This window comes from Thalassovita aquimarina (assembly GCF_018219815.1).
Classification (GTDB): Bacteria; Pseudomonadota; Alphaproteobacteria; order Rhodobacterales; family Rhodobacteraceae; genus Thalassobius; species Thalassobius aquimarinus.
Map to the genome: position 1 here is coordinate 1 of NZ_JADMKU010000001.1, position 455,528 is coordinate 455,528.

Sequence of the window (455,528 nt, forward strand, 5' to 3'; positions counted from 1 at the left end):
CCTCGGCAGCGGCATGGATGCGCGCGACCATCGGCCGGTCGGTGAACAGGAATCCCAGATTGGCGGAAAACATTGGCACTGTCATGCGCTTGGCATAGCAAGGGATCGTGGGGTCGCGCCAGTCCCGTGTCGAAGCGGCGGCGGGATCATTCGGGCCGTCGAAGCGTGTCGATCGCGATTTGCTGCAGCCAGGTGCAGGCGGGGTCGCTTTCCGCCCGTTGGTGCCAGATCAGCTTGATACTCGCATTCTGGGCCGCGATGTCCACCGGAAGAAGCCGTGCCTGACCCGATGCCTGCAACTGTTCGCCATATTGGCTGGGCACGATCGCCACCAGCGGCTGCGCTTCCAGCAGGTGCGGCAAGGCGCCGAAATTGCCCAGTTGCAGCGCCACGTTTTCCGTCAGCCCGGTACGGGACAGGACATCGCCCAGATCGGTAGCATAGGTCGCCGCTGGCGCGGTCACCACCAAGCGTTCGGTGCGCAGGTCTTCCAGCGATTGCGGTTGCCCCGAAAAGGCCCGCCCGGCGATGGCGACATAGCGGTCCTGGAACAGCGGCAGCGCGCGCATTCGTGGATCGGTCGCGTCGATCATCCCGATGGCCAGTTCCACCCGGCCACGTTCCAGCGCCTCGGGCAGGTCCACCGCGGGTACGGGGACGTTGTGCAACCGGACATCTGGGGCCTCGGAAAACACCCGTTTTACAAGTTTCGGCAGGAACACGACTTCGCCCAGACCGGACAGGGACAGCCGGAAAATCCGCTTGCTATGGGCCGGATCGAACCGGGTCTGGTGACCCAAGGTGCCGAAAATCCCGTCCAGATGCCGGGTGATGTCGGGCAGAACGGTTTCGGCGAACGGAGTCGGAACCATGCCGTTTCCGGTGCGGATGAACAGCGGATCGCCGATGGCGTCGCGCAGCCGCGCCAGCGCGTTGGAGGCCGCGGGCTGGCTCAGCCCCAGCTGCGCGCCGGCCTGCGATACCGATCCGGTCTGCGCCAGCGCCACCAGCATTTTCAGCAGGTTAAGGTCGAGATGGGCTACGTTTATTTGATTCATGAATGACCACTATTTACATAATCAGTTTGACTTTAATTTACCCGGCAAGCAATTTGCCCGCAACGAATTTAGGGGGTTTCGGGACCGGGGATGGAAGTTTCATTTGCCAAGGAAATCGAGAAGCTGAAGCTGGGTGAGGGGGAGACCTTCCACGGCGAGGGCATTCTCGCGGTCACCAAGGCGTTGCTGCAATCGGGCGTGTCCTATGTCGGCGGCTATCAGGGGGCGCCGGTATCGCATCTGATCGACGTGATGGTGCAAGCCGCGCCGGAACTGGGCGATCTGGGCGTGCATGTCGAACCCTGCACCAACGAAGCCTCCGCCGCGGCCATGCTGGGCGCCTCGATCATGTACCCGGTGCGCGGCGCGGTGACGTGGAAATCCATCGTCGGGACCAACGTGGCGGCCGATGCCTTGTCGAACCTCGCGTCCCCCGGGGTGATGGGCGGCGCCCTGATCGTGATCGGCGAAGATTACGGCGAAGGCGCCTCAGTGATCCAGGAACGCAGCCACGCCTTTGCGATGAAATCCACGATGTGGCTGATGGACCCGCGCCCGAACCTGCCCAGCATCGTCAACTGTGTCGAACGGTCCTTCGAATTGTCCGAGGCGTCGAATACCCCGGTGATGATGGAACTACGCATCCGGGCCTGTCACGTGCAGGGCAGCTTCGAGACCAAGGACAACGTGAAACCCGCCATCTCGATGAACAGCCTGGCCGAAGCCGCGCCGCACGACTACGAACAGCTGGCGCATCCTCCGGTCACCTTCGGCCATGAACGCAAGAAGACCGGCGAGCGGATGGACGCCGCCCGCGCCTTCATCGCCGAGCACGGGCTGAACGAAGTTTTCGACGGCCCCCAGGGCGATGTCGGCCTGATCGTGCAGGGCGGGCTCTACAACGCGCTGATCCGGGCGCTGAGCGAACTGGGGCTGGCCGACGGGGCGGGCAATTGCGACCTGCCGATCATGGCGCTGAACGTGGTTTACCCGCTGGTGCCGGACGAAATCCTGTCCTTCGCCAAGGACAAGAAAGCGGTTCTGGTGCTGGAAGAGGGCCAGCCCGAATATATCGAGAATGAAATCGGCACCATCTTCCGCCGCGCTGGCTGTGATGTGACGCTGGCGGGCAAGGACATGCTGCCGATGGCGGGCGAATACACCTCCGAGGTGATCGGCACCGGCGTCGGCAAGTTCCTGCGCGAACACCTGCCCAAGATCGGCAACCGGCTGAGCGATGAAAGCTATGCGCAGGAAGTCGAGGCATTGCGCGAAGAGGCCAAGGCGCTGCTGGTGGAGCCTGTGCCGCCGCGTCCGCCGGGGTTCTGCACCGGCTGCCCGGAACGGCCGTTCTTCGCCGCGCTGAAGCTGACGCAGCAGGAAATTGGCCCGGTGCATTATTCCGCCGATATCGGCTGTCATGCCTTCGCCACCTTCGCGCCCTTCAATTTCGGCAACTCGATCCTCGGCTATGGGATGAGCCTTGCCTCCAACGCTTCGGTCGCGAGTTTCCAGCAGAAGCGGCCCATAGCGGTGATGGGCGATGGCGGATTCTGGCACAACGGGTTGCTGTCCGGGGTGACGTCAAGGCTGCTCAACGGCGGCGACGGCATCCTTGTCATCATGAAGAACGGCTACACCTCGGCCACCGGCACGCAGGAGGTGATTTCCTCGCCCGACAAGGCGCTGAAGCTGGAAGCGGCGGACAAAAGCGCCACCGATGGCGAAACCACGATCGAGGATGCGCTGAAGGGTGTCGGCGTCAAGTGGCTGCGCACGGTGCATACCTACAAGGTGGCGCAGATGCGCGATACGCTGCGCGAGGCATTCAAGACCCCGTTCAACGGGTTGAAGGTGATCGTCGCCGAGGGCGAATGCCAGCTGGAACGACAGCGCCGGGTCAAACCGATCCGTGCCAAGGCGCTGAAAGCGGGCGAAAGGGTGCAGCGGACCCGTTTCGGGGTCGATGAAGACACCTGTACCGGGGATCATTCCTGCATCCGGCTGTCGGGCTGTCCGACGCTGACGATCAAGACGTCCACCGATCCGCTGAAGACCGATCCGGTGGCACATGTGAACAACGGTTGCGTCGGCTGCGGGCTGTGTGGCGAGGTCGCCCATGCCGCCACGCTCTGCCCGTCCTTCTGGCGCGCGGATATCGTGACCAATCCCGGCTGGAGGGACCGCGCCCGCGCGGGCCTGCGCCGGATGCTGACGGGGGTACGGGTATGACGGACAAGGCACCATTCAGGATCCTGCTGGCCGCGCTTGGCGGCGAAGGCGGGGGCGTGCTGATGAACTGGATCGTCGAGGCCGCGCGCGCATCCGGTCACCGGGTGCAGGCGACCTCGGTCCCCGGTGTGGCGCAGCGCACCGGATCGACCAGCTATTACATCGAGATTGCCCGCAAGGAGGCACTCGACGCGGTGCTGAGCCTCGTTCCGATGCCCGGCCGCGTTGACGCGGTTGTGTGTTCCGAACTGGTCGAAGCGGCGCGGGTGATGGCGGCGGGCTTCGTGTCGCCGCGACTGACGACGCTGATTTCATCGACCGCGCGGTTCTATTCCACCGCCGAAAAGATCGCCATGGGCGACGGCCGCTATGACGAAGCCAACGTGCGCAAGGCGGCCGAAAAGATGGCGCGTGACAGCTATCTTCTCGACCTCGGGCAGCTGGCGACGGAAAACGGCACCTTCGTCAGCGCCACCATGTATGGAGCGCTGTGCGGGAGCGGCGTTCTGCCCTTCGACCTGGAACAGGCGCGTACGGTGCTGGGCGATGCCCGGTCACAGGCCGGTTTCGATGCGGCGGTCGCGGCAGTGCAGCGGATGAAGGACGGGGCAGCGCCGGAAGCCCCCGAAGCGGCAGAGTCCGACCCGGCACCGCGCCCCGATCTGTCCGATCTGCCCGACGGGTTGCGCACGGTCATCGGTCACGGTCTCGACCGACTGCGTGACTATCAGGACGACGCCTATGCCGAAACCTATCGCGCCCGGGCGAACCTGCTGATCGCGTCGGCGGACCTGTCCGATCACCGGGCGGTGCATGCCCTGACCGAGGCCTGCCGCCGGCTGGCGCTGTGGATGGCCTATGAGGACGTGGCGCGGGTGGCTGACCTCAAGACCCGGCCCGAACGGTTCGAACGCATCCGCGACGAGGTGCAGTTGCAGCCGGGCCAAACCCTGACCGTCACCGAATACCTGAAACCCCGCGCCGAGGAGATCGCCGATATCCTGCCCGTCCCGATCGGCAGGCGGATCATGGCCCGTGTCGCACGTGGCGGCGGAATTCCGTTTACCGGTCGTGGCATCCATGTGCGCTCGAACGGCGTGATCGGCTATCGGATGCTGCGGACAATGGCGGCGATGAAACACCTGCGCCGCCGGTCCTATCGCTTTGCCGAAGAACAGCGCGCGATCGAGGACTGGCTCATGTCGATGCAGGCCGCGCTGGCGCATTCGCCGGATTTCGCGATGGGGCTGGCTGAACTGCCCCGTGTGTTGAAGGGGTATTCCGACACGCTGCAACGGGGTAAGACCGCTTATGCGCGGATCATGCAGGATATCGTGCGCCCGGCCGTCGCGGCCGGAACCGAGGCGGATACCGCCCGCTGGCTGCGCGACGCCATCGGCGCGGCGCTTGCCGATGACAGCCATGCCAAACTGGAGGCGGTGTTGGCCGGTCAGCCCCCCGCGCCAGAAATTCCCAATCTGAAACGGGTCGAAAATGTCTGAAATGTTCACCAGCCGCCGTACCGTCACGATCGAATGGGGCGATTGCGATCCCGCCGATATCGTTTTCTACCCCAACTATTTCCGCTGGTTCGATGCTTCGACCGCGCATCATTTCAAGGCCGCGGGCCTGCCGAAACCAGAACTGATCCGGCAATACGGCGTGGTAGGCTTTCCCATGGTCGATACCCAGGCGAAATTCCACAAACCGTCGCGCCACGGTGACGAGGTGGTGATCGAAACCACGATCACCCGGTTCGGGGCGTCCAGTTTCGACGTCGAACATCGTCTGCTTCGCGATGATATCCTGTGCGTCGAGGGATTCGAAAAACGGGTTCTCGTGAAAAAGAGCGAAGATGGGCAGGGCATCACCTCCTGCCCGGTCCCCGAAAAGGTGAAAGCGCGGTTTTTCGTGTCTGATGCAAAATGACCGATGAAACGCGAGCAACTGCAAAGCAAGCGGGCGCACAGCGTCCGGCTTTCAAGATCGGATTTTCAAAAGGGAGGAAACCTATGACAATTACAAAGAAGACCAAGGCCTTCGCCTTTGGGCTAGCTGTCGCCGCGGCCAGCGCCACCAGCGCCTTCGCGGCCGAGTTCGAATTCAAGCTGCACCACTTCCTGAGCCCCAAGGCCCCGGCTCATACCAAGATGCTGGAACCCTGGGCGCAGCGGATCATGGAGGCCTCGGACGGGCGCATCGAGATCGAGATTTTCCCGTCGATGACGCTGGGCGGCAAGCCGCCGCAATTGCCGCGCCAGGTCCGCGATGGCGTGGTCGATATGGCCTGGATCGTCAACGCCTATGCCGCCGGTGCCTTCCCACGCACCGAGGTGTTCGAACTTCCCGGCGTCTTCCAGGGCGATATCGCCGCGGTGAACAAGGCGATGCTGGAAATGTACGACGATGAAATCAGTAAGGATTTCAAGGGACTGGTTGCGCTGTTCCAGCACATTCATGGCGGCCAGGGCATGCATATGGCCACCGACGAGGTGCGCTCACCCGCTGATCTGGAAGGCAAGAAGATCCGCATCCCGTCGCGCACCGGTGCCTGGGTGATCGAAGCGCTTGGCGCCAGCCCGGTACAGACCTCGGTCGGCGAGATTCCGGTTGCCCTGTCGAAGAGGGTGATCGACGGTGCGCTGATCCCGTGGGAAATCATCCCGCCGCTGAAAATCCACGAACAGACCAAGTACCAGATCGAAGGTCCGGGCGGCAAACGGCTGGGCACCACGTCGTTTTCGGTGATCATGAACGAAGACCGCTGGAACAGCCTGCCGGCCGATATCCAGCAGATTTTCGTCGATAATTCCGGGCCGGAGTGGCACGAGGAAATCGGCAAGGTCTGGGCAGATGCCGACGCCTTCGGGATCGGTATCGCCACCAAGTCGGGCAACGCGCATATCCAGCTTTCTGACGAGGAATGGGCCGAGTTCGAAGCGGCCGTCGCCCCGGTGGTGGATCGCTGGGTCGCGGAAATGGCCGAAAAGGGTATCGACGGGCAGGCGCTGTATGACCGGGCGTTTAAGCTGGTCAACGAAAACATGGCCGCCAACTGACCGATGTCGGCTGAAACCAAAACAGGGGCGGGGCCGCAGGGCCTCGCCACGCGCGTCATCACCGGCTGGGCGCTTGTCGGCGGGCTGGTTCTGGTCGGCGTGGTGCTGATCAACGCCTGGTCGATCCTTTCCGGGGCCTTGTTCAACAAACCTTTCGCCGGCGATTTCGAACTGACGGAAATGGGCGCGGCGATTGCCGTTTTCTGTTTCCTGCCCTATTGCCAGCTGACCGGGGCGAACGTGTCGGCGGATATCTTCACCATGCGCGCGAGCCCGCGTTCGGTGGCGCTGATGTCGCTGTTCGCCGGGCTGATCGCGTTGTTGTTCACGGCGATCCTGCTCTGGCGGATGAGCGCGGGGCTGGTCGACTACAGGGTATACGAAGAATTTACCGGCATCCTGCAAATCCCGATCTGGTGGGCCTTCCTGCCGATCCTAGTGTCGCTCGCGCTGCTGTTCTGTGCGGCGGTGATCGGATTCCTGCAGGCGCTGAAGCGCGTGGCGCGGTAATGGGAGAACACGACATATGGACAGTTTGACTACCGGGTTTGCCGGACTTGGCGTTCTGATCTTCCTGATCGCGATACGCCTGCCCATCGCCTATGCGATGATCGTCGTGGGCGGGGTCGGCATCACGCTTCTGAACGGGCCGGCGATCATGCTGTCGCAGCTCAAGGACCTCGCCTATGCGCAGTTCTCGGTCTACGACCTTTCGGTGGTGCCGCTGTTCGTGCTGATGGGGGCGATCGCGTCGCGTTCGGGGCTGAGCGCAGACCTGTTCCGCGCCGCCAATGCTTGGCTTGGCTGGATGCGCGGCGGCGTCGCGATGTCGGCGATCGCCGCCTGCGCCGGGTTCGGCGCGGTCTGCGGATCGTCGCTGGCCACCGCATCGACGATGGGCCGCGTGGCGCTGCCGGAACTGAAACGCTACAACTATTCCAACCGGCTTGGTACCGGTACCATCGCGGCGGGCGGCGTTCTGGGCATCCTGATCCCGCCCTCGGTGGTGCTGATCATCTATTCGATCATCGTCGAGGCCAATGTCGTCACCATGTTCATGGCAGCATTGATCCCGGGGCTGATCGCGGTTGCCTTCTTCATCCTGACCATCTTCCTCTACGTTCTGGTCGCGCCCGGCGCGGGGCCGAAAGGGCAGGCCGCCACGCGCGATGAATTCATCGCGTCGACGCTGAACATTCTGCCGGTGGGGGCGGTCTTTGTCGTGGTGATCGGCGGGCTGTACCTGGGGTTCTTCAACCCGACCCCGGCGGCGGCGGTCGGGGTCGTCATGGTCACCCTGATCGGGCTGCTGCGTCGCAAGCTCAGCTGGCTGGACGGGCGCGAGGCGCTGTTGGAAACGGCCAGGACCGCCGGGATGATCTATCTGATCCTGCTGGGCGCGGAGATGCTGAAGATCTTCATGGCGCGTGGCGGCGTTCCGCAGGCGATGGCCGAATGGATGGCCAATTCCGGGTTGGCCCCGATGACGACGCTGATGATCCTTCTGTTCGCGCTGATCCTTCTGGGGTGCCTGATGGACAGCCTGTCGATGATCCTGCTGGCGATCCCGTTCTTCTGGCCGGTACTGGTGGAAATCAACGGCGGCGACTGGGCCGGGGCCGATACCTCGCCCTTCGGGATGGGCACCGAGGACCTGAAGATCTGGTTTGGCATACTGGCTTTGATCGTGGTCGAACTAGGGCTGATCACGCCGCCGGTCGGGATGAATGTCTTCATCATCTCTGCGCAGGCCAAGGGCGTCGCGATGAGCGAAACCTTTCTCGGTGTGATGCCGTTTTTCATTGCCGAACTGGTGCGGGTCGCGGTGCTGATCGCTTTCCCGGCGCTGACGCTGTGGCTGCCCTCGATCCTCGCCGGCTAGGGCAAAAACGGCGGGATGACGATAACGGGCGCCGGGGGAAACTCCGGCGCCCTTGTTCGCCGGTTGGTTCAGGCGGACATGACGGGCAGGTGAATGGTGAAGGTGGCGCCCTCGCCGGGGCTGCTTTCCACCTCTATGTCACCACCGGCGCGATGGATCAGGTCGCGGGTGATCGACAGGCCCAGCCCGGTGCCGTCGCTGCGCTTGGTTGTGTAGAAAGGATCGAAGGCGCGCGCGCGTACTTCCTCGGTCATCCCTTGGCCGGTATCCTCGACGACCATCCGCAGCCTGTCGCGCCCGTCGCGTTCGACCCGGGCGGTTCGGATCGACAACCGGCCCCCGTCGGGCATTGCCTGAATCGCGTTGACAATCAGGTTGACCAGCACCTGCTGCAGCTCGGTTTCGTTCATCTGGACTTCGCAGTCGGCCTGCTGGTCGAGATCGATCTCGATGTTCGAACTGGTCAGGATATGCTGGACCAGCGGCAGGGAGGCACGCACCACCGCATCGGGGTCCAGTCCTTCGTCGCCCTGTTCGAATTCCTCGGGCCGGGTAAAGCGCAGCACCTTGGTCACCAGCACGCTGATCTTGTGAATCTGTTCCTGGATCAGCGACAGCTCCGTCTGCATCGGCGCCGCGTTCGGACCAAGGTCCTGGATCACGATATCCAGGTTGCCCTGGATGACGGCCAGCGGGTTGTTGATTTCATGCGCGACCCCGGCGGTGATTTCGCCCACCGCGGCCAGCTTTTCCGACAGGATCAGCTGCTTCGAGGTGACCTCCAGCCGCTTGTTCGCTTCCTGCAGGTCGCGTGTGCGTTCCGCGACCCGCGTTTCCAGTTCCTCGGCCCAGTCGCGTAAGCGTTGGTCGCGTTCCTGCACCTGGTCCAGAAGATCGTCCAGATGGGCGGCGAGACGGGAAATTTCATCGCTTTGCCGGGTGACGCCGGTCCGCGCGGCCAGATCGCCGCGTTCGACCTTGCTGATCACCCGGTTCATGTTTTCCAAGGGGCGGAAAATACCACGCGCAAAAGCCAGAAGGACCGGAACGCTGACCGCCATAATGACGAGGAACCCACCCCAGATCCACATCAGCGTGCGTCGCTCGGCGCGCTGGAACGGCTGTTCTAGGAAGCCGACGTACAGCATCCCGATGCGCTTGCCGAAACTGTCGATCACCGGCTCATAGGCCGAGATATACCAGTCGTTCACCACGAAGGCCCGGGCGGTCCATTTCAACCCCTCGCCCAGAACCCTGTCGCGTACTTCCTGCGAAACCCGTGTGCCAAGCGCGCGGGTGTCTTCGAACAGCCGCACATTGGTGCTGATCCGCACATCGTCCAGGAAAAGGGTCGCGGTGCCGAGGTTGCCGCCGGTCAGGCTTCCCTCGGGATAGACCAGCGCGTTCATTTCGTCGATGAAGCCGAGGTTGCGGTTCAGCAGCAAGCCACCGACCAGAGCCCCACCGGGCGCGGGGGCGGCGGTATGGACCATCATGCCGCGCGGTTCCTCGATGCGGTCGGATGGGGCCGCAGCCTTGGTCGGCACCAGCCGTAGACGGGCGCGTTGCACCAGGGTGGGGGACAGCGCCTGCAACTGGGTGGCGCTGAACACGTCGATTTCGGTGCCCGCACGCCCGTTCAGCGCGTCGCGCACCACGGGCCAGTCGCGTTGATCGGGAAGGGTGCGGTCGGCCTCGGCGAAGATCACGGTGCCGTCGGCGTCGATCGCGTACAGGAAATCCAGCCCCATGCGGATGCGTTCGCGTTCCAGGAGGGCGCGCAGTTCGTTCTTGTCGTTCGCCAGGTCGCGATAAGCGGCCGATTGCGCCAGCGCCGAAATCGCCGCCCCGCGCCGTTCCATCAACCCGGCCAGGTGCTGATGCGCCACGGTCAGTTCGCCCGACACCTTGGCGATCAGGACCTCATCGAACCGATTGGTCCAGTTGCGCGCCGCAGTCAGCAGCACCAACGGCAACAGGATCATGATCGGCAGCAGCGCAATCAGCAGCAGGCGCACCCGCACGGTGTTGCGCAGGGCGATCTGCCGGGGCTGCGGATCAGACATTCCACATCGCGCATTTACGGTCGATGGTCTTGCGCGACACGCCCAGCCGGCGCGCCGCCTCGGCCCGGTTGCCGCCGCAGGCTTCCAGCACCGACAGGATGTGGCGTCGTTCCATCGCGTGCAGGGATTCCACCGCTTCGACCTCGTCATCGCCGGGCAGGCCGGCGAATTCGCTGGGGAATTCGCCCAGGATCAGCGACCGTTCGATCAGGTTGCGCAATTCGCGCACATTACCCTGCCAGTCGTAGCGGGCCATGTTGTAGAGCACCTGTTCGGTCAAAGGCAGCGGCTCGACGCCCAGCTGGCGGGAGAACTTGCCCATGAACAGTTCGGCCAGTTCCTTGATATCGCCGACCCGGTCGCGCAGGGGGGGCATCTGCACCGTGATGATGTTGATCCGGTGATAAAGATCCTTGCGAAACCGGCCGTCTTCCATCGCCGCGTCCAGATCGGCGTTGGTGGCAAAGACGAACCGCAGGTTCAGCGGCACTTCGCGTTCCGCCCCGCCGGGACGGATGCGGCCATCCTCGATCACCCGCAGCAACGCGGCCTGTATCGGCAGCGGCAATTCCACCACCTCGTCCAGGAACAGCGTCCCGCCCGAGGCATGGACCAGCAACCCCTCTTCGCCCGGAACGCCGGGTTCGCCGAACAGGTCCGCCGACAGCTGTTCCGGCGAAATCGCGGCGCAGTTGATCGGTACGAAGGGTTTGTCGGCGCGTTCCGACATCGCATGCAGCGTGCGCGCGGCGATTTCCTTGCCGGTGCCGCTTTCGCCGGTGAACAGGACCGGGGTGGGCATCGGCGCGGCCTTTTCCAGCGTCTTGCGCACCGCCTCGATCCCTGGCGAATTGCCGATCAGCCGGCCCCGAGCGGCCAGGTTGTCGGCCCTGAGTTCGTATTTCAGCAGGAAATTTTCGCGCCGCAGGTAGCGTTCGACCATGCAGCGGTTGATCGCGTTCAGGATCTGGTTCGACCGGAACGGTTTCAGCACGAAATCCGACGCGCCGACCCGCATCGCCTGGATCGCGGTTTCCAGGTCGGCATAGGCGGTCATCAGGATCACCTCGGCGAAGAACCCGACGCGGCGCTGTTCCTCCAGCCAGTCGAGCCCGGACTGCCCCGGCATCACGTTGTCCAGCAACACGAGGTCGAAATGCTGCATGTCGAGCCGTTCCGAGGCCTCGACAGCACTGGCCGCGGTTTCGACCCGCTTGCAACGGGGTTCGAGCAACCGCACAAGATAATTGCGCATCCCCGGTTCGTCGTCGATCACAAGGATCGATACATGCCGAATGGCGCGGTCAATCTGCGACTGTTCCGCGGCGTCAGGCTTGGCGGTTGGTGTCTGGGCACCAATATTCATATTCTTATTCTGATCCCTTTTGCCTGCTCAGGTCAATCCAGTCGGACCGAAGGCCCCGATGTCACGTCCTGGATCGAAAACCCTGCCTGGCCGAGGGAATAATCCGCCGCCACGGCAATCGCGATGATCGCCAGAAAAGCGAGATACATGCTTTTCATCTTTCTTCCCCAAATTTCAAGGGAGGCATTGCGCCGCCCCCACACAGGTTATTCCGCCGGGTGCTCTGGACTGTGGGCCGTTTTACCGGTCACTTCTTCGTACCACAGCCCGTGATGTTCCTTCGCCCACTGTTCGTCGACCTGGCCGCTGCCCATCGCGTCGAAGGCGCCCTCCATCCCGACCGATCCGATGTAGATATGGCCCAGGATGACGGCGATGAACACGAACGCCACGATGGCGTGCCAGATCTGCGCCAGTTGCATTTCCTGATGCGGCATCAATTCGGTCGGAAGCGGTGCCATGCCCACAAGGCCGGGCAGGCCAAGCGCGTTGACCTTGTCGAAGGTGGCAGCGAACATCGGCAATTCGAACGGGAACAGCAGCGACAGGCCCGAGGCCGAGATCGACACCCCCAGCACCACAACGGCCCAGAAGATCAGCTTCTGACCGGCGTTGAACTTGCGCGCGGGCGGGTGGACGCCCTTGGAAAACAATCCGCCGGCCACCGCGATCCATTTCAGGTCGTGCCGGTTGGGAATGTTGTGGGCAACCCAGAACAGGATGACCATCACCAGCCCCAGCATGAAGGCCCAGGATACGTTGTTGTGCACCCATTTGCCGGCGATCGCGATGGGCGAATATGCCTCACGCCCGAGCAGTGGAATCAGCGCGAAACGCCCGAACAGCAGCGACAAGCCGGTGATCGCCAGCAGGATGAAGGACCCGGCCAGCAGCCAATGGGCAAAGCGTTCGATCGTGGAAAAGCGCAGGATGGTGGTTCCGGCCGGTGTCCCGTCGATGCGGATGCGGCCGCGGATCAGGAAGAACAGGACCAGCAGTCCGAACATCCCCAGCAGAAGGTACCCGCCATAGGTCATCAGCGGTCCTTCGCGGAAGGACAGCCAGGCCATGCCGCTGTCCTGTATCACGATATCGGCGGCAGGGACGCGCGACGACGACGTGATATCGGCGGATCCGTAGCGGTAGCTGCGCCAGAATTCGGAATCCGACACCCCGCCAAGGGTGCCCAGCTTGTCGGTCATCGGCGCGGCCGCCTCGGGATTGCCGGTGGCGTCGCGGCGGAAGCTGTCATCGATTTTCAGCCCCTCCTGCCGTTTCAGGATGTCCTCCAGCGTTTGCGCGCCGCCGGTGGCCGCGCGCGGATCGGTCGCGGTGTCTGCCAGCGCCATCGCTGCGGTCCCGATCGCTAGGATCACCACTGCCAGGAGGGCGAGGAATATATTTATGTGTCGTGCCATAACCGAACTGCCCCGTGGTTACAGAGGATTGGCCCGCGGGGAAATTCTCCGCGGGCCTGTTTGATCGCCGGGCAGGGCGCCGGGCTCCGGCGCCGCACCGCTGCGTGAGGTCGTATCAATTGGCCTTCTTCTCATAGGCCGTGCCCCAGCCCCAGGCGCCTGACCCGAAGCCGCGCGCCACCACGCGTTCGCGGTAGATCGCCGACACCACGTCGCCGTCACCGGCCAGAAGGGCCTTGGTCGAACACATCTCGGCGCAGATCGGCAGCTTGCCCTCGGCCAGGCGGTTGCGGCCGTACTTGGCGAATTCCGCGGTCGAATGGTCCTCTTCCGGGCCACCGGCGCAGAATGTGCACTTGTCCATCTTGCCGCGCGATCCGAAATTGCCCGCCTGCGGATACTGCGGCGCGCCGAACGGGCAGGCGTAGAAGCAGTAGCCGCAGCCGATGCACAGATCCTTGGAATGCAGCACCACACCATCTTCGGTCTGGTAGAAGCAATCGGTCGGACAGACGGCCATGCAGGGCGCGTCCGAGCAGTGCATGCAGGCGACCGAGATCGACCTTTCACCGGGTTTGCCATCGCCGATGGTCACCACCCGGCGGCGGTTGATGCCCCATGGGACTTCGTGTTCGTTCTTACAGGCGGTGACGCAGGCGTTGCACTCGATGCAGCGCTCGGCGTCGCAGAGAAATTTAGCTCGTGCCATATCCGTATCTCCTTAGGCTGCGCTGATCTTGCAAAGGGTGGCTTTGGTTTCCTGCATCTGGGTCACCGAGTCATACCCGTAGGTCTGCGCGGTGTTGGTCGATTCTCCGAGAACGTAAGGATCGGCCCCTTCGGGGTACTTGTCCCGCTGGTCCTGGCCCTGGAAATGCCCGCCGAAGTGGAACGGCATGAAGGCAACCCCGGCACCGACCCGCTCGGTGACCATGGCCATGACCTTGACCTTGCCGCCCTCGGGGCCTTCGACCCAGACCTGCGACCCGTCACGGACGCCCAGGTTGTTGGCGTCGCGCGGGTTGATTTCGACGAACATGTCCTGCTGCAGCTCGGCCAGCCACGGGTTGGACCGGGATTCGTCGCCGCCGCCTTCGTATTCTACCAGACGCCCCGAGGTCAGGATGATCGGGTAGTCCTGGCTGAAGTCCTGCTTCTGGATCGATGCGTAAAGCGTCGGCAGACGGTAGAACTTGCGGTCCTCATAGGTCGGGTAGTCCGCCACCAGATCGCGCCGCGGGGTATAGAGCGGTTCGCGATGCAGCGGCACCGGATCAGGGAAAGTCCACACCACCGCGCGGGCCTTGGCATTGCCGAAGGGCGCGCATTCGTGCTTGATCGCGACCCGCTGGATACCGCCAGACAGGTCGGTTTTCCAGTTGGTCTTGGGGCCGGCCACGGCCTCGATCGCGGCGCGTTCCTCGTCGGTCAGGTCGCCGTCCCAGCCCAGATCCATCAGCATCTGCATGGTGAATTCGGGATAGCCGTCCTTGATGTCGGACCCTTGCGAATAAACCCCTTCGGCCAGCAGGTTTTCGCCGTTCCTTTCCACCCCGAAACGGGCGCGGAAGGTCAGGCCGCCCTTGGAAACCGGCTTCGACATGTCATAGAGGTTCGGGGTGCCCGGATGCTTCATCTCGGCGGTGCCCCAGCACGGCCACGGCATGCCGTAGTAATCCCCGTCGGCGGGGCCGCCCACGGCCTGCAGCGTCGTCTTGTCGAAGGTGTGCTGATTGGCCATGTGCAGCTTCAGTCGCTCCGGCGACTGGCCGGTATAGCCGATCGTCCACATGCCCGAGTTGAATTCCCGGGTGACGCTTTCGATGTTCGGGGTTTCGGCGTCTTCCATTTCGATATTGCGGAAGAACCGGTCGGCCCAGCCGAACTTGTTGGCGAACTTGGCCATGATGACGTGATCGGGCAGGGCTTCGAACAGCGGATCGAAGATCTTGTCGCGCCACTGGATCGACCGGTTCGACGCGGTGACGGAACCGCGGGTTTCGAACTGGGTCGCGGCCGGCAGCAGGTACACGCCGTCGGTGCGGTCATGCAGCACCGCCGACACGGTCGGGTAGGGGTCCACCACCACCAGCATGTCCAGCTTTTCCATCGCCGTCTTCATTTCCGTCATCCGGGTCTGCGAATTGGGCGCATGCCCCCACAGAACCATGGCGCGGACATTGTCGGGCTGGTCAATGTTTTCCTTGTCTTCAAGGACCCCGTCGATCCAGCGCGACACCGGGATGCCGGTGCGGTTCATCAGGTTGACGTCCTTGCCGTCGGCGTCCTTCTCGGTGTGGAACTGGCCCTTCAGCCAATCCATGTCCTCGCCCCAGACGCGGCCCCAATGGGCCCAGGCACCGCCCGACAGGCCGTAGTAACCAGGCAGGGTGTGCGACAGAACGCCAAGGTCGGTCGCGCCCTGCACGTTGTCATGGCCGCGGAAGATGTTGGTGCCGCCGCCGGTGGTGCCCATGTTGCCAAGGGCCAGCTGCAGGATGCAGTAGGCGCGGGTGTTGTTGTTGCCGTTGGTGTGCTGGGTGCCGCCCATGCACCAGATCACGGTGCCGGGACGGTTGTTGGCCAGGGTGCGCGCGACGCGCTCAAGCTGGCTGCCGGGAACACCGGTGACGCGCTCGACCTCTTCGGGCGTCCACTTGTTCACCTCGTCCTTGATTTCATCCATGCCCCAGACCCGGGTGCGGATGAATTCCTTGTCTTCCCAGCTGTTTTCGAAGATGTGCCACAGGATGCCCCAGACCAGAGCGACGTCGGTGCCGGGACGGAAGCGCACGTATTCGTCGGCATGCGCCGCGGTGCGGGTGAAACGCGGGTCGCAGACGATGACCGGCGCGTTGTTTTCTTCCTTGGCCTTCAGGATGTGCATCAGCGACACCGGGTGCGCTTCTGCCGGGTTGCCGCCGATCACGAAAATGGCGCGGCTGTTATGGATGTCGTTGTAGCTGTTGGTCATGGCGCCGTAGCCCCATGTGTTCGCCACGCCCGCCACCGTGGTCGAGTGGCAGATCCGCGCCTGGTGGTCGACGTTGTTGGTGCCCCAGTAGGCGGCAAACTTGCGGAACAGGTAGGCCTGTTCGTTATTGTGCTTGGCCGAACCCAGCCAGTAAACGCTGTCCGGGCCGCTTTCGTCGCGGATCGACAGCATCTTGTCGCCGATTTCGTTGATCGCCTGGTCCCAGCTGATCCGCTTCCATTCGCCACCCTCTTTCTTCATCGGGTATTTCAGGCGGCGTTCGCCATGGGCGTGTTCACGGACCGCGGCGCCCTTGGCGCAATGGCTGCCCAGGTTGAACGGGCTGTCGTAGCCGGGTTCCTGGCCGACCCAGACGCCGTTATCCACCTCGGCGATGACCGTGCAGCCAACCGAACAGTGGGTGCAGACCGATTTGATGGTCTCCATCGACTTGGCCATGGTTTCCTGCGCAGAAGCGCGGGTCACGGTCCCGCCGGTCAGGCCAATTGCGGTTAATCCGCCGACGGCCAGACCCGAACCCCGAAGAAACGAACGACGGTCAACCGTCTTTTCGGCCACTGCTGACAACAGTGGCGCCCGGTTCGCATCGCGTGTGACGCTGCTGGTCTTTTTCCTGAGCATCCTCATCTCCCTAGCTGTTCCGGTTATCCCCGGAAAACGTGCGTGGTAAGCGGCCCGGCCACCCGGCCGGTGCCTGATCCGTTCAGAACCGAGCGGACTGGTAATAAGCGCGGGTGTTCGCGGTGTCCTGCAAACCCGACGTCTTGGGGTCTGCCACCGCCGCCTCGGCGGTGCCGCCGGTGGCCACAAGGGCCGCGGCGGCCGGGGCAGTGGTGGTCGCGATCTTCAGAAAGTCGCGCCGGCTCGGGGCCTTTTTCTTGTCGCTCTCTTTCATTTCATTTCTCCTCGAAACTTGTATCCCGTCATGGTTCTGCCGCTGGCCCAAGTTTTTGTTCTCCGGGGCCAGCGCGCGCTGTCTCAGCTTCCGCTCAGGCGGAAGGCTTCCTTTTCGATGCCGATGAAGACCCGGCCGATGGTGCCGACCGGGGCGTAAAGGACGGATCCTTTCGCGCCTTCCAGATCGGCGAAGAAATGCGCCGCCCAGGGCGCGATATGGGTGTTGAAGAACGCCTTCTGGTCTTCCAGCGAGGCCGGATCGCCGAACCGGCCCAGGATCAGGCCCGCCATCATTTCGCACAGGCTGGCGATGTTGTCCTCGGGCTCATAGACATTGGGCGCGCGGCTGATCGACCGCCGCGCCATGTCCTTGCGCAAGACGGCGAGGGGCTTTTCGTTCAGGAACCCGGTCATGTAGAAACTGGCATAGGGCAGCAATTCGCCGCGCCCGACGCCAATGAACAGGTTGGCGAATTCGCGTTCCGCCGCGGCTTCCGACGTCGCGCTGGCCAGCTTGGCCAGCACCTGAAAGGCCTTGCCAAGTTCGGTGTCGTCACCTTGCAGCTTGCCGTAATGGGACAGCATCGGCCGCGTCGGCGGCGCCGCAAGAAGCGCGGCAAGGAAATCGTAAAGCTCGGCCCGCAGCTTGTCCTCTTCGTGGATCGCGGGGTTGGCCTGAACGGCTTGGGTCATGTTAGGTCGTCCTCGCTTGCAAAGGTGAAACGCATGTGGCGGCGCGGGGCCGGTCTGTCTTCGGCGGGCGCGGTGTCGTCGGCGTCGGACATGTCCTCCACCGGAACGTCCATTTCCGGCGCGGCCCGCAGGCCGGGGGTGGCGTCTGCCTCTACCTGTTCCGCCTGTTCCGCTGCCGCCGTTTCGATCGCTTCGGTGGGCGCATCGGCCTCTTCGGCGGCCTCGCTTGCCAATTGACGCACATGTTCGAACATGCCGCGCCCGACCTGGTAGGCGGTGCGCAGATCCGGCACCACCGTCGCGGCATCGGTGAAATCGTCGCTGTAATCGGTCAGCCCGTCGAGATTGGCCAGAACCGGGTTCGAGGACCAGAGCCGGCGCAGCGCCCGGCGGCGCAACCGTTCCGGCACCGCCTTGGCCATGAAGGCGGAAAAATCGTCGCCCGGCTGCATCTGATCGGGATCGGTCAGCCCGAGGCTTTCCAGAATCTCGGCATCGCTTTTCTGTTCCAGTTCCGCCGCGCGGGCGGCTTCGGCCTCGGCTTCAAGCCGGAGAGCTTTTTCCTGCGCGGCGCGCTGTTCCGCCTCCGCCTCGGCCTTGATGCCGGACAGGCGGCGCGACCAGAAACCTTCTTCGTTCACCTGGGTCAATGCACATCCCCCCGGATCGGGCGCGGCGCGCGGTAGACATCGGACAGCTGGCGGATGCGGGCATCGCCCTTGCCATCCTCGACAAGATCGACCCGCTTGCGGTCGCGCTTGCGCTTGGCGAATTCTTCCTCGACATGGTGGGCCTGCACGAAATCGCGGACGAACGAAATCAGCGGCAACGGCATCGGCACCCGTTCGACCAAGCCTTCGCCGCTTTCGGCATAGCCTTGGCCTTCGAAGGCAGAGGCGGTCAGCAATTCGGGCTTCCACGGCAGTTTGGCATCGGCCGAGTCATCCTCGGACAGCACCACGTAGAGGCAGGGCGTTTTCGAGGCCAGCGAAACGACATAGCCCTGCGTGTCGCTGGAAAACAGTTCCAGGGTCATCGTCGCGGCATGGAATTCCACCGCGTCGCCCTCGCGGCGCAATTCGCGCCAATCGGCGGGGCCGGCGCCGGGCAGAAGGGCCGACACCCGCCACGACCATGCCGCCCAGCGGGTGACGCCGGGGGTTCTGCGGACGATGATGCCGACCGGTATCGTGTCGCGGATGACCGCCATGTCAGATTTCAAGCTCCCTCATGGTGTACGATTGCACACCCTCCGATAACTAGCTTGCAGGCCGAATCCGGGCCGTCCACGTCAATTTTCGGGAAAGTCGAAGAAACCCCGGATTGCTGCGACGCGGCAGACAATTTGTCCACAATGGGTCACGGGTCGGCAGGGGGCTTGGGACGAATTGTCCAGATCGCAATAAACCCCCTTTTTTAGTCGGAATTAATCTTAACGGTTTTTGCGCGAATCACCTGATTTGGCCTTTACCCCTCCGGCCTTTTCATGCCTAGCATCACGCCGCGAGGGCGGGCATCCGCCGCCCCTCGCAATCTGGGCTCTGGGAGGGAAACGTGGCTAAGCGATTGATATTATGCAACTGTTCGGGGTCTCAGTCGATAGAGCCGAAGGTCTTCGAAGGGCGTGAAAACCTGCGCTGTTCGCGCGTCCATTCGGAACTCTGCGGCCGTGAATTGGACATCGCCGCGAAAGAGATTTCCAGCGGTGAGGCGATCATTGCCTGCCAGCAGGAGGCCCAGAAGTTCCGCGAACTGGCCGAGGAACTGTCGGTCGCGCCGCCCGAATTCGTCGATATCCGCGACCGGGCAGGATGGACGGAAAGTCCCGAACCCGGCCCCAAGATGGCGGCCTTGGTGGCCGAGGCGCAGGTCGCCCAGCCTCCGGTGAAAACGTTCGACATCTCCTCGGAAGGCCAGTGCCTGATCTTAGGCAGATCAGATGTCGCCATCGCCGCCGCCGAGCGGCTGAGCGAGGCGCTGGCGGTCACTCTGCTGCTCGATCCGGGCGAGGAACTGCCGCTGGACCGCCGTTTCGAAACGCTTCGCGGACGGCTTAAGACCGTCACCGGCGCGTTCGGGCAATTCGACGTGGCGCTGGACGCGGTGGAATTGCTCAACCCGGCGGGGCGCGGCGGATTTGCCACCACGGCGCCGCGGGACGCTGCGAAAACCCGCTGCGACATCATCTTGGACCTGTCCGGCAACGCGCCGCTGTTCCCGGCGCCGGAAAAACGCGACGGGTATTTGCGCGCCGATCCCGGCAGCCAGAAGGCGGTGGCCGATGCCGTGTTCGAGGCCGCGCAGCTGATCGGCACGTTCGAGAAGACCCTGTTCTTGACGCTGGAACAGCACTTGTGCGCCCATTCCCGCGCCGGCCAGACGGGGTGCAGCAATTGCCTCGATATCTGCCCGACCGGGGCGATCCTGCCCGCCGGCGATCACGTCGATATCGACCCGCTGGTCTGCGCCGGCTGCGGCGCCTGTTCCTCGCTCTGTCCCTCCGGCGCGATCAAGTACGATGCGCCGCCGGTTGCCACGGTGAACACGCGGGTTCGGACATTGGCTGAAACCTTCCTGAAAGCGGGCGGCGAAAACCCGGTACTTCTGGTCCATGACGACAGCCACGGTGCCGAGATGATCGCGCTGTCGGCCCGCTTCGGACGCGGATTGCCCGGCAACGTCTTGCCGCTGTCTGTGGGCGCGCTGACCGGGTTCGGCCATGCCGAAATGCTGGCGGCGCTGGCCTCTGGCTTCTGCGCGGTACATATTCTTGCCGCGCCCCGGACCGAACGCGACCCGATCCGCCGCGAAATCGCGCTGGCGCAGGCGATGGGCGGCGCGACCCGTCTGTTCCTGCTGGACGTTGATACGCCCGACGCGATGTCGGACGCGCTTTACGATGCCGAAACCACGCCGCAGCAGGTCGAACCGGTGCTTCTGATGGGCGACCGGCGACAGGTCGCGCGGATGGCGGCGAAATCTCTGCTGGGGCCGCAGGACGCGCCGGTGCCGTTGCCCGAAAACGCGCCTTACGGTGCGGTTCTGGTCTACACGGATGCCTGTACGCTGTGCCTGTCCTGCGTGTCGCTGTGCCCCTCTGGCGCATTGGTGGACAATCCCGACAAGCCCGAGCTGCGGTTCCAGGAAGACGCCTGTTTGCAATGCGGGTTGTGCGCCAATATCTGCCCGGAAAAGGCGATTTCGCTGCAACCGCGCTTCGATCCGTCCGACGATGTGATGAAGTTGCAAACGCTGAACGAGGAAGAACCGTTCTGCTGCATCGAATGCGGCGCGCCCTTCGGGGTGAAGTCGACGGTCGAAAAGATCGTCGAGAAACTGGCCGGCAAACACAGCATGTTCGCCGACAGCGATACCGGGCGGCTGATCCAGATGTGCGACGATTGCCGGGTGAAGGCGCAGTATCACAGTACCGACAACCCCTTCGCCTCGGCCGACCGGCCGAAGGTGCGCACCACCGACGACTACTTCAGCAAGCGCCGCGATCACTGATGCCGGATCTCTTCGCCCAGATCGGCAGGCGTGACTGTCGACACATAGGCCAGAAGCGCGTCCACTTCTTCGGGCGTCACCACGACCGGGGTGATCGTGGGCGGGCGGCCCGGATCGAATTCGGGGCTGACGCCTTCTACCCGCAGGAAAGACGGGTGCGGATTCAGCGCGAAGAAGGCCGTGAAGCGTTCGTGCCAGTCGGGCAGGGCGCGCAGGGCCATGAAGGACGGGGTCGATCCGATCGTGCTGCGGTCCTCGGGCGACACCCGGTGGCAGCGGGTGCAATGGCGGCCCGCCACCGCGGCGCCAAGCGCGACGTCGCCTTCGAAAACCACCTCTTCGACCGCGCCCTTGACCGTGACCGGTGCGAAACGCGGCCCGGTTTCCGGCGTGAAATCAAGGAGCGTCGCCTGACCGACATCCGACAGCAACCAGTCGTAAAACCGCTTTGCGGCGGAGTTGTCGCTATCCAGCCGGGCCGAAAACACGCGTGGTCCGCGCGCCACGACGGGGGTGCCGTCCGGCAGCACCGCGAATACCATGTCGGCCTGATCCGTCACCAGTTCCACCCGCCGCCCGGTCTTCAGCGTGAACCGCGGCAGGACGAAGCGCATGAGACCGCTGCGTTCCAGTTCGGGATCGGCGCGCAGACGGAATTGCCTTTCCTCTTCGGTCGCGCCGGCGCTGCCCAGGCAAAGAAAAACCAGGACCGCGAAAAGGTGTTTTGCAAGTTTCACAGGCATGGCGCTACGCTAGGAAGTGTCATGCCGACAGGTCAACGCGAAAAGAAAGAAGCAGGAGTATCCGATGAACGATGAACTGAACATGTCCGTTCGCAAATTCCTCAAGCAGGTCGGCGTCACCTCGCAGCAGGCGATCGAGGCCGCTTTGCGTGACGCCGGCGCGGGCGCACAAACCGGCCCGCACAAGGCCAGGATGGTGCTGACCATCAAGGAACTGGGTCTGGAACACGTGGTAGAGGGCGAAATCAAAGGCGCAGCCGAATGACCGCGACCCGCGAAGAGGTTCTGAGCACTCTGAAAGATCTGACCGACCCGATCAGCGGCTCCGACATCGTGTCGGCGGGCATGGTCCGCGCCCTGACGGTCGATGGTGGCACGGTGCGGTTCGTGCTGGAAATCGATCCCTCCCGCGCTGGTGCGCTGGAACCGGTCCGGGCCGAAGCCGAGGCGCGGGTCAAGGCGCTTGCCGGTGTCGACACCGTTTCGGTCGTTATGACCGCGCACAGCGCACCGACCCCGCCGCCCGATCTGAAAGCGGGCGCGCGACCCAAACCCGCCGGTCCCGAAAAGGTGCCGGGGGTGGACCGGATCATCGCCATCGCCTCGGGCAAGGGCGGGGTGGGCAAATCCACCGTGTCGGCCAACCTTGCCACCGCCCTAGCCGCCGAAGGCCGCCGGGTGGGGCTGCTGGATGCCGATGTCTACGGGCCCTCGCAGCCGCGCATGCTGGGCGTGTCAGGGCGGCCCGCGTCGCCCGACGGCAAGACCATCCTGCCGCTGCGCAACCACGGCGTCACCCTGATGTCGCTGGGGCTCTTGACGCAGGAGGACGAGGCGGTGGTCTGGCGCGGCCCGATGCTGATGGGCGCGCTGCAGCAGATGCTGTTCCAGGTGCAATGGGGCGCCCTGGACGTGCTGATCGTCGATCTGCCACCGGGCACCGGCGACGTGCAGATGACGCTGGCGCAGAAAACCCATCTGGACGGCGCCATCATCGTGTCGACGCCGCAGGACGTGGCGCTCTTGGATGCCCGCAAGGGGATCGACATGTTCAACAAGCTCGACGTGCCGATCTATGGCCTGATCGAGAACATGAGCACCCATATCTGTTCCAATTGCGGCCACGAGGAACACATCTTCGGCCATGGCGGCGTCGCGGCCGAGGCGGAAAAGCTCGGCGTGCCGCTGCTGGCCGAGGTGCCGCTGCATCTCGATATCCGCATGGCCGCCGATGGCGGCGCGCCGATCGTGGTGTCGGCACCCAACTCGCCGCAGGCGCAGGTGTTCCGCGACATCGCCCGCAAACTGGTGGCCGAGGGCGTCGCATGACGATCCTGACACCGCAATTCCCGCCTCTGCTGAAGGGGCTGGCGGCGGGGCCGGCCAACCCGGTCACCATCGCCTGCAAGGAGGCCCGTCGCGGCATTGATGCCGGTTTGCTGCCCTGGTCGGTCACCGACAGCCGGTTGCGCGCGGCGCTTGTGCTGGCGCCCGAGGAGCCGCTGGAAACCGCAATGGCCGCCTTCGTGGCCTGCGGGGTGGCGCTGCAGAACGCGCTCGGCGTTTCGGCGCCGCCGGAAACCGGGGTGCATTTCGAATGGACCGGCGGCATCCGCGTCAATGGCGGGCACGCCGGGGGGCTGCATGTTTATGGCAGCACCGACGATCCGGCGGCGGTGCCCGATTGGTTGGTGGTGGCGTTCGAGTTGTTCCTGCGCCACGAGGCCGGGGAGGGGCTGGAACCGGGGCAAACGCCGGACTGGACCTCTTTGCTGGAAGAAGGCTGCGGCGAACTGGACGCGCTGGAACTGCTGGAAGGGTGGGCGCGCCATTCGCTTTACTGGCTCAACGGGCTGGAAACCGAAGAAGGGCGCAAGGCGCTTTACCGCGAATGGGAGGGCCTTGTCTGGCACATGGGTGAGAACGTTTCTGTGCCGCTGAAACGCGACCGGCTGGAGGGCAGGTTCCTTGGCGTCGACGAAAACTTCGGCATGATCCTGAAGCGGCCCGACGGCGACAGCCGGCTGATCCCGCTGACCGAAATCCTTGAGGAGGGCTGTTGATGCTGCTTGCCCGCGCGATCCATTTCGATGAAAGCGACCTGAACGTGTTCCATTCCCCCGCGCGCACCGGCGAATGGTGCGTCAGTGGCGGGTTCGAGTTTTCCAACTGGTCCGAGGCCGACCTGGTGGGCAAGGCGCGGCAGGCCTTCGCCAATGGCTGGCTCGGGGTGGAAACCTTCGGGCGGGTGACCTTCGTCGCCGTGACCCGGATCGAACCTGCGGAACTGGACATGCTGACCCGGCGACTGGCCGAGCATTTCGTCGCCGTTTACGGCGCCCCCTCGGTCGAGGCGGCGCTGCCGGTGGCGGAAGAGGAACTGCGCCAGATGGCCGAACTTTGCGCCGATCACGCGCCCAACACGGTGCTGACCGTGGCGCGCGAATTGACCGGGGCAGGGGTGCGCGAACAATACCGTTTCATCGAAGCTTCCGACGCCGGGCTGGACCAGTTCGCCATCCACGGATCGCTGGACGACTAAATGTACCCAAGCCGAAACGATGGCGCCGGGCGGTTATCCTCAGTACATGCTTTCCCGCATGAAAAAGCCCGCCGGACCCGGCGGGCTTTCATCGTTCATCTCGGGTAGGATCACTCGGTCTTGGCGTTGAAGGTGAACAGCGTTTCGCCGTTCAGCGTGTAACCATTGATCAGCGCCTTCGCCTTGTCGCTGACCAGCCAGGCTTCCAGCTTCTCAGCCAGGTCGTGCTTCACATGCGGGTGCTTTTCGGGATTCACCGGCATGTAGGCGTATTGGTTGAACAGGATCGGATCGCCTTCGAAGACCAGCTTCAGATCGCCCTTGTTGGCGAATTTCAACCAGCTGGCGCGGTCCGACATGATATAGGCGTTCATTCCCGACGCGGTGTTCAGCGCCGCGCCCATGCCCTGACCCACGGCGCGGTACCAGTCGCCCTCGGGCGCTATGCCCGCCGCCGTCCACAGCCGCTTTTCCATCTTGTGGGTGCCGCTGTCATCGCCGCGGCTGACGAAGGGCGCCTTGGCCGCCTCGATCGCCTGCAGCGCGCCGGTGGCTTTCTCGGCCGCGCCCGCCTTTGCCGGGTCGTCCGAGGGGCCGACGAAGATGAAATCGTTATACATGATCTCGCGGCGATGGGTGCCGTTGCCTGCGGTCAGCCACTTTTCTTCGGCCGGGCGCGAATGGACCAGGACCGCGTCGACATCGCCCGCCGCGCCCAGTTTCAGCGCCTGTCCGGTGCCGACGATCAGCAGCTGCACGTTGATGCCTGTATCAGCCTTGATCTCGGGCAGCAGCACGTCGGCCAGCCCGGAATTGGCGAAGGACGTCGTCACCGACATCTTCATGTCCTCGGCATGGGCCGCGACGGCGAAAAGTGCGGTCGCAGCCCCCATTACGATGGATTTCAATAGGTTCATAGTAGGATATCCCCCCTCAAATAGGCCGTTGCGGCTTTGGATTTCGGCGCGTCGAAAAATGTGTCGCCGATGCCCTGTTCCTCCAGCTTGCCCTGGTGCAGGAACAGCACTTCTCCGGCCAGGCGGCGCGCCTGGCCGATGTCATGTGTCGACATCATGATCCTTGTGCCGCTGTCGCGGATCTGGGTCAGGATGTCTTCGATTTCGCAGGTCGAACGCCCGTCCAGATTGGCGCAGGGTTCGTCCAGGAACATGATGCCGGGATCGCGGATCAGCGCCCGCGCCATCGCCATTTTCTGTTTCTCGCCGCCGGAAATGTCTTCGACCGCGCCGCCCAGATCGACGCGCAGCCCGACCCGGGTGGCCTGTACCTCGGCCCGCGCCCGCGCCTCGGCCCGCGCCACCCCGTCAAGGCGAAGCGGAAAGGCGATACAGTCGAGCACCGTCCGGCGCATCAAGACCGGGGACTGGAACACGAAGGCCTGGTTGCGCCCCGCGGCCAGCCCAGCATCGCCCCAGCGGACATCGCCGCGGCGCCGCTCCAGCCCATGCAGCGCCCGCAGGAGTGTCGTCTTGCCAGCGCCGTTCGGCCCCATCACCACCGCGATCCCGTCGCCGGTCAGGTCGAAACTGACCGGTCCCATCAGGGTGCGGCCGCCGCGCCGCACGCTCAGCCCTTCCGCCGAAAGCCAGCTTACCATCGCGACCCCCTTTCGGTACGGTTCAGCGTGTGCAGCACCAGGTTCACCGAAATTGCCAGCGTGATTAGGATCAGCCCAAGCGCCAGCGCCATCTCGAAATCGCCCTTGCCGGTTTCCAGCGAAATCGCCGTGGTCAGGACCCGGGTGGCATGGTCGATGTTGCCGCCCACGATCATGATCGCGCCGACCTCGCCGATGCCGCGCCCGAAGCCCGCCAACGACGCGGTCAGCATCGGCCGTTGCCCGTCGACGATCAGCGTGATCAGCCGCTGCCGCCGAGTCGCGCCAAGCGAAATCAGCAGGTCGTGGTAATCGGCCCAGAGTTCGCGGATCGCCTGATGCGCGATTGAGGCGATGATCGGGGTGATGATGATGACCTGCGCGATGACCATCGCGGTGGGGGTGAAGAGCAGCCCCAGCACCCCGAGCGGCCCCGAACGCGACAGCAGCACGTAGACGAACAGCCCCACCACCACCGGCGGCAGCCCCATCAGCCCGTTCAACAAGGCAATCACCGTTCGCCGCGCCGGAAAGCGGTTGATCGCCAGCCACGCCCCCAAGGGCAACCCGATCAGCGAAGCGATCAGTGTCGCCATCAGGCTGACCCGCAGCGACAGCAGGGTGATTTCGGCCAGATCCGGGTCCAGCGTCAGGATCAGCCGGGCCGCCTGCGCGATACCGCCGAAAAAGTCGCTCATTCCCAGTCTATCCCTGCCCAGATATTGAGTGTTCCCGCATGGGGTAGCATCGTAAAATTTGGCTCGAAATGGACAAATTGACGGTCGGGGCGGTTTTCCGCGGACAAATTGTCCAAAGCGCGTTCAGGCCCGCAGCGCGGCACGTTGTGCCAGCACCCAATCGGTCAGCACCTGCTTGTCGGCGGGCAACTGTTCCCCCATGTCGCCGGCGAATTCCATGAACTGTTCGACATTGCCGCGATTGACAGCGGTCAGGACCGGGATGCCGGCCAGCAAAGCTTCGCCCACGACGGGGCGGAAGCCGCGCCCGTCCAGTTCCTGCTTGCCGAACTTGTTGAGGATCAGGACCTCGGGATCTTGCAGCAGGCTGGCAGCGACCAGCCCGACTGCGTGTTCCAGCCCCTCGGGGTCCAGCCGGCACCCTTTCGACAGCGCGCCCAGATCCTGGCTGATGCGGATCACCACTTCGCCGGTCAGGATATGCAGATCCATCTGGCATTTGTAGGCGGGATCGGTTTCGACATTGCTTTGCACCGCGCCGGCCACCTTCACCCCGGCCGCGCGCAGCGTTGCGGCGACCTCGCGCAGGCAGCGATCCGCCTCGCCCCGTCCTTCAGCAACTACAAAGCCCAGCATGCTCCGACCCTCTTGCTATTTTCGCGCCGGACATAAATGGTGCATCTCAAACCCAAAAAGCAAGCCATCATCTACGGGGACTTCGCGATGCTTCCAGATCTGCCCATCCTGCCGACCCCACATGACCCGCGCCTGACGCGGCGCATATCGGGCATCGATCACACCGGGGCGGAAACCGAAATTTCGGTGGTCGAGGAACGTCCCCTGACCATCTACCTGAACTCTCAGGAAGTGGTCACCGCGATGACAATCGGCGATCATCCGGAATACCTCGCTCTTGGATTTTTGCGTAATCAGGGGATGTTACGCGACGATGATGAAGTAACCGGAGTCGATTACGAGGATGATATCGAAACCGTCGTGGTGCGTACCCGGGCGCAGACCACCTTCGAGGAAAAGGTCAAGAAGAAGACCCGCACCAGCGGCTGCGCCGTGGGTACGGTTTTCGGCGACATGATGGAGGGGCTGGAGGGACTGACCCTGCCGCAGGCGGAGGTGCGGACAAGCTGGCTCTATGCGCTGGCGAAGGAGATCAATACCGTTCCCTCGCTCTATCTCGAAGCGGGCGCGATCCACGGCACGGTGCTGTGTCAGGGTGACAAGCCGCTAGTTTATATGGAGGATGTCGGGCGCCACAACGCGGTCGACAAGATCGCCGGTTTCATGTTCCGCCACGACGTTCCGGCGGATGACAAGATCCTCTACACGACCGGGCGGCTGACCTCGGAAATGGTGATCAAGACCGCCTTGATGGGGATCCCGGTTCTGGCCTCGCGCTCGGGCTTCACCGCCTGGGGCGTGGAAATCGCGCGGCAGGTCGGGCTGACCCTGATCGGCCGGATGCGCGGGCAAAGATTTGTCTGTCTCGCGGGCGAGGAACGGCTGATCCGCGACGCAGACCCGGCCACGATGGTGGAGGAAGAGAAGAAACATCGTAGGAAGAGCGCGGGATGAGAGAGGACCGTGGCGGGCGGACGGTCGGCAGGGGGGCTTCAGTAAGCCATGATGGATGATTTCGGCGCATGGGTGGTTGCGGGTTTTCTAATTTGGATCGTCGTTGGTTTCGGCGGTCTCTTCCTTCTGTGGAAGACCTGGAACAGCCTTGGCCAGTATTTTACCGAGATGGAGCGTACGTCATGGGAGACGCGATCTGCGCTTGGGTGGCCGACGGAAAACCCGACACCGCCGATGGCGGGCGTTTGCCGCGACCTTGCGCGTACGAGGCTACTGTACCGCTTGGCGATCTGGGGGGAACCTCCGCACCTTGATCACACCGAAACTGCGCGACGGGCGTTACGCAAATGTCGGGTTCTGTTTTGGGGCAGTCTGTTGTTTCCGTGTTTGCTGCTAGCCGCCGCTTTGATGTTCATTTCGTTTGCCTTTCTGTGGCCCGTTGTCATTGGGATAACCGTGCTATTACTTTTCGTGAGGCCAACCAAATGGCCGGAGGTACTATTATGACCAAACCTCTCGGCATCATCCTCGCCGGTGGCCGCGCCATACGCATGGGCGGCGGCGACAAGGGGCTGAAGCGGGTCGGCGGCGTGCCGCTGTTGGACCGCGTGATCGAACGGCTGACGCCGCAGGTTTCGCAACTGGCGCTTAACGCCAATGGCGATCCGTCACGCTTCGACGCCTATGGCCTGCCGGTGCTGCCCGACAGTATGCCCGATCATCCGGGGCCGCTGGCCGGGGTGCTGGCGGGGATGGACTGGGCAGCCGAACAGGGGTTCGACGCCATCGTTACCGCCGCCGCTGACACGCCGTTTTTCCCTGCCGATCTGGTCGTGCAGCTGCAAGCGGCGGCAGGGCCGTCCGGGCTGGCGCTGGCGGCCTCGCGGCAGCCCGACGGCAGGGTCATGCGGCAACCGACCTTCGGGCTTTGGCCCGTGGCCCTGCGCGACGACCTGCGCGCGGCCTTGCAGGGCGGCCTGCGCAAGATCGTGATCTGGACCGATGGGCATCAGGCGGGACAGGCGGCGTTCGATGTGGAGGGCTTCGATCCTTTCTTCAACGTGAATACCCCTGAAGATATTGATGAGGCTGAAAAGCTGTTGAGGATTTGATGAAACTATACGGTGTAACTGGCTGGAAAAACGCAGGAAAAACAGGTTTAATGGAAAGGCTTGTGGCGGAGTTCTGCACCCGTGGACTCAGCGTTTCCACCATCAAGCACGCCCATCACAGCACCGACGTCGACCAACCGGGCCGCGACAGTTTCCGCCATCGCGAAGCGGGCGCGTCCGAGGTGATGCTGGCCTCGCCCAACCGCTGGGCGTTGATGCACGAACTGCGCGGACAACCGGAACCGCCGCTTGCCGATCTGCTGGCGAAGATGTCGCCGGTCGACCTGATCCTGATCGAGGGCTACAAGCGCGAGGCCCATCCGAAGATCGAAGCCTACCGCCATGAAAACGGCAAACCGCCCTTGGCGGCGGAAAACGCCACCGTCCGGGCACTGGCCAGCAACACCGCGCATGCCGATCTGGACCTGCCGGTGATCGATCTCGACGATACCGCTGCCATTGCCGATTTCATCGCGAAGGATCTGGGATTGTGACGGTCGGGCAAGTCATCGTCCTGGGCCGCTCCGAGTCCCTGCCGGAAGGCGGGGCGAAGATTTGCTGCGCCATCGCCACTGTGGACGGGGTGCGGAATTTTCAGGTCGCCAACCTGACCGACGCTATGGAGAAACTGGCCGACAAGATCGCGCCGGACCCGGTGTTGATCGGGGTCGAGGCGGGCGCGCACGAAGAGCTGCCCGAAGGGGCCTTGGCCGGGCTGCGCGACGCCATGATCGCTGAGGTCTCAGCAGATGCGTTGACCCCCGACGCCGCGGCCCTTTGCGCCGCCGATCCGGCGATGACCGTACAGCAAGCAAAGGTTCGGTTGCTGGCAGAGGCGCTTTTCAACCTGCAGCGGGCCGAAGGCCCGGAAGCGGCGCTGCAAGCGGCCCGGCCCGGCGCGGGGCAGCCGATGGCGCTGCGCGCCGCGCTGTCCGCCCGCACCGTGCCGCCGCGCCTGAAGGACGACTGTTTCGCCATGCCGCAGGGCGTCGACTGGGTGCCGGTGGACGAGGCGCTGGACCGGTTGCGTGCCGCGCTGCATCCTGTCAAACCGGCGCGCCTTGTGCCGCTTGACCAAGCCTCAGGCCTGATCCTGTCGTCTGACGCCATCGCCCGGCGTTCCAACCCACCGCGTCAGAATTCCGCCGTTGATGGTTATGGCTTTGCCCATGCCGCGACCGGGGCAGGGCCGCAGCGCCTGCCGCTCATCGAGGGCCGCGCGGCGGCGGGGCAGCCCTTTGACGGCGCCGTGCCCGCTGGTGCCGCGATCCGCATCCTGACCGGGGCGATCCTGCCCCAGGGTGTCGATACCGTGGTGCTGGAGGAAGACACCGCGCTCGATGGCGCGGCGGTCGTCTTCGACGGCCCCGTCAAACCCTTCGCAAACACCCGCAAGGCGGGGGAGGACGTGGCCGAGGGTGAAACGGCGCTATCCGCCGGTCACAGGCTGCGCGCACCCGATCTGGCGTTGCTGTCGGCGCTCGGGGTGGCCGAAGTTCGGGCGTTCGACCGGCTGAGGGTGGGCGTGTTGTCCACCGGCGACGAAATCGTGGCCTCGCCCGCAGATCCTGCCCAGCTGCACCAGATCTGGGATGCCAATCGACCGATGTTGTTGGACCTGGCGCGCAGCTGGGGCTACGCGCCGGTGGACCTGGGCCATGTCCGCGACGATCCGGCCGAGATCGAGGCACGGCTGACCGGGGCCGCCGCCAAGGTCGACGTAATCCTGACCTCCGGTGGTGCTTCGGCGGGGGACGAAGATCACGTCTCAGCGCTGCTCCGCCGCAAGGGCACCTTGTCGAGCTGGCGCATCGCGCTGAAACCGGGGCGGCCGCTGGCGCTGGCCTTGTGGGACGGCGTGCCGGTCTTCGGCCTGCCCGGCAACCCGGTGGCAGCGCTGGTCTGTGCGCTGGTTTTTGCACGCCCCGCCTTTTCGCTGCTGGCCGGGGGGGGCTGGCTAGAAAGGCCCGGCTTCGACGTTGCCGCCGCCTTCAGCAAATCCAAGAAACCGGGGCGGCGTGAATTTCTGCGCGCCCGCCTGACCCCCGAGGGGCACGCAGAGGTGTTCCGGTCGGAAGGGTCGGGGCGGATCAGCGGGTTGTCCTGGGCCGAAGGTTTGGTCGAATTGCCCGACGAAGCGGTCGAAATCCGCCCCGGCGATCCAGTGCGGTTCCTGCCTTATCCGATGCTTGGCCTGACTTGATCAGCTGCGCCGGATCAGGTATTCGGTCGCGTCGCCCACATCCTGCATGCCAATGAATTCGTGGCCGGATTCATTACAGAAATGCGGCACATCGATCACTGCCGCCGGGTCTGTGGACAGCAGTCGCAGAACCTCGCCCGGTCCCATCTGGCGCAGCCTCTTGCGCGCCTTGAGAACGGGCAGCGGGCACAAAAGCCCGGAGGCGTCGATTTCGTCATCCCAAGTCATGCCGATAGAGATAGGACCGCTTGAAACCGCTGTCCATCGCAATTCCGCGAACATGAGACGGCTCATTGTGATAGGATTTGCCTATCGAACGACGGAAATCTGGAATTGACCGACGCGATATGGCGCGGCACGTCAGGGCAGTTGCCACAGCAAGGAAAGACCCCGTCATGGCATTGGATCGCGAAACCGGCATCTGGAAATCAGGCCGCAGCGGCAAGCGCGGCCGCGCCACCCCGAAGGGGCGGCAACTGGACGACACGGCGCTGGCCGAGGTTCGGGCGCTTCTTGGCGACCGGCCGCGCCGGCGCGATCTTCTGATCGAATTCCTGCACCTGATCCAGGATGCCCACGGCTATCTGTCCGCCCCGCACCTGCGTGCCCTGGCCGAGGAAATGCGCCTGTCGATGGCCGAGGTCTGGGAAGTGGCGACGTTCTATGCCCATTTCGACCCTGTGCGCGAAGGCGACGCGCCGCCGCCCGACCTGACCATCCGGGTCTGCGAGTCGCTGTCGTGCGAACTGGCGGGCAGCGAAGCGCTGTTCGACGCGTTGAAAGGGGGCCACGATCCGTCGCGCATCCGGGTGCTGCGCGCGCCCTGCATGGGCCGCTGCGACAGCGCGCCGGTGCTGGAGATCGGTCATCACCATGTCGACGGCGCGACGCCGGAAAAGGTGGATGAGGTGATTGCCTCGGGCGATTTCGCGCCTCGTATTCCCGATTGCGAGGGCTTCGAGACCTACCGTGGCACTGGCGGCTACGATACGCTTTTGCGGCTGCGTGAAGGCTGCGACTGGGAACAGGTGCAGGAAACGGTGCTGGCGTCGGGCCTGCGCGGGCTTGGCGGCGCCGGATTCCCCTCGGGGCGCAAATGGGGTTTCGTGCGGGCCAATCCCGGCCCGCGCTACCTGGCGGTGAACGGCGACGAGGGCGAACCCGGCACCTTCAAGGACCGTCATTACCTGGAACGCACGCCGCATCTGATGCTCGAAGGCATGCTGATCGCCGCCTGGGCGGTTGAGGCCGAAACCTGCTTCATCTACCTGCGTGACGAATACCCGGCGGTGCGCGCAATTCTGAAACGCGAAATCGCGGCGCTGGAAGACGCTGGCATCGTGGACCCCGGTTACATCGACCTGCGCCGCGGGGCCGGGGCCTATATCTGCGGCGAGGAATCGGCGATGATCGAATCGATCGAAGGCAAGCGCGGCATCCCGCGCCACCGTCCGCCCTACGTCGCGCAGGAGGGCATTTTCGGTCGCCCGACCCTGGTGCACAACATCGAAACCCTGCACTGGGTCGCCCGTGTCTGCCGCGAAGGCCCCGAAATCCTGTCCTCTGTCGAACGCAACGGCCGCAAGGGTCTGCGCAGCTATTCGGTGTCCGGCCGGGTGGCGCGACCTGCCGTTTACCTGTTGCCCGCCGGGTCGACCATCCGCGACGTGATCGACGCGGCCGGTGGCATGGCCGAGGGGCACGTGCTCAAGGCCTATCAGCCGGGCGGGCCCTCATCGGGCCTGCTGCCCGCCGCGCTCGACGATGTGCCGCTCGACTTCGACACGCTGCAGCCGCATGGCAGCTTCATCGGCTCCGCCGCCGTGGTGGTTCTGTCCGATCAGGACAGCGCCAAGGCGGCGGCGCTGAACATGCTGAAGTTCTTCGAAACCGAAAGCTGCGGCCAATGCACCCCCTGCCGGGCCGGTTGCGAAAAGGCGGTGAAACTGATGCAGGCGGAAAGCTGGGACCGCGAATTGCTCGAAGACCTCTGCACGGTGATGGGTGATGCCTCGATCTGCGGGCTGGGGCAGGCGGTGCCGAACCCGATCCGGCTGGTGATGAAACATTTCAAGGACGAGGTGTAAGCGATGACCAACACCGTCACCTTCAACCTGAACGGAACCGACGTCACCGTGCCAGAGGGCACCACGATCTGGGACGCCGCCAATGGCCGGGGCTTCAAGATCCCGCATCTGTGCCACAAACCCGCACCGGGCTATCGCCCCGACGGCAACTGCCGCGCCTGCATGGTCGAGGTGGAGGGCGAACGTACGCTGGTCGCCTCCTGCATCCGCCCCGCCGCCGATGGCATGGTGGTCAGGACCGACAGCGCGCGGGCTGAAACCGCGCGCAAGTTGGTGGTCGAACTGCTGAGCGCCGATCAGCCCGCACGCGATACCGCGCATGACGCATCAAGCCATTTCTGGGACACGGCGGAAGCGCAGGGCGTATCCGACAGCCGTTTCCCCAAGCTGGAACAGGACCGCATTCCGCTCTTGGACGACAGCCATGTCGCGATGCGGGTCAACCTCGACGCCTGCATTCAGTGCGGGCTTTGCGTGCGGGCCTGCCGAGAAGTGCAGGTCAATGACGTGATCGGCATGGCGGGCCGGGGGCACGACGCCTATCCCACCTTCGATTTCGCCGACCCGATGGGCGCGTCGACCTGCGTGGCCTGCGGCGAATGCGTGCAAGCCTGTCCGACCGGGGCCTTGATGCCCGCCACCGTTCTGGACGATGCGCAGCATGGCGACAGCCGCGATTTCGACGAGGAAGTCAAATCCGTCTGCCCGTTCTGCGGCGTCGGTTGCCAGGTGTCGCTGAAGGTGAAGGACGGCAAGGTCAAGTATGTCGAAGGCATCGACGGCCCGGCCAACGAAGGCAGGCTTTGCGTCAAGGGCCGGTTCGGTTTCGACTACATCCACCACCCGCACCGGCTGACCAAGCCGCTGATCCGGCTGCCCGACGCGCCCAAGGGGCTCAACGTCGACCCGGCCAACCCGTTCACCCATTTCCGCGAAGCAAGCTGGGACGAGGCGCTTGATTTCGCCGCCACCGGCCTTGCGAAGCTGAGGGATGAACGGGGCGGCAAGGCGGTGGCGGGCTTCGGCAGCGCAAAGTGCAGCAACGAGGAAGCCTACCTGTTCCAGCGCTTCATCCGCGAAGGCTTTGGCCACAACAACGTCGATCACTGCACCCGGCTGTGCCACGCCTCATCCGTCGCGGCCTTGATGGAAAACGTCGGATCGGGCGCGGTGACGGCGACGTTCAACGAAATCGAAAACGCCGACGTGGCCATCGTGATCGGGTCGAACCCGACCGAAAACCACCCCGTCGCGGCCACCTATTTCAAGCAGTTCGCCAAGCGCGGCGGCAAGCTGATCGTGATGGATCCGCGCGGCACCGCATTGCAGCGCCACGCCGCCCACATGCTGCAATTCCGACCCGGCGCGGACGTGTCCATGCTCAACGCGATCATGTCGGTGATCGTCGAGGAGGGGCTGTACGACGAAGCCTATGTCGAGAAGTTCACAGAGAACTGGGAGGACGAGAAGGCGCATCTGGCGGGCTACACCCCCGAGAAGATGGAAGGCATCTGCGGCATCCCCGCCGACACGTTGCGGGCCGTTGCCCGCGCGTTCGCCAATGCCAAGGCGGGGATGATTTTTTGGGGCATGGGCGTGAGCCAGCACATTCACGGCACCGACAATGCGCGTTGCCTGATTTCGCTGGCGCTGATGACCGGCAATGTCGGCAAGCCCGGTGCGGGGCTGCACCCCTTGCGGGGTCAGAACAACGTGCAGGGCGCGTCCGACGCGGGCCTGATCCCGATGTTCCTGCCCGATTACCAGAGCGTGACCGAGGACAGCATTCGCGGGCACTTCAACGCGGTCTGGGGAAGTGACAAGTATACCGACGGTGAAAAGGGCCTGACGGTGACCGAAATCCTCGACGCCGTGCATGCGGGCCAGATCCGGGGCATGTATATCCTCGGCGAAAACCCGGCCATGTCCGACCCGGACGTGACCCATGCGCGGCAGGCGCTGGCATCGCTCGACCATCTGGTGGTGCAGGATATCTTCCTGACCGAAACCGCCAATTACGCCGACGTGGTCCTGCCCGCCGCCGCCTTCTACGAAAAATCGGGCACCGTCACCAACACCAACCGGCAGGTGCAGATGGGCCGCCCCGCCGTGCCGCCGCCGGGCGAGGCGCGCGAAGACTGGGCGATCACCGTCGATCTGGCGCGGCGCGTGGGGCTGGACTGGACCTTCACCGACCCGTCGCAGGTCTTTGCCGAGATGAAACAAGGTATGAAGTCGCTCGACAACATCACCTGGGATCGGCTGCAATCCGAAGGCGCGGTCACCTATCCGAGCCTGTCGCCCGAGGACCCGGGCCAGCCGATCGTCTTCGCAGACGGTTTCCCGCGTAAGGACGGGCGCGCCCGTTTCGCCCCGGCCGAGGTGATCCAGCCCGCCGAACAGCCCGACGCCGATTACCCGATGATCATGACGACGGGGCGGCAGCTGGAGCATTGGCATACCGGGTCGATGACGCGGCGGTCGAAAGTGCTCGACGCGGTGGAACCGCAGGCCAACTGTTCGTTGCACCCTTCGACCCTGCGCCGCCTTGGCGTGGATCCGGGCGGCAAGGTGAAGCTGCAGACACGGCGGGGCGAGATCACCCTGCTGGCGCGGGCCGACCGGGCGGTGGCGCCCGACATGGTGTTCGTGCCCTTCGCCTATGTCGAGGCGGCGGCGAATATCCTGACCAACCCGGCGCTCGATCCTTACGGCAAGATCCCCGAATTCAAGTTCGCGGCGGTGCGCGTGGTGGCGGCCTGATCAAGCCACCGGACCTTGTCACCGGTCAGACCGGCAGCAACGGCGGGGCCGCATCGCACGACGCCCGCCGTTTTCCTGCCCCCGCGGCGCGGCGGGACCAGACAAATCCCTGTCAAACCGGCGCTGTCTGCTCTATAGCACGCGGGCAATACGCGAACCGGAAAGGATGACAGCGCGCGATGACATGGCCGCAAGGATACGGACGCCGGGTGCTCGACAGCGTCGACAGCACCAATGCCGAAGCGGCGCGGATCGCGCCCGGTCTTGCCGGCCCGGAATGGATCCTTGGCCTGCGCCAGACCGCCGGGCGCGGCCGCCGCGGCCGGGCCTGGACCGATCCGCCGGGCAATTTCGCCGCCACCCTGGTGATGCGCCCCGACGAGGCGCCCGACAAGGTAGCGCTGCGCTCCTTCGTGGCCTCGCTGGCCTTGTACGACGCTTTCGTCGCCGCCACCGGCCGCACGCAGGGCCTGTCGCTGAAATGGCCCAACGACGTGCTGATGAACGGCGGCAAGATCGCCGGTATCCTGCTGGAAAGCGCTGGACATGCGGGCGGGCTCAGCCATTTCGCCATCGGCATTGGGGTGAACCTGAAAACCGCGCCGGGAACCGGCGAGGTAGAGCAGGGCGCTTTTCCCCCGGTATCGCTGCTGAGCGAAACCGGCGTCGCGGTGACGCCCGAGGATTTCCTAGACCTGCTGGCTGCCGCCTATGCCCGTTACGAGACGCAGTTCCGCACCTACGGTTTCGCACCGATCCGTGAATTGTGGCTGTCGCGCGCCGCAAGGCTGGGCGAGGTGATCACCGCGCGCACGATGCGCGACGAAACTACCGGCACGTTCGAGACGGTGGACGAGGCGGGCAATCTTGTCCTATCCACGGCGCAAACCCGCGTGGCGATCCCCGCGGCAGAGATTTTTTTCTGAAAGGGCGAAGATGCTTCTGGCAATCGATTGCGGCAATACCAATACGGTTTTTTCGATCTGGGACGGGGAAAAGTTCCTGTGTACCCTGCGGACGTCGACCCATCACGCCCGCACGGCTGATGCCTATTTCACCTGGTATTCGACGCTGATCAATCACTACGGCATCAAGGCCGATATCACCGACGTGATCATCAGTTCCACCGTGCCGCGGGTGGTGTTCAACCTGCGCGTCTTCACCGACCGGTTCTTCGGATGCCGCCCGCTGGTCGTGGGCAAGCCCGAATGTCTGCTGCCGGTGGCACCGCGCGTCGACGAAGGCACCCAGCCGGGTCCGGACCGGCTGGCCAATGCCGCGGGCGCCTATGACCGGCATGGCGGCAACGTAGTGGTGGTCGATTTCGGCACCGCGACGAATTTCGACGTGGTGGCCTCTGACGGGGCCTATGTCGGCGGTGTCATCGCGCCCGGCGTCAACCTGAGCCTGGAGGCGCTGCATTCAGGCGCCGCCGCGCTGCCGCATGTGGATATCAGCCAGCCCGACAAGGTGATCGGCACCAACACGGTGGGCTGTATTCAATCCGGGGTGTTCTGGGGCTATACCGGCCTGATCGAGGGAATCATTACCCGTATCAAGGCTGAATACGGCGAACCGATGAAAGTCGTGGGGACCGGTGGTCTGGCGCCCTTGTTCGACAAGGCCGACCACCTGTTCGACACCATCGAAGACGACCTGACAATGCACGGCCTGACCGTGATCCATAAATACAACAAGGACCAAGGCAACATATGAGCAGCGATCGCCTGATCTACCTTCCTCTCGGCGGTGCCGGCGAGATCGGAATGAATTGTTACGTGTACGGCTATGGGCCAAAAGATCAGGAACGCCTGATCCTGGTCGATCTCGGTGTGACCTTCCCCGACATGGACGGCTCGCCGGGCGTGAACCTGATCCTGCCCGACATCGCCTGGTTGGAAGAACGCAAGGACCGGCTGGAAGCGATTTTCATCACCCACGCGCATGAAGACCACGTGGGGGCTGTGGGCCATCTGTATGAACGCTTGGGCGCGCCGGTCTATGCCCGCGCCTTCACCGCCAACATCGCGCGCGGCAAGCTGGAAGAATACGGGCTTTCGGAAAAGGTCGTGCGCACGGTTTCGGCCTGGCCCGAAACCGTGCAGGCGGGGCCGTTCAGCGTCGGCTTCCTGCCGATTTCGCACTCGATCCCGGAAAGCGCGGGGCTCGTCATCGACAGCCCGGCGGGCCGGGTGGTGCATACCGGCGATTTCAAACTCGACAAGACGCCCCTGGTGGGCGAACCGTGGGATCCCGATCTCTGGGCCTCGGTGGCCAAGGACGGGGTGAAGGCGCTGATCTGCGATTCCACCAACGTGTTCAGCCCCGAGGCGGGCCGCTCCGAGGCCTCCATCGGTGACGAAATCGAAAGCCTGGTGGACGAGGCGCCGGGCATGGTGGTGGCGACCACCTTCGCGTCGAACGTGGCGCGGGTGAAGACGCTGGCCGAAGCCGGTGAACGCGCCGGCCGTTCGATTTGTCTGATGGGCCGGGCGATGCGGCGGATGATCGAGGCGGCGATCGAAACCGGCGTGCTTTCGGATTTCCCCAAGGTGGTCCCGGTCGAGGACGCCCGCAACATCCCGCGCGAGAACCTGATGCTGCTGGTCACCGGCAGCCAGGGCGAACGCCGCGCGGCATCGGCGCAGCTGGCCAACGGTAAATACAACGGTATCAGCCTGAAGGCGGGCGATCTGTTCCTGTTCTCGTCGAAAACCATTCCCGGCAACGAACGTGGCGTGATCCGGATCATGAACCAGTTTTCCGAGATGGGCGTCGACGTGGTCGACGACCGGGGCGGGCGCTATCACGTGTCGGGCCATGCCAACCGGCCCGACCTGGTCGAGATGCACAAGGTGATGCACCCCGAAATGGTGATCCCGATGCATGGCGAACACCGCCACCTGCGCGAACATGCCAAGCTGGCGGAAAGCAACGGCTATGCTTCGGCGATCGCGGTCAACGGCACCATGCTGGATCTGGGCGGTCATGCGCCCAAGGTCTGTGGCTTCGTCGAAACCGGCCGTACCTATCTCGACGGCACGGTGCTGATCGGTGCGCTGGACGGGATCGTGCGCGACCGTATCCGGATGGCGCTGAACGGTCACGTGCTGGTCACGGTCATCGTGGACGAAGACGATGAGGTGCTGGGCGATCCGTGGTGCGAATTGAGCGGGCTGGCAGAAACCGGCCGCTCCAACGCGCCGCTGATCGATTGCCTGGAGGAAGACCTGAGCCAGTTCATCGGCCGCGCCGGCGCCAAGACGCTGAAGGATGACGACAAGCTGGAAGGTGAGCTGCGCAAGATCGTGCGCCAGACCGCGCAGAACGAGATCGGCAAGAAGCCCGAAGTCACTGTGGTGATCAGCCGCCTGGTCGGCTAGGTCGCCCGAACGAGTTGCAAAAACAAAGCCCCCTTCCTTACGGGAGGGGGCTTTTACGTTCCTTGGGAACGAAGCGCTGACGGAGACGTTGCGCCGGGCCTCAGATCAGATCCGTACGCCCTTGCGCCCGGCCAGATCGGTGAAATACTGCCACGCCACCCGGCCGGACCGCGCCCCGCGCGTGGCCTGCCATTCGATCGCCTCGGCGCGCAAGGTATCTTCATCCACCGACACCCCGTAGGCGTCGCAATAGCCGCGGATCATTTCCAGGTATTCGTCCTGGCTGCAGGGGTGGAAGCCCAGCCACAGCCCGAACCGGTCCGACAGTGACACCTTTTCCTCGACCGCTTCGGACGGGTTGATCGCGCTGGAGCGTTCGTTTTCGATCATGTCGCGCGGCATCAGGTGGCGCCGGTTCGACGTGGCATAGAACACCACGTTATCGGGCCGTCCCTCGATGCCGCCATCCAGAACCGCCTTCAGCGATTTGTAATGCTCGTCATCGTGCGAAAAGCTCAGGTCGTCGCAGAACAGCAGGAACCGGTGTTCGGACCCGCGCAGCAGGTTCATAAGCCGTGACACCGACGGCAGGTCTTCGCGCTGCAGTTCGACGATCTTCAGCCCATGGCCCTGTTTCACCACTTCCGCATGGATCGCCTTGACGATGGACGATTTGCCCATCCCGCGCGATCCCCACAGCAACGCATTGTTGGCCGGCAGGCCCTTGGCGAATTGCAGCGTGTTGGCCAGCAGGGTGTCGCGGGTACGTTCCACCCCCACCAGCAGCGACAGGTCGATTCGGTTGACCTGCGCGACCGGCGCTAGCCGGTCCGGATCGACATGCCAGACAAAGGCGTCGGCGGCATCGAAATCGGGGGCAGCCAAAGGCGCCGGAGCCATCCGCTCCAGCGCCTCGGCGATCCGCTTCATCTTCTTCTTCACTTATCGTCCTCGTCGAATTCGGCCATCAGAGGATCGTCGAAGTCTTGTTCGGCTTCGTCTTCCTCGTCGTCGTAATAACCTTCTTCGCGAAGCCGTTCCTCGCGCTTCTTTTCCACGCGTGCGACCAGGAAGATCGAGATTTCATAAAGCCCGTAGACCACGATGAACAGGATCAGCTGCGTGGTCACATCCGGGGGCGTGACCAAGGCGGCAACCGTCAGAATGCCCACCACCGCGTATTTACGGGTGCGGCGCAGACCATCGGCCGAAGCAAGACCGGCCTTGCCCATCAACGTCAGCAGAACCGGCAGCTGGAAACACAACCCGAAGGCGACGATCATCTTCAGCGTGATGTCGAGCGTTTCGTTGACCTTGCCGTTGAAAACGATGTCGATGCCCTTGTCGGTCGCCTGCGGCACCTCTTCGCCGGTCAGGATCGCCGAAACGAAGGACGGGAAATCGGCAAAGCCCAGGAAGAACGCCATCGCCAGGGGGATGACCACGAAATGGGCAAAGGCCGCGCCCAGCAGGAACAGCGCGGGCGATGCGATCAGGAAGGGCAGGAAGGCGTTCTTTTCGTTCTTGTAGAGCCCCGGCGCCACGAAGCGCCAAAGCTGGTGCGCGATCACCGGGAAGGCCAGGGCCAGGCCGCCGACCATAGAGATGCGGATCAGGGTAAAGAAGTATTCCTGCGGCGCGGTGTATTGCATCACCGGGTTCGGGTTGCCCAGATCGCGCATGGTGTTTTCGATCGGGATCAGCAGGAAATCGAGGATCGCACCGCCGAAGGAAAAACAGATCACCATGCCGATGATGAAGGCGATCAGGGCCCTGATCAGCCGCGTGCGCAGTTCGGCCAGATGTTCGATAAGGGGCGCGCTGCTGTCTTCCAGCTCGTCGGTATTGCTCATGCCTTGTCCTCGGGGGCCTTGTCCTCGGCGGGGGAGGCTTGCGGTTCCGGCGCGGTGTTCGAGGACTCCGCCGCCTTGGCTTCGGCTTCGGCGTCTTTCCGGGCCTGTGCCTTCTTCGCCGTGGCGTCCTGGATCTTCTTGGCCGCGTCGGCGCGGTCTTCGTCCAGACCGTTATCCGCGTCCGGGTCCCACTTGGTGAATTCGCTGGTGGCGTCCTTGACCTTGTCGATTCCGAACTGCGCGGGGTTCGTCGCGGCGCGCAGCCCCTCGGTCACGTCCTTGACACCGGCTTCATCCGCCGCCTGATTCATGGCGCGGCTGAATTCGCGGGACATTGCCTTGGCCTTGCCCACGAAATTGCCGATCGAACGGAACAGGCCGGGCAGATCCTTCGGACCCACCACGATCAATGCCACGATGCCGATGACAAGCATCTCGGTCCAGCCAAGATCGAACATGCGCTCAGACCTTGTCTTTTTCGCTTTCCGGGGTCACGTCCTTGGCTTCTTCCGCGGTTTTGTCCTCGATTTCCTTGGAGCCGTCAGAGACGCCCTTCTTGAAGGCGGTGATGCCCTTGCCCACTTCGCCCATCAGCGAACTGATCTTGCCGCGACCGAAAAGGACCAGCACAACGACGGCGATCAGCAGAAGGCCGGGAAGGCCGATATTGTTCAGCATTTAGGTTCTCCCTTGATCGGGCCCTCATCCCCGGGCCCGGGTATAATCATCCCTGTATCTAATGACGAAAGGGGCGGGTTGGAAGAACCAAAGCGCCGCACAGGGCTGTTTTTTGCCGAACCGGGGTCGGTTCCGGCGCGCGCGATACCCACAAATACGGATCATGTCGGCGGAATCTGTTCGGTTGCGCGGATCAGGTGACCGGAAAGACGAAGCAGCGGTCGCGCCGGAACATCAGCCACAGGACCCGGCCCGGACTGGGCAGGAACACGTTCGGCACCGTCGCCTTGAGGACCGAACCGTCGTAATCCATCCGTATCTCGACCAGGCTTTCCGATCCCATGAAGCGGGCACGCACCACTTCGCCTCGCGCCGCGCTGCCGTGTTGCGGCGTCGGCAGCGGGCCCTTGCCGCCGCGGTCGAACTCGATCTTCAGGTGCTGCGGGCGGATGACGATTTCCACGTCATTGCCGTCCGGCACGCCGGGGGCGAGGAACTGACCGAAGGGCGTTTCGGTCAGCGCTCCGCGCACCGTGCCCCGGATCACGTTGGTGTCGCTGAAAAACGCCACCGCCTGCTTGTCCCGGGGCGCGTAGTAGATGTTGTAGGGCGCCCCCTGCTGCACGATCCGCCCGTCGCGCATCAGCGCGATTTCGTCGGCCATGCGCATGGCTTCCTCGGGTTCGTGGGTGACCAGAAGAACGGCGGCGTCTTCCTGTTTCAGCACTTCCAGAGTCTGGTCGCGGATGTCGTCGCGCAACCGGTTGTCGAGCCCGGAAAACGGTTCGTCCATCAGCATGATCTTCGGCCGCGGAGCAAGCGCGCGGGCTAGTGCCACGCGCTGCTGTTCGCCGCCCGACAGCAGGTAGGGATAGCTGTCGATGAACCGTTTCAGCCCGACCTTGTCGAGCAGTTCCTTGACCCGTGCGCGTTTCTGGTCCTTCGACCCGGACAGACCGAACGCCACGTTGTCGCCTACGGTCAGATGCGGAAACAGCGCGAAATCCTGGAACATCAGACCGATATGGCGACGTTCGGGCGGTACCCGGAACACCGTGTCGCAGATCAGTTTGCCGTCGACATAGATTTCGCCTTCGTCCTGCATCTCGACCCCGGCAATCATCCTGAGCGTGGTCGACTTGCCGCAGCCCGACGGACCCAGCAGGCAGGTGACTTGCCCGGGCATCACCTTCAGCGAAACGTCGTCGACCACCGGCCGGCCGTCAAAGCGGCGGACCAGGTTGCGGATCTCAAGGCGGGGGGGCGTGACGGACAAAGGCGTTTCCTGGGTTTCCGATCAAAACCATCGGGCTTTCCGGACCCTTAGCAATCCTCGGCGCGGCATACAAGGATTCTCGTGGGGCAATGGCTCTGAGGCAACGCCCAAATGTTGTATCACATGGATAAACTGCCCGGCCTGCAGCCGGGCAGGCGTTTCGATCAACTCGAAATGCGCATTCAGGAGTTTTTCAAACCTGCGACCCGGAAAATGGGCAGGGCCCTGTGGTGCGCACGCTTTCTCAGCAGCCGCAATCCTCGGCGGTACCGGCATCGTCCTTGAACGGATGATCGCCGCCGCAGCCCGCGAAGATCCCGTAGTGGGTGGAAAAATCGCCGATGAAGGTGAAGTGATCGGCAAAGCGGGTGTCGGCCAGCATCTTCCATGTATTGCCGCAGACCGGGAACACCTTGCCGGTCTCAATGTAATGATGCGCGTCGAGGTCAAAACCGTGCGGTGCATGGGGCAGGGTGCCCTTGTAGATCACCGCCTGACCGTAATCCTCGCATTCCGACTCCAGCCCGTCGAGCTTGAACAGCCGGTAGGTGGCCGAGGTGAAGGTCAGCGGTGCCACCCGCGCTTCCAGCTTCGGGTTCTCGATGGTCAGCGGGCGGTGGGTTACCAGCCGGGGATCGTCGAACCCGGCGCGTTTCGCGAAGGTCAGGAAATCGTTCCAGTACAACGCCCCGGACAGGCATTCGCCGTACAGCACCTCGTCCTCGGCCATCGCCTTGGGCACCCGGCGGTCGGCATAGACGTCGGAAAAATACATCTCGCCGCCCGGTTTCAGCAGGTCGTAGGCGCCACGTAGCACCGCCTGCTTGTCGGTCGCAAGGTTCACCACGCAATTCGACACGATCACGTCGAAGCTGCCGGGATCGAGCGGTAGGTCGGCCAGTTTTTCGATATAGCCCTGGTAAAATTCCACATTGGCGAAACCGAATTTTTCGGCGTGCCAATCCTTATGCGCTTCGGCCACGGCCAGCTGTTCGGGGGTCATGTCGACCCCGACAACCGATCCCTCGGGGCCCACAAGCTGTGCCAGCGCATAGACATCGCGCCCCGCGCCGCATCCCAGATCCAGCACGCGTGCGCCCTGCAATCCCTGAGGCATCACCAATCCGCAGCCGTAATAGCGGGTCAGGACCTCGTCATGGACATTGCGCAGCACGTCCTTGACGTAATCCGGCATGTCCGCCGGCGAACAGCAGGCATTGGTCTGCAGATCGTCGCTGCCCTGCAAGACCTTGCCGTAATAATCCTGAACCGCTTCATGCTTCATCGCCATCCCCTTTGTCGTTGGTTCAAAGCGGGATAAGGCGCAATTGCGCTTCGGGCAATGCGGTGCGGCAGTGCGTCACGCAAGCGTTACCAAGCGCGACCGGGTGTTGATTGGAACAGAAAACAGGGCGAAATCCACGTCGGATTTCGCCCCGCACAGTGGTTTACAAGGTTGAGTTCACCCCGCCACCATCCAGAAGGACGTTCTGGCCGACGATGAAACCCGCGTGCTGCGAGCACAGGAAAGCACACATCGCGCCGAATTCCTCCGGCGTGCCGTAGCGCCCGGCGGGGATCGTCTTGCAGCGGTTGGCCTTAGCCTCTTCGATGCTGATCCCCTGCTGTTGCGATACCGCCGTGTCCAGCGATATCGCCCGGTCGGTGGCGTGGATGCCGGGCAGCAGGTTGTTGATGGTCACGCCGGACCCGGCGACCTGGCGCGAGGTGCCGGCGACGTAACCGGTCAGACCGGCGCGGGCCGAGTTGGACAGGCCCAGAACCGGGATCGGCGCCTTCACCGATTGCGAGGTGATGTTGACCACGCGGCCCCAGCCGCGTTCCATCATTCCCGGCACCAGCGCCTTGATCAGCGCGATCGGCGTCAGCATGTTGGCATCGAGCGCCTTGATGAAATCCTCGCGGTCCCAGTCGGTCCACATGCCCGGGGGCGGGCCGCCGGCATTGTTGACCAGGATATCGATCTGGCCCGCCACTTCCAGCAATTGCGCGCGGCCTTCCTCGGTGGTCACGTCGGCAGCGACGGTTTCGACGGTGACACCGTATTCCTGCCTGATCTCCTCGGCTGCGGCTTCGAGCGCCTCGGCGCCGCGCGCGTTCATCACCAGATTGACACCGGCCTCGGCCAAGGCCTCGGCGCAGCCGCGGCCCAGACCCTTGCTCGAAGCACATACCAAGGCCTTTTTACCTGCGATTCCCAGATCCATTCCGATCGATTCCCCTGTATTGTTTCTAAAACGCCACTTCGGCTAACCGTTAAGTATAGTGTTCCCTCCAAAAGGGAAATGCCAGCAAAAGGCCGCTGGATTGATCGTTTTGCGACATAATCGTAAACTATCGACTGTGTTTGGAAAGTAAGCCGTTGTTACCGGCGGGAAGGTGTGTGCCGATGAATGATTTCAGCCCCAGTTCTATCTTCAGGCTACCGGTCTACCGTTGCAGCGCAATGGTGGTGTCGCATGGTGCCAACCTGGGCGATAACTTGTCATTCGCGGATGAACTGGTGCTGGACGATACCTATTTCGTACGCCCTGCGGCGCGCGCCACCCGGCTGGCGCTGGCACCGGGCGAATGCGGCGCCTTCACCATCACCGGCAATACCGAAATCGGCCAGCCCGGCGCGGTGATCCACCTCGATAGTTGCCTGACCTTCATGTCGATTCAGGGTGTCACCACCGAGGTGCTGGTGCTGGTCGAAGTGGATGAAGACGGCGACGTGGTCGAAATCTACGCGCTGCCGCTGGCGCCGCTGCAGCCCAAGCAGGAACTGGTGCTGGTCGGGGTCGATACCGAAAACGCCCGCGCCAAGCTGGGCGAATTCGCCTGTGTCAGCTTCACCCGCGGCACCCATATCACGATGGCGACCGGAGAACAGCGCCGGGTCGAAGACCTGAAGGTCGGCGACCGTGTGCTGACCCGCGACGACGGGGCGCAGGAATTGCGCTGGATCGGGCAGACCACCGCGCGCGCCATGGGCGAATTCGCCCCGGTCCACATCGCGGCAGGCGCTCTGCACAACAGCGGCGACCTCGTGGTCAGCCCGGAACACCGGTTGTTCGTCTACCAGCGGTCGGATGAACTGGGCGCAGGGCGGGCCGAATTGCTGATCAAGGCGCGCGACCTGGTCAACGGCACCACGGTGACGCGTACCGACGGCGGTTTCGTGGAATATTACCAGCTGCTGTTCGACGATCATCAGATCATCTATGCCGAAGGCATCGCCGCCGAAACCCTGCTCGCCGACCTGCGCAGTTCGGCGATCCTGCCCGAGGACGTGGTGGCGAGGATGCGGGCAGGCAGCCTGCGCCATTCCGACCGGTCCTATCTCGACTTCGACCTGCCTCAGGCGGAAGGGGCGGATGTCACCGCCACCCTGCGCCGCGCCTCGACGGGCTGAGCGCGGACGGTTCGGGCCCGCGCACGCGCGGGGCAACGGGCCATTCGGCACAGGGGCATGTCCTAAGGGCCGGTTTTTCGCCTCTTGCATTGCGATTGCCGCCTGATCGTTTCACGATTTGCGCCCTTTGCATCTTCGCGGTGCTTGAAAGACGCGTGAAAGATAACCAACTGGATTGGCATTGCGAACTCAGGGGGGACTTTCATGATCAGCACCATCATTGCGGCGACGGATCTTTCGGATCGCGGAGACCGGGCACTGCGTCGCGGCTTTGCCATCGCGCGGGCGCACAAGGCCCGTTTGATCGTCCTCAGCATCATCGACGACGCCCTGCCGGAGCAAATCGTCCAGGACATCACCGACGAAGCGCAGAAATCGCTCGGCCACTTCGTCAAGACGCTGGGCGACGACGTAAGCTGCGATGTCCGGATTCAATCCGGCGACCCGACCGGCGATATCATCGCATGTGCCGAACGGGAAAACGCCGATCTCCTGATCCTGGGAACGCATCGTGACCGGAATTTCCTCGATCTGTTGCGCGAAACCACGGCGCAGCGGATCACGCGCCTTGCCCATATGCCGGTCCTGCTGGCGGCGGACAGGGATGAACGCCCCTATGAAACCGCCGTTCTCGGTGCGGATTTCTCACCCAACGCGACCGCCGGCGCAGAATTGGTGGCGGAACTCGCGCCGGGGGCGCGCATCTTGCCGGTCCACGCTTTTCATGTTCCATATCGCGGTATGCTGGCGCAGTCCGGCGGAGCGGACGATCTGCTGGAAAGTTTCAGCCGCGAACCGATCCAGAACGATGCGCTCTGGCGCGCCAAGGCCGACCTGCCAGACAAAGTGGCCGAAACCGAAATCGTCGAAGGGTCCACCGCGACGGTTCTGCGGGATGTCGCGCGGCGTGAAGACGCGCACCTCATCGTCGTGGGGGCCCATGGCCGGATCGGGCATCACCGCGCCTTTCTGGGAAGCGTGGCCTGCGACCTGATGCGAAACCCGCCCTGCGATGTGCTTATCGTTCGTGATCGCACTGCTTAGGCGGGGTGCATAGAAAGGGCGCTTTGGCACGGGACGTATTGCACCCGTGCCCGTCGCTCTCTATATCGCGCTCATGTTAGACACCGCCTCGAACCGCCCCGCTTTGCCGCCCGAAATTGCCCGCCGTCGGACCTTCGCGATCATTTCGCACCCCGATGCCGGTAAAACCACGCTAACCGAAAAGTTCCTACTTTACGGTGGCGCCATTCAGATGGCCGGTCAGGTGCGCGCCAAGGGCGAGGCGCGGCGCACGCGGTCGGACTTCATGCAGATGGAAAAGGACCGGGGTATTTCGGTGTCCGCGTCGGCAATGTCGTTTGATTACAGCGGCTTCCGCTTCAATCTTGTCGATACGCCCGGCCACTCCGATTTCTCCGAAGACACTTATCGCACGCTGACGGCGGTGGACGCGGCGGTGATGGTGATCGACGGCGCCAAGGGGGTGGAAAGCCAGACCCAGAAACTGTTCGAAGTCTGTCGTCTGCGCGACCTGCCGATCCTGACCTTCTGTAACAAGATGGACCGCGAAAGCCGCGACACGTTCGACATCATCGACGAGATCCAGGAAAACCTGGCCATCGACGTGACCCCGGCCTCCTGGCCGATCGGGGTGGGGCGCGATTTCATCGGCTGTTACGACATGCTGAACGACCGGTTGGAACTAATGGACCGCGCCGACCGCAACAAGGTGGCGGAAAGCATCGAAATCAACGGTCTGGACGATCCGAAACTGGCCGAACACGTGCCGGCTGAACTGATCGACCAGCTGCGCGAAGAGGTCGAGATGGCGCGCGAACTGCTGCCCGCGCTCGACCCGCAGGCGGTGCTGGAAGGGCACATGACCCCGATCTGGTTCGGATCGGCGATCAATTCCTTCGGCGTCAAGGAACTGATGGACGGGATCGGTAAATACGGCCCCGAACCGCAGGTTCAGTCGGCAGAGCCGCGGCAGATTTCGCCTGATGAAACAAAGGTTTCCGGCTTCGTCTTCAAGGTTCAGGCGAACATGGATCCCAAACACCGCGACCGGGTGGCCTTCATTCGGATGGCCTCGGGTCACTTCAAGCGCGGTATGAAGCTGACCCATGTGCGGACCAAGAAACCGATGGCGGTGACCAACCCGGTGCTGTTCCTTGCCTCGGATCGCGAACTGGCCGAGGAAGCCTGGGCCGGCGACATCATCGGCATCCCCAACCACGGCCAGCTGCGCATCGGCGACACGCTGACCGAGGGTGAGGCGCTGCGCGTCACCGGCATCCCCAGCTTCGCGCCGGAACTGCTGCAGACCTGCCGCGCGGGCGATCCGATGAAGGCCAAGCATCTGGAAAAGGCGCTGATGCAGTTCGCCGAGGAAGGTGCCGCCAAGGTGTTCAAGCCGAACATGGGGTCGGGATTTATCGTCGGTGTCGTCGGCGCGCTGCAGTTCGAGGTTCTGGCGAGCCGGATCGAGATGGAATACGGCTTGCCGGTGCGCTTCGAGCAATCGCAGTTCACCTCTGCCCGCTGGGTCCATGGCGACAAGCAGGCGGTGGACAAGTTCGTCGACGCCAACAAGCAGCACATCGCCCGAGACAATGACGGTGACATCGTTTATCTGACGCGATTGCAATGGGATATCGACCGGGTCGAACGCGATTACCCGGATGTGAAACTGTCGGCGACGAAGGAAATGATGGTGTGACGCTGCAGAACCGCGTCTTGCCGACGGGGGAGATCGTCGCCGATCCGGCGCGGGGGCTCTTCACCGGCAATCGCGGTATCCTGCACCGGCCCGATGGCACGCTTGGGGTTTCGCGCTGGAAACATCCGCATTGGGTTTGTTGCAGGCTGTCGTTCAAGGATCGCTATCACGGGCCGATGCCGGACCGGGGCTGGACGGCGCTGTTTTTCCTCGATGAGGCGGTGGCACTGGCCGCCGGGCACCGGCCTTGTCACGAATGCCGCCGCGCCGATGCGCGACGTTTTCGTGCCGCCTGGGAAGACGCACACGGCCCGGTGGCGCGGATCGGCGATATCGACAAGGCGCTGCACCGGGCGCGGGTGTCGCGCAATCGGCAACAGGTCCGGCATGAGGCCCGGGCGGACTCCCTGCCGGACGGTGTCTTCATTCTCGCACCGGAACCCGCCCTGATCCTTGGAGATTCGGTTTATCTATTCAAGACAGGTGGCTATAAGGCAAAGTGCAACCGCCCCGGCGGTGTGGTGATGGTCCTGACACCGGCCCCGACGGTGCGGGCACTGGCGGCGGGCTACCAGCCGGAACTGCATCCTTCCGCGGTTTAGGAACCGCTTTCGCCAGCATCGGATCTGCGCGTTGCCAAGATCGGCCAACTGACTTGCAGTAAAGCGCGGCCCGCGTCATTCTTCACCCATGAGCGAGCAGAAAAAGACAACCTATCCCGGCGGGTTCGACGCGATCGTCGCGCAGATGGAAACCCGGATGGCGCCGTTCACCTATGGCCCCGGCGAAGAGTTGCCGCCACTCGATGTCGATTTCCAGCCATTGAAGCAAAAGCGGATGGATTCGGCGGCGCCGGAACTAGGGAAATCGTCGTCAACTTATGCCCGCAAGTATCGGGAATTGGCCGGGGAATTCGATTCCGAACCGGCGCTATTACACCTGCACGGGCTACTTGTCGCCAATCTGCGCCGGGACGACCAGCCGCCCCACACGGCGCAGCTTTTCCTCCGGCTCTGGGCCGAGGAAGCCGATTACCTGATCGCGCATCTCGACGCGCGCTGGCTGGTCTCGGCGGTCACCACCTTCGGCGATCACGGCCAGACCGAGCTGCAGCGCAGCCTCGGCCAATCGCTATCGGTGCTGTTCGGGATGATGAAGCTCTATGAGACCGAACGGTTGTTTTCCGGATCGGCGCCGGATCAGGCCTTTGCGTGGAAACGCAAATCGGCCAAGCAACTGGCGATGCAGATGGATGCCTACGCGATCACGGGCGGGGGGCTCGACATCAATATGCTGGGCCGGCTGTGGCAGGAGGCCGACAGGGACGAAGTGATCCGGCCCCTGGTGCAGCGGCTGCTGAGCCTGTTGATCGAGGACGACAAGACGGTGTTCCGCCGGTTGCGCACCATGCGGAGCCGAAAGGAAAAACAGCGCGCTGCCGGGGCAACGCCCGAGACCAAAAAGAAGCGCAACCCGGTGCCGGTGCCCGCATCGCGCCAGATCACCGATCCGGCACGCCTCAGGTGGGGCACGGTTTCACTGGTCAAGGCGCCGCTGGACGCGATCCTGCGCTTTGCCGCCCACAACCTGGATCTGGGGGCGCACCGGGTGCACATATACCTCGACGATCCCGAACCGGCCACGGTCGCCGCACTGTCGCGGCATCCGCGGATCGAAGTCACCGCCTGCGACGTTGCCTATTGGGCGGCGCAGAAAAAGGACCGGATGGACAGCCACCGGATGCGGCAGGTCTGGGTGGCGACACAGGCTTATTACGACACCGATTGCCATTGGCTGGCCCATATTGATGTCGATGAATTCCTGCTGCCGCAGCGGTCGATGGCCGAACACCTGGCCCGGGCAGAGCCCGACAAGATCGCAATACGCCTGACATCCGCGGAGCAAATGGCCGGGCAGGCGGAAGAGGTCTTCAAGCTGACCCCGCGCGCGGTGGGGCGGCCCGCGTCGGTGCTGGAGGACATCTATCCCACCTTCGGCCTGCATCTGCGCGGCGGCTTTATCAGCCATATCGAGGGAAAGCTTTTCGTGCGTACCGGCGTCGAGGGGATGCGTTTCGGTATTCATGCGATCCACTGGCAGGGCGAGCCAGCCACCAATATCGAAGAGATGCCGGGGATTTATGTCGGCCATGCCCATGCGCCGACATGGCAGCAATTCATCGCCGATCTGGCATTCCGCATGACCGATGGATCCTATCGCAAGGTCGCGGGAAAGGACCGGTTCCGCTTTGGGGACGTGGTGGATTTCCTGATCGAAAACGAGGGCGAGGAGGGGCTACGGACCCTGTACCAGGAGGTGTGTACCCTGACACCGAATTTGGCACAGAAGCTCGGCGAAAACGGCATGCTGTTGGACTATCCGCTGCGATTGGAAGAAAAAATTTCCCGGGTTTTCGGCCCGTATCTGGAAGGGCGCTGAGATGAGCGCGCCGAAATGGGGAGTGGTGGCCACGATCAAGGCGCCGGTGGAGGATATTCTCGAATTCTGCGCCCATCATCTGGAAATCGGGGCGCATCGGCTATTCATCTATCTCGACGACGACAACCGCGACGCTTTCCGCATCCTGTCCGCGCATCCCAAAATCCGGCCCGTCCTGACCGACGATCCCTATTGGAAGCGCCTGGGGATGAAACGGAGGGTCAAGCACCAGTCGCGGCAGTTCGAAAACGCCCGTCACGCCTATGGCCGGGCAGGGGACGTGCAGTGGCTCACCCATATCGATGTCGATGAATTCCTCTGGTCGCTGGACCGGCCGTTGGCCGATCAGCTGGCCGACCTGCCGCCCGAATGCCTCTGCGCCCGTATCAGGCCGGTGGAGGCGCTGGCGGGCGGGGGCGATACGACCCACTTCAAGGGCTACAGCATCCGGCAGCCGAAACGCCGCAAGGAAACCGCCCGCATTTACCCCACCTTCGGGGAGCATCTGAACGGCGGCTTTCTCAGCCACGTGGCGGGCAAGATGATCTATCGCACCGGGGTCGGGGGGCTGAAGGTGCAGATTCACAACGTCTTCGTCGGCGACGAAATGAACCCCGGCCAGCGGGAACTGGACGGCACCCAGCTTCTGCACATGCATGCGAAAAGCTGGGAGGATTTCATCGCCGCCTTCCATTACCGGCTGCAGAAGGGATCCTATCGAAGCGAGCTGAAGCCAAACATGCCGCGCGAGGAAGGCGGGTTGTCCCTGCACGAGCTGTTTTCGATGATCCACGAGGAAGACGGCGAAGAGGGGCTGCGCGCCTTCTACGATGAAGTCTGCACGGCGAATCCCGATTTGCTCGACCGGTTGCGCGCGCATGGGCACCTTCACAGCCATGCGTTGTTCTTGCGGGATCGGCGTTCGCGTCACTTCCCCGCTTCGCTGTGATAAAATCGTATCGGGGCAGGCATAAACCTTCCTATCCCTTTGTAAAATCGGCCCTGCATTGACCCGAAGCCGGGTTTCGGGTAAACCCCGCGCTCATAGGGATTGCGCCATTGAGCGCCATATGGGCCGACCGGGCCGGTCCCAACTAGACGGTACGGGCCAGAAGTGTCCGTAAAGCACGGATACACATGACAAAATTCTCCGATCTGAAACTTGCTCCCAAGGTCCTCAAGGCGATTGAAGAGGCTGGGTACGAAACGCCAACTCCCATTCAGGCGGGGGCCATTCCACCTGCGCTTGAAGGCCGCGACGTGTTGGGAATCGCCCAGACCGGCACCGGCAAGACCGCCAGCTTCGTGCTGCCGATGATCACGCTGCTGTCTAAGGGCCGCGCCCGGGCGCGGATGCCGCGATCTCTGGTGCTGTGCCCGACCCGTGAACTGGCGGCGCAGGTGGCGGAAAACTTCGACACCTATACCAAGCATCTAAAACTGACCAAGGCGCTGCTGATCGGCGGCGTGTCGTTCAAGGAACAAGATGCGTTGATCGACCGCGGCGTCGACGTTCTGATCGCCACGCCCGGTCGCCTGCTGGACCACTTTGAGCGCGGCAAGCTGCTCTTGACCGGCGTGCAGATCATGGTGGTGGACGAAGCCGACCGGATGCTCGACATGGGGTTCATCCCCGATATCGAACGCATCTTCAGCCTGACGCCGTTCACCCGCCAGACGCTGTTCTTCTCGGCCACCATGGCGCCGGAAATCGAACGGATCACCAACACCTTCCTGTCGAATCCCGAACGGATCGAGGTTGCCCGCCAGGCGACCACCTCGGAAACCATCACCCAGGGCGTGGTGAAATTCAAAGCCTCGCGCAAGGATCGCGAAGCCAGCGAGAAGCGCAAGCTGCTGCGGCTCTTGATCGACGGCGAAGGCGACAAGCTGAAAAACGCGATCATCTTCTGCAACCGCAAGTCGGATGTGGATATCGTCGCAAAATCGCTGAAGAAATACGGCTATGACGCATCGCCGATCCATGGCGACCTGGATCAGAGCCAGCGGATGAAGACGCTGGATCAGTTCCGCGATGGAACGCTGCGGTTCCTGATCGCTTCGGACGTTGCCGCGCGCGGTCTGGATATTCCGGCCGTCAGCCACGTGTTCAATTTCGACGTTCCCGGCCATGCCGAGGATTACGTGCACCGGATCGGCCGTACCGGCCGTGCCGGGCGTGAAGGCACCGCGATTACACTCTGTTCGCCGCGCGACGAGAAAAACTTCGCTTCGGTCGAGGCACTGGTGCAGAAGGAAATCCCGCAGCTGGACAACCCGTTGAACGATTTGAAACCGGCCCCCCGCAAGGCGAAGAAAGACGTCGAGCAGGAAGAAACCGGCAAGGCAGAGACCGGCAAGGCAGCGCCCCGCAAGTCGGAGCTGGCTGGCAAGGATGAGGCCGCCCCGGCACGGGAACCGCGTCAGGACAGCCGGAAGGAACCGCGCCGGGATCAGGACAACAACCGGGGTCGCCGGTCGCGCAAGCGTGATGACAACGTGGTGGGCATGGGCGATCACATGCCGTCCTTCATCGCGCTCAGTTTCGACGAACGCCGCGCCGGCTGATCCGTCGGTAGATCCTATCGTCAGAAAATGCAAAAGGCCGCCCGGGGGCGGCCTTTTACATTGCGGGAAACAATGCACGATCCGTGGGCCGTGCAGCGCGGCGGGTCCCTTATGTCCTATCAGTTCAGATAGGGCATCGGGTCGACGCTATCGAAGCCCTTGCGGACCTCGAAATGCACGTAATTCGACTTGTCCTGTCGGATCTTCGCGATGGTCTGGCCCCGTTTTACGCTGTCGCCCTTGGCGACGCTGATCCCGTCGACATTGGCATAGACCGTCAGCAATCCGTCGGCGTGCTTTAACACCACGATCGGCACCTTGTCGGCGTCCGATGTAATCGCTGCGACGCTGCCGGCCGTTGCCGCCTTTACCGGCGTGCCCGGGGCGGCCGAAATGTCGATGCCGTCGGTCTTGCCCTTCTTGTATTCGCGGATGATGCTGCCATTGACCGGCATGTCCATGCGCGACGACGTGGTCTTCTTGGTCTGGGTCTTGCCAAGGTCCGGCGTGTCGGGCTTTACCGCCGGCTGCGCAGCCGGGGTGGTTTTTTCCGCCGGTAACGGCTTGGAGGCGCTTGGCGGAATGGGGGTGGGGCTGCCCTGACCCGGATTGGTGGTGGTCTTGGGCGTTACCGCCGCTTTCTGCGCGGTTTTGGCATCGGGCACCGGGATCAGCAGGTATTGGCCTTCGCGGATGGTAAATTGCGGGTCCAGCCCGTTCCATTCCGCCAGCGACCGGACGCTGACATCGTAGAGCCGCGAAATCGTGTAGGCGGTTTCACCGCGCACCACCTTGTGACGGATCGGTTCAATCCCGACCTGCGGTTTTGCCGTGCCGCTGGCAGCGGGCTTGTCCGCGGCGGACTCCAGCGTCGTGGTTTCCACGCGCGCCGGTTCCGCCTTGTCGATGGCACCGCCGGCAAGGGCGGCGATATCGACGTTGCTCGGTGGCTGGATCGGGCCGCTGCCGGGTTCCGGCACCCGCCCGGGCAGGGCGAGGATTTCATCCTTGTGCAGCGGATCGCTGGGAGACAGGCCGTTGTAGCGTGCCAGTTCCGCTGCGTTCATCCCGATGCGGTCGGCGACGTTGGCCACGGTGTCGCCGCGCCGCGCCACCGCGACCTGGTAACTGGGATAGGACAGCACGCCGCGTTCATCCGGCTCGGGCCGGTGTCCGCTGGCCTGCCGGGCCGCATCGGCGGTGTTCAGGCTGTCGCCGAAATGGCCACGCAAGTCAAAATCGAACGGCTGGCCACAGCCGGCCAGCATCGCCAAGGCCGGGACCGCCCAAACCAGGCGCGATTTGCGGGAATAAGACATCTCGATTTCCTCAACTTTCTGCCCGCCCCTGTTTGCCGGGGCTTGAGCGCAGCACTCTAGTAACTAGTGTAGCATAACATGTCTAACCGTCGCGTCCCAAGCCCTCGATCAGGGGGACGAAACGCACGGGGCGCAATTCGTCATATTCGAAACCGTCTTCGGTCCGGGTGACGCGGATCAGGCTTTGCACATGGTCCGACTGACCCACCGGCAACACCATGATGCCGCCGACCTTCAGTTGCGCCAGCAGCGGCGGCGGCGGGTCCTCGGCGGCGGCGGTCACGATGATGCGGTCGAAGGGCGCCTGATCGGGCAGGCCGAAACTGCCGTCCGAAGAAATCGCGGTGATATTGCTGAGATCCATCGCGGCGAAGATGTCGCGCGCTTCCATCACCAGCCGCTTGTGCCGGTCGACGGTGTAGACCCGGCGCGCCAGCAGGCTGAGGATCGCGGCCTGGTAACCGGACCCGGTGCCGACTTCCAGAACCTTGTCGCGCGGCCGCACGTTCAGCGCCTGGGTCATCAGCCCCACCACCGAAGGCTGGCTGATGGTCTGACCGCAGGCGATCGGCAAAGGCATGTCCTCGTAAGCGCGTTCGGCGAACAGCCCCTTGATGAAGGCACCGCGATCGATCTTTTCCATCGCCTCCAGCACGCGCTGATCGGTCACGCCCTTGGAGCGGAGGGCGAACAGGAATTGCATCTTGCGTGTGGCGACGTCGTCTTCGCTCATTCTATGACCTTCAGCTGCTCCAGCATGTCGTGATCGGTCAGGTCGGCGCGCATCGGCGTGACCGAGATATAGCCGTCCAGGTTGACCGCCGCGTCGGTGCCGGGCGCGGTCGGGATATGCTGGTCACCGCCCTTGATCCAAAGGAATTGCCGCCCCGAGGGCGACCGGTGCGGTTCGACCCCGAAATGGGTGTGGCGGCGGAACCCCTGCGGCGCGATGCGTGCGCCCTTGACGTCCTTCGCCGCCAGGGGCGGGAAGTTGACGTTGAAGAACAGCCGGTAATCTTTCTCCGCGTCGGGTAGCGCGGCGAGCAATTTGCGGATCAAAGCGGCGCCGTGTACCTCGGCGGCCTCGAACGGGTTGTCGGCCTGGAAATTGTAGGGGCCGAGATATTGCGACAGCGCGATCGAGCGGATGCCCTGCAACGCGCCCTCCATCGCGCCGCCCAGCGTGCCGGAATACAGCGCGTTCTCGGCCGAATTGTTGCCGCGGTTGACACCCGACAGGATCAGGTCGGGGCGCACGTCGCCCATCACGTGATGCAGGCCGGCAAGAACGCAATCGGCCGGGCTGCCCTCGGCGGCATAGCGGCGTTCGCCCATCTTGGCGACCATCATCGGGTGGGTGTAGCTGATGCAATGGGCAACGCCCGATTGTTCGAAGGCGGGCGCGACGACCCAGACCTCGCCTTCGGGGCCGGCCAGGTCCCGCGAGATCTTTTCCAGCACTTTCAGCCCCGGTGCGTTGATGCCGTCGTCATTGGTGATCAGAATACGCAACTGCCTGCCCCTCGTCTGCTTGCGAACTTAGTAGAGAAAGGGCGCGGTCGGGGCAAGCGCTGCGGAGCTTTGCCGCCTGCGCGGCGCGGCGCTCTCAGAGCGCCGCCAAGAGCCGCTGTGCCTCGTCCTTGGGATGGATCAGCGCGCTGCGGTCTTCGCCGGGGAAAAACCGGGCACGGTTGGCCGTCGCCAACGGGCGCGGTTCCAGAATCCGCACTTTCGGGCCGGTCTTTGCGGTTTCCGCCGCCCAGCTGCGCGCCAGCGCGATCTGCGCCGCCTTGGTCGCGCCGTAAGCGCCGAAAAATTTCTGCCCCGCACGCGGATCGTCGAAGAACAGCGCCGTGCCTTCTTCGCCCAGAAGCGGCGCGACATAGGTGATCAGCCGACCCGTCGCGGTCACGTTGCAATCGACCGATTTTTCCCAGTCCTTGGCGTCGATGAACTGCGCCGGCGACAACGGCGCCGCGTGGATCGCCGTATGGGCCCACAGATCAACCGATCCCCAGCGGTCGTAGACCGAGCGGCAAAGCTGCGCCATCGCGTCCGGGTTGGTGATGTCCATCGGCGCCAAGGTCGCCTGACCGCCCGCCGCCTGGATCCGGTCGTCGAGTTCTTCCAGGGCGCCGGTGGTGCGGGCCACGGCGACGATATGGTGGGTCTGGCAGAGCATTTCGGCCAGCCCCGCGCCCAGGCCGCGCGAGGCGCCGGTGATGAGTGCGATTTTCTGTGTCATGCCGGGGATGTGCGACCAATCCGGGGCTGCGTCAAGGGGAAAGCTCCCGAAAGGCCGGTAAGCCGTCTCAGTCCTGCAGCAGATGCGGCCGGATATCCTGCCCGAAGGCGGCGTAGATATCGAGAAGCTGGTCGAAGCTGATCCCGTCCCGCTGCGCCTTGGCCAGCGCACCTGAGGACGCCACCGCCACCGGCCGCGCCTCGGCGCCAAGGAACTGCAGCATCACCGGCAGCGGCGTTCCGGTTTCCGCCTCGAAGCCGGGCAGGCTGTTGGCCAGTTCCGCCGGGCATTCGTCGATCGCCGGCGCGTCGCGCCCGTCGAACGTGTCGAGATAGGCATAGAAGGCGGCCGGTTCCAGCCGCGCCCAGGGGGTCATGTGGAACAGTTCCTCGCTGCCCTGGATCGGGAAGGACAGCACCACGCGGATGAACCGGTCTTCGCCCTGGCGGCACAGGTCCGGCGAAAGCTGATCCTCGCCCACCTTGACGAAGGGCTGGTCTTCGCGCGCCTCATGCGGCCAGGTCGAGGGGTGGTCGAAGCCGAGGTCGAAGACGCCGGAAAAGCTTTGCCCGCAGCAGGGGCATTTGCGGTCCGGGTTGTTGAAACGCCGCCAGCGCGCATCGAGATCAAGCAGGGACATGAATGGTTTCCTTAACGCGGTTGCGGCGCAGACTAGGCCGGGCCGGGCAGGGCGGCAAGGGTTGGAAGTGACCTAGTGGCCGGCCATGTGCATGGCCCGGGATTCGGTCCCGCGCGTCAGTGTCAGCCGACCGTCCCCGATCGCCGTGATCCGCGCGCCGTCGACCATGTCGCCGGTCCGGACCCGGCGCAGTTCGCCGCGCGGCAGTTTCAGGTAGGCGGAGGATCCGCTTGGCGTCAGAAACGTGCCGATCAGGCTGGTCTGGGCCAGCGGCAACTGACGGGTCTGGGTCGCGGCCCGGCGGGTTTTGGCGTTGGACTGCGCCGCCCTTGGGGCGGTCGCATCGGTAATACGGGTGACAGGCATGCAATCGTTACTCCGGTCAGGATACGGTGCAGACCGGCAATTTCCGTGCCGATCCCGCCGCGGCGGGACCGGGGTGGCTGTTTGACGCGGCTTATTCGGCCGCCTTCAGCTGGAAACCCTTTGCGATCATGTCGCGCGGAGTGACGGGGTATTCGCCGCTGAAGCAGGCGTCGCAATATTGCGGGCAGGATTTTTCCCGGCCCGCGGCTTCGCCCACCGCGCGGTACAGACCGTCCAGCGAGATGAATTTCAGGCTGTCCACCGACAGGTGTTCGCACATCTCTTCCTCGGTCATCGTCGCCGCCAGCAGCTTTTCGCGCTGCGGCGTGTCGACGCCGTAGAAACATGGCCAGGCGGTCGGCGGCGATGCGATGCGGAAATGCACCTCGGCCGCGCCGGCATCGAGGATCATCTCCTTGATCTTGCGCGAGGTGGTGCCGCGTACCACCGAGTCGTCGACCAGAATCACCCGCTTGCCGCGGATCAGTGCGCGATTGACGTTCAGCTTCAGCCGCACGCCCATGTTGCGGATCTGTTCGGTCGGCTCAATAAAGGTCCGGCCCATGTACTGGTTGCGGATGATGCCCATGCCGAAGGGGATGCCGCTTTCATGCGCGAACCCGATCGCCGCCGGGGTGCCTGAATCGGGCACCGGGCAGACCAGGTCGGCCTCGACCGGCGTTTCGCGGGCCAGTTCGACGCCGATCTGGCGGCGGGTTTCATAGACCGACCGGCCGCCGATGATCGAATCGGGACGCGAGAAATAGACATGTTCGAAGATGCAGAATTTCGACGGCTGCTTGCGGAATGGGAAATGGCTTTGCACCCCGTCGTCATCGGTGATCACCACCATTTCGCCCGGTTCGATTTCGCGCACCAGTTCGGCGCCGATGATGTCGAGGGCGCAGGTTTCCGAACTCAGGCACCAACCGTCGCCGATTTTTCCCAGCACCAGCGGCCGCACGCCCATCGGGTCGCGCACGCCGATCAGCTTGGTGCGGGTCATCGCGACCACCGAAAAGGCGCCCTCGACCCGGCGCAGGGCGTCTTCCATACGCTCGGGGATGTTGCGTTGCAGCGAGCGGGCCATCAGGTGAATGATGCATTCGCTGTCGCTCGAGCTTTGGAAGATCGATCCGCGCTCGATCAGTTCGCGGCGCAGAGCGTCGGCATTGGTGATGTTGCCGTTATGGGCAATCGCCGCGCCGCCCATGGCGAATTCGCCGAAGAACGGTTGCACGTCGCGGATCGCGGCGCCTTTCGACCCGGCGGTGGAATAGCGCACATGGCCGATGGCAAGCGGCCCCGGCAGGGTCTGCATCAGCGATTGAGAGGTGAAATTGTCGCGCACGTAGCCGAACCGGCGGGCGCTGTTGAAACCATCTACGGGGTGATGGCTGACGATGCCGCCGGCTTCCTGACCGCGGTGTTGCAGCGCGTGCAGGCCTAGGGCAACGAAATTGGCGGCATCGGCGACACCGATGACACCGAATACACCGCACTCCTCCTTCAGCTTGTCATCGTCGAAGGGGTGGGCGGGGGGCATATGTTTGGACAAGGGTGAGCTCCGAATCCTCGTGGCAGCTTGAAGCCCCTCATAAGGGGTCGCGCCCAGTATGTCACGAAAGGATCATAATTCGAAGTGTCGCAGGGGGCGAAGCTTCACGCCTGCAAGATTTTATGCGTCCCTAGGCAGACAGGAACGCATCGACGGCATCCATCATGCGGGCAAAGGCCGGTTCCCCGGGCAACAGAATGTGGTTTGGCGAGTCGAGTGGCAACATCTCGCTGTCGGGCAGGTGGCGGGCCAGCAGGCGCGCCTGTGAAAACGGGTGCAGAGAATCGCGCAGCGAATGGACGATCAGCACCGGGCAGGGCACCCGTTCCAGCAGGTCCGTCACGTCGTACTTCGCAATTACCTCGCGGATGTGAACGGCACGTTCGGCGTCAGTCGAGTTCTGCTGCATCTGTATCAATTCGTGCAATTCGACGTCACTGGCGCCGGGGGCGAACATCGATGTGAGGGCATGCATGAAGCCGCTGTCAGCCTGACCCCAACCGTTGCGGATCATCTGTTCCATGGCTTCGGCCATGGCAGCATCCTTGCCACCGTCGCGCACCGATGCGCCTTGGGCGTAGCCGCCACAGCTGACGATGCGCGTTACCCTATCGGGGTGGCGAACAGCTACCGCAAGGGACACGGCGACGCTATTCGATGCCGCGAAGATCGAAAAAGTTTCAAGCCCGGCTGCATCGGCCACCGCAAGCATGTCCTCTGCGAATGCATCAAGGTTGAACGGTCCGCAATCCGGGTCTGACATGCCGGTGCCGCGCAGGTCGTAGCGAACCAGCCGCCGCCGCGCTCCAAGGCGGTGCAGCCAGGGGCCCCAGATCTGGCTCGACCGGTCGAGATCGAGATGTGTCAGCCAATGGCCCGCCCGAATTAGCGGCGGCCCGTCGCCCTCCGAGGCCCAGGCAAGCGTCGAGCCGTCCCGCGATGTCGCGTAGCGGACTTTGAACGACGGCTGCTGCACAGGGGAGGACACCGATCTGTCGCCCCCGGCGCGCAGGGCCGTCGCGCCTTGATTGTTGTCCTCTGTATGAACGGAGGACGCCATCTGAAAGCCGACGCGAGGCACGGTGCGGATCACGGATTGCGCCTTGCCGGTATCGCCCACGGCGGCGCGCGCTGCACTGATCCGGGCACTGATCGTGGCTTCGGATACGATACGGCCGCGCCACACTGCGTCGATCAGATTTTCCCGCGTAACGACCTCTCCGGACGCGCGCAACAGGCACAGAAGCAGGTCGAATACTTGTGGCTCGACGTGAATATTCTGCCCGTTCCGGGTCAATCTGTGCCTATCAGCGTCGAGGCAGCAGTCCTGAAAATGATAGCGCATGGGACAATACTACTTAAAAATTCGTTAACCCTTCTAGATTTCTTCGCGACCGGTAAAAAATCAAGAAAAAGACAGCGGTTTCTCAAGGCGGTCTTCAAGCGCTTTCACGCAAAGCGTGGTGTCCTGCTGGAAGACAATAGGGAGACCTCTCATGACCCGCCTTGACGAAGATATCCGCCTGCACCGCGATGGTTCGATCGACTATGCTTATTACCTTCAGCGTGGTCGCGTCATGCGCAGTGAACAAGCGCATCGCTTATTCAGGAAGGCAACCGTACCGGCGCCGCGCTGGTCCCTCCGGGACTTGTGGGCCGTTTTTCCACGTTTCGCGTCCTGACCCTTTGTGGCCGGGCGTGTTCTGACCGGGTGCCGAAACATCCACGGCCGGGGGTGTCTGCGGTGCCCGGTCTCTTGGTGCGGGGCTGAACCCGGTCCTTTGCCAAGGTGGGATATTAACACCGTCACCGTCAATCGCTAAGCTGCGCGGGGATAGGCGATTGGAAGACGGTGCATGCAAGCTGAATCGGTACAGGCGCTTGGCGGGCTCGGATTGTTCCTGGTGGGTATGCACATGCTGACCGAGGGGCTGCGCGGGCTGGCGGGCGAAAGGCTGCGCAGCATCCTGCAAAAATCGACCGACACGCCGCTCAAGGGGGCGACCGCCGGTGCGCTGACTACGGCGATGGTGCAGTCGTCCAGCGCCACCACGGTGGCGACAGTCGGTTTCGTGGCGGCCGGGCTGATGACGTTTCAGCAGGCTCTGGGGGTCGTTTTCGGGGCCAATATCGGCACCACCATCACCGGCTGGCTGGTCGCCATCGTCGGGTTCAAGCTCGATCTCGGGCTGGTCCTGATGCCGGTCGTCCTGGGCGGGGCGCTGCTGCAGCTGTTTGCGCCCAACCCGTGGAAACAGGCCGGATGGGCGTTGGCGGGATTCGGGGTTCTTTTCATCGGCATCGATGCGCTGAAAGACGGCATGGTCGCCTTCCGCGGCATCGTCACCCCCGACAGTTTCCCGGCCGACACGCTGGCCGGCCGGTTGAAACTGGTGGTTCTGGGCGCAGTGCTGACCGTCATCACCCAATCGTCGAGCGCCGGTGTCGCCAGTGCGCTGGCGGCGCTGGCGGTGGGCGCGATCACCTTTCCGCAGGCGGCCGCGCTGGTCATCGGGATGAATGTCGGCACCACCTTCACCGCCATGATCGCCACGCTGGGCGGCGGGACGGCGAGCCGCCGTACCGGGGTCAGCCACCTGATCTTCAACCTGCTGACCGGCTGCATGGCCTTTGCTCTGCTCTGGCCGATCGGCTGGGCCATGCAGCGCCCTTGGGGCGTCGCGATGGCCGCCGATCCGCAGATGGCGCTGGTGGCGTTCCACACGTTTTTCAACTTCCTCGGCGTGGCGGCGGTGCTGGGTGTCACGTCGCAATTTTCCCGGCTGATCATCTGGATCGTGCCGGATCGCGGTACGCCGATGACGCGCAATCTGGGCCGGCAACTGCTGACCGATCCGGCCGCCGCACTGGATGCGGCCAATGCCGCGACGCACCGGATCACGGCCGAGCTTATGACCCATCTTGGTCGCAATCTGAAACAGCCGGGCGTCGAAATCAGATCAGATGTTCTGACAGAAATCAGCGCGGCGACTCGCGAGGCACAAAGTTTCGTCCAGGCGATTTCGACCGAAAACGGAACGGCGGAGCAGGACAATCAGCAGGCGCTGATACATATTTTCGACCACCTGGACCGGTTGCGCCACCGGGCGATGCAGCGCGAAAGGATCGCGACGGCGGTGCAGGAGGCATCGCTGCAGGATCGTGGCCTCAAGCTCGGCGCGCTGATGCGCAGCTTCGCACAGGAAGAGGATATCAGCCGCTTCGCGTCGGAGGCCAATGCGCTGCGCCGCGATTTCCGTGACTTCCGCGAACGCTACAGGGCCGAACAGATCCGGTTGGTCGCCAGCCACAGCCGGGAACCGCAGAACCTAACGCTGCTGCTGGATTCAGCGCGCTGGCTGCAACGGTCGGCCTATCATGTCTGGCGCATCGCCGACCTGTTGCGCGCGATAGAAACGGAGCAGCAGCCGCGCTCGGTGGATGACCTGCTGGCGGAAGAAAATGACTGACCGTTTCTCCGTCCGGCCAAGAAAAAGCGCCAAAGGGTGCTGAAGCCCCTTGGCGCTCTGCGGTTGAAAAGGTGCCGTGCTTACTGTTCGCAGACACCGACCAATTCTTCATACTGCCGGGTGATCCAGCCAAGCGCCTGTTCGGGATCGCGATCCTCGATCTTGCCGGTCATCTTGCCGAACACCTTGGCCGACCGGCTGCCTTCGACCATGGCGACATCCTGACCGGTGATCACGGTTTCATAGACGAAGAAGGCGATGGCGACCAACAGGATCCCGCGCAACACGCCGAACAGGAAGCCAAGCCCCTGATCCAGTCCGCCCAGAACCGAGCGTTGCACCAGAGAGGCAAACAGCGGCGTGAACAACGAGGCCAGGACCAGCGCCAATGCGAAGACGGCGGCGAAGGAGGCGATGATGCTGAGTTCGCAACTGTCGGCGATCATCTCGCCCAGCACCGGGATTTCCTTCACCAGCGGTTGCACTTGCGGCGCGAAGACGAAGGCCAGAACGGCGGCGGCGATCCATCCGGTGATCGCCAGCGCCTCGCGCACCAATCCGCGCGAATATGCCAGCAGCGCCGACAGGATGATGACCAGCGCCACGACGCCGTCGATGATGGTAAAGCCTTCCATAGTGCCTTTATTCCCTATTGCCTGCGCGCTTCATCCGGCGCCGAATACGTCACCTACAAACGTGGCCAGATCCCCGTATTGCCGAAGCGTCAGGCCGTTTCCCCCTTTGGCCTTTCCACCTGCGGGGGCAATCGCTGTCGAAAAACCAAGTTTTTGCGCTTCTTTCAACCTGTTTTCGGTCTGGCCCACCGGTCTGAGCGCCCCGGAGAGCGAGATTTCACCGAAAACCACCGTATCGGCGGGCAGGGCGGCGTCTTCGCGCGCCGACAGAAGCGCGGCGGCCACCGCGAGGTCGGCAGCGGGTTCCTGCACCTTCATGCCGCCCGCGACGTTCAGGTAGACGTCGAGCCCGGCAAAGGGGATGCCGCAGCGCGCCTCGAGCACGGCCAGGATCATCGCCAATCTCGACCCGTCCCAGCCCACAACGCTGCGCCGCGCCTGCGAATGCGGCGACGGCGCGATCAGGGCCTGGAATTCCACCAGCACCGGGCGGGTGCCCTCGATGCCGGAAAATACCACCGATCCGGGGCTGGGTTCGCCACGTTCGGACAGGAACAGGGCGGACGGGTTGCCGACCTCGGCCAGCCCGCCGCCGGTCATTTCGAACACGCCGATTTCGTCAGCCGGGCCGAAGCGGTTCTTGACGGCACGCAGGATGCGGAACTGGTGGCCGCGTTCGCCCTCGAAATACAGCACCGTGTCGACCATGTGTTCGACCACGCGGGGGCCCGCGATCTGGCCTTCCTTGGTGACGTGGCCAACGAGGACGACCGAGATGCCCTTGCGTTTGGCGAAACTGGTCAGTTCGTGCGCGGCGGCGCGCACCTGTGACACGCTTCCCGGCGCGCTTTCGACATTGTCGGCCCACATGGTCTGGATCGAATCGATGATCGCCAGTTGCGGGCGTTCGGCCTCCAGCGTGGTCAGGATGTCGCGCAGGTTGGTTTCGGCGGCCAGTTTCACCGGCGCGTCCGAAAGCCCCAGCCGCTGTGCCCGCATACGGACCTGTGCGCTGGCCTCCTCGCCGCTGACATAGATGGTTTTCAGCCCCGCCTGGGCAAACCGCGCGGCGGCCTGCAGCAGCAGGGTGGATTTGCCGATGCCCGGATCGCCGCCGACAAGGATGGCGCTTGACGGCACCAATCCGCCGCCCAGCACCCGGTCCAGTTCGCCCAGTCCACTATGGGTGCGCGGCGGCGGGGCTTCCTCGGTCGACAGGTCGGTCAGCTGGATTGCCGAACCGCGCTTGCCGCCCAGCGATTTTCTGGCCGGACCGGCGGACAGCGGCGTGTCCTCGACGATGGAGTTCCATTCGCCGCAACCGTCGCAGCGGCCGGACCATTTGTTATATGTCGCGCCGCAGGCGGTGCAGGAGAATGTTTTCGTCGCTTTGGCCATGGCGTGTTGATGCAACAGCGGGGCGGGCGGGTCAAACACGAATAAGTTGGTAGAGGCGCTTCGTACAGCGCCGCTATTCGGGTTGGGGACCTGCCTTTTCCTTCGACAGGATACCGATCCCCAGCGAGACGAGGATACAAGCAGTGAACAGATAAAGCCCCCAGGCCACCTCGATTTTGCCGACCCCGATCCCCTTGGCCACGGTGATGTACAAGGCGATCAGGAAAATATCCCCCATCGCTAGCTTGCCCAGCACCGTCAGCGCCGGCAGCGCCCGCCGGTCGAGCCAACCGAACTGCACCAAGGCGAGCCCCAGCGTTTTCAGGAACGGCGCGAAGAGCGCGAAGAAGGTCACCAGCAGGGCGAGGAAGACATCGGTGTCCCACAGGCTTTGCAGCCCGGAAATCACGCTGATCTCGCTCATCCCGAACAAGGGCAGCAATCCGGCGCGCAGCAGCGGCGCGAACCAGGCCACCGGGAACAGGATCAGCAGCGCGAGATTGATATATTTGAGCATCGGTTTTCCTTGTGCGCGGACCCTTCCCAGCTAGGCGAACAGCACCGCCGGTACAAGCGCTCAGGCGAAATAGGCGGCGACGCTCAGCCCCAGCATCAGGCAAACCGTGCCGATCACCGTTAGGTCGATCCAGTGGAACCCGTCATCGCGCACCGACGTGTACCAATCATATAGGATCCACGCATAGAGGCCGAGGATCAGGAAGATACGCAACTGCTGTGCTTCGGTACCGGGCCACCATGACGGCGGCGTCAGCCAGATCAGGAACAACACCACCGCCGCCCCGGTGCACAGCCAAGCGGCCAGCGGCGGTTTCGGTTCGCGCAGCCGGATCAGTTCGGCCACCGCGATCAGCACCGGCAGGGACAGCACGGACATGTTGAGCAGGAAGGCCAGAAGCGCGGGCGCATCATCGAGGAAGGTAACAAAGCCGTCGGTTTCGGTCATCGCGGGGTCCCGGAGTTTCACGGGCAGAGTGGACCTAGCGGCAAAGTGAAACAACCCCTGTATGTGCCGGAATGGCGGGATCGTGCGCGGGTATTACCGCACCGCCTCGATCGGACCTTCGGCGCGGCCATGGATGAACTGGTCGAGGTAGGGATCGCCCGAATTGTCCATCTCGGACACCGGTCCGGACCACTTGATCACCCCGTCATGCAGCATCGCCACGTTGTCGGCAATCGCCCGCACGCTGGACATGTCATGGGTGATGGTCATCGCCGTCGCGCCCATTTCCACCACGATTTCGCGGATAAGGTCGTTGATCACGCCCGCCATGATCGGGTCGAGCCCGGTGGTCGGTTCGTCGAAGAAGATGATCTCGGGCTCGGCGGCGATGGCGCGAGCCAGCCCGACGCGCTTCTGCATCCCGCCCGACAATTCGGCCGGGAAAAGGTCGGCTGTTTCGGGTTTCAGCCCGACGCGGCGCAGCTTCTCGATGGCGATCTCGCGCGCCTCGGCCTTGGGCCGCTTCAGCGATCCGCGCAGCAGCCGGAAGGCGACATTCTGCCAGACCGGCAGGGAATCGAACAGCGCACCGCCCTGGAACAGCATGCCGAACCGGGCGAGGAAGGCGTCGCGGTCGCCTTCGCGCGTATCCTTGCCATCCAGCAGGATCCGGCCACGATCGGGAGTGATCAGCCCAAGCACGCATTTCAGCGCCACCGACTTGCCGGTGCCCGAGCCCCCGATGATCACCATCGAGGTGCCGGTCTGGATCGACAGGTTGACCCCCTGCAGAACCTTCTTGGGGCCGAACCCCTTGTGGACGTCGATAAGGTCGATCATGCCGAGAAAAACAGCTCCGTCAGGATGTAGTTGGCCGCGAAGATCAGCACCGAGGCCGCCACGACGGCCGATTTCGTCGCCCGGCCCACGCCCTGCGCGCCGCGCGCCGAATGCATGCCGTAGAAACAACCGATCAGCGCCACGATGAAACCGAACACGGCGCCCTTGATCAGGCCCGAAACGACGTCGAAGGTTTCCAGGAAATCCATCGTGTTGGTCAGGTAGGCGGCGGCGTTGAATTCCAGCCGGGTGATCCCCACCAGATAGCCGCCCATGATGCCGACTACGTCGCCGACGCCGACAAGCACCGGCACTGCCAACGTGGCGGCCAGAACCCGGGGCAGGGTGAGGTATTTCATCGGATGGGTCGACAGGGTGACCAGCGCGTCGATCTGTTCGGTCACTTTCATGGTGCCTATTTCGGCGGCAATGGAGCTTGCCACCCGCGCCGCCACCATCAACCCGCCCAGGACCGGACCCAGTTCGCGCACCATGCCGATGGCGACGATCGAGGGCACCACCGCTTCGGCATTGAAGCGCGACCCGCCGGCATAGATCTGCAGCGCCAGCGCGCCGCCGGTGAAAAGCGTCGTCATCCCCACAACCGGCAGCGACAGCCAGCCGATATGCAGCAGCGCATTCATGAATTCACGGCCATAGAAAGGCGGCCGGAACAGGTGGCTGACGGTTTCGGCGGCATAAAGCGTCACCCGCCCGATCATTGCCAGGGCGGCCAGGACATTCGCGCCGAGCGCGGCAAGGGGCGCGGTCAGGTTCATGAGCTCACATAGCGGCGGCGATAGCGCGCGCCCAGAGAGGTGAGGATTTCGTATCCGATGGTTCCGGCATTGTCGGCCAGAACATTGACGGTCTGACGCGCGTTCAGAAGGTCGAGCTGTTGCGGGTCCTCTTCCAGGTCGGTCACGTCCGCGGTGATCAGGTCCATCGAGATGCGGCCGACGATGGGGCAGGGGATGTCGCCCGCGAAAAGCTGTGTTTTCGGCGCCATGATGCGGTGGATGCCGTCGGCGTAGCCGGCCGCGACGGTGGCGATGCGGCTGGGCCTCTGGGCCGTCCAGGTATTGCCGTAGCCCACGGTTTCGCCCGGTTCGACGTCGCGGCACTGGATCACCGGCAGGCTGACAAGGGCCACCGGGCGCGCCTGTTCGAAAGGCAACCCGCCATAAAGCCCGATCCCGGGCCGGGTCACGTCGAAATGATAATCGGGGCCCAGCAGGATGCCGCCCGTCGCCGCCAGGGATCGCGGCACGTCGCAGCCTTCGGTCATCTCGCGGAACGCCTGCAGTTGCTGGGCATTCATCGGGTGATCCGGTTCGTCGGCACAGGCCAGATGCGACATGATCAGCCGGATGTTCTGTCCCAGGGCGATGTCGCGCAGCGCCGCCCACTCAGCCGCTTCCATTCCCAGCCGGTTCATGCCGCTGTCCAGCTGCACGCCGAACGGATGGCCCGGCAACGCCTCGACATGGCGCAGCATCTGGTCGATCGAATTCAGCATCGGCGTCAGCTGCAGGTCATGGATCATGTCGGTGTCGCCACCCATATGTCCGGAAAAGACGCAGATCTCGGGCCCGGGGCCGAGCGCCTGGCGCACCGCGGCGCCTTCTTCGGCCACCGCCACGAAAAACTTGCGCGCCCCGGCCCGGGCCAAGGTCTGGGCCACCCGGCCCGAATCCAGCCCATAGCCATCGGCTTTGACAACCGCGGCGGTTTGCACCCCCGGTCCCGAAGCCGCATCCAGCGCCTGCCAGTTCCCGGCCAGCGCATCGAGATCAATCGTCAGTGTCGAAGTCGTCATGGTCACGTGTTTTGACAGACCGGCAAGAATGGTCAAGCGCAAACACTCCGTTCTTTTTCTTGGTGTAAACAGCCCGGGGGGAATGCCTTGGATCTCAGCGTGGATTTCAAGGCAGAGGGGGCGGCGCCCCCGCGTTCCCGCCCCGATGCCGGGTGAAGCCCTCCGGACAGATTAGTACCCGTCGTCGGCCACCCCTTGTTGCCAGGGTTTGACCAGGTTGCCGAAGCGGGTGAACTGCGCCTCGAAGGCTAGTTCGACCGTGCCGATGGGGCCGTGACGTTGCTTGCCGACGATCACCTCGGCCTTGGCGTGCAGCCGTTCCATCGCGGCCTTCCATTCTTCCATCTTTTCCAGTTCGTGATCGCCTGGTTTTTCGCGTTCCTTGTAATATTCCTCGCGGAACACGAACATCACCACGTCGGCATCCTGTTCGATCGATCCCGATTCCCGCAGGTCCGACAGTTGCGGCCGCTTGTCGTCGCGCTGTTCCACCTGGCGGCTGAGCTGCGACAGCGCGATCACCGGGATGTTCAGTTCTTTCGCGATCGCCTTCATCCCCATCGAAATCTCGCCGATTTCGTTCACGCGGTTGTCCGACATGCCGCGGCAAAGCTGCAGGTAGTCGATGATCACCAGGTCGAGCCCGTGGGTCCGCTTCAGCCGCCGCGCCCGCGCGGCCAGCTGCGAAATCGGCAGCGCCGGGGTGTCGTCGATGAACAGGGGGCAGGATTCAAGATCCTTCGCCGCCTGCACGAAGCGGCGGAACTCCTCTTCGGTCATGTCGCCCTGGCGGATCTTGTGCGACGAGATTTCCGAAGCCTCGGCCAGGACCCGGCCGGCCAGCTGTTCGGCGCTCATTTCCAGCGAAAAGAACCCGACCACGCCACCGTCGACGGCGCCTTCGGTGCCGTCATGTCTCAATCCGCGCTTATAGGCCTTGGCGACGTTGAAGGCGATGTTGGTCGCCAGAGAGGTCTTGCCCATCGAAGGACGTCCCGCGAGGATCAGAAGGTCGGACGGGTGCAGGCCGCCCAGCTGCTTGTCGAGATCGGCCAGACCGGTCGAGATCCCTGCCATGCCTCCGCCACGTTGGTATGCTTCGTTGGTGACGTTGACGGCCTCGGTGACGGCCTTGAGGAAGGATTTGAACCCCGACTCGGTCTGACCCTGCTCGGACAGCTGGTAGAGTTTCTGCTCGGCCTCTACGATCTGTTCTTTCGGTTCACTGCTGACATCGACCTGACGGGCCTTGTCAGCAATGTCTTGGCCCAGCCGCATCAATTCGCGCCGGATCGCGAAATCGTAGATCATCTGGGCGTAATCGCGCACCGCGAAGGCGGAAATGGACGCGCCCGCCAGGCGCGCAAGATAGGCCGGCCCGCCCAGTTCCTTCAGCCCCTCGTCATCCTCGAGGAACGCCTTCAGCGTGACCGGGGTGGCGAGGTTGTTCTTTGCGATACGTGCCGCGGCCACTTCGTAGATCCGCTTGTGCACCGGTTCATAGAAATGTTCCGCCGTGATGATCGAGGCGACTTTGTCATAGACGTCGTTATTGGTCAGGATCGCGCCCAGCAACTGCTGCTCGGCCTCGATCGAATGCGGCATCGGATCGCCGTCTTCCTGTTCGCTTTCGCCGGTTTGAATCTTTGCGATTTCGTTCATGTTTTTCACTGTCCCCCGGTGGGATCGGGTTCTAACCCAAGCGCCTCTCTCCACGCAAATTGTATAAGCTGTGGAACGCCTGTGGATATTTTTGCTGCATTATGCCTCCACCGGATATTGCTCGCCGCATCCATGCGGCGTCAATATCTGGTGGATGATCATGCCGATTTCGGCATGGTCTTGCTGCCTGAATTTTAGTCTGTTGAGCGCGTTCAGCCCTGCTTGCGGGCCTCTTGCCAGGTGCGCGGATCGTTCAGGAACGACTCGACCTCGGTCAGGGTTTCCTCATCGAACGCCTGCTGTGCCTTGGCCTCTGCCAGCACATCCCACCAGGTGCACAGGTGGTGCAGCTGTACGCCGTGATCGCCCAGCGTCTTGGTGGTTTCGGGGAAGATGTCATAGTAGAAGATCACCGCGGTGTGGCCGCAGCTCGCCCCGGTGTCGCGGATCGCGTCGACGAAGCTCAGCTTGGAGCCGCCATCGGTGGTCAGGTCCTCGACCAGCAGCACCCGCTCGCCTTCGCTCATCGCGCCTTCGATCCGGGCGTTGCGGCCGTACCCTTTGGGTTTCTTGCGTACATAGGTCATCGGCAGCGCCATCCGTTCGGCCACCAGCGCGGCGAAAGGGATGCCGGCCGTTTCGCCGCCGGCGATATTGTCGAACGCTTCGAAGCCGGCGTCGCGCATCACCGTGACGGTCAGGAAATCCATCAGCGTCGAGCGGATGCGCGGGAAGGAAATCAGCTTGCGGCAGTCGATATAGCTGGGCGAGGGCAGGCCGGAGGCCAGCGTGTACGGTTCGCGGGTGTTGAAATTCACCGCGCCGATTTCCAGCAGCATGCGGGCGGTCAGGCGGGCGATTTCTTCTTTCGGCGGAAAGGCGGAGGGGATCATCTATGTTTTCCTCGGGCGGCAGTATTAGCGGAACTGTGAAAGATCAGGCGGTTTTCCAGAAGACCGGGAAGCCCGGATCGAAGACGGTCACGGGCCCGTCGGCGGTGTCGATCTTGGCGGGGAAGGCCACCGGCGCGTTCTGTTTGACCAGGGTGAGCGTGTCGCTGTTTTCGGCCAAGCGGTAGAAGGCGGGGCCGTGTTTCGAGGCGAAGCCTTCCAGCTTGTCGAGCGCGCCTTCCTCCTCGAACACATGCGCCAACAGCGGCATCGTGTTGGTGGCGGTGAAGCAGCCGGCACAGCCGCAGGCGGTTTCCTTGTTGGCGTCCGTATGCGGGGCACTGTCGGTGCCAAGGAAAAACCGTTCGTCGCCGCTGGTCGCGGCGTCGCGCAGGGCCAGGCGGTGTTCTTCGCGCTTGGCCACCGGCAGGCAGTAATAATGCGGCTTGATGCCGCCGACCAGGATATGGTTGCGGTTGATAATCAGGTGGTGCGTCGTGATGGTGGCGCCCAGATCACGGTCATTGGCGCGCACGTATTCGACGCCGTCCCTGGTGGTGATATGCTCCATCACCACACGCAGCCCCGGCGTTGCCCGGCGCACCGGGTCGAGAACCCGGTCGATGAACACCGCCTCGCGGTCGAAGATGTCGATGTCGTTATCGGTCACCTCGCCATGCACGCACAGCGTCAGGCCGATCTCGGCCATCTTTTCCAGCACGCCGCGCACCTTGTCGAAATCGCGCACGCCGCTGGCCGAATTGGTGGTGGCGCCGGCCGGGTAGAGCTTCACCGCCTTGATCAGGCCGCTGGCATGGGCGGCGGCGACGTCCGCGGGATCGGTATCCTCGGTCAGGTAGAGCGTCATCAGCGGCTCGAACGCCATGCCCTCGGGCAGCGCCGCCATGATCCGGTCGCGATAGGCCGCGGCCTGCGCCCCGGTCACCACCGGCGGCACGAGGTTGGGCATGATGATCGCGCGGGCGAAATCACGGGCGGTTTCGGGCAGCACGGCACTGAGCATCGCGCCATCGCGCAGATGCAGGTGCCAGTCATCGGGGCGGGTCAGGGTGATCGAGGTGCTCATTCCCCAGCGATTACACAATCGCGGGGGCGTATGCCAGTACCGAAAGGCAAATCAATGGCGTTTCGGCGGGATCCGGATCGCGCCCTCGGCCGCGGCCTTTTCCAGCGCGTCGAGCCGCCGCTTGATCCGCGGCGCCTTCATCCGGGCAACCACGTTGCGGCAGATCATCGTCGCCAGCCAAGGCCGGTCGGCCACGTCCATCCGTGCGATCAGCCCACGCAGGTAGGGCGGGTGTTCGCGCCGGGCGCGGTACAGTTCGGCAAAGAGGGTCTCGTCAAGGCGTTCCTCGCCGGCCGCCTGCAGGATCGGGAACAGGATTTCCATCGCGATCAGTTCCGATTGCAGCGCATCGCCCATGTTTGGCATCCGCAACTTGGTCACGTTGCTGCGGGTGAACAGGGCCGCATGCATCGCGTCCAGATCCTCGCGCGGATCGTAGATCACGAACCCCTGCTTGGCAGCATCCAGCATGTCGGGGGCATAGCCGAACCGGTCGGTGAAGGAGGTCCGGCGCATCTCGACGAAGCGGTCGTCCCATTCGGTCACCCTCGGGTCCAGCGTCGCCTGCGGCTGTACCGCCACCACGGTGGCGCCGGGAGCGGCCACCGAATAGGCCGCGGCGGCATAACCGCACGGGCCGGCGCCATAGAAAACCACGCGGTCGAAATCCTCGAAGAATCCGTCATCGATCAGGCGGTCGAAAAACCCATATATATTGCCATCGCGGAACCATGTGTCGCTGTCCGAGACCACCGCCAGGTGCGACCAACCGAGGGCGCGGGCGAAATCCCAGCCCATCGGCTGGGCGGTGTCGGACAGCGCCTGTATGCCCTGGATCGATTCGAATGTGACCAGCAGGATCGGGCCTTCATCGACGAAACCGGCGACATGGCGCTCACCCAGCGGCTGGAAAAAACCGGTTTCCTCGGTGATCTCGATGAAGTCCTTCAGCCATTCCGCCTTCTTCGTCCCGTTCAGCGGGGTATCCAGAGGATTGGGGGCATCAAGCATGTCACTCTTTCCTCAACTTTTTCCGTGCCGCGGGGGCACGTTGTCTTTTGGCTGAAGCTAAGGGCGCTTTGGGGCGAAAATGCGGAAAATCCGGGGGGAGTTCTGGACAAGCGGGCTGGCCGCGCGCGTGACCCGCTTTTTCTTGGCGTAAATACCCCCGCCGGAGGCAATCCCGAGGCGCAGGCTGTAGGCCGGAGCCGAGACAAGACTGCGCGCCGAAGGCGCACAATCGGATCACTGCTGCCGCGTCTTGCGGCCCAGATTGGCGAAATGGGTCAGGAACCGGGCGGCATCCTTGGACAGGGGGCGCGACGGCGGCGTGGTCAGAAGCCGCCCGAACAGCGCGCGGTAGGATTCCAGCAGCATCAGTTCCTCAAACCGAGCCTTGCGCCACGTCACAGCTTCGCCATGCAGCCGGGCCAATTCGGGATCGGCCATCAGCCGGTCCAGTTCGGTCCGCATCGGCCCCGACAGCGCCTGGATCGTTCGGTCTTCGTCGCCGTTGAAGTTCCGCTCCACCCAGTAATCCAGGTCCAGCATCTGGTCGGAATGCACCGCGCGGCCCCGGTCGGCCTTGAGAACGAAGCTTTCCATCGCGCCAAGCGCGTAGTGGTTCAGCTGCGCCAGCGCGTAATTCGATTGGCCGAAATTGGAAAAGATCCTCGTCCCGGCGAATTTGCGATTCAGTTCCCGACCTTCGCCATCGAACCAGCGGGACTGCCCAATTCGTACCGGATCGGGCTGGCGCGGGCGGTGCACGCCCAGTTTCCCGTAGGTGCCGTCATTGCGATAGAGCGTCTTGAACATCGCCGCGCGCCATGGCCAGTGCATCACCGCCGGCGCGGCGCGCTGGAAGGTTTCGGTGACCGGCTTGTCTTCGTACCGCACGATCCCGGCATTTCCGAACAAACGCCATGTCAGGGTGATCGCGGTCGCCTGCGGCAAGGCTTCGATCAGATCGGTGACGGTATGCGCACCGCAATGGATATTGACGAATTCATCCACGTCCAGCGTCATCGCCCAGTCGGCCTTGGCCAGCAGGGCATGTTTCTCGGCCAGCTTGTAGGCGGTGAACTGGATGCCGCCCTTGCCGTATGGCCCGTCATTGCGGACGTGGGTGATCAGCCCCATCTCGTCCAGCCGGTCCAGCATCCTGTCGGTGCCGTCCTGGCAATCGTTTGAAAACACCAGGAAATCGGTGAACCCCGCCGCCCGGTGATGGGCCAGCCATTCCAGCAGGAAGGCGCCTTCGTTACGCACGGTGAGGATGGCGAGAATGTTCAAACGTCAGCTTTCCATGTCGAGCGCCAGCGCATAGGCGACGCGTTCGGTTTCATCGAGCTTGAGGGTCAGGGCCTGCTGGTACAGGTCCTCGAATTCCGGAATCTGATGCAGTTCGGCGGCCTTGGCCCGGTGCCAGTCGAATCCCTTACGGTGCCAGTCGCGCAAGCTATCGTCCGACATCAGCCGGTCATATTCGGCCCGCATCCGGGGCAGGTTGCGTTTGATCGTGACGTCCTTGAAATCCGACCAGTCCATGCGGATCCAGTAATTCAGCCCGATCGAGCGGTCGACATGCAGGGCACGGCCGCGCTGGCGCTTGACCAGATAGCTTTCGGCGCTGCGCAGTGCGTAGTGGTTGAGCTGAATGAGGTCGTAACCGATGGTCTTCTTGGAATTGCGCCAGCCCTTTTCGGCGGCCTCGCGGGTCATGTCCTGACCCGATCCGTTGACCCATTTCACCTCTGGCTTGAACGCATCGCGCAGCTTGTTGGGGCGGTGGCAGCTGATCTTCTCATAGGCGCCAATATTGCGGAACATCGTCTTGAAGCCCCAGACCGTGTGCGGCTTGGGGCAGAATTTCGGTGCGCAGCGGTCGAACTGGTCGATCACGAAACGGTCTTCCAGCCGGGTCACGCCGTTATGGCCGAACAGCCGCCAGGTCATCGCCACGTTGGTCGCATCGTCGATCCGGTCGAAGAAATCAGGCAGGGTGCCATTGCCGCAGCGGATGTTCATGAATTCGTCCACGTCGATATGGGCGATCCAGTCGGCGTTTTGCAGAACGGATTCCTTCAGTGCCTGATTGAGCGCGTGCTGCTGCGGTGAATTGCCCTTCCACTCGTCGTTGTTGCGGTGCTGTACGACACCCATTTCCTGCAGCCGGTCGAGGATTTCGCTGGTCCCGTCGGTGCAATCGTTGGTGTAGATCAGGAAATTGTCGACCCCGATGGCGCGGTGATAGGCAACCCATTCGAGAATATAGGGCGCTTCGTTCTTCATGCAGCCGACGATCAGGGTGCCGGTGCTGCCATCGGGCAGGGCGCGCGGTTCGATCGCCGGGTAGGGGGCGGCAAGCTGTTCCTCATCCACCATTCCCAGACGGTTATGCGGTTTGAAGGACGATGCCAGCAGTTTTTCGTAATTCTTCACCGCCAGCGGCGTCATGATCCGGCGCGCGCTGTCCGACAGCCCGTCTTTCGGGGCTTGCTCTGCCGCGGCCACTTGCGGCGCGGGCGTGCCATTCAGCCGGGCGATATCGGCGGCCTTGGTCTTGCGGTCTTCCTGCGTCGCCTTGTCGATCCGCCAAAGGAAGGCCAGCAGGTACTGCGTTGCGCGGAAGCCTTTTGTCGGGTCGGCTTCCTGCCAGTCGGGCAGCGGGGCATCGGGGGTCAGGCAGGCATCGGTCAGGGCCGGGTGGGCCGCAAGCAGGGCCCGGTTCGCGGCGGCGAAACCCTGCGATATCGGTGACAGCGATCCTGGCGAGATGACCGGGCCGGGAACGGCAATCTCGCCCATGAACTTGCGCCAGAGCTGCCGGTTGATGATCCGGTCCGATTTCTTCAGCAGGTCGAGGAAAACCTCGTTCATAAGCCGCCCGCGGGTCAGCCAGGCCGCCGAAGGTTGCATCGGCGGCGTTGCCGTCGCCGCCCGCCCGATACTGCCGTCGATATCGAACATCACGCGGATTTCATCGGTGGCCGCCTCGGAATAGAACAGCGCCTCGTCATAAGGGCGGCAACTGACCGAACCCGGCCCGAACACCGCTTCCCACTCCGCTTGCAAGCGCGGGTAATCCAACCAGAAAGCCGGGCACTGGGTTTCCTGGAACTGGCCGTTCTGCGGCACGATTTCGTGGCCATCGAGCAGCGCATCGTCCCACCAATCCGCGGTCCCTGCCATGTCCATTTCCATGTCCAGCGACGTCGCCCGCCCGGCCAGAACCTGCGCCGCGTAATGGCGCGCCAGCATCCGACCCTGTTCGTCGATATGCGCGATCACCCGGATGTCGCCCGACAGCGGCGCCAGCAGCGCCTTCAGCCGCTCGATCTCGGACCGGCGGGCTAGCGACCCGCCCAGTTGCGCCGCAGACAGGATCAGGGCTTCGGGCTGTTTCTCGGCCGCGTCGCGGATCAGGCTTTGCTGAACGTCGTTGAACAGCGCGGCCTGTTTTTCCGGCGCTATGAAGCCCCGGTTGAAGCGCAGGGGATCGATATGGTCGGGATCGGTCACCGCCATGTACAGCCGGGTATGGTTCTTCGGGCCCAGCCCGCGCGGGAACAGGTATCCCTTGCCCGCCAGTTGTTCGCGCTTGTCCGACAGGATGTCCTGCAGGCGCTCTGCCCCGGTCTGTTCCAGCCCGATATGCAGGTAGATGCGCATCAGGCGGCCTCCGGTCCGTCTGTGTTACGTTTCCTCTTCGGGCTCCGGTTTGCGCGGCCCCACCATTTCAGTTCGATCCCCAGAAAGGCACCGATTTTCTGCGGCGCGGATTTGTCTGCCACATCGTATTCAAGGAAAACATCTTCGCCTTCGAACAGCTTGCGCATATGCGCGTGATGCGCCGCGATCCACTGCACCCGTTCATGCCCGGTTTCGCCATAGCCGCGCGGCAGCCCCGGAATGGCGTTCTGCGGCAACCGTTCCGCCCCAAGATTGGACCAGCGCAGCATGCTGTCGGAAATCGCCTTGGGATCGCGGTGCGACAGCAGGAATTTCGCCCCCGGATGGTGTTTTCGGATCGCCGCGATCAGCCCCCAGTCGGTCTGTGGCCACAAGCTCAGCCCCTCGCGCAGCACGTTGACTTCGGTGAAGGCGTCGAACTCGTCCATCAGCGCCAGCGGGTCGCCGGTATGGAAATAGCCGTCATACATCAACTTGCCGACGAAGGCCCCGTGCAGGTCCGCATTCTGGGTCTGGCGGCGGCGGATGCGGTAATCGGCGGTCTTCAGCCCGGCGATCTTCAACGCCCGCGCCAGCGTCGTGGTGCCCGATTTCGGCAGGCCGAGGTTGATCACGCGCAGCCGGCTCATGACGCCAGCCCCAGTGCCGCGATCATCTTCTCTTCCTCGGGGGGCAGCTTGCTTGCGGCCTTGAGTTGTTCGCGCATCGCGCGGTAGGCGGGCCGTTGCAGCAATTCGTCCCGCTTGGCCCGGTGCAGCGCGCAGGCCTCGTCATGCAGCGCTGCAATCTCGGGGTCCGATTTCAACTCGGCCAGCGCCTGTTCCAGATCGGGCAGATAACGCCGGATGCTCAAATCCTGCCAAGCGGGATCGTTGCGTTCGCGCCAATAGGTATCGTCGAAATCGCGGTTTTCGCGGTTCACGTCGCCACGGTCGTTCTTGACCAGGTAACTGTCGAGCGAGCGAAGCGCGTAATGGTTCAGCGTCGCGAAATCGCGCGCGCCTTGGGCGGGGAATTTGCGGATGCGGCGCGGATTGGCGGCCACCAGGAAGCGGTGCGGCACGTCGCGCCCCGATCCGTCGGTCCATTTCGGTTGGCGTTTCTTGGGCAGCTTGGCTTTGAAAAACGGCCGGTGTGCGCCGTAATAGTGCAGCGGGAAATCGTGCCGGATCAGTGACTTGACCTCCTGCGCCACCTCGCCGCACCAGATGTCGGGATTGTGCGAGCGGGTGAACTGTTCGATCACCGGGCGGTCCTCGAACTCCTCGATATCGTCATTGGCGAAGAACTGGAAATTCAGCGATATCGCCATTGGGTCGCCGCAGGCCGCCACCAGCGCCGGGATGGTGTGATCGCCCACATGGATGTTCAGGAATTCGTCGACATCGGCGATCCAGACCCAATCGGCATCGAGCACGATATCCTGGCGGGCGGCGTCCTTCAGTGCCTCCATCTGGTAATTGCGCCCCTCGGCCGGATTGGGCAGGTGGCGCACGATCCCGCGCGCCGCCAGCGCGTCCAGCAATCGGTCGGTCGCGTCGGTGCAGTCGTTGGAATAGAACAGGAAATCCGTCACCCCGATCAGCCGGTTGAACGCGATCCATTCCAGCAGGAAGGGGCCTTCGTTCTTCACACAGGTCACGGCGGTCACGCGCATCGGCCTGTTCCCTGGTGTGTCGGAGGTGTCACTCGGTCGCTCTCTGCTCATCGTAGGCGCGGCGGGGTTTGCTTCGGCCGCTTAATTGTTGCCGAAATCATTACAGTTCAGGGGGCTAACCGTCAATCTGCCGACACCGGGGCAGGTGTCGCGACGGGCGACACGCGACAATGGTCGTGCTTGACGCGGGCCGCCAGTCCTGACTGACTGATCCACAGGGAGGACGACGATGAGTGATGTGACTTCGATTGACGACGTGCAGGCGCGGCTGGCCGAACAGGATTACGTTTGCGGCCGGGCCTTGGCGACGGTTCTTTACCTGTCGCTGGAACTGGGACGACCGTTGTTCCTCGAGGGCGAAGCGGGGACCGGCAAGACCGAGATCGCCAAGGCGATCGCCGCCGCCCTGGGCCGCCGGCTGATCCGGCTGCAGTGCTACGAAGGGCTGGACGCGGCCAGCGCAGTTTACGAGTGGAACTTTGCCGAACAGATGATCGCCATCCGCACCGCCGAAGCCGCCGGTGGCGCCGACCGCGACGCGCTCAAGACCGAGCTGTTCACCGAGGACTACCTGATCGAACGGCCGCTGCTGCAGGCGATGCGGCCGCAGGTCGAAGGCCCGCCGGTGCTGCTCATCGACGAGATTGACCGCACCGATGAACCGTTCGAGGCTTTCCTGCTCGAAGCGCTTTCCGATTTCCAGGTCACCATCCCGGAACTCGGCACCGTCAAGGCGCCCGAACCGCCGATCGTGATCCTGACCTCGAACCGTACCCGCGAAGTCCATGACGCGCTGAAGCGCCGTTGCCTCTATCACTGGGTCGATTATCCCAGCTTCGAGCGCGAACTCGAAATCCTCCACGCCCGCGCCCCGCAAGCGGCCGAGGCGCTTTCGCGCGAAGTGGTGGCCTTCATCCAGCGCCTGCGCACCGAGGACCTGTTCAAGAAACCCGGCGTCGCCGAAACCATCGACTGGGCGAAATGCCTGCTGGCGCTCGATGTGCTGTCTCTCAGCCCGGAAGTCATCGCCGACACCATTGGCGCGGTGTTGAAATACCAAGACGATATCCAGCGCCTGCAGGGGTCCGAAGCCAAGCGCCTGCTGGACGAAGCCAAAGCCTCCCTCGAACCGGTCTGATGCTTCTTCTTTTCACAAATATCCTCGGGGGGTGTGGGGGGCAGACAGCCCCCCACCGTGACGGGTGACGCGATGGCGAACCTCCCCGATCTGGAGCTTCCGGAAAATCCGAAACTCACCCACAACATCACCCATTTCGCCCGCGCCCTGCGCAAGGCGGGGTTGCCGATCGGCCCGGGCCGGGTGATCGACGCGATCCGCGCGGTCGAGGCGGCGGGCTTCACCGACAAGTATGATTTCTACTGGACGCTGCATGCCTGCTTCGTGAACCGGCCCGAACACCGCGCCGTCTTTGCCCAGATCTTCCGGCTTTACTGGCGCGACCCGCGCTACATGGAACACATGATGGCGATGATGCTGCCCGCCATTCGCGGCGTGCAGGAGGAGCGCAAGGCGCAATCGGCCGAAAAACGCGCCGCCGAGGCGCTGCTGGAAGGGGTCGAACCGGACCTGCCGGAACAAGAGGAAAACGAAGAGGAATTCCTGATCGAGGTCGATGCCTCGCAAACCATGTCGAACGAAGAACGCCTCAGAACGCTCGATTTCGAACAGATGAGCACCGCCGAGATCGCCCAGGCCAAGAGGATGCTGGCGCGGTTGCGGCTGCCGGTGAAACCGATCCCCTCGCGCCGCACCCGTGCTGCGCGGCATGGGCATGAAATCGACTGGCGTCGCACCATGCGGAGCACGATGCGACGGGGCGGCGAACTGCACGACATCGCGCTGAAGAAGCGCCGCCACCGTTGGCCGAACCTGATCGTGCTTTGCGATATTTCCGGATCGATGAGCCAATACAGCCGGATGGTTTTGCATTTCCTCCACGCTGTCGCCAATGAAAAGGGTGCCGGATGGGCCAAGGTCCATGCCTTCACCTTCGGTACCCGGCTGACCAATATCACCCGACACATGCAGACACGCGATGTCGATCAGGCGCTGGCCGCCGCCGGGTCCGAGGCGCAGGACTGGGAAGGCGGCACGCGGATCGGCGACTGCCTGCACGCGTTCAACCGCGATTGGTCGCGCCGGGTGATGGGGCAGGGTGCGGTGGTGCTTCTGATCACCGATGGGCTGGACCGAGGCGATCCGGAGGCGCTGTCAAAGGAAATGGAACGGCTGCACCTGTCGGCGCGCCGGCTGATCTGGCTTAACCCGCTGCTGCGATGGGACGGGTTTGCGCCGAAGGCGCAGGGCATTCGGGCGATGCTGCCCCATGTCGATGCCTTCCGCGCCGGCCATTCGGTGCAGACGCTGGAAGACCTGGCCGAGGCGATTTCGCGCACCGATGACAGTGGCGACAAGGACCGGCTGATGGCGATGCTCGACTAGGGCGATCCCGCCGGCCGCTTCTGAACCAGCGCGTAGAAGAACCGCTGTTCCGTCCCGCCTGGCGTCACATGGGTATGGCGGCGGCTGTCGATGAGCCGGAATTCCGGCCCCAGCAGCGCCATCAGCTTGTCAGCATCGTATTTTTCGATGACCTGCCCGCTGCATTTGTCGGGCCCGTCGGGGGCGAAGGTGCCGATGACGGCGTAACCGCCCTCCATCAGCGCCTCAATCAGCTTGTCGCGATAGGCCGCCTGATCCGCCGGATCGGTCAGGAAGTGAAACGCCGCCCGGTCATGCCACAGCGCATAGCGCTTTTCGGGCGTCCAGCGCAGCACATCGCCGGCGATCCAGGTCACCGGCACGTCTTCGGGCAGGCGATCGCGCGTTGCGGTCAAGGCGGCCCGAGACAGATCGAGCGCGGCCAGATCGCGGAACCCCATCTCAAGCAGGCAATCGGTCAGCCGCGACGCCCCGGCGCCGATATCGATCAGCGCCGCGTCGGGGGCGATCCCGCTTTGCGCGATCAATTCGAGCGAAATCTCGGGGCGCTCCTCGAACCAACTGACCTCGCCCTCGTCCTTGCTGCGATAAACATCTTCCCATTGCGCGTCGCGATCGGTCATCCGGGGCCCTCCAGCTGTTTGCAGTCCTTTGATCTAAATGCATTCTGCATTTGGAATGTATAAATATATGGTTTTTTGAATGGGAACAAGGGAAGGACAAATTCATGCTACTAAACTGGAAAATAGGGGGCGTGCTTCTCGGGCTCGTCTTCTTCTTGGCGGTGCTGCTGGTCAAGCCGATCGGCGTGTCGACCCAATTCGTCATTCTCGACGGCATCATCGGCGACGCGGTGAATGCCGAACTGGTGACCAAGACCGACGACGGTTTCACATCGACCAACGCCTATCTGGCCAAATCGGGCGGTAAATACGCCAAATCGGTCGCCAATCCGCTGAACTACAGCTTCGTCTTCGTGCTGGCGATGATGGCAGGGGCCTTCCTGTCCACGCTGGCGCGCGGTGGATTGTCGGCACAGGAACGTACCATGCCGGCGCTGTGGCGGGCGAATTACGGCGACAGCGCGGCAAAGCGATATGCGGTGGCCTTCATCGGCGGCTTCGTCGTGCTGTACGGCGCGCGGCTGGCGGGCGGCTGCACCTCGGGCCACATGATGAGTGGCATGATGCAGACGGCGCTGTCGGGCTACATTTTCGCCGCCGGCGCCTTTGCCACGGGCGTACCCGTAGCCATGATGATGTACAGGAAGGAGGCCTGACATGACCTCGATCATTCTCGCAGTCGTGATCGGTGCCGCGTTCGGGGCGGTTCTGGACCGGATCGGCGCCACAAACCCGAGCTGGATCGGCAAGATGCTGAGCCTGAAGCACCTGCACCTGATGAAAACCATCCTTCTGGCCATCGGTACGGGATCGGTCCTGATGTTCGGCGGCCAGATGATCGGCCTGGTCGATGTCGGCCACATGTCGGTGAAGGCCGCCTATGTCGGCGTGTTCATCGGCGGTCTGCTGCTGGGTGCGGGCTGGGCCGCGTCGGGCTTCTGCCCGGGCACCGGCGTTTGCGCCGCCGCATCGGGGCGCAAGGACGGGCTGTTCTTCATCGCCGTTGGCCTGCTGGGCGCGGCAGCCTATATGGTGACCTATCCGGCGTGGAAGGCCAGCGGGATGCTGGATAATATCGCCGGCGGCAAGGTGACGCTGGGCACGGTGCCCGGGTCCAAGTTCGACGGCCTGATGGGCATGTCGGGCGATATCGTCGGGATCATCCTCGGGCTGGCCTTCGTCGTGGTAGCCTTCGTTCTGCCCGAACGCCCGATGGGCGGCGGTGCCGAACCGGTGCCTGCGGAATAAACCCGTAAAAATTCCTAAGACAGGCCCGAGCGCCCCGCAAAAGGGACGCGCGGGCCTTTTCTTTTGGGGCACACCCCGAATCCGAGTCGGCCCACCTTGCCCCGAAGGAAACTCATGTCGTGCAATGAGGTTATGGTTATCTTCTCCCGGTTGCGCCATTTTGCAGGCAAATCCGCCCTCGAGATGGAGCCCCCGCGATCATGGCCGCATGGAAAATCAGACCGCTATCGCCAAAGGATGAGCCCGGCTGGCGGGCTCTCTGGCAAGGCTACAACGCCTTCTACGAACGCGCGGTCGAGGAACGCGTGACCGCCCGCCTGTGGGACCGGATCGTTTCGGAAACGGGCGAACCCTTCGCGTTGGTGGCCGAGATTGATGGCGACCTGGTCGGGATGGCGCATTATTTTTTCCTGCCCTCCACGTCGGATTGGGGGCCGCGCTGCTACATGCAGGATCTGTTCGCGGCGCCGCAAGCGCGCGGGCAAGGGATTGGCAGGGCTCTGATCGAAACCATTCAGAGTGACGCGGACCGGGCGGGGGCGGCCCAGGTTTATTGGCTGACCGACAAGTCGAATACCACCGCCCGCAAGCTTTATGATCGCGTCGCCAAGGAAACGCCGTTCATCAAGTACCGCATGCAGTTTGCTGGCCGTCACAAGGTCTGCTGGCGGCGGGCGGGTGCAGGAATTTCCGCCCCGGCGCAACCGGCACCAATGGACAAGTCGAAATCAGACGCTACCCTGCTATCAAGTGCAAGGGAGGATCGTCATGGAGCGGTTTGATAACATTCCGGAAATCGCGCTCGACTGGCGCCGGGCGGGCAAGGGCGCCGTTCTGGCCACCGTGGTGCAGACCTGGGGCAGCGCGCCGCGCCGGGTGGGTAGCCAGTTGGCGATTTCCGGGGCGGGCGATATCGAAGGGTCGGTATCGGGCGGCTGCGTCGAAGGCGCGGTGGTGGTCGAGGCGATGGAGGCCCTGGAGGAAGGCGAGGCACGGATGCTGGAATTCGGGGTCAGCGACGGCGATGCATTCGCCGTGGGGCTGGCCTGCGGCGGTACCATCCGGGTTCTGGTCGAACCCATCGGCGCGGTGATGCCCGAGGAAATGTTGGCCGAACTGGTCGAGGCGCGGGCGAAACGCACCCCCATTGCTTATGTCGTCGATACCGAGGCCGGGAAACGCCACCTGGCCCGCGAAGGTCATACCGAACGGTTCCGCATGGACCGCTCGGGGTTCGAGGATGACGGCCAGACCTTCGTCGCGATCCACAATCCGCCCTTGCGGATGCTGGTGGTTGGGGCCGTGCACATCGCCCAGGCGCTGGTGCCGATGGCGCGGATATTGGGCTATGATCCGGTGCTGATCGATCCGCGCGAAAGTTTCGGGTCGCAGGCGCGGTTTCCCGGTGAAACCATCCTCAACGACTGGCCCGACGAAGGGGTGCAGGCGTTCGGCCTCGACAGCCGTACCGCGCTCGTGCTGCTGACACACGATCCCAAGCTCGATGATCCGGCGCTGGAACAGGCGATGGGATCCGGGGTGTTCTATATAGGCGCCCTGGGATCGACGCGCACCCATGCGAAACGGGTCGAACGGTTGCGGGCGAAAGGTTATTCCGACGATCAGATCGGCAAGATCCATGGCCCCGTGGGGCTCGATATCGGGTCGGCAAGCCCGGCCGAGATCGCCCTGTCGATCCTGGCTGAATGCACAGCGGTGTTGAGGAAGGGATGAAGTTCGGTCCGGTTCCCGTGGACGAGGCGGAAGGGGCGATCCTTGCCCATTCGGTATCCGTCGATGGCCAGCGGATGCGCAAGGGCGTCGTTTTGCAGCCCGATGATGTCGCGGCGTTGCGCGCGGCGGGCATCCAGGACGTGACCGTGGCGCGGCTTGATCCCGACGACATGCACGAAGACGCGGCGGCTGGCGCGCTAGCCGATGCTCTGGTGCCCGATCCGTCAACGGGGCTGCGGTTGTCGAAACCGTTTACGGGGCGGGTCAATATCACCGCCGACGGGCCGGGCGTGGTGGTGATGGATCAGGACCGGTTGGTGGCGGTGAACGCGATCGATCCGATGATCACCTTGGCCACGGTGCCCTCGTACCAGCAGATGACCGAAGGCGGCATGGTCGGCACGGTCAAGATCATTTCCTACGGCGTGGCGCGGGCAGATATTGACCGGGCCTGTGCATTGGGGGCCGGGGCGCTGCGGCTGGCGCGGCCGGTCTGCAGCACGGCGTCGCTGATCATCACCGACATACCGGGCGGGCCGGGCGACAAAGGCCGCAAGGCGATCGAGGCACGAATCGACATGCTGGGCATGAGCCTGAGCGAATGCCGCGTAGTGCCGCATCGCGAGGCCGAACTGGCCGAGGCGATCGGTGCGGCAAAGGGCGATCTGGTGATGGTGCTGACCGGATCGGCCACCTCGGATGTCTGTGATGTCGCGCCGCAGGCGCTCCGCCGTGCAGGCGGGCGGGTGGAACGGTTCGGCATGCCTGTCGATCCGGGCAACCTGCTGTTCCTCGGGACCTTGGGCGAAAGGCCCTTCATCGGCCTGCCGGGATGTGCCCGTTCGCCCGCCCTGAACGGGGCCGACTGGGTGCTGAGCCGCGTTGTTTGCGGGCTGCAGGTCAGTGCCGCAGACATTGCCGCGATGGGGGTTGGCGGGCTGTTGAAGGAAATCCCGACCCGCCCGATGCCGCGTGCCGGGCGCAAACGCTAGCGACGCGGGCCGATTTCGGGTCAGTCGGCAGCTGGAATTGTCCCGTCGTTCCGTTCGACCAGACCTGCGGCGAAGTCTGCGACCCTGGCCTTGAATTCGCCTGCCTCGATTTCCGCATCGGTGAGGATCAGAACTGCCTCCGGCGGATGGCCGATTTCTTCTTCCAGTTGTTTCAGGGCCTTCCTTGCGCCGCTGCCGCCCTGGGTGACCCAAGCGGCGTAGGATTGCAGCTGCGTGCCTTCTCGGTCCAGCCAGCTCAGGATCGGGGGGCAGACATGGCCTGCCCAGGTGGGGCCACCGATAATCACCCGCGCATACCGCAGGGCAGCGAATTCTGGTGCCCTGATCGGTACGGTTTTGCGGGTCAGGGCCGCCCATGCCGACGCAAGATAGGAAAGAAGCCCGCGTGCCTTATTCTCAACGACAACCTCTTCGCAATCCGCCTCGATATGACGGGCGAGTTCGGCCGCGACCGTACGGGAATGGCCGGTGCGCGAATGAAAGACGATGAGGTTGAGTTTCATGAAGAAAGGTACCGGGGATACGAGGAAAAAAACTGATCGGAAGGGAGGTGTGTTCGAAGGAGGAAAGAGGTGATTCCTAGGCTGTCAGTTTTTTGACGAATGCTGCCGTGTGTCAATGGGGGCTCGGCGAATTTCCCGCTATGCGGTATTCGCGGCGAAGAGGGCAATGGAAATAGATTCCGCAAAATTCCGCCAACAGGCTTGGCAGTCCTTTTGCCCTGCGTTAGCTTCCTGCCCAAGCGGCCGAGAGGAGAAGGCCGCGAATAGGGAGAACATGATGAAATCGATCTTTACCAAGGCCGCCGTTGCGGCCCTTGCCTTGGGGTTTGCCACCGAAGCGATGGCCGAAGAATGGAACGTTTCGGTCTGGGGTAAACGCCGCGCCTTCACCGAACACGTCGAAAAGCTGGCCGAGCTCGTTTCGGAAAAGACCAATGGCGAATTCACGATGAATATCAGCTATGGCGGCTTGTCGAAGAACAAGGAAAACCTCGACGGGATTTCCATCGGTGCGTTTGAAATGGCGCAGTTCTGCGCCGGCTACCACGCCGACAAGAACCCGACCATAACCGTGCTGGAACTGCCTTTCCTCGGCGTGAACACGCTGGAAGAGGAAGTGGCTGTTTCCAATGCTGTCTACGCGAGCGACGCCGCGCAGAAGGATCTGGCGCGCTGGAATGCCAAGCTGCTGATGCCGTCGCCGATGCCGCAATACAATATCGTCGGCACCGGTGAGCCGCGCGACAGCTTGGACAAGATGAACGGCATGCGCGTCCGCGCCACTGGCGGGATCGGCCAGGCGTTCAAGGCGATTGGCGCCGTGCCCACCTCGGTAACCGCGACCGAAGCCTATAACGCGATGGAAAGCGGCGTCGTCGACACCGTGGCCTTTGCCCAGCACGCCCATTTCGCCTATCGCACCATCGACCAGGCCACCTGGTGGACCGCGAACCTGAATCCCGGCACGGTGAACTGCCCGGTGGTGGTCAACATCGACGCCTATGAAGGGCTGAGCGACGCGCATCGCGAAGTGCTGGACAGCTCGATCGCCGCGGCGATGGATCACTACCTTACCAATTATGGCAAGACGCTTGCCAAGTGGGACGAGGTGCTTGCTGAGAAGAACGTGACCAAGGTCGAACTGTCGGAAGACGAGATCGCCAAGTTCCGGGCCACCGCCGCCGATCCGATCCGCGAAGCGTGGATCGAAAAGATGGAAGCCCAGGGCATTCCGGGGCAAGAGCTTTATGATCTTGTCATGGAAACGCTGAAGAAACAGCGCATGTAATCCTTGGCTGTCGCGGACCGTCCCGGATAGGGGCGGTCCGTTTCTTTATAAGCATAATAAAAAATGGGGGGTGATGGCATGGCAGGGTCCTCGGCTGTGCTCGAAGACGGATCAGTATTGAGCCGTCTCGACAAGGGATTGCACCGGCTCGAAATGGTGCTGGCGATGGTCAGCGGCCTGGCGGTGTTTTCATTGATGGTTCTGGCGGTGGTGTCGGTCGGTGGTCGTAACCTGTTCAACGCGCCGTTGCCGGGTTACGTGGACTGGATCGAGCAGGCGATGCCGCTGATCGCCTTCATGGGCATCGCCTATACGCAGCGCGAAGGCGGCCATATCCGGATGGACATGCTGGTTGGGCGGCTGAACGGACGGGCGCTGTGGTTGGCCGAACTGGTCACCGCGCTGGTTTCGCTGCTGCTGATGGCGCTGCTGGTCTGGGGCAGTTGGGAACACTTCCAGCGCAGTTTCGATTTCGCCGCCCCGCTGTGGAGCCGTGACAGTTCCATCGATATCGGGTTGCCGATCTGGCCGGCCAAGCTACTGGCGCCGGTGGCCTTCAGCGTGCTGTGCCTGCGGCTTGTCATTCAGATCTGGGGATATGGCCGTGCCTTCGTGCAGGGGCTGGTCGAACCGGTTGCGGTGCCGCTGGTGCTGTCGGCTGCCGCGCAGGCGGCGGAAGAGGCCCAGCATGTCAGCGGGCTGGACGCAGAGGAGACGGATTGATGGAAACCATTGAAATCGGTCTGTGGGTTTCCGGCTTCATGCTGGTCCTCGTCTTGCTGGGGATGCGGGTGGCCTTCGCCGCCGGGCTGGCCGGGCTGATCGGGCTGGTCTGGATTTTCTGGAACAAGTTCGACTATGACCCGGCGCGGTTCGGCAAGGCGATGACCATCGCGGTCAAAACCGCCGGGCAGGTGCCGCATTCGAAAGTGTCGAGCCAGGCGCTCAGCCTGATCCCGACCTTCATCCTGATCGGATACCTGGCCTATTACGCCGGTCTGACCAAGGCTCTGTTCGAGGCCGCCAAACGCTGGGTCGGCTGGTTGCCGGGCGGGCTGGCGGTGTCGACCGTTTTCGCCACCGCCGGTTTTGCTGCGGTGTCGGGCGCATCGGTGGCGACGGCGGCGGTGTTCGCCCGCATCGCGATCCCCGAGATGCTGAAAATCGGCTACGATAAACGCTTCGCCGCCGGCGTCGTGGCGGCGGGGGGCACGCTGGCGTCGCTGATCCCGCCCTCGGCGATCCTGGTGATCTATGCGATCATCGTCGAACAGGACGTCGGTAAACTGCTGCTGGCAGGCTTCATTCCCGGCGCGTTCTCGGCGGTGATCTACGGCGGGTTGATCGTCGGGCTGGCGCTGGTCATCCCGAATTTCGGGCCGCCGGTGAAGGGCTTCACCTGGGGGCAGAGATTGGCGGCGCTGCCGCCGGCTTTCCCGATCTTCTTCGTGGTGCTGATCATCATCTTCTTCATCTACAATCCGTTCGGCGGCGATGCCTGGGGCACGCCCACCGAGGGCGGTGCCCTGGGCGCCTTCGTGGTGTTCCTGATGGCGGTCTATCGCGGCATGCGCTGGTCGCAGTTGAAGGATGCTTTGCTGGAAACGGCCAAGCTGAGCGCGATGATCTTCACCATCATCTGGGGCGTGCTGATCTATGTTCGCTTCCTCGGCTTCGCGCAATTGCCGAGCGCCTTTTCGGACTGGATCACAGGGCTGGAGCAAAGCCCGATGCTGACGCTGGTGCTGATCCTGCTGGCCTATGCCGTTCTGGGCATGTTCATGGATGCGATCGGGATGCTGCTGCTGACCCTGCCGGTGGTCTACCCGGCGGTGATGGCGCTCAATGGCGGTGAACTCGTGTCCGCCGTCGACAGTACCTTCGGCATGTCCGGCCCGATGTGCGCGATCTGGTTCGGCATCCTTGTGGTGAAAATGGCCGAATTCTGCCTGATCACGCCGCCGATCGGCCTGAACTGCTTCGTGGTGGCGGGCGTGCGCGACGATCTGAGCGTGCAGGACGTGTTCAAGGGAGTGACGCCGTTCTTCATCGCCGACGCCGTCACGATCGGATTGCTGGTCGCCTTCCCGTGGATCGTGCTGTGGCTGCCGTCGCAGGCCTGACCGGGGCGGGTTTCTGAAATGCAACAAGCGCCCCTTTCGGGGCGCTTGTTTTTTGCCTTGAAGGCGCGGAAGGACGCGGCGACTGGCGCCCGGTCAGAGTGCCACCAGGTGGTTGTCCCAAGCCACCGCATGTTCGCTCACCGCGATAGCGCCCGCCGCGCCGTAGCGGATGATCCGGCCGCTGCCCGCAGTGGCCACGAACCCGTTTTCCCCGGCATTCAGCCCGCAGACATCCGGTTCATCCAGATGGGTGGCGAAATCACCGCTCGCGGCGTCGAAGACCTGGACCATGCCACCGCGCGGCGATGAAATGGCGATCTGGCGGCCATCGGTGCTGAAGGCGATGGAACCGGCGTAATTGTTCATATCGCGATGCAATGCTTCGGGCGCCTGCAACAGACGCGATGCCTCGCCCGGGCGGTACAGGCCCAGCAGCGGGGGCGCATCGGCGCCGTTGCCCTGCCATTGCATCGCAAACCCAACCATCCCGTCGGCGCGCAGCGCTAGGTGGCGGATGGAATTGAGCCGCAGCAATATGTCGAGCTCGGTGATCTCGGTCACGCCCCGGTTCAGGTCCAGAACCGCCAGGTTGGCCCGCATGGTCGGCAGGTTCAGGGGCGTTCGCCCCGATTCCGGATGGGGGTCGATCCCGCCATTGGCCACCACGAAACGGTCCGATCCGGGCAGCCGCAGGATGTCATGCGGCCCGACCCCGCCCGATGCGATTTCGCCGACGCGCCTGTAACCCTTGGCGCGGTCCCAGATACCGATGCGGCCGACACCTTGTTCGTAGTCGTTTTCCGGTGTCAGCAACAGCGATCCGTCGGCGGTGAACACCCCGTGACCCATGAAGTGGCGCCCTTCCGGGGTGTGCATTTCGGCCAGAACCTGTCCGCTGGCGCAATCGATCACCCGGGCAAAGGTGCCGGGGCGGCGGGCAAAGGCCACCGCCTCGGCCCTGTGTGGATGCGCCGCCGCCGCGTGGCCGCGCCCCTGCAGCGGCAGCGAAAACAGCGCCCGGCCGTTGGCGGCAAGCCCGAACAGCCGGTAGCTGCCATCGCGCATCTTCGCCGCCGACAGGTAGGCCGGGTTGCCGATATCGGCCCAGCTGGCCTGTGGTGCGATCCCGGTGGCCACAAGCCCGGCAAGAAATCCGCGTCTCGTTGTCATATCAGTCTCCGTCCAGCGCGTTGAAACCCGATGCCACGCCCAGGGCCGCCCCCAGATTGGCGCCGTGCTGTTCGCGGATCAGGTCGATGGATTGTTGCAAAACCTCGGCCCGCAGCCAGGCCGAGGGGTTGTTCAGATCGGCGAAAACCGGGTCCTCTATCCGGCTCAGCGCCTCGTCTGCGGCATCGAAGCCTTCGTTAAGCGCCTTGATCAGCGCGGGGTGATTGGTGGCCGGTAAAACACCGTGGCGACGCAGGGCGCCGAGGGACAGTTCGATATTGCGCAGCGACCGGCCCGAGCGCCGGGCCTCGGCGCGTTTTGGGCGTGGCCGGTCGAAGCTGCCCAAGGGGCGACCCAACCGCGTGTCCATGGTGAATTGCAGCCCGGTCGTGAAGGCCTTGAAAAGTTCCTGAACTGCTTCTTCATGCGTCCGGTACGGGCTTTTCTCGCTGCCCGGGGACCGCATCCCGGGCGCGTAGGTTTCGTGCCAGTCGCGCGCGATGGCGGCCGCCGTCAGGGCGATGTCATGCGCGGTGGCTCGGATCAGGGTACAGGCATAATCGGCCGGTTCGCGGAACCTGTCGTCATAGAGCAGGTATTCCATGCCATAGAACCCGCGCCCGGCAATCGACAGTTCGGCGAAACTTTTCGGGTCGGTGACAGCCGGGTCCTGCGACGCTAAAAGGCCCGCCAGAGTCTTGCTGGTGAACCCGCGCGTATCGGGCCAGAAGGCGAGGCTAAAGGCGCGGTTATCGGTTTCGGTCGGGCCGAAACGCAGGTGGCTGACCGTCACCCAGGCGTCGAAGGCATCGTGGTAGGTGGCGCGCAGCGCCGGGGCCTCCGGGTCGCAATCGGCCGCGGCGGCGGCATCAAGCGCGGCGCTGCGGGTTTGCAGCCGGTCGAACCCCGGCAGGATCAATTGATCAACAACCGCCGCGACAGGATCGACTGGAGCGTTGTCTGGCGGGCTGGCCAAAGCGGGAACGGGCAGGCAGAGCAGCAGGGCGGCGGCGAGAGGTCGGAACATTCAGAGGCTCTCCAGAAATGATATCAGGGCATTGCGGTCATCTGCGGTCAGGGCGCGGACATGGGATTGGGCGGCATGCGCTTCGCCGCCATGCCACAGGATCGCTTCCAGCAGGGTGCGGGCGCGGCCATCATGCAGGAAACCGGCATCCCTCGAGACCCGCTGCGCCAACCCGACGCCCCAAAGCGGCGCGGTGCGCCATTCGCGGCCCGTCGCGCGGCCCTCGGGCATCGGGTCGGCCAATCCGTCGCCCATGTCATGCAGCAGGAAATCGGAATAGGGCCAGATCAGTTGAAAACTGCGCTCCGCTTGGTCGGGTAGCCGGGACGTGACGAACTTCGGATGGTGGCAGGCCGGGCACCCGGCCTGATGGAAGATTTCCTTGCCGCGCAGCACCTGCGGGGCAGCCAGATCGCGCCGCGCCGGAACGCCTAGGTTGGCGCTGTAAAGCGTGGTCAGGTCCCGCGCAGCCGCGTCGACCTCGAAACCGCGCGCATCCCCGTCGCCATGCGGCGCAGTACGGCAATCGGCCTGAACAGCGCTGCAATCGCCCCAGCCGTCGGCAAAGATCGGGGTGGAAAGGCCCAGGTCCGTATGGAAGGCCATGGACACTTGCTGCCGGACGGTGGGCTGGCCTGCCTTGTAGCCGAACCGGCCCAGCATCGGCTGTTCGTATTCCCGTGACCAGACGATATTGGCGCGGCCCGATATCCCGTCGCCGTCGGCGTCGTCGGCATCTTCCAGGGCGATGATGTCGGCGGCGGGGATCGCTTCGATCAGCCCGAGGCCCAGAAGCGGTGGCGCGACGCGGGGCGAGAGCGTGACATCCTCGTCCAGCGGACCATAGGCCAGATCGCTCAGCGTGACCGTTGGCGCGCGCAATGTCACGGTGGTGTCGGTCAGCGCGACCTCGGCCGTTGTATAGCTGACGCTGACCCGCGCCTCTGCCGCGTGTCCGGGGGCCGCGAAGTCCTGAATCTGGCGTCCATAGGTGGGATCGGGCAGGGTGGCGAGGTAATCGGCGATCTCGACCATCCGGTCATCCGGCGCCGCTGGCGCGGCGAGTTTCACCGCGAAGGAAAGCGCGCTGTCTTCGGGGCCGTCGGGGGCATGGCCGCGCCCGTCGCGGATTGGCAACCGCTGCAGGATCGCGTGTTGTAAAGCGGCCCCAGCCCGTCCGATCCCTTGGTCGATGACGGCGAGGCCACCCAGAGCTTTTCGAACAAGGCACGGCCCAGTTCGAAATCCAATCGGTTTTCCAAGCTGGCCGCCGGACGGGAAAATGCCTTTGGGCCGCCGGTGTAGGGAACCGTTGCGGCCCCGGCGGGGCGATCCTCGAACCGTTCGGGTTCGCTGAAATCCACGGGCGGCGCCAGGGCGGCGGCAATCCGGGCGGTTTCCGCAACGGTGCGGGGCAGGGGCGACAGGTGCGGTTCGTCGCTCGCGGGATCGGCCGACAGCGGCGCGGCGCTCGCTATCAGAACGATCAGGCCCGATCCCAGAAGGGACTTGGGCGCGGTGATCGACGCAAATCGGGTCATTTGGTTCGCCTGCAGAAAACGGGACCGGCAGGCGCCGGGGCGCCAGCCAGTTTGATGTGCGTTGTCGCGTTACTCGAACACGGAGGACGGGTTGTCGAGGCTGTCGGATCCTTCCACGGCGACACCGTTCAGCCCAAAGGCACTGACCACCCTTTCGAAGGATTTGGCCTGATCGATCAATCCGTTGACCCCGGTCATGATCAGCTCCTCGCCCCTGACGCTGCCGCGTTCCAGCATCTGGTCATAGGCAAATCCGTTATCGGCGGCCTCCTTCAGCGCGCCAAGCGCGTCCATGGTGGCATCGAGCTTGGCCCTCACCTCGGAATCCAGCGCGGGATCCTTCGCCGCGACCAGATCGCTGAGCGAGGCGCCGGACACGACCGTGCCGTCAACCCGGGTATACTGACCGAGATAGGCGTTCCGGATCCCCATGCCGTCGTAGTAATGGCTGTTGTGGGTGTTGTCCGAGAAGCAGTCATGTTCTTCCTCCGGATCGTTCAGCATCAGGCCTAGGCGCATCCGTTCCCCGGCCTGTTCGCCATAGCTGAGGCTTCCCATCCCGGTCAGCATGGCGGTCAGACCGGCGGTTTCGTCGGCCAGCACGTCATTGCGTGCGTCGCCGCCCGTCGCCCATTGCGCAGCCATGTATTCAAGATCGGACACCAGCAGATCGGTCGCGGCCTTCAGATAGGCGGCGCGGCGGTCGCAATTGCCGTGGGTGCAGCCATCGCCCTGAAGGTAATCGGTCCAGGGGCGGTTGCCCGCGCCCGGGGCGTGCCCGTTCAGGTCCTGTCCCCAAAGCATGAATTCGATCGCGTGGTAACCGGTGGCGACGTTGGTATCGATCCCATCGGCTTCGTGCAGGGTGTTTTCCAGTAATTCTGGGGTGATGTCGGTGGCGTCGACCTCGGTCCCCGACAGGGTGAAGACCGGGGTCGCCACCACGTTGAGCGCGGCATAATCGTTTTCTTCCGATTCCCCGTAAGAAGAGGTGTCGACATAATCGATCAGACCCTCGTCCAGCGGCCAGGCGTTCACCTTGCCTTCCCATTCGTCGACGATCGGGTTGCCGAACCGGTACACCTCGGTCTGCTGATAGGACGGGCGGGCGGCGAGCCATGCGTCTTTCGCCGCTTGCAACGTGGCCTCGGACGGTGCCGCGATCAGCGCATCGACCGCAGCCTGCAATGCCTTTGCGGTGATCAGGCTGTCATCGAATTTCGCCGCGGCGATATCGGCGTAGGTTTCCAGCACTGCCTTGGGAGAGGGGGCTTCGGCCAGCGCGGCGCTGCCCAGTGTCAGGGCCAGCGCGGTGGAGATCAGGAATGGGGTCTTCATGGGGTCGCTCCTTGTTCGGTCGGTGGTTCGTCTGGGGGCGGGCGTTCCGGGCCACGATCCTGTCACTTGGTCAGGATCAGCTTGCCGGCCCGGGTGATCCGCAGGCTGTAGACCTGATCGTGCAGCACGATCAGGGCCTGGTTGCCGCCTTGGGTCAGATCCTCGGCCCGGTGGATCGGATGCGAGGGCAGCGCGACCTTCTCAGCGCCGTCCTTGTGCAGTCTCATCGTGGTCATGCCAGTTTCTCCCGCTGCTCAAGGCGATCGAGGATCCACTCCATGCAAAAACCGTTTCCGACCCCGGTTTCAGCCAGGATCGAGAAGAGCACGGGGCGGTCATGCCTTGGATCAAGACCGTCTTGACGGCGGTCAGCCATGCTGTTCAGCGCGTTTCTCATTGCGAACTTCCCTTGTTGCATTGGATTCGGGCTACCGCGGCTTGGCGGATGGCTGGATATGGCAGAATAACTGAGTGAATTAGTTGGAATAGTCAATATGAGTTTTTTAGTCGGGAATAAATTTCCGGATTTTTCCGGGTTTTACGTTGTGAACTGGTCATGGCGGCGGCACGCAGGATGCAGTAGGACAGGGAAACCACCGCAAGCGGCCCCCGGAACAAGCGCAGAAAAAACATGGCCAAGAAGCTGAAATTGAATTCCCTGAGCGATCTGTCGTCGCTGCCCTATGACGAAATCATCGATGTGCGGTCATCGTCGGAATACGCCGAGGACCATATACCCGGCGCGATCAGCCTGCCGGTTCTGGATGACGCCGAACGGGCCGAGGTGGGCACGATCTATGTCCAGCAGGATCCGTTCCTTGCCCGCAAGCTGGGCGCTGCCCTGGTGGCGAAGAACGCGGCAAAGCACCTGCAGGGGCCGCTGGCGGATCGTGACGGCGGCTGGCAGCCGCTGGTCTATTGCTGGCGCGGCGGGCAGCGGTCGGGGTCGTTCGCCTCGATCCTCGATCAGATTGGTTGGCGGGTCGGGCTGATCGAAGGTGGTTACAAGGCGTACCGCCGATTGGTGGTGAAGGCGCTGTACGACGACCCCGTGCCGCATCGGCTGGTGCTGATAGACGGCGGCACCGGCACCGGCAAGACCGAATTGCTGCATCATCTGGAGCGGGCCGGGGCGCAGGTGCTGGACCTCGAAGGGATGGCCGAACATCGCGGGTCGCTGCTGGGCGGGTTCGCCGGCGGCCAGCCGTCGCAGAAATGTTTCGAATCCCGGCTGGCAATGGCGCTGACCCGGCTCGACCCGGCGCGGCCGGTTTTCGTGGAGGCCGAAAGCAACAAGATCGGCAAGCTGATCATCCCGCCGACCCTCTGGCAGGCGATGCTGACGGCGGATCATCTGGTCGTCACCGCGCCACTCGAGGCGCGGGCGGTTTTCCTGACCCGGGTCTATGCCGATGTGATCGGAAATCTGGACGAGCTGTGCGAACGCTTGCGCTACCTGTCGCGGTTCCACGGGCACGAGGCGGTGGAACACTGGCAGGAACTGGCGCGGGCCGGCGACCACCTGCAATTGGCGCGCGAACTGGTCGAGATGCATTACGATCCCAGCTATCGCCGGTCGTCGCGCCGGGCGGGCGATCCGCTGGCCGAAATCGCGCTGCAAGGGCTGGAGGACGCCGACTTTGCGGCGGCGGTGCCGATGGTTTTACAGGCGGCGGGGGCGGAGTGAGCAGGCCTTGGTTCGGCTCATCTCATTGAAATCAAACGCAGCTGATCATCGGGGCGCCTTCCGTCATGCGCCCGATCCGCACGGCCGGAATGCCGTTTTCGTGCAGCTTTGCCAGAAGCGCGTCAGCTTTGTCCGGTGCCACCGCTGCCAGCAGCCCGCCAGCGGTTTGCGGATCGTGCAGCAGGATACCGCGCGGACCGGTGGCGTTGATCAGCGGCGCGTGGGAAAGATTGGCATCATACAGGCTTGAGCGGATGCCCGCCTCGGCCAGTTCCAGCGCGCCGTCGTAGAACAGAAGGCTCTCCAGCTTGATCTCGGCCCCGGTGTCCGACGCCTTGCAGAGTGCCATCAGGTGTCCGGCCAGCCCGAAACCGGTGACATCGGTCATCGCATGGGCCGGGCGCAGGATCTCGGCCGCTTTGGCCTGCGGCTGCGCCATCACCTGCAGCATCCGCATCACATCGCGGCCCTTTGCCTTGCCCTGCATTTCGGCGGCCAGGATCGTACCGCTGCCCAGCGGCCGGGTCAGGATCAGCGCGTCGCCGGGCCGTCCGCCCGATTGCTGGATCGGGTTCCCGGTCAGCCCGGTGAGGGTAAAGCCAATGGTCAGTTCACTGCCCAGCGTCGAATGGCCGCCGACGATTTCCGCGCCTGCGTCGCGGAACACCTCGCCCGCCGCGCGCATGATTTCGGCCAGCGTGCGCCGCTGCAGCGTGTCGTTCATCCGCGGCAGGATCACGTTGGCCAGAACCGCCTGCGGCGCGGCCCCCATCGACCAGACATCGCCCAGGGCGTGGATCGCGGTGATCCGCGCCATCAGCGCGGGATCTTCGGTGAAGGCGCGCAGGTGATCGGTGGTCAGCACCTGTTTCACCCCGCCGATATCGAGCGTGGCAGCATCGTCGCCGGCGCCACGCAGCACGTCGTCGCGCCCCGCTTGGGGCAGCGCTGCCAGCACGTCGGAGAGAGCCCCGGGGCCAACCTTCGATCCGCAGCCGGCGCAGACCGGTTGCCCGTCGCCCAGTTCCTCGGCCACGCCGAGCGCCGCGACTCTGGGCGGGGCAGGCGGGTCCATCGCGGGCAGGTCCTGGAACTTCAACATGAACTTCCGATCGATCCGGTCCTTCCAGCGCCACAACCATGGGCCCGACCACGGCCGGCCGTATTTTTCCGCCAGCGCCGATTTCTCGCCCAGCGATATCAGCTTCAGGTAATCCTTCTGCGGATGAAACGGGCGCAGGGCCTGTCCGGTCAGCGCCGCGCGCAGGTTGTCGTGCAGCACCGGTGCCGCGCGCACCGCGTAGACCCCGGCCTTGGGGCGCGGCGCGTGGGTCATGTGGGCGCAATCGCCCACCGCGAAAAGATCGTCATGCCCCTCGACCAGAAGCGTGGCGCCGACATTGACGAAGCCGTCGGTCAGCGGCAGGCCGGTCTGCTGAAGCCACGGCTGCGGCAGCGCGCCGGCGGCCCCGACGGTGAAGGCCGAGGGGATGATTTCACCGGTTCGCAGTCGCGGGCCGTCCTTGGTGATTTCGGCGATCTCGGCGCCGGTCCACAGCGTCACGCCGTTTTCGTTCAACGCTGCCAGTATTCGTTGCCGGGTTTCTTCGCCGGTGCCGGTCAGTTGATCATGCGCCTCGATCAGCGTCACCCGGGCCTTTTCGGTGACCCGGCGCAGCGCATGGGCCATGGCCATCGCCAGTTCGACCCCGGCAACGCCGCCGCCGATCACCGCGATCGGGTCCGCTTCGCCGCTGGCCTCGGCGGTGCGCAGGAAGTCCTGCCAGCGCGCCGCATAGGTATCAAGAGGTTTGGCCCCGAGCGCATGTTCGGCAAAGCCGCGCAATTGCGGCAGGTCGGTGGTGATACCGATATCGAGAGAAGCGACATCGTATTCGATCGCACCATGCCCTTCCACGGTGACGGTTTTGGCCTCCGGGTCCAGCGCCACCGCCCGCCCGTCGATCAGCCGCGCGCCGGCGAAACGCGCCAATCGTACCAGATCGATTTCCAGTTCTTCCTGCCGGTAATGCCCGGCGATATGGCCCGGCAGCATGCCCGAATAAGGCGCGGTCGGGCCGGGATTGATCAGGGTCAGGCGCACGCCGGGCAACGGCCGCATCGCCCATTTGCGCAGCACCAGCGCATGCGAATGGCCGCCACCGATCAACACCAGGTCTCGGGTCAGCGGAATTTGCGGCTGCATCGGTGGTCCCTTTTGCATCATTTAGGTGAAGGTTACCTAATCCGTTCTGAACGCAACCGCCAGAGGGCGCGTACCGATCAGTCGCGCGGGGCGCGTTCGGTGGCAACGCCCGGGACAATTTCCATGCCGATGCCCGCCGCGCGCGCATTTTCCGGCCCGATGCCGCTTCCGTCCGGATCGCCGGCAACCAGTTGCACCACCTTGTGGCCTTGGAGGGCGGCGTTAAGCACCGCGGCCTCGCTGTCCGCCGGGTTGTCCAGCAACACCCGTTCGGCATCGCGCCGCGCCAGTTCCAATACATCCGCCGCGACGTTCGGGGCATAGAAGATCACGTCGGCTTCCTGCAGCCGTTCCACCGCCCGCAGGGTCAGCAGGTCGCGCGCGCCGGGACCGGCGCCGACCAGACTGATCAGGCCGCCGTCGTTGCCATCGGGGGCGCCGCCGGCGCTGATGGCGGTCTTCAGCAACTCTGCCGCTTCGCGTTCGGCACCGCGTTTGAAGGCCAGCCAGGGCGCGCCGTTGAAGCTCCAGCGCCAGAAATCGCGCCGGCGGGGCCGTTCCAGCTTGAAACCCACCGCGTCGCGCAACCGCCCGGCAAGAGCGGCAAAACTGCCCAGGCGCGGATCGAGCATCTGTTCGAAATCGGTTTTCAGGCGGCGCGCCAGGACCGGCGCGGTGCCCTCGGTTCCGATTGCCACCACCACCGGGTCGCGATCGACAATCGAAGGTGTGGTGACATCGCACAGCGCCAGCTGATCGACCACGTTCACCGTGGCGCCCGCCGCCTTGGCCAGCGTGTGCAGCGCCGCGTCGGCGCCGGGGCAACCGGTGGCAACGAAGACCAGCGCGGTATCGGCGAAACTGTCGGGCGTGACCGCTCCGGCATCGTGTTGGGCGCGGCCCTCGGCGGTGATAGCGCGCAGTTCGTCATCCAGTTCCGGGGCGATCAGGATCAGTTCCGCTTCGGTCTTCAGCATCAGCCGCGCTTTCTGCGCGGCCTGTTCGCCGCCGCCCGCGATCACCACGCGGCGGTCTGCCATTTTCACGAACATCGGAAAGAATTTCATGCGCGCTCTCCTTGCTGGGGAACCACATAGCGGCTCGGAGGTGCCATGCAAACGCTATTTTTTGGGGGCCGAACGGCCCGGGGAAGATCAGAAATCCAACCCCAGATCCAGAGTTTGCGCCGAGTGGGTCAGCGCGCCGGAAGAAATGTAATCGACGCCGGTCGCGGCGACCTCGGCGATGCGGCCAAGTTTCATGTTGCCGGAAGCTTCCAGCACCAACCGGCCCCCGTTGAGCTTGACCGCCTGTTGCAGTGTCGGTGTGTCCATGTTGTCCAAGAGCACGACATCGGCGCCGCCGGTGCTCAGCACCTCTTCCAGCTGGTCGAGCCGGTCGACCTCGATTTCAACCCGGACCATGTGGCTGGCATGGGCCTTGGTCGCTTCCAGCACGGCCTTGACGCCGCCGGCCGCGGCGATGTGGTTGTCCTTGATCAGGATCGCGTCGGACAGGCTGAAGCGGTGGTTGAAGCCGCCGCCATGCAGCACCGCCTGCTTTTCCACGATGCGCAGGCCCGGCGTGGTCTTGCGGGTGCAGGTGATGCGGGTTTCGGTTCCCTTGGTCTGCTGCACGAAGCCATGGGTCAGTGTGGCAATGCCGCTCAGCCGCCCGGCGAAGTTCAGCGCGACCCGTTCCCCGGACAGGATGGAGGCGGCGGCGCCTTCGATTTCCATCAGCGTGTCGCCCTTGGCAATCGCGTTGCCATCTTGTTTCAGCGCCTTGATCTTCAGGTCCGGATCGACAAGGCGGAAGGCGATGGCGGCGATCTGCATCCCCGAAACGACACCGTCCTCGCGCGCGTTCAGCCGCGCGGTGTAGGTCGCGTCGGCCGGGATCACCGCGCGGGTGGTGATGTCGCCATAGGTGCCCAGGTCTTCCATCAGCGCGTGTCTGACCAGCGGTTCGAGGATCAGGTCGGGCAGGGTGGCATAGCTCATTGTTGGGATTCCTTCACGATCCGGTCCCGCAGGGCGGTGGCCTCGGCCAGCGTCAGCATGCTGCGATCGCCATGTTCGCCCGTGCTGTCGGGGAAATCACTGCGGTGATGGGCGCCGCGCGATTCCTCGCGCATCAGCGCGCCGGCGGCGATCAGGGTGGCGGTGGCGGTCATGTTCAGGAAACCGGGGCAATCGGCGTTGTCCGCTTCCAGTTCCGCGATGATCCTGAGCGCGCGTTGCAGCCCTTCGGCGTCGCGCACCACGCCCACGTTATCGGTCATGCAGCGGCGCAGCCGGTCGATCGCCGCTTCATCCGGCGCGACGCCGCCGGGTTGGAAATCAAGCGAGATTTCGGGCGCTTCGGCAGGCACTTCGCCCACGGCGTCTTCGATGCCGACGGCACAGATGCGGGCATAGACCAGCGCTTCCAGCAATCCGTTGGAGGCCAGGCGGTTGGCGCCGTGCAGCCCGGTCGAGGAGGCTTCGCCGCACACCCAGAGGTTTTCCAGGCTGGAATGGCCCTGCATGTCGGTGGCGATCCCGCCCATGTGGTAATGCGCGGCGGCGGCGACCGGGATCGGGTCGTGAACCGGGTCGATCCCGGCGCGGGCGCAGGCCTCGGCCACCGAAGGGAACTGGGTCAGGACCTTTTCGCCCAGCACCGCGCGGGTATCGAGCATCGGGCGCTTGCCGGCCTGTGTCTGGGCGTAGATGGCGCGGGCAACGATGTCGCGCGGCGCCAGTTCCGCATCCGGGTGGATCGGCAGCATGAACCGTTCGCCATCGGAATTGATCAGCGTCGCACCTTCGCCGCGCAGCGCCTCGGTCGCCAGCGGCGCGGGGTCTTCGCCCATGTCGATGGCGGTGGGGTGGAATTGCACGAATTCGGCATCCGCGATCACGGCGCCGGCGCGTGCCGCCATGCCGATCACCTGGCCGCGAATGCGCGCGGGGTTGGTTGTCAGCTTGTACAGCCCGCCGGAACCGCCGCCGGCCATCAGGAAGGCCGCGCCGCGCAGCAACACCGGTTTCGAACGGTCCTGCCCGGAGGTTTCGACCCAGATTCCGGTCACCCTGCCGTCGCTGGTTTCCAGCCCCGAGGCCATCACCCCTTCGAGCACCTGCACCGAAGGCGTTTCCTGCACCCGCGCGATCAGCGCCTTCATGATTTCGGCGCCGGCCTGATCGCCCTTCACCCGCACCACGCGGGCGAAACTGTGCGCCGCTTCGCGCGATAGCACGTAACCGCCCTTGTCGTCGCGATCGAACGGCGTACCCATCTCGGTCAGGTCAAGGATGTGTTCACGCGCTTCGCGGGTGACCTGCGCGGCGACTTCCGGATCGACGGTGCCAGCCCCGGCGCGCAGCGTGTCGGTGGAATGGCTTTCGGGGCTGTCGGTCGGATCCATCGCCGCGGCGACGCCGCCCTGCGCCCAAGCGGAGCTGGCACCTTCGCCAAGCGTTTCTGGCGAGATCATGACCACAGGGTAGGGCGCCAGTTTCAGCGCCGCATAGAGCGCGCCCATGCCACCACCCACGATGACGATGCGATCGGTCGTGATCTGTTGCATCGGCTGCAATCCTCAGAGGCCCGTTGTCAGATGCCCAGCTGTTTCGACAGGTCGATCATCCGTTGCACCGCCAGGCGGGCCTTGTCCGCGACCGCCGCGTCGACCTCGACCGGGGTGGTCATGGTATGCAGCGAATACAGCACCTTTTCCAGCGTGATCTTCTTCATGAAGGGGCACATGTTGCAGGGACCGATGAAATCGACCTCGGGCAGGGCATCCGAAATGTTCGACGCCATCGAGCATTCGGTCACCAGCATCGCCTTTTCCGGCTTTTCGTTTTCGACATAGGAAATGATGCCGCTGGTGGAGCCGGAATAATCGGCCTCGGCCACCACGTCGGGCGGGCATTCGGGGTGGGCGATGATGCGGGTGCCCGGATTCCATTCGCGGAATTCCTTCAGGTCCTGCGCGGTATATTGTTCGTGCACGATGCACGATCCGTCCCACCAGACGATCTTCTTGCCCGGCACCTGCTTGGCCACGTTCTGCGCCAGGTACTTGTCGGGGGTCATGATCACCGTGTCGCTGTCCTGCGCCGCCACGATCTGGGCCGCGTTGGAGGAGGTGCAGCAGATATCGGAGGCCGCCTTAACTTCGGCGGTGGTATTCACATAGGTGACGACCGGCGCGCCGGGATACTTGGCGCGCATCTGTTCCACCCCTTCGGCGGTGATCGAGGAGGCCAGCGAACACCCCGCCTCCATGTCGGGCATCAGAACGGTTTTCCGCGGATTGAGGATTTTCGACGTTTCGGCCATGAAATGCACGCCGCATTGCACGATGACGTCGTCTTCGACCTCGGTCGCCTTGATCGCCAGCTGCAGGCTATCCCCGACGAAATCGGCGACGCCGTGATAGATGTCGGGGGTCATGTAGTTATGCGCCAGGATGACCGCGCCGCGCTTCTTCTTCAACTCGTTGATCGCCACCACGTAGGGTGCATAAACCGCCCAGTCCGCAGGCGTGACGACACGATCCATACGGGCATAGATGTCTTTTGTGGCCTCGGCGAGTTCCAATGAAGGGGCGAGATCGTAGTGTTCGGCAAGATCGGTGCGAACGGTCGAGAGGTCGAGCAACCAACTATCCTCCAGCAGTGGCTTGAGGGCTTCATATATGTGGAAACTACGGTATTTGCTAGGGGAATCGGGGGCTGACGCAGATAATTCTGCATTTCAGCCACCTGATTAAAATTCCCATCAATGGGCGCGGTTGGGCGTGACGCAGCGCCTGGCGTGCTCCGGGCGAACCCCGGGGCGTGCGCCCCGGGTGCCCCTCAACCGATGGTTAGCCACGGCCGCGATAAGGCGGCACGCCCTGATCGGGAATCCAAACCCCTTCGGGCATCGCGCCGGTCTGCCAGAACACGTCGATCGGGATGCCGCCGCGCGGATACCAGTAACCGCCGATGCGCAGCCATTTCGGATCGAGGAAGTCGACCAGACGCCGGCCGATCGACACGGTGCAGTCTTCGTGAAACGCGCCGTGATTGCGGAACGATCCGAGGAAAAGCTTCAGCGACTTGCTTTCCACCAGCCACTCGCCCGGCACGTAATCGATCACCAGATGGGCAAAATCCGGCTGCCCCGTCATCGGGCAGAGCGAGGTGAATTCCGGCGCGGTGAAGCGCACGTTGTAAAGGACATCGGCTTGCGGGTTCTGCACCCGTTCCAATTCCGCCTCATCCGGGCTTTGCGGCATCACGGTGGCGCCGCCCAGCTGCTTGAGATTGCTGTAGATGGTTTCGTCGCTCATCTGTTTTCTCCAATCATGCGCTCAGACGCCGCGCTTGTTGCCCCAGACCAGCACATGCAGCTGCGGCAGAACGCGGGGGGCGAACCATTTGTCTTCGGTCACTTTTTCGATCAGCCACAACAACCGGTCGGTGGTTTCCTGCAGGTCGACGGGCTGATCCGGGTCGACCTCGGGATTGCCAGGCTGCAGGTAGAGCGGCAGCTGCGGGTAGCGCGCCGCCGCGCCCTTGGCCCATTGATAATCGGTATCGTCGAAGATGACGATTTTCATCACGGTGTCGGGGCGGTCCCCGGCGGCTTTCAGGCAGCTGTCGAAGGCGGCCCAGTCGACGGTTTCACCGCTCGAGGGCGGTTTCGGGCTCAGCACCAGCGTGTCGAGATCTCCAAACCACGGTTTCGCGACCGACCCTTGGGTTTCGCAGGCAAAGCGGTAGCCTTCGGATTTGCCCAAGGCGATCAGCGGCGCGAAATCCTGGATCGCCGGGTTGCCGCCGGAAATCGACACGGTCAGCGGCTGCCCGCCCGACAGCTTTTTCACCTCGTCCCAGACCTGCGCCGGGTCCATCGCCTGCCAGTCATGGCGAAACTGGCTGTCCACCGCGTGCATGGAATCGCACCACGCGCAGCGGTAGTCGCAGCCGCCCGCGCGCACGAAAACGGTGGGTTCGCCGATCAGGGCGCCTTCGCCCTGGATGGTTGGGCCGAAGATTTCCGCGATCCGCAGGGTCATGGCCGGTACTCGGCCCAGGTCTTGGGCGTTTCCGACACCTTCACGGCGGCGGTTTCCGGCCAGCGTGCGCGGCACCAGTCGAAGAAATATCGCGCCATGTTTTCGGCGGTCGGGTGGAAATCGAGCACATCGTTCAGGTGACGGTGGTCGAAATCGTCATCGATATGGGTCTTCAGCGGTTTCAGCTCGTGATAATCGCGTACGAAGCCGTCGGCGTTCAGTTCTTTCGCCGCCAGTTCCACCACAACGATGTAATTGTGTCCGTGCAGCCGGTGGCACTGGTGATCTTCGGGCAGATGCGACAGCCGGTGCGAGGCGGAGAAATGGAATTCCTTGGTGATCCGGAACATCAGCTGCCCTCCGCCGCTTTGACGGCAGCCCGCCAGAAATCCGGGTCCTCATAGGTGGTCGGGTCCGCGATCCCGGCCAGGTCGAACGCTTCGCGCCGTTCCACGCAGGTACCGCAGCGGCCGCAATGGTGTTCGCCGCCCTTGTAACAGGACCATGTATCGGCGAAGGGCGTGTTCACCCGGGCGCCTTCGGTCACGATATCGGCCTTGGACCGGTGCACGAAGGGCGTCGACAGCCGCACATCGGCATAGCCGTCCAGTGCCGCGCGCTGCATCGCGTCGAAGCTTTCGGTGAACGCCGGGCGGCAGTCGGGATAGATGAAGTGATCGCCGCCATGCACCGCCGTCGCCACCGCTTCGTCGCCATTGGCCGCCGCGATGCCAAAGGCGATGGTCAGCATGATCGCGTTGCGGTTGGGCACCACGGTGATCTTCATCGTGTCCTCGGCGTAATGCCCGTCGGGCACGTCGATATCGTCGATCAGCGCCGACCCGGTCAGGGCTGCGCCGATCGTGCGCATGTCGATGACGTGATGCGGCACACCCAGTCGCGTGGCGCAGCGGGCGGCGAAATCGAGTTCCTTGCGGTGGCGCTGGCCGTAATCGAAGGAAACAAGCCGGGTGAGGTTCTGCTGATCCGCGACCATATGGGCAAGCGATACGGAATCGAGCCCGCCCGAGCAGATAACGAGAGTTTTCATTTTTCAGTCCTTGTTTTGGTGACCGGGTAGGCTGCGACCGGTAGCGCGCATATAGCGAGCAGGGGCTGGGGGTTCAATAGGGAACAGGACAAGCGCCCGCAAAGCGCGCGTGTCGCGTCTCAGCCCGGCTTGCGGCTGACTAACCGTCCTGTTTGGGCTTCTGCAGCGGTGCGCGGCTCAGTTCGTTGCCGGACTCGGTCACCTTTTGCATGAGCCGCAGCATCTCGGCGCGTTCGTCATCACTCAGACCGGCAAGGATGTCCTTTTGCAGCGCCCAGACGATGGGCGTGGCCTGCTTCAGGAACGTCTCGCCTTTCGCGGTCAGCTTCAACAGTTTGGCGCGGCGATCGCGGGGGCTGGTGCGGCGTTCGATCAGTCCCTTGTTCTGCAACCGGTCCAGCACCGCCCCCATGGTCACCCGGTCATGGGCAATCAGCCCGGCGAGCGTGGCTTGGTCGATATTGGGATTGTCCGCAAGCGCCGACAGGGCGCCGAACTGAACCTGGGTCAGGTCCAGGCCCTGTGCCTTCATCCGCTCGGTGAAAACCGACACGGAAATCTGATTGAGGCGCCGGATCAGGTGCCCGGCCATGCCGTAGAGTTCCAGCAAGGTTTCGTCCCTCGTAATTTACCCGATATCTGCGCGGTTTTATCTTGGCATGCAAGCCGGGGTTGGGCCAGTGGCTTGGAGGAGGCGCGGGATGATCGGCCTTCCATGTCCCGACGGGACACGGTAGCACAGTGGGAAAATGGCGGCTGGACGGGACGGGAGTATTCCCCCGCCGGCGCCAAGATGGTTTCTGTAGGGAAGGCGCGACATGACCAGCTACCTGTTCGACACCCCCGAGGTGCATTCCATCCCGGTCAGGAGGGAAACGGCCGAATATCCGGTTCGCCGCATCTTTTGCGTCGGCCGCAACTACGCCGCCCATGCCACCGAAATGGGCGGGGAGGTCGACCGCGAGGCGCCTTGGTATTTCCTGAAATCGGCAACCGCCCACGTGGCCAGCGGCGCAACCGTGCCCTATCCGCCGGGAACCGACAATTTCCACTACGAAATGGAACTGGCGCTGGTCCTGGGCGCGCCTGCGTTCCGGGCCGATCAGGATGAAGCCAAGGCGGCGATCTATGGCTATGGCTGTGCCCTGGACATGACCCGCAGGGACCGCCAGCAGGACGGCAAGGACCATCGCCGCCCCTGGGATCTGGGCAAGGATATCGAAAACGGCGCGGTGATGGCGCCGCTGACGCGGGCTGCCGATTGGGAACCGGCGGGACAGCGGATCCACCTGGAGGTCAATGGCGAGGTCAGGCAGGACGCGACGCTGGCCGAGATGGTGTGGAACGTGGCCGAGATCGTGTCACACCTGTCGCATTACTATCACCTGCAACCGGGCGACGTGATCATGACCGGCACCCCCGCAGGCGTCGGCCCGGTGGTTGCCGGCGACCGGATCACCGGCGGGATTGACGGGCTCGACCCGATCGAACTGTCCCTTGGGGCTGCCGAGTAAGGGCTGGCAAGGCGATCTGGCTTTCAAGGAGCAAAGGGCCTTCGGGCCCTTTTTTCGTTTCCGGTCGTGGCTTCCGTTTCCCGGGGGGCGCGGCTAGGCTCTGGATCGTGGGCAGGATGGGGGCGCTGCCCCCGCCGTTGAAAATCCACGGATTTCCAACGGCTCCCCCGGGGTATTTGGGCCAAGAAAAAGCAGGAGGTTCGTTCGGTGACAGTGCGGCGTATCCGGGTGCGGGGGCAGGTGCAGGGGGTCGGATTCCGGCCCTTCGTCTGGCGGCTGGCGCGGCGGATGGGGCTGCGGGGCCGGGTGTTGAACGATGCCGAGGGGGTGCTGATATGCGTTGCCGGGCCCGGACTTGACCGGTTCGAGGCATCGATCCGGGCCGAGGCGCCGGGGTTGGCGCGGATCGATGCGGTGGAAAGCGAAGGCTTCGATTTCGATCCGCCCGCGGCGTTCGAGATCGTGGCGTCACAGGGGCAGGGCGCGGAAACCGGTGTCACGCCGGATGCGGCGACCTGTTCGGCGTGTTTGGCCGAGATTCGCGATCCGGGCGACCGGCGCTTCGGCTATGCCTTTGCCAATTGCACCTGCTGCGGGCCGCGTTTCACCATCCTGGAGGCGCTGCCCTACGATCGCGCGCAGACCTCCATGTCGGCGTTTGATCTGTGCCCCGATTGCGGCGCCGAATATGCCGATCCGGGCGACCGTCGGTTCCACGCCCAGCCGGTCGCCTGTCCGGACTGCGGGCCGCGCCCATGGCTGGAAGCGGGCGGGCGCGAACTGCCGGGCGATCCGCTGGCGCTGGCGGCGGAAAAGCTGGCGCGGGGCGAGGTGTTGGCGATCAAGGGCTTGGGCGGGTTTCACCTTTGCGTCGATGCGTGCCAGCCGCAGGCGGTGGCGTTGCTGCGGCGGCGTAAGCGGCGGCCGGGCAAGCCCCTGGCGCTGATGGGCGACGCGGAGATGATCGCGCGGCATGCGTCGGTGTCCGAGGCCGAATGGGATTTGCTTCGCGATCCGGCGGCGCCGATCGTGCTGCTTGAAAAGGCAGGGGAGGCGTTGCCGGAAGCGGTCGCGCCGGGATTGGATCGGCTGGGCTGGATGCTGCCCCATACGCCGCTGCATCATCTGCTGATCGACGCCACGGGCAGGCCGTTGGTGATGACCAGCGGCAACCTGTCGGGGGAACCGCAGGCGAGCGGCAATGACGAGGCGCGGCAAAAACTATCGGGCTATGCCGATGCCTTCCTGATGCATGATCGCGGTATCGTGCGTCGCCTAGACGACAGCGTGGAACGGATCGCCGCGCCCGGGGCGATGGTGTTGCGCCGGGGGCGGGGGCGGGTGCCGGGGACCTTGCTGTTGCCCGACGGGTTCGGCGATGCGCCGCGGGTCGTGGGGTATGGCGGCCAGATGAAAGCGGCGATCTGCCTTGTGAAGAACGGGCGGGCCCTGCTGGGCCATCACCTGGGCGATCTGGATGCCGCTCTGAGTTGGGGGGCGTTCTTGCAGGCGGACCGGGATTATGCCGGACTGTTCGATTTCCGGCCGGACCGGATCGCCTGCGACCTGCATCCCGATTTCAGCGCGTCGCGCCATGCGGCGGCGCGGGCGGCGGCCGTGGGGGTGCCGCTGACCCCCGTGCAGCATCATCACGCGCATCTGGCCGCCTGTCTGGGGGATAACCTCTGGCCGTTGGACGGCGGCAAGGTGGCCGGGATCGTGCTGGACGGGCTGGGGTTGGGCCCCGACGGCACATTGTGGGGGGGCGAGGTTCTGCTGGGCGATTACCACGGATTTGACCGGCGGTTCTGGCTGCGGCCCGCGCCGCTGATCGGGGGCGACAGGGCGCAGGCGGAACCGTGGCGCAATGCGTTGGCTCGGCTGGATCAGGCAGGGCTGGGCGAGTGGGCCGACCGGCTGTTCCCCGAAGCGCCCTTGGGATTGGGGCGGCAGGCCGCGCGGGCCGGGATCAACGCGCCGCTGTCGTCCAGCGCCGGGCGGTTGTTCGACGCAGTGGCGGCGTGCCTGGGAATTTGCCCCATGGGGCAGAGCTACGAGGGCGAGGCGGCGATGCGGCTTGAGGCGATAGCCTGCCGGGCACCGGATACGGGCGGTGGTTTCGGGTTTTCCCATGAAGGCCCGGTTATCGATCCGGCACCGATCTGGGCGGAGCTTTTCGAGCTCAGGAGCAAGGGAGCGCCGGCTCAAGCACTGGCAAGGCAGTTCCATGCCGGGCTGGCCCGGGCCTTTGCCGGGGCCGCGCGCGGATTGGTCGAAAGCGGCCAAGCGCGGGCGGTCGCCCTTTCGGGCGGATGTTTCCAGAACGCGTTGCTGCTGGAACTGGTTCTGCGGGAGCTTGGCGACCTGCCGGTTCTGATCCACCGGAAAATCCCGGCGAACGATGGCGGGCTGGCCTTTGGTCAGGCGCTGGTCGCGGCGGCGAAAGCGGCACCATGACTCCGTCCTTCGAACATGGGCTTGCCCTCGGCGGTCCCGTGACGCAATCCTTGCGCAGAGGCCCCGCATCCGGCGGTCGCGCAGTAGGAGGGCGCGCAATGCACGAAATGTCGCTCTGCCAATCCGTCCGCGAGGTGATTGAGGATCAGGCCCGCGTTCAACCGATCACGGCGGTGAAGACCGTGCGGCTTGAAATCGGCCGGTTTTTCTGCGTGGAAAAGCAGGCGCTGGAATTCGCATTCGACGTGGTGATGCGCGGATCGGTGGCCGAGGGCGCGCGGCTGGAAATCACCGACCTGCCGGGGCGGGCGATGTGCTATGACTGCATGAAAGAGGTCGAGATCGACGACCGTCTTGCGCCCTGTCCCGTTTGCGGCGGTGGCATGCTGATGCCGGTTGCCGGGGATGAAATGCGGATCAAGAACTTGGAGGTGATCTGATGTGCACGGTTTGCGGATGTGGAACGGAAGGCGGGCATGATCATTCTCATGGCGATCTTCATTTCGGCCACGGCCCCGCTGGCACGCAGGTGGCCGGGATGGATCAGGCGCGGCTGATCGAGATCGAAACCGATATCCTGTCGAAGAACGACCGGTTCGCCGGCGCCAACCGGCAGATGTTGCGGGGCAAGGGCGTGTTTGCCGTCAACCTGGTGTCGTCACCGGGATCGGGCAAGACGACGCTGTTGTGCAAGACGATCGAGGCGATGGGCGATCAGCCGTTGGCGGTCATCGAGGGCGATCAGCAGACCGCCAACGATGCCGAACGCATCCGCGCCACCGGGGCGCAGGCGGTACAGATCAATACCGGCAAGGGGTGCCATCTGGACGGGCACATGGTTGGCCATGCGATGGAAAAGCTCGATATCGCGTCCGGGTCGGTCCTGTTCATCGAAAATGTCGGCAATCTGGTCTGTCCCGCCGGGTTCGATTTGGGCGAGGATTGCAAGGTGGCGATCCTCAGCGTCACCGAGGGCGAGGACAAGCCGCTGAAATACCCCGACATGTTCACCGCGGCGAAGCTGGCGGTTCTGAACAAGATCGACCTGGCGCCGCATTGCGATGTCGACCTGGACCTTTACGAGGCGAACCTGCGCCGGGTGAACCCGGGGATCGAGGTACTGCGCCTCAGCGCCCGCACCGGCGAAGGAATGCGGCAATGGATCGAATGGTTGCAGGCCAACCGGGATCGAAAAGGGGCACAATCGGCGGAACGGAATGTGCGAGAGGAAGGGGCTTTGTGATGGTGCAGATGTGGACTGAAGCGACGTTTTCCTCGGAAGGCAGGAACTGACATGTGCCTTGGTATTCCCGGTCAGATCGTGGCCGTCACCGATCCGGAGCGGATGCTTGCGATGGCCGAAATCTCGGGCGTGAAGCGCGAGGTCAACGTTGCCCCGGTCGCCACCGGACCGTTGCAGGATCTGGTCGGCAAGTGGACCCTGATCCATGTCGGCTTCGCCATGGCGCTGATCGACGAGGACGAGGCCGAGGCGACGTTGCAGGCGTTGCACGATCTGGGAGAGGCGCAGGCCGAACTCGACGCGATGGCGGCGGCAGAGGCCGCGCAGGAGGGCCGGGAATGAGGTATGCCGAGGAATTCCGCGACCCGAAAGCGGCCAAGGCGCTGCTCGCCGGGATTGACGCCGTGGCCGGTGAAATCGGCGCGACGCGTGACAATTCGGTGCGGATCATGGAAATCTGCGGCGGCCATACCCATGCGATTTTCCGCTACGGGCTCGACAAGCTGGTGCATGAGGGGATCGAGTTCATCCACGGCCCCGGATGCCCGGTCTGCGTCCTGCCGATGGCCCGGGTCGATGACTGCATCGAGATCGCCGAGAAAGACGGCGTGATCTTTACCACCTTCGGCGACGCGATGCGGGTTCCGGGGACGCGCAGGTCGCTTTTGCAGGCCAAGGCGGACGGCGCCGATATCCGCATGGTCTATTCGCCGCTCGATGCGCTGGAACTGGCGCGGCGCAACCCGGAACGCGAGGTGGTGTTCTTCGGGCTGGGGTTCGAGACGACCACGCCTTCGACCGCGTTGTCGATCCAGGCCGCGGCGCGAGAGGGGATCGCGAATTTCAGCGTCTTTTGCACCCACATCACCGTGCCGCCCCCGATCAGGGCGTTGCTGGACGACCCGCACATGGTGCTGGACGGGTTCGTCGGGCCGGGCCATGTCAGCATGGTGATCGGCATCCATGCCTATGATTTCATCGCCGAGGAATACGGCAAGCCGATCGTGGTGGCGGGGTTCGAACCAACCGACCTGCTGCAGTCGGTGCTGATGGTATTGCGGCAGTTGCGGGACGGACGGGCGGAGGTGGAAAACCAATATGCTCGCGTGGTTCCGGAACATGGCAACCCGGTCAGCCTGGCCGCCATCGCCGATGTCTATGAACCGCGTCCGAGCTTCGAATGGCGCGGCCTGGGCGAGATCGACGAAAGCGGGCTGCGGATCAGGGATAGCTATGCGGCATTCGATGCGGAGAAGAAATTCGGGATCGGATATGGCGCCGGGCCTGCCGCGGCGGACCTGCCGGAGGGATGTTCCTGTGGCGCCGTGATGAGCGGGCGGATGAAGCCGGTGCACTGTCCGCAATTCGGACGGGGCTGCACGCCGGAATCGCCGCTTGGGGCCTTGATGGTCAGTTCCGAAGGTGCCTGCGCGGCCTATTACCAATATGGCGGGGCGCGGGCGGCGGCGGAATAGGGGGCGCTGACCCCGTCGCCCGAGGGCGACCCCCGGGATATTTTTTAAACAGAAGAAGACGCGATGGCATTGAAGGACGAGAAGGTGACGCTGGCCCATGGCGGCGGCGGCAAGGCGATGCGGGATCTGATCGAGGAGGTGTTCACTTCCGTCTTTCGTCCGGACGGGATGGAGGATCAGGCGCGGCTGCAGGCGGCGGCGCTGGCCGATCCGGGGGCGCGGCTGGCCTTCACCACCGATGGTTTCGTGGTCGATCCGCTGGAATTTCCCGGCGGCGATATCGGCACGCTGGCGGTGTGCGGCACGGTGAACGATCTGGCGGTGGGCGGGGCGCGGCCGCTGTGGCTGTCGGCGGGGTTCATCATCGAGGAAGGGCTGGACCTGGCCCTGCTGCGCCGGGTGGTCGCGTCGATGGCGGCGGAAGCGGAAAAGGCCGGGGTGCGGATCGTGACCGGCGATACCAAGGTGGTCGGCCGCGGCATGGCCGACAAGCTGTTCATCACCACGTCCGGGATAGGGGTGATCCCGCCGGGGCGCGACTTGCAGGCGGCAAACATCCGCCCCGGGGATGTGGCGATCGTCAACGGTGTTCTGGGCGATCACGGGGCGGCGATCATGGCCGCGCGGGGCGAGATGGCGCTGAGCGCGGAGATCGCTTCGGATTGTCAGGGATTGGGGCATCTGATGGAGGCGGTTCTTGCCGTGGCGCCGGGCCTGCGCGCGGCGCGGGATGCGACGCGGGGCGGGGTGGCCGCGGTGCTGAACGAAATGGCGGCGGCGGCGGGGGTCGCCATCGAGATCGACGAAGCCGCGCTGCCGCTCAGGGCTGAGGTCAGGGGGCTGTGCGAAATCCTCGGGCTTGATCCGTTGTACCTTGCCAATGAGGGAACGCTGGTCCTGTTCGTGCCGGAACACGAGGTTGCGGCGGCGTTGGCCGCGATGCGGGCGACCGAGGCGGGGCAGGGCGCGGTGGCGATCGGCAGGGTCGTTCCGGGCGAAGCCGGGCGCGTCAGCATGCGCAGCGCTTTCGGGGGGCTGCGCATTGTCGACATGCTGGTCGGCGAACAATTGCCGAGAATCTGCTGATCTCCGCGCCTTGGTATCGCCGAGGTACCGCGCAGGTAGATCACGGCTTACGGGATTTCCCGCATAGGCAGATCATGCCGCCGCTGCCATACATACTTTCGTGCAAATGCCCCGCAATTTGCGCGTTGTGATTGTCCCTAAGTGACATGGAAACAGAAAGGGTGTGGTGCAAATATGGTGCTAGGCGATCAAAAACCGCCGCAGAACAAATGCTACGCGATGAGGATACCAGAAAGGGAAGCTACGATGTCATTCCAGTTCCAGCCCTCCGATTTGGCTGACAGCACTCTCGTCCCCGTTCCCTCTTCCCCCCAGAAGAAGGAACTCTCGCTGAGCTCTGGATGGTGGATGCTTCCTTTCCTTACCAGCGGCGCATTGTTCTGGTTCTGGTTCGTCCCCACGGTGGCCCAGAACCTCTCCTGATGTACGCGGGCGGGTTTGTTTCAACGCATCCCGCCAATGTACAACTCTCTCTCGTTCTTTCTCACGTAAACAGGGTGTGCCGCTGGCACGCCCTGTTTCGCGTGTCAGGGGGGTGTTTCGTGGTCGTTGCCGGTTTCGTCGGGGTTTACGTGGCCTTCGTCAGGTCGGACGAAACCAATGGGCCATCATCGCGATCTGAAAGCGCAGGGCGCCCAACAGGCTGAGGATGGCGCAGCAGAGCAGCACGAACACCCGGAGCGGATTTCCTTCCGTCATCGCGGCTTCGGCAATTAGCCACAGACCGACCCCCAGAAAACACAGGGTGGATATCATCTGTCCGACAGATCCGTTACGCTTGTCGCTCATCGTTTCGGTCTCCTTTGCGGTACTCATGCAGCATTTATGCCATTTTCGTCGAAGCGGAAATCCTGCGGCAGATCGATATCGGGCAAATCGGCGGTGCCGCCCTGATCGAGCTGATAGATGTGGGCCAGGAGCGTTGCCACCGCCGCATAGAGAGCGGGGTGGATTTCGCTGCCCAGATCGCTGGTGAAGTAGATCGCCCGGGCCAGCGGCGGGGCCTCGAGGATGCGCACGTTGTGCTCGATGGCGCGTTCGCGGATCTGGAACGCCATCGCCCCTTCGCCGAGCGCCAGAACCACCGGGGCCCTCGTTTCGCCCGGCACGTAGCGCAGCGCGACCGAGAAATGTTTCGGGTTGGTGATCACCGCGTTGGCATCAAGCACGTTTTCGAGCGCTGCGCGCCGCGCCGCCCCCTGTTGCGAGGCTTCCATCTGCCGGCGGCGGATCGCGCCCTTGACCTCGGGCGAGCCCTCGGTCTGTTTCGACTCGTCCTTGATTTCCTGCTTGGTCATCTTCAGGTTCTTGTTCATGCTGTAGGCCTGCCAGAACAGGTCGATCGCACCGATCACCGCCAGCCCGAGAACCAAGGCACTGAGCACCCGGTAGGTGACCCGCGAAAGGGTCGACAACCCTTCGCCGACGGTCATGAAGGCGGTGGTGTCGAGCACCGGCAACCATTGCCACAGGATCACCCCGGCCAGCCCGCCGAGCAGGAAGACCTTGAGCAACGCCTTGCCCAGTTCTACCAGCGCCTTCATCGACACCATCTTTGCGACACCCTTGAGGATGTTGAACTTTTCCAGCTTCGGCTGCATGTTCTTGCCGGAAAAGATCAGCCCGCCCATCGCCGCCTGGATGGCAAGCGTCGCGATCAGCAGCGGCGTGCCGACGACCAGAGAGATGATCCCGATATATTTCATGCCCTCCAGCAGCCGGACCAGCATCAGGGAATCAAGCGTCTCGGCCGATCCAAAGCGGAAGAACGTGCTCCAGGCGGTGGCCATTGACGGCCCGTAGAGACCGGCCGCCATCAGGATCACGATCGCCCCCAGCATCGAGGCGAAAACGAACATTTCCTTCGAGGTGATGACCTTGCCGTCTTCCTTCGCGTCCTGTTTCTTTTTCGGCGTCGGTTCCTCTGTCTTTTCCTGGCCGTCGTCGCTCTCAGCCATTGGCGGCCTCCGTCATCATCTGCATCAGGGCATCGACCGACGCCTCGATCAGCCGGTCCATCGCCGTCGCCATGACCGGCGCCCCGAGATAGAGCAGCACGATGGTCACCGTCATTGTCAGCGGAAAGCCGAAGGAAAAGATGTTGAGCTGCGGGGCCGAGCGGGTGATCACGCCGATGCCCATGTTGACCAGCAGCAGCACCGTCACCACCGGCATCATCAGCCGTGCGGCAAAGGCGAACATCTCGCCCGCCGCGGCGATGCCCGACTGGATCAGGATGCCGGTGTCGAAAACGCTGCCGGGCGGAATGTAGATATAGCTGTCGAGAATGACGCGCAGCGCCACTAGGTGGCTGTCGGAGGCGACGAAGAAGACCATCAGTGCAAGGCTGAACAATTGCCCGACCACCGGGGCCTGCGCGCCCGACGCCGGGTCCACCTGCGCGGCGAAACCCAGACCGGCGGTGGCGGCGATCCGGTCGCCCGCCATCACCGCCGCCGAAAAGAAGATCATGAGCAACAGCCCGGCCGACACCCCGATCGCCAATTCCCCCAGGATCAAGCCCACCGCGGAGGTGTTCAGCAGGGCTTCCACATCGGGCAGTTCGGCATAGCTCATCACCGGGAGGGTCAGGATGACCGAGGTCACGATCCGCACCTGCAGCGGGATGAAGCGGGCGCCGAAGACCGGCGCGGCGATGATGAAACCGCCGATCCGCAGCATCGCGAAGAGATAGAGCACCGACATCTCGACCGCCTTGCCCATCTCGACGCCAGGTACGCCGGAATCATATGAAATGAACACGTCCACGGATCAGTGCAGCCCCGCGATCATGTCGAAGACATGGACGAAGTAATCGCTGAGCGTTGTCAGCATGAATCCCGAGGCCAGCGCCATCGTCAGCAGCACGATGGCCAGTTTCGGAACGAAGCTGAGCGTCGCTTCGTTGATCGAAGTGGCGGCCTGGATGATGCCGACCACGAGCCCGACGGCCAGCGCGATGGCCAGAACCGGTCCGGCGGTCATCAGGATGTGCCAGTAGGCCAGTTTCAGCTGTTCGATATTCGCGTCGAAATCCATCGCCTATCCTCCGACGCCGCTGGCGAAACTGTTGACCAGCGATCCCATGGTCAGCGCCCAGCCATCGACCAGAACGAACAGAAGCAGCTTGAACGGCAGCGACACCAGCATCGGCGACAGCATCATCATGCCCAGCGACATCAGGATCGAGGCGATCACCATGTCGATCACCAGGAAGGGCAGGAATAGCAGGAATCCGATCTGGAACGCGGTTTTCAGTTCCGAGGTGATGAAGGCGGGCAGCATGACCGACAGCGGCACGTCGACTTCGCTTTCGTAAGGCCCGTCACCGGCAAGATCGGCGAACATCATCAGATCGTTCTTGCGGGTGTTTTCGACCAGGAACCCGCTGATCAGTTCGCGCCCCCGTTCCAGCGCCTCAAGGGGGGGCAACTGACCGTCCAGATAGGGTGCGATGGCGCTGTCATAGACCTGGGTGAGCACCGGTTGCATCACGAAGAAGCTCAGGAACAGTGCAATCGCGATCAGCACCTGGTTCGGCGGCGTCTGCTGGGTGCCAAGTGCCTGGCGCAGGATCGACAGCACGATGATGATCCGGGTGAAGGCGCTCATCCCCAGCACGATCGAGGGCAGCACGGTCAGCGCCGTCATCAGCGCCAGGATCTGCAGCGACAAGGAATATTGCGTCTGGGTGCCACCGTCGGGGACGGTGATTTCCAGCGCCGGCAGCCCCTGCGACAGCGCCGGGCCGGCGCCAAGTCCAAGGATCAGGAGCAGCGGGATCAGGCGCTTCATGCCGCCACCTGCGCGACCGCGGGTTTCGCAGGGGCGGGCGCCAGTTCGGTGATCACCGGCTGCTGACGCTTGGTGGTGACCACCAGGAATTCAGTCCCGTCCACGGCGAGCAGCATCGCGCGGGTGTCAGGACCAAGCGCCGTGACCTCTGACAGTTGCATCCGGCGGCCCTTGGCGATGCGGCCGGACAGTTTCGAACGATTGGCCTGAACCAGAAAAAGTGCCGCAACCAGAACGGCCAGGAACCCGCCGACCTTAAAAATCTGGTCGAATTGCAGGACATCGGTAACCATAACACGCCTCTCCTAAACGGCTATACTGACCGTTCAGGGGCAGGTTTCATGCCAAAGTGGCGCGTTACGGAAAATATTGGAAACGGGGCGAAGCCTCAGATCTGCATCCGGTCCTTGGGATCGACGATATCGCCGAAACGGATGCCGAAGCGTTCGCCCACGACGACGACCTCGCCCTTGGCGATGGTGGTGCCGTTGATCTGGATGTCCAGCGGGTCTCCGGCCAGCCGGTCCAGTTCAACAACGGACCCTTCGTTCAGCTTCAGCAAATCCTGGATGGTGATCTCGGTCCGGCCCACCTCGACGGTCAGTCGTACCTTGACCGTTTCCAGAACGCCAAGCCCGCTCAGCAGCTGGCTGGCTTCTTCCGATGTCGGCGGCGCCGTGGTGACGGGAGCGGCGGGGTCTTGAACGGAGGTCTCATCGGTCATGACTGTGGTCCTTTCGAATTAGAGGTCCGGATTAGTCTGCAATACGGCGGGTCAGGTTCAGGGCGGATTTGCCCGAGGCTTCGCCGAGATCGGCTTCGAACATCGGTAGGCCTTCGACCAGCAAACGCGGGGCAGGGGTCATCTGAACCGGCACCACCTGGCCCGGCGTGACATTGCCGACGCGGCCGAGCGGGACTGAGGGTTCGGCCAGAACGGCGGTGATGCTCAGCGGCACGTTCAGCACCGCGCGTTCCAGTTTCTCGCGCCAGCTGAGGTCTTCTTCCAGCAGGTCGGAATGCATCCGCGACCGCAGCTGGCCGGCGATCGGTTTCAGCGTCTGCAGCGGATAGATGATGTCGAAATTCGCCGGGTCGGCATCGGGAAGCTGCACCATGAAGGAACAGTTCACCACCATGTCATCGGCGTCGGCGAAGCTCGCGAAACTGAGGTTTTCCTCGCGGTTCTGCACCTCGAACGCGATCGGCATCAGGTCGCGCCACGCCATCGCCATCGACGTGTTGAGACCGTCCGAAACCAGTTCGATCACCCGCTGTTCCGTCGGGGTGAATTCCGTCCTGTTGTTCGGGGGCGTGTTGCGGATCGAACCACCGTAATAGGCGTCGGTCAGCATCGACACGAAATCGCGCGGGATCACCATCATCTGGCTGCCGCGCAGCGCTTCGACCCGGCTGGTGGTGAGGCTGACAAAGTTCTCGACCTCGTCGCAGTAATCGGCAAAGGTCTTCACTTCCGGCGGAAAAGAGGAAATCCGTGGCTGCAGCCTCAGCATCGGCAGGAAGACCGAGCGGGCCAGGCGGCAGAACCGTTCATTGATCATCCGCAGCCCGTAATAGTCGCCCATCAGCGACAGGTTGTTATCGCCGAACTGGTACGGTTTGTAGGATATCTCTCCGTCGCGGTATTCGTCCTCGGCCGCGTCGAGATCCATCAGGCCGCCGACGAGCTTGGCAAGTTCCCCGGTGGAAAGCTTATGCGTGGTTTCGCCAGTGGAAAGCTTATGAGTGGTGGACATCCGGGCGCCTCACTGCATCACGAATACTGGGAAAAACACGCTTTCTATGCCGCCGAACCCTTCAAGTTGCTCCAGCCGGTGGTTGATGGCGTCGCGCAGCGCAACGGACAGGGCTTCGCGTCCTTCGGTGCCTTCGACATCTTCCTCGGTGAAGGTGCTCAGAACCGCCAGCATGTCCGAACGCAGAGCCATTTCATGGGTTTGCACATTGCCGAGCACGGCCTGATCGTATTGTGTCGCCAGCCCGATTCCCAGCTGCAGGAAACGGGTCGATCCTTTCAGGTTGGTGGTCAGCGGATCGGGGAATTCGTAATACTGGGTCACGAAAAGCGGCGCGTCGGGCAGTTCGCGCGGGACCCTCTGCGGTTCCTCTTCGCGCGCATAGGTGCCGTCCGGGCCGGTTTCTTCGATCAGGCGCAGAACCTCGTCTGCCGGGCTCATCGTCGTCCGGGTGACGTACTGGCCGGCAAAAAAACCGCCCGCAGCCAAACCGCATCCCAAAATGAATAGGAACAGAGCTTTCAAGAAACCGCCTCCACGTCTTGTCGATCCATCAAACGTCGCATTAGCCATTACCATTTACCTTAGGCGATTATATCAATGCCCGTGTCGGGGCCTGCTTGCATGGATTGTGCCGAAATGCCGTCTTCGGACAAATTTTGCTGCATTGCCGTTTCCGAGTGGGTTTCCCGGCCCGCCTGTCCGCCATGCGGGTTCTGCCCCTGGAAACCCTGATCGCTGCTCGCCTGGTGCTGCGTCAGGTCGAAACCTGCCTTCTGCATCATCTCGGCCAGACGCGATTGGTTGTCGTTCAGCATCCGCGCCGCAGCGTCGGATTCAGTGACGATGTTGACCGCCACGTTGCTGCTGTCGCGCATGTCGAGCCTGATCGTCATCTTGCCCAGCTTTTCGGGCTGCAACGCGATTTCGATTTCGCTCTGGCCCAGTTCCTGCGCCGCGCGGATCATCGAGGTCAGGTTCGTTGGCCAGCCCGGATCAACCATCTGAAGGGTGCGGGCAGGGGCCGCATTCGACGCGGTCGGGGCCGCAGTGGCCACGGTTTCACCCATTTCTCCGGCCTGCACGGTCACCACACCCGATTGCGGCGCGCTGGCCGAGGCCTGGGCCTCCGCCTGTTGCGCGGCGGCGGCCGCCGTGATCGCGTGCGTGGCCATGGTCTTTAACATCATCTCGGCCTCGGGGGCGGTCGTGTCGAGGGCCAGCGCCTCGTTGGTCATGCCGTCGAGGACGGGGTCGGCACTGTCCGAACCGCGGGCGGTCTGGTCCGATGCCGGGGGCGTTTGCGCCGCCGGGGTATCTAATTGTGCTGTCACCGCCGCGGTCCGGCCCCTTCCCGCATCGGCAAGCGCGGCCTGAACGGCAGTCTTGACCGACTGGTGGGAGGCAGCAGCGGTTTCATCCGTCACAGCGGTGTCATTCGCGGCGGCTTCGTCAAGGCTGCCATTGGCCAGCCGCGCCGCGGTCGCGATGGCAGCGCCGGGGGCGTCGCCCGCGTCCTCGGCGATCGAAGGCTTGACCTGCTGACCCGGGGCAAGCTGCCTTGCAAGCTCGCTCGCGCCTTTGCCAGCGGCTTGCGAGGGGGACTGCGCGGCCATGGCGGCCGCATCAATGGTCGTCGCGGACCCTTTGCCGGCGTTCTCTTCCATCCCGACCCGTTGCACGGTGGCCTTGCTGACAAGGGCCGCCTGCGCGGTATCCAGGGGCGTAGAGGTTTCAATGGACTTGGCGGCATCGCCTTGAACCGTGCCAACGGCCGTGCCGGCTTCGCCGGTCCGGGCCACAGAGGCGGGTGCCGGGGCATCGGTTTCGGGAACCGCACCAAGGACGATATCCGCGCGCGCCTTGCCTGCGACCGAAGGCGCGGCCGACAGGACGGTTTCGGACGTGCCCTGGGCTTCGCCCGCAATCGCCGCCGCGACCGCATCCGGCGCAGGCCCTGCCCCTGGATTCGACGCGGCCGGGGATGATTCAGTCAGCTTCAGCCGATCGATGGTGCTGGGCAGGCCGGCCTTGTCACCGGCTTCGCCGGACAGGACGGCCAGCGGTAGCAGTGCGGTGCCGTCTTCGGGCAGGCCGGTTTCCCCATCGACAGGGGTTTCGCCTTCGGCATCGGTTTCGACACTGGCAGAGGTTTCGCCATTGGCAGCGGCTTCGCCATCGGTTGGCTGGCCGCCGGGAGCGGCAGCGGACTTCCGCGATCCTTGCAGCAGCTCTGCAAAATCGGCGGACCCTTCGCGGTCGCGGGCCACGATACCGGACAGATTGGCCGGGAAGATGGAGGGCGCCCCGGCAGCGGAGGCAGGCGTAACGGTTTGCGGCATGGTTATTCCATGGAGCTTTCGGTTTGTTCTGTGGTTGCGATGCAGGTTTCGTGCCAGCCCGCCGGGCTCATTCGTTTTCCGTCTGCTGATCCGCGATCCGGGCCTTGTCGGTGAGGATTTCCAGCTTGTGGCCGGACTGCGCCAGCGCGGTGCGCGCACGGTTCAGACGGTGTTCGGATTGCTTCATCTGCATCGAAAGCGACCGGCGGTGGCTTTCCAACTGCTGCCCGACCCTGAGCGTGTTTGCCAGCTGCGCGGTGGTCTGCGAATTGGGGGTGGCGATGCGATGTTCATCCAGCAGCCGTTCCAGCGATCCAGCCTGCGCCGCGATCCGGTCGGTTTCGTCCTGCACCTGGCGCAGCTTGCGCGCCAGTTCGGCCTGCTTGATCGTTTCGGCCTTGGCCATCATGCGCAGAAGATCGCCCTTATGCTTGCTCATTCAAGTTCCCCAGAAGGTCGAACAATTGCTGTTGGCTTTGCTCGAAGGTCACCTTTTCGCTTTTCAGCTGGCAGATGAAGGCTTCGATCTTCGGCCACAGCGCAATGGCCTGATCCAGATCCTTGTCCTGTCCGGCGCTGTAACCGCCCATCAGCATCAGGTCGCGATTGTCCATGTAGAGTGAAATCATCCGCCGCAGCCGCTGGCTTGCCGCCACGTGTTCGGGGCTGACGATGTCGTTCATCACCCGGCTGATCGAGGCGGGCAGGTCGATGGCGGGGTAAATGCCGCGCTGCGCCTGCGAGCGTGACAGAACCATGTGCCCGTCAAGGATGGCGCGGGCGCTGTCGACGACGGGGTCGTTGGTGGTGTCGTCGCCATCGGCCAGAACGGTGTAGAGCGCGGTGATCGTGCCCTGACCGGGCAGGCCCGGCCCGCAACGTTCGATCAGCGCCGGGATCAGCGAGATGACGGAGGGCGTATAGCCCTTGGCGGTGGGCTGTTCGCCAAGCGCCAGGCCCGCTTCGCGCTTGGCATGGGCGACGCGGGTCAGTGAATCCATGATCATCAGCACGTCCTTGCCCTGATCGCGGAAATATTCGGCGATGGCGGTGGTGCGGTTGGCGGCGCGCAGCCGCAAGAGCGGCGACCGGTCGGCGGGCACCGCGACGACGCAGATCCGCTGTGCCGCCTCGCCGGTCATCACTCGGGACACGAAATCGCCCACTTCGCGGGCGCGTTCGCCGATCAGCCCGACCACGATCACATCCGCCGTGGTGTTGTGGGTCATCATCTCGATCAGCACCGATTTGCCGACGCCCGACCCAGCCATGATGCCGACGCGCTGACCGCGGCCGATGGTCATGGCGGAATTCAGGATGCGCACGCCGACGTCCAGCACGTCGCGCACCGGGGTGCGCGCCAGCGGGTTCAGCGGTTTGCCCGCCAGCGGCCAGCGGTCCGATGGACGCGGGGCAGGGCGGCCGTCCAGCGGCGCGCCGCTGGCATCGATCACCCGGCCCAGAAGTTCGTCGCCGACGTCACACATCCGCCCGGCGCGGCGCAACACGATCGGATCGCCCAGCGTGATCTGCGCTCCGGAAGTATCAAGGAACAGAAGGTTCTTGCCGTTGGAAAAGCCGATCACCTCGGCTTCTATCGGATCGCTGCCCGGTGCCGCCTGACGCGGGAAGATCTGGCATAGGTCGCCGGGGCTGGCCGGGAAGCCGGAACTTTCCACTACCAACCCGTCATAGCGCAGAACTTGTCCGCTGATCTGCGGCGCGCAGCGGTCGGTGAGGGTGGCCAGATCGTGCTCCAGCCGCTCCAGCAGCACGGTCATTCGACTCCTCCCGGCGGGGCGCCGTTACCGCTTTCGGCCAGCACCGTTTTCACCCGGTTGGGGCCGGATTTGATATCGACCGCGCCTCGGGACAGCCGGTCATCGGCCTGCAAGGTGCAGTCCGACAGCATGTCGCTGTCCGCAAGGCTGGGCGTGATCGCGGCGAGGTCGTCGGGATTGAGCGAAATCACGGTGCTTTCCACTGCCTGACCGATCTGGTTCGCCAGGTCTTCGACCTTGGCGGCAAAGGCCTGCGGCAAGGCGTCGATCCGGCTGCCGGCCAATTCGCCCGCCAGCGTGATCAGGCTGCGTTCCATCGCCAGTCTCAGCGTGGTGTGATGCGCCTCGGTATGATCGACAAGCGCCCGCGACAGTTCCATGAAGACCGCGCGCGCTTCTTCCAGTTGCTCGGCGCTGGCGGCGATGGCGGGGTCGGTTTCGGGCGCGGGGTCCGGCGCGGCTGCGGCGGCTTCCGCCTGTCCCTGCTGATAGCCCTGCGCGAAACCCTCGGTGAAGCCGGTCTTGTGTGCCTTGGCGCGCTCGGCTTCAAGGTCGGGGGCAGGCGTTGCGGGGGCTGCATCCTGCTGCGGCAATGCCGCATCGGCGATCGGGTCGGGTTTCACGGAGGCGAATTCGCGTCGCCGGAATGCACCGTCGCGGCTGTCGCGCACCAGCGAAGACAGGGCGTCCAGGTCGAGCGTCCGGATCGGGCTGTCGGAATGGAATCCCATCATGCGCGCCTTTCGTCAGACCATGATCTCGCCGCCGCGGCCGGCCAGCATGATGGTGCCTTCGTCCGACATCCGCCGCGCCACCGCGATGACTTCCTTCTGGGCCGCCTGAACCTCGGTCAGGCGCACCGGGCCAAGCGCCTCCATCTCGTCGACGATATTGGCCGCGGCGCGGTTCGACATGCAGCTGAGCAGTTTTTCCTGCAGCGCTTCGTCGGCGCCGCGCAGGGCGACGACAAGGGTGCGGTTGTCGACTTCGCGCAGCAGGGTCTGCAGCGCGCGGTCACTCGACTTGATCAGGTTGTCGAACACGAACATGTTGTCCTGCAGCGCCACCGCCAGGTCCTTGTTGTCCTTGTTGATGATCTTGAGGATGCGCTGTTCCATGTCCTGCTTGGTGAAGTTCATGATCCGCGCGGCTGCCTTCACCCCGCCCATCTGCGATGCGCGCAGGCTGGCGTTGGTCTGGAACTTGCGCTGGATCACATCTTCGAGATTGCGCAGCGCGTCGGGCTGCACGGTGTTGAGTTCGGAAATCCGGTTGATGATGTCGGGCTGTTGTTCCTCGGGCAGCAGCTTCAGAACGTCGGCCGCCACCGCGTGGTCCAGCGACGCCACGATCAGCGCGATGATCTGCGGATGTTCGTCGACGATCAGTTCGGCAACCGCCGGGGCATCCATCCATTCCAGGATCTGGATCGGGTGGTCGTTGTTGTTGGAGGGAATGCGCCCCAGCACCGATTGCGCCTTGTCCTGGCCAAGCGCCTGGGTCAGCACTTCCTTGATGTATTCATTCGCCCCGACGCCAAGCCCGGTATGTTCCCGCAATTCATGCAGGAATTCGTTCAGGACCTCGTTGACGGTCGAATGATCCACGTTGCGCACGCCATACATCGCGGTGCCAAGTTGCTGCACCTCCTGCGGGCTCAGCAATTTTAGGATGTTGGCGGCGGCTTCTTCGCCGAACAGCATCATCAGCACGGCGGCTTTCTGGGTGCCGCCGAAATCGGCAATGGAGGGGGCTTGGGCCATGGATCACATCAACTCGTTATTGTCTTCTTCGATCATCGCCTTGAACGCGGTGGCGATGCGGTCACTGTCGGTGCGGGTCAGTTCGCGGATGAGCGTCAGTTTCTCGTCATAGGAAACATGCGCCCAGGGGTTGCCGACCGGTTCATACCCGTCGAGCCGCGCCCGAACCTCGGCCAGGGTTTCGCCCGGGCCCACTTCGATCGCGTCGCCCGAGATGCCGCTGGCGCTTTGCGCCGCGATCGGCGCGCCCAGCACCTTGGAGCTTCCGGCCGCCGCGGTGGGCGAGAACAGCAGCTTGTCGATGATCGGGCGCACCAGTCCCAGCACGATGATCGCGAGCACCAAGATCTGGGCCAGGTAACGGCCTGCGGTGCCGACCCAGGCTTCCTTGTACCAAGGTGTCGAAACCTCTTCGAACGGGTTGACGAAGGGTTGCGAGGACAACGTCACGCTGTCGCCGCGTTCTTCCTGGAAGCCAATGGCGCTGCGCACCAGGGCGTTGGCATCCTGCAGGACCGAGGCGGGCAGTTCGCCGGGCACCAGCGATCCGTCCTCGCCCATCTTGCCGGCAGGGCTGCGCAGCACGACGGCGGCATGGATGCGGGTGATCTGAGCCATCGCGGGGGTCGTGGTTTCGACGCGGCGGCTGACTTCGTAATTGCGGGTCGAATTGCTTGTCGTGTTCTGTTCGGTGCCCTGCTTTTCGACCGCCGAGGCGGGGCCGTCGGCATTCAGCTGGGCTTCCTGCGGCGGCGTGTTGGACACCGCGCCGGGGATGCCCTTGGCCATCATCCCGGTGGACGACTGCACCATGCTTTGTTCCGAACGGATCACCGACGCGTTGGGCATGTATTGTTCGTTGGTGATTTCCGAGCGGGTGAAATCCATGTCCACGGTCACCTCGGCGGCGACGTTGCCGGGGCCGACGATCGGGCTCAGCAGGGTTTCGATCCGCTTGCGGTAATGGTCTTCCATGCGCTTGCGATGGGCCAGTTGCTGATCGGTCAGTTCGCTCAGCGGATCGTTGCTTTCATGCGACAACAGGCGGCCGTTCTGATCGACCACCGAGACGTTGGAGCGCGCCATGCCCGGAACCGAGGTCGACACGAGGCTGACGATCGCGGACACCTGACCTTCGTCCATCGCGCGGCCCGGCACGACCTGAACGAAGACTGAAGCGCGCGGCGGCTTGGTGTCGCGGATGAAGGCGGTCTGTTCGGGTAGCGCCAGATGCACGCGCGCGTTGGTCACGTTCTGGAATTCGGTGATCGAGCGGGCCAGGTCCAGTTCCTGCATCCGGCGCAGGCGGGCGGCTTCGACCGACCGGCTGGCGCCCATCGGCATGTCGCTCAGGGTGGTCATGCCGTCGGGGGTGCCCGCCGGGAGGCCTTCGGTGGCCAGAACCATGCGGGCGCGGTGGTAATCGGCCTCGGTCACGCTGAGCGCGCCGGAGGCCCGATCGAGCTTGGCGTCGATGCCGTTGGAGCCGAGCACTTCGACCGCGCGCGCCTTGTCGGCCTCGGGCAGGTCGGAATAGAGCGTCAGCCGCTTGGGCTGGCTCAGCAGCGCGTAGGCCGCCAGAGCGAGAACCGCCGCGGTCACCAGGATGATCGCGGGCAGGGCACGGCGTACCGCCGGTTGACGGGTGAGCGTCTGAAATTGCGCCAGATAGGCCTTGCCACGGATGGCGAGGGGATTGCCTCCGGTCGTGGCGATGGGGTTGGTCGAGCTATCCATGCAAACTCTCTATTTTCGCGCCTGAGGGTCGACGCAGGGTCAAACCGGCATATTCATGATGTCGCGATAGGCGGACAGCGCCTTGTTGCGGACGTTCAGGGTCATCTGGAACCCGAGCGAGGCAACCTGCTGTTCGACCATGACGCCGGCGAGGTTGTCGGTTTGGCCGGTTTCATAGGCCTTGGCCGCTTCGGCCGCCTTGTTCTGCGACTGTGCAACCTGTTCCAGCGCGCCGCCCAGGCGCTCGGAAAACGACGTCGACTGCTTGGCGGCGTTGGCGGAATTGCTTTCTTGAACCGGCGTCGTCCCGCGCGAGGTCAGCGCGGCGAGCGTGGATTGTCCTGAAAGGCCGTTAATCGACATGGTTCAGCTCTCCGATCAGGCCGCCCGGGCCGCCATGGCGGCCGGGTCGATCATCCCCGGGATCATCGCGGCGTGGGTGGTCAGCATGATGTCGTTTGCGCAGACCTTGTTGCCGCAGCGCAGCACCAGCGCGCGCTGCACCACGTTTTCCAGTTCGCGCACGTTGCCCGGCCAGTTGTAGTCGCGCAGCACCGTCATCGCTTCGTCGGTCAGGAGCGGCAGCGGCGCGGTTTCGCCGACATGGCGGCGGATCATCGCGACGGCCAGCGCCGGCACGTCATCGGGGCGGGTGGCCAGCGACTGGGTCGCCAGCGGGAACACGTTCAGGCGGTAATACAGGTCTTCGCGGAAATTGCCGGCCTGCACCTCGCCCAGCATGTCGCGGTTCGAGGTCGCGATGACGCGGATATCGACGCTTTCCTCTTTCTGCGATCCCAGCGGGGTGACTTTCTTTTCCTGCAGCACGCGCAGCAGCTTGGCCTGCAGGCTCAGCGGCATTTCCGAGATCTCATCGAGCAGCAGGGTGCCGCCGTCGGCGGCGCGGAAGATGCCGCGATTGGCGGTCGATGCGCCGGTGAAGGCGCCCTTTTCATGGCCGAACAGCATCGCTTCGAGCATGTTTTCCGGGATCGCGGCGCAGTTGACGGCGATGAACGGCTTGCCGGCGCGGGGCGAGCGGTCGTGGATCAGGCGCGACAGCACTTCCTTGCCGCTGCCGGTGGGGCCGTTGATGAAGACGGTGACGTCGGTCTGGGCGACGCGGGAGGCAAGATCGATCAATGCGCTGGTGGTTTCGGCCGCGGCCACCATGCCGCCATGCGGGGTGGCGATCAGGTCGGCCAGGGCCAGCAGCGAAGGCGTGTAGAGCGGCGGGCGCGCTTCGCCGCGCAGGGGCAGGGTGACGCGCTGCATCCGACCGCCGAGTTCCGCCGCGGTGGCGAACTCTTCACCGGGTTGCACGATGATCAGCTGGCTGACGCCCAGCTGACGGGCACCGGCCACCAGGCCCGACTGACCGCCGGCGGCCTTTTCCGCGCCAGCGCTACAGACCAGCGTGTTGCCCTTGCCGGGATTGCTGTCCGATGCGCCAAGACCGTCGATCACCAGGCTGTCGATACGACGACGGGTCAGTAGATCGGCGAGGGCCGCCGCGTCGTCAAAATCTTGTCCGATGATAAAAACCTTGGCCATGATACGCTCCTACGAGTTGCTGTCGGATTTGAAGAAGCAGGGACCGTACCAAGTGGTAAATTATTTGCTGAAATGATTTTAAGTGTTTGAAAATAAATAAAAGAAAAAACTAAAATATCGAAAGTATATAGCCTTCAAACACCCTTTGGATATGTCGGTTTGGCGGCATTTTGCTGACCGTCGGAGATTTGACGATTTGCCGACATAGGCGAATTTGCGCCACCCCATACTTAGGGGTGTATTTTTTTCTAATGACAGGGGTCAACTTTTTTCGGGCGCGGACGTTTTCCAATGCAGACGTAAAACCAAACTGCAGGCCGTGTCTTATGTTGTCAAAAACGTACCATCTTAAATTTCCCAGCCTCGATGCAGCGCAAATCGCAGCACCGTTCGTCACCGAGACGCTCGGCAACGCGATCCCTGAATGTCGTCTGTCCGGGCTAACAGTGCTTATCAGTAAGGAAGGCGACATCTCGGTAAACCTCTTCTTTCCCACCGTGGCGGATCTCAAGAATTTTGAGAAGAAGCACGGCGGGTTCGTCGACATGATGAAGAAAACCTTCCTGTTCAAATCGACAGGGTTCGATGGAGTTTGCATCTTCAGCTTCGACGGAAACGAAAACGCGGCTTAGGCTCGCTCCTCCCTTTGGCAAGCTTTGAACAGTGAGAAGTTGAGTAACAGGAAGGATCGGGGTCAAAATGTCGGCTGAGGTAGAAACCGTTGCAGACAAGCAAGCCACTGCTGGCGCCCTTTTGCGGGTTTCGTCGCAAAAGATCAGCCGGTTGATGGATCTTGTTGGCGAACTGTCTCTGAGCGTGTCGGAGACCGTGAATTCCCCGGACCTGGATCATACCGGGGACCGTACCCAGTTCGAGGCGGCAGCGCACCGCCTGAACATGATCGTGCGCGAAGTTCAGGATGCCGCGACCGAGCTGCGGCTGGTGCCGGTGGACGAGGTGTTCAAGCGGCTGAAGCGGATGATCCGCGAAATGGAACGCCAGACTGGCAAGCGCATCACGCTGGAAGTCAACGGCGCCGACACCGCGATCGACAAAATGGTAGCGGACCGGCTTTACGACCCGCTTCTTCACGTTCTACGCAATTCGGCCGATCACGGGTTGGAACAGACCGAGGAACGGATTGCCGTCGGCAAACCCGAAAAGGGCGTGATCACCCTTTCGGCCGCGCAGGTCGGCAGCGAGGTTCAGATCGTCGTCGGCGATGACGGCCGCGGACTGAACCGCGAAAAGATCCTCGGCATCGCGCGCAAGCGCGGCCTTTATGGTCCCGATGAGGAGCCCACGAATTCAAAGCTTTGGAAGGTAATCTTCGAACCCGGCTTTTCGACTGCGGAGAAAGTTTCGAACCTGTCGGGGCGCGGTGTTGGCATGGATGTGCTGAACACCACCATGCGCGATCTGCGCGGCAGGATCGCGGTGGACAGCACCGAAGGCGTCGGCACCCAGGTGTCGCTGCATATCCCGGTGTCGCTGGCCTTCCTCGATTGCATCCTGTTGCGTCAGGGTACCCACCTGTTCGCGGTGCCGGTTGAAGATATCTTCGAAATCGTCAAGCCGGATGCTGAATCCTGCATGTCGATTTCCGCTGGCAGCCGGTCCGAAATGCTGCGCCTGCGCGAAAGCCACGTGCCGGTATGCCGGCTGGAGCATTTCTACGGCGATACCTTACCCGATCTCGCCCCGTTGTCCGATACCGTGGTGATCGTTCTGAAGGCGGGAAGCCGCCTGATCGCGGTGCCGGTGGACGAGGTGCTGGACCGTCAACAGGTGGTGATGAAGCCGCTTTCCGGTGTGTTGGCGCAGGTGCGCGCCAGCTGGGGTTGCGCGCTGCTGGGAACGGGTGAAGTGGCCTTGGTCCTTGATGCCGAGCGCTTGGCTGCGGGAGAACGCTGATGTCTTTGATGGATCATGGGGCCTATCAGGATCGCGCCGGGTATGAACGTATCCGGTCCTGGCTGGGCGAACGTTGCGGGATTTCCTATCCCGACCACAAGGCGGACCTGCTGCGCCAGCGGCTGGCGCGGGTCACCCGCAGCTTCAGCCTGTCCGATCTGGACGAGTTGGCGGGGACCATCACCAAGGGCGACCGCCACGATGTCGAACTGGCGGTGATGCATGCGGCTTCGACCAACCACACCTATTTCTTCCGCGAACCGGAAGTGCTGGATACGTTTGCCAAGAACATCCTGCCGAAGTTGAACCAGCGCGAACAGCTGCGGATCTGGTCCGCCGCCGCCTCGACCGGGGACGAAGCCTATACCATCGCGATGCTGGTGGCTGAACACCTGGGCCTGGCTGCCCTGGACAAGCTGATGATCCTGGGCACCGACATCAGTGCGCCGGTGCTGGAACGGGCCGAACTGGGGGTGTTTTCCAACCGCCAGATTGCCCAGATGGACCCGGCCATGCGGCAGAAATACATGACCCCCACGGGCATCGAACAATACCGCGTCAAGGAAGAACTGCGTAACACCTGCACCTTCCGCCGCCTGAACCTGAAGGCCACGCCCTATCCCTTTGCCAAGCAGTTCCAGGTCGTTTTCTGCCGCAACATCCTGTATTATTTCGAACCCGAGGATCAGGCCGCGACGCTGCGCGCGCTCTATGACGCCACCGAACCCGGTGGCTGGCTGATCACCAGCGTCACCGAGGCAGTGCGCGACCTCTGCCCGGGCTGGATCCCGGTCACCACCGGGATTTACCGGAGGGCGGGGTGATGCAGGAACGGCGAAAGATCCGCACCCTGATCGTCGACGATTCCGCCATGGTGCGCAAAATCCTGTCGATCGGCCTGGGCCAGGACCCCGAAATCGAAGTGATCGGCACCGCGGCAGATGCCAACATGGCGATGCAATACCTGGCGCGAAGCAAGCCGGACGTGATCACGCTGGACCTGGAAATGCCCAACATGGACGGGCTGACCTTCCTGCGCAGTTTCATGAAGGCCGATCCGATCCCCACGGTGGTGATTTCGTCGCAAACCCAACGCAGCGCGCAGGCGACGGTCGATGCGCTGGCCGCCGGCGCGGTCGATGTGATCGCCAAGCCGCGGATGGAGCTGGGCGGCGGGCTGAACGACATGATGGCCAGCATCGTCCAGCGGGTCAAAGTGGCCGCGGGCGCCCAGGTGCGCCGCACGGCCACGCCCGCGCGGCCGCCGGTCCGGCCGCAAACGCCGCGCCCGGCGGCAGGTTCGGCGCCGGCCCGGTTGCCCGATTGGATGATCGCGATCGGCGCCTCGACCGGCGGGGTGCAGGCCTTGACCGCGGTTCTGCAGTCGCTGCCCGCCGATTGCCCGCCGGTGGTGATCGTGCAGCACATGCCGGAAGGCTTCACCGCGTCTTTCGCCAAGCGCCTGAACCAGATGGGGCCGCTGCGGGTGAAGGAAGCCGAAGACGGCGACGTTTTGGAAAACGGTCTGGTGCTGCTGGCGCCGGGCGGTCCGAAGCACATGACCGTGGTCAAGAAGATGGGCCGTCACCAGGTGCGGCTGATCGACGGCCCCGAGGTCTGTTTCTCGCGCCCCTCGGTGGATGTCCTGTTCCATTCCGTTGCCCAGGTGGCTGAGGGCAGGGTGTCCTCGGCCATCCTGACCGGAATGGGCAAGGACGGCGCCGAAGGCCAGTTGGCCATTCGTAATTCCGGCGGCCGGACCGTCGCACAGGACGAGGCGAGCTGCGTCGTGTTCGGGATGCCGAGCGCTGCGTACCAGATCGGGGCGCCAGAGGCGCTGGTTCCCCTCGACGACGTGTCTTCGTGGTTGATGAATTCCTGTTCTCGCATCCCGGTGGGGGACAGGCTCGAAAGTTACAGAGTTTGAAAGGATCCTGAGGATGACGGATATGACCAAGGACCAAGCCATGCTGGCGGAAGCTGAAAACCTTCTGCATGACGATGACAACATCGACAACATGTACCTGACCTTCGCCATCGGCGATGAAACCTATGGGGTTCCGATCGCGGTGGTGACGGAAATCGTCGGTATGCAGCGGATCATGACCGTCCCGGACGTGCCGCGCTACATCAAGGGCGTGATCAACCTGCGTGGCAAGGTGATCCCGCTGATGGATGTGCGGCTGCGCTTCAAACTGGAAGAACGCGCCTACGACGACCGGACCGTGATCATCGTGCTGGAACTGAGCGGATCGCCGGTTGGCCTGATCGTGGATCGCGTCAGCGAGGTTCTGGAAATCGCCGATGACCACATCGACAGTGCCCGCGGCATGGGCGGCGGCGAAAGCCAGGGGCTGGTCCAAGGCCTGGGCCGCGTTGGTGAAAACGTCGCCATCATCCTGAACAGCGAAATGTTGGTGTCGGACGTCGAGCTGAGCATGCCCGAGGCGGTTTCCGCTTAACTTCACCGCCCGTCACGATGACGGTCCAGAAGGCCGGCCCCCGGCCTTTGGCGGGACTTTGCGCCCGGCCCACAAGGAATTCTGGTTCGCCGAAAGGGTGAGCTTCGATTGGTAACGATTTGAAATGTCGAGGTATGTCTATGACTGAGCGTAAGCCGCAAGCCAAGAGCCGGCATCGGGTTCAGCCAAAGCCGAAAGCGCCGGAAACGGATATCGAGCCGCCAGAGATTGTAACCGAAAAACCGACAGAAGCGCAGGCCTCAGACGCTAAAGAAAATCTGAAACCTGCCGCTATTAAAAGAAATAAGAGAACAGCCCGCCCCCAGGAAAGGACGACTCCGATGACCAATGCAAATGAAGAGGCCCAGAAGAAGCAGGAAAGCGAAGTGAAGACCCTGCTTGCCCGTATCAAGGCCATGAGCATCGCGCAGGAACAAGGCGATGTCGGCCACTTCATCGAGCATGACGATCTGACCTGTGAAGATGTGAAGGAAGCCGCCGAGGCCATCAATACAATGACGCGTGGCCATATCGGGCCGATCCTCGAGGGCATCAAAGTGTTCGAAAAGTTCAGCGAAGGCGACTTCTCTGCCGATATGTCGCGGCTGCCCGGCGACAAGGCGCTGCTGAACCGCACGATCGACAGAACGCGTGAACGGTTCACCGAGGTGACCAACGAAATCAAGCGTCTGTCCAACGCGATCATGGAAGGCAACCTGGAGGTCAAGGGCGACACCGAAAAGTTCAACGGTGCCTACCGCGAAGTCGTCGAATCCTTCGACGCCGCCTTCAACAGCCTGAACGGGTCGTTCCATGCGCTGAAATCGCAGGTCGAACAGGTCGCCCAGACCGTCGGCCAGATGTCCAGCGCCAGCCAGGAACTGGCGACCAACTCGCAGATCGCGTCGTCATCGGTGGATGAGGTTTCCGCCTCGACCGAGGAAACCGACGTGCAGGTCAAGGCCAATGCCGAAGCCGCCAAGAACGCCGCGCGCCTCGTCAACGTGAATGCCGAAGTGGCTTCGGAAGGTCAGAGCAAGATCAACGAAATGGTCGAAGCGATGGAAGGCATCGACGCCTCGTCGCAGGACATCGCCAAGATCATCAAGGTGATCGACGAGATCGCCTTCCAGACCAACCTGCTGGCGCTAAACGCCGCGGTGGAAGCAGCTCGCGCCGGTCAGCATGGCCGCGGCTTCGCGGTGGTGGCGCAGGAAGTGCGCAACCTGGCCGGTCGGTCGGCCAAGGCGGCGCGCGAAACCTCGGACCTGATCGAGGGCGCCAACAGCCGCGTCACCGCCGGTGTGCGGCTGGCCGCCGAAACCAGCGAGAGCTTCGAAAAGATCGCCGTCAACATCGCCGAGGTGAAGGACCTGGTCGAAACCATCAATCGCGCCTCGGAGGAACAGTCGCGCGGCGTGGCCCAGATCAACACCGCCATCGGCGAAGTCGCCCGCACCGCGCTGTCCACCAGCCAGCAGGCCGACGAACTGGCCGCGACCTCGGCCGAAATGACCGCCGCCACCGAACACATGGCCAAGGAAATCGGCCGCTTCCGGCTCAGCGAAACCGCCGTCAATGCCGGGCAGTGGGGAGCCATCGAAGGGCTGAATGACCTGCCGCCGGAAATGATGGCCAAGCTGCAGGAAATGATGGATGCGGGCCACACCGTTGCGCCGGCCGCCGCCGTGATGAACGGCAACGGTCGTGCGAATGGTCATGCAAACGGGCATGGCGATTACGACGAACGCGGGTTCAGCAACTTCTGACGCTTTATGCCGCCTGCCGAGGGGCAGGGGCAAACCTTTCCTCAAGGAGTGAACATAATGTCTTATAAAGTGATGATCGTGGATGATGCTGCGATGATGCGGCTTTATATTTCCAGCTTTCTGAATTCCCTGCCGGAATTCAAGATGGTGGCACAGGCTGCCAACGGCCAAGAAGCTTTGGACAAGCTGTCTGACCATCCCGATCTGGACCTGATCCTGCTGGATATCGAAATGCCGGTGATGGACGGGTTGGAATTCCTCCGTCATGCCAAGCTGAAGACGCGGGCCAAGATCTGCATGCTGTCTTCGGTCACCGTACAGGGGTCGCCGCACGCCGCCAAGGCCCGCGAACTGGGTGCTGACGGTGTCGTCGCGAAACCCTCGGGAACCGTGTCGCACGACCTCGAAGAAAAGACCGGCGACGAACTTCGCGACACCATGCGCAGGCTGGTTGCGGCCTGACAGGGGCCGGATCCGCAGCAAAAAGTATTCAGTAGGGACGGGTGAGCCATGTCGGAAATGGATGAAATCTGGGAACTCTTCGCCGATGACGGTGCGCAGTCTCTGGACGCGATGGAAGCCGCGCTGGACGCGTTGTCCGACGGCAGTACCGATGATCAGGTGCCACATATTTCCGCCCTGTTCCGCGCGGTTCACACGTTCAAGGGAAATTCCCGGGTTCTGGGCCTGTCCGTTGTCGAAAGCCGGGCTCACCTGGCCGAAGACCTTATCGGGCTGGTCCGCGATTCCGGTGTGCCTCTGACCGAGGAAATCCTCGACCTGATGTTCCTCACGGGCGATACGCTGCGCAATATGCTGGAACAGGTGGCCGCAACCCGTGCCGATGTTGATCCCGAACCGTCCGAAGACCTGCTGCGCCAACTCAAGGAAATGATCGCCAAGTGCGATCCCGACGCGGCGCCCGAGGACCCCGCCCCCGAAGCGGCTGCCCCGGCAGAAGAAACCGCAGAGGAACCTGCCGCCGCACCCGCAGCCGTGGGCGGCATGGACATGTCGGCGCTGTTCGACGAAATGTCCGACGGCGAGGAAAGCGGATCCTCGAACGACGACGATTTCTGGGAATTCGACGAAGATCTGGATCCCGACGCGCTGGCCGCCAAGAAGGCCGCAGCCGACGCCGACATGGAAGCGCACGAAGCCGAAGGCCCGGTGCGCAATGGCAGTGACGCGGCGGCGAAGCTCGCCGAACAGGAAGCGGCCTCGGCCGAACCCGCGGCGACACCCGCTGCACCGGTCGATTCCTCGGTCCCGGCCGAAGACGGTGTGCCGCTGAATTCGCTGGCCGACGACCCGACATACCGCAAGATCTACGAAGACATGACCGAGGAGATGATCGAGAAGATCGGCACGATCATCCGTTCGGACGACGAATTCGAAGAACGCCGCAAGGCGGCGGAACGCCAGGTCGACGGATTGCTGCACGCGGCGCAGCAGATGGAATACGGCAACTGGGTGTCGCTGCTGGAAGATTTCGCCTTCGATTGCCCGGCGCTCGAAACGGCCGATGCGCTGGTCGCCGGACTGCAGGAATTCCTCGTCAAGGTCGAGGCGCTGAGGAATGGCGGCGAGGCGGCGCCGGCCCTCGCTGCCGCGGCAGAACCCGCCCCGGCCCCAGAACCGGTGGCCGCCGAAGCCCCGGCCGAGGCCGAAGCGCCTGCCGCCGAGGAAGGCGCGGCGAAGCTGTCCGACGATCCGACCTATCGCAAGATCTACGCCGATATGACCGATGATCTGATCGAGCGGCTGAAAACCATCCGCGACTCCGACGACGATCTCGAAGAGAGACGGGACAATGTCGTCAAGCATGTCGGCGGGCTGTTGCACGCGGCGCGGCAGATGGAATTCGACAACTGGATTTCGGTGCTTGAAGGGTTCGAAGCGAACGCCGCCAACTTCGCGATGGACGCCGAGTTGAAGGGTGGTATCGACACGTTCCTGGGGCAGATCGAAACGCTGCAGAACGGCGGCAAAGTGGCAGCCGCGCCCGCGGAACCCGCACCAGAACCCGCACCGGAACCAGCCACCGTTGCCAAGGCCGAACCGGCCCCGGCGCCCGCAGCGGTGCAGGAAGAGGACCCTGCGCCGGCCCCGGTGGCCGATGCGCCCGCCGCCGAAGATGCCGCCGCCGCACCGGAAGCGTCCGGCGGACAGAAATCGCTGGCCGACGACCCCACTTATCGCGCCATTTATGCCGATATGACCGAGGATCTGGTCAAGAAGCTGAAAACCATCCGCAATTCGTCCGACAGCGTCGAGGACCGCCGGGCAGATGTCGCCAAACATGTCGCCAATCTGTTGCACGCGGCGCGGCAGATGGGATTCGACAACTGGATCGTGCTGCTGGAAGCTTTTGAAAACAATGCCGGAAAACTGGCGAGCGACGCCGCGATCAAGGAAGGCATCGACGGGTTCCTCGCCAATGCCGAAGCGCTGCAGAAGGGCGGGGCGATCGCTCAGCCCAAATCGGGCAGCGACGAGGCCGACGACCTGTTCCGCCAGTTGGAATCCTATTACAGCAAAATCGCCGAACAGGTGCTGGAACTGGAAAACGATGTCGCGGCTGCCCAGGGCAAGCTGAACGACCTGGCCGAGGAAGTGGTCACCAAGGTCGAACCTTTCGGTCTGGTCCGCGCCGAGGACGCGGTGCGCCGCATCGCCAAGGCCGAAACCGTCAAGGCGGCCCGGATCCAGCAACTGTCCTTCTACGAGGAACTGATCAGCTACGAATACGTGATGCCGATCGAAAGCAGCGTCTCGGGCGATATGATGGTGCGGCCGTCGCACCTGGTCCAGCTTTGGGCCACCGATCAGATCTTCGACACCCTGGGCGCGCTGCGCACGATGATGGAACGGGTATCGCTGGATGGCGAGGGCGACGATTGGTTCGCGTCCTTCAACCATCACATGCGTCTGGTGTACCATGCCTGCAGCCATTACCGGATGGATACTGCCGGTCAGCTGACCATGGCTCTGGTCGACCTGTTCGGCCGGGTGAACGATACCAATTCTGTCGCCGATGCGCTGATGCTGCACATGGCGCGCGGGTTCCTGGAAACCATCGAGCTGGTGTTCGACGCGCTGGATCAGGGCGACGACCCTGACCTGTCCAAGATCGACGACCTGTTCGAGGAAGCCACCAATATTTCCTTCCAGCAGGGCGGCGTCGTATCGGCCCGCACGATCGAACGGAAACTGGGCCTGCCGGAGGAATTCCACCGCGTTCTGTCGCCCGACAGCGTCAAGGCGGCGCATCAGGCGCTGCTGGACCGCAAGCATTTCTACGTGATCCGGGCGGACCTGAACGAAGACGAAACCCTGGCCGAGAAATATCTGGAATGGATCGGCGCCGGCAACGCCCAGATGATCACCAACGTGACGGTGTTCCGGGACGACATCACGCTGTTCGATTTCCTGCTTGCCTCGGACTTGGAACAGGATGCGATCGTCGGCGCGATGACAACGATGGACCCGTCCGCGACCAAGCTCTATGTCGAGCTGGTGCTGGCGCCTGATTACAGTTCGGGCGAAGACGAGGACGATCAGGACGACAGCGAACCGCTGCACGAGGGTGGCAATACCGGCCCGTCGATCAGCCTGCCGCTGATGGAAGCGATCGGCGAAATCTCCGCCGGTCAGGCGATGGTGCACCACATTCTGGACGATCTGTCCTCGACCGACCTGATGCAGGCCGTCGATCATGTCCTGCGCCGCCACGGTTCGGAGACCGGACCCGCGCTTAACGGGGACACCTACAACGCGCTGCGCGACATGATCGAAGCCTATACCCACAAGGTCGCGCGCGCCGCCGAGGCGGAAACCCAGCTGAACACCCAGATGGGCCGCCTGCAGGAAGAAACCGCCAAACTGCGGGAACGCCCCGCCGGCATCCTGCTGCGCACCCTGGCCGCCTTTGTCGAGGCCCGGTCGCGCCAGGAGGGCAAGGAAGCGCGGATGTCCTACAATGGCGAAGACGAGGTCATCGACCAGACCATGCTGGATTCGCTGGGCAAGCTGTTGAAGCAGCTGATCCGCAGCCGGCTGGGCGGCGAAAACGGCGCGGCGCAGTTCCACCTGTCGCTGTCGCGCAATGACAACCGGATTTCGATCCTGCTGGAAGATGACGGCACCATCGAACCCGATCAGGACGTGCTGCAGGGCCTGCATCAGGTCGCGGTGCGCGAAGGGGGAGAATTCCGCCCGGTGCAGATGCCTTCGGGCGGCATGCGGTTCCACCTGTCGCTGCCGGTGCACATGGCGCTGCTCGACGGCATGGTCGTGCGGGTCGGGGATGTCTGCTATGTCATGCCGGTCAATTCGATCGAGCGTATTCAGCTGGGCGCCGACGATGCGCTGCTGCCGATCGCGGCGTCGCAGAACAACGCGATGCTGCGCACCGATACCGGTGAACTGGCGCCGATCCGGCCGCTGACCCGAACCGGGCTTCAGGGCGGCGTGGTATCCAAGCTGGATGCGGCCAATGACGGCGGTGCTTCGAACCTCTACGTCGTGCTGCGAAGCGACGATAACCGTATCGCGGTGCCGGTTGACGAAATGCTGGGGCAGCAGCTGGTCTTGCTGCGCCCGCTGCAGGGGCCGTTGGTGGGAATTCGCAACATGATGGGGCTTGCGCTGCTGTCCGGTGGTGAAGTCGGCATGGTTGTTGCTGTAGATCGTCTGGCCGACGCGGCCTGAACGTATCACACAACGACGAGGCGATGACATTTCTACCACTGCTTTTTGCCGTCCTGACGGGGGGCGCCTGTCCCCGGCCGCCTGATCCTGCATTCCGGGGCAGGGCGGTCGCGCCCGGACCCATCGATGCGACCGGTCACCAGCGCCCGCTGAGCACCCCATCCCGGCGTTGGGCCGCGACGCGCGGGCTCCGTCGTTTCGGGCCGGGTGGTCCCGCCGGGGCCGGGCTGCGCCCAAACCAAATCCTGATCCTGAAAAAAACGCTAAATAATGCGGGGCCTCGTGCCGTTTTCATAAGGGACAGACAGATGAATGTTACCAGAGGAACGCCCGATGACATTTGCTCGTGCTCGTAACAAGTACCGCCAGACCGAGACTTCGGGTATGAATATTCCTGACAACCCTTACCAGATCATTCGGGTGGTCCTGACCGAACTCGAGCAGTCTTTGAACGTCCTCAAGGCGGCAGAACAAGCAAAGAGCGACTATCCCCAGGATCACGTAAACAAATCGTTGCGCGCGATCTATCTGCTGCAGTCCAGCCTGGATTTCGAGCAGGGCGGTGATATCGCGACCAGCCTGTTCGAACTGTACGAGTTCTGCCGTCAGACGGTGTTGCGGGCCTTCCGCCGCGAAGAAGGCGCGCAGATCACCGACGCCGCCGATGCGATTTCCGGGATCCTCGATGCCTGGACCGAAATCGGGCCCCAGGTCGAAAGGCAAGCCGGATGAACGACGCGCCCACGAGCGAAGATCCCGGTGCGGATCTGCTGAAAGAATTCGAAGCGCTTCTCGTGCAGTTCGAACAGGCTGCCCGCGATGGTGATCTGGATGAATTCCGCCGTCTTGATCACGTCCTGCGCAGCAAGGCGCTGGCGGTGATCGGCGGTATGCCTGACATGAATCCGACCGACGATCGTTATATCGATGCACTGCGCGATGCGGTCGCCCGTCTTGGAACGGCGGCCGGCGAAATTCAGCAGGAGCGTAAGTTGCTCAAGGCAAGGCGCGAAGCGGACCAGCGGATCAGGCTGGCCTATTCGCGCAAATAGGGAGTTGTGAGATGAGCTCGCGAAACACATGCCAGCGGTGCCAATGGCTCCGGGCTTTCCTGGGCGCCGGTTTCGCCCTCATCGTGCTGATCGGGTTGCAGCCGGAAGCGGCCAAGGTCGTCGCTGCGATGATGCCCGAGCCCTTGTCGCTGGCAATCGGCGGCATGGTCCTTGGGGCAGTCGCCTTCGTGTTTCGTCTTTGGGTCTGGACCCGCCTGGTGAAACAGGAGGGCTGAGCGTTCAGCCCCGTCGTTGGTCGCGGGACTGCTTTTCCGCGTCCAGCGGCGACAGCAGGTAATCCATCGGCATCACGCTGCGCTTGGCCGGGCTGTCATCAGCGCCGAAATGAACGACTTCGACCCCCATCTCGCAGGTATCGTAATCGGTCCGGGGGAAAAGGGGGGTCAAGCTTTGAGTGAGCATGGCAGATCCTTTGTTTCGTTCTGCCATGGTTGCTGCAAGTTTCTTGCCAAGTGTTCCGGTCGGCCGGCTCAGGTCACGGCAATCAGTCGCAGAATCAGCACTTCGAGCACCGGTTCGGGTATGTCCTCGGTTGCCAGGGACCGATTGAGCGCATCCCGTGCGAAGCCGGGAAATTCCGTCTGGAAGGTTTCGACATCGGTGATGGTGGGGTCTTCGATCAGCAGGCGGATCGCCTCAGTCACCGAGGGGACCAGCTGTTCGGAATTGATCCGCAGCAGGTTTTTGATTTCCACCACGCTTTCTTCGCGAACGGCGAGCCCGATCTCGAGGTTCAGCGTGGCGCCCAGACGGGACGCATTGGCGGTCATCTCGATCGGGAAAGTCACATAGTGACGATTCCGGTCTGGATTCTTTTCTTCGGCCTCGGCCTGAATTTCGGCCAGCGACACGGTGATCGGGTTGGCGAAAATGAACAATCCGCCGGCAAATGTCAGCGTCACGGCCAAGAAGGCGGCTGTAGCGGTGCCACCATTTTTGGGAACAGGAAGAAATGGCATGTCGATTTCCTTTCCGGCGCTCAAAGCATGGCCAGGGCGAGGCGGGTTTCTTCCAGAAGATGTTCTGTCGCATCCAGCAGGACGGGCAGGTCGTCGAGCAGTCTTTTTTGCGCGAGTTCTTCTATCTCGAGGAAATTCTGGTTCAGCGCGACGGCGCCGACGGTGGTGACCGTGACGCTGGCCTTGCGCGACATTTCCACGATGTCGTCGCAGGCAGAGGCATCAAGCGCGTTGCGCAGGTGATCCAGCGTGGTCAGGCATTCCTTGTGCAGCTGGTGGACGAAAACGGACCAGTTCTCGCCAGCGATCTTGGCAATCTGCCGCGACACCGATTTATCCAGCAGATCGGGTATCGGCCCCGGTTCCGGCATATCGGGCGCCGGGGGCGCGCTGCCGCGGACGCGATGGATGATTTCATAGAGCTGTGGCCGGCGCAGCGGTTTCACGTAGACCTTTTCCATGCCGGCGATACCGGCGCGTTCGCGGGTTTCTGAATCGCTGAACCCGGTCAGCCCGAAAACAGGCATGTCGGCGTGACCGGGCTGCGCCAGCAGCTGCCGGGTCGCCTCCAGCCCATCGATCCCGGGAAGGCCGACATCCATCAGTACCGCGTCCACGTCGTTTGTCCGGATCGCCTCAAGCGCCGCTTCGCCGCTATCGGCGCAGTGCGGAATGCACCCTTCGCTGTGCAGCAGCTTGACCATCAGGTCGCGGTTCAACGGATTGTCGTCCACCACCAGAACCCGGAAGCCTTTCGTTTCCGGAGCAGGGATTTCGGTTTCGTCGCTCGCGGATTTCACTGCGGCATCGGGGATGGCGAAACTCAGCGACACCCGGAATTCAGTGCCGGCGCCGACGGTGGAACTGACCCGGATCGAGCCGCCCATCGCATCGACCGCGCGCTTTACGATGCTCAGGCCAAGACCGGCGCTCTGTGCCAGGCTGTTGTAATCGGAATTGCCGGTTTCGAACGGGTCGAACAGCCGGTCGATTTCATCCGCGGCGATGCCCTTGCCGGTGTCGGCGACGCTCATCTCGATGGCCAGAAACTGTTTTTTTCCGTCGTTTTTCGTGACGCGGTCGCAGCGTGCGGTCAGCGTGATGTGGCCCGTGTCGGTATATTTCACCGCGTTGCCCATCAGGTTCTGCACCACGCGCTGAAACAGGTGGTGATAGCCGGCGACCTGCTGATCGGACTGGCAGTCAAGGGCCAGCCTGAGTTCCAGCCCCTTCGCCTCGGCTGCGATCCAGCTTTGGTTGGCCAGCCGGGTCAGTACCTGGCTCGGGTTGAACGACGAAACCGGATGATCCTTGATCGGGCGCATGTCCATCCGGACATGTTCCAGCGTGTTGTTGATCTGCTCCAGCGCGGTGTCGGAGGATCCCCGGATCAATTCCATCAGCTGCCGTTGTTCCGGTTTCAGGTCATTGTTCTGCAACAACAAATCGACCGCGGTAGCGATCGCCCCGAGGGGGGTGCGCATTTCGTGGCTGACGGTGGCGAGGAACCGGGTCTTTGATTGTTCGTTGGCGCGCGCGATGTCGCGCGCGGCTTCGAGATATTGCGACCGGTCCAGCGCGTCGCGGTACTCGGTGCGGGCGGTTATATCGCGCATCACCACTACGAATTGCCGCGAACCGGGTTCGTCGGTCGGGGTGAAGGTCACTTCGACCGGGTAGCGGTCGTGTTCGACGCTTTCGACATAGACCTCGAGCGGCGTGCCGGACACCTTTTCGAGAAAGGCACCGGGGTCCGCTGGCGCTTCGAACGGGGTTTCTGCCCCGTGCAGCGCCGCGCCCATATCGACATAGCTGAACAGCGATTTCCCGATCAGATCGGTAACGCCCAGCATCTTGGACAGCGATGAATTGGCCATGGTGAAACGGCCGTTCGACGCAACGGCGCCGATGCCGTCCACCGCACTGTCAAGGAACTGCCGGAAGCGCTTGTCGCTGCGCTTGCGGGCGCGGATGGCGCGTTGCAGTTGCGAACTTTCCGACCGCAGCCTCTGGTACTGGTCCTCGACATCGCCGGGATCAAGACGGGCCAGCACCAGCGGAACCGCGCTCCGGGCGGGCAGGCGGGCCATGCGGCCGCGAATGCCGAAGCTCTCGCCATCATTTTGCTGCAGCACCATCCGGCCGATCTTGGGGTTGGTGGATTTCGCACTGCGGCGCAGGAATTCCGCGTTCTGCGGCCATGTCCGCAATCCGATTTCGAATTGATCGGCCGGGCATAGCCGTTCGGCAGCCCCATTGCTGAACACGACTTTGCCGTCGACCGTCAGCAGGTAACACGGGTAGACGTCCAGCGCTATGATATCAGCATAGCGCGCGAGGCTGTCATCGTGTTTCACGGTCTCGATCTTAGTCATCGGCGAAATACTCGAGCCCCGGCGTATCGTTGTCGTCAAGCGACACGTTCACGCGGCACATCGGATGCCCGCGCGCGATCGTCTGTTCGAGATGAACCTTGGCGTAGCCCGCGCTTTTCGACGCCAGGTGGCCCAACAGGTTCGCCGTCACCATGCAAATCGATGGCGTGCCGTTGATTTCCGGACCGAAAGGGCAGGTGCGGTTTTCCAGAAGGATCCGGTTTTTGGACCGTTCGACAATTGCGAAGTCGGCGCCGATCCCGGTTTCGACATCGACGAGCATTTCGGGCAAGGTGTCGGGGTGGAGCGGCTCTGCTCCTGGTTGAGCAAAATGCTCGTCATACAGGTCTTGGCCCAGTTCGGCGCCGACGGTGCTCAGGAACGCCTCGGCCTCCTCGATCCCGGCAACAGTTTCCAGAGTATGCGTGAGATGATGGAGGGTGTTGGCTAAAAAGCGTTTTTTGGTCATCACTTAGTGCTTTCTTCCATCATCGGGGCGGTTTTTCGCTTTTCCAGAGCAATCCACCATTGTGCAGATGGTGATCGAGCGGCGCCGCTCTTTCCCAACACCTTGAATAATACCCGCATTACGTGTCAAGCCTAGTCTGTTTAGAGCAAGTAATGTGCCAATTGAAGCGACAATTTGTCGATTTTCGGCTGATATCTTGTCATCCGCTAAGATGAATGACCGCGCCGTCGTTTTACCTAGTGAACCTTCAGGGCGAGATTCCAAAAGGACGAAGTGGATGTCATCGAAAAAGGTGCGATCGCTGACGCGCAATCTGGGCCAATACCGCATGGTGAATGCGCGCAATGACGAGGAAAGTCAGGATTTCCAGCTGGTCCGGCAGGAAACCCACTTGTCGAACGTGTCACAGGTCGAACGCTTTCTGCCGGACATCCTGGGGCGGGCTCTTGCGCGGTGCTGGATCGACAAGATGTTCCGCCAGAGTTTTTACATGGGCCCCAAGGAAACGCTGGCCGACTACCATGTCTTTCTTCCTGAAGACATTAGCGTGTCGGTTGAAACCGATCCCGGTGAGCGCTCCAAGGTCGTTGTCTATGAACATCGCCCCGGTGAATTGCCGAAGCGCGTGATGTATCTGCAACTGGTGATGATGGCCGGAAGATGAACTGGAAGGGCGCGCATATCCTGGTTCTGGGCGCAGCGCTGTCAGCCGCGGCGCAACCGGCGCAGCCAAATGCCTTCGCCGAGGCGGTCCAGGCCGCGCGCGAGGGGCAGGCGGCGCAGGCGGTCAGGATGTTCCGCACCCTTGCACAGGATCGCAATGGCGAGGCGCAGTACAACCTTGCGGTCCTCTATGCACGCGGCACCGGTGTGCCCCAAAGCGCCGAAATGGCGCTTTACTGGGCCTGGCGTGCCCGCTTTTCCGGCGTGAAAAAAGCCAAGATGTTGACCTCCTACCTGATGCGGGGCGCCACGCCGGACCTGATGAAGAAGGTACAGAAACGCCTGAGCGAGGATCTGATCCAAAGCATCAATGACGGCCACAAGGAAGCGATGCTCGCCCTGGGCCGGGTTTACCTTGAACTGACCGATCCGGCGGACCCGGAACTGGCGCTGGTCTGGTTCACCATCGCGGCCGCGCTGCAGCAGCCCCATGCCAGCACATGGCGCGACGTGGTGGCGCGCAAGCTGGACCAGGAACAGCGCCTGACCGCGCAGGAACGCGCGGCGAACCTTTATCAGCAGTGGTGTGACGGACACGGCCTCGATCACCCTGACCTGTGCAGCTACAACAGCTGAGGGCTGTGTGCGCATCCTCACGGCTCCCTCTTGGGAAACAACCGATAGAGGTCATCGAGCGTGGCCTTCTTCTTGCCTTCGGCAAATGACGCGGCGACGGGCTCGGCGGCGGTTGGTTGCGGTTCTGTCGCTTCGGGGACGTGTGCTGCGGTTTGCGGTGCCGGTACCTCGTCTACGACGTCAGGCTGCTGAACCTCCGACCGGCCGGTGACGGCGGTGGAATCTTCCGTGGGCACCGCCGCGTCGGATTCCGGTAGCGGTGCCGTCGGTTTGGAAGTCTCCTGCGCGTCATCCCCGGCGGTGGCATCCAGCGTTTCGGGCATCGCAGGCTCGGAGCTGCGGCCCATGTCGGTGTCGATCTCGGGTCGATCAGCCTGTGCGGTCACGGCTTCCGGGGCAGGTGCGATCTCTGCGTCGTGCGCGCCATCGTCTACCCCACCGATGTCTCCCGCGCCATTGTCTGCCGCTGCCATCAACGCGTTGAATTCCGAAAAATCCGGTTCTTCGCTCGCTTCGGGCTGCGCCGTGGCCGGCGCGGTCCCGGCCGCTTGCGCATCAGGGGGCGACTGGGGTTCAGAGGTTTCCTGCGCGGGGTCCTGCGCCACTTCGGGTTCTTCGGAAGGCGCGGTATTTTCTTCCGGGGCCATTTGTTGCGCGGCGGCCCCCATCAGGGCTTCGAATTCGGAATAATCCGGCGTGTCCGTGTCGCCGGTATGGTCCTCTGGCGCGACCGGTTCGGGCGGGGGCGGGGTATCTTCGTCCTTGGTTCCGGCGGCGGCGTCCGCCTCGCTGTCGTCATCCGTCGGCATGTCGATTTGTGCCGCCTCGGGGGAATCCGCCGGATCATCCAGATCAGACAGAGCCGACAGCATCGGGGACAGGTCCATGATGTTCCCGCTGTTGCTTTCCTCCTGACCAGTGAAGTCTTCGACTGTCGCGTCCTCGTCGCTGCCCGTCGGCGCAGACATCGAAGCCATCGAAGTGCCTTCGTCCGGTGCCGTTTCGGCCTGCGGAACGGGCGCCATGTCGGTGTCGTCGTCGTCGACGAGCGCCACCATCAGTTCAGATACATCGTCGCCGATTTCGTCCGGCGCGTCGTCCAGCGCGTCGGAGTCCGCAGACTCTGGTGCGTTGTCCGCATCCGGGGCCTCGTCCTCTTCATCCGTTTCGCCGGTTTCCGCCGCATCGTCCGACAATGCGTCCATCAGGGCGGCGAGGTCGTCTTGGTCCGATGTATCCTCTTCCGGTGCATCATCCAGCGCGTCGGGGTCCGCAGGTTCGGGTGCATTGTCCGCAACCGGGGCCTCGTCTTCTTCATCCGTTTCGCCGGTTTCCGCCGCATCGTCCGACAAGGCGTCCATCAGGGCGGCGAGGTCGTCTTGGTCGGAGGTATCCTCTTCCGGTGCATCATCCAGCGCGTCGGGGTCCGCAGGTTCGGGTGCGTTGCCCGCAACCGGGGCCTCCTCCTCTTCATCCGTTTCGCCGGTTTCCGCTGCATCGTCCGACAAGGCGCCCATCAGGGCGGAGAGGTCGTCTTGGCCCGACGTGTCCTCTTCCGGCGCATCATCCAGCGCATCGAATGCCGAGAGGTCCGGAAGGTCGCCTTTCTCGCTCGGGTCGTCTTCGCCGGTGGCGGGTGGGGGCGCTTTATCCGCTTTCGGCTTGCCGGATGGGCTGTTCATGCTCATCGAGGTCATCAGGGCCGAAAGTTCGTCCGATCCGTCGTCGTCGGCTTCGGCTGCATCGTCAGTCCCGCCCAGATCGTTCAGCGCAGACAGGTCCGGCATTTGGATCGCTCCGTCGGATTTGTCCGAGCTGCCGGGGGGCGGGGGATCGGTTTCATCGCTTGGCGTGGCCTCAACGGTGGCATCGCTGTCGCCGTCATCGTCGTCAATCGCCAGCAGGGCATCCATTTCGCCGAAATCGATACCGCCCGATGGCTTTGGGGCTGCCTCGGCCGGTTCCGTCGCCTTTTCCGCTTGCGCCGCGCCGCTTTCGACGGCGCCGAACAGCGCACCGAGATTGTCGAGATCGATCGCGGTGACCTTGCCTTTGGCTTCTTCCTTTTTTGGCGTCTCCTTGGCGGGTTCTTCTGCCTTCGTGCCTTTCGGTTTCGGCTTGCGCTTGCGGGGCGGACGTTTGGGTTTCTGGCTGTCCTGCAGCAGCTTGATCCGCGCCTGTAGCAGCAGAATGCGGTTTTCAACCGAGCTTTCGTCAGCCGCCGCGTCTTGCAGCGCTTCAGCGGCTTCGGCCGGCGACAGGTCGTCGACCGCTTTCAGAATTTTCGCGATGACCGGCGGTACACGTTTCTTTGTCCTGGCCATTTTCGTTCCTCGCTTCGCTCGGTTGGCATCGTCCTTGCAGGGATCGTTTCGGTTGGCGACCCGCCGGACAGAGCGAAGTTTGCAAGTATCGCACCAACCTGGCCTGTCGCCGAAAAAAAGCAGGAGAAAGAGGACTAAGATGTCTGCCATCCGCGATCACCTGAACGTCCATGCCCAGGCGTTGCAGTTGCGTGAACAGCGCAACGGCGTCCTGGCTTCGAATATCGCCAATGCGGCGACACCGGGTTTCAAGGCCCGCGACATCGATTTCACAACGGCGCTGAACGAAGCCATCGGCAACAGCGAAATGGCGGTGACGAATGCCGGGCACATCCCGGTCGCGGGTAATGGCGGCAACAACATGCTCTATCGCGATCCGACCATGACGTCGCTTGACGGCAATACCGTCGAACTGTCGGTGGAGCAGATGGAATTTGCCGAAAACACCCTTCGCTACCAGTCCAGCCTGGAATTTCTCAACAGCAAGATCCGCGGCCTGCATCAGGCGATTAGAGGTGAATGACCATGACGATGAATGTCTTTGATATCTCCGCGCGCGCGATGTCGGCGCAGATGATGCGGCTGAACACCACGGCCAGCAACCTTGCCAACGCCAATACGGTCAGCACCAATGAAGAAGACGCCTATCGCGCCATGCGCCCGGTGTTCGAAACCGAATACGCCGACCAGATGAAGCAGTCCGGCTTGGCCACCGTGAACGTGACCGACGTGGTGTCGCTGGATCGGGAAGTGTCTCGCAGTTTCCAGCCCGATCATCCGCTCGCCGACCCGGAAGGCTATGTCTACGAGGCGGCGGTCAACACAGATGAGGAAATGGTCGAGATGATGGAAGCCAGCCGCCAGTACCAGAACACGCTGGAAGCCGTTTCCACCATCCGCAACCTGATGGCGAAGACGATGAGGATGGGTCAATGAGCGTCGGGAATATCGGTGGCTATAGCGGTTTGCGCAGCACCAGCGACATGGCTGCGACGAACGCCACGTCCAGCAAGACCGCCGACATGGGCAGCGGCGATTTCTTGACGCTGCTGACGACGCAATTGCAGAACCAGGACCCGTTCCAGCCGATGGAAAACGGCGAATTCCTTGGCCAGTTGGCCCAGATGTCGACGGTGCGCGGGATCGATGACCTGAACGCGACCCTGTCGACAATGGCGACGCAGATGAGCGGCTCTCTGATCAGCCAGGCCTCGGGCATGCTGGGCCAGGGCGCGCTGGTGACCGGATCGCTGGCCCGCCCCGATGAGCAGGGCACCGTCGCCGGCCGCGCCAATCTGGAAGAATACGCCGATACGATGGTGATCGAATACACCGACGCGGAAACCGGCGATGTTCTGCACAGCCAGTCCCTGACCGACCAATATGCTGGCCCGGTTGAATTTTCCTGGGATGGCGCCCCCACGGACGGGCGCCAGATCCGGATAAAAGTGACCGCCGCGAATGCAGATGGCACGCTTGATGCATCAACCCAGGTGTACGCCAGGATCGAAGGGGTCGAAGTGGATTCAGTGTCTGGGGAAATGACGCTGCAGATCCAGGATTACGGGGCCTTCCTTGGCTCGGAAATAACCGCTCTGCGCTAAGCGCGGGTACCAGATAGTTCGCAACCGAAGAGGACGCAAATGACCAGTTCTATTGCATTGTCGGGTCTTAACGCCGCACAGGCCGACCTGAGGACGACGTCGAACAACATCGCCAACACCAACACGTATGGTTTCCACGCCAGCCGTACCGAATTTGCGGACCTGTTCACGCGCTCGGCCTATGCCGCTTCTGGGACCGAAAGCGGTTCTGGTGTCCGGGTTCACACCGTGCGCCAGAGCTTCAAGCAGGGCCCGGTGAACCAGACCGCCAACACGCTTGACTTGGCGTTGCGCGGGCAGGGGTTTTTCACCATCAGCGACGCGGTGTCGGACGGCAACCTGAGCTATACCCGGGCTGGTGCTTTCGGCGTGGATTCCGAAGGTTACCTGGTGAACGCCTCGGGCGGCTACCTGCAGGGCTACCCGACCAACAGCGATGGCAGCATCTCGAACGAATTGTCGCTGCAGCGGATGCGGATCCCGCCGACCAATGGCGAGCCGAAGGCTACAACCGCGGTCGATCTGTCGGTGAACTTGCCGTTCGGCGCCGAAGGGGCCGGCAACCAGGATGCGGTGCCGCCGAGCAACGCCTTCGACCCCGCCGACGACACCACCTTTGCCGCCGAGGCCGCGGTGAACGTCTGGAACGATCTGGGCGAAGCGGTCCCGGCGAAGGTTTTCTTCATTCAGGTTCAGGAACCCACCGCGGCCGATCCCTCCACCATCTATGAAATGCGGATGGAAGTGGATGGCGAGGTCCTGACCACCACGCCTGCGACCGCCGCGCAGATCAACTTCGACGAATACGGCACCCCCACCACAGCCATCGCGCCGATGGCGTTTTCCAGCACCAGCTGGAATCTCAACCTCGACCTGACCGATACCGAGATGAGCAACGAGAGCTTCGAGGTGTTGGCCAGTACCCATGACGGCGAGCGTCCGCGCGGCCTGTCGGGTCTGGAATTCGGCGACGATGGCGTGGTCTGGGCGTCCTATGCGGGCAACAATTCGATTTCGCTGGGACAACTGGCGATCGCCAACTTCCCCAACGCGCAGGGGCTCAAGCAGCTTGGTGAATCCAGCTATTCCCAGACCGTTGAATCAGGCGCGGCGCTGATGGGGCAGGCGGGGTCCGACGGGTTCGGCAAGATCGAATCCGGCGCTCTGGAAATGTCGAACGTGGACCTGACCTCGGAACTGGTGAACCTGATCTCCGCGCAGCGGAACTATCAGGCATCGGCCAAGGCACTGGAAACCTCGAATTCGGTAACCCAGACCATCATGAACATCCGTTCCTAATCCGGTAACGCCAGGCTGATCCCATGGACCGTATGATCTACACGGCGCTGAACGCCCTCACCAACCAGAGGGACCAGCGCGTCACGCAAGCGCAGAACTTGGCCAACCAGAACGTCCCGGGCTACCGCCGGGACCTCAACAACGATGGTAAAGCCTTTTTTGCGGATGCGCTGAATACGGAAATGGTGCGTGCCTTCCAGACAGAAACGGGGCCGGCCGGGTTTTCCGAGGAATCCGGCCCCCTGCAACAGACCGGCGAAGCGCTCGACATCGCCGTGATCGACGATGGTTACTTCTATGTCCGGCCCGACGGGATCGGCGACCCGGCGCTGTCGCGGCGCGGCGACATGCGCCGGATGGCGGATGGCACGCTGGCCAATGGGGCGGGCGACATGTTGCTTGATGTCAACATGAATCCGATCCAGGTGCCGGTTTACCGGGAAATCCAGATCACCGATATCGGTGAAATCTGGGTTGATCCGATCGATGCCGATCCCAATGAACCGCCACTTTTGGTTGGCACACTGGCGAGCGTCATTCCCACTCCGGATCAAAAGTTGCTGAAGGGCGCTGACGGCCAGATCCGCAGCCCCGACGGCACCGTTCCGCCGCCCAACCAACTGGCCAAGCTGTCGCAGGGCGTGCTGGAAGGCAGCAACGTGAACACGGTCGAGGAACTGGTCAATTCGATCGAGATGCAACGCAGTTTCGAACTGGGCATCCGCATGGTGTCCACCGCCAGCAAGATCGACGAAGCGGGCGCGCGCCTGCTGCGCAGTCCCGACGCGTGATGCGCGTCACTTAAATACGCCTGCAATCCTGCTTGGCACGGCACTTGCACCTGTAATGGCAACACAGGTCAGAAAGCCGCCCAAAGGAGGATTGGCATGTCAACCAATGCAATGCACGTGGCCAAGACAGGCCTCAACGCCCAGCAATCGCGGATTCAGGTGATTTCGAACAACCTGGCGAACGTGAACACCACCGGGTTCAAGCGCGACCGGGCGAATTTCGAAACGCTGCTGTATCAGACGTTCCGTCCGGCAGGGGCGCAAACGTCGGAAACCACCAACCTGACGGCAGGGTCCGAAGTCGGTACCGGCGTGCGCATGGTCAATACGGAAAAGATTTTCCAGCAGGGTCCGCTGATCCAGACCGACAACGCGATGGATCTCATGATCGAAGGCGACGGGTTCTTCCAGGTCCTGCTGCCGGACGGACAGATTGGATATACACGCAACGGCACCTTCGGACGCAATGCCGAGGGCTTTCTGACCACCGCCAGCGGATATTCCGTCCAACCGGAAATCCTGATCCCCGAGGACGCCACGGATATCAATATTTCCCAAGACGGCATCATCAGCGTCACCCAGCCGGGCAACCCCGAGCCACAGGAAATCGGTCAATTGACCCTGGCCCGTTTCGTCAATCCGCGCGGGCTGACCCCGATCGGCGAAAACTTTTCCGTCGAAACCCAGGCCAGCGGCCCGGCGGTCGTCACCGCCCCGATGAACGAAGGCACCGGCAAGCTGATCCAGGGAGCGCTCGAGGCGTCGAACGTGAACGTGGTGCAGGAACTGGTGGAAATGATCGAGGCGCAGCGTGCCTACGAGGTGAACTCGAAGTCGATCTCGGCCACCGACGAGATGCTGCGGTTCCTGTCCAACAAGCTGTAAGGAGAGACGGCAATGAAAATCACCAAGGTCCTGGCCCTGCTTTCCGTTCCCGCCGCGATGGCCGTGTCGGGCTGCAGTACCGAAATGGAGGCGGCGGCCTCGGCGGACTGGGAGCCGGTTTATCAGGAACCGGCGCCGCAGACGACCAGCCGGATGGCCAGCGGGGCGATCTTTTCGGGTGGCCAGATGGGGCTGTTCGCGACCGACCGCCGCGCCGCGCAGGTCGGCGATATCCTGACCGTGGTGCTGAAGGAAAAATTCGCCGCCAGCAAGGCGCAGGTTGCTTCGACCTCGAAAAAGGACCGCTTCGCGCTGAACCTGCCGACCGCGATTACCGGCAACTTCGACAGCGACGGCCTGTCGGCCGGGACCGAGCGGACGTTCAACGGCAACGGCCGTGCCTCCCAGTCGAATTCATTGACCGGGCGGATGTCCGTGACCGTCGTGCGATTGATGCCCGGCGGCAACCTGGAAGTGCTGGGGCAGAAGAAGCTGACCCTGAACAATGGTGATGAATACGTCCGCATTCGCGGTGTCGTGCGCCCGGCTGATATCAGCGCCGACAACACGGTGGATTCGGATCGTCTTGCCAATGCCGAAATCAAGTATGTCGGCGCCGGCGACGTTGCCGCCAGCGGCAAGAAGGGCTGGCTGCGGCGCGGCTTCGACGCCGTTTCGCCGTTCTGATCCAGAAGAGGTATCCGCGATGACAAGCCACCCGATGACGCGCAAGCTGATCGCCGCCCTGATGACCATGGTCTGCATCTTCGCGGGCGCGGTCATGGCACAGGCCGACCGGATCAAGGATCTGGCCTCGGTCGCGGGGGTGCGCAGCAATGCGCTGGTGGGCTACGGGCTGGTGATGGGACTTGCCGGGACCGGCGATGGCGGGTCGCGGCTGACCCAGCAGTCGATGCAATCGCTGATCTCGCGCCTGGGCCTTGATACCGATCCCGGCGATCTGGATACCAAGAACGTGGCCGCGGTGATGGTCACCGCCGACATGCCGGCTTTCATCAAGCCGGGCCAGTCGCTGGACGTCACCGTGTCGACCGCCGGCCGCGCGAAATCGCTGAAGGGCGGCACGCTGTTGATGACGCCGCTGATGGGCGCCGATGGCGAGGTTTATGCCATCGCGCAGGGCAACCTGGTGGTTGGCGGTCTCGGGGTCGAAGCCGGGGATGGGTCTTCGTTGATGGTCAATGTTCCTACCGTCGGCCGGGTGCCGGGCGGGGCAACCATCGAACGGATGGTCGAAACGCCGTTCCTGGAATCGGAATACCTTGTGCTGAACCTGCATCGCGGCGATTTCAGCACCGCCTCGGCCGTCGTTGACGCGATCGACGACATGTTCGGCAAGGGCGTCGCGGTGGCGCTAGACGGTACCTCGGTACGGGTGCGTGCGCCGGCCGACCCGGCGCAGCGCGTGTCCTTCATGGGGTTGCTGGAAAATATCGAAGTGGTGCCGGCCGAAGCGGCGGCGCAGGTGATCGTAAACGCCCGCACCGGCACCGTGGTAATCGGCGGCTCGGTCCGGGTGACGCCCTCGGCAGTCAGCCACGGATCGCTGACCGTGCGGGTGAACGAGGATTTCAACGTCGATCAGGGCGCGACGGTGATCGGCGGCAATGGTGAAATCATTGTGGCCCCCGGCGAACCGGTGGTGACCCCGGATTCCCAGATCTCGGTGAGCGAGGAAACCAATCCCGCTTTCGTCTTCGATCCCGGTGTGTCGTTGTCTTCGCTGGTCGATGCAATCAACGCGGTGGGCGCCAGCCCGGCCGATCTGGTGGCGATCCTCGAGGCGCTGCACCGGGCCGGGTCGCTGCGCGCAGAACTTATCATTATCTGAGGAGCCCTTGTCATGACGCAGCCGCTTTCTCTGAACACGTCGCTTCCGGGGCTTCAAAAACCGGCGCAATCGGATGCCAGGCCCGCCGAGCCGAGCCGCGACATGGCGCGCATGCAGCAGGCCGCCGAAGGCTTCGAGGGCCTGTTCTTGCAGCAGATGATGAAGGCGGGGCGGGCGGCGTCGCTGGGCGACGACCTGCTTGGCGGGACCGGGACCGAGCGGATGCAGGACATGCTCGACACCACGCTGACCGAAACCGCGTCCGGCCGTGCCGGGCTGGGGCTGGCGGATGCGATCGTGCGCCAGTTCACCCCCTTCGTGAAAGACAAGGCGGGTAACGCATGAGCGATTTCCTCAACATCGCCAAATCCGGCATGGTGGCCAGCCGCGTGGCTTTGACCACCACCAGTGAAAACGTCGCCAATGCCAATACCGAGGGGTATTCACGCCGCGAGGTCATCACCAGCGAAGTGTCCGGCAGCGCCGGCAATCCGCTGTTCAGCGCGATCAACGGCAACGGGGTGATGATCGAGGACGTGCGCCGTGCCTTCGATGCACTGGTGGCCGGCGAAGTGCGCCGGACCGTTTCGGCGCTGTCTTCGTCGGAAACGATGGTGCCGGCGCTGGAGCAGCTGGAAAACCGGATGCTGCCCGAAGCGGGGGGGATCAAGGAAACCCTGGCCGATTTCTTCGACGCGGTCGAAGGTCTGGCCGGCACGCCCGATGACAACGGGTTGCGCAGCGTGTTACTCAATACCGGTGAATCCTTTGCCGGCGCGGTGGCCGACATGGCCGACAACATCAACGATCTGGCCACCTATCTGCAGGGGCAGGGGGAACAGGTGGTGGACCGGGTCAACGGCATCCTGAAGGAATTGCACCGGCTGCAGGAACAGATCGGCGTGTCCACGGTGCCGGGGGCCAACAATTCGGTGATGGACCGGCGCGATCAGTTGCTGACCGACCTTTCCAAGCTGGTCGAAGTCCAGGTCGAATATGGCGAAATGGGCACGGCGACCGTTACCTTGGGCAATGTGCCCGGCGGTCCGACACTGCTGGATGCCAATGGTCCGGCGCGGGTGTCGATGAACAGCGGCCTGGCCCTGGTCGTGCGTCCGGCCACCGCCGCAAGCGCGCCGGATGAAACCCAGACCCGCGCGGCTACCGGCGGCCGTCTGCACGGTCTGGCCAGTGCCCTTGGCGCGGTCACTGCCACCTTGGACGATCTGAATGACTGGGCCGTGGCGCTGACCGAGGAAATGAACGCGGTGCACATGGCGTCGCGCGACGAAAACGGCGATCCCGGAACCCGGCTCTTTTCGCTCAACGGCTGGGAGGCGGAACCGGCCCCGGCCAACCGTGGCACCTCGATCGTGAGCACCACCGAGGTTCTGGGCGAAACGCCGCCCGATGGCGATATCAAGCTGGTGCGGGACGAAGCCGCGGGCCTGTGGCAGGCCTTTGACGAAACCGGAGCCCTGCTGGGCAGCGGCACCAACCAGGTCGTATTGCCCGGCGTGGTCATCGACCTGAACGGCCCCCCGGCCGAAGGCGACGTGATCAACCTCAGGGCCACGCATGGACAGGCGCAGAACATGCGTTTCCTGCTGCAAGATGCCGGGCAGATCGCGACCGGTGGAGGCATGACGGTGGTGGCCTCGGCGGCGAATGCCGGCGATGCCGAGCTGACCGTCGCCAGCGCCGATATCGGCAGCACCGGTTTGCCGCTGATGTCCGACATCCTGCCCGGGGATGGCAGTTCCACGACCCTGATTTCCGACGGTGTCGTGGGGGTGATCCCCGCCAGCGCCAGCGAATTGACGCTGGCCAGTCTCAGCACCGGCGGCACCCCGTCCGACATCATGATCTTCACCCGCGAAGGCACCCAGATCGCCGGTCCCGCACTGACCGCGGCCGAAGCGGCGGCGCTGATGACCACCGCCAACGGGTTCGCATCGGGCGCGATCTATGACGGCACGCTGAGCGGGCAGGCGGACAATTATCTTGGCACGCAGTTGTCCACCGACGGCAGCAGCGCTGATGCGCAGTGGTTGCGTTTGACCGACCTGCCTTACGAGGATCTGATCGTGGTGGCGGGGCCGGGCGATCTGGAGATCGGCGGCAACATCACCGCGGGCGACGGCACCGAACCCGATGACCGTTCGGTCCGGCTGGAAGTGATCGACGCGGCCACCGGCGAGGTGGAGCTGACCGATCAGGCCACCGGCCACCGGCTGGGCGGCGGCATCCTGGATGCCGACGGCAATGTCGAGATCGCCGGGTTCAGCCTGACCCTGAGCGGCGGCACGATCCAGAACGGCGACCTCTACGATGTTGGCGCCACCACCAGCGGCAGCGGCGATGCCCGCGGCCTCAACGCGCTGGTGGCGCTGCGGATCCGCGACACCGAAACCGGGATTGGCGGCTACGACGCGAAGTTCACCGAGTTGCGCACCGAGGTCGGTGGCATGCTGGCGGCGGTGCAGACCAAGGAAGAGGTGGACCGCGCCCGCTATGAATCTGCTGAAATCGCGCAATCGGCTGCGTCCGGGGTCGATCTCGATTCCGAAGCGGCCAACCTGATGAAATACCAGCAGGCCTATCAGGCCAATGCCCGGGTGATGTCGGTGGCGCGCGATATCTTCTCGACTCTAATCAATAGCCTCTGAGGTGAAACATGACGATCGGGACTTCTCTTCAACACAGCCTCGCCCAGAAGCATTTCACCCGGCTGGATACGGAAATTTCCAGCCTACAGTCGCAGATCTCCTCGGGTAAGGCGGATCCCCGCTCCTCGGTCGATCCTGTGCGCGCGCTAAACATGTCGGCGGCGCAGGACCAGAAAAGCCTGCTGGAACAGTTCAGCCTGAACCTCGAAACCATTGACCGGCGGCTGAGCCTGTCGGACACGATGCTGGGCGAGGTCGGAAACATCCTGAACCGGTTTTCCGAAATTGCCATTCGTGGCGCCACCGCGTCGGTAACCGATTCCGAACGCGAAGCGCTGCGGATCGAAGCGGTCGAACTGCGTGACAACCTCGTGCGTCTGGCCCAGGCCCGCGACGACACCGGCCGGGCGCTGTTCGGCGGCTACCAGACCCAAGGCGATGCCTTTTCCGACGATGGGGTCAATGTGGAATATGTCGGCGATACCGGCCGGCATACGCTGCGGGTGTCAGAAAACACCATGCTGGCGACGTCGCTGCACGGGCAGGAAGTTTTCATGGAGATCGAAACCGGCGGTCCAGGCGGGACCGAGACCCGTGACATATTCTCGATCGTCGAAGACACGCTGAACACGCTTACACTGGGCGGCGGATCGCGGATCGTCGCCGCCGGGGCCGCGGATGAGCTGCGGTTCCAGCCGAACGGGGCGGCCGGGCAATACACCATGACCATCGAAGGTCCGTCGGGAAGCGCGACCATCACCGCGCCCTACATGGCCAGTTCCCCCGACGCGTTGCGCGACGCGATCAACGCGGCCAGCGCGACCACCGGGGTCAGTGCTGTGATCGATCCCACGGATCCGACCGCGCTGCGGCTCAGCGGCGCGGGCGATATAAACCTGTCAAACCTGCAGATCGAAGGCGGCGGGGCGCGGCAGACCAAGCAGGTCAGCATCGTTCCGATGACCGGCGGGGTCGAGGGCGACCACATGGTTCTGGTTCCCGAAAGCATGTCGTCCAGCGCCCAGATCGACGCGATCAAGAACGCCATCGAACATATCGCGGACCAGCGCGCCGAAGTCGGTGCGATCCAGCAGGTCGGCGAACGTCAGAGCAGCGCGCTCGACAACCGGATCGAAATGGTGGAACGCGCGCTTGCCGGTTACGAAGGGCTGGATATCGCCGCCGCGCTTACCGAGTTGCAGGCGTTGATGATGAACCGCGAAGCGGCGCAACAGACCTATGCCAAGATCTCGGGCAGGACACTTTTCGATTTTCTGGGGTGATGATGGGTAAGCGGTACATGTGCGGTACTGTGGCTGCATCGGTACGCAGCGTCGGCCTCGCAATCGTCCTGGCGCTCGTCGCTCTGGCCGGGCCGCCCACCTGGGCCAGTACGGTCGATTGCGAGGCCATAGCCGCCAAAACAGCGGCGCGGCATGGGCTGCCGCGCGATCTGATGCCGGCAATTTCACGGGTTGAAACGGGATTGAAACAGGGCGACAGGGGCGTGCGTGCCTGGCCCTGGACGTTGAACGTGCAGGGGCAGGGGTTCTATTTCCCGACCCGCGAAGCGGCGCTCAAGAAGCTGCGCGAGGTTCTCGCCAGCGGCGTGACAAATGTCGATGTCGGCTGCATGCAGATCAATTACCGTTGGCACAGCGGGAACTTCGCCTCGATCGAAGAGATGATGTCGCCCGAGGCCAATACCGACTACGCCGCGAAATTCCTCACCCGGCTGAAGGACCGCCACGGCAGCTGGGAGGCGGCAACCCGTCATTACCATTCCGCCGACGGCGAGCGTGGCGAGGCCTATCTGGGCCGGGTCCGGCGCGTGGTCGCTAAACTGCCGCAGCAGCAACCGTCCTTCGTGGCTTCCACCGCCGGCTGGTCGCCGCGATCGGCCGGCCCGGGCGAGGCGCAGCCGCAGCGCCGGCAGGCGGTGGTCAGGCAACCTCATGGGGTGTTGGCGCTTGCCGGCACGCCGCTGATAGATGTCGCCGTATCGGGCGGGCAGGGCGGGTATGCCTATCTGCCAGAAAGCCCGCTTCCGAAAGTCGACGCTGTCCGCCTGAAACGGCAACCGCGGCTGCCGCGCCGGTCGGGACGGGCGGCGGCGGATCGTCAGGATCTCGTCGCCCAGTTGCGGGCGGAGTTCGCATCGGCGGTGTCGCAGTAAAACCCTGAAAGCAATACTAAAGTATATATTCACACCCTTAAGGGATCGTTTTGCTAACATCCGAGAGGTGGCGCATATGTCGGCATTTTGACTACGCTGTGGCGAAAGATGACGCGTCATGAAATCGATCGGGGCGACGTCGAAAAAAACAGCGAGGGACACAGAATGACGAATATCTGCAACAATCTCTTTTTCGACGCCGAGGCGCCGATCCTGTACGAGGTTGATGCGCATATCGTCGGGTCGTCGCCCGCCACCCGCCGGATGAAGCAGATGCTGACTGCCGTGTCGCCCAGCGATGCGCCGGTAATGCTCAGCGGCGATACCGGATCTGGCAAGGAACGCGCTGCCACCGCCATTCACCATGCATCGGGCCGCAAGGGGCAACTGGTGGCGGTGAACTGTGCGGCGATCCCGGGCGAATTGCTGGAATCGGAACTGTTCGGATATGAAAAGGGCGCCTTCACCGGCGCCGATGAACGCCGCGTCGGGCTGATCGAAATGGCCGATGGCGGCACGCTGTTTCTCGACGAAATCGGCGATATGCCGCTAGCGCTGCAATCGAAATTGTTGCGGGTGCTGGAAAGCCGTGAAATTCAGCGCGTCGGCGGGCGCGAACATATCGCGGTGGATTTCCGGTTGGTGACGGCGACGCACCGCCGGCTGACCGAAGCCGTGGCCGACGGAAAATTCCGCGCCGACCTGTTTTACCGTATCAACGTGTTGCCTGTGCCGGTGCCGCCGCTGGGCGACCGGCTGGACGAAATTCCCGAACTGATCGACCGCATGCTGCGCGATCATTCCGAACAGAATACGCATGCCAACCTGCCGCATTTCGCGATGGATGCGATCGAACGGCTGCAGGCGCATTCGTGGCCCGGCAATATCCGCGAATTGCGCAACGTGGTCGATCGCGCCATCGTGATGTTTCCCGGACGTATGCTTCATGCCGCCGAGGTCGATAATTTCCTGTTGCTCAGCGAAACCGACGGCGCACCCAACGGCAAGGCGCCCGGCGCCGGAATCGCGGTGGGTGATCAGGACGCGGTTTTGAAGCTGCTGCAGGAAAAGGGGGCAATCGATATACGCATGATCCTGCGCGACATGGAAATCGGCATGATCGACGGCGCACTGCAGGTCTGCGAAGGCAATGTCACCGGCGCCGCCCAAGCACTTGGGCTGCAGCGCACCACGCTGATCGAGAAGATCAAGAAATACGGGATCAAGAAACCCTAGTAACCGAATTCGACATCCATGTCAGGCTGGAAAGGCCGCTTCGGGAAGGAAGCGGCCTCTGTTTCCGAAGGGAGTTGGGGAAGTGTAAATACCTAGCGCTGAAAATCAGCCGTTCGCTTCTGCCGCCCAGGCATCCAGCAGGCTGGTTATGTAACTGCCGGTATTGTTCAGCTGGGTGATCATGGTTTCCATCGCGGTGAATTTCTGGATGTAGCGGGTTTCGACCGTGGTGTATTTGTCATCCAGATCAACGAGTTCTTCCTCGTTGCTGACCAAGTTGTTTTGCAGTGCGAGTTCACGGCTTGAGATTGCGCCGGTTTCACTGAGCGCATCATTGATACGGCCCATCAACGCGTCGGCCCAGCTGCGGCCAAAGGTGACTTCGAATTCATTGACGGTGTTGGGGACCGTCAGCGATACCCCAGACATGTCGCCCGACGCCGCCAGGAAGAAGGTCACATCCGTGCCGGGGAAGAGTGAGGTCAGTTCGGTATCGCCCAGATAGGCCGCTCCGCTCACCGGGTCGCGGCGGAATGTGTAGGTTCCGGACGGGGTGTTCTGCGGTGGTTCGCCGGCGACAATGACATTGGAATCCGACGCGGTTGTCGTGGATTCGAAAAGTGCCATCACCTTATCGGGGGATGCCAGCATTACTTCTTCGAACACTTTCTCGTCCAGCTCCAGAGTTCCGTCGAGTTTCTGGGAAATGCCGAAATCGCTGAGATAATAGGTTTCATCACCGAAGCCTTCGATCCCGGTGCGCAGCATGGAACGGATGCCGGTCTTGACCGCTTCGATGGTCACTTCGCCGACCAGGTCGCCTGGTTCGGTTCCCTGGAAAATGCCGCGACTGGTCTTTTCGTTCAGATACTCCATCGCGTCGTTGAGCTTGGCGACCAGAACCTGGGCGCGGGCAAGGGCTTCGTCGTATTGGATTTCCGTGGTGATCGCGACGTCGCCGGGTGTGACGTCGTTCAGCTTCAGCGTAACGCCGTCGATGAGGTCATCGATTTCGTTCGTTTCCCGGAAAACCTGAATGCCGTTATATTCGATCACCGCATCGGAAGCGCCCCGAACCTGGTGGGCATCGATGGTTGCAGAGCTCAGTTCGAAATCGGTTAAGGCGATATCCGGCCCCGAAGTCACTGTGGAGGAGGTCGTAGCCGTGGCGAAGAAGGATGTGTCACCCGTTACGCTGTCAGCAACAGTGAAGCTTTCAGTAGAGGACATCGAGACCTGACCGGTGACAAAGGCAGAGTTGACCGGGCCGGTGGTATCCAGCAGCGTGGCAGTCTTTCCCGTGGCGGAACCGTCAGCATTCAGCGTCTCGATGGTCAGGCCGGTATCGTTAATACTGGTGTCGTATCCGGTCAGCGCGATGTCGTTGCCTGCGCTGTCGGTCAGGACGATTTCACCATTGGTGTTTCCAAAGGTGGCGGTCACACCGGTCAGGGCGGTCTGAGCGTTGATCGCGTCACGCAGCCCGGTCAGGTCGGTGGGATCCGCGATGGTCACTGGGCCGATCGCTGTCCCGTTGAGCGAGAAGGATACGTCGGTCGCGGCGGTCAGCCCAGAGAGCTTGGCGTTGGTCACAGCAGTTGCATCGACGCCGGTGCTGGCCGTGGTCGCGTTGATCTGATCTGCAAGGTCCTTGGCCGACATGCCGGCGGTGGTAGTGATCGTGGTCGTCCCGACAGACCCGGTGATGTCCAGCGAAGTTCCCGCAGCGATCTGCGTGTCGGTGAGCGCATTCCCGGCGGTCAGGCCGGCAACCGATGTCACGGAGCTCGTACTCGTGCCAGTCGCGTTGACGCTGAAGCTCAGCGCGTTCGCGCCGCCGGTCTCACTGAGAATCCCCAGTGTATAAGTGCCGTCACCGACGTTGATGATGCTGGCTTCGATACCGGCGATATCGTTGAACTGTGTTGCCAGGTCCTTCAGCGTGGTTCCATCGGCAACCGTCATGTTCACCTGTGGCCGGTCGCCGGCAAAGAACACCGGGGGGACATCGGTGGTCCAGACGCCAAAGTCGATGTTGATCGTGCCGCCCTGAACCACGGCGTCTTCGCTGGCGAACCCCTGGAACTGAAGCACCTGTTCCTTAGCCAGGGCGACAACGCCGACATTGACGCTGCCTGCATCGACCTTGCTGGCATCGGTGACCGTCGCAGTGATGGCCGAGCTGGCGCTGTTCGTCTGGATCAGCGATTCATCGGTGATCACGTAAAGGGAATTCTGCAGCTCCTCCAGCACCGAACGCGCCTCGGCCATGGCCGAGATCGACACTTCGGTCTCTTCGATCCGACCCTCGACGATTTGACGCCGTGGTGCGGTTTCTGCTGCGGCAAGACTCTTGGCCAGCGACGTGATGTTCAGGCCACTGCCGTTGGTGTTCAACGCGCTCAGAAGATCGGTCATGTCTATCACCCCTTTCCCGCGTAAACGTCAGCGGGGCGGAATTGTTTAGGACGCGCTGCCGGGCCGGGGCGGCCTAGAAGCTGATTTCGATTTCGATCCGGCGGTTCAATTCACGTCCTTCCGGGGTGGAATTGTCGGCGATCGGATTGCTTTCGCCTTCGCTGGTCGCGGTCAGGCGGTTGGGGGCCAGCAACCCGGTTGCCGCCAGTTCCCGAACCACGCTGGCGGACCGGGCCGCCGCCAGACCCCAGTTGTCGCGGTAGGGCGAGGACGGGTTCAGCGGCACGTCGTCGGTGTGACCGGTCACGGTGATGGTGCTGGCATCGCTCATCGCGGCGAAGGCGATGCGTTCCATGATGCCGCGCGCTTCGGGCGTGAGTTCGGCGCGTCCCGACGGGAAGGCGCCGCCGGCGCCGACGGTGACGTAAACCTTGCCTTCGCGCCGTTCGACCGCCACCAGGCCCTGGCCCAGTTCGCGGCGTAACGCGACCTGCAGCTTGTCGCTGGCGACCGCGGCCTTTCCCTCGCCATCCTCGCCGGTCGGGTCGGTGGATTCGCCCTCAGCGGCGGAATCGCCCTCGAGCTGGGTTTCCATTGCCTGTTGCGCCATGGCGGCCTGAGCCATGGTGTTGAGTTCCTGCACCACCTCGGCCAGCAGTTCTTCGGTGTTCGGCACGCCCTGGGATTGGGCGATATCGGTCTGGGACTGATCGGTCTGGTCGCGGTCGCTCGGGGTGCGTTGGGACGTCGACTGGGATGTCGGATCGGTCTGGTCGAAGGCATTGGTGCCGGGCTGGTAATCCAGAACCACCTGGTCATTCTCGATATGGGCGAGCAAATTGCCGTTCTCCAACGCCTGTTTCAGCATCTCGGCGATCCGGCGTTTGTGTTCTTCATCCGACAGCTTGTTGTTCAAGCTGTTGCGTTTCTGCCGTTCGTCCACGTCCGAACGGATATTGGGCTGCTCGGTCGTGGTGGTGTCCTGGGTCAGGGTCGGTGCAATCGAGGGTTCCGGTGAAGGGCTGAACTTCAGCTCGAGAACGGTGGTGCCGCGCGGCTGATCCATCACCGGGATTTCGCGCTGAACTCCGAAGGATTCCCGAAGCGACCCGGAAATCATCTTGAACTTGGGTTGATTGAATTCGGCGAAGGACAGGATAAGAACGAAAAACGCCATCAACAGAATGGCGATATCCGCAAAGGTCGACATCCATGCAGGGGAACCGACCGGCGGGCACTTCGGGCATTCGTCGTACAATTCTTTGTCGACCGGCTGAACCGGAAGAGGAATCGGTTTCTTCGCCATTTTCTGTCCTTACTATATAGATCAGGCTGCCAGCAGCTTCTGAGCGACTTTCGGCGGCAATGACGCGACCATCTGATCCTGCACGTTGCGACCGGATTCACCCTTGGCGATATTGCGCAATCCTTCGACCACCAGTTCGCGGTAGATCACCTCATCGATGCTGTAGGTTTGCAGCTTGGCCAGGATCGGGCCGAAAATCACGTTCGCGAGGAACGCGCCATAGAGCGTGGTCAACAACGCCACCGCCATCGCCGGGCCGATCGATTTGGGATCTTCCATGTTGCCCAGCATCTGGACCAGACCGATCAGCGTGCCGATCATCCCCATTGCCGGCGCGATGTCGATCCACTTTTTCACCACCCCCTGCGTCGCCTCGTGCCGGGCCCGCATCGACTTGATCTCTTTCTGTAGCTGCCTGACCATCTTCATCTCGTCGGCCCCGTCGACCAGCATCTGCAGTCCCTTTTCAAAGAACTTGTCGGGCACTTCCTTTCGTTCCAGCGCCATCATGCCTTCGCGGCGGGCGATGTTGGACAGGTCAACCATGGTTTCCACCAGGGCGGCATGTTTGGGCAGCTTGGGCATGAAGGCCTTGGCCATCGAACCGAAGCTGCCGAGGAAAGTGCCCATCGGTGCGGTGAACATGACAGAGAAGAATGTGCCACCGAATACGATCAAAATAGAAGGGACATCTATGAAGGGGCCCAGACCGCCGGCGACGATCATCGATCCGACGATCATGCCAACCGCTCCGATCAGCCCTACAAGGGATGCGATATCCATGTGAGTGCTCCATTCACTATACGTGATAGAGTTGAGCAAGAAGCGTACCAAGCCTCATGGAATAGGGATTAAACAGGTTGGCACAAATAATTAATGAATAAAAACAAATGGATACAATGTTTTTGGGCAATTTCTTTTAAACTTTTTTGCGGGGCGACGTTGGTATTTCCAAGCGCAGGGCAGCGCTAGCCAACTCTAGGAGACTACCCATGACTACTATCAACACCAACATCGGCGCGCTTTCGGCACAAGCAACCATGTCGCGCGTTAACATGGAAATGCAGACCTCGATGGAACGCCTGTCCTCGGGTCTTCGGATCAACGCAGCATCGGACGACGCTGCCGGCATGGCGATCGCGGAAAAGATGACCGCACAGATCAAGGGTCTGGGCCAAGCGGTCCGCAACGCAACCGATGGTAAGAACCTGGTGGACACCACCGAAGGCGCGCACGTCGAAATCTCGAACATGCTGCAGCGTCTGCGCGAACTGTCGATCCAGTCCGCGAACGACACGAACACCTCTTCCGACCGTCAGAACCTGGCACTGGAAGGCACGCAGCTGATCACCGAAATCAACCGCGTCGCCAAGGATACTACCTTCAACGGTATGAAAATCCTGGATGGTTCGTTCAACGGCAAGCAGCTGCAGATCGGTGCTGACGCGGGTCAGACCATCTCCATCGACGTCGACAGCGCCGCAGCAACCGACATCGGTGCACACACCGTGAACACTTCCGTGTCGCTGGCATCGGGCGTGGGTGACACCGGTATTGCCGCCGGTAACGCAATGACCATCACCGGTTATGCCGGTTCGTCGACCATCACCTCCACCGCAGGTCAGTCGGCCAAGGATCTGGCCGCTGCAGTCAACGCGGTCAAGGCAGATACCGGCGTCGAAGCAACCGCGGTTACGAATGCCAAACTGTCGGGCCTGACTGGCGCAACGACCGTTTCGTTCGACCTCAACGGTATCTCCATCGGCAGCGTGAACATCTCGGATTCCACCGATCTGAGCAGCCTGAAAGACGCGATCAACAACCAGTCGGGCCAGACCGGTGTGACCGCCAAGATGGGCGCCAACAACAGCGAAATCATCATGACCGATAAGGAAGGTAATGATATCGAGCTGACCAACTACACCACTGCCGATGCTGGTGCCACTACTCTGGATATGACCGCGCTGAATGCCGATGGTACCGACGCTGGTGCAACTGCAGGCGTTCACGTTACCACTCTGGCCGCTGCCACCACTGACGGCTACGTCACCGGCCAGGTTTCGATGACCTCGACCAAGAGCTTCTCGGTTGGTTCTGTTAACGTCACCCCGGGTGCGAGCTTCTTCGAAGCAGCTGGCAACTCGTCTGCCCTGGACTCGGTTGCTGAAATCGACCTGAGCACCGCAGATGGCGCTTCGAACGCGATCAAGGTGATCGACGTCGCACTGACCAAGATCAACCAGGCACGGTCCCAGCTGGGTGCGGTTTCGAACCGTCTGGACAGCACGATTTCGAACCTGACCAACATCTCGGTCAACGTCGAAGCGGCCCGTTCGGGGATCATGGATGCTGACTTCGCGAAGGAATCCACTTCGCTGGCGCGCGGCAAGATCCTCAGCCAGGCATCGACCGCGATGCTGGCCCAGGCCAACTCGTCGAAGCAAAACGTGATGCAGCTGCTGCGCGGATAATCGCGCATCCCGACGGAAATTTGACACTAAAGACAGGATTTCGGCGCTTCGGCGCCGAAATTCTTTTTTAACAGTAGGTTAACTGCCCATACTTTTTGGTGGGGTACCTCCTGAAGGCTAGGTCAAACGTTTTACGTTGTTTGGGGCTAAAATGGGCAGCATCCTTGCCGACAAGGAGAAGCCTAATGCATATTTCAACGGTTCAGAGTATCGGGCAGCGCCAATCGGTCGTCATGACCGCGCAGCTTCAAAAAGCGATCTGCCTTCTTCAGTATAGTAATGTCGATCTGCATTCGGTGATCGAAAGCGAATCCGAAGACAATCCCTTCATCGAGGTCAAATCGGGCGCGGCGGGCGATAGCCAGTCGATGCGCGGCGTTGGCAGCACATCGCGCGGCGGCGGGATGGATCAGGGTGATATGCTTGCCCGTATCCAGGAACACGATCAGTCGCTTTACAGCCACGTGTCGGTCCAGTTCGACATGCTGTTTCCCGATCCGGCCGAGCGGTTGACCGCGGACGTTTTCCTCGAGGCGTTGGAACCCAGCGGCTGGCTAGGCGAACCGCTGGAAATGCTGGCGCAACGCATTGGCGTTTCGATGGAAGAGGCCGAGGATTGGCTGGTCCGCGTGCAACAGGTCGAACCATCGGGGCTTTTTGCCCGTTCGCTGGCGGAATGCCTGGCGCTGCAGGCCGAGGATCAGGGCGTGATGACACCGCTGTTCCGCACGCTGCTTGAAAACCTGCCGAAACTGGCGCAAGCAGATCTGAAAGGTTTGATGCGGGCGTGTAATTGCGACATGGATGAATTGCGCCCGGCGCTGAAGCTGCTGCGCAGCCTGAATCCCAAGCCGGGCGCGGATTTCAACGGTGCAGTGGCACCGCAGCGCGCACCCGACTTGATTGTGACCCGCGCCGAAGAGGGCTGGAAGGTCGATCTGAACAAATCGACGCTGCCCAGCGTGATGGTGAACGAGAAAAAAGCGGCCGCCCTGAAGGCCGCGCATGGCGAATATGTCAACGACACGCTGTCGGTGGCGCTGTGGCTGCGCCGCGCGGTGGCGCATCGCAACCAGACCACGCTTGCCGTTGGCGCCGAAATCCTGCGCCGGCAGTCGAAATTCATGGAAAAAGGGCCGGCCGGACTGGTTCCGATGACCTTGAAAGACGTGGCCGAAGCTGTCGGCGTGCACGAAAGCACCGTCAGCCGGGTGACCACCGACCTGCTGATGCAGACCCCGCAGGGGACGTTCCCTCTGAAGTACCTGTTTTCCGCGTCGCTGCGCAAAGACGAGGGCGAAGGCGGCGAATCGGCTGCCGCCGTGCGTCACAGGATTCAGCAACTGGTGCGTGAAGAAGATGCCACCAGCCCGCTGAGCGACGATGCGATCGCCAAGATTATCACCGCCGAGGGCACCCATCTGGCCCGTCGCACGGTGGCGAAATACCGCGATATCCTGAAAATCCCGTCGTCGTTCCAGCGCCGTCGCAACGCGTTGCTGCAGGCCGACTGAGACAGAGGTCATGCGCGGATCAAGCGCAGCTTCCCTTGGGCGGCCTGGTTGGTTTTCATAGTTCTATTATGGCCTTGGGTGGTTAAGTTAAAGCCTTTCCCGAGCAGCGCCATTCCATCCTGACATTCACGCTTCGGCTTCGGCATGTTCGCCGGCATCGTCCAGGTGGACCTTCGGGGCCGCTGGCGGCACCGACGCGTTCCCGAATGCGAAGCGGTCATCCGGTTCCATGTTTGCATAGGTGGCGTGCGCCGCGGATTCCGAATGGGCGGCGACGACCGCAAAGGGAACCAGCCCGCGGGCCAGCCGGTCGGATCTGATCAATTGCGCATAGTTGCGCCGCACATAGGCCGAGGCCAGCACGTAAAGCAGCGCCGAAGCCCACCAACCTGCCGGCCAGCCCAACATGACCAGCGCAATCATCCCGCCGAGATAGGGCCACAGACGCATATGGGCCAGCCAGATCGGTGCCGCAAACCAGATCAGCGGTGACGCGCGGTGGCGGAACAGGTCGTAGCGGCCGTCTTGCGAACGCAGGACTTCCCAGTTCTCGACCCGGTCGGTGTCGATCTGGGGGAGCTTGGGATTGCCCACGGCGGGGCAGGGGCGCCAACGCCCCAGCATGGGCGTGACGCTGATTACGGTCAGGTCCAGATCGGCGCGCTGAAAATGCAGCGCGACCTTCTTGGTTTCCATGGGGGAAAACCGGCGCGCCAGTTCGCGGGCGCCGTCGGTAAAGGGCATGCCGTCAAGTCCGACCAGTTTGTCGCCCGGGCGCAGGCCCAGCGACTGCCCGATGCCGCTGACCCTGGTCAGTTCGAGGTGGACTTCGGCTGGTTGCTCGGGCGGCTTGGGATGTATCATGGGTAGCTGAACGGGTTCGACGACGATTTCGACGCGGTCGTGCGGGTCGTGCTGCGCGTTGTCGGTTTGCTGCGCGGTTTGATCACCGTCCTGGGCTTCTGCTGGATGCGCGGCGTAGGCTTGGGTTTGGCGGTCGCCGAAAGCCGGGTGGTCGAGGGCGCCGTTACCGGCCCGGCGGCGATGATCTGGTTGGCCAGCGTGTTCAGCTTTTGCGACAGGGCCAGCTGCAGGTCGGAAATCCCTGCCATGACATCATCGCGGGCACCGCCGATCTGCGGTTCCAGCATGGTGCTGAGATGGCCGGCGAAACCTTCCGGCCCCTCGCCAAGCGCGGCGTTGGTCACGGCAGTGGTTTCGGCAAGCTGCAGGCCAAGCGTGTCGATCTTTTCGTTCATTCCATCGAGCGCCGCCATCACCGCCCTGCGTTCTGCCGATTGCCCGTCGATCAGTTCATGCGCCGTTTCAACCGCCATTTTCAGCTGATTGACGTTTTGGGTGAACAGGTGCAGTGCTTCGACATGGGTGTCGCGTGCCGTGCGCAAATCACCCAGGGTGCGGTAATAGACCATCGCGCTGATCCCGGCGCAGATGATGATGCCGATCATGCCACCGATCCCGGCCGGGATCAGTTTGCGGTCGACCCAGTCGGCCTTGTCGCTCAGCATATTCGAGGTGTCTTCCGCCAGGACCGCAGCATCGCTGGCGGTGTCCGCCGCAGCGAGCGCGATCTTGATGGCTTCACTCGTATCTGGTTGTTCCGTGCTCATTGCACACTCCGTATCTATCCGGAAACCTGACTGCATCATTCGTGCCATTCGGGCGGTTTCGGACGGATTAAAATCCCCCGGTTGCGGTAAAAAAACGATCCGGCGCGTCGTTTTAAGTTCAGACGATTATGCTACTCTGTTGAGGAGGCACTGATGACGGTACACCATCCGACCTTTGACGACGCCGGACCCGCTGCAGCGCTTGAAAACGCAAGTGCCGAGCCGGGGCAGGACATTGAGGCTGCGCCTTTTGCCAAACTGACAATCGGTGAAACGGCGTTCGAAGTCGGAACCGTGTTGACCGATCCGGTCGCCGCCGGGGAAAGTCATGAAATGCTGGCCTTCCGCCCCGATCCGCAAACGCCGTGGAAACAGCTTCGGGCGGGGTTGGAGGACGGCTGGCGTCCGGTCGCGGCCGAGGTGGTGCGCAATACCCGTGACGCACTGCACGACTATGTCGGCATGCACATGATCCGTCGCAGCGGTTCGTTCCGAGCTGGCGGCAGGGTTTCGCTGACGCTGTTCGGGTTCGACTGGGAAGTGCGCCTGTCCTCGGACGGCAAGCGGGCCCAGGTGCGCCTGCCCGACATGAGCTGGGAAGAGGTTGATCCGAAACTGGTGGAAGAACACCGCGATTTTAAGGAACTGGCGATTGCATCGCTGGTCAAGTCGCGGCCCTCGATCCACAAGGTGTTCGAGGACGATGTAGAAGCCTGGGCGCTGCGGCTGGCCGCTGGCGCATCGGTCGTTCCGATCATGTGACTTTGAAAACATGTGGAAAAAGCCGGGCATTTGGCCCGGCTTTTTTTGTTTGTGGTATTGGACCGCGCCGCTGACCCGCCATTCAGCTGGTCGAATTCGGGCGTTCCGTCATAGTTGGATCCTTCTGAAAGGCTGCTTCTTCTCCAGCCCTGTCCGAGGCGGGCGCGGGTAAGGGCGCCCGAAATCACGGATCGCCCTATTCGGAAAAGCCGGGAGCGCCGGTAAGCGGGGGAAGCAGGAGAAACGATCCGACAAAACAAAAAAAGGCCGGGAAAACCGGCCTTCTTCAGTAATCATTCAATGAAATGTCTTCGGGATCAGTTCTGGCGGTAGCGGTGCAACGTGCGCGCTTCGTCCAGCGTCAGACCGACCGAGGTGCTGATATGCTCCGGGTCGCCCCCCATGCGGGCGATCGAAATCGCCTGTTCCACCAGTCGTTCATCGGCCAGGGTGGATACCTGGCTGGCGATCTTCGCGATCTTTTTGTTCTGATCGTTGATCAGGGCGGCTTGTGCCTTGAACTGAGCTTCCAGCCGGTGTTCCAGCGCATCCAGCAGTTCTGCCGTGGACAGGTCGCGCGCTTCATAGGCTTTGCGCAGCTTGAAACGATAGCCCAGAACCACGAATGCCGACACGAGAAGTACAGCGCTAGCACCGAGATGGATCAGTTGAACAGTGGTCATATTCTTGCCTTTGCCGCTTAGCCCGCCAGTTCCATATAACCCTGGAACAAACTGTCGGTGATTTTGTCCACGTCGACAGGGTATTTCCCTTCGGCGAGTTGGTTTTTGATGCGGTTTACCGCTTCGGTGTCAAATGGCGGCCCGGCTTTCAGTTCGCCCGGCAACGTGCTGGCGGTTGCGCTCAGCGAAACTGCATCGGTTTTTGCCCCCGCAACCGACCCAGCTTTCTGAGGAGCAGCCGGCGCGGCTTTCGTCTGCGGTGTGCCGGATGATACAGACCGTGTTGCCGAGGCATTGGGCGATATCTTGATCGGATCGACCATAGCTCTCTCTCCTGTCCGAAAGTTGTCATTTCTCGAGTATACTAACGACGCAGCTTCACTGGGTTTTAGCATTTATTTGCACTTTTTGTGGTCCGGCGACGATGGCTTTTAAAACACGGCCGCTGGAGCTGTTTTTTACGTCGATCATTTGCCCTAACTGCCCGTTTTCCAAGGCAATTCCGGGCATACTGACCGACACCGAGTTGGTCTGAAACCCGATTTCGACGGGGATGTTGCGCGTAATCAGCCAATTTTGTTCCAACTGACGGGCCTGCAAAACGCGGCCCTCGCCGACATTCGCGGTCAGTTTCCGGCCTACCACGTCGGAGGGGTCGGTGAACGCGCCAAGCCCGGCGCTGCCGCCCGAAGGGGCCAGTTCGATATCGGCCCTGGTGATCACCGCGCCGCGTTTCAGGCTGCGGGCCAGTTTGACCACTTCGGGGCCGTCCATTTGCGGCTTGGCGTCGTTGCCGGGGACATAGCGGGGGCTGCCCGCGGTGTTGCGCAGGTGACGTGTCCACGGGCGCGGCGCGTTGCAGCTCAACCGAAGCAGCGACCGATTGCCGTTGGCGGGCCGCATTTCGGGAACGTGATTGCAGGGGGGGAAACTTCGCTTCGCCGCGATCTCCGGACTGCCGGCAAGGCCCTGCGCCTGCATCGCCTGGCTGACGATCCGGTGCAGTTCGGTGCCGCTGATGCCGTTGGGAAACGCGGGTTGCGCACCGTCGTCCAGCGCACGGGCGCCCGTGGCGGTGAGCAGGGTCAATGCAAGGGCGCTGGCAAGCCTCATTTGCCCGCCTCGACGAAGCGCACCATCCGGCCATCGAAGGCCGACAGCGGCAGGGCGGGATCAAGCGGGCGCAGGGTGGCGCGGTCGCGGGTCAGCTTGACGATTTCAAGCGCTTCGAAATCCGAGGCCGGGTTTTCGGTGAAGGCCAGTGCGCCACGGCTCAATCCCTGACGGCTGCCCACCGGGACCGACAGCGTATTTCCGGCACGGCGCACATGGGCCGCGACCGGGGTGCAGGTGGCCATGTCGATCATTCCTTCGAGGATTTCGACGAAGCCCTCGGCCAGTTTCGCCTTCAGTTTCGGGCGCCGCGCCCCGAGGGCCGATGAAATCGGTCCGGTTCCGGGCAACTTGACCGCGTTCGACAGGGTGCGTTCGGTGATCTGACCGGTGCCTTCGATCAGCTGCATCTGCACCCGCATGACCAGTTGCCGGCCCTTGCCGGCGCCGTATTCGGTGTCGATTTCGAACCATGTCGCCAGCTGTGTGTCGCCGCCCTGCAGGCGCACGTCGCCGCGCGTCAGGGAGGCATAGCTCATCGAGGTGTTCTTGGTCTTCGAAATCGGTTGCTGGGCTGTGGTCAGCACCTTGTCGAGCGTGACCGACCGTTTGCGGCCCAGCCGTTCCAGCGCATCGCTGTAAAGTTCCGCCCCCAACGTCGCAGCCCATGCCGGCGCATTGGGCGATGTCCGGATATTGGGCGCAAGCGCCACCAGCACGAGGTGACGGCGCGGGCCGCAGGCCGGTCCTTCCAGCGGCGCGACCAGCGCCCGCAGGCGGATCTGGATCGTGTTGCCGGCCCAGGCCTCGCCAAGGTTGTCATAGCGCAATACCCGCCCGGCGGCGCGCATCATGGTCAGGTCGCGCACCACGCGGCCCTTGTCGACCACCGTGTGGCCTTTCATGCTGACCCCGCCGGCCATCCCGGCCGAGATCAGCGCGTCGGCCAGCGCCCGGCGGCGCGCGGCGGGTTTGTCCTTGGCATCCGTGGCGATGGCATGGCCGATCACCTCGACCCACACCGCTTGCGCCGACGCCGCAAGCGGCAGGCCGAACAGGTAGATCAGAGCCAGAAGGAGGACCCGCACGCGCATCATCGCTTACACCTGTCCGCGGGCGGCGCGCAGGATATAGGAAACGGTGTCCGGTTCCAGCGCCATGATGACCTGGAAACTGTCTGATCCCTTGGGAATGATCCGCAGGGTCTTGGCGCCGCGGATTTCACCGTCGACGACGCCGCGCAGGGAATCGCTGCGGATCACGGAATCCCGGATCGTCGTGTCCGAGCTCAGCTGCAGGCCGTGGATCTGTTCGGTCAGGTCGCGCATCGCGTCGAGCCGGGCCGCGCGCATCGCCATCAGGCGGCGTTCATTCAGCGTCTTGCCGGGCTGGGCACTGATCTGGGAATAGCCGACACCGGTGATCTGTACCGCTGCGGGGGCCTGCTTGAACATCTGGCCAATGGCGGCCAGCGGCTTGGTCTGCTTGCCCGACAGCGCATCCAGATTGTCCTTGGTGACGGCAAGCGCCTCGGTCGCTTCCGCGGGTTTCTTCGGCAGCGCCTGAACCGCGCTTTGCGGTCCGGAACAGCCTGAAATCGTCATGCCAAGCGTCAGCGCGGTGCCGATCAGGGGCAGGGCGGGGGATTTGCGGGACATCGGGTGTACTCCTCGAATGCGAAAGGACCTTTGGCCCGGTATCTGCAAACCCTGTGCCAAGGCCGTCCGGGCTGCCTTCCAGAAAAGAAAAAACTTTGCCCGCAACTGGCACGGGACTTGCACTTTCATTCCTGAATACGCGTCCGACACGGATTGATCAGAAGGTTCGAAAGCACATGGCAGAGATCCACGCCAACATGGGGCCAGGCGGTTCGCAGCACGTCACCAACCGGTTCGCCGGCATGACGTTGCCGTTCGGCATCCTGGCGGTGGTGGCGATGATGGTGCTGCCGTTGCCGGTGCTGCTGCTGGATGTGTTCTTCGTCTTCAACATCCTGCTGGCGCTGCTGGTGCTGATGGTGTCGCTGCATTCCTACCGGCCGATGGATTTTTCCAGCTTTCCGAGCGTGCTGCTGATCGCAACCGTGTTGCGGCTGGCGCTGAACGTCGCCTCGACCAGGATCGTCCTGACCGACGGCCACAGCGGATCGGGCGCGGCGGGCAAGGTGATCGAGGCCTTCGGCGCCTTCGTGATCGGCGGCAACTTCGCCGTCGGCCTGGTGGTGTTCGTCATCCTGATGGTGATCAACCTGATGGTGATCACCAAGGGGGCCGGGCGGGTGTCCGAAGTCTCGGCGCGTTTCACCCTGGACGCGATGCCGGGCAAGCAGATGGCGATCGATGCCGACCTGAACGCCGGTATCCTGACCTCCGAAGAAGCCCGTGAACGCCGCGCCGATGTCGCCACCGAGGCCGATTTCTACGGCGCGATGGACGGTGCATCCAAATTCGTCAAGGGCGATGCGGTCGCCGACATCATCATCCTGGCCGCCAATATCATCGGCGGCATCATCATCGGCACCGCGCAGCACGGCATGGCGATCGGGGACGCCGCGCAGAATTACGTGCTGCTCTCGATCGGCGACGGGTTGGTGGCACAGATCCCGTCGCTTCTCCTGTCGATCGCCACCGCGATCATCGTGACGCGGGTGTCGTCGACCGCCGACATGGCGTCCCATATCGGGGCGCAGATGAATATCTCGCGCGCCTGGGTGCCGGTGGCTGCGGTTCTGGGCATTCTGGGCATGGTGCCCGGCATGCCGAACCTGATGTTCCTGACCGCTGCCGCGGCAGCGGGCGGCGCGGCTTGGTATTCCAAGAACCGCGATGCACAGAAGGCCGAAGACGCGCAGCAGGAACAGGCGGTGGCCGAACAACTGGAACAGGCCGATGCGGTCAAGCCGTCGTCGACCATCACCGCCGGCGACGTGACTGACTATGCCCAGATTTCGATCCAGATCGGCTACGGATTGATCCCGCTGATCGACGGCGGCGATAACAGCCCGCTTGTGTCTTCGGTGACCGGGGTGCGCCGCGATGCGTCCAAGGCAATGGGCTTCGTGGTGCCCGGCGTGCGCATCCGCGACGACCTGAACCTGCAATCGAACCAGTACCGTCTGAAAATCGGCCAGGCCATCGTCGGCGAAGACAGCGTCTATCCCGACCGCAAGCTGGCGCTGCCCGGCGGCATGTCGCGGCGCAAGCTCAAGGGCATCGAATGCAAGGACCCGAGCTTCGGCATGGATGCGGTATGGATCATGCCGCACCAGCAGGCCGAGGCCGAGGCCGACGATCACGTCGTGGTCGAACCCGAATCCGTGGTGGCGACGCATCTGAGCCAGCTGATTTACCAGCATGCCGACAAACTGATCGGTCCCGACGACGTGAAGACCCTGCTGGATATCCTGCATCGGTCCAGCCCGACCCTGGTCGAAACCGTCGTCGATAAGCTGGTGCCGCTGCACACGCTGACCTCGGTGCTGCGTCATCTGCTGACCGAACGCATCCCGGTGGGTGACCTGCGCCGCATCCTGGAAGGGCTGGCTGATATTTCGGGAATGGGCCTGTCGCCGATGGAAATGGCCGAACGGCTGCGCCCGTCGCTGGTGCCGCAGATGCTGCAGCAGATCGTCCCGGTCAACCAGCCGCTGCCACTGATCACCCTCAGCCCGGACCTGGAGCAATTGTTGCTGCGCTCGATCCCGCAGGGCGGGACAGCGCTGATGGTGGATAACGGGCTGGCCGAGAAAATCGTCGGTGGCCTGTCGGAAATCGGCGAACAGCTCGCCGCCGAAGGCCGCCATCCGATCGTCATCGTGGCCAGCGCTCTGCGCCGTCCGCTGGCGGCCTTCACCCGGATGCACGCGCTCGACTGCGTTGTTCTGGGGCTGGACGAGCTGCCCGAAGGCCGCCGTATCGAAGTCGTGTCTACCATCGGTGGCCATGACGCCGTGCCGAACATGGGTCAATAGGAGAGGATCTCATGAGCAAAACCATCACCGTTCGCGCCGCCGACAGTAGTCTGGCCATGGATGAAGTGGTCCGGCAACTTGGTCCAGACGCGCTGATCCTGTCGACGTCCCGCCGAAACGGCATGGTCGAAATAAAAGCTACGCTGGAAGCCGAAGAAGCGGTTCCCGCCCATCGCAAGGATGTAGCTGCAGCATCCGCGACCGATGCGAACCCGATCCTCGACACCACGCCATCGACCTTCGAAGCTCTGCTGAAACGTCGGCTGGAAGAAGAGAAGGTGGACGCCCTCGTCGAGGCGGCCCAGATCGCGGCAGACGAGGCAAGCGGTGCCGACCCGGCCTCCTCCGTCGTTGTGCCGATGGTTGCGCCCGAACAGCGCGATGCGCAACCACGGGTGACCGGTCTTGGGGCCTTCGACATCCCGATCCCGGAACTGCCGGCCCATGTCGTCGATGCGGTGCGCGAGGATCTGGACTATTTCGAACGCAGCCATCAGCTGATCGGTCTCAGCAAGGCGATCGTGTCCAGCCTGATCCCGGTGCGCGTCACCGAAGCCTTGGGGGCAGGGCGGTTCTGGCTGGCCGGTCCCGATATGCGTCAGAAGGCGCTGGCGGCCATTCGTCTCGCCATGCGCAAGCTCGATGCGGGCGAAGCGAAGCCCTCTTTTTACGTGATGGGGTCGGAAGCGCGCGCCGATGCGGCCTTCCTGGCGTCGAAAGCGGAATTGCTGGGGCTGACGGTGTCGCTTGTCGATGAAAGCGTCGGCCGCAACCTGCCCGACAACGTTCCCGGGTCGCAGATCGTTCTGCTGCCGGACGACGCCGTCAAGGCGCGCGAATATGCGACCACGTTCCAGCATGACGGCGACCGTGGGCTGTTGGTTCTTCCCAGCGTCTATGGCCGTCGCAGGTTGGAACAGGTTCTGAACGGCTGGGCGGGGATGGACATGCAGCTGATGCTGTGCAGCCCGGAAAAGGAACCGATCCCGGCGGAACTGGTGGCATGTCTTTTGCAATTTAACTGGCAGGTGGCCTGGGTCAGCGAAGGGGAGGCAATCCTCGACAACCTGAGCCAGGTGAATGCCGAAACGGTAACCGGATGGATGCGTGGATGGATCGCCGCGCCGGAGGAGGAATGCGTCGCGCCGATGGCCGCGCCGCTGTTTCACAGCCGCCATTCCGCGACCCGGCAAGAGTTTGAGTGAGGACGGTAATGATTGTGCAAAAGGGGTATACCCAAACGACCACTGACCCGGACACTCTTGTCAAAGAGCACATGCCGCTGGTCCGCAAGCTGGCCTGGCATTTCATGGGGCGGGTTGGTCAGTTCGCGGAGATCGACGATCTTCTTCAGGCGGGATACCTGGGGCTGATCGATGCCAGCCGGCGTTATACCGTGCAGGAAGGGGTCAGTTTCTCGGCCTATGCGGCGATCCGGGTGCGCGGTGCCATTGTCGACCTGTTGCGGCGCAATTCGAACCTGTGCCGATCGACGATTTCGATGCAGCAGAAGGCCCGCGCCGCCGAACGCGACCTGGCGCAGAAGCTCAGCCGTGATCCGACGCCACAGGAAATGGCCGACGAACTGGACATGCCGCTGAGCGACTACCTCAGTTGGGAAGCCCGGTTTCAGGCCAACAAGACCCAGTCACTGGATGAGGTCTATTCCGATCATTCGGCACTGTTCGAGGACAACAGCGTAAATCCCGAGGACGCCACCCAGCATCAGCAGATCCGTGGCATCATGAAAAAGGCGGTGGCCGAACTGCCCGAACGCGAAGCGTTGGTGCTGCAGCTCTACTACGTGGAAGAAATGAACATCTACGAAGTCGCGGCGATCATGGGGGTGACCACGGGCCGTGTGTCGCAGATCAAGAAGGCCGCGATCGGGCGTTTGCGGGACCGGATGAAAGGCGCGTTCTGATAGTCCGTCAGCTCACATGTTTCGGTGCGTGCCGGCATGGCAGGCGCCGCGAGCCGTTTCGAGGCGGGGTGAAACCCGCTTTTCGCGATTACGGCAAGGCGTTTCAAGAAACCACGGAAACGCATGCCAGAGGATTCGAGAAAATCCTTGGCCCGGCAATTCCAGATCAGGAGAGGGCGCTTACAGCAGGCCCTGATCGCGCGCGGTGATCACCGCATGGGTGCGGTTGTTCGCGCTCAGCTTCTTGCAGATCGATTTCACATGCATCTTGATCGTCGCTTCCGACAACTGCAGCGAATTGGCGATTTCCTTGTTCTGCTTGCCTTCGCCGAGGCATTCCAGAACCGTCTTTTCCCGCGCGCTCAGCTTGCCCACGCCATCACCGGAATCGGTGCTGTCTTCGCGCATCAGGTCAAGCGGCACATAGGTTTCACCGACATGCATGAAGCGGATCGCGATGGCGAGACTTTTCGCCGGCATCGTCTTGGGCACGAGGCCCGCTGCGCCCTTTGCCAGGGATTCATCGAGGATGCGGCGCGTCGGCGTCCCGGTCAGGATCGCGACGGGCCGGTTCTTGTTCATCTTGATGGCCCGGGTCAGCCCCTGCGTGCCGTTCATGCCCGGCATGTTGTAATCCAGCAGGACAACGTCGTAGCCGCCGTTTTCAGTGATCGCCGAGAGCGCCCCGTCCAGGTCCGTCGTCGTGGTCACATCCATATCGGGCTGGGTGGCCAGAAACATCGACAAAACGTCCAGGATCATGCCGTGATCATCTGCGATTAGAACACGGATTTTATTGCTGGTATCGTTCATTGGGACCTCTTTTACCTTCAGCCGTAGGAACTATTCACTCGTCTATGAGGACGGCCAATCGGAAGGATGTTTTACCATTTCTTTCGATTAGAGCATCTGTTTAGCAGATCACAAGCGGGAAATCGCAAATAAACATACTAAAGTATGTACGAACAGGCCGAAGGATATATTGTCAGGCCGAAAGAGTGACCATAGCCTTGCGGTCATTAAAAATAAGGCCCCATTCCATGCATCCGTTGTCGCTGCGCATTGTATCGGTTCTTGCTTCTGCTGCGGCGCTTGTTCGTGCTGCCATTGCGGAAACAGGATGCCGCAGCGTCTTGGGAGCTGGCGCCTGGATATTATCGGGGGGAACCGGTTTGGCTCGTCCCGTTTTCAGCACCGGTATGCAGCGAGGTCAACCTTATTCGATAGTTGGTATGCGCGACGTGTCGTCCGTGTTTCGGGTCGAATGAAGCGTGCGCAAAGCTCGTTCTTTAAAAAAGCCCATGCCAAGATGGCCGGGGCATAATTGTGAAAATATCTACGCGGCCGCATCATGTGATGCGACCGATTTTATTAAATAAATAGGGTGAAACGGTGTTGTCGGTACGGTGTTCAATGCATTCGAACTGACACGTTTTCACAACGGGAAAGGAGCGCTCGGCACAGCCTGTCGATGTGACCGCCAAGGCGATTTTCGAATGGACCTTTCGTGGCGGTAATATGTGGCACCTGAAACGTCGTCGCTTGGTTATCCAGATCCCGTGAAACAGCATTGCTGGCCGATAGCCCGGCCGAATGAATCGAGGATTACTATGTTCGGGGAATACAGAGCCCTGGAGCAAGACAGCAAGAAATGGATTTGGGCCGCTTGTCTCGGGTTGATCTGTTCAGTGCTATTGGCGGCCTTTTTTCTCGCGCAGGCGGTCTGGCGGCTTTCAGATGTCCAGCAGTATCGCCAGGAACGGGCGCATTACGTCCACTGGGTTTCGGCCGAGCTTGGTTTGGATTTGTCGAAATTGCTCGACGCGATCGGAGCCGCCGAAAATGCGGCGCCGGGTGATCCGGCCTTTGACGCGGTGCGTCGAGAAATCCGGCAGGTTGAGGCCCGGATCGACGATTTGAACCGGACGCGGAAGGAGCATTCCGAACTGATCACGGCGCAACTGGATGCGCTTGTCACGTCGCAGGTCGACTTCATCGCCAAATATCTGCCACTTACCGGGTTGCCCGATGCGGAATTGAAGACGCGGTTGGGACCTTTCGAGGCGGCCGTCAAGGATGCGGACCGGATCAAGACGGCTGCCTTGTCGGACGTCGTGGCCTGGGTGCAATCCCAGTTGAGCGAAGGCGACGATGCGTTTCTGAAGGCGCTGAAACAGGTCGGGGTCGCGGGCGGCGCGATCCTGTTCTTCCTGTCGGCGGTGATCGTTCTGGACGGTTTCTTGTTGCTGAAGCTCAGGCAGAAGAACGATATGATTTCGCGGGTGAACGACAACCTCCGGGCGGTGGTTGAAACATCTCGTGATGCCTCGGTGATCATGAATGCCGAGGGACGCCTGGTGGCTTTCAGCCGGGAAGCGGAAAAGATGTTCGGCCTGAGCCGGGAAGACGCCATTGGGCGCCTGTTCACCAATATCATCGTCAGCGAACTTCCGGCCAACGAGATGCAGTCGCGGATCGGTTGTTGGCTGCAGGAAAAGGCGAAATGGTTCCGCGACGGTCGGCGGTTGGACCTGAATGGCAAGAAAGCCGACGGCACGATTTTTCCGATCGAGGTGGGATTCGGCGTCCTGTATGACGATGTTGGCGGGGAATTGCTGATCGCTTCGATCAGCGACGTGTCCAATCAGACCGAACGGGAATGCAACCTTATGCAGGCCCGCAATGAGGCCCTGCAGGCCGAGCGCGCCAAGTCGAGGTTCCTGTCGGCGATGAGCCATGAAATGCGCACGCCGCTGAACGGGATTCTGGCCAGCCTCGACCTGATGCGCGAAACCACCCAGATGAACGAACGTCAGATCGAACTGACCGAAATCATCGAACGTTGCGGTGACGATGCGCTGGAACAGGTCGAAAACGTTCTGGAACTGACCCGGCTGGACCAGCTGAACAGCGTCGCGGTCGGCGCCGCGGCTTTCGCCCCGGTGCCGATCCTGCGCGACTTGGTGGAGCGCAGCGCCTCACTGGCCCGCTTGAACCGCAACACCCTGACACTGGAAACGGATCTGCCCGACACACTTTATGTCAAAGGGGCGGAGCGGTTGTTTTCGCAGATAATGCGGAACCTCATTTCCAACGCGCTGAAGTTCACCACCGGCGGGGTGGTCAGGGTGACGCTGAACGCCGCGGACCGCGCGACGGATGACCTGAAACTGCGTGCGACCGTCGCCGACACCGGGATTGGTATCCGCCCCGAAGATATCGACCGTATTTTCGGCGATTTCGAAACCATCAGTGAATCATATTCCAGATTCAAATCGGGAACCGGGCTTGGTCTGAGCATCGCGAAGCATTCGGCGGAATTGATGAAGGGCAGGATCGACGTGGAAAGCATCCCGGGAGAAGGGAGCGAATTTACCCTCGAAGTTACTCTGCCAAGGGTAGCGGTCGATGACGAAAACTGTTTAATGTCAGCAAGCGGAAGTGCCAAAGATGCAGAGAAACCGACGAGTATGAATATCCTTGTTGTGGAAGACAATCAGATCAACCGGCGCATGCTGGTGGATATGCTGAATGCTAAGGGGCACTCCGTGGCCGAAGCCGCCGACGGGCTGGAAGGCGTTTCGCTTGGCCGTGGCCAGGAATACGACCTGATCCTGATGGATATCAGCATGCCAAGGCTGGACGGTGTCGGGGCCACGCGGATGCTGCGCGAATTCGGCAAAAGCCGGAAAGCGCCGATCGTCGCGGTGACTGCGCATGCGCAGCCGGAAAACATGAAAGAGTTTCTGGATGCCGGCATGGATCGGGTTCTCACCAAGCCGCTGCGGATGAACATGCTGGATCAGCTGTTCAATGACCTTCAAAAGGCCAGATCAGCGGCTGAGTGTGCCGGGCGGGATGCAACAGATACAGAGGAACTAACTGCAGCCATGATAGACAAGGACGTATTTGATGGCCTGATCGAGATGCTCGATGTTGAGTCGCTGAGTGGATATATCGACCAGTTCGATCAAGACGCCGAACAGGTGCTGCCGATCTATTTGGACGCTGTCGGGAAAGGCGACTTTACCGCCGCCCGCGCCGAAGCGCATCGCTGCGCCGGCGGCGCCGCCGTGATCGGCGCGACCGAGGTGCACGCCGTTTTGCAGGGCATGACTGCCGCCGCCGATGCCGGTGACGCGCAGAAATGCCGTGAACTGGCCGACAAGTTGCCCGGCCTCACCGCCACGACGATGAAGGCCATGCGCAGCACGTTGTCGGTCATCGGATAATCGCGGCTATCCCGCCATGGGGCAGGGGCGCGCTTTGTCCCTTGCTGCCGTTACCGGCCGATCACGATATCGGCGCGCAGTCCGCCCAGTTTGTCGCTTTTGCCCAGGCGCAGAAGGCCGCCATGCACGCGGGAAATATCGCTGGCGATGGCCAGCCCCAGCCCGACGCCGCTGGCCCGGTTCTGATTGCGTGCACTGTCGAGGCGGGTGAATGGCTTGACGGCGTCTTTGCGTTTTTCGGGGGGAATGCCGGGGCCATCATCCTCGATCCGGATAAGCAGCGATTTTTCCGTCAGCAACACGGAAACCTCGGCCCGGCTGCCGTAGCGAACGGCATTTTCGATCAGGTTGGTGACCGCCCGGCGGATCGCCAGCGGGCGCAGCATCACCGTGCCTAGCCCGCGGCCTTCGGCGCGGGCCAAAGTGACCGGAATATCGGCGCGCTGGCTGTCTTCGATGATCCGTTCGACCAGGTCGAAGGGGTCGATTTCATCCGGTTCCGCTTCGCCGGTGCCACGGGCGAAGGACAGGAAACCATCGAGCATCCGCTGCATGTCATCGACATCGCGTTCCATCGCTTCGCGGTCTTCGCTGTCCAACAGTGACAGGCTCAGCTTCAGTCGCGTCAACGGGGTACGCAAATCGTGACTGACCCCGGACAGAAGCAATGTGCGCTGTTCGATTTGCCGTTCGATCCGTGCTCGCATGTCGAGAAACGCATTGCCTGCGGCCCGCACTTCCTGAGCGCCGGAAGGGCGATAGGGCACGGTGCGCCCCTTGCCGAAGGCTTCGGCAGCCTCGGCCAGCCGTTTGATCGGGCGCAGCTGATTGCGCAGGTAGAAGAAGGCGATCACCGTCATCAGCGCGCCGAAAACCACCATGTTGACGAAAAGCTGATGCGGTTGCGAGGCCGATACACGCTTGCGGTCGAAGTGAAAATCCACCACCCCCACGGATGTCGCGACAAAGACATGAACGTTGTAGTCATCGGGCAGGGCGATCTGTTCGACGCCCTGCAATTCCTTGTGGAATGACGCGATGACGATTGACCCGGTCAGGTCATACCAGCGTCTTTGACTGCGCGCCGGCACCTGCCGTTCCGGAACCACCGCGATGTCGATGGCCAGTGCCTGGGCCAGATCGATCAGGGCGGGCGGCAGTGGGGCAGGAGCCTCGGGCAGGCGGTCGACCAGTAGCTGGATTTCCCGCGCGGTCGCTCCGGTCATCTGCTGCGTGACGCCTTCGAAATGGCGCTGAATGAACACCACCGACACCACCAGTTGCAAGGTTACAACCGGCAGGATCAGGATCAGGGCGGCTCTTGAATAGAGCCCGCGCGGGACATAGCGTTTGAGCCAGCGAAAAGCCATGTGCCAGACCCTAGCTGCGCACAGCACAGGAAGGAAGCCAAATGCAAGCCCCCGACGATTTCGATCCCCCCATCGGGGTGCCCGAGGTGCTGGCGGACGGGTTGCGCCGCATCGTGGCGCCGAATCCGTCGCCGATGACCTATCGCGGCACCAATACCTACCTGCTGGGCTGGCGCGATATCGCGGTGATCGATCCCGGCCCCGAATCCACGCCGCACCTGGAGGCGATTCTCGGCGCGCTCGAACCGGGGCAGAGGATCTCGCATATCCTTGTCACCCACACCCATCTCGATCATTCGCCGCTGTCGCGGGCGTTGGCGGCGCGAACCGGTGCGCCGATTCACGGATTCGGCGATACCCGCGCCGGGCGCAGTGCGGTGATGCGGAAACTGGCGGATGCCGGCATGATCGGGGGTGGCGAAAGTCCTGATCTGGATTTCAGCCCCGACGTGATTATGGCCGATGGCGACGTGATCCGGAACGAAGATTGGGACGTCACCGCACTGTGGACGCCGGGCCACTACGGGAATCACCTGTGTTTCCAATGGCGCGATGCGATCATGACAGGCGATCTGGTGATGGGCTGGGCAACCTCGCTGGTGTCGCCGCCCGACGGTGACCTGACCGACTTCATGGCATCGTGCGAAAAGCTGCTGCGGCTGGAGGCAAAGGTGCTGCATCCCGGCCACGGCGCCCCGGTAACGGCGCCTCGGCAGCGGCTGGAATGGCTTCTGGCGCACCGGCGCGAGCGCGAAGCGCAGATCCTGGCGGCGCTGGCAGAGGGGCCGGACAGCGCCCAAGGGCTCGCGCGGCGCATCTATACCGATGTACAGCCCGCGCTTCTTCCCGCGGCAACGCGGAACGTCCTGGCGCATCTCGTTGACCTGACGGGAAAAAAACGAGTTTCCCCGGTCGGGGAACTGGCCGAGGAAGCAGTATTTGAGCTGCTCGGGAAGGGATAAGAATTTTTTCGCAAAAATGTGACAAAATCCTCTGGACGTCGGAAAATCACATGGCTATACACCGCCACATGTTCCGGCGTAGCTCAGCGGTAGAGCAGTTGACTGTTAATCAATTGGTCGTAGGTTCGATCCCTACCGCCGGAGCCATAAAAAGCCCTTAAGCTCAAAAGCTTGAGGGCTTTTTTGTTGCCTGCAACAGATCAAGAATTGTCTCGTGCCAGCATTGTGCAGGCAGTTGCGTGTAGTGAGATGATACTCGTCGCCGCTGCCGTGCAATCATGGGCTCAGTCAGGCGGTGCTGCGTGGCTTTTCGTCGGTTCGGCGCTGCGGTTCCTTGTGGTCGCTTCCTGGGTGGGAGTGTGTTGCGACTCATTGAAACCATAAGGTCTGTTCGGTCAGAAAACGGAATATTCCATACTGCTGTGGTCTTGACCAAAGCGAAGCGTGACCGAACGGGAAGGCGGTTCATCTCATTGGGGGCTCAGGAATGCCAGACCATAGAGGTTGTCGTGAAATCGCCGCGTTAAGCGGCGATTCCCAGTGCCGTCTGATGGCGCCCTCCGCCTCGGGCGGGCGCCGTTCGGTTCCATTCAGATCAGTAGGAGATCGCTGTCGAGCCCGTCAGTGGAGCCGAGTCCGGACAGCAGAATCGACTGACCGGCGTCGAAATCGAACAGCACGCCGTCGGCCGTGACGGACGCGTAGGTAGAGACAACCTGCGCTGCGGTAAGCCCGCCATTCCAGAGGCCCTGTTCCAGTTGCAGCACATCTGTGCCCGTTTCGAAATCCGTGATCGTATCGGATGACATCACATCAAGGAAGACGAAGACGTCCGCCCCGGTCCCGCCGGTGATCGTATCGCGGCCGAGATTGCCTGTCTGGGCGGTATCCACATAAACATCATCGCCCGCGCCCAGGCGGATAGTGTCCTGGCCATTGCCGCCATAGACCAAGTCGTTGCCTTCGCCCGCATCGATGAAATCGAAGTTGTTGCCGCCATAGACGCTGTCATTGCCCAACCGGGCATAGATCACGTCGTTGCCGGTGTCGCCAGTAAACAGGTCGTCGCCGGCACCGCCCTGGATGGTGTCATCACCTGTTCCGGCAAAGACGGTGTCGCGGCCCAGATCGCCGCCCTGGCCGTTGTCCTGATACAGGTCGTCGCCCTCTTTGAGGAAGACCCGGTCGCGGCCGTTGCCGCCATTGACAGTGTCATTTCCGGTGCCGCTATGGATGGTGTCGAACCCGTCGTCACCCCGGATCAGGTCGTTGCCCTTGCGGCCGAAGATCAGGTCATTGCCCCCCTGGCCGCGGAATTCGTCATCGCCGTTGCCACCCTGGATCGTGTCGTCGCCATAGCCGCCGAACACCGTATCGCGGCCCAGATCGCCGCCCTGACCGTTATCCTGGTAAAGGTCATTGCCCTGGTTCAGGAAAACCTGGTCACGGCCGTGGCCGCCATCGACCGTGTCGTTGCCGTTGCCACCATAAATGGTGTCGAAACCGTCGCCGCCGACAAGGATGTCGTCGCCGTCGACGCCGATGAGCCGGTCGTGCCCCGCTTCGCCGAGCAGGCTGTCATGGCCGGACTGCCCGTTGAGCGTATCGTTGCCATCGCCGCCAAGAATCGTGTCGCTGCCGTCCTGACCGTCGATGCTGTCGGCACCGCTGGTGCCCGTCAGGGAATCGCCGCTGTTCTCCGCAATCCAGTCGGTGCGCGCATTGTTCCAGTAATCGCGGGCCGCCTGTCCCTGAAGAATCGTGAAGCCGGCCGGCGGCAACGGATAGTCGTCCGGCAAGGGGTCGTCCGAAAGATTCAGGAAGTAATTGCCCGAGGACGAAACGACGCTGTCCCATGCCACCGCGAGCCGCCCCTGTCCGTGATGGTTGACGTCTTCGATGGCCAGAACGCAGTCCTTTATGCTGAGCGCGGGGCTGATTCCGTCGACGACCTTGAAGATGGATTGATGGGTCAATTCGCCCTTGTATTGGAACGACTCCATCCGGATCAGCACGTTGTCGAGCGTTACGACGTTGTCGGTCTGGTCGGGCGTGCTGCCGTCGGCGAGGCTGACCCCGACGAAAACCCCGTCGAAGAGAGAGTTGCTGATGGTGCCGCTGAGGCCATCGTCGTTTTCCACGGCATCGTCGCGCACGTCGCTGATCCAGACATGGTCGATCGCGAAGCTGTCATCATTGACGCTCCTGACCCGGATCGCATCCCAAGTCTGGGAAATCGTCCAGTCGCTGATCACCACATTGGCGACGTTGCGGACATAGACCGCCGCCGAGTTGACATAGGCGTCTTCCCAATCGAGATCGAGCGGGACCGTGCCGTCGATCGTTCCGCCGATTATCGTGACATCGTAGCTGTCACGTACCGAAAACGGATATCGGTTCAGGTCGTCGCCGATGTTCGCGACGATCCAACTCGCATCGGTCGCATCGATCACGGTCGATGAGATCTCTGAAATCTTGTAGGGGTCATATCCATAGTCGCCCATCAGCGTGATGAGATTGGTCATCTTTCGAATCTCCGATCATTCGCCGGCGCGATTTTGCTGTTTTCACAGGCGAACGCCGTTTGAACTTCGTTGTAGGGGTGTGAGCTCGATGCCTCTTTTTTTGACGGTTCTATGACACCGCCCCGTCGGGGCGCCCCACCTTTTTTCATGCGTCCACAAAATTGGCGGCTTACCGCCTTTTGCTCAGCCATGGGGCGCGAATTCTTGCTCAGTGGCTGGGTTTCGCCTGCTGTAGCGGTCTGCCGCCATGTTCAGGAAACTATGGGTAAGGACGGGCGAATGCGGCTTCGGTGTGCTGACCGAACGGGGTCGCCTGGGGGCGCCGCATTACCCGATCGCGCGCGACCGCTGCGGACCTGGTGACGTTCCCTGCGACATGATGGTGGGCGGGGGCCTGACGGGGCGATCACGGCCAACCTACCGAAGCGGCGCGGAACGCTGGCATTCCGGTGTGATCCGGGGTCGACCCGGACGCCGCTCTTGCTATGCGCCCGCGACATAGGGCGAAGGATAAGTTTGCCTAGCACCGGATTTGTCCGACAGAGCTGGTCGCCTCGTGCGTTCCGCAGATTCTAGACCGGATCGCATGGCGCGGTTATGCACCTTCACGCAACTGGAACCGCTGGATCTTCCCGGAAGCCGTTTTGGGCAGGCTGGGGCAGAATTTCACCGAGCGCGGGTATTTGTAGGGCGCGATCGTCGACTTGACGTGATCCTGAAGGACCTTGCGCATCTCGTCCGATCCGGAAAACCCCTCCGCCAGGACGATATGCGCCTCGACGACGTGCCCACGTGCTTCGTCCGGCGCTCCGATGACCGCGCATTCTGCCACGGCTTCGTGCGCCAAAAGCGCGGCTTCCACCTCGGGCCCCGCGATGTTGTAACCGGCAGAAACGATCATGTCGTCATTCCGTGCGGTGAAGTGGAAATACCCTTCTGTGTCGCGCCAAAAGCTGTCGCCGGTCAGGTTCCATCCCTCGCGGACATAGGCTTTCTGCCGGTCGTCGGACAAATACCGGCATCCCGTCGGTCCCCGGACGGCAAGCCGCCCAACTTCTCCGTCTGGCAGTTCCTTCATGTTGTCATCGACGATCCGGGCCTCGTAACCGGTCACCGGGCGGCCGGTGCATGCCGGGCGTGAATCGTCGAACCTGTTAGAGATGAAGATGTGCAGCATCTCGGTCGCGCCGATCCCGTCAAGCATTGGCTTCCCGGTCTTGGCTTTCCACTCTTCATAGACCGGTGCGGGCAGCGTTTCCCCGGCCGACACGGCGACCCGAAGGCTGGAAAGGTCGGCGCCTTCTTCCATGGCCAGAAGCATCGCGCGATAGGCGGTCGGGGCCGTGAAACAGATCGTCGCTTTGTACTTCTCGATGATGTCGATCATGTTGGTCGGCGAGGCATTTTCCAGCAGCGTCGCGGTCGCCCCGAAGCGCAGCGGGAAAATCGCCAACCCACCAAGACCGAACGTGAATGCCAGCGGAGGCGACCCGACGAAGACATCTTCGGGCGTCACGCCCAAAATTTCCTTGGCGTAACCGTCGGCGATGATCATCAAATCTTGGTGGAAATGCATCGTCGCTTTCGGGGAACCCGTCGTGCCGGACGTGAAGCCAAGCAGGGCAACGTCATCCCGACCGGTTTGAACCGCATCGAAGCGCACCGGTTTTTCCAATGCCATCCGATCCAGTTCGCTATCGTGATTTTGCGTGCCGTCGAACGCATGGACGATCCGAAGATAGTCACTGGTCTCGGCGCAATTCGTCATCTCCTCCATGAGGCGGCTGTCGCAGAGCGCATGGCTGATTTCGGCCTTGTCCACGATGGCGGACAATTCGGACGCCCTGAGCATCGGCATCGTGTTGACGACGACGGCGCCCGCTTTCATCGCGGCGAGCCAGCACGCGACCATCGCGGGATTGTTGGCGGACCGGATCAGCACCCGGTTGCCGGGCTGCACGCCCAGATCCTCGACCAGGACACGCGCGAGGCGGTTGGTCCAGTCTGTCAGTTCCTTGTAGGTGCGCTTGCGGCCATTCCCGATCAGAGCGACATGATCCCCGAAGCCCTTCGCGACCATGGCGTCGGTCAGTTCGACGCCGGCATTGAGAAAGTCCGGGTAATCGTTGTTCCCAAGCGGCATTTCCGGCCAGAGATCTACGGGCGGCAATTCGTTCCGCGTAAAAGTATCCACATGCCCAGTTGGACCCAGCATTTCATCCTCCCAAAAAACGGCACGTCGCCCGAGAACACCGACCTGCTGGTCCGAAAACGGACATTGCGGCTCCTCTCCGATGGTCTCGGCGGCGGCTATTCATGTTTAGAACCGTTTCACTCCCAAAGCCAAATAAAATTTAAGTATAAAGTTTTATGTTGGGAGCATTATGTGGCCTGAAGCAGGGGGTGCCGGCCGAGCCTGCGTGATGGGCCCGGATAGGCCGTTGTCATATGGCAGTGTCCTTGGGGTCAGGGATGCGCGGTGCCAGAATGGTAAGTTGGATCAGGCATGCGGGTGCCACGGTATGCTTGTCGTTGCGACGGGCATGCAGTGTTTCGATATTGAAGTAATTTACGCTTCGTTCCACGAAGGGGCCGGCGTCGCGGATCAACGGGCCGTGTTCGGCTACGGCGCGCATCCCCGCCGTCTTGCGAAAGCCGGGCGCAATCGCGAATGCGCGGCACGGATTTCCCCCGACTGTGCTGCTTCAGATCATCCCGATCCAATGGGCTTCCATCGGCCGACTTTCCGGGAAGGGCCCGGCAGATGGCTCGGCTTCGTCGCATGCGGTTTCGACAAAACAAAAGGCGGCCCCGAAGGGCCGCCCATGGATGGATTTGCCGCCGCGATCCTCTACTCGGCCGCGACCTTGTTCGCAGCCGGTGCCTTGGCCAGATAGGCTTGGAACTGTTTAAGAACCTCTGGCGTCAGCTTGTTCAGGTCGGGCATGCCGGACGGGGCGGTGCCCTGCGCGCGCAGCTTGAACCGCGCCAACTGGCTGAGCATGTGGTTGGCGCTCGACGACAATTCCTCGGCACCCGCGGCGAGCGAGGTGGATTCGTTGTCCGCCGTCCCGGCGCTGGACGAGATTTCCGACACCGCGATGTTGATATGCGCGATGGCTGAACTCTGTTCCTCGGTCGCCTTGCTGATTTCGCTGACCAGCGACTGAACTTCCTCGAAGGATTCCGATAGCGCCTGCAGCGACGCGTCCATCGTGTCGGTGATGGCGACGCCTTCGGCGATGGCCTGGGTCGACTGATCGATCAGGTCGGTGGTTTCCTTCGCCGCCTTGGCCGAACGCTGCGCCAGGGTGCGCACTTCCTGCGCCACCACGGCGAAACCGCGCCCATGCGCGCCCGCGCGGGCCGCTTCCACCGCGGCGTTCAGCGCCAGCAGGTTGGTCTGGAAGGCGATTTCGTCGATCACCTTGTTGATCGAACTGATTGAGCGGGCCGAGGTGTCGATGCCTTCCATCGCCCGTTTCATGCTGCCCATGGTGTCGCGGCTTTCCGATGCGGTCTGGTTTGCGGCAACCGCCACGGTCTTGGCCTTGGACGCGGCCGACGAGGTGGCGCGCACCTGGCTTTCGGTTTCATCGAAGCTCGACGATATCTGGTCGATCGCGCTCGAACTTTGCTGCGCCCCGACCGACAGGGTGGAGGAGGTCTGTGATACAGCCTCGGCGGATTTGGTGATCTCGTTGATCTGGGTTTTCAGGTTGCCTACCAGATCACTCAACCCACCGAAGGTCTGGTCGAAGGACGCCATGACATCGCGGTATTCGCCGTCGAAGGCATCGACGTCGATGGCCATCGACAGGTCGCCGTTCTGGATCGCCTGCGACGCGCGCAGGATTTCCTGGTTCATCTTGCGGAACACCGCGCGCACCTGGTCGACGCTGTCGTTCACATAGGCCTTTTCGCCGGGGAAGCGCTCGAGTTCGTAGTCGAAATCGCCCTTGGCAAAGGCCTGCACCGCCGCGATCGAACGCTGCTGCAGATGGATATGGCCCTGCACCATGTCATTGACCGCCTTGGCGACTTCCTGCAATTCGCTGGGAAACCGGCTCGCGTCGACGAAGGTGCTGATCGCACCTGCCTCGTGCGCATCGCCCATCGCCTTGGTTTCGCTCAGGAACCGTTCAAGATCGTGTTTGGCCTGCAACTCGCTGGTGCGGTCCTGCCATTCGACGACGATCGCGTCCAGGCTGCCGTCGTCCGCGAAATTCGCCGAGGCATAAAAAACCAGATGGGTGTTGCCGATCTTGAACCTGCCGATGTGGGAAGATGTCATCCGGCCGATGATGTCACGCTGATAGGCAGGGTTCTTGTGAAACACGTCAATGGTTTGCCCGATGATGTTGCGGGCTTCGAAATGTGGCAGGTCCGACTGAATATCCTGTTCCAGCCGTTCGAACATGTCATAGCCCACGGAATTGACGAAACGGATCACCAGATCCTTGTCGCATACCATGATCGGACAGCTGAGATGTTCGTAGGCGGCATAGGCAGTTTGCTTGGACAATTCGCTCGTGTCCTGAACACGAGCTGAGGGGATTGAATCGTCAAAGGACATCGCTTTTCGCTTTCTTATTGTATTACTTGAGACGGCTTTTCAGTTCGCGCTGTGGATAGAACAACGGCACCCAAAAGGAGAGTTTTACATCGGATTGATCAATTGCAGGGGGTGGGCTGATTTGTCTCGCAACCTGGCTTTGGTGCTTGGTTTTCAAGGAAAAATTCGAATTTACGCTTGCAAGTTTATGAAGGTATCAATTTATCGCATGTTTTGTGGGCGTTGCTGAGAATTCGTGTGAACCGCGGCCCGGAAATCAGGCGCCTCGGCACGCCATTCTTCCGATCCATGACCGCGTGGGTTGACTGAAAAAATGTCGTAAAAAAATGGGGACTGGCCCGTTTTCGGCTGGTGTCGTGATCCGGCGCAGGTTTGAGACGTCCAAGTGAAGAAAAACGCGGTCAATCGGCACCTGAAACGGTAGGGGCGTGGACTTAATCCGGCTGATAGTCTATCGGGGGCGCAAATTCACCGGGGATAGTCTTATGAGCCAAGGTAAGAACGGCCTGACCTATGCGGATGCGGGCGTTGACATCGATGCAGGAAACGAACTGGTCGAGCGGATCAAACCCGCCGCCAAGCGCACCGCGCGCTCGGGCGTCATGGCGGGTCTGGGCGGCTTCGGCGCGCTGTTCGATCTGAAAGATGCAGGTTACAGCGATCCGATCCTTGTAGGCGCCACCGACGGGGTCGGCACCAAGCTGCGGATTGCCATCGACACCGGAAATGTCGACACGATCGGCATCGATCTGGTCGCCATGTGCGTCAACGATCTGGTCTGTCAGGGGGCGGAGCCGCTGTTCTTCCTCGACTATTTCGCGACCGGCAAGCTGGAACTCGACAGCGCCGCCCGAATCATCGAGGGCATTGCCGAAGGCTGCGCCCAATCGGGTTGCGCGCTGATCGGCGGTGAAACCGCAGAAATGCCCGGCATGTATTCTAAGGGCGACTTCGACCTGGCCGGTTTCGCCGTCGGCGCGATGGAACGCGGCGCGGACCTGCCCAAGGGCGTCAAGCAAGGCGACGTCCTGCTGGGCCTGGGATCGAACGGGGTGCATTCGAACGGCTATTCGCTGGTGCGCAAGCTGGTCGAGGTGTCCGGGCTGGGCTGGGATGCGACCTGCCCGTGGAATGCCGACATCACGCTGGGCGAAGCGCTGCTGGCGCCGACCCGGCTTTACGTCACGCAGGTGCTGGAAGCGATCCGGTCGGGCGGCGTTCACGCGCTGGCCCATATCACCGGCGGCGGACTGACCGAAAACCTGCCGCGGGTCCTGCACGAAGGCACTGGCGCGACAATCGACCTGGATGCCTGGGACCTGCCGCCCGTGTTCAAATGGCTGGCCGAAACCGGTGGCATGGAACAGGCGGAGCTGCTGAAGACCTTCAACTGCGGCATCGGCATGATCGTCGTTTGCGACGCCGCCGAAGCCGACGCGGTGGCCAAGCTGCTGACCGCGGCGGGCGAAACCGTGTCCCGTCTGGGCGAGATCGAGGCGGGCGAGGGCGTCCGTTACACCGGGGCGCTGCTGTGACCAAGAAGGTCGCGATCCTGATCTCGGGCGGCGGCTCGAACATGGTGAAACTGGTCGAAAGCATGGTGGGCGACCACCCGGCGCGTCCCGTTCTGGTCGGGTCGAACGATCCACAGGCCGGCGGGCTGCAAAAGGCCGCCGAAATGGGGGTGCCCACCTTCGCCGTCGACCACCGCCCGTTCAAGGGCGACCGTGAAGGATTCGAAGCCGAACTGAACGCCAAGCTGGCCGAGGCCGAGCCCGATATCATCTGTCTTGCCGGTTTCATGCGGGTCCTGACCGAAGGCTTCGTGCGTCGTTGGGAAGGTCGGATGCTGAACATCCATCCCTCGCTGCTGCCCAAGTACAAGGGGCTGCATACCCATCAGCGCGCGCTGGAGGCGGGCGACAAGGAGGCCGGGTGCACCGTTCACTTGGTGACGCCCGCGCTCGACGACGGGCCGATCCTGGGGCAGGCGCGGGTCCCGGTGCTGCCCGACGATACGCCGGACAGCCTTGCGGCAAGGGTTCTGGTGCAGGAACACAGGCTTTATCCGGCCGTATTGGAACGCTTCGCGCGGGGCGAAACCGACCCGATCACCCTCGATTGACGGGACGGCAAGCCGGTGATGCTTTGCATCCCCGGCGCAATCGCGTATGTCTGGGCGTCAGACCGCCCTCCAAGCCACACCGAAACAAGACCACGAAACCAAGGCGCCGATGAAGACACTCACAACGACCGAAGAGCTCGCCCGTTTCTGCGAAGAAGCACGCAAACACGATTACGTCACGGTCGATACCGAGTTCCTGCGCGAACGGACCTACTATTCCAAGCTCTGCCTGGTGCAGCTGGCGATGCCGGGAGACAACGACGACACCGCCGTTCTGGTCGATCCGCTGGCCGAGGGCATGTCGCTGACCCCGTTGATGGACCTGTTCCGCGATACCTCGGTGGTCAAGGTGTTTCACGCGGCAAGGCAGGACCTGGAGATTTTCTTCGTCGAACATCAGGTGTTCCCCGAACCTCTGTTCGACACGCAGGCGGCGGCGATGGTCTGCGGTTTCGGCGAACAGGTGGGCTATGAAACGCTGGTCCGAAAGGTCGCCAAGCAGAGCCTCGACAAGACCTCGCGCTTCACCGACTGGTCGCGCCGTCCGCTGACCGAGGCGCAGAAGAAATACGCTCTGGCCGACGTCACCCATCTGCGGGTGATCTACGAATACCTGGCCGCGCAGCTGGAAAAGACCGGTCGTGCCAAGTGGGTACAGGAAGAACTGCGCATCCTGACCAATCCCGACACCTATATCATTCAGCCCTCCGAGGCCTGGAAACGGGTCAAGACCCGCACCAACAGCGGCAAGTTCCTTGCCGTGGTGCGCGAACTGGCACGGTTCCGCGAAGGTTACGCGCAATCGCGCAACGTGCCGCGCAGCCGCGTGTTCAAGGACGACGCGCTGGTCGAGCTGGCCTCGACCAAGCCGACGTCGATGAACGATCTGGGCCGGTCGCGGCTGCTGTTGCGCGAAGCCCGCCGGGGCGAGATCGCCGATGGTATCCTGGCGGCGGTGAAGGTCGGGATCGAATGCCCGCCCGAGGATTACCCGAAACCCGACACCAGCCGCGACAAGCTGCAGGTGAACCCGGCGCTGGCCGATCTTCTGCGGGTGTTGCTGAAGGCAAAGACCGAAAGCGCCGGCGTGGCATCGAAGCTGATCGCGCCTGCGGCCGATCTGGACGCGATCTCGGCGGGTCTGCGCGACGTGCCGGCTTTGACCGGTTGGCGCCGCGAAGTGTTCGGCGATGACGCGCTGCGCCTGTGCAACGGCGAAATCGCGCTGGCCGCGAAGGGCAAGTCGGTCAAAATCGTCGAACTTTGATCGGTCCGATCAGCGGCGGCTGGAGCGGGCGTTGCGTGCGCCCAGTACCTTGATTTCGCGCACACCAGCGAGTTCCTGATCGGTCAGGAAGACCGCAGCGGTCAGCAGGCGGCTGGCTTCCGGCCCGACCGGATTGCGCGGCGAACCGAGCGCGCGCAGCTCGAAACTCAGTACGCCGCCCACCGGCTGGCCGTCATTCATCGGCATCAACCTGACCTCGTAAGGCCCCTGTCGGTCCGCCAGGCCGGTCACCCGGGCCATCGCGCCGCCGGGGACGCGTTCGATGGTCAGATCGCGAATCTCGCCGACCAGTTGGCCCTGATAACTGGTGTCGCGGGCCAGCAGCCTGCTGCGGCGAGCCGGAATCAGCGGGTTCACGTCCGCGGCATTGGCGACCGGTGCGGGCTGACTGCGCCCAAACCAGTTTTTGGGATTGAGACGGGAATTGCCGCAGCCGCTCAGAACGACCGCCGAGATCAAAAGAACCGAAAGGGATTTCTGCATCTTGTCGCCTCATTCGCTTTGTCATCGGGTTACCTCATCCGGGCGGGCTTGAAAAGACGCTTGCGGGGCTGGACCTTTACGAGGACTGCGCCTAACTGGTGGAAACGCAACGAAAGGACCGCGAAATGGCCCGTGACGCCTTTGAAGAGATTGTCGAGGATTTCGAATTCCTGGAAGACTGGGAAGACCGGTATCGCCACGTGATCGAACTGGGCAAGGCAATGGACCCGTTGGAGGATGCGCTGAAGGTGCCCGCCACCAAGGTCGAAGGCTGCGCCAGCCAGGTCTGGCTGCACCCGCGCATCGAGGGCGGGATTTTCGAATTCGACGGTGACAGCGACGCGATGATCGTGCGCGGCCTGATCGCCGTCTTGCGGGGGCTGTACAACGGAACCCCGGTGGCCGAGGTCGCGGCGATCGACGCGCACGGGGAATTGGCGCGGTTGGGGCTGCACGATCATCTGTCGGCGCAGCGGTCGAACGGCGTGCGGGCGATGATCGAGCGAATCCGACTGGTTGCCGCGGAGGCCGCGGCGGCGTGATCTGCCGAAGTGGATTGCCGACGTGATCCGATTGTGTGGCTGCGCCACGCAGGATGAGCTTCGCCTCGCGGCGAAGCGGGCAGGGGACGCTGCCCCCGTCGCACGATGCGCTCCCCCCGGGATATTTCCGAACAGAAGAAGGATCAGCCGAGCTCGGCCAGCACCGTGACGAGATCACCGTAGCCGGTGAAGCGGCGTTCATAGGCAAGGCCGAGCCGGGCGGCGCAGGATTCGGCCTTGGCCGTGAGCGCAGGGTCGTCGGTCTGGGCGAGGTAGACCAGCTTGGTGTAGTGGCCGAAATAGGCTTCGCGCAGGTCCGGGTGGCGGTCGAGGCCGAGCGGGTGCCAGACGAAGGCATCGAATTGACGGGTCAGGAAGTCTGTGAGGTAGAAGGCGGTGATTTCGTCTTTTGCCGCTGCCGCGAAGGCGGCGTTGCCGGTGAAAAAGCTGTAGCAATGGGGACCGGGGATCATGCCGACACCCGTCTCGGCGCAAAGACGTTCCAGCGCGCCGCCAGTGCCGCAATCGGCGTAGACGAGGAACAGCCGGTCGTAATCGGCGCGGTGCTTTTCGATGACGGCGCGGGCCGCACCGGCGATTTTTTCCGGATGATTGTGCAGGATCGCCGGCAGGCAGGTCAGGTCCATGTGATCCCAGCCGTTGAGCGCCTTCAGTGCGAGGATTTCACGCGCAAGCGCGCCGCAGGCGATCAGCAGAACGCGGCCTCGTCCCTGTGGGGCGAGGCCTTGTTCGGTGAGCGTCGTGTCGTCGGGCTGTTTCATCATGAGGCCCGGTAGCCCGGATCAGGCGCTGAGCTGGTTGTGCTTGCGCGCAACGAAGGCCTTGGCGGTTTCCACCGCCACGGCAGCGTCACGGCAATAGGCATCGGCGCCGATCGCCTTTCCGAACTCTTCGTTCAGCGGTGCGCCGCCGACCAGCACGATGTAATCATCGCGCAATCCCTGTTCGACCATCGTGTCGATGACCACCTTCATGTACGGCATGGTGGTTGTCAGCAGCGCCGACATGCCCAGGATGTCGGGCTGCTCGGCTTCCAGCGCTTCGAGATAGGCTTCGACCGCGTTGTTGATGCCCAGATCGACCACTTCGAATCCGGCGCCTTCCATCATCATGCTGACGAGGTTCTTGCCGATGTCGTGGATGTCGCCCTTGACCGTGCCGATCACCATCTTGCCCATCCGCGGCGCGCCGGTTTCGGCCAGGAGCGGTTTCAGGATCGTCATGCCGCCCTTCATCGCGTTGGCGGCCAGCAGAACCTCGGGCACGAACAGGATGCCGTCGCGGAAATCGTGGCCAACGATGGTCATGCCACCGACCAGGGCCTTGGTCAGGATGTCGTAGGGCGCCCAGCCGCGTTCCAGCAGGATGTTGACCGCTTCCTCTATTTCTTCCTTCATACCGTCATAAAGATCATCGAACATCTGCTGGACGAGTTCTTCGTCGTTCAGTTCGGACAGGATGATGTCTTCTTCGTCGGACATGGCGCATTTCCTTGGGCTGGGTCGATCTCGGATCGCGGGATCGATACTGTCATTCCATCGTCAGCTTTGGAAAATTCCATCCGGCCAGACTTGGCGGATTGCGACACGCGGTGACTTGCAACCGACCTGCGGGGTGAATTCGGCGTGAGAATCCGCATGATCTTGCACGGTGTTCCCTGTATGTTCTAAAGTGAGCCATGGTTATGCCCGCCCAGATCCCGATCGATCCCGACCGCCGCCCCGGACGTGGTGCGGGGAGCAACGATGTAGGGCGGTTCGAACGGTTTCAGCGCGAACCCATCGCCGATAGCTGGGACGGCGACGAATCTCTGCCGGTGGTCAGAACCGAAGTGAGGGAGGAGCGACCGCGCAGCGTCATCACCTACAACCGGTCGCCCGATCTGCCGTTCGACCGGTCGATCAATCCCTATCGCGGCTGCGAGCACGGCTGCATCTACTGTTTTGCCCGGCCCAGTCATGCCTATCTGGGCCTGTCGCCGGGGCTGGATTTCGAAACCCGGCTGGTGGCACGGCCCGGCGCGGCCGAGGTTCTGGCGAGTGAATTGCGGCGGCCATCCTACAAGGTGGCGCCGATCGCGATCGGGACAAATACCGATCCCTATCAGCCGGTCGAACGGGATATGGAAGTCACCCGGTCTTGCTTGCAGGTATTGCGGGAATTCCGCCACCCGGTGGCCGTGGTGACCAAGGGCACGCTCATCGAGCGCGATATCGATATCCTGTCCGACATGGCGCGGGACGGTTTGGTTCGGGTCGGAATTTCGGTGACGACGCTCGACTCGGTGCTGTCTCGGCGGATGGAGCCCAGGGTGCCGTCGCCGAAACGGCGGCTGGCGGTGATCCGGCGGCTGGCGGATGCGGGTGTGCCGGTACGGATCATGACTTCACCCATCGTGCCCGGGCTTTCCGACACGGAGATCGAGGCGCTGCTGCGGGCGGGCAGGGATGCAGGGGCCAGTGCGGCGAGCTGGATCATGTTGCGACTGCCGCGCGAGGTGTCGCCGCTGTTCCAGCGCTGGTTGGCCGAACATTATCCCGACCGGGCCGGCCGGGTGATGGCGCGGCTGCGTGAAATGCATGGCGGCAAGGAATACGATGCCCGGTGGGGGCGCCGGATGCGCGGCGAGGGGGTGTATGCCGAGATGATCGCGAACCGCTTCGCTTTGGCGGCGAAGCGACTGGGGCTGGACAAGCCGCAGCCCGCGCTGCGGTGCGATCTGTTTCGGGTGCCCAAACGGGCAGGGGACCAGTTGGACCTGTTCGGGTGAGAGTACCGGCGCGAGATCGCGCAACCCGCCGGGACAAAGCCCGGCAGGCGCGTTGTTTGCGAATGCGATGCCCGCGGGGCGAGCATCGAGGCAATGGCCGGTTTCAGCCGCGACGACGACGGCCGCGGCGGGCCGGGGCAGCAGCGGCTTCGCCGGTACCGTCATTGGCCGATGAAAACGCGCCAAGCGTTTCGGTGATCTGTTCCAGCGTCGGGCGCGGGCCGCGCGGGCGTGTGCTCAGCGCTTCGTGCATCGCGCTCAGGTGCTCGGGCATGGTGCCGCAGCAGCCGCCGATGATCGTCGCGCCCGCGTCGCGCGCCAGAACGGCGTATTCGGCCATCAGTTCGGGCGTGCCGTCGTAGTGGATATGCCCTTCGTGATATTTCGGGATGCCGGCATTGCCCTTGGCGATGATCGGCCGTTCGGTGCCCTGCGCCGCGAAACCCAGCACCGTGCGCAGCAGGTCCGACGCGCCGACGCCGCAATTGGCGCCGAAGGCGATCGGCGGATTGGGCAGCTTTTCGACCATGTCGACCATCTGGGCCGAGGTCACGCCCATCATGGTGCGCCCGGCGGTGTCGAAGCTCATCGTGCCGCACCAGGGCATGTCGGCCAAGGCGAAGGCTTCGGCGGCGGCCTTGTATTCCTCGGGCGCGGAAATGGTTTCAAGCCACAGAACGTCGGCGCCGCCTTCCTTCAGGCCCTCGGCCTGTTCATGGAAAATCTCGACCGCGGTTTCATGGGTCAGCGGGCCCATCGGGGCGAAGATTTCGCCGGTCGGCCCGACTGATCCGGCCACCACGACTGGCCGGCCCGCCGCATCGGCGACCTCGCGGCCCAGTTCGGCGCTGACCCGCGACAATTCGCGCGCCCGCGATTCCGCCCCGTGCAGCTTCAGGCGCGAAGCATTGCCCCCGAAGGAATTGGTCAGGAAGATGTCGCTGCCCGCGTCCACCGCGAATTGATACAGTTTCTTGATCCGGTCGGGATGATCGACATTCCAGAATTCCGGCGCATCGCCGGATTCCAGCCCCATGTTGAACAGGTTGGTGCCGGTCGCGCCGTCGGCCATCAGCCAGTCGCGGGTTTCCAGAAGGCGGGAAAGGGCATTGGTCATTGCTCGTGTCCAATCGAAAGGCATTTTGGGCAGGCGGCCCGTCAAAATCGCGGACGGGACGGCTTTAATAAGGGCCGCTTCCAAAAAACGGCAGGCCAGAAACGACGAAACGCGGCGCTAAGGCGCCGCGTTTGCCTTGTTTTTCAGGCTTTGCGGCCCATCTTCGCAGGCGTCTTAGTCGACTTCCTTGATCAACTCGCCCTTGGCGACCGCCAGAAGCTCGGCGCGCTTGGCGCGGATCGCGTCGGCGTCGACCTTGCCGTCGAGGTCTGCGGCGACCTTGCGGATGACGTCTTCGTGGCCGGCTTCTTCGAAATCGGCCTTGATGACGGTCAGAGCATAGGCTTCGGCGTCGTCGCCCGAAATGCCCTGCTGTTCCGCAGACCACAGGCCCAACATCTTGTTGGCGCGGGCTTCGGCTTTGAAGATCATTTCTTCATCATGGGCAAATTTGGCTTCGAATGCGGATTCGCGATCGTCAAAGGTGGTCATTCTAGATCCTCGGGTGACGTTGGTGTTGGTCCCCATATGCCCTTACTGGGCCCGTCGTGCAAGGGTTCAGGTCCGATCAATCGGTCCCGGTCGGCCCGCCGCCGCCCATTATGGTCTGCGCGCCTTTGCACGGGGATGCGCGTGGCGAACGGCCTGGTCGCGAAATTGGGCCCTATTGCGGCATTGCCGCCATTGCACTAAGAGGTCGCCAGTGCCGGGGACTCATCCCCGGTTGATCGACGGAGTGGTCATGGCACGGCGCAAGAAAATTTACGAAGGCAAGGCGAAGACACTGTATGAAGGCCCCGAACCGGGCACCATCGTGCAGTATTTCAAGGACGACGCCACCGCTTTCAACGCCGAGAAGAAAGATGTGATCGAAGGCAAGGGGGTTCTGAACAACCTCTTGTCCGAATATTTCATGCTCGGTCTGACCAATATCGGCGTGCCGAACCATTTCCTGAAGCGGCTGAACATGCGCGAACAGCTGGTGCGGTCGTGCGAAATCATCCCGCTGGAAGTGATCGTGCGCAACTATGCCGCCGGGTCGATGTCGAAACGGCTCGGCATCGAGGAAGGCACGCAACTGCCGCGCCCGATCGTCGAATATTGTTACAAGGACGACAAGCTGGGCGACCCGCTTGTCACCGAAGAACATATCGCCGCCTTCGGCTGGGCCAGCCAGCAGGACATGGATGACATCCTGAGCCTGGCGCTGCGCGTCAACGATTTCCTGTCCGGGGTGATGTATGGCGTCGGCATCCGGCTGGTCGATTTCAAGATCGAGGTCGGGCGGGTCTTCGAAGGCGATTATCAGCGTCTTGTGGTGGCCGACGAAATCAGCCCCGACAGCTGCCGCCTGTGGGATATCGAAACCGGACAGAAGCTCGACAAGGACGTGTTCCGCCGCGACCTGGGCAGTCTGACCGATGCCTATACCGAGGTGGCCAAGCGGCTGGGCGTGATGCCGAAGACATCGACACCCGCGTCCAAGCCGACCCTGATCAACTGAAAGGCGGGTCCGCGGCGCGGGCCTTTCGCCATCGAATAACCATTTCGCCGCCCGACCGGCGGCAACAGACCGGAGAAGCGCAAATGAAAGCTCGCGTTCACGTCATGCTGAAAAACGGTGTTCTTGACCCGCAGGGTGAGGCCGTGCGCCACGCACTTGGATCGCTGGGCTTCGACGGCGTCGAGGGCGTGCGCCAGGGCAAGGTGATCGAACTGGACCTGGCCGAAGGCACGACGGAAGAGACGGTGAAGGAAATGTGCGAGAAGCTGCTCGCCAACACCGTGATCGAAAGCTACACGATCGACATGGGCTGAAACGCGGGGGCGTCGTGATACGCCTTCATCCGTAACGCCTTATGCGCAGGAAACGGATCGCCGGGGGCGGTCCGTTTTGCGTATTCCCGTTCCATCGCCAAACGTGAAAGGACGGGAATGATTTTTCAAGGATTGAACAATGACGTGGCGCGGGGCTTGCGGGCCGGCGGGCCGGATGCCAACGGGATGGCGCCCGAACGGGGGCAGGGCTACGGCACGGGAAGCCCATGCCGCCATTGCCTGGACCATGTGGGCGAGGGAGCCGGGATGCTGATCTGCGCTCATCGGCCGTTCAGCGTACTGCAGCCCTATGCCGAACTGGGCCCGATTTTCCTCTGCGCTGAGGACTGCGCCCCCTATCGGGGTTGCGATTTGCCGCCGGTTTTGACCACGTCGCACGATTATCTGGTCAAGGGCTATAGCGCCGATGAACGCATTGTTTACGGTACCGGGCAGGTCACGCCGCGGGCCGAACTCGAAGCCTATGTTGCGCAACTGCTGGCGCGCGCCGACATCGCCTTTGTCGATATCCGCTCGGCGCGCAACAATTGCTGGATTGTCCGGGCGACGCGGGACTGAGTGCCGCGCCGGTTTCTGCGGGCTTGATAACGAGGGCGCACCATCGTATCAGGCGGGCGAACCGCTGCGGAGTGCGCATCTGCGCCCGCAGCCCGGGCCCCGACAGCCCGGACCCTGAGCCAAGGAGTGCGCCCGATGAAAGCCGCCATCATCGTTTTCCCCGGATCCAATTGCGACCGTGATCTTGCCGTTGCCTTCGAAAAGGCAGGCGCCGACGTCACCATGGTCTGGCACAAGGATACCGAATTGCCCGCAGGCGTCGACATCGTCGGCATTCCCGGTGGCTTTTCCTTCGGCGATTACCTGCGCTGCGGCGCGATCGCGGCGAATTCGCCGATCTGCCGGTCCGTCGTGGCCCATGCCGAAAAGGGTGGCTATGCCCTGGGCATCTGCAACGGATTCCAGGTTCTGACCGAAACCGGGCTGCTGCCCGGCGCGCTGCGCCGCAACGCCAACCTGAAATATATCTGCAAGCCGGTCGGGTTGCGTGTGGAAACGACCGACACGATTTATACCGGCGGCTATGACAAGGGGCAGGAAATCCTGATCCCGATCGCCCATCACGACGGCAACTACTATGTCGACGACGCCAAACTGGCCGAACTGAAGGGCGAGGAACGCATCGCCTTCACCTATCTCGAAAACCCGAACGGGTCGGTCGCCGACATTGCCGGCGTGGTCAGCCGCAACCGCCGTGTTCTTGGCATGATGCCGCACCCCGAACGGATGGCCGAACCCGAACATGGCGGTACCGACGGATCGGCAATGTTCCGCAACATGGTGGATCAACTCGTCACGGCGTGACTTGCCCCCGCCGGTGCCTGTGACATATCTTGAGGCATGAACCGGCTGCCCAGATCCCTGTTATCCATGAAAGGCCCCCGCACGATATCGTGGCGGGTGCGCCTTGCGCTGGTGGCGCTGTTGCTGCTGGCGGTGGGGACCGTGGTGACCACCAACACGCTTCTGACCGCCCGGTTTACCGAAAACACCCGCAACCGGGCCGAGCTCAGGCTGGCGCTTTACAGCGGCAACCTTCTGTCGGAATTACGCCGCAACGCCATCGTGCCGCAGCTTCTGTCGCGCGACCCGACCTTGATCGGGGCGCTGAATTCGTCGGATTACTCCAATTCGACCCAGCGGCTTATTTCCTTCGTCGAGGAAATAGGTGCCGCGTCGCTGATGCTGCTGGATGGTGACGGGCGGGCGGTGGCGGCGACCGATCGCAACCGGCTGGGCAGCCAGCACCGGAACGAGCCCTATTTCATCAACGCGATCCGGGCCAGCGAAACGTTGTTCACCGTGCTGCGGCGCGATACCGGCAATTACCTGTTCGCCTATACCAGGCGGATCGAGGATCAGGGCAAGACGCTGGGCGTGATCCTGGTCGAGGTCGATCTGCACAAGTTCGAACGCGCCTGGGCGGGGATTTCCGACGCGGTTCTGGTCAGCGACAGCGAAGGCACCATCATCCTGGCCACCGAACCGCGCTGGCGCGGCCAGACCGAGCTGGAGGCGCTGGCTGTCGCGCCGCCGCAAACGGCGATCCAGCGCGCGATCAAGGCTACCGCGGATTGGACCATGGACCCTGCCGATGCCTATGTGGGTGGCCAGGCGGTGATCCGGATGGAAAGCCGTATCCCGTTCCGCGGCTGGCATATCGCCAGCTTCACCACCTATGAAAGCGTGCGCGAGAAGGTGAACGGGTTCCTGGCGCTGGAAATCATGGGATTCGCCATGCTGCTGGCGCTGGCCTTCTACGCGCTGAGCCGGAAAACGGCGCTGCGGATGATGCTGTTCCAACGTGAATCGGCGGAACTTCGCGAACTGAATGCGCGGCTGCAGCGGGAAATCGCCGAACGCGAACGGGTGCAGAAATCGCTCGACGTGGCCGAACAGACGCTGGCGCAAAGTTCGAAACTGGCCGCTCTTGGCGAAATGTCGGCCGCCGTCAGCCACGAATTGAACCAGCCGCTGGCGGCGATGAAAACCTACCTGGCCGGGGCGCGGCTTCTGCTGCGCCGCAACCGGGGCGAGGAAGCGCTGTCGAGTTTCCAGCGCATCGACGACCTGATTGAGCGGATGGGCGCGATCACCCGGCAGCTGAAAAGCTATGCCCGCAAGGGCGGTGACGCGTTTTCGCCGGTTGATCTGGGCGACGCGCTGGCCTCGGCGCTGTCGATGATGGAGCCGCAACTGAAAAGCCGTCACGTGCGCATAACGAGGGCGATGCCATCCGAACCAGTACGGGTGATGGGGGACCGTGTGCGCATTGAACAGGTGATGGTGAACCTGCTGCGCAACGCGCTGGACGCGACCCAGTCGGTCGATGAACCCGAGATAGAGATCATCCTGGCGGGCGGCGAAACCGCCACCTTGACAGTGCGTGACAACGGACATGGGATCGAAGATCTCGATGAACTGTTCGAACCCTTCTATACCACCAAGAAACCCGGCGAGGGCGTCGGGCTTGGACTGGCCATTTCATCCGGTATCGTCAGCGACCTAGGTGGGCGGCTTCTTGCCCGTAACGCCGAGGGCGGGGGGGCTGTATTTGAGATGCAGCTTCCTATCTTAACTGGTGAGAGCGATATCGCAGCAGCGGAATAAAAGTTATGTCGAAAGCAATGAAAATCGCCATCGTCGACGATGAGCAGGATATGCGGCAGTCGATCAGCCAGTGGCTGGCCCTGTCGGGGTACGACACCGAAACCTTCGCCAGCGCCGAGGATGCGCTGAAGGGGATCGGGCCCGATTACCCCGGTATCGTGATCACCGATATCAAGATGCCGGGTATGGACGGGATGCGCTTCCTGAAGAAACTGATGGGATCGGACAGCGCTTTGCCGGTGATCATGATCACCGGTCATGGCGACGTGCCGATGGCGGTCGAGGCGATGCGCGTCGGGGCCTTCGATTTCCTTGAAAAGCCGTTCAACCCCGACCGGATGACCGAACTGGCGAAGAAGGCGACCAACAGCCGCCGGCTGACGCTGGACAACCGCGCCCTGCGTCGTGAACTCAGCGACGGCACCCAGATCATGAAGAAACTGATCGGCACCTCACCGGTGATGGAACGGCTGCGCGAAGATATCCTCGATCTTGGCCAAGCCGACGGTCACGTGCTGATCGACGGCGAAACCGGCACCGGCAAGACTCTGGTGGCGCATGCGCTGCACGCGGTGGGTGCGCGGGCGGGCAAGAAATTCGTGCTGCTGTCCTGCGCCGCTTGGGACGAGGATGCGCTGGCCAAGCGGCTGTTCGGCCCGATGCAGCCCGAGGATACCCAGTTGCCCGCGGTCGAGGAAGCCCGCGGCGGAACCTTGGTGCTGGAAGATATCGAGGCGCTTTCGGACAGCCTTCAGGCGCGTCTCTTGAGTTTCATAAACGATCAGGGCACGCCGGCGGAAACCCGGATCGTGGCGATCTGCAACATGCAGGAACAGAACCGGACCTGCGAAGATGCCATGCGCTCCGACCTGTTCTATCGCCTCGCCTCGCTGCGGATCACCCTGCCGCCGCTGCGTCAGCGTGGTGAGGACATCCTGACGCTGTTTTCACATCTCGTCGAACAGTTCGCCGAGGAATATGGCTGCGACGCGCCGCAGGTTTCGGCGCAGGAAGCCGCCCAGTTGCTGCAGGCGCCCTGGCCGGGCAATGTGCGTCAGTTGATCAACCTTGCCGAGCGGGCGGTGCTGCAATCGCGCCGGGGCAGCGGCACCATCGCGTCGCTCCTGATGTCGGATCACGAGGACATGCAGCCGGTGATGACCACCGAAGGCAAACCGTTGAAGGAATATGTCGAAGCGTTTGAACGCATGCTGATCGACAACACGATGCGCCGTCACAAGGGATCGATCGTCAACGTGATGGAGGAACTTTGCCTGCCGCGCCGGACGCTGAACGAAAAGATGGCGAAATACGGATTGCAGCGGGCCGATTACCTCTGACCCCGCCTGCCTGCGGGGCGATCGGTTCCGCAGGGCGGGGCGCGCTGCCGCGCGCGGGTGAAATTTAGCATTTCTGAAAAATGCTAATGAAACGCTCCTGTCCCGCCGGGAGGTCTAAGGGCAGGGGCCGAGGCCCCGGTTTTCTTCCAGCAAACACGCGGTTTCCGAGCGTTGAATTCGCGGCGGCGCAAGCGTGCGCAGTCACCCGGCTTCGGCGGCGCCAAGGCAACCTGTGCTCGACTTGTGGATAAAGTTGCATTTTCCTTATTGTAATTTCGCCCTTGCAGGCTTTATGTTCATAAAACGGCGACAGGCGTAGACCGCCCGCCGCATGAGTTTCGCTGATCCAGTACCACGAGGATTTGGATCCCGCCGTCCTGGACAGACCGATTGAGCCCTGATCGATAAGAAAGACAGGGTTGTTGAGACCGCCGACCGGTCGCCGAAAGGCGCTGGCGGCCATGAACGGGCGCTCTGAGACCGGCCACAAGCCGTCAGATGCGTCGGAGAAGAAACGCGATGAGGCGCGCAAGACCTATGAGTTGTAGTGCAGGGGCTGATGACAGTCGCACCTGCCGCGCGTCCGCATTCGCCCCTAACAGACATCTGCCGCAACGCCCCCGCCCACCGGGTCAGGGGGCTTTGCCGCGATGCAGACGGACACAATGGCAAAGAAAATGCTCATCGACGCCACCCACGCGGAAGAGACCCGCGTCGTGGTGGTTGACGGAAACAAGGTCGAAGAATTCGATTTTGAATCCGAGAACAAGCGCCAGCTCGCTGGCAATATCTATCTCGCAAAGGTAACACGGGTCGAACCGTCGCTTCAGGCGGCCTTCGTCGATTATGGCGGCAACCGCCACGGCTTCCTTGCGTTCTCGGAAATCCATCCCGACTACTATCAGATTCCGGTCGCCGACCGCGAAGCCCTGATGGCGGAAGAACGCGCCTATGCCGAAGCCCAGAAGGCCGAGGAAGAGGAAGAGGAAAAGAAACCGCGGCGCCGGTCGCGATCCCGGTCCAAGGCTGAGGCCACCAAGTCGAAAGACGCCACCGCGGTGAAAGAGGTCGAGAAGACCGAGGCCGACAAGGCTGAAATCGCCGGGATGGAAACTATCGACCTTGACGACGATCAGGTGCCCGAAGGATCCTCTCCGATGGAAACCGTGGCCGAAACGCCGGTTGAAGAACCGGTGGATGACGCGCAGGACACACCTGCTGCGGCGGGCGAAGGGGCCGAGGCGGAAACCGCCGAAGCGCTGGTAGCAGTCGCCGAACCGGCAACCCCGGCCGATGAAAGCCCTGCAGAGGAAGCTGAAAAGGCTTCCGCTGGCGGGGAAGATAAAGGCGACGAAGAAGCTGCGGTCGAGGACAAAGAAGACGATAACGGCACCGAGGACGAATCCGAGGAAGAAACCGCGCTCGACGCGGCGGCCAAGGATGAAACCATCGAATCCGTTGCCGAGGAAGACGACAGCGAAGACATCCGTCCGCGCCGCAAACCGCGTCCGCGCCGCTACAAGATCCAGGAAGTCATCAAGGTCCGTCAAATCCTGCTGGTGCAGGTCGTCAAGGAAGAACGCGGCAACAAGGGTGCCGCGCTGACCACCTACCTGTCGCTGGCGGGCCGGTACTGCGTGCTGATGCCCAACACCGCCCGTGGCGGTGGCATCAGCCGCAAGATCACCAATGCCGCCGACCGTAAGAAGCTGAAGGATATCGCAACCGGTCTGGACGTGCCGCAGGGCGCGGGGTTGATCGTGCGTACTGCCGGGGCCAAGCGGACCAAATCGGAAATCAAGCGTGACTACGAATACCTGCAGCGGCTGTGGGAACAGATCCGCGAACTGACGCTGAAATCCATCGCGCCGGCCAAGATCTATGAAGAAGGCGACCTGATCAAACGCTCGATCCGCGATCTTTACAGCCGCGATATCGACGAGGTTCTGGTCGAAGGCGAACGCGGTTACCGCATCGCCAAGGACTTCATGAAAATGATCATGCCGTCCCACGCCAAGAACGTGAAGCAGTACGCCGATCCGATGCCGCTTTTTGCGCGGTTCCAGGTGGAAAGCTATCTCAGTTCGATGTTCAACCCGACGGTTCAGTTGCGTTCGGGCGGCTACATCGTCATCGGTGTGACCGAAGCTCTGGTCGCCATCGACGTCAACTCGGGACGGGCCACCAAGGAAGGCTCGATCGAGGAGACCGCTCTCAAGACCAATCTCGAGGCGGCCGAGGAAGTCGCCCGCCAACTGCGCCTGCGCGACCTTGCCGGCCTGATCGTGATCGACTTCATCGACATGGATGAACGCCGCAACAACAACGCGGTCGAAAAGCGGATGAAGGATGCTCTGAAATCCGACCGTGCCCGCATCCAGGTGGGCCGGATTTCGGGCTTCGGCCTGATGGAGATGAGCCGTCAGCGTCTGCGCCCCGGCATGATCGAGGCGACGACACAGCCCTGTCCGTCCTGTCACGGCACCGGCCTGATCCGGTCCGACGACAACCTGGCGCTGTCGATCCTGCGCCAGATCGAGGAAGAGGGCGTGCGGCGCCGGTCGCGCGAAGTGCTGGTGAAATGCCCGATCAGCGTGGCCAATTTCATCATGAACCAGAAGCGTGAACACGTCGCGCAGATCGAGGCCCGCTATGGCCTGTCGGTGCGGGTTGAAGGCGACGTTCACCTGATCAGCCCCGATTTCACGCTCGAGAAGTTCAAGACCGCGACCCGTGTCGTGGCCGAGCCTGAAACCCCGGTGGTGTCGGTTGACACCTCGTTGATGGACAATATCGACGAGGAAGCCGAGGCAGAAGCAGCGTCCGAGGCGGCTGCCGCGCAGCCCGAGACCGGGGAAGAGGAGGCGAAGCCCAAGAAGCGTCGTCGTCGGCGCCGTCGCCGGAAGTCGAATGGCGACCAGAACGGCGAACAGCAGGAACAGGAAGCGGTGTCGGAAGACCATGGCGCCCAAGCTGAGCCGCAAGCTGAAAGCGCAGGCGAAGCCGAAGCGCAAGCTGAACCCGAAGGCGAAGCCGAAGCCAAGCCCGATGTCACCGAGGGCGCGGAAGGGGCGGAAGAACAGAAACCCAAGCGCCGCCGGTCGCGGTCGCGCCGCAAGAAGAAGACCGACGAGGCCGAAACCGGGGCGGAAGCTGCCGAACAGGAAGAGGCCGCAAAGCCGGAGGCCGCCGAAGCTGTACCGGTGACCAAGACCGAAGCCAAAGCCCCGACGGAGGCACCGGCCGCCGAACCGGCGCCGGAAGAGGCCACCGAAGAAATGGCACCGGAAGAGGCTGCCGAAGAATCGGTCGCGGAAGAAAAAACCGCGGAACCCGTCGAAGCGGAAGCCGTTGCGGAAGAACCTGCCGTGCCCGAAGCGCAGGCAGAGGCCGAAGCGGAGGAAAGCGCCGAGCCGGAGACTGTGCCAGAATCCGCGACCGAGCCCGCAAAACAGCCTGAACCGGTTGGTGCGGAAGAACCCGCGCCGAAGGCCGAAGACAAACCCGCCAAGCCGAAGAAACGGGGTTGGTGGTCGCTGGGCTAAACGCCGGGACATTCGAAAAAACAGAACGCCGCGCGGATTTCGCGCGGCGTTTTTCATTGCCTTTCCAGACCGTCCCTTCGATTGTTTCCGCCCAACCACAAGTTTGTGACAAACCGTCAAGTGACGCCGTCTTTCCAATCGCTTATGTCTGGTCTCATGTTCGGAATCGAAATCATAGACGCGGGATTGCTGCCCGCACTGTTCGTGGCGCTGACGGCGGGAATCATTTCCTTTCTCAGCCCCTGTGTGTTGCCAATCGTGCCACCGTACCTGGCCTATATGAGCGGCGTGTCCCTTGGCGAATTGTCCGAGGGCAATGCCAGCCGGAACAAGGCGCTGGTGCCGGCGATCAGCTTCGTGCTGGGTCTGTCGACGGTGTTCCTGTTCCTCGGATTCACCGCCTCTGCGATTGGGACGCTGTTTCTCAGCTACCAGGACTGGTTCAACACCATCGCCGGTATCCTCGTCATGATTTTCGGCGCGCATTTCATCGGTGTCTACCGGATCGGGTTCCTCAATCGCGAAGCGCGGATCGATGCGGGTGATCGCGGCGGGTCGTCCTTCGGCGCGTATGTGCTGGGACTGGCCTTCGCTTTCGGCTGGACCCCTTGTATCGGGCCGCAGCTGGGCGCGATCCTGTCGCTTGCCGCCTCCGAGGCTTCGGTGGCGCGCGGAACGCTTCTGCTGGCGGTTTATGCCGTCGGTCTGGGTGTGCCCTTCATTCTGGTCGCGGCCTTCCTGCCGCGCCTGACCGGGGTGATGGGGTGGATGAAACGCCACATGGAACAGATCGAACGGATCATGGGCCTGCTGTTGTGGACCATCGGGTTGCTGATGCTGACGGGCGGTTTTTCGGCCTTTTCCTATTGGCTGCTGGAAACCTTCCCCTCGCTGGCCCTGCTTGGATAAAACCCTGTTCCTGCCTCAAATCTGCGCTAATCTGCGTCGTAGATGACGGGCATGAGCAGCAGAGCAGCGACATATGTGAAACGGCGCCGGGTGTTTTACATCCCCGGCTACGACCCGATTCATCCGCGCCGCTACCGCGAACTTTACCGCAAGGAATCCGCCCGCCAGGCCGAAATTTCCGGCTACGATATCGGGTTGAAGCCCAAGGCCACAAAGGGTCCCTATGGATGGCACGTCGCGGCGTCGATAAACGGGCAGGCGGTCGAGACCGATGTCGAGGTGCTCTACTGGGCCGATATCGTCCGCGACAGCATGGATCAGGGGATCGTGTCGACCTACCTGCAGCTTGTCCGCACCGCCTGGGGCTATATCGGGTCCGGCGCGTTGTGGCGACTGATGCGGCTGCGCAAGGGGCCGGTGATTGCTGCGCTTTATCCGGTCGTCTTCTTGTTGGTGCAATTGGGGCTGGCGCTGTGTGTCGCCTGGGCGATCGGGCGCGCTTTGGCGCTGATCCATCCATGGGCGGCCTGGGCGGGGCTGGCAGCGGTGCCGTTTGTCCTGAACTGGTTTCGCAAGCAGGATAACAAGTTCTTCGCCTACTACCTGATGCACGATTACGCCTATTCGGCCCGGTCCAAGGGCGCCAACCCGCCGGAACTCGAGGCGCGGATGGCCGAATTCACCGATATCATCGCCGAGGCGCTGAACATCGACGCCGACGAGGTTCTGGTCGTCGGTCATTCGTCGGGCGCCCATCTGGCGGTGTCGATCCTGTCGGACCTGATCCGGCAGGGCCGGGTGCCCGCCGATGGCCCGGCGCTGAACTTCATCAGCCTCGGGCAGGTGGTTCCGATGGTGTCCTTCCTGCCCAAAGCGGAGCGGCTGCGCGACGACCTTCGCTTTCTGTCGGAACGCGACGAACTGTTCTGGCTCGACGTGACCGCGCCGGGCGACGGCTGCGCCTTCGCGCTGTGCGATCCAGTGCATGTATCGGGCGTGGCGACGGAAAATTCGCGCTGGCCTTTGGTCATTTCGGCGGCCTTCACCCAGACGCTCAGCCCGGCGCGCTGGAAGGAACTGCGCTGGCGCTTCTTCCGGCTGCATTTCCAGTATCTCTGCGCCTTCGACCGGCCCAATGATTACGATTATTTCCAGATCACCGCCGGGCCGTTGACCCTGTCGGACCGCTTCGCTGGGCGGCAGCCATCGAAGTCGAGGATCGAAGCGCCGGTCAACAAGTTCACCTCGGTGTCGCCATGACGCCGCCGAAGCCGCCCTCCCGCCCGGACCGGGTGTCGCTTTGGCGCTACCTGCGCCTGTTCCGGCAGGACATCCTGTCGGCGCAACCGGAGCGGCTCTACCGCGCCTGGATGGCCGAGTTCCGCACGCCGTTCTTCCGCTCCTACATGTGCAACGATCCCGCGCTGGTCGAACTTGTGCTGAAGGACAGGCCGGACGATTTCCCCAAATCCGACCGGATCGGCGAAGGGCTGCGGCCGCTTCTGGGTAATTCGGTTTTCGTCACCAATTGCGAAACCTGGAAACGGCAGCGGCGGATCATCGATCCCGCTTTCGAAGGCGGGCGGTTGCGCGATACCTTCCCGGCGATGTGGGAGGCTGCGGTGGCAGCCGTGGACAGGTTGGCGCCGCTTGCCAACGGGGAGGCCGTGGAAATCGAGGCCCAGACCAGCCACGCGGCAGCGGACGTAATTTTCCGCACCCTGTTTTCGATCCCGATCGAACACGAGGTCGCGGGCCGGGTCTTCCATGAATTTCGCGAACATCAACGGACCCAACCGGTGTTGAACCTCGGCGCCTTCCTGCCGCTGCCGCGCTGGATGCCGCGTTTCCATCGGCGGCGGACGAAACAGACCGCCAAGGTGATCCGCCGGCTGATCACCCAGTTGACCGCCGACCGGATGCGAGCGATCGCGGCGGGGACCGCGCCCGACGATCTGGCCACTAAGATCATGACGACGGCCGATCCGGTGACCGGCGACCGCTTCGACACCGGGGAAATGGTCGATCAGGTCGCGATCTTTTTCCTCGCGGGTCATGAAACCAGCGCCTCGGCCTTGGCTTGGGCGCTCTACCTGCTTGCCACGCATCCCGACTGGCAGGACCGCGTCGCAGAGGAGGCGGCTGCGGTGATCGACCCGGACAGGCCCGACTTCGCGACCCTGTCGAAGCTGAGGATCACGCGCGATGTATTTCGTGAGGCACTGCGGCTTTACCCGCCGGTGCCGATGATGGTGCGCGAAGCCGCTTGCCCGGAACATTTCCGCGACCGCGACGTGCCCAAGGGCAGCCAGATCGTGCTGAGCCCCTGGCACCTGCACCGGCACGAACGGCTTTGGGATAGGCCGGATGATTTCGACCCGGGCCGCTTTGCGACCGAGAACGGCAAGGCCTGCCTGCGCAACGCCTACATGCCGTTTTCCGCGGGTCAGAGGGTCTGCACCGGGGCCGGATTTGCTATGGCCGAGGGGCCGATCATCCTGGCAATGCTGCTGCGCGCCTACCGGTTCGAAGCAGTGACGGACCGCACACCGATGCCGGTTGCGCATCTGACGGTGCGCGGGCGCGATGGGATTTGGTTGCAGCTGAAGCCGCGATAAGCGTCGTCTAGCTGCCGCGGTAATGCCTCAGGACGAACAGCCTGATTTCCGACGCCAATCCGCTGTCGAGGTCTCGCGCGGCGTCGATTTCGGCGGCCAAGGCATTGATTGGCTTCCCTTGTTGTGCAGCTATTTCGCGGAAGGCCTGCCAGAACTCATCTTCCAACGACACGCTGGTGCGGTGGCCGCGCAGGGTCAGCGAACGTTTGACCGGGGCGCTCATTCGCGTTTCTTGCCTTCCAGATCGCGGGCGGCTTTTTCGGCACGGGCCTTGTCGAGTTCTCTTTGGGGTCGTGTGACACCGGCCTTCGCCTTGGTTTCCTGTGCGACGCGATCTTCTCGCTCGGTCCTGGCTTTCTGTTTGCGAACGGTTCTGAGGTTGATGACTTTGGCTGCCATGCTGATGGTCCGATCGTACCCGTTGGGGCTGTTTGGCGGTTTCCCGCGGTTCAGCTATACTTGGCCGCATAAGCGGTTCCATTACTCTCAAGGCAGCCTATCGGCGCAGCTGAACATATTCAATCTTGGGAGATGGACAGATGATGATAGCTCGCTGGCATATACACGCGAAATTCGGGCACAAATCCGAAGTGATTGAACTCATGAAAGAATGGGACCGGGAAGTCGGGGCGCAGACCAATATCGATTCCTCCAAGATGCGCTACTATTCCGGCAATGTCGGCGTCCGCGAGGCCGAGATTCAGACTGAGTTCGAAATCGAAGGGCTTGGCGATCTGGATGACTTCTTTCAGAAAATTTCCAAGGTCGAGATTCATGCCGACTGGGGCAAGAAGATGAGCGAATACGTCGTGTCAGGGTCTTCCTACTGGGAAGTTCTGCACGTCATCGAATAGCGCATGAAAAAACGGCCCGGACTTACCGGGCCGTTTTCTACAATCGTTACAGGGATCAGTCCTTCGGACCGATCATGTCTTCCGGGCGCACGATGCGGTCGAAGGTTTCTTCGTCGACGAAGCCCAGAGCGATCGCCTCTTCCTTCAGCGTGGTGCCGTTCTTGTGCGCGGTCTTGGCGACCTTTGTGGCGTTGTCGTACCCGATGGTCGGGGCCAGCGCCGTCACTAGCATCAGCGATTCCTTCATCAGCTTTTCGATCCGCGCCTCGTTGGCCTTGGTGCCCACCACCATGTTGTCGGTGAAGGCCGAGGCCGAGTCGCCCAAGAGCTGCATCGATTGCAGCACGTTGTAGGACATCATCGGGTTGTAGACGTTCAGTTCGAAATGCCCCTGGCTACCGGCGAAACCCACCGCCGCGTCGTTGCCCATCACGTGGGCGCAGACCATGGTCAGCGCCTCGGCCTGGGTCGGGTTCACCTTGCCCGGCATGATCGACGACCCGGGTTCGTTTTCCGGCAGGATCAGCTCGCCCAGGCCCGAGCGCGGGCCCGATCCCAGCAGGCGCATGTCGTTGGCGATCTTGAACAGCGACGCCGCCACGGTCTTCAAAGCGCCCGAGAACATCACCATCGCGTCATGCGCGGCCAGTGCTTCGAACTTGTTCGGGGCGGTGACGAAGGGCAGGCCGGTGATGTCGGCCATGTTCGCCGCGACCATTTCGGCCCAGCCCTTTTTGGTGTTCAGACCGGTGCCCACGGCGGTGCCGCCCTGCGCCAGCTCATAGATCGCGGGCAGACACATCACGACGCGGCTGATGCCCATGCGGACCTGATGCGCGTAGCCGGAAAATTCCTGGCCCAGCGTCAGCGGCGTCGCGTCTTGGGTATGGGTGCGGCCGATCTTGATGATGTCCTTGAATTCTTCCGACTTGGCTTCCAGCGCCGTGGCCAGCTTGTTCAGCCCGGGCAGCAGCACGTCGCGCGCCTGCATCGCGATGCCGACATGCATCGCGGTGGGGAAGGTGTCGTTGGACGACTGCCCCATGTTGCAGTGATCGTTGGGGTGAACAGGCGTCTTCGATCCCATTTCGCCGCCCAGCATTTCGATGGCGCGGTTGGAAATCACCTCGTTGGCGTTCATGTTCGATTGGGTGCCCGACCCGGTCTGCCAGACGACCAGCGGGAAGTTGTCGTCGAACTTGCCCTCGATCACTTCGCCGGCGGCGGCGATGATCGCGTCGGCGATTTCCGGCTTCAGGTTGCCCAGTTCCAGGTTGGCCTGGGCGCAGGCTTTTTTCACCACGCCAAGGGCGCGGATGATCGGCACCGGCTGACGTTCCCAGCCGATCGGGAAATTCATTATAGACCGCTGGGTCTGGGCGCCCCAATACTTGTCTGCGGGGACCTCCAGCGGGCCAAAGCTGTCGGTTTCGGTGCGGGTGTGAGCCATCGTGACCTCTCCGGTAAATCAAGTCAGGAGTTGTCATAACGCATGGCGCGCAAACTGCAACACTGCATACCGTTGGATACCGCTAACGGCGACGCTGCACCGCATTTCGATGGTGGCGCATCCGCTTCCGGCGGGCACATTCGCGCCAAGACGAAAAAATGTCATCGCCTTTGCTTTTTCTTGGCCTAATACCCCGGGGGTTTGGGGGCTGGCCCCCAATTCCAGGATTCAGTTTGATCCCGCCGGGCCTAATGCCCGGACCGGTAGAAGGAAAACACCCGCGCCGGCGGCAGGTTGGCCCAGACGGTGGCGCGTTTTTCGGCCCGCAACCCCAGTTCGGCCTGCATGTCAGGCGAAATCGGCGCGCTGGAACTGTAGGTGATCTGGGTGAAGAAGCCGTCCTTGGTCATCACCCGTAAGGCCCGGCCGACAACGTCGCGCTGGATCTGCGGCCGCGCCAGCACCGGCACGCCGGAAATGACCGCGCCGATATCGCGCAGCCCGATCTTTTCGATTTCCTGCGCCGGGCGGTTCAGAACCGTCACTCCGGGGAATTTTTCCCGCAGGGTTTCGCAAAAGCGCGGGTTCATTTCCATCAGGGTCAGACGTTCCGGCGCGACGCCGCGCTCCAGGATCGCCTTGGTGAAGCTGCCGGTGCCCGGACCGATTTCCACGATCGGGCCCTCGACCTGTTCGACCCCGTCGGTCATCCGGCGCGCAACGGCGGCCGAAGAGGGCGCAATCGCGACCACCTCGGTCGGTCGGCGCATCATTTCCCCGATGAAAATGGCGAAGTCGCTTGCCATGACCCTGTCCCCTTTGTCGTCCGTATGGTCGCGGGGAAACTGGCAGCGTCATGTAACCGTTGGATTACGGTTTCATGTCATCCAGAAGATTTCATGGCGCAATTGCGTTACTTGCGGAAACTGTCCAGGCTGACGACTTCGGCGTCGTGGGTTTCTTCGACCTGATCGGTGCCGTCATCCTCGGGCGGATGGGGTTCGTCATCGCCGTCTTCTTCTTCGGCGCTCTCAAAACGCAGGCCGAATTCGACGGATGGGTCGACGAAGGTCTTGATCGCGTCGAAGGGAACGTAAAGCGGTTCGGGCTGATCGCCGAAATTCAGCGTGACATGGAACCCGTCGTCTTCGACGCTGAGGTTGTCATACCAATGCTGCATCACCACGGTCATTTCATGCGGATAGCGTTCACGCAGCCAATCGGCCAGTTCGGCCGCCGGGTGGGTGGTGTCGAAGGTGATGAAAAAATGATGCGCCCCGGGCAGGCCGTTATCGGCGACATCCTGAAGAACCTGTTGTATCAGACCCCGCATGGCCTGATGCATGAGATTGCCGTAATCGATACTGCGCGACATGATTAAACCCTTCGTGTTCTCGTTCCGAGCATAGGCAATTCGGGACAAAACAAAAGAGCCTGAGGAAAAAATCTGTCGTCTTCGCCGTCTCTGGTTTTTCGGCCGGTCATTTTTTCAAGCAGCTCGGATCGGTAGGCCAGTGCCCGTCCTGATATGGTGCCGTTCGGTCGATGCCACGGAGACCGGCGATCTGCCGTCAACAGATCCCGTCTCGGATATCGCGGAGATGCGTGGAAGTGCAGGTTTCTGTTGCCAGGTACCTGCGAACCCCGCCTTACGCGGCTAGGCGTAAGGGCTTAGATTTCGGTAACTCCGACTGCTTACGCAGCCATTGCGACCGGAGCACGATTGTCATTTGCAATTGTACTGTTTTCGCCGGTAACGGTGGCAGACAGCCGAGACAAAGCTAACCCCTTTAGACGTTCGTCGATCCTGTTTCGGCCCCATGATCCCCAAATGAAGGATTATTGGTGGAGCCGCCGGGTACCGCCCCCGGGTCCGATCCGCTTATTACGAGCGCGTTTATGTCCATAGTCCCCGAGGGGACAGAACGTATATAGGAGCGATGAACCGGTCTGAAAAGGGGGTAGCGGCGAAATCTGTTGCAGATTTCGGGGCGTTTGCTGCGCCGGTAAACGCTGGCCTCAGCCTTGCCGCGCCGTGCGGGCGACGATCACCTGTTGGCCAAGCTGCAGCGTATAGTGTTCCAGCGCGCTCAGCGCCTCGATGACGGCACCTGAGTCTCGTCGTTCCAGCGCCTCGGCGATTTCGCCGTGAAGCCGCAGGATGTTTTCGCGCGACCGGGCCGTGAAGGTGATCATGTTCATCAGCGGCAGCATGCCCTCGACCGCGCCGGCCAATTGGTAGGACAGCACCGGGTTGCCCGCCGCGTCGACCAGCGCCCGGTGGAAGGCCACGTCGGAGGCGCAGAACGCTTCATCCGACAGGTCGGGTTGCTGCTGGCGCTCGATCTCGGCGCGCATCCGGGCCAGGTGTTCGGGCCCGCGTCGTTCGGCGGCCAGCGGCGCGCAGGCGCGTTCCATCGTGAAACGCGCTTCGCAGGCGACATCGAAGCTCACTTCGTTCATCGACAAAAGCAGGGTCGAGGTGGTGATCTGCTGTCCATAGGCGTCTTCGAACCGCAGCCGGTTCACGAAGGCGCCGCCGGTCGCGCCCCGCTGGGTGCGGATCAGCGATTGCGCCGCCAGCCGTTTCAGCGCCTCGCGCACGGTCGGACGGGAGACGTCGAACTGGCTGGCCAACTCGGCCTCGGACGGCAACCGTTCATCCACGATCAGCCGCCCCGAAACGATAGCATCGCGAATTTCCCCGGCAATCCGCGCGGACAGGTCGGCCGGGTTTTCGGTTGATTTTTTCATTTGTCAGACATTTGCGCTTGTCGGGAGAGATTTCATTTGTCAGACATTTAGCAGCACCGGCCGGAATCTGGCAAGATGCGAGATGGAATTGTTGCGTGATGCAGGCGCGAAACCTGTGCTAGCGTGATCGCAAAAGAGAGGTTGGAACGAGGGCCTGATTGATGATCGAACCCGGCTATTGCCTGACCATGGCGCGCTATAACGCCTGGCAGAACGGATTGATGAAAACGGCATTGCAGAAATTGGACGAGGCGGACCTGCGCGCCGAGCGCGGTGCGTTTTTCGGATCGATCCTGAATACCGCGAACCATATCCTGTGGGGCGATACACTGTGGATGTCGCGGTTTGACAAGGGGCAGGGGCCCGACGTCGGCGCGGATGAAAGCGTTGCGATGACACCGAGCTTCGCCGCCTGGAGCGCCGAACGGTTCCGCATGGACGGGCGCATTCTGCGGTGGGCGGAAAAGCTGGGCACCCTGGACCTGAAGGGCGACCTTGAATGGGTTGCGATCGCGTCGGGGACGGCGTTCAAGAAGCCTCTGGGATTTTGCGTGATGCATATGCTCAACCATCAGGCCCACCACCGCGGCCAGATCCACGCGATGGTCACCGCCGCGGGCGGCGAGGGGTGGGTGACCGATCTGCCCTTCCTGCCCGAGGAGGGGCCCTGGCTCTAGCCGACGGGCCCGACCGGGCGGAGTGGCACATCGGATGAGGGCGTCAGGCCCGTAGAAGATAACAGGCGGGGGGATCCGTCTGCGGAAGTGAAGGAGAGAGACCATGTTTAATGCACTGATCGTCGATAAGGACGAAGACGGAAAAACCCATGCCGCGGTCAAGCAGATCGGACTTGACGATCTGCCCCATGCCGAGGTGACGGTCGCCATCGATTATTCCACGCTGAACTACAAGGACGGGCTGTGCATCGGCCCCGGCGGCGGGCTGGTGCGGCATTATCCGCATGTGCCCGGCATCGATTTCGCCGGCACCGTCGAGGCGTCCGAGGACGACCGTTACAAGCCCGGCGACAAGGTGGTTCTGACCGGTTGGCGCGTGGGCGAGGCGCATTGGGGCGGCTATGCCCAGAAGGCGCGGGTCAAGGCCGAATGGCTGGTGCCGCTGCCCGAAGGGCTGAGTTCCCGGCAGGCGATGGCGGTGGGCACCGCGGGCCTTACCGCGATGCTGGCGGTCATGGCGCTGGAAGATCAAGGGATGGAAAAGGATCACGGTCCGGTCCTGGTCACCGGGGCGGCCGGTGGCGTGGGCAGCGTGGCGACCGCGATCCTGGCCCGCCTCGGGTATGAGGTCGCGGCGGTGACGGGGCGGCCGGAACAGGCGGATTACCTCAAGGGGCTGGGGGCCAGCACGATCGTCCCGCGCGAGGATTTCGCGGAGGTCACCCGCAAGCCGCTGGAAAGCGAACAATGGGCCGGGTGCGTCGACGCGGTGGGCGGCGTCATGCTGGGCCGGGTTCTGAAGCAGATGAAATACGGCACCTCGGTCGCTGCCATCGGTCTGGCGGGCGGCGCGGCGATCGAAGGCGCGTTGATCACCCCCTTCATCCTGCGCGGGGTGAACCTGCTGGGGATCGATTCCGTCATGCAACCCTATGAAAACCGGGTCCGGGCATGGAACCGTATCGTCACCGACCTGCCGATGGACAAGCTGGAGGCGATGGTGCAGCCCGCGATCCTTTCCGACCTGCCGAAGCTGGGGTCGGATATCCTCAAGGGGCAGGTCAAGGGACGCGTCGTTGTCGATGTGAACGGCTGACACTGCGCCAGGAACCCCCTGCAAAATCTCTGAAAATGTCGGAAGCCGCGGCCAAAGGGTCGCGGTTTCGTTGCGTCGTGGCTGCTTGGCCGATACGGTGGGGCTCACGCGGATGCGACAATTTGTCATCCGCGTCAGCGAAAACCAGGCAGGACGGCGGGTTGGAGCGAGTGTCTTCTGATTTGTCCGGCCTGCACCAAGTAGCAGGAAGGGGACCAATCCGTGTTTTCCAAAATCATGACCCCGGTCGACCTGGCCCATGCAGGGCGGTTACAGCGCGCGCTGGATTGCGCGGCCGATCTGGCCGGGCATTACGGGGCCGAACTAGTCTATGTCGGGGTGACGGCCGAAACGCCCGGACCTTTGGGCCATAACCCCGAGGAATATGCCGAACGGCTGAATGCCTTTGTCGCCGAACAGGCCAAGGCGCACGGCATCAAGGCGTCCGCCCATGCGATGGCGGCCCACGATCCCACCACCGACCTGGACGACAACCTGTTCAAGGCGATCGACGAAACCGGCGCCGATCTGGTGGTGATGCAAAGCCATATCCCGAACTTCACCGATTACATCTGGCCGTCGAACGGCGGCAAGCTGGCCTCGCATGCCAAGGTGTCGGTGATGGTCGTGCGCGGCTGATCGGCGAAAAGCGAAGATTTAAATTACGGGAGGTCTATTGATGGCCGACGAAACAACAAATCAGGGTATCCCGGAACCGGAAGGCCACGCGGATATCATCGACACCGATTACGAAATCGGGCAGGACAATATCGAAACCCAGATCGGCCCGTTCGGGATGGACATTCACAACCCGGTGTTCCTGATCTCGGGGCTGTCGATCATCGCCTTCGTGTTCTACACGCTGGCCCTGCCGGAACAGGCCGGCAGCGCCTTCAGCTGGCTGTTTTCGACGGTGACCAAGGGGTTCGACTGGTTCTTCCTGGGCGCCGCCAACATCTTTGTCATCTTCTGCCTGCTGCTGATCGTTACCCCGGCGGGAAAGGTCCGGCTGGGCGGGGCCGAGGCGACGCCCGATTACAGCTATGCCGGATGGTTCGCGATGCTGTTCGCCGCCGGGATGGGGATCGGGCTGATGTTTTACGGCGTGTCCGAACCAATGAGCCATTTTTCGTCCTCCTTCGGAGGCACCGCGATCGGCGAAGACGGCGTGCGGACCGACTGGGCGCCGCTTGGCGCGGCCGCCGGAGATGAACAGGCAGCGGTGCGGCTGGCCTTTGCCGCGACGATTTTCCACTGGGGGCTGCATCCCTGGGCGATCTACGCGGTTGTGGCGCTGGCGCTGGCGCTGTTTTCCTTCAACAAGGGGCTGCCGCTGACCATCCGGTCGGCCTTCTACCCGATTCTGGGCGAACGCGTCTGGGGCTGGTGGGGCCATGTCATCGACGTGATGGCGGTGTTCGCCACGTTGTTCGGGCTGGCGACGTCGCTGGGCTTCGGGGCGACACAGGCCAATGCCGGGCTGAACGAATTGTTCGGAATCCCGGTGGGCGAAACCACCGAGGTGATCCTGATTTCGGCGATCACGGCGGTGGCGCTGATTTCGGTTCTGCGAGGCCTCGACGGTGGGGTGAAAGTGCTTTCGGAAATCAACATGGGACTGGCCTTCGCGTTGCTGCTTTTCGTGCTGCTGGCAGGGCCGACCGTTGCGATCCTGACCGGTTTCGCCGATTACCTTCTGGCCTATCTGCAATACCTGCCGGCGCTGTCCAACCCGATCGGGCGCGAGGACGTGAACTTCAGCCAGGGCTGGACTTCGTTCTACTGGGCATGGTGGATTTCCTGGTCGCCCTTCGTCGGCATGTTCATCGCCCGTGTCAGCCGCGGCCGCACTGTGCGCGAATTCATCATCTGCGTGCTGTTGATCCCGAGCCTTGTCTGCGTGCTGTGGATGAGCGTTTTCGGCGGCGTTGCGATCCATCAGGTTCTGGCCGACGGCTATACCGTGGCCCAGGATGCGGCGCTGGAACTGAAGCTGTTCAAGATGCTCGACGTGATGCCGCTGACCGGGATCACCTCCCTCATCGGGATCGTCCTGGTGGTCGTGTTTTTCGTCACCTCGTCGGATTCCGGGTCGCTGGTGATCGATACGATCACGGCGGGCGGCAAGGTCGATGCGCCGGTGCCGCAGCGGGTGTTCTGGTGCATCTTCGAAGGCGCCGTGGCGATCGTGCTTCTGCTGTCGGCCGGGGGGTTGTCATCGCTGCAATCGATGGTGATTTCGACCGGGCTGCCCTTCACCGTCGTGCTGTTGCTGATGTGCTGGGCGATCTGGCGCGGGTTGGCGGCCGAAAAACGCTGATCCCGACGTATCGCTGGGATCGGGCCCCAGGGTGGTTGCACCCCGGGGCCTTTTGCATTTCAGTGCGGAAAGCGCGGGCGCATCCATGCCCGATACAGGAGGAGCGGAATGGAGCTGGATATCGATTTCGTGCGGGCGCAGTTTCCCGCGTTTGCCGAACCCGCGTTGCAGGGACAGGCGTTTTTCGAAAATGCCGGCGGGTCCTATACCTGCGCGCCGGTCATCGACCGGCTGACCCGGTTCTACCGGCAACGCAAGGTGCAGCCTTACGGCGCCTTCGAAGCCAGCCGCCTGGGCGGGGCGGAGATGGACGAGGCGCGCTCGCGCCTTGCCGCGATCATGGGGGTGGACACGGACGAGGTCAGCTTCGGCCCTTCGACAACCCAAAACACCTATGTTCTGGCGCAGGCGTTCCGGCAATGGATGCAGCCGGGCGAGGCGATCATCGTTACCAACCAGGACCACGAGGCCAATACCGGTCCGTGGCGCCGCCTGGCCGAGGACGGGATCGAGATCCGCGAATGGCAGATCGATCCGGCAAGCGGGCATCTTGATCCGGCCGATCTGGAGAACCTGCTCGATGAAAAGGTGCGGCTGGTCTGCTTCCCGCATTGTTCCAACGTGGTGGGCGAAATCAATCCGGTGGTGGAAATCACCGCCATGGCCCATGCCGCGGGCGCATTCGTCTGTGTTGACGGGGTCAGCTACGCGCCGCACGGGATTCCCGATATCGGGCTGCTGGGGCCGGACATCTACCTGTTTTCCAGCTACAAAACCTACGGGCCGCATCAGGGGATCATGGTGATTCGCCGCGCCCTGGGCGAGGCGCTGCCGAACCAGGGGCACTATTTCAACGGTGATGTCCTGTACAAACGTTTCACCCCCGCCGGTCCGGATCATGCGCAAATCGCCGCCTGCGCCGGGATGGCGGACTACCTGGGCCTGCTGGCCGACCATCACGGCATCGCGGGTGACGCGCCGGACAAGGGCAGGGCGGTGCACGACCTGATGCGCGGCCATGAAACCACGCTGCTGCAGCCGCTGCTGGATTACCTCAAGAAACGCAATGACTTGCGGCTTCTGGGGCCGGAAGACGCCGCGACGCGCGCCCCGACGGTGGCGATCGACCTGGGCCGGGCGGCAAAGCCGGTGGCCGACGCTTTGGCGCCACACGGAATCATGGCCGGCGGCGACAATTTCTATGCGGTACGCGCGCTGCAGGCGATGGGTGTCGACCCGGATCAGGGGGTGCTGCGGCTGAGTTTCGTCCATTACACGACACGCGAGGAGGTCGAAAAACTGATCGCGGCACTGGACCGGGTGCTTTAGCCGTCTAGATACCTGAGGCATGGCACAGGACGACGCGACTGCAATGGCCCCCGTCATCGTTTGGATCCGCCGCGATTTCCGCTTGGCGGACAATCCGGCGCTGTTTGAGGCCGCCCGGACCGGACGGGCGGTGATCCCGGTGTACATCGCCGATGAAACGCTCGATGGGCTGGGGGCTGCGCCTGAATGGCGGTTGAAACGGGGGCTGAAGCTTTTCTCCGAGACGCTGCAGCGGGCCGGAAGCCGGTTGCTGTTCCGGCAGGGGGATGCCTTGCCGGTGCTGCGAGCGCTGGCGGCGCAAACCGGGGCGACGGCGGTGTATTGGAACCGCGCTTACCGGCCCGATGAAATCGCCCGCGACACGAAGGTGAAGAGCGATCTTAAAGAGATTGGAATTGCAGCGAAAAGTTTTTCCGCAAACCTGATGTTCGAGCCCTGGCGGGTGGAAACGGGCAGTGGCGGTTTCTATCGGGTATTCACGCCGTTCTGGAAAAAGGTGCGGCAATTGCCGGTGCCCGCTCCGCTGCCGGCGCCGGACAGGGTGCCGCAACCGGAAACATGGCCCGAATCCGACGATTTGCAGGGCTGGCTGTCGCGACACCGGATGAACCGCGGCGCGGCGGTCGTCGCGCCTTATCTGATGATCGGGGAACAGGCGGCACAGGACCGTTTGCATTTGTTTTGCGAAGAAAGGGTGCGGGATTATGCACGCGATCGGGATTTCCCGGCCAAGCCCGCGACGTCCGGGCTGAGCGAACCGCTGAGCTGTGGCGAAATCAGCCCGCGGCAGATCTGGCACCGGGCATGGGGGCTGTGGGATCAGGGCGCGGCGGGGGCTGAAACCTTTCTGAAGGAACTGGTCTGGCGCGAATTCGCCTATCACCTGATGTATCACACGCCCCATATCCTGACCCGCAACTGGCGCGAGGAATGGGACGCATTCCCTTGGAATACAGATGAAAATCACCCTCATGTGATCGCGTGGAAGCAGGGGCGCACAGGCATTCCCTTCGTCGATGCGGCGATGCGGGAACTCTACGTGACGGGCAGGATGCACAACCGGGCGCGGATGATCGTGGCGTCCTACCTGACCAAGCACCTGCTGACCGACTGGCGGATCGGGCGGGATTGGTTCGGGGATTGCCTGACCGATTGGGATCCGGCCTCGAACGCGTTGGGGTGGCAATGGTCGGCGGGATCAGGACCGGACGCGACCCCCTATTTCCGGGTGTTCAATCCCGATACCCAGTTGCAGAAATTCGATCCCCGCGGGGAATATCGCCATGCCTGGATCGCGGAGGATGATCCAAGCCCGAGCGAAACCGCGATTTCCTACTTTAAGGCGATTCCAGAAAACTGGAACATGCGGGCCGGGAATCCCTATCCCGCCGCCGTCACAACGGCGAAAGAAGGGCGCGAAAGGGCGCTTCAGGCCTATGAAACGCGGTCATTCTAGCGAAATGTAACGAAATTCTTGCCCGAAAAGGATTTTCTTGCCAGCCTGTATCCGGAGTGCTGAGGGGGAACTGCCGAATGATCCTGACGACGACCGAGAACCAAAGGGATTTGCCACGCTACTTTGCGAAAGTATTCGAGATCACGTCCCGTATGGCGCGGGGACGATTGGATTTCGTGATGCCCGACGGGCGCGTTTTCCGCGCCGAGGGAAAAGAACCCGGGTATGTGGCCGAATTGCAGATCAAGAACGAAGACACTTTCGCGCGGCTAATCCGCGAAGGCGATCTTGGATTTTGCGACGCCTATCTCGAAGGCTGGTGGGACACGCCCGATCTACAGGCCTTTCTGGACCTGATGCATGCGGGCAATGACGAGGTGTACGAAGGCTTTCCGGGAATGTTCCTGGTGCGTGCCTATGAACGGATGCGCCACTGGATGAATTCCAACACCCGCAAGCAGGCGAAGAAGAATATCAGTTACCACTACGATCTGGGCAACGATTTCTATTCCCTGTGGCTGGATGACACGATGACCTACTCCAGTGCCCTTTTCGAAACCGGGCAGGAAAGCCTGGAGGCGGCACAGACGGCGAAATACGCTTCGCTGGTGGATCGCATGGGGGCGCAGCCCGGCGATCACGTGCTGGAAATCGGTTGCGGTTGGGGCGGGTTCGCGGAATACGCCGCCAAGGAACGCGGCTTGAGGGTGACCGGCCTGACCATTTCCGAAGAGCAGTTGAAATATGCCAGGGAACGCATTGAAAAGGCTGGACTATCTGATCAGGTTGAATTCCGCCTTCAGGATTACCGCGACGAGAAAGGTCAATATGACGGCATCGCCAGCATCGAGATGTTCGAGGCGGTCGGCGAAAAGTACTGGCCGGTTTATTTCGACAAGGTGCGCGCCTGCCTGAAGCCGGGCAAGAATGCCGCGCTGCAGATCATCACGCTGCAGGAAAAACGCTTCGAAGCATACCGTAAGGGCGTGGACTTCATTCAGAAGTACATCTTCCCGGGCGGCATGCTCCCGAGCCCGTCGGCGCTGCGCCGCGAAATTTCCCGGGCGAATCTGACCGAGGTCGCGTCGTTCGAATTCGGCGAAAGCTACAGCCAGACCCTGCGGCGTTGGCACGAACGGTTCAATTCCCGCTGGGACGAAGTGGCCGCGCTTGGTTTCGACGACCGGTTCCGCCGCATGTGGAATTTCTACCTGACCTCTTGTGCCGGGGCGTTCCACGGTGGCAATTGCGACGTGACACAGATCACAATTCAGAGGCCCGAAAACCGATGATGCGGTTTATGCCCACCGCTGCCAAGATGGCTGCCGCGCTTTTGTTGGCTGCCTTGGCATGGTTGGCGTCCGACCTGATCCGCCCCCTGATGCCTGATTCAACCCAGTTCGGCTGGTTCAACCATGTCAACGCCGCCCTTGGCTTTGTCGTCGGCTGGCGCAGCATCGGCGCGAAGGCGGGCGAGGGGCTGTTCATGGCGATCAGCAACGGCATCACGGGGGTCGCGGTTCTGATCTTTTTCGGGCTGTTTTTTCATTCGTTGTACGAAATGCTGCACCTGTCGATGCGTCGGATGTATGACCATCCGCTTGCCGGGATCGAAGACATGTTCCGCATCGGCGCCGAATTCGGTGCGGTGCTGCTCGATCCTCTGGTCGCGGGGACGCTGATCGCGGGCGGAATCGCGGTTGCCATCATTGCCGAACTGGTCAATAGCATCTGGCGATAGAACCGTCTGTTTCCGGAACCCGAACGTCATGACCGCCGTCTTCGTCTATGGCACCTTGCGCCATCTGCCCCTGTTTGAAACCGTGCTGGGCCATGCCGCCCCGACGCTGCGCCGTTCGACGGCGAAACTGCAAGGGTACCGCGTCCGGCTGGTCCGCGGACAGGCCTTTCCGATGATTTTCCCGGCGCCGGACGAGGCGGCCGAAGGCCAATTGCTGCAAGGGTTGAGCGAAAGCGATATCGCGCGACTGGACTACTATGAACAGGTTTTCGGATACGCCCTGCGGCCGGTCGAAGTCGAAACCGACAGCGGCATGGTCGAGGCGCTGTTCTGGTGGCCGCCGGAGGAAACCTATGATCCGGGCGACGCCTTCGACCTGTCCCAATGGGCGGGCAAGTGGGGCCGGATCAACTGCCGCGCGGCGGATGAAGTCATGGGCTATCTTGGCCAGAAACTGCCCGAGGAGGTCGGGCGGATCTATGGCATGATCCACGCCCGCGCCGCCAGCTGGATTTATGCCCGTGACGAGACGGTGAGCGAAACGCCCAGCGGGTTCGGCGAAGCCGACGTGGTGCGCCATGGCACGGCTCGGCCCTATGCCAACTATTTCGCAATCGAGGAACAGCAACTGCAATTCCGCAAGTTCGGCGGCGGGATGAGCGCGGAAGTGCAGCGCGCGTCCTTCGTGGCGACCGATGCGGCGCTGGTTCTTCCCTATGATCCGCAACGCGATCGGGTGCTGCTTCTGGAGCAGTTCCGCATGGGGCCGTGGGCGCGTGGCGACCGCAGCCCGTGGCAGCTGGAACCGATCGCAGGCCGGGTTGATCCCGGTGAGACGCCTGATGACTGCGCCCGCCGTGAAGCGCTGGAAGAGGCGGGGCTGGAATTGCAGTCGCTGGAACTGATCCATCGTGGTTATCCCTCGCCGGGCTGTTCGTCGGAATTCTTCCACGTCTTCCTGGCCCTGACCGATCTGCCGGACCATGCGCAAGGCACCGGCGGGGTGGATGGCGAACACGAAGATATCCGCAGCCATATCATGTCTTTCGAGGCCGTGATGGCCCTGCTGGACAAGGGCCAGTTGCGGGTGATGCCGCTGGCCATGGCTCTTTTTTGGCTGGCACGGAACCGTGATCGATTGCGCGCTGGTGCTTGAGGTCTGGGCCAAGCGGGCCTAAACCATGTCATGAACGACAAGGGAATTGATGAAATGCGCATTGCACATGACCTGGCCGAAGCCGTCGGCAACACGCCTCTGATCCGCCTGAAACGGGCGAGCGAGGAAACCGGCTGCGAAATCTATGGCAAGGCCGAATTCCTCAATCCCGGCCAGTCGGTCAAGGATCGTGCGGCGCTGTTCATCATCCGCGACGCCATCGCCAAGGGACAGCTGAAACCGGGCGGCACCATCGTTGAAGGCACCGCCGGCAATACCGGTATCGGGCTGGCGCTGGTCGGCGCGTCGATGGGCTTCAAGACCGTCATCGTGATTCCCGAAACCCAGAGCCAGGAAAAGAAGGACATGATCCGCCTGGCGGGCGCGCAACTGGTCGAAGTGCCGGCGGCACCGTACAAGAATCCCAACAACTACGTGCGCTATTCCGAACGGCTGGCCAATGAACTGGCCAAGACCGAACCGAACGGCGTGATCTGGGCCAACCAGTTCGACAACGTCGCCAACCGCCAGGCCCACATCGAAACGACCGGACCGGAAATCTGGGAACAGACCGGCGGCAAGGTCGACGGATTCATCTGCGCGGTCGGGTCGGGCGGCACGCTGGCCGGCGTCGGCATGGCGCTGCAGCCCAAGGGCGTGAAAATCGGTCTGGCCGACCCGATGGGCGCAGCGCTTTACAGCTATTACAAGACCGGCGAGTTCAAATCCGAAGGCAGCTCGATCACCGAAGGGATCGGGCAGGGACGGATCACCGCCAACCTCGAAGGGTTCACCCCCGATTTCGCCTACCAGATTCCCGACGAAGAGGCCCTGCCGATCGTCTTCAAGCTGCTGGAAGAAGAAGGCCTGTGCATGGGCGGATCCTCCGCCATCAATATCGCCGGTGCGATGCGGATGGCCAAGGACATGGGACCGGGCCACACCATCGTGACGGTTCTGTGCGATTTCGGCAGCCGCTATCAGTCCAAGCTTTTCAATCCGCAGTTCCTTGCCGAAAAGGGGCTGCCGCAGCCCGACTGGCTGGTCCGCGACATGCCGACCCCGCCGTCGGTCTTCGAGACGCCCTAAGTCATGATGCGCGGTGGGGGGCTGATGCGATGGGTCTGGGCGCTGTGGCTGGCGATCGGGCTGGCCTTGTCCGCCGCCGCCGTCACGGCGCAGCAGGCGACGCCTGCGGTATCTGCCGAAGCGTTGGATTTCGACGCCTGGGAAAGTACCGCGCAGCGCGCCGAAGCGGCTGTTGAGGCCGGCAAGGCCTCGAACAAGGCGCTGGAAGGGCTTCGCGCCGAAATCGTGACTTGGCGCGAACGGTTCTTGGAAGCGCAGGATACCCACGGGCGCCGTATCGCCACCGTACAAAGCCAGCTGGACGTGTTGGGGCCGCCCCCAGAAGAGGGGAACGAAAGCGCCGAGATCGCCGCGCGGCGGGCCGATCTGGACGCCGAGCTGGCGCGGTTGCAGGCCCCGGTCTTGGCCGCGGCCGAGGCCTATTCCCGCGCCAACGGCGTGGTTAGCGAAATCGACGAAATCATCCGAAGCCGCCAGGCCGAGGCGCTGGTGTCGCTGGGACCGTCGCCGCTCAATCCGCTGCTTTGGAACAAGGCTCTGGCGGACACGCTTGATGGGCTGATGCTGATGGGAGCCGAGCTTCGCAGCAATTGGGACAACGAACTGCGCCGGTTCCAATTCCGCCAGCAGTTGTTGCTGATCGTGCCGTTGACGCTGATCGGGCTGGTGCTGTTGCTGCGCGGGCGGAACTGGACCGCGCGCGGCCTGCGGCACCTGCAAAGCCGCGACCTGCCGAAAACGGACGTCTGGGGGTTCATTGTGTCGCTTGGCCAAGTGGCGCTGCCGCTGGCCGGGCTGAGCCTGCTGGTGATGGCGGCGCTGCAGACCGGCTTTGCCGGGCTCAGGATGGAACGCGTGCTGGGCGCGGTGCCGTTCTTTGGCGCGGTGCTGCTGATCGTGTGGTGGATGAGCGACCGCTTGTTCCCTAACCTGCCGCAACAGAGCGCCCCGCTTGAGGTGGACGAGGAGCTCAAACCGGCCGCAAGACGCCATTGCATGCTGCTAACGCTGTTCCTGGCTCTGGCGCTGGTGGTCCGGTTGTTCGAGGATGTTTCCGGCCTCAGCGAAGAAACTGCGGCGGTGCTGGCCTTTCCGGTTACCGTGCTGACAGGTCTCGAGTTGCTGCGGATAGCGCAATTCCTGCTTCGGCGTCTTGCGCCGACGCCGGCCGAAGGAAGCGAAGCTGGACGTTATCGCGTGCGGGCGGTGCGGATGCTGGCACAGGCCGCCCGCGTGATCGCCGTGGTCGGGCCGGTTCTGGCCGCGATCGGGTATCGCGGCGCTGCCGAGGGATTGCTTTACCCCACCGTGATGACCATCGGGGTGCTGGCATTGGTGTTGGTGCTGCAGCATTTCGTCGAGGACCTTTACGCGCTTCTCAGCCGCAGCGAAGGCGAACGCGGCGAAGCTCTGGTGCCGGTGCTGATCGGGTTCCTTTTGGTGATCGCGGCGCTGCCGGTGCTGGCGCTGGTCTGGGGCGCGCGGGTGGCCAACCTGACCGAACTCTGGAGCCAGTTCCTCGAAGGGGTGCAATTGGGCGGCACGCGGATTTCGCCCGCTGATTTCCTGACCTTCGCGCTGATTTTCGTCATCGGTTACCTGATGACCCGGATCCTGCAGGGGGCGCTGCGGTCCACCGTACTGCCCAAGACCCGGATCGATCCGGGCGGGCAGAATGCGATCGTGGCGGGGACCGGTTATGTCGGCGTGACCATCGCAGCGCTGATCGCGATCACCACCGCGGGGATCGACCTGAGTTCTATCGCCATCGTTGCCGGTGCGCTGTCGGTCGGTATCGGTTTCGGATTGCAGAACATCGTGTCGAATTTCGTTTCCGGCATCATCCTGCTGATCGAACGGCCGGTTTCCGAAGGCGACTGGATCGAGGTTGGCGGCCAGATGGGCTATGTTCGTGACATCTCGGTCCGCTCGACCCGGATCGAAACCTTCGACCGCACCGACGTGATCATCCCCAATTCCGATCTGGTCAGCGGCACGGTGACCAATTACACCCGCGGCAACACGGTGGGCCGGATCATCGTCCCGGTAGGCGTGGCCTATGGCACCGACACCAAGCGGACCGAGGCGATCCTGCGCGAAGTGGCCGAGGCGCATCCGATGATCTTGGCCAATCCCGAACCGTCGGTCCTGTTCAAGGGCTTTGGTGCGGATTCGCTCGATTTCGAAATACGCGCGATTCTGCGCGACGTGAACTGGAGCCTGTCGGTCAAATCCGACCTGAACCACGAAATCGCCCGCCGCTTCACCGAGGAAGGGATCGAGATTCCCTTCGCGCAGCGTGATGTCTGGCTGCGCAATCCCGAGGCGCTGCGCGCGCGCCCCGAAGACGAAGACAAAGGAGATACCTGATGACCCGCCCGTTGTTCCGCGAAGATGCCTACATGCGTTCGGCCAAGGGGGTGGTGACCGGCCATACACCGGAAGGCGGTATCGTTTTGGACCAGTCGATCTTCTATGCAAAGGGGGGTGGCCAACCGGGGGACAGCGGCAAGATCAGCTGGCCGGGGGGCGAAATGACCATCGCCACGACGGTGAAGGGCGACGGCGACGACATCGTTCTGGTGCCGGCCGAACCGGGGGCGATGCCCGCGCCGGGCACGGAGGTCGAACAGCAGCTCGACTGGGACCGCCGCCATCGTCATATGCGGGTTCATACCGCGCTGCATCTGCTGTCCGTGGTGCTGCCTTTCCCGGTGTCGGGCGGCAGCATCGGCGCCGAAAAAGGGCGGCTTGATTTCGACATGCCGGAAGCGCCGGAAGACCGCGATTTGATCGCGGCGGCGTTGAACGAGATGGTCGATCGCGATCTGCCGGTGACCGAGGATTGGATCAGCGATGAGGAGCTGCAGGCGAATCCGGGCCTGGTCAAGACCATGTCGGTGATGCCGCCGATGGGGCAGGGCAAGGTCCGGCTGGTGCGGATCGGGCAGGGGGCGGATCAGGTCGATCTGCAGCCCTGCGGCGGCACCCATGTGGCGCGCACCGGTGAAATCGGCCGCTTGGTCCTCGGCAAGATCGAAAAGAAGGGCAAGCAGAACCGCCGGGTGTCGATCCTGCTCGACGATTGAGCAGGGCCGAGCCCTCTGGGTGATCAGGCGTCGTCGTCCGAAGACGCCTGTGCGGGCCGCATCGCGCCTTCTTCCGGCAGGCCCTGGCGCGACAGCAGGATCGCGATCGGGCGCAATTCGGGCACCTGGCTGCAGATGATCAGCATCGCCACCATGATCGGCACCGACAGGAACATGCCCGGCACGCCCCAGACCGCGCCCCAGAAGGCCAGATTGATGATGATGCCGAAGGAACTCAGCCGCAGCGCGCGGCCCATCAGCATTGGATCGATGATACTGCCGTTGACGAACTGGATCGCGCCGACGGCGATGAAAATCGCCGCTGTCGGCGCCGGTTGACCGATCTGCACATAGGCGACCAGCGCAACCAGGACCGTGGCCACGATCGACCCGATATTGGGGATGTAGTTCAGCACAAAGGTCAGGATGCCGAGCGCCGCGGCCAGTTCAAGATTGAACACCTGCGCCACCAAATAGACCATGCCGCCGGTCACCGCGCTGACCAGCGTCTTGACCAGAAGGTAGTAGTTCACGCGGTGAATGATCGTGCTCATCACCTGGCTGACGCGTTCGGCCTGATCCTCGTCGCCGAAGAAGTTCACCAGCTTGGTGGAAAACCAGATTCGTTCGGCGAACAGGAAACCGACGAAGAGAATGATCAGAACCGTGGCCGACATCAGGTTGCCGGCCTGGCTGGCGCCGCTGCGCAGGTAGGACGACACGTCGATCGAACCAACCGAATTGAACACCGCCTGCTCGACGTCCTCACCAAGCCAGGCGAACATCGCCGCCACCGCTTTCGGCGCGCTTTCGGCATAGGATAGCGTGGTGGTCAGAACCGTGTTGATCTGGCTGAGGATGATCGAGGTCGTGGTCAGCAGAGCGGCCGAAATCAACACCAGCGCGGTCAGCGATGCGACCAGGTTGGGCACGCGGATCGGCCCGATTTTCTGTCGGGCGATGAAATTGATTGCGTCGCTGGTCAGTGAAAAAAGCACGATGGCGGTGGCCAGCGAAATCAGCAGGAAGCGCGCCTGCACCAGAAGGAACAGCACCACTGCGAAGGCTATGATCACCAGCGCCCCGGTCTGCACCCGGTCAAGCTGCGTTCGGCTCTGGACCGGAACCCGCGTTTGGCGCGGGCGCGTGGTTCGGCGGCGTGTTGGTGTCATTTCAGCGGACCTCGGTGACGGGCTTTCTGTCATGGTTGAATATGTGTCATGAAGAAACCGGATACAACGGTTAGAAAGCGGGTACTTACGGGCTTGCAATCCCCCCGTTTGTGACGGTATAGCAGCGCCTACGGAGAGGTGGCCGAGTGGTCGAAGGCGCACGCCTGGAAAGTGTGTAGGCGGGAAACCGTCTCCAGGGTTCGAATCCCTGTCTCTCCGCCACTTGCCCTCGCCAAAGTGTTCGATAGGCTTCAGCAAAGCCGGATTCCTTCCATTGCTTTGAGGGGTATGCGAGTGGAGCTGAGCGCTGGCGCCGGCTCCGGTAGGCTCGGAAGCGTTCTCTCCGTGCCGATATCCTCCAGGCCTGATGACTGCGCGAATATGGTGAACTGAACTTAAGTCGATGAGTTGAAAGGCATTTCTGGGGTAACAGCCAGAGCGATTCGATCCCGGTGGCGTCCGTCGGAAAGGAACGTGAAGCGAACGTTCGCCAAATGCTTGAAAACCTTTGTGTTGCCAATCCGGTGTTGGGTTGGTCCGCCGGCAGAAAACCCGGCTTGTCGGGACTTTCGGTCGCTGAAACTCCGCGTTCACCAAGTTCGAGGATGGCAGCCCCAGTAACCAACCGGGCAGCGCACCGTTCGGCGGCAGCTTTGACTTGTTCCGGCTTTTGCAATTCGTATTCTCGGATGGTCGCTACGCGCCATCCTTCTTGCAGAAGCGTCCCCCGACAGGCCCGCCGGCGCATGTAATATCCATGAAAAAGCGAACGTCGGAGCGGAAAACGTCGCGATCCGGAACCGGAGCGGCGGATTGTCTTTCATGCCGTCGTCACTCGCGTCCTCCAGTTCTTCCCAAGCTGATCAGGATCAAGGTATTGCTCCGAGTAATCGGCAAGTTGTCTCAATAGAAAACGCTCCATTGGACGATTCCAATTCTAAAGGCGACGTAGCAACCGATGCTTGTCGCGGCGCATGTCCATGGAGTGATCGAGCGAATGAGTGAGACATGCGTATGGGGTTGATCCTTCTGCTGGTTGTCGTCGTCGCCATCGTTGCGGGCCTCTGTGGCTGGCGGCAATTCGACCGGCGCGCGGACCGTGCCGAGATAGAACGGCTGATTGCTTCGCAAGCGTCCGAACCGGCTGGGTTCACGGCTGACATGATCGCCGACCTGCCGGAACCCGCGCGTCGTTTCTTCACCTTCGCGATCGCCGAAGGCACACCGCTTTACACCGTCGCCCGGCTCGAGATGGAGGGGCTTTTCGGCATGGGAGACAAGGCAAACCCCAACTATCTGCCGATGCGGGCGACACAGGTGCTGGCGGCGCCCGAGGGCTTCATCTGGGCGATGTCGGGCGGGTCGGGCGCGATGCGCATGTCGGGTTCCGACAGCGGAACCTGGACGCGCTTCTGGCTCTTCGGCCTGGTCCCCGTCGCGCGTTTCGGCGGCAATCCTGACCACACCCGTTCGGCTTTCGGGCGCTACGCGTCCGAGGCGGTTTTCTGGACGCCGGCGGCCATTCTACCCGGGCCGAACGTCACGTGGGAGCCTGTCTCGGAGAACGTCGCACGCATGACGATGCGGCATGGCGATCTGGAGCAGACCGTCGACGTGACCGTCGCCGAGGACGGTCGCCCGCTTCATGTCTCGTTCCTGCGCTGGAGTGACGCCAATCCCGAGAAGATGCACCGGCTGCAGCCCTTTGGCGGCTATCTTTCCGAGTTCCGCGACTTTTCCGGCTTTCGCATCCCGACCCATGTTGAGGCGGGAAACATGTTCGGGACAGAAGACTATTTCCCGTTTTTCATCGCCGATGTGACGGAAGTCAGCTTTCCTCAGCCGGTTCCATGATCGCCGTCGTCCTGCTGTTTCAGGTTGCGATCCCGCTCGCGATCCTCGCCTGGCTCTGGCTGTACCCTGCGAACAGCATGGCCGGCCTGGCGATTCAGGCCGCAGGGACGGGCGCGTTTCTTTTTGCGCTCGCCCGCGTGGCGCAATGGGCGTTGCCGGTCTGGTGGCTGCCATGGGTCTACGGGGCGGTCTGGCTGGCGGGCGTTGTGTTCACGCTGACGATCCGGCCGGGCTTTGGCGGATTTGCGCCGTGGCCCTCGGGTGGTTGGGCATGGGCGTCGGCCGCGATATCGGCCGTTCTGCTCGGCCTCGGCGGCTGGTTTGGCGCTCAGGCCCTCGCAGGACGCACGCCGCCGCCTGTTCCGGTCGTCGAGATCGCGAACCCGTTCGGAGCGGGGCACTTCCTGGTCGCCAGCGGCGGCTCCCACCAGTTGGTCAACGCCCATATGCGGACCCTCGACGAAAGCGTCGAACGGTTCCGCCCGTGGCGCGGGCAATCCTACGCCGTTGATTTCTTTGGCCTAGGGCCGTGGGGATTCCGGGCGCGGGGGTGGCGACCGGCGGCCACCGCGGCCTACGCGATCTTCGGCGCGCCGCTCGTGGCGCCCTGCGCCGGGACGGTCGTCGCGGCCGAGAACGACAGGCCCGACTTCGAGGTTCCACGGGAAGACCCGGTGAACCGCCTTGGCAACCACGTGATCCTGCGTTGCGGCGACGCCGAGATCGTGCTCGCCCACATGCGCCAGGGCAGCGTGAAGGTGCGGCCGGGCGATAAGGTTGCCAATGGTGATCCCCTCGGTGAAGTCGGAAATTCCGGCGCGTCGACGGAGCCTCATCTGCACATCCACGCGCAACGCCCCGCCGCCGAGGGCGCACCGCCTATCTCGGGCGATCCGCTGGCCTTGGCGATAGACGGGCGCTTCCTGGTGCGGGGTGACCACCTTTGGGGTCGGGCGGAATGACGCGCGCGGCCTATTGGCCGTTCCGTTTTCTCGCCGCGATGCTCCCTTGCACATGGGCCTTCAGGCTCGCTCTCGCCCTCTCCTGTTTTGAGGCTTGGCGCGATCCCCGGCGGTGGCCCGTTTACCTAGATGGAAGAGATCGGCTGGCGCGGCGATGGTCTCGGTGTCTCCGAACCCGACGAAGGCGGTGAACGCCAGAGCCGAGGCCGCCGCGATCCCGGTCCAATGCGCCGCTGTCAGCGGCGGGATCGTTTCTGCCGGGGAAAGCCCGGAGGGGCCCGCGATGAACGTGGCCATTCGGACAAGCTCCGAAATCCGGGCTCGCGGAAAGAATTCGGCGTTGCCGATCCGCTTCCTCTTGGTAGCCATCCATCCGCGGCCAGAGATTGTAGCCAACGGCACCAAGTGCGGCAACTGAAAGATCCGAATCTATGAACGTTCAGCGTGTCGCAAGCCCCGTCGTATTGCTCCCCTGCGGTGGATTGCGTTGGTTTTTGGTCATCTGGTCTCGAGCCCACGCAAAAATCCGACGGCGAGGTCGGCAAGCGCAGCTTCCAGTGCAGGCACCAGATCGGTGCTGTCGTCCACGATCCCGACATCGGTATTGATCTGAAAGGCCACCATGACGCCGGGATCGGCATAGTGGCGCAGGCTCGAGACATAGCCCGGGATCCAGCCGCCGTGGCCGTAGACGGGCCCGCGCGGCGTGTCGGCGTTGATCGCCACCCCCGTGCCGTAGAGGATGCCCGGGGCATCGGGCGCCACCGGGACCGCGTCGAGCAGGCGGTCGAGATAGGGTGCCTCCATCGCGTTTCCGGTGAAAAGCGCCTGGCCCCAAGCCGCGAGATCGCGCGAGGTCGAGGCGAACCCGCCTCCGGTCCACTCCATTGCCGGGTCCCAGACGAGCGCACCGCTATCGTCCATCGTCCGGGGCGGCATTCCGAAGGGATTGTCCGGCACGGTGTAGCCGACGGCAAGGCCAGAAATTGTTCGATCATTCGACGGCAGCGTGTCAGTCAGGCCGAGCGGAACAAGGAAACGCTCGGTGACGGCGCCATAGTAGGTCTCGCCGAGGGCCTCTTCGAGCGCCAACCCAAGCAGCAGAAATCCGGTATCGGTATAGGCCCAGCCATCCCCCGGCGCGAAGAGCGGTTCGGAATCAAGCACGAAGGCGATCGCGCCCTCCGGTGTCAATGCATCACTGGCGGAAGCTAGGCGCCGGGCCAACTCCGCGCCGAACGCCCCCATGTGCACATGATCCGGCAGGCCGGACGTGTGGTGCAGCAGATTGCCGACGGTGATCGTCGCGGCATTGGGAAGCCGGCCGAACCACACCCGGTCTCCAAGATGGTCTGCCAGCAGATCGTCCTCTTCCAGGATTCCCTCGGACGCAATCGAGAGCACGGTCGCGGCGACGAAGGTCTTTCCGATACTCGCGGCCAGCATGCGCGTGTCCGGTGCCATCGGGATGCCCGCCTCGACATCCGCAAGGCCCGTGGCAGCGGTAACGATCTCGCCGTCCGGCAGCGCGATGGCCGTGGTCGCGCCGGGAAAACCGTATTGCGCTCGGAAATCCTCGAGCAGATCCCGCAGCGCGGCCGTTTCCGCTTGAGCCGCTACACTCGTCATGGAAGCGGAAAGAACCATGGCTCCGATAATGACGGCTTGAGCCAGGCGGCGGATCATGACCGTGCCCCCGCATGGCCGGGGATGACTTCGGTCACCGCCCCCTCGCGCGTGAACATCATATCGCGGTTCCACCACACAACGATCGCGGCGACGAGAACGAGGATCCAGGTGTCCCATGGCTGCGCGTCCGGCCAGAACGGGTTGATCAGCTGCCAATGGAACAGCATCGATATTAGCAGACTGCCGCGCGTCGCATTGAAGATGGGCGTCACAAGGATCGCGAGCACGATGTTGCCGATGAAAAAGGGCAGGAAGTTCCATTCGGCGAATACGACACCGGCGAGATAGAAGGCCGGCAGGTGCCAGATGCCCCAGACTGTACCGATGATCACCCCGGCCCAGAACGAGGCGACATGTCGTTGCAGGATCGGCTGCGCGACGCCGCGCCAGCCGAATTCCTCGATCGGCCCCAGAAGCAGCATCATGAACATGAGCGCCACGACAGGGCCAATGCCGTCCGGCGGGAGGGGCGCCAGAAGCGGGCCGCCCTTGATCAGCGATCCCGCCATGAAGACGAGCGGGATCACAATGAGGATGAAGGCCCACCAGGGCGCCGGGCACCGCCAGAATGCGAGCCGCGACAAGAACCCTCGCAGCGCGGAAAGCCCACCCCACAGAAGAACCACGGCAAAGGCCGCTATGGCGGGCGCCCAGGTGGCGAGAAAGAAGAACGGATGCGATCCGTTGATTTCCCCGAACCGAGCGGCCATGCCGTCGGGGCATAGGATATAGCTGCCGATCACACCCCAGCTGATCGCGAAGGTGATGACGAAGAACACGGCAAGACCACCAGCGCCTAACTTTTTATCTTGCGCCGTTGTTGAGTAGGACATCGGAAACGCCTTGAAACGATGGAAATCAGTGTGTTTTTAACCGTTTCCGCGACCTTTTCGTTGATTGGGATCAAGTCGCACCGGTCAAGGAAACGTTGATCGATACTCTATCGCTGCCCGCAACAGCCGGAGAGCGTCTGGCCCAGATCCCGTTCCTTCCTACATCAACCGGACATGACAGATTTCCAGCAGAGAATCCCTTCCGGTGACGGGAATTCCCGCCTTGTTGTGCCGGCGCCGTCACCAAGGGGCAATTCGCGAAGAGAGTGGGGCATGGCTTGCCTGCCCATGATTACATTTTCAGTTCGACATGCGGCACGTCGTCCGACGTCTTTTCCCTGGAATGCCCTTCCGGGCCGACCACGGCACGGATTCGGCGCCGCATATTCGTGAAGCTGTCGAAGCGAACGACATCGACCGGTTCGTCCAGTTCAAGCACGATCCGGAACCAGCCCGGTCGCAGCATTTGCGATGCCAGGACCGTCGCCGCGAAGGGGCGCCCGAGATAGCGCCCCTCGACCCGCCCGCCGGGCGTCCAGCCGTCGGGCGGACGGTTGCCGATGGCCGCATGAAACGCGTTCCAGTCCCGGAAACCATGCTGATGCGACAGGATTTCCAGCGCTTGTGCATGGCTCACGTCCGATCCTTGCGCGCTCAGATCGTCGCGCAACCGCCTGGCCTGTTTCTTGGCTTCTGTGATCGTTGGAAGGCGCCGCGTCATGACCGGCCCCCCGCGACCGTGTGAAACAACCCCAATCTTAGCGACTGGGTTCTAGCGCGTTGCATCAGAACGATCCCCGTCAGTCCAAGCAGCATGAATTCCGCGACCGGACCGGCCAGCCAGATGCCGGTTTCGCCAAGCGCTGCAGCGAGCGCGAAGGTCAGCGGGATTGCGAAGAGGTAGGTTTTTGACAGACCGAGAATCGCAGCGCGCTTTGCGTCCCCGATCGCCTGGAAATGCATCGCAATCATCATCAGCGGACCCGCGACGAAGAAGACCGCCACGATGACCGGCAGGATTCTGGCCACCTCGGACATCACCGCCGAATCTTCGACGAACACGCCTCCTATGGCGTTGGCGAAAACGCTCAGGCCAAGCTGCATCGTAAGGCAGTAGACAAAGGCCGCGGTCACGGCGGTCTTCAGGCTGTTGCCCGCGCGCAGCCAATCCCCGGCCCCGTGGTTGTTGCCGGTGATCGTCTGCATCGCATGGCTCAGACCAAGGAGGGGAAGAAAGGCGAAGGTCATCACACGGGTCATGATACCATAGGCGGAAACCGTGGCTTCGTAATCAGGCGTCTGCACCCATTGCAGCGCGGCGATGACGGCGCCCGAGCCAAGCGCGAGCCCGACGAAGTTAAGGCTTTGCGGCGCGCCGAGCGCAAGGATTTGCCGCCATTCTGTCAGGACCGAGTGCTGAAAAAGAGCTTTCGGTCGCAGTGCCGTTTCCCCCAGAAGGCGGAAGGCAAGTATGATGCCCAAGGCCACGGCCTGCGCCATCGCCGTACCGTATGCCGATCCCGCGACCCCCATATCGAGCACGGCGATCAGAACGTAGTTGAACCCGATATTGGCAAGCGACACCAGAAGGCTCATCGCCGCCATGAAACTTACGAGCCCCTCATTGCGCAGGGCATCGGAGTTGACCGACAGAACGAAGAGCACCGGCGAGAAAAATACCGTCACTCGCAGATAGACGAGCCCCATTTCAGCCATCGCTTCGGAGCCCCCTGCGGCGAGCAAGGCGACCGGGCGCCCCAGTACAACGAAAAGCGCAATCAGGACCAACCCGATGACGAAGGCCAGGCCATGCGCTCCGGCGAAGACGGCGCGCGCATCATTAACGCGCCATGCCCCGAGGTGGCGCGCAAGAATGCTCGACATCCCGCTGGAAACCAGAGTCGAAAGCGCCACGATGAGCATGTAGATCGGAAACATCAGCGTAACGGCGCCAAGCGCTTCGGGCCCGACATAGCGACCCAGAAAAAGCGCGTCCGTGAGGGATAGCACTCCGTTCATGCCCATCACGAAGATGATCGGCAGCGCGGTCTTTGCATATATCGGGGCCATTGGCCCGGTCAGAAAAGTGTTGGATTGGTCTGCGGACATATCCCCATATTCCTCTCGCTTTCGTCGCGCAGAAGATGGACGGGGCCCGCGTTACCATCCGCGCGACATGCGTCGAGGATGACGAAGATCAGTCTCAAGCAAAACTTCACCGGGACGGAATGTCAGCGAGCGGCGGGCGTTTGCGGCCCAGGGTTGTTTAGCCGCGCGCAATGGCGTCGTCAACGTGCAGTTGCTAACCTTGTCCGGGAAATCCGATATGCCGATACGGGATATTTCAAAAAGGGGGCTTCGACAAGGTGACCACATGATCCTGTCGGAAGGGCCGATTCGAATGCGCCCGCGCCGCTTTCATCGGGCGGCGCGGGCGCGGTTCACTTCGCTTGCCTCGGGAAGATCCCGAAGTTTCGGTTCGATCCCGACGCGTCAGTCCAGCGGGGAAAAGGCCGCTGGTTGCAGGAAAACGCTTTCCTGATAATCGAGATATGGCAGGATCTTGGGAACGAAGGCTTGCCAGTCGGCGTCGGCGCCCAGTTTGGCGCGCTGTTCGGTGCGGTGGCCGTAATCGTCATAGGCCCAGATGAACACCACGGAATTCAACGGCCCGCTATCGGTCACCCAGCAGCCGGTCAGCTTGGCGTATTTGGTGATGATATGAAGCCCCTCGGCCTCGTAGAGCTTCAGAAACTCCGGCGCTTTGCCGGCGGTGATGCGGTAGGTTCGCTTTTCATAGATCATGATGGTTCCGTAGATTGCGTTGCGCGCGGTGTTCGCGCTCTCGGGCGAAGGCTATTCGGGAACAGGCAGTTGATGCAACAGTTAAGTCGTCATTTGACGACATGATTGTTGACGGATTATACAGGGTTTATCGACATCGCGCCTTGGCTGGGCGGGAGTGATCGGCTAACGCAAGCCCAGACCACAAGAAGGGGAGCGGCGTGAAGGCAAAATCCGATGCGCTCAGGGAGCAGGTTCGAAAGACCAGCAGTGCGAAGAAGGAAGGCGGTTCCGGGCGTCTGCCGCATGCCGAACGCAGGGCGCAAATCCTTGAAACTGCTTCTGATTTCTTTGCCGAAAACGGCCTGACCGGGCAAACCCGCATGCTGGCCGACGCCTGCGGCGTGTCGCAACGTCTGCTCTACAGGTTCTTTCCGACCAAGCAGGAACTTGTTGCCGAAGTATACCGTGAAGAGATCCTGGGCGCGTTCAAGGCTGGCTGGTTTGTCGATCTTCAGAACCGGAATCTGTCGGCAGAAGAGCGATTCACCGCGTTTTACGTGGACTATCTTGAGACGACTCTGACGTGTAAATGGCTCCGCCTGTTCTTGTATGCCTCGTTGTCGGATGCGTCGATGGCGCCCGATTACATCACGAGCATCGTGACCCAGCTTCTAGAGGTTCTGATGCGCGAAGCCGCGCATGAAATCGGTATCGACCTGCCTGATGATCGCGAGGCCGTGCACGAAATGGCCTGGACTCTGCATGGATCGATTTCCCACTATGCGATCCGGCGCCACATCTACAAGGCCAGCTGGAATGTTCCTGAGAAACAGGTGGTTAAGATGCATGTGCGCATGTTCTTGGCAGGGCTGGGCGCGATGGTCGAAGCCTATAACGCCGAGAATTCCTGATCCTTCGCCCCCAGATTCTGAATCAGTTCTGACGACAATTTGAGTTTTGCCGCCAAAACCCGGGGGCTGGTTGCCGAGGATTGCGGCATTTTGTGCAGGCTCGTAAGTCGTCAATTGACGACATAAGAATCTCAAACTAACGTGATTCCCCAAGGTCAACCGTCCTGTCAGTTGGGGTGGCTTGTCGAAACGTATTGCCCCGTCTTCGTGATGCCGGGGCCGGATCGAACAACAGGGGAGTACAAAATGGCACGACTTATCAAACCACAAATCGGCCGGCGCGAGTTTCTCAAGAGCTCGGCCGCGGCGGGCGCTATGGCGCTGGCAGGGCCGGCACGCTTCGCAGGCGCTCAGGCCGCGAACCCGGTCACCCTGCACACTTGGTCGGCTGCGGTCGACACGGTGCAGAGCCATCTCAACGCCTTCACCAAATCGACCGGCATTCCGGTGAACTACGGCAATTCGCCCTGGGCGCAGTATCGCGAGGGCATGGTCACCAAATTCGTCGGCGGCGCGCCGCTCGACATGATGTGGGTTTCTGATGCCTGGCTGCCCGAATGGGCCGAGGCCGGCTGGATCGCACCGATCGACGAATACGATTTCCTGACCGCCTACAATTCCGAGGCCGAGGATTTCTGCACCGACTCGATGACCTATAACGGGCGTCAGTACGGGCTGACCTATTACACCGACTTCATGGCCTTCCTCTATGACGAGAGCAAGATCAAGGAAGCCGGTTTCGACGCGCCGCCCGCAACCTGGGACGAAGTTGTCGAACAGTCGCTGGTGATGAAGGAAAAGGGCATCGCGGAATTCCCGATGATGCTGGCCATGGCGCAGGAAAGCTGGCTGATCGAATTCATGTCGTCGCTGGTTTATTCGCATGGCGGTCGGTTCACCGACGATGCCGGCAAGGCGATCATGCAGCACGACAAGGACGGCGCGGTCGAGGCGCTGCAATGGGTGGTGGATGCCGTGAACAAGCACGGTATCGTGTCGCCCGCCTGTGTCGAAACCGGCGAACTGTCGGGGCTGAAGGCCTTTGCCTCGGGCAACCATGCCTTCGCGATGGTGGCGAAGTACCGTCTGCGCATGCTGAACGACCCGGCACAGTCGCAGATCGCCGGCAACGTCAAGCAGGCGATGATGCCCAAAGGCGCAAACGGCGATCACAACACGGTCGGCTGGATGCGCTTCCACGGCATGTCGGCACAGACCGCCAAGGACAAGCAGCAGGCTGAAAACACCGCCAAGCTGATCGAATGGTTCGGCGGGAAATCCGATGGCGCCTATACGTTCCAGAAGCTGCTGTTCCTCGATATCGGCGCGGGTTTCGGCGTCAAGCCGCTGTTCGACGATCCAGAAATCCAGGCCTCGTACAATTCGTATGGCGACGTCGAGATGATCAAGGCGCAGCAGGCGCTGGCCATGAAAAAGGACGTGGTCACGCCGTGGTTCGGCGAATGGAGCGAAACCAACGGGTCTGCCTGGCAATCGGCGATCCTTGGCAACACCGACGTCAAGTCGGCGGTCACGAAATCCGCCGAGCTGTGGGATGAACTGAAAGACTCCTACTGACACGATCAACCGGTTCCGGCGCAGGCAGTTTCCTGCGCCGGTATCTTCCGAATACTATCATAATAAGGCGGGGCAACGGCGTGGCAGAAGTCGTGCATCAACAAGCGGGACGGGGCCGATTGCGCGCCATGTTCGGCTATGAAGAACGCAGTGCAATCGTGTTTCTGGCGCCGGTCATGGCGGTGCTCATGGGGGTGGCGGTCTTCCCGATCCTCTATTCCTTCTACCTGAGCTTTTTCCGGATGAAGCTGACGCGTCCGAACCGGACGCCCTTCGTCTGGTTCGACAACTACACCGACCTGTTTACGAACGAACTGTTCTGGGTATCGGTGACGCGCACGGTGGTCTTCGCCGTCACGTCGGTGACGTCCATCGCCGTTGTCGCGCTGCTGGTGGCGCTGCTGCTGAACCAGAATTTCCGCGGCCGCAGGATTCTTTCGACCATCATCCTGATCCCTTGGGCGATCCCCTACGTGGCCAACGCCTTGATGTGGAAATGGATCTACGATTCCGGCTATGGCGCGTTGAACGGCGTGTTGTACCAGTTGGATTTCATCGACAAATACATGGTGTGGCTCGGCGATCAGGACAAAACGATCTTCCTCATCGCAAACGCCTTCGTGTGGAAAGAGGTTCCGCTCGCGGCGATCCTGCTGCTGGTGTCGCTGAAATCGATTCCGTCGGACCTGTACCAGGCCGCGCGGGTTGACGGCGCCACCGTCTGGCAACGCTTTTTCCATGTCACGCTGCCGGCGATGAAGCCCGGTTTCATGCTGGTGATGATCTATGAAACGATGATGGCGATCCGCCATTTCGACCTGTTCTTCATCCTGACCGAAGGCGGACCGGGCGATGCCAGCCATGTGCTGTCCTGGCATATCTATGTGGAAACCTTCCGCAACCTGTCGTTCGGCAGCGGCGCAGCGATGTCCTATGTTCTGGCCCTGGTGACCTTCGCGCTGTCCTACACCTTCATTCGCACCCTTGGCCGGAAGGTTTGACCATGACCGACGTTTCCCAAACCCGCACCGGCGGGATCGATTACCGCCGCCGCCAGCGCCTGTCGCGTATCGCGCATTCGCTGGTGATCCTGGCCGGGGCGATCGTGCTGACGATCTACGTGATCGCACCGGTGACATGGCTTGTCTCCTCGTCGTTCCAAACCGAGGCCGAAATCGTTTCGGTGCCGCCGCACTGGATTCCCGACGAACCGACGCTGCAGAATTTCGAAGCGATTTTCACCGCGCAGGAAGAGGAAGAAATCACCTATGAAACCCGCAGCGGGCAGGACCCGGCGGCGGGCGGTTTCATCCCTTCGACGGCCAAGAACCTGCTGCCCGCGATGTGGAACAGTTTCATCGTCGCGACGCTGGTGGTGATCCTGAACCTGCTGGTGGGCGTCCCGGCGGCCTATGCGCTGGCCAAGATCCGGTTCTGGGGGCGCGACGGGTCGGTCTATTTCATCCTGATCACCCGGGTCATCCCCGATATCGCGCTGGTGGTGCCGTTCTTCCTGGTGATCCGCAAACTGGGCATGCTGGACAGTATCTTTTCGCTGGTGCTGACCTATCTGGCGGTGACGGTGCCGTTCAGCGTCTTCATCCTGCTGCAGTATTTCGAAGGGCTGCCGGACGAATTGGACAAGGCCGCGCGCGTCGATGGCTGTTCGCGGTTTCAGGCGCTGGTGCGGGTGTTCCTGCCGCTGTCGCTGCCGTCGCTGGTCGCCGTGGTGCTGTTCACCTTCCTGACCAGCTGGAACGAATTCCTGCTGGCCCTGATGTTCACCCAGACCGAGGCGTCGCAGACGTTGCCGATCCTGCTGGCGGCCTTCACTTCGGATTTCACCATCAGTTTCTCGTTCATCAACGCGGCCGGGGTTCTGGCGATCGTCCCCCCCGTGATCGTCGCGGTGATTTTTGAACGCTACATCGTTTCCGGCCTGACCGCCGGTGCCGTCAAAGGCTAGGAAAGGAAAGACCCTTGGCTCGTATCCGTTTCGAGAACGTCGAGAAGAAATACGCAAACGGCTTTCACGCCGTGAAGGATCTCAACCTCGATATCCGCGACAAGGAATTCCTTGTCCTGCTTGGGCCTTCGGGCTGCGGAAAATCCACCACGCTGAACATGATCGCCGGACTGGAAGAGGTCAGCGACGGCAACCTGCTGTTCGACGACGAACTGGTCAACTACACGCCGCCGCACAAGCGCGACGTGGCGATGGTGTTCCAGAGCTACGCGCTCTATCCGCACAAGACGGTGTTCGACAACATCGCCTTCGGTCTGCAGATGCGCAAAGCGCCGCGCGCCGAAATCGAAACCCGGGTACGCGACGCAGCGCGCAAGCTGGAAATCGAACACCTGCTGGATCGGCGCCCGTCGCAACTGTCCGGCGGTCAGCGTCAACGCGTGGCGCTTGGCCGGGCCATGGTGCGCGACCCCGCGGTGTTCCTGATGGACGAACCGCTGTCGAACCTCGACGCGGCGCTGCGCATTTCGATGCGCGCCGAGATCAAGGAACTGCACCAGCAGATGCAGACCACCTTCGTCTATGTCACCCACGACCAGGCCGAGGCGCTGACGCTGGCCGATCGGATCGTGGTGATGCGCGATGGCGTGGTGCAGCAGATAGGCAGCCCCGACGATATCTATGAACGCCCCAAGAACACCTTCGTCGCCTCCTTTCTGGGCAGTCCGCCGATCAACTATATCGATGGCGTCATCGAGGACCGGAACGGCGACGGCGTGAAGTTCGTGCGCGGTGATCTGATGCTGACCCTGCCGGAAGAAATCGCCGCCAAGCTGAGACACAGCGACCGCCGCGAAGTGCGCCTTGGCATCCGCGCCGAAGACGTGGACGAAGCCGCGCAGGGCGGTGAAGGCACGATCATCCGCGGCAAGGTGAATTCGGTTCTGCCCGTCGGGTCGGACCAGTTCCTAGGCTTCGATTTCTACGGCGAGGAGCTGTTTTTCCGGGTCAGCAAGGATCTCAGCCACAAGGTCGGAGAAGACGTGGCGTTGTCGGTCGATCTGAACCGGCTGCACCTGTTCGACAAGGACAGCGGCCAGAGCCTGCTCTGGTAACCGGAGAAAACGATGAAACCCGCCCCTTTCACCTACCATCGGCCCGGCGATGTCGACGAGGCGCTGAACCTGATGGCGCGCTTCGGGTCCGATGCCAAACCATTGGGTGGCGGGCAGAGTCTTGGGCCGATGCTGAACATGCGTCTGGCGCGGCCTGGCCATCTGGTCGATCTGAACGATTTGCTGGAACTGGACTATGTCCGCGATCTGGGTGACGTGATCGAAATCGGCGGCCTGACCCGTCATCACCGGCTTGCCACCGCACCCGAGGTCGCGCGCGACCTGCCGCTTCTGGCCAAGGCCGCGCGCACCATCGGCCATTACGCGATCCGCCAGCGCGGCACCATCGGCGGCAGCCTCGTGCATGCTGACCCGGCGGCGCAACTGCCGCTGATCGCCGTGACGCTGGGCGTCGATGTGGTGCTGCGCTCGGTTCGCGGGGAACGGGTGGTTCCCGCTGCCGATTTCCTGCAATCCATCATGACGGTCGATCTGGGCGAGGACGAGATTGTCACCGCCCTTCGTTTCCCGCGCCAAACGGCTGATGAATACAGTTCCTTCGACCTGTTCAGCCGCCGCCACGGCGATTTCGCCATCGTCGGCGTGGCGTTGACGCTGCGCTTCGACGCCGCCGCCGCCGCCGCCGTGGAAGAGATGCGGCTGGGACTGGGCGGCACCGGCCCGGTGCCGCAGCGGATGCACGCTATCGAGGCCGCAGCGGTCGGTAACCCAATCGACGCCGAAACAGCCGCCAGACTGGCCGCCGAAACCGCCGCCGCCATCAACCCCGAGGAAAATGCCGAAGTGCCTGCCGCCTATCGTCGCGAACTGGTCGAAACCATGATCCGGCACGCCCTGCTGGACGCTGCCGGAAAGCGGGGCCAGAAATGACCGCCCCGGTGTCCATATCGCTTGTCGTGAACGGCGAAACGCATGACCTGACCGTGCCGCCGCGCAAGCTGCTGTCCGACGTGTTGCGCGACGACCTGCACCTGACCGGCACCCATGTGGGATGCGAACACGGCGTCTGCGGCGCCTGCACGATCCTGATTGACGGTCAGCCTTCGCGGGCTTGCCTGACCTATGCGGTGCAGATGGAGGGCCACGAACTGACCACCATCGAATCCGTGGCCGATGGCGAAACCCTCAGCCCGCTGCAGCAAGCGCTGCACGAAGAACACGGGCTGCAATGCGGCTTCTGCACCGCCGGTATCGTGATGACGTTTGAGGCCTACCTGCGCGACAATCCCGACCCGGACGAGGCCGAAATCCGCGATGTGCTGTCGGGCAACCTGTGCCGCTGCACCGGCTACCAGAATATCGTGACGGCCATCCTCAAGGCCGCCCGAGTGATGCGGCAAGGAAAGCGGTCATGACAGCGGATACGCCCTTCACCCATATCGGCAAACCGCTGCCGCGCAAGGAAGACCGGCGCTTCCTGACCGGCAAGGGGCGCTATCTCGACGATGTCGCGATTGCGGGCGCGTTGCAGGTCTGTTTCGTGCGCTCGCCGCACGCCCATGCCAAAATCAACGGCATCGACACGCAGGTGGCGCGCGATCTGCCCGGCGTGGTGGGCGTGTTCACCGGCAAGGACCTGGCCGGATGGACCGCCCCGTTGCGGCTGGCACCGCCGATCGAGGGGCTGCATCCGGTCGAGATGACGACGCTGCCGATCGACAAGGTGCGTTTTCACGGCGATCCGGTGGCGGTAGTGGTGGCGACGGACCGCTATGTCGCGGAAGACGCCGCCGAACTGGTCGAGGTCGATTATGACCCGTTGCCCTGCGTTGCCGATACCGACACCGCGCTGGCCGCGGACGCGCCGCTTGTCGATGACACGCTGCCCGACAACCTGGTGTCGCATCAAAGCTTCAGCGCCGGTGATCCGGCGGCGCGCCGTGCCGATGCCGACCGGGTGGTCGAAGCGCGTTTCGGTCTACATCGCCACACCCACGTACCGATGGAAACTCGCGGCTGTCTTGCCGACTGGGATGCCGGGCGCGCGCATCTGAGCATGCATATCGGCACTCAGGCGCCGCATCCGATGCGCGGGCAGCTTGCCGCGCGGCTGGGGCTGGACGAAACGCAGGTCACGGTGATCAGCCCCGATATCGGCGGCGGCTTCGGCCAGAAGATCGCGCTTTACCGCGAGGAACTGACCGTCGCGGCGCTGGCCCGTCATCTGGACCGGCCGGTGCGCTGGCGCGAAGACCGGCTGGAAAACCTGACCTCGGCCAGCCATGCGCGCGAAACCCAATGCGTGACCCGCGCTTCGGTGCGTTCCGATGGCCGCATTACGGGGCTGGAACTGGAACTGACCGAAGATTTCGGCGCCTATTGCTTCTATCCCGCCAATTACATGGCGCGGGTGATCGCGATGATCCTGACCGGCCCGTACAAGATCGCCGACTACGCCTTCGACGTGAAGGTGGTGCTTACCAACAAATGCGGCAACGGCCCGATGCGGGCGCCGATGGCGATCACCAGTTGGGTGATGGAAGGAACCATCGACGCCGTGGCGCGCGACCTGGGGCTCGACCCGGTCGAGGTGCGCCGGATCAACGCGCTTGGCCCGGATGACATGCCCTACACCATGGCCACCGGCGAGGTGCTGGAGGACGTGACGCCGCTGGAAACGCTGGAAGCGGCAGTCGCGGGGATCGACCTGCACGACTTCCGCGAGCGGCAGGCCCGCGCGCGGAAGGATGGCCGGTTGCTGGGTCTCGGCCTGTGCACGGTGGTGGAATCCACCACTTACGGATCGCAGTTCTACAAGGCGGCGGGCATTCCCGGTTCCGGCCACGAAGCGGCCTGGGTGCGGCTCGAACCCTCGGGCGTGGTGAATGCGTCCGTCGGGTTGATGGGATCGGGGCAGGGCTATGAAACGCCGCTGTCGCAAGCCGTGGCCGAGGGACTGGGCGTCGCGCCCGAAGCCGTTCGTATCCAGTTGGGCCATACCGATGTCGCCCCTTACGGCATGGGCAGCCGCGGTGCGCGGGGCGCAACGGCGGGTGGCGGTACGCTGTATCTTTGTGCGCAGAAGGCACAGGCCAAGGTTCTGGCGATCGCTGCCGGAATGCTGAACCTGAACGACACGCAGGGCCTGCGCCTCCATAACGGTCAGGTCGAGCGGCGGTTGGAAGAGGCATGGCAGCCCACCGGCCTGTCGCTGGCCGATGTCGCACGGCGTGCCTATCTCGACCCGACGGCCTTGCCCGAAGGGATTACACCCGGGCTCGACGTGTCGCTGACCTATGACCCGCCGGCGATGACCTATTCCAACGCCACCCATGCTTGCGAGGTCGAACTCGACCCGGCCACCGGCAAGCTGCATATCGCCCGCTACCTCGTCGCCGAGGATTGCGGCACCGTGCTCAACCCGCTGGTCGTGAAGGGCCAGCAGCAGGGCGCGGTTGCGATGGGGCTGAGCGGCGCGTTGCTGGAACAGGTGGTTTATGATGAAAACGGCCAGAACCTCAGCGCGACGCTGGCCGATTACCTTGTCGCGACATCCTGCGAATTGCCGAATATCGAGATCATCCCGATGCATACCCCGAACCGGAAAACCCCGGCGGGTATCAAGGGCATGGCCGAGGGCGGCATCATGGGCGCGATCGGGGTGATCGCGGGGGCGGTCAATGACGCTCTGGCACCGCTGGGCGTAACCGCCGAACAGATGCCCCTGTCGCCGCAACGGCTGCGCGCGCTGCTGCGCGGGGCCGGGAATTTCAAACCGCAAACAAAACTTTCGAACCCGAGCGCCACCACTCACGACACCACCACTCTCGGAACGCCGGGCACCACAGACAGAAGGACGGACAGGGCATGAGCACTTCGACGGAAAAGATGACGGTCGGTTTCATCGGGCTGGGGATCATGGGGCAAAGCATGGCAGGGCATATCCTCGCCGCCGGTCACGATCTGCACGTCTATAACCGGACCCAGGCCAAGGCCGACGATCTGGTCGCCAAGGGCGCGGTCTGGCAGGACAGCCCCGGCGATGTCGCCGCATGCTGCGATGTCGTGATCACCATCGTCGGCTATCCCAAGGATGTCGAGGACGTCTACCTCGCCCCCGGCGGCATCGTCGAACGCGCCCGTGATGGCGCGATCCTGATCGACATGACCACGTCGAGCCCCGAACTGGCGCAGCGGATTGCCGAGGCGGCGGGTAAACGCGGGCTGGCGGCGCTGGACGCGCCGGTATCGGGCGGCGATGTGGGCGCCAAGGCGGGCAAGCTGGCGATCATGGTCGGCGGCGACGCGGCGGCCTTTGATACCGCGATGCCGCTGTTCGACGCGATGGGCGAAAACATCGTGCATATGGGCGCGGCGGGCGCAGGACAGCATACCAAGATGGCCAACCAGATCGCCATCGCATCGACCATGCTGGCGGTGAGCGAAAGCCTGTCCTACGCCAAGGCCGCCGGACTGAATCAGAGCGCGGTTCTCGACGCGATCGGCACCGGCGCGGCCTCGAGCTTCCTGCTCAACGGGTTGGGACCGAAGATGGTGGCGGGCGATTACGCGCCCGGCTTCTTCGTGCATCACTTCGTCAAAGACATGTCGATCGCCCTGGCCGAGGCCGAGCGGATGAAGATCGACCTGCCGGGCCTGACCCTGGCGCGCGGTCTTTACCAGAAACTGATCGACGGCGGCTTTGGCGAAGACGGGACGCAGGCGCTTTACCGCGTCTATACGCAGATGACAGGAGGCGGGGATGCGGTTTGAAGGCAGCGCCCTGATCCCTGCCACGCCGGAAACGGTGTGGCAGGGCCTGAACGATCCCGGGGTGCTGGGCCGTTCCATCCCTGGCTGCAAGGCGATGGAACAGACCGGCGACAATGAATTCACCGCCACCGTCGTGGCCAAGGTTGGCCCGGTATCTGCGACCTTCAAGGGCAAGGTGGAACTGGCTGACCTGAACCCGCCGAAATCCTACACGCTGAAGGGGCGCGGGCAGGGGGGACCTGCGGGTTTCGCCAAGGGCGAAGCCCGGATAACGCTGACCCCCGAAGGCGACGGCACACGGCTGAGCTATGAGGCCGACGCCGATATCGGCGGCAAGCTGGCCAGCGTCGGCGGCCGTCTGATCCAGGGCGTGGCAAAAAAGACGGCTGACGATTTCTTCGCGGGTTTCTCGCGCGTCCTGACCGGCGGGGAAGACGCCGCCACGGGCACAGGCACCGCTGCCCAAGCGACCAGCCCGGCGGCCACCACTGTCACGCCCGCCGCTGCCGGTGGACATATACCGCTGATCGACCGCGTTGCGTGGCTGCTTGTCGGCCTCGCCCTCGGTGTTGGGCTGACAATCTGGATGGGATGAACCGATGCGTATCGCCGACGATATTCAAGCTATGGCTCCGCAGCTCACGGAATGGCGCCGGGACCTGCACGCGCATCCCGAAACCGCCTTCGAAGAACACCGCACCGCCACCTTTATCGCCGGCGAACTGCGCGCGATGGGGCTTGAGGTGCACGAAGGGATCGGCGGCACCGGGGTTGTCGGCATCCTGCGTAACGGCGCGGGCTGGTCGGTGGGGCTGCGTGCCGATATCGATGCGCTGGACGTGACCGAAACGACCGGCTTGCCCTATGCATCGACCGCTCCCGGCAAGATGCACGCCTGCGGTCATGACGGCCACACGACCATGCTTCTGGGCGCGGCCAGGCACATGGCCGCCAACCCACCGGGGCCGGGGACCGTGGTGTTCATCTTCCAGCCCGCCGAGGAAAACGAAGGCGGCGCGCGGGTGATGATCGAAGATGGTCTGTTCGAACGTTTTCCGGTCGATCAGGTTTACTCCATGCATAACTGGCCAGGGCTCGAGACGGGGCGCTTCGCGGTGCATTCCGGCCCGGTGATGGCCGCGTTCGACACGTTCGAACTGCGCCTGATCGGGCGCGGCAGCCACGGTGCCATGCCGCATGAAGGTATCGATCCGATCACCTTGGCGGCGCAGGTGCAGATGTCCTGGCAAACGCTGGTCAGCCGCGCCATCGCGCCGGTCGACCCGGCGGTGATTTCCATCACCCAGTTATTCGCGGGCGATACCTTGAACGTCATCCCGGAACGGATCACCCTGCGCGGCACGGTGCGGACCTTCCGCCCCGAAACCCGCGATTTCCTTGAGGCCGAAATGGCACACCGGGCACAGGCCATCGCCGACGCCTATCATGCAAGGGCCGAACTGGATTACACGCGGCGCTACCCGGCCACCATCAACGATGCCTCTGCCGCCGCTCTGGCGCTCGAGGCGGCGCAAAGCGTCGTTGGCGAAGACGCTGTCGATGCGGCCCTGCCGCCCAGCATGGCGGCCGAGGATTTCGCCTTCATGCTGAACGACAGGCCCGGGGCCTATATCTGGATCGGCAACGGATCGGCCGAAGGCGGGCGCAACCTGCATAGCCCGAATTACAACTTCAACGACGACATCCTGCCGATCGGGGCGCAGTATTTCTGCGATGTCGCTGCGCGCGCGCTGAGCAGGACCAACGATTGAAATCAACGCCGCCCCGACCGGGCGGCGTTTTTCTTGTGCCCCGTCATCTGGCGCAGATCGCGAACAGTCCCGCGCGCGAGGTGATGCCCAGTTTCGCGTAGGCGCGTTTGCGATAGGTGATCACGGTCGAGGCGGCGATTCCGAGGTCCGCCGCAATCGCTTCGGCCTTTTGCCCCGACAGGACGCCAAGGCAGACCGCGCGTTCCCTCTCGCTCAGAACGGCCAGAGGCGGCGGCGAGCCGTCTTCGGACAACCGTTCGAAATGCATCAGCGCCAGCCGCCCGGCCAGCCGCGCAAGATCGGCATCGCAGTACGTTTCTGTCCCTTCCGACTGGTACAGGCTGACGAACAGCCGCAGGTGGTCGCCGACGGCGATCAGCGTCGTCTTGGCCTTCAGCCCCGGTTCGTCGAAGAAGATCCGGCGATAGTCGTCGCCCATCTCCGCCCCGATCCCGCCAAGGCGGTGCAGCGATACCGTGCCCGGGGACGTCCGCCGCAATTCCGGCAGCAGCGGGTCCTGCAGGAACCAGCCGTCGAGATAGGTCGCGGCCAGCTTGCCTGCCAGCACCGCATGGTGGAAATGGCGCGACAGCAGACAGCGTGCGTGATCCCCCGCGATGGCGAAGACCATGATCTGATCGACGCCCAGCGTTTCGGCGAAATCGGCGAAAGCCGTGGCGAAGTCTTCGGTGCCGATCCGGGCAAGACAGGTTTCAACGTGATGCGCGAATGAATTCATGCCCCTGACTACCATGTCCCTCCGCAAAGGGGACAGACAATGCGCGCGCTTTTCCGCTACACCCGGGGCCAAGCCCAAGGAGGACAAAGATGAGGCCAGCCGGACGCAGCGAGACGCAATCGCTTTATTTCACCTATCCGCATTTCGACCCGCCGCAGGACCGCGATGGGTTGTCCGATGCCGCGCCGGTCGCCATCATCGGCGCGGGGCCGGTCGGAATGACGGCGGCGCTGGCGCTGGCGCGCCACGGTGTGCGGTCGGTGTTGTTCGACGCCAAGGACACGTTCAACGACGGCAGCCGAGCGATCTGCGTCGCCCGGCAGAGCTATCACATCCTCGAAGACATCGGCGCGGTTGATCCGTTTCTGGAAAAGTCGCTGCCTTGGACCACCGGGCGGACCTTCTATCGCGGACGCCAGATCCTCGAATTCGACATGCCCGACAGCGCGCGGGAAAAATACCGCCCGATGTACAATATCGAACAGCAATATATCGAACAGTACCTGTGGGAGGCCGTTGCGCGCGAGTCGCTGATCGACGCCCGCTGGCAAAGCCGGGTGAGCGGGGTGGAGGATGCCGAGGGCGCTGTCACGCTGACAATCGAAGACCCCGAAGGCAGCTACCGAATGCGGGCCGATTGGCTGCTTGCCGCTGACGGGGCGCGCAGCGCCATCCGGCAGATGCGCGGGCTGCGGCTGCGCGGCGAAAACTACGAGGGTCGCTATGTCATCGCAGACGTGCAGATGGATCACGATTACCCGACCATCCGCCGGGCGCTGTTCGATCCCGATTGCAGACGGGGCGGGACGATCCTGGTGCACAAGCAACCCGACAATATCTGGCGCATCGATTACCAGCTGCGCGATGACGAAGACGATGCCGAGGCGATCCGCGAGGAAAACGTGCGCCAGACGGTGGCGTCGGTGCTGGAGGAAATCGGCCACACCGGCGATTGGGATCTGGAATGGTGGAGCATCTATTCCGCCAACACGCTGGCGCTGGACGATTACCGCGACTGGCGGGTGTTTTTCATCGGTGACAGCGCCCATATCGTACCGATCTTCGGGGTGCGCGGGCTGAACAACGGTCTGGCCGATGCCCATAACATCGCGTGGAAACTGGCCTTTGTGATGCAGGGGCGGGCAGGGATGTCCCTGCTCGACAGCTACACACCTGAACGGCGCGGCGCGACGCTGGACGTCTTCGCCAATGCGTCGAAATCGGCGCGTTTCATGACACCGCCCAGCCCCGGCTGGCAATTGATGCGCGACGCGGCGCTGAGCCTTGCGCTCGACCATCCGTTCGCCGGCGAACTGGCCAACCCGCGCCAGATGACGCCCTATACCTATGCCGACAGCCCCGTGGTCGCGTCCGACGATCCCGGTTTCGACGGCGGCCCGGTTCCCGGCGCGGTGCTGCCCGAGGCGCGGGTGCGCGACGGGTTTCTGACCGATCTGCTGGGTGCAGGTTTTACGCTGCTCACCTTCGACGAAGGACTGGCGCAGGGCGTTGCCGACCTCGATTTGGACGTGGTGCTGCTGGACCCCGGGTCGGAGGCGGCCGAGGTTCTGGCCGCCGGGCCGCACAGCGCCTATCTGATCCGTCCCGATCTGCATATCGCCGCCCGCTGGACGCGGGCCACGCCGGAAACCCTACGCGCGGCCTTCGCCCGCGCCACCGCGGGAGATAACAAATGACGCCTGCCGAGGTCGAAACCATCTATGAAGCGCTGGCCAACCGGCTGGATGACCTGGGGGCGGAGAAGCGTGAGCTGTATCTGGCCAAGCTTGCCCTGCTCATGGCGCATGAGCTGGAAGATGCGCCGCGCGCGCTCACGCTGATTGCCGAGGCTGCCGAGAACCTCGACGCCTGAAACGCAAAGAAACGGCGCCGAGGCGCCGTTCCCTTCTTCCTGCGATGCAGGTCGGCCATTTTCCGTGAGTGGGGGGCCGTTTCGGCTCAACCCTTGAGGTTGAGTGCGATATTGCACAGGATTTCGAACATGATCGACACGCCCAGGAAAGCGGTCGATCCGCTGCCATCGAAGGGCGGCGACACCTCGACGAGGTCAGCGCCGACGATATCCACCCCGTCGAGCATCCGCGCCACCTGCAGCGCTTGGTAGGAATTGGGCCCGCCTACTTCCGGCGTGCCGGTGCCCGGCGCGAAGGCGGGATCGACGAAATCGATGTCGTAGGAAATGTAGGTGGGCGAGGTGCCGACGATTTCCTTGGCTTCTACCATCACGTCTTCGGGGCCACGGGCGTGGAATTCCTCGATCGGGATGATGCGGATGCCGACGGCATCGGCGAAATCGCGGTCCTCGCTGTCATAGGTGGAACCGCGAATGCCGATCTGCACCACGCGCTTGGGGTCCAGAAGGCCCTCTTCCACCGCGCGGCGGAAGGGGGTGCCGTGGGTATATTGCGTGCCGCCGAAGTAATCCTTGAACAGATCGGTGTGGCTGTCGAAATGGATCATGCCCAACGGCGCCGCCTTGCCCAGCGACCGCAGGATCGGCAGCGAGGACAGGTGATCGCCGCCCGCCGTCAGCGGGATCAACCCTGCCGACAGGACCTTGTCGTAGAACTCGGTGATGCGGTTCATGCTGTCCATCAGGTCGGCCGGGTTCGGCGGAACGTCGCCGAGATCGGCGCAGTTGATCATCTCGAACGGCCGCACGCCGGTGGCGCCGTTCTGCGCCCGGATCATGGTGGACATGTCGCGCAGCTGGCGCGGCCCGTGACGCGGGCCGGGGCGGTTGGTGGTGCCGCTGTCCCACGGCACCCCGATGATGCCGACCTGAACGTCTGCGATGCGGGGATCGTCCAGCGTCAGATGCGGCAGGCGCATAAAGCTCGGAATCCCGGCGAAGCGGGGCAGGTCAAAGCCGGAAACCGGGTGAAAAAACGGGTCGCTCATCTTGGCATCCTTTGTCATGTCATCACGCTTCCACCGTTCACGCCAAGGCATTGACCGGTGATGAAATTTCCACCCGACCCGCACAGGAACACCGCCATCGCGGCGATGTCTTCGGGCTGACCGAAGCGCGCCAGCGGCGTATCCATGTCCTTGGCCAGCTGTTCGGGCGTCATGCTGGCAGGGCTGGTCATGTCGGTTTCGATCGATCCGGGCGCGATCGCGTTGACCAGGATGTTTGGGGCCAGTTCGCGCGCCAGGCTGCGGGTCATCGCGATCACCCCGCCCTTGGAAGCGCTGTAGGCCACCAGGTTCTCGCGCCCCAAAAGGCCCAGATCGCTGGCGATGTTGATGATCCGCCCGGTATCGGTGCGGCGCACGAATTCGCGGCTGCACAGGAAGCCGCCGCGCAGATTCACCGCGATCACCCGGTCGAAATCTGTCGCATCCGTTTCGGCCAAGGGTGTTTCGCGCAGGATGCCCGCGTTGTTGATCAGGATGTCGGGGGTTCCAAGGTCTGCGCTGATGGTGTCGAACATGGCGATGACCTGCGCCTCGTCGGACACGTCAGCCAGAATGGCGCGCGCATAGGTCCGTTCGGACAGTTCGGCAAAGGTCTGGTCGGCCTGGGTGTCGCCGGGATGGCAGAACGCCACCTTGGCCCCGGCATCGGCCAGCGCCAGGGCAATCGCCCGACCGATGCCGCGCGAGGCGCCGGTGACCAGCGCGGTTTTTCCCTGCAGGGTCATGCCATCACCTCGCCCCGGTCGATGTTGATCGCCTGCCCGGTGATATTGGCGCCACCTTCCGAGGCGAGGAACAGGTAAAGGCCGGAAATGTCTTTCGGTTCCATCAGGCCATCGATCGCCTGCGCCGCCATGACTTCGCCCGCCACCTCGTCCTCGCTGCGGCCGCTGGATTCGGCCAGTTCGCGCAGAGAATTCATCGCCGGACCGGTCTTGACCCAGCCGGGACAGACCGCGTTGACGCAGATGCGCCGTGGTCCCAGTTCCTGCGCCCATGTCCGCACCAGACCGAGATTGGCGTGCTTGCTGGCCACGTAGGCCGAAAATCCCGGCACCGCGGTACGCGACCAGATCGAGGCGGTCAGGATGATCCGCCCGCCATCGGCGATCCGGCCTACCAGCGTGTCGGTGACGTTCTGGGTTCCGGTGACGTTGATCGCCATGATCCGTTCGAAGGTTTCGTTGCCGCGCGGGTTCTGCCCGGTCAGGGGCGTGGGGCGTTCCAGTCCGGCATTGTTCACCAACACGTCCAGTCGGTCGATATCGGCCAGCGCTTCGGTCACCATGGCGGCGTCGGAAATATCGCAGCGGATCGCGCGCACATCCCCCGGTAGGGCGGCGGCGGCATCGTGGATCGCATCGGTTTCCGACAGGATGGTCAGATTGGCCCCGGCTTCGGCGAACGCCGTTGCGATTCCGAATCCGATGCCGCTGCTGGCGCCGGTGACCAGAACCGATTTGCCACTGAAATCGAAACTGACCTTGCCCGTCATGACGTGCCGCGCCCTTCTTCGCGCATCAAGCGCATGAGATGCGCTTCCAGATCGCCGTAGCCATCCAGCTTGACGACCTTTTCCTTGTCGGCGATACGCTCGCCCTTCTTGAAGGCCGGTTTGATTTCTTCCTTCAGCCGTCCCGGGTGGCTCGACAGGAACACGATCTTGTCGGCGAGGAAAATCGCCTCTTCCAGGTCGTGGGTCACGATCACCATCGTGGTGTTGGTCTGTTCGGCTACGTTGACCATCAGTTCCTGCATCAGCCAGCGGGTTTCGGCATCCAGCGCGCCGAAGGGTTCGTCCATCAGCAGAACTTCCGGGTCGTTGGCCAAGGTGCGGGCGATCGCCACCCGCTGACGCATGCCGCCCGAAAGTTGCGACGGGTACACGTCGGCGAATTTGCCAAGGCCGACGAGGTTGATGAAACGCTCCGCCCGTTCGGCCCGTGCGGCCGCCGGGACGCCGTTGATCTTCATGCCGAATTCGACGTTCTTGCGGACCGACATCCAGTCGAAGGAGGTATAGGCCTGAAACACCATGCCGCGGTCCTGTCCGGGGCCGTCCACGGTGCGCCCGCCGATCACAATGTCGCCATCTGACGGAGTTTCCAGGCCCGCCATCATACGCAGCACGGTGGATTTGCCGCAGCCAGATGGTCCCAGAAGAACACAGATCGAATTCTGTTCGACCTCGAAGCTGATATCCTGCACCGCCTGCACGGATTTGCCGCCGCCAAGTTCGAACACTTTCGATACGTTGCGGATTTGAAGGGCGCTCTGCTCGCTCATGTCAGTTTTTCCTCAGATAGGGGAAGGCCCAGCGATGCAGCATCGCGAACAACAGGTCGAAAAGCAGGCCCAGGACGCCGATCACGATGATCCCAGACAGGATTTCGTCGGTTTTCAGGAACCGCCGCGCGCGCATCATCATCGCGCCGATACCGGTGGTGGAGGCGACGATCTCCGCGATCACGAGATAGGTCCAAGCCATCGCCAGCATCTGCCGCATGGCGACCACGATATCGGGCAGAACGGCGGGGAAAACGACCTTCATCACGACGGTTGCACGCGACGCGCCAAGCGTCAGCGCGGTTTCAACCAGTTCCTGCCGGACGTTTTTCGTGTGGTCCATGATCAGCGTGATCAGAAAAAAGATGACCCCGATAAACAGCAGCGCCAGCTTGGGCGCTTCGCCGGTGCCGAACCACATCAGCAGGATCGGGATGAAGGACGGCGCCGGCAGGTAACGCCAGGCCGATACGAAGGGGGCGAAGATCGCCTCGACGCTGGGGAATGCCCCCATCATGACCCCAAGCGGTACCGCGACGGCGCAGGCCATCGCGAAGGCGCCCAGGACGCGGCTGATCGAAATCAGGACATCGCTGCCGAAGCCGCGCTCCATGAACAGATCCCAAGTGGTTCCGAAAACCGTCTGAGGAGCGGGAACAAGGATTTCGTTCACCATTCCTGCGGATGTTGCGAACACCCAGAAACCGAAAAAACACGCCCATATACCGAGGGCGGAGACAAGACGCTGTCGGCTCCTGACCGGTTTGCGCAGTTCGAAAAAACTTTGTGCTGCCACGGTGGCCCCTTTCCTGATCCCAAAGAAGTGTGGCGGGGCGCGCCGTGCAAGCGCGCCCCCAAACCGGATTAGTGCGCGGTGAGGGTCTGGCGATAGCCGGACTTCACAAGGTCACCCATCAGCGAACAATCGACGCCCGCGGCTGCATCGACCTTGTTGTCCATCAGGCCAAGCTTGATCCACCACTCATTGGTCAGGGCAACCGAGTCGACCATCGAACCGTTGGACATGCCGAACGGGCCATCGCCGTCCAGAACGCCGCACAGGCGGGCCGATTCATCGAAGTCGAGCATGTAGATGCCGCCTTCGAAGCTCTTGCCGTCGGTGCCGATCACATAGCCGATGTCTTCGGCCGGCCATTGCAGGAAATCGGCCAGCAGCTCATTGGTTTCCTCGGTGTTCTGGTTCCAGTACCCTAGGCCTTCCCAGCGGGCCTTCAGCACGTCCAGGGCGACATCGCGCTTTTCGGCGATGAAGTTCTTGTTCATGTATAGCGCGTCCATGAAGATCCCGGTCTTCAGGATGTCCGGATCACTCGTGTTGGTGATGCTCTTTGCCCCGGGCTTGGCTTCCAGAACCTTGGAAATCCACGGTTCGTACATGTAGGCGGCGGCCAGGTCGTCCGACATCATCGGGCCGACGGCTTCGTCCGCGTTCAGGTTCACCCATTCGACCTGATCGGGCGCGATGCCGACCGAATCCAGCCAGATCCCCATCAGCAGCTGACCGATATAGGCCTGCGGCGCGGCGACCTTCTTGCCCGGCAGGTCAGCGGTTTCGATGCCCGGTGACAGGATCACATGGTCGACGCCGTAGGACGGGTTGAGGAAGGCCACGTTCACCACGTCGGTGCCGCGATCCACGGTCAGCGGGGTGTAATCGGCGGTGCAGCCATAGACATCCAGCTGTCCCGCCGCCAGCGCGGCGTGGCCACCCAGCGGGTCTTCGAAAATGGTGATGTTCAGGTCGTGATCCGGGATCAGGTCCTTCTGGCGGGCGACTTCGAGCATCGCGTAGCCCGGCCAGGAAACGCAAACACCCACATTCACCGTATCGGCCGAGGCGAAACTTGTGCCGCCCCCCAGGAGCAGGGCCGCGGTCGCGGCGAGCTTCACGAAAGGTCGCATGTCATATCCTCGCTGTTTGTCTTTGTTGGTTCTTTCGGTGTCTAAAACTGTATCCAGTCAAAATTTATATTCAATAAAAAAATTTATTACGCTAAGGTTGTGGTGAAAGTGATTTGCATAAAAAACGGAGGCCGAGGTTTGACGACCCTGCGCGCACGCCAGAAAGAAGACCGACGGAAAAGGATCGTTTTATCCGCAAAAGCTCTTTTCAAAGAAAAGGGTTATGAGAAGACGACCATCGAAAACATCGCCGAGGCGACGGGCGTTTCCGGCGTGACCGTTCATAACTATTACGGCACCAAGGCGGGTGTTCTGCTTGCTCTGGTAGTGGAAAACGACGAGGCGCTGATCGCGCGACTCAACGAATCACTGCCCCGTGAAGACATCGATCTGGTCGAATTGGTGGTCGCGTTTGCGCATGTCATCATGGATCACGCAATCACCCACCTGGACAAGGAAATCTGGCGCCAGGTCATCGCCGCCGTCACCACCGAGGCGGGCACCAGGCTGAGCGAGGCCTATTTCAAGCTCGACCAGCAGCTGGCCTATGTGCTGGTCAACCGGATCGAGGCGGCGCAGGCCGCAGGGGCCATCCCGGAAAAGGTCGACCCGGTACATCTGGGCAAGGCGCTGTTCCACCTTCAGAACGCCCGTTTCATTCAGTTCATTTCCTCCGACGACATGACCCGCGACGAAATCGAGACCCGCCTGCGCAACGATATGGGTGCGCTGTTTTCCGTTTGTATCGGGTGATCGACATCCCCGAAGATAGGAGTAACCGATGTTCCTAAACCCGATCCGCTGGCCCGAAGGCAAAGGCTGCGCCGCCTGTGTGACCTTTGATATCGATGCCGATTCCCTGATCCGGGAAGCGCGCCCTGACGACGCCGAACTGCGACTGCAGCCGATTTCGATGGGGCGCTACGGTCCGACGGTCGCGGTGCCGCGCATCCTGGACACCTATCGTCGCCTTGGGCTGACACAGACCTTTTTCATGCCGGCCTGGGTGATGCAGAACTATCCCGACACGGTCGAGGCGATCCTGAAGGACGGGCACGAGATCGGGCATCATTCCTGGATGCACGAAGACCCGATGCAGCATTCGGATGAGCGCGAGGCGGAACTGTTCGAACGCGCGCTGGAGGTGCATGTGAAGATGACCGGGCGCAAGCCGCGCGGCTACCGCGCGCCGGTCTATTCGATCACGCCGCCGATGCTGGACCGGCTGATCGCGCATGATTTCCTCTATGACAGCTCGATGATGGCCGACGATCTGCCCTATCTGGTCGAACGGCCCGCTGGCGAATTGATCGAAATCCCCGGCCACTGGGGGACCGACGACTGGCCGCCCTTCGCCCATTTCGGGGAAATCGATTACCTGATGCCGGTGCGCGCGCCGTCGGACGGGATTCGCGCCTTTGCCGAGGAATTCGATGCCATGCGCGAAGCAGGCGGGCTCTGGATGCCGATCCTGCACCCGTTCCTGACCGGGCGGCTGGCGCGCTGGCGGCATATGGAAAAGCTGCTGGAACGGGCACTGGAAACCGGCTACGTCTGGTTCGCGCCGATGGAAGACATCGCGCGCCACGCCGCGGCCAACCGCGATACCCTGCGGCGCGAGGTGATCGCGCCCTGACCGGTGGGTCAGGCGCCGCGCACGCCCAGGGCCGCGCAGGCGCGGGCGATGACGATTTCCTCATTGGTGGGAATGACCATCACCTTCACCCGCGCATCCGGGCGGCTGATAACCGGCGCGTTGGCGGCGTTGGCCTCGTCGTCGATCTCGATCCCGATCCAGTGCAGCCCGTTGCAGATGCGTTCGCGGATCAGGCGTGAATTTTCCCCGATCCCGCCGCAGAACACCAACCCGTCGAGCCCCTCGAGCGCCGCGGCCAGCCCGCCCAGTTCGCGCCGGGCGCGGAAGGTGTAATAGTCGATCGCCTGCCGCGCGCCCTCGCTGCCACTGGCCTCCAGCGTGCGCATGTCATGGCTCAGCCCCGACAGGCCCAGAAGCCCCGATTTCTTGTAAAGCAGGGTGATGATGTCCTCGACGCTCATCCCTTCCTGTTGCAGCAGGTAAAGGATGATGCCGGGGTCGAGCTGCCCCGTGCGGGTGCCCATCGGCAACCCGTCCAGCGCCGAAAACCCCATCGAAGACGCCACTGACCGCCCGCCGCGCAGCCCGCACATCGACGCGCCGTTGCCCAGATGCGCCACCACCACGCGGCCCGCGTGCAGGTCCGGCGCAATCCGGGCCAGTTCGCCCGAGATGTAATCATAGCTCAGCCCGTGGAACCCGTAGCGCCGCACGCCCTTGTCGTAATATTCGCGGGGCAGGGCGAAGACGTCGTTGACGAAAGGGTGGTGGCGGTGAAACGCGGTGTCGAAACAGGCCACCTGCACCGCCTGCGGAAAGGCTGCCATCGCGGCGCGGACACCGGCCAGGTTATGCGGCTGGTGCAGCGGCGCGAAGGGCGACAACGTCGACAGCTTATCGATGATGGCCGGCGACAGCACGGTCGGGCCGCTGTAATCCATTCCGCCATGCACGACCCGGTGCCCGACCGTATCGATCTGCGCCCCCGGGAAATGGTCCTCGAGTTCATGCAACGCCGCGACCAGCGCTTCGTGGTGATCCACCACGCCCTCCGCCGGGATCGGCACCGCATCACGCAGTTTCGTGCCATCCGCGCCCTTCAGTGTCAGCCGGGCGTCGCCGCCGACCCGGTCGGCCAGCCCGTTGGCGCTCAGTTCGGGTTCGTCCGCCCCCAGTGCGAACAGGCCGAATTTCAGCGACGAGGACCCGGCGTTCAGCGTCAGCGCATAGCTCATCCCTTGCCCCCGCTCAACCGGTGGTGATGCAAGGCCGCCACCGCGCAGGAGGCCAATCGCGCCATGTCGTCATCTGCACGGCTGTTGAGGATGATCGGCACCCGCGCGCCCAGAACCAGCCCGGCGCCTTCGGCATGGCTGACATAGGTGAGCATTTTCGCCAGCATGTTGCCCGCATCGAGGTTCGGCACCACCAGAACCTCGGCCCGGCCGGCGACCGGCGATTTGATCCCCTTGGTCCGCGCAGCGGCGATATCGATGGCATTGTCCATCGCCAGAGGCCCCTCGACCAGACCGCCGGTGATCTGGCCGCGATCGGCCATTTTCGACAGCAGCGCCGCATCGACCGAGGACGGCATGTCGGGATTGACGGTTTCCACCGCCGATAATACGCCCACTTTCGGTTCCTCGATGCCCAGAGAAATGGCCAGGTCGATGGCGTTCTGGCAGATATCCATCTTGGTCTTCAGGTCCGGCGCGATGTTGATCGCGGCGTCGGACACCAGCAAAGGATGCGACAGGCCCGGCACGTCCATGACAAAGACATGGGTGAAGCGGCGCCCGGCCCGAAGCCCGGTCTGTTTGTCCAATGCTGGTCGCAGCAGGTCGTCGGTATGCAGATGCCCCTTCATCAGCGCCTGCGCTTTGCCGTCATTGACCATCTGTACGCACATCCGGGCGGCATCGCGGTGAACCGGGGCATCGATCACTTCGATGCCGTCCAGCGTCTGCCCCAGATCGGTCGCGACGGCGCGGATCTTCGCCGCGTCGCCGACCAGTATCGGGTCGATGATCGTGTGTTGCCGCGCCAAAAGCGCCCCGCCCAGAGAATTCGGCTCGTCCGGGCAGACGACGGCGGTTTTCAGCGCCGGCAGCGGTTCGGCCAGCGCCAGCAGTTTTTCGAAATGGCGGTGGCGTTGCACGATCAGGCCGGGCAGGTCGCGACTGTCGTAGTGCAACTTGTGATCGGGGGCTTCGATACAGGCAGTGCCGCTGACCAAGACGGCGCCGTCGGAGATCCTGTCGATCGTGGTTTCCATCACAACCCTGCGGCTGGCCGGATCGACCGATTTCACCGTCACCCGGGCGCAAAGTTCTTCGCCGGCATGGGCGCGGCCTTCGAACTTCAGGTCCTGGCTGTGATACAACGATCCCGCCCCGGGCAGGATGTTGCCCAGCACCGCCGAAATAAGCGATCCGAGAAACATGCCGGGGGCGATCGCTTCGTTCACGCCGTCGCCGTCGCCATCCTGATCGAATAGGTGCATCGGGTTGTGATTGCCCGACACGTTGGCAAAAACGATCAGGTCGTCCTGGGTGATCAGGCGGCGAATCTCGGCGCGGTCACCGGGGGCGAGTTCTTCGAATGTCTTGTTTTCAATCCGCATCGGGCTGTGCCTTTCTGCTCCGTTTTCGGACGTGTGCGCGCCGTTGACGGGACTATGGCAGGGGGATGGGTGGCAGGCAAAGCCTGACTATGCGTAGCGGGCCCAAAAAATGTCTTGTGTAAACATTTGTTTGCACCTTGGGGGTAGAAAGAACGGGGACAATCAGGGCGAAAGCGCGTGAATGTTTCCCCAACCGACACGCGCTGCTGAAAATGTGACCAACGTATAAAGTGTGCGCAATATATCAATTAAAATAATGTTTTACGTCAAACTCCGTTTTGCGTATGGTTCCGTTCAAAAGAGGCATCTTCCCGGCCAGGTTGAGCAGGCCACACGGGCAGGAAGAACAAAAACGCTTGAACAGGAGGCGACGAGATTAGTTTAGATTGCTTCTTCTTGAAGGATTCAGATCTGACCTTCGTTGCTGGCAATGCCCCATTTGCCAAGCTGATCGGATTACACACGGCCGGGCAGCTTACCGGGCTGATTTATGACGACATCCCGCGCCGGGACATAGCGGAATTTGAAGCCGAACAGGATCAAAAAGTCATCAAAACCCGACAACCGGTCAGGAACGTCGACCTGACGCTGAAGGTTTCGCAAGGGCTGCAAGCGGTGTTCAAGGTCAGCAAAACACCGATTTTCGACGCCGATGGCCGCTTTGACGGCATTCTGACGAATTACAAGGACGTGTCCGCCGAAAAGGCTTACCGCAGCAAATTCTACCGCGTATTGCGCGAGTTGCAGATTATCGAATCCGTGGCCAGCATCGCCAATAGTGCCGAAAGTTCGGAAGAAGCCTTCCATAAGTCGCTTACGATCATGGCCAAGTATCTGGATTGGCCGGTCGGAGGGCTTATCCGTGTGACCAAGCAGGGCGACGACGTCCTGCTGCGAACGACAGGTCAGATCTATATCGGCAATGAAGAACGTTTCGGTGCGTTGCGTGAAGTGGTTTCTGAAAGGATGTTCCGCTCCGGGCAGGGCGCACCGGGTATCACCTATCAGCGTGGTGTCCCGCAGTGGTTCGAAGACATCCAAAAAAACAGGGATATCTTCAATACGGAACGGGCTGAACGTTACAATCTGCGTTCCGCGCTGACTGTGCCAGTCTATGTCGGGAGCGACATCGTCGCTATTCTCGCTTTCTATTCCGACCGGGTCGAAACCCGCGACATCTACAAGTTCGACCTGATGCACCGGTTGGGGGTGCAACTGGGGCGCGTCGCCGAGCGTGAAAAGACCGCCGAGGCCGTGTTGCAGAAACGAGCGGCAGAAGCCGCGAATTCCGCGAAATCGGTGTTTCTTGCCAATATGAGCCACGAAATCCGCACACCGATGAACGGTGTGCTGGGGATGATCGAATTGCTTGGGCGCAGCGATCTGAACGATCAGCAGATGCGGATGCTCGACACGATCCGGGATTCGTCATTCTTCCTGCTTGGGATCATCGACGATATTCTCGATGCCGCCAAGATCGAGGCCGGGCAACTGAAAATCGAAAAGACCGATTTCGTGCTGCTCGAGGCGATCGAGAACACCGCGGAAACACTTGCGGTGCAGGCGCAGAACAGCAACGTCAAATTCGTGATGAGCGTCGACCCCGGGCTGCCGGATGTCGTGAGCAGCGATCCGACCCGGTTGCGGCAGATCCTGCTGAACCTGCTCAGCAACGCCATAAAGTTTTCCAAGCGCGAAGAGGGCAGGCAGGGCTTCGTCGAACTTGGTGTCGCGCCGGTAAAGGACAGAGACGAGGTCCGCTTTACCGTGCACGACGACGGCATCGGCATGTCCGAAGAGACCCTCGAGCGGATTTTCAAACCGTTCCAGCAGGGCGAGGATTCGACAACGCGGCGGTTCGGCGGCACCGGGCTGGGACTGGTGATCGTGCAAAGCCTGGTCAAGCTGATGGGCGGCGCGCTGGAGGTGCAAAGCGCGACGGGACAGGGATCGACCTTCTCGGTCACCCTGCCGATGGAAAAGGTGTCGGGATCCGGCGCGCAGGCGATCAGTCCGATCGATGGCGTTCATCTTGTGATGATGTCCAGCCTGCTGAACTTCAGCGACAGCACCCGCCGCTTCCTCGAACAGCGCGGGGCCGTGGTCGAAATGGCGACCGACCGCTCTGCGCTTGTTGAAATCGCCGAAAAGGCCTCAAAGGACACGGTCGTCGTCCTGTCATTGCCGACCAATGAAGAAAGTGCCGCGGTGGAATGGGCGATACGCCAGACCAATCCAGGCTGTAAGGTGATCCTGCTCGATGCGACGCGAGAACGGACCAAGGGCCTGGTCAGCGACACGCTGTACGTGTCCTACCGGTTCCCGATCCACATCAGCGATATCCTGCGCGGCGCGGCGATCCTGACCGGGCGGATCAAGGCATCCCCGCAGCAGGACACCCCGGTCCGCAACGACGCCGTGCAGGTCGAAAAACCGGGGATAGGGGCCGCAAAGGGCGGCGGCGCACCGGTGCTGATCGTCGATGACAACGATCTTAACCTCGTCGTTCTGTCCAAGCAGATGGAACTTCTGGGCTATGCCTGCGAAACAGCGCAAAACGGTATAGACGCCTTCGAAAAGTGGAAGCTCCGCCAGCATCACATCGTGCTGACAGATTGCCAGATGCCCGAAGCCGACGGTTTCGAATTGTCCCGCAACATCCGCGCCTACGAGGCGCAGAACGGCCTCAAGCCCGTGCCGGTGATCGCCATTTCCGCCAGCGCGCTGGTTGAGGAAGCGAACCGCAGCATTGAGGCGGGGATGAATGACTACCTGACGAAGCCGGTGCAGCTGCAGGATCTGAAACGGGTGTTGAGCAAGTGGGACCTGTCCTTAGCGGCCCAATCGGAAGGTTCCGCGTAATGCGGCTGGCCATTGTCACCATGGTGTGGCGCGATCACTGGCTGCTGAACAAATGGGTGCGCCACAACGCGCAATATGTCGACCGGAGCAGCCTTTACGTGATCAACCACGGCGGCGATCCGAAAATCCACGACATCGCGCAGGGCTGCAACGTGATCGACATTCCCCGCGACGAGGTGACGATAGATCTCACCCGCCGACGCTGGGACTTGCTGGGCGGGATCACCAACGGGTTGCTGGCCTTCTACGACCGGGTGATCTGCACCGATGTGGACGAACTGATCGTCTGCCTGGGGCAGGGCGGTTTGCCGGGCCACCTGGAAAACAGCACGGCCGACACGGTGGCGTTGTCGCCGGTCGGGCTGAACCTGATGCCGGTGGGCGATGGCGATATCGAAGCGGGGGTCCTCAAGGCCTATCCGCAGGCCCGGCTCAGCGCGAAATACACCAAGCCCTGCATCGTGCGCGACCGCGTGGTCTGGACCGTGGGCGGGCATGGGCTGCAACGGGGCCGCTTCACCATCGACCCCGAATTGCTGCTGTTCCATCTGCATTACGTCACGCCGGATTACACCGAAAGGATGGAAGAACGGCGCCGGATCGTGGAACAGTCGCGGGCGCACCATTCCGCCTCCGGCGCCGCCGTTGAGCTGGGCAAGCGGTATTGGATCAACTGGTCACAATCCGGGATGATCCGAGACAAGGAACTGGGCCTGTTCGAACAATCGCGGGACCTGCCGGTCGAAGACGGTTTCGGGCAAGCGGCCGAACTTCTGACCGCCGCGATCCGCAGCGAGGGCAAGAAAACGGTGGTCGATCACGCGGTGATGAACAAGCCGCCCTACCGGATCACCGTGCCCGAAAAGCTGCGCCATCTGTTGTGAACGTCAGCCGGACGGCTTTGGGAGATTTTATTCCTCGTCGTCGTCCGTCCCGCCCCGGAACCCGGTGGCGACGACGAATTTTTCCGAACTGTCCGAACGGGAAGCGGGCGGTTTCATGTTCACCACCTTGGTGAATTTCTGCTTCAGCAGCTTCTGCAATTCGCCCTCGGCGCCGCCGGCCAGAACCTTGGCGACGAAGGTGCCGCCTTCTTCCAGAACGTCGAAGGCGAAATAGGCCGCCGCCTCGCACAGCGCGATGATGCGCAGGTGGTCGGTCTGCTTGTGCCCCGATGACGCCGCCGCCATGTCCGACATCACCACGTCGGCCTTGCCGCCCAGCCATTCCTTCACCTTTTCATCGGCATCGTCTTCCATGAAGTCCAGCTGGTGCGTTTCCGCTCCGGCGATCGGCTCGACCTCCTGCAGGTCGACGCCGAGGATGGTGCCCACCTTCTTGCCCTTCTTTTCACCAAGCGCGTTCACGCGTTTCACCGCCACCTGGCACCAGCCGCCGGGGGCACAGCCCAGATCGACCACCCGCGCGCCGGGGACGAGGAAACGGAACTTGTCGTCAATCTCGAGGATCTTGAAGGCGGCGCGACCGCGATAGCCTTCGGCTTGGGCGCGTTTCACGTAAGGATCGTTCAGCTGCCGCTGCAGCCAGAGGGTCGAGCTGAGCTTGCGGCCGCGCGCGGTTTTCACCTTGACCTTGAGGTCGCGCTGCCCGCGTCCCGATGTGTTTTTAGTGCTCGGTTTCTTCGCCATATCAATATCTCCGCCAGTCGCGGCATCCACAAGATGCCGGACCGTACAATTTCGCCCCCGATACGCTCAGAAGGGCCCGTCTTCAAGCACTCCGTCCGCGCTCATCTGAGCATAAAGCAGCCCTTCGCGCAGGCCGCGGTCGGCCACCGACAGCCGGTCGGTGGGCCAGCAGCGCAGCAGCGCCTGCAGGATCGCCGCCCCCGACATGATCAACGCCTGCCGGTCCTGGCCGATGCGCGGGTCGCGCCGGCGCCCCTGCGGACCCAGCATCAGGTAGTTGCGGATCACCTTGTCGATCTGGTCCGAGGTCATCCGAAGCCCGTCCACCTTGGTCCGGTCATAGCGTTTCAGCCCCAGATGCGACGCCGCCACGGTGGTCACGGTGCCGCTGGTGCCGACGATCTGGAACCCTTCGCGGGCCTGCTCATCGGCGTAAGGCGCGAATTCCGACAGGTTTTCCTCGAAAAACCAGCTCATCAGCGCGAAGCGGGCGGAATCGTCTGCGACATCGCGGAATTGATCCCGCAGCGTCGCCACGCCCAGCGGTACGCTGATCCAGTCCACCACCTTGGCGGCGGGGAAGGGGCTGTCGCTGGGATGGAACCCGGCATGCAGCCGCATGATCGCGCGCGGCCGGTCGCGCATCGGCACCGATGTCAGGTCGATCCAGACCAGTTCGGTCGACCCGCCGCCGATATCGACGACCAGCAACTGTTCGGTCTTGGTCGACACCAGCGGGGCGCAGGAAATCACGGCAAGCCGGGCTTCTTCCTCGGGCTGGATGATTTCAAGCTGCAGCCCGGTTTCACGCTTCACACGGTGGATGAAATCGCGCGAATTCTTCGCCCGCCGACAGGCTTCGGTCGCCACCAGTCGCATATGCTGGACCCGGTGGCGTTTCAGTTTCTGCTGGCAGATGCGCAAGGCCTGGATGGTGCGCGCCATCGACGACCGGCTCAACCGTCCGGTCGTTTCAAGTCCCGATCCCAGCTGGACGGACTTGGAAAAACTGTCGACAACATGAAACTGGCTGCCCTTCGGCTGGGCAATCAGCATGCGACAACTATTTGTCCCCAGATCAAGCGCGGCATAAAGCTCGGCTGTATCTGGCGGTTTCGGCGCGGGGCTCTCAACCGGTTTAGGGAATGCGCCCGCACCTTTGGGACGCTTGGGCGCCATGACTACACGCCCTCCATTTCGAGTTACTGTCAAAGTAGTGTCATCTTGTCCGTTGCGCAAGCGCCGCCATCATGATTCTGCACTGCCCCCCGCGTTATCTTCCAATTGGTCGCTCCCCGCCGTGGGAATGTCGAAATCCGTCCTTTGGTCGCAATTCGACCGGTTTAAGGATGGGGCAGAAGAACAGGGGAATCAGACCGACCATGCCCGATGTGACCATCGTTTACTGGCGCGATATCCCGGCGCAGGTGATCGTCGGGAAAGGCCGCCGCGGCGCCAAGAAGCCTTTGCCCGAACGGTTCGAACAGGCGATCGACCGCGCCGCGATGAAGGTGGGAGCGTCGGATACCGACGCCTATCTCGCCGAATGGCGCAAGGCACCGGCTTTTGCGGTCGAGGGCGATCCCGCCGAAGTGGTCGCTGCCGAGGTGGCGCGGCTGGATACCGAATACGATACCGCGCGACTGAAAGCGCTGATCGACAACGAAGGATGGGAAAAGGCGTGAGCCTGAACCCGAGAAAACTCAAGGAGGCCGTGATGGCATTGCTGAATTTCCGCAGACGCCCCGACACCCAGTCGCCGGTAAACGCCGAGATCGAGGCCTTTCTGAAAGGCTATTCGATCGAGGTGATGCCGCGTACCGCGGAAAAGGTGGACAACTTCCGTGATCTGCTGCCGGAAGGCACCCGCGTCTATATCGCCCATATCGACGGCACCCCGATCGAGGACATGGTGGCGACCGCCGCGCGGCTGGCCGCAGACGGTTTCAACGTGATGCCGCATTTCCCGGCGCGGATCATCAAGGACGCCGCGACGCTGGCCGACTGGATCGCGCGTTACCACGGCGAAGCCGGGGTGAAGCAGGCCCTGCTGCTGGCCGGCGGCTTGGCCGAACCGGCCGGGGAATTCGAATCCTCGATGCAGCTTCTGGAAACCGGGCTTTTCGACAAGGCCGGGTTCGAGAGGCTGCACATCGCGGGCCATCCCGAGGGCAACAAGGATATCGATCCCGATGGCGGCGACGCGCAGGTGATGGAGGCGCTGCGCTGGAAGCAGGCGTTCAACGACCGCACCGATGCTGAGATGGCTCTGGCCACCCAGTTCTGTTTCGAGGCGAAGCCGATCATCGAATGGGCGAACCGCCTGAGCGACGAGGGTATCGACCTGCCGATCCATATCGGCATCGCCGGTCCGGCGAAATTGCAGACCCTGATCAAGTTCGCCGTGGCCTGCGGCGTCGGCCCGTCGCTGAAGGTCCTGCAAAAGCGCGCGATGGACGTGACCAAGCTGGTGCTGCCCTATGAACCGACCGATGTGATCGCCGAACTGGCTGCGCACAAGGCGGCCAATCCCGATTTCAACATCGAACATGTTCATTTCTTCCCGTTGGGCGGCATCAAGACCAACGCCAACTGGGCCATCGAAAACGGCGGCGCTTCGGCGACCCCCGCCAGCCAGCAAGGATAACAATATGACCCGCACCATCGTTGAATCGAAAACCAAGACCGCGATCATCGGCTTCGATCAGCCCTTCTGCGTGATCGGCGAGCGGATCAATCCCACCGGGCGCAAGAAACTCGCCGCCGAACTGGAAGCGGGCGATTACTCGACCGTCGAAAAGGATGCGTTGGCGCAGGTGGCCGCCGGGGCGACAGTGCTCGATATCAATGCCGGGGTGGTCTACAATTCCAACCCCAACCCGAACGAAACCGAACCGCCGCTGATGCGCGACCTGATCAACCTGGTGCAGGGCCTGGTCGACGTGCCGCTGTGCATCGACAGTTCGGTTCCGGCGGCCCTGGAGGCCGGTCTGGAGGCCTGCGAAGGGCGCCCGCTGCTGAACTCGGTGACGGGCGAAGAGGAGCGGCTGGAATTCGTTCTGCCGCTGGTGAAGAAATATAACGTGCCGGTGGTGGCGATTTCCAACGACGATACCGGCATTTCCGAAGATCCCGACGTGCGCTTCGCGGTGGCCAAGAAGATCGTCGAGCGCGCCGCGGATTTCGGCATTCCGGCCCACGACATCGTGGTGGACCCGCTGGTGATGCCGATCGGCGCGATGGCGACGGCGGGCAACCAGGTATTCCAGCTGGTCCGCCGCCTGCGCGAGGAACTCGGCGTGAACACGACCTGCGGCGCTTCGAACATTTCCTTCGGCCTGCCCAACCGGCACGGCATCAACAACGCCTTCCTGCCGATGGCGATGGCGGCGGGGATGACCAGCGCGATCATGAACCCGGTGGCCTTGCCGGTGACGCAGAAAGCGATCGCCGAAAAGAAAGAGGCGGTCGCCGCCTCGGGGATCATCCTGCCCGCAGACATGGACGACGAGAGCTTCGTGCAGATGTTCGGCCTGGGATCCACCCTGCCGCGCGCCGGTTCGGAAATGACGGCCATCCGTGCCGCCAACCTGCTGACCAACAACGATCCGCATGGCGCCGACTGGATCAGGACGAACAAGGCCCCCGAGGCCGCGGGCGGTGCCGAAGGTCGCGGCCGTCGTGCCGGCGGGCGCCGTCGCCGGGCCTGATGCGCCCCTGAACAGAAGCACGGGCCGCGTCCGCCTCCGGGCCGGACGTGGCCCGGTCGCGTTCAGCGCCGGGCAACCGCGACATACGGCGCATGGCAGGGGGCATTCCGTCAGCCGCGTCCGGACCTTGGCAATCCCGAAAGAAACGATCAGACGAGGTTCAGGTCGCGCGCGATCATCGCGGCATGGGTGCGGTTGCGCGCCTCCAACTTGCGGCTCAACGTTTTGACGTGCAGCTTGACGGTCACTTCCTGCACGTCGAGATCGCGCGCGATTTCCTTGTTCGCCTTGCCCTCGCAGATGCCGCGCAGCACATCCATTTCGCGCGGGGTCAGGTTCAGGCCCTCGTGGTCCTGTCGGTTCGATTCGAGGAAATGCTGCGGCGCGTAGATCCCGCCGCTCAGCAAATGCCGGACGGCACTGATCAGGGTTTCCGGCGCGATCGTCTTGGGCAGGAATCCTTTTGCCCCCGCCGCCAGCGCCCGCCGCGCCACATCGGGACTCGCGGTGCCGGAAATCAGGGCGACCGGCTGGCCTTGATTGGCCTCGATCGTGCGCAGCAATCCTTCGGGCAGGGTCATGCCAGGCATGGTGAAGTCCAACAGAACAAGGTCATATGCGCCGTTTCTCGTGATCAGTTCCAGGGTTTCATCAAGATCGGAGGCCTGATCCACGCGCATTTCCCCGGCATCACGAATATAGGCGGCAAGCGTTTCCCGAACGAGATCGTGGTCGTCCGCGATCAGAATTTTGTTCATCAGAAATGCTCCACCAGGTGCTGATATGGCACTTTGCAAATCGTATGGGATGCGCCACAAGACTACGCATTAAGACACAATCAATATTATTATACATCACAACCTATACACCGGGATAGGGCACTGGACGACTTTCGCCAATATGGCGATCTTAACCCACGAGGTGGGAGAACGGACCAACATGATGCGCATCTTATCAGCCATACTGACCTTGGGGCTCGCCAGTATCGGTATCGGTGTTGGGCCGGCAGGTGCGCTGGCCGATAATGGGGCCGTTGCAAGTCCCGCGTCGGTTCAGCAACAAGATAGCGTGCTGGAAGTCCTGTATGACGACGGGTCCGGTCGCAAACCTGTCCAGCTGACGCTGGATCAACTGCGCGAACTGCCGCGCTCCGGGTTCCGGACCACCACGGTATGGACCGAGGGGGAACAGCATTTCGAAGGGGTCTGGCTGAAGGATCTGGTCGCTCATCTGGGGGTGAGCGGCGGGAATTTGGAACTGAGCGCCCTGAACGAATACAGGGTGGAAATCCCGGTCGACGACATCGATACGAGCGAGGCACTGATCGCCTATCTGCGCAATGGCGAACCGATGTCGGTCCGTGACAAGGGGCCGCTCTGGATGGTTTTTCCTTATGACCGCCACCCAAAATTCAAAACCGAAACCACTTTCGCCCTCAGCATCTGGCAGCTGGACCGCATCACCCTTCTGAAGTAACGCCAAGCCACAATTTTCCGGATATGGTGACTTGGCAGGACCGGAAAAGTCGGTAGGTTCAAGGTGATGCGAGCGCTCCTGAAAAAAACGGGCCACGGACGCGTGGTCCAGATCATCCTTCTATGTCTGGGCATCGCGGTTGCTCTGGTGCTGTCGGTCCAGCTTTGGGCACTGTCGGCGCGCAAGATTCAGGAACTGCGCAGTTCGCAAACCGATAATGTCGTCTGGACACTTGGCCAGATCGAGGTGGAATATCTGCAGCTCAATCTCAGCCTGAAAAACCTGCAGCTCGGGATCGGCGACCCGGCCGTGGCCGCAAACGAAGTTCGGCGCCGCTTCAACGTCTATTACAACCGGGTCGAAACGCTGCGGGTCAGCCCGCTTTACAGTTCAGCGCTAAGCGCAACCGACAGCTTGGAAATCGTCGCGGCCCTGAAAGAACAAAACGATCGCCTCGCGCCGCGGATCGATGCCCCCGACGCGGAGCTGATCGCGGATGCCGCCGCCCTCTCGGATGATTTCGGCACCGTCGCCAATACCGTCCGGCAGATGTCGACGCAGGGAAATATCGTCGGCGCGGCGCAAGGCAAGGATGCGCGCGAAGAAGTCGGTGAGATCATGAAGCGCCTGTCGTTCGTCACCGCGCTTCTGATGGTGCTGCTGGCCACGCTGGCCGGATTGTTTTTCCGCCTCAGCCAGCAGAACGCGCGCCGCGCCCTCGAACACAAAACCACGTCGGTCCGGTTGGCGGAAGTTCTGGGCACCACCCCCGACGCCCTGATCGTCACCGACGGCGACGGCCGGATCGACAATTTCAACGCTGCGGCTGTGGACCTGCTGAAGATCGATCGTGAAACCGCCATCGGGAGGGTGTTCCGGTCGCATCTCCTGGATCGGGACGGCAACGTTATCGCGCTGCCTTTCGTCAAATCCGGTCGGATCGCGGGGCGCGAACTTGACCTGCGCGCCGCCGACGGAAGCATCGTGCCGGTCGAGGTTTCGCAAGGCGTGGCCGAAGTCGGGTCGGACAGGTTCTATGTCTATTACCTGCGCGATATCACCGCGCGCCAGAAGGCCGAACAAGCCCTGATGCGGTCGCGAGACGAGGCGCTTTCGGGGCAGAGGGCGAAATCGCGGTTCCTCGCGGTGATGAGCCACGAAATGCGCACGCCGTTGAACGGCATCCTCGGCGTGGTCGACCTGATGCGGGACAAAACCCCGCACAGCCAGCAGGAAATCGACCACTATCTCGACTTGCTGCAGCATTCCGGCCAGACGTTGTTGAACCACGTCAATGACGTTCTTGATATCGCCCAGCTCGAAGCGGACGGCATCACCCTGACCGAGGCGCCGTTCGATTTCGACGCGATGATGGAGCGCCTGATGGCCCCGATGGAGGTCGCGGCGGCGCGGCGCGGCGACAGGTTGCGGCTGGAAACGCATCCCGACCGGATCGGCGCGTTCATCGGCGACGAACAGCGGCTGTACCAGGTTCTTCTCAACCTCGTCAGCAACGCGGTGAAATACACCGACAACGGCGAAATCAACGTCACCGTCACGGCGCAGCCGAAACCGGGCGGCGAAAAGATCAGCCTGGAAGTGCAGGTGCAGGATACCGGGATCGGCGTGGCCGGGGACGAGCAGGCGCGGATTTTCGAAGACTTCGTCCGCATCGAGGACGTGAACCGCGCCCGGCGCGAAGGCACCGGTCTGGGGCTGGGCATCGCGCGCCGGATCGTCGAGGCGATGGGCGGCGAAATCGGCGTCGAAAGCATCCCCGGCGACGGCAGCATTTTCTGGTTCCATGTCGAACTTACCCCGGCGGACGCGGACAAGCTGGCCCGGCCCGAGGAAGAGGACAGCACGGAGCAACCGCTTCAGGGGCAGTCGGTCCTGGTGGTCGAGGACATTCCAACCAACCGTTTCGTCCTGCGCGAACTGTTGCAACGCGACGGCAACAAGGTGACCGAGGCGGTCAACGGCAAGCAAGGGGTCGATCTGGCCCGCCGCACCCGGTTCGACCTGATCCTGATGGATATCAACATGCCGGTGATGGGCGGGGTCGAGGCGGCCCGTCTGATCCGGCAGGAGGGCGCGTCGCGCGACAGCCGCATCGTCGCCGTCACCGCCCATGTCTTCGAGCAGGACAAGGCGCTGTTCCACGAAGCGGGCATGGACGCGGTGGTGTCGAAACCGGTCAGCCGCAAAAGCATACGTGCCGTTCTGAGCGGAGAGGGCGGCAGCGATACCAATCGCAAGACGGCGGTTCTGCTGGACGAGGATCACCTGTCGCAGCTGTTGCGCAATCTCAGCGCCGAGCGCGCGGACACGCTGCTTTCGGGACTTTGCAAAGAGGCGCCGGAGGTCCTTCAGGCGCTCGCGGCGACCGACTGGGACGCTCCGGGAGATATCGGTGAACGAATCCACGCGTTGTCCGGCGCGGCGGCGATTGTCGGCGCGCACCGGTTCCGCAACGCGCTCAGCCGGCTTGAAGACAGCCTGACAGCCGACCAGCCGCAGGATTTGAGCGGCTGGGCCGACCTGCTGACGACGCTTTGGGAAGAAACCCGCACGGCGCTGAATGCGTTCAGGAAGGCCCACGAACAGGACCCGGCAGCAGGGGAAAGCTAATCGACCCCGGGGCGTTTGGCCCGGGTGAAAAGATCGGCCGCGTGCGGCCCGATCGGGTGTCATTCTTGGGAAAGAATGGCGGAGAGACAGGGATTCGAACCCTGGGTGGGCTTGCACCCACAACGGTTTTCGAGACCGCCCCGTTCGACCACTCCGGCACCTCTCCGCGGGGGTCTGTGGGAGGTGCGTTTAATGACTCTTTTGACGGGTGGCAAGGGCGTTTCATGCGAATTTCGAAACTTTTTCGGACCGCCGCTGATCGGGCGAAGAAAACCGCCCCGACGCGCCCGCGCTTGAGCCGTGCTCTCAGCTGGGCTAGGTAGTACTATCTGTTTTGATATATTGTCGAATTTGCCCGGTTCCCGGACAGCGCCTGTCCGACCAATGCGCATCGGGTCCAGTTTATTGGGAGGCTGCATGCGCCGTTTTCTCTTCATACTCAGCATGCTGGTGCTGACAGTGCAATCGGCCGCTGCGGCGACGCGGGCGGAAATCGACAATCTGTTCGACCTGCTGCGGATCGAGGAAATGCTGGAAGTGATGCGCGACGAAGGCATTGCCTACGGTGACAGCCTGGCCGACGACATGCTGCCGGGCGGCACCAGTCCGGGCTGGCAGGCCATTGTCCGGCGCATCCATGATCCCGAGAAAATGGGAGAGATCCTGCGCACCACGTTCGACGACAGCTTCGCCGATGCGGACCCGGTGCCGCTGCTGGAATTCTTCGGCAGCGAGATCGGGCGGCACATCGTCGAACAGGAACTGGAGGCGCGGCGCGCCTTCCTGGATCGCGATTTCAGTGACAGGGCGGTGGAAAAGTTCCGCGCGCAAGAAGAACCCCATGATCCGCACCTGGCAGCCATCGACCGCTTCGTGTCGGTCAATGACCTGATCGAATACAACGTGTCAGGCGCGCTGAACGCTAATTACATGTTCTTTCTCGGCCTGGCCCATGGCGGTGCCATCAACCTCAGCGACGAAGACATCCTGCGCGAAGTCTGGGCGACCGAGGAAATGACCCGCACCGATACCCGCGACTGGATTTACGGCTACCTGATGGTGGCCTATGACGCACTGAGCATTGCCGAGATCGAAGCCTATACCGCCTTGGCTGAAACTCCGGCGGGGCAGGCGCTGAACAAGGCGCTGTTTGCCGGCTTCGACGAGATGTACAGGCTGATTTCGCTGTCGCTCGGGCTGGGACTGGCCCTGCAGATGGAGGGCGAAACACTGTGAGGCCGGAAAATGCCGGGATTTTCGGCGTTTTGCCTTGACTTGCCGCCATTAGTCGACAATAAGCGCGCATCTCGGGCAGGGCTTTCTCTGCCCGTTGTTATTGTAATGACTGTCTGAAAAGACGCGCTGTTCGCGGTGGCTCGCGCCTCAACGCCCCGGAAGGGGGACCACAGAACGCGGTAAAACGAAGGAAAAGCAAATGTTTGCGGTCCTAAAAACCGGCGGCAAGCAGTACAAGGTTCAGGCGGGCGATGTGCTCCGCGTTGAAAAGCTGGCTGCCGATGCAGGTGAGAAAATCCAATTCAACGAAATTCTGATGCTGGGTGGTGACGACATGGTCGTCGGCGCGCCGCTGGTCGAAGATGCCGCCGTTCAGGCCGAAGTCGTCGATCAGATCAAGGGCGAAAAGCTGATCCACTTCGTCAAGCGTCGCCGGAAGCACAGCTCGAAGCGCACCAAGGGCCACCGTCAGCAGCTGACGCTGATCAAGGTCACCGATATCCTGGCTTCGGGCGCAGGCAAATCGGGCGTCAGGGCCGCCATCGGCGCAGGTTCGGTCGCAGCCGCACCGGCAGCAGCCAAGCCCGCCAAGAAAGCGGCCAAGGCAGAAGCGCCCGCCGCCGCAGGCGATGACCTGACCGCCATCACCGGTGTCGGCCCCGCCGCGGCCAAGAAGCTGGTCGAAGCCGGCATCACCACTTTCGCACAGCTGGCCGCTGTTGATGTCGACGCCGTTGACGTCAAAGTGAAACCCGAATGGGTTGAACAGGCCAAAGAGCTGGCTAAGTAACGCAGGTAAAGGAGACACCAGATGGCACATAAGAAAGCTGGCGGTTCATCCCGTAACGGTCGCGACTCAGCCGGTCGCCGCCTTGGCGTAAAGCTCTTCGGTGGCCAGGCGGCCATCCCGGGCAACATCATCGCACGTCAGCGCGGCACCAAGTGGTGGCCGGGCGAAGGCGTTGGCATGGGCAAGGATCACACCATCTTTGCGACCACCGAAGGCAAGGTAACTTTCCACAAGGGCCTCAAGGGCCGTACCTTCATTTCGGTCCTGCCAGTCGCGGAGGCAGCCGAGTAAGCCGATCGTTTCTCGAGACGAAATAGGGGGATCGGCCGAAACGCCGGTCCCCTTTTTCGTTTTCGGATTCCAAGGCTGAAAGGGTTTCCGCTCGGATCGCTTTGACGCATGTCCGGCAGCCGATTTTTGTTTTGTTCGCACTATTGCCATCAGTTTGACATCCCGGCGGTGTAACCTGCCGTTCCACCCGTAGGAGGAGGCGGGTTTCGGCAAGGGATACCACCGGTGAATTATTCGGAGGAGTATGTTTATGATGCTCGAGACTGTGCCGCAGCAAGCGGTGATTGAAACGGACCGGTTCGATCTGCGCCCGCTGCGCAAATCTGACAAGGGCATGATCGAATTGCACGGCGGCGACCTGCGGGTTTCCCGCTTCACCCGTTCGATTCCTCACCCGCTGCCGCCGGGCGCGGCCGAGGCGTTCATCGCCCGCGCGCTGGCATCGGGCCGGACCGAAGACGTCTGGGCAATCGATGGCACCAAGTCGCAGGGCAGCGAACTGATGGGGATCGTGTCGCTTGAACACATGGATCGCGACCAGTCGCAGATCGGCTACTGGGTGGCGCCGCCGCATTGGAATACCGGCATCGCCTCAGAAGCGGTCACCGCCCTGATCGAGGCCAACCCGCAATCGTGCCAGACGCTTTTTGCCGAGGTGTTTCAGGACAATGCGGCCTCGGCCCGAGTGCTGACCAATTGCGGTTTCGAATATCTTGGCGACGCGGAAACATTTTCGGTCGCGCGTAATGCAAAGGTTGCGACCTGGACCTATAGTCGCAAACTGAATTAAGCAAAGACCGGATTGAGCATCCCCCGGCCTTTGCGATAGGAGACAGGCATGAAATTTCTCGATCTCGCAAAGGTCTATATTCGGTCCGGTTCCGGCGGTAACGGCTGTGTCAGTTTCCGCCGCGAAAAGTATATCGAATATGGCGGCCCCGATGGCGGCGACGGCGGCACCGGCGGGTCCGTCTGGGCCGAAGCGGTGGATGGGCTCAACACGCTCATCGACTTCCGCTACCAGCAGCATTTCTTTGCCGGCAACGGCCAACCCGGCCGCGGCCAGCAACGCACCGGCGCTGACGGCGACGACATCATCCTGCGGGTGCCGGTTGGGACCGAAATTCTTGACGAGGACCAGGAAACCCTGATCGCCGACATGACCGAGGTGGGCCAGCGCGTGCTGCTGGCCAAGGGCGGCAATGGCGGCTGGGGCAACCTGCATTTCAAAAGCTCCACCAACCAGGCGCCGCGCCGGGCCAATCCGGGACAGGAATGCGTCGACCGCACCCTGTGGCTGCGGCTGAAGCTGATCGCCGATGTCGGTTTGCTGGGCCTGCCCAACGCGGGCAAGTCGACCTTTCTCGCCGCGACCTCGAACGCGCGGCCGAAGATTGCCGATTATCCCTTCACCACGCTGCATCCCAACCTGGGAGTGGTGGGCATCGACGGGGTGGAATTCGTCGTCGCCGACATTCCCGGCCTGATCGAGGGCGCCAGCGAAGGCCGGGGCCTGGGCGATCTGTTCCTGGGCCATGTCGAACGCTGCTCGGTGCTTTTGCATCTCGTGGACGGCAGTTCCGGCACGCTGATCGAAGATTACCATACCATCATCGGCGAACTGGAAGCCTATGGCGGGGCGCTGGCCGACAAGCCGCGCGTCACCGTGCTGAACAAGATCGACACGCTTGATGACGAGGAACGCGAGTTCCTGAAATCGGAACTGGAAGACGCCTGTGGCGGCAAGGTTCTTCTGATGTCGGGCGTGTCGGGCGAAGGCACTGATAACGTGCTGCGCGCGTTGCGGGCCCGGATCGACGAAGACCGGCTGCGCCGCAAGGCCCCCGAAGAGGAAGACGAGTCGTGGCAACCCTGACCGATGCCAAGCGGATCGTCGTCAAGATCGGGTCGGCGCTTCTGGTCGACCGCGACTCCGGCGATCTGCGCGCCGACTGGCTGAAAGGGCTGGCCGAGGACGTGGCCTGGCTCAAGGGGCAGGGGGCGGATGTGATCCTCGTCTCCTCCGGCTCCATCGCTCTGGGACGCGGTGTTCTGGGGCTGCCGGCCACCGAACTGGCGCTGGAACAGTCGCAGGCCGCCGCCGCCGTCGGACAGATCCGGCTGGCCCGCGCCTATGAGGAGGTGCTGGCGCCTCATGGCATCACCACGGCGCAGGTTCTTGTCACGCTGGAAGACAGCACCGATCGCCGACGCTATCTCAACAGCCGCGCCACGCTGGAAACGCTGGTGACGATGGGCGCGGTGCCGATCGTCAACGAAAACGACACCATCGCCACGGATGAGATTCGCTATGGCGACAACGACCGGCTGGCGGCACAGGTTGCGGTCACCGTGGGCGCGGATCAGCTGATCCTGCTGTCGGATGTCGACGGCTTCTATTCCGCCAATCCCAACGACGATCCCGATGCACGCCGCTATGACGTGATCGGCGCGATAACGCCCGAGATCGAGGCGATGGCGGGCGATGCCGGGTCGGGCCTGTCCAAGGGCGGCATGAAAACGAAGCTGATGGCGGCCAAGACCGCGATCGGCGCCGGATGCGCCATGGCGATCACCGAAGGGTCCGTTTTGCGCCCTCTGAAGGCGCTGCAGGACGGTGCCAACGCCACGTGGTTCACCGCCCATGGCGATCCGCAGCAGGCCCGCAAGGGGTGGATCGCGGCGATGAAGCCGAAGGGCGAAGTGGTCGTCGACGAAGGCGCGGTGAAAGCGCTGAAAAGCGGCAAGAGCCTGTTGCCGGCGGGCGTGTCAGGGGTGACCGGCGTGTTCGGGCGCGGCGATCCGGTGGCGATACTGGGGCCGGGTGGGCACAAGCTGGGGCAGGGGCTGACGCGCTATACCGCGAAGGAAGCCTTTACCATCAAGGGCCACCGTTCCGACGAAATCGAGGCATTGCTGGGTTATCCGGGCCGCGCCGCCCTGATCCATCGTGACGATATGGCGCTGTAACCGCGAATAGTGATATGAAAACGCGAAACTTCCGGGGGTCGAAAACATGAAAAACACGGACAACATTCCCGCCCTGATGGCCGATCTGGGCAAGCGCGCGAAAGCGGCTTCCGCCGAACTGGCCTTCGCCCCGGCCGAGGTCAAGCGTGCCGCGCTGGAAGCGGCGGCCGACGCGGTTTGGGCCAACCGGGCCGATATCGTCGCGGCCAACGAAAAGGACATGGCCTTCGGCATCGACAAGGGGCTGAACCCGGCCATGATGGACCGTCTGCTGCTGAACGAGGACCGCATTCAGGGCATCGTGAACGGATTGCGCGCGGTGGCGGCGCAGGACGATCCGGTGGGAGAGGTGATGACCGAATGGGACATGCCCTCGGGCCTGCATATCCGCCGCGTCCGCACGCCCCTAGGCGTCGTCGGCGTGATCTATGAAAGCCGCCCCAACGTGACCGCGGATGCCGGCGCGCTGTGCCTGAAATCGGGCAACGCGGTGATCCTGCGTGGCGGCTCGGAAAGCTTCCATTCTTCGCAGGCGATCCATGCCTGCCTGGTCGAGGGTCTGAAAGCGGCCGGTCTGCCCGAGGACGCGATTCAGCTGGTGCCGACCCGCGACCGCGCAGCGGTACAGGAATTGCTGACCATGACCGATTATGTCGACGTGATCGTGCCGCGCGGCGGCAAGGGATTGGTCGGGCTGGTGCAGCGCGAAGCGCGGGTGCCGGTGTTCGCTCACCTGGAAGGCATCGTGCACATCTTCGTCGACAAGGCGGCCGATCCCGAAAAGGCGCTGCGCGTGGTGATGAACGCCAAGACCCGACGCACCGGCATCTGCGGCGCCGCCGAATGCCTGCTGATCCACAAGGACATCGCCGAGACCCTGGGCGCCGACCTGATCCGCGCGCTGCTCGACGCAGGCGTCGAAGTGCGCGCCGAGGGCCTTTCGGTCGACGGCATCGTGCCCGCCACCGCCGAGGACTGGGGCAAGGAATTCCTCGACAGCATCATCGCGGCCAAGGTTGTCGACGATCTCGATGCCGCGATCGATCACATCCGCACCTACAGTTCCAGCCACACTGACTGCATAATCACCGAGGATGATGCGGCAGCCGACAAGTTCTTCGAACGGCTCGACAGCGCGATCCTGATGCGCAACGCTTCGACCCAGTTCGCCGATGGCGGTGAATTCGGCATGGGCGCGGAAATCGGCATCGCGACGGGCAAGATGCACGCCCGCGGCCCGGTGGGCGCAACCCAACTGACCAGCTTCAAATACCTGGTCGAGGGCGACGGCACCACACGGCCCTGATCAGGGCCGTCCGGCGGATCGTATCAGAAAGAAATGCGGACCGAGGTTTCACCAGCCTCGGTCGTCAATGTGCGCCCCAGCCGTGGCAGGGCGTCATGTAGCAGGGCGAACTGCACCCTGTCGGCACCGATTTCGCCATCCTCGTCGGCGCCGTGCCACAGCCTGTCGTCCCACCTGATCCTTTGTCCCGTGCCCCGCAGATGCCAGCGGCCGTCCTGTACGGTGACGGTGACGCTGCCCCCCAGTGGCAACGCGGTTTCAAGACACATCAACCCGAGGAACACCAACTGCAATTCGCTGCGGGTGCAGCTGCCCCCGGCCTGCCAGACATGGGCAACGCGGCCGTCACGGGCGATGTCTGTCAGGATTGAGGTGATTTCGCCTGCACCGACCTGCTGGATATCGGACGCCAGGCCAAAGGCGATCCGGTAAAACCGGATCCGGGCGCTGGCATGGTGCAGGCTTTGCGCGATCAGCGCCAGTTCCGGGGTGTCGGCGAGCTCCGCCTGCATCTGAATCAGTTCCAACCCGTTACCGATCGCCCCGATCGGGCTGATCAGATCGTGGCAGATGCGGGACCCTATCAGCTGGGCCAGTCTTTGATTAGTATGCCCCATAGAATCCTCCAAGGGTGGCAAAGATCATGACCAATCTGAACTCGTTCCTCGAACCCGGCATGCTGGTGCGCAACCCGGCGCAGCCCGACTGGGGCATCGGACAGGTGCAGTCCAATATCGGCGGCAAGGTCACGGTGAATTTCCGCGAGGCGGGAAAGGTGGTCATTGATGGTACACGCGTCGAACTGATGCCGGTCTTTGATGAATAAAAATGGTTGTTAAGCCTTTAATGCGACCATAAAGGGAATCGCGCTCGCGCAAAGCGCGAAACCGTCCGCATGGTTGCCAATCGGCGACCGCTTGCCTAAAACCCCGGAAAAACGAGGGATTGGAAAGACCTTATGGCCATGAGCACGCCGCAATTTTCCGTGAAACTGGCGGAAAGCGAGGCCGAATTGCAAGCGGCGCAGCGGCTTCGCTACCAGGTCTTTGTCGAGGAACTCGGCGCTGGTGGCGCGCTTGTCGACCATGAAAACCGGCTGGAAAAAGACCGTTTCGATCCCTATTTCGACCACCTGATCCTGATCGACGAGGACCGGCAGGGCGGCGTGATGGAACAGGTGGTGGGCGTTTATCGGCTGTTGCGCGACGATCAGGCCCGCGCGGTGGGGCAGTTCTATTCCGAGGACGAATACGATCTGAGCGTACTGAAGGACAGCGGCCGCAAGCTGCTGGAACTGGGCCGGTCCTGCCTGCATCCCGATTATCGTGGCGGCGCTGCGATGTATCACCTTTGGAACGCCTTGGCGGCTTACGTGTTCGAGCACGACATCGAGGTTCTGTTCGGCGTCGCCAGTTTCCATGGCACCGATCTTCAGGCCTTGGCGCAGCCGCTGTCGATGCTGTATCACAACCACCTCGCGCCGCCGGACCTGCGGGTGCGGGCGCAGCCCGACCATTATGCCGACATGAACCGTGTCCCCAAGGATCGACTGGACCGGCGCGCGGCGATGGTTCAGGTGCCGGCGCTGATCAAGGCCTATCTGCGGCTTGGCGGCTTCGTCGGCGACGGCGCATTCATCGACCATGATTTCAACACCACCGACGTGTGCCTGATCATGGATACGCAGCGCCTGAATGAGAAGCAAAAAAGTATTTACACGAAAGATGTTGCGCGGTGAACATTATGTGGGAAATGCCGCCGGAACCGGCGCCTGATCCGATTTCGCCGCTCGGGTGGATCCGGGTCGCCCTGCGCGGTAGCGTGCTGGCGCTGCTGGTCTTTGGAGGTCTGTTGATCCTGCTGCTGGTGCGGCTTGTCGAACGCCCGGTCTTCGGCCTGCAACGCCCGATCACGCCGCACATCACCCAGTTTGTCTGCCGCAACGCCTTCCGCATCCTTGGAATGCGCTTCCTCACTCATGGTCAGCGGATGGAACTGCGCGGCGCGGTGGTGGCGAACCATTCGTCATGGCTCGACATCTTCACGCTGAATGCCCGCAAGCGGATTTATTTCGTTTCGAAATCCGAGGTCGCCGGCTGGCCCGGCATCGGCTGGCTGGCCCGCGCGACCGGAACGGTGTTCATCAACCGCAACCGGAACGAGGCGAAGGTTCAGCAAAAGGTCTTCGAGGACCGCTTGCTGGCGGGCCACAAGCTGCTGTTCTTCCCGGAGGGCACCTCGACCGATGGGATGGTGGTTTTGCCCTTCAAATCAACGCTGTTCCAGGCGTTCTTCAGCGATCACCTGCGCCATGAAATGCATATCCAGCCGGTGACCGTGGTGTACCGCGCGCCCGAGGGCGCCGACGAACGCTTCTATGGCTGGTGGGGCGAGATGGATTTCGGCTCGCATCTGCTGAAGGTGCTGGCGGCCCCGAAACAGGGTTCGGTCGAGGTCATCTACCACGAACCGGTTCGGGTCGATGATTTCCCGAACCGCAAAACGCTTGCCGTCCATGTCGAACAGGTGGTGCGGTCGGGCATGCCGCCCGAACGCCGGGACTAGCCGGCGTTCAGCCCTTCCAGATCCAGCCGCCGCCGAAAATGCGGCTGCCTTCGCTTTCGTAGAACACGCAGGCCTGGCCGGGCGAAACGCCTTCTTCCGGGGTCAGCAGTTCGACTTCGGCCGTCGTGGGCGACAGCGGCCGGATGATCGCTTCGCGCGGCGGTCGGGTGGACCGGACCTTGACCTTCAGGTGCCATTCGGGGCGGCTGTCGAACGGTTCGTCCCCCAACCAGTTAATTTCGCGCACCGGCACCGTGCGGGTGGCCAGCATGTCCTTCGGGCCGACCACGACCTGATGCTTGTCGACGTCCAGTTTCACCACGTAAAGCGGCTCATCCAGCCCGCCGATGCCAAGCCCGCGGCGCTGACCAATGGTGTAATGGATCACGCCCTTGTGGGTGCCCAGAACCCGGCCGTCCGCATGTACGATCTCGCCCGGTTCGGCGGCGCCGGGGCGCAGTTTCTCGATCACGCTGGCATAGTTGCCGTCGGGCACGAAGCAGATGTCCTGACTGTCGGGCTTGTCAGCTACCGACAGCCCGTATTTCGCCGCCAGCGCCCGGGTGGCATCCTTCGAGGGCAGATGCCCCAGCGGGAACCGCAGGTAATCGAGCTGTTCCGGCGTGGTCGAGAACAGGAAATAGCTCTGGTCGCGATTGGCGTCCTCGGCGCTGTGCAGTTCCGGACCGTTCGGGCCCATCTTGCGCTGGATGTAATGGCCGGTGGCCATGCAGTCGGCCTCAAGATCCTTGGCGGTTTCCAGCAGGTCCTTGAACTTCACCCGCTCGTTGCAGCGGATGCAGGGCACCGGGGTCGCGCCGGAGAGGTAGCTGTCGGCGAATTCGTCGATCACCGCGTCCTGGAAGATGTTTTCGTAATCCAGCACGTAATGCGGGAAACCCATTTCCTCGGCCACCCGGCGGGCATCGTGGATGTCGATGCCGGCGCAGCAGGCGCCCTTCTTGGCCAGGGCCGCGCCGTGATCGTAAAGCTGCAGCGTCACGCCGACCACGTCATAGCCTTCCTCGGCCAGTTGCGCGGCGACCACGGAACTGTCCACGCCGCCGGACATGGCGACCACAACCCGAGTTTCCGACGGGGATTTGGCAAAGCCAAGCGAATTCAGGTTTGTGCTGTCGTCCAACATACGCGCGGTTCCTTTGGAAAGTCTGCAATATAGGAAAATTGCAGATACTCTCAAGGGCTGCTTTCACTTCCCGTTAAACCTCGGGCGTAACACTGCCGTTCATATCTTGAAGGAGCAGGGCGATGTATTTGAAGAAAGTGGAAGGACCGCGCGCCGTGAAACTTCCCGACGGGACAGTAATGACACAGGCGGATCTGCCATCGGCGAAAACCCGCCGCTGGGTGGCCAGCCGCAAGGCGGCGGTGGTCCGGGGGGTGGATTTCGGGCTGATTTCAAAGGAAGACGCGTTGAAGCGCTATGCGCTGAGCGAAGAGGAATTCCAGGAATGGAAGGCGGCGCTGTCGACCCATGGCGAAAAAGCGCTCAAAGTGACCGCACTAAAGGATTACAGACATCCATAGGTAGATTTTCATCATCGGATAATCTGTGATAACGTGTGGTTAACCTTTTTTGTTCACCGTTAATTCCAGCACGACCTGTTTCACTGCCGATCATGGAGATTCGTAATGCGTATTTTGTTGGTTGAAGACGACCCCACCACGTCGAAAAGCATCGAAATGATGCTGACTCACGCCAACCTGAATGTCTACACGACCAATCTCGGCGAAGAGGGAATCGATCTGGCCAAGCTCTATGATTACGATCTCATTCTTCTCGATCTCGGGCTGCCCGACATGAACGGTCATGATGTGCTGAAGCAGCTGCGCCGGGCGCGGGTGGATACGCCCATCCTGATTCTGTCGGGCGCCGATGACATGAAAAGCAAGCTGAAGGGATTCGGCTTTGGCGCCGACGACTACCTGACCAAGCCGTTTCACCGCGAAGAACTGGTGGCGCGCATCCACGCCATCATCCGCCGGTCCAAGGGGCATTCGCAATCGGTGATCCGCACAGGAAAGATCGTCGTGAACCTCGACGCCAAAACGGTGGAGGTCGGTGGCAAGACGGCGCATTTGACCGGCAAGGAATACCAGATGCTGGAACTGCTGTCGCTGCGCAAGGGCACGACGCTGACCAAGGAAATGTTTCTCAATCACCTCTATGGCGGCATGGACGAACCGGAACTGAAAATCATCGACGTTTTCATTTGCAAGCTGCGCAAGAAACTCAGCAACGCCACCGGCGGCGAGAACTATATCGAAACCGTCTGGGGCCGCGGCTATGTGCTGCGCGATCCCGAACCGGTTAGTGCCGCGGATGAATACGTTGCCGTCAGCGCCTGAAAACTGACGCTCCGCTCTGGACCTCGCCCCTTCGCGCCCCTATCACTTTCAGCGACTGAAAAAGGGGCGCATCAGGGTGTCGGACAAGGCCATCGAAGAATTGAACGAAGCGGAAGCCAAGGCGGAACTGGAACGTCTGTCGGGGCTGCTGTCGCAGGCCAATATCGCCTATCACGGCAAGGACGCGCCCGAGATTTCCGATGCCGAATACGACGCGCTGAAGCGGCGCAACGCGGCGATCGAGGATCGTTTTCCCCATCTCAAGCGCACCGACAGCCCGACCGATCAGGTCGGCGCCGCCCCGGTAGAGGGATTCGGCAAGATCACCCACGCGGTGCGGATGATGTCGCTGGGCAACGCATTCGAAGACGAAGACGTACAGGAATTCGACGATTTCATCCGCAAATACCTGGGCCGGGGCGCCGACGCGGTCGCCTATACGGCGGAACCGAAGATCGACGGGCTGAGCCTTTCGCTGCGTTACGAGGGCGGGCGGCTGATCCAGGCGGCGACGCGTGGCGATGGCGAGGTGGGTGAAAACGTCACCGAAAACGCCCGCACCATCGCCGACATCCCACAGGTCCTGACCGGTGCCCCCGAGACCCTTGAAGTGCGCGGCGAAGTCTACATGAGCCACGCCGATTTCGAGGCGCTGAACGACAGGCAGGCGGAAAGGGGCGACAAGGTCTTCGCCAATCCGCGCAACGCCGCTGCCGGATCGCTGCGCCAGCTGAACCCGGAAATTACCCGCGAAAGGCCACTGAAATTCTTCGCCTATGGCTGGGGCGAACTGTCGGAACCGTTGGCGGATACCCAGAAGGGGGCGATCGACCGGCTTGCCGCGCTCGGTTTCCAGACCAACGAACTGACCCGGCTCTGCGACGGCGTCGGCGACATGATCGACCATTACCGGATGATCGAACAGAAACGCGCGACGCTCGGCTATGACATCGACGGCGTGGTCTACAAGGTCAACGACCTGTCGCTGCAAAGCAGGCTCGGCTTCCGTTCGACCACGCCGCGTTGGGCCATCGCGCACAAATTCCCCGCCGAACTGGCCTGGACCCGGCTGGAAGCGATCGACATCCAGGTCGGCCGCACCGGCGCGCTCAGCCCGGTGGCGCGGCTGACGCCTGTCACGGTGGGCGGCGTCGTCGTCAGCAACGCCACCCTGCATAACGAGGATTACATCGCCGGACGCGATTCCAAGGGCGCGGAAATCCGCGGCGGCAAGGATATCCGCGTGGGCGACTGGGTGCAGGTGTACCGCGCCGGCGACGTGATCCCGAAACTGGCCGATGTGGATATCAGCAAACGGCCCGACGACGCAGTGCCCTATGTGTTCCCGACCCGCTGCCCGGAATGCGGATCGGACGCGGTGCGCGAAGAAGGCGACGCGGTGCGCCGCTGCAGCGGCGGCATCATATGTCCTGCGCAAGCCGTTGAGAAACTGAAACATTTCGTTTCTCGCGCCGCATTCGACATCGAAGGGTTGGGGGCCAAGCAGGTGGAATATTTCTATTACACCTGCCGGATCACCGACCCGGCCGACATTTTCCGGCTACAGGCGCGCGACGGCGACCCGGACCAATTGACCGCAGATCCGCACGACCGCATCCGCCAGCAACTGAGCGACCCGGAACGCCGGGCCGAACTGCTGGACAAACTGGCCGAGATGCTGCGTGCCTCGGGTGTTCCGGTGGATGAACAAGACGTTGATCACGTGATTTCCGGCGTCCGGCACCTGGCGGGCAAACCGCTGGCGCAGGTGAAGGGCTGGGGCGAAAAATCGGCGCAGAATCTCTTTGCCGCAATCGACGAACGGCGCAGCGTGCCGCTCAACCGGGTGATCTTTGCCCTTGGCATCCGCCATGTCGGCGAAGTGGGGGCCTCCGATCTTGCCCGGCACTATTCGACCTGGGCGGCGATGATCGAGGCGCTCGACGCCGCGCGCCCGGCGCTTGAACGGCATCTGAAGGCCGAAGCCGCGGTTGCCGCCGAACGCGCCGAGGCCGCCCGCGATGGCCGCCGGGCCCGGATCACGGATACCCGCGCCAAGGTCTGGGCCGAAGATCCCGCGCCGTCGAGGGAAGCGCGCGCGGCTTGGGACGATCTGGTCGGTGTCGACGGCATCGGCACCACTGTCGCCGTGGCGCTGGTCACCGCCTTCACGCAGGCGGCCGAACGCGCTTCGATCGACCGGCTGGTGGCAGAACTGGACATCCAGCCGGTGGAAGCACCAGAAACGGCCGGCAGCCCGGTAGCAGGAAAGACGGTGGTCTTCACCGGCACGCTGGAAAAGATGACCCGGGCCGAGGCCAAGGCGCGGGCCGAGGCGTTGGGCGCCAAGGTGTCGGGATCGGTGAGCAAGAAAACCGACCTGCTGGTCGCCGGGCCCGGCGCGGGATCGAAGGCGAAGAAGGCGGCGGAACTGGGGGTCGAGACCATCGACGAAGACGCCTGGCTGGCAATGATCGAGGGGCTATGAGCGGACGGCCGGAACAGCTTTTCCCGCTTTTCGCGGGTCTGGAAACGCTGGAGGGCGTCGGACCGAAGACGGCGCAGAACCTCGCCCAGCTCGATATTACCCGGCCGCGCGACCTGATTTTCACACTGCCGCATAGCGGCATCGACCGGGCGCGGCGCGACACGGTGCGCGGCGCGGTGTTGCCGGATGTCATCACTGTCGAGGTCACGGTCGGCGCCCATCGCGCGCCCCGCTCTCGCGGCGGCGCCTACCGGGTGACGGTGGAGGATGCTGAAACGTCCTTCCAGCTGGTGTTTTTCCATGCCCGTGGCGACTACCTGCAGAAAATCCTGCCGGTGGGATCGCGCCGGGTGGTGTCGGGCAAGGTCGAAATGTTCGACGGCATTGCCCAGATGGTGCATCCCGATCACGTCCTGCCGCCGGAGGAAGCGGGCGAGATTCCCGCCTTCGAACCGGTTTACCCGCTGACCGCGGGGGTCAGCCTGAAACAGATGACCAAGGCGGTGCGGTTGGCCGTTGCGCGGGCGCCCGATCTGCCCGAATGGATCGATCCGGCGCAGAAACAAAAGGCCGGCTGGCCAGATTGGGCCGACGCGATCCGCGCCGCACATACCCCCGAACGGCCCGAGGACATCGCCGCGACGGCCCCGGTGCGCGAACGTCTGGCCTATGACGAATTGATGGCGCATCAGCTGACGCTGGCGCTGGCGCGCAGCAACCTGCGGCGCGCCAAGGGACACCGGACCAAGGGCACTGGCGCGTTGCAGGCGCGGGTGATGACAGCGCTTCCCTACAAGCCCACCGGTGCGCAGATGCGGGCGATCGACGAGATTCAGGCCGACATGGCCGCGCCCTTGCGGATGAACCGGTTGCTGCAGGGCGATGTCGGGGCGGGCAAGACGTTGGTCGCCTTCATGGCACTTCTGTTCGCGGTGGAAGCGGGCGGGCAGGGCGTCATGATGGCGCCGACCGAAATCCTCGCCCGGCAACACCTGGAAGGGTTGCGGCCGCTGGCCGAGGATGCCGGCGTGGTGCTGGAAATCCTCACCGGGCGCGACAAGGGGGCGGAACGCAAGGCCAAGCTGGCGGCGCTGGCGCGCGGCGACATCCACATGCTGGTGGGCACCCATGCGGTGTTCCAGAAGGACGTGGAGTTCAACGACCTGCGGCTGGCAGTGATCGACGAACAGCACCGGTTCGGTGTGCGCCAAAGGCTGGAGCTGGGCAAGAAGGGCGAGGCGGCCGATGTTCTGGTGATGACCGCGACGCCGATTCCGCGGTCGCTGGCGCTGGCGCAATATGGCGACATGGACGTGTCGGTGCTGGATGAAAAACCGCCCGGACGCAAGTCGATCAAGACCGTTCTGGTTTCGTCGGGCCGGATGGAGGAATTGGTCGATCACCTGCGCCGCGCTGTGGCTGAGGGCAAGCAGGCCTATTGGGTCTGTCCCCTGGTCGACGAAAGCGAGGTCGTCGACCTGACTGCCGCCGAGGAACGGTTCAAGCATCTGCGTGCCGCGTTGGGCGAAGGGGTCGTCGGACTGGTCCATGGTCAAATGCCGCCCGCCGAAAAGGATGCCGCGATGGCCCGTTTCGTGGCGGGAGAAACCTCCGTTCTGGTCGCCACCACGGTGATCGAGGTCGGCGTAAACGTTCCCAACGCCACCATCATGGTGATCGAACGGGCCGAAAATTTCGGGCTGGCGCAGCTTCACCAGTTGCGCGGAAGGGTCGGGCGCGGCAGCGCCGAATCGACCTGTCTTCTGATGTATCAGGCACCGTTGACCGAAGGCGGCGAAAAGCGCCTGACCACGCTGCGCGATACCGAGGACGGGTTCCGCATTTCCGAGGTCGATCTGGAAATGCGCGGCGCGGGCGACCTGATCGGGACGGCACAATCGGGGCTGCCGCGTTTCCGGGTGGCGGACCTGGAACGGCAAGCGGCGTTGATGGAAGTGGCACAGTCGGATGCGCGCAAACTTCTGGCCGAAGACCCCGGGCTGGAAGGAGAACGCGGCCGCGCGGCGCGGATCCTGCTTTGGCTGATGGAACAGGATCAGGCGATCCGTTTGATCTCAGTCGGTTAGCGCTTCCCGCTCTCATTCCAGCGCGGCTCTGGGTGGAACGGATTCCTCCCGATATTCCCGCATGTTCGCAAATGTTCTCAAAAAGTTCTTTACTCGACTCGGGTGATGTGAGAACAAAGAGGCAACAAAAGATTTGCAGCAGGAGAACCGCCCCATGTTTCGCGAAATCAAATCCATCATCGACCGGTCGCAGGACACGCTTCTGGCTGATGCCATCGGTGCGGCGGCCCTGATCACCATGTTCATGATCGGCCTGTACCTGCCGCTGCTTGCCTGAGTTTCTGCCTGCACAGGTCCGCCCGGCACCGTCTGCCGTATCCTTCCCCAGGATGCGATCGTGACACTGCCTGTCCCACGTCACCGGGAATGCCTTTCCCCCATGACGGGATGCCGGAACCGCATCGGACCCATGCAACCTTGCCGCCGCCGCCCGACCGGGTGCGCGGCGGCTCTTTTTCAGGAACACTCAGTGGGGAAGATACGCCCCCGCCTTAGGCGCAGTTGCTGGCATCCAGCGCCTGATCGAACGCATCGAGAGAGGCCTCCAGCGTAAGCATGATCGAGGCATGGCGGTTCTTGTACTCGCGTGCCGGGCGCAGAACTTCCAGACCGTCAAACGGCGCCGCCGGGGTGGGGCCGTCGGATTTCAGCATCGCCTTGAGTTCGTCACGCGCCTGTTCGATTTGATCGCGGGTGCAGCCCAGAATATTGGCGCCGACCACGGAGGCGGCGGCCTGCCCCAGGGCGCAGGCCTTCACGTCCTGGCCGAACCGGTCGACCTTGCCGTCCTTGAGCGCGATGTCCACCGTTACCGTGGACCCGCAGAGCGGCGACCGGCGCTTGGCCGTTGCATCGGGATTTTCGAGCCGGTCGGTATTCGGAATATCGGCGGCCAGTTCGAGAATCCGCGCCGAATAGAGTTTGATCAGGTCGCTGTTTTCGCTCATGGCTTTTCCTTTCGGCAGGTTCCCCATAAATAAGATCATGACCCGCAGATGCAAAAGGTTTTTGCCATGTCCTTCGATGCCGAAACACTAAAATATGATGACAAAGGTTTGATCCCGGCCATCGCGCAGGATGCCGGGACCGGCGAGGTCCTGATGATGGCCTGGATGAATCGCGAAGCGGTGGAGCGCACACTGGAAAGCCGCAAGGTCACCTATTGGAGCCGGTCGCGGCAAAGTTTCTGGGTCAAGGGCGAAACCAGCGGCCACCTGCAGGAACTGGTCGATCTGCGCGTCGATTGCGACCGCGATTGCCTGCTGGTCGTGGTGAACCAGACAGGGCCGGCCTGCCACACCAACCGACGGAGCTGTTTTTACACCGCGGTTCGGCAAGGCGACGAGGTGGAGCTGATGGCTCCGATGGGCTAGGGGGCGCTGCCCCCGTCGCGTCGAGCCGCGACTCCCCCGGGATATTTTCAACAAGAAGAAGCTTTGATCAGAGGCCGACCATGCGGCGGATGTCCTGCGGCGTCGCGCCCTCGGTACGGTATTTGGCAATGGCGCGGGCGTCGTCGCGCTTGGCCAGCCGCTTGCCCGCGTCGTCGCGGATCAGCCTGTGGTGGTGATAGGTGGGGGTGGGCAGGCCCAGCAGGCGTTGCAGCAGGGCGTGAAGCGGCGTGGCCTCGAACAGGTCGGCGCCGCGGATCACATGGGTGATGCCCTGCGCGGCGTCGTCCAGCACCACGGAAAGGTGATAGGACGTTCCCATGTCGCGCCGGGCCAGCACGACATCGCCCACCGTGGCGATCAGCGATTTGGGGTCGATGTCGACCTGTTGCTGGTGTTGGCCGGTTTCAAGAAAGTGTAAAGGCTCGGGGCCGATTTCAGCCACCGCGAGGGCGATATCGAGCCGCAGCGCCTGATCCGGAAACGGCGTGCCGGGGGCGGGTACTTGGCGGCAGGTGCCGGGATAGACCGGGCCGTCGGGGCCTATAGGCAGTTCGGCCCCTTCCTGCGGCGCGGTCAGCGCGGCGAGGATGTCGCGCCGGTTGCACGAACAGGGGTAGAGGAGGCCGCGATCCCAAAGACCTTGCAGGGCTGTGCGATAGGCGGGCAACCGGTCGGACTGGCGCATCACCGGTTCCGGCCAGCTGAGCCCGAGCCAGTGCAGATCGTCGTAGATCTGCGTCTCCCACAGAGGCCGGGCGCGGCTTTGGTCGATGTCTTCGATCCGCAGTAGGAATTCACCGCCCGCCGCCCGCGCCATGTCATGGGCCAGCATCGCCGAATAGGCGTGGCCCAGATGCAGAGGCCCGGTCGGGCTGGGGGCGAACCGGGTTCTGAACTGCATCAGCTTTGTCCGTCAAGCCATTCCTGGAAAACGGATTTTGCACGGTCGGTATAGGCCTTGTAGCGATCCTTGCGGCCACGGCGGCCGCCCTTCAACCCGTCGACCGGGCGGAACAGGCCGAAATTCACGTTCATCGGCTGGAAGGTTTTGGCCTCGGCGCCGCCGGTGATGTGGTGGATCAGCGCCCCCATGGCACTGTCCTGCGGCGCGGTGTCCAGAGGTTTTCCGAGGATTTCGGCCGCCGCAAGACGCCCCGCCAGAAGCCCCATCGCGGCGCTTTCGACATACCCTTCGACGCCGGTGACCTGACCGGCAAAGCGGATGTTGGGTTTCGATTTCAGCCGCATCTGGTCGTCCAGCAAGGTGGGCGAATTCAGGAAGGTGTTCCGGTGGATACCGCCGAGCCGGGCGAAGCTGGCATTCTCCAGCCCCGGGATCATGCGGAACACATCCGTCTGCGCGCCATACTTCATCTTGGTCTGGAAACCGACGATGTTGTAGAGCGTGCCAAGCGCGTTATCGCGGCGCAGCTGCACCACGGCATAGGCTTTTTCGTCCGGCTTGTGAGCATTGGTCAGCCCGACCGGCTTCATCGGCCCGTGTCGCAGAGTTTCGCGGCCGCGTTCGGCCATCACCTCGATCGGCAGGCAGCCGTCGAAGTAACCGGCGGTTTCACCTTCGTGGAATTCGGTCTTGTCGGCGGCCAGCAGCGCGTCGATGAACGCTTCGTACTGGTCTTTGGTCATCGGGCAATTGAGATAGGCCTTTTGTTCTTCCTCGGTCTCGCCCTTGTCATAGCGCGATTGCAGCCAGGCCACGTTCATGTCGATCGTGTCGGCATAGACGATGGGCGCGATCGCGTCGAAGAAGGCCAGCCGTTCCGAACCGGTTTCGGCCTGGATCGCCGCGCCCAGGGCCGAGGAGGTCAGCGGCCCGGTGGCGATGATCCAATACCCGTCATCGGGCAGTTCGGTGATCTCGCCATGTTCCACCGTCACCTTGGGATGATCCAGCAACGTCTTGGTAACGCTTTCGGAAAATGGATCGCGATCCACCGCCAATGCGCCGCCTGCGGGCAGGCGGTGACGGTCGGCCATCGCCATGATCAGCCCGTTCGCGGCGCGCATTTCCCAATGCAGCAGCCCCACCGCGTTCTGTTCGTCATCATCCGACCGGAACGAATTGGAACACACCATTTCGGCCAGGTTGCCGGTCTGGTGCGCGAAGGTTTCGACCTCGGGGCGCATTTCGTGGATCACCACGTCCACGCCCATGTTCGCGGCCTGCCAGGCCGCCTCGGATCCGGCCATGCCGCCGCCGACGATATGCAATTTCTTGTCCATGCCGCGCGATGTAGGGCAAGCGACGGGGTTTGGGAAGCCCTCAGTGATCCACCGGCAGCCCGGACGGTACGGTTTCCGCTATGCCCAGACGCCCCTTGGCCGCCTTTTCATCGGTCAGCGCATTGAGAAATGCGACGATGTCGTCGACTTCGTTGTCGCTCAGCGGCTTCGGTTCCAGTTCGACCGACGCGGCGATGAAGGCGATTTCAAGCCTGTCTTCGATCGCCTGCCAGTCGTTATCCTCGACCGCGACATCGTGCAGGATCGCCTGTTCGGGATCGTAGTTGACCAGCGACTTCACCGGGTCAAGGTGATGCCGCACCATCGCTTCCAGGGTTGGAAAGGCGCCGGAATGGCCATAGGGTGCGGTCAGCGCGACGTTGCGCAGCGACGGGGTGCGGAAACGATAAGCGTCGCGGGTTTCGCCGGTCACCATCTTGCGCCCGAGATCGGCAAAGGGGCGGTCCTCGGGGGTGTCATCCGGCCCCTTGCCCGGGCCGAATTGCGGCACCCCGATGGCGTGGAAATCCTGATCGCTTTGGAACGTGCCGGAATGGCATTCGGCGCAACCGGCCTTGCCGTAAAACAGCTCCATCCCGCGCAGTTCGGCCGCGTTCAGCGCGGTTTCGTCACCGGCGAGATAGGCGTCGAACGGGCTTTCGCAGGCCTGGAATTCGAAATTGATGAACTCGGCGATCGCGATGGCGATGTCGGTGATGTGGACCGGCCTGTCGGCACCGATCAGCGCATCGAACTGTTTGCGGTATTCCGGGATCGCGTCGATCCGCGCGGCCAGAAGCGCCCAGGCTTCCCGTTCATTGCCCATGTCGACCGCATCCGCGACCGGGTTTTCGCCTTCCTGACCGGCCATTTCGACCTCGGACAGAAGTGGCAGCAACGCCTGCACCGCCAGCGATGACGGCATCACCCGGTCAAGCGGGCGGTCGCGAGGAGTCTGGAACCCGAAGATGGAAGCCTCGTCAACCTCGACCCGACCGTCGTGAAACTGAGCGGTATATTCCACCGCCCCGACATTCCACAACGCCGGCGCGTTGCGCGGAACGCGTTCTTCAACATGCTGGCCGTTGATCAGCACCCGGTCGGGGCCCAGCCCGACGCCGCCCTCGCCGATCGACAGCGACACGCCGTCGGCGCTGCCGAACTTTGGATGGTGGCAGGTGGCACAGCTGATGTTCTTGTTGCCCGACAGGACCGGATCGTAAAACAGCAACTGGCCCAGTTCGACCCGCGCCATGTCGGATTCGGGAAAGGTATCGTGCATGACCGGATCGGGCAGGCTGGCAGCGTGCAAGATACCTGCCTGAAGTGCGAATACACCGATGGCGATAAAATTCCGCATGGTTAAAATCCATTTGTACTTAATTCCTGATCGGAACTCTTTGTCAAAATATCAGATCGGGCGTTATGCCGGAAGGCGTCAGCATAGGCCCGATCCGGTTAACAAGTCATTGGTCCAAACTGGAAGCGGCGTGACCGCCGCACGGGGTCATTGCTTCCAGTCCGGCGGACGTTTTTCAAGAAACGCGGCGATGCCTTCTTCGGTATCGCGATACAACATGTTCTGCGCCATCACGTCGCCGGCGTAATCGTAGGCTTCGGCCACCGGCATCTGGATCTGGTTGTAGAACGCTTCCTTGCCGACCTTCACCGCCGCGCCAAGTTTCGAGGCGACCAGTTCGGCCAGTTCCAGCGCCGCCGCATCCAGGTCCGCATGCGGCACCACCTTGTTCACCAGCCCCAGTTCTTCTGCTTTTTCGGCGGAAATGAACTGCCCGGTGGTCAGCATTTCGAACGCCTTCTTGCGCGGGATGTTGCGCGACAGCGCGACCATCGGGGTGGAACAGAACAGGCCGATATTCACGCCGTTGACGCCGAAACGCGTGCCCTCGGCCGCCACCGCCATGTCGCAGGCCGCCACCAACTGGCACCCGGCGGCGGTGGCGATGCCGTGCGGTTGGGCGATCACCGGCTGCGGCAGTTTCTGGATCGTCATCATCATCCGCGCGCAGCGGTTGAACAGGTCCTTGAAATAGGCCTTGCCACCGTCTTCGGCCTGGCGTCCGGCGGTCATTTCCTTCAGGTCGTGGCCCGCGCAGAACGCCTTGCCGGCACCGCCCAGGGTAATGGCGCGAATCGACGCGTCCCCGGCCAGCCGGCCGAATTCCTCCTGCAGGGCGGCCAGCATCGCGTCGCTCAGCGGGTTCAGCTTGTCGGGATTATTAAGTGTCAGCCGCGCGACCGCGCCCGTGTCGTGACGTTCCAGCAATGCCATCTTGTCCTCCTCATGCTGCGCGGGCAACTCTAGGCGCAGAAATTGAGGGAGGAAAGATATGGCGGCAAAAATGACGGCGCCCGAGCTGATGGATTTTCTGGAAACGGTATTTCCGCAGGTGAAGGATGATTTCGAGATCGAGGAAATCGACGACATGCAGGTGCGGGTGCGGATGAAGATCGCCGAACGCCACCTGCGGCCGGGCGGCACCGTGTCGGGGCCGTCGATGTTCGCGCTGGCCGATTGCGCCGTCTACATGGCGGTTCTGGCAATGATCGGGCCGCAGGCCCTGGCCGTGACCACCAACTGTTCGATGGATTTCATGCGCAAACCGGCGGCCGAAACCGACCTGATCGCCGACTGCAGGCTGCTGAAGCTGGGCCGGGTTCTGGCGGTGGGCGACGTGCTGATCTATTCCGAAGGGGTGGCGGCGCCGGTGGCGCGCGCCTCGATGACCTATTCGATCCCACCGCGCTGATTCTATGCGCATGGGATCAACCGTGCTAGGACCGGTGCACAGGCGTTGAAAGGGATATCCCGTGGCAGATACCGACATCGCGGACGGACAGGATCGCAATGCCGCCTTTCGCGCCTTTCAGACCTATCGCGCCACCACCCGTTTCGGCAGCCTTGACGGGCTGCGCTGCCTGAGCATCCTGGCCGTGCTGTGGCATCATTCGCCGCTGACGCCGGCCTATCTGGACGATCTGCAACTGGCCGGGCGCGGTTTTGCCGGGGTGGATTTCTTTTTCGTGCTCAGCGGCTTCCTGATCACGACCTTGCTGCTGCGCGAAGAAACGGTGAAGGGAAGCTTTTCGCTGCGCGGATTCTACACGCGGCGCATCCTGCGGATCGTCCCGGTCTATTTCCTGGTGGTGACGCTGGCGGCGGCTTATTTCATTGGTTGGAAAGGGCAGGGGAAATGGGCCGAACTGTTGCCCTATTATTACCTGTTCCTGTCGAATTTCCTGGTCGGGGACATACCGCTGCTCGATCCGACATGGTCGCTGGCGGTGGAGGAGCAGTATTACCTGATATGGCCGCTCATCCTGCTGATCCTGCCGCGGCGTTGGATCGTGCCGGCGCTGCTGCTGGCCATCGCGCTTAACGTGGCGGGCGGGGCCGGCGCGCTGGCGCGGCTGGGGATCGAAGCCTTCGACATCGGCATCCTGCACATTGCGTTGCCGACCGCGACCTATGCGCCGATCCTGATGGGATCGCTTCTGGCGGTCATCATGCATACGCCGCGTGGTTTCGCGGCTGTCCACGCGATCTGCGGTCCGCGCCCGGCGGCGGTGCTGTGGATGCTGGCGGTGCTGCTGTCGCTGCAATTCCTGCCCTTCGACCTGAACGGATGGCCCAATCTGGTGCTGCACATGGCGATGATGCTGACACTGGCATCGCTGGTGGTGCGCGAAGACAACGGGCTGTTCGCGGTTCTGGGCTGGGGGCCGGTGCGGCGGATCGGGCAGGTCAGTTACGGCATCTACCTTTACCACCTTTTCGCGCTGCATTTCGCGACCGTTGGACTGGCCGCGCTCGGGGTTGTCAACGGCTGGGCGATTTTCGTGTGCTACACCGCTGTATCGGTGCTGATTGCGGATCTCAGCTTTCGGCTTTTCGAAACCCGCTTTCTGGCGCTTGGCAGGACGGAAAAGCGGCCACAAAAAAAGCCGGGGTAAAAACCCCGGCTTCCAGTACGTCCCGGCGCGGACGGGGACGTCATGCGCGCCAGAACGGGCGACGGGCCTCCGTATAAGCCTCGTCACGTGACAAACCGATATCCTTGAGCAGGCTCTCCGGCATATCGATCAACTCCTTGCGGGTTCGATGTCGCATGTTCCATTTGGTGACCATCACAGCAAATGCAAGCGCAAGACGAGCAACGGCCGGCGCATTCAGGCCAAGGTCGTAGTTGACGATCTGTGCGGAGAGCATGGGCTGTTGCTGTGACATGGAACAACTCCTTCGATTGTATTGACACAATATAGCGGCATCGCTATGAAGCGATGGATACAAATTGGGAAACAATAGGTCCAGAAAAACATTGTCATGGATACAAAGTGGGCACCTAACCTGACCGTCACCGGCAAATCGAAATACAAGGCGCTGGCCGACAATATCCGTGACGCAGTGGCCGAAGGCGTGCTGAGCAGTGGGGAAAAACTGCCTCCGGTCAGGGAGCTGGCCTATCAGCTGTCGGTGACGCCGGGCACGGTCGCGCGGGCCTATTCGATTCTGACCGAGGAAGGTGTGCTGCAGGCCGGTGTCGGGCGCGGCACTTTCGTGGCCGACACCCAGGCCCAAACCGATCCTTCCCATGCCTGGCCCCGGATGCTGAACCTGCGCAGTCCGCTCTTGCCCGATGTCGGTCAAAGCATGTTGCTGCGCGACGCGATGCGGGAAGCGGCCGAAACGATGGTGTCGGACGACATGCTGACCTATCCCAATCGCGCGATGGATTTGCCGCTGCGGCGGGCCCTACGCCGCTGGATGGCGGATTTGCCGATCGGCAACTTCACCGCCGAAGACATGGTTCTGGCCCATGGCGCGCAAAGTGCGGTTTCTCTGGTGATGCAGACCGTTCTGCGCGGGCCCGACCCGGCAGTGGCAGTGGAAAGCATGACCTATCCCGGGTTCCGCCGCGCCGCCGAACTGAGCCGTGCCCGGGTCGTGGGAATAGACTGCGACGACGAAGGCCCGCGCGTCGATCACTTGGAACAGGCGGTCCGTGATGAAGGGGTACAATTGTTTTGTACCTCGTCCGAGGTGAACAATCCGACTCTGCGCTTCACCACCGATCGTCGCCGCCGTGAAATCGCGGCGCTGGCGCAGCGGCTGGGGCTGAACATTCTGGATGACGATTGCTATGCGATCGGTACCCACCGCGCCGAAAGCTACCATTCGCTGGGGCCCGAATTCGGCTGGTACGTGTCGTCTCTGTCGAAGACCCTGACGCCATCCTTGCGGGTCGGTTACGTGGTGGCGCCGCGCGACCGGGTGAGCGACCTGGCCCGCACCGCCGCCTTCAACCATTTCGGCATGTCGCGGCCGCTGACCGAACTGAGCCTCAGCATCATGTCCGATCCGCGTTTGCTGAGCGTCGCGGCGCGGGTGCGGGCGCGGATCAACGAACTGGTACGCATAACGGTCAATCATCTTGGCGGATACGATGTGTCCTGGAACGAAGACGTGCCATTCCTGTGGCTGCGATTGCCGCAGGGCTGGCGCGCGTCCAGTTTCCTGCGCGCTGCCGAGGAACAGAATGTCATACTGAAAGGGGCCGAGGAATTCACCCTGCGCGATGCCCGCGCGCCCCACGCGGTGCGCATCGCGGTGAACGGGTTGGTCGATCCGTCCTGTTACGAAGCCGGGATCATCCGTTTGCGCAAGCTGCTGGACCATCCGCGCGAAGAAATCACAGTCTGATCAGCCGGGCAGGGCGCGTGATCCGGCGCGGTCGCGGGAAAATCGTCAAAAAACATGGGGTAAAATAATACCTATTTTACAAGTCATTGTTTTACCTGAAATATTATCGCATTGCGGTGCTTGACCTGAATTATCCGCCCTGTATAACCCCGCAATCGAATTCGGAACGCGGGGCTGGTACCCGCCTCCTTCACTGAACCAAGGGTAATCCCGCGATGAAAACTTTTTCTGCTACTCCGGCAGACATCGAAAAGAAATGGATCGTGATCGACGCGGAAGGCGTCGTTCTGGGCCGTCTCGCTTCGATCGTTGCCATGCGCCTGCGCGGTAAGCACAAGGCGACCTTCACCCCCCATATGGACATGGGCGACAACGTGATTGTCATCAACGCTGACAAGATCCAGCTGACCGGCAAGAAGCGTTCGGACAAGAACTACTACTGGCACACCGGCCACCCGGGCGGCATCAAGAGCCGTACCGCAGGCCAGCTGCTGGAAGGTGCATACCCCGAACGCGTCGTGACCGCTGCGGTCAAGCGCATGCTGCCGGGCAACCGCCTGAGCCGCCAGCAGATGACCAACCTGCGCGTCTATGCTGGTGCCGAGCATCCGCATGAAGCCCAGAACCCCGAAGTTCTGGACGTCAAATCCATGAACTCGAAGAACACCCGGAGCTAATCGATGACTGATCAAATCAATTCGCTCGAAGAACTGGGTGCAGTCGCCGGCGAAGCCGCTCCTGTAGTCGAAGAAACCATCGTCCGCGAACCCGTTCGCGACGAACTGGGCCGTGCCTATGCCACCGGCAAGCGGAAGGACGCCGTCGCACGCGTCTGGATCAAGCCGGGTTCCGGCAAGGTCGTCGTGAACGGCAAGGACCAGGACACCTATTTCGCCCGTCCGGTGCTGCAGCTGATCCTGCGCCAGCCGTTCCAGGTTGCCGGCGTCGAAGGTGAATTCGACGTGATCGCCACCGTCAAGGGCGGCGGTCTGACCGGTCAGGCCGGTGCCGTGAAGCACGGTATCTCCAAGGCCCTGCAGTTGTACGATCCGTCGCTGCGCGCGCCGCTGAAGGCCGCCGGCTTCCTGACCCGCGACAGCCGCGTTGTGGAACGTAAGAAATACGGTAAGCGCAAAGCCCGTCGTTCGTTCCAGTTCTCGAAGCGCTAATCCGCTTTCTACGGAACACAGATTTGGGAAAGGCCGCCTTCGGGTGGCCTTTTCTTTTGGTAGGCTCTGCCGTGTCATGAAAAAAGGCGGGCCCGAAGACCCGCCTGCGCTTGATCGGTGCTCCGGGGCGATCAGCCGCCAAGCAGGTCGAAATCGTAGGACACGGTCAGCGACAGCGTGCCGCTCTCGTCATCGGCGTCTTCGTACAGCAGCTCGACCGCGGTGGCATCGTTCAGCGCATAGCTGATACCGATTTCGCCGAAGATGTTGTCATCCGCTTCGCTGTGGCCGATTTCGCCAGCCAGGGTGATCCGGTCGTTCAGCGCGTGTTCCAGCCCCAGCGTGGTTTCGATCGTGTCGGCATCCGGGTCCCAGGTCAGGCCAAGCATGCCTTCGGACCTGTCGCTCAGCGCCATCGACAGCTCGAAAGCGATATCGTAGCTCTGGTAGCCGCCGTTGTTCAGGTAATAGCCGGTCGCGGTGACATCATAGTCCAACCTGTCGCTGATATCGCCGCCATAGCCCAGCGAAAGCTCGATTTCCGCATCATCGTCGGGGTCCTGATACAGCGACCCGATCCAGATGCCGCCATGAAACCCGTTCAGTTCGGCTTCGATATAGGCCTCGATGGTGTTCTCGGCATGGGTCAGCCCGTCATTGGTGTCGAAAGCCGCCGTGGCGGCGACGCCGCCGGTCAGGGCCAGCCCGTCGGCCAACGCCCCGAGAGGCAGCAATGCAAGCGCCGCAGCGCCGGCGAATGTCAGTTTCGTGTTCATTGTCCAGTCCCTTCGTTCAGGCAAAGTCAGCCGGTCGCGCAGGCACATGCCCGGCGATCCGAGGTTGGTTCCTCGCTTGGCGTGGCGCTGGCTATTGAACCTGAGTGATTTAATTAGTTAAAGCGCGATGAAAGGTCCATAGCGAACCTGTCACGGCGGCTGTGTTTTCACACGGTTGCGAAAGCAATTAGCGATCCGGGTCGATCAGCCCCAATCCGCGCAGGTAGATCCCGATGCCGCTTTCCAGAAGTTCATCGGCCGGAAAGGGCGACGAGGTTCCGGGGGAATTGCGCAGGAACAGTTCCACCACGCCATGGCTCAGCGCCCAGATATGGGCCGAAAACATGCTGGCGGGCGGGCGTTTGTCGGCAGGGATATGCTGTGCCAGATCGGCCGCGGCACGGTCCAGTACGCCGCGCGCACGGTGGGCCACGGCAGCCAAGTCGGGATGGCGATTGATCGATATGCCGCTTTCGAACATCGCGATGTAATGGCCGGGATATTTGCGGGCAAAGGCCAGATAGGCGCGCCCGGTCGCTTCGAACGCGGCCAGCGCCGAGGGCTGGCCGGTGTCATAGGCGTATTGCATGACGTCGCCGAAAATCTCGTAGCCTTGCCGCGCCGCTTCGGCGATCAGATCTTCGCGCCCGGCAAAATGGCGATAAACGGCCGCCGGGGTCACGCCGACCTGTTTCGCGGCCTCGGACAGGGTAAACCCGGTCGGGCCCTTCGCCTCGATCAGCTGCAGTGCCGCGTCGACCAGCGCCTGGCGCAGATTGCCGTGATGATAACCGCGTTTCTTAGGCATCCCAGATATCCGGTCCGCCGCAGATCAGGGTATCGGCCGCGCCGATCGCTCTGGTGTCCTTGCGGTCATAATCGATCGCGATCAGCACGTGGCGCATCGCCGCCAGCCGCGCGCGCCGCTTGTCATCGGACCGGATCACGGTCCAGGGCGCGTGCAGGGTATGGCTGAACGACAGGGTTTCGCTGATCGCGCTTGAATAGTCGTCCCATTTCTTCAGACCCTCGACGTCGATCCAGCTGAGTTTCCATTGCTTCAGCGGATCGCTTTCGCGCGCCAGAAACCGGCTCAACTGTTCGGCCCGGCCGACGTTCAGCCAGAACTTGAACAGCAGGATGCCTTCGTCGACCAGCATCTTTTCGAATTCCGGTACCTGTCCGAAGAAATGCACTCGCTGTTCGTCGGTGCAGAACCCGAACACCTTTTCGACCACGCCGCGGTTGTACCAACTGCGGTCGAAGAACACGATTTCGCCGCCCGCGGGCAGATGGTCGACATAGCGCTGGAAATACCACTGGGTCGCTTCCTTTTCGGTCGGCTTGGACAGCGCCACCACCCGTGCACCGCGCGGGTTCAGGTTTTCGCGGAACCGCTTGATCGTGCCGCCCTTTCCGGCGGCGTCGCGGCCTTCGAAAATGATGGCGATGCGGGTGCCCGATTCCTTGGCCCAGTTCTGCATCTTGGCCAGTTCAATCTGCAGCGCCCGCAGTTCCTTTTCGTACTGTTTTCGGCGCATCCGTTCGCTATGGGGATAAGCGGGGTTCAGGATATCGTCCTTGCTGCCGCGCTTGATGGCGTTGCGAATGTCGTCGGGCGCTTCGTTTTCGAAAAACGCGCTGATCGCTCCGTCATAGGGCAAATCCATCCCGCCTCTCCTTTATTCTTTAGATTCAATATGGGGCGAGTTGAGGGTCAGCGCAATCCGGCTCTCGCCGCGGCCCGGTGAATGGCCGCTATCACGTCCTCCTGGGCGACATGGTGGGGCATGTGGCCGACGCCTTTCAGCACCGTCAGCCGCGCATCGGAGATCTGCCGGACCAGGCGGGTGGAATGGATATCGAGCCCGACCGTGGTATCGGCGTCGCCATGCACGATCTCGACCGGCACCGCGATGGTGCAGTAGTGCGGGACCAGGGCGCGGATTTCCTCGTTCAGCCCCATCCGGTGCTGCGCGTTGACCCGCATCGATCCGCGCCGCAGGGTCAGGCCCGCGCCGACATGGTCGCCGTATCCTTCCGGCGGGCGTTGCGGTTCGAATATTCCGGCCAGTTGCCGGTTGATCTGGCGATCACGCACGAAGGCGGTCAGCGCCGGGATCACCACGGGCGCGAGCAACGGAGAAGAGGTGACGCGGTAGAGCAGCGGCGCCTTGCCATCCCATGTCTGCGACGGCGCCGCGACCGGCACCAGGGCGGAAATATTGTCGGGATGGCGCACCGCCCAGGCCAGCGCCACCGTGCCGCCATAGGACTGCCCCATCACGATGGGGCGTTCAGCGCCCAGCTCAAATGCGGCCTTCTGAAGAAATTGTGCCTGAAGATCGATGCCGACGCCCTTGTGATGTACCGGATCGGTATAGCCAAGGCCCGGACGGTCGAACACAATTACGCGGTAATCGCGCGCCAGGCGGTCGACCAGCCCGTGGGTGAAATCGCGGGTGTTGCCCGACATGCCGTGGATCAACACCAGGTCGGGACCGGTTCCCCTGACCACCGCATGTACCCGGTGACCGCAGATTTCCAGGAACTCACCCTCGGGCGGGTAGGCGGCCTCGGCTCGCGCCTCGGCACGGGCCGCCCGGCGCAGGACGGCACCCCAGCCGAGCGCCAAGAGCGGAACGAGTGAAACTGCCAGAGCGGACATGCGCGCTCCGGTTATTTGCGCCAGTCGGTGCTGGCCATCCCGATCTTGTCCATGTCGAAGGGCGTGGTCAGGTAGATTTCCGAAATCCAGTTGCCGAACAGCAGGTGGGCGTGACTGCGCCAGCGGTTCTGCGGTTGCTTGCTGGGATCGTCGTCGGGATAGTAATTGGCCGGCACGTTGATCGGCGTCCCGTTGGCGACGTCGCGGTCGTATTCTTCCTTCAGCGTGTTGCTGTCATATTCGAAATGGTTGAAGACATAGAGCGCCCGGTGCTCGGGGTCTTCGACCAGCGCCGGGCCGGTTTCGTCGGAATCGATCAGGATCGGCAGACCGGCCGCCTCGATTTCTTCGCGCTTCAGTTCGGTCCAGCGGCTGACCGGGATCACCATGTCATCGGAAAATCCGCGCAGGTAGGGTGATGCGGGCGCGCAATTGCGGTGCCGGATGCAGCCGAATGCCTTATGGTCGAGCATATGCTTCGGCACGCCGTGGAAATAGTTGATCATCGCCATCGCGCCCCAGCAGACGCCGAAGGTGGAATGCACATGCGTCTGGGTCCAGTCGAAAATGCGCTTCAACTCGTCCCAGTATGTGACACCGTCGAAATCGAGATGTTCGATCGGGGCGCCAGTGATGATCAGACCGTCGAACTTGGTGCCCTCCGCCTCGACCTCGCAGAAGGGGCGGTAAAACGCCTCCATGTGGTCGGCGGCGGTGTTCTTGGTCTCGTGCTCGCTCATCCGGATCAGGTGCAATTCGATCTGCAACGGCGTCGCGCCGATCAGCCTTGCGAACTGGGTTTCGGTCTGGATCTTCTTCGGCATCAGGTTCAGAAGCCCGATGCGGATGGGGCGGATGTCCTGCTTTTCTGCCGCGCTTTCCGGCATGACCATCACTCCCTCGCGCGAAAGCACGTCGAAGGCAGGCAGGTCGGCTGGAAGTTTGATCGGCATTTATTCGGACTCCGTTAGCATGTGGAAGGGGTTAGATAGAACGGGGATCAGCCCCTCTCAAGGGCCTTTGCGACAAGATCCTCGAAATCCCCGGCGGTCTTGACCTGTGCGATTTCGTCCGCGGTCACCCTGATGCCCCAGTTTTTCGCCATCGCCGCATAGCGCGGCTGCCGGTGCGCCAGCGCCTGGGCATAGGTCCAGCGGATGAAATCGTCCGGATCGACCTCGTCTTCGGTTTGCTGGAACAGGTCGAGGTATTCGTGCCAGACCCGGTCAAGGAAAGCCGGCTGATAGGACATCGGCTTGGGGGCCTTGTCGAAGCGGCGGATCAATTCCTCGGTATGGGCCTCGTCGCCCTTGATCCAGATCATCAGCGTGGAATTGGCCAGCGAGCGCAGCACCGGGTCATTCGCGTCCTCGGGATCGACCCATTCGCAGATCGACCCGCCGCTGTCGCAGATGAAATGCGGATAGCCGTACAGCGCCTCGGCCCGTTCGATGAAATAGGGGGTATCCATCAGCGCCTTGATCTCGGCCTGGCGGAACTGTTCCTGGCGGCGGGTGAATTCGGCGTAAGTGAGCCCGCCCTTGGCCGGATCGCCCGGCTTGCCCAGATAGGCCGCGACCGGGGTCAGGTTGTCGAAGGTAATGTTGGAACCGATATAGATCGAATCCGACATCAGCAGGTCGCGCAGGAAGGGAACCTTCATCGCCTCGCGCTTGGCGTTGTCGGCGATGTACTCGCCCATGTAGCGGGTGCCGATGCGGTAATCGATCGAATAGTGGAACCAGTCGCCGTGATCGCGCAGGACATTGGACACATAGGTCTTGCCCAGCCCCGACATCCCGAAAAACAGCACCCGCTTCTTCGGCGCGTCCAGCCAGTCCCTGGCGTTTTGATAGATCATTCAGTCACCCCGTTTCGTTGCCAATGCATTAGCTTTGGCCGCGAAAGGGGTCAAACCCTATTCCGCTTTCGCTCCGCCAGCCGCAGCACCCGCCCGTCGATCGCCAGCAACCCGGCGGCCAGCAGGACGAACCCGGCATAGGCGCGCGGCGGCAGGTCTTCGCCCAGGACCAGCGCGCCCAACAGGATGGCGAAAGGGGTCAGCAGCGGCGTGACAAGCATCAGGTTGCCAGCCCCGGCAATCGCCAGCACCCGGTAATACAGCAGGTACGCCCCGGCAGTGGCGAACACCGACAGGTACAGCAGCGCCATCCAGCTCGGCGCGGCAAGGGAAAGATCGGGAATGCCCTCGATCGACAGCGCGACCGGGATCATCATGAGAGTGCTCATGCTCAGCATCCCGGCGGCGGCCACTTGCGGCCGCAACCCGCCCAGCCGCGCCCGCGCCCAGCTGCCCGCCAATCCGTAGCTGACCGAAGAGGCCAGCATCGCCAGCTGCGCCAGCGAGGTCGGGTCGAACTGGGTCAGGGCAGAGGGGCCGATCACCATCGCCGAACCGGCAAAGCCAAGCGTGATCCCGGTCAGCTTGCGCCGGCTGAGCCGTTCATCGGCGAACACCAGCGCCGCCATCAGCACGCCGAATATGGCGGTCGAGGCATTAAGGATACCGGTCAATCCCGTCGGGATATGTTGCTGCGCCCAGGTGATCAGGGTGAAGGGCACGGCATTGTTCAGCAGCCCCATCACCGCGAAGGCGCCCCAGATGCGCAGGTCTCGCGGCACCGGCAGGCCGCGGATCAGCACCACCGCCCAAAGCACCACAGCCGCCCCGAAAAGACGCAGCGCGACCGTGCTCAGGTAACCAAGCTCGCGCAGGACCAGCGCGGTGGACAGGAAGGACGCGCCCCAGATCGCCGCTAGCAGCAGCAATTCGGACCAAGGCGCGCAGGGAAAGCGTTTTCTGCGTCATGCGGCGACACTGGCGCGCGGGCAGGGCGCGTTCAATCCGATTGTTGCGTTTCTCACCGCCGGGTTTCGCCCCAGATATTGAGGTAGTTGCCGGCAAAGATCACCAGCGCGCCGACAATGACCCAGATGTCGACCATCTCGCCATAGATCAGCATGCCGACGACGGCCACGATCGGCAGCCGGGTGAAATCGATCGGCATCACCACGCTGGCCGGGGCCAGGGACAGCGCCGTGGTCAAGCAGAAATGCGCCAAGAGTCCGGCACAGCCGATCAGCACCAGCCAGGGCAGCGATTGCGCGGAGGGCACAGCGATGTCGCCGTCGAACCCGGCGCAGACCACGCCGAACACGGCCTGCATGACGGTCAGGTAGAACAGGATGCTGATGATGGTTTCCCGCCGCGTCAGCTTGCGGGTGAAAATCGCCGTGCAGGCAAACCCGATCGCCGCCATCGCCGCCGCGGCCTGGCCGAATTCCAGCGGCGTGGCACCGGGACGGGCGACGATCAGGATGCCGACGAAGCCGATCAGCGCGGCGATGGCCCGGATCGGCGTGATCCGTTCGCCCAGCAGCAGCGGTGACAGCACCACCACCCAAAGCGGCGAGGTGAATTCCAGCGCGAAAACCTGCGCCAGCGGGATCACGGTGATGGCGTAGAACCACAGGTTCTGACCGGTGAAGTGAAACAGGTTACGGATCAGGTGCAGGCCCAGATTGTCGCGCCGGACCTGGCCCAGCCTGCCGGTTGCCAGCGCCACGCTCATCACGATGCAGATGCCGACGAAGCTGCGATACATCATGACTTCGAAGGTATCGAGCTCGAAACTGAGCGCGCGCCCGGCCACCGCCATCGAGGTGAAGGAGGCAATCGCGCCGCTCATCCACAGCGCCGCCTTCAAAACATCCGCCCCGGCCGTCATCTTCCCCCCAAATCGCTTCTTCTGTTCAAAAATATCCCGGGGGAGTCGCCCAAGGGGCGACGGGGGCAGAGCCCCCTTTGGCCGCCCCTCAGCCAAGCATCATTCCAGCTCGATCGTGCCCGGCGGTTTCGAGGTGCAGTCGTAGAACACCCGGTTCACGCCCTTCACCTCGTTGATGATCCGCGTCGCGGTCTCGCCGAGGAATTCATGGGTGAACGGGTAATAATCCGCCGTCATCCCGTCGACCGATGTCACCGCCCGCAGCGCCAGCGCGTAATCATAGGTCCGCCCGTCGCCCATCACGCCCACCGTGCGCATCGGCAGGATGGCGGCGAAGGCCTGCCAGATCTCGTCATAAAGCCCGTGCTTGCGGATCTGGTCGATGTAAACCGCATCCGCCTCGCGCAGGATGCGGAGCTTGTCGCGGCTGATCTCGCCGGGGCAGCGGATCGCCAGGCCCGGCCCGGGGAAGGGATGCCGGCCGATGAACGAGGCCGGAAGACCCAGCTCATGCCCAAGCGCGCGCACCTCGTCCTTGAACAGTTCGCGCAGCGGTTCGACCAGTTTCAGCCCCATCTTTTCCGGCAGCCCGCCCACGTTGTGGTGCGACTTGATGGTGACCGACGGCCCGCCCGAAAAGGACACGGATTCGATCACGTCAGGATAGAGCGTGCCTTGCGCGAGGAACTCCGCCCCCTCGATCTGGTTGGCGTATTTCTGGAACACGTCGATGAAGAGCCGACCGATGGTCTTGCGCTTGACCTCGGGGTCGGACACGCCCTCCAGTTCGCCCAAGAACAGGTCGGATTCATCGGCATGGATCAGGTTCAGATTATAGTTCTCGCGGAACATCTGGACGACCTGCTCGGCCTCGTTCTTGCGCAGCAAGCCGTGGTCGACAAAGACACAGGTCAGCTGATCGCCGATCGCTTCGTGCAGCAGGATGCCGGTGACCGAACTGTCGACGCCGCCGGAAAGGGCGCAGATCACCTTCTTGTCGCCGACCTGTTCGCGGATCTTCTCGATCATCTCTTCGCGATAGGCGCCCATGGTCCAGTCGCCGCTGAACCCCGCCAGCTTGATGAAATTCTCGTAGAGCGTCGCGCCGTTCGGGGTGTGGTGCACTTCGGGGTGGAACTGCACCGCGAAGAAGTTGCGCGACAGGTCCGCGGTGATCGCGAAGGGCGCGCCGGGCGAGGTGCCGTAGACGTCAAACCCGGGGGCAATTTCGGCCACGTGGTCGCCGTGGCTCATCCAGACCTGTTCCTTGCCTTCCAGGAACCACCCGTTGAGGAATTCCGGACGGTCCTCGGAGGGCGTCACGTAGGCGCGGCCGAATTCGGCGGTAGCGTGTTCGCCGGCTTCCACCTTGCCGCCCAGATCGTGCATCATCACCTGCTGGCCATAGCAGATGCCGAGGATCGGAACGCCCAGATCGTAGACCGTTTTCGGCGGCCGCGGAGACCCGTCGCGCATCACGCTGTCGGGCCCGCCCGAGAAGATCACCGCTTTCGGCCCGAATTCGGCCAGAAACGCGTCGGTGACGTTCTGATAGGGGTGTATTTCGCAATAGACGTTCAGTTCACGCAGACGACGCGCAATCAGCTGCGTCACCTGGCTTCCGAAGTCTATGATGAGAAGGCGGTCATGCGATGTCTGTGTCATGTTTGCCTAGTAGGGCCGAAGCCGTGCAAGGTCAATGCAGGACAGCACCGCGATGCCCTCGGATCGGATTTCCGGTGCGTTTGCCAATTCTGTCGGTACCGCAGGCAGTAGGATTGATCCACCGCAAGGCAGCGCGAGCGCCGCAGTGAAATCCTGTGCTCAATGGTTTCCGTCGTCCGTCCCATCGCCTACGCCTTCGCCGCCCTGTTGCTGCTGCTCGCCGCGAGCATGGCCACAACCGGAAGCCCGGGGCGTGCGGTTCTTCTTGTCCTAGCCGCCGTCGCGGTGTCGCCCGCGCTCGGTCATGTTGTGCAACGGCGGGGCGGGCAGGGGCGCGCGATCCTGCGTCGCGCCGCCATTATCATCGCCGCGCTCGGCGCTTTCGGGTTTATCACCGCCTCGAACAGCCGCGACAGCATTTATGCCAGCCAGGAAATCCGCGACCGGTTCCACGCCATGTATCGGGAAAAGCTCGCCGACTGGCCGGCCCCGTATGTTTCCGTCAGTGCTGCAACCGATTACGGCAACGTTCATGTGCTGGTGAGCGGCCCGACTGACGGACCGCCAATGCTTCTGCTACACGCTTCGGGTGTGGGAAGCTGGTCGTGGTACCACAATATCGGTGCGTTGAGCGGCCCTTATCGAACCTATGCAATCGACCTGATCGGCGACGCGGGCCTGAGCGAATACGACACCCTGCGGCACAGGATGAAGAACGGGCGGGATCAGGCAGAACATTACAGAGCGATCATGGATCATTTCGGGATAGACCGTGCCGTCGTGGTCGGCGCCTCCGAAGGCGGTTTCATTGCAACCTACCTTGCGCTTCACCACCCCGAGAGGGTGTCGCGGATGATCTTGCTGGGTCCGATGGGGTATTCGGGCGCGGTAGGCGCTATCGTCCGGATTACGCTGACGCAGATGTTTCCGTTTCGCTGGCTACAAGACGCGACTTTCCGCTGGGCTTTCAGCAATGACGAGGGGCTTAGGACCGAATACGCGCAATGGTTCCCGCTGCTGATGGAGGGCGTTTTCCCGCAAAAGGTCGCACCCCTGCCATTTTCAGCCGAAGAGCGTCAGAGGGTTACAGTGCCGACCATGTTCGTTTTCGGAATGCGCGACAACCTTGTCGGGGATGTCGAAAAGGCGCGGGCGCTGGTTCAGGACATGCCGGATGTGACTGTCGAAACCGTGGAGGCCGGTCATCTCATGGACGGTGAGGTTCCCGAAACCATCGACCGCCTGATCCTGGAATTTGCGGCCCGGGACAGGAGATGAAGCAAAGAAAAACGCGAGGCCCCTTAAGGCCCCGCGCGGAATCGTCCGATGGTCAGACGGTTACCATTTCCAGGTCATGGCGACGGACAGTTCGTCCTGGCTCATCTGGGTGGAAATCGGCGTTACACCGTCCAGGGCCATCACCCCCGACAGAGAATTGTCGAAGGCGTGGGAATAAGACACGTGGAATTCACGCCGGTCATTGATCCGCATCGTGCCGCCGATCGTGGCATGCCATTGCGGCGTTGCCGGTGCCAGCGTGTTCAGCGTCACCTGCGAAGAATCGGTGAACATCGTGTTGTAGGACACGCCGCCGCGCACCGTCCATTTGTCGCTGGCGCGGTATTCGGCGCCGATGCGGATCACGTCCATGTCGTCCCAGCCGAAACCGGGGCCGTCGGCGGCGCCAAGCGGGCTGGCGGTCGGGAAGGGATTACCCAGAGCTGCGACCTTGGAATAGAAAATCCGTTCCCATTCCGCGGTTAAGGTCCAGGCCGCGTTCGATTGCGGGGTGTAGGACAGGCCGACCTTGGCGGTTGCCGGAATGTCGAAATCGCCGCCCTCGGCGAAGAGGCCGGAATATTTCTCGAACGGCTCCATGTAGATCCGCGACCGGTAGCTGGCGCCGAAGGTAAACCCGTTGCCCGCGTTGATCACCGCGCCGACCATGGCGCCGGCGCCGAACGACCAGTCGTCGCCATTATCAGACAGCGCCGTTGCATCCGCCGAAAAGCCGCCGAAACCCGCCAGGCCAGTGGCCGAGAACCGCTGCGCGGCGATGATCGGGGCAAAGCCCAGCGACAGGCCGTTATCCAGATCGGTGGCATAGTTCACCTGGATGAAAAGCTGTTCCAGATTCACCCCCAACGGCCCGGGGATCACGCCGCCGCCGAAGAAGTTGGTCTGATATTCGGTATTCATGCCGCCGTTGCCGTACATCAGCACGCCGAGCGTCGATCCGTTTTCCAACCGGAAATTGCCGCCGCCACAGGGGACGGGGAAGAATTCCTTGTCACTGTCGAAGGTTCCCATGCCGGTGATCGTGGTCGACCGCTTGGGCGAAAACAGGCTCAGGCAGGCGCCCGCCTGATCGGGGTAACGGGTGCCCATGGCGGGATTCGCGGTCAATCCCATGACACCGGTGCCGATGGCGACGCCGGACCCGGCCATGCCTTTCGATTCAACGCTTGTGCCGTTGGAAAAATACCCGGTGGTCGCCACAGCCGGGGCTGCGAATAGCACGAGCGAAGTTGTGGCCAGAACGCCCAAGGGGCGCCGGCCGGCGAATTGTCTTGTCATATTTTCTCCTCCCAGACGGGTAAAAACCCTGAAGACCGGCCTCATTATGTGTTTCCAGGGCGCGGTGCTCCGAAATGGATAATTATATGCGCATGTGTAAATGTAAACATAAAATGCGTTTTTTCGAATATAACCGGCCAGAGGCCCGCCCGGCAATGTCGTATTTTTCCCTTGGAAGCCGCAATTCGCGCAGGCCGTGACGCCTTCTTTGGCTTAAACATGTGGCAAAGGCGGTTTCCGCTGCGCGCATAGGACAAAGGCAGGACGAGATGAACGAGACAACAGCACGTCGGCGGTCAAGGACAGGCGGAGGCGCGGCGCGTCGGGCGCAACGCAGCGCGGTGTCCTTCGAGACCGCGAAATACATCGAACGCAACATCCCCAATTTCGAGGTGTTGAACGACGAAGCGCTCGAGATTATCGAAGCCAATGCCGAAACGATCCTCGAAGAGATCGGCGTCAACTTCGTCAACAATCCCGCCGCGCTGCAACGCTGGCGTGACGCCGGGGCGGACGTGAGGGGCGAACGGGTTCACATTCCCCGTGGTCTGGCCCGCGAGTTGTGCAAGACGGTACCGGCGAAGTTCACCCAGCACGCGCGCAATCCCGAACGCAACGTGGAAATCGGCGGCAAGAACCTGGTGCTGGCACCGGTTTACGGCCCGCCCTTCGTGCATGATGTCAAGGGTGGGCGCCGCTACGCCACGATGGAAGATTTCCGCAACTTCGTGAAACTGGGCTACATGTCGAAATGGCTGCACCATTCCGGCGGCACCGTTTGCGAACCGACCGACGTAGCGGTGAACAAGCGGCATCTCGACATGCTGCATGCGCACATGACGCTGTCCGACAAACCCTTCATGGGCTCGGTCACCGATCCGTCACGGGCGCGCGATAGCGTCGAGATGTGCGAAATCCTGTTCGGCAAGGACTTCGTGCAGGACAACACGGTGATGACGTCGCTCGTCAACATCAATTCGCCGATGACCTTCGATGACGTGATGATGGGCGCGCTGGAAGTCTATGCAAGCAACAATCAAGCCTGCATCGTGTCGCCCTTCATCGTCGGCGGCGCGATGGCGCCGGTATCGGTGGCCGGCACCCTGACGCAGGTTCTGGCCGAGGTTCTGGCCGGCGTCGCCTACAGCCAGCTGATCCGCAAGGGCGCGCCGGTGATCATGGGCGCCTTCGTGACCTCGATCGACATGAATTCCGGGGCCCCCACATTCGGCACGCCCGAGGCAAGCCATATCACCTACGGCGCCGGTCAGCTGGCCCGCCGTCTGGGCCTTCCGTTCCGGTCGTCCGGGTCGTTCTGCGGTTCGAAACTGCCCGATGCGCAGGCGGCCTATGAAACCGCCAACAGCCTGAACATGGGATTGCTGTCGGGCGTGAACTTCATGCTGCACGCCTGTGGCTGGCTCGAAGGCGGTTTGGTGGCGTCCTACGAAAAATTCGTGATGGATGCCGATCAACTGGGCGCGCTGCACAAATTCGCCGCCGGGGTGGCGATCGACGTAAACGCGCAGGCGATGGATGCGATCCGCGAGGTCGGGCCCGGCGGGCATTACCTGGGCTGCACCCATACCCAGTCGAATTTCAAGTCGGCGTTCTGGCGCTCGGACGTGTTCGATTACAAACCGTTCGAAACCTGGGCCGAAGAAGGCAGCCGCGACACGATGGCATTGGCCTCGGCCCGGGTGGACAAGTTGCTGGGCGAATACCAGCAACCGGCAATGGATCCGGCACTGGCCGAAGCGCTCGCCGGCTATGTGGCCGACAAGAAGGCCTCGGTGCCCGACGCGATGGGCTGAACCGCGGTCAGATCGGGAAGCGATGTGCGCAGCAGGCGCGCTTCGCCCATGATAGCGATCAGAACCTCGACATGACGGGCGCAGGAATACCTGCAGCGGTCGGACTGCCGCTGCAGGTTCAAGTCGCGTTCGATCTCGATCAACTGGATCAGGCCCAGCCCGCTTCGCGGCAAGGCCTCGATTTCCAGAAGGCGGGCCAAGTGCTCGTTTCGATTGTATTGATCTGCACCGTTCCGCGCCGCGCGGATCAGCAGGCCAGGGCGCTTCATACGGCGTAGCATTCCAAAAACATCGGTCATTTTTCATCTCCGCTCAAAATCACCGCTAAAAAGTAGCACCACCATAGAGGGTGTTGCGTCGCGGACGGACGACCGAACAGATCATTCCAATGTGATTCACATTTTGGGAAGAACGTAACTAACCGGGGAAGCCGTTAACCAACGATTAGCCTTAGAAAGCTTCAGTTGTGGATGGTTCTGGGGGAAAGTTGTGCAAAACCAGGACATTAGAATTGACCTGGGAGAGTTGAAATGTCCGACAGCCTGCGAAGGGAACCTGGTACGAAACATTTGCCCGATTGGGTGCCCGGATCGGTCCTGCTTTACCTGGATCACACCGAAAGGGGGCTGTCGATGCGCAGGCTCGCGCGGCGCTCGGGTTGTCATGCCTCGACCGTGATGCGGCAAATTCGCAAGCTCGAAAACCGCCGCGATGACCGGTTGATGGACGAAGCGCTCAAGCGGTTGCGCGGCCAATATGTCGGTGAGACCCGGGCTGGTTTTCCTCGGAGCGAAACTCAAAAGGAATGCCAAATGAATGTTTAAAAAATCGTCTGCCTGCAAGCTACCGGACGAGGCCCACCTGAAGCAGGAGGCGCTGCGTATCCTGCCACGGCTGTGCGAAAAGACGGCCATGTTGGCGGTTGCGGCCGATATGGAAAAGGCGGTCGTGGTGCGCGAGGATGAAACCGGCGGCAACACCCGAACGGCGGTGGTCGATCGCGGCATCGCCGAAGCGATGGCGCTGAACAACTGGATCGATTGCGCCGATCCGGGCCGAATATCGCGCTATCACATCACGGCCGAAGGGCGCGCCGCGCTGGCCCGGCTTCTGGCGCAGGCCGAAATCCGTGCTCAGGCCGGCTTCGCAGAGGCACCTACCGCTTTCAATATGGCGCCCGATGATGGGGAGGGAACCGCTTCAATCCCCGGACAGGCACCGTTGCGTCGCCACCGCTACAACGCGGCGGAATCGCCGATGATGCTGCTGGCCCGGCGCAAGGACCGGAACGGCAAGCCGTTCCTGAGCCCGGACCTGGTGGCGGCGGGCGAAAGGCTGCGTGAAGATTTCGAGCTGGCGCGGATGGAAACGCCGACGCCCCAGGACTGGGACCGGGTGCTGTCGCCGGCCGAACCCGGCGACGTGCGGGATGGAAAAGAAGGGGCCACCGCGCGCGAAAGGGTCGCCAGTGCGCTGAGCGACCTCGGGCCGGGGCTGGGCGATGTCGCCTTGCGCTGCAGTTGCTACCTCGAAGGGCTGGAAGCCGCGGAAAAGCGGATGGGATGGTCGGCGTGGTCGGGCAAGATCGTTCTGCGCATCGCCTTGCAGCGGTTGAAGATGCACTACGAAAACCTGGGCGAATCCGCCGCGATGATCGGTTAACCGCCCACCAGCCAGCCGACGAAGAACGCCACCGCCGCGCAGATCGACCCGACGCCCAGCGTTTCGGTCACCGCGCGGCCGTAGCTTTCGCGCGTCGCCCAGCCGCGCAGCACACCCAGAAGCGCCAGCGCCAGCAGGGTCAGGCTCAGCGACAACCGGAAACTGGCCTCATCGGCGGTGCGAAACAGGTAGGGCAGGATCGGCAACAGCCCGAACACCACGAAGGCCGCGAAGGTGACCAGCCCGTTCAGCGCCGGGTTTTCGCTTTCCGGCGCGGCGCCGGCATTTTCCTGGCTCAGCAGCATGTCGGCCATCATAGGCGCATGTTTCGACATCGCCTCGGCCGCCTGTTGCGCCTCCGACGGCGGCAGCCCGCGTTTGCCGAAATGATCCGCCAGCCGGGCGGTTGCACCGCTCTGGTCCCGTTGGATCATTTCCAGCCGTTCGGACCGGCGGCGGCGATACATCTGGTGCTGCGACCGGGCCGACAGGAATTCGCCCAACCCCATGCTGACGGCATCCGCAAAGAGGTTCGCCAGCCCGAACACCACAACGGCCAGCCCGCCGATCTGCACCAAACCCTCTGCCTGTGCTCCCGCGAAACCCGCGACTATAGCGAAGGTTGTGACGATCCCGTCATTGCCGCCATAAACGATCTGCTTGAGGTAATCGCGCACACGATCTAGGGTTCCGTTGGTTTTGTGCTCAGTCATGCGGATCAATCTGTTGTCTGTTCGGTTCAACTATAGAAACTGACGGGAAAAGAAACAGGGGGTCACACCCCCAGAGTCGAAAAGACTACCGAGCACGTTTCGGGCAACGATAAGCCCCCTTTGCCTCCGTGATGCAATACGATAATCGGAAGTTATGAACATCACGCTCAGGCAACTGGAATATTTCATCGCACTGGCCGAGCTGCGCAATTTCGGCCGCGCCGCCGAAAGCGTGCATATTTCGCAGCCCGCGCTGTCGGTCCAGATCCGTGAACTCGAAGCCCAGCTGGGTCAGCAGCTGGTCGAACGCAAGGCGCGGGATGTTGCGCTGACGCCGTTCGGCCGCAAGATCCTCGACCATGCCGAACGGGTGCTGGGAGAAATGCAATCGCTGAAGGAACAGGCGCGCTGGCACGACGGTCTTGCCGGCAAGCTGCGGCTGGGGATGATCCCCACCATCGCCCCCTATGTCCTGCCCGCCGCACTGGCCGCGCTGCGTTCGCGTGATATCCGGCTCGACGTGCAGGTGCAGGAAGGCAAGACCGACCAGCTGATCGAGGCATTGCGCGCGGGCGAACTGGACGTGGCGCTGCTGGCGTTGCCGACGCTTGAAATGGACATGGCCGAGGTCCCGTTGTTCGAGGATCGTTTCGTGCTCGCGGGCACCGAAAAACGGCTGCAGGCCCTCGGGCCGATGCGTGAAAACCTGCGCCCCGACGCGCTTGGCCACAGCCAGCTGATGCTGCTCGAGGACGGCCACTGCCTGACCGATCAGGCGCTTGAAATCTGCGGCCGCAACCGTGGCCACGCCCAGATCAACATGGGCGCTTCGTCGCTGGCGACGCTGACGCGGCTGGTGGCGGCGGGATTCGGGCTGACCTTGATGCCGGAACTGGCGATCAGCGCCGAAACCCCGGCCAGCCCCACCTTGCGGATGGTGCGCTTCGCCGGGACCGAGCCGGGGCGGCAGGTCGGACTGGTCCATCGTAAATCCACCCGGGGCGGTGCCTGGCTTGAGGCACTGGCCGAGATCCTGACCACGGCCGGGCTGGACCAGATCGAAAAGGCGCGGGGGCTGGTCGGGCAGGCCGCCGCATCATCCCGGACCGGCTAGCAAAACAAAACCCGCGGGCCAAGCGGCGCCGCGGGTTCCGTTCGGTGACTGGTAACGCGATTACTCGGCGGCGACGTCGGCCGTGGCGTTTTCCAGATACTTCAGCAGGTTTTCCGGCGAGCTTTCGCCATAGGGATCTTCACCGTGGTTGTCGGCGCGACCGGGTTCTTCGAACCACGCTTCGACCTTGCCATCATTGATGATGGCGGCATAGCGCCAGGACCGCATGCCGAAGCCCAGGTTGTCCTTGGCGACCAGCATGCCTACCTTGCGGGTGAATTCGCCCGAACCGTCGGGGATGACCTTGACGTTCTTGATGCCCTGGGCTTCGGCCCATTTGTTCATCACGAAGCTGTCGTTCACCGACATGCAGTAGATTTCGTCGATCCCCAGATCCTCGAACTTGCCGAAGTTTTCTTCGAAACCGGGCAGCTGGTAGGTCGAACAGGTCGGGGTGAAGGCGCCGGGCAGCGAAAACAGGATCACGCGCTTGCCGGCGAAGTAATCGGCGGTGGTCACGTCCTGCCAGCGGAACGGGTTCGGGCCGCCGACGGATTCGTCGCGCACACGGGTGTGGAAGGTCACGTCGGGCAGTTTCAGGCCAGCTTGCATTGGCAAATCCTCTTTTGTTCGGGTCTTCGGGTGAGCTACCTTTTAATCATTCTAAAATCGGCGGCAATCCCGTTTCTGCACGCGCAGCCTGAGAGAAGTTGTAAGAATTCATGGGCATATCGAGAGAAAGTCGTTATTTTCCCGCGACAATCGTGCAGCTGCGGCATTATGTCCTGCCCGATCTGCATAACGGTTATGCAGTGCTGGCGGTTCCTTGATCGGCGAACTATAGTAGAAGCAGCCAAAACAACAGGACAGTCCCGTGCGCGATCTGAAAATCCCTCAGCAACGTCACCCGGAAAAGGCGCATCGCCCCGACAATGCCCAGCCCAAGAAACCCGACTGGATTCGGGTCAAGGCGCCGGTTTCGGACGGTTACAAGCAGACCCACAAGATCATGCGCGAACACAACCTGGTCACGGTTTGCGAAGAAGCGGGCTGCCCCAATGCCGGCGAATGCTGGAGCCAGGGCCACGCCACCATGATGATCATGGGCGACATCTGCACCCGCGGCTGCACCTTCTGCAACATCGCCACCGGCCGGCCCGATACGCTCGACGTGTTCGAACCGGGGCGGGTCGCCGACGCGGTGCAGAAGCTGGGGCTGAACCACGTGGTGGTGACCAGCGTCGACCGTGACGACCTGAAGGACGGCGGCGCGGACCATTTCGCCCAGACCATCCGCGCCATTCGCCACCGTTCGCCCGGCACCACGATCGAAATCCTGACCCCGGATTTCCTGAAATGCGATTCCTCGGTACTGGAAACGATTGTCGAAGCGAAACCGGACGTGTTTAACCACAACCTCGAAACCGTGCCCGGGCTTTACCCCGAAGTGCGCCCCGGCGCGCGCTATTTCCATTCGCTGCGCCTGTTGCAGCGTGTCAAGGAACTGGACCCGACCATGTTCACCAAGTCGGGCATCATGGTGGGGCTGGGCGAAGACAAGCAGGCGGTGCATCAGGTGATGGACGACATGCGCGCAGCCGATATCGATTTCCTCACCATCGGCCAATACCTGCAGCCGACGCCGAAACACCACGCAGTCGACCGGTTTGTGCACCCCGATGAATTCGCATCCTACGAAAAGGCGGCTTACGGCAAAGGTTTCCTGATGGTGTCGGCCACACCGCTGACCAGGTCGTCCTACCACGCCGGCGACGATTTCTCCCGGCTGCGCGCCGCGCGGCTGGAAAAGCTGGGTCAGGCTTGATTACATCATAGGCTGGGGGCGCCGCCCCCAGACCCCCGGGATATTTCTGAAAAGAAGAAGTTCAGGATATCACCGCCTTCTTCTTTTCAAAATATCCCCGCCGGAGGCAGGCCCGAAAGAAAATGCCGGAGGCATTTTATTGAGATATAAAGCGCGCCCGGAACGGGCGCACAATCGGATCACTCTACCGCCGGGACGGCCTTGAGATAGGCGGCAATGGCGCGGCGATCCTCGATCGGCAATTTCGCGAGGTTCTGCACCACCTCGGCCATCTCGCCCCCGGCGCTGTCATAGTCCGGGGTGAAGCCGGAGGTGAAATATTCCACCAGATCGGCCACGGACCAGTCGAGCTTGCCCGGGGTGATATTGGGAATTCTGCCCTTGCCCGAGGGATTCGGCGCGCCCGCCAGCCAGCGGGTATAATCGATCCCGCCAAGGGCATTACGCGGGCTGTGACATTCGCCGCAATGGCCCAGTCCCTCGGCGAGGGTGCGGCCACGGGCGGCCTCGGGCGGCAAGTCGCCGGCGACCACCTGATCGGGGCCGGTGAACAGGAATTTCCAGCCCCCCAGCAAACGGCGGAGCGAGAAGGGGAAGCCGACCTCATGCGGCGTATCGGGAACCGTCGAGGCCGGCAGGGTCTGCAGGAAGGCCCACAGATCCACCATGTCCTGCAGGCTGGCGCGGGCATAGGACGTGTAGGGGAAGGCCGGATAGTAATGATCGCCCCCCGGCGCCGTGCCGTGGCGCATCGCGTTGACCAGATCGGCCGCCTGCCAATCGCCGATCCCGTAGACCGGGTCCGGGGAAATGTTTGGGGCATAGAACGTACCGAAATCGCTGGCGAAGGCGCGCCCGCCCGACAGAACCAGCCTTTCATCGCCCTCGGCGCCGGGGGCGGAATGGCAGGACGCGCAACCGCCTGCCCAGAACGCTGCTTCGCCGCGCACGGCATCGCCGGCCAGACCGGCGATATCGTTTTCGCGCACGCGTTCGGGGGTGGTGATCCACCAGAACGCCGCGCCCGCCAGAAGCATCGCGAAGGCGACGTATCCTGCAACCTTGAACATATCGCCCCGTCCGGATCAGCTATCCGGCGCGCGATAGGCCTTGTGGCAGGCCCCGCAGGCCCCGCCCAGCGGCCCCATCGCACCCTGCAGCGCCTCGAGGCTTTGGCCGGCGGCCATTTCCATGCCTGCCGCGGCCTCGCCCAGGGCCATCACCTTTTTCATCACATCGTCGCCGTTTTCCCACATGGCGGGCAGGGCGCGGGTACCATCGGCCGACATTTCATCCGACCCTTCGGGCCACAGACGCGACGAATCGAGCTTGGTCAGCATTGCCAGGCTTGCAGCGGCGGCGCCGGCCTTGTCGGCGTCATAGGGTACGGCGCCTTTGGCCATGCCGCCCAGAAGCCCGAGGTAATGAGCATAGAGCTTCATCTGACCCTGACGGGCCTTGATTGCCGCCTCGTCGGCGGAAACCGCGCCGGCGACCCCGCCAGCGAGGGTGAGAGCGAGGGTGAGCTTGGTAATGGCTTTCATCGGTGAAACTCCGCTTTGGCTGCTAATAAGACGCACCTTAAACGGCGGGCAGGCGGAAGGAATTCACAACTTCGTCAGAACCGTTCAGGGACGCATGAATCGTCCGCGCCCTTCGACCGTCGCCCAGTCCGGCCAGCCAATCCAGCGTTCCACCGCATAAACGACCAAGCAGATCACGATGATGAGAAGAACCAGCCGGACCCGGCGCGCGGAGGGCGGATTGCGCGCCCATTTCGACATCCGGAACAACCAGTGCATCGCGGTCTCAGGCCTTGTCCTCGTCGACGAAGCGGACCTTGCCGATATGGGGCAGGTTGCGGTTGCGCTGCGCGAAATCGATGCCGTAGCCGACGACGAATTCGTCGGGGATCTCGAACCCGATCCAGTCGGCCTTTACGTCGGTTTCCCGGCGCGTCGGTTTGTCCAGAAGGGCGATGGTTTTCAGCCGCTTCGGGTTGCGCGATTTCAGCAGGCCCAGCACGTGGGTCAGCGTGTAGCCTGTATCGACGATGTCTTCGACGACCAGCACGTCGCGGCCTTCGATTTCGCCGCGCAGATCCTTCAGGATGCGCACCTCGCGGCTGCTTTCCATCGCGTTGCCGTAGGACGATGCTTCGAGGAAATCGACCTCCACCGGCAGGTCCAATTCGCGCACCAGATCGGCAATGAATACGAAACTGCCGCGCAGTAGCCCGACCACGACGAGCTTCCTGGTATCGGAGAATTCCTTTTCGATCTCGCGCGCCAGGGCTTCGATCCGCGCGGCGATCTGTTTGGCTGAAATCATCTCGTCGATGACATATGGACGCTCCGGCATGACACCCCCTTGCATTTCCGGGCCCAGTCTACGAAATGATCCCCCACTGTCACGCGAAAAAGGGGCAACATGCCGACCCATTCCGAAACCCGGCACCTGCCATACACGGCGCAGCAGATGTACGATCTGGTGGCCGATGTGGCGGCCTATCCGAAATTCCTGCCCTGGTGCGCTGCAGCGCGGATACGCAAGGTCACGCCGCAGGGCGACGGGACCGAGGTGATGGAGGCCGATCTGGTGATCAGCTTCAAGGTGTTTCGCGAACGCTTCGGCAGTCGGGTCGCCCTGAATCCGCAGGCGCTGTCGATCGACACCGAATATCTGGAAGGGCCGTTCAAGTACATGAAATCGAACTGGTCCTTCGCCGCGGCCGGGGATGGCTGCGACGTGTCCTTCTTCGTCGATTTCGAATTCAAGAACGCGGTGTTGCAGGGCATCATCGGCGTGGTGTTCAACGAAGCGATGCATCGCATCGTGCGGGCCTTCGAAAGCCGGGCGGAAGCGCTTTACGGCAGCCGCTGAATCGCTAACCTGCCTCGCGAGACGAGGGAGGATGTCGTGACAGGTATCACGCAGAGCATCGCCGCATTCGCGGCAGGCACAGCACCGGAACGCAGCGCCCTGGAGGCAATGGCCGTCATGCGGTTGTCGCTTCTCGACTGGCTGTCGGTGGGCATCGCCGGGCGGGACGAACCGGTCTCACGCATCGTGCGCGACTTGGTACAGGAGGAAGCCGGGGCAGCACAGGCCACGGTCTTCGGCAGCGACGCGAAGGTCCCGGCGCGGGCGGCGGCGCTTGCCAATGGCACCATCGCCCATGCGCTGGATTACGACGACACCCATTTCGCCAACATTGGCCATCCTTCGGCGCCGGTGGTGGCGGCGGCGCTGGCGGTGGCGGAAAAGATCGGGGCGGACGGCGAAGCGTTTCAGACCGCCTGCCTGATCGGGGTGGAGTGTTCGACCCGCGTCGGGATCTGGCTGGGCCGCGATCACTACCAGGGCGGGTTCCACCAGACCGGAACCGCAGGGACCTTCGGCGCGGCGATGGCGGCGGCGCGGTTGTTGGGTCTGGACGCGGATCAGTGCGAAATGGTGCTGGGATTGGCCGCGACCCGCGCATCGGGGCTGAAATCGCAATTCGGCACCATGGCGAAACCGTACAATGCCGGGCTTGCCGCGTCGAACGGCGTGGAAGCCGCGGAACTGGTGGCGCGCGGCTTCGTCGGCAACCCGCTGGGGCTGGAAACGGCGCAGGGTTTTGGGCCCACCCATATGGGACAAGCGGACATGTCCGCATTGGACGGGCTGGGGCACGATTGGGTGTTCCCGCGGGTCAGTCACAAGTTCCACGCCTGCTGCCACGGTCTGCACGCGGTACTGGAGGCGGCGCGGTCGCTGGACCGGATCGATCCCGGCAAGATCGCGGCAATCCGAGTGCGTACCCATCCGCGCTGGATGACCGTGTGCAACCAGCCAGAGCCGATGACGGGCTTGGGGGCGAAATTCAGCTATGCGACAGTGTTGCCGATGCATTTCCAGGGTTTCGATACCGGCACGCTGGACAGCTATACCGACGCGCTCTGCGCCGATCCCGAGATCCAGCGGCTGCGGAAGCTGGTCGAGGTGACTGCGGATGACACGGTCAGCGAAACCGGCGCGGTGCTGGAGGTGAGCCTGAGAGATGGCGAGAGCGTGATCGCGACCCATGACCTGAACGCACCGATGCCGCTCGAGGCGCGCGAGGCGAAGGTCAGGGCGAAATCGGCAAGCCTGATCGGGGCAGGGCGGTCCGACGCGGCGTGGCAGGCGATTTGCGCAAATGCAGCCGTTTCGGACTTTTCAGCTTTCCTGTCATCATGACGGAAACGGGCCCCGTTTGGGGCCCGTTCCGTGTTGTCTTTTCATCGCGCTCACGATCTGTGATCGTAGGCACGTTCCCCGTGAACGCTGAGGTCCAGACCGTTTGTTTCGGTTTCGGCGTCCACCCGCAGCGGGGTGATCATGGCGACGACCTTGGCGATGATGACCGAGGCCACCAGGGTGAAGGCGCCGACGATCGCAAGGCTGCCCAGCTGCGCCATCCAGCTTCCCGCGCCGAATGCAGCGATCATGATCGTGCCGAAAATACCGCCGACGCCATGCACCGCGAACACGTCCAGCGTATCGTCGATGTGCAGCTTGTTGCGGATCACGTTGACCATTTCCTGACACAGCACACCGGCGATCGCGCCGATGATCAGCGCCTCGACCGGGCCGACGAAGCCGCTGGCCGGAGTGATCGAGGCCAGCCCGGCGATGGTGCCGGTCACTAGCCCCACCAACGACGCCTTACCGTATTTGATCCGTTCCCACAGCGCCCAGCTCAGCGACGCGGTGGCGGCCGAAATGTGGGTCACGGTCAGCGCCATCGCGGCGCCACCATCAGCGGCCAGCTGCGACCCGCCGTTGAAGCCGAACCAGCCGACCCACAGCATCGCGGCGCCGATCATCACGTAGCCGGGATTGTGCGGCGGCGTCGTCCTGTTGCGGCGCGCGCCCAGCATGACGGCCAGCACCAGCGCCGCGATGCCTGCGGTTTCATGCACCACGATGCCGCCGGCGAAATCCTTCACGCCCGTGTCGCCGAAGATGCCGCCATCGGCCAGCATCCCGCCGCCCCAGATCCAGTGCGTGACCGGCGCGTAGACGACCAGCATCCATAACGCCGAAAACAGCAGCACGAAGCCGAAGCCGATCCGTTCCACATAGGCACCGACGATCAGCGCGGGCGTGATGATGGCGAATGTCATCTGGAAGGCGAAGAACAGCACTTCGGGCAGGGTGCCCGACAGGGTGTCTGTGGTGATCCCGTTGAGGAACAGCTTGCCCAAGCCACCCCACAGCGCGCCGCCGTCGCCAAAGGCCACCGAATAGCCAAGCGCGAACCACAGCACGCTCATCAGGCAGGCGATGGCATAGCAATGCATGAAGACGCTCAGCACGTTGCGCGCGCGTACGAGGCCGCCGTAAAACAGCGCCAGTCCGGGCAACGTCATGAACAACACAAGCGCTGTGGCGACGATGATCCAGGCGGTATCCGCTCCGTTCATTGATCCTTCCTTCCCTTTTCAAGTTGGCGCGGATCAAATGTGAATGCGGCGCAAAAGAAAGCATCAATGCGCCCCGGGGGGCGTTTAAACAGGCGTCAGTTTGCAAAATGATTAATTGTTAGGCGCAAAAAGCGGCTAATGGCGCATTGGTGATCAACTGTTGTCTGCCGCATATTTCAGCAAGTCGAACGCTTTTTGCACAGACCGGGCGCGAACATTGGCGCGACCCAACGGGCCGAACTCTACGGTTTCGGTCAGGACAGGGCGGCCTTTCACGGCCAGTCCGAAGCAAACCCGGCCCTCGGGTTTGTGTTCCGAACCGCCCGGCCCGGCGATACCGGTGATCGAAACGGTCACGTCGGCGTTGGAAAATTCCAGCGCCCCTTCGGCCATTTCGCGCGCCACTTCCTCGGACACCGCGCCGACAGCGTAAAGCGACTGTTCCTTCACGCCCAGCATTTCGACCTTGGCGGCGTTGGAATAGGTGACGAAACCGCGCTCGACCACATCCGAGGACCCGGGCACATCGGTCAAGGCGGCCATCACCATGCCGCCGGTGCAGCTTTCGGCGGCCGCAATGCGCCATCCAAGCGCCCGGTAGCGGTCCAGGATATCTGACGCCGCGCTCATAGCCCCAGCACCCCGTGCGAGATGCCGGCGCCGATCATCACCACGATGCCGGCGAACACCCCGGCGATCACGTCGTCCAGCATTACCCCCATCGGACCGCCGCGCCGGTCGGCCCAGCCGACGGGACCGGGTTTCCAGATGTCGAACAGCCGGAACGCCACGAAGGCGGTGACCCAGCCGGGCCAGAGCGCAAGAACGTCCGCCCCGTTCATGTCGGCCCCGATCAGGGCAGGCGCGAGCGCGATCCACTGGCCCGCCACCTCGTCGATGACGATCTCGCTGGGGTCCTTGTCGGCCTTGCCTTCGGTTTCCTTTGCCGTCGCCCACCAGCCCAGAGCGAACACCGCGACGGTGGCGATCAGGAACAGCGGCACACCACCCAGCAGGTAAAGCGCGTAGGCCGCGGGCAGGGCGGCCAGCGATCCCCAGGTGCCGGGGGCAGGGCGCAGGTGGCCGACATAGAAGAAGGTCGCGATCAAATGTGTCATGGTTTCACCAAGGTTGCGGTCGCCAACGCGGCGATGCCTTCGCCGCGCCCGGTAAAGCCCAGCCGTTCGCTGGTCGTGGCCTTGACCGATACGCGGTCGGGATCGAGCCCCATGATCCGGGCCATTTCCGCCTGCATCGCGGCGGCATGCGGCCCCACCTTGGGGTATTCGCAAACCAGAGTGCAATCGACATTGCCGATCTTGAACCCTTTCGAGGCGGCCAGATCGACAGCGTGCTTCAGGAAAATCTCGCTTGCCGCGCCTTTCCATTGCGGGTCCGACGGCGGGAAATGGCGGCCGATATCGCCCTCTGCCAGTGCGCCATAGATCGCGTCGGTGACCGCGTGCATGCCGACATCGGCATCCGAATGCCCCTGCAGCCCGCGATCATGCGGCACCTGTACGCCGCACAGGATCACGTAATCGCCATCACCGAAACGGTGCACGTCGTAACCATTGCCAAGACGGATATCCATCTGTCCCCCAAGTATGCGTTCAGCCCGCGCGAAGTCCTCGGGCCGGGTGATTTTCAGATTGCTTTCTTCGCCCGGAACGATGGCCACTTCAACCCCGGCGGCACGCGCCACCTCGACATCGTCCGCCGCCCCGCCGGGATGGGCGCGGTGCGCCGCCAGCAGGGTGGCGAAATCGAACCCCTGCGGCGTCTGCGCCCGGTAAAGCCCCTCGCGGTCCTGCACCCCCTGCACGATCCCGTCCTCACCACGCCATAGCGCATCGACGACGGCCAAACCCGGTGCGGCCCCGCAATGGGTGTCGAGTGCCGCCAGAACCGCCTCGATCAGCGCCGGGCCCACACAGAGGCGCGCCACGTCATGGACCAGAACCTTGCCGACACCGTCACCCTCCAGCGCCTCGAGCCCGTTCAGCACCGAGGCGTCGCGCGTCGCGCCGCCATGGGCGATGCGGAGCTTGGGGTGATCGGACCAGTCGCCAAGGAATGCATGATCGTCGGGATGGATGACCAGCATGACGATGTCGATACCCGGATGGTCGGCAAAGGCCCGCAGGGTCCAGTCCGCCACCCGGCGCCCGGCCAGCGCGCGCCATTGCTTGGGCAGCCCGCCCCCGGCACGGCTGCCGCGGCCGGCGGCAACGATGAGCGCAGCGGTTTTCATCTCGGAACGCATCCTTCGGCAGATTGCGGTTTGCTCGTCACAGTGCATAGGACGTGCGGCGAAGAAGGGCAATCCACACAGACACCCGGCTTGTGTGCCTAAAAATTAGGCATATGTATGGAGGCAGGTTCAAAACTGGGCGGGTTTCATTGCGGATCGGCCCCCTCTGGGTTAGCCAGAGGCAAATGCACAAGGATTAGGCACGTGTCTCTGACGCTCGCTGACAACACCCTCACACCGCCCGTCTTCCTGGCCCCGCTGGCCGGAATCACCGATCTGCCATTCCGCGACCTGGTTGCGGGATTCGGCGCCGGATTGGTAGTCAGCGAAATGGTTGCCAGCCAGGAAATGGTGCAGGCCAAGCCCGGTGTGCGGGAACGGGCCGAACTGGGGTTCGGCAAGGCCAATACCGCGGTGCAACTGGCCGGGCGCGATGCCGAATGGATGAGCCGCGCCGCCAGGATGGTCGCGGATAACGGCGCCAAGCTGATCGACATCAACATGGGCTGCCCGGCGAAGAAGGTGGTGAACGGCTATTCCGGGTCGGCGCTGCTGAAGGACCTGGACCATGCGCTGACCCTGATCGAGGCGGTGGTCGACGCGGTCGACCTGCCGGTGACGCTGAAAACCCGGCTGGGCTGGGACGACGACCTGTTGAACGCGGCTGATCTGGCGCGGCGGGCTGAAGATGCCGGCATCCGGATGATCACCATCCATGGCCGCACCCGGTGCCAGTTCTACAAGGGCCGCGCCGACTGGGCCGCGATCCGCGAGGTGAAAGAGGCCGTGTCGATCCCGGTGATCGCGAATGGCGACATCTGTTCGGCCGAGGATGCGCGTCGGGCGATGGCGCTGTCGGGCGCCGATGGGGTGATGATCGGGCGCGGCGCGCAGGGCAAACCGTGGCTGCTGGCGCAGGTCGCGGCAGAACTGTTTGGACAAGAGGCACCGAAAGTGCCCGAAGGCGAGGAATTTGCAGACATGGTGATCGCGCATTACGAAGCGATGCTGGATTTCTACGGGCCCAATCTGGGCCTGCGCGTGGCGCGCAAGCATCTGGGCTGGTACATGGATGGCGCCGGCACCGGGCCGGTCGCCCGCCGCGCCATCCTGACCGAACGTGATCCTGCACGGGTGATCGCGCAGTTGCCCGCGGCACTGCTGTATCCGGAACGGGCCGCAGCATGAGCGCGCAGACCGAGGACAAGATGATCTGGTCGTCGCTGCCCATTCCCGGCGTGATCGTCGATCCGCAGGACAACATCTGCGACATCAACCCGGCCGCCGAAGGATTCCTGAACGCCTCCGTGAAAACCATCCTGGGCGAACCGGTCTGGGACCGGATCATGATCGACGCGCCGCTTGAAGAAGCGTTCGAGCGCGCCCGCGCCACCAATTCGCCGCTGTTCGTCAACGATGTCGATGTCGGCACCGGCAGCCGCGCGCCGCTGCATTGCAACCTGCAGATCGCGCCGTTGCAGGGGCAGCCCGGGCACATGATTTTCCTGATCTCGCCGCGCGAACTCGCGGGGCGCATGACCCAGAACCATTCGGTGAAGTCGGCCGCGAAATCGGCCATCGGCATGGCCGAGATGCTGGCCCATGAAATCAAGAACCCGCTGGCCGGCATCACCGGCGCTGCGCAGCTTCTGTCGATGAACCTCAGCGCCGAGGACATGGAAATGACCGACCTGATCGTGTCGGAAAGCCGCCGCATCGTGAAGCTGCTTGAACAGGTGGAACAGTTCGGCAACCTGAGCGAACCGCACCGGGTGCCGGTCAATCTTCATGATGTCCTGGATCGGGCACGGCGCTCGGCGCTGCTGGGCTTCGGCGCCCACATGAAGATCGTCGAGGATTACGACCCCTCGTTGCCGCTGGCGCTCGGCGATCCCGACCAGTTGCTCCAGGTCGTTCTCAACCTGATCAAGAACGCCGCGCAAGCCGCTGACAAGGAAGGCGGAACCATCCGCCTGCACACGTTCTACGAACATTCCTTCCGGCTGCGCCGGGCCGATGGCACCGGGCAGTCCCTGCCGCTTCAGATCGAAATCATCGATGACGGCCCGGGCCTGCCCGACGACATCAAGGGCGATATTTTCGATCCCTTCGTATCAGGCCGCGAAAACGGCACCGGGCTGGGGCTGGCGCTGGTCAGCAAGATCATTTCCGATCACGACGGCTGGATTTCCGTCGACTCCGTCCCCGGACGGACTGTGTTCAAGATTTCGCTACCGATGGCGCCCGATCCCAAACGGCGCGGTAAAAAGGAGAGCAGCTGATGGACGGCACGGTACTTGTCGCTGATGACGATCGCACGATCCGAACGGTTCTGACCCAGGCCCTGACACGGGCCGGATGCAAGGTGCACGCGACCTCGTCGCTGACCACGTTGATGCGGTGGGTCGGCGAAGGCAAGGGCGACGTGGTGATTTCCGACGTCATGATGCCGGACGGAAACGGGCTGGAAATGCTGCCCAAGATCGCCGAGGACCGGCCCGGCCTGCCGGTGATCGTGATTTCGGCGCAGAACACGATCATGACCGCGATCCAGGCGGCCGAGGCCGAGGCTTACGATTACCTGCCCAAGCCCTTCGACCTGCCCGACCTGATGAAACGCACCGCCAAGGCGTTGGAACAGCGCCGCCGCGCCGTGCCGACCGGCCCGGCGTCGGAGGAGGAAAAAGAACGCCCCGACGACCTGCCTCTGGTCGGGCGTACCCCGGCGATGCAGGCGCTGTACCGGCTGGTGGCGAAGGTGATGAATACCGACCTTCCGGTACTGATCGCGGGCGAATCCGGCACCGGAAAATCGCTGATCGCACGGGCGATCCACGATTTTTCCGACCGTCGCACCTTGCCCTTCGTCACCGTCACCGCCACTGAGTTGCAGGATATCGAAGGTCCGGCGCGTGTTCTGGCGCGGGTCAAGGGCGGTACGGTCCTGTTCGACGAAATCGGCGATGTCGACGCCGAAATACAGGCCCGCATCGTGCGGATGATGGACAATCCGGGTGAACACACGCCGCGCTTCATGGCCACCAGCCAGGGCGGCCTGTCCGACGCGCTGGACAACGGCGAGATGCGCCAGGACCTGTATTACCGGCTGAGCGGCGCGACGATCCAGGTGCCCAGCTTGCGTGAACGGGTCGAAGACATTCCGCTGCTGGCGGAACATTTCCTGCAGCGGGCCGAACGCGATGGCGCACCGTCGCGTACGCTTTCCGACGAGGCGCTGGAACTGATGCGCGCCTATAGCTGGCCGGGCAACGTGCGCCAGCTGGAAAACGCGGTGCGGCGGCTGGTGCTGACTTCGCGGGCCGAGGAAATCACCCGGTCGGAAGTGGAATCCGTGTTGGGCAACCAGCCCGATATGGAACCGGTGCTGGGCGGCGGTGACAGCGAGAAACTGTCGGCGTCGGTCGCCAGACATCTGCGGCGCTATTTCGACCTGCATGGCAACATGCTGCCGCCGCCGGGTCTGTACGCGCGAATCCTGCGAGAAGTGGAACTGCCGCTGATCGAAATCGCGTTGGAAGCGACCGGCGGAAATCAGGCGAAATGCGCCGACCTGCTGGGCATCAACCGCAATACGCTGCGCAAGAAGATAAACGATCTGGATATTCGCGTGACACGCCGCCGAAAGTTGATGTAAAATCGCAACAATAACGTGGCAAATAGGTGCCTTGCGTATCTATGCCAACAATATTTAGCGGTAAGCCGCGCAAAGCGGCACATCAGGAAGAGGGGCAGCGGGTGGCAACCCGGGCACATAAATTGCGCAGTTGGGCGAAAATCAGCCGATTGCGACGGCAGCGCCGGGTGCAGACTACCGCCACGATCGGGCTGGTGATTCTGGGGCCTGTTCTGGCGATGGCGACCTTCCTTATTCTCGGTCCCTTGGACAAGGGCGCGGCGGCCACCAGCCTGCGGATGATCCTGCTGGCCGATTTCGTCTATGTGCTGCTGGTGGCGGCGCTGGTCCTGCAACGGATCGTGGCTCTGATTTCGGCACGCAGGGCCAAATCCGCCGGGTCGCGGCTGCACATGCGTCTGACCGGCGTTTTCGCGATCCTCGCGCTTATCCCGACGGTGACGGTGGCGATCTTCGCGGCGTTGACGGTGAATATCGGGCTCGAGGGCTGGTTTTCCGACCGGGTCCGGCAGGTGGTCGGGTCGTCGCTGGAAGCGGCGCAGGCATACGAGGGCGAACACCGCCGCGACCTGACCGTTGATGTCACCGCCCTGGCCGCGCATATCAACCAGACGCGGCAAAACACCTTCTTCATGACCGACGCCGACATCCGGCAGGTGCTGACCACCGGTCAGACCCAGATTCAACGCGGATTGCGCGAAGCCTACGTGATCGACGGAACCGGCGAAATCCGCGCCCGCGGAGACCGGTCCTACCTGTTCGACTACGAACGCCCGACTGCGGAACAGTTCGAACGCGCCAACGCCGAGGGCGTGCAGATCATCGAGGATTGGGCCAACAACGAATTCCGCGCGCTGGTGCGGCTAGAGGCCTTCGTCGACCGCTTCCTCTATGTCAGCCGCGACGTGGATGGCGAATTGCTCAGCCTGCTGGATGACACCAAGGAAACCGCACAGTTCTACCAGCAACTGGAAAGCGAACGCGGCCGGGTTCTGTTCGAATTCGGCCTGATCTATCTCGGCTTCGCGGTGATCCTGATCCTGGCCGCGATCTGGCTTGGCCTGTGGTTCGCCGAACGGCTGTCGCGCCCGGTGGGACGGCTGACCGGGGCGGCGCAGCGGGTCGGGTCCGGCGACCTGGACGTGCAGGTGGTCGAGGAAGAGGGCGACGACGAAATCGCCATGCTGGGGCGTTACTTCAACCAGATGACCCGGCAGCTAAAGGCGCAGCGCGAAACCCTGTTGCAGAACACCGATCAGATCGAACGCCGCCGCAGGTTGTTCGATTCCGTGCTCAGTTCGGTCACCTCGGGCGTGGTGGGGCTTGACTCCGACGGACGGGTGACCTTCGTCAACCGGTCCGCCAAACGCTTGCTGGACTGGAACGAGGATCAGCAATCGGTGGCGATTTCCGTCGCCGTGCCGGAATTCAGCGCCCTGTTCGAACGCTTGCAGAGCGATGACCTGCGCACGGTGCAGGACGAAATCAAGGTGAGCCGGGGCGGGCGGCTGGAAAACCTGCTGGTGCGGATGTCGACGCGTTACAGCGAAGATGGCCTGCTCGAAGGCTACGTGGTCGCCTTCGACGATGTCAGCGACCTGGTGGCGGCGCAAAGAATGGCGGCCTGGGGCGACGTGGCGCGCCGCATCGCCCATGAAATCAAGAACCCGCTAACCCCGATCCAGCTGTCGGCGGAACGGATCAAGCGCAAGTTCAGCCGTCATCTGGCCGAGGCCGAAGCCGACAGCCTGGCGCAGTTGACCGAAGTTATCGTGCGTCAAACCAATGACTTGCGCCGCATTGTTGACGAGTTTTCCAAATTCGCCCGGATGCCCGAACCCGAACGCCGGCCCGAAAGCCTGACCCAGCTGGTTCAGAACGCCGTGCTGCTGCAGCAGGCGGGTCAGCCTGACGTGGACATCGTCAGCGACCTTGTCGACGACCCGCTGCTTGCGGAACTGGACGGGACGATGATCAATCAGGCGCTCACCAATTTGCTGAAGAATGCCGGGGAAGCGATTGTTTCCTATAAGAAAGAGTCCAAAAAAGACGATTTCAAGGGGATCATCCGCGTCAAAACGGAACTGGATGGCCGCAACGCGATCTTACGGATCGCCGACAACGGCATAGGCCTGCCCGAGGACCGCACCCGGCTGTTCGAACCCTATGTGACGACGCGGTCCGAGGGCACCGGGCTGGGCCTGCCGATCGTCAAGAAGATCATCGAGGAACATGGCGGCAGCCTGCAGCTGGAGGATGCGCCGATTTTCGACACCGATGCCAACGATCCCCATGCGGGCGCGATGGCGGTGATCCGGCTTTCCGTCAGCGCAGTCCGGGACAGGGCCGCGGAATAACAAGACAAGATTGAGGATGACATGAGTGACATTTTGATCGTCGACGATGAACGCGACATTCGGGAGCTGATTTCGGATATCCTCGGGGACGAGGGCTACACCACCCGACTGGCCGGCAATTCCGAAGAGGCGATGACCGAAATCAACAGTGAACCGCCGGCGCTGCTGATCCTCGATATCTGGCTGAAGGACAGCAAGATGGACGGGATCGACATCCTCAAGACCGTCAAGCGCGACAATCCCGACGTGCCGGTGGTGATCATTTCAGGCCACGGCAACATCGAGATCGCTGTCGCCGCGATCAAGCAGGGCGCCTATGACTTCATCGAAAAGCCGTTCAACATCGACCAGCTGCTGGTTGTGATCCGGCGCGCGATGGAAACCTCGCGGCTGCGGCGGGAAAATCAGGAATTGCGCCGCAACGATGTGCAAACCGCGGAAATGGTCGGCCAGTCGGCATCGTTCCGGGCGATGCTGGGGCAGCTCGACAAGGTGACGAAATCCAACGGCCGGGTGATGCTGTCGGGGCCTTCCGGTGTCGGCAAGGAAGTCGCGGCGCGTTATATCCATGCGCAGTCGAACCGCGCCTCCGCCCCCTTCGTCACGGTCAGCTGCGCCAGCATCGAACCGGACCGGATGGAAGAGGTGCTGTTCGGCCGCGAAACCCCCGAGCGTGGAATCGAACAGGGGTTGCTGGAACAGGCGCACGGCGGCGTGGTGTTCTTCGACGAAGTGGCTGACATGCCGCTGGGGTCGCAATCCAAAATCCTGCGCGTGCTGGTCGATCAGCAGTTCCAGCGTGTCGGCGGCACCGGCAAGGTGCGGGTCGACCTGCGGGTGATTTCATCGACCAGCCGAGATCTGGATGCCGAAATTGAGGCCGGGCGGTTCCGGCAGGAACTGTATCACCGGCTGAATGTCGTGCCGATCGCGGTGCCGTCGCTGGCGGAACGGCGCGAAGACATCCCGGTGCTGGCGGCACATTTCATCGAGGCGCTGAACAAATCGCAGGGTCTGCCGCTGCGCGAGCTGAGCGAGGACGCCTCGGCGCTGATGCAGACGATGGTCTGGCCTGGAAACGTGCGCCAGTTGCGCAACCTGATCGAACGGGTGCTGATCCTCGGCGACGGCAACGGCCCGATCGAGGCCAAGGAACTGCCCAGCAGCGAAGAGGGCGTCACGGATGATGACGGCGTGGTCTTGAGCGGCACGCTGGCGACGCTGCCGCTGCGCGAGGCGCGCGAGGTGTTCGAACGCGAATACCTGCTGACCCAGATCAACCGGTTCGGCGGCAATATCAGCCGCACCGCCAATTTCGTCGGCATGGAACGCAGCGCGCTGCACCGCAAGCTGAAATCGCTCGGCGTGGTGACCACCAACAAGTCCGGGGCCCGGGTGGCGCGGGTGGAAAAGGTCGAAGAGGACGCCGAATAGCGCGATCAGCCCGGCGTCACGATCTGCCAGCGACCGCCGCCGCGCTGGATCGAGCAGGATTCCGGTGTCAGCCGCGGCAGCACCGTCGTCACCGATTTCGGCGCCGCATTCGCCACCGTGGAAGGGCAGGGCGGCAGTTCCACCCATTCATAGCCCTTTCGGGTCATGCATTGCGCCTCGACCCGTTTTCGCAGGCGCTTGTTGACATCGACCGTGTAGGGATCGCCGCCTTCCAATTCGTAGGTGACGATACAGTTTGCCCCGCTGGCATCGCATCTGCGCACCGGTACCATCCTCAGCGGTGTGAAGCGGGTTTCCTTGACCACGGGCACTTTTTGCAATGCGCTGACCTGGCAATCGGTCAGGTCATTGTTCATCCGCGACACCGCGACACCTTCGCGGTAGTAAAGCCCAAGCGGCGCGCATCCCGCCAAAACAGCGACGGCGGCGAGCGTGAAAAGCATCGATCGTGACATCCTGGCCTCCTTTCGGGGCAGTGTGCCCCGCCAGCATGACCGCGTCTTTGATTTTTGACAAATCAATTGACCATTAACCGGCACCATGCCATCCAATGCCTCTGAAACCAGGGGACCGGGGACAATGAAAGTCATCATCTGCGGGGCCGGCCAGGTCGGGTGGCAAATCGCGCGGCATCTGTCTGGCGAAAAAAATGATGTCACCGTGGTCGACAACAATCCCGAACTGGTGCGCCGTGCCACCGATACGCTGGATGTGCAGGGGATCGCGGGCTTTGCCAGCTATCCCGATGTGCTTGAACAGGCCGGTGCGCGCGACGCCGACATGATCATCGCCGCCACCTATTCGGACGAGGTCAACATGGTGACCTGCCAGATGGCGCATTCGGTGTTTTCGGTCCCGCGCAAGATCGCCCGGCTGCGCTCGCAAAGTTACCTGACGGCGATCTATTCCGACCTCTACCGGCGCGAACACCTGCCGATCGACGTTGTGATCAGCCCCGAACGCGAAGTGGCCGAGGCGGCCTTGCAGCGGATCGCGTCGCCCGCCGCCTTCGATACCGAAAAATTCCTTGGCGGCCGGGCGCATCTGCTGGGCATCACCATCAACGATGCCTGCCCGATCGTGAACACGCCGCTGCGTCAGTTGACCGATCTGTTTTCGACGCTGCGCACCATCGTGGTGGGCATCCGCCGCGACGGCCGCCTGTTCGCGCCGGAACCCACCGACCAGATCTTTCCCGGCGACGAATGCTATGTCTTCACGGTGAACGAAGACATTCCGCGCACGATGGAAATTTTCGGCAAGGTGTCGAAGAAACGCGAACGGGTGGTGATCATCGGCGGCGGCAATGTCGGGCTGTCGGTCGCCCGTGCGCTGGAAGAACAGACAAGCCGGATCCGCGCCAAGGTGATCGAGCGCAACCGCAAGATCGCCGAAAAGGCCGCCGACGCGCTGGAAAAGACCATCGTTTTGCATGGTGACGGGCTCGATGCAACGCTGCTCGCCGAGGCCAATATCGAACGCGCCGACGTGGTGCTGTGCGTCACCGATGACGACAAGACGAACATGCTGGCCGCGGTGCGCGCCAAGGCCGAAGGCTGCCCGATGGCGATCGCGCTGGTCAACGACCCGACGCTGGCGCCAATGATGGCGCCGCTGGGGATCGACGCCTTCGTCAACCCGCGCGCCACCACCGTCAGCTCGATCCTGCGCCACATCCGCCACGGCAAGGTGCGCGAGGTCTATTCGATCGGCGATGCCGAAGCCGAGATGATCGAGGCCGAGGTGTTGTCGACCTCGCCCATCGCGGGGCAAAAGATCCGAGACATTGATTTCCCCGAAGGCGTGTTGGTCGGCGGCATCCTGAAAGGCGAAAAGGTGATCAAGCCAGGCGCCGACACCCGGATCGAGGAAGGCGACGTGATCGCGCTGTTCTCGATGGCCGATGACGTGCCCGAAGTCGAACGCCTGCTTCAGGTGTCGATCGATTTCTTCTGACCGATGACCGATCGCATCCTCAACCAACCCCTGTTCCTGCTGCTGATGGGCATCGGGAGTCTGGCGATGTTCATCCCCTCGATGCATGCGACGCTTCTGGGCAGCCACCACGAAGCGCGGTCGTTTTTCTATGCCGGGCTGCTGGGCCTGCTGGCGGTGGTGATGGTCGCGCTGGCGATGTCGTCGCGACAGCGCAAGCGCGGCGAAATGGGCAACCTGCTGGCACTGTTCGCCGGGTTCAGCTTGCTGCCGCTGCTGCTCGCCTTGCCTTTCCACGAAGCGCTGCGCACCACCAGTTATCTGAACGCCTATGTCGAAATGGTGTCGAGCCTCAGCACCACCGGCGCGACCTTGTTCGACCCCGAACGGCTGAGCCCGACGCTGCACCTGTGGCGGGCGATGGTCGGCTGGATGGGCGGGATGCTGATGTGGGTGGCCGCCGCCGCGATCCTGGCGCCGCTGAACCTTGGCGGCTTCGAGGTGACCGCGACCGCGACACCGGGACAAAGCGATTTGCTGCACGGCCGTTTCGAACGGGCCGATCCGCAAAAGCGGATCCTGCGGGTGACGGCAAAGCTGTTCCCGGTCTATGCCGGGCTGACGCTGGCGCTGTGGATCATGCTGGCGGTCAGCGGCGACCGGCCGCTGGTGGCGCTGTGCCACGCGATGTCGGTGATGGCGACCAGTGGCATTTCCCCGATCGGCGGTTTGCAGGAACACGGATCGTCGATCACCGGCGAAGTCGTGATGGCGCTGTTCATGCTGTTCGCCCTGTCGCGGCTGACCTTTTCCACCGACACGCTCAATTCCAAGCAACGCGGAATCCAGACCGATCCCGAATTCCGGCTCGGCATCTTGATCGTGATCGGGGTGCCGGTGCTGCTGTTCCTGCGGCACTGGCTGGGATCCTACAGCATGGACGAAGGCCAGAACCTGCTGGTGGCGCTGCGGGCGCTGTGGGGCGGGGTGTTCACCACCTTGTCCTTCCTGACCACCACCGGGTTCGAAAGCGCCGAATGGGGCACCGCACGCGACTGGTCGGGGCTCAGCACGCCGGGGCTGATCTTCCTCGGGCTGGCGATGATCGGCGGCGGCGTCGCCACCACCGCCGGCGGGGTGAAGCTGCTCCGGGTCTGGGCGCTCTACCTCAACGGATTGCGGGAAATGGAAAAGCTGGTCCACCCGTCGTCCGTGGGTCATTCGGTCGGCAATTCGCGCCGCGTCCGCAAGCAGGGCGCCTATATCGCCTGGATCTTCTTCATGCTGTTCGCCCTGTCGCTAACCGCGTTTTCGCTGGTCTTTGCCGCCTTCGGGTCGAGCTTCGAAAACGCGCTGGTGATTTCGGTTGCGGCGCTGTCGACCACCGGGCCGCTGATTTCCATCGCGCCGGAAACCGAAATCCTGCTGGTCGACCTGGCGCCGGCGGCCAAGCTGGTATTCTGCAGCGCCATGGTCCTGGGGCGGCTGGAAATGCTTGCCATCATCGCGCTTCTCAGCAGCGACATCTGGCGACGATAGAAATTCTTGCGTCTAACCGCTTTAACAGGCTGATTTTTGGGCTGGAAACTCGGTAAAGGCCAAGACATAGTAGGTGCAATAGCTCTACAGGGACGCCGGCCGCGGCACCGAGAACAAGAATAAAGGTAACAATGAATGGCTTCCGACAAGCAAAACCTGCAAGACGCGTTTTTGAATCACACCCGGAAGACGAAGATTCCGGTGACCATTTTCCTGATCAACGGCGTCAAACTGCAAGGTGTCATCACCTGGTTTGACAATTTCTGTGTCCTGCTGCGCCGCGATGGTCAATCGCAGCTGGTCTACAAGCACGCAATTTCGACTATCATGCCGGCGCAACCCATCAACCTTTACGATGGCGAAGAAAGCTAAGCTTGGAAATACATGAAAGGGAACCGACCCGCGCCTGGGTCCTGCATCCCGACCTGAAATCCGACCAACACCGCCGCATGGCCGAATACGCCTTGGAAGAGGCGGTGGCGCTGGCTGCGGCCCTGCCTGACCTCGAAGTGGTCGGGTCCGAAACCGTGCGCCTGCAACGGCCCCATCCGGGGCTTTTGTTCGGCACCGGCAAGATCGCCGAACTGAAACAGCGGATGGAAGAGGCCGAGGTCGAACTGGTTCTGATCGACGGACCGGTGACACCGGTGCAGCAGCGCAACCTGGAAAAGGAATGGGGCGTGAAGCTCCTGGACCGGACCGGGCTGATCCTCGAGATTTTCTCCGACCGCGCGCGCACCCGCGAAGGCGTGCTGCAGGTCGAAATGGCGGCGCTGAAATATCAGCGCACCCGGCTGGTGCGGGCCTGGACCCACCTGGAACGCCAGCGCGGCGGGCTCGGTTTCGTCGGCGGTCCCGGCGAAACCCAGATCGAGGCCGACCGGCGCGCCATCGACGAACAGCTGGTGCGGTTGCGCCGGCAGCTCGACAAGGTGGTCAAGACGCGCGAACTGCATCGTTCGGCCCGCGCCAAGGTGCCGTTTCCAGTGGTCGCGCTAGTGGGCTACACCAACGCCGGCAAGTCGACGCTGTTCAACCGGCTGACCGGGGCCGAGGTGATGGCCAAGGACATGCTGTTCGCGACGCTGGACCCGACCATGCGGCGGGTCGACCTGCCCGAAGGCGGGCCCGAGGTGATCCTGTCCGATACGGTGGGGTTCATCAGCGATCTGCCGACCGAACTGGTCGCGTCGTTCCGCGCCACGCTGGAAGAAGTGCTGAGCGCCAACCTGATCCTGCATGTGCGCGATATTTCCCACCCAGAGACCGAAAACCAGTGCGCCAACGTGCTGGAAATCATGGAATCGCTGGGCGTCAACAAGGACACCACGGTGCTGGAGGTCTGGAACAAGATCGACCTGCTGCCCGAGGATGAGCGCGCCGCCACCCGGCAGCGGGCGGACCGGGACGGCAACATCTTCGCCATCTCGGCGGTGACCGGCGAAGGCATCCTCGACCTGATGCAGGAAGTCGCCCGTCAGCTGGCCTCTGAGACCCATGAAAGCAAGGTGTCGCTGAGCTTCTCCGAGGGGCGCAAGCGGGCCTGGCTTTTCGATCATGACGTGGTCGAGAAGGAAGAACAGACAGACACGGGTTTCGAGCTGACGGTGCGCTGGACCGCGCGTCAGGAAAAACGGTTCCGCGACCTGTAACCGGCAGGGAATGTTTCACGAACCGGGCGCGACGGCGCGGGCCAGCGCCGTTTCCAGCTGGTTTTTCCTGAACGGTTTCTGCAGCACCTGTCCCGCCCCGCCATCCGGCCCCAGAACATCGGCGGCGCCGTGGGCGGTCATCAGGATCACCGGCAGGTTAGCATGCCGCTTTCCGATCTCGTCGCGCAGGTCGATGCCCGTCATCTTCCCGGTCAGCGAAATATCGGACAGCACCAGGTCGAAGGGCGTTTTGGTCTCGATCGTCAGCATCGCTTCCTCGGCCGATTCCGCTTCGCTGACGCGGGCGCCAAGCGCCTCCACCTGCCGCCGCACCACGTCGCGGACAAGCGGGTTATCCTCGACCAGAAGCACCTCCATGCCGTCCAGCTCCACACGTTCGCCGGCCACTGGATCCGGTGAGGGCGGCGCTTCTTCCTGCGGGTCTATCGACGGCAGGTAAAGCGTGAAGGCGGATCCCACTTTTTCCTCGCTCGTCACCGTGATCGCGCCGCCCGACAATTCGGCAAAGGCATAGACCATCGCCAGGCCGAGGCCGGATCCCTTGTCCGGCTTGCGGGAATAGAACGGGTCGAAAACCCGCTGCATCACCTCTTCGCTCATGCCGTGGCCGGTATCGCTGACCGTGATCGTGCAATAGCGGCCCGGATTAAGCTTCAGCGTCCGCGCATGCGCAAGGTCAAGCACGGTTTCATTGCAGGAAACCGTTATCCGACCGGGACCGCTGATGGCCTCGCTGCTGTTGACCGCAAGGTTGATGAGGGCCATTTCCAACTGCCCGCGATCGACGTTGACCCAAGGGGCGCAGGGATCTTCAGGGCCTACCAGTTTTATGTCGCTGGGCAGCGAAGCGGTCAGGATCCTGAGCGTGCTCGCAATCGATTCCGATGTTTTTATCGGGGCCGCGAGGGATTTGCTCTGCTTGGTCAGGCTGAGCAGTCGGGTCGTCAAATCATTGCCCCGGCTGGCCGCGGATATGGCCGGCAACAGATATTCCCGCCGAAGATCTTCATCCCCCATCTCCTGCTCGAGCGGGGTCAGGTTGCCAAGGATGATGGTCAGCAGATTGTTGAAATCATGCGCGATCCCCGCCGACAGCGTGCCCAGGGCCTCCATCTTCTGCGCCCGGATAAGAGCGAGGTCGGATTCCCTTTGCCGCGTCATGTCGACGGTCAGCAGGTAAAAACCGGTGACCCGCCCCTCATCCGAAATCTCGGGGCGCAGATAGCTTCGCACGAACATCTTCCGGCCGTCGGGCAGGTCCGCATCGATATCGTAGGTCGCGGATTCCCCAGTCAGCGCCCTTTCGAACCAGGGCATGGCGGCCTTGATCATGTTCGGCGACAACACCTCCTCGGCCTGCTTGCCGCGAATGGTTTCGGGGGTGAAGCCAAGTGGTTTGGCAAATCCCCGGTTGGCGTATTCGAAGACGAACCCGGTATCCAGAAACGCGATCCCGGCGGGCACCTCGTTGGTGATCAGCGACAGGCGCGCCTGGTTCCGGCGCAATTTCTCGGTCCGGGCTTTCACCCGGCTTTCAAGTTCGGCTTCGCGTTTGCGATCCTTCGTCACGTCGGTGTAGACGGCGACGAAACCGCCCTCGGGCAAGGGGGTGCCGGTCACCTTGAGAATGGTCCCGTCCGGCCGCACACGTTCGAAACAATGCGCTTCGAATTTCCGCGCCTGGTTGACGCGTTCAGCCACGAGGGCTTCGATATCGCCTTCACCGTATTCGCCCCGCACCGCGTTGTAGCGCATGAATTCGGCAAAGTCGGTTCCCGGTTCCCCTAGTTCCGCAGGGATATCAAGCAATTCCAGGAATCTTGCGTTGAGTGCGACAAGTCGCAAATCGGCGTCGAAAACGGTGATGCCCTGTTCGATATGTTCCAGTGCCGATCTTACTGTCGCAAGGTTATTCTGACTGCCGCCGGAGGATGTCACGAAACGTCCCCCTTGGGATGTATCCCGTTGCGACCGGGGCGAAGAGGGGAATGGCGAACGTGCAATCCAGGTCTTTTCAATGTTCTCACTACTTTAACCGCAACCATGCCCCGCGCATCGTATTCGCGGGTGAAGAGACGCCGACAAAGCGGCCATATCCCGGTCATCCGGGATGGCAGTGGCCTCGACGGTCTCAGGCCACTTTCTTGCATCGGTCGGTTTTCGTCAAACTATCCTTACCGGTAGGCCGAACGCCCACGGCTGCCGAAGGACGCCCAAATCGGCCATGACTTCGGGCTGCGTACATCGCAGCCCTTCCTAGCGCGGGCTGAGTATCGTGACACCGACCGCGGCGGCGCGGGCCAGGTCTTCGTCCAGCGACATCGGGATGTATTCGCCGCGGCGCCACAATTCGCCCAGATCGTCGTAATGACGCGACAGGAAATGGCCCGACTGGCCGGTCGCGGTGATGAAGACCGAACTGTCGGGATCGGCGAAATCGTACACCCCGCGATAGCTGGCGCCATGCACGTTGCTGAACGGCGCCTCCGCGCTGCCGTCGGTCAGCCCGCGCATCAGCGTCTGGTCGCCGCCCGAGGTCGATTGGCGGATATTGACGAAATTGCGCAGCACCGGCACCTGACCCAGCACCGGGTGATCGTGGACGGCCTGATGCGCGTCGCCCCAACGCAGGCTTTCGAGCTGCTGGCCGTATTCCTCGTCGATCCACAGAAGCGCATCGTCCAGCGCCAGCCGCGCCATGTCGGTGCAGGTTTCCACCGGGGCGCTCTGGATCACGTCGCACCAGACGGCGGCGCCGTTGACATCGCGGAACACCCGTTCGATGAACAGCGGTTCGACATGGATGAAACGGTCTGCCAGCGGCCCGATATCGTCACGGATCAACCGGTCCTGCAGGGCCCGGACCCAGGCCGCGTAGATCAGCGGTTCGGGCAGGTGTTCGTTCATCTCGCCGTTCCAGTTGGCCAGCAGCGCCAGCGCGCGCTGGCGCTGGCGTTCCGGCGTACCCTCGGGCGCGGCTTCGCCGGTGAACCACAGATCGGCGCCGATCAGCGGCAGCAGCGTGCGGGCGGCGGGGCTGACGGTGTCGAGCTGGGTTTCGATGAAACTGTCGCGGGTATGGACCTGGCGCGACTGCATCAGCCTTTGCCAGCGCTGGATCCGCTGGGTGTCGCCCCAGTCGAAGGACATGTGTAGCGGGAAGGGGCGGTCGACGATCTTGTTGTTCGTGTTGCCGACGATGCCGCCAATCGGATTGACGAATTCGGGGTTGGCGGCATAGGAATTCCGGCCCTGCCAGCGGTTGTCGGCGATCCAGCCGGGTGACGGCATCCGGCCCTGGCTCTGGTGATTGGCCGACCGCCGCGGCATGGCGCCCAGCGTCTTCAGCGCGATCTGTTCGCCATCGGCCAGCGTCAGGTTCAACGAGGGCGCGATCATCTTCCTGCCCTCCGATATCGCGTCCTGAACGGTGCGGGCATACATCAGCCCGATCATCGCACTGATCGATGTGTCCTCGGGGCTGAGCGCGGTCCAGGACAGGCTGACGACGTGATCCTTCGGCGTGATCGTGCCCAGATCGAACATGGTGCCGGGCAGGACTGGACCGTTTTCGGTCCAGCGCAGGGTCAGCGTCAGCGGCTTGCCATCGGCCACCCCGATGATCGTCTTGCGCGTGACGAAGGGTTTGTAGCCGCTGGGCGTCAGGTATTCTTCGGGGTTGTCGGGATTGAGCTTTTCGACGAACAGGTCCTGATCATCGAGGTAGGACGCGGTGATGCCCCAGCCCAGATCGCCGGACCGGCCCGACAGGATGGCGGGAATCCCGGGAATCGTTGCACCGATCGCACCGCCCTGGGCCAGTTCCAGCCGGGCCAGAAACCAGGTGCCGGGCGCGGTGAAATCCATGTGCGGATCATTGGCGATCAGCGTGCCGCCCGCGGCCGAACGGCTGGCGGCGGCGGCCCAGGCGTTGGAGGCGCCGGCGAAATCGGTGCGCCGGAACGGTGACAGCGGCGTCCGCGGCAGCGGCGTGGTGTCGGCATATCTCGGCAGCGGCGCATCGAACAGGTCGGCATAGCGCGGCAGCGCGGCGATGCCGCTGCCCGGCGCGTCGGGCAGCAGATCGGCCAGCCGGTCGGGATCGGGCAGCAACAGCGCGGTGCGGGCGCGCAGCACCTCATTGTCGATCTGCCCGGTCATCTTCAGCACCATCAGCTTGACCAGAGCGATGGAATCCGCCGGCTGCCAAGGCGCCACCGGCATGTTGAACAGGAACATTTCGGGCGCACCACGGCCAAGCGCGTCGCGGTTGATCTCGTCCAGCCGCGCATTGACCCCGTCGGCATAGGCCCGCAGAGCGGCGCGGCTGCGCGCGTCCTGCGCCGCCAGCGATTTCTGCGCCAGCGGATAGAGGTCGAGCCGGCGCATCATCTTGTCGACGGGCAGGGTGCGCGGACCGAAGACTTCGGACAACCGCCCCTGCACCGTGCGGCGCTGCGTCACCATCTGCCAAAGCCGGTCCTGCGCATGGGCATAGCCGAGGCCGAAGAACACGTCTTCGTCGCTGTCGCCGAAGATATGCGGCACGTTGGCATGGTCGCGCACGATTTCCACCGGCGCGGTGATCCCGGCGACCTCGAGGTCCTTGCTGTATTCGGGCAACGATCGCGACGCCAGATAGTAAACCACCAGCAGGGCCAGCACCGCCAATACGATCATCCCGCCGGCCAGACGCAGCAGCCACTTGAAGACGATTACCATGCTCATTTTCCGTTCGCCCTTGCCTTTGGTCCGATAGCTAGCCACAAACTTTAAAAAAGACAAACGATTGGGAGTTGATATGGCTAAAGTTGCATTCCTGGGTCTCGGCGTCATGGGCTATCCGATGGCCGGGCACCTGCAGAAGGCCGGCCACGAGGTGACCGTTTACAACCGCACCGCCGCCAAGGCGGACAAATGGGTGTCCGACTACGGTGGGTCGATGGCCGCGACACCGCGCGAAGCGGCAGAGGGCTGCGATTTCGTGATGTCCTGCGTCGGCAATGACGACGACCTGCGCGCGGTCTGCCTCGGCGATGACGGCGCCTTTGCCGGCATGGGCGAGGGCGCGATCTTCGTCGATCACACCACGGTGTCGGCCAAGGTGACGGCGGAACTTTACGCGGCGGCCAAGGATATTGGCGTCAGCTTCGTCGACGCGCCCGTTTCCGGCGGTCAGGCGGGCGCGGAAAACGGCCAACTGGTGGTGATGTGCGGCGGCGATGAAGCCGCCTACGCCAAGGCCGAACCGATGATCGGCGCCTTCGCCAAGCAATGCAAGCGGCTGGGCGACAGCGGGGCGGGCCAGATGTGCAAGATGGTCAACCAGATCTGCATCGCCGGATTGGTGCAGGGCCTGTCCGAGGGGCTGCATTTCGCGGAAAAGGCGGGGCTCGATGGCCGCGCCGTGGTCGAGGTGATCGGCGGCGGTGCCGCCGGCAGCTGGCAGATGGTGAACCGGTACGAAACCATGCTCGACGACGAATTCGAACACGGATTCGCGGTCGACTGGATGCGCAAGGATCTGGGCATCTGCCTGTCCACCGGCGACGAAATCGGCGCGTCGCTGCCGGTGACGGCGCTGATCGACCAGTTCTACAAGGACGTGCAGGCGCTTGGCGGCGGTCGCTGGGACACGTCGAGCCTGATCAAGCGGCTGCGCGCGCTGTCATGACCGGTTGACGGCCTTGGGAACGCGGCGCGTCAGTGATGCGTCGCGTTCGAAAACAGGTTGATGACCACGATACCGGCCAGGATCAGGCCCATGCCCAATATCGCGGCAAGATCCAGTTTCTGGCCGAACACGGCAAAGCCGATCAGCGCGATCAGCAGAATGCCCAATCCCGACCACAGCGCATAGACGACGCCCACCGGCAGCGCCTTCAGGGTGAGTGACAGCAGCCAGAAGCTCAGCCCGTAGGCCACCACGACAAGGACCGAGGGGCCGGTGCGGCTGAATTGCTGGCTGGCCTGCAGCGCGGTGGTTCCAATGGTTTCGGCGGCAACCGCCGCCAACAGGATCAGGTAAGTGTTCAGCACGACCGCCTCCGAATAAAATCAAACAACCCCAAGCCTGTTTCGCGCCGCGCCCGGCGCCGGTCAACCCAGATCAGGCGAAACCGCGCTGTTCGAGCCGGCGCATGTATTGCAGTGCGCTCCAGGCCAGCCCGGCCGCCAGCGTGATGCCCATCGACAGCGGCAGCGGCGTGCCGTCGAAAGCCAGCCCCACCGGCGCCGCGATCGCCGCACCGATCACCGTGGCAAGCCCGCCGCTGACGCTGGCCGCGGTGCCCGCGATGTGGCCCAGCGGCTCCATCGTGATGGCGTTGAGGTTGCCAAGGGTCAATCCGACCTGGAAAAACACCGAGGTCATCCAGACCAGGAAAATATAGAACATCGGATCGCCCCGCAGTCCGGACATCCAGATCACGGTCATGGCAATCGAAATGCTAGCCTGAACCCCGAGCGCAAGGGACGCCAGCGCCCGCATGCCGAAACGCATCACCAGCGCCGCATTCAGCAGGCTGGCCGAACCGGACAGCAGCGCCATCCCTGCGAACCAGTAGGGAAAACTTTCCCCCTTGCCGAACACGTCGTCAAAAATCGGCTGGATCATGCTGATCGTCATGAACAGCAGCGAGAAACACAAGGTTTGCGCCAGGATCGAATAGCGCACCGACGGGTGGCTGAACATTTCCTGCACCGCATCCCACAGCGTGCCCAGATGCAGCGGCCGGCGATCGGCAGGCAACAGGGTTTCAGGCTGCCGCAGCCCCAGCCAGCCGGAGGAAATCAGCGCAAAGAGGACAAAGGCAATGAAAATCCCGCGCCAGTCCGACAGCGCGATGATCCACGATCCCAGCAGCGGCGCCACCGCCGGCACCAGCGTGAACACCATCATGGCGAAAGACATGATCCGCGCCATTTCCCGCCCCGAATACAGGTCGCGCACGATGGCCAGGCCGACGACTCGCGGCGCCGCCGCGCCCAGCCCCTGGATCACCCGCGCCGCCAACACCAGTTCCAGACCCTGCGCCACCGAGGACAAAATCGCCCCGGCGATATACAGCGCGGCCCCGCACAGGATCACCGGCTTGCGTCCGAACCGGTCCGACAGCGGCCCGGTGAAAAACGTGCCCACGCCCATGCCCAACACAAAGCTGGTCAGCACCAGCTGCGCCCGGTTGGTGTTGCCCGGGCTCAGTTCCTGCGCGATCTCGGGCAGGGCGGGCAGCATCGAATCGATGGAAAAGGCGACGGTTGCGAACAGCATCGCCAGAAGTGCGATGAATTCGACGCGGGACAACGGGGCGGATCTGGACATGTGCAACCTGAACTAGAGACGACCGCAAGCCGCTATCACGGCTTCCGGGCGAAGGCCAGACGTGGAAGATACGGTATGGATTGGCGCGGGAAACGCGCTATCCGCTACTCTTCGGTCGCCATGATTTCGTCGATCACCTTCAACCACAGGTCAGTGGGCTGCGCGCCGGGCACGGCGTGCTGGCTGGCCACGATGAAGGTGGGCACCGAATTCACACCCATTTCCCGCGCGGCCGTGTCGCGATCGCGAATGTTCTGCTCATCGGCGTCGGACTCCAGCAGGCGGCGCGCTACCGCGGCATCCATGCCGATGCTGTCGGCGATATCGGCCAGCGTATCGCGGTCGCCAATATCGCGGCCTTCCTGGAAATAGGCGCGGAACAGCGCGGAAACGGCCGCAGTCTGCCGCCCCTCGATCGCCGCCCAATGGATCAGGCGATGCGCGTTCAGCGTGTTGGGTGTTCTTTCGATGGCGTCGAAATTGATCGTCAACCCGGCCTGCTCGGCATGTTCGACCACCGGCATGTAGGCCTTGATCGCGCCGTCCTTGCCGCCGAACTTCGATTCGAGATAGGCACGCCGGTCGACGCCTTCGCGCGGCATGTCGGGGTTCAGCTGGAACGGATGCCATTCGATCACGAAGGGATGATTGGGGCGCTGTTCCAGCGCCCGGTCCAGATAGGTCTTGCCGATGTAACACCAGGGGCAGATCGGGTCTGACAGGATATCGAGCTTGACCGCTTTTTCCATGATCGGGTTCCTTTCCTAGACGGTCTACCTAGGGCGAAACGGGCCGGGATGGAAGGGCAAGCGGGCGGCTCGCGCCCCGCTTGCGATGCGATCACGAGATCGTGTCGTCTCTTACCCCGCGAACAAAGGCTTCAGCGCCTTGCGCGACAGCTTTCCGTTCGGATTGGTCGGCAGCTGATCCAGCCGCACCCAGGCGCGCGGTTGCTTGTAACGGGCGAGGTTGTCCTGCGCGAAAGCGTTCAGAGCGGCGTCGTCGAGCGGTTCGTCGGAAGTATAGAAGGCCACGATAATCCTCGTGTCGGCCTTGATTTCCACATCCGTCACGCCGACGTCGCGGATACCGGGACAGCCGTGCAGCGCGGTTTCGACCTCCAGCGGCGACACCCGGTAACCGCCGGCATTCATCATGTCGTCGCCGCGTCCGGCATAGTCGATCTGCCCGTCCTCGCGCATCACGCCATGATCGCCGGTCAGGAACCAGTCGCCCTGGAACCGGGCCCTGGTTTCGTCTTCGGCGCCATAATAGCCCATCATCAGACCGGGGTCGTTCCGATCGATGGCGATGACACCTTCTTCGCCGCGTTCAACCGGCCCGTCGGGGCCGAGGATGGCGATGCGGCGGCCCTGTTGCGGCCGGCCCAGAGATCCGCCGGTGGCCGGATTGGCCGGGCTGGCGGAAATGAAGGTGGAACATTCCGACATGCCGTAGGCCTCGAAGATCTGCTTGCCGCCGGTGGCCGCGCCCCAGCGTGACCGGAGCGTTTCGGGCAGTTTTTCCCCGGCGGCCAACCCGTGGCGAAGTTTGGGCAGGTCCAGACTGTCGTGATGATTGAGCAGCTTTCGGTAAACCCCCGGGGCTGCGGCGAAAATCGTCGCGTCATGGCGTTTCAGCAGCAGCGGCAGCGCCTCGATCGGAACGTCCTTGGCGGGGATCAGCGCGGTGGCGCCGACCGACCACGGGTCCATCAGCCCGGTGCCGAGCGTGAAGGTCCAGTTGAACGCGCCCGCATGCAGCAGCCGGTCGTCGGGGCCCAGCCCGTACCAGCCCTGATGCATCATCCGCCGCGCCCAGATCGCCCGGTGCGCATGGCAGACCGCGCGCGGGTTCCCCGAAGTCCCCGAAGTATAGATGATATAGGCCAGCCGATCCGGATCGCCCATGTCATACGCGACGGGCGGCAGATCGCGCATTTTCAGCAGCTCGTCGGCGCCGATCACCGGCAATCCGGTGTCGTCCGGGCAGGCCACGTCCTTATCGCGCAAGATGCCCGCAGGGCTGAGCTGCGCCACCATCTTGGCCACTTCCGGCGCGGTCAGCATTGACGAGGTCGGCACCGGCACCATCCCGGCGGCGATCGCCGCCAGATAGGCGATGGGAAATTCGACCGTGTTTCCCAACCGCATCAACAGGATGTCGCCCGGTTTGAACCCTGCCTGCTTGAGCCCCGTCGCGGTGCCCAGTACCGCCGATTTCAGCTTGGCATAGTTCCAGCGATCCGACCGGGTCGGCGACAGCACGGCCAGCGCGATCTTGTCGGGCAGGTCATCGGCATGGGCCAGAACATGGGCGGCCAGGTTGAACGGGGCGGGGCAGGGCGCGGGCGCGCCTTCGTCGAATATCGCTTGCATGGAGGAGGTCTACGCAAGCTGCTCGATTGTTGCAAGAATTCACCGCGCTGCTATGTAAAGGCCATGAAAGAAACCCGCGACCCAAAATCCCTGATCCGCATCGCCCGCGAAAGCGGAGCGGAGGCGGCACCGGAACCGCTCGACCTGCCCGCGCGGGTGCGCGAACTGCGCAAATCACTGGGGCTGACGCTGGAACAGGCGGCCAACCAGGCCGGGCTGGCGCGCTCGACCCTGTCGAAGATCGAGAACGGCCAGATGTCGCCGACCTACGAGGCACTGAAGAAACTGGCGACCGGGCTGGAAATTTCTGTGCCGCAACTGTTCACCCCGCCGATGCGGGAAAAGGTCAACGGCCGGATGGCGGTCACCCGGTCTGATGAGGGCGTGGCACATGCCACCGCCACCTACGAACATGAATTGCTGGCCTCGAGCCTGACCAAGAAACAGATGCTGCCCTATCGCGCCCGGGTTCGGGCGCGGTCGATGGATGAATTCGACGGCTGGGTGCGCCATGACGGCGAGGAATTCCTGTACGTGCTGACCGGGGTGGTCCGGCTTTACACCGAATTCTATGAACCGGTCGAAATGCGCCGTGGCGACAGCGCCTATTACGATTCCACCATGGGCCATAACGTGGTGTCGGTCAGCGATGACGACGCCACGATCCTGTGGGTGACCTCGCTGGCCTGACGCGCCGTCCGGTTCGTTTCGACCCGACGAGGGCGGGAAACGAGCACCCCGTGCCCGATCACACCCTGTCGGACTTCAATGCTTGTCTCTATTCCGGCCTGAGATCGCCGCCTCGGGACTGCCTTTGGCGGGATCGTTTTCGAACAGACGGACCTTAGAGAATGCTCTGCACCCGGCGGGCTCCGCCGGAAATATCCTGGCCGATACCGTCGATGGTGGCACAGCCGGCCAGAGTTGCGATCAGCAAAAGAAGGGTCAGTTTTTTCATCGGTTCACTCCTGATACCACCAGACGTCGGGCGCCCAGCCGATACGGTCGCCATAAATCGGTGTATTTGATGGAAAATGCAACGCCCTTGAATGGGCGATGCGGCTCGGACCGCCGCCCCAGATCGGGATCACGTAGCGCCCGGCCATCAGCAACCGGTCGAGCGCCCGCGCGGCGGCGGTGAAATCTTCGCTGCTGCGTGCGGTCAGCATGGTGTCGATCATCGCGTCGATGGCAGGGTTTTTCACCCCCATGAGGTTACGCGACCCTTCGATATCGGCGCGGTCGCTGCCCCAGTAGAGGGCCTGTTCGTTGCCCGGGCTGAGCGACAGGTAGCGGATGAAGGGCATCATGTCGAAATCCTGCCGTGCCTCGCGTTCGGCATATTGGGCGTTGTCGACCTCGTCGATCCGCATCTCGATGCCCAACCGCTGCAGCGCAGCGCGGTAGATTTCCATCACCGTGCGGGTCTGCTTGTCGCCCTGCCGCATCAGCATGGTGAAGGCGAAGGGCTGACCGTCCTTGGCGAGCTTTCCTTCGGTCACGGTCCAACCCGCCTGCCGAAGCAGTTTCTGCGCCCGGACCAGATCGCGGCGATTGCGCGCCTTGGCGTCGCCTTCGGGCAGGGTGATCCCTTCAAGCGTACCGGGCAGCAGATCGGCGGCGAAGGGTTGCAGTAATTCACGGGTGCGCCCTTCGGCCGGGCCGGGGCGCAGGCCGAGAGCCGAGTTGGAGAAATAGGAGGAGATGCGCGGCTGGCGCCCGCCGGTGACGGTGCCGTTGATGTAGGGAAAATTGAAGGCCAGGATCATCGCCTCGCGCACGCGCCAGTCTGCGAAAACCGGGCTGCGCGCATTCATCACATACCCCACCATGCCGGTCGGACGTTGATGCGGTATCTCGGATTTGACGATATCGCCCGAACGCACCGCGGGGAAATCGTATTGCGCGGCCCATTTTTCGGCGTTGGTTTCACGGTAGAAGGTTACCGCCCCGGCCTTGAAGGCCTCGAACAGCACCGACTGGTCGCCGAAGAATTCCAGCCGGATTTCATCCAGGTTGTTGGTGCCCCTGCGGAACGGCAGGTCCTTGCCCCAGTAGTCGGGGTTGCGCGACAACGTGACATAGCGGCCCTGTTCGTAATCGCCCACGACGTAAGGACCGGTGCCCAGAGGGATGTCGTGCAGCGACGATTCAGTGAAATCCTTACCCTGCCACTGCGCCTTTTTCAGGATCGGCCGCATCCCGGCGATCAGCGCCAGTTCGCGGTCTTCGATATTGAAGCTGATCCGCAGTGTGCGCGGGCCGGTCTGTTCGATCCGCTCCACCTTGTCCCAGAAGCCGCGGTAACGCGGGTGGCCGGCGGTGCCGAGGGTTTCATAGGACCAAATCACGTCCTCGACCGTGACCGGGCTGCCATCGGAAAACGCCGCTTCCTCGCGCAGGGTGAATTCGACCCAGGACCGGTCGTCGGGCACTTCGACGGTTTCGGCCAGCAGTCCGTAAAGGGTGAAGGGTTCGTCCCAATTGCGTGCCATCAGCGATTCGTAGCCGAGGAATCGCAGCTGCCAGGGCGACGTCCCCTTCAGGATGAACGGGTTGAGCGAATCGAATCCGCCGGTATTCCCCACGACCATCGCCCCGCCTTTGGGCGCGTCGGGGTTGGCATAGGGCAATGCGCTGAAATTGGCCGGCAGCGCCGGTTCGCCATACATCGCGATTCCGTGACTGGGGCCGGCCTGCCCCATGGAGGCCAATAAAACAAGAGCCGTGACGCCGATGCCCCGCGTAAAGGACCGGAAAATCTCTGATCGCATTGTGGCAACAATCCTACTCTGCCTTTATTTTCTTTGGACTTAGCCTAGGGGGGGATTCAGGCCAATTCAATTTTTTAGCTTGGAAGGTGGCGCTTCATTGCTTATAAAGGGGTTACTGCTCGATAGGTTTCTTGCCTGTATGAAACCTGCCTCAATAACTTAACGCCGGCTTCGTGCCGGCGTTTTTTTTGCGTATTTCCCCCGACTCGTCAGGGCCACGGGCTTGCGATATTCTGCGCCTGCAAAATGAGGCAGAGGAGAGCTCAATGACATTGCAGGGAAAAACCGCCGTCATCACCGGGTCGAATTCCGGGATCGGGCTGGGCGTGGCGCGGGAACTGGCGCGCGCGGGCGCCGATATCGTTTTAAATTCCTTTACCGACCGGGATGAGGATCATGCGCTGGCGGCGGCGATCGGCTCGGAATTCGGCGTCACCGCGCGCTATGTGGCGGCCGACATGTCGAAGGCCGGCGACTGCCGGGCGCTGATCGAAAGCGCCGGAACCTGCGATATCCTGGTCAACAATGCCGGTATCCAGCACGTCGCGCCGATCGACGAATTTCCGGCCGACAAGTGGGACGCGATCATCGCCATCAACATGAATTCGGCCTTTCACACCACCGCCGCCGCTTTGCCGAAGATGCGGGCTGCGGGCTGGGGCAGGGTGGTGAATATCGCCTCCGCCCACGGTCTGACCGCGTCGCCCTACAAATCGGCCTATGTGGCGGCCAAGCACGGTGTGGTGGGGCTGACCAAGGTGACCGCGCTGGAAACCGCCGAGGAACCGATCACCGCCAACGCGATCTGCCCCGGTTACGTGCTGACCCCGCTGGTCGAGGCGCAGATCCCCGACACGATGGAAAAATACTGCATGGGCCGTGAAGAGGTGATCAAGAAGGTGATGCTGGATCGCCAGCCGAGCCGCGAGTTTGCCACCGTGGAACAGTTGGGCGGCACCACCGTGTTCCTGTGTTCGGACGCGGCGGCGCAGATCACCGGCACCACGATCAGCGTCGATGGCGGTTGGACCGCGCTTTAAGCTGCGGAAGGGGCTCAGGCTTCTGGCTTGGATTTCTTGCCTGGCGTTTGCACCGGTTTCTTGGGGTTGGGATAAACCAGACCGGCCGAGATCACCAACTTGGCGGCGTCTTCCACGGTCATGTCGAGTTCGATCACGTCGCGGCGCGGAAAATAGAGCAGGAAGCCCGAGGTCGGGTTCGGCGTGGTCGGCACGAAGACGCTAAGCAGATCGTCGTCCTCGGGATGACCGGCGCGGCTGACGATTTCGCCCTTGGCCTCGGTCGACACGAAACCGACGGCCCAGATGCCCTTGCGCGGGTATTCGACCATGCAGGCCTTTTCGAAGCTGCGTTCGGACTGGGCGAAGACGGTTTCGGCGATCTGCTTCACTCCGGAATAGATCGAGCGCACCACCGGCATCCGTTCCACCAGCGATTCCGCGAAGCGGATCAGCGACCGCCCCATCAGCCCCTTGGCGATCCAGCCCACCAGGATGGTGAAGAACAGGAAGAAGAAGATGCCGACGCCACGCAGATTGATGCCGATATACTGTTCCGGCTGGAACCGTTCGGGCACCAGCGGCAGCACGAAACTGTCGACCCAGCCGGCGAAGGACCACAGGAACCAGATAGTCAATCCGACCGGCGCGATCACCACGATCCCGGTCAGGAAACTGGAGCGCAGCCGGGCAAACAGCCCCGGGCGTCGGGGCGGCATATCTGGATCGAACGGCGTGTTCATTCTGAGCGGTTCCCGCGGCGGTTTCACAAGCGTCAACGCTTAGATAGGCGCTTTGCCGTCGCGTCACAATGACTGGTTTAATCCGCGGCGGCTATTGCGGGCCGCTCAGCCCAATTCGCGGGCTATTGCGGCGGCGAGCCGGGCATTGTTCAGCACCAGCGCGATATTCGCCTCGAGGGATCGGCCCTCGGTCAGTTCGAAGATCCGCTGCAGCAGGAACGGGGTCACCGCCTTGCCGGCAATGCCTTGCGCTCCGGCTTCGGCCATCGCCTGCACGATGATGGGGTCGATCTCCGTTTTCGCGATCTCGGCCTCGGCCGGGATCGGGTTGGCGATCAGCTGACCGCCGGGCAGTCCCAGTTGCGCGCGCAGCGCGTGCGCGGCGGCGATATCGGCGGCGCTGTCCATCCGCAGCGGCGCGATGAGGTCGGAGGCGGCGGACCAGAAGGCGGGGAAGACATCCTGCCCATAGGCGATGACCGGCACGCCGTAGGTTTCCAGCACTTCCAGCGTTTTCGGCAGATCGAGGATCGCCTTGGCCCCGGCGGCCACCACGGTGACCGGTGTTTCCGACAGTTCGCGCAGGTCGGCCGAAATGTCGAAGCTGTCCTCGGCCCCCTTGTGCACGCCGCCGATACCGCCGGTGGCGAAGACCTTGATCCCGGCCAGATGCGCCCCGATCATGGTCGCCGCGACGGTGGTGGCGCCGGTGCCGCCCGCGGCCATGCAGGCGGCCAGATCGGCGCGGCTGAGTTTGGACACCCCCTGCGCCTGGGCCAGGTTTTCCAGCTGCGCATCGGTCAACCCGGCATGCAATTGCCCGTCGATCACCGCGATGGTGGCGGGAACGGCACCCGCGGCGCGGACCTCGGCCTCGACCCGGCGGGCGGTTTCGAGGTTCTGCGGATAGGGCATGCCATGGGTGATGATGGTGCTTTCCAGCGCCACCAGGGCGTGGCCTTCGGACTTGGCTGTGGCAACTTCGGGGGACAGGATCGGGGCGTATGTCATGCGGGTTCTACTCCGGAAACGAAGGTGGCGGCGGCGGCAAGCGCGCGATCGAGGGCCTGTTCACGCGATGCACCGGTGGTTTCGGCGGCCATGTGGGCCGCCATGAACGTATCCCCCGCGCCGGTGACACGGGCAACCGGAACGGCGGCGGGCTTGGCAAGGATCAGGCCCGCGGCGCTGGCGTCGCAGGCGGGATTGGCACCGTCTGTGACCAACGCACGCGCCGCGCCGTGCCGCAGCAGCGTCTTCGCCGCCTCGGCCGCGCTGTCGAAGCGCAGTTGGCACAGGATGCCCGCCTCTTCGAGGTTGACGTACAGCACCGCACGCGGATGGCGCAGGAACGGCAGCAGCCGGTCGGCCTTGCCCGGGGAGGCCGGGGCGACGCGCAGATCGGCACGGGCAAAGGCGGCGTTGGTGGCGATTTCTTCCAGCAGGGCGACGGTCAGGTTGCCGTCGAGCGCGATCAAACCGTCGTAGGGGCTGTCCGTCGTGCCCAGCGGGCCCTGCATCAGCGGGCGCAGGATGTTGACGCCCGCCGCTTCCAGCGAATGCGCATCGGCGATCGCCGCGATCAGACCGTTGGCGCCCTCGACCGCGAGGTAACGGTCGGTCGGCAGGTTATCGGCACGGTAGACATGGCGGGTGCACACGCCAAGCGCGTCACACGCCGTAAGCAATTCGTCTCCCTCCGCATCGCGGCCGATGGCGGTTAATACGGAGGGCGACAGCCCGAACCGGCCCAGGGCGACCGCTATATTCATCGCCACGCCACCGGGCAGCCGTTCGATCCGGCCCGGCACGTCCTGCCCTTGCCGCATCGCGATGGTGGCACGGCCGATCACATCCCACAGGACCGATCCGATGCACAGGATATCTGGAGCTGTTGTCATGGAATCGCTTTGACACCGAATAATGGGGCGTTTCAAGAAGTTACTGCGGGCGATATGAAAACAGCAGCGTGACGTCGGGGCAGGCCCGCATGACCTGCCCGGCACTATTGAGAGAGGTGAAAGAGAAGGCGGTACAGCGTCATCATGGATGCGATCGATGCACCGGCCGATTCGCTTTACAAATCCTGCGGCTTCGGCGAAACCACGCGCCGGGCCAAAGGCTGCGGGGCAGGGGAGTGGCGTCTGCCGCCGGCCCGAGGTGGCAGGTTTTTCCGTTTCGCGACGGTGTAGGGGTTGCCATCACCACAAATATCCCTTAAACGCGCGCTCACTTCACAGGCGGGGTTGGGCCCAGCGGGGAGACATCCCGCAAAGGTCCACCGGTTGGGCATATGCCCTGAAAGCCCCGCCCAGGCGCAAACCGGAAAAGGAATATGGACATGGCGCTTCCTGAATTCACTCTGCGTCAGCTGCTCGAAGCTGGCGTTCACTTTGGTCACCAAACCCAACGCTGGAATCCGCGTATGGGCGAGTACATCTACGGCTCGCGCAACGGCATCCACATCCTGGACCTGACCCAGACCGTCCCGATGCTGGACCAGGCTCTGAAAGTCGTCGGCGACACCGTTGCCAAGGGCGGCCGGGTTCTGTTCGTCGGCACCAAGCGCCAGGCTTCGGCTCCGATTGCGGAAGCAGCCGAGAAATGCGCGCAGTATTACATGAACCACCGTTGGCTCGGCGGCACGCTAACCAACTGGCAGACCGTTTCGCAGTCGATCAACCGTCTGAAAGCCATCGACGAACAGCTGCAGACCGGCGCTGAAGGCCTGACCAAGAAAGAGCGTCTGAACATGGAACGCGACCAGCAGAAGCTCGAAGCTTCGCTCGGCGGTATCCGTGACATGGGCGGCGTTCCGGACCTTCTATTCGTGATCGACGTCAAGAAAGAAGCGCTGGCAATCGCTGAAGCCAACAAGCTGGGTATCCCCGTCGTGGCCGTGGTCGACACCAACTGCTCGCCCGATGGCGTGGATTACATCATCCCCGGCAACGATGACGCAGCGCGCGCGATCTCGCTTTACTGCGACCTGATCAGCCGCGCAGCTCTGGACGGCATGTCGGCACAGCTGGGCGCTGCAGGCGTCGATCTGGGCGCGCTGGAAGACGCCCCGGTCGAAGAAGCCGCCGAAGAAGGCGCCGAAGCCTAAGCCGCTGTCATGAAACTGATACCGGGCGCGGGCTATCCCGCGTCCCGGGACGTACAATACTTATTCCGAGGAGAGCCACTCATGGCGATCACTGCTGCACAGGTTAAAGAACTGCGCGACACGACGGGCGCAGGCATGATGGATGCGAAAAAAGCGCTGACCGAAACCGATGGCGACATGGAAGCCGCCATCGACTGGCTGCGCACCAAGGGTCTGGCCAAGGCGGCCAAGAAATCGGGCCGTACCGCGGCCGAAGGCCTGGTGGCCGTTGCCGTCGAAGGCGGCAAGGGTGTCGCGGTCGAGGTGAACTCCGAAACCGACTTCGTCGCCAAGAACGCCGAATTCCAGGAAATGGTCAAAGCCATCGCCGGCGCGGCCCTGAACGTGGCCGATGTCGAGGCGCTGGTTGCTGCCGATCTGGGCGGCAAGACCGTTGCCGACACCATCACCGACAAGATCGCCACCATCGGCGAAAACATGGGCGTGCGCCGCATGGCGTCGGTCGAAGGCAACACCGTCGTTTCCTATGTCCACAACGCCGTTGCCGGCGGCATGGGCAAGATCGGCGTTCTGGTTGCGCTGTCGGGCGACAATGAAGCCTTCGGCAAGCAGGTCGCGATGCACATCGCAGCTGCGAACCCCGCAGCCCTGGCCGAAGCGGACATGGATCCGGCGCTGGTCGAAAAAGAACGTTCGATCCAGATCGATATCGCACGTGAATCGGGCAAGCCCGAGCAGGTCATCGAAAAGATGATCGTCGGCCGGATGAAGAAATTCATCGCCGAAAGCACCCTGCTGGGTCAGGCCTTCGTGGTGAATCCCGATCTGACCGTGGAAGCCGCCGCCAAGGAAGCCGGCGTCGAAATCACCGGTTTCGTGCGCCTGGAAGTGGGCGAAGGGATCGAGAAGAAAGAAGAAGATTTCGCAGCCGAAGTGGCCAAGGCTGCCCAAGGCTGATCTTCCGATCAGATATGACTTTGAAACGCTCCGCCTTTGGCGGGGCGTTTTTTCTTTGTGCCGCATCCCGGCAAAGCCGCAAAAAAAGAGCGGTGCCGTTTTATAGGCACCGCTCCAATCTAAGGATACGCCCCTTAAAATTGGGGATGAGAAGACGCGCATCCAGTGCTGGTTGCGGACCGAAAATATTGGCCGCAAACCAGCGCCCGGTAGGACCGGTCGGAAAGCAGGGCCCAGAAATCACTGGGGTGCTATCCGATTGCTCCCTGGCCAAAGCCACCACTCACGGAACACGTAAATTGTGTCCGCAGAAAACTTTTTAAGAAAGTAAGGGATTCCCTACCTTTTCGAACAAAACCCAGCAGTGTTTTGATTTTTATACACTTTTCCGGTCTGCGGGGTGTCCGGGCCGCGGTTTTAGGCTTCCACGACGAACATCTGGTTCTGCAAAGCGGCCTTCAGAACCGCCTGTGCGGTCGTTTCCACATTCAGCGCTTCGCGCGCGAGACGCAGGTGTTTTTCGACCGTGGCCGATGTCAATCCCATCAGCAGCGCGATGTCCTGCGTTGTCTTGCCGTCGCCCACCCATTCCAGTGCCTCGCGCTGACGCTTTGTCAGCCTGTGCCCGGCGGAATAGGGCAGGGTCATGATCTTCAGATGCGCGACGTTGTTCATCACGATGATGTCTTCGCCATGCTCGGCCCAGACCTCATCGATTTCGTCCTGGCTGATATCGGCTTGCGCAGTCAGTGCGATCGCCCCCTTGGAGCGCGGCGAGATGGATTTGAAACTGACGGTGTAGCCTGCCACCACATCCATCGAGACGTTGAATTCGACCACGCGGCGTTCGCTTTCGCTCAGCGTGCCGCTTTCCATCATCTTCTGCAGGATGTTCCAGCTGCTGGCGCCTTCGTTTTCCAGCACCCATTTCACCATCGGGGCCTGGAAATAAAGCCCTTGGCCCATGAACACATCCGTATAAGCCGGAGAATGATTTGTCAGAACGATGAAATCTTCGGGATTACCCAGCGACGTAGTGGTACGATAGCGGGTATAGCCATAGAGCAGCCGATCGAAACCGTACTCGGCCATCTTCTTGGTGTGCATATCCCAAAGCTCTTCAATGCTCGGCGCATTGGTCATTGCCTTCAGATACTTCCTGAGGCTCATTCCATCCCCATTATTCTGGTCCCACGAGCACGAAGCAGGCGAGTTCAACTTTTAAAAAAACAACCGTAATATATATTTTTAGCTTTTGTGAATGGGAGTGTCGATAGCAGCGATGATATGTTTTCAAAAACTGTCGTTCAGACGCAACTTTAAACGCAGTTCTATCGCGCCTCTGTTAACCGCGGTTGCGCACCCCGGGAGGAACTGGGGAGCGCCGCATCCTGTCAAAGCTCGATCACGAACATCTGATTCTTCAAAGCGGCCTTCAGAACCGCCTGCGCGGTCGTTTCCACGTTCAGGGCTTCACGGGCCAGGCGCAGGTGCTTTTCGACGGTGGCTGGCGTCAGCCCCATCAGCAGCGCGATATCCTGCGTGGTCTTGCCGTCGCCCACCCATTCCAAAACTTCTCTCTGCCGCTTGGTCAGGCCTCGGCCAGCGCCCGAATGGGGCAGGGTCATGATCTTCAGATGCGCGACGTTATTCATCAAGACGATATCTTCACCATGCTCGGCCCAGACCTCATCAATTTCGTCCTGACTGATATCGGCCCGCGCGGTCAGCGCGATCACCCCCTTGTTGCGCGGTGAAATGGATTTGAAGCTGATCGTATATCCTGCCAGCACGTCCTGCGAGATGTTGAATTCGATCACGCGGCGTTCGCTTTCGCTCAGCATGCCGCCCTGCATCATTTTCTGCAGGATGTTCCAGCTGCAGGCGCCTTCGTTTTCCAGCACCCATTTCGTCATCGGCGCCTGAAAATACAGGCCCTGGCCGATGAACACATCTGTGTAGTCCGGTTTGTGATTGGTCAGGACGATGCAATCTTCCGGATCGCCGAACGACCTTTTGCTGCGATAGCGGGTGAAGCCATAGATCAACCGGTCGAAACCATATTCGGCCATCTTCTTGGTGTGCATATCCCAAAGCTCTGCGATGCTTTGCGCATTCGTGATCGCTTTCAGATACTGGGTGAATTGCATCCCTTCCTCATTCCGCCGGCACTATCGCTTTGCTCTCAAACACCGCGATAAATATTATATTATCTGAGATCTTTTTAAATCTGTCGATAGTCGCAAAGCTAAATGTATAAACCCGCAGGATCAATACAATGCAGAATAGTATTGCCCCTTTAAACCCGGCTCAACCCAGCCGATTATCTAGGGCTGTCACGCCTACGTGGATCAAAGCACCCGGCTCAGCCCGATCTGCACCTTCTTCAGCGCCGGCAGGTACTGCGCCACGACCTGTTGCGGATCGTTTTGTGTCGCCGCCATGCCGGTATTCAGCGCCGCCACCACATTGCCACGACCGTCGCGCAGCGGCACCGCCAGCGACCGCAGCCCGGTTTCGATTTCCTGATCGTTCAGGGCATAGCCATTGTCCCGCACTTTGGCGATTTCCGCCATGATGTCATCCGGGTCGGTCAGGCTGCGCGGGCTGCGCGGCGTCAGGTCCGAGGCATCGAGCAGCGCGCGGGCCTGGTCGTTGGGCAGGGCGGCCAGCAACACGCGCCCCATCGAGGTGCAATGCGCCGGCAGGCGCGACCCCGGCATCAGCCCGATCGACATCACCCGTTTCTGTGCCGCGCGCGCCAGGTAGACGATTTCGGTCCCGTCGAGGATCGACACCGAACAGCTTTCGCCGATCTGTTCGGTCAGTTGATCCAGCCAGGGCTGCACGATCTGCGGCAACGGCAGCGAAGCGATCGCCCCCATACCCAACCGCAACACCCGCGGCGTCAGGGTGAAATACTTGCCGTCGTAATCGGCATAGCCTTCGGCATGCAGCGTCAGCAGGCAGCGCCGCGCGGTGGCCCGGTCCAGTCCGGTGTCCTGCGCCACCTGGGAAATCGTCAGGCGCGGCGCATCGGCGCGGAAACATTCCAGAACCCGCAGCCCCTTGGCGAGAGAATGGATGTGATCGGTGGTTTTGTTCATGATACGCACATCTTTGGACGGGATATGAACAAAAATCACTATTCGCACAAAAACCTTAGCGCAAGCGCCATTCTGTCCTATGTCCGTTCTGAGGAGGAACCGGAACGATCATGGACAAGACCATAGACAACCTTGATGAGGCAGTATCAGGCATACCCGACGGTGCCGTGCTGATGATCGGTGGCTTCGGCGGTTCAGGCGCGCCGATCGAGCTGATCCATGCGCTGATCGACCGCTACCGCGCCACCGGGTCGCCCAAGGACCTGACGGTGGTGAACAACAATGCCGGCACCGGGAAGATCGGAATTTCGGCGATGATCGATGCCGGAATGGTGCGGAAAATCATCTGTTCCTATCCGCGCACCAAAGACCATGAATCCTTTGCAAGCAAATACCTGTCCGGCGAACTTGAACTGGAGTTGGTGCCGCAGGGCACGCTGTCGGAACGTATCCGTGCCGCCGGCGCCGGTATTCCCGCCTTCTTCACGCCGACCAGTTACGGCACCGATCTGGCCGAGGGCAAGCAGATTCAGGAATTCGATGGCAAACCGTATGTGATGGAACGCTGGCTGAAGGCCGACTTCGCCTTCGTGAAGGCGGAATTGGGCGATCCGCATGGCAATCTGACCTATCGCTTGGCGGCACGCAACTTCAACCCGATCATGTGCATGGCTGCCGACACCGCGATCGCACAGGTCAGCAGGGCCGTACCGCTGGGCGGGATAAATCCGGTCGACGTGATCACCCCCGGCATATTCGTCAGCGGCATTGTCGAGGTGCCAGATCCGCAACAGGAAGAAGACCTGATCCGCGCCGGGGAGGTGTATTGATGAACTGGCAGAAACTGACCAACGCGCAAATCGCCTGGCGCGCGGCGCAGGACATCGAAGACGGCGCTTATGTCAACCTTGGCATCGGCTTTCCCGAAATGGTCGCCAAGTACCCGCCCGAAGGCCGCGACGTGATCTATCACAGCGAAAACGGCATCCTTGGTTTCGGCGAAGCGCCGCCCGAGGGCGAAGAAGATTGGGATCTGATCAATGCCGGCAAGAAGGCGGTGACGCTCAATCCCGGGGCATCGATTTTCCACCATACCGACAGTTTCGCCATGGTGCGCGGCGGGCATCTGGACGTGGCGATCCTCGGTGCTTACCAGGTGGCGCAGAACGGCGACCTGGCGAATTGGCGCATCGGAACGTCGGGCATTCCGGCGGTGGGCGGCGCGATGGACCTGGTGCATGGGGCAGGGCGCGTGGCCGTGGTCACCGACCACACCACCAAGGACGGCAAGCCGAAACTGGTCGAACGCTGTTCCTTCCCGCTGACCGGGGTCGGTTGCGTGACCCGCGTCTACACCTCGCTCGCGGTGGTTGACATCGAAGACGGCCATTTCGTGCTGCGCGAAAAAATCCCCGATATTTCAATGGATAACCTGCAATCCTTGACCGGCGCACCGCTGCATCTGGACGGCGCCGTTCTGGACCTCATCACACCGGAGCTGACATGATGAAAGACGTCTTTATCTGCGATTACATCCGCACGCCCATTGGCCGTTTCGGCGGCTCTCTGGCCTCGGTGCGCCCCGATGACCTTGGCGCGATCCCGCTGAAAGCGCTGGCCGAACGCAACCCCGGAATGGACCTTGCCGCGATCGAGGAAGTGATCTTTGGCTGCGCCAACCAGGCCGGTGAAGACAATCGAAACGTGGCTCGCATGTCCTTGTTATTGGCGGGTTTTCCGGATTGTGTTCCGGGCAGCACCGTGAACCGTTTGTGCGGTTCGGGGATGGATGCGGTGATCACCGCCGCGCGGACGATCAAGGCGGGCGAAGCCGACCTGATCGTTGCCGGCGGCGTCGAAAGCATGTCGCGCGCGCCCTTCGTGATGCCCAAGGCCGAAAGCGCGTTTTCACGCTCGAACACGGTCTTCGACACCACCATCGGCTGGCGCTTCATCAACCCGTTGATGAAGGCGCAATATGGCGTGGATTCGATGCCGGAAACCGCCGAGAACGTGGTTGAGGAATTCGGCATAAGCCGCGAAGATCAGGACCTTTTCGCGGTTCGATCGCAGCAGAAAGCCGGTATGGCGCAGGAAAACGGGCGACTGGCGCATGAAATCACGTCTGTGACGATCCCGCAGCGAAAAGGCGATCCGATCATCGTCAATACGGACGAACATCCGCGCCCGTCGACCACGCTGGAAGCCCTCGGCAAGCTGCGCGCGCCGTTCCGCGACGGCGGATCGGTGACGGCCGGCAATGCCAGCGGTGTCAATGACGGCGCCGCCGCGCTGATTATCGCCAGTGAGGAAGCCGTTAAGAAACATGGCCTTACGCCGATCGCCCGTATCCTGGGCGGCGCCACGGCAGGCGTTCCGCCACGGATCATGGGGATCGGGCCGGCACCGGCATCGAAGAAGCTGATGGCGCGGCTGGGGCTGACGCCAAGCGATTTCGACGTGATCGAGCTAAACGAAGCGTTTGCCTGCCAGGGGCTCGCCACGTTGCGCGAACTGGGTGTTGCCGACGACGATCCGCGGGTGAACCCGAATGGCGGCGCGATTTCGCTGGGCCATCCGCTGGGCATGTCGGGGGCTCGGATCACCGGGACGGCGGCGCTGGAAATGAAGCTGAACGGCGGTAAGCGGTCTCTGTCGACGATGTGTATCGGTGTCGGTCAGGGCATCGCGATCGCGCTGGAAGCCGTTTAAACGCAAAAGGCCGGGTGAAAACCCGGCCTTTGTTTGTTGCTGTATGCAATTGTTAATACTTGGCAATTCATGACTTGCCCGGTCGTTCGCAGCAAATTATTTTTAACATAATACTGATTATACGTTTCTCTTATAGTGAGATAGTCTAGCGCCTTGGCGTGCCGGAATATGCGTGGGACGCGGCAGAACCGCGCCACCTGCCTTTGACGATCAGAAGAACGCCTGCAGCCCGGTCTGTGCCCGGCCAAGGATCAGCGCGTGCACGTCATGCGCGCCCTCGTAGGTGTTCACGGTTTCCAGATTGACCATATGGCGGATGACGCCGAATTCCAGGCTGATGCCGTTCCCGCCATGCATGTCGCGCGACAGACGCGCGATATCCAGCGCCTTGCCGCAGTTGTTGCGCTTGATGATCGAAATCATCTCAGGCGCCGCTTCGGCCTTGTCCATCAGGCGCCCAACCCGCAACGACGCCTGCAGCCCCAGGGAAATCTCGGTCTGCATGTCGGCCAGCTTCTTCTGATAAAGCTGCGTCTGCGCCAGCGGTCGCTTGAACTGGTGCCGGTCGAGCCCGTATTGACGCGCCGCGTGCCAGCAGAATTCTGCGGCGCCCAGAACGCCCCAGCTGATGCCGTAGCGCGCCCGGTTCAGGCAACCGAACGGCCCCTTGAGCCCCTCGACATACGGCAGCAGCGCGTCTTCGCCGACTTCGACGTTGTCCAGCACGATTTCCCCGGTGATCGAGGCGCGCAGGCTCATCTTGTTCTGGATCTTCGGCGCCGACAGGCCCTTCATGCCTTTTTCCAGAACGAAGCCGCGAATCTTGCCGCCATGGGCGTCGGATTTCGCCCAGACGACGAACACGTCGGCGATCGGGCTGTTGGAAATCCACATCTTCGATCCGTTCAGCACGTAACCGTTGTCGGTCTTGGTGGCGCGGGTTTTCATCCCCGCCGGATCCGACCCGGCATCGGGTTCGGTCAGGCCGAAACAGCCGATCCATTCGCCGCTGGACAGTTTCGGCAGGTATTTCTGCCGCTGTTCCTCGCTGCCGTAGGCATAGATCGGGTACATCACCAGGCTCGATTGCACCGACATCATCGACCGGTAGCCGGAATCGACCCGCTCAACCTCGCGCGCGACCAGACCGTAGGACACGTACCCTGCCCCAATGCCGCCGTACTGTTCCGGCACGGTGACGCCCAGCAGACCCATTTCACCCATCTCGCGGAAAATCTCGGGGTCGGTATGTTCCTCGGCAAAGGCTTTCAGAACCCGCGGCTGCAGCTTTTCCTGACAATACGCATGGGCACTGTCGCGGATCATCCGCTCGTCTTCGTTCAGCTGATCGTCGAACTTGAAGGCATCGGCCCAATCGAACGTGTTCAGATCGGGGGCGTCCTTGGCGCGCAATGCTGGGCGATCGGTCATGATAAGGTCCCTTTCATGAGTTTTCCTTGCGTTTATACAAGCGATACGCCAAAGATGCCCGTCAACACAGCGAAATTATCGCATCACTTCATGAGTTAAACGCATGATCGCACCGCAAAGGCGCCTGTTGCCCTCGATCGCCTCGCTGCGCGCGCTGGAAGCGCTGGACCGTTTGGGCAGCGCAACGGCGGTGGCCGAGGAACTGAACCAGACCCAAAGCGCGGTCAGCCGCCAGTTGCAGGCACTGGAAACCCAGCTGGGCACCACCCTGATCATCCGCGAGCGCAAAACCATGCGGCTGACACCGGCGGCGGCGGAGTATGCCGGGACGATCCGGGGGGCGCTGCAGGTGATCGCGCAGGCCTCGGTCAAGGTGCAGGTCAACCCGCAGGGCGGCAGCCTGAACCTGGCGATCCTGCCCACCTTCGGGATGCGCTGGCTGGTGCCCCGACTGCCCGATTTTGCCGCCCGTCACCCGGATATCACCATCAACATGGCGACCCGGCTGAAACCCTTCGATTTCGCCCGCGAAACCTTCGATGCGGCGATCCATTTCGGCAATGCCGAATGGCCGGGAACGGAACACCTGAAGCTGAAGACGGAAAACCTTTTGCCGGTCTGTGCGCCGCAGGTGTTGCGCGATGTGACCATCGCCCATCCGCGCGACATGGCGCAGATGCCGCTTCTGCACATCGAAACCCGCCCCGCCGCTTGGGCACAATGGTTCGAAAGCTACGGCGTCGATGCCAGCGGCGTCAGCGGCACGCTGTTCGACCAGTTTTCCACCATCCTACAGGCGGCGGTACACGGGCTCGGCGTGGCGCTGCTGCCCGATTACCTCGTCCAGCAGGACCTGGAAGACGGCAGGCTGGTGGTCGCCTATGGCGGGCCGACCCGGCCGTTGGGCGCCTATTACCTGGTCTGGCCGGTGACGAAATCCAACGACAACGCACTGAAGACCTTTCGCGACTGGCTGGCAACGCAGGCCGAGGACGAAGACCCCCTGCCCCGTTGATCTGTCAGCTGCCGGGAATCGGCGCGTTTTCCGCCGCGAATGCCGCGACGGAAATTGCCCGGCTCAGCCCAAGGCATATCCGGCGCCGCGCACGGTGCGCAGCGGATCCGAACCGCCGAACCGGGTCAGCGCCTTGCGCAACCGGCCGATATGGACATCCACGGTGCGGGTATCGACATAAATGTCGCGGCCCCAGACCCGGTCGAGAAGCTGTTCACGGCTCCACACCCGGCCGGGTTTTTCCATGAAGGTCGACAGCAGCCGGAATTCGGTCGGCCCCAGTTTCAGCGCTTCGCCGTCACGGGTCACCCGGTGGGTTTCGGCATCCAGCACGATATCTTCGTATTCCAGACGTTCGCCCACCGTGGCCGGCCGGGTCCGGCGCAGTTGCGCCCGCACCCGCGCCATCAGTTCGACCAGCGAATAGGGCTTGACGACGTAATCGTCGGCCCCGGTTTCCAGCCCGCGCACCCGGTCGACTTCCTCGGACCGGGCCGACAGCATGATGATCGGGATACCACGGGTTTCCGGCCGGGTTTTCAGCCGGCGGCAAACCTCGATCCCAGACACGCTGGGCAGCATCCAGTCCAGCACGATGATGTCGGGGTTTTCCTCCTCCACCATGATCAGGGCATCTTCGCCATTCTCGGCCTTAACAAGCCGGAATCCCTCGGCTTCGAGGTTATAGGCCAGAACTTCGCGCTGTGCCGGTTCATCCTCTACGACAAGAACCGTCGGTTGCGTTGTCGACATCGTTCTCAGACCTTTCCAAGTTTCGGATCAATCGAGGTCTGGTCGCCTTTCGGCCGCCCCGCTTCGGGCAGTTCACCCTTGACCAGATACACCACCTGTTCGGCGATCGAGGTGACGTGATCCCCCATCCGTTCGGTGTTCTTGGCAATGAAATGCAGATGCATGCAGGCGGTGATGTTGCGCGGATCTTCCATCATGAAGGTCAGGAATTCGCGGAACAATGCGTTATACATCTGGTCGACGTCTTCGTCGCGATGGATCACGTCCATCGCCAGTTCCGCGTCGCGCTGGATATAGGCATCGAGCGCGTCCTTCAGCATCAACTGAACCTCGCGCGCCATCCGGCGCAGCGCCGCGTGCGATCCGGTGATCGGCGACATCTGCACTAGAACGCCGGTGCGCTTGGCCATGTTCTTGGCGTAATCGCCGATCCGTTCGAGGTTACCGGCGATCTTCATCACGCTCAGGATCACCCGCAGGTCCGACGCCGCCGGTGCCCGGAGCGCGATCAACTGGGCGGTGTTTTCGTTGATCAGAAGCTCCAGGTCGTCGATCGCCTGATCGCCGTTACGAACCTTTTCGGCCAGTTCCTCATCGCGTTCTTCAAGCGATTGCGACGCCTTGAGGATCGCTTCCTCGACCAGCCCGCCCATCTTCATGATCTGCGCCTGGATCGCTTCCAGGTCGCGGTCAAAGGATTTTACGATATGTTGTTCGCTCATTACGGAGTCCTCAATATTGGTCCGTTGAATCAGCCGATCCGGCCGGTGATGTAGCTTTCGGTGCGCGGGTCGACCGGGTTGGTGAATATCTGGCTGGTTTCGCCGAATTCGACCAGGTTGCCGAGATGGAAGAAGGCGGTCTTCTGGCTGACCCGGGCCGCCTGCTGCATCGAGTGGGTGACGATCACCACCGAATAATCCTGGCGCAGTTCGTCGATCAGTTCCTCGACCTGCGCCGTGGCGATCGGGTCGAGCGCCGAACAGGGTTCGTCCATCAGCAGGACCTCGGGTTCGGTGGCCACCGCGCGGGCAATGCACAGGCGCTGCTGCTGGCCGCCGGACAAGCCGGTGCCGGGCTGGTCCAGGCGGTCCTTGACCTCGTCCCAGATGGCGCCGCGGCGCAGCGATTTTTCGACGATTTCGTCGAGGTCGGCCTTGTTGCGCGCCAGCCCGTGGATGCGCGGACCATAGGCGATATTGTCATAGATCGATTTCGGGAACGGGTTCGGTTTCTGGAACACCATGCCCACCTTGGCGCGCAGCTGCACCGGGTCGACCTGCTTGTCGTAGATGTCTTCGCCGTCCAGCAGGATCTTGCCCTCGACCCGGCAGATGTCGATGGTGTCGTTCATCCGGTTCAGGCAGCGCAGGAAGGTGGATTTACCGCAACCCGACGGCCCGATGAAGGCGGTGACCGTCTTGTCCTCGATCTTGACCGAAACGTCCTTGATCGCGTGGGTGTCGCCATAGAAAACCTGTACGTTCTCGGCGTCGATCTTGATTTCTTTCTGCTCCACGGCGTTCTCCGGAGTGAGTGTGTCGTACATTGGATAGGACCCTTGTAACAGCTTACCAGCGGCGTTCGAAGCGGCGGCGTAGAATGATGGCGACGGCGTTCATCAGCAGCAGGAACACCAGCAGGACGATGATGGCGCCCGAGGCGCGCTCGACAAAGGCCGGGTCGGCGCGCTGCGTCCAGTTGTAAACCTGAACCGGCAGCGCCGCGGCGGGATCGAACAGCCCTTCCGGCGGAGCGGCGGGGAATTCGCGCACGAAGGCCACCATGCCAATGAGCAGAAGCGGCGCGGTTTCGCCGAGCGCCTGCGCCAGCCCGAGGATGGTGCCGGTCAGAATCCCGGGCGCGGCCAGCGGTAGCACGTGGTGAAACACCGACTGCATCTTCGACGCGCCCACACCAAGAGCGGCATCGCGGATCGAGGGCGGCACCGCCTTCAGCGACGCGCGGGTGGCGATAATGATCGTCGGCAGCGTCATAAGCGTCAGAACCAGCCCGCCGACGATTGGCGCCGATTGCGGCAGCCCGGCAAAATTGATGAAGATCGCCAGCCCGAGGATACCGAACACGATGGACGGTACCGCCGCGAGGTTTGAGATATTGACCTCGATCACATCGGTGAGCCAGTTCTTGGGCGCGAATTCCTCGAGGTAGATCGAGGTCGCGACTCCGATGGGCAGCGCCAAAACAAGCACCACGATCACCATGTAGAACGAGCCCAGGATCGCCACGCCCAGCCCGGCGGCTTCGGGGCGGTTTTCCGACGCGTCCGCACGGGTCAGGAAGCCCGGATTGAACTTGGTGCGCAGCAGGCCCGCGTCTTTCAGCTGGTCGGCCAGTTGCAACTGCTGCGGCGACACGTTCTTGTCGCGCTCGGCGCTTTCCATCGTCACCCGGCCCTTGAAGTAGCCGTCGATCCGGCCCGAGGCGAGGAAATCGAAACGCACCGTTTCGCCGATCATGTCCGGGTTGGCCAGAACGTAGCGACGCAGCTCTGCCGGGCCTTCCTTGGAAATCATCTTGGCGGCGTCCTTGGATTTCAGGCCCTCGACACCGATTTCGGGCTTCTCGAATTCCTTCTCAAAGGCCGCCTTGATCAGCGGCGCATAGCCGAAGGTCGACACCTTGGCGATCTTTTCCAGATCGCCGCTGCCGTCCTTGTCCAGCTTCGCCGGATCAAGATAGATATCGAGTGCGATGAAGGTCTGCCGGAAGGCCGAGGACCCGTTGTAAAGAACCGATCCCAACAGCGCGACCAGCGCCAGGATGGCGATACCGATGGCGACGGCGCCATAGGTGCGGAAGCGGGCCTCGGACGCATTGCGTTTCTTGGTGCGCGCATCCTGTCGCAGAAGCGAACTGGACGGCTTGCCGCGCGGCGAGGTTTCGGGCGTCGATGCGTCGGTCATTCATACTGCTCCCGGTATTTGCGCACGATGTAGAGCGCGAGGACATTCAGTCCCAGCGTGACGACGAAAAGCGACAGGCCGAGCGCGAAGGCCACCAGCGTTTCGGGGCTGGCGAATTCGGTGTCGCCGGTCAGCTGGCTGACGATCTTCACGGTGATCGTCGTCATCGCTTCGAATGGATTGAGGCTGAGCTTGGCGGCGGCCCCTGCCCCCATCACCACGATCATGGTTTCGCCGATGGCGCGGCTGGCGGCCAGCAGCACGGCGCCGACGATCCCCGGCAAGGCGGCGGGCAGGATCACCTGCTTGATGGTTTCGGACTTGGTCGCGCCCAGACCGTAGGACCCGTCGCGCATCGTCTGCGGCACCGCGTTGATCACGTCATCGGACAGCGACGACACGAAGGGGATCAGCATGATGCCCATCACCACGCCCGCGGTCAGCACCGACGACGACGAATTGCCTAGGCCCAGCGGTTGCGCGAAGTAATCGCGCAGCAGCGGCCCGACGGTGATCAGCGCGAACAGCCCGTACACGATGGTCGGGATGCCGGCCAGGATTTCGATCGCTGGCTTGGCGAAGGCGCGCACCGGCTTGCTGGCATATTCGGACAGGTAGACCGCCGCCAGCAGTCCGATCGGCACCGCGAAGACCAACGCCACGAAGGACACGTAAAGCGTCCCCCAGAGCAACGGCAGGATTCCAAGGTCGGACCCGCCGCGGAACTGCGGGTTCCAGGTCATGCTGAAGAAGAAATCGCGCGCCTGGTAGAGCTTGAAGAAATGCAGTGTTTCGAACAGCAGCGACGAAATGATCCCGATGGTGGTCAGGATCGCCACCGACGACGACAGGATCAGCAGCGCCTTGATCGCGCGTTCGGAAACGTTGCGGGCGCGGTATCCTGGATGGATGCGCAGCATCGCGAAGGCGGCGCCGGCAAGGCTCACCCCGATTACGACCACCGCCATCGCCATGCGCAGGCCCGAGGCAAGTTCACGATAGACCGTCGCGGCCCCGAACACGTTCGGTTTGATGTCCGAGGCGACGGCGACCCCCACCTCGCCCAGACGTGCGCGCAGATCGGTCAAGTCGGTGTCCAGCGTGGCGATCTTGTCCTCGGTCATCACCCCGTCGGCGACGGCAACGTCAAGACCATCCGCGATCCGTCGCACGTCGGACATTACCAGGCTGAGCGATCCGCCTTCGGGAATATCGCCCGGTTCGATCTGCTTCGAAACCTGGTTTTCGATGTAAACCGGCTGCAGGATCAGCCAGAATATGGTCAGCAGAAGCGCCGGAACGGCACCGAACAGCGCGACGGTTAGACCGTAGTAGTTGGGCCGCGAATGCAGTTTGCGGATATCGCCGCCGGCCGCCCGGATGATGCGTGAGCGGCCGAGATAGAAACCGGCACTGGCGATCAGGAAGACGACAAGGATAACAAGGCCGGCGCTCATGGCTGCTCCATCGCGGAAGTGTGTTGTAGTCGGTACAGGTGGCGCCGGTCGGCACCACCTGCGGGATTGGTACTTAGTTCAGCGGACCCATCGGCGTGCCGGCGGCAACCATTTCCTGGGTCTTGGCCAGTTCCGGGTCGGACACCAGGCCGTATTCGGCCAGCGGGCCGTCCGGACCAGCGATTTCATCCGACACGAAGAAGTCGATGTATTCCTGCAGGCCCGGGATCACACCCAGGTGCGCCTTCTTCACGTAGAAGAACAGCGGGCGCGACACCGGGTATTCGCCGGTTGCGATCGATTCGGTCGAGGGAACGACGCTGCCCATGGTCGCGACTTGCAGCTTGTCGGTGTTGTTTTCGTAGAACGACAGACCGAACACGCCGACCGCCTGGGGGTTGGCTTCCAGACGGGCCAGGGTTTCGGTGTAATCGCCGTCGATATCGACGGAAACGCCGTCGGTGCGCAGCGCGTGGCAGGCTTTCTTGGCTTTCTTCGCGTCGCCGTCATTGGCTTCCTCGAAGATGTCATAGGCGCCCGTGGCTTTACAGCCGGCTTCCAGGACCTTCTTGTCGAACACTTCGCGGGTGCCGTGCTTGGTGCCCGGGATGAAGGCCAGGATTTCCTGATCGGCCAGATCGCCGTTCACGTCGGCCCAGGTCTTGTTGGGGTTATCGACCAGCTTGCCGTCGACGACGACCTTGGCGGCCAGAGCGCTGAACCAGTCCGCCGGGGTGAAGGCGAATTCCGGGCCGTTGATGTCCGACGCGAAGACGATGCCGTCATAGCCGATGCGCACTTCCATGATTTCGTTGATGCCGTTGGTAGCGCACAGGTCGATGTCCGACTGCTTGATGCGCGAGGACGAGTTGGCGATGTCGATGGTGTTTTCGCCAACGCCTTCACACATCTTCTTGCGGCCGGCACCCGAACCGCCGCCTTCGACCACGGGGGTCGGGAAGTCGAAGTTTTCACCGAAGGCTTCGGCCACGATGGTTGCATAGGGCAGAACGGTCGAAGATCCGGCGATCTGGATCTGATCGCGGGCCGAAGCGGCGGTTGCGGAAACGGCAGCGATCGCCAGAGCAGAGGCGGTCAGTTTCACGAAGGACATAAGGAAACTCCTGATTTCGTTTTAGCACGACCATCTCGTGATGATCTCAAGGGGCGTCGTATTTGTTTCGCACGATGCTTTTGTGACAGGAGTGTAACAGCTGTATGACAATCCGAGCTTTCCGGCTGCCAACTTGTCACATCAGGTCAAGGAGATTGCATAAGTCACTGCTATTAATGTATTTTTTTACAGATACACTTTTTATACGGAATATCGCCGCACGGCCTGCCGCCTAGACAAGTGACGCCGTTAGTCTAGCGCCGGAAGAATCACGACGAAGCTGCTGCCTTCTCCGGGCGTGCTTTCGATCTTCATCCGGCCACGGTGCCGGTTGACGATATGCTTAACGATCGCCAACCCCAATCCGGTGCCGCCCATTTCGCGCGAGCGGTGGCTGTCGATGCGGTAGAACCGCTCGGTCAGGCGCGGCAGATGCACCGGATCGATGCCCGGCCCGGTATCGCGCACCTCGATCCGTACCCCGGGTCCGCGCAGCGCCGGGTCGCGCTGCATCTGGGACAGGCGGACGGTAACGGTCTGATCTTTGCCGCCGTATTTGATCGCGTTCTCGATCAGGTTGGTGAACACTTGCCGCAGCTGGTCTTCGTCGCCGGGCACCAGAACAGGGGTCGGGGGCAGGTCGTCCTGCAGTTCGACGCGTGCCTTTTCCGCCACCGGCGCGATGCGGCGCAGGGTCGATCTGATCAGTTCGGTCAGATCGGTGCTTTGCGACGGGCGAATGCGTTCTTCGGATTCCACCTGGCTCAGCGACAGCAGGTCGCTGACCAGACGGTTCATCCGCCCCGCTTCGTTCATCATGATGCCCAGAAACCGTTCCTGCGCGGCCGGGTCCTTGCTGGCGGGGCCTTGCAGGGTTTCGATGAATCCCATCAGCGCGGTCAGCGGCGTACGCAGTTCGTGGCTTACATTGGCGACGAAATCGCGCCGCATCTGGCCCAACGCCTCGACATGGGAAATGTCTTCGAAACTGACAAGCACACCGCTCGCCTCGGCCAGTTCGACATAACCGCAATGCACCTGATAGGTCATGTCATTGCGGTCCATGCTGGTCAGATAGCGGGTGGTCTTGGGCTGGCGCGTTTTCTGGCAGGCCTCAATCGCATCAAGAACCGACGGCTGCCGCAGGACAGTGATCAGATGACGCCCGGTCAGCCCCTGCCCCAGCAATTTTTCGGCCCGCGCGTTGGCGCCGACGACCCGGTCGCCATCTGTGACCAGAAGCGTCGGCAAAGGCAGGGCATCAATCAGCCCCTGAATGGCTTCCTGTGTCATAGCCCGGATCAGTCGATTGCTTTCAACCCCGAACGGAACCGGCGCATGTTGTCCTGATAATGCTTGGCGCTCCAGCGCAGGGCCGCGATGGCATCCTCGTCGAGTTGCCGCACCACCTTGCCCGGCGATCCCATCACCAGCGATCCGTCGGGGATTTCCTTGCCCTCGGTGATCAGTGCATTGGCGCCGATCAGGCAGTTCTTGCCGATCCTGGCGCCGTTCAGCACCGTCGCGCCCATGCCGATCAGGCTGTTTTCGCCGATGGTGCAGCCATGCAGCATCGCCTTGTGGCCGATGGTGCAGCCCGCCGCGATGCTCAGCGGATACCCCTTGTCGGTATGCATCACGGTGCTTTCCTGCACGTTGCTGCCGGCGCCGATGCGGATTTCCTCGTTATCGCCGCGCAAGGTGCATCCGAACCAGACCGAAGCGCCTTCTTCCAGCACCACGTTTCCGATCACGTTGGCATCCGGCGCGACCCAGAAATCGCCGTTTTCCGGCGTGGTGGGGGCGATTCCGTCCAATGCATAAAGGGTCATGAGATGTCCTCGAATTCGTTTTGCAGGTTGCGCACATGCTCGACCAGCGCCGGTTGCTGCAGGCGGCGCAGCCGGGTCGCCTGAACGATGGTTTTCAATTCTTCCGCCGTCTTGTCCAGATCGTCGTTGATCAGCACGAAGTCATAGCTGCCCCAATGGCTGATCTCGTCCCAGCTTTTCTGCATCCGCTTGGCGATCACCTCGTCGCTGTCCTGATCGCGGGTGACCAGCCGGCGGTGCAGTTCCTTGATCGAGGGTGGCAGGATGAAGATCGACAGGGTATGCGCCGCAAGCGCCGAGTTGCGGATCTGTTCCGCACCCTGCCAGTCGATATCGAACAGCACGTCCTGCCCGTCCTCGATCGCGGCCTGAACCGGCCCCTTGGGTGAACCGTAGAAATTGCCGAACACGTGGGCGTGTTCCAGCATCTCGCCATCGGCCACGTCGCGCTTGAACTGTTCCTCGGTCAGGAAATGGTAATCCTGCCCGTCCACTTCGCCGGGGCGCGGTTGACGGGTGGTGGCAGAGACCGAGAACCGGATAGTCTGGTCCCAGTCGCGCAACCGTCGGGTCAGGGTCGATTTGCCTGCGCCCGAGGGCGAGGACAGGATGATGAGAAGGCCGCGTCGCTGGCTCATTTTCCGGTGTTACTCCACATTCTGCACTTGTTCGCGCATTTGATCGATCACGGTTTTCAGGTCCAGCCCGACCCGCGTCAAGGCGGTGTTTTGCGATTTGGAACAGAGCGTGTTGGCTTCTCTGTTGAACTCTTGCATCAAAAAATCGATTTTGCGCCCCACCGGTTTGCGTTCCTGCAAAAGCCCGCGCGCCGCACCGACATGCGCTTTCAGCCGGTCCAGTTCCTCGGTCACGTCGGTTTTCACCGCGATCATCGCCAGTTCCTGCGCGATGCGTTGTTCATCCACGCCGTCTGAATTCTGCGTCACCCGCGCCAGCGACGCGCGCAGCGCATCCGCCATGTCCGAGCGTCGTGCCGCGACTGCCTCCTCGGCCTGTCCGACCAGCGTTTCGATCTCGTCGACCTGGCGGCTCAGCACCGCGTGCAGCGCCTCGCCCTCTGATCTTCGCATCGCCAGGAATTGCGTCAAAAGCGCCTCGAAATCCGCGATCAACGCCGCGGCCAGAGCCTTGGTTTGCTCCTCGGGTGATGCCTGTTCCAGAACGCCCTTGAAAGACAGCAGATCGGCGGCGGTGGTTTCGGACAGCGTCAGCCCGCGTTCCTTGGCCTTGTGTTCGACCGTCGCCAGCGCCGACAGGATAGAGGCCAGAACATCCTCGTTGACCGCAAGTTCGCTGCCGGTTTCTTCCCGCTGTATCCGCAGCGTCAGCGCTACATTTCCACGCCCGAGCGCCTTGCCCAGTCTGCCGCGCAATGCGGTTTCCAGCCCTTCGATCCAGTCAGGCACGCGCAACCGCAGGTCCAGCCCCTTGGCATTGACCGACCGCATTTCCCAGGTCCAGCTGAACGACGCATGGGCGCCGGTGCCGGACGCGAACCCTGTCATCGACTGTATCAAAGGCCCCTCCCCCCGCGTGAGATTTCCTTGGGCTTAGCGCAGTTTACGCCCGGAGGCCAGCGCAACGGACGGCGGGACGCCGTTAACCAGAAAGATAAATTTGTCGTCAAATTTGCGCCACCCTGTGCCATATTAACCCATCGGTAACCATTGCGCCCCGGCAAGCGCCAGTTTGATGCGAGGTACCCCATTGGTACAGATCTCTCCTTTCCTGACCGATCGCCGATTTGCTGACCTGGACGAAATCGACGCCTACTGGCATGCGCTGAAGGGAACGCGCGCGATGCCATCGCGAGCGGCCGTCAATCCAGGCGAAATCGACGGTGCGCTGCAGCGCGCCTTCATCCTGCAACGGATCGCGCCGGGCCGCACCCGGTTGCGCCTGGCGGGAAGTGATCTGCGCGACCTGATGGGGATGGAACTGCGCGGGATGCCCCTGACCGCATTTTTCGTGCCACAGGCCCGCGACCGGGTCGAAATCCTGTGCGCCGATGTCTGTGCCCTGCCCGGCCTTGCCGATTTGCGTTTGCAGGCCGAAGTCGGACCGGGCACGCCCGCGTTCGATGCCCGAATGAAGCTCTGGCCCCTTGTCGACGACCAGGGCCGACCGACGCGTATCCTGGGTGTGTTTTCATTCCAAGCCGGGATCGGGACCGCGCCACGCCGTTTCCGGATCACCGCCTCGCGGCTGCACCGGATCGACAGGGATGGCTCATCCATCGGGAAGCGGCCGACGACGGCGGGGCGGGACAGGCCTTATCTGAAGTTAGTCAAAACCGGCGAGTGATACCTGCGGCCTCATGCGACGGATGAAAGCCGGTCAGGACCCCGCCCCCGTGGTCCGTCAGCCAATCACCTTGTTTTTTTTGAAGTGTGGGAGGATAGGCGCACCCGTTTGGGCGCGCCTATTGTTTGATCAGACCGCTCTGACCTGACGGTCCTCGCGCAGCGCCGAAAGTTCCTCGGCGACGAGGAAGGCCAGTTCCAGCGACTGGCTGGCATTCAGGCGGGGATCGCAGGCGGTATGGTAACGGGCCGACAGGTCTTCTTCGGTCACCGCGCGCACGCCGCCGGTGCATTCGGTAACGTCCTGCCCCGTCATTTCGAAATGCACGCCGCCCGGCACGGTGCCTTCGGCGCGATGGATGGCAAAGAACTCCTGAACCTCGCGCAGCACCGCGTCGAACGGCCGGGTCTTGTAACCCGTCGCCGACTTGATCGTGTTGCCGTGCATCGGATCGCAGGACCAAACCACGTTGGCGCCCTCTTCCTGCACCGCCTTGATCAGCCGCGGCAGGTGTTCGCCGACCTTGCCGGCACCGAACCTTGCTATCAGGGTCAACCGGCCCTCTTCGTTCTCCGGGTTCAGCTTCTCCATCAGCACCTTGAGGTCCTCGGCGGTGGTGGTGGGGCCGCATTTCAGACCGACCGGGTTCAGCACGCCGCGGGCGAATTCCACATGGGCGCCGTCGGGCTGCCGGGTGCGGTCGCCGATCCAGATCATGTGGCCGGACCCGGCCAGCCACTTGCCGGAGGTGGAATCGAGACGGCACAGCGCCTCTTCATATTCCAGCAGCAGCGCTTCGTGGCTGGTGTAGAAATCCACCGTCTGCAGTGTGTGGGCGCGATCGCTGTCGACACCCGCGGCCTTCATGAAATCCAGCGTGTCGCTGATCCGGCCCGCCATTTCGCGGTACTTGGTGGCCTTTTCGCCTTCGGTAAAACCCAGCGTCCACTGATGCACCTGGTGCACGTCGGCATAGCCACCGGTGGAAAAGGCCCGCAGCAGGTTCAGCGTCGCCGCCGCCTGGGTATAGGCCTGCAGCATCTTGGCCGGGTCGGGAATCCGCGCTTCGGGGGTGAAATCAAGTTCGTTGATGATGTCGCCGCGGTAGCTGGGCAGTTCCACGTCGCCCACCGTTTCGGTCGGGGCCGAACGCGGCTTGGCGAACTGGCCGGCCATGCGGCCCACCTTCACCACCGGCACCTTGGCGCCATAGGTCAGCACCATCGCCATCTGCAGCATCACCTTGAAGGTGTCGCGGATCGCGTTGGCGCTGAATTGATCGAAACTTTCGGCACAATCGCCGCCCTGCAGCAAAAAGGCTTCGCCGCGCGAGGCGGCACCGAGGGCAGACTTCAGCTTGCGCGCCTCACCGGCAAAGACCAGCGGCGGATACTTGGCCAGCTGCGCCTCGACGGCGTGCAGCGCGGCCTGATCCGTATAGTCGGGCATCTGAACCCTAGGCTTCGATCGCCAATTGGTTTTTTGCCACTCGCTCATGGTCGTTACTCCGGTTCGTCAGTTTAGGTCGTTTTTCTATACATAAAGCGTCGGACGCTGACCATAACCGATTCAAAAACTTCATATATCGGTAGGTCCCGACTTCCCGACCCTTGCACGACATCCAAAAAGCTGCTGTGGTCATTCATAATCTGCCAAAGGACCGTTGCCATGAATAAGTCGCGCAATGCTGTCGAAGTATCCGGTGTCCCGGACAAGCCCCGCCGCTTTGTCTTTGTTTTAATGGACAATTTCACGCTCATGAGCTTTTCGGCGGCGCTGGAATGCCTGCGCCTTGCCAACCGGATGTCGGGAAAGCGGCTGTATGACTGGACCATGATCAGCGAAACCGGCGAAAGCGTGCAATGCTCGGCGGGCACCGAATTCAAGCTCGACGGCGCGCTGGGCGAACTGACCCGTGACGACACGTTGATCCTGTGCGGCGGTGAACATGTTCAGAAAGCGACCACCAAGAAACTGCTGTCCTGGCTGCGCCGCGAGGCGCGCAAGGGAATCATGATCGGCGGCGTTTGCACCGCCACCTATGCGCTGGCCAAGGCCGGGTTGCTGGACGGCAAGCGCGCCACGATCCACTGGGAAAACCACGACAGCTTCACCGAGGAATTCGACGAGGTCGAACTGACCAAATCGGTCTTCGTTGTGGATGGCAACCGGATGACCGCGGCGGGCGGCACCTCGGCGATCGACATGATGCTGAACCGGATCGCGAGCGATTACGGGGCGGACCTGGCCAATGCGGTGGCCGACCAGATGATCTATTCCACCATCCGCACCGATCAGGACACGCAGCGCCTTTCGGTGCCGTCGCGCATTGGCGTGCGCCACCCCAAGCTGAGCCGGGTGATCCGCGACATGGAGGCCAATATCGAGGAACCGATCAGCCCCTCGGTTCTGGCGCAGCAGGTCGGCATGTCGACGCGGCAGCTGGAACGGCTGTTCCGGCGCTACCTCAACCGCAGCCCGAAACGCTATTACATGGAACTCAGGCTGCAGAAGGCACGCAACCTGCTGATGCAGACCGACATGAGCGTGATCAATGTGGCGCTGGCCTGCGGCTTCGCCTCGCCGTCGCATTTTTCCAAATGCTACCGGGCGCATTACAACACCACCCCCTACCGCGAACGCGGCAGCCATGGCACATCGGCGAACGGGTGATCAGAACTGTTCCATGACATCGCGACCGCCCATTCGCTGGATCAACGAAATGAAATCACGCTGCATGACGTGCCGGCCAACATTAGCGGCGTAGTCGTCATAGCTTTCGAAGATGCCGTCACGGTCCGGCGCTTGTACCATGCCGGGCAGGCAAAGGACGTGAACCAGAATGTCTCTGAACATGGGATGCTCCTGTTGATGCGGATCGCGAAAGGACGACCGCATTCCCGGGATGCTTCTGCCGTCCCGAAGCATGACGGGCTTGGATAGCATCGCACCCGATGGAACCGGGATGGCGAAGTTGAAAACACCGCTGTGCGCCTGATGTCTTTCGTCGGGAGGGATTCGCCCCCGCCACCGGCTGCCGTAACGTTAGGCATTGTCGCGAAAAACCGCTTCGGGCACATGACACGGCCCGATCCGCACCGTCCCCACATGGTTCTATCACCGGTTTTCCGGCTTGCCGGCCCGGCTTTGGTCGCAAAATGCACGAAAAACGTCGCGATATGGCTCGAAAATGGCCTTGCGACAGGCCAAGCGGGGCGGTTGTCGGACCTGCGAAAACCCTCTCGCGCATACCGAATTCTCGGTATTGCTCAGTCCTTTTCATTTTCGAAAACCGGCGATAGGGTTCGCACCGGACCTTTGTTCCAACATGGGAGAAGATTAATGAAAAAACTACTTATGGCGACGGCTGCAACCGCGCTGATGACCGGCAGTGCGCTGGCCGACGACCACGCCGTCAAACTGGGGGTGATCCTCGGCTTCACCGGCCCGATTGAATCTCTGACGCCCTCGATGGCGGACGGCGCCGAACTGGCGATGAAGGAAGTGACCGACAGCGGCAAGCTGCTGGGCGGCAAGGCCGTGATGCCGGTGCGCGCGGACTCGACCTGCATCGATGCGGGCGCCGCGACCGCCGCGGCCGAACGTCTGGTCACCGCCGAAGGCGTCAAGGGCATCATGGGCGCGGATTGCTCGGGCGTGACCGGCGCGATCCTGGCCAATGTCGCCGTGCCGAACGGCGTCGTGATGATTTCACCCTCCGCCACCTCGCCGGCGCTGTCGAGCGCCGAAGACAACGGTCTCTTCTTCCGCACCGCGCCGTCCGATGCCCGTCAGGGTGAGGTCATGGCCGATGTCCTGCTGGAACAGGGTATCGAAGAAGTCGCGCTGACCTATACCAACAACGACTACGGCAAGGGTCTGGCCGACAGCTTCAAATCCGCCTACGAAAGCAAGGGCGGTACCGTGACCATTAACGCAGCCCATGAAGACGGCAAAGCAGACTACACCGCCGAAGTAGGTGCACTGGCCGCCGCTGGCGGCGATCGTCTCGTCGTCGCCGGTTACGTTGACCAGGGTGGCGCAGGTATCGTCCGCGCCGCACTCGACAGCGGCGCATTCGACACCTTCCACTTCCCGGACGGCATGATCGGCCAGGCACTGGAAGACAACTTCGGCACCGACATCGAAGGCTCGACCGGTCAGCACCCGGGCACCGACAGCCCGGGCGCGGCGAAATTCGTCGAACAGGTCGGCGATGCGTTCGACGCAACCTCGCCCTTCACCCCGGAATCCTATGATGCCGCGGCCCTGATCCTGCTGGCGATGCAGGCGGCCGGGTCGGTGGAACCAGGTGACTACAAAGACAAGGTCATGGACGTGGCCAACGCACCGGGTGAAAAAATCTATCCCGGCGAACTGGGCAAGGCGCTCGACATCATCGCCGGTGGTGGCGACGTTGACTATGTCGGCGCGACCGCCGTCGAACTGATCGGTCCCGGTGAATCGGCTGGCAACTATCGCCAAGTCGAAATCAAGGACGGCAAGCTCACCACGGTCAAGTATCGCTAAGGTGCGTATCTGAGAAAAAACTGAACAGCCCGGCACAAATTGCCGGGCTGTTCTGGTATAACCGACAAAGAAAAAGGCGCAAAAACGCGCCAAGACGGGGGAAAGCTTGATGATCGTCGTTGAAGACGTCCATAAGCATTTCGGTGGTTTTCACGCCGTGGACGGCGCGACCCTGACCATCGAACAGGGTTCCATCACCGGGCTGATCGGCCCGAACGGAGCCGGAAAAACAACTCTTTTCAATGTGATTGCCGGTGTTCTTCCACCGACTTCGGGTCGGGTCACGATGGATGGCGAAGACATCACCGGCCTGCCGCCGCACGACCTGTTTCACAAGGGATTGCTGCGCACCTTCCAGATCGCGCACGAATTCTCCTCGATGAGCTGCCGGGAAAACCTGATGATGGTGCCCGGCGCGCAATCGGGCGAAACCCTGTGGAACACGTGGTTCGGACGCAAGCGCATCGCCGACGAGGAACGCGCGCTGCGCGCCAAGGCGGATGAGGTTCTGGAATTCCTCACCATCAGCCATATCGCCGACCTGAAGGCGGGCGAGGTGTCGGGTGGCCAGAAGAAGCTGCTGGAACTGGGTCGCACCATGATGGTCGACGCCAAGATCGTGTTCCTAGACGAGGTCGGCGCGGGCGTGAACCGCACCCTGCTTTACACCATCGCCGACGCGATCAAGCAGCTGAACCAGGAACGCGGCTATACCTTCGTCGTCATCGAACACGACATGGATTTCATCGAAAAGCTCTGCAACCCGGTGATCTGCATGGCCGAAGGCAAGGTTCTGGCCGAGGGCACCCTGGCCGAGATCAAGGCGAACGAACAGGTGATCGAGGCCTATCTTGGTACGGGTCTCAAGAACAAGGACAAGGTGGGCGCATGAGCGGCAATCCCTATCAGGACGATCGCGGCAACAAGGACCGCACGATCACCAAGGCCGGCGGCGGCACAATGGACACCGCAACCGGAACCGACCACGTAATGAACACCGCCAACGCCTTTCTGATCGGCGACAGCATGACCGGCGGCTACGGCAAGACCGGGCCAGACATCCTGCACGACTGCACCATCGCGGTGAACAAGGGCGAAATCGCGGTCATCGTCGGCCCCAACGGCGCCGGCAAGTCGACCGCGATGAAGGCGACCTTCGGGATGCTGCATCTGCGCGAAGGCTCGGTGCGGCTTGACGGTCAAGACATCACCAATCTTTCCCCGCAGGCGCGGGTGGCGCAGGGCATGGGCTTCGTGCCCCAGACCAGCAACATCTTCACCTCGATGACGGTGGAGGAAAACCTGGAAATGGGCGCCTTCATCCGGACCGACGATTTCCGCGATACGATGGCGCAGGTCTACGACCTGTTCCCGATCCTCAAGGAAAAGCGCAACCAGGCGGCGGGCGAACTTTCCGGCGGACAGCGCCAGCAGGTGGCGGTGGGTCGGGCCTTGATGACCCAGCCCAAGGTGCTGTTGCTCGATGAACCCACCGCGGGCGTCAGCCCGATCGTGATGGACGAATTGTTCGACCGCATCATCGAGGTCGCGCGGACCGGGATTTCCATCCTGATGGTGGAACAGAACGCCCGCCAAGCGCTTGAAATCGCGGACAAAGGCTATGTCCTCGTACAGGGCGCCAACGCCCATACCGGCACCGGCAAGGAACTGCTGGCCGATCCGGACGTGCGCCAGAGTTTCCTGGGGGGCTGAGCGATGATGTCGAAACTTAAAAGAAGAAAAACATCTTATGTTTCAATGGCTCTTTTCTATTTCTGCGCCTCGCAAGCCGTTGGTGCCAATGCCGTTGTCGCACCTGCTAAACCGGAAACGATGAAAGCCAGTTGCCAGTTCATTGAATATTGTCTTGCAGGTGAAACGTTCTCATCTGGCGAGAATTGTCGATCTGAAAACACTGCTTTGTATTTCAACACGGATGGTGAGACAGGCATTGCAACGATCACTCACCCAAACGGTACGAAAACATTAGGAACCGCACTGCAATACGACCGATACGGAAACGCTTCGTATGTTGTTGTTGCAACTGGTGATGGCGCTGGAACGTCAATGATTACGTTGATGCCTAATATGGACGCGATCTGGACTGGTCACTTCACCTTATCGCGCAACATCGCCAGCACTCATTTTGGATTTTACGAGGTGACTTCGTGATGGATTTCCTGAACGCCATTGTGGCGCTTTCCAACTTCGTTCTGATCCCCGCCGTCGCCTATGGCAGCCAGCTGGCACTTGGCGCGCTCGGGGTGACCTTGATCTACGGCATCCTGCGGTTTTCCAACTTCGCCCATGGCGACACCATGGCGTTTGGCACCATGGTGGTGGTGCTGTTCACCTGGTGGTTCCAGTCGATGGGCATCACGCTCGGACCGCTGCCGACCGCGCTGCTTGCCCTGCCCTTCGGCATCATCGCCTGCGCGGCGCTGGTGATCGGCACCGACAAGATGGTGTATCAGTTCTACCGCGAACAGAAGGCCAAGCCGGTGATCCTGGTGATCGTGTCGATGGGCGTGATGTTCATCATGAACGGCCTTGTGCGCTTCATCATCGGGCCGAACGATCAACGCTTCGCCGATGGCGAACGCTTCATCATCTCGGCGCGGGATTTCAAGCAGATGACCGGCCTGCGCGAAGGGCTGGCGATCAAGACCACGCAGGGCATCACCGTTGTGGTCGCCGTGATCGCCGTGGTTCTGCTGTTCTGGTTCCTCAACCGCACCCGCACTGGCAAATCGATGCGCGCCTATTCGGACAACGAAGACCTGGCGCTTCTGTCGGGGATCAATCCGGAACGGGTGGTGCTTTACACTTGGCTGATCGTTGCGGCGCTGGCCACCGTGGCGGGTACGCTTTACGGATTGGACAAGACCTTCAAGCCGTTCACATATTTCCAGCTGTTGCTGCCGATCTTCGCCGCCGCCATCGTCGGCGGTCTGGGCAGCCCGCTGGGCGCCATCGCCGGCGGTTTCGTGATCGCCTTTTCCGAGGTCACCATCACCTATGCCTGGAAGAAGGTGTTGGGCTACTTGCTGCCCGAGACCCTCGAACCTGACGGGTTGGTGCAGCTTCTGTCCACGGACTATAAATTCGCCGTCAGCTTCGCGATCCTGGTGATCGTGCTTCTGTTCAAGCCGACCGGACTGTTCAAGGGGAAATCGGTATGAGCGACATGATGAAGAAAACCGGGCTGTTCGGCCTCGTGGCCGTGTTGATCCTGCTGACCGGATTTATGCAAAGCTGGAACACCGCGTTGCAGATCCTCAACATGGGGCTGATCAGCGCCATCATGGCCTTGGGCGTGAACCTGCAATGGGGGTTCGCGGGACTGTTCAACGTGGGCGTCATGGGCTTCGTCGCTCTGGGCGGGCTGGCCACCGTGCTGGTATCCACCCGTCCCATCCCCGAAGCCTGGAGCGCGGGCGGGTTCGGTATCCTGCTGGGCCTGGTGCTGGGCGCGGCGACCATCGTCGCGGCGATCCTCGCCTATACCCGCATGGCCAAGGGCAAGGGGCGGACGCTGGCGATGCTGGTGATCCTGGTCGGGGGCTTCTTCCTCTACCGCTGGGTCTTCGACCCGGCGGTCGGCGCGGTCGAAGCGATCAACCCCGCTTCGCAAGGCAATATCGGCGGTTTGGGCCTGCCGGTGCTGCTGGCCTGGCCAGTGGGCGGGTTGCTTGCCGCAGGCGGCGCCTGGGTGATCGGCAAGACGGCCCTGGGCCTGCGCTCCGATTACCTGGCCATCGCCACGCTGGGCATCGCCGAGATCATCATCGCCGTAATGAAGAACGAAGACTGGCTGGCGCGCGGCGTGAAGAACGTGATCGGCCTGCCGCGCCCGGTGCCATACGAGGTCGACCTGCAGGCCAGCCCGGCCTTCGTCGAACGCGCCACCAGCCTCGGCCTCGATGCCACCACCGCCTCGACCCTTTGGGTGAAGCTGCTCTACGCGGCGCTGTTCACCGTTGTTCTGCTGATCCTGCTGTGGATGACGCAGCGGGCGCTGCATTCGCCCTGGGGCCGGATGATGCGGGCGATCCGCGACAACGAGGTCGCGGCCGAAGCGATGGGCAAGAACGTCACCCGCCGCCATCTGCAGGTCTTCATCCTCGGGTCCGCCATCTGCGGCATCGCCGGGGCGATGATGACCACGCTGGACGGGCAGCTGACGCCCGGCACCTACCAGCCGCTGCGCTTCACCTTCCTGATCTGGGTGATGGTGATCGTCGGCGGATCGGGCAACAATATCGGTGCCGTTCTGGGTGGCTTCCTGATCTGGTTCCTCTGGGTGCAGGTTGAACCGCTGGGACAGTGGCTGATGCAGCTGATCACCATGGGCATGGCCGAAGACAGCGCGCTGAAGGCTCATCTGCTGGACAGCACCGCGCATATGCGACTGCTGACCATGGGATTGGTGCTGCTACTGGTGCTTAGGTTCAGCCCGCGCGGATTGATCCCGGAGAAATAAAACCGATGAGCAGGACGGTGAACTTAGATTGAGCTTACCGTCCTGCTCGCCATTCAGCACTCGGCCGTGGCCAAATCCTGTTCACGGCCTTCGTCGTGCCGGATCCGGCTCTTGCTGCGGCGCTTCTCAGTTTTATCTTTGCGTTTCCTTGCTTCGCCTTGATCGCTAAGCGGCCCGGAACCTGTTGAACCCCAGTTTTCTCTTCTTTTCACAAATATCCCGGGGTGAACTGGCCTTGCCCAAGAAGGGGAAATGCCCCCTGCCCGCCCCTGAATCTTCATGACCATGCGGTCAAAACTTCACACCGGCGTTACACTCGGCACCTACGCGGACACCTGTGCAATCGGGGTGTAACCGGAAATTCGATTCTCCTGATTTCAACCCCGGCCCCCCGGCTGCACCGTCCCTTCCGGGGCGCTTTGCCATTCCGCTGACCCGGCAGTCCGATGCCGCAGCGGCCCATTCAAACCTTGCCCGCCGGGCAAGGCCGAGCGGAGAGAAAGAATGAACCGTATCACCGTTACCGCGGCAGCCGCTTTCGCGATGGTTGCCAATGCAGCCTTCGCGGAAACCGAAATCACCTGGTGGCACGCCATGGGCGGCGCATTGGGCGACACCGTCAACCAGATCGCGGCCGACTTCAACGCCAGCCAGGGCGAATACAAGATCACCCCGGTTTTCAAGGGCACCTACGAGGAAACCTTAACCGCCGGAATCGCCGCTTTCCGTGCCGGCGAACAGCCCAACATCCTGCAGGTCTTCGATGCCGGTGCCGCGACCGTGATCGGCGCCAAGGGCGCCACCATCCCGGTGCAGGACCTGCTGACCGACAACGGCCTCACCTTCGACATCAACGATTACATCTCGGGCGTGCGCTATTTCTACGCCGACAGCGAAGACAAGATGATCGGCATGCCGTTCAATTCGTCCTCGCCGATCATGTATTACAACGTGGACGCCCTGGAAAAAGCCGGCGTGACCCCGCCGAAGACCTGGGAAGAATTCCAGTCGGTGACCGCGCCCGCGCTGAAGAAGGCCGGTTACACCGCCCTGTCGCAGTCGCATCTGCCGTGGATCTTCACCGAAAACTTCTTCTCGCGCCACAACCTGCCCTTTGCCACCAATAACAACGGCTATGACGGCACCGACACCAAGATCCTGGTGAACAGCCCCGAAATCAAGGCCCACTTCAAGGCCGTGACCGAATGGCAGAAGGACGGCTATTTCGAATGGTTCGGCACCGGCTGGGGCGACAACCAGGCGCCGTTCGAACAGGGCAAGGTCGCGATCTGGCTGGGGTCTTCGGGATCGTTCGGCGGGTTGATGAAGAAAGACCTGCCGTTCGAATTCTCCGCCACCTACCTGCCCTACTGGGAAGCGGTGACCAAGGAACCGACCCAGACCTTCATCGGCGGTGCGTCGCTGTTCGCGATGGCCGGCAAGTCGGCCGAGGAAAACAAGGCCACGGCCGAATTCTTCCGCTTCCTGACCTCGGCCGAGGTTCAGTATTACTGGCACAAGTCGACCGGCTACGTACCGGTCACCGAAGCCGCCTACGAACTGGCCAAGAAAGACGGCCATTATGACCGCTTCCCGGCGGCCGAGGTCGGCATCAAGCAGTTGTCGCTGCCCGGCGGCAAGAACACCAAGGGCTATCGCATGGGCTTCTACGTCCAGATCCGCGACGTGATGAACCGTGAATACGGCCGCATCCTGACCGGCGAAACCGATGTCGAAACCGCCTTCAAGACCATCGAAGACGAAGCCAACAAACTGCTGGCCCGCTTCGGCAAGACCCAGTCGTAAGACCGGTACGATGTCACGATCACCGGTGGCCGCCCCCGTGGCCGTCGGTTCCGCTTGAAAGGGCCCGAATGTGAAACGCGCTGGCTTCGCCAATACCTGGCTTCCGATCCTGCTGCTGATCCCGCAACTGTCGATCGTCGCCATCTTCTTCTACTGGCCCGCTCTCGAGGCGGTTCAGTCCTCTTTCTTCCTGCAGGATCCGTTCGGATTCGGATCGACCTTCGTGGGCTTCGAAAACTACGCCGACCTGTTCGGATCCGCCGAATACCGCAAGGTCGCCTGGTTCACGGTGATCTTCACCCTGCTGGTGACCTTCCTTTCGCTGGCCATCGCGCTTTTGCTGGCGGTCAAGGCCGACACCATACTGCGCGGGGCCAAGACCTATCGCACCCTGCTGATGTGGGTCTATGCCGTGGCGCCCCCGGTCGCGGGCTTCATCGGCGTCATCATGTTCAACCAGACCTGGGGCCCGCTGACCAACCTTGCCGGCCTTGTCGGCTGGGATTTCGTGCTGGGGGTGAAATTCAACGACACCGCCTTCGCGATGGTGCTGGTGTCGGTGTGGAAGCAGGTGCCGGTCAACTTCATCTTCTTCCTGTCGGGGCTGCAATCGTTCCCGAAATCGGTGCGCGAAGCGGCACTGATCGACAACCGCTCGGCCTCGGGACGGTTCTGGGACATCACCTTCCCGCTGCTGGCGCCGACCGGATTCTTCCTGCTGATCACCAATATCACCTATGCGCTGTTCGACACCTTCGGGGTGGTCGACACGCTGGTGAAGGGCGAACCGGGCAACAACCCGATGACGCTGGTCTACAAGGTCTATGTCGACGGGTTCCGCGGCAACGACCTTGGCGGGTCCTCGGCGCAGTCGGTGATCCTGATGGTGCTGGTGCTGGTGCTGGCGCTGACGGTGTTCCAGTTCCGGCTTGTCGAACGCCGCATTCATTACACCTGAGGTTTCCCAATGGTCGATATTTCCGTCACACGAACCGCCCGCCGTCCGATCCGCTGGACCGTGCTTCTGGACCACGCGGTGCTGATCGCGGGGTCGCTTTTCATGCTGCTGCCGCTGTTGATCGTACTGCAGACCACCACCATGCCCGATACCGACATCATCCAGCACGGCCCGCAGCTGAAAATCGGCGACCAGTTCGACGAGAACCTGCAAAAGGCGATGGTTCAGGCTTCGGGCTTTTCCGGCGAAAACACCGGGCTGCGGATGATGCTGAATTCCTTCATCCTCGGGCTCGGCTTCGCCTTCGGCAAGATCGTGCTGGGGATGATGGCGGCCTATGCGCTGGTCTATTTCCGGCTGCGCTTCGCCACCATCGCCTTCTGGCTGATCTTCACCACGCTGCTGCTGCCGCTCGAAGTGCGCATTCTGCCGTCCTACAAGGTGGTACAGAACCTCGGCATGCTCAACACCTATCACGGGCTGATCGTGCCGCTGATCGCCTCGGCCACCGCCACCTTCTTCTTCCGACAGTTCTTCCGCTCAGTGCCCGAGGAACTGGTCGAAGCGGCGCGGATCGACGGCGCCGGGCCGGTGAAGTTCTTCGTCGATATCCTGGTGCCGCTGTCGCAGACGATGATCGCGGCGATGTTCATCATCATGTTCGTCTATGGCTGGAACCAGTACCTGTGGCCGACCATGATCACCACCGAGGAAAGCATGTACACGCTGGTGCGCGGCATCAAGCAGATCACCCAGGTTTTGGAAGGCGCCGCCGTTCCGGAATTCGGACGTTCCAACCTGCTGGCGATCATCGCCGTGGTGCCGCCGGTGGCGATCGTCATCTTCTTCCAGAGCTGGTTCGTCAAGGGCCTGACGGAATCTGATAAGTAGGGAAATCCAACATGGCTGAGGTCAAACTCAATTCTGTACGCAAGATCTATCCCAACGGGGCCGAGGCGGTCACCCCGTCGAGCTTCCACATCCAGGACGGTGAATTCGTCGTGCTGGTCGGGCCTTCGGGGTGCGGAAAATCCACCCTGTTGCGGATGATCGCCGGGCTCGAAGAGATCACCGAGGGCGAGTTGATGATCGGCGACCGCGTGGTCAACCATACCGATCCGGCCGACCGCGATATCGCGATGGTGTTCCAGAACTATGCGCTTTACCCGCACATGACCGTTAAAAAGAACATCGCCTACGGGCTGAAGAACCGCAAAACCCCCGGTGATGAAATCGAACGCAAAGTGGCCGAGGCGGCGCAGATGCTGAACCTGGGCGACTATCTCGACCGCAAGCCGTCGCAGTTGTCCGGCGGTCAGCGCCAGCGCGTCGCGATGGGCCGCGCCATCGTGCGCGACCCGGCGCTGTTCCTGTTCGACGAACCACTGTCCAATCTCGACGCCAAGCTACGCAACCAGATGCGGATCGAAATCAAGGCGCTGCAGCGGCGGCTCGGCGTCACCTCGATCTACGTCACCCATGACCAGGTCGAGGCGATGACCATGGCCGACCGGATCATCGTTCTGAACGGCGGCCGGATCGAACAGATCGGCTCCCCGTCTGAGATCTACCATAACCCGACCTCGACCTTCGTGGCCTCCTTCATGGGCGCACCGCCGATGAACCTGCTCGATGCGCGGATCGCCGACGGCACGGTACAGCTCGATGGCGGCGCCCATGTCGCCGCCGCGCCGAACGGCAAGACCGGGCCGGTCACGCTGGGCATCCGCCCCGAAGACGTCAAACTCGATGCTGCCGGCGCACTGCATTTCGACATCGACCTGATCGAGGAACTGGGCGCGCACCGGCTGCTGCATGGCAAGGTGGCCGGGCAACCCTTCACCACCCATTTGCTGAAGGATGTGACGGTCGAACCGGGCCGCCACGGCGTACGTATCGACCCCTCCAAGCTTTGCCTGTTCGACACCACCGGCAGCCGGCTATGACCACGCTTCTGGATACCTTGCCCGCCGTCACCAATGCCGAACGCGCCCGCATCCTGTCGGCGCCGCGCACAGCAGAGGCGCATCGCGCGCTGATGGCCGATATACCGGCGATGACCGCGCTGCAAACCGGCGGCGCGGCGACGCAGGACACGCTGCCGGACACCCTGTCGGTCATCGCCTGGAACGTCGAACGCTGCCTGTTCCCGCAAGACAGCGCACGCCATATCGCGCCGCTCGAGCCGCAGGTCGTTCTGCTGTCCGAGGTCGATCACGGCATGGCCCGCACCTGCCAGCGCCACACCACGGCGGACATGGCCCGCGCACTAGGCATGACCTATGTTTTCGGGGTGGAATTTTTCGAACTCGACCTCGGTGGCCCGACCGAAATGGCCTTCTGCCGCGACGATTTCAACGCGCTCGGCTGGCATGGCAACGCGATCCTGTCGGCGGTGCCGCCGCAACGGGTGACACTGATCCGGCTCGACGATCATGGTCACTGGTTCAACGGCAACGACGGCGCGGGCGACCCGCAACAGCCGCGCCTGGGCGGTCGCATGGCGATCGCGGCGGTGCTGCCGTCGCAAACCGGCCCGGTCTGTGTCGTCTCCCCCCATCTCGAAAGCAACGCCTCTGCCCAGCACAGACATGAACAGTTCGCGGTTCTGCTCGACGCGCTGGAAGAGTTCGCACCGGGCATGCCGGTGGTCATCGGCGGCGACCTGAATACCGGCAATCACCTGCCGCCCCGGTTCGACTGGCGCGACGAAACGCTGTTTTCGCTTGCCGAAACCCGCGGTTACGACTGGAGCGCAACGCCTGCGGGCGTCACCACGCGGCCCAGCCTGATCACCCCGCATCCCGAACGGCGGATGAAGCTCGACTGGTTCTGCACCCGCGGCCTGAACTGTTTCGAAAACCGGCTCCTCCCCGCGATCGACACCGACAGCCGCCCCCTATCCGATCACGAAGCGATCTGGTGCCGGCTGAACCTGGCTTCCGGACCCTGACAAAGCCCCTATCCGGGCTTCTTCTTTTGGGAAATATCCTGGGGGTGAATGCGTTGAAAATCTGACAGATTTTCAACGCAGAGGGGGCAAGGCCCCCTGCCCGCCCCCTCAGCGCCCCTTGAACAATCCGCCCAGGATGCCGCGCACGATCCGCCGTCCCGTGGTACCGCGCAATTCCTTGACCAGCGCCTTCCCAAGCGCCTCTCCCACGGTATCCCCACGCGCATTGCTGCGGCTTTTGCGCGATGTCGACCGCTTGACGTGGGCACCGGTATAGCGCCGCGCCGCCTTGAATTCGCGTTCCATCTCGTCGGCCTCGGCCTCGCGCCGCTCGGCTTCCTCGGCGTTCTCCGCCGCCTGCTGCGCCCGCTTGGCAAGGATTTCATAGGCCGAATGCCGGTCGTTCAGCACCTCGTATTTGCCGGCGATGGGCGAGGCGTCGATCAGCCGCTTGCGCTCGCCCGGATCGATCGGCCCCAGCCGCGACGACGGCGGCCGGATCAGCGTGCGTTCGACCACCCCCGGCACGCCCTTCTTGGCCAGGAACGATGTCACCGCCTCGCCGACGCCCACTTCGCGGATCGCCTCTTCGGTATCGAAGCGGGGATTGTCGCGATAGGTTTCTGCGGCCAGCCGCAATTCCTTGCGGTCGCGCGCGGTGAAGGCGCGCAGCGCGTGCTGCACCCGGTTGCCCAGCTGGCCGAGGATATCCTCGGGCACGTCGGCGGGATTCTGGGTGATGAAATAGACCCCTACACCCTTGGACCGGATCAACCGCGCCACCTGTTCCACCTTGTCGACCAGCGCCTTGGGCGCGTCGTCGAACAGCAGATGCGCCTCGTCGAAGAAGAAGACCAGCTTCGGCTTGTCGGGATCGCCCACCTCGGGCAGGTCCTCGAACAGTTCCGACAGAAGCCACAGCAGGAAGGTCGCGTAGAGCCGTGGCGAGGCCATCAGCTTGTCCGCGGCCAGGATGTTGATCCGCCCGTGCCCGTCGAGATCGGTGCGCATCAGGTCCGCCAGTTCCAAAGCCGGTTCGCCGAACAGTTTCGCCCCGCCCTGATTTTCCAGCACCAGCAGACGGCGCTGGATGGCACCCACCGACTGGACGGAAATATTGCCATAGCGCAGGCTCAGGTTGGCACGGTTTTCCCCGACCCAGACCAGCAGCGCCTGTAGGTCCTTCAGGTCCAAGAGCGGCAGCCCCTGCTCATCGGCCAGCCGGAAGGCAATGTTGAGGATGCCTTCCTGCGCCTCGCTCAGTTCCAGCAGCCGCGAAATCAGCAACGGGCCCATCTCCGCCACCGTGGTGCGCACCGGATGGCCCTGTTCGCCGAACAGATCCCAGAAGGTGACCGGGAACGCCTGATAACTGTAGTCACCGAACCCGATCTTACCCGCGCGGTCCATGAACGCGTCATGCAGCTTGAAGTCGGGCGAGCCCGCAGCGGCAAGCCCCGACAGGTCGCCCTTGACGTCCGACAGGAAGACCGGCACGCCCCGGGCGGAAAACTCTTCGGCCATGATTTGCAACGTGACGGTCTTGCCGGTCCCCGTAGCGCCGGCGATCAGACCGTGGCGATTGGCATATTTCAGCTTCAGCCCCTGCTTTTCGCCGTATCCTTCGCCACCACCGCCGATGAAAATACTGTCCTGCACCCGAATGCCTTTTCTTTAATCAATCCCGTCCAGCGTAAAACTACATCGTTAAGCCCTTTATGTCACAGTAAAAAATACGCCACACCGGCTTCCGCAGCGATCGTTGAGTTGCCCCGGGATATGCCGACAGTCGCAATTTTCAAGGCCGCGCCGTTTTTTTTGCATTCTTTCTTGGTGAACCCTGTTGACGGATTGTTACAAACGTCCTAGCGTTTCGTTAATGAATAAGTCGGCCAGTCCGACGGGGAGACAAAATTTCGGAAAGGGGTCATGTATTTGGCCCCTTTTCGTCATTTCAGGCGTATCGATTTTAAACTGGGCAGGAATTTGCCATTTCCCGTCTTCGTGACGTCTTTCCCGCCTGACAGCCATGCGCAGCCATGCTAGAGCCGTGCCATAGAAAACCGAGCAATGATGGGGATAACATGCCCAAATTTTTGAATATTCTTCCGGTCATCGCGGCGCTGGCCCTGACCGGAGCCGCGGTCGCGCAGGAAACCGCGCAGCAACCCGCGGCAGATCCTGCCGCCCCGGGCCTGAGCTTGGGCGAACAGGCCCAGGTAGAACCCTATATCCGGGAAAGCTCGGGTGATTGGAAACTGGAATGCCTGAGCACGGGCAGCGACGAGGAACCCTGCCAGCTGCTGCAGGAAATGACCGCAGAAGACGGCGGAATGCTGGCCACGATACGCCTGTTCCGGCTGGAAAACGGCGGCGAAGCGGAAGCTGGCGCGGTGATCGCGGTGCCGCTGGAAACCCTGCTGACGGCGCAATTGACCATGTCCGTCGATAGCAATCAGCCCCGGCGCTATCCGTTCACCGTCTGCGACCGGTTGGGCTGCTATGCCCGTATCGGACTGCGCAGCGAAGAAATCGCCGAATTCAAGCGCGGCTCCAAGGCGACCTTGTCGATCGTGCCCTTCGTGGCCCCCGATCAACGGGTGAACGTCGACATGTCGCTGAAAGGCTTCACCGCCGGCTATGAAATGGTGACACCGACCAAGATCCAGTAACCGACCAGACCTGGAAACGCGAAAGGCCGCCCCTTCGGGCGGCCTTTTCATTGCCGACAGGCCGGTTGAGATCGCGAAGGCCTCAGATCCTTTTCAGCGCCATGACCGCGTTCAGCCCGCCAAAGGCGAAGGCGTTGGACAAGGCATAGTCGACCGATGCCTCGCGCGCTTCGTTGGGAACCACGTCCAGCGCACATTCGGGATCGAATTCCTCATACCCGATCGTGGGCGCAACCACCCCGTCGCGCAGCGCCATGATACAGGCCAGCAATTCGACCGCACCGGTGGCGCCGATCAGGTGGCCGTGCATCGCCTTGGTCGAAGAGATCATCAGCTTGTCGGCATGCGGCCCGAACACGTCGGCCACGGCGGCGCATTCGGTCTTGTCATTGGCCGCCGTACCGGTGCCGTGGGCGTTGATGTAACCGACCTGGTCGGCATTGATCCCGGCGTCCTGAAGCGCGCCGGAAATCGCCCGCGCCGCGCCCTGTTTCGACGGCATCACGATATCGGACGCGTCCGAGGACATCGCGTAACCCACGACTTCGCACAGGATCTCGGCCCCGCGCGCCTTGGCGTGTTCGTATTCCTCGAACACAAAAACACCGGCGCCTTCGCCCTGAACCATGCCGTTGCGGTTGGCGCTGAACGGGCGGCAGGCTTCCTTGGACATCACCCGCAGCCCTTCCCAGGCCTTGACGCCGCCGAAACACAGCATCGATTCCGACCCGCCGGTGACCATCGCCTTGGACATGCCTGACCGCACCATCTGGAACGCCTGCGCCATCGCGTGGTTCGACGATGCACAGGCGGTCGACACGGTGAAGGATGGCCCCTTCAGGTTGTATTTCATACTCAGGTGGCTGGCCGCGGCATTGTTCATCAGCTTGGGAACAACGAAGGGATGAACCCGGTTCTTCCCTTCCTCGTACACCGCACGGTAATTGTCATCCCAGGTCGACACGCCGCCGCCCGCAGTGCCCAGCACGACACCGGCCTTTGCCGCCAGTTCCCCGGTGAATTCCAGCCCGGCCTGCGCCATCGCTTCCTCGGCCGCGACCAGGGTGAACTGAGTGAAGCGGTCGTAAAGTGTCATCTGCTGGCGGTTGAAGCGGCCGTCGGCTTCGAAGCCCTTGACCTGGCCGCCTATCCTGATCGCCAGCCGGTCGACGTCGCGAAATTCAAGCTCCCCGATGCCGCAACGGCCTTCTTTCATGGCATCGAGCGTTTCCCCGACCGAATGCCCAAGCGCGTTGATCGTCCCCGCGCCGGTGATGACGACGCGGTTCATGCGGTCTGCTCGGCCACCAGCTTTTCGATCCCGCTGATGATCGAAGAGACCGAGGAGATGTCGAAATCGCTCTGTTCGGGTTCGTTGGCGTTGAACGGCACGGTGATGTCGAAGGCTTCCTCGATCGCGAAGATGCTTTCCACCAACCCCAGGCTGTCGATGCCCAGGTCTTCCAGCGTGCTCTCCATCGTGACGTCCGATGGTTCCAGAACCGCCTGTTCTGCAATGATTTCGATCACTTTGTCCTTGATGCTCATGATCCCGGCCTTCTCCTCGTGATTGAGGCTGATTTAGTCGGTCTTTGCCGACTTGGAAACAGCTTTCTGCAATGCCGCCACGTCCCGGAACAGGCGCGGCAGGCGGCGCAAACCCTTATAGACCTCGATATGGGTCTCCATTTTCATCGCCGGATAGCCCAGCATGACCCGTCCGGCGGGCACATTGGCCAGAACCTTGGTGGCGCCCCCGGTGATCGCATGATCGCCGATGAACAGGTTGTCACTGACGCCGGTCTGTCCGCCCAGCACGACGTTATTCCCGATACGTGTCGATCCTGCGACACCGACCTGGGCGCAGATCAAACAATCGTTGCCGATCTCCACGTTATGGCCGATCTGCGCGAGGTTATCGAATTTCACCCCGTTGCCGATGCGGGTGTCGCGCACGGTGCCGCGGTCGATGCAGCTGTTGGCTCCCAGTTCGACGTCGTCGCCAATGGTCACGCTGCCCAGCGAATGGATGCGGGCATAGCTTTGCGACGCTAGGTCACCCTGATCGCCCAGGCTGTCGCGGACCCGCTCGATGGTCGATTCCTCAGGCGTGACGAAGGAAAACCCGTCGCCGCCCACCACCGCGCCGGGCTGGGCGATGAAGCGCGCGCCGATGGTCACGCGGGCGCCGATTTTGACCCCTTCGCGCAGGTATGCCCCCGCGCCCAGCACCGCATCGTTGCCAATGAAACAGTGCGGCCCGATCACCGATCCGTCGCCAATCCGCGCGTCCGCGCCGATCACGGCCAGCGGGCCAACGGACACGCCGTCGCCCAGTTGCGCGGTGGGATCGATCACGGCGGACGGGTGAATGCCCGGCGCATATCCCTGCCCCGGATCCATCATCGCCGACAGGCCGGCCATGGCGAAACGCGGGCGCGGCGCGGTGATCGCCGCCTCGAGCCCCAGTTCCTGCCAGTCGGCCCCGGCCCAGAGCATCGCGGCACGCGCCCGCCCCATGGGCAGGCCGGCGGCGAATTCGGGCTTCATCGCCAGCGCCAAGTCGCTGACCTGCGCCATCGCGGGTTCGGCCACACCGGACACGATCAAGTCGGTGTTTCCGAACGCCTCGGCCCCCAAAGAGGCCGCGATTTCCTTGATGCTGTAGCTCATGCGAATGCCCCCGGGGTTCCGTCCGGGGCCAGACTTATCCCCGAACAGCGTCCAAGACCACCCCTGCCTGTTCAAGCGCCTTCCAGATTCGCCCGTCGCGTCCGTAAACGTCGCGGCGGTAATGCGCCTTGCCCTTCGCAGGCACGGTAGCGGTGCGATAGATGATATGCACCGGGATGTGCTGTTCCAGGTCGATCTTGGTTTCGCGCCCGGTCTTCAACACGCTGTGGAACTGCCCTTGGGGATCGTCGCTTTGCCGCGCCAGCAGCGCATAGGCGAATTCGAACGGATCTTGCAGCCGGATGCAACCATGGCTGAAGGCGCGGGTTTCACGCGCGAACAGGCTCTTGGCCGGGGTGTCATGCAGGTAAACGTTTTGGGGATTGGGGAACATGAACTTGACCAGCCCCAGGGCATTGCGGCGCGACGGCGGCTGCTTCATGTCGAAGGGGAAATTCCGCTTGTCGAACTGGGTGAAATCCACCTCGCCACGATTGACCAACTGGCCGCGGGCATCGGTCAGCCGCAGATGGCTGACCGCGTTGGGATCTTTCTGCAGCATCGGCAGGTATTCTTTGACCGCAATGGACCGGGGCACGTTCCACGTCGGGTTGACGACCATGTGTTCCATCACGTCGGAAAATTCCGGGCTGCGGCGATCATGCTGGTTCATCCCGACAACCGAGCGCGTCTCGAACGTCACCTTGCCGTCGTCAACGATCTTTGCGGTGAAATCGGTCAGGTTGACCAAAACGTGACGCTGGCCGCGCTCATGAGGCAGCCAGCGTTCGCGTTCCATCGCGACCATCACCGAATGCAGGCGCTGTTCCACCGGTACGTTGATTTCCGACAGGGTCGAAGCCCCGACCACACCGTCGGTTTCCAGCCCGTGGTCGTCCTGGAACAGTTGTACCGCGGCTTCGATCTGCTTGTCGTATACCATCGTGGCGCTGCGATCGAGATAGCCCATCCGCATCAGCCTGTTGCGCAGCTTGACCACCGATGCGCCCCGGTCGCCGGGTTCGAGTTTCTTGCCCGGCACGGTTTCGCCCCAGCCGCCACGCGCCAGCAATCCCTGCAGACGCAGCATTTCCTTGCGCAGACGGATATATTCATGTGACTGCGGCGGCAGATTCTGCATCACCGCGGCGGGGTTGCCGTTGACCAGATCGGCCATGTTTTCCGCCCGGTCGCGGAATTTCACCTTGCGGACCACGCCTTCGTCGATGCTGGACGGTTTCACGATTCCCGACTGTAGGTCGCGGGCATAGCGCAGATAGGCCTTGGACAGCGCCACGTCGAGCATACCGCGGTCGCGCGGCGTCTTCGCCGCACGCATCTGCGCGATCAGCGCGTCGACATCATAGCGTTCCGTCGGCAACCCGTGGCTTGCCGCGCCTTGCAGCGCCGAAATAAGCGCCTTGCGCCGCGCGAGGTGTTCCTCGCCCTCGCCGGTCCACACCGCCCCGAACCCGGATTCGCGGTAGAACCGGGCCAGTTCACGATCGTCGGAGGCATATTCTGCAACCGCCTGCCGGAATGCCGGCATCTGGGCCTGCACCGTCTGCGGCGAGACAGAGGACACCACACAGGCTGTCAGAACGACCGCCGCGAAACGGGAAACAGAAGAACGGGTCAATGGCAGCATGGGCACGTCCCTTTTGAAATCACATGGTTGATATACTACCATCATATCTCGCCAAATTCACGCATGCTGTCCATTCACATTTGCTCAAGAGTACAAATCGACAAGGGGGTTGATGCAGTTGTGCAGCGGTTTCCCGATCCGGTAACCACGTTCACAATTATATCAGCAAAAAATCGCCGAATCGGCTTGATTTGCGAAATTTCCCCTAAAACGACGCTTGGTGGAATGTTTCTTGTATGTAATAAAACATCTGCATCTGGGGATGAATTGGCAGGTTCCGCGTAACATCGCGGACAACAGGAAAGCGACAGGACGGGCGCTACTATGACGAAACACAGCTCTACGAGCTTCTCGCGGCGCGGGTTGCTAGGTGCATTTGCAGCCACCACGATCGCCGCGGCACCGACTTTTTCCAACGCAGCAGGCTTCCTTCGAGGTTCCGGCGATATCCGCCGGATCAAGATGTATTCCGGTCGGACCGGCGAAAAGCTGGACATGATCTACTGGATCGAAGGCGAATACATTCCCGACGCGCTGAAGGAAATCACGTATTTCATGCGCGACTGGCGCACCGACACCGCCAAGAACATCGACGCGCGGACCATCGACATCATGGCAGCGTCGCACAATCTGTTGGACGTCACCGAACCTTACATGCTCCTTTCAGGCTACCGTAGCCCGAAAACCAACGCCATGCTGCGATCCAATTCGCGCGGCGTCGCCAAGAATTCGCTGCACATGAAGGGCCAGGCCGCCGATTTGCGCTTGGCATCGCGTTCGGTCAGCCAGATGGCGCGCGCAGCCTCTGCCTGTTCCGCCGGCGGGGTCGGTCGGTATTCGCGATCGAACTTCGTGCACATGGATTGCGGGCCGATCCGCACTTGGGGCGCCTGATCCCTCTGACCAACACCGTTCCGACCCGTTCCCAAAACCCGTCCGCTTCGGACGGGTTTTTCGTTTCGGCCCCGGTTGCGCGGGCGCAGGCCGAACGCCCGGCAATTGATCCGAAGGCCGCAACGCGGTAACCGGAACCCCGACGCCAGAGGACCCGCGACATGACCAAACCCTTCCTGATCCTGCAACTGCGCCCGGAAGACGAGGCCGCCGATAACGAATACAGCGCCTTCCTGAGCAAGGGCGGGATCGACGCGGCGCAAACCCATCGCATCCGGCTGGACCAGCAAACCCTGCCCGATCTTCGCCTGTCCGATTACGCCGGGGTGATCGTCGGCGGTGGCCCCGGCTGCGTGTCCGACCCGGCCGCCACCAAGGACCCGGTCGAGGCGCGGATCGAGAAGCAGATCCTGTCGCTGATGCCGCGCATAACCGGCGACGACATCCCTTTCCTTGGCTGCTGCTACGGGATCGGCATCCTTGGCCATCACCTCGGCGCGGTGGTCAGCAAGAACCGCTATGGCGAACCGGTCGGCCCGGTGGAATGTCACCTTACCGAGGCCGGCAAGACCGATCCCCTGCTGGATGGCGTGACCAGCGCCTTCAACGCCTTTGTCGGCCACAAGGAAGCGCTGCAACACCTGCCGGAAGGCGGGGTGCATCTGCTTAGCTCCGACCCCTGCCCGTTCCAGATGGTGCGCTACAAATCCAATGTCTACGCGACGCAATTCCACCCCGAAGCCGACGGCGACGTGTTCGAATTGCGCATCAGGCTGTACAAGGACAAGGGCTACTTCCACCCAGACGAGGCCGAAGCGCTGATCGCCACGTGCCGCGCCGCCCACGTGACACAGCCCGAAATCATCCTGCGCAATTTCGTGACCCGCTACGCTGCGGGACAGGCGTGAAGCGCGCATCTTTATAGCGCGCCGGTCGACACACCATCAAACCCGCGTGCATCATGCGATGTCGATGAATACGGGACCTATTGTTCCGAAAGCAACTCGGCGATGACCGGCCTTTGTGCCTGGATGCGCGCATGGTCGAGCACAAGCCCGTAAGGTCCGAGCACCGATCCCAGAAAATCATAGAGCGGCTTTATCTCTTCGAAGGGTACCGTCACGATTTCGAGCGCCGTCGCCCCCGACACGGTGCGCAGCGATCTGTCCGCACCGTTTGCGAGCAGTGATGTCAGGATCTCTTCGCGACACAGCAGCGCCGCCATGTGCAGCGGGGTCGAACCATCCCGGTTGGGTTTGTTCACCTCTGCCCCCGCCGCCAACAGCGCCTCGACCGCGCGCGGTTTGTCGAACGTCGTCGCCACGATCAGCGCCGTGGCGCCGGATGGATCGAGAGCATCCGGATCGGCGCCCTGCGCCAAGGCGGCTTGCAGCGCCGGAATGTCGCCGTTGAACGCGGCCTCATGCAGGCTGATACCGGTCACCGGCGGGCTGATCAGCGCCTCTTTCTCGGCCTGCAGCACTTCGTCCATCATCGCGACCAATTCGTCGCGGCTGTAGCTGAACGCGTGCCCCTGATTGAGCTGTACGACTTGCTGCAGGGCCCGGCGAATTGTCATTTCCGCTTCGGCCTGTTCCGGCACGACCAGATAGCGCGGCTTGGGATTATCCGCGGTCAGGAAATCCAGAACCGCCAGCGCAACGTCGTCGGGGTCCTTGTATTGCGACCGGTCCAGCGGCCCGGTGATAAGATCGAGCATCGACCCGTAGCGCGATCCTTCGCCGGAATAGCCCGCGGCCTGCATCCGCTTGACCATCGAGGCTACGATCTTCGACTTGTAATTGCCCGGTTCTACGGCCGCCACACGCACATTGAACCGCGCCATCTCGGCGGCCAAGCTGTCGGTATAGGCTTCCAGCCCGTGCTTGCTCATGCTGTAGACGCCGGAAAACGGCGATGAAATCACGCCAGCGATCGAGGTCACGTTCATGATACGGCCTTCGCTTTCGATGATCAGGTCGGCAAATGCCTTGGTCACCCGGAATGGCCCCAGCAGGTTCACGTCGAACAGGAAATCCAGATCGCTTTCCGGGGTTTCGATCAGGGGGCCGATATGGGCGACGCCGGCATTGTTGATCAACCCGTACAATCCTCGACCTTCGGTTTCCACCAAAGCCACCGCGGCCTCGATATCGCTTTGTATCGTCACATCGAGCCGCACCGACTTCACGTTGGGCATCCGGTTCAGCCGCTGCATGTCCTCCGGCTTGCGCGCACCGGCATAGACGAAGAACCCGTTTCGCGACAAAACCTGCGCCATCCGCAACCCGATCCCGGAGGTCGCACCGGTGATCAGGACCGCCTTGCGGTCTTTGTCGGACTGGGCGCTTGCGCGATCTGGATAGAGCGCCAGAAGGCTTATCGAGACGGCAAGAAAGATCAGCAATTTTGTGGGCCTGAATGCAACCAAGGGTCCAATCCTTCCGCTCGGGCGCTTTCGCCGCTCCGGTCTATCTCATGCGTATCAATGGCCTCTTTTTACGGACGAAACGGATTTTGCGCGTTGACCCATGTCAACGCCTTGCACTGTTCCAGTGCCTCAAGACCATCGTACGACCCGATCGTTTAAAACGGCAAAGCGTCCGCAAGTAGTCATGTAGAGGAAGAAAATGGCGCACCCATCAGGATTCGAACCTGAGGCCTCTGCCTTCGGAGGGCAGCGCTCTATCCAGCTGAGCTATGGGTGCCTGAGGCTGTGATTAACCCAAGCGATTTGCGGGTGCAATCGGTAACGCGCCTGAAAACGGCAAAAAATTCCGGGCGGCAGCGCCGTGCGCCCCGCCCGGCCTTTGGGTCAGCCGAACAGATCGTGCGCCAGTTCCAGCGCCTCGACCAGCGTGTCGACCTCTTCGCGTGTGTTATAAAGCCCGAAGGACGCCCGGCAGGTGGCCGACACGCCCAGATGATCCATCAACGGCCCGGCACAATGATGCCCGGCACGCACCGCGACGCCCTTCTTGTCGAGGATGGTGGAAATGTCGTGCGCATGCGCAGCACCTTCCATGGTGAAGGAAAATATCGCCGCCTTGTTCGCCGCGTTGCCCTGCACGTTCAGCCAGTTCAGCCCGGTGAACCTTTCGCTGGCATAGGCGCGCAAGCCGGCCTCGTGCGCGGCGATGTTTTCCATCCCCAGATCCATCATGTAGTCGAGCGCGACACCCAGCCCGATGGTCTGCACGATGCCAGGCGTACCGGCCTCGAACTTCATCGGCGGATCGTTGTAGATCACCGCGTCCTTGCTGACTTCCCTGATCATGTCGCCGCCGCCCATGAAGGGGCGCATTTCGGCCATCCGTTCCTTGCGGACATAGATCGCCCCGGACCCCGAGGGACCATAGAGCTTGTGTCCGGTGATGGCATAGAAATCGCAGCCGATTTCGGACACGTTCACCGGCATGTGGACCGCGCCCTGCGATCCGTCGACCAGCACCGGCACGCCCTTTTCACGCGCCGCGTCGCAGATCGCCTTCACGTCGACGACGGTGCCCAACACGTTGGAACACTGGGTGATGGCGATCAGCTTGGTCCTGGGGGTGATCGCGTCGATCACCTTCTGCGGGTCCAGCGCGCCGGTGGCGTCCACATCGACCCACTTCAGGGTCACCCCCTGCCGTTCGCGCAGGAAATGCCACGGCACGATATTGGCGTGGTGTTCCATCACCGACAGGATGATTTCATCGCCCGCGTCCATCCGCGGCATCGCCCAGCCATAAGCGACCATGTTGATGCCCTCGGTGGTGCCGGAATTCAGCACGATCTCGTCCTCGTCCGCCGCGCCAAGGAACCGGGCGATGGTGCCGCGTACCGCCTCGTATTTATCGGTGGCGAGGTTGGACAGGTAATGCAGCCCGCGATGCACATTGGCATATTCGTGGGAATAGGCCTGGGTGATGGCATCGATCACCACCTGTGGTTTCTGCGCCGAGGCGCCGTTGTCGAGATAGGTCAGCGGCTTGCCGTTCACCTCGCGCGCGAGGATCGGGAAATCGGCGCGGATTTTTTCAACATCATACATGATCAGGACATTCCTGCGGGTGAAGCTCCGATCAGGAGCAGGAAGAAAGACAGGCAGATCGCGATGCCCAGCATGGAGGCGACAAGCACCATGATCGACTTCAGGATCGACCCGAAGCCTTGCGCTTCGTCGATGAAGGCGACGGTGATCCAGATCCCCCACAGCCCCGCGGCCAGCGCCAGCATGTCGCTCAGAAAGGTGGAGACGAAAAACAGCAGAAAGACGACCGCCTGCAGCACCAGCCGCAGCCCCTGCAGCCAGACAACGAGCGCCAGCATATCGGCCAGTTGCGCCTTGCCGCCCATCATCTGGCCGATCCAGGTCAGGACATAAGTGCCGATCACGATGCCGCCGCCAAGGATCATGGCAAACATCCAGGGCGACGCGAATGGCGCCGGCACCAGTTCCGGCACCGCCAGCAACGGCACCGTCACCCCGTTCAGGATCGCGTTGAGCACCACGATCAGCGCCAGCGCGGTCCAGAGCAGCGACGCATCAAGCCGCAGGGCAAGAATCTGCCGCGCGGCATGGCGCGGATTGCGCAGCGTATCAATCGCCAGTTGTTTCGGGTCAGGCAGGGTCATCGGTCATCCCCCATTCGACGCGGACCAGCGCCGCGATCCAGAACCAGGCAAACAGCATCAGCCACAACAGCCCGACCCCGTCCAGTACCGGCCCGCCGCCGATGAACCCCGCCACCAAGCCGTGGAACAGCAGCACCGGGGAGGACGCCAACAGCGCCCAGAACAGCGACAGCCGCGCGCCGTAGCCGGTGCCCTTGCCGCCAAAGGCGCGGGCGCCGACATGCACGATGAAGGCCATCACGTAAAGCAGCAGCGGCATGATGAAGAGCCATGCCAGAAGCGTACCGCCCAACAGCATGTCCAGCTCTTCCCCGGTCATATAGGCCTGCCGCGCCAGCCGCGGCCATTGCGCGACGAAGACCAGGACGCAACCGATCATCAGGATGACCAGCGCCCGGTCCTCGCGCGGGCCGCGCGCGACCATCCGGGCCACCACGCGGCCCGGGCCTTTGTAGGTGGCGACGATATCTCGGGTCACCGACATCAGTCGCGCCGGCGTTCCAGCCAGCCTTGCAGCCGGCCTACGATTTCCTCGCGCAGTCCTTCGTCCTCGATTTCCTCGACCGCTTCGGCAAGGAAGGCCAGCACCAGAAGATCGGTGGCCTGGTCTTCGGGCACGCCGCGCGAACGCAGGTAAAACAGGGCCGTTTCATCGATCGCGCCGCTGGTCGACCCGTGCGAACAGGCCACGTCATCGGCATAGATTTCCAGTTCCGGCTTGGCCAGGAACTGTGAATCGTCATCCAGCAGCAGCGACTGGCTGATCTGGTAGCCGTCGGTCTTCTGCGCCCCTTCCTTCACCAGTATCTTGCCCTGGAACACGCCGGTCGCGCCGTTGCGCAGCACCTTCTTGAACACCTGGCGGCTTTCGCAATTCACCGCGTCATGGGTGATGAAGACGGTGTCGTCGTGATGGAACTCACCATCGCCCATGCAGGCCCCGGCGACATGCGCCACCGCGTCGTCACCGGTCAGTTCGATCACGCATTCGTTGCGTGTCATCACCCCGTTGGCGGTCAGCGTGAAGGATTTGAACAGGCTTTCCTCACCCAGCCGGGCGAATATGTGGGTCGCGGCGCGGCGTTCGTGATCGCGCCCCTGGGTACGGACATGGTGGAAGCGCGCCTTGTCGGCGACCTTGACCTCCATCACCTTGTTGAGCCGTGCCGCGGCGGGGCCGTTTTCCAGAACGGTCAGTTCGGCGCCCTCTTCCAGCTTGATCACGTGGTGCAGGATCGCGTCCGAGGTTTCCGAAGCGTGGAGATAGCTCAGGTTCACCGGCTTCGACACCTTGCCGGTCACCCGGATCAGCACGCCATCAGTCGCAAAGGCACTGTTCAGCGCCGCCAGCGGGCGTTCCACCGGCGACTGACCGTTGGTTTCCAGCACACCGTAAAGCCCCTTCGCCCAATGAATATCGGCATCGATATCGGCAAGGCGCGAAATCTCGATGCCCTCGGCTTCGAGATCGTCACTGGCTTCGGCATCGAACACGCCGTCGACGAAAACGATCCGCAGACGATCAACGTCATTGAAGACCGTTGCCTCATCCGCGCTGAACAGCGCCGCCGGGGTCACCTCGGGGTTCGCCAACGTGTCGGGACGGGTGTATTTCCAGTATTCGTCGCGCCGTCCCGGCAGCCCCATCGCGCGCAGCCGCGCCAGCGCGTCCTCGCGCGCCTCGGACAGCCAGCCGGGACCCGCAGGCAGGCTCATCGCCGACACCCGCGCCTCGGTCGCGTCCAGTTTCACCTGCGTCAACGCCATTACGCCACCTCCGCCAGGATATCGGCATAGCCGTTCTTTTCGACTTCCAGCGCCAGTTCGGGACCACCGGTTTTGACGATCTTGCCGTTGGCCATGATGTGCACGACGTCCGGCGTGATATGATCCAACAGGCGCTGGTAGTGGGTGATGACGAGGAAGGAACGGCCTTCGCTGCGCAGCGCGTTGACGCCTTCGGCGACCAGCTTCATCGCGTCCACGTCGAGCCCGGAATCGGTTTCGTCGAGGATGCACATTTTCGGTTCCAGCATCGCCATCTGCAGGATCTCGTTGCGTTTCTTTTCACCGCCCGAGAAACCGACATTGACCGGCCGCTTCAGCATCTCGGCGTCGATTTTCAGTTCCTTCGCCTTGGCGCGGATCACCTTCAGAAACTCGGTCGAGGACATTTCCTCTTCGCCGCGCGCCTTGCGCTGCGCGTTCACCGCGGTGCGCAGGAAGGTCATGTTGCCGACACCGGGGATTTCAACCGGGTACTGGAACGCCAAGAACAGGCCCTCGGCGGCGCGTTCCTCGGCTTCCATCTCCAGGATGTTCTTGCCATCCAGGATCGCTTCGCCGCCGGTGACTTCGTACCCGCCCTTGCCCGACAGCACGTAGGACAGGGTCGATTTGCCCGACCCGTTCGGGCCCATGATCGCGTGGACCTTACCGGTCTCCACGGTCAGGTTCAGCCCCTTGAGGATCTGCTTGTCCTCGTCTTCCAGTTTGACCTGCAGGTTCTTGATTTCCAGCATGTTCAGTTTCCTTTTCCTGTTCGCGTGGCAGCCCTGTCAGGGCCGCGTCATGAGTTGAACCACCCCAAGCAGCTTGTCGCGCGGCACAGGGGTTGGTGTGACGTTGAAACGAGCCATCCGGCCGATCATCTCGTCCGGCTTGCCCAGAAAATCCTCGATCGCGTGCAGCCGCTTGCGGTCTGCGTAATCGTCGATATAGAGCGTCACCGGACGGGTGATCCGGAACGCCGTTGCCAGGGCGCAACCGACCCGGAACCGGCCATCGACCAGCACCACGTCGGGATGGGTGAAGCGGGGATTGTCCCAGACCGCCAGCGGATAGCGGGGGAATTTTTTCCATTCGCTGTCATCGACCGGGTGGCCCCATTCCTTGGTCGGGCCGATATCGGCATGGACGACATGCACCTCGCCCTTCGGCGGGTTGGCGGCGAAGTAATCGCGCATCATCCGCGCCCAGTCCGGATCGCTTTCTACCGACCAAACCACCTTGCCCAGCTCGGCAGCCATCACGGTGGACCCGCCGCTGCCGTATTCGAGGATGCACTCCGCCCCGGCATAGGTGCGGCGCAGCGCGATCGCCTCTGCCTCGGGCAGCGTCAGCTCGGGACGGCTGGGGATATCGGGGCGTGTATCCAAGTCAGTCCACCACCACGGCAGTGCCCGATGCCGATACCATCAGCATCGACTGCCCCACCACTTCGTAATCCAGATCGACGCCGACAACGGCATTGGCGCCAAGCGCCGCGGCGCGCTGTTCCATTTCGCGCAGGGCGGTGTCGCGGCCGTCCTGCAGCTTGCTTTCATAGGCGCCCGAGCGGCCGCCGATGATGTCGGTGATCCCGGCGAACATGTCGCGCACCACGTTGGCGCCCATGATCGCCTCGCCCACGACGATCCCCTTGTAATCGGTGATCTTGCGGCCCTCGATGGAATTGGTGGTGGTAACGATCATGCCAGATACTCCTGCGGAAGATGGGACACATAGCCTGCGGCCAGGGTCTGCACATTGGCACGCGCGGCCAGTTCATCAAGGCACAACAGCGCCAAATCGTGGCTGCCGAACACGCCCGCCGCCAGCAGCGCCAGATGCGCGACCTGTTCATCGGACCATGCAGAGCGGTCTTCGAAGCTGCGGATATAGACCGCGTCACCGTCGATCAGCTGGCTGCCGATGCGACGCCGGTTGAGCCTGTCGTTCTGCGAATTATGCAGCATACGCGCCTTGGGACGGATGAATTTATGCAAAACGAAGCCCTGCGCGCGCAGCTCGGCATCGAGTTCGTGCAAATCCGGTTCGCCATCGTAGAGCCGGTAAAACCGCATCTCGGCGATCACCGCGACGGCCTTTGACAACTTGCGCCGCCCCGATTGCAGCACCTGCACTTCGGCCCCCTGTGCATCGACCTTCAGCAGGTCGACGGGCGGCAGGTCGTCCAGCTGATCCAGTCCAACCAGGTCGAGTTGATGTTCGACCTCAGTGCCTAGATGGCGGCGGAAATGGCCCAGGTAACCGATGCTTTTTTCCGACATCTTATAGAGCGACGACATCTCGGACGCCTTATAGGCATTGAATACCGCCGGTCCGGGCTTGCCCACCGCATGCCCCAGAACGCGCAGACAGTCCAGTTTGGCCTTCTCCAACGCGTCGCGCGCCGTGTCGTTGGGTTCGAATCCCCAGACCTCGGCCAACCCAGCCTCGGCCAGCGCCTCATAGACCGGCGCTTCGATCGGATTGGCCCCGACATCGGCAATGCGGACCGGGCGGATGGGGGCAAGCCCCTCCGCCAGATACGTCAGCAATGTCTTGGCCAGATGAGTCATGGCTTGTCTTTCTTGTCCCAGTACCCGCTACGTTTCATTTCCGCGATCTGACGTGCTCGCTCGGCTTCAGAACTATCTCGTTTTGCCTGCAGTTTCTGAGCCAGAGTCTGTTTCTCGCGTTTCCCGAACAAAGTCGTGAGCGCAACAATCGTTGCAATTCCAATGGCTATCCCGAAGATCAGCCCAATCGTCATGTTGGCGACGCTGCTTAGCGCCACCACACTAAGAAGAGCGACAATCACCCCGACCAGCACCGAAACCCGGGAACTGCTCTTATGCGCAGGGTGATCGATCTGCTTCAGCAATGCCTCTTCTATGGAATTGCCGATCATCTTAGCCTACCGAGCCCTCAAGGCTGATCGCCACCAACTGCTGCGCTTCCATCGCGAATTCCATCGGCAGCGCCTGCAGCACTTCCTTGCAGAACCCGTTCACGACCAGCGCCACGGCCTCTTCCTCGTCCATGCCGCGCTGACGGCAATAGAACAGCTGATCGTCATCGACCTTGGAAGTGGTCGCTTCGTGCTCCACCCGGGCCGAATTGTTGCGCACCTCGATATACGGCACCGTATGGGCGCCGCATTTGTCGCCGATCAGCAGACTGTCGCACTGGGTATAGTTGCGCCCGTTCTTGGCCTTCGGGTGCATCGACACCAGACCGCGATAGGTGTTCTGCGCATGGCCCGCGCTGATGCCCTTCGACACGATGCGCGACTTGGTGTTCTTGCCCAGATGCACCATCTTGGTGCCGGTATCGGCCTGCTGGTAATTGTTCGCGATGGCGATGGAATAAAACTCGCCCTGGCTGTCATCGCCGCGCAGGATGCAGGACGGGTATTTCCAGGTCACTGCCGAGCCGGTTTCCACCTGGGTCCACATCACCTTGGACCGGTCGCCACGGCAATCGGCGCGCTTGGTAACGAAGTTGTAGATGCCGCCCTTGCCTTCCTCGTCGCCCGGATACCAGTTCTGAACGGTCGAGTATTTCACCTCGGCGTCTTCCTCGACGATGATTTCGACCACCGCCGCGTGCAGCTGCGCCACGTCACGCTGCGGCGCGGTGCAGCCTTCCAGGTAGGACACGTAGGATCCCTTGTCGGCGATGATCAGCGTGCGTTCGAACTGGCCGGTGTTTTCCGCGTTGATGCGGAAATAGGTCGACAGTTCCATCGGGCAGCGCACCCCCGGCGGCACGTAGACGAACGACCCGTCCGAGAACACGGCGCTGTTCAGCGTGGCATAGAAGTTGTCCGATTGCGGCACGACCGAGCCGAGGTATTTCTTCACCAGCTCGGGGTGTTTCTTGATCGCCTCGGAAATCGAGCAGAAGATGACGCCCGCCTTTTCCAGCTCCGCCTGGAAGGTGGTGCCCACCGAAACGCTGTCGAACACCGCGTCCACCGCGACCTTGCGGCCCTCGGCGGGGGCTTCGTCCGCCCCTTCGATCCCGGCGAGGATCATCTGTTCCTTCAGCGGGATGCCCAGCTTTTCATAGGTGGCCAGCAGCTTGGGATCGACCTCGTCCAGCGACTTGGGCTTTTCCTCCATCGATTTCGGACGGGCATAGTAATACTGGTCCTGGAAATCGATTTCCGGGTAGTTGACCATCGCCCATTTCGGTTCTTCCATCTGCTGCCAGCGCTCCAGCGCCTGCAGCCGCCACTCGGTCATCCATTCCGGTTCGCCGTTCTTGTCCGAAATCAGCTTCACGATATCGGCATTCACGCCCTTGGGCGCGTATTCCATCTCGATCTCGGTTTCCCAGCCGTATTTGTACTTGCCGCCGACTTCGCGGACGGCATCGACCGTTTCCTGATCGACGCCTTCCTTCACCTTGTCGGTCCCCTTGGGGTTGTCCACAACAGTCATGTTCTTCTCCAGTTCGCGTCTCGGTCACGCCGCGCGGGCGTGGAATTTCTTCTGCTTTGCGGCCCAGGCTTCTGCAAAGCGCATCACGTCGTCTTCTTCGGTCTCCAGCCCCAGCGACACCCTTATCGCGCCGGCGGCCACGTCTTCGTCATATCCCATCGCGGTCAGCACCTTGCTGGCGCGCACCTTGCCGCTGGAACAGGCTGACCCGGCGCTGATGGCGAAGCCGGCCAGGTCCATCTGCATCACCTGCGTTTCGCCCTTCCACCCCGGCGTGGCGAAACAGCTGGTATTGGGCAGCCGCTGGGCATCCTTGCCGACGAAAATAGTCTCCGGCGCCAATTCGGCGAGGGTGGTTTCCAATTTGTCGCGCAGCACGGCCACGCGATCCCATCTCCCCTCGGCCAGGTCGCGCGCCGCCACTTCCGCCGCGGCGCCGAAACCGGCAATGCCGATCACGTTCTCTGTGCCCGCGCGCCGGCCCATTTCCTGCCCGCCGCCCTTCAGTTGCGCCGCGATATCGGTACCGCGCCGGATCACCAGCGCGCCGACGCCCTTCGGCCCGCCCAGCTTGTGCGCCGATACCAGCGCCGCCGTGGCCCCGGACCAGTTGAAGGCCAAAGGCAACTTGCCGAACGCCTGCGTCATGTCCGACAGTGCCAAACCCTCGGGCAGATCCTGCACCACGCCGGTTTCCGAATTGGCCAGTTGCAGCACCGACGCAGCCGGATCGGTCACCGTCACGCCGCCATTCGCATTCACCGGCAAGTCCGGTTCGACCCAGGCCGACACGGCATCATGCTCGACCAACGCACCGTGAAATCCGCGCCCGGCGCAGCACAAGGCCGCCGCCTCGGTCGCGCTCGAGGTGAAGACCACATCGGCGCCATCGGCGCCCAGGGCCGCCGCCACCTGACCGCGCGCCTTCTCGATCACCGCTTTCGCCGCCCGCCCCTCGGCATGGACCGAGGACGGATTGCCATAGACATCCATCGCCGCGACCATCGCCGCGCGCGCCTCTGCCCGCAGTGGCGTGGTAGCGTTATGATCCAGATAGACGCGGTTCATTTCTCGCGGTCCTTCATCTCTTGCAAAGCGGCGCCAAACTCCGCCGCAACATCTGCCCGCAGGTAGTACTTGGTATTAGGGTCCGCCACGTCTTTCGCTTCGATGTCCATCAAGCGCAAAAGCGGGATCAGAATGGCCCCTGAAATCTCTGCATATCCCGGCTTCGGCACAGTGAGCCGGTTGCGCATTTTTGTCAGGAACTTGCTCTCCGCGCTCCAGGTTTCGAGGGCATCCCCTGCTGCGCGATCAAGGAACCGCAGCAGATCATCCAGCCCCATGCCTTGAAAAGCGATGCGCTCAAAATCCGAACGACGTCTTTTCCGCTGCTCCGCCAGTGTCTGGCGCCCCCAGACATCGACGACAACAACACCATCGCCACCGTCAAGAACGGGCGGCAACGCCTGCAGTGCATCAAGGGGGGAAAGAGCGGCGGTGTTCATGGATTACTCCTCGTCCACCACGTCGAACAGGTGCGGCACCGCAGGACAGGGCGCCAGGCTATTCCCGACCACGTCCGACAGCCGCGCCTGGTGCAGGAAGACGTAAACATGCGCCGACAGGCTTTGCCACAGCCGGTTGGTCACCGATTGCGCCTTCGATCCCGACGCGGCACCGCTGGCGCCGGCGCCCTTGTGCATCGCGTCCACGGTTTCATCCACCGCCGACAACACCTCGACCACGCGGATTTCGCTGGTCGGCCGGGCCAACCGGTAACCGCCGCCCGGACCGCGCACTGATTCGACCAGTCCGGCGCGGCGCAGCTTGACGAAAAGCTGCTCCAGATAGGGCAGCGAAATGTCCTGCCGCTTGGAAATCTCGCCCAGCGTGACCAGCGCGCCCTCGTCCTGCAAGGCGATATCGGCCAGCGCTACCATAGCGTAACGACCCTTGGTACTGAGTTTCACCGCGCTCATCCTTTGCGAACTGATTGACGATCAGGCCTGCAAGGCTTATCTCGCTAGAACCCGCCCGGTATATTCACCGGCAATTTAGAAAAGTTCTAAGGTGCTTGAGCGAATTCGTCAAGAATAACCGCGCACCTATATGCAGGAGACAGGCACGCAATGCCCGAGGTCATTTTTCCCGGTCCCGAAGGTCGCCTTGAAGGCCGCTATCATCCGCAAAAAGACCGCGACGCGCCGATTGCCATCGTCCTGCACCCGCACCCGCAATTCGGCGGCACGATGAACAACAAGGTTGTCTACAACCTGCATTACGCCTTCTACAATCTTGGCTTCACGGTGCTGCGATTCAATTTCCGCGGCGTCGGGCGCAGCCAGGGCGAATATGACCAGGGCGTGGGCGAGCTCAGCGATGCGGCCTCGGCGCTCGATTACCTGCAGTCGATGAACTCGAATTCCAAGCACTGCTGGGTCGCGGGCTTCAGCTTCGGTGCCTGGATCGGCATGCAACTCTTGATGCGGCGGCCGGAAATCACCGGTTTCATCTCGGTGGCGCCGCCGGCCAACATGTACGATTTCTCGTTCCTCGCCCCCTGCCCCAGTTCGGGCCTGATCATCAACGGCACCGCAGACCGCGTGGCGCCGCCCGCCGATACCGAGGCGCTGGTGAACAAGCTGCACGAACAGAAGGGCATCACCATCACCCACGAACAGATCGAAGGCGCGGGTCATTTCTTCGAAAAGCCCGAACACATGGACCAGATGATCGGCACGGTCAGCGACTATGTGAAGCGCCGGCTGACCGAAAACAGCCGCTGAGGTCCGCGATGGGCGTTGCCGAGGATCTCGCCGATGCGCTGGCCCGCGACACGATCGAGGCCGCCGAGGCGCTGAACGACGACAATTTGATCGATCAGGTCGCCAAGCAGATCGGCGCGTCGTCGCAAACCACGCAAGAGGCCTTCCTGACAGCCGTCCGGGTGCGGCTGGCGGAAAAGCGCGCGCGCAAGTTCCTCGAAGGCCGGTTGAACAGCGCCCTGGCCGCATCGAAAAGGGCGAAGGAGTGAGCGCCCGACTCGACGCGCAGCTTGCCTTCCTGACCGAGGCTTGCCGGCTGAAACAGGTGGACCGGCAGAACATCCTGCAGGACCTGTCGCGGCCGGAAAATTCCGCCGAGCACAGCTGGCACGTGGCTCTGTACACGCTGCTGATGGATCACCCGCAATTCGGCGCTTTCGACCGCGACCGCGCCATCGCGATGATCCTGTTGCACGATCTCGTCGAAATCGACGCGGGCGACCACCCGATCCACCAGGATCACGACCCCGAAAAAATCGCAGCGGCCGAACGCGCCGCCGCCGACCGGCTGTTCGCCCTGCTGCCGCCCGATCAGGCCACCACGCTGCGCGCGCTGTGGGACGAATTCGAGTCGGGCACCAGCGCGGAGGCGAGGTTCGCCAAACAAATGGACCATGTGCAGCCGATCCTGCAGGCGGTGTCACCGCAATCCCCGCGCGCGGATCAGGTATCGGTGGTGCGCGGCAACCTGTCCGACGGACGGGCGCGCAACCTGCACCGTGACTGGCCCGAATTTCACGCCCAGGTGACGGCGCGGATGGAAAACGCCGATCCGGAACGGTCCGACCTGACCGCTCGTGTCGGTTTCCTGAACGAGGCCGACGCGTTGAAATCCGTTTACCGCGCCACCCTCATCGCCGGCGGATCGCGGCGCGAAAACAGCGCCGAACACAGCTGGCACCTGGCGCTTTATGCGCTGGTTCTGGGGGAACATGCCGCGACGGGCGTCGATATCACCCGCGTCATCCGGATGCTGCTGATCCACGACCTGGTGGAAGTGGATGCCGGCGACGCGCCGATCTTCGCCACCTATGACATCGCGGCGAAGGAAGCCGAGGAACTGGCGGCGGCTGAACGGATTTTCGGACTGCTGCCCGGCACGCAGGCGGCCGAGTTGCTGTCGCTTTGGCAGGAATTCGAGGCCAACGAGACGCCGGACGCGCGCTTTGCCAAGGCGCTGGACCGGTTCCAGCCTCCGAACCAGAACTTGGCTTCGGGGGGCGGGTCGTGGATCGAATATAACGTGGATTATGACACGATCGCGGCCCGGGTGGGCGCGAAGATTGCCCATGGCGCGCCGGTTCTCTGGGACTGGATTGCGCCTCAGATCAGGGATTTCCTGGCCGAACGGGCATAAGGGGGCGCTGCCCCCGCCGCGCGTTGCGCGGCTCCCCCGGGATATTTTGCAAAAGAAGAAGTTCCCGGCGCATCTCCCGATCAGCGCAGGATCGGGATGTGCGGGGCGGCGGTTTCCGGCAGAGTTCCGGTCAGGCGCGGATCGCGGGCGATTTCGATCTGCCGCTTGATCGCGGCGAATCCCGAACGGCGGTAGAAATCAAGCGCGGCCGGATGATCCATCGTGCAGGTATGGACGTGAAACCGGCTGATCGGTTCGGCCCAAGCCTTTTCGATCGCGCGGTTCATCATCCAGCGCCCGGCGCCGGTGCCGATCGTATCAACGGCGAGGCCGAAAAAGGCCAGTTCACATTCGCCCTGCTGGCGCAAATCGAGTTCCAGCAGACCGACCGCTTCACCATCCCGTTCCGGCACGTAAAGGTGATTGCGCGGATCGTTCAGGATCGCGGCAAGATCCGCATCGGGCATTTCGAGCCGCGAAAACCAGAGCCAATCCTCGCCACCGACGCGGCGGAACAGGGCGCGGTACCAGTCCGGATCGGGGGCGGTGACGCGGCGCAGGGTCAGGCCCGGGTCGGTTTCCGGCCGCGGTTCGGGCCGCGCGCGCATTTCCAGGTGGGTGACCACCGTGGCCACATGGCCCGTGGGCACATCGTAAAATCCGGGCTGCAGCATCATTTGGCCTTCCGTTTCTTTTCTTCCACCACCTTCTGCGCCAGATCGCGGGCGATGGCGAAGGCGCCCTTGATCTTGTCGCTGTCGGCTTTCCAGTCGCGGCGCACGACGATCTTGTTGTCCTTGACCTTGGCCAGCCCGTTCTGCGCCTGGATGTATTCCACCAACCCCTGCGGCGAGGCGAACTTGTCGTTATGGAACTGGATCGTGGCGCCCTTCGGCCCGCCGTCGAGCTTTGCGATGCCCGCCTTCTTGCACATCTCCTTGATCCGCACGATCAGCAGCAGCGTGTTGACCTCCTTCGGCAGCTTTCCGAAGCGGTCGATCAGTTCGGCGGCGAAGCCTTCCAGTTCAACCTTGCCCGACAAACCACTGAGGCGGCGATACAATCCCAAGCGCACGTCAAGATCGGGCACGTATTTTTCCGGAATCAGAACCGGCACGCCGAGGTTGATCTGCGGCGCCCATTGATCGTCGACGTCGCTCAGGCCTTCCAACTCGCCGGCCTTGATCTTGGCGATCGCCTCTTCCAGCATCGACTGATAAAGCTCGTATCCCACGTCGCGCATCTGGCCCGACTGTTCCTCGCCCAGCAGGTTGCCGGCGCCACGGATATCGAGATCCTGAGAGGCCAGCGTGAAACCGGCGCCGAGCGTGTCGAGCGACCCCAGAACCCGCAGCCGTTTTTCCGCCGTCGCCGTCAGCTTGGCGCGCGGCTTGGTGGTCAGGTAAGCGTAGGCGCGGGTTTTCGACCGCCCCACCCGGCCGCGGATCTGGTAGAGCTGCGCCAGCCCGAACATGTCGGCGCGGTGCACCACCATCGTGTTGGCGGTGGGAATATCAAGCCCGCTTTCCACGATGGTCGTCGCCAGCAGCACATCGTACTTGCCGTCGTAAAAGGCGTTCATCCGCTCATCCAGATCGCCCGCCGCCATCTGGCCGTGGGCGGTGATGAAGCTGACCTCGGGCACCTGTTCGCGCAGGAATTCCTCGATCTCCGGCAGGTCGGAAAGGCGCGGCACCACGTAGAAGCTCTGGCCGCCGCGATAATGTTCGCGCAAAAGCGCTTCGCGGATGGTGACGGCGTCGAATTCGCTGACATAGGTGCGGATGGCCAGCCGGTCGACGGGCGGCGTGCCGATGATCGACAGGTCGCGAACACCTGACAGCGACAGTTGCAGCGTGCGCGGGATCGGCGTGGCGGTCAGCGTCAGCACATGGATGTCCGAGCGCATCTGTTTCAGCCGCTCCTTATGCGCGACGCCGAAATGCTGTTCCTCGTCGATGATCAGCAGGCCAAGGTTCTTGAACTTGACGTTCTTGGCCAGAAGCGCATGGGTGCCGACCACGATATCGGCGGTGCCGCGCGCCATCGCGTCGCGGGTTGCGCTGGCTTCCTTCGCGCTAACGAAGCGCGACAACGGTCTGACTTCTATGGGAAATCCACGGAAGCGTTCGGCGAAGCCCTTGTAGTGCTGGCGCGCCAGCAGCGTGGTCGGCGCGATCACCGCCACCTGCACGCCGGACATGGCGGCGACGAATGCGGCGCGCATCGCCACCTCGGTCTTGCCAAACCCCACATCGCCGCAGATCAGACGGTCCATCGGCCGGCCCGAGGTCATGTCGCTCAGCACGTCATCGATCGCGCGCAGCTGGTCGTCGGTTTCCTGGTACGGGAACCGGGCGCTGAAGGCTTCCCAGGCGTGGTGCTGCGGTTCCAGCACCGGCGCGTGGCGCAATTCGCGTTCGGCGGCGACCCGGATCAGCCGGTCGGCCATTTCGCGAATGCGTTCCTTCAGCTTGGCCTTCTTGGCCTGCCATGCGCCGCCGCCCAGACGGTCCAGCAGCGCTTCGTCATGGCCGTATTTGGTCAGCAGCTCGATATTTTCGACCGGCAGGTAGAGCTTGGCGCCCTCGGCATATTCCAGCTCGATGCATTCATGCGCCGCACCGGCGGCGGTGATCACTTCGAGCCCCACATAGCGCCCGATCCCGTGATCGAGATGCACCACCAGATCGCCGGGCGTGAGCGAATGGGTTTCGGTCAGAAAGTTTTCCGCCCGCCGTTTCCTGCCCGGTTTGCGGATCAACCGGTCGCCCAGAACGTCCTGTTCGGAAATCACCGTCAGATGCGGTGCCTCGAACCCGTGTTCCAGTGGCCAGACCGCCAAGTGCAGCCCGTGCTTGCCTATGCCCCTGATGTCGCGCACGGTGACCGCGCCGATCAGGTCCTCGTCTTCCAGCAGACCTTCGATCCGCTCGCGCGCGCCTTCGGAATAGGAGGCGACGATCACCGGCCCCTGCTCCATCCTGGTGCGAATATGACCCGCTAACACTTCGAAAAGATTGACGTTTTCCAGTTGCCGTTCGGGCGAGAAATTGCGCCCGATCCGGCCGCCCGCATCGATCACGCCGGGGCCGGACGCCTGCGCCAGCGGGTGAAACTGCACCACGCGGCGATCGGCGACGGCCGCTTCCCAGGCCGCATCGTCCAGATAAAGCCGGTCCGGCGGCACCGGTTTGTAAACCGTGTCCATCCGCCCCTTCTGCCCCATCGCGATACGGCGGGTTTCATACTGATCCTCAATCGTTTCGAACCGGCTCAGCCGCGACGGGGTGACCTGATCGTCCAGCGTCACCGGCGCGCCCGGCAGGTAATCGAACAGCACTTCCAACCTTTCGTGGAAAAACGGCAGCCAATGTTCGATGCCCTGATGCTTGCGACCCGCGCTCACCGCCTCGTAGAGCGGGTCGTCGGTGCCGGCAGCGCCGAATTCAAGCCGGTAATTCTGCCGGAACCGCAGGATCGCGGCCTCGTCGAGGATGACCTCGGACACCGGGGCCAGTTCGACAACCTCCAGCTTTTCGGTGGTGCGCTGGCTGACCGGATCGAACCGCCGCGCCCCGTCCAGGACGTCGCCGAACAGGTCCAGCCGCACCGGCCCGCCTTCGCCCGGCGGGAAGATGTCGATGATGCCGCCGCGAACGGCGTAATCGCCCGGTTCCATCACCGTCGGCGCCTGGGTGAAGCCCATGCGGACAAGGAATTGCCGCAGCGCCTGTTCGTCGACGCGGTGATCGACCCGCGCGGTAAACGCGGCCTCGCGCAGCACGTCGCGCGCGGGCACCCGCTGCATCGCCGCCGACACCGTGGTCAGCAGCACGAATTGCTTCGGCGCGCCATGCACCAGCCCTGCCAGCGTCGCCATCCGCGCGGCCGAGATATCGGCATGCGGGCTGACCCGGTCATAGGGCAGACAATCCCAAGCCGGGAAGCTGAGGACAGGCATGTCGGGAGCGAAAAATCGCAGTGCGGCTTCCATCGCCGCCATGCGCTTGTCATCGCGGGCGACATGAATCACCGGGCCGTCGCACTTGCCGATCTCGTCAAGGATCAGCTTGGCGTCAAAGCCCTCAGGCGCGCCCCCCGCGGTGATGAACGGTCTGCTCTTCGTCATGGAAGATGTTGTATCCCAGTGGTTTGAAGTGGTCTTGATCGAAGCGGTCGGCCAGGCTTGAATAGATGCCCCACATCGAGGTGACGAAGATGGATATCATCCCGATCACCTGGGTCCAGATGCGTTGCCGCGTCAGGTATTTGCGCAGCAGGCTTCCGCTGGCCTGCTCGGTGCGGATACGATGGGCGCTCCTGATCCGCAACAGCCAGACGATCGACATCGGAAAGCCGAGGCAGAAAAGCGCTTGGGCGATCTGCAGATTGTAGACGAAGCCCAGCAACAGCAGCGATGTCAGCAGGAAACAGGCGAACCCCAGCAGCCACAGCCCCGAGACCTCGGTGATATAAAGCAGCCGGTTGATATTGATCCGCGCCATATCTTCCAGATCGGCCTGCGCCTCGCCTCCCTTGCGGGCGGCGCGCACAACCATGTCATAAGGCACGCCCAGCACCCAATGGCTGGCGCCGGACCACATCACCGCCAGCGCAATCCAGAACCACAAGTTCGAAAAGGATCGCAGATCCAGCACTTCATTCAGCGTCTGATACCAGGTCAAGCCAATGTTTCCCGTCTGTTCCTTGCCGACTGCATACTTTGCCCGCGCGGCAATTCCTACCCTTGAGATGCAGGAAATTACATGTCACCCATGTCTTACTGAGAAAGGACATAACCGATGCCATATCAAAGCCAGGCCCCCTTCCCCCATACCCGGTTCCGTCGCACCCGCCAATCACCGCAGATCCGGGCGCTGGTGCAGGAAAACACCCTCGGGGTCGGCGATCTGATCTGGCCGGTCTTCGTGCGCGACGGCGAAGGGGTCGAAGAACCCGTCGCCTCGATGCCCGGCGTGATGCGCCGCTCGGTCGACAAGATCGTCGATGCCGCCCGCGAAGCCGCCGATCTGGGCATCCCGGTGATCTGCCTGTTCCCCTATACCGACCCGGCGCTGAAAACCTCGGGCTGCGAAGAGGCGTGGAATCCCGACAACCTGTCGAACCGCGCCACCCGCGCGATCAAGGACGCCGGCATCGACATCGCGGTGATGTCGGACGTGGCGCTGGACCCCTACAATGCCGACGGCCACGACGGCTTCGTTGTCGACGGCAAGATCGTCAATGACGAAACCGTCGAAGCGCTGGTCAAGCAGGCGCTGGAACAGGCCCGCGCGGGCGTCGACATCATCGGCCCCTCCGACATGATGGACGGCCGCATCGGCGCGATGCGCGCGGCCTTGGAAGCCGAAGGGTTCAAGGACACCATGCTGCTGTCCTATTCGGCAAAATATGCCAGCGCCTTCTACGGCCCGTTCCGCGACGCGGTCGGCGCCAGCGGCGCGCTGAAGGGAGACAAGACCACCTATCAGATGAACCCGGGCAACACCGACGAGGCGCTGCGACTGATCGAACGCGATCTCAGCGAAGGCGCCGACATGGTGATGGTGAAGCCCGGCATGCCCTATCTGGACATCTGCCGCAGGGTGAAGGAACGCTTCGCGGTGCCGACCTATGCCTACCAGGTGTCGGGCGAATACGCGATGATCCAGGCGGCGGCGCTGAACGGATGGATCGACGGCGAAAAGGCGATGATGGAAAGCCTTCTGTGCTTCAAGCGCGCCGGCTGCGACGGCATCCTGACCTATTTCGCGCCCGCCGCGGCAAAGAAACTTCACGGCGTGCGATAAGCCGCTCATCGGGGCGCGATTTGCGTGACAGAACGCGGGTTGCGCCCTATACTGTCTTGCAACCGGCAGATATAGCCGGAGAGCAGTCAGTCAACGAACAGGCGATACCATGACACAGTTTACACGACGCAGCTTCACGCTGGCCGCCTTGGCGGGCGCTGGTGTGACCGCAGCCTGCGGCAACGGCGTAGGCAGCACCGCAAGTTCCACCATCGATGCCCGCGTCGACAAGACGCTGGAGTATCTTTACAGCCGCTACCCCAACACCCGTGATCTGGCCGACAAGTCCAACGGCATGCTGGTGATGCCGCTGGTGACCGAAGCCGGGTTCGGCATCGGCGGCGGCTATGGCCGCGGTGCGCTCCGAGTCAACGGCACGACGGTGGATTACTATTCGGCTGCAAAGGGCAGCATCGGGTTGCAGATCGGCGCGCAGCAATTTGCCCATGTTCTGTTCTTCATGACCGAGGACGCGCTGATGCGGTTCCGTCATTCGCCCGGCTGGGCGGCGGGAGCCGATGCGGAATACGTGCTGAAGGACCAAGGCGGCAACCTGCGCGCCGACACCACCACCGCGACCAGCCCGGTCGTGGCGGTGATCTTCGGTCAGGCCGGGCTGATGGCCGGGGCGACTCTGGAAGGCGTGAAATACACCCGGATCATTCCCTGATCCGACGAATCGGACAGATCGATTGCAAACGCCCCGCGGCTCAGACGGCCGCGGGGCGTTTTTATTGAATACGGTTAAGTTATCGGCAGAAGCTCTCAGCTCTCTGCCTTCTTTTCCCAGCGACCCGATCCCTCGGACCAGTACTGCGCCGAACAGCCCGCGCCGGTGAGCTGCTTCCACTGCCCCCGCGCCACCTGCACCGCCTCTTCCTCGGTGCCGTCGAACAAGATGCAGACCCGTTCCATCGCCTGCACCTCTTCCGGCGTTACCTCGGCGCCGTCGATCGTCATCAGGCAGGCCGGATCGTTGCCCGGCACCTCGCCCACCACGGTCAGCAGCACCGGCTGCAGCGCGTCATGCGGCCCACCCAACAGCCCGTGCGGCAGGAACCCTTCCTCGGGACCCAGCCATAGCCTCTGATCCAGCCATTCCATCCGGCCGCGATCCTGGCCGCGCACCGCCACCTTCCAGCCGGCGGCAAGCGACTTGCCCGCCAGCATCGGCAGCGTCACGTCCAGCGGCGTGCGGGTCAGGTGATAGAAAAACGCGGTCCCCAACCGATCAGCCCTCGTAGCTGTCGGCCACCAGCCGGTCCAGCGCCATAACGCCCCAGCCGGTCGCGCCCTTGGGCGCATAGGAGGTGTCGGTTTTCACGCTGGCGACGCCTGCGATATCGAGGTGGATCCAAGGCATGTCGTCCTTGATGAAGCGCTGCAGGAACTGCGCCGCGGTGATCGACCCGGCAGGCCGGCCGCCGGTATTCTTCATGTCCGCGATGCGCGATTTCAGCATGTCGTCATAGGCCTGACCCAGCGGCATCTGCCACGCGCCTTCATCCGCGGCCTCGGCGGCCTTCAGGAACGCCTTGCACAGATCGTCGTCGTTGGAAAACACGCCCGCGTTTTCATGCCCCAACCCGATGATGATCGCGCCGGTCAGGGTCGCCAGGTCGATCACGCCCGACGGGTTGAACCGGTCCTGCGCGTACCACAGCACGTCGGCCAGCACCAAACGGCCCTCGGCATCGGTGTTGATCACCTCGATCGTGTCGCCCTTCATCGATTTCACCACGTCGCCCGGGCGGGTGGCGTTGCCCGAGGGCATGTTTTCAACCAGCCCGACCAGACCGACGACATTGGCCTTGGCCTTGCGCAGCGCCAGCGCGCGCATGACACCGGACACCACGCCGGCGCCGCCCATGTCCATCGTCATATCTTCCATCCCGGCGGCGGGTTTCAGGCTGATGCCGCCGGTGTCGAACACCACGCCCTTGCCCACCAGCGCCAGCGGCGGCGTGTCCTTTTCGCCGCCCTGCCATTGCATCACGACGACCTTCGAAGGACTGTCGCTGCCCTGCCCGACCGACAACAGGCTGCCCATGCCGAGCTTTTCCAGATCCTTCTCTTCCAGCACCTCGACGTTAAGGCCGATATCCGTCATCGCCTGCAGCCGCGCGGCGAATTCGGTGGTGGTCAGGACGTTGGCCGGTTCATTGATCAGATCGCGGGTGAAGAACACGCCTTCAGCCACCGCCAGAAGCGGTGCGGCGGCTTCGGCCGCCTCCTCCGGCTTGGAACAGGCGATCACGGTTTCCGCGTTTTCTTCCTTGTCCGCGGTCTTGTGATCAGTGAAGTCGTATCCGCGCAGGGCGATCCCCTGAGCCAGTTGTTCAACCCGCCGCAGGTTGCCGGCCAGGATCAGCTGATCCTGGCCGCCCTTGACCTTGGCCAACGCCGCACCGGCCTTGCGCGCTTCGGTTTCGGACGGACGCCGCGACAGGCGCAGCACGTCCAGCGCCTCTGCCTCCATCCCCACCGGGCAGGCGATCGAGGCGACCTCACCATCCTTCATCTTGTCGAACCGTTCGGATCCGACGAACCGCGCCAGCGCCCCCTTGCTCAGCCGGTTCACCCGCCGCGCGCCGGGGTCGAGCTTGCCTTCGCTATCGACGATGACGGCGACGCGGCCACGCTGGGCGGCAATGAGATCGAGATCGGTTGCAACGAAACGAATGGAAATCGGCGCGGTCATCTGGTGCTCTCCTAATGAATACCCCCCGATACCTAGCGCCCCGCCGCCGACATTGCCAGATAGCAGTTTTCCCCCCCGGCGACATCTTGTAACGTCCCGGCAGAAATAAGCTTTGCCTTGGGGGGCCCGTGTCCAGATTCGACAGATACATGCTGTCGCAGTTGATGGTGCTGTTCGGATTTTTCGCGCTGGTTCTGGTGTCGATCTATTGGATCAACCAGGCGGTGCGGCTGTTCGACCGTCTGATCGGCGACGGCCAGTCGGCTTTCGTGTTTCTCGAATTCACCGCGCTGACCCTGCCCAACGTGATCCGGCTGGTGCTGCCGATGTCGGTGTTCGCCGGTTCGGTCTATGTCACCAATCGATTGTCGAGCGAATCCGAACTGGTGGTGATGCAGGCCACCGGGTTCAGCCCGTGGCGGCTGGCCCGACCGGTGATGTATTACGGGCTGATCGTCGGGGTGATGATGTCGGTGCTGACCCATGTCCTGGTGCCGATCAGCCTGGGCCAGATGAAGCTGCGCGAAGCCGAGATTTCGCGCAATATCACCGCAAGGCTGCTGACCGAGGGCACCTTCCTGCACCCGACCGACGGCGTTACCTTCTATATCCGTGACATCACTCTCGACGGCACGCTGAAAGGCGTGTTCCTGTCGGATCGCAGAAGCACGGAGAGGGCGATGACCTACAGCGCCAGCCGCGCCTATCTGGTTAATGACGACGGCGAGGTGAAACTGGTCATGGTGGATGGGCTGGCGCAAAGCTACCTGCGTGAGGGCAACCGGCTATTTACTACGCATTTCACTGATTTTTCATATGATATCAGCGAATTGATTGGCGCTCCTGACCTTCATGTGCGGCAGATCAGGCACAGCCCCACTTGGGAACTGGCACGCGAACCGGCCGCCATCGCGGCGGAAACCGGCGAAAGCGTCGGCCGCGCCATCGAAGAGCTGCATTACCGTGTGAATCAGGCATTCCTGTGCGTGGTTGCCGCCTTGATCGGATTTTCCACCCTTCTTGTCGGCGGTTTTTCTCGCTTCGGCGTCTGGCGGCAGATCGTGGCAGCGCTGGTGCTGCTGGTGATCGTGAAGCTGGTCGAAGGGCTGGTGACCGACGCCGTGCGCGCCGATGTCGATCTGTGGCCGCTGGTCTACGCCCCCTCGATCGTGGGCGCCGCGATGTCGGCGACGCTGCTGCACTGGGCCGCACGGCCGCGACGACGGCGGCGGGCCGCAACGATGGGCACGACGGAGGCGGCGGCATGAAACTCGACCTCTATTTCGCCCGCAAGTTCTTCACCATCTTCGCCGGGATCACCGGGGTGTTCTTCCTACTGATGCTGCTAATCGATTTCGTCGAACAGATCAGCCGCTTTTCCGCCGAGGGCATCCCGCTGACCGACATTTTCGAACTGACGCTGCTGAACACGCCCGAGGGGCTCTATAACATCCTGCCGCTGGTGATGATCCTGGCTACGATCACACTGTTTCTGGGGCTGGCGCGGTCGTCGGAACTGGTTGTCGTGCGCGCCTCGGGGCGTTCGGCACTGCGCAGTCTGGCGTCGCCTCTGATCGTGGCGGCGATCATCGGGTCGCTCACGGTCGCGATGTTCAATCCGATCGTCGCGGCGACTTCGAAACGCTATCACGAATTGTTCGAGGCCTATAAAAGCGGATCCTCCAACGTGTTTTCGATCAGTGCCGAAGGGCTGTGGCTGCGCCAGGGCAGCGAGAAAGGCCAGACCGTTATCCGCGCCGCGCGCGCCAATCCCGACGGCACTACCTTCTACGACGTCACCTTCCTCAGCTATGCCACCGACGGCGGTCCGCTGCGCCGCATACAAGCCGACAGGGCGGTTCTGGAAAAGGGACAGTGGTCGTTGACCCGCGCCAAGATCTGGCCGCTCGATCCCGACAAGAATCCCGAAGGCGCGGCGGAATTTCGTGAAGAACTGATCCTGCCCTCGTCCCTGACGCAGGAACGGATCCGCGATAGTTTCGGCCTGCCCAGTTCGATTTCGATCTGGAACCTGCCAAGCTATATCGTGCAGCTGGAAGAAGCCGGGTTTTCCGCCCGCCGCCACGCCGTATGGCTGCAGATGGAACTGGCCCGGCCGCTGTTCCTGATGGCAATGGTGCTGATCGCATCGGCCTTCACCATGCGCCACACGCGCTTTGGCCGCACTGGCATCGCGGTCCTGACGTCGATCATGCTGGGTTTCAGCCTGTATTACATCAGAAACTTTGCACAAATTCTTGGCGAAAATGGACAAATCCCGATTATGCTTGCCGCTTGGGCGCCCCCGGTCGCCTCGGTCCTGCTTGCGCTCGGGCTGCTTTTGCATATGGAGGACGGATGATGAAACACCGTCTTCTTCCGCTTGTCCTCGCCGCGCTTCTGGCCCCGGCCCACAGCTTGCCCGTTCAGGCGCAGGACAGCGCGCCGGGCGAACAGCAAAAGACCAAGGACGCGGTGCTGATCGCGGACAACCTGCAGGTCGTGGGCCGCAACCGGCTGATCGCCGAAGGCCATGTCGAAGCCTTCTACGACGGCAAGCGGCTGAACGCGGCACGGATCGTTTATGACCGCAAGGAAGACAAGCTGACCATCGAAGGCCCGATCACCCTGTCGGATGGTGCCGACGTCGTGATCCTGGCCGATTCCGGCGAATTGGACCGCGGGCTGGAAAACGGGTTGCTGCGCGGCGCGCGGATGATCATGAACCAGCAGCTGCAACTGGCCGCCGTGCAGATCAGCCGCGTCGGAGGGCGCTATTCACAGCTTTACAAGGTTGCCGCGAGTTCCTGTCGGGTCTGCGACAGCGATACGCCGCCGCTGTGGCAGATCCGGGCCCGCAAGACCACGCACGACCAGGAAACGCACCAGCTCTACTTTGAAAACGCACAATTGCGGATCATGGACGTGCCGGTCTTCTGGCTGCCCCGGCTGCGTCTGCCCGATCCGACGGTGAAACGGGCCACCGGATTCCTGATCCCGTCGCTGAAGCAGAATACCCAATTGGGTCTGGGGCTGAAGATGCCCTACTTCATCAGGATGGGCGACTCGCGCGACCTGACGCTGACGCCCTACCTGTCGTCCAAGACACGCACGCTGGAACTGCGTTACCGGCAGGCCTTCCGCAACGGGCGGATCGAATTCAACGGCGCGCTTTCGAGCGATTCCATCCGGTCGGGCAATCGCGGCTACCTGTTCGGCGAAGGCCTGTTCGACCTGCGCAACGATTACCAGCTCAGCTTCAATATCGAAGCAGTGAGCGACCGCGCCTATCTTGTCGAATACGACTATTCCGACAAGGACCGGCTGGAAAGCGAAGCGGCGCTGACCCGGGTCAGGCGCGACGAATACACCCGCGCGGCGTTGACGTCGTACCAGACCCTGCGCGAGGGCGAGGACAATTCGACCCTGCCCACGATCATTGGCACGGTGGAATACGAAAAACGTTTCTTTCCGAAGCTTCTGGGTGGCGAAGCTCGACTATCCCTCGGGGCGCATTCGCATTACCGGTATTCCGATCTGGATATCGACGGACGCGATATCAGCCGCGCCGATGCCGAACTCAGCTGGCGCAACAGCTGGACCCTGCCGGCCGGTATTCGCGCTGAATATCATGCCGGGCTGGCGGTCGACGGGTTCGTGGCCTCGCAAGACAGCACCGCCACCGACCAGGACACGGTGGTGACGCCGCAAACCAGCCTGACCCTGCGCTGGCCGTGGATAAAAACCGCCCGAAACGGCGCCATCCACGTGATCGAACCGGTGGCGATGATCGGCTGGTCCGGCGGGTCGAACGCCAACGTGCCGAACGATGAAAGCACCCGCGTCGAATTCGACGAAGGCAACCTGTTGTCGCTGTTGCGCTTCCCCTCCTATGACCGGCGCGAACGGGGCAGCCAAGCGGCGCTTGGGCTGTTCTGGACCCGGCTGGGCCCGCGCGGCGGCGGGTCGACGCTGGCCGTCGGGCAGGTCTATCGCGAAGTCAGCGACGCGAATTTCAGCATCAGTTCGGGCCTGACCGGCACCACCTCCGACCTTTTGGTCGCGGGTCAGGTCAAGACGGCGAATGGCCTCTCGCTCAGCGCGCGCACATTGCTGAGCGAACAGGGATTTGACGTTTCCAAGGCCGAAGCGCGCGCGGCCTGGCTATTGCCGCGCGGCGGCTTTGGGGCGTCCTATGTCTGGTTGGGCGCAGATGCCGACGAGAACCGCACATCGACCGTTTCGGAATGGCTTCTGGACGGCTATTACCGGTTCTCGCGGCATTGGTCGGGAACCGCCGATTGGCGCTATGACATCGTGTCGGACAGCACCGCCGAGGCGAGTCTCGGACTGATCTACCGGAACGAATGCGTGCAGGTAAATCTTTCCCTCTCGCGCCGCTTTACCTCTTCCACTATCGTCGAACCGTCGACCTCTTTGGGCTTTACTGTCAGGCTTACCGGGTTTAGCGCTGGCAGCGTTGATAAAAGTTATACCCGCAGTTGCAGGAACAAGGGACTATGAAACAGACCATGCGCCAGATCCTATTCGCCGCCGCTGCTGTCGGAACCATCCTGACGGCCCCTGTGTCGGCGCTGGCCCAAGGGCTTTTCGATTCGGTGATCAAGGTCAATGACCGGGTCATCACGCAATATGAAATCGACCAACGCGAATTGCTGCTGGGGGTTCTGAACGTGCCCGGCAACCACGCCAAGCTGGCGCGTGAACAACTGATCGAAGATCGGCTGAAACTTGAAGCCTCGGACGCGGTCGGGCTGCGGATCGCACAGGAAGGGATCGACAAGGGAGTGGCGGAATTCGCTTCCCGCGGCAACCTCAAGCCCGAACAGCTGTACCAGTTGCTGGCCCAGGAAGGCATCGACAAACAGAGCTTCCATGATTTCATCCTGTCCGGCACCAGCTGGCGCGAACTGATCCGCGCGAAATACAATAGCCGCGTTTCGGTGTCGGAAACCGATATCGACAAGGCGATGAACGCCATTTCCGGCGGTGGTTCCGTGCAGGTGCTGCTGTCGGAAATCATCATTCCGATCCCGCAAGGCCGCGAGGCGGACGTGCAGGCGCTGGCCGAGGAGATCAGCCAGATCGAAAGCTATGACGCGTTTTCCGATGCCGCGCGCAAGTATTCCGCCGCGAACAGCCGCAATGTCGGCGGGCGGCTGGGATGGATGCCGATCACCAACCTGCCGCCCGCGCTGCGCCCGCTCCTTCTGGACCTGGCACCGGGGGAAGCCACCGCACCCTTGCCGTTTCAGGGCGCAGTGGCGGTGTTCCAGATGCGCGGCATCCAGGAATCCGCCTTCAGGTCGCCGGAAATCGCCGCGGTCGAATATGCCGCCTATTACATGCCAGGCGGCCGCAGCGCCGAAACCCTGGCGCGGGCCGAAAAGCTGCGCGGCGAAATCGACAGATGCGACGATCTTTACGCCGTCAACAAGGGCCAGCCCGACGAATTGCTTGACCGGGTCAGCGCCACGCCGGCAGACCTGCCGCGCGACATCGCACTGGAACTGTCCAAGCTCGACAAAGGCGAGGTATCGACCAACCTGACCCGAGCCGACGGGCAGCAATTGGTTTTCCTGATGCTGTGCGGCCGCACCCCGGCCAGCGCCGGGGACACTTCGCGCGAAGACATCGCCAACCAGCTGCGCAGCCGGCAACTGGAAGCCTTCGCCGACGGCTATCTCGAGGAACTGCGCTCCGAAGCCCGGATCACCACTCGATGACCGCCCCGATCGCGCTCAGCTGCGGCGAACCGGCCGGGGTCGGTCCTGAAATCGCGACCACCGCCTGGCGACATCTGGGCGACAGCCTGCCGTTTTTCTTCATCGGCGACCCGCGCCACCTGCCCGACGGCACCCCGGTGGTGGAAATCACCGCACCGTCAGAGGCGGTCGCGGCATGCCGCGACGGGTTGCCGGTGCTACGCCATGACTTCCCCGCCCCGGCCCGCGCGGGGCAGCCCGATCCGGCAAACGCGCAAGGCGTGATCGACGTGATCGCCCGCGGCGTGGATTTGGTGCAAAGCGGTGCGGCGGCGGCGCTGTGCACCCTGCCGATCCACAAGAAGGCGCTGAAGGACGGGGCGAATTTCGCCTATCCCGGCCATACCGAATACCTGGCGGCACTGGCCAGTGTTGAGCGGGTGGTGATGATGCTGGCCTGCGACGCATTGCGGGTGGTGCCCACAACGATCCATATCGCGATCTCGGAGGTGCCGAAGCAGCTGACCGCCGACCTGCTGGCCGACACGATCCGCATCACCGACAGCGCCCTGCGCCGCGATTTCGGGATTGCCGCCCCACGCCTTGCCGTGGCCGGGCTGAACCCGCACGCGGGCGAAGGCGGCGCGATGGGGCGCAAGGAAATCGACCTGATCATTCCGGTTCTGGACCGGCTCAGATCCGAAGGCCTGTCGCTGGACGGGCCGAAATCGGCCGATACGATGTTCCACCCGGCGGCGCGGGCGCAATACGACGCGGCGATCTGCATGTATCACGATCAGGCACTGATCCCGATCAAGACGATCGATTTCGCCAGCGGCGTCAATGTCACGCTAGGCCTGCCGTTCATCCGCACCTCGCCCGATCACGGCACCGCCTTCGATATCGCCGGCAAGGGGCTTGCCGATCCGACATCGACCATCGAAGCGCTGAAAATGGCCGCGGGCATGGTCGCGAACAGGGCGGCATCATGAGCGGAATCGACAATCTTCCCTCGCTACGCGAGGTGATCGACAGCCACGGCATCGCGGCGAAGAAATCGCTCGGCCAGAACTTCCTGCTCGACCTGAACCTGACCGCGAAAATCGCGCGGCTTGCGGGCGACCTGAGCGAATGCGACGTTCTGGAAATCGGCCCCGGCCCCGGCGGGCTGACCCGCGGATTGCTGGCCGAGGGCGCGCGCAAGGTTCTGGCGATCGAAAAGGACAGCCGCTGCATGCCGGCGCTGGCGGAAATCGCCGAGGCCTATCCGGGCCGGTTACAGGTGATCAATGGCGACGCGCTGGATGTCGACCCGCTGGAGCACCTGACACCGCCAATCCGCATCGCCGCCAACCTGCCTTATAACGTAGGCACCGAATTGCTGGTGCGCTGGCTGACACCGAAGGAGTGGCCGCCATTCTGGACCTCGCTGACGCTGATGTTCCAGAAGGAAGTGGCCGAACGTATCGTGGCGCAACCGGGATCGAAGGCCTATGGCCGGCTGGCGATCCTGGCGCAATGGCGGACCGACGCGCGGATCGTGCTGCACCTGCCGCCCGAGGCCTTCAATCCGCCGCCCAAGGTGCATTCGGCGGTGGTCAACCTGACCGCCCTGCCCGAACCGCGGTATCCCGCCGATCCGAAGAAATTGGAACAGGTGGTGGCGCGCGCCTTCAACCAGCGTCGCAAGATGCTGCGCGCGGCGCTGAAGGGCATGGCACCGGATATCGAGGACCGGCTGATCGCATCGGGCATCAAGCCCACCGACCGGGCCGAAACCGTGGGGCTGGAACAGTTCTGCGCATTGGCACGGAACCTGTCGGAAAGCTGAGCGCCAGCCGCGCATTTATATTCCTGCTGAACGGTTGGGGGCGTGCCCCGCGCAAGAAACAGGCCCCTCGCGGGGCCTGTTTCACATCCTGTGACACGGATCACTCCGCCGCTTCGGGCGCTTCCGGTGCAGGGGGCGGATCCTTCGGCGCATCCGAAGAGTCGTCGGCGGGCTTGCGCGCGCGCGGTTTGCGCGGCTTGCTGGCCCGCTTGGGCTTCTCGGCTTTTGCCTCGGGCGTTTCGACCAGCCCGCTATCGCCTTCCTCGCCGTGATCGACCACGTCAGGCTGTTCGGAGCTGCCCGGGTCGGTCGCGACAGCGTCCTGTTTGCGCGCCGGTTGCGCGGCTTCGCGTTCCTGTCGCGCGGCGCGTTCGCGGTCGCGTTCGGCCTGGCGTTCGCGGTTTTCGCGTTCCTGCTGTTCGCGCCGCGCTTCCTGCTCGCGCTGCGCTTGGCTCAGCATCCGCAGGTAATGTTCCGCATGCTGCTGGAAGTTTTCAGCCGCCACACGGTCATTGCCCAGCTGCGCATCGCGCGCCAGTTGGTTGTACTTGTCGATAATCTGTTGCGGTGTCCCGCGCACCTTGCCCTCGGGGCCCGAACTGTCGAACACTCGATTAACGATATTTCCGACATTGCGGCTACTGTTGCGGTTCGGCTTCGACCGCGAACGGGATTTGGAAGATCTCATCTTACTGCTGTCCAGCCTTCACATTTTCAGCGTCGTCGGACCCGTTTCACGCCTCTTGCGCTCAATTACCAACCGGGTACACAAACGTTTTATGGCTTGGCGTCGGGCGGGAGCGGTTGAAAGCATCCAGCGCCTCGACGAAACCTAGGTAATCCGATGCGCCCGCAGACGCAAGGGTAAACAGGTTAAAAAACCGGCATTTTGGACGTCGGGCGACTTTTCCTCGTGAAATTTCAGCCCGTTGTTGCAAGAACAACGCGATCACGCCCGTCCAAGTCGGTTCGGATTTCCACGTTGCGATATCCCGCAGCGCGGAAAATCGCCGCCAAGTCCGGCCCCTGCTTCCAGCCGATTTCAACAAGGATGCGCCCGTTTTCGGTCAGGTGATCCGCAGCACCGGCGGCGATCACGCGATAAGGGTCGAGCCCGTCGCCCCCCGGCGTCAGCGCCATGTGCGGGTCATGGTTGAGCACCTCGGACGACAGTTCGCGCATTTCCGCCTCGGAAATGTAGGGCGGGTTGGACACGATCATGTCGAAACGTCCGTCGATCGCCTCGAACCAGTCCGACCGGATCAGTTCGGCACGCGCCGCCACGCCGAGGCGTTCGGCATTGCGCGCCGCGACCTGCAACGCCTTGGCGCTCAGATCGCTGCCGACGCCGGTGGCCTGCGGCCATTCGCACAGAAGGCTGAGCAGGATGCAGCCGCTGCCGGTCCCCAGATCGAGGATGCGCGCGGGCGCCGGGCCCTCCAGCGCCGCCGCGATCAGGGTTTCGGTATCGGGGCGCGGGTCCAGCACGTCGGCGCTGACCTCGAAACGGTGGTTCCAGAAATCGCGGTAGCCGAGGATTTTCGACACCGGTTCGCCCGCTGCGCGGCGGTCCAGATAACCGCGATAGCGATCCATCATTTGGTCCGAAAAATCCTCCAGCCCGAGGGAAATCAGCCCCGTCTGATCCACCCCCGCCGCATGGGCCAGCAACAACCGCGCCTCGCGCGCCGGGTTATCCTTGTCCGCGAGCCTCTCCTGTCCCAGCGACAAAGCGATCGACAGCGCCTGACCGGGGGTCTGCGCCTCTATCGCGCTCACCCTTCCATCTCCGCCAGCAGCTCGGCCTGGTGATGGGCGATCAAGGCGTCGATCACCTCGTCCAGGTCGCCCTGCATTACCTGGTCCAGCTTGTAGAGCGTGAGGTTGATGCGGTGATCGGTCATCCGGCCTTGCGGGAAATTGTAGGTGCGGATGCGTTCCGACCGGTCGCCGCCGCCGACCTGCGCCTTGCGGTCCGCGGCACGTTCGCTGTCGATGCGCTGGCGTTCCAGATCGAACAGCCGGGTTTTCAGCACCTGCATCGCGATTGCGCGGTTCTGGTGCTGCGATTTTTCAGAAGAGGTCACCACGATACCGGTCGGGACATGGGTGATCCGCACCGCCGAGTCGGTGGTGTTCACGTGCTGGCCACCGGCGCCGGAACTGCGCATCGTGTCGATGCGCAGGTCGCTCGGATCGATCTGGATGTCGACGTCTTCGGCTTCGGGCAGAACCGCCACCGTCGCTGCCGAGGTGTGGATGCGCCCACCCGATTCCGTTTCCGGCACCCGCTGCACCCGGTGCACGCCGCTTTCGTATTTCAGCCGGGCAAACACGCCCTCGCCCTTCACATGGGCGGTGACTTCCTTGATCCCGCCCAGTTCGGTTTCGGCTAGGTCGATGATCTGGAACGACCAGCCCCGCGCCTCGGCATAACGCTGATACATGCGCAGCAGGTCGCCTGCGAAAAGCGCCGCCTCGTCACCGCCGGTTCCGGGCCGTATCTCGATCATCGCCGGGCGGGCATCGGCGGCGTCCTTGGGCAGAAGCGCAAGCTGAAGCGCCTTTTCCGCCTCGGGCAGCTGCGCCTTCAGTGCGGGCAGTTCTTCCTCGGCCAGTGCCTTCATCTCGGGATCGGCCAGCATCTCCTCGGCCTCGTCGAGGTCGGACAGCAGTTGCCTGTAGGCTTTCACCTGTTCCACCACCGGGCGCAGTTCGGCATATTCGCGGCCCAAGGCGGCGATGTCGCCGCTGCCTTCGGCCATCTGCGCCTCGATGAATTCGAAACGGCTGGTGATCTGGTCTAGTCGGTCGAGAGAAATCATGCCCCTGCTCTTTCCCATTCGCGCAATTTGGTCAAGGGGCGCGTTTGTGATAGCATTGTATTTATGTGGAAACCGCTTGTCTTTCTGCTGCTTGCGACGCCTGCGCTGGCCGATCAGACGATCGGCGGCAAGGTGGTGGATTGCTATTGCACCGACACCAGCGGTGCGCGGGTGGAACTGGGCGAAACCATCTGCCTGCAGGTGGACGGCCGGATGTTCATGGCGCAATGCCAGATGTCGCTGAACGTGCCGATGTGGCGCGAAGTGGCCGAAGGGTGCCTCAGTTCAGCGCTGCGCCAGCGCATCGAGCCAGGCATCGAGCCGTTTGGCGTTGACGCCAAGATCTGACCCCCCGAAACGCAGCCGGGCATATAGCGCGATGGTGCCGTCGCGCCGTTCCACAGTTGTGAAATCGGGAAATCCCCAGAAAGCGGTCCGGGTGATGTAGGTGATCCGCCCCTCTTCGACCGACCCGGCCAGAACCCGGGTGTGCGGCCAGCCGAGAGCGATGTCCTGCAGCGATTCGAAATCCTGCTCCGTGCCCGGAATCACGCGGATGGCGCCGGCCTTGAAATCCTTGCTCCGGTCGCCCTTGATCGGCTGGTGCCAGCGGGCCGGGTCGTTGGGCGACAGCCGGACATAGGCCATTGCGGCCAACAGCGCCAATACGAGGATCGCCAGTATCTTCATGTCCCGCCCTTTTCGCCGTTCCAGAACAATTCACCGAACCCCATAGATGGCCGGGAACACGGGCGAGGCAAGATTAACGCCGCGTCCACCCCCACAGGCAGATCAGTTCCATCGCCACATGGGCGCCCGCCACCGCCGTCGCGCCGGTGGTGTCATAGGGCGGCGACACCTCGACCACATCGCCCCCCATCAGGTTGATCCCGGCCAGATCACGCAGGATGATCGCCGTCTGCGCCGAGGTCAGCCCGCCCCAGACCGGCGTGCCCGTACCCGGCGCATAGGCCGGGTCGAGCGCGTCGATATCGAAGGTAAGGTAGGTCGGCGCGTCGCCGACGATCGCCTTGACCTTCTTCGCGATCTCGGCCGGCGCGCTTTCATGCACCTCGCGCGCGTCGATCACGTTCATGCCCAGGTAGTCGTCGCATTCGGTGCGGATACCGATCTGTACCGAACGCGACGGATCGACCAGCCCCAGCTTCACCGCCTTGTACATGAAGGTGCCGTGGTCGATCCGCTCGTAATCGTCATCGGCCCAGAGGTCGGAATGCGCGTCGAACTGGATTACGCTCATCGGTCCGTATTTTTCCGCATAGGCCTTGAGGATCGGCAGCGCGATGTAATGGTCGCCGCCCAGCGTCACCGTGCCCACATCCGCCGCCAACAGGGTGCGGAAATGGCTTTCCAGCGTTTCGGGGAATTCCGAGGTCTTGGCGTAGTCGAAGGCCAGATCGCCGTAATCGACGATGGAAAAGGCGCTGAGCGGATCGTAGCCCCAGCCATAGGGTGGATCGTAGGGCTGCAGGGTGCTCGCCTCGCGGATCGCGCGCGGGCCGAAGCGTGTGCCGGGGCGGTTTGTCACCGCCTGATCGAAAGGCACGCCTGTCACGGCCAGATCGACACCGGTCAGGTCCTTGCTGTAGCGGCGACGCAGGAACGAGGTCGCGCCGGCAAAGGCGTTTTCATAGCTCAGCCCGCGCGCGTCTTCGCGGGTGAAGGCGTGGTCGATCTGTCTCTTCGCGTCCTCAAGCGCCATCGGGCTGCTCCCTTCCGAATAATTTGATCAAATTATATGGCAGAGCCGCCCTGTTCGGTCAACGCCCCTCGACCGGGGGCATCGCGGTTTCGACCAGCCGCGCGAAGAACGAGGCCCCCAACGGTGCGATATCGTCGTTGAAATCGTATCCCGGCTGATGCAGTGCCGCGCCTTCGCCCGCGCCCAGGAACAGGTAGGCGCCGGGCCGGGCCTCCAGCATGTAGGAAAAATCCTCGGCCCCCATTTCGCGCCCGGCATCGTCGATCACCATGTTGTCGCCCGCGACCTGCCGGGCGATCCCGGCGGCAAACGCGGTTTTGGCAGGATCGTTCACCGTGGCGGGATACCAGACCTCGTAATTCAGTTCTGCCTCGACGCCATAGGCCGGGCCCATTCCGTCGACGATTTCCTGCATCCGCTGCATGACCATGGCCTGCACCTTCTTGTCGAATGTGCGCACCGTGCCGTTGATATAGGCGGTTTCGGGGATGATGTTTTCCGCCGACCCGGTATGGATCTGGGTGACCGAGATGACCAGGTCGTCCAGCGCGTAATGGTTGCGGCTGGAAATCGACTGGATCGCCTGAACGATTCCCACCGCCGCGATCACCGGATCGCGCGCCTCATGCGGCATCGCACCATGGCCGCCGACGCCCTTGACGTTGATGTGGAACGTGTCCACCGCCGCCATCAGCGGCCCCGGCGTGGTGTAGAACCCGCCTTCGGTGAACCCCGGAGCATTGTGCAGGGCATAGACTTCCCCGATCCCGAACCGGTCCATGATGCCTTCTTCGACCATCACGCCGCCGCCGCCACCGTCTTCCTCGGCGGGCTGGAAGATCAGCGCCACGGTACCCGCGAAGTTGCGCGTCTCGGCCAGGTACTTGGCCGCGCCCAGCAGCATCGTTGTATGGCCGTCATGGCCGCAGGCATGCATCACCCCCGGCTTGACCGAGGCATAATCGGCATCGGTTTCCTCGGTGATCGGCAACGCGTCCATGTCGGCTCGCAGCCCGATCACCGGCCCGTCCCCCTGCCCCCGGATCAGCGCCACGATGCCGGTTTTCGCGATCCCCGGATGGATTTCATCGACACCGAAATCCTTCAACCGCTCCTCGACGAAGGCGGCTGTTTCGAAACAGTCGAATTTCAGCTCTGGATGCTGATGCAGATGCCGCCGCCAGGCGGTCATTTCGTCGGCGAACCCGGCGATGCGATTGATCACGGCCATGTGCTGGACTCCGGCTGGCTGAAAGGTCAGGGTCGCACCAAACCGCAAAACCGAAGAGGCCGCAATGCCCGATGACACCCTGATTCACGATCCCCGAGGCGGCATGCCGCGCCTGCTGGAAATCATGCGCCGGCTGCGCCACCCCGAAACCGGCTGCCCGTGGGATATCGAACAGGACTTCGCCACCATCGCCCCCTACACGATCGAGGAGGCCTACGAGGTCGCCGACGCGATCGAACGCGAGGCCTGGGACGAATTGAAGGGCGAACTGGGCGATCTGTTGTTCCAGTCGGTGTTTCACGCCCAGATGGCCGAAGAGGCCGGGATGTTCAGTTTCGATGACGTGGCCAACACCATGTCGGACAAGATGGTGGCGCGCCACCCGCATGTCTTCGGCGACGAAAGCCGCGACAAATCGGCCGAACAGCAGACCGTGGACTGGGAAAAGATCAAGGCGGCGGAACGCGCCGGCAAGGAACAGAAAGGCACTCTGGACGGTGTCGCGGTGGGGCTTCCGGCGCTGCTGCGCGCGGTGAAGCTGCAAAAACGCGCCGCGCGGGTCGGCTTCGACTGGCCCCATGCCGACCACGTCATCGACAAGATCAAGGAAGAGGCCGAGGAACTGCTCGAGGCGCGCGACGAACTGAGCCAGACCGAGGTGGAGGAGGAATTCGGCGACCTGTTATTCGTCATGGCCAACCTGGCGCGGCACATGGATGTCGATCCCGAAGCCGCCCTGCGCGCCGCCAATGCCAAGTTCATCCGCCGCTTCGAAGGCATCGAGGCCAAGCTGGCTGCCATGGGAAAGACCCCGTCGCAGTCGAACCTCGAGGAGATGGATGCACTTTGGGACGCGGTAAAGGCCGAGCAGCGCGGCGAGAAAAAGTAAGCCGATAGTTTTTATCGGGTATTGACCCGAGCGAAAGACTCGGATTTAAGATGCGGCAAATGAATGCTGTCTATCGGAGGTCACGCATGTTCAAGCCAATCAAATCTCTCGCCTTTGCCACGCTGGGCCTTGCCATCGCGGCGCCGGTCATGGCCGAAGAGGTCAACCTTTATTCCTACCGCCAGCCCGAGTTGCTGAAACCGCTGACCGATGCGTTCGAGGCGGAAACCGGCATCGACGTGAACGTGGCCTATCTCAGCAAGGGGATGGTCGAACGTCTGACCGCCGAGGGCAAACGCTCGCCCGCCGACCTGGTATTGACGGTCGACATCTCGCGGCTGTCGGCGGTGGTCGAGGCCGGATTGACCCAGCCGGTTCAAAGCGACGTCCTGACCGCCAACGTGCCCGCCGCCTATCACGATCCCGACGGCCAATGGTGGGGCCTGACCACCCGCGCCCGCGTCGTCTATGCCAGCAAGGATCGGGTCAAGCCGGGCGAAGTCACCACTTACGAAGACCTGGCAGATCCCAAGTGGAAAGGCCGCATCTGCACCCGGTCGGGCACCCATGCCTATAACGTCGCGCTGACTGCCGCCGTGATCCACCACCTGGGCGAAGACGGCGCCAAGCAATGGCTGGAAGGGGTGAAGGCGAACCTGGCACGCAAGCCGCAGGGCAATGACCGCGCCCAGGTCAAGGCGATCTGGGCCGGCGAATGCGACATCGCCATCGGCAATACCTATTACATGGGCAAGATGCTGGAAGACCCGGAACAGAAAGCATGGGCCGACAGCGTCAACATCGTCTTCCCGGTCTTCGAGGGCGGCGGCGCGCATGTGAACATTTCCGGCGTCGCGCTGACCAAATCGGCGCCGAACAAGGAAAACGCGCTGAAGCTGATGGAATTCCTGACCTCGCCCAAGGCGCAGCAGATCTATGCCGAGGCCAATCACGAATATCCCATCGCACCGGGTTCCGAACCGGGCGAACTGGTCAAAAGCTGGGGCAGCTTCACCGCAGACGACGTCAACCTGATGGAACTGGCGAAGCTGCGGCCCGCCGCGCTGCGGATCATCGAAGAAGTCGATTTCGACGGCTGATCCGGCTGCGAACGGATTGGATCGGGGCGGCGCCGAATGGCGCCGTCCCTTTTTTGTGTCGCGCCGCCGCCGGGCATTCGCGAAACGACGGAAGAGGAAAGCCGCGCATCCTGGCCCCGGACCCTTTGCGCGATCTGGACTTCGCGGGCCGAAGCTGAAAGGGTTCGGCCAGAACAGGAGAAGCGCATGGAAAGACACAGGATAATCATCGACACCGACCCCGGACAGGACGACGCGGTGGCCATCCTTCTGGCGCTGGCCAGCCCGGAAGAAATCGAGGTTCTGGGCATCACCGCGGTGGCCGGCAATGTGCCGCTGGCGCTGACCGCGCTGAACGCGCGCAAGGTTTGCGAACTGGCCGGGCGGCCCGACGTGAAGGTGTTCGCGGGCTGCGACCGTCCACTGGGGCGCGAATTGGTGACCGCCGAACATGTGCATGGCAAGACCGGGCTGGACGGGCCGGTCCTGCCCGATCCCGAAATGCCGCTGCAGGACGGGCACGCGGTGGATTTCATCATCGACACGCTACGGCGCGAACCGGCGGGATCGGTGACACTGTGCCCGCTGGGACCGTTGACCAATATCGCCATGGCATTCGAGAAAGCCCCCGACATCATGGAACGGGTGCGCGAGATCGTATTGATGGGCGGCGCCTATTTCCAGGTCGGTAACATCACGCCAGCGGCCGAATTCAACATCTTTGTCGATCCGCAAGCGGCCAAGATCGTGTTCGCGTCAGGGGTGGAGATCACCGTGATGCCGCTGGATGTCACCCATAAGGCGTTGGTCACCAAGGCGCGCAACGACGCTTTCCGGGCCATCGGCAACCGGGTCGGTGTCGCGGTTGCCGAGATGACCGATTTCTTCGAACGCTTCGACAAGGAAAAATACGGGTCCGAAGGCGCGCCGCTGCATGACCCCTGCGTCACCGCCTACCTGATCCGGCCCGATCTGTTTGCGGGCCGGCACATCAACGTGGAGATCGAAACCATGTCGGAACTGACCATGGGGATGACCGTGGCCGACTGGTGGCGGGTGTCGGGCCGCGCGCCCAACGCCACGTTCATGGGCGACGTGGATGCCGACGGGTTCTTTACCCTGCTGACGGAAAGGTTGGCCCGGCTGTGACCGCGCTGCATCTGGCCGGACCCGACGATCTTGATCGCCTGCTGCCGCTGGTGAGGGCGTTCCACGACGAACACGGGATCACCCGCAGCGACGACGACCGGATTGCCGGGATTTCACCCCTGCTTGAAGGATCGCCACATGGCGTCGCCTATCTGATCGGGCCGCAGCGGGCGCCGATCGGCTACGTGGTGATTTCCTTTGGCTGGTCGCTGGAATTCGGCGGTATGGACGGATTCGTGGATGAGATTTACCTGCGCTCCTCGATCCGCGGGCGCGGCATCGGCACGGAAGTCCTGACCTCCCTGCCCAAGGCGTTGGCCGGGGCCGGGCTGCGGGCGCTGCATCTGGAGGTGAAGCGCGACGACGAACAGACCCGCCGTTTCTATGCGCGCCTGCGTTTCCGCGACCGCGAAGACTACATGCTGATGACGCTTGACTGTTGAGACTTGCCAATTCGGCACAAAGACTTAGGTGACAGTCATGCCCCTTAAGATCCCCTTCGACAACAGCTATGTCGCGCTGCCGCCACGCTTCTTCACCCGACAGTCGCCCGATCCGGTCGACGCGCCGGAACTGGTGAAATTCAACGACGCCCTGGCGCGGGAACTGGGCATCACCCCGGGACCGGCGCTGGAAATGGCCGAGGTCTTTGCCGGCAACGCGCTGCCCGAGGGCGCGGCGCCGCTGGCGCAGGCCTATGCCGGTCACCAGTTCGGCGGGTTTTCACCGCAGTTGGGCGATGGCCGCGCGATCCTGCTGGGCGAGGTGGTCGACCGGAACGGCCGCCGCCGCGACATCCAGTTGAAGGGATCGGGGCGCACGCCCTATTCGCGGCGCGGCGACGGGCGTGCCTGGCTCGGCCCGGTTCTGCGCGAATACGTGTTGAGCGAGGCGATGCACGCGCTTGGATTGCCGACGACACGGGCGCTGGCAGCCGTCACCACAGGCGAACCGGTGTATCGCGAAACCGTCCTGCCCGGCGCGGTGCTGACCCGGGTGGCAGACAGCCACATCCGCGTGGGGACGTTTCAGTATTTCGCCGCGCGCCGCGACACCGAGGCATTGCAGGCGCTGTTCACCTATGCCCGCGACCGCCATTACCCGGACGCCGAAACTCCGCTGGATTTCCTGCGCGCGGTGATCGAACGGCAGGTAAAACTGGTCGTGCAATGGCTGTCCATCGGCTTCATCCACGGCGTGATGAACACCGACAATACCTCGGTTTCGGGCGAAACCATCGATTACGGCCCGGCGGCCTTCATGGATGTCTATCACCCGGTCACGGTCTATTCCTCGATCGATCACGGCGGCCGCTATTCCTATGACAATCAGGCCAATATCATCGCTTGGAACATGGCGCAGCTGGCCAGCGCCCTGGTGCCGCTGATGCCCGACAGCGACGCGGCGATCCGGGATTTCACCGATGCGGTCAACGCGATGCCGGGGCTGATCCGGGCCGAATGGACGGCCGCTTTCGGGCGCAAGATCGGGTTGGCGAATGCCGGGGCAGACGACATGGAACTGATCGGCGAATTGCTGACCGGGATGGCGGAAAACCGGGCCGATTTCACCAACACGTTCCGGGCCATGATCCGGGGCGAAGGCCGCGATCAGTTCACCGATCCGGTGGTATTCGATGTTTGGGCGACGAAATGGCGCGAACGGTTGGCCCGCGAAAGCGACCCGCAGGCGGTGATGCGCGCCGCCAACCCCGCCTTCATCCCGCGCAATCACCGGGTAGAGCAGATGATCGAGGCCGCCGTGGCGGGCGATTTCGCCCCGTTCGAAAGGCTGCTGCGGGTGTTGTCACGCCCCTACGAGGATCAGCCCGGGGCCGAGGACCTGACCCGCCCGCCACGCGACAACGAAGTCGTACAGCAGACCTTTTGCGGGACCTAGACCGGACCGGCCTGTTCGGCTTGGCGATGGCGGGCCTTGCCGCCGCGCCGGTTGATCAGCACGATCCCCACCGCCACCAGCAACAGCGCCCCGAAGACCTGCGGGCCGATCTGTTCGCCCAGCAGCAGCCAGCCCAGCAGAACGCTGATCACCGGTGACAGGAAACTGAAACTGGCCACGCCGGAGGCCGGGTAGATCTTCAGCAGGAACAGCCAGAACAGAAAACCGAAACCGGCCACGACCACGATCTGGAAGGACAGACCCGCGAAATGCCAGAAGCCCGGATCGCGCGTCAGCGGCCCGAAAAACGGTGCCAGCGCCAACAGGATCACCGCCGAAACCGACAATTGCCACCACAACTGCATTTCCGGCACCTGTTCGGAAACCCGTGTCAGCCGCACGGTCAGCGCGATACCGGCCCAGCCACAGGCCCCGGCCAGCGCGGCCAGATCGCCCAGCAGGCTGGCCTGGCCGCCGTTGCGATCGGCCAGCACCAGGGCCACGCCGGCCAGCGCGAGCCCAAGCCCGAGACCGCGCATCGGGGTCAGGCGTTCCCCCGGCAGCAGGAAATGCGCCGACAGCGACAGGATCACCGGCATCGAATAGAACAGGATCGAGGCCCGCGCCACGGTGGTATGATCGAGCGCCCAGAACAGGCAGATGAATTCGAACGCGAACAACAGACCCAGCAACAGGCCCGAAGCCGTGTAGACGCGCGGGAACCTGATCGGCACGCCGCGCGCGATCATCCAGATCGTCAGGATGATCACGCCCCCGGCCGAACGGATACCGGCCATGAACACCGGCTGAAATCCGGTGTTTCCCAGCTTCACCACCACCTGATTGAAAGCCAGGACGATTGCGAAGCCGACGAGCATAACGGCCCCGGCCGCGTCTATTGAAGTTTTACGTTCCATGCCGCCAACTGATGCCGAAGCGCGCCCGGCGTCAAGATGCGGAATTTATTTTCGCCGCCCCTTGAACAGGTGCGGATTGCGGCGCACGAATTCGTCGATCACCCCGGTCAGCCCGCCCAGTTCGCGCGACTTCAGATAGAACCACCCCGATCCGGCCCCGATCAGCGCCCCGACTCCGTCGACGATCAGGTCACCCATCGTGTCCAGCAGCCCCGATTTCTGCATGTTGGTGCCCAGCAGGCTGTCCATGGTGAATTCGAAGACTTCCCACAGCACCCCGACGGCCATCGCAAAGCAGAAGGCGAACAATGCGACGGCATAGGGGGGCGCGGCGTATTTGTCGCCCTGGAACATCATGAAGATCAGAACGAATCCCAACATGCCGACCCCGAGCGCACCGACCCCGTGCATCCCGATGTCCCACCACCAGAACCGGTCGTAGAAATCGAACACTTCACCCAGAATCAGCGCGCTGCCGGTGAAGATAACCGCCGCGGCGATGAAACTGGGCGGGATCTCGACCCGGATCCAGCGCGACAGGAACAGCGGCGTCACGGTCAGTACCAGCGTCGCGAGCGCGACAAAGGCCGGATACCAGCGCCCGGTGATCACCGCTCCCGCCGCGAAGAGGAAAAGCAAAACCCAAATGATCCGGACGATCCATGTCTGTTCGGAAAACACCGCGTGACTTCCCCTGTCAATTCTGTATCCAATTTCTCCATGACACTAACGACTTGTCGCATCGCAAGCTACAACCTTCAGAAATGCGTCGGGTTGGACCTGCGGCGCAGGCCCGACCGTTCGCTGACGGTGATCGGAGCGCTCAAGGCGCAGGTTGTGGTGCTGCAGGAGGCCGACAAGAGGTTGCCGCCGCGCCCGGCCGCCCTGCCCCATGACATGGTCGAAGATGACGGCTGGACCATCCTGCCCTTCGGGCAGCCCGGCGGTTCGATCGGCTGGCATGGCAACGCGATGCTGGTGCGTCCCGGCATCGGGTTGCGCGAAACCGCGCATATCGAATTGCCCGGGCTGGAACCGCGCGGCGCGATCCGGGCGGAACTGGACACGAACATAGGACCGTTGCGGGTGATCGGGGCGCATCTGGGCCTGGTTCGCCGCTTCCGGCTGTTGCAGATCGGCGCGATCGTCCGCCACCTGCGCGACCTGCCCGAAGTCCCGACGGTGCTGGCCGGGGATTTCAACGAATGGGGTTCGATGCAGCCGATGGATACGGTGGCGCACGGTTTGCGTTTCGTCCACGGCAGGCCCAGCTTCCCCGCGGCGCGCCCGGTCGCGTCGCTGGACCGGTTCGCGCTGTCGGATCACCTGCGTTTCACCCGTACCGGAGCCCACAAGGCACAACCGGCGCGGATCGCTTCGGATCACCTGCCGGTCTGGGCCGATATCACGCTTGCCTGAAACCGCGAGTGGCGCGAAAGCCTTTGGAAACCCGCTCCGATGTGCTAGCCGAAAGAAAAGTCGCACCTGAAACGAGTTATCGATGACCTTTCTTCAGATCACATCACTTTTGATCGTCCTTGCCGGCGCCTTCGGGTCCATCAATTACCTGTTCCTGAAGCTGCCCGCCGCGATCGGTATTCTGGTTGTGTCGCTGCTGGCTTCGATTTCGGTGCTGCTGCTGGATCAGATCGTGCCGGGCCTCAACATGGCCTTCACCGCGCGCAAGGTGATTCTGGGCATCGATTTTTCCGACGCGCTGCTGGAAGGCATGCTGGGCCTGCTGCTGTTTGCCGGGGCGCTGCATGTGAAATTGTCCGATCTGCGCGAACAATGGGCGATCGTGGTGCTGATGGCAACGCTGGGGGTGGCGCTGTCCACCGCCGTCGTCGGGTTCGGCTTCAGCTGGATCACCGGCATGCCGCTAATGATCGCGCTGGTTTTCGGGGCGCTGATTTCGCCCACCGATCCGGTCGCGGTGATGGGCGTGCTGCGCGAGGCCAGCCTACGCAAATCGCTGGAAACCAAGATCGCGGGCGAATCCCTTTTCAACGACGGCGTCGGATATGTGGTGTTCCTGGTGCTGGTGGCGCTGGCCTTCCCCGCCGCCGGCGGCGGGCATGGCGATGGGCACGAAACCACCGCGATGAGCGCGATCACCCTGTTCGTGCAGGAAGCCTTCGGCGGCGCGATCCTCGGCATCGTGCTGGGCTGGCTGACCTTCCGGGTGATGCGTTTGATCGACGACTACGCGCTTGAGGTGCTGATCACCTTGGGCCTGGCCTTCGGCGGCTACGAACTGGCGGTCTGGCTGCACGTTTCCGCGCCGATCATGGCGGTCTGCGCCGGGCTTCTGATCGGCGATATCGGCGCCGCGCGCGGCATGTCGGAAGAAACCCGGCGCTATGTCGGCGCGTTCTGGGAAATGATCGACGAAATCCTCAACGCCGTGCTGTTCCTGCTGATCGGGTTCGAGGTCTTTGCCGTCACGCTGGACATGCAGTTCATGACCGCCGGGATCGCCGCAATCGTTCTGGCGCTGGTCGCGCGGCTGATCGCCGTTGCAGTGCCGATCATCCTGCTGCGCCCTTTCCGCGGCTTCGGCCCCGGGGTCATCCCGATCATGACATGGGGCGGGCTGAAAGGCGGGATTTCGGTGGCGCTGGCGCTGTCGCTGCCCGAAGGTGAATGGAAGCCTCTGATACTGGCCGCAACCTATCTCGTGGTGATCTTTTCCATCATCATTCAGGGGCTGACCGTGGGCCGGGTGGCCAACCGGTTCGGCCGCGAACCCGACCTGATGTAAGCGTGGCACGTTGGGCGATATTTCTGCGCGGGGTGAACGTCGGCGGCCATGGCAAGCTACCGATGGCGGATCTGCGCCGGGCCCTGACCGGGATCGGCGCGGAAAACGTCGCCACCTATATCCAGTCGGGCAATATCGTGATGGATCACCCGGACCAGGCGCCGACGGACATCGCGGCGTCGGTTAGCGACCTTGTCGAGGCTGAATTCGGCTTCCGCCCCGATGCCGTCGCGCTGAGCCCCGACGCGCTGGACGATCTGATCGCCGCGATACCGCAACCCGAAACGGTCGATGCGAAAAACATCCATGTCTACCTCTGCGACGGCGCTCCGCCGACAGGGCTGGCGTCTCACCTCGCCCGCTATTGCACCCAAGGCGAAGAAATCCTGGCGCTGCCCCGCGCCGTGGTGGTTCTGGCGCCGAACGGGATCGGCCGGTCGAAGCTGGCCGCGCCGCTGGACCGGCATTTGAAAAACAGCGCGACCGCGCGCAACCTCAACAGCCTGCGCAAGGTGCAGGCGCTGCTCAAAGGTCAAAGCAGATGATCCGTTACCTCACCCTCGACGTGTTTTCCGACCACGCTTTCGGCGGCAATCAGCTTGCCGTCATTCCGGACGCCACCGCCCTGCCCGAAGAGGCGCTGCAGAAGATCGCGCGCGAATTCAATTTCTCCGAAACGACCTTCGTCTATCCGCCCGCGAACCCCGCGCATACCGCCAAGGTACGGATCTTCACCCCGACGATGGAGGTACCGTTTGCCGGTCATCCCACCATCGGCACCGCGGTGGCGCTGTCCCTGGCGGGGCACGGGCCGGACATGGTGCTGGAACTGGGTGTCGGGCCCCTCAGCTGTCACGCGGCGGAGCGAACCGCGCGGTTCAGCACCGAACAAAAGCTCGACATTCTCGGCCACCCGGAACCCGCCTTGATCGCCCGCGCGCTTGGTCTGTCGCTGGACAGTTTGTCGTTGCAGACCCACCCGCCGGTGATGGCGACGCTGGGCCTGCCCTTCGTGCTGAGCGAACTGACCGACCGCGCGGCGCTGGCCGGTATCACCACCGATATCGGCGCCTTCCGCGAAGGCGCGCGGCTGCATCCCGCAACGCTGGATTTCCCGCAATTCGCCTATGTCCGCAACGGCGACGTGATCCATGCCCGCATGTTCGCGCCGCTCGACAATATCCCCGAAGACCCCGCCACCGGCAGCGCAGCCGCGACGCTCGCCGCCTTTCTGGCACGAAAGGAAGACCGCAACCTTACCCTGCGCCTGCATCAGGGCGACGACATGGGGCGGCCCAGCGTCATCGATCTGCGCACCGAAGGCCAATCCGTCACCGTATCGGGCAAGGCGGTGCTGGTGATGGAGGGACGGCTGCACCTGCCCGGCTAAGCGGTTGCGGCGGCGGCGAAACATCGCTATCAGGCCGCTCCGCTTCAAAGCGGGTGGATCACAACCCGCACAATCGGTAAAAAAGTTGCGGAAAACCCGGGAGGCGTCATGCCAGACACGATCACTGAGCGCTGCGAAGCCATGGGGCTGCGGATGACCGACCAGCGCAGGACCATTGCCGCGGTCTTGCAGGAAACGCACGATCACCCGGATGTCGACGAACTTTATGCCCGTGCCAGCGCCCGCGATCCCCGCATTTCCATCGCCACCGTCTACCGCACGGTGAAACTGTTTGAAGAGGCAGGAATCCTCGAGAAACACGAATTCGGCGACGGACGCGCGCGTTACGAAGATGCCGAACGCGATCACCACGACCACCTGATCGACATGCATTCCGGCGAAGTGATCGAATTCTGCGACCCCGATATCGAAAAGCTACAGGAAAAGATTGCCGCCAAGCTGGGCTATCGGCTGAAGGGCCACCGGCTGGAACTTTACGGCGTGCCGATCAAGAAAGACTGACCGCGCGCCGGTCCCGATTCATCATCATCCGTGATCCACGGCCCATTGGCTTTTGATGCAGCCGCAGCCGCGCGCGCTTGCATCCGGCCCGGATTTGGGATTTTCCTTTGCGGCCTAAACCATTCGGGACCGCGCCCATGCACAATGCCAGAGCCAACCTGCTTTTCATCTTCGCGATGGCGCTGTTCGCGGTGCAGGACCTGTTCATCAAATGGGTTACCGCCACGGTCCCGACCAGCGAAGTGATCTTTTTCCTCGGCCTTGGCGGAACTTTGGTGTTTGCGCTGGTCGCGATGCGGTCGGGCGAAACGCTGTTCCCGCCGCTGCGCGGTCACCGCATCCTTTACCTGCGCACGTTCAGCGAAGGGTTCTGCGCGATTTTCATCTTCGTATCCCTGTCGGCGGTGGCGCTGGCGACCTTCGCCACGGTGTTTCAGGCGGTGCCGCTGGTGGTGACGATGGGCGCGGCACTGTTCCTGCGCGAACAGGTCGGGTGGCGGCGCTGGCTGGCGATCCTGATCGGGTTTTGCGGCGTGCTGTTGATCATCCGCCCCGGATCAAGCGGGTTCGACAGCGCCACCTTGCTGGTGCTGGGCGCGGTGCTGTCGATTTCACTACGCGACGTGATTTCCCGCCGTCTCCCGCCGGCGGTGTCGACCAGCGTGGTGTCCTTCCAGGGCTTCACCGCACTGATCATCGCCGGCCCGGCGCTTGGGTTTCTGCTGCGGCACCAGCCGGTGCTGCCGTCAGTCGGGGAATGGATGCTGATCGGTGCGGTGATCGGTCTGGGCATCCTCGGCTACGCCTCGATGCTGGTGGCGATGCGCATCGGCGAAGTGTCGGCGCTGGCCCCGTTCCGCTATTCGCGGATGGTCTTTTCGATGGGGCTTGGCATCGTTTTCCTGGCCGAACGTCCCGACCTGCTGACCTATGCCGGGGCGGCCCTGATCATCGCGACCGGGCTTTACACCTATCTGCGGGAACGGCGACTTGCCCGCAAAGTGGCGCCACTGGCCGGTATTGACCCCGCATAAAGCACTATTTCCGTCAGCGTTATCGCAAACGTGCCCCCTGCCCCTTTTCACCCCGCGTAAGGGGCTCTAAAAGCGCGCTCAACCGGTCCTATTTCACAAGGAAAACTGCGCCATGAGCACCATCATCGACATTCACGCCCGCGAAATCCTCGACAGCCGCGGCAATCCCACGGTCGAGGTCGACGTGATCCTCGAAGACGGCACCATGGGCCGGGCCGCGGTGCCCTCGGGGGCGTCGACCGGCGCGCATGAAGCGGTGGAAAAGCGCGACGGCGACAAGGGCCGTTATCTGGGCAAGGGCGTGCTGGAAGCGGTCGCCGCGGTGAACGGCGAAATCGCCGAGGAACTGGTCGGCATGGACGTGACCGAGCAGGTCGCCATCGACCGAGCGATGATCGAACTGGACGGCACCCCGAACAAGGGCCGTCTGGGCGCCAACGCCATCCTCGGCGTGTCGCTGGCCTGCGCCAAGGCGGCGGCTGATTTCACCGCGCAGCCGCTCTATCGCTATGTCGGCGGTACCTCGGCCCGTATCCTGCCGGTGCCGATGATGAACATCATCAACGGCGGCGAACATGCCGACAACCCGATCGACATCCAGGAATTCATGATCATGCCCGTATCGGCGGCGAACGTGAAGGAAGCGATCCGGATGGGCGCGGAAGTGTTCCACACGCTGAAAAAGGAACTGTCGGCGGCGGGCTACAACACCGGGATCGGTGACGAGGGCGGGTTTGCACCGGCGCTGGAATCGACCCGCGTGGCGCTCGACTTCGTGCTGAAGGCGATCGAAAAAGCCGGCTACAAGGCGGGCGAAGACATCTACCTCGCGCTCGACTGCGCCTCGACCGAATATTACGAGGGCGGCAAGTACGAGATGAAGGGCGAAGGCAAATCGCTCACCTCGGAAGAAAACGCCGACTATCTGGCCGAGCTGTGCAACGACTACCCGATCATTTCGATCGAAGACGGCATGGCCGAGGATGACTGGGAAGGCTGGAAGCTCCTGACCGAGAAGATCGGCGACAAGGTGCAGCTGGTGGGCGACGACCTGTTCGTGACCAACCCGGCGCGCCTGGCCGACGGCATCAAGCAGGGCGTGGCCAACTCGATGCTGGTCAAAGTGAACCAGATCGGGTCGCTGACCGAAACCCTGCAGGCGGTCGATATGGCGCATCGCGCGCGCTACACCAACGTGATGTCGCACCGTTCGGGCGAAACCGAGGACGCGACCATTGCCGATCTGGCCGTGGCGACGAACTGCGGTCAGATCAAGACCGGGTCGTTGTCGCGCTCGGACCGTCTGGCCAAGTACAACCAGTTGATCCGGATCGAGGAACTTCTGGGTGAAACCGCCGAATACGCGGGCCGCTCGATCCTGAAGTGACACAATGAACCGCAGGATTACGCCCAATCTGAGAGCAGCCTTTCTCAAAGCGATCGTAATCCTCGTTCCGTCGTATCTGGTAGCTTTCATGACCGACAAGATGGTCTATGTTGTTCCAACCTTGGCGGCTGCCGGGATATTCGCGTCAACCGTTCAGACGAAAGACGTCAATCGGCTGCTCGACGAAGGGGACGACGGGACTGATGGGCCCGAAGACGGGCCCGGGGCTCAAAATGGACTGGATGGAGCGTGATTGGCGCTTGACGAAAAATAGAAAGGCGGCCCCGCGGGGCCGCCTTTTTTAATCGGGCAAGGTTCACGGACCCGCACCACAAACGCTGCGATTGCGATATCGCGTGCCATCCTCTACTGCTGTAACACCCATCAACCGCAGGCGGGCCGCACCACATGGACGCGCAAGAGATCATCGAGAAACTGCAGTTGCAGCCGCATCCCGAGGGCGGGCATTACCGGCAAACCTGGATCGAGACCCGAACCGATGGAGCGCGCCCCGCTGGCACCTGCATCTATTTCCTGCTGAAGGCGGGCGAGCGGAGCCATTGGCACCGGGTCGATGCGACCGAGATCTGGCATTACTACGCCGGTGCGCCGCTGATCCTGTCGCTGGCCGAAACCGAGGCCGGGCCAGCCGGCGACCATGTGCTGGGTCCCGACCTCGCCACCGGGCAGGCGCCGCAGTTGATCGTGCCCGCACGGCATTGGCAGGCGGCCCGGACGACCGGCGATTTCACGCTCGTTGGATGCACCGTTTCACCGGGGTTTCTCTTCGAAGGGTTCGAACTGGCGGCGCCGGGATTCGACATTCCGCAATGACGCCTGCGCAGGGGCCGCTCAATAGGACCGGATCACGTCGATCAGGGCACGCGTCGATCCGTCACTGTCCGCGGCGGA

General features: G+C 62.8%; 444 protein-coding genes, 4 tRNA genes, 1 other RNA gene and 3 pseudogenes (1 of these 452 running past the window's edge). 227 read left to right on the forward strand and 225 right to left on the reverse strand.

Translation table 11 applies throughout. From position 1 onward, the window contains the following. Positions 1-146: 146 nt before the first annotated feature. Positions 147-1,058, reverse strand: coding sequence for a LysR family transcriptional regulator (locus tag IT775_RS00005; RefSeq protein ID WP_212699020.1), 912 nt, complete (start codon positions 1,056-1,058; stop codon positions 147-149). Positions 1,059-1,148: 90 nt separating this feature from the next. Between IT775_RS00005 and IT775_RS00010 the strand changes: the two genes are divergently transcribed. The 6 genes from IT775_RS00010 to IT775_RS00035 all read left to right on the forward strand — a co-directional run bounded on the left by IT775_RS00010 (position 1,149) and on the right by IT775_RS00035 (position 8,231). Next, a complete protein-coding gene (locus tag IT775_RS00010; protein ID WP_212699021.1) occupies positions 1,149-3,290 on the forward strand; it encodes a thiamine pyrophosphate-dependent enzyme in 2,142 nt (713 codons plus the stop codon). After that, positions 3,287-4,792 carry an indolepyruvate oxidoreductase subunit beta family protein gene (locus IT775_RS00015; protein ID WP_212699022.1) on the forward strand — a complete coding sequence of 502 codons (1,506 nt, stop codon included), beginning with the start codon at positions 3,287-3,289 and terminating at the stop codon, positions 4,790-4,792. Before IT775_RS00010 ends, IT775_RS00015 begins: the two co-directional genes overlap by 4 nt. Continuing rightward, positions 4,785-5,219, forward strand: coding sequence for an acyl-CoA thioesterase (locus IT775_RS00020; RefSeq protein WP_212699023.1), 435 nt, complete (start codon positions 4,785-4,787; stop codon positions 5,217-5,219). The genes IT775_RS00015 and IT775_RS00020 overlap by 8 nt, the downstream gene beginning before the upstream one ends. Positions 5,220-5,302: 83 nt before the next feature. Beyond that, entirely contained in the window at positions 5,303-6,349 is a 1,047-nt protein-coding gene (locus IT775_RS00025) for a TRAP transporter substrate-binding protein (protein WP_212699024.1), read from the forward strand. Between the two features lie 3 nt (positions 6,350-6,352). After that, a complete protein-coding gene (locus tag IT775_RS00030; RefSeq protein WP_212699025.1) occupies positions 6,353-6,859 on the forward strand; it encodes a TRAP transporter small permease in 507 nt (168 codons plus the stop codon). A gap of 16 nt (positions 6,860-6,875) precedes the next feature. After that, positions 6,876-8,231: a TRAP transporter large permease gene (locus IT775_RS00035; protein ID WP_212699026.1), complete on the forward strand. Its 1,356-nt coding sequence runs from the start codon at positions 6,876-6,878 to the stop codon at positions 8,229-8,231. A gap of 68 nt (positions 8,232-8,299) precedes the next feature. Here the strand turns inward: IT775_RS00035 and IT775_RS00040 are convergent, their stop codons facing one another. The 9 genes from IT775_RS00040 to IT775_RS00080 all read right to left on the reverse strand — a co-directional run bounded on the left by IT775_RS00040 (position 8,300) and on the right by IT775_RS00080 (position 18,876). Continuing rightward, a complete protein-coding gene (locus IT775_RS00040) occupies positions 8,300-10,297 on the reverse strand; it encodes a sensor histidine kinase (RefSeq protein ID WP_212699027.1) in 1,998 nt (665 codons plus the stop codon). Then, positions 10,290-11,663, reverse strand: coding sequence for a sigma-54-dependent transcriptional regulator (locus IT775_RS00045; RefSeq protein ID WP_212699028.1), 1,374 nt, complete (start codon positions 11,661-11,663; stop codon positions 10,290-10,292). Before IT775_RS00045 ends, IT775_RS00040 begins: the two co-directional genes overlap by 8 nt. 206 nt (positions 11,664-11,869) lie before the next feature. Next, entirely contained in the window at positions 11,870-13,081 is a 1,212-nt protein-coding gene (locus IT775_RS00050; RefSeq protein ID WP_212699029.1) for a formate dehydrogenase subunit gamma, read from the reverse strand. Positions 13,082-13,196: 115 nt separating this feature from the next. Beyond that, on the reverse strand, positions 13,197-13,790 hold the full coding sequence (gene fdh3B, locus IT775_RS00055; protein WP_212699030.1) for a formate dehydrogenase FDH3 subunit beta: 594 nt from the start codon (positions 13,788-13,790) through the stop codon (positions 13,197-13,199). A gap of 12 nt (positions 13,791-13,802) precedes the next feature. Further along, positions 13,803-16,697, reverse strand: coding sequence for a formate dehydrogenase subunit alpha (locus tag IT775_RS00060; RefSeq protein ID WP_212699031.1), 2,895 nt, complete (start codon positions 16,695-16,697; stop codon positions 13,803-13,805). A gap of 82 nt (positions 16,698-16,779) precedes the next feature. After that, positions 16,780-16,971 carry a twin-arginine translocation pathway signal protein gene (locus IT775_RS00065; RefSeq protein ID WP_212699032.1) on the reverse strand — a complete coding sequence of 64 codons (192 nt, stop codon included), beginning with the start codon at positions 16,969-16,971 and terminating at the stop codon, positions 16,780-16,782. Positions 16,972-17,054: 83 nt separating this feature from the next. Further along, positions 17,055-17,666 carry a TorD/DmsD family molecular chaperone gene (locus tag IT775_RS00070; protein ID WP_212699033.1) on the reverse strand — a complete coding sequence of 204 codons (612 nt, stop codon included), beginning with the start codon at positions 17,664-17,666 and terminating at the stop codon, positions 17,055-17,057. Next, positions 17,663-18,307, reverse strand: a complete 645-nt coding sequence (locus IT775_RS00075) for a DUF3306 domain-containing protein (RefSeq protein ID WP_212699480.1) — start codon at positions 18,305-18,307, stop codon at positions 17,663-17,665. The genes IT775_RS00070 and IT775_RS00075 overlap by 4 nt, the downstream gene beginning before the upstream one ends. 5 nt (positions 18,308-18,312) lie before the next feature. Then, the gene (locus tag IT775_RS00080; protein WP_212699034.1) at positions 18,313-18,876 is read right to left on the reverse strand and encodes a DUF3305 domain-containing protein; all 564 of its coding nucleotides are present in this window, start codon (positions 18,874-18,876) and stop codon (positions 18,313-18,315) included. 344 nt (positions 18,877-19,220) lie between these two features. On the opposite strand from IT775_RS00080, the gene IT775_RS00085 reads away from it, so the two are divergent. Further along, the gene (locus IT775_RS00085) at positions 19,221-21,176 is read left to right on the forward strand and encodes a 4Fe-4S binding protein (RefSeq protein WP_212699035.1); all 1,956 of its coding nucleotides are present in this window, start codon (positions 19,221-19,223) and stop codon (positions 21,174-21,176) included. On the opposite strand, the gene IT775_RS00090 is transcribed toward IT775_RS00085, so the two are convergent. Further along, positions 21,170-21,919: a c-type cytochrome gene (locus tag IT775_RS00090; RefSeq protein WP_212699036.1), complete on the reverse strand. Its 750-nt coding sequence runs from the start codon at positions 21,917-21,919 to the stop codon at positions 21,170-21,172. The two genes, IT775_RS00085 and IT775_RS00090, sit on opposite strands and share 7 nt — an antisense overlap. Positions 21,920-21,983: 64 nt before the next feature. Here IT775_RS00090 and IT775_RS00095 point away from each other — a divergent pair, with 64 nt between their 5' ends. Genes IT775_RS00095 through IT775_RS00110 form a run of 4 tightly spaced genes read left to right on the forward strand, consistent with a single transcriptional unit; the run spans position 21,984 to position 24,461 of the window. Further along, the gene (locus IT775_RS00095) at positions 21,984-22,184 is read left to right on the forward strand and encodes a DUF6494 family protein (protein WP_212699037.1); all 201 of its coding nucleotides are present in this window, start codon (positions 21,984-21,986) and stop codon (positions 22,182-22,184) included. Beyond that, the gene (apbC, locus tag IT775_RS00100; RefSeq protein ID WP_212699038.1) at positions 22,181-23,248 is read left to right on the forward strand and encodes an iron-sulfur cluster carrier protein ApbC; all 1,068 of its coding nucleotides are present in this window, start codon (positions 22,181-22,183) and stop codon (positions 23,246-23,248) included. The genes IT775_RS00095 and apbC overlap by 4 nt, the downstream gene beginning before the upstream one ends. Beyond that, positions 23,245-23,982: a biotin/lipoate--protein ligase family protein gene (locus IT775_RS00105; RefSeq protein ID WP_212699039.1), complete on the forward strand. Its 738-nt coding sequence runs from the start codon at positions 23,245-23,247 to the stop codon at positions 23,980-23,982. The genes apbC and IT775_RS00105 overlap by 4 nt, the downstream gene beginning before the upstream one ends. After that, the gene (locus tag IT775_RS00110; RefSeq protein ID WP_212699040.1) at positions 23,982-24,461 is read left to right on the forward strand and encodes a DUF6505 family protein; all 480 of its coding nucleotides are present in this window, start codon (positions 23,982-23,984) and stop codon (positions 24,459-24,461) included. The genes IT775_RS00105 and IT775_RS00110 overlap by 1 nt, the downstream gene beginning before the upstream one ends. A gap of 110 nt (positions 24,462-24,571) precedes the next feature. On the opposite strand, the gene IT775_RS00115 is transcribed toward IT775_RS00110, so the two are convergent. The 4 genes from IT775_RS00115 to IT775_RS00130 all read right to left on the reverse strand — a co-directional run bounded on the left by IT775_RS00115 (position 24,572) and on the right by IT775_RS00130 (position 27,413). Continuing rightward, on the reverse strand, positions 24,572-25,378 hold the full coding sequence (locus tag IT775_RS00115) for an ABC transporter substrate-binding protein (protein ID WP_373050304.1): 807 nt from the start codon (positions 25,376-25,378) through the stop codon (positions 24,572-24,574). After that, the gene (locus IT775_RS00120) at positions 25,375-26,079 is read right to left on the reverse strand and encodes an ATP-binding cassette domain-containing protein (protein WP_212699041.1); all 705 of its coding nucleotides are present in this window, start codon (positions 26,077-26,079) and stop codon (positions 25,375-25,377) included. The genes IT775_RS00115 and IT775_RS00120 overlap by 4 nt, the downstream gene beginning before the upstream one ends. Next, positions 26,073-26,777: an ABC transporter permease gene (locus IT775_RS00125; RefSeq protein ID WP_212699042.1), complete on the reverse strand. Its 705-nt coding sequence runs from the start codon at positions 26,775-26,777 to the stop codon at positions 26,073-26,075. The genes IT775_RS00120 and IT775_RS00125 overlap by 7 nt, the downstream gene beginning before the upstream one ends. 123 nt (positions 26,778-26,900) lie before the next feature. Beyond that, on the reverse strand, positions 26,901-27,413 hold the full coding sequence (locus IT775_RS00130) for a DUF2478 domain-containing protein (RefSeq protein ID WP_212699043.1): 513 nt from the start codon (positions 27,411-27,413) through the stop codon (positions 26,901-26,903). Positions 27,414-27,500: 87 nt separating this feature from the next. Here IT775_RS00130 and IT775_RS00135 point away from each other — a divergent pair, with 87 nt between their 5' ends. The 4 genes from IT775_RS00135 to IT775_RS00150 all read left to right on the forward strand — a co-directional run bounded on the left by IT775_RS00135 (position 27,501) and on the right by IT775_RS00150 (position 31,682). Then, the gene (locus IT775_RS00135; protein WP_212699044.1) at positions 27,501-28,367 is read left to right on the forward strand and encodes a formate dehydrogenase accessory sulfurtransferase FdhD; all 867 of its coding nucleotides are present in this window, start codon (positions 27,501-27,503) and stop codon (positions 28,365-28,367) included. A gap of 503 nt (positions 28,368-28,870) precedes the next feature. Further along, on the forward strand, positions 28,871-29,479 hold the full coding sequence (gene mobA / locus IT775_RS00140; protein ID WP_212699045.1) for a molybdenum cofactor guanylyltransferase MobA: 609 nt from the start codon (positions 28,871-28,873) through the stop codon (positions 29,477-29,479). Beyond that, positions 29,479-29,973 (forward strand): molybdopterin-guanine dinucleotide biosynthesis protein B, encoded by a 495-nt coding sequence (gene mobB / locus IT775_RS00145; RefSeq protein WP_212699046.1) that lies wholly within the window; start codon positions 29,479-29,481, stop codon positions 29,971-29,973. Before mobA ends, mobB begins: the two co-directional genes overlap by 1 nt. Continuing rightward, a complete protein-coding gene (locus tag IT775_RS00150) occupies positions 29,970-31,682 on the forward strand; it encodes a molybdopterin-binding protein (protein ID WP_343231087.1) in 1,713 nt (570 codons plus the stop codon). The genes mobB and IT775_RS00150 overlap by 4 nt, the downstream gene beginning before the upstream one ends. Here the strand turns inward: IT775_RS00150 and IT775_RS00155 are convergent, their stop codons facing one another. After that, the gene (locus tag IT775_RS00155; protein ID WP_212699047.1) at positions 31,683-31,910 is read right to left on the reverse strand and encodes a sulfurtransferase TusA family protein; all 228 of its coding nucleotides are present in this window, start codon (positions 31,908-31,910) and stop codon (positions 31,683-31,685) included. Positions 31,911-32,077: 167 nt separating this feature from the next. Here IT775_RS00155 and IT775_RS00160 point away from each other — a divergent pair, with 167 nt between their 5' ends. The 5 genes from IT775_RS00160 (at position 32,078) to IT775_RS00180 (ending at position 39,915) form a co-directional block, all read left to right on the forward strand. After that, positions 32,078-33,769 carry an NAD(P)H-dependent oxidoreductase subunit E gene (locus IT775_RS00160; RefSeq protein ID WP_212699048.1) on the forward strand — a complete coding sequence of 564 codons (1,692 nt, stop codon included), beginning with the start codon at positions 32,078-32,080 and terminating at the stop codon, positions 33,767-33,769. A gap of 3 nt (positions 33,770-33,772) precedes the next feature. Then, on the forward strand, positions 33,773-36,532 hold the full coding sequence (gene fdhF, locus IT775_RS00165; RefSeq protein ID WP_212699049.1) for a formate dehydrogenase subunit alpha: 2,760 nt from the start codon (positions 33,773-33,775) through the stop codon (positions 36,530-36,532). A gap of 179 nt (positions 36,533-36,711) precedes the next feature. Next, positions 36,712-37,458 carry a biotin--[acetyl-CoA-carboxylase] ligase gene (locus tag IT775_RS00170; protein ID WP_212699050.1) on the forward strand — a complete coding sequence of 249 codons (747 nt, stop codon included), beginning with the start codon at positions 36,712-36,714 and terminating at the stop codon, positions 37,456-37,458. Positions 37,459-37,468: 10 nt separating this feature from the next. Beyond that, on the forward strand, positions 37,469-38,248 hold the full coding sequence (locus IT775_RS00175; protein WP_212699051.1) for a type III pantothenate kinase: 780 nt from the start codon (positions 37,469-37,471) through the stop codon (positions 38,246-38,248). Next, positions 38,245-39,915 carry a ribonuclease J gene (locus tag IT775_RS00180; RefSeq protein WP_212699052.1) on the forward strand — a complete coding sequence of 557 codons (1,671 nt, stop codon included), beginning with the start codon at positions 38,245-38,247 and terminating at the stop codon, positions 39,913-39,915. Before IT775_RS00175 ends, IT775_RS00180 begins: the two co-directional genes overlap by 4 nt. Positions 39,916-40,020: 105 nt before the next feature. Here the strand turns inward: IT775_RS00180 and IT775_RS00185 are convergent, their stop codons facing one another. The 7 genes from IT775_RS00185 to IT775_RS00215 form a co-directional block, all read right to left on the reverse strand. Further along, on the reverse strand, positions 40,021-40,845 hold the full coding sequence (locus IT775_RS00185) for an ATP-binding protein (RefSeq protein WP_212699483.1): 825 nt from the start codon (positions 40,843-40,845) through the stop codon (positions 40,021-40,023). An 8-nt stretch (positions 40,846-40,853) separates the two neighbouring features. Further along, a complete protein-coding gene (gene tatC / locus IT775_RS00190; protein WP_212699053.1) occupies positions 40,854-41,768 on the reverse strand; it encodes a twin-arginine translocase subunit TatC in 915 nt (304 codons plus the stop codon). Beyond that, on the reverse strand, positions 41,765-42,226 hold the full coding sequence (gene tatB, locus IT775_RS00195) for a Sec-independent protein translocase protein TatB (protein ID WP_212699054.1): 462 nt from the start codon (positions 42,224-42,226) through the stop codon (positions 41,765-41,767). The genes tatC and tatB overlap by 4 nt, the downstream gene beginning before the upstream one ends. A gap of 4 nt (positions 42,227-42,230) precedes the next feature. After that, positions 42,231-42,446, reverse strand: coding sequence for a twin-arginine translocase TatA/TatE family subunit (locus IT775_RS00200; RefSeq protein WP_212699055.1), 216 nt, complete (start codon positions 42,444-42,446; stop codon positions 42,231-42,233). A gap of 193 nt (positions 42,447-42,639) precedes the next feature. Continuing rightward, on the reverse strand, positions 42,640-43,722 hold the full coding sequence (locus IT775_RS00205; protein ID WP_212699056.1) for an ABC transporter ATP-binding protein: 1,083 nt from the start codon (positions 43,720-43,722) through the stop codon (positions 42,640-42,642). A gap of 244 nt (positions 43,723-43,966) precedes the next feature. Further along, positions 43,967-45,007, reverse strand: a complete 1,041-nt coding sequence (locus tag IT775_RS00210; RefSeq protein WP_212699057.1) for a methyltransferase domain-containing protein — start codon at positions 45,005-45,007, stop codon at positions 43,967-43,969. A gap of 163 nt (positions 45,008-45,170) precedes the next feature. Continuing rightward, positions 45,171-45,950: an SDR family oxidoreductase gene (locus IT775_RS00215; RefSeq protein ID WP_212699058.1), complete on the reverse strand. Its 780-nt coding sequence runs from the start codon at positions 45,948-45,950 to the stop codon at positions 45,171-45,173. A 182-nt stretch (positions 45,951-46,132) separates the two neighbouring features. Between IT775_RS00215 and IT775_RS00220 the strand changes: the two genes are divergently transcribed. From IT775_RS00220 to IT775_RS00250, 7 genes are all read left to right on the forward strand, one after another. Next, positions 46,133-47,140, forward strand: a complete 1,008-nt coding sequence (locus IT775_RS00220; protein ID WP_212699059.1) for a Hint domain-containing protein — start codon at positions 46,133-46,135, stop codon at positions 47,138-47,140. 204 nt (positions 47,141-47,344) lie between these two features. Beyond that, a complete protein-coding gene (locus IT775_RS00225; protein WP_212699060.1) occupies positions 47,345-48,184 on the forward strand; it encodes a universal stress protein in 840 nt (279 codons plus the stop codon). A gap of 73 nt (positions 48,185-48,257) precedes the next feature. Then, complete coding sequence (locus tag IT775_RS00230) at positions 48,258-49,865, forward strand: peptide chain release factor 3 (protein ID WP_212699061.1); 1,608 nt, start codon at positions 48,258-48,260, stop codon at positions 49,863-49,865. After that, the gene (locus IT775_RS00235) at positions 49,862-50,467 is read left to right on the forward strand and encodes a hypothetical protein (RefSeq protein ID WP_212699062.1); all 606 of its coding nucleotides are present in this window, start codon (positions 49,862-49,864) and stop codon (positions 50,465-50,467) included. Before IT775_RS00230 ends, IT775_RS00235 begins: the two co-directional genes overlap by 4 nt. A gap of 88 nt (positions 50,468-50,555) precedes the next feature. Next, complete coding sequence (locus IT775_RS00240; protein WP_212699063.1) at positions 50,556-52,304, forward strand: glycosyltransferase family 2 protein; 1,749 nt, start codon at positions 50,556-50,558, stop codon at positions 52,302-52,304. Position 52,305: 1 nt separating this feature from the next. Further along, positions 52,306-53,253 carry a glycosyltransferase family 2 protein gene (locus IT775_RS00245; protein WP_212699064.1) on the forward strand — a complete coding sequence of 316 codons (948 nt, stop codon included), beginning with the start codon at positions 52,306-52,308 and terminating at the stop codon, positions 53,251-53,253. A 188-nt stretch (positions 53,254-53,441) separates the two neighbouring features. Then, positions 53,442-54,872: a DEAD/DEAH box helicase gene (locus IT775_RS00250; RefSeq protein WP_212699065.1), complete on the forward strand. Its 1,431-nt coding sequence runs from the start codon at positions 53,442-53,444 to the stop codon at positions 54,870-54,872. Between the two features lie 119 nt (positions 54,873-54,991). Here IT775_RS00250 and IT775_RS00255 read toward each other — a convergent pair whose 3' ends face one another. The 9 genes and pseudogenes from IT775_RS00255 to IT775_RS21635 all read right to left on the reverse strand — a co-directional run. After that, positions 54,992-56,191 (reverse strand): peptidoglycan DD-metalloendopeptidase family protein, encoded by a 1,200-nt coding sequence (locus IT775_RS00255; RefSeq protein WP_212699066.1) that lies wholly within the window; start codon positions 56,189-56,191, stop codon positions 54,992-54,994. 82 nt (positions 56,192-56,273) lie between these two features. Beyond that, a complete protein-coding gene (locus tag IT775_RS00260) occupies positions 56,274-56,924 on the reverse strand; it encodes a protein-L-isoaspartate(D-aspartate) O-methyltransferase (protein WP_212699067.1) in 651 nt (216 codons plus the stop codon). Then, positions 56,921-57,703, reverse strand: coding sequence for a 5'/3'-nucleotidase SurE (surE, locus tag IT775_RS00265; protein WP_212699068.1), 783 nt, complete (start codon positions 57,701-57,703; stop codon positions 56,921-56,923). Before surE ends, IT775_RS00260 begins: the two co-directional genes overlap by 4 nt. A gap of 94 nt (positions 57,704-57,797) precedes the next feature. Continuing rightward, positions 57,798-58,436 carry an SDR family NAD(P)-dependent oxidoreductase gene (locus tag IT775_RS00270; RefSeq protein WP_212699069.1) on the reverse strand — a complete coding sequence of 213 codons (639 nt, stop codon included), beginning with the start codon at positions 58,434-58,436 and terminating at the stop codon, positions 57,798-57,800. Positions 58,437-58,503: 67 nt separating this feature from the next. Beyond that, complete coding sequence (locus IT775_RS00275) at positions 58,504-59,076, reverse strand: DUF2199 domain-containing protein (RefSeq protein ID WP_212699070.1); 573 nt, start codon at positions 59,074-59,076, stop codon at positions 58,504-58,506. Positions 59,077-59,148: 72 nt separating this feature from the next. Next, positions 59,149-59,442, reverse strand: a complete 294-nt coding sequence (locus IT775_RS00280) for a hypothetical protein (RefSeq protein ID WP_212699071.1) — start codon at positions 59,440-59,442, stop codon at positions 59,149-59,151. 91 nt (positions 59,443-59,533) lie between these two features. Then, positions 59,534-60,988, reverse strand: coding sequence for an amidophosphoribosyltransferase (gene purF, locus IT775_RS00285; RefSeq protein WP_212699484.1), 1,455 nt, complete (start codon positions 60,986-60,988; stop codon positions 59,534-59,536). A 142-nt stretch (positions 60,989-61,130) separates the two neighbouring features. Next, positions 61,131-62,093 carry an alpha/beta fold hydrolase gene (locus IT775_RS21220; protein WP_343231088.1) on the reverse strand — a complete coding sequence of 321 codons (963 nt, stop codon included), beginning with the start codon at positions 62,091-62,093 and terminating at the stop codon, positions 61,131-61,133. A gap of 27 nt (positions 62,094-62,120) precedes the next feature. Further along, positions 62,121-62,345, reverse strand: a pseudogene (locus tag IT775_RS21635) (winged helix-turn-helix domain-containing protein); the annotation flags it as partial. Between the two features lie 151 nt (positions 62,346-62,496). Here IT775_RS21635 and IT775_RS00295 point away from each other — a divergent pair. Next, the gene (locus IT775_RS00295; RefSeq protein ID WP_212699073.1) at positions 62,497-62,682 is read left to right on the forward strand and encodes a hypothetical protein; all 186 of its coding nucleotides are present in this window, start codon (positions 62,497-62,499) and stop codon (positions 62,680-62,682) included. Between the two features lie 174 nt (positions 62,683-62,856). Beyond that, positions 62,857-64,470 carry a Na/Pi cotransporter family protein gene (locus IT775_RS00300; protein WP_212699074.1) on the forward strand — a complete coding sequence of 538 codons (1,614 nt, stop codon included), beginning with the start codon at positions 62,857-62,859 and terminating at the stop codon, positions 64,468-64,470. A gap of 80 nt (positions 64,471-64,550) precedes the next feature. Here the strand turns inward: IT775_RS00300 and IT775_RS00305 are convergent, their stop codons facing one another. The 15 genes from IT775_RS00305 to IT775_RS00375 all read right to left on the reverse strand — a co-directional run bounded on the left by IT775_RS00305 (position 64,551) and on the right by IT775_RS00375 (position 80,117). Then, on the reverse strand, positions 64,551-65,105 hold the full coding sequence (locus IT775_RS00305) for a CvpA family protein (RefSeq protein WP_212699075.1): 555 nt from the start codon (positions 65,103-65,105) through the stop codon (positions 64,551-64,553). Positions 65,106-65,135: 30 nt separating this feature from the next. After that, positions 65,136-66,503 carry a DNA repair protein RadA gene (gene radA / locus IT775_RS00310; protein WP_212699076.1) on the reverse strand — a complete coding sequence of 456 codons (1,368 nt, stop codon included), beginning with the start codon at positions 66,501-66,503 and terminating at the stop codon, positions 65,136-65,138. A 73-nt stretch (positions 66,504-66,576) separates the two neighbouring features. Continuing rightward, positions 66,577-67,020 carry a paraquat-inducible protein A gene (locus tag IT775_RS00315; RefSeq protein WP_212699077.1) on the reverse strand — a complete coding sequence of 148 codons (444 nt, stop codon included), beginning with the start codon at positions 67,018-67,020 and terminating at the stop codon, positions 66,577-66,579. A gap of 60 nt (positions 67,021-67,080) precedes the next feature. Then, a complete protein-coding gene (locus IT775_RS00320) occupies positions 67,081-67,467 on the reverse strand; it encodes a hypothetical protein (protein ID WP_212699078.1) in 387 nt (128 codons plus the stop codon). Positions 67,468-67,560: 93 nt separating this feature from the next. Further along, positions 67,561-68,307 carry an ABC transporter ATP-binding protein gene (locus IT775_RS00325; protein ID WP_212699079.1) on the reverse strand — a complete coding sequence of 249 codons (747 nt, stop codon included), beginning with the start codon at positions 68,305-68,307 and terminating at the stop codon, positions 67,561-67,563. Continuing rightward, the gene (locus IT775_RS00330; RefSeq protein ID WP_212699080.1) at positions 68,304-69,086 is read right to left on the reverse strand and encodes an MlaE family ABC transporter permease; all 783 of its coding nucleotides are present in this window, start codon (positions 69,084-69,086) and stop codon (positions 68,304-68,306) included. Before IT775_RS00330 ends, IT775_RS00325 begins: the two co-directional genes overlap by 4 nt. After that, entirely contained in the window at positions 69,083-70,126 is a 1,044-nt protein-coding gene (alr, locus tag IT775_RS00335) for an alanine racemase (protein WP_212699081.1), read from the reverse strand. Before alr ends, IT775_RS00330 begins: the two co-directional genes overlap by 4 nt. A 171-nt stretch (positions 70,127-70,297) precedes the next feature. Further along, positions 70,298-71,788, reverse strand: coding sequence for a replicative DNA helicase (locus IT775_RS00340; protein ID WP_212699082.1), 1,491 nt, complete (start codon positions 71,786-71,788; stop codon positions 70,298-70,300). A gap of 212 nt (positions 71,789-72,000) precedes the next feature. Then, positions 72,001-72,681: an orotate phosphoribosyltransferase gene (locus tag IT775_RS00345; RefSeq protein WP_212699083.1), complete on the reverse strand. Its 681-nt coding sequence runs from the start codon at positions 72,679-72,681 to the stop codon at positions 72,001-72,003. 43 nt (positions 72,682-72,724) lie between these two features. Continuing rightward, entirely contained in the window at positions 72,725-73,765 is a 1,041-nt protein-coding gene (pyrC, locus tag IT775_RS00350) for a dihydroorotase (protein ID WP_212699084.1), read from the reverse strand. Between the two features lie 51 nt (positions 73,766-73,816). Next, positions 73,817-74,776, reverse strand: a complete 960-nt coding sequence (locus IT775_RS00355) for a phosphoadenosine phosphosulfate reductase (protein ID WP_212699085.1) — start codon at positions 74,774-74,776, stop codon at positions 73,817-73,819. A 234-nt stretch (positions 74,777-75,010) separates the two neighbouring features. Further along, entirely contained in the window at positions 75,011-76,060 is a 1,050-nt protein-coding gene (locus tag IT775_RS00360; RefSeq protein ID WP_212699086.1) for a glycosyltransferase family 2 protein, read from the reverse strand. 3 nt (positions 76,061-76,063) lie between these two features. Continuing rightward, positions 76,064-78,439 carry a glycosyltransferase family 2 protein gene (locus IT775_RS00365; protein ID WP_212699087.1) on the reverse strand — a complete coding sequence of 792 codons (2,376 nt, stop codon included), beginning with the start codon at positions 78,437-78,439 and terminating at the stop codon, positions 76,064-76,066. Further along, on the reverse strand, positions 78,439-79,089 hold the full coding sequence (locus tag IT775_RS00370) for a sulfotransferase (RefSeq protein WP_212699088.1): 651 nt from the start codon (positions 79,087-79,089) through the stop codon (positions 78,439-78,441). Before IT775_RS00370 ends, IT775_RS00365 begins: the two co-directional genes overlap by 1 nt. Further along, the gene (locus IT775_RS00375; RefSeq protein WP_212699089.1) at positions 79,086-80,117 is read right to left on the reverse strand and encodes a glycosyltransferase family 2 protein; all 1,032 of its coding nucleotides are present in this window, start codon (positions 80,115-80,117) and stop codon (positions 79,086-79,088) included. Before IT775_RS00375 ends, IT775_RS00370 begins: the two co-directional genes overlap by 4 nt. A gap of 229 nt (positions 80,118-80,346) precedes the next feature. Here IT775_RS00375 and IT775_RS00380 point away from each other — a divergent pair, with 229 nt between their 5' ends. Both IT775_RS00380 and IT775_RS00385 read left to right on the forward strand, forming a co-directional pair. Further along, complete coding sequence (locus IT775_RS00380; protein WP_212699090.1) at positions 80,347-81,255, forward strand: AAA family ATPase; 909 nt, start codon at positions 80,347-80,349, stop codon at positions 81,253-81,255. Positions 81,256-81,327: 72 nt separating this feature from the next. Then, complete coding sequence (locus IT775_RS00385; RefSeq protein ID WP_212699091.1) at positions 81,328-82,581, forward strand: vWA domain-containing protein; 1,254 nt, start codon at positions 81,328-81,330, stop codon at positions 82,579-82,581. On the opposite strand, the gene IT775_RS00390 is transcribed toward IT775_RS00385, so the two are convergent. Continuing rightward, positions 82,578-83,204 carry a class I SAM-dependent methyltransferase gene (locus IT775_RS00390; RefSeq protein ID WP_212699092.1) on the reverse strand — a complete coding sequence of 209 codons (627 nt, stop codon included), beginning with the start codon at positions 83,202-83,204 and terminating at the stop codon, positions 82,578-82,580. The genes IT775_RS00385 and IT775_RS00390 overlap by 4 nt on opposite strands. A 104-nt stretch (positions 83,205-83,308) precedes the next feature. Here IT775_RS00390 and IT775_RS00395 point away from each other — a divergent pair, with 104 nt between their 5' ends. From IT775_RS00395 to IT775_RS00415, 5 genes are all read left to right on the forward strand, one after another. Beyond that, positions 83,309-83,860 (forward strand): YeeE/YedE thiosulfate transporter family protein, encoded by a 552-nt coding sequence (locus tag IT775_RS00395; protein ID WP_212699093.1) that lies wholly within the window; start codon positions 83,309-83,311, stop codon positions 83,858-83,860. Between the two features lies 1 nt (position 83,861). Then, on the forward strand, positions 83,862-84,452 hold the full coding sequence (locus IT775_RS00400; RefSeq protein ID WP_212699094.1) for a YeeE/YedE thiosulfate transporter family protein: 591 nt from the start codon (positions 83,862-83,864) through the stop codon (positions 84,450-84,452). 200 nt (positions 84,453-84,652) lie between these two features. Then, entirely contained in the window at positions 84,653-85,234 is a 582-nt protein-coding gene (locus tag IT775_RS00405; RefSeq protein WP_212699095.1) for a GNAT family N-acetyltransferase, read from the forward strand. Next, on the forward strand, positions 85,221-86,186 hold the full coding sequence (locus IT775_RS00410) for an XdhC family protein (RefSeq protein ID WP_212699096.1): 966 nt from the start codon (positions 85,221-85,223) through the stop codon (positions 86,184-86,186). The genes IT775_RS00405 and IT775_RS00410 overlap by 14 nt, the downstream gene beginning before the upstream one ends. Next, entirely contained in the window at positions 86,183-87,178 is a 996-nt protein-coding gene (locus IT775_RS00415; RefSeq protein ID WP_212699485.1) for a molybdopterin-binding protein, read from the forward strand. The genes IT775_RS00410 and IT775_RS00415 overlap by 4 nt, the downstream gene beginning before the upstream one ends. A gap of 20 nt (positions 87,179-87,198) precedes the next feature. Here IT775_RS00415 and IT775_RS00420 read toward each other — a convergent pair whose 3' ends face one another. Then, positions 87,199-87,702 carry a flavodoxin family protein gene (locus IT775_RS00420; RefSeq protein WP_212699097.1) on the reverse strand — a complete coding sequence of 168 codons (504 nt, stop codon included), beginning with the start codon at positions 87,700-87,702 and terminating at the stop codon, positions 87,199-87,201. A 277-nt stretch (positions 87,703-87,979) separates the two neighbouring features. Between IT775_RS00420 and IT775_RS00425 the strand changes: the two genes are divergently transcribed. From IT775_RS00425 to IT775_RS00435, 3 genes are all read left to right on the forward strand, one after another. Continuing rightward, positions 87,980-88,990, forward strand: coding sequence for a C4-dicarboxylate TRAP transporter substrate-binding protein (locus IT775_RS00425; protein ID WP_212699098.1), 1,011 nt, complete (start codon positions 87,980-87,982; stop codon positions 88,988-88,990). Positions 88,991-89,068: 78 nt separating this feature from the next. Continuing rightward, positions 89,069-89,713 (forward strand): TRAP transporter small permease subunit, encoded by a 645-nt coding sequence (locus tag IT775_RS00430; RefSeq protein WP_212699099.1) that lies wholly within the window; start codon positions 89,069-89,071, stop codon positions 89,711-89,713. Then, positions 89,713-91,113: a TRAP transporter large permease gene (locus tag IT775_RS00435; protein WP_212699100.1), complete on the forward strand. Its 1,401-nt coding sequence runs from the start codon at positions 89,713-89,715 to the stop codon at positions 91,111-91,113. The genes IT775_RS00430 and IT775_RS00435 overlap by 1 nt, the downstream gene beginning before the upstream one ends. Before the next feature lie 93 nt (positions 91,114-91,206). Here IT775_RS00435 and IT775_RS00440 read toward each other — a convergent pair whose 3' ends face one another. The 6 genes and pseudogenes from IT775_RS00440 to IT775_RS00465 form a co-directional block, all read right to left on the reverse strand. Continuing rightward, positions 91,207-92,283, reverse strand: a complete 1,077-nt coding sequence (locus IT775_RS00440) for a DUF1513 domain-containing protein (RefSeq protein ID WP_212699101.1) — start codon at positions 92,281-92,283, stop codon at positions 91,207-91,209. Position 92,284: 1 nt separating this feature from the next. Further along, on the reverse strand, positions 92,285-93,310 hold the full coding sequence (locus IT775_RS00445; RefSeq protein WP_212699102.1) for an imelysin family protein: 1,026 nt from the start codon (positions 93,308-93,310) through the stop codon (positions 92,285-92,287). Then, positions 93,311-94,851: pseudogene (locus IT775_RS00450) on the reverse strand (di-heme oxidoreductase family protein). It lies immediately after the preceding gene. 69 nt (positions 94,852-94,920) lie between these two features. Continuing rightward, a complete protein-coding gene (locus IT775_RS00455) occupies positions 94,921-96,189 on the reverse strand; it encodes an imelysin family protein (protein WP_212699103.1) in 1,269 nt (422 codons plus the stop codon). 62 nt (positions 96,190-96,251) lie between these two features. Further along, on the reverse strand, positions 96,252-96,416 hold the full coding sequence (hemP, locus tag IT775_RS00460; RefSeq protein ID WP_212699486.1) for a hemin uptake protein HemP: 165 nt from the start codon (positions 96,414-96,416) through the stop codon (positions 96,252-96,254). A 5-nt stretch (positions 96,417-96,421) separates the two neighbouring features. Next, positions 96,422-96,586: a hypothetical protein gene (locus tag IT775_RS00465; protein WP_212699104.1), complete on the reverse strand. Its 165-nt coding sequence runs from the start codon at positions 96,584-96,586 to the stop codon at positions 96,422-96,424. Positions 96,587-96,820: 234 nt separating this feature from the next. Here IT775_RS00465 and mnmH point away from each other — a divergent pair, with 234 nt between their 5' ends. Further along, on the forward strand, positions 96,821-97,876 hold the full coding sequence (mnmH, locus tag IT775_RS00470; protein ID WP_212699105.1) for a tRNA 2-selenouridine(34) synthase MnmH: 1,056 nt from the start codon (positions 96,821-96,823) through the stop codon (positions 97,874-97,876). A gap of 31 nt (positions 97,877-97,907) precedes the next feature. On the opposite strand, the gene selD is transcribed toward mnmH, so the two are convergent. From selD to IT775_RS00520, 10 genes are all read right to left on the reverse strand, one after another. Then, complete coding sequence (gene selD, locus IT775_RS00475) at positions 97,908-100,082, reverse strand: selenide, water dikinase SelD (protein WP_212699106.1); 2,175 nt, start codon at positions 100,080-100,082, stop codon at positions 97,908-97,910. Between the two features lie 77 nt (positions 100,083-100,159). Next, on the reverse strand, positions 100,160-101,149 hold the full coding sequence (locus IT775_RS00480; protein ID WP_212699107.1) for an NAD(P)-dependent oxidoreductase: 990 nt from the start codon (positions 101,147-101,149) through the stop codon (positions 100,160-100,162). Between the two features lie 87 nt (positions 101,150-101,236). Next, a complete protein-coding gene (gene nadC / locus IT775_RS00485; RefSeq protein ID WP_212699108.1) occupies positions 101,237-102,085 on the reverse strand; it encodes a carboxylating nicotinate-nucleotide diphosphorylase in 849 nt (282 codons plus the stop codon). Further along, complete coding sequence (locus IT775_RS00490) at positions 102,082-103,656, reverse strand: L-aspartate oxidase (RefSeq protein WP_212699109.1); 1,575 nt, start codon at positions 103,654-103,656, stop codon at positions 102,082-102,084. The genes nadC and IT775_RS00490 overlap by 4 nt, the downstream gene beginning before the upstream one ends. A gap of 26 nt (positions 103,657-103,682) precedes the next feature. Further along, on the reverse strand, positions 103,683-104,735 hold the full coding sequence (gene nadA / locus IT775_RS00495; protein WP_212699110.1) for a quinolinate synthase NadA: 1,053 nt from the start codon (positions 104,733-104,735) through the stop codon (positions 103,683-103,685). Positions 104,736-104,943: 208 nt separating this feature from the next. After that, on the reverse strand, positions 104,944-105,411 hold the full coding sequence (gene queF, locus IT775_RS00500; protein WP_212699111.1) for a preQ(1) synthase: 468 nt from the start codon (positions 105,409-105,411) through the stop codon (positions 104,944-104,946). A gap of 21 nt (positions 105,412-105,432) precedes the next feature. Next, a complete protein-coding gene (queE, locus tag IT775_RS00505) occupies positions 105,433-106,140 on the reverse strand; it encodes a 7-carboxy-7-deazaguanine synthase QueE (protein WP_212699112.1) in 708 nt (235 codons plus the stop codon). Next, positions 106,137-106,490 (reverse strand): 6-carboxytetrahydropterin synthase QueD, encoded by a 354-nt coding sequence (gene queD, locus IT775_RS00510; RefSeq protein WP_212699113.1) that lies wholly within the window; start codon positions 106,488-106,490, stop codon positions 106,137-106,139. Before queD ends, queE begins: the two co-directional genes overlap by 4 nt. Next, on the reverse strand, positions 106,490-107,191 hold the full coding sequence (gene queC / locus IT775_RS00515) for a 7-cyano-7-deazaguanine synthase QueC (protein ID WP_212699114.1): 702 nt from the start codon (positions 107,189-107,191) through the stop codon (positions 106,490-106,492). The genes queD and queC overlap by 1 nt, the downstream gene beginning before the upstream one ends. Before the next feature lie 139 nt (positions 107,192-107,330). Beyond that, positions 107,331-107,801, reverse strand: a complete 471-nt coding sequence (locus IT775_RS00520; protein WP_343231089.1) for a MarR family winged helix-turn-helix transcriptional regulator — start codon at positions 107,799-107,801, stop codon at positions 107,331-107,333. 208 nt (positions 107,802-108,009) lie between these two features. Here IT775_RS00520 and IT775_RS00525 point away from each other — a divergent pair, with 208 nt between their 5' ends. The 8 genes from IT775_RS00525 (at position 108,010) to IT775_RS00560 (ending at position 115,389) form a co-directional block, all read left to right on the forward strand. Beyond that, a complete protein-coding gene (locus tag IT775_RS00525) occupies positions 108,010-108,705 on the forward strand; it encodes a fumarylacetoacetate hydrolase family protein (RefSeq protein ID WP_212699115.1) in 696 nt (231 codons plus the stop codon). 207 nt (positions 108,706-108,912) lie between these two features. Beyond that, on the forward strand, positions 108,913-111,162 hold the full coding sequence (hypF, locus tag IT775_RS00530) for a carbamoyltransferase HypF (protein WP_212699116.1): 2,250 nt from the start codon (positions 108,913-108,915) through the stop codon (positions 111,160-111,162). A 98-nt stretch (positions 111,163-111,260) separates the two neighbouring features. After that, the gene (gene hypA, locus IT775_RS00535) at positions 111,261-111,602 is read left to right on the forward strand and encodes a hydrogenase maturation nickel metallochaperone HypA (protein WP_212699117.1); all 342 of its coding nucleotides are present in this window, start codon (positions 111,261-111,263) and stop codon (positions 111,600-111,602) included. Beyond that, positions 111,602-112,405 (forward strand): hydrogenase nickel incorporation protein HypB, encoded by an 804-nt coding sequence (gene hypB / locus IT775_RS00540; protein ID WP_212699118.1) that lies wholly within the window; start codon positions 111,602-111,604, stop codon positions 112,403-112,405. Before hypA ends, hypB begins: the two co-directional genes overlap by 1 nt. Before the next feature lie 51 nt (positions 112,406-112,456). Continuing rightward, positions 112,457-112,747 (forward strand): HypC/HybG/HupF family hydrogenase formation chaperone, encoded by a 291-nt coding sequence (gene hypC, locus IT775_RS00545; protein WP_212699119.1) that lies wholly within the window; start codon positions 112,457-112,459, stop codon positions 112,745-112,747. Continuing rightward, a complete protein-coding gene (hypD, locus tag IT775_RS00550) occupies positions 112,744-113,880 on the forward strand; it encodes a hydrogenase formation protein HypD (protein ID WP_212699120.1) in 1,137 nt (378 codons plus the stop codon). Before hypC ends, hypD begins: the two co-directional genes overlap by 4 nt. A gap of 63 nt (positions 113,881-113,943) precedes the next feature. Next, complete coding sequence (hypE, locus tag IT775_RS00555; protein ID WP_212699121.1) at positions 113,944-114,966, forward strand: hydrogenase expression/formation protein HypE; 1,023 nt, start codon at positions 113,944-113,946, stop codon at positions 114,964-114,966. Between the two features lie 246 nt (positions 114,967-115,212). After that, positions 115,213-115,389, forward strand: a complete 177-nt coding sequence (locus IT775_RS00560; protein WP_212699122.1) for a hypothetical protein — start codon at positions 115,213-115,215, stop codon at positions 115,387-115,389. Between the two features lie 159 nt (positions 115,390-115,548). Here IT775_RS00560 and IT775_RS00565 read toward each other — a convergent pair whose 3' ends face one another. The 17 genes from IT775_RS00565 to IT775_RS00645 all read right to left on the reverse strand — a co-directional run bounded on the left by IT775_RS00565 (position 115,549) and on the right by IT775_RS00645 (position 129,695). Continuing rightward, a complete protein-coding gene (locus tag IT775_RS00565; protein ID WP_212699123.1) occupies positions 115,549-115,782 on the reverse strand; it encodes a hypothetical protein in 234 nt (77 codons plus the stop codon). After that, entirely contained in the window at positions 115,779-116,924 is a 1,146-nt protein-coding gene (gene flhB / locus IT775_RS00570) for a flagellar biosynthesis protein FlhB (protein ID WP_212699124.1), read from the reverse strand. The genes IT775_RS00565 and flhB overlap by 4 nt, the downstream gene beginning before the upstream one ends. Further along, positions 116,917-117,729, reverse strand: coding sequence for a flagellar biosynthetic protein FliR (fliR, locus tag IT775_RS00575; RefSeq protein ID WP_343231090.1), 813 nt, complete (start codon positions 117,727-117,729; stop codon positions 116,917-116,919). The genes flhB and fliR overlap by 8 nt, the downstream gene beginning before the upstream one ends. 9 nt (positions 117,730-117,738) lie before the next feature. Next, positions 117,739-118,005, reverse strand: a complete 267-nt coding sequence (gene fliQ / locus IT775_RS00580; RefSeq protein WP_212699125.1) for a flagellar biosynthesis protein FliQ — start codon at positions 118,003-118,005, stop codon at positions 117,739-117,741. A 3-nt stretch (positions 118,006-118,008) separates the two neighbouring features. Then, the gene (gene fliP, locus IT775_RS00585) at positions 118,009-118,761 is read right to left on the reverse strand and encodes a flagellar type III secretion system pore protein FliP (RefSeq protein WP_212699126.1); all 753 of its coding nucleotides are present in this window, start codon (positions 118,759-118,761) and stop codon (positions 118,009-118,011) included. Further along, on the reverse strand, positions 118,758-119,054 hold the full coding sequence (locus IT775_RS00590; protein ID WP_212699127.1) for a flagellar biosynthetic protein FliO: 297 nt from the start codon (positions 119,052-119,054) through the stop codon (positions 118,758-118,760). Before IT775_RS00590 ends, fliP begins: the two co-directional genes overlap by 4 nt. A gap of 95 nt (positions 119,055-119,149) precedes the next feature. Continuing rightward, complete coding sequence (gene fliN / locus IT775_RS00595) at positions 119,150-119,485, reverse strand: flagellar motor switch protein FliN (RefSeq protein ID WP_212699128.1); 336 nt, start codon at positions 119,483-119,485, stop codon at positions 119,150-119,152. Positions 119,486-119,516: 31 nt separating this feature from the next. Then, positions 119,517-120,518, reverse strand: a complete 1,002-nt coding sequence (gene fliM, locus IT775_RS00600; protein WP_212699129.1) for a flagellar motor switch protein FliM — start codon at positions 120,516-120,518, stop codon at positions 119,517-119,519. Positions 120,519-120,527: 9 nt separating this feature from the next. Then, on the reverse strand, positions 120,528-120,959 hold the full coding sequence (locus IT775_RS00605) for a flagellar basal body-associated FliL family protein (protein ID WP_246525186.1): 432 nt from the start codon (positions 120,957-120,959) through the stop codon (positions 120,528-120,530). Positions 120,960-121,102: 143 nt separating this feature from the next. Beyond that, positions 121,103-122,860: a flagellar hook-length control protein FliK gene (locus IT775_RS00610; protein WP_212699131.1), complete on the reverse strand. Its 1,758-nt coding sequence runs from the start codon at positions 122,858-122,860 to the stop codon at positions 121,103-121,105. A gap of 67 nt (positions 122,861-122,927) precedes the next feature. Beyond that, on the reverse strand, positions 122,928-123,299 hold the full coding sequence (locus tag IT775_RS00615) for a hypothetical protein (protein ID WP_212699132.1): 372 nt from the start codon (positions 123,297-123,299) through the stop codon (positions 122,928-122,930). After that, positions 123,286-124,641: a FliI/YscN family ATPase gene (locus IT775_RS00620; protein WP_212699133.1), complete on the reverse strand. Its 1,356-nt coding sequence runs from the start codon at positions 124,639-124,641 to the stop codon at positions 123,286-123,288. Before IT775_RS00620 ends, IT775_RS00615 begins: the two co-directional genes overlap by 14 nt. Next, positions 124,638-125,372: a FliH/SctL family protein gene (locus tag IT775_RS00625; protein ID WP_212699134.1), complete on the reverse strand. Its 735-nt coding sequence runs from the start codon at positions 125,370-125,372 to the stop codon at positions 124,638-124,640. The genes IT775_RS00620 and IT775_RS00625 overlap by 4 nt, the downstream gene beginning before the upstream one ends. Before the next feature lie 15 nt (positions 125,373-125,387). After that, positions 125,388-126,404: a flagellar motor switch protein FliG gene (gene fliG / locus IT775_RS00630; RefSeq protein WP_212699135.1), complete on the reverse strand. Its 1,017-nt coding sequence runs from the start codon at positions 126,402-126,404 to the stop codon at positions 125,388-125,390. A 3-nt stretch (positions 126,405-126,407) separates the two neighbouring features. Next, on the reverse strand, positions 126,408-128,141 hold the full coding sequence (fliF, locus tag IT775_RS00635; RefSeq protein ID WP_212699136.1) for a flagellar basal-body MS-ring/collar protein FliF: 1,734 nt from the start codon (positions 128,139-128,141) through the stop codon (positions 126,408-126,410). 39 nt (positions 128,142-128,180) lie between these two features. Next, the gene (gene fliE, locus IT775_RS00640; protein WP_212699137.1) at positions 128,181-128,504 is read right to left on the reverse strand and encodes a flagellar hook-basal body complex protein FliE; all 324 of its coding nucleotides are present in this window, start codon (positions 128,502-128,504) and stop codon (positions 128,181-128,183) included. A 15-nt stretch (positions 128,505-128,519) separates the two neighbouring features. Further along, complete coding sequence (locus IT775_RS00645) at positions 128,520-129,695, reverse strand: sigma 54-interacting transcriptional regulator (protein WP_212699138.1); 1,176 nt, start codon at positions 129,693-129,695, stop codon at positions 128,520-128,522. Positions 129,696-130,021: 326 nt separating this feature from the next. Between IT775_RS00645 and IT775_RS00650 the strand changes: the two genes are divergently transcribed. The 11 genes from IT775_RS00650 to IT775_RS00700 all read left to right on the forward strand — a co-directional run bounded on the left by IT775_RS00650 (position 130,022) and on the right by IT775_RS00700 (position 141,841). Beyond that, positions 130,022-130,327 carry a hypothetical protein gene (locus tag IT775_RS00650; RefSeq protein ID WP_160971421.1) on the forward strand — a complete coding sequence of 102 codons (306 nt, stop codon included), beginning with the start codon at positions 130,022-130,024 and terminating at the stop codon, positions 130,325-130,327. Between the two features lie 67 nt (positions 130,328-130,394). Beyond that, entirely contained in the window at positions 130,395-131,609 is a 1,215-nt protein-coding gene (locus IT775_RS00655) for a chemotaxis protein CheA (RefSeq protein WP_212699139.1), read from the forward strand. Beyond that, positions 131,609-132,433, forward strand: coding sequence for a CheR family methyltransferase (locus tag IT775_RS00660; RefSeq protein ID WP_246525188.1), 825 nt, complete (start codon positions 131,609-131,611; stop codon positions 132,431-132,433). Before IT775_RS00655 ends, IT775_RS00660 begins: the two co-directional genes overlap by 1 nt. Beyond that, positions 132,433-133,536: a protein-glutamate methylesterase/protein-glutamine glutaminase gene (locus IT775_RS00665; RefSeq protein ID WP_212699140.1), complete on the forward strand. Its 1,104-nt coding sequence runs from the start codon at positions 132,433-132,435 to the stop codon at positions 133,534-133,536. Before IT775_RS00660 ends, IT775_RS00665 begins: the two co-directional genes overlap by 1 nt. Positions 133,537-133,549: 13 nt before the next feature. Continuing rightward, positions 133,550-134,071, forward strand: a complete 522-nt coding sequence (locus IT775_RS00670; protein ID WP_246525190.1) for a chemotaxis protein CheW — start codon at positions 133,550-133,552, stop codon at positions 134,069-134,071. A gap of 341 nt (positions 134,072-134,412) precedes the next feature. Then, complete coding sequence (locus IT775_RS00675; protein ID WP_212699141.1) at positions 134,413-135,840, forward strand: methyl-accepting chemotaxis protein; 1,428 nt, start codon at positions 134,413-134,415, stop codon at positions 135,838-135,840. 57 nt (positions 135,841-135,897) lie between these two features. Further along, positions 135,898-136,302, forward strand: a complete 405-nt coding sequence (locus tag IT775_RS00680) for a response regulator (RefSeq protein ID WP_160971425.1) — start codon at positions 135,898-135,900, stop codon at positions 136,300-136,302. A 48-nt stretch (positions 136,303-136,350) separates the two neighbouring features. Next, a complete protein-coding gene (locus IT775_RS00685; RefSeq protein WP_212699142.1) occupies positions 136,351-140,553 on the forward strand; it encodes an Hpt domain-containing protein in 4,203 nt (1,400 codons plus the stop codon). A gap of 333 nt (positions 140,554-140,886) precedes the next feature. Then, positions 140,887-141,285: a flagellar export chaperone FliS gene (locus tag IT775_RS00690; protein WP_212699143.1), complete on the forward strand. Its 399-nt coding sequence runs from the start codon at positions 140,887-140,889 to the stop codon at positions 141,283-141,285. Then, complete coding sequence (locus IT775_RS00695) at positions 141,282-141,605, forward strand: hypothetical protein (protein WP_212699144.1); 324 nt, start codon at positions 141,282-141,284, stop codon at positions 141,603-141,605. Before IT775_RS00690 ends, IT775_RS00695 begins: the two co-directional genes overlap by 4 nt. Positions 141,606-141,616: 11 nt before the next feature. Beyond that, positions 141,617-141,841, forward strand: coding sequence for a hypothetical protein (locus IT775_RS00700; protein ID WP_212699145.1), 225 nt, complete (start codon positions 141,617-141,619; stop codon positions 141,839-141,841). 4 nt (positions 141,842-141,845) lie between these two features. Here the strand turns inward: IT775_RS00700 and IT775_RS00705 are convergent, their stop codons facing one another. The 4 genes from IT775_RS00705 to IT775_RS00720 all read right to left on the reverse strand — a co-directional run bounded on the left by IT775_RS00705 (position 141,846) and on the right by IT775_RS00720 (position 145,429). After that, a complete protein-coding gene (locus IT775_RS00705; protein WP_212699146.1) occupies positions 141,846-142,013 on the reverse strand; it encodes a hypothetical protein in 168 nt (55 codons plus the stop codon). Between the two features lie 83 nt (positions 142,014-142,096). Further along, on the reverse strand, positions 142,097-142,585 hold the full coding sequence (locus IT775_RS00710; protein WP_212699147.1) for a hypothetical protein: 489 nt from the start codon (positions 142,583-142,585) through the stop codon (positions 142,097-142,099). A 20-nt stretch (positions 142,586-142,605) separates the two neighbouring features. Beyond that, positions 142,606-144,960: a PAS domain-containing hybrid sensor histidine kinase/response regulator gene (locus IT775_RS00715; protein ID WP_212699148.1), complete on the reverse strand. Its 2,355-nt coding sequence runs from the start codon at positions 144,958-144,960 to the stop codon at positions 142,606-142,608. After that, on the reverse strand, positions 144,953-145,429 hold the full coding sequence (locus tag IT775_RS00720; protein ID WP_212699149.1) for a methanogen output domain 1-containing protein: 477 nt from the start codon (positions 145,427-145,429) through the stop codon (positions 144,953-144,955). Before IT775_RS00720 ends, IT775_RS00715 begins: the two co-directional genes overlap by 8 nt. Positions 145,430-145,706: 277 nt before the next feature. Between IT775_RS00720 and IT775_RS00725 the strand changes: the two genes are divergently transcribed. Both IT775_RS00725 and IT775_RS00730 read left to right on the forward strand, forming a co-directional pair. Next, positions 145,707-146,093: a hypothetical protein gene (locus tag IT775_RS00725; protein ID WP_212699150.1), complete on the forward strand. Its 387-nt coding sequence runs from the start codon at positions 145,707-145,709 to the stop codon at positions 146,091-146,093. Then, complete coding sequence (locus IT775_RS00730; RefSeq protein ID WP_212699151.1) at positions 146,090-146,728, forward strand: tetratricopeptide repeat protein; 639 nt, start codon at positions 146,090-146,092, stop codon at positions 146,726-146,728. Before IT775_RS00725 ends, IT775_RS00730 begins: the two co-directional genes overlap by 4 nt. Before the next feature lie 17 nt (positions 146,729-146,745). On the opposite strand, the gene IT775_RS00735 is transcribed toward IT775_RS00730, so the two are convergent. Further along, complete coding sequence (locus IT775_RS00735) at positions 146,746-149,052, reverse strand: midas domain-containing protein (RefSeq protein ID WP_212699152.1); 2,307 nt, start codon at positions 149,050-149,052, stop codon at positions 146,746-146,748. A 139-nt stretch (positions 149,053-149,191) separates the two neighbouring features. Here IT775_RS00735 and flgB point away from each other — a divergent pair, with 139 nt between their 5' ends. From flgB to IT775_RS00800, 13 genes are all read left to right on the forward strand, one after another. Further along, a complete protein-coding gene (flgB, locus tag IT775_RS00740; RefSeq protein ID WP_212699153.1) occupies positions 149,192-149,575 on the forward strand; it encodes a flagellar basal body rod protein FlgB in 384 nt (127 codons plus the stop codon). Continuing rightward, positions 149,572-149,988 carry a flagellar basal body rod protein FlgC gene (gene flgC / locus IT775_RS00745; protein ID WP_212699154.1) on the forward strand — a complete coding sequence of 139 codons (417 nt, stop codon included), beginning with the start codon at positions 149,572-149,574 and terminating at the stop codon, positions 149,986-149,988. The genes flgB and flgC overlap by 4 nt, the downstream gene beginning before the upstream one ends. Next, on the forward strand, positions 149,985-150,656 hold the full coding sequence (locus IT775_RS00750) for a flagellar hook assembly protein FlgD (protein WP_212699155.1): 672 nt from the start codon (positions 149,985-149,987) through the stop codon (positions 150,654-150,656). Before flgC ends, IT775_RS00750 begins: the two co-directional genes overlap by 4 nt. A 39-nt stretch (positions 150,657-150,695) precedes the next feature. Further along, the gene (locus tag IT775_RS00755) at positions 150,696-151,955 is read left to right on the forward strand and encodes a flagellar hook protein FlgE (RefSeq protein WP_212699156.1); all 1,260 of its coding nucleotides are present in this window, start codon (positions 150,696-150,698) and stop codon (positions 151,953-151,955) included. A 23-nt stretch (positions 151,956-151,978) separates the two neighbouring features. Then, entirely contained in the window at positions 151,979-152,746 is a 768-nt protein-coding gene (locus tag IT775_RS00760; protein WP_212699157.1) for a flagellar hook-basal body complex protein, read from the forward strand. 96 nt (positions 152,747-152,842) lie between these two features. Then, a complete protein-coding gene (gene flgG, locus IT775_RS00765) occupies positions 152,843-153,631 on the forward strand; it encodes a flagellar basal-body rod protein FlgG (protein ID WP_212699158.1) in 789 nt (262 codons plus the stop codon). A 12-nt stretch (positions 153,632-153,643) separates the two neighbouring features. Further along, entirely contained in the window at positions 153,644-154,318 is a 675-nt protein-coding gene (locus tag IT775_RS00770) for a flagellar basal body L-ring protein FlgH (protein ID WP_218958508.1), read from the forward strand. A gap of 67 nt (positions 154,319-154,385) precedes the next feature. Beyond that, positions 154,386-155,483 carry a flagellar basal body P-ring protein FlgI gene (locus IT775_RS00775; protein WP_373050416.1) on the forward strand — a complete coding sequence of 366 codons (1,098 nt, stop codon included), beginning with the start codon at positions 154,386-154,388 and terminating at the stop codon, positions 155,481-155,483. Between the two features lie 12 nt (positions 155,484-155,495). After that, positions 155,496-155,828 carry a rod-binding protein gene (locus tag IT775_RS00780; protein ID WP_212699159.1) on the forward strand — a complete coding sequence of 111 codons (333 nt, stop codon included), beginning with the start codon at positions 155,496-155,498 and terminating at the stop codon, positions 155,826-155,828. After that, on the forward strand, positions 155,825-158,152 hold the full coding sequence (gene flgK, locus IT775_RS00785; protein WP_212699160.1) for a flagellar hook-associated protein FlgK: 2,328 nt from the start codon (positions 155,825-155,827) through the stop codon (positions 158,150-158,152). The genes IT775_RS00780 and flgK overlap by 4 nt, the downstream gene beginning before the upstream one ends. Positions 158,153-158,160: 8 nt before the next feature. Further along, entirely contained in the window at positions 158,161-159,435 is a 1,275-nt protein-coding gene (gene flgL / locus IT775_RS00790; protein WP_212699161.1) for a flagellar hook-associated protein FlgL, read from the forward strand. A gap of 29 nt (positions 159,436-159,464) precedes the next feature. Then, complete coding sequence (locus IT775_RS00795; RefSeq protein ID WP_212699162.1) at positions 159,465-160,328, forward strand: lysozyme family protein; 864 nt, start codon at positions 159,465-159,467, stop codon at positions 160,326-160,328. A 165-nt stretch (positions 160,329-160,493) separates the two neighbouring features. Further along, positions 160,494-161,564, forward strand: coding sequence for a sigma-54 interaction domain-containing protein (locus IT775_RS00800; RefSeq protein ID WP_212699163.1), 1,071 nt, complete (start codon positions 160,494-160,496; stop codon positions 161,562-161,564). A 105-nt stretch (positions 161,565-161,669) separates the two neighbouring features. Here the strand turns inward: IT775_RS00800 and fliD are convergent, their stop codons facing one another. The 3 genes from fliD to IT775_RS00815 form a co-directional block, all read right to left on the reverse strand. After that, the gene (gene fliD, locus IT775_RS00805; RefSeq protein WP_212699164.1) at positions 161,670-163,982 is read right to left on the reverse strand and encodes a flagellar filament capping protein FliD; all 2,313 of its coding nucleotides are present in this window, start codon (positions 163,980-163,982) and stop codon (positions 161,670-161,672) included. Positions 163,983-164,055: 73 nt separating this feature from the next. Continuing rightward, positions 164,056-165,288 carry an OmpA family protein gene (locus IT775_RS00810; RefSeq protein ID WP_212699165.1) on the reverse strand — a complete coding sequence of 411 codons (1,233 nt, stop codon included), beginning with the start codon at positions 165,286-165,288 and terminating at the stop codon, positions 164,056-164,058. Positions 165,289-165,309: 21 nt separating this feature from the next. Further along, positions 165,310-166,071, reverse strand: a complete 762-nt coding sequence (locus tag IT775_RS00815) for a motility protein A (RefSeq protein ID WP_212699166.1) — start codon at positions 166,069-166,071, stop codon at positions 165,310-165,312. Between the two features lie 209 nt (positions 166,072-166,280). Here IT775_RS00815 and IT775_RS00820 point away from each other — a divergent pair, with 209 nt between their 5' ends. Both IT775_RS00820 and rpoN read left to right on the forward strand, forming a co-directional pair. Continuing rightward, entirely contained in the window at positions 166,281-167,759 is a 1,479-nt protein-coding gene (locus IT775_RS00820) for a flagellin N-terminal helical domain-containing protein (protein ID WP_212699167.1), read from the forward strand. A gap of 185 nt (positions 167,760-167,944) precedes the next feature. Next, the gene (gene rpoN, locus IT775_RS00825; RefSeq protein ID WP_212699168.1) at positions 167,945-169,273 is read left to right on the forward strand and encodes an RNA polymerase factor sigma-54; all 1,329 of its coding nucleotides are present in this window, start codon (positions 167,945-167,947) and stop codon (positions 169,271-169,273) included. 126 nt (positions 169,274-169,399) lie between these two features. On the opposite strand, the gene IT775_RS00830 is transcribed toward rpoN, so the two are convergent. Both IT775_RS00830 and IT775_RS00835 read right to left on the reverse strand, forming a co-directional pair. Further along, a complete protein-coding gene (locus tag IT775_RS00830; protein WP_212699169.1) occupies positions 169,400-170,137 on the reverse strand; it encodes a hypothetical protein in 738 nt (245 codons plus the stop codon). Then, complete coding sequence (locus IT775_RS00835) at positions 170,134-170,904, reverse strand: hypothetical protein (RefSeq protein WP_212699170.1); 771 nt, start codon at positions 170,902-170,904, stop codon at positions 170,134-170,136. The genes IT775_RS00830 and IT775_RS00835 overlap by 4 nt, the downstream gene beginning before the upstream one ends. Before the next feature lie 153 nt (positions 170,905-171,057). Here IT775_RS00835 and IT775_RS00840 point away from each other — a divergent pair, with 153 nt between their 5' ends. After that, positions 171,058-171,666, forward strand: a complete 609-nt coding sequence (locus IT775_RS00840; protein WP_212699171.1) for a hypothetical protein — start codon at positions 171,058-171,060, stop codon at positions 171,664-171,666. Between the two features lie 317 nt (positions 171,667-171,983). On the opposite strand, the gene IT775_RS00845 is transcribed toward IT775_RS00840, so the two are convergent. Genes IT775_RS00845 through IT775_RS00865 form a run of 5 tightly spaced genes read right to left on the reverse strand, consistent with a single transcriptional unit; the run spans position 171,984 to position 175,120 of the window. Beyond that, entirely contained in the window at positions 171,984-172,349 is a 366-nt protein-coding gene (locus IT775_RS00845) for a hypothetical protein (protein ID WP_212699172.1), read from the reverse strand. Between the two features lie 17 nt (positions 172,350-172,366). Then, complete coding sequence (flgM, locus tag IT775_RS00850; protein ID WP_212699173.1) at positions 172,367-172,672, reverse strand: flagellar biosynthesis anti-sigma factor FlgM; 306 nt, start codon at positions 172,670-172,672, stop codon at positions 172,367-172,369. Positions 172,673-172,727: 55 nt separating this feature from the next. Then, positions 172,728-173,438 carry a flagellar basal body P-ring formation chaperone FlgA gene (gene flgA / locus IT775_RS00855; protein WP_212699174.1) on the reverse strand — a complete coding sequence of 237 codons (711 nt, stop codon included), beginning with the start codon at positions 173,436-173,438 and terminating at the stop codon, positions 172,728-172,730. A gap of 20 nt (positions 173,439-173,458) precedes the next feature. Next, positions 173,459-174,556 carry a hypothetical protein gene (locus IT775_RS00860; RefSeq protein WP_212699175.1) on the reverse strand — a complete coding sequence of 366 codons (1,098 nt, stop codon included), beginning with the start codon at positions 174,554-174,556 and terminating at the stop codon, positions 173,459-173,461. Between the two features lie 6 nt (positions 174,557-174,562). After that, the gene (locus IT775_RS00865; protein ID WP_212699176.1) at positions 174,563-175,120 is read right to left on the reverse strand and encodes an LPP20 family lipoprotein; all 558 of its coding nucleotides are present in this window, start codon (positions 175,118-175,120) and stop codon (positions 174,563-174,565) included. Between the two features lie 176 nt (positions 175,121-175,296). Between IT775_RS00865 and flhA the strand changes: the two genes are divergently transcribed. From flhA to IT775_RS00880, 3 genes are read left to right on the forward strand one after another with little or no spacing between them, the layout of a single operon-like run. Beyond that, positions 175,297-177,432, forward strand: a complete 2,136-nt coding sequence (gene flhA / locus IT775_RS00870) for a flagellar biosynthesis protein FlhA (protein ID WP_425519529.1) — start codon at positions 175,297-175,299, stop codon at positions 177,430-177,432. Between the two features lie 11 nt (positions 177,433-177,443). Continuing rightward, the gene (locus IT775_RS00875) at positions 177,444-178,637 is read left to right on the forward strand and encodes a hypothetical protein (RefSeq protein WP_212699177.1); all 1,194 of its coding nucleotides are present in this window, start codon (positions 177,444-177,446) and stop codon (positions 178,635-178,637) included. Positions 178,638-178,645: 8 nt separating this feature from the next. Then, positions 178,646-179,356 carry a sigma-70 family RNA polymerase sigma factor gene (locus IT775_RS00880; RefSeq protein ID WP_212699178.1) on the forward strand — a complete coding sequence of 237 codons (711 nt, stop codon included), beginning with the start codon at positions 178,646-178,648 and terminating at the stop codon, positions 179,354-179,356. A 180-nt stretch (positions 179,357-179,536) separates the two neighbouring features. Here IT775_RS00880 and IT775_RS00885 read toward each other — a convergent pair whose 3' ends face one another. Beyond that, the gene (locus tag IT775_RS00885) at positions 179,537-180,169 is read right to left on the reverse strand and encodes a response regulator transcription factor (protein WP_212699179.1); all 633 of its coding nucleotides are present in this window, start codon (positions 180,167-180,169) and stop codon (positions 179,537-179,539) included. 875 nt (positions 180,170-181,044) lie between these two features. On the opposite strand from IT775_RS00885, the gene IT775_RS00890 reads away from it, so the two are divergent. Then, entirely contained in the window at positions 181,045-183,588 is a 2,544-nt protein-coding gene (locus tag IT775_RS00890; protein WP_212699180.1) for a hybrid sensor histidine kinase/response regulator, read from the forward strand. A gap of 50 nt (positions 183,589-183,638) precedes the next feature. Here IT775_RS00890 and IT775_RS00895 read toward each other — a convergent pair whose 3' ends face one another. Further along, positions 183,639-184,958, reverse strand: a complete 1,320-nt coding sequence (locus tag IT775_RS00895) for an ATP-binding protein (RefSeq protein WP_212699181.1) — start codon at positions 184,956-184,958, stop codon at positions 183,639-183,641. Positions 184,959-184,999: 41 nt separating this feature from the next. On the opposite strand from IT775_RS00895, the gene IT775_RS00900 reads away from it, so the two are divergent. Both IT775_RS00900 and IT775_RS00905 read left to right on the forward strand, forming a co-directional pair. Continuing rightward, a complete protein-coding gene (locus IT775_RS00900; protein WP_212699182.1) occupies positions 185,000-185,920 on the forward strand; it encodes an MBL fold metallo-hydrolase in 921 nt (306 codons plus the stop codon). 72 nt (positions 185,921-185,992) lie between these two features. Further along, positions 185,993-186,067: transfer RNA gene (locus tag IT775_RS00905), tRNA-Asn, on the forward strand. A 443-nt stretch (positions 186,068-186,510) separates the two neighbouring features. On the opposite strand, the gene IT775_RS00910 is transcribed toward IT775_RS00905, so the two are convergent. Continuing rightward, positions 186,511-188,445: a calcium-binding protein gene (locus IT775_RS00910; protein ID WP_212699183.1), complete on the reverse strand. Its 1,935-nt coding sequence runs from the start codon at positions 188,443-188,445 to the stop codon at positions 186,511-186,513. 595 nt (positions 188,446-189,040) lie between these two features. Continuing rightward, positions 189,041-190,660, reverse strand: a complete 1,620-nt coding sequence (locus IT775_RS00915; RefSeq protein ID WP_212699184.1) for an AMP-binding protein — start codon at positions 190,658-190,660, stop codon at positions 189,041-189,043. Between the two features lie 307 nt (positions 190,661-190,967). On the opposite strand from IT775_RS00915, the gene IT775_RS00920 reads away from it, so the two are divergent. Beyond that, positions 190,968-191,342 (forward strand): hypothetical protein, encoded by a 375-nt coding sequence (locus IT775_RS00920; RefSeq protein ID WP_212699185.1) that lies wholly within the window; start codon positions 190,968-190,970, stop codon positions 191,340-191,342. Here the strand turns inward: IT775_RS00920 and IT775_RS00925 are convergent. Continuing rightward, on the reverse strand, positions 191,297-192,970 hold the full coding sequence (locus IT775_RS00925) for a methyl-accepting chemotaxis protein (protein ID WP_212699186.1): 1,674 nt from the start codon (positions 192,968-192,970) through the stop codon (positions 191,297-191,299). The genes IT775_RS00920 and IT775_RS00925 overlap by 46 nt on opposite strands. A 536-nt stretch (positions 192,971-193,506) precedes the next feature. Here IT775_RS00925 and purM point away from each other — a divergent pair. The 3 genes from purM to rnd all read left to right on the forward strand — a co-directional run bounded on the left by purM (position 193,507) and on the right by rnd (position 196,413). Next, positions 193,507-194,556: a phosphoribosylformylglycinamidine cyclo-ligase gene (gene purM, locus IT775_RS00930; RefSeq protein ID WP_212699187.1), complete on the forward strand. Its 1,050-nt coding sequence runs from the start codon at positions 193,507-193,509 to the stop codon at positions 194,554-194,556. Continuing rightward, positions 194,553-195,146, forward strand: a complete 594-nt coding sequence (purN, locus tag IT775_RS00935; protein WP_212699188.1) for a phosphoribosylglycinamide formyltransferase — start codon at positions 194,553-194,555, stop codon at positions 195,144-195,146. Before purM ends, purN begins: the two co-directional genes overlap by 4 nt. A 109-nt stretch (positions 195,147-195,255) precedes the next feature. Next, positions 195,256-196,413, forward strand: a complete 1,158-nt coding sequence (rnd, locus tag IT775_RS00940) for a ribonuclease D (RefSeq protein ID WP_212699189.1) — start codon at positions 195,256-195,258, stop codon at positions 196,411-196,413. 9 nt (positions 196,414-196,422) lie between these two features. On the opposite strand, the gene IT775_RS00945 is transcribed toward rnd, so the two are convergent. Beyond that, entirely contained in the window at positions 196,423-196,917 is a 495-nt protein-coding gene (locus IT775_RS00945; RefSeq protein WP_212699190.1) for a hypothetical protein, read from the reverse strand. A gap of 125 nt (positions 196,918-197,042) precedes the next feature. Here IT775_RS00945 and IT775_RS00950 point away from each other — a divergent pair, with 125 nt between their 5' ends. Then, complete coding sequence (locus IT775_RS00950; protein ID WP_212699191.1) at positions 197,043-197,459, forward strand: SufE family protein; 417 nt, start codon at positions 197,043-197,045, stop codon at positions 197,457-197,459. A gap of 143 nt (positions 197,460-197,602) precedes the next feature. On the opposite strand, the gene IT775_RS00955 is transcribed toward IT775_RS00950, so the two are convergent. Both IT775_RS00955 and IT775_RS00960 read right to left on the reverse strand, forming a co-directional pair. Further along, positions 197,603-198,241 (reverse strand): DUF1638 domain-containing protein, encoded by a 639-nt coding sequence (locus IT775_RS00955; protein ID WP_212699192.1) that lies wholly within the window; start codon positions 198,239-198,241, stop codon positions 197,603-197,605. A gap of 21 nt (positions 198,242-198,262) precedes the next feature. After that, positions 198,263-198,961 (reverse strand): corrinoid protein, encoded by a 699-nt coding sequence (locus IT775_RS00960; protein WP_212699193.1) that lies wholly within the window; start codon positions 198,959-198,961, stop codon positions 198,263-198,265. A gap of 197 nt (positions 198,962-199,158) precedes the next feature. Between IT775_RS00960 and IT775_RS00965 the strand changes: the two genes are divergently transcribed. Then, a complete protein-coding gene (locus tag IT775_RS00965) occupies positions 199,159-200,250 on the forward strand; it encodes a PA0069 family radical SAM protein (protein ID WP_373050574.1) in 1,092 nt (363 codons plus the stop codon). Positions 200,251-200,353: 103 nt separating this feature from the next. On the opposite strand, the gene bmt is transcribed toward IT775_RS00965, so the two are convergent. Further along, positions 200,354-201,367: a betaine--homocysteine S-methyltransferase gene (gene bmt / locus IT775_RS00970; protein ID WP_212699194.1), complete on the reverse strand. Its 1,014-nt coding sequence runs from the start codon at positions 201,365-201,367 to the stop codon at positions 200,354-200,356. Positions 201,368-201,541: 174 nt separating this feature from the next. Next, the gene (locus IT775_RS00975; RefSeq protein ID WP_212699195.1) at positions 201,542-201,859 is read right to left on the reverse strand and encodes a DUF1476 domain-containing protein; all 318 of its coding nucleotides are present in this window, start codon (positions 201,857-201,859) and stop codon (positions 201,542-201,544) included. Between the two features lie 250 nt (positions 201,860-202,109). On the opposite strand from IT775_RS00975, the gene purC reads away from it, so the two are divergent. From purC to IT775_RS01025, 10 genes are all read left to right on the forward strand, one after another. After that, positions 202,110-202,871 carry a phosphoribosylaminoimidazolesuccinocarboxamide synthase gene (purC, locus tag IT775_RS00980; protein ID WP_212699196.1) on the forward strand — a complete coding sequence of 254 codons (762 nt, stop codon included), beginning with the start codon at positions 202,110-202,112 and terminating at the stop codon, positions 202,869-202,871. 83 nt (positions 202,872-202,954) lie between these two features. Beyond that, positions 202,955-203,185, forward strand: a complete 231-nt coding sequence (purS, locus tag IT775_RS00985) for a phosphoribosylformylglycinamidine synthase subunit PurS (RefSeq protein ID WP_212699197.1) — start codon at positions 202,955-202,957, stop codon at positions 203,183-203,185. Between the two features lie 117 nt (positions 203,186-203,302). After that, positions 203,303-203,764, forward strand: a complete 462-nt coding sequence (locus IT775_RS00990; protein ID WP_212699198.1) for a DUF1203 domain-containing protein — start codon at positions 203,303-203,305, stop codon at positions 203,762-203,764. 135 nt (positions 203,765-203,899) lie between these two features. Further along, entirely contained in the window at positions 203,900-204,568 is a 669-nt protein-coding gene (gene purQ, locus IT775_RS00995; RefSeq protein WP_212699199.1) for a phosphoribosylformylglycinamidine synthase subunit PurQ, read from the forward strand. A gap of 66 nt (positions 204,569-204,634) precedes the next feature. Next, positions 204,635-206,374, forward strand: a complete 1,740-nt coding sequence (locus IT775_RS01000) for a sensor histidine kinase (RefSeq protein WP_246525194.1) — start codon at positions 204,635-204,637, stop codon at positions 206,372-206,374. A 5-nt stretch (positions 206,375-206,379) separates the two neighbouring features. Further along, entirely contained in the window at positions 206,380-207,714 is a 1,335-nt protein-coding gene (locus tag IT775_RS01005; protein WP_212699201.1) for a sigma-54-dependent transcriptional regulator, read from the forward strand. Positions 207,715-208,379: 665 nt separating this feature from the next. Continuing rightward, positions 208,380-211,259, forward strand: coding sequence for an Rne/Rng family ribonuclease (locus IT775_RS01010; protein ID WP_212699202.1), 2,880 nt, complete (start codon positions 208,380-208,382; stop codon positions 211,257-211,259). Between the two features lie 156 nt (positions 211,260-211,415). Then, positions 211,416-212,168: a cytochrome c biogenesis CcdA family protein gene (locus IT775_RS01015; protein WP_212699203.1), complete on the forward strand. Its 753-nt coding sequence runs from the start codon at positions 211,416-211,418 to the stop codon at positions 212,166-212,168. 51 nt (positions 212,169-212,219) lie between these two features. Continuing rightward, positions 212,220-213,428 carry a hypothetical protein gene (locus tag IT775_RS01020; protein ID WP_212699204.1) on the forward strand — a complete coding sequence of 403 codons (1,209 nt, stop codon included), beginning with the start codon at positions 212,220-212,222 and terminating at the stop codon, positions 213,426-213,428. After that, positions 213,425-214,786, forward strand: coding sequence for a cytochrome P450 (locus tag IT775_RS01025; RefSeq protein ID WP_212699205.1), 1,362 nt, complete (start codon positions 213,425-213,427; stop codon positions 214,784-214,786). Before IT775_RS01020 ends, IT775_RS01025 begins: the two co-directional genes overlap by 4 nt. Positions 214,787-214,793: 7 nt before the next feature. On the opposite strand, the gene IT775_RS01030 is transcribed toward IT775_RS01025, so the two are convergent. Together IT775_RS01030 and IT775_RS01035 are read right to left on the reverse strand one after the other, a co-directional pair. Then, on the reverse strand, positions 214,794-215,009 hold the full coding sequence (locus tag IT775_RS01030; protein ID WP_212699206.1) for a ribbon-helix-helix domain-containing protein: 216 nt from the start codon (positions 215,007-215,009) through the stop codon (positions 214,794-214,796). Beyond that, the gene (locus IT775_RS01035; RefSeq protein WP_212699207.1) at positions 215,006-215,185 is read right to left on the reverse strand and encodes a DUF4169 family protein; all 180 of its coding nucleotides are present in this window, start codon (positions 215,183-215,185) and stop codon (positions 215,006-215,008) included. The genes IT775_RS01030 and IT775_RS01035 overlap by 4 nt, the downstream gene beginning before the upstream one ends. Before the next feature lie 203 nt (positions 215,186-215,388). Between IT775_RS01035 and IT775_RS01040 the strand changes: the two genes are divergently transcribed. Further along, entirely contained in the window at positions 215,389-215,640 is a 252-nt protein-coding gene (locus IT775_RS01040; RefSeq protein WP_212699208.1) for a hypothetical protein, read from the forward strand. 55 nt (positions 215,641-215,695) lie between these two features. Here the strand turns inward: IT775_RS01040 and fumC are convergent, their stop codons facing one another. The 5 genes from fumC to IT775_RS01065 form a co-directional block, all read right to left on the reverse strand. Continuing rightward, a complete protein-coding gene (fumC, locus tag IT775_RS01045) occupies positions 215,696-217,090 on the reverse strand; it encodes a class II fumarate hydratase (protein WP_212699209.1) in 1,395 nt (464 codons plus the stop codon). A gap of 248 nt (positions 217,091-217,338) precedes the next feature. After that, the gene (locus tag IT775_RS01050) at positions 217,339-217,896 is read right to left on the reverse strand and encodes a class I SAM-dependent methyltransferase (protein WP_212699210.1); all 558 of its coding nucleotides are present in this window, start codon (positions 217,894-217,896) and stop codon (positions 217,339-217,341) included. A gap of 107 nt (positions 217,897-218,003) precedes the next feature. Next, on the reverse strand, positions 218,004-218,465 hold the full coding sequence (locus tag IT775_RS01055; protein WP_212699211.1) for an SspB family protein: 462 nt from the start codon (positions 218,463-218,465) through the stop codon (positions 218,004-218,006). A gap of 235 nt (positions 218,466-218,700) precedes the next feature. Further along, positions 218,701-219,051: a transfer-messenger RNA gene (gene ssrA, locus IT775_RS01060) on the reverse strand. Positions 219,052-219,109: 58 nt separating this feature from the next. Continuing rightward, positions 219,110-219,844, reverse strand: a complete 735-nt coding sequence (locus tag IT775_RS01065; protein ID WP_212699212.1) for a FadR/GntR family transcriptional regulator — start codon at positions 219,842-219,844, stop codon at positions 219,110-219,112. Between the two features lie 161 nt (positions 219,845-220,005). On the opposite strand from IT775_RS01065, the gene IT775_RS01070 reads away from it, so the two are divergent. The 12 genes from IT775_RS01070 to IT775_RS01125 all read left to right on the forward strand — a co-directional run bounded on the left by IT775_RS01070 (position 220,006) and on the right by IT775_RS01125 (position 233,797). Then, positions 220,006-220,521, forward strand: a complete 516-nt coding sequence (locus IT775_RS01070) for a DinB family protein (RefSeq protein WP_212699495.1) — start codon at positions 220,006-220,008, stop codon at positions 220,519-220,521. A gap of 103 nt (positions 220,522-220,624) precedes the next feature. Then, positions 220,625-221,617: an MDR family oxidoreductase gene (locus IT775_RS01075; protein ID WP_212699213.1), complete on the forward strand. Its 993-nt coding sequence runs from the start codon at positions 220,625-220,627 to the stop codon at positions 221,615-221,617. Between the two features lie 222 nt (positions 221,618-221,839). Continuing rightward, entirely contained in the window at positions 221,840-222,256 is a 417-nt protein-coding gene (locus IT775_RS01080; RefSeq protein ID WP_212699214.1) for a universal stress protein, read from the forward strand. 40 nt (positions 222,257-222,296) lie between these two features. Then, a complete protein-coding gene (locus IT775_RS01085) occupies positions 222,297-223,937 on the forward strand; it encodes a BCCT family transporter (protein ID WP_212699215.1) in 1,641 nt (546 codons plus the stop codon). A gap of 108 nt (positions 223,938-224,045) precedes the next feature. Then, positions 224,046-225,266: an aminotransferase class V-fold PLP-dependent enzyme gene (locus tag IT775_RS01090; RefSeq protein ID WP_212699216.1), complete on the forward strand. Its 1,221-nt coding sequence runs from the start codon at positions 224,046-224,048 to the stop codon at positions 225,264-225,266. Between the two features lie 19 nt (positions 225,267-225,285). Then, entirely contained in the window at positions 225,286-226,722 is a 1,437-nt protein-coding gene (locus tag IT775_RS01095) for a cryptochrome/photolyase family protein (RefSeq protein ID WP_246525197.1), read from the forward strand. A gap of 77 nt (positions 226,723-226,799) precedes the next feature. Next, entirely contained in the window at positions 226,800-228,014 is a 1,215-nt protein-coding gene (locus tag IT775_RS01100) for an SAM-dependent methyltransferase (protein ID WP_212699217.1), read from the forward strand. An 8-nt stretch (positions 228,015-228,022) separates the two neighbouring features. Continuing rightward, positions 228,023-228,463 carry a TrgA family protein gene (locus IT775_RS01105; protein WP_212699218.1) on the forward strand — a complete coding sequence of 147 codons (441 nt, stop codon included), beginning with the start codon at positions 228,023-228,025 and terminating at the stop codon, positions 228,461-228,463. 28 nt (positions 228,464-228,491) lie between these two features. Continuing rightward, on the forward strand, positions 228,492-229,619 hold the full coding sequence (locus tag IT775_RS01110) for an NUDIX domain-containing protein (RefSeq protein ID WP_212699219.1): 1,128 nt from the start codon (positions 228,492-228,494) through the stop codon (positions 229,617-229,619). Positions 229,620-229,673: 54 nt separating this feature from the next. Next, positions 229,674-230,708 (forward strand): cysteine synthase A, encoded by a 1,035-nt coding sequence (locus IT775_RS01115; protein ID WP_212699220.1) that lies wholly within the window; start codon positions 229,674-229,676, stop codon positions 230,706-230,708. A gap of 24 nt (positions 230,709-230,732) precedes the next feature. Then, positions 230,733-233,078, forward strand: a complete 2,346-nt coding sequence (locus tag IT775_RS01120; RefSeq protein ID WP_212699221.1) for a DUF3772 domain-containing protein — start codon at positions 230,733-230,735, stop codon at positions 233,076-233,078. Continuing rightward, on the forward strand, positions 233,078-233,797 hold the full coding sequence (locus IT775_RS01125; protein ID WP_212699222.1) for an alanyl-tRNA editing protein: 720 nt from the start codon (positions 233,078-233,080) through the stop codon (positions 233,795-233,797). Before IT775_RS01120 ends, IT775_RS01125 begins: the two co-directional genes overlap by 1 nt. A 23-nt stretch (positions 233,798-233,820) precedes the next feature. On the opposite strand, the gene IT775_RS01130 is transcribed toward IT775_RS01125, so the two are convergent. Beyond that, positions 233,821-234,969: an AI-2E family transporter gene (locus IT775_RS01130; protein WP_212699223.1), complete on the reverse strand. Its 1,149-nt coding sequence runs from the start codon at positions 234,967-234,969 to the stop codon at positions 233,821-233,823. Positions 234,970-235,101: 132 nt separating this feature from the next. On the opposite strand from IT775_RS01130, the gene IT775_RS01135 reads away from it, so the two are divergent. The 3 genes from IT775_RS01135 (at position 235,102) to IT775_RS01145 (ending at position 237,785) form a co-directional block, all read left to right on the forward strand. Further along, positions 235,102-235,191, forward strand: a tRNA-Ser gene (locus tag IT775_RS01135). Positions 235,192-235,977: 786 nt separating this feature from the next. Further along, complete coding sequence (locus IT775_RS01140; protein WP_212699224.1) at positions 235,978-236,823, forward strand: DUF6544 family protein; 846 nt, start codon at positions 235,978-235,980, stop codon at positions 236,821-236,823. Then, complete coding sequence (locus tag IT775_RS01145) at positions 236,820-237,785, forward strand: M23 family metallopeptidase (protein ID WP_212699225.1); 966 nt, start codon at positions 236,820-236,822, stop codon at positions 237,783-237,785. The genes IT775_RS01140 and IT775_RS01145 overlap by 4 nt, the downstream gene beginning before the upstream one ends. A gap of 60 nt (positions 237,786-237,845) precedes the next feature. On the opposite strand, the gene IT775_RS01150 is transcribed toward IT775_RS01145, so the two are convergent. The 6 genes from IT775_RS01150 to IT775_RS01175 all read right to left on the reverse strand — a co-directional run bounded on the left by IT775_RS01150 (position 237,846) and on the right by IT775_RS01175 (position 243,112). Then, a complete protein-coding gene (locus IT775_RS01150; RefSeq protein ID WP_212699226.1) occupies positions 237,846-238,082 on the reverse strand; it encodes a hypothetical protein in 237 nt (78 codons plus the stop codon). Between the two features lie 201 nt (positions 238,083-238,283). Further along, complete coding sequence (locus IT775_RS01155) at positions 238,284-239,471, reverse strand: serine hydrolase domain-containing protein (protein WP_246525198.1); 1,188 nt, start codon at positions 239,469-239,471, stop codon at positions 238,284-238,286. After that, complete coding sequence (locus tag IT775_RS01160; protein WP_212699227.1) at positions 239,468-240,307, reverse strand: CPBP family intramembrane glutamic endopeptidase; 840 nt, start codon at positions 240,305-240,307, stop codon at positions 239,468-239,470. The genes IT775_RS01155 and IT775_RS01160 overlap by 4 nt, the downstream gene beginning before the upstream one ends. A 292-nt stretch (positions 240,308-240,599) precedes the next feature. After that, positions 240,600-241,028, reverse strand: a complete 429-nt coding sequence (locus tag IT775_RS01165; protein ID WP_212699228.1) for a glyoxalase superfamily protein — start codon at positions 241,026-241,028, stop codon at positions 240,600-240,602. Then, on the reverse strand, positions 241,025-242,377 hold the full coding sequence (locus IT775_RS01170) for an MATE family efflux transporter (protein ID WP_246525200.1): 1,353 nt from the start codon (positions 242,375-242,377) through the stop codon (positions 241,025-241,027). Before IT775_RS01170 ends, IT775_RS01165 begins: the two co-directional genes overlap by 4 nt. 423 nt (positions 242,378-242,800) lie before the next feature. Next, positions 242,801-243,112: an NIPSNAP family protein gene (locus tag IT775_RS01175; RefSeq protein ID WP_212699230.1), complete on the reverse strand. Its 312-nt coding sequence runs from the start codon at positions 243,110-243,112 to the stop codon at positions 242,801-242,803. A gap of 200 nt (positions 243,113-243,312) precedes the next feature. Here IT775_RS01175 and IT775_RS01180 point away from each other — a divergent pair, with 200 nt between their 5' ends. From IT775_RS01180 to IT775_RS01230, 11 genes and pseudogenes are all read left to right on the forward strand, one after another. After that, on the forward strand, positions 243,313-244,005 hold the full coding sequence (locus tag IT775_RS01180) for a TetR/AcrR family transcriptional regulator (protein ID WP_212699231.1): 693 nt from the start codon (positions 243,313-243,315) through the stop codon (positions 244,003-244,005). Positions 244,006-244,251: 246 nt separating this feature from the next. After that, on the forward strand, positions 244,252-245,583 hold the full coding sequence (locus IT775_RS01185) for an extracellular solute-binding protein (RefSeq protein ID WP_212699232.1): 1,332 nt from the start codon (positions 244,252-244,254) through the stop codon (positions 245,581-245,583). Between the two features lie 128 nt (positions 245,584-245,711). Beyond that, positions 245,712-246,584 carry a carbohydrate ABC transporter permease gene (locus IT775_RS01190; protein ID WP_212699233.1) on the forward strand — a complete coding sequence of 291 codons (873 nt, stop codon included), beginning with the start codon at positions 245,712-245,714 and terminating at the stop codon, positions 246,582-246,584. Between the two features lie 2 nt (positions 246,585-246,586). After that, complete coding sequence (locus IT775_RS01195) at positions 246,587-247,549, forward strand: carbohydrate ABC transporter permease (protein WP_212699234.1); 963 nt, start codon at positions 246,587-246,589, stop codon at positions 247,547-247,549. A 14-nt stretch (positions 247,550-247,563) separates the two neighbouring features. Further along, positions 247,564-248,664, forward strand: a complete 1,101-nt coding sequence (locus tag IT775_RS01200) for an ABC transporter ATP-binding protein (protein ID WP_212699235.1) — start codon at positions 247,564-247,566, stop codon at positions 248,662-248,664. Between the two features lie 12 nt (positions 248,665-248,676). Next, positions 248,677-249,555: an FAD binding domain-containing protein gene (locus IT775_RS01205; protein ID WP_212699236.1), complete on the forward strand. Its 879-nt coding sequence runs from the start codon at positions 248,677-248,679 to the stop codon at positions 249,553-249,555. Then, the gene (locus IT775_RS01210) at positions 249,552-250,040 is read left to right on the forward strand and encodes a (2Fe-2S)-binding protein (RefSeq protein WP_212699237.1); all 489 of its coding nucleotides are present in this window, start codon (positions 249,552-249,554) and stop codon (positions 250,038-250,040) included. The genes IT775_RS01205 and IT775_RS01210 overlap by 4 nt, the downstream gene beginning before the upstream one ends. Continuing rightward, complete coding sequence (locus IT775_RS01215; protein WP_212699238.1) at positions 250,037-252,496, forward strand: xanthine dehydrogenase family protein molybdopterin-binding subunit; 2,460 nt, start codon at positions 250,037-250,039, stop codon at positions 252,494-252,496. The genes IT775_RS01210 and IT775_RS01215 overlap by 4 nt, the downstream gene beginning before the upstream one ends. Beyond that, positions 252,487-253,398, forward strand: a pseudogene (locus IT775_RS21530) (NAD(P)-dependent oxidoreductase); the annotation flags it as partial. The gene IT775_RS01215 and the pseudogene IT775_RS21530, both read left to right, overlap by 10 nt. After that, positions 253,388-253,993, forward strand: coding sequence for an SRPBCC family protein (locus IT775_RS01225; RefSeq protein WP_212699240.1), 606 nt, complete (start codon positions 253,388-253,390; stop codon positions 253,991-253,993). The pseudogene IT775_RS21530 and the gene IT775_RS01225, both read left to right, overlap by 11 nt. Before the next feature lie 31 nt (positions 253,994-254,024). Continuing rightward, a complete protein-coding gene (locus tag IT775_RS01230) occupies positions 254,025-255,170 on the forward strand; it encodes a M20 aminoacylase family protein (protein ID WP_246525202.1) in 1,146 nt (381 codons plus the stop codon). 43 nt (positions 255,171-255,213) lie between these two features. On the opposite strand, the gene IT775_RS01235 is transcribed toward IT775_RS01230, so the two are convergent. Continuing rightward, entirely contained in the window at positions 255,214-255,909 is a 696-nt protein-coding gene (locus IT775_RS01235) for a helix-turn-helix transcriptional regulator (protein ID WP_212699242.1), read from the reverse strand. A gap of 89 nt (positions 255,910-255,998) precedes the next feature. On the opposite strand from IT775_RS01235, the gene IT775_RS01240 reads away from it, so the two are divergent. Both IT775_RS01240 and IT775_RS01245 read left to right on the forward strand, forming a co-directional pair. Further along, positions 255,999-257,606 (forward strand): FAD-dependent monooxygenase, encoded by a 1,608-nt coding sequence (locus IT775_RS01240; protein WP_212699243.1) that lies wholly within the window; start codon positions 255,999-256,001, stop codon positions 257,604-257,606. Continuing rightward, entirely contained in the window at positions 257,603-257,782 is a 180-nt protein-coding gene (locus IT775_RS01245; RefSeq protein ID WP_212699244.1) for a hypothetical protein, read from the forward strand. The genes IT775_RS01240 and IT775_RS01245 overlap by 4 nt, the downstream gene beginning before the upstream one ends. Before the next feature lie 86 nt (positions 257,783-257,868). Here IT775_RS01245 and speB (IT775_RS01250) read toward each other — a convergent pair whose 3' ends face one another. The 6 genes from speB (IT775_RS01250) to IT775_RS01275 form a co-directional block, all read right to left on the reverse strand. Next, complete coding sequence (speB, locus tag IT775_RS01250) at positions 257,869-258,831, reverse strand: agmatinase (RefSeq protein ID WP_212699245.1); 963 nt, start codon at positions 258,829-258,831, stop codon at positions 257,869-257,871. Positions 258,832-258,845: 14 nt separating this feature from the next. Continuing rightward, on the reverse strand, positions 258,846-259,577 hold the full coding sequence (locus IT775_RS01255; RefSeq protein ID WP_212699246.1) for an SDR family NAD(P)-dependent oxidoreductase: 732 nt from the start codon (positions 259,575-259,577) through the stop codon (positions 258,846-258,848). Further along, positions 259,574-260,347 carry an SDR family NAD(P)-dependent oxidoreductase gene (locus tag IT775_RS01260; RefSeq protein WP_212699247.1) on the reverse strand — a complete coding sequence of 258 codons (774 nt, stop codon included), beginning with the start codon at positions 260,345-260,347 and terminating at the stop codon, positions 259,574-259,576. The genes IT775_RS01255 and IT775_RS01260 overlap by 4 nt, the downstream gene beginning before the upstream one ends. Next, positions 260,344-261,138 carry an ABC transporter ATP-binding protein gene (locus IT775_RS01265; protein ID WP_212699248.1) on the reverse strand — a complete coding sequence of 265 codons (795 nt, stop codon included), beginning with the start codon at positions 261,136-261,138 and terminating at the stop codon, positions 260,344-260,346. The genes IT775_RS01260 and IT775_RS01265 overlap by 4 nt, the downstream gene beginning before the upstream one ends. A gap of 1 nt (position 261,139) precedes the next feature. Continuing rightward, a complete protein-coding gene (locus tag IT775_RS01270; protein ID WP_246525204.1) occupies positions 261,140-261,814 on the reverse strand; it encodes an ABC transporter permease in 675 nt (224 codons plus the stop codon). A gap of 188 nt (positions 261,815-262,002) precedes the next feature. After that, entirely contained in the window at positions 262,003-263,061 is a 1,059-nt protein-coding gene (locus IT775_RS01275; protein ID WP_212699250.1) for an ABC transporter substrate-binding protein, read from the reverse strand. A gap of 108 nt (positions 263,062-263,169) precedes the next feature. Here IT775_RS01275 and IT775_RS01280 point away from each other — a divergent pair, with 108 nt between their 5' ends. Then, a complete protein-coding gene (locus tag IT775_RS01280) occupies positions 263,170-263,814 on the forward strand; it encodes a TetR/AcrR family transcriptional regulator (RefSeq protein WP_343231091.1) in 645 nt (214 codons plus the stop codon). Between the two features lie 28 nt (positions 263,815-263,842). Continuing rightward, entirely contained in the window at positions 263,843-264,697 is an 855-nt protein-coding gene (locus IT775_RS01285) for a polysaccharide deacetylase family protein (protein ID WP_212699252.1), read from the forward strand. An 8-nt stretch (positions 264,698-264,705) separates the two neighbouring features. Here IT775_RS01285 and IT775_RS01290 read toward each other — a convergent pair whose 3' ends face one another. Together IT775_RS01290 and IT775_RS01295 are read right to left on the reverse strand one after the other, a co-directional pair. Next, a complete protein-coding gene (locus IT775_RS01290) occupies positions 264,706-265,893 on the reverse strand; it encodes an acetate/propionate family kinase (protein WP_212699253.1) in 1,188 nt (395 codons plus the stop codon). Continuing rightward, positions 265,890-267,281 (reverse strand): bifunctional enoyl-CoA hydratase/phosphate acetyltransferase, encoded by a 1,392-nt coding sequence (locus tag IT775_RS01295; protein WP_212699254.1) that lies wholly within the window; start codon positions 267,279-267,281, stop codon positions 265,890-265,892. The genes IT775_RS01290 and IT775_RS01295 overlap by 4 nt, the downstream gene beginning before the upstream one ends. 396 nt (positions 267,282-267,677) lie before the next feature. Between IT775_RS01295 and IT775_RS01300 the strand changes: the two genes are divergently transcribed. Beyond that, the gene (locus IT775_RS01300) at positions 267,678-270,143 is read left to right on the forward strand and encodes an ATP-binding protein (protein WP_212699255.1); all 2,466 of its coding nucleotides are present in this window, start codon (positions 267,678-267,680) and stop codon (positions 270,141-270,143) included. After that, positions 270,143-271,027 (forward strand): hypothetical protein, encoded by an 885-nt coding sequence (locus IT775_RS01305; RefSeq protein WP_212699256.1) that lies wholly within the window; start codon positions 270,143-270,145, stop codon positions 271,025-271,027. Before IT775_RS01300 ends, IT775_RS01305 begins: the two co-directional genes overlap by 1 nt. Before the next feature lie 27 nt (positions 271,028-271,054). Here the strand turns inward: IT775_RS01305 and IT775_RS01310 are convergent, their stop codons facing one another. Together IT775_RS01310 and IT775_RS01315 are read right to left on the reverse strand one after the other, a co-directional pair. Beyond that, complete coding sequence (locus IT775_RS01310; protein WP_212699257.1) at positions 271,055-271,792, reverse strand: RlmE family RNA methyltransferase; 738 nt, start codon at positions 271,790-271,792, stop codon at positions 271,055-271,057. Positions 271,793-271,858: 66 nt separating this feature from the next. Continuing rightward, positions 271,859-272,971, reverse strand: a complete 1,113-nt coding sequence (locus IT775_RS01315; protein ID WP_212699258.1) for a Ppx/GppA phosphatase family protein — start codon at positions 272,969-272,971, stop codon at positions 271,859-271,861. A 203-nt stretch (positions 272,972-273,174) separates the two neighbouring features. Here IT775_RS01315 and IT775_RS01320 point away from each other — a divergent pair, with 203 nt between their 5' ends. From IT775_RS01320 to IT775_RS01330, 3 genes are read left to right on the forward strand one after another with little or no spacing between them, the layout of a single operon-like run. Next, positions 273,175-273,477 carry a virulence factor gene (locus IT775_RS01320; RefSeq protein ID WP_212699259.1) on the forward strand — a complete coding sequence of 101 codons (303 nt, stop codon included), beginning with the start codon at positions 273,175-273,177 and terminating at the stop codon, positions 273,475-273,477. A gap of 32 nt (positions 273,478-273,509) precedes the next feature. Next, the gene (locus IT775_RS01325; RefSeq protein ID WP_212699260.1) at positions 273,510-274,439 is read left to right on the forward strand and encodes a methylenetetrahydrofolate reductase; all 930 of its coding nucleotides are present in this window, start codon (positions 273,510-273,512) and stop codon (positions 274,437-274,439) included. A gap of 4 nt (positions 274,440-274,443) precedes the next feature. Beyond that, entirely contained in the window at positions 274,444-275,502 is a 1,059-nt protein-coding gene (locus tag IT775_RS01330; RefSeq protein ID WP_212699261.1) for a methyltetrahydrofolate cobalamin methyltransferase, read from the forward strand. A 149-nt stretch (positions 275,503-275,651) separates the two neighbouring features. On the opposite strand, the gene IT775_RS01335 is transcribed toward IT775_RS01330, so the two are convergent. Further along, positions 275,652-276,260 (reverse strand): response regulator transcription factor, encoded by a 609-nt coding sequence (locus tag IT775_RS01335; protein ID WP_212699262.1) that lies wholly within the window; start codon positions 276,258-276,260, stop codon positions 275,652-275,654. 184 nt (positions 276,261-276,444) lie between these two features. Here IT775_RS01335 and IT775_RS01340 point away from each other — a divergent pair, with 184 nt between their 5' ends. Both IT775_RS01340 and IT775_RS01345 read left to right on the forward strand, forming a co-directional pair. Next, entirely contained in the window at positions 276,445-276,978 is a 534-nt protein-coding gene (locus tag IT775_RS01340; protein ID WP_212699263.1) for a putative pterin-binding protein, read from the forward strand. Positions 276,979-277,080: 102 nt separating this feature from the next. Next, entirely contained in the window at positions 277,081-279,609 is a 2,529-nt protein-coding gene (locus tag IT775_RS01345; RefSeq protein WP_212699264.1) for a hybrid sensor histidine kinase/response regulator, read from the forward strand. Positions 279,610-279,685: 76 nt separating this feature from the next. Here the strand turns inward: IT775_RS01345 and IT775_RS01350 are convergent. Then, positions 279,686-279,775, reverse strand: a tRNA-Ser gene (locus IT775_RS01350). 251 nt (positions 279,776-280,026) lie between these two features. Between IT775_RS01350 and IT775_RS01355 the strand changes: the two genes are divergently transcribed. The 7 genes from IT775_RS01355 (at position 280,027) to IT775_RS01385 (ending at position 286,202) form a co-directional block, all read left to right on the forward strand. Beyond that, complete coding sequence (locus IT775_RS01355; protein ID WP_212699265.1) at positions 280,027-280,845, forward strand: DUF2059 domain-containing protein; 819 nt, start codon at positions 280,027-280,029, stop codon at positions 280,843-280,845. Positions 280,846-281,044: 199 nt separating this feature from the next. Continuing rightward, positions 281,045-281,635 carry a 50S ribosomal protein L21 gene (locus IT775_RS01360; RefSeq protein WP_212699266.1) on the forward strand — a complete coding sequence of 197 codons (591 nt, stop codon included), beginning with the start codon at positions 281,045-281,047 and terminating at the stop codon, positions 281,633-281,635. 21 nt (positions 281,636-281,656) lie between these two features. Beyond that, entirely contained in the window at positions 281,657-281,926 is a 270-nt protein-coding gene (gene rpmA / locus IT775_RS01365) for a 50S ribosomal protein L27 (protein WP_212699267.1), read from the forward strand. Between the two features lie 250 nt (positions 281,927-282,176). Further along, positions 282,177-282,716, forward strand: coding sequence for a GNAT family N-acetyltransferase (locus tag IT775_RS01370; RefSeq protein WP_212699268.1), 540 nt, complete (start codon positions 282,177-282,179; stop codon positions 282,714-282,716). A 48-nt stretch (positions 282,717-282,764) separates the two neighbouring features. Further along, the gene (obgE, locus tag IT775_RS01375) at positions 282,765-283,802 is read left to right on the forward strand and encodes a GTPase ObgE (protein WP_212699269.1); all 1,038 of its coding nucleotides are present in this window, start codon (positions 282,765-282,767) and stop codon (positions 283,800-283,802) included. Then, a complete protein-coding gene (gene proB / locus IT775_RS01380; protein WP_212699270.1) occupies positions 283,790-284,896 on the forward strand; it encodes a glutamate 5-kinase in 1,107 nt (368 codons plus the stop codon). The genes obgE and proB overlap by 13 nt, the downstream gene beginning before the upstream one ends. A 46-nt stretch (positions 284,897-284,942) precedes the next feature. Beyond that, a complete protein-coding gene (locus tag IT775_RS01385) occupies positions 284,943-286,202 on the forward strand; it encodes a glutamate-5-semialdehyde dehydrogenase (protein WP_212699271.1) in 1,260 nt (419 codons plus the stop codon). Positions 286,203-286,225: 23 nt separating this feature from the next. Here IT775_RS01385 and IT775_RS01390 read toward each other — a convergent pair whose 3' ends face one another. Then, the gene (locus tag IT775_RS01390) at positions 286,226-286,819 is read right to left on the reverse strand and encodes a histidine phosphotransferase family protein (RefSeq protein ID WP_212699272.1); all 594 of its coding nucleotides are present in this window, start codon (positions 286,817-286,819) and stop codon (positions 286,226-286,228) included. A gap of 26 nt (positions 286,820-286,845) precedes the next feature. Between IT775_RS01390 and IT775_RS01395 the strand changes: the two genes are divergently transcribed. The 3 genes from IT775_RS01395 to olsA all read left to right on the forward strand — a co-directional run bounded on the left by IT775_RS01395 (position 286,846) and on the right by olsA (position 288,767). Next, complete coding sequence (locus IT775_RS01395) at positions 286,846-287,028, forward strand: DUF3553 domain-containing protein (protein ID WP_212699273.1); 183 nt, start codon at positions 286,846-286,848, stop codon at positions 287,026-287,028. Positions 287,029-287,160: 132 nt separating this feature from the next. Then, positions 287,161-287,940 carry an L-ornithine N(alpha)-acyltransferase gene (gene olsB / locus IT775_RS01400; RefSeq protein WP_212699274.1) on the forward strand — a complete coding sequence of 260 codons (780 nt, stop codon included), beginning with the start codon at positions 287,161-287,163 and terminating at the stop codon, positions 287,938-287,940. Positions 287,941-287,945: 5 nt separating this feature from the next. Further along, positions 287,946-288,767 (forward strand): lyso-ornithine lipid O-acyltransferase, encoded by an 822-nt coding sequence (gene olsA, locus IT775_RS01405; RefSeq protein ID WP_212699498.1) that lies wholly within the window; start codon positions 287,946-287,948, stop codon positions 288,765-288,767. A 7-nt stretch (positions 288,768-288,774) separates the two neighbouring features. Here olsA and mnmA read toward each other — a convergent pair whose 3' ends face one another. Then, positions 288,775-289,914 (reverse strand): tRNA 2-thiouridine(34) synthase MnmA, encoded by a 1,140-nt coding sequence (gene mnmA, locus IT775_RS01410; protein WP_212699275.1) that lies wholly within the window; start codon positions 289,912-289,914, stop codon positions 288,775-288,777. A gap of 122 nt (positions 289,915-290,036) precedes the next feature. Here mnmA and sciP point away from each other — a divergent pair, with 122 nt between their 5' ends. From sciP to IT775_RS21395, 5 genes are all read left to right on the forward strand, one after another. Next, positions 290,037-290,315, forward strand: coding sequence for a CtrA inhibitor SciP (sciP, locus tag IT775_RS01415; protein WP_212699276.1), 279 nt, complete (start codon positions 290,037-290,039; stop codon positions 290,313-290,315). A 105-nt stretch (positions 290,316-290,420) separates the two neighbouring features. Beyond that, a complete protein-coding gene (gene ctrA / locus IT775_RS01420; RefSeq protein ID WP_212699277.1) occupies positions 290,421-291,137 on the forward strand; it encodes a response regulator transcription factor CtrA in 717 nt (238 codons plus the stop codon). Positions 291,138-291,213: 76 nt separating this feature from the next. Then, complete coding sequence (ligA, locus tag IT775_RS01425) at positions 291,214-293,625, forward strand: NAD-dependent DNA ligase LigA (RefSeq protein ID WP_343231092.1); 2,412 nt, start codon at positions 291,214-291,216, stop codon at positions 293,623-293,625. Beyond that, complete coding sequence (gene recG / locus IT775_RS01430; protein ID WP_212699278.1) at positions 293,622-295,712, forward strand: ATP-dependent DNA helicase RecG; 2,091 nt, start codon at positions 293,622-293,624, stop codon at positions 295,710-295,712. Before ligA ends, recG begins: the two co-directional genes overlap by 4 nt. A gap of 154 nt (positions 295,713-295,866) precedes the next feature. Beyond that, positions 295,867-295,989, forward strand: a complete 123-nt coding sequence (locus IT775_RS21395; protein ID WP_281414323.1) for a hypothetical protein — start codon at positions 295,867-295,869, stop codon at positions 295,987-295,989. A 214-nt stretch (positions 295,990-296,203) separates the two neighbouring features. On the opposite strand, the gene IT775_RS01435 is transcribed toward IT775_RS21395, so the two are convergent. Next, on the reverse strand, positions 296,204-296,659 hold the full coding sequence (locus tag IT775_RS01435) for an iron-sulfur cluster assembly scaffold protein (protein WP_212699279.1): 456 nt from the start codon (positions 296,657-296,659) through the stop codon (positions 296,204-296,206). A gap of 48 nt (positions 296,660-296,707) precedes the next feature. Here IT775_RS01435 and hisI point away from each other — a divergent pair, with 48 nt between their 5' ends. Continuing rightward, a complete protein-coding gene (gene hisI, locus IT775_RS01440; protein ID WP_212699280.1) occupies positions 296,708-297,085 on the forward strand; it encodes a phosphoribosyl-AMP cyclohydrolase in 378 nt (125 codons plus the stop codon). A 67-nt stretch (positions 297,086-297,152) separates the two neighbouring features. On the opposite strand, the gene gluQRS is transcribed toward hisI, so the two are convergent. The 4 genes from gluQRS to IT775_RS01460 all read right to left on the reverse strand — a co-directional run bounded on the left by gluQRS (position 297,153) and on the right by IT775_RS01460 (position 301,670). Continuing rightward, a complete protein-coding gene (gluQRS, locus tag IT775_RS01445) occupies positions 297,153-298,007 on the reverse strand; it encodes a tRNA glutamyl-Q(34) synthetase GluQRS (protein WP_212699281.1) in 855 nt (284 codons plus the stop codon). Then, positions 298,007-299,350 carry a methylenetetrahydrofolate--tRNA-(uracil(54)-C(5))-methyltransferase (FADH(2)-oxidizing) TrmFO gene (gene trmFO, locus IT775_RS01450; RefSeq protein WP_212699282.1) on the reverse strand — a complete coding sequence of 448 codons (1,344 nt, stop codon included), beginning with the start codon at positions 299,348-299,350 and terminating at the stop codon, positions 298,007-298,009. Before trmFO ends, gluQRS begins: the two co-directional genes overlap by 1 nt. Positions 299,351-299,390: 40 nt before the next feature. Further along, the gene (locus IT775_RS01455) at positions 299,391-300,710 is read right to left on the reverse strand and encodes a cytochrome-c peroxidase (protein ID WP_212699283.1); all 1,320 of its coding nucleotides are present in this window, start codon (positions 300,708-300,710) and stop codon (positions 299,391-299,393) included. A gap of 147 nt (positions 300,711-300,857) precedes the next feature. After that, a complete protein-coding gene (locus tag IT775_RS01460) occupies positions 300,858-301,670 on the reverse strand; it encodes an enoyl-CoA hydratase (protein WP_281414324.1) in 813 nt (270 codons plus the stop codon). A 31-nt stretch (positions 301,671-301,701) separates the two neighbouring features. Between IT775_RS01460 and IT775_RS01465 the strand changes: the two genes are divergently transcribed. Together IT775_RS01465 and IT775_RS01470 are read left to right on the forward strand one after the other, a co-directional pair. Beyond that, positions 301,702-302,121 carry a PaaI family thioesterase gene (locus tag IT775_RS01465; protein WP_212699285.1) on the forward strand — a complete coding sequence of 140 codons (420 nt, stop codon included), beginning with the start codon at positions 301,702-301,704 and terminating at the stop codon, positions 302,119-302,121. Between the two features lie 61 nt (positions 302,122-302,182). Then, a complete protein-coding gene (locus IT775_RS01470) occupies positions 302,183-303,325 on the forward strand; it encodes an acyltransferase family protein (RefSeq protein WP_343231093.1) in 1,143 nt (380 codons plus the stop codon). A gap of 40 nt (positions 303,326-303,365) precedes the next feature. On the opposite strand, the gene IT775_RS01475 is transcribed toward IT775_RS01470, so the two are convergent. Further along, entirely contained in the window at positions 303,366-303,599 is a 234-nt protein-coding gene (locus IT775_RS01475; RefSeq protein ID WP_246525213.1) for a DUF1127 domain-containing protein, read from the reverse strand. Positions 303,600-303,695: 96 nt separating this feature from the next. Between IT775_RS01475 and IT775_RS01480 the strand changes: the two genes are divergently transcribed. The 3 genes from IT775_RS01480 (at position 303,696) to rpsI (ending at position 306,241) form a co-directional block, all read left to right on the forward strand. Next, positions 303,696-305,072, forward strand: coding sequence for an aminotransferase-like domain-containing protein (locus tag IT775_RS01480; RefSeq protein WP_212699286.1), 1,377 nt, complete (start codon positions 303,696-303,698; stop codon positions 305,070-305,072). Positions 305,073-305,287: 215 nt separating this feature from the next. Continuing rightward, a complete protein-coding gene (rplM, locus tag IT775_RS01485; protein WP_212699287.1) occupies positions 305,288-305,749 on the forward strand; it encodes a 50S ribosomal protein L13 in 462 nt (153 codons plus the stop codon). Between the two features lie 3 nt (positions 305,750-305,752). Then, the gene (gene rpsI, locus IT775_RS01490; RefSeq protein WP_212699288.1) at positions 305,753-306,241 is read left to right on the forward strand and encodes a 30S ribosomal protein S9; all 489 of its coding nucleotides are present in this window, start codon (positions 305,753-305,755) and stop codon (positions 306,239-306,241) included. A gap of 131 nt (positions 306,242-306,372) precedes the next feature. Here rpsI and IT775_RS01495 read toward each other — a convergent pair whose 3' ends face one another. From IT775_RS01495 to guaA, 9 genes are all read right to left on the reverse strand, one after another. After that, positions 306,373-307,017 carry a TorF family putative porin gene (locus IT775_RS01495; RefSeq protein WP_212699289.1) on the reverse strand — a complete coding sequence of 215 codons (645 nt, stop codon included), beginning with the start codon at positions 307,015-307,017 and terminating at the stop codon, positions 306,373-306,375. Between the two features lie 187 nt (positions 307,018-307,204). After that, entirely contained in the window at positions 307,205-307,825 is a 621-nt protein-coding gene (locus IT775_RS01500) for a TetR/AcrR family transcriptional regulator (RefSeq protein ID WP_212699290.1), read from the reverse strand. Continuing rightward, complete coding sequence (gene ppk2 / locus IT775_RS01505) at positions 307,818-308,687, reverse strand: polyphosphate kinase 2 (RefSeq protein WP_212699291.1); 870 nt, start codon at positions 308,685-308,687, stop codon at positions 307,818-307,820. The genes IT775_RS01500 and ppk2 overlap by 8 nt, the downstream gene beginning before the upstream one ends. A 47-nt stretch (positions 308,688-308,734) precedes the next feature. Next, positions 308,735-309,685, reverse strand: a complete 951-nt coding sequence (locus IT775_RS01510; RefSeq protein ID WP_212699292.1) for an alpha/beta fold hydrolase — start codon at positions 309,683-309,685, stop codon at positions 308,735-308,737. Between the two features lie 11 nt (positions 309,686-309,696). Continuing rightward, positions 309,697-310,638, reverse strand: coding sequence for a homoserine O-succinyltransferase (locus tag IT775_RS01515; RefSeq protein ID WP_212699293.1), 942 nt, complete (start codon positions 310,636-310,638; stop codon positions 309,697-309,699). Between the two features lie 47 nt (positions 310,639-310,685). Further along, the gene (locus IT775_RS01520; protein WP_212699294.1) at positions 310,686-311,546 is read right to left on the reverse strand and encodes an ATPase; all 861 of its coding nucleotides are present in this window, start codon (positions 311,544-311,546) and stop codon (positions 310,686-310,688) included. A gap of 50 nt (positions 311,547-311,596) precedes the next feature. Continuing rightward, positions 311,597-312,475, reverse strand: a complete 879-nt coding sequence (locus IT775_RS01525) for a DMT family transporter (RefSeq protein WP_212699295.1) — start codon at positions 312,473-312,475, stop codon at positions 311,597-311,599. A gap of 92 nt (positions 312,476-312,567) precedes the next feature. Further along, positions 312,568-313,434, reverse strand: a complete 867-nt coding sequence (locus IT775_RS01530) for a DMT family transporter (protein ID WP_212699296.1) — start codon at positions 313,432-313,434, stop codon at positions 312,568-312,570. Positions 313,435-313,533: 99 nt separating this feature from the next. Continuing rightward, entirely contained in the window at positions 313,534-315,099 is a 1,566-nt protein-coding gene (gene guaA / locus IT775_RS01535) for a glutamine-hydrolyzing GMP synthase (RefSeq protein WP_212699297.1), read from the reverse strand. 162 nt (positions 315,100-315,261) lie between these two features. On the opposite strand from guaA, the gene IT775_RS01540 reads away from it, so the two are divergent. Then, positions 315,262-316,377 carry an alpha/beta fold hydrolase gene (locus IT775_RS01540; RefSeq protein ID WP_212699298.1) on the forward strand — a complete coding sequence of 372 codons (1,116 nt, stop codon included), beginning with the start codon at positions 315,262-315,264 and terminating at the stop codon, positions 316,375-316,377. Between the two features lie 60 nt (positions 316,378-316,437). Here the strand turns inward: IT775_RS01540 and IT775_RS01545 are convergent, their stop codons facing one another. Continuing rightward, positions 316,438-317,676, reverse strand: coding sequence for an OmpP1/FadL family transporter (locus tag IT775_RS01545; protein ID WP_212699299.1), 1,239 nt, complete (start codon positions 317,674-317,676; stop codon positions 316,438-316,440). A 269-nt stretch (positions 317,677-317,945) separates the two neighbouring features. Here IT775_RS01545 and IT775_RS01550 point away from each other — a divergent pair, with 269 nt between their 5' ends. Further along, positions 317,946-319,490, forward strand: a complete 1,545-nt coding sequence (locus IT775_RS01550; RefSeq protein WP_212699300.1) for a trimethylamine methyltransferase family protein — start codon at positions 317,946-317,948, stop codon at positions 319,488-319,490. Here IT775_RS01550 and IT775_RS01555 read toward each other — a convergent pair. Then, a complete protein-coding gene (locus tag IT775_RS01555; RefSeq protein ID WP_246525215.1) occupies positions 319,445-319,789 on the reverse strand; it encodes a DUF6477 family protein in 345 nt (114 codons plus the stop codon). The genes IT775_RS01550 and IT775_RS01555 overlap by 46 nt on opposite strands. A gap of 333 nt (positions 319,790-320,122) precedes the next feature. Between IT775_RS01555 and IT775_RS21535 the strand changes: the two genes are divergently transcribed. Both IT775_RS21535 and IT775_RS01560 read left to right on the forward strand, forming a co-directional pair. Next, the gene (locus tag IT775_RS21535) at positions 320,123-320,314 is read left to right on the forward strand and encodes a hypothetical protein (protein ID WP_343231094.1); all 192 of its coding nucleotides are present in this window, start codon (positions 320,123-320,125) and stop codon (positions 320,312-320,314) included. Then, positions 320,307-321,152, forward strand: coding sequence for a DUF6456 domain-containing protein (locus IT775_RS01560; protein ID WP_343231095.1), 846 nt, complete (start codon positions 320,307-320,309; stop codon positions 321,150-321,152). The genes IT775_RS21535 and IT775_RS01560 overlap by 8 nt, the downstream gene beginning before the upstream one ends. Here the strand turns inward: IT775_RS01560 and IT775_RS01565 are convergent. Beyond that, positions 321,149-321,865, reverse strand: a complete 717-nt coding sequence (locus IT775_RS01565) for a VIT1/CCC1 transporter family protein (protein WP_212699302.1) — start codon at positions 321,863-321,865, stop codon at positions 321,149-321,151. The two genes, IT775_RS01560 and IT775_RS01565, sit on opposite strands and share 4 nt — an antisense overlap. A 154-nt stretch (positions 321,866-322,019) precedes the next feature. On the opposite strand from IT775_RS01565, the gene IT775_RS01570 reads away from it, so the two are divergent. Then, positions 322,020-322,979 (forward strand): hydrogen peroxide-inducible genes activator, encoded by a 960-nt coding sequence (locus IT775_RS01570; RefSeq protein ID WP_212699303.1) that lies wholly within the window; start codon positions 322,020-322,022, stop codon positions 322,977-322,979. A gap of 60 nt (positions 322,980-323,039) precedes the next feature. Here the strand turns inward: IT775_RS01570 and IT775_RS01575 are convergent, their stop codons facing one another. Continuing rightward, complete coding sequence (locus IT775_RS01575; RefSeq protein ID WP_212699304.1) at positions 323,040-323,591, reverse strand: peroxiredoxin; 552 nt, start codon at positions 323,589-323,591, stop codon at positions 323,040-323,042. A gap of 262 nt (positions 323,592-323,853) precedes the next feature. Here IT775_RS01575 and lipA point away from each other — a divergent pair, with 262 nt between their 5' ends. Then, positions 323,854-324,804 carry a lipoyl synthase gene (lipA, locus tag IT775_RS01580; RefSeq protein ID WP_212699305.1) on the forward strand — a complete coding sequence of 317 codons (951 nt, stop codon included), beginning with the start codon at positions 323,854-323,856 and terminating at the stop codon, positions 324,802-324,804. 179 nt (positions 324,805-324,983) lie between these two features. Here lipA and IT775_RS01585 read toward each other — a convergent pair whose 3' ends face one another. The 4 genes from IT775_RS01585 to hpt all read right to left on the reverse strand — a co-directional run bounded on the left by IT775_RS01585 (position 324,984) and on the right by hpt (position 327,165). Beyond that, positions 324,984-325,874: a cytochrome c gene (locus IT775_RS01585; RefSeq protein WP_212699306.1), complete on the reverse strand. Its 891-nt coding sequence runs from the start codon at positions 325,872-325,874 to the stop codon at positions 324,984-324,986. A 15-nt stretch (positions 325,875-325,889) separates the two neighbouring features. Further along, the gene (locus IT775_RS01590; RefSeq protein ID WP_212699307.1) at positions 325,890-326,348 is read right to left on the reverse strand and encodes a c-type cytochrome; all 459 of its coding nucleotides are present in this window, start codon (positions 326,346-326,348) and stop codon (positions 325,890-325,892) included. A gap of 84 nt (positions 326,349-326,432) precedes the next feature. After that, positions 326,433-326,606 (reverse strand): hypothetical protein, encoded by a 174-nt coding sequence (locus IT775_RS01595; protein ID WP_212699308.1) that lies wholly within the window; start codon positions 326,604-326,606, stop codon positions 326,433-326,435. 7 nt (positions 326,607-326,613) lie between these two features. Further along, on the reverse strand, positions 326,614-327,165 hold the full coding sequence (gene hpt / locus IT775_RS01600) for a hypoxanthine phosphoribosyltransferase (RefSeq protein ID WP_212699309.1): 552 nt from the start codon (positions 327,163-327,165) through the stop codon (positions 326,614-326,616). A gap of 69 nt (positions 327,166-327,234) precedes the next feature. Between hpt and IT775_RS01605 the strand changes: the two genes are divergently transcribed. After that, on the forward strand, positions 327,235-327,687 hold the full coding sequence (locus tag IT775_RS01605; RefSeq protein WP_212699310.1) for a type II toxin-antitoxin system RatA family toxin: 453 nt from the start codon (positions 327,235-327,237) through the stop codon (positions 327,685-327,687). A gap of 36 nt (positions 327,688-327,723) precedes the next feature. Further along, a complete protein-coding gene (locus IT775_RS01610; RefSeq protein ID WP_212699311.1) occupies positions 327,724-329,028 on the forward strand; it encodes an MmgE/PrpD family protein in 1,305 nt (434 codons plus the stop codon). 50 nt (positions 329,029-329,078) lie between these two features. Here the strand turns inward: IT775_RS01610 and IT775_RS01615 are convergent, their stop codons facing one another. The 4 genes from IT775_RS01615 to IT775_RS01630 all read right to left on the reverse strand — a co-directional run bounded on the left by IT775_RS01615 (position 329,079) and on the right by IT775_RS01630 (position 332,511). Beyond that, positions 329,079-330,257 carry an ammonium transporter gene (locus tag IT775_RS01615; RefSeq protein WP_212699312.1) on the reverse strand — a complete coding sequence of 393 codons (1,179 nt, stop codon included), beginning with the start codon at positions 330,255-330,257 and terminating at the stop codon, positions 329,079-329,081. A gap of 153 nt (positions 330,258-330,410) precedes the next feature. Then, on the reverse strand, positions 330,411-330,887 hold the full coding sequence (locus IT775_RS01620) for a CinA family protein (protein ID WP_212699313.1): 477 nt from the start codon (positions 330,885-330,887) through the stop codon (positions 330,411-330,413). Further along, positions 330,884-331,375 carry a phosphatidylglycerophosphatase A family protein gene (locus IT775_RS01625; RefSeq protein WP_212699314.1) on the reverse strand — a complete coding sequence of 164 codons (492 nt, stop codon included), beginning with the start codon at positions 331,373-331,375 and terminating at the stop codon, positions 330,884-330,886. Before IT775_RS01625 ends, IT775_RS01620 begins: the two co-directional genes overlap by 4 nt. Then, a complete protein-coding gene (locus IT775_RS01630; protein WP_212699315.1) occupies positions 331,372-332,511 on the reverse strand; it encodes a bifunctional 2-C-methyl-D-erythritol 4-phosphate cytidylyltransferase/2-C-methyl-D-erythritol 2,4-cyclodiphosphate synthase in 1,140 nt (379 codons plus the stop codon). The genes IT775_RS01625 and IT775_RS01630 overlap by 4 nt, the downstream gene beginning before the upstream one ends. Before the next feature lie 204 nt (positions 332,512-332,715). On the opposite strand from IT775_RS01630, the gene dusB reads away from it, so the two are divergent. The 5 genes from dusB (at position 332,716) to ntrX (ending at position 339,957) form a co-directional block, all read left to right on the forward strand. Continuing rightward, a complete protein-coding gene (dusB, locus tag IT775_RS01635; protein ID WP_343231096.1) occupies positions 332,716-333,699 on the forward strand; it encodes a tRNA dihydrouridine synthase DusB in 984 nt (327 codons plus the stop codon). Beyond that, positions 333,696-334,793 (forward strand): two-component system sensor histidine kinase NtrB, encoded by a 1,098-nt coding sequence (locus tag IT775_RS01640; protein ID WP_212699317.1) that lies wholly within the window; start codon positions 333,696-333,698, stop codon positions 334,791-334,793. The genes dusB and IT775_RS01640 overlap by 4 nt, the downstream gene beginning before the upstream one ends. Next, complete coding sequence (locus IT775_RS01645; protein WP_212699318.1) at positions 334,793-336,166, forward strand: response regulator; 1,374 nt, start codon at positions 334,793-334,795, stop codon at positions 336,164-336,166. The genes IT775_RS01640 and IT775_RS01645 overlap by 1 nt, the downstream gene beginning before the upstream one ends. Positions 336,167-336,267: 101 nt before the next feature. Next, positions 336,268-338,523, forward strand: a complete 2,256-nt coding sequence (locus tag IT775_RS01650) for a sensor histidine kinase NtrY-like (RefSeq protein WP_343231097.1) — start codon at positions 336,268-336,270, stop codon at positions 338,521-338,523. 21 nt (positions 338,524-338,544) lie between these two features. Then, positions 338,545-339,957, forward strand: coding sequence for a nitrogen assimilation response regulator NtrX (ntrX, locus tag IT775_RS01655; RefSeq protein WP_212699320.1), 1,413 nt, complete (start codon positions 338,545-338,547; stop codon positions 339,955-339,957). 5 nt (positions 339,958-339,962) lie between these two features. On the opposite strand, the gene IT775_RS01660 is transcribed toward ntrX, so the two are convergent. Continuing rightward, positions 339,963-340,433 (reverse strand): hypothetical protein, encoded by a 471-nt coding sequence (locus IT775_RS01660; protein ID WP_212699321.1) that lies wholly within the window; start codon positions 340,431-340,433, stop codon positions 339,963-339,965. Between the two features lie 124 nt (positions 340,434-340,557). On the opposite strand from IT775_RS01660, the gene trkA reads away from it, so the two are divergent. From trkA to hflX, 4 genes are all read left to right on the forward strand, one after another. Next, the gene (gene trkA / locus IT775_RS01665) at positions 340,558-341,934 is read left to right on the forward strand and encodes a Trk system potassium transporter TrkA (RefSeq protein WP_212699322.1); all 1,377 of its coding nucleotides are present in this window, start codon (positions 340,558-340,560) and stop codon (positions 341,932-341,934) included. Between the two features lie 3 nt (positions 341,935-341,937). After that, positions 341,938-343,452: a TrkH family potassium uptake protein gene (locus IT775_RS01670; RefSeq protein WP_212699323.1), complete on the forward strand. Its 1,515-nt coding sequence runs from the start codon at positions 341,938-341,940 to the stop codon at positions 343,450-343,452. A gap of 135 nt (positions 343,453-343,587) precedes the next feature. Further along, entirely contained in the window at positions 343,588-343,824 is a 237-nt protein-coding gene (gene hfq / locus IT775_RS01675) for an RNA chaperone Hfq (protein ID WP_058242056.1), read from the forward strand. 2 nt (positions 343,825-343,826) lie between these two features. Beyond that, the gene (hflX, locus tag IT775_RS01680; protein ID WP_212699324.1) at positions 343,827-345,104 is read left to right on the forward strand and encodes a GTPase HflX; all 1,278 of its coding nucleotides are present in this window, start codon (positions 343,827-343,829) and stop codon (positions 345,102-345,104) included. Positions 345,105-345,119: 15 nt separating this feature from the next. Here hflX and IT775_RS01685 read toward each other — a convergent pair whose 3' ends face one another. Together IT775_RS01685 and IT775_RS01690 are read right to left on the reverse strand one after the other, a co-directional pair. After that, positions 345,120-347,063, reverse strand: coding sequence for a hybrid sensor histidine kinase/response regulator (locus IT775_RS01685; RefSeq protein WP_212699325.1), 1,944 nt, complete (start codon positions 347,061-347,063; stop codon positions 345,120-345,122). A gap of 318 nt (positions 347,064-347,381) precedes the next feature. Continuing rightward, entirely contained in the window at positions 347,382-349,847 is a 2,466-nt protein-coding gene (locus IT775_RS01690; protein WP_212699326.1) for a penicillin acylase family protein, read from the reverse strand. Positions 349,848-349,926: 79 nt separating this feature from the next. Here IT775_RS01690 and IT775_RS01695 point away from each other — a divergent pair, with 79 nt between their 5' ends. Beyond that, entirely contained in the window at positions 349,927-350,799 is an 873-nt protein-coding gene (locus IT775_RS01695; protein ID WP_212699327.1) for an NAD(P)-dependent oxidoreductase, read from the forward strand. A gap of 29 nt (positions 350,800-350,828) precedes the next feature. On the opposite strand, the gene IT775_RS01700 is transcribed toward IT775_RS01695, so the two are convergent. From IT775_RS01700 to IT775_RS01715, 4 genes are all read right to left on the reverse strand, one after another. Beyond that, the gene (locus IT775_RS01700; protein ID WP_343231098.1) at positions 350,829-351,164 is read right to left on the reverse strand and encodes an SMR family transporter; all 336 of its coding nucleotides are present in this window, start codon (positions 351,162-351,164) and stop codon (positions 350,829-350,831) included. A 70-nt stretch (positions 351,165-351,234) separates the two neighbouring features. Then, entirely contained in the window at positions 351,235-352,449 is a 1,215-nt protein-coding gene (locus IT775_RS01705; protein ID WP_212699328.1) for a multidrug effflux MFS transporter, read from the reverse strand. A 104-nt stretch (positions 352,450-352,553) separates the two neighbouring features. After that, positions 352,554-353,198 carry a DsbA family oxidoreductase gene (locus IT775_RS01710; RefSeq protein WP_212699329.1) on the reverse strand — a complete coding sequence of 215 codons (645 nt, stop codon included), beginning with the start codon at positions 353,196-353,198 and terminating at the stop codon, positions 352,554-352,556. A 111-nt stretch (positions 353,199-353,309) separates the two neighbouring features. After that, positions 353,310-354,827 carry a class I adenylate-forming enzyme family protein gene (locus tag IT775_RS01715; RefSeq protein WP_212699330.1) on the reverse strand — a complete coding sequence of 506 codons (1,518 nt, stop codon included), beginning with the start codon at positions 354,825-354,827 and terminating at the stop codon, positions 353,310-353,312. Positions 354,828-354,890: 63 nt separating this feature from the next. Between IT775_RS01715 and IT775_RS01720 the strand changes: the two genes are divergently transcribed. Next, a complete protein-coding gene (locus tag IT775_RS01720; protein WP_212699331.1) occupies positions 354,891-355,517 on the forward strand; it encodes a helix-turn-helix domain-containing protein in 627 nt (208 codons plus the stop codon). A 154-nt stretch (positions 355,518-355,671) separates the two neighbouring features. On the opposite strand, the gene IT775_RS01725 is transcribed toward IT775_RS01720, so the two are convergent. Both IT775_RS01725 and IT775_RS01730 read right to left on the reverse strand, forming a co-directional pair. Further along, complete coding sequence (locus IT775_RS01725) at positions 355,672-355,785, reverse strand: entericidin EcnA/B family protein (protein WP_212699332.1); 114 nt, start codon at positions 355,783-355,785, stop codon at positions 355,672-355,674. A 4-nt stretch (positions 355,786-355,789) separates the two neighbouring features. Further along, entirely contained in the window at positions 355,790-357,601 is a 1,812-nt protein-coding gene (locus tag IT775_RS01730) for an extracellular solute-binding protein (protein WP_425519530.1), read from the reverse strand. 266 nt (positions 357,602-357,867) lie between these two features. Between IT775_RS01730 and IT775_RS01735 the strand changes: the two genes are divergently transcribed. Then, positions 357,868-358,641, forward strand: a complete 774-nt coding sequence (locus IT775_RS01735) for a 3-hydroxybutyrate dehydrogenase (protein ID WP_212699334.1) — start codon at positions 357,868-357,870, stop codon at positions 358,639-358,641. A 14-nt stretch (positions 358,642-358,655) separates the two neighbouring features. Here IT775_RS01735 and IT775_RS01740 read toward each other — a convergent pair whose 3' ends face one another. The 3 genes from IT775_RS01740 to IT775_RS01750 form a co-directional block, all read right to left on the reverse strand. Continuing rightward, positions 358,656-359,363 (reverse strand): DUF502 domain-containing protein, encoded by a 708-nt coding sequence (locus IT775_RS01740; RefSeq protein WP_212699335.1) that lies wholly within the window; start codon positions 359,361-359,363, stop codon positions 358,656-358,658. Between the two features lie 105 nt (positions 359,364-359,468). Continuing rightward, a complete protein-coding gene (locus tag IT775_RS01745) occupies positions 359,469-360,374 on the reverse strand; it encodes a pseudouridine-5'-phosphate glycosidase (protein WP_212699336.1) in 906 nt (301 codons plus the stop codon). Then, entirely contained in the window at positions 360,371-361,264 is an 894-nt protein-coding gene (locus IT775_RS01750) for a PfkB family carbohydrate kinase (protein WP_212699337.1), read from the reverse strand. Before IT775_RS01750 ends, IT775_RS01745 begins: the two co-directional genes overlap by 4 nt. A gap of 144 nt (positions 361,265-361,408) precedes the next feature. Between IT775_RS01750 and IT775_RS01755 the strand changes: the two genes are divergently transcribed. The 3 genes from IT775_RS01755 to tsf all read left to right on the forward strand — a co-directional run bounded on the left by IT775_RS01755 (position 361,409) and on the right by tsf (position 363,429). Beyond that, entirely contained in the window at positions 361,409-361,555 is a 147-nt protein-coding gene (locus tag IT775_RS01755; protein WP_212699338.1) for a hypothetical protein, read from the forward strand. Positions 361,556-361,704: 149 nt separating this feature from the next. Then, the gene (rpsB, locus tag IT775_RS01760) at positions 361,705-362,472 is read left to right on the forward strand and encodes a 30S ribosomal protein S2 (protein ID WP_212699339.1); all 768 of its coding nucleotides are present in this window, start codon (positions 361,705-361,707) and stop codon (positions 362,470-362,472) included. 81 nt (positions 362,473-362,553) lie between these two features. Beyond that, positions 362,554-363,429: a translation elongation factor Ts gene (gene tsf, locus IT775_RS01765; RefSeq protein WP_212699340.1), complete on the forward strand. Its 876-nt coding sequence runs from the start codon at positions 362,554-362,556 to the stop codon at positions 363,427-363,429. Between the two features lie 417 nt (positions 363,430-363,846). Here the strand turns inward: tsf and IT775_RS01770 are convergent, their stop codons facing one another. The 3 genes from IT775_RS01770 to IT775_RS01780 all read right to left on the reverse strand — a co-directional run bounded on the left by IT775_RS01770 (position 363,847) and on the right by IT775_RS01780 (position 366,536). Beyond that, entirely contained in the window at positions 363,847-364,599 is a 753-nt protein-coding gene (locus IT775_RS01770) for a helix-turn-helix transcriptional regulator (RefSeq protein ID WP_212699341.1), read from the reverse strand. A 224-nt stretch (positions 364,600-364,823) separates the two neighbouring features. Beyond that, the gene (locus IT775_RS01775) at positions 364,824-365,579 is read right to left on the reverse strand and encodes a helix-turn-helix transcriptional regulator (RefSeq protein ID WP_212699342.1); all 756 of its coding nucleotides are present in this window, start codon (positions 365,577-365,579) and stop codon (positions 364,824-364,826) included. Positions 365,580-365,780: 201 nt separating this feature from the next. After that, a complete protein-coding gene (locus tag IT775_RS01780) occupies positions 365,781-366,536 on the reverse strand; it encodes an IclR family transcriptional regulator domain-containing protein (protein WP_212699343.1) in 756 nt (251 codons plus the stop codon). A gap of 110 nt (positions 366,537-366,646) precedes the next feature. Between IT775_RS01780 and IT775_RS01785 the strand changes: the two genes are divergently transcribed. From IT775_RS01785 to pcaF, 3 genes are read left to right on the forward strand one after another with little or no spacing between them, the layout of a single operon-like run. Further along, the gene (locus tag IT775_RS01785) at positions 366,647-367,366 is read left to right on the forward strand and encodes a 3-oxoacid CoA-transferase subunit A (RefSeq protein WP_212699344.1); all 720 of its coding nucleotides are present in this window, start codon (positions 366,647-366,649) and stop codon (positions 367,364-367,366) included. Continuing rightward, on the forward strand, positions 367,366-368,043 hold the full coding sequence (locus IT775_RS01790; protein ID WP_212699345.1) for a 3-oxoacid CoA-transferase subunit B: 678 nt from the start codon (positions 367,366-367,368) through the stop codon (positions 368,041-368,043). Before IT775_RS01785 ends, IT775_RS01790 begins: the two co-directional genes overlap by 1 nt. Continuing rightward, on the forward strand, positions 368,043-369,248 hold the full coding sequence (gene pcaF, locus IT775_RS01795) for a 3-oxoadipyl-CoA thiolase (RefSeq protein ID WP_212699346.1): 1,206 nt from the start codon (positions 368,043-368,045) through the stop codon (positions 369,246-369,248). Before IT775_RS01790 ends, pcaF begins: the two co-directional genes overlap by 1 nt. A 210-nt stretch (positions 369,249-369,458) precedes the next feature. Here pcaF and IT775_RS01800 read toward each other — a convergent pair whose 3' ends face one another. Then, a complete protein-coding gene (locus IT775_RS01800) occupies positions 369,459-370,679 on the reverse strand; it encodes an acyl-CoA dehydrogenase (protein ID WP_212699347.1) in 1,221 nt (406 codons plus the stop codon). A 106-nt stretch (positions 370,680-370,785) separates the two neighbouring features. Between IT775_RS01800 and IT775_RS01805 the strand changes: the two genes are divergently transcribed. After that, positions 370,786-371,694 (forward strand): LysR family transcriptional regulator, encoded by a 909-nt coding sequence (locus IT775_RS01805; protein WP_425519531.1) that lies wholly within the window; start codon positions 370,786-370,788, stop codon positions 371,692-371,694. Positions 371,695-371,757: 63 nt separating this feature from the next. Here IT775_RS01805 and phoB read toward each other — a convergent pair whose 3' ends face one another. The 10 genes from phoB to IT775_RS01855 form a co-directional block, all read right to left on the reverse strand. Beyond that, positions 371,758-372,447, reverse strand: a complete 690-nt coding sequence (gene phoB / locus IT775_RS01810) for a phosphate regulon transcriptional regulator PhoB (RefSeq protein WP_212699349.1) — start codon at positions 372,445-372,447, stop codon at positions 371,758-371,760. A gap of 5 nt (positions 372,448-372,452) precedes the next feature. Further along, positions 372,453-373,169, reverse strand: coding sequence for a phosphate signaling complex protein PhoU (phoU, locus tag IT775_RS01815; RefSeq protein ID WP_212699350.1), 717 nt, complete (start codon positions 373,167-373,169; stop codon positions 372,453-372,455). A gap of 29 nt (positions 373,170-373,198) precedes the next feature. After that, positions 373,199-373,996: a phosphate ABC transporter ATP-binding protein PstB gene (pstB, locus tag IT775_RS01820; RefSeq protein ID WP_212699351.1), complete on the reverse strand. Its 798-nt coding sequence runs from the start codon at positions 373,994-373,996 to the stop codon at positions 373,199-373,201. 22 nt (positions 373,997-374,018) lie between these two features. Next, positions 374,019-375,374 carry a phosphate ABC transporter permease PstA gene (pstA, locus tag IT775_RS01825; protein ID WP_212699352.1) on the reverse strand — a complete coding sequence of 452 codons (1,356 nt, stop codon included), beginning with the start codon at positions 375,372-375,374 and terminating at the stop codon, positions 374,019-374,021. Next, positions 375,371-376,831 (reverse strand): phosphate ABC transporter permease subunit PstC, encoded by a 1,461-nt coding sequence (gene pstC, locus IT775_RS01830; RefSeq protein ID WP_212699353.1) that lies wholly within the window; start codon positions 376,829-376,831, stop codon positions 375,371-375,373. Before pstC ends, pstA begins: the two co-directional genes overlap by 4 nt. Positions 376,832-376,904: 73 nt before the next feature. Then, a complete protein-coding gene (locus tag IT775_RS01835; RefSeq protein ID WP_212699354.1) occupies positions 376,905-377,945 on the reverse strand; it encodes a substrate-binding domain-containing protein in 1,041 nt (346 codons plus the stop codon). 249 nt (positions 377,946-378,194) lie between these two features. Next, on the reverse strand, positions 378,195-379,238 hold the full coding sequence (locus IT775_RS01840) for a sensor histidine kinase (RefSeq protein WP_212699355.1): 1,044 nt from the start codon (positions 379,236-379,238) through the stop codon (positions 378,195-378,197). 8 nt (positions 379,239-379,246) lie between these two features. Then, positions 379,247-379,777, reverse strand: a complete 531-nt coding sequence (locus tag IT775_RS01845) for a gamma carbonic anhydrase family protein (protein WP_212699356.1) — start codon at positions 379,775-379,777, stop codon at positions 379,247-379,249. Then, positions 379,774-380,415, reverse strand: coding sequence for a guanylate kinase (gmk, locus tag IT775_RS01850; protein WP_212699357.1), 642 nt, complete (start codon positions 380,413-380,415; stop codon positions 379,774-379,776). The genes IT775_RS01845 and gmk overlap by 4 nt, the downstream gene beginning before the upstream one ends. Positions 380,416-380,424: 9 nt before the next feature. Then, positions 380,425-381,303 carry a YicC/YloC family endoribonuclease gene (locus IT775_RS01855; protein WP_212699358.1) on the reverse strand — a complete coding sequence of 293 codons (879 nt, stop codon included), beginning with the start codon at positions 381,301-381,303 and terminating at the stop codon, positions 380,425-380,427. Positions 381,304-381,505: 202 nt separating this feature from the next. Here IT775_RS01855 and IT775_RS01860 point away from each other — a divergent pair, with 202 nt between their 5' ends. Beyond that, positions 381,506-382,102, forward strand: coding sequence for a PAS domain-containing protein (locus IT775_RS01860; RefSeq protein ID WP_212699359.1), 597 nt, complete (start codon positions 381,506-381,508; stop codon positions 382,100-382,102). 129 nt (positions 382,103-382,231) lie between these two features. Here IT775_RS01860 and IT775_RS01865 read toward each other — a convergent pair whose 3' ends face one another. Continuing rightward, positions 382,232-383,599, reverse strand: a complete 1,368-nt coding sequence (locus IT775_RS01865; RefSeq protein ID WP_212699360.1) for a class II 3-deoxy-7-phosphoheptulonate synthase — start codon at positions 383,597-383,599, stop codon at positions 382,232-382,234. Positions 383,600-383,770: 171 nt separating this feature from the next. Between IT775_RS01865 and IT775_RS01870 the strand changes: the two genes are divergently transcribed. Next, the gene (locus IT775_RS01870; RefSeq protein ID WP_212699361.1) at positions 383,771-384,775 is read left to right on the forward strand and encodes a GlxA family transcriptional regulator; all 1,005 of its coding nucleotides are present in this window, start codon (positions 383,771-383,773) and stop codon (positions 384,773-384,775) included. Here the strand turns inward: IT775_RS01870 and IT775_RS01875 are convergent, their stop codons facing one another. After that, positions 384,776-384,958 carry a hypothetical protein gene (locus IT775_RS01875; RefSeq protein WP_212699362.1) on the reverse strand — a complete coding sequence of 61 codons (183 nt, stop codon included), beginning with the start codon at positions 384,956-384,958 and terminating at the stop codon, positions 384,776-384,778. 486 nt (positions 384,959-385,444) lie between these two features. Here IT775_RS01875 and IT775_RS01880 point away from each other — a divergent pair, with 486 nt between their 5' ends. The 11 genes from IT775_RS01880 to IT775_RS01930 all read left to right on the forward strand — a co-directional run bounded on the left by IT775_RS01880 (position 385,445) and on the right by IT775_RS01930 (position 396,832). Then, positions 385,445-386,632 carry an ABC transporter substrate-binding protein gene (locus IT775_RS01880; protein ID WP_212699363.1) on the forward strand — a complete coding sequence of 396 codons (1,188 nt, stop codon included), beginning with the start codon at positions 385,445-385,447 and terminating at the stop codon, positions 386,630-386,632. Positions 386,633-386,741: 109 nt separating this feature from the next. Then, a complete protein-coding gene (locus IT775_RS01885; protein WP_212699364.1) occupies positions 386,742-387,524 on the forward strand; it encodes an ABC transporter ATP-binding protein in 783 nt (260 codons plus the stop codon). Beyond that, positions 387,521-388,345, forward strand: a complete 825-nt coding sequence (locus IT775_RS01890) for an ABC transporter ATP-binding protein (protein ID WP_212699365.1) — start codon at positions 387,521-387,523, stop codon at positions 388,343-388,345. Before IT775_RS01885 ends, IT775_RS01890 begins: the two co-directional genes overlap by 4 nt. Positions 388,346-388,390: 45 nt before the next feature. Then, complete coding sequence (locus tag IT775_RS01895) at positions 388,391-388,804, forward strand: hypothetical protein (RefSeq protein WP_212699366.1); 414 nt, start codon at positions 388,391-388,393, stop codon at positions 388,802-388,804. Beyond that, on the forward strand, positions 388,804-389,814 hold the full coding sequence (locus IT775_RS01900) for a branched-chain amino acid ABC transporter permease (protein ID WP_212699367.1): 1,011 nt from the start codon (positions 388,804-388,806) through the stop codon (positions 389,812-389,814). The genes IT775_RS01895 and IT775_RS01900 overlap by 1 nt, the downstream gene beginning before the upstream one ends. Further along, positions 389,811-391,115: a branched-chain amino acid ABC transporter permease gene (locus IT775_RS01905; RefSeq protein WP_212699368.1), complete on the forward strand. Its 1,305-nt coding sequence runs from the start codon at positions 389,811-389,813 to the stop codon at positions 391,113-391,115. The genes IT775_RS01900 and IT775_RS01905 overlap by 4 nt, the downstream gene beginning before the upstream one ends. A gap of 504 nt (positions 391,116-391,619) precedes the next feature. Next, positions 391,620-392,921 carry an extracellular solute-binding protein gene (locus tag IT775_RS01910; protein ID WP_212699369.1) on the forward strand — a complete coding sequence of 434 codons (1,302 nt, stop codon included), beginning with the start codon at positions 391,620-391,622 and terminating at the stop codon, positions 392,919-392,921. Positions 392,922-392,991: 70 nt separating this feature from the next. Further along, a complete protein-coding gene (locus tag IT775_RS01915) occupies positions 392,992-393,879 on the forward strand; it encodes an ABC transporter permease subunit (protein ID WP_212699370.1) in 888 nt (295 codons plus the stop codon). Between the two features lie 9 nt (positions 393,880-393,888). Next, a complete protein-coding gene (locus IT775_RS01920) occupies positions 393,889-394,770 on the forward strand; it encodes an ABC transporter permease subunit (RefSeq protein WP_212699371.1) in 882 nt (293 codons plus the stop codon). 11 nt (positions 394,771-394,781) lie between these two features. Next, positions 394,782-395,825, forward strand: coding sequence for a sn-glycerol-3-phosphate ABC transporter ATP-binding protein UgpC (gene ugpC, locus IT775_RS01925; RefSeq protein ID WP_212699372.1), 1,044 nt, complete (start codon positions 394,782-394,784; stop codon positions 395,823-395,825). Then, complete coding sequence (locus IT775_RS01930) at positions 395,822-396,832, forward strand: endonuclease/exonuclease/phosphatase family protein (protein WP_212699373.1); 1,011 nt, start codon at positions 395,822-395,824, stop codon at positions 396,830-396,832. The genes ugpC and IT775_RS01930 overlap by 4 nt, the downstream gene beginning before the upstream one ends. A gap of 108 nt (positions 396,833-396,940) precedes the next feature. Here the strand turns inward: IT775_RS01930 and IT775_RS01935 are convergent, their stop codons facing one another. After that, positions 396,941-398,491: a helicase HerA-like domain-containing protein gene (locus IT775_RS01935; RefSeq protein WP_212699374.1), complete on the reverse strand. Its 1,551-nt coding sequence runs from the start codon at positions 398,489-398,491 to the stop codon at positions 396,941-396,943. 425 nt (positions 398,492-398,916) lie between these two features. On the opposite strand from IT775_RS01935, the gene IT775_RS01940 reads away from it, so the two are divergent. After that, complete coding sequence (locus IT775_RS01940) at positions 398,917-399,504, forward strand: invasion associated locus B family protein (RefSeq protein ID WP_212699375.1); 588 nt, start codon at positions 398,917-398,919, stop codon at positions 399,502-399,504. Positions 399,505-399,586: 82 nt separating this feature from the next. Here the strand turns inward: IT775_RS01940 and IT775_RS01945 are convergent, their stop codons facing one another. The 4 genes from IT775_RS01945 to IT775_RS01960 are packed head-to-tail and all read right to left on the reverse strand — an operon-like array spanning position 399,587 to position 403,825. Then, entirely contained in the window at positions 399,587-400,795 is a 1,209-nt protein-coding gene (locus IT775_RS01945) for a beta-ketoacyl-[acyl-carrier-protein] synthase family protein (protein WP_212699376.1), read from the reverse strand. After that, positions 400,792-401,052: a phosphopantetheine-binding protein gene (locus tag IT775_RS01950; protein WP_212699377.1), complete on the reverse strand. Its 261-nt coding sequence runs from the start codon at positions 401,050-401,052 to the stop codon at positions 400,792-400,794. Before IT775_RS01950 ends, IT775_RS01945 begins: the two co-directional genes overlap by 4 nt. A 33-nt stretch (positions 401,053-401,085) precedes the next feature. Further along, entirely contained in the window at positions 401,086-402,177 is a 1,092-nt protein-coding gene (lpxD, locus tag IT775_RS01955; protein ID WP_212699378.1) for a UDP-3-O-(3-hydroxymyristoyl)glucosamine N-acyltransferase, read from the reverse strand. Between the two features lie 34 nt (positions 402,178-402,211). After that, positions 402,212-403,825, reverse strand: a complete 1,614-nt coding sequence (locus IT775_RS01960) for a L,D-transpeptidase family protein (protein WP_212699379.1) — start codon at positions 403,823-403,825, stop codon at positions 402,212-402,214. Positions 403,826-404,149: 324 nt separating this feature from the next. Between IT775_RS01960 and mepK the strand changes: the two genes are divergently transcribed. Beyond that, positions 404,150-404,719 (forward strand): peptidoglycan L,D-endopeptidase MepK, encoded by a 570-nt coding sequence (mepK, locus tag IT775_RS01965; protein ID WP_212699380.1) that lies wholly within the window; start codon positions 404,150-404,152, stop codon positions 404,717-404,719. A gap of 161 nt (positions 404,720-404,880) precedes the next feature. Continuing rightward, positions 404,881-405,627, forward strand: a complete 747-nt coding sequence (locus tag IT775_RS01970) for a glutamine amidotransferase (protein WP_212699381.1) — start codon at positions 404,881-404,883, stop codon at positions 405,625-405,627. 77 nt (positions 405,628-405,704) lie between these two features. Here IT775_RS01970 and IT775_RS01975 read toward each other — a convergent pair whose 3' ends face one another. The 15 genes from IT775_RS01975 to iscR all read right to left on the reverse strand — a co-directional run bounded on the left by IT775_RS01975 (position 405,705) and on the right by iscR (position 417,524). After that, positions 405,705-407,126, reverse strand: a complete 1,422-nt coding sequence (locus tag IT775_RS01975; protein ID WP_212699382.1) for an SDR family NAD(P)-dependent oxidoreductase — start codon at positions 407,124-407,126, stop codon at positions 405,705-405,707. Positions 407,127-407,350: 224 nt separating this feature from the next. Beyond that, a tRNA-Arg gene (locus IT775_RS01980) sits at positions 407,351-407,427 on the reverse strand. A gap of 107 nt (positions 407,428-407,534) precedes the next feature. Continuing rightward, positions 407,535-408,755, reverse strand: a complete 1,221-nt coding sequence (locus IT775_RS01985; RefSeq protein ID WP_212699383.1) for a cysteine desulfurase — start codon at positions 408,753-408,755, stop codon at positions 407,535-407,537. 2 nt (positions 408,756-408,757) lie between these two features. Then, the gene (locus tag IT775_RS01990; protein WP_212699384.1) at positions 408,758-409,339 is read right to left on the reverse strand and encodes a Yip1 family protein; all 582 of its coding nucleotides are present in this window, start codon (positions 409,337-409,339) and stop codon (positions 408,758-408,760) included. Next, positions 409,326-409,823, reverse strand: a complete 498-nt coding sequence (locus IT775_RS01995) for a YIP1 family protein (protein ID WP_212699385.1) — start codon at positions 409,821-409,823, stop codon at positions 409,326-409,328. Before IT775_RS01995 ends, IT775_RS01990 begins: the two co-directional genes overlap by 14 nt. Further along, complete coding sequence (gene sufD, locus IT775_RS02000; protein WP_212699386.1) at positions 409,823-411,106, reverse strand: Fe-S cluster assembly protein SufD; 1,284 nt, start codon at positions 411,104-411,106, stop codon at positions 409,823-409,825. Before sufD ends, IT775_RS01995 begins: the two co-directional genes overlap by 1 nt. After that, positions 411,106-411,861 (reverse strand): Fe-S cluster assembly ATPase SufC, encoded by a 756-nt coding sequence (gene sufC / locus IT775_RS02005; RefSeq protein WP_212699387.1) that lies wholly within the window; start codon positions 411,859-411,861, stop codon positions 411,106-411,108. The genes sufD and sufC overlap by 1 nt, the downstream gene beginning before the upstream one ends. A 36-nt stretch (positions 411,862-411,897) precedes the next feature. Continuing rightward, the gene (locus tag IT775_RS02010; RefSeq protein WP_246525218.1) at positions 411,898-412,497 is read right to left on the reverse strand and encodes an SAM-dependent methyltransferase; all 600 of its coding nucleotides are present in this window, start codon (positions 412,495-412,497) and stop codon (positions 411,898-411,900) included. A gap of 1 nt (position 412,498) precedes the next feature. After that, positions 412,499-412,813, reverse strand: a complete 315-nt coding sequence (locus IT775_RS02015; RefSeq protein WP_212699388.1) for a heavy metal-binding domain-containing protein — start codon at positions 412,811-412,813, stop codon at positions 412,499-412,501. After that, positions 412,810-413,682 carry an FkbM family methyltransferase gene (locus IT775_RS02020; protein WP_212699389.1) on the reverse strand — a complete coding sequence of 291 codons (873 nt, stop codon included), beginning with the start codon at positions 413,680-413,682 and terminating at the stop codon, positions 412,810-412,812. The genes IT775_RS02015 and IT775_RS02020 overlap by 4 nt, the downstream gene beginning before the upstream one ends. Continuing rightward, the gene (locus IT775_RS02025) at positions 413,679-414,014 is read right to left on the reverse strand and encodes a hypothetical protein (RefSeq protein WP_212699390.1); all 336 of its coding nucleotides are present in this window, start codon (positions 414,012-414,014) and stop codon (positions 413,679-413,681) included. Before IT775_RS02025 ends, IT775_RS02020 begins: the two co-directional genes overlap by 4 nt. 1 nt (position 414,015) lies before the next feature. Further along, the gene (gene sufB / locus IT775_RS02030) at positions 414,016-415,551 is read right to left on the reverse strand and encodes a Fe-S cluster assembly protein SufB (protein ID WP_212699391.1); all 1,536 of its coding nucleotides are present in this window, start codon (positions 415,549-415,551) and stop codon (positions 414,016-414,018) included. A 24-nt stretch (positions 415,552-415,575) separates the two neighbouring features. Continuing rightward, a complete protein-coding gene (locus IT775_RS02035) occupies positions 415,576-416,619 on the reverse strand; it encodes a cysteine desulfurase family protein (protein WP_212699392.1) in 1,044 nt (347 codons plus the stop codon). Further along, complete coding sequence (locus IT775_RS02040; protein WP_212699393.1) at positions 416,616-417,059, reverse strand: hypothetical protein; 444 nt, start codon at positions 417,057-417,059, stop codon at positions 416,616-416,618. Before IT775_RS02040 ends, IT775_RS02035 begins: the two co-directional genes overlap by 4 nt. A 3-nt stretch (positions 417,060-417,062) precedes the next feature. Next, positions 417,063-417,524 (reverse strand): Fe-S cluster assembly transcriptional regulator IscR, encoded by a 462-nt coding sequence (gene iscR, locus IT775_RS02045; RefSeq protein WP_212699394.1) that lies wholly within the window; start codon positions 417,522-417,524, stop codon positions 417,063-417,065. Positions 417,525-417,683: 159 nt separating this feature from the next. On the opposite strand from iscR, the gene IT775_RS02050 reads away from it, so the two are divergent. Genes IT775_RS02050 through IT775_RS02060 form a run of 3 tightly spaced genes read left to right on the forward strand, consistent with a single transcriptional unit; the run spans position 417,684 to position 419,736 of the window. Beyond that, positions 417,684-418,340: an alpha/beta hydrolase gene (locus tag IT775_RS02050; RefSeq protein WP_212699395.1), complete on the forward strand. Its 657-nt coding sequence runs from the start codon at positions 417,684-417,686 to the stop codon at positions 418,338-418,340. An 8-nt stretch (positions 418,341-418,348) separates the two neighbouring features. Next, positions 418,349-418,588, forward strand: a complete 240-nt coding sequence (locus tag IT775_RS02055) for a hypothetical protein (protein WP_212699396.1) — start codon at positions 418,349-418,351, stop codon at positions 418,586-418,588. Further along, the gene (locus IT775_RS02060; RefSeq protein WP_212699397.1) at positions 418,585-419,736 is read left to right on the forward strand and encodes an HD domain-containing protein; all 1,152 of its coding nucleotides are present in this window, start codon (positions 418,585-418,587) and stop codon (positions 419,734-419,736) included. The genes IT775_RS02055 and IT775_RS02060 overlap by 4 nt, the downstream gene beginning before the upstream one ends. An 80-nt stretch (positions 419,737-419,816) precedes the next feature. On the opposite strand, the gene IT775_RS02065 is transcribed toward IT775_RS02060, so the two are convergent. The 3 genes from IT775_RS02065 to IT775_RS02075 are packed head-to-tail and all read right to left on the reverse strand — an operon-like array spanning position 419,817 to position 424,424. Next, entirely contained in the window at positions 419,817-420,413 is a 597-nt protein-coding gene (locus IT775_RS02065; RefSeq protein ID WP_373049822.1) for a GNAT family N-acetyltransferase, read from the reverse strand. Then, complete coding sequence (mfd, locus tag IT775_RS02070; RefSeq protein ID WP_212699398.1) at positions 420,410-423,868, reverse strand: transcription-repair coupling factor; 3,459 nt, start codon at positions 423,866-423,868, stop codon at positions 420,410-420,412. Before mfd ends, IT775_RS02065 begins: the two co-directional genes overlap by 4 nt. Beyond that, positions 423,825-424,424 (reverse strand): component of SufBCD complex, encoded by a 600-nt coding sequence (locus tag IT775_RS02075; protein WP_246525220.1) that lies wholly within the window; start codon positions 424,422-424,424, stop codon positions 423,825-423,827. Before IT775_RS02075 ends, mfd begins: the two co-directional genes overlap by 44 nt. Positions 424,425-424,541: 117 nt before the next feature. Here IT775_RS02075 and hemB point away from each other — a divergent pair, with 117 nt between their 5' ends. After that, entirely contained in the window at positions 424,542-425,549 is a 1,008-nt protein-coding gene (gene hemB / locus IT775_RS02080) for a porphobilinogen synthase (RefSeq protein WP_212699399.1), read from the forward strand. Between the two features lie 109 nt (positions 425,550-425,658). Then, complete coding sequence (locus IT775_RS02085; protein WP_212699400.1) at positions 425,659-426,219, forward strand: lipid-binding SYLF domain-containing protein; 561 nt, start codon at positions 425,659-425,661, stop codon at positions 426,217-426,219. Between the two features lie 95 nt (positions 426,220-426,314). Here the strand turns inward: IT775_RS02085 and IT775_RS02090 are convergent, their stop codons facing one another. Continuing rightward, entirely contained in the window at positions 426,315-426,776 is a 462-nt protein-coding gene (locus IT775_RS02090; protein WP_212699401.1) for a DNA polymerase III subunit chi, read from the reverse strand. A gap of 4 nt (positions 426,777-426,780) precedes the next feature. Then, positions 426,781-428,250 carry a leucyl aminopeptidase gene (locus tag IT775_RS02095; RefSeq protein WP_212699402.1) on the reverse strand — a complete coding sequence of 490 codons (1,470 nt, stop codon included), beginning with the start codon at positions 428,248-428,250 and terminating at the stop codon, positions 426,781-426,783. 149 nt (positions 428,251-428,399) lie between these two features. Here IT775_RS02095 and lptF point away from each other — a divergent pair, with 149 nt between their 5' ends. The 6 genes from lptF to rsmA are packed head-to-tail and all read left to right on the forward strand — an operon-like array spanning position 428,400 to position 435,807. Next, positions 428,400-429,518 carry an LPS export ABC transporter permease LptF gene (gene lptF / locus IT775_RS02100; protein ID WP_212699403.1) on the forward strand — a complete coding sequence of 373 codons (1,119 nt, stop codon included), beginning with the start codon at positions 428,400-428,402 and terminating at the stop codon, positions 429,516-429,518. Beyond that, positions 429,515-430,612: an LPS export ABC transporter permease LptG gene (gene lptG, locus IT775_RS02105; RefSeq protein WP_212699404.1), complete on the forward strand. Its 1,098-nt coding sequence runs from the start codon at positions 429,515-429,517 to the stop codon at positions 430,610-430,612. The genes lptF and lptG overlap by 4 nt, the downstream gene beginning before the upstream one ends. Beyond that, positions 430,612-432,774 (forward strand): LPS-assembly protein LptD, encoded by a 2,163-nt coding sequence (locus IT775_RS02110; protein WP_343231099.1) that lies wholly within the window; start codon positions 430,612-430,614, stop codon positions 432,772-432,774. Before lptG ends, IT775_RS02110 begins: the two co-directional genes overlap by 1 nt. Next, positions 432,771-433,997, forward strand: a complete 1,227-nt coding sequence (locus IT775_RS02115; protein WP_212699406.1) for a peptidylprolyl isomerase — start codon at positions 432,771-432,773, stop codon at positions 433,995-433,997. The genes IT775_RS02110 and IT775_RS02115 overlap by 4 nt, the downstream gene beginning before the upstream one ends. After that, a complete protein-coding gene (gene pdxA, locus IT775_RS02120; RefSeq protein ID WP_212699407.1) occupies positions 433,994-434,968 on the forward strand; it encodes a 4-hydroxythreonine-4-phosphate dehydrogenase PdxA in 975 nt (324 codons plus the stop codon). The genes IT775_RS02115 and pdxA overlap by 4 nt, the downstream gene beginning before the upstream one ends. Further along, positions 434,965-435,807, forward strand: coding sequence for a 16S rRNA (adenine(1518)-N(6)/adenine(1519)-N(6))-dimethyltransferase RsmA (gene rsmA / locus IT775_RS02125; RefSeq protein ID WP_212699408.1), 843 nt, complete (start codon positions 434,965-434,967; stop codon positions 435,805-435,807). Before pdxA ends, rsmA begins: the two co-directional genes overlap by 4 nt. A 100-nt stretch (positions 435,808-435,907) precedes the next feature. Here rsmA and IT775_RS02130 read toward each other — a convergent pair whose 3' ends face one another. The 3 genes from IT775_RS02130 to prfA all read right to left on the reverse strand — a co-directional run bounded on the left by IT775_RS02130 (position 435,908) and on the right by prfA (position 438,632). Continuing rightward, a complete protein-coding gene (locus IT775_RS02130) occupies positions 435,908-436,495 on the reverse strand; it encodes a DUF4167 domain-containing protein (RefSeq protein ID WP_212699409.1) in 588 nt (195 codons plus the stop codon). A 233-nt stretch (positions 436,496-436,728) separates the two neighbouring features. Beyond that, positions 436,729-437,586: a peptide chain release factor N(5)-glutamine methyltransferase gene (gene prmC, locus IT775_RS02135; protein ID WP_343231100.1), complete on the reverse strand. Its 858-nt coding sequence runs from the start codon at positions 437,584-437,586 to the stop codon at positions 436,729-436,731. Beyond that, positions 437,583-438,632: a peptide chain release factor 1 gene (gene prfA, locus IT775_RS02140; RefSeq protein WP_212699410.1), complete on the reverse strand. Its 1,050-nt coding sequence runs from the start codon at positions 438,630-438,632 to the stop codon at positions 437,583-437,585. The genes prmC and prfA overlap by 4 nt, the downstream gene beginning before the upstream one ends. 63 nt (positions 438,633-438,695) lie before the next feature. On the opposite strand from prfA, the gene IT775_RS02145 reads away from it, so the two are divergent. Next, on the forward strand, positions 438,696-438,980 hold the full coding sequence (locus IT775_RS02145; protein WP_212699411.1) for a hypothetical protein: 285 nt from the start codon (positions 438,696-438,698) through the stop codon (positions 438,978-438,980). Here IT775_RS02145 and IT775_RS02150 read toward each other — a convergent pair. From IT775_RS02150 to IT775_RS02160, 3 genes are all read right to left on the reverse strand, one after another. Further along, positions 438,918-439,322 (reverse strand): DUF1499 domain-containing protein, encoded by a 405-nt coding sequence (locus IT775_RS02150; protein WP_212699412.1) that lies wholly within the window; start codon positions 439,320-439,322, stop codon positions 438,918-438,920. The genes IT775_RS02145 and IT775_RS02150 overlap by 63 nt on opposite strands. A 73-nt stretch (positions 439,323-439,395) precedes the next feature. After that, positions 439,396-440,355 (reverse strand): agmatinase, encoded by a 960-nt coding sequence (gene speB, locus IT775_RS02155; RefSeq protein ID WP_212699413.1) that lies wholly within the window; start codon positions 440,353-440,355, stop codon positions 439,396-439,398. A 58-nt stretch (positions 440,356-440,413) separates the two neighbouring features. Beyond that, positions 440,414-441,586 (reverse strand): M20 aminoacylase family protein, encoded by a 1,173-nt coding sequence (locus IT775_RS02160; protein ID WP_212699414.1) that lies wholly within the window; start codon positions 441,584-441,586, stop codon positions 440,414-440,416. 64 nt (positions 441,587-441,650) lie between these two features. Between IT775_RS02160 and mazG the strand changes: the two genes are divergently transcribed. The 5 genes from mazG to IT775_RS02185 all read left to right on the forward strand — a co-directional run bounded on the left by mazG (position 441,651) and on the right by IT775_RS02185 (position 446,602). Further along, entirely contained in the window at positions 441,651-442,475 is an 825-nt protein-coding gene (gene mazG, locus IT775_RS02165) for a nucleoside triphosphate pyrophosphohydrolase (protein ID WP_212699415.1), read from the forward strand. A 149-nt stretch (positions 442,476-442,624) separates the two neighbouring features. Next, on the forward strand, positions 442,625-443,575 hold the full coding sequence (locus tag IT775_RS02170; protein WP_373049824.1) for a Fe(3+) ABC transporter substrate-binding protein: 951 nt from the start codon (positions 442,625-442,627) through the stop codon (positions 443,573-443,575). 186 nt (positions 443,576-443,761) lie between these two features. Beyond that, a complete protein-coding gene (locus tag IT775_RS02175) occupies positions 443,762-444,703 on the forward strand; it encodes a nucleoside hydrolase (RefSeq protein WP_212699417.1) in 942 nt (313 codons plus the stop codon). Further along, positions 444,700-445,146 (forward strand): GNAT family N-acetyltransferase, encoded by a 447-nt coding sequence (locus IT775_RS02180; RefSeq protein ID WP_212699418.1) that lies wholly within the window; start codon positions 444,700-444,702, stop codon positions 445,144-445,146. The genes IT775_RS02175 and IT775_RS02180 overlap by 4 nt, the downstream gene beginning before the upstream one ends. A 37-nt stretch (positions 445,147-445,183) precedes the next feature. Beyond that, positions 445,184-446,602: a protein adenylyltransferase SelO gene (locus IT775_RS02185; protein WP_212699419.1), complete on the forward strand. Its 1,419-nt coding sequence runs from the start codon at positions 445,184-445,186 to the stop codon at positions 446,600-446,602. Here the strand turns inward: IT775_RS02185 and IT775_RS02190 are convergent. Continuing rightward, complete coding sequence (locus IT775_RS02190) at positions 446,599-447,519, reverse strand: DMT family transporter (RefSeq protein ID WP_212699420.1); 921 nt, start codon at positions 447,517-447,519, stop codon at positions 446,599-446,601. The genes IT775_RS02185 and IT775_RS02190 overlap by 4 nt on opposite strands. A 45-nt stretch (positions 447,520-447,564) precedes the next feature. After that, a complete protein-coding gene (locus IT775_RS02195; RefSeq protein ID WP_218958511.1) occupies positions 447,565-448,158 on the reverse strand; it encodes a DUF2238 domain-containing protein in 594 nt (197 codons plus the stop codon). Between the two features lie 81 nt (positions 448,159-448,239). Between IT775_RS02195 and IT775_RS02200 the strand changes: the two genes are divergently transcribed. The 9 genes from IT775_RS02200 to IT775_RS02240 all read left to right on the forward strand — a co-directional run bounded on the left by IT775_RS02200 (position 448,240) and on the right by IT775_RS02240 (position 455,450). Continuing rightward, complete coding sequence (locus IT775_RS02200) at positions 448,240-448,938, forward strand: endonuclease/exonuclease/phosphatase family protein (RefSeq protein WP_212699422.1); 699 nt, start codon at positions 448,240-448,242, stop codon at positions 448,936-448,938. A gap of 82 nt (positions 448,939-449,020) precedes the next feature. Then, positions 449,021-450,283 carry a cation:proton antiporter gene (locus tag IT775_RS02205; protein ID WP_212699423.1) on the forward strand — a complete coding sequence of 421 codons (1,263 nt, stop codon included), beginning with the start codon at positions 449,021-449,023 and terminating at the stop codon, positions 450,281-450,283. 2 nt (positions 450,284-450,285) lie between these two features. Further along, complete coding sequence (locus tag IT775_RS02210) at positions 450,286-450,828, forward strand: DUF1697 domain-containing protein (RefSeq protein WP_212699424.1); 543 nt, start codon at positions 450,286-450,288, stop codon at positions 450,826-450,828. Further along, on the forward strand, positions 450,825-451,673 hold the full coding sequence (locus IT775_RS02215; protein ID WP_212699425.1) for a PhzF family phenazine biosynthesis protein: 849 nt from the start codon (positions 450,825-450,827) through the stop codon (positions 451,671-451,673). Before IT775_RS02210 ends, IT775_RS02215 begins: the two co-directional genes overlap by 4 nt. 108 nt (positions 451,674-451,781) lie before the next feature. Beyond that, complete coding sequence (locus tag IT775_RS02220; protein ID WP_212699426.1) at positions 451,782-452,195, forward strand: Fur family transcriptional regulator; 414 nt, start codon at positions 451,782-451,784, stop codon at positions 452,193-452,195. Between the two features lie 137 nt (positions 452,196-452,332). Continuing rightward, positions 452,333-453,229: a DMT family transporter gene (locus tag IT775_RS02225; protein WP_212699427.1), complete on the forward strand. Its 897-nt coding sequence runs from the start codon at positions 452,333-452,335 to the stop codon at positions 453,227-453,229. A 112-nt stretch (positions 453,230-453,341) separates the two neighbouring features. Then, positions 453,342-454,616: a phosphopyruvate hydratase gene (gene eno / locus IT775_RS02230; protein ID WP_212699428.1), complete on the forward strand. Its 1,275-nt coding sequence runs from the start codon at positions 453,342-453,344 to the stop codon at positions 454,614-454,616. 4 nt (positions 454,617-454,620) lie between these two features. Next, the gene (locus tag IT775_RS02235; protein ID WP_212699429.1) at positions 454,621-454,869 is read left to right on the forward strand and encodes a hypothetical protein; all 249 of its coding nucleotides are present in this window, start codon (positions 454,621-454,623) and stop codon (positions 454,867-454,869) included. A 155-nt stretch (positions 454,870-455,024) separates the two neighbouring features. Beyond that, entirely contained in the window at positions 455,025-455,450 is a 426-nt protein-coding gene (locus tag IT775_RS02240; RefSeq protein ID WP_212699430.1) for a cupin domain-containing protein, read from the forward strand. 18 nt (positions 455,451-455,468) lie between these two features. On the opposite strand, the gene pgi is transcribed toward IT775_RS02240, so the two are convergent. After that, a protein-coding gene (pgi, locus tag IT775_RS02245; protein ID WP_212699431.1) for a glucose-6-phosphate isomerase crosses the window boundary here: on the reverse strand, positions 455,469-455,528 show its end. 1,542 nt of this gene lie beyond the right edge of the window; the window shows 60 of its 1,602 coding nt (coding positions 1,543-1,602); its start codon lies off the right edge, out of view; its stop codon occupies positions 455,469-455,471.

Bases quoted from the DNA above. Each gene is read 5' to 3' on its own strand.
- IT775_RS00005 (WP_212699020.1), bottom strand. From the start codon at position 1,058: ATGAATCAAATAAACGTAGCCCATCTCGACCTTAACCTGCTGAAAATG.
- IT775_RS00010 (WP_212699021.1), top strand. From the start codon at position 1,149: ATGGAAGTTTCATTTGCCAAGGAAATCGAGAAGCTGAAGCTGGGTGAG.
- IT775_RS00015 (WP_212699022.1), top strand. From the start codon at position 3,287: ATGACGGACAAGGCACCATTCAGGATCCTGCTGGCCGCGCTTGGCGGC.
- IT775_RS00020 (WP_212699023.1), top strand. From the start codon at position 4,785: ATGTCTGAAATGTTCACCAGCCGCCGTACCGTCACGATCGAATGGGGC.
- IT775_RS00025 (WP_212699024.1), top strand. From the start codon at position 5,303: ATGACAATTACAAAGAAGACCAAGGCCTTCGCCTTTGGGCTAGCTGTC.
- IT775_RS00030 (WP_212699025.1), top strand. From the start codon at position 6,353: ATGTCGGCTGAAACCAAAACAGGGGCGGGGCCGCAGGGCCTCGCCACG.
- IT775_RS00035 (WP_212699026.1), top strand. From the start codon at position 6,876: ATGGACAGTTTGACTACCGGGTTTGCCGGACTTGGCGTTCTGATCTTC.
- IT775_RS00040 (WP_212699027.1), bottom strand. From the start codon at position 10,297: ATGTCTGATCCGCAGCCCCGGCAGATCGCCCTGCGCAACACCGTGCGG.
- IT775_RS00045 (WP_212699028.1), bottom strand. From the start codon at position 11,663: ATGAATATTGGTGCCCAGACACCAACCGCCAAGCCTGACGCCGCGGAA.
- IT775_RS00050 (WP_212699029.1), bottom strand. From the start codon at position 13,081: ATGGCACGACACATAAATATATTCCTCGCCCTCCTGGCAGTGGTGATC.
- fdh3B (WP_212699030.1), bottom strand. From the start codon at position 13,790: ATGGCACGAGCTAAATTTCTCTGCGACGCCGAGCGCTGCATCGAGTGC.
- IT775_RS00060 (WP_212699031.1), bottom strand. From the start codon at position 16,697: ATGCTCAGGAAAAAGACCAGCAGCGTCACACGCGATGCGAACCGGGCG.
- IT775_RS00065 (WP_212699032.1), bottom strand. From the start codon at position 16,971: ATGAAAGAGAGCGACAAGAAAAAGGCCCCGAGCCGGCGCGACTTTCTG.
- IT775_RS00070 (WP_212699033.1), bottom strand. From the start codon at position 17,666: ATGACCCAAGCCGTTCAGGCCAACCCCGCGATCCACGAAGAGGACAAG.
- IT775_RS00080 (WP_212699034.1), bottom strand. From the start codon at position 18,876: ATGGCGGTCATCCGCGACACGATACCGGTCGGCATCATCGTCCGCAGA.
- IT775_RS00090 (WP_212699036.1), bottom strand. From the start codon at position 21,919: ATGCCTGTGAAACTTGCAAAACACCTTTTCGCGGTCCTGGTTTTTCTT.
- IT775_RS00095 (WP_212699037.1), top strand. From the start codon at position 21,984: ATGAACGATGAACTGAACATGTCCGTTCGCAAATTCCTCAAGCAGGTC.
- apbC (WP_212699038.1), top strand. From the start codon at position 22,181: ATGACCGCGACCCGCGAAGAGGTTCTGAGCACTCTGAAAGATCTGACC.
- IT775_RS00105 (WP_212699039.1), top strand. From the start codon at position 23,245: ATGACGATCCTGACACCGCAATTCCCGCCTCTGCTGAAGGGGCTGGCG.
- IT775_RS00110 (WP_212699040.1), top strand. From the start codon at position 23,982: ATGCTGCTTGCCCGCGCGATCCATTTCGATGAAAGCGACCTGAACGTG.
- IT775_RS00115 (WP_373050304.1), bottom strand. From the start codon at position 25,378: ATGAACCTATTGAAATCCATCGTAATGGGGGCTGCGACCGCACTTTTC.
- IT775_RS00120 (WP_212699041.1), bottom strand. From the start codon at position 26,079: ATGGTAAGCTGGCTTTCGGCGGAAGGGCTGAGCGTGCGGCGCGGCGGC.
- IT775_RS00125 (WP_212699042.1), bottom strand. From the start codon at position 26,777: ATGAGCGACTTTTTCGGCGGTATCGCGCAGGCGGCCCGGCTGATCCTG.
- IT775_RS00130 (WP_212699043.1), bottom strand. From the start codon at position 27,413: ATGCTGGGCTTTGTAGTTGCTGAAGGACGGGGCGAGGCGGATCGCTGC.
- IT775_RS00135 (WP_212699044.1), top strand. From the start codon at position 27,501: ATGCTTCCAGATCTGCCCATCCTGCCGACCCCACATGACCCGCGCCTG.
- mobA (WP_212699045.1), top strand. From the start codon at position 28,871: ATGACCAAACCTCTCGGCATCATCCTCGCCGGTGGCCGCGCCATACGC.
- mobB (WP_212699046.1), top strand. From the start codon at position 29,479: ATGAAACTATACGGTGTAACTGGCTGGAAAAACGCAGGAAAAACAGGT.
- IT775_RS00155 (WP_212699047.1), bottom strand. From the start codon at position 31,910: ATGACTTGGGATGACGAAATCGACGCCTCCGGGCTTTTGTGCCCGCTG.
- IT775_RS00160 (WP_212699048.1), top strand. From the start codon at position 32,078: ATGGCATTGGATCGCGAAACCGGCATCTGGAAATCAGGCCGCAGCGGC.
- fdhF (WP_212699049.1), top strand. From the start codon at position 33,773: ATGACCAACACCGTCACCTTCAACCTGAACGGAACCGACGTCACCGTG.
- IT775_RS00170 (WP_212699050.1), top strand. From the start codon at position 36,712: ATGACATGGCCGCAAGGATACGGACGCCGGGTGCTCGACAGCGTCGAC.
- IT775_RS00175 (WP_212699051.1), top strand. From the start codon at position 37,469: ATGCTTCTGGCAATCGATTGCGGCAATACCAATACGGTTTTTTCGATC.
- IT775_RS00180 (WP_212699052.1), top strand. From the start codon at position 38,245: ATGAGCAGCGATCGCCTGATCTACCTTCCTCTCGGCGGTGCCGGCGAG.
- IT775_RS00185 (WP_212699483.1), bottom strand. From the start codon at position 40,845: ATGAAGCGGATCGCCGAGGCGCTGGAGCGGATGGCTCCGGCGCCTTTG.
- tatC (WP_212699053.1), bottom strand. From the start codon at position 41,768: ATGAGCAATACCGACGAGCTGGAAGACAGCAGCGCGCCCCTTATCGAA.
- tatB (WP_212699054.1), bottom strand. From the start codon at position 42,226: ATGTTCGATCTTGGCTGGACCGAGATGCTTGTCATCGGCATCGTGGCA.
- IT775_RS00200 (WP_212699055.1), bottom strand. From the start codon at position 42,446: ATGCTGAACAATATCGGCCTTCCCGGCCTTCTGCTGATCGCCGTCGTT.
- IT775_RS00210 (WP_212699057.1), bottom strand. From the start codon at position 45,007: ATGAAGCATGAAGCGGTTCAGGATTATTACGGCAAGGTCTTGCAGGGC.
- IT775_RS00215 (WP_212699058.1), bottom strand. From the start codon at position 45,950: ATGGATCTGGGAATCGCAGGTAAAAAGGCCTTGGTATGTGCTTCGAGC.
- IT775_RS00220 (WP_212699059.1), top strand. From the start codon at position 46,133: ATGAATGATTTCAGCCCCAGTTCTATCTTCAGGCTACCGGTCTACCGT.
- IT775_RS00225 (WP_212699060.1), top strand. From the start codon at position 47,345: ATGATCAGCACCATCATTGCGGCGACGGATCTTTCGGATCGCGGAGAC.
- IT775_RS00230 (WP_212699061.1), top strand. From the start codon at position 48,258: ATGTTAGACACCGCCTCGAACCGCCCCGCTTTGCCGCCCGAAATTGCC.
- IT775_RS00240 (WP_212699063.1), top strand. From the start codon at position 50,556: ATGAGCGAGCAGAAAAAGACAACCTATCCCGGCGGGTTCGACGCGATC.
- IT775_RS00245 (WP_212699064.1), top strand. From the start codon at position 52,306: ATGAGCGCGCCGAAATGGGGAGTGGTGGCCACGATCAAGGCGCCGGTG.
- IT775_RS00250 (WP_212699065.1), top strand. From the start codon at position 53,442: ATGACAAAATTCTCCGATCTGAAACTTGCTCCCAAGGTCCTCAAGGCG.
- IT775_RS00255 (WP_212699066.1), bottom strand. From the start codon at position 56,191: ATGTCTTATTCCCGCAAATCGCGCCTGGTTTGGGCGGTCCCGGCCTTG.
- IT775_RS00260 (WP_212699067.1), bottom strand. From the start codon at position 56,924: ATGAGCGAAGACGACGTCGCCACACGCAAGATGCAATTCCTGTTCGCC.
- IT775_RS00270 (WP_212699069.1), bottom strand. From the start codon at position 58,436: ATGACACAGAAAATCGCACTCATCACCGGCGCCTCGCGCGGCCTGGGC.
- IT775_RS00275 (WP_212699070.1), bottom strand. From the start codon at position 59,076: ATGTCCCTGCTTGATCTCGATGCGCGCTGGCGGCGTTTCAACAACCCG.
- IT775_RS00280 (WP_212699071.1), bottom strand. From the start codon at position 59,442: ATGCCTGTCACCCGTATTACCGATGCGACCGCCCCAAGGGCGGCGCAG.
- purF (WP_212699484.1), bottom strand. From the start codon at position 60,988: ATGCCCCCCGCCCACCCCTTCGACGATGACAAGCTGAAGGAGGAGTGC.
- IT775_RS00295 (WP_212699073.1), top strand. From the start codon at position 62,497: ATGACCCGCCTTGACGAAGATATCCGCCTGCACCGCGATGGTTCGATC.
- IT775_RS00300 (WP_212699074.1), top strand. From the start codon at position 62,857: ATGCAAGCTGAATCGGTACAGGCGCTTGGCGGGCTCGGATTGTTCCTG.
- IT775_RS00305 (WP_212699075.1), bottom strand. From the start codon at position 65,105: ATGGAAGGCTTTACCATCATCGACGGCGTCGTGGCGCTGGTCATCATC.
- radA (WP_212699076.1), bottom strand. From the start codon at position 66,503: ATGGCCAAAGCGACGAAAACATTCTCCTGCACCGCCTGCGGCGCGACA.
- IT775_RS00315 (WP_212699077.1), bottom strand. From the start codon at position 67,020: ATGCTCAAATATATCAATCTCGCGCTGCTGATCCTGTTCCCGGTGGCC.
- IT775_RS00320 (WP_212699078.1), bottom strand. From the start codon at position 67,467: ATGACCGAAACCGACGGCTTTGTTACCTTCCTCGATGATGCGCCCGCG.
- IT775_RS00325 (WP_212699079.1), bottom strand. From the start codon at position 68,307: ATGATCGACCTTATCGACGTCCACAAGGGGTTCGGCCCCAAGAAGGTT.
- IT775_RS00330 (WP_212699080.1), bottom strand. From the start codon at position 69,086: ATGAACCTGACCGCGCCCCTTGCCGCGCTCGGCGCGAATGTCCTGGCC.
- alr (WP_212699081.1), bottom strand. From the start codon at position 70,126: ATGACGACTTCGACACTGACGATTGATCTCGATGCGCTGGCCGGGAAC.
- IT775_RS00340 (WP_212699082.1), bottom strand. From the start codon at position 71,788: ATGAACGAAATCGCAAAGATTCAAACCGGCGAAAGCGAACAGGAAGAC.
- IT775_RS00345 (WP_212699083.1), bottom strand. From the start codon at position 72,681: ATGATCCCCTCCGCCTTTCCGCCGAAAGAAGAAATCGCCCGCCTGACC.
- pyrC (WP_212699084.1), bottom strand. From the start codon at position 73,765: ATGAGCACCTCGATCACCCTGACCCGCCCCGATGACTGGCACCTGCAT.
- IT775_RS00355 (WP_212699085.1), bottom strand. From the start codon at position 74,776: ATGCTTGATGCCCCCAATCCTCTGGATACCCCGCTGAACGGGACGAAG.
- IT775_RS00365 (WP_212699087.1), bottom strand. From the start codon at position 78,439: ATGCGCATCTACCTGCATATCGGGCTGGAACAGACCGGGGCAGAGCGC.
- IT775_RS00370 (WP_212699088.1), bottom strand. From the start codon at position 79,089: ATGAGCCGGCTGCGCGTGATCAACCTCGGCCTGCCGAAATCGGGCACC.
- IT775_RS00375 (WP_212699089.1), bottom strand. From the start codon at position 80,117: ATGCGCGTGACCGCCGTGACCTGTGTGAAGAACGAAGGCCCCTTCCTG.
- IT775_RS00380 (WP_212699090.1), top strand. From the start codon at position 80,347: ATGAGTGATGTGACTTCGATTGACGACGTGCAGGCGCGGCTGGCCGAA.
- IT775_RS00385 (WP_212699091.1), top strand. From the start codon at position 81,328: ATGGCGAACCTCCCCGATCTGGAGCTTCCGGAAAATCCGAAACTCACC.
- IT775_RS00390 (WP_212699092.1), bottom strand. From the start codon at position 83,204: ATGACCGATCGCGACGCGCAATGGGAAGATGTTTATCGCAGCAAGGAC.
- IT775_RS00395 (WP_212699093.1), top strand. From the start codon at position 83,309: ATGCTACTAAACTGGAAAATAGGGGGCGTGCTTCTCGGGCTCGTCTTC.
- IT775_RS00400 (WP_212699094.1), top strand. From the start codon at position 83,862: ATGACCTCGATCATTCTCGCAGTCGTGATCGGTGCCGCGTTCGGGGCG.
- IT775_RS00405 (WP_212699095.1), top strand. From the start codon at position 84,653: ATGGCCGCATGGAAAATCAGACCGCTATCGCCAAAGGATGAGCCCGGC.
- IT775_RS00410 (WP_212699096.1), top strand. From the start codon at position 85,221: ATGGAGCGGTTTGATAACATTCCGGAAATCGCGCTCGACTGGCGCCGG.
- IT775_RS00415 (WP_212699485.1), top strand. From the start codon at position 86,183: ATGAAGTTCGGTCCGGTTCCCGTGGACGAGGCGGAAGGGGCGATCCTT.
- IT775_RS00420 (WP_212699097.1), bottom strand. From the start codon at position 87,702: ATGAAACTCAACCTCATCGTCTTTCATTCGCGCACCGGCCATTCCCGT.
- IT775_RS00425 (WP_212699098.1), top strand. From the start codon at position 87,980: ATGAAATCGATCTTTACCAAGGCCGCCGTTGCGGCCCTTGCCTTGGGG.
- IT775_RS00430 (WP_212699099.1), top strand. From the start codon at position 89,069: ATGGCAGGGTCCTCGGCTGTGCTCGAAGACGGATCAGTATTGAGCCGT.
- IT775_RS00435 (WP_212699100.1), top strand. From the start codon at position 89,713: ATGGAAACCATTGAAATCGGTCTGTGGGTTTCCGGCTTCATGCTGGTC.
- IT775_RS00440 (WP_212699101.1), bottom strand. From the start codon at position 92,283: ATGACAACGAGACGCGGATTTCTTGCCGGGCTTGTGGCCACCGGGATC.
- IT775_RS00445 (WP_212699102.1), bottom strand. From the start codon at position 93,310: ATGTTCCGACCTCTCGCCGCCGCCCTGCTGCTCTGCCTGCCCGTTCCC.
- IT775_RS00455 (WP_212699103.1), bottom strand. From the start codon at position 96,189: ATGAAGACCCCATTCCTGATCTCCACCGCGCTGGCCCTGACACTGGGC.
- hemP (WP_212699486.1), bottom strand. From the start codon at position 96,416: ATGAGACTGCACAAGGACGGCGCTGAGAAGGTCGCGCTGCCCTCGCAT.
- IT775_RS00465 (WP_212699104.1), bottom strand. From the start codon at position 96,586: ATGAGAAACGCGCTGAACAGCATGGCTGACCGCCGTCAAGACGGTCTT.
- mnmH (WP_212699105.1), top strand. From the start codon at position 96,821: ATGGCCAAGAAGCTGAAATTGAATTCCCTGAGCGATCTGTCGTCGCTG.
- selD (WP_212699106.1), bottom strand. From the start codon at position 100,082: ATGCAGCCGCAAATTCCGCTGACCCGAGACCTGGTGTTGATCGGTGGC.
- IT775_RS00480 (WP_212699107.1), bottom strand. From the start codon at position 101,149: ATGAAATTCTTTCCGATGTTCGTGAAAATGGCAGACCGCCGCGTGGTG.
- nadC (WP_212699108.1), bottom strand. From the start codon at position 102,085: ATGAGCTATGCCACCCTGCCCGACCTGATCCTCGAACCGCTGGTCAGA.
- IT775_RS00490 (WP_212699109.1), bottom strand. From the start codon at position 103,656: ATGCAACAGATCACGACCGATCGCATCGTCATCGTGGGTGGTGGCATG.
- queF (WP_212699111.1), bottom strand. From the start codon at position 105,411: ATGAGCGACGAAACCATCTACAGCAATCTCAAGCAGCTGGGCGGCGCC.
- queE (WP_212699112.1), bottom strand. From the start codon at position 106,140: ATGACCCTGCGGATCGCGGAAATCTTCGGCCCAACCATCCAGGGCGAA.
- queD (WP_212699113.1), bottom strand. From the start codon at position 106,490: ATGTTCCGGATCACCAAGGAATTCCATTTCTCCGCCTCGCACCGGCTG.
- queC (WP_212699114.1), bottom strand. From the start codon at position 107,191: ATGAAAACTCTCGTTATCTGCTCGGGCGGGCTCGATTCCGTATCGCTT.
- IT775_RS00525 (WP_212699115.1), top strand. From the start codon at position 108,010: ATGACCAGCTACCTGTTCGACACCCCCGAGGTGCATTCCATCCCGGTC.
- hypA (WP_212699117.1), top strand. From the start codon at position 111,261: ATGCACGAAATGTCGCTCTGCCAATCCGTCCGCGAGGTGATTGAGGAT.
- hypB (WP_212699118.1), top strand. From the start codon at position 111,602: ATGTGCACGGTTTGCGGATGTGGAACGGAAGGCGGGCATGATCATTCT.
- hypC (WP_212699119.1), top strand. From the start codon at position 112,457: ATGTGCCTTGGTATTCCCGGTCAGATCGTGGCCGTCACCGATCCGGAG.
- hypD (WP_212699120.1), top strand. From the start codon at position 112,744: ATGAGGTATGCCGAGGAATTCCGCGACCCGAAAGCGGCCAAGGCGCTG.
- hypE (WP_212699121.1), top strand. From the start codon at position 113,944: ATGGCATTGAAGGACGAGAAGGTGACGCTGGCCCATGGCGGCGGCGGC.
- IT775_RS00560 (WP_212699122.1), top strand. From the start codon at position 115,213: ATGTCATTCCAGTTCCAGCCCTCCGATTTGGCTGACAGCACTCTCGTC.
- IT775_RS00565 (WP_212699123.1), bottom strand. From the start codon at position 115,782: ATGAGTACCGCAAAGGAGACCGAAACGATGAGCGACAAGCGTAACGGA.
- flhB (WP_212699124.1), bottom strand. From the start codon at position 116,924: ATGGCTGAGAGCGACGACGGCCAGGAAAAGACAGAGGAACCGACGCCG.
- fliQ (WP_212699125.1), bottom strand. From the start codon at position 118,005: ATGGATTTCGACGCGAATATCGAACAGCTGAAACTGGCCTACTGGCAC.
- fliP (WP_212699126.1), bottom strand. From the start codon at position 118,761: ATGAAGCGCCTGATCCCGCTGCTCCTGATCCTTGGACTTGGCGCCGGC.
- IT775_RS00590 (WP_212699127.1), bottom strand. From the start codon at position 119,054: ATGGTTACCGATGTCCTGCAATTCGACCAGATTTTTAAGGTCGGCGGG.
- fliN (WP_212699128.1), bottom strand. From the start codon at position 119,485: ATGACCGATGAGACCTCCGTTCAAGACCCCGCCGCTCCCGTCACCACG.
- fliM (WP_212699129.1), bottom strand. From the start codon at position 120,518: ATGTCCACCACTCATAAGCTTTCCACTGGCGAAACCACGCATAAGCTT.
- IT775_RS00605 (WP_246525186.1), bottom strand. From the start codon at position 120,959: ATGAGCCCGGCAGACGAGGTTCTGCGCCTGATCGAAGAAACCGGCCCG.
- IT775_RS00610 (WP_212699131.1), bottom strand. From the start codon at position 122,860: ATGCCGCAAACCGTTACGCCTGCCTCCGCTGCCGGGGCGCCCTCCATC.
- IT775_RS00615 (WP_212699132.1), bottom strand. From the start codon at position 123,299: ATGAGCAAGCATAAGGGCGATCTTCTGCGCATGATGGCCAAGGCCGAA.
- IT775_RS00620 (WP_212699133.1), bottom strand. From the start codon at position 124,641: ATGACCGTGCTGCTGGAGCGGCTGGAGCACGATCTGGCCACCCTCACC.
- IT775_RS00625 (WP_212699134.1), bottom strand. From the start codon at position 125,372: ATGGGATTCCATTCCGACAGCCCGATCCGGACGCTCGACCTGGACGCC.
- fliG (WP_212699135.1), bottom strand. From the start codon at position 126,404: ATGGCCCAAGCCCCCTCCATTGCCGATTTCGGCGGCACCCAGAAAGCC.
- fliF (WP_212699136.1), bottom strand. From the start codon at position 128,141: ATGGATAGCTCGACCAACCCCATCGCCACGACCGGAGGCAATCCCCTC.
- fliE (WP_212699137.1), bottom strand. From the start codon at position 128,504: ATGTCGATTAACGGCCTTTCAGGACAATCCACGCTCGCCGCGCTGACC.
- IT775_RS00645 (WP_212699138.1), bottom strand. From the start codon at position 129,695: ATGGCCAAGGTTTTTATCATCGGACAAGATTTTGACGACGCGGCGGCC.
- IT775_RS00650 (WP_160971421.1), top strand. From the start codon at position 130,022: ATGTTGTCAAAAACGTACCATCTTAAATTTCCCAGCCTCGATGCAGCG.
- IT775_RS00655 (WP_212699139.1), top strand. From the start codon at position 130,395: ATGTCGGCTGAGGTAGAAACCGTTGCAGACAAGCAAGCCACTGCTGGC.
- IT775_RS00660 (WP_246525188.1), top strand. From the start codon at position 131,609: ATGTCTTTGATGGATCATGGGGCCTATCAGGATCGCGCCGGGTATGAA.
- IT775_RS00665 (WP_212699140.1), top strand. From the start codon at position 132,433: ATGCAGGAACGGCGAAAGATCCGCACCCTGATCGTCGACGATTCCGCC.
- IT775_RS00670 (WP_246525190.1), top strand. From the start codon at position 133,550: ATGACGGATATGACCAAGGACCAAGCCATGCTGGCGGAAGCTGAAAAC.
- IT775_RS00675 (WP_212699141.1), top strand. From the start codon at position 134,413: ATGACCAATGCAAATGAAGAGGCCCAGAAGAAGCAGGAAAGCGAAGTG.
- IT775_RS00680 (WP_160971425.1), top strand. From the start codon at position 135,898: ATGTCTTATAAAGTGATGATCGTGGATGATGCTGCGATGATGCGGCTT.
- IT775_RS00685 (WP_212699142.1), top strand. From the start codon at position 136,351: ATGTCGGAAATGGATGAAATCTGGGAACTCTTCGCCGATGACGGTGCG.
- IT775_RS00690 (WP_212699143.1), top strand. From the start codon at position 140,887: ATGACATTTGCTCGTGCTCGTAACAAGTACCGCCAGACCGAGACTTCG.
- IT775_RS00695 (WP_212699144.1), top strand. From the start codon at position 141,282: ATGAACGACGCGCCCACGAGCGAAGATCCCGGTGCGGATCTGCTGAAA.
- IT775_RS00700 (WP_212699145.1), top strand. From the start codon at position 141,617: ATGAGCTCGCGAAACACATGCCAGCGGTGCCAATGGCTCCGGGCTTTC.
- IT775_RS00710 (WP_212699147.1), bottom strand. From the start codon at position 142,585: ATGCCATTTCTTCCTGTTCCCAAAAATGGTGGCACCGCTACAGCCGCC.
- IT775_RS00715 (WP_212699148.1), bottom strand. From the start codon at position 144,960: ATGACTAAGATCGAGACCGTGAAACACGATGACAGCCTCGCGCGCTAT.
- IT775_RS00720 (WP_212699149.1), bottom strand. From the start codon at position 145,429: ATGACCAAAAAACGCTTTTTAGCCAACACCCTCCATCATCTCACGCAT.
- IT775_RS00725 (WP_212699150.1), top strand. From the start codon at position 145,707: ATGTCATCGAAAAAGGTGCGATCGCTGACGCGCAATCTGGGCCAATAC.
- IT775_RS00730 (WP_212699151.1), top strand. From the start codon at position 146,090: ATGAACTGGAAGGGCGCGCATATCCTGGTTCTGGGCGCAGCGCTGTCA.
- IT775_RS00735 (WP_212699152.1), bottom strand. From the start codon at position 149,052: ATGGCCAGGACAAAGAAACGTGTACCGCCGGTCATCGCGAAAATTCTG.
- flgB (WP_212699153.1), top strand. From the start codon at position 149,192: ATGTCTGCCATCCGCGATCACCTGAACGTCCATGCCCAGGCGTTGCAG.
- flgC (WP_212699154.1), top strand. From the start codon at position 149,572: ATGACCATGACGATGAATGTCTTTGATATCTCCGCGCGCGCGATGTCG.
- IT775_RS00750 (WP_212699155.1), top strand. From the start codon at position 149,985: ATGAGCGTCGGGAATATCGGTGGCTATAGCGGTTTGCGCAGCACCAGC.
- IT775_RS00755 (WP_212699156.1), top strand. From the start codon at position 150,696: ATGACCAGTTCTATTGCATTGTCGGGTCTTAACGCCGCACAGGCCGAC.
- IT775_RS00760 (WP_212699157.1), top strand. From the start codon at position 151,979: ATGGACCGTATGATCTACACGGCGCTGAACGCCCTCACCAACCAGAGG.
- flgG (WP_212699158.1), top strand. From the start codon at position 152,843: ATGTCAACCAATGCAATGCACGTGGCCAAGACAGGCCTCAACGCCCAG.
- IT775_RS00770 (WP_218958508.1), top strand. From the start codon at position 153,644: ATGAAAATCACCAAGGTCCTGGCCCTGCTTTCCGTTCCCGCCGCGATG.
- IT775_RS00775 (WP_373050416.1), top strand. From the start codon at position 154,386: ATGGTCTGCATCTTCGCGGGCGCGGTCATGGCACAGGCCGACCGGATC.
- IT775_RS00780 (WP_212699159.1), top strand. From the start codon at position 155,496: ATGACGCAGCCGCTTTCTCTGAACACGTCGCTTCCGGGGCTTCAAAAA.
- flgK (WP_212699160.1), top strand. From the start codon at position 155,825: ATGAGCGATTTCCTCAACATCGCCAAATCCGGCATGGTGGCCAGCCGC.
- flgL (WP_212699161.1), top strand. From the start codon at position 158,161: ATGACGATCGGGACTTCTCTTCAACACAGCCTCGCCCAGAAGCATTTC.
- IT775_RS00800 (WP_212699163.1), top strand. From the start codon at position 160,494: ATGACGAATATCTGCAACAATCTCTTTTTCGACGCCGAGGCGCCGATC.
- fliD (WP_212699164.1), bottom strand. From the start codon at position 163,982: ATGACCGATCTTCTGAGCGCGTTGAACACCAACGGCAGTGGCCTGAAC.
- IT775_RS00810 (WP_212699165.1), bottom strand. From the start codon at position 165,288: ATGGCGAAGAAACCGATTCCTCTTCCGGTTCAGCCGGTCGACAAAGAA.
- IT775_RS00815 (WP_212699166.1), bottom strand. From the start codon at position 166,071: ATGGATATCGCATCCCTTGTAGGGCTGATCGGAGCGGTTGGCATGATC.
- IT775_RS00820 (WP_212699167.1), top strand. From the start codon at position 166,281: ATGACTACTATCAACACCAACATCGGCGCGCTTTCGGCACAAGCAACC.
- rpoN (WP_212699168.1), top strand. From the start codon at position 167,945: ATGCATATTTCAACGGTTCAGAGTATCGGGCAGCGCCAATCGGTCGTC.
- IT775_RS00830 (WP_212699169.1), bottom strand. From the start codon at position 170,137: ATGATACATCCCAAGCCGCCCGAGCAACCAGCCGAAGTCCACCTCGAA.
- IT775_RS00835 (WP_212699170.1), bottom strand. From the start codon at position 170,904: ATGAGCACGGAACAACCAGATACGAGTGAAGCCATCAAGATCGCGCTC.
- IT775_RS00840 (WP_212699171.1), top strand. From the start codon at position 171,058: ATGACGGTACACCATCCGACCTTTGACGACGCCGGACCCGCTGCAGCG.
- IT775_RS00845 (WP_212699172.1), bottom strand. From the start codon at position 172,349: ATGACCACTGTTCAACTGATCCATCTCGGTGCTAGCGCTGTACTTCTC.
- flgM (WP_212699173.1), bottom strand. From the start codon at position 172,672: ATGGTCGATCCGATCAAGATATCGCCCAATGCCTCGGCAACACGGTCT.
- IT775_RS00860 (WP_212699175.1), bottom strand. From the start codon at position 174,556: ATGCGCGTGCGGGTCCTCCTTCTGGCTCTGATCTACCTGTTCGGCCTG.
- IT775_RS00865 (WP_212699176.1), bottom strand. From the start codon at position 175,120: ATGTCCCGCAAATCCCCCGCCCTGCCCCTGATCGGCACCGCGCTGACG.
- flhA (WP_425519529.1), top strand. From the start codon at position 175,297: ATGGCAGAGATCCACGCCAACATGGGGCCAGGCGGTTCGCAGCACGTC.
- IT775_RS00875 (WP_212699177.1), top strand. From the start codon at position 177,444: ATGAGCAAAACCATCACCGTTCGCGCCGCCGACAGTAGTCTGGCCATG.
- IT775_RS00880 (WP_212699178.1), top strand. From the start codon at position 178,646: ATGATTGTGCAAAAGGGGTATACCCAAACGACCACTGACCCGGACACT.
- IT775_RS00885 (WP_212699179.1), bottom strand. From the start codon at position 180,169: ATGAACGATACCAGCAATAAAATCCGTGTTCTAATCGCAGATGATCAC.
- IT775_RS00895 (WP_212699181.1), bottom strand. From the start codon at position 184,958: ATGGCTTTTCGCTGGCTCAAACGCTATGTCCCGCGCGGGCTCTATTCA.
- IT775_RS00900 (WP_212699182.1), top strand. From the start codon at position 185,000: ATGCAAGCCCCCGACGATTTCGATCCCCCCATCGGGGTGCCCGAGGTG.
- IT775_RS00910 (WP_212699183.1), bottom strand. From the start codon at position 188,445: ATGACCAATCTCATCACGCTGATGGGCGACTATGGATATGACCCCTAC.
- IT775_RS00915 (WP_212699184.1), bottom strand. From the start codon at position 190,660: ATGCTGGGTCCAACTGGGCATGTGGATACTTTTACGCGGAACGAATTG.
- IT775_RS00920 (WP_212699185.1), top strand. From the start codon at position 190,968: ATGCTTGTCGTTGCGACGGGCATGCAGTGTTTCGATATTGAAGTAATT.
- purM (WP_212699187.1), top strand. From the start codon at position 193,507: ATGAGCCAAGGTAAGAACGGCCTGACCTATGCGGATGCGGGCGTTGAC.
- rnd (WP_212699189.1), top strand. From the start codon at position 195,256: ATGAAGACACTCACAACGACCGAAGAGCTCGCCCGTTTCTGCGAAGAA.
- IT775_RS00945 (WP_212699190.1), bottom strand. From the start codon at position 196,917: ATGCAGAAATCCCTTTCGGTTCTTTTGATCTCGGCGGTCGTTCTGAGC.
- IT775_RS00950 (WP_212699191.1), top strand. From the start codon at position 197,043: ATGGCCCGTGACGCCTTTGAAGAGATTGTCGAGGATTTCGAATTCCTG.
- IT775_RS00955 (WP_212699192.1), bottom strand. From the start codon at position 198,241: ATGAAACAGCCCGACGACACGACGCTCACCGAACAAGGCCTCGCCCCA.
- IT775_RS00960 (WP_212699193.1), bottom strand. From the start codon at position 198,961: ATGTCCGACGAAGAAGACATCATCCTGTCCGAACTGAACGACGAAGAA.
- IT775_RS00965 (WP_373050574.1), top strand. From the start codon at position 199,159: ATGGTTATGCCCGCCCAGATCCCGATCGATCCCGACCGCCGCCCCGGA.
- bmt (WP_212699194.1), bottom strand. From the start codon at position 201,367: ATGACCAATGCCCTTTCCCGCCTTCTGGAAACCCGCGACTGGCTGATG.
- IT775_RS00975 (WP_212699195.1), bottom strand. From the start codon at position 201,859: ATGACCACCTTTGACGATCGCGAATCCGCATTCGAAGCCAAATTTGCC.
- purC (WP_212699196.1), top strand. From the start codon at position 202,110: ATGGCACGGCGCAAGAAAATTTACGAAGGCAAGGCGAAGACACTGTAT.
- purS (WP_212699197.1), top strand. From the start codon at position 202,955: ATGAAAGCTCGCGTTCACGTCATGCTGAAAAACGGTGTTCTTGACCCG.
- IT775_RS00990 (WP_212699198.1), top strand. From the start codon at position 203,303: ATGATTTTTCAAGGATTGAACAATGACGTGGCGCGGGGCTTGCGGGCC.
- purQ (WP_212699199.1), top strand. From the start codon at position 203,900: ATGAAAGCCGCCATCATCGTTTTCCCCGGATCCAATTGCGACCGTGAT.
- IT775_RS01000 (WP_246525194.1), top strand. From the start codon at position 204,635: ATGAAAGGCCCCCGCACGATATCGTGGCGGGTGCGCCTTGCGCTGGTG.
- IT775_RS01005 (WP_212699201.1), top strand. From the start codon at position 206,380: ATGTCGAAAGCAATGAAAATCGCCATCGTCGACGATGAGCAGGATATG.
- IT775_RS01010 (WP_212699202.1), top strand. From the start codon at position 208,380: ATGGCAAAGAAAATGCTCATCGACGCCACCCACGCGGAAGAGACCCGC.
- IT775_RS01015 (WP_212699203.1), top strand. From the start codon at position 211,416: ATGTTCGGAATCGAAATCATAGACGCGGGATTGCTGCCCGCACTGTTC.
- IT775_RS01020 (WP_212699204.1), top strand. From the start codon at position 212,220: ATGAGCAGCAGAGCAGCGACATATGTGAAACGGCGCCGGGTGTTTTAC.
- IT775_RS01025 (WP_212699205.1), top strand. From the start codon at position 213,425: ATGACGCCGCCGAAGCCGCCCTCCCGCCCGGACCGGGTGTCGCTTTGG.
- IT775_RS01030 (WP_212699206.1), bottom strand. From the start codon at position 215,009: ATGAGCGCCCCGGTCAAACGTTCGCTGACCCTGCGCGGCCACCGCACC.
- IT775_RS01035 (WP_212699207.1), bottom strand. From the start codon at position 215,185: ATGGCAGCCAAAGTCATCAACCTCAGAACCGTTCGCAAACAGAAAGCC.
- IT775_RS01040 (WP_212699208.1), top strand. From the start codon at position 215,389: ATGAAAGAATGGGACCGGGAAGTCGGGGCGCAGACCAATATCGATTCC.
- fumC (WP_212699209.1), bottom strand. From the start codon at position 217,090: ATGGCTCACACCCGCACCGAAACCGACAGCTTTGGCCCGCTGGAGGTC.
- IT775_RS01050 (WP_212699210.1), bottom strand. From the start codon at position 217,896: ATGGCAAGCGACTTCGCCATTTTCATCGGGGAAATGATGCGCCGACCG.
- IT775_RS01055 (WP_212699211.1), bottom strand. From the start codon at position 218,465: ATGTCGCGCAGTATCGATTACGGCAATCTCATGCATCAGGCCATGCGG.
- IT775_RS01065 (WP_212699212.1), bottom strand. From the start codon at position 219,844: ATGAAAAAATCAACCGAAAACCCGGCCGACCTGTCCGCGCGGATTGCC.
- IT775_RS01070 (WP_212699495.1), top strand. From the start codon at position 220,006: ATGATCGAACCCGGCTATTGCCTGACCATGGCGCGCTATAACGCCTGG.
- IT775_RS01075 (WP_212699213.1), top strand. From the start codon at position 220,625: ATGTTTAATGCACTGATCGTCGATAAGGACGAAGACGGAAAAACCCAT.
- IT775_RS01085 (WP_212699215.1), top strand. From the start codon at position 222,297: ATGGCCGACGAAACAACAAATCAGGGTATCCCGGAACCGGAAGGCCAC.
- IT775_RS01090 (WP_212699216.1), top strand. From the start codon at position 224,046: ATGGAGCTGGATATCGATTTCGTGCGGGCGCAGTTTCCCGCGTTTGCC.
- IT775_RS01095 (WP_246525197.1), top strand. From the start codon at position 225,286: ATGGCACAGGACGACGCGACTGCAATGGCCCCCGTCATCGTTTGGATC.
- IT775_RS01100 (WP_212699217.1), top strand. From the start codon at position 226,800: ATGATCCTGACGACGACCGAGAACCAAAGGGATTTGCCACGCTACTTT.
- IT775_RS01105 (WP_212699218.1), top strand. From the start codon at position 228,023: ATGCCCACCGCTGCCAAGATGGCTGCCGCGCTTTTGTTGGCTGCCTTG.
- IT775_RS01110 (WP_212699219.1), top strand. From the start codon at position 228,492: ATGACCGCCGTCTTCGTCTATGGCACCTTGCGCCATCTGCCCCTGTTT.
- IT775_RS01115 (WP_212699220.1), top strand. From the start codon at position 229,674: ATGCGCATTGCACATGACCTGGCCGAAGCCGTCGGCAACACGCCTCTG.
- IT775_RS01120 (WP_212699221.1), top strand. From the start codon at position 230,733: ATGCGATGGGTCTGGGCGCTGTGGCTGGCGATCGGGCTGGCCTTGTCC.
- IT775_RS01125 (WP_212699222.1), top strand. From the start codon at position 233,078: ATGACCCGCCCGTTGTTCCGCGAAGATGCCTACATGCGTTCGGCCAAG.
- IT775_RS01130 (WP_212699223.1), bottom strand. From the start codon at position 234,969: ATGACACCAACACGCCGCCGAACCACGCGCCCGCGCCAAACGCGGGTT.
- IT775_RS01140 (WP_212699224.1), top strand. From the start codon at position 235,978: ATGCGTATGGGGTTGATCCTTCTGCTGGTTGTCGTCGTCGCCATCGTT.
- IT775_RS01145 (WP_212699225.1), top strand. From the start codon at position 236,820: ATGATCGCCGTCGTCCTGCTGTTTCAGGTTGCGATCCCGCTCGCGATC.
- IT775_RS01150 (WP_212699226.1), bottom strand. From the start codon at position 238,082: ATGGCCACGTTCATCGCGGGCCCCTCCGGGCTTTCCCCGGCAGAAACG.
- IT775_RS01155 (WP_246525198.1), bottom strand. From the start codon at position 239,471: ATGATCCGCCGCCTGGCTCAAGCCGTCATTATCGGAGCCATGGTTCTT.
- IT775_RS01160 (WP_212699227.1), bottom strand. From the start codon at position 240,307: ATGTCCTACTCAACAACGGCGCAAGATAAAAAGTTAGGCGCTGGTGGT.
- IT775_RS01165 (WP_212699228.1), bottom strand. From the start codon at position 241,028: ATGACGCGGCGCCTTCCAACGATCACAGAAGCCAAGAAACAGGCCAGG.
- IT775_RS01170 (WP_246525200.1), bottom strand. From the start codon at position 242,377: ATGGCCCCGATATATGCAAAGACCGCGCTGCCGATCATCTTCGTGATG.
- IT775_RS01175 (WP_212699230.1), bottom strand. From the start codon at position 243,112: ATGATCTATGAAAAGCGAACCTACCGCATCACCGCCGGCAAAGCGCCG.
- IT775_RS01185 (WP_212699232.1), top strand. From the start codon at position 244,252: ATGGCACGACTTATCAAACCACAAATCGGCCGGCGCGAGTTTCTCAAG.
- IT775_RS01190 (WP_212699233.1), top strand. From the start codon at position 245,712: ATGTTCGGCTATGAAGAACGCAGTGCAATCGTGTTTCTGGCGCCGGTC.
- IT775_RS01195 (WP_212699234.1), top strand. From the start codon at position 246,587: ATGACCGACGTTTCCCAAACCCGCACCGGCGGGATCGATTACCGCCGC.
- IT775_RS01205 (WP_212699236.1), top strand. From the start codon at position 248,677: ATGAAACCCGCCCCTTTCACCTACCATCGGCCCGGCGATGTCGACGAG.
- IT775_RS01210 (WP_212699237.1), top strand. From the start codon at position 249,552: ATGACCGCCCCGGTGTCCATATCGCTTGTCGTGAACGGCGAAACGCAT.
- IT775_RS01215 (WP_212699238.1), top strand. From the start codon at position 250,037: ATGACAGCGGATACGCCCTTCACCCATATCGGCAAACCGCTGCCGCGC.
- IT775_RS01225 (WP_212699240.1), top strand. From the start codon at position 253,388: ATGCGGTTTGAAGGCAGCGCCCTGATCCCTGCCACGCCGGAAACGGTG.
- IT775_RS01230 (WP_246525202.1), top strand. From the start codon at position 254,025: ATGGCTCCGCAGCTCACGGAATGGCGCCGGGACCTGCACGCGCATCCC.
- IT775_RS01235 (WP_212699242.1), bottom strand. From the start codon at position 255,909: ATGAATTCATTCGCGCATCACGTTGAAACCTGTCTTGCCCGGATCGGC.
- IT775_RS01240 (WP_212699243.1), top strand. From the start codon at position 255,999: ATGAGGCCAGCCGGACGCAGCGAGACGCAATCGCTTTATTTCACCTAT.
- IT775_RS01245 (WP_212699244.1), top strand. From the start codon at position 257,603: ATGACGCCTGCCGAGGTCGAAACCATCTATGAAGCGCTGGCCAACCGG.
- speB (WP_212699245.1), bottom strand. From the start codon at position 258,831: ATGAGCGACCCGTTTTTTCACCCGGTTTCCGGCTTTGACCTGCCCCGC.
- IT775_RS01255 (WP_212699246.1), bottom strand. From the start codon at position 259,577: ATGACCCTGCAGGGAAAAACCGCGCTGGTCACCGGCGCCTCGCGCGGC.
- IT775_RS01260 (WP_212699247.1), bottom strand. From the start codon at position 260,347: ATGACGGGCAAGGTCAGTTTCGATTTCAGTGGCAAATCGGTTCTGGTC.
- IT775_RS01265 (WP_212699248.1), bottom strand. From the start codon at position 261,138: ATGAGCGAGCAGAGCGCCCTTCAAATCCGCAACGTATCGAAAGTGTTC.
- IT775_RS01270 (WP_246525204.1), bottom strand. From the start codon at position 261,814: ATGGTGAACGAAATCCTTGTTCCCGCTCCTCAGACGGTTTTCGGAACC.
- IT775_RS01275 (WP_212699250.1), bottom strand. From the start codon at position 263,061: ATGCGACCTTTCGTGAAGCTCGCCGCGACCGCGGCCCTGCTCCTGGGG.
- IT775_RS01285 (WP_212699252.1), top strand. From the start codon at position 263,843: ATGTTCCTAAACCCGATCCGCTGGCCCGAAGGCAAAGGCTGCGCCGCC.
- IT775_RS01290 (WP_212699253.1), bottom strand. From the start codon at position 265,893: ATGAGCTATGCGCTGACGCTGAACGCCGGGTCCTCGTCGCTGAAATTC.
- IT775_RS01295 (WP_212699254.1), bottom strand. From the start codon at position 267,281: ATGCGGATTGAAAACAAGACATTCGAAGAACTCGCCCCCGGTGACCGC.
- IT775_RS01305 (WP_212699256.1), top strand. From the start codon at position 270,143: ATGCGGCTGGCCATTGTCACCATGGTGTGGCGCGATCACTGGCTGCTG.
- IT775_RS01310 (WP_212699257.1), bottom strand. From the start codon at position 271,792: ATGGCGAAGAAACCGAGCACTAAAAACACATCGGGACGCGGGCAGCGC.
- IT775_RS01315 (WP_212699258.1), bottom strand. From the start codon at position 272,971: ATGGCGCCCAAGCGTCCCAAAGGTGCGGGCGCATTCCCTAAACCGGTT.
- IT775_RS01320 (WP_212699259.1), top strand. From the start codon at position 273,175: ATGCCCGATGTGACCATCGTTTACTGGCGCGATATCCCGGCGCAGGTG.
- IT775_RS01325 (WP_212699260.1), top strand. From the start codon at position 273,510: ATGGCATTGCTGAATTTCCGCAGACGCCCCGACACCCAGTCGCCGGTA.
- IT775_RS01330 (WP_212699261.1), top strand. From the start codon at position 274,444: ATGACCCGCACCATCGTTGAATCGAAAACCAAGACCGCGATCATCGGC.
- IT775_RS01335 (WP_212699262.1), bottom strand. From the start codon at position 276,260: ATGAACAAAATTCTGATCGCGGACGACCACGATCTCGTTCGGGAAACG.
- IT775_RS01340 (WP_212699263.1), top strand. From the start codon at position 276,445: ATGCGCATCTTATCAGCCATACTGACCTTGGGGCTCGCCAGTATCGGT.
- IT775_RS01355 (WP_212699265.1), top strand. From the start codon at position 280,027: ATGCGCCGTTTTCTCTTCATACTCAGCATGCTGGTGCTGACAGTGCAA.
- IT775_RS01360 (WP_212699266.1), top strand. From the start codon at position 281,045: ATGTTTGCGGTCCTAAAAACCGGCGGCAAGCAGTACAAGGTTCAGGCG.
- rpmA (WP_212699267.1), top strand. From the start codon at position 281,657: ATGGCACATAAGAAAGCTGGCGGTTCATCCCGTAACGGTCGCGACTCA.
- IT775_RS01370 (WP_212699268.1), top strand. From the start codon at position 282,177: ATGATGCTCGAGACTGTGCCGCAGCAAGCGGTGATTGAAACGGACCGG.
- obgE (WP_212699269.1), top strand. From the start codon at position 282,765: ATGAAATTTCTCGATCTCGCAAAGGTCTATATTCGGTCCGGTTCCGGC.
- IT775_RS01385 (WP_212699271.1), top strand. From the start codon at position 284,943: ATGAAAAACACGGACAACATTCCCGCCCTGATGGCCGATCTGGGCAAG.
- IT775_RS01390 (WP_212699272.1), bottom strand. From the start codon at position 286,819: ATGGGGCATACTAATCAAAGACTGGCCCAGCTGATAGGGTCCCGCATC.
- IT775_RS01395 (WP_212699273.1), top strand. From the start codon at position 286,846: ATGACCAATCTGAACTCGTTCCTCGAACCCGGCATGCTGGTGCGCAAC.
- olsB (WP_212699274.1), top strand. From the start codon at position 287,161: ATGGCCATGAGCACGCCGCAATTTTCCGTGAAACTGGCGGAAAGCGAG.
- olsA (WP_212699498.1), top strand. From the start codon at position 287,946: ATGTGGGAAATGCCGCCGGAACCGGCGCCTGATCCGATTTCGCCGCTC.
- mnmA (WP_212699275.1), bottom strand. From the start codon at position 289,914: ATGTTGGACGACAGCACAAACCTGAATTCGCTTGGCTTTGCCAAATCC.
- sciP (WP_212699276.1), top strand. From the start codon at position 290,037: ATGTATTTGAAGAAAGTGGAAGGACCGCGCGCCGTGAAACTTCCCGAC.
- ctrA (WP_212699277.1), top strand. From the start codon at position 290,421: ATGCGTATTTTGTTGGTTGAAGACGACCCCACCACGTCGAAAAGCATC.
- recG (WP_212699278.1), top strand. From the start codon at position 293,622: ATGAGCGGACGGCCGGAACAGCTTTTCCCGCTTTTCGCGGGTCTGGAA.
- IT775_RS21395 (WP_281414323.1), top strand. From the start codon at position 295,867: ATGTTTCGCGAAATCAAATCCATCATCGACCGGTCGCAGGACACGCTT.
- IT775_RS01435 (WP_212699279.1), bottom strand. From the start codon at position 296,659: ATGAGCGAAAACAGCGACCTGATCAAACTCTATTCGGCGCGGATTCTC.
- hisI (WP_212699280.1), top strand. From the start codon at position 296,708: ATGCAAAAGGTTTTTGCCATGTCCTTCGATGCCGAAACACTAAAATAT.
- gluQRS (WP_212699281.1), bottom strand. From the start codon at position 298,007: ATGCAGTTCAGAACCCGGTTCGCCCCCAGCCCGACCGGGCCTCTGCAT.
- trmFO (WP_212699282.1), bottom strand. From the start codon at position 299,350: ATGGACAAGAAATTGCATATCGTCGGCGGCGGCATGGCCGGATCCGAG.
- IT775_RS01455 (WP_212699283.1), bottom strand. From the start codon at position 300,710: ATGCGGAATTTTATCGCCATCGGTGTATTCGCACTTCAGGCAGGTATC.
- IT775_RS01465 (WP_212699285.1), top strand. From the start codon at position 301,702: ATGGCGGCAAAAATGACGGCGCCCGAGCTGATGGATTTTCTGGAAACG.
- IT775_RS01475 (WP_246525213.1), bottom strand. From the start codon at position 303,599: ATGTCACAGCAACAGCCCATGCTCTCCGCACAGATCGTCAACTACGAC.
- IT775_RS01480 (WP_212699286.1), top strand. From the start codon at position 303,696: ATGGATACAAAGTGGGCACCTAACCTGACCGTCACCGGCAAATCGAAA.
- rplM (WP_212699287.1), top strand. From the start codon at position 305,288: ATGAAAACTTTTTCTGCTACTCCGGCAGACATCGAAAAGAAATGGATC.
- rpsI (WP_212699288.1), top strand. From the start codon at position 305,753: ATGACTGATCAAATCAATTCGCTCGAAGAACTGGGTGCAGTCGCCGGC.
- IT775_RS01495 (WP_212699289.1), bottom strand. From the start codon at position 307,017: ATGAACACGAAACTGACATTCGCCGGCGCTGCGGCGCTTGCATTGCTG.
- IT775_RS01500 (WP_212699290.1), bottom strand. From the start codon at position 307,825: ATGCCTAAGAAACGCGGTTATCATCACGGCAATCTGCGCCAGGCGCTG.
- ppk2 (WP_212699291.1), bottom strand. From the start codon at position 308,687: ATGGATTTGCCCTATGACGGAGCGATCAGCGCGTTTTTCGAAAACGAA.
- IT775_RS01510 (WP_212699292.1), bottom strand. From the start codon at position 309,685: ATGTCCGCTCTGGCAGTTTCACTCGTTCCGCTCTTGGCGCTCGGCTGG.
- IT775_RS01515 (WP_212699293.1), bottom strand. From the start codon at position 310,638: ATGCCGATCAAACTTCCAGCCGACCTGCCTGCCTTCGACGTGCTTTCG.
- IT775_RS01520 (WP_212699294.1), bottom strand. From the start codon at position 311,546: ATGATCTATCAAAACGCCAGGGACTGGCTGGACGCGCCGAAGAAGCGG.
- IT775_RS01530 (WP_212699296.1), bottom strand. From the start codon at position 313,434: ATGACGGCCGGGGCGGATGTTTTGAAGGCGGCGCTGTGGATGAGCGGC.
- guaA (WP_212699297.1), bottom strand. From the start codon at position 315,099: ATGACACAGACATCGCATGACCGCCTTCTCATCATAGACTTCGGAAGC.
- IT775_RS01540 (WP_212699298.1), top strand. From the start codon at position 315,262: ATGGTTTCCGTCGTCCGTCCCATCGCCTACGCCTTCGCCGCCCTGTTG.
- IT775_RS01545 (WP_212699299.1), bottom strand. From the start codon at position 317,676: ATGACAAGACAATTCGCCGGCCGGCGCCCCTTGGGCGTTCTGGCCACA.
- IT775_RS01550 (WP_212699300.1), top strand. From the start codon at position 317,946: ATGAACGAGACAACAGCACGTCGGCGGTCAAGGACAGGCGGAGGCGCG.
- IT775_RS01555 (WP_246525215.1), bottom strand. From the start codon at position 319,789: ATGACCGATGTTTTTGGAATGCTACGCCGTATGAAGCGCCCTGGCCTG.
- IT775_RS21535 (WP_343231094.1), top strand. From the start codon at position 320,123: ATGCGCAGGCTCGCGCGGCGCTCGGGTTGTCATGCCTCGACCGTGATG.
- IT775_RS01560 (WP_343231095.1), top strand. From the start codon at position 320,307: ATGTTTAAAAAATCGTCTGCCTGCAAGCTACCGGACGAGGCCCACCTG.
- IT775_RS01565 (WP_212699302.1), bottom strand. From the start codon at position 321,865: ATGACTGAGCACAAAACCAACGGAACCCTAGATCGTGTGCGCGATTAC.
- IT775_RS01570 (WP_212699303.1), top strand. From the start codon at position 322,020: ATGAACATCACGCTCAGGCAACTGGAATATTTCATCGCACTGGCCGAG.
- IT775_RS01575 (WP_212699304.1), bottom strand. From the start codon at position 323,591: ATGCAAGCTGGCCTGAAACTGCCCGACGTGACCTTCCACACCCGTGTG.
- IT775_RS01585 (WP_212699306.1), bottom strand. From the start codon at position 325,874: ATGTTCAAGGTTGCAGGATACGTCGCCTTCGCGATGCTTCTGGCGGGC.
- IT775_RS01590 (WP_212699307.1), bottom strand. From the start codon at position 326,348: ATGAAAGCCATTACCAAGCTCACCCTCGCTCTCACCCTCGCTGGCGGG.
- IT775_RS01595 (WP_212699308.1), bottom strand. From the start codon at position 326,606: ATGCACTGGTTGTTCCGGATGTCGAAATGGGCGCGCAATCCGCCCTCC.
- hpt (WP_212699309.1), bottom strand. From the start codon at position 327,165: ATGCCGGAGCGTCCATATGTCATCGACGAGATGATTTCAGCCAAACAG.
- IT775_RS01605 (WP_212699310.1), top strand. From the start codon at position 327,235: ATGCCGACCCATTCCGAAACCCGGCACCTGCCATACACGGCGCAGCAG.
- IT775_RS01615 (WP_212699312.1), bottom strand. From the start codon at position 330,257: ATGAACGGAGCGGATACCGCCTGGATCATCGTCGCCACAGCGCTTGTG.
- IT775_RS01620 (WP_212699313.1), bottom strand. From the start codon at position 330,887: ATGAGCGCGGCGTCAGATATCCTGGACCGCTACCGGGCGCTTGGATGG.
- IT775_RS01625 (WP_212699314.1), bottom strand. From the start codon at position 331,375: ATGACACATTTGATCGCGACCTTCTTCTATGTCGGCCACCTGCGCCCT.
- IT775_RS01630 (WP_212699315.1), bottom strand. From the start codon at position 332,511: ATGAAAACCGCTGCGCTCATCGTTGCCGCCGGCCGCGGCAGCCGTGCC.
- IT775_RS01640 (WP_212699317.1), top strand. From the start codon at position 333,696: ATGAGCGCGCAGACCGAGGACAAGATGATCTGGTCGTCGCTGCCCATT.
- IT775_RS01645 (WP_212699318.1), top strand. From the start codon at position 334,793: ATGGACGGCACGGTACTTGTCGCTGATGACGATCGCACGATCCGAACG.
- ntrX (WP_212699320.1), top strand. From the start codon at position 338,545: ATGAGTGACATTTTGATCGTCGACGATGAACGCGACATTCGGGAGCTG.
- IT775_RS01660 (WP_212699321.1), bottom strand. From the start codon at position 340,433: ATGTCACGATCGATGCTTTTCACGCTCGCCGCCGTCGCTGTTTTGGCG.
- trkA (WP_212699322.1), top strand. From the start codon at position 340,558: ATGAAAGTCATCATCTGCGGGGCCGGCCAGGTCGGGTGGCAAATCGCG.
- IT775_RS01670 (WP_212699323.1), top strand. From the start codon at position 341,938: ATGACCGATCGCATCCTCAACCAACCCCTGTTCCTGCTGCTGATGGGC.
- hfq (WP_058242056.1), top strand. From the start codon at position 343,588: ATGGCTTCCGACAAGCAAAACCTGCAAGACGCGTTTTTGAATCACACC.
- IT775_RS01690 (WP_212699326.1), bottom strand. From the start codon at position 349,847: ATGGTAATCGTCTTCAAGTGGCTGCTGCGTCTGGCCGGCGGGATGATC.
- IT775_RS01695 (WP_212699327.1), top strand. From the start codon at position 349,927: ATGGCTAAAGTTGCATTCCTGGGTCTCGGCGTCATGGGCTATCCGATG.
- IT775_RS01705 (WP_212699328.1), bottom strand. From the start codon at position 352,449: ATGTCCAGATCCGCCCCGTTGTCCCGCGTCGAATTCATCGCACTTCTG.
- IT775_RS01710 (WP_212699329.1), bottom strand. From the start codon at position 353,198: ATGGAAAAAGCGGTCAAGCTCGATATCCTGTCAGACCCGATCTGCCCC.
- IT775_RS01715 (WP_212699330.1), bottom strand. From the start codon at position 354,827: ATGCAAGCGATATTCGACGAAGGCGCGCCCGCGCCCTGCCCCGCCCCG.
- IT775_RS01720 (WP_212699331.1), top strand. From the start codon at position 354,891: ATGAAAGAAACCCGCGACCCAAAATCCCTGATCCGCATCGCCCGCGAA.
- IT775_RS01725 (WP_212699332.1), bottom strand. From the start codon at position 355,785: ATGAAAAAACTGACCCTTCTTTTGCTGATCGCAACTCTGGCCGGCTGT.
- IT775_RS01730 (WP_425519530.1), bottom strand. From the start codon at position 357,601: ATGCGATCAGAGATTTTCCGGTCCTTTACGCGGGGCATCGGCGTCACG.
- IT775_RS01735 (WP_212699334.1), top strand. From the start codon at position 357,868: ATGACATTGCAGGGAAAAACCGCCGTCATCACCGGGTCGAATTCCGGG.
- IT775_RS01740 (WP_212699335.1), bottom strand. From the start codon at position 359,363: ATGAACACGCCGTTCGATCCAGATATGCCGCCCCGACGCCCGGGGCTG.
- IT775_RS01745 (WP_212699336.1), bottom strand. From the start codon at position 360,374: ATGACATACGCCCCGATCCTGTCCCCCGAAGTTGCCACAGCCAAGTCC.
- IT775_RS01750 (WP_212699337.1), bottom strand. From the start codon at position 361,264: ATGACAACAGCTCCAGATATCCTGTGCATCGGATCGGTCCTGTGGGAT.
- IT775_RS01755 (WP_212699338.1), top strand. From the start codon at position 361,409: ATGGATGCGATCGATGCACCGGCCGATTCGCTTTACAAATCCTGCGGC.
- rpsB (WP_212699339.1), top strand. From the start codon at position 361,705: ATGGCGCTTCCTGAATTCACTCTGCGTCAGCTGCTCGAAGCTGGCGTT.
- tsf (WP_212699340.1), top strand. From the start codon at position 362,554: ATGGCGATCACTGCTGCACAGGTTAAAGAACTGCGCGACACGACGGGC.
- IT775_RS01770 (WP_212699341.1), bottom strand. From the start codon at position 364,599: ATGAGCCTCAGGAAGTATCTGAAGGCAATGACCAATGCGCCGAGCATT.
- IT775_RS01775 (WP_212699342.1), bottom strand. From the start codon at position 365,579: ATGCAATTCACCCAGTATCTGAAAGCGATCACGAATGCGCAAAGCATC.
- IT775_RS01780 (WP_212699343.1), bottom strand. From the start codon at position 366,536: ATGAACAAAACCACCGATCACATCCATTCTCTCGCCAAGGGGCTGCGG.
- IT775_RS01785 (WP_212699344.1), top strand. From the start codon at position 366,647: ATGGACAAGACCATAGACAACCTTGATGAGGCAGTATCAGGCATACCC.
- IT775_RS01790 (WP_212699345.1), top strand. From the start codon at position 367,366: ATGAACTGGCAGAAACTGACCAACGCGCAAATCGCCTGGCGCGCGGCG.
- pcaF (WP_212699346.1), top strand. From the start codon at position 368,043: ATGAAAGACGTCTTTATCTGCGATTACATCCGCACGCCCATTGGCCGT.
- IT775_RS01800 (WP_212699347.1), bottom strand. From the start codon at position 370,679: ATGACCGATCGCCCAGCATTGCGCGCCAAGGACGCCCCCGATCTGAAC.
- phoB (WP_212699349.1), bottom strand. From the start codon at position 372,447: ATGTCGACAACGCAACCGACGGTTCTTGTCGTAGAGGATGAACCGGCA.
- phoU (WP_212699350.1), bottom strand. From the start codon at position 373,169: ATGAGCGAACAACATATCGTAAAATCCTTTGACCGCGACCTGGAAGCG.
- pstB (WP_212699351.1), bottom strand. From the start codon at position 373,996: ATGTACGACACACTCACTCCGGAGAACGCCGTGGAGCAGAAAGAAATC.
- pstA (WP_212699352.1), bottom strand. From the start codon at position 375,374: ATGACCGACGCATCGACGCCCGAAACCTCGCCGCGCGGCAAGCCGTCC.
- pstC (WP_212699353.1), bottom strand. From the start codon at position 376,831: ATGAGCGCCGGCCTTGTTATCCTTGTCGTCTTCCTGATCGCCAGTGCC.
- IT775_RS01835 (WP_212699354.1), bottom strand. From the start codon at position 377,945: ATGTCCTTCGTGAAACTGACCGCCTCTGCTCTGGCGATCGCTGCCGTT.
- IT775_RS01840 (WP_212699355.1), bottom strand. From the start codon at position 379,238: ATGACACAGGAAGCCATTCAGGGGCTGATTGATGCCCTGCCTTTGCCG.
- IT775_RS01845 (WP_212699356.1), bottom strand. From the start codon at position 379,777: ATGACCCTTTATGCATTGGACGGAATCGCCCCCACCACGCCGGAAAAC.
- gmk (WP_212699357.1), bottom strand. From the start codon at position 380,415: ATGAGCCAGCGACGCGGCCTTCTCATCATCCTGTCCTCGCCCTCGGGC.
- IT775_RS01855 (WP_212699358.1), bottom strand. From the start codon at position 381,303: ATGACAGGGTTCGCGTCCGGCACCGGCGCCCATGCGTCGTTCAGCTGG.
- IT775_RS01865 (WP_212699360.1), bottom strand. From the start codon at position 383,599: ATGAGCGAGTGGCAAAAAACCAATTGGCGATCGAAGCCTAGGGTTCAG.
- IT775_RS01870 (WP_212699361.1), top strand. From the start codon at position 383,771: ATGAATAAGTCGCGCAATGCTGTCGAAGTATCCGGTGTCCCGGACAAG.
- IT775_RS01875 (WP_212699362.1), bottom strand. From the start codon at position 384,958: ATGTTCAGAGACATTCTGGTTCACGTCCTTTGCCTGCCCGGCATGGTA.
- IT775_RS01880 (WP_212699363.1), top strand. From the start codon at position 385,445: ATGAAAAAACTACTTATGGCGACGGCTGCAACCGCGCTGATGACCGGC.
- IT775_RS01885 (WP_212699364.1), top strand. From the start codon at position 386,742: ATGATCGTCGTTGAAGACGTCCATAAGCATTTCGGTGGTTTTCACGCC.
- IT775_RS01890 (WP_212699365.1), top strand. From the start codon at position 387,521: ATGAGCGGCAATCCCTATCAGGACGATCGCGGCAACAAGGACCGCACG.
- IT775_RS01895 (WP_212699366.1), top strand. From the start codon at position 388,391: ATGGCTCTTTTCTATTTCTGCGCCTCGCAAGCCGTTGGTGCCAATGCC.
- IT775_RS01900 (WP_212699367.1), top strand. From the start codon at position 388,804: ATGGATTTCCTGAACGCCATTGTGGCGCTTTCCAACTTCGTTCTGATC.
- IT775_RS01905 (WP_212699368.1), top strand. From the start codon at position 389,811: ATGAGCGACATGATGAAGAAAACCGGGCTGTTCGGCCTCGTGGCCGTG.
- IT775_RS01910 (WP_212699369.1), top strand. From the start codon at position 391,620: ATGAACCGTATCACCGTTACCGCGGCAGCCGCTTTCGCGATGGTTGCC.
- IT775_RS01920 (WP_212699371.1), top strand. From the start codon at position 393,889: ATGGTCGATATTTCCGTCACACGAACCGCCCGCCGTCCGATCCGCTGG.
- ugpC (WP_212699372.1), top strand. From the start codon at position 394,782: ATGGCTGAGGTCAAACTCAATTCTGTACGCAAGATCTATCCCAACGGG.
- IT775_RS01930 (WP_212699373.1), top strand. From the start codon at position 395,822: ATGACCACGCTTCTGGATACCTTGCCCGCCGTCACCAATGCCGAACGC.
- IT775_RS01940 (WP_212699375.1), top strand. From the start codon at position 398,917: ATGCCCAAATTTTTGAATATTCTTCCGGTCATCGCGGCGCTGGCCCTG.
- IT775_RS01945 (WP_212699376.1), bottom strand. From the start codon at position 400,795: ATGAACCGCGTCGTCATCACCGGCGCGGGGACGATCAACGCGCTTGGG.
- IT775_RS01950 (WP_212699377.1), bottom strand. From the start codon at position 401,052: ATGAGCATCAAGGACAAAGTGATCGAAATCATTGCAGAACAGGCGGTT.
- lpxD (WP_212699378.1), bottom strand. From the start codon at position 402,177: ATGAGCTACAGCATCAAGGAAATCGCGGCCTCTTTGGGGGCCGAGGCG.
- IT775_RS01960 (WP_212699379.1), bottom strand. From the start codon at position 403,825: ATGCTGCCATTGACCCGTTCTTCTGTTTCCCGTTTCGCGGCGGTCGTT.
- mepK (WP_212699380.1), top strand. From the start codon at position 404,150: ATGACGAAACACAGCTCTACGAGCTTCTCGCGGCGCGGGTTGCTAGGT.
- IT775_RS01970 (WP_212699381.1), top strand. From the start codon at position 404,881: ATGACCAAACCCTTCCTGATCCTGCAACTGCGCCCGGAAGACGAGGCC.
- IT775_RS01985 (WP_212699383.1), bottom strand. From the start codon at position 408,755: ATGTATGATGTTGAAAAAATCCGCGCCGATTTCCCGATCCTCGCGCGC.
- IT775_RS01990 (WP_212699384.1), bottom strand. From the start codon at position 409,339: ATGACCCTGCCTGACCCGAAACAACTGGCGATTGATACGCTGCGCAAT.
- IT775_RS01995 (WP_212699385.1), bottom strand. From the start codon at position 409,823: ATGTCGGTGACCCGAGATATCGTCGCCACCTACAAAGGCCCGGGCCGC.
- sufD (WP_212699386.1), bottom strand. From the start codon at position 411,106: ATGGCGTTGACGCAGGTGAAACTGGACGCGACCGAGGCGCGGGTGTCG.
- sufC (WP_212699387.1), bottom strand. From the start codon at position 411,861: ATGCTGGAAATCAAGAACCTGCAGGTCAAACTGGAAGACGAGGACAAG.
- IT775_RS02015 (WP_212699388.1), bottom strand. From the start codon at position 412,813: ATGATCGTTACCACCACCAATTCCATCGAGGGCCGCAAGATCACCGAT.
- IT775_RS02020 (WP_212699389.1), bottom strand. From the start codon at position 413,682: ATGACTCATCTGGCCAAGACATTGCTGACGTATCTGGCGGAGGGGCTT.
- IT775_RS02025 (WP_212699390.1), bottom strand. From the start codon at position 414,014: ATGATCGGCAATTCCATAGAAGAGGCATTGCTGAAGCAGATCGATCAC.
- sufB (WP_212699391.1), bottom strand. From the start codon at position 415,551: ATGACTGTTGTGGACAACCCCAAGGGGACCGACAAGGTGAAGGAAGGC.
- IT775_RS02035 (WP_212699392.1), bottom strand. From the start codon at position 416,619: ATGAACCGCGTCTATCTGGATCATAACGCTACCACGCCACTGCGGGCA.
- IT775_RS02040 (WP_212699393.1), bottom strand. From the start codon at position 417,059: ATGAACACCGCCGCTCTTTCCCCCCTTGATGCACTGCAGGCGTTGCCG.
- IT775_RS02050 (WP_212699395.1), top strand. From the start codon at position 417,684: ATGCCCGAGGTCATTTTTCCCGGTCCCGAAGGTCGCCTTGAAGGCCGC.
- IT775_RS02055 (WP_212699396.1), top strand. From the start codon at position 418,349: ATGGGCGTTGCCGAGGATCTCGCCGATGCGCTGGCCCGCGACACGATC.
- IT775_RS02065 (WP_373049822.1), bottom strand. From the start codon at position 420,413: ATGATGCTGCAGCCCGGATTTTACGATGTGCCCACGGGCCATGTGGCC.
- mfd (WP_212699398.1), bottom strand. From the start codon at position 423,868: ATGACGAAGAGCAGACCGTTCATCACCGCGGGGGGCGCGCCTGAGGGC.
- hemB (WP_212699399.1), top strand. From the start codon at position 424,542: ATGCCATATCAAAGCCAGGCCCCCTTCCCCCATACCCGGTTCCGTCGC.
- IT775_RS02085 (WP_212699400.1), top strand. From the start codon at position 425,659: ATGACACAGTTTACACGACGCAGCTTCACGCTGGCCGCCTTGGCGGGC.
- IT775_RS02095 (WP_212699402.1), bottom strand. From the start codon at position 428,250: ATGACCGCGCCGATTTCCATTCGTTTCGTTGCAACCGATCTCGATCTC.
- lptF (WP_212699403.1), top strand. From the start codon at position 428,400: ATGCTGTCGCAGTTGATGGTGCTGTTCGGATTTTTCGCGCTGGTTCTG.
- lptG (WP_212699404.1), top strand. From the start codon at position 429,515: ATGAAACTCGACCTCTATTTCGCCCGCAAGTTCTTCACCATCTTCGCC.
- IT775_RS02110 (WP_343231099.1), top strand. From the start codon at position 430,612: ATGAAACACCGTCTTCTTCCGCTTGTCCTCGCCGCGCTTCTGGCCCCG.
- IT775_RS02115 (WP_212699406.1), top strand. From the start codon at position 432,771: ATGAAACAGACCATGCGCCAGATCCTATTCGCCGCCGCTGCTGTCGGA.
- pdxA (WP_212699407.1), top strand. From the start codon at position 433,994: ATGACCGCCCCGATCGCGCTCAGCTGCGGCGAACCGGCCGGGGTCGGT.
- rsmA (WP_212699408.1), top strand. From the start codon at position 434,965: ATGAGCGGAATCGACAATCTTCCCTCGCTACGCGAGGTGATCGACAGC.
- IT775_RS02130 (WP_212699409.1), bottom strand. From the start codon at position 436,495: ATGAGATCTTCCAAATCCCGTTCGCGGTCGAAGCCGAACCGCAACAGT.
- prfA (WP_212699410.1), bottom strand. From the start codon at position 438,632: ATGATTTCTCTCGACCGACTAGACCAGATCACCAGCCGTTTCGAATTC.
- IT775_RS02145 (WP_212699411.1), top strand. From the start codon at position 438,696: ATGTGGAAACCGCTTGTCTTTCTGCTGCTTGCGACGCCTGCGCTGGCC.
- IT775_RS02150 (WP_212699412.1), bottom strand. From the start codon at position 439,322: ATGAAGATACTGGCGATCCTCGTATTGGCGCTGTTGGCCGCAATGGCC.
- speB (WP_212699413.1), bottom strand. From the start codon at position 440,355: ATGGCGCTTGAGGACGCGAAGAGACAGATCGACCACGCCTTCACCCGC.
- IT775_RS02160 (WP_212699414.1), bottom strand. From the start codon at position 441,586: ATGGCCGTGATCAATCGCATCGCCGGGTTCGCCGACGAAATGACCGCC.
- mazG (WP_212699415.1), top strand. From the start codon at position 441,651: ATGCCCGATGACACCCTGATTCACGATCCCCGAGGCGGCATGCCGCGC.
- IT775_RS02170 (WP_373049824.1), top strand. From the start codon at position 442,625: ATGGCCGAAGAGGTCAACCTTTATTCCTACCGCCAGCCCGAGTTGCTG.
- IT775_RS02175 (WP_212699417.1), top strand. From the start codon at position 443,762: ATGGAAAGACACAGGATAATCATCGACACCGACCCCGGACAGGACGAC.
- IT775_RS02185 (WP_212699419.1), top strand. From the start codon at position 445,184: ATGCCCCTTAAGATCCCCTTCGACAACAGCTATGTCGCGCTGCCGCCA.
- IT775_RS02190 (WP_212699420.1), bottom strand. From the start codon at position 447,519: ATGGAACGTAAAACTTCAATAGACGCGGCCGGGGCCGTTATGCTCGTC.
- IT775_RS02200 (WP_212699422.1), top strand. From the start codon at position 448,240: ATGACACTAACGACTTGTCGCATCGCAAGCTACAACCTTCAGAAATGC.
- IT775_RS02205 (WP_212699423.1), top strand. From the start codon at position 449,021: ATGACCTTTCTTCAGATCACATCACTTTTGATCGTCCTTGCCGGCGCC.
- IT775_RS02215 (WP_212699425.1), top strand. From the start codon at position 450,825: ATGATCCGTTACCTCACCCTCGACGTGTTTTCCGACCACGCTTTCGGC.
- IT775_RS02220 (WP_212699426.1), top strand. From the start codon at position 451,782: ATGCCAGACACGATCACTGAGCGCTGCGAAGCCATGGGGCTGCGGATG.
- IT775_RS02225 (WP_212699427.1), top strand. From the start codon at position 452,333: ATGCACAATGCCAGAGCCAACCTGCTTTTCATCTTCGCGATGGCGCTG.
- eno (WP_212699428.1), top strand. From the start codon at position 453,342: ATGAGCACCATCATCGACATTCACGCCCGCGAAATCCTCGACAGCCGC.
- IT775_RS02235 (WP_212699429.1), top strand. From the start codon at position 454,621: ATGAACCGCAGGATTACGCCCAATCTGAGAGCAGCCTTTCTCAAAGCG.
- IT775_RS02240 (WP_212699430.1), top strand. From the start codon at position 455,025: ATGGACGCGCAAGAGATCATCGAGAAACTGCAGTTGCAGCCGCATCCC.